The 461373-nt window shown below is 40.7% G+C and carries 370 protein-coding genes, 6 tRNA genes, 1 pseudogene and 1 riboswitch (2 of these 378 only partly in view); of the genes and pseudogenes, 202 read left to right on the top strand and 175 right to left on the bottom strand.

Annotation, left to right across the window (positions count from 1 at the left end):
- Both OWEHO_RS14150 and OWEHO_RS18015 read right to left on the bottom strand, forming a co-directional pair.
- Positions 1-3055: the 5' portion of a hypothetical protein gene (locus tag OWEHO_RS14150; RefSeq protein WP_014203173.1), read on the bottom strand. 1010 nt of this gene lie to the left of the window's left edge; 3055 of the gene's 4065 nt are visible here — the first part of the coding sequence; its start codon is at positions 3053-3055; the stop codon falls past the left edge of the window.
- A 12-nt stretch (positions 3056-3067) separates the two neighbouring features.
- Positions 3068-6790, bottom strand: a complete 3723-nt coding sequence (locus OWEHO_RS18015; RefSeq protein ID WP_169312797.1) for a TonB-dependent receptor — start codon at positions 6788-6790, stop codon at positions 3068-3070.
- Positions 6791-7023: 233 nt separating this feature from the next.
- Here OWEHO_RS18015 and OWEHO_RS14140 point away from each other — a divergent pair, with 233 nt between their 5' ends.
- Complete coding sequence (locus tag OWEHO_RS14140) at positions 7024-7458, top strand: Rieske (2Fe-2S) protein (RefSeq protein ID WP_143764613.1); 435 nt, start codon at positions 7024-7026, stop codon at positions 7456-7458.
- Between the two features lie 98 nt (positions 7459-7556).
- Here OWEHO_RS14140 and OWEHO_RS14135 read toward each other — a convergent pair whose 3' ends face one another.
- Together OWEHO_RS14135 and atpD are read right to left on the bottom strand one after the other, a co-directional pair.
- Positions 7557-7847 (bottom strand): F0F1 ATP synthase subunit epsilon, encoded by a 291-nt coding sequence (locus OWEHO_RS14135; RefSeq protein ID WP_014203170.1) that lies wholly within the window; start codon positions 7845-7847, stop codon positions 7557-7559.
- Between the two features lie 73 nt (positions 7848-7920).
- Entirely contained in the window at positions 7921-9426 is a 1506-nt protein-coding gene (gene atpD, locus OWEHO_RS14130) for a F0F1 ATP synthase subunit beta (RefSeq protein WP_041627641.1), read from the bottom strand.
- A 181-nt stretch (positions 9427-9607) separates the two neighbouring features.
- Here atpD and OWEHO_RS14125 point away from each other — a divergent pair, with 181 nt between their 5' ends.
- Positions 9608-10546 carry a bifunctional riboflavin kinase/FAD synthetase gene (locus OWEHO_RS14125; RefSeq protein ID WP_014203168.1) on the top strand — a complete coding sequence of 313 codons (939 nt, stop codon included), beginning with the start codon at positions 9608-9610 and terminating at the stop codon, positions 10544-10546.
- 49 nt (positions 10547-10595) lie between these two features.
- On the top strand, positions 10596-11084 hold the full coding sequence (locus OWEHO_RS14120; RefSeq protein ID WP_041627640.1) for a leucine-rich repeat domain-containing protein: 489 nt from the start codon (positions 10596-10598) through the stop codon (positions 11082-11084).
- On the opposite strand, the gene era is transcribed toward OWEHO_RS14120, so the two are convergent.
- The 6 genes from era to ahcY form a co-directional block, all read right to left on the bottom strand.
- Positions 11081-11956 (bottom strand): GTPase Era, encoded by an 876-nt coding sequence (era, locus tag OWEHO_RS14115; protein ID WP_014203166.1) that lies wholly within the window; start codon positions 11954-11956, stop codon positions 11081-11083. The two genes, OWEHO_RS14120 and era, sit on opposite strands and share 4 nt — an antisense overlap.
- Positions 11957-12021: 65 nt before the next feature.
- Positions 12022-12094 (bottom strand) — tRNA-Met (locus OWEHO_RS14110).
- Positions 12095-12329: 235 nt separating this feature from the next.
- The gene (locus tag OWEHO_RS14105; RefSeq protein ID WP_014203165.1) at positions 12330-12746 is read right to left on the bottom strand and encodes a response regulator; all 417 of its coding nucleotides are present in this window, start codon (positions 12744-12746) and stop codon (positions 12330-12332) included.
- Positions 12746-13486 (bottom strand): response regulator transcription factor, encoded by a 741-nt coding sequence (locus OWEHO_RS14100; protein ID WP_041627639.1) that lies wholly within the window; start codon positions 13484-13486, stop codon positions 12746-12748. The genes OWEHO_RS14105 and OWEHO_RS14100 overlap by 1 nt, the downstream gene beginning before the upstream one ends.
- Positions 13483-14574: a PAS domain-containing sensor histidine kinase gene (locus tag OWEHO_RS14095; protein WP_041627638.1), complete on the bottom strand. Its 1092-nt coding sequence runs from the start codon at positions 14572-14574 to the stop codon at positions 13483-13485. The genes OWEHO_RS14100 and OWEHO_RS14095 overlap by 4 nt, the downstream gene beginning before the upstream one ends.
- Positions 14575-14669: 95 nt before the next feature.
- Positions 14670-15986 carry an adenosylhomocysteinase gene (ahcY, locus tag OWEHO_RS14090; RefSeq protein WP_014203164.1) on the bottom strand — a complete coding sequence of 439 codons (1317 nt, stop codon included), beginning with the start codon at positions 15984-15986 and terminating at the stop codon, positions 14670-14672.
- Positions 15987-16067: 81 nt separating this feature from the next.
- Between ahcY and OWEHO_RS14085 the strand changes: the two genes are divergently transcribed.
- The 5 genes from OWEHO_RS14085 to OWEHO_RS14065 all read left to right on the top strand — a co-directional run bounded on the left by OWEHO_RS14085 (position 16068) and on the right by OWEHO_RS14065 (position 21336).
- On the top strand, positions 16068-16706 hold the full coding sequence (locus OWEHO_RS14085; RefSeq protein WP_014203163.1) for a 4'-phosphopantetheinyl transferase family protein: 639 nt from the start codon (positions 16068-16070) through the stop codon (positions 16704-16706).
- A gap of 62 nt (positions 16707-16768) precedes the next feature.
- Positions 16769-17521, top strand: coding sequence for a phosphoglycerol geranylgeranyltransferase (locus OWEHO_RS14080; protein ID WP_014203162.1), 753 nt, complete (start codon positions 16769-16771; stop codon positions 17519-17521).
- Positions 17522-17627: 106 nt separating this feature from the next.
- Positions 17628-18176: a nicotinamide riboside transporter PnuC gene (gene pnuC, locus OWEHO_RS14075; RefSeq protein ID WP_014203161.1), complete on the top strand. Its 549-nt coding sequence runs from the start codon at positions 17628-17630 to the stop codon at positions 18174-18176.
- The gene (locus OWEHO_RS14070) at positions 18164-18682 is read left to right on the top strand and encodes an AAA family ATPase (RefSeq protein WP_014203160.1); all 519 of its coding nucleotides are present in this window, start codon (positions 18164-18166) and stop codon (positions 18680-18682) included. The genes pnuC and OWEHO_RS14070 overlap by 13 nt, the downstream gene beginning before the upstream one ends.
- Positions 18683-18900: 218 nt before the next feature.
- Positions 18901-21336 carry a TonB-dependent receptor gene (locus tag OWEHO_RS14065; protein ID WP_041627637.1) on the top strand — a complete coding sequence of 812 codons (2436 nt, stop codon included), beginning with the start codon at positions 18901-18903 and terminating at the stop codon, positions 21334-21336.
- A gap of 123 nt (positions 21337-21459) precedes the next feature.
- Here the strand turns inward: OWEHO_RS14065 and OWEHO_RS14060 are convergent, their stop codons facing one another.
- The 6 genes from OWEHO_RS14060 to OWEHO_RS14035 all read right to left on the bottom strand — a co-directional run bounded on the left by OWEHO_RS14060 (position 21460) and on the right by OWEHO_RS14035 (position 26487).
- A complete protein-coding gene (locus tag OWEHO_RS14060) occupies positions 21460-21960 on the bottom strand; it encodes a hypothetical protein (protein WP_143764611.1) in 501 nt (166 codons plus the stop codon).
- Positions 21961-22043: 83 nt separating this feature from the next.
- Positions 22044-22379 carry a nucleotide pyrophosphohydrolase gene (locus OWEHO_RS14055; protein ID WP_014203157.1) on the bottom strand — a complete coding sequence of 112 codons (336 nt, stop codon included), beginning with the start codon at positions 22377-22379 and terminating at the stop codon, positions 22044-22046.
- A gap of 1 nt (position 22380) precedes the next feature.
- The gene (dtd, locus tag OWEHO_RS14050; RefSeq protein ID WP_014203156.1) at positions 22381-22833 is read right to left on the bottom strand and encodes a D-aminoacyl-tRNA deacylase; all 453 of its coding nucleotides are present in this window, start codon (positions 22831-22833) and stop codon (positions 22381-22383) included.
- Positions 22834-22835: 2 nt separating this feature from the next.
- Complete coding sequence (locus OWEHO_RS14045) at positions 22836-23654, bottom strand: 5'-nucleotidase, lipoprotein e(P4) family (RefSeq protein WP_014203155.1); 819 nt, start codon at positions 23652-23654, stop codon at positions 22836-22838.
- Positions 23644-24591: a ribosome small subunit-dependent GTPase A gene (gene rsgA / locus OWEHO_RS14040; protein WP_014203154.1), complete on the bottom strand. Its 948-nt coding sequence runs from the start codon at positions 24589-24591 to the stop codon at positions 23644-23646. The genes OWEHO_RS14045 and rsgA overlap by 11 nt, the downstream gene beginning before the upstream one ends.
- Before the next feature lie 399 nt (positions 24592-24990).
- Complete coding sequence (locus OWEHO_RS14035) at positions 24991-26487, bottom strand: hypothetical protein (RefSeq protein ID WP_014203153.1); 1497 nt, start codon at positions 26485-26487, stop codon at positions 24991-24993.
- Between the two features lie 195 nt (positions 26488-26682).
- Between OWEHO_RS14035 and OWEHO_RS14030 the strand changes: the two genes are divergently transcribed.
- The 3 genes from OWEHO_RS14030 (at position 26683) to gldA (ending at position 29447) form a co-directional block, all read left to right on the top strand.
- Positions 26683-27642, top strand: a complete 960-nt coding sequence (locus OWEHO_RS14030) for a phytanoyl-CoA dioxygenase family protein (protein WP_014203152.1) — start codon at positions 26683-26685, stop codon at positions 27640-27642.
- A 92-nt stretch (positions 27643-27734) separates the two neighbouring features.
- A complete protein-coding gene (locus tag OWEHO_RS14025; RefSeq protein WP_169312796.1) occupies positions 27735-28478 on the top strand; it encodes a sulfotransferase domain-containing protein in 744 nt (247 codons plus the stop codon).
- 63 nt (positions 28479-28541) lie between these two features.
- Positions 28542-29447, top strand: coding sequence for a gliding motility-associated ABC transporter ATP-binding subunit GldA (gene gldA / locus OWEHO_RS14020; protein ID WP_014203150.1), 906 nt, complete (start codon positions 28542-28544; stop codon positions 29445-29447).
- A 26-nt stretch (positions 29448-29473) separates the two neighbouring features.
- On the opposite strand, the gene der is transcribed toward gldA, so the two are convergent.
- The 4 genes from der to OWEHO_RS14000 all read right to left on the bottom strand — a co-directional run bounded on the left by der (position 29474) and on the right by OWEHO_RS14000 (position 33141).
- Positions 29474-30778, bottom strand: a complete 1305-nt coding sequence (gene der / locus OWEHO_RS14015) for a ribosome biogenesis GTPase Der (RefSeq protein WP_041627636.1) — start codon at positions 30776-30778, stop codon at positions 29474-29476.
- Between the two features lie 146 nt (positions 30779-30924).
- Positions 30925-31545, bottom strand: coding sequence for a response regulator (locus OWEHO_RS14010; protein WP_014203148.1), 621 nt, complete (start codon positions 31543-31545; stop codon positions 30925-30927).
- A 75-nt stretch (positions 31546-31620) separates the two neighbouring features.
- Positions 31621-32412, bottom strand: coding sequence for an NAD(+) synthase (nadE, locus tag OWEHO_RS14005; RefSeq protein WP_014203147.1), 792 nt, complete (start codon positions 32410-32412; stop codon positions 31621-31623).
- A 21-nt stretch (positions 32413-32433) separates the two neighbouring features.
- On the bottom strand, positions 32434-33141 hold the full coding sequence (locus OWEHO_RS14000; RefSeq protein ID WP_014203146.1) for a porin family protein: 708 nt from the start codon (positions 33139-33141) through the stop codon (positions 32434-32436).
- Between the two features lie 47 nt (positions 33142-33188).
- Between OWEHO_RS14000 and gldB the strand changes: the two genes are divergently transcribed.
- Both gldB and gldC read left to right on the top strand, forming a co-directional pair.
- Positions 33189-34172: a gliding motility lipoprotein GldB gene (gene gldB, locus OWEHO_RS13995; protein WP_014203145.1), complete on the top strand. Its 984-nt coding sequence runs from the start codon at positions 33189-33191 to the stop codon at positions 34170-34172.
- Positions 34173-34476: 304 nt separating this feature from the next.
- Complete coding sequence (gene gldC, locus OWEHO_RS13990; protein ID WP_014203143.1) at positions 34477-34812, top strand: gliding motility protein GldC; 336 nt, start codon at positions 34477-34479, stop codon at positions 34810-34812.
- 49 nt (positions 34813-34861) lie between these two features.
- Here the strand turns inward: gldC and yihA are convergent, their stop codons facing one another.
- Entirely contained in the window at positions 34862-35467 is a 606-nt protein-coding gene (gene yihA / locus OWEHO_RS13985) for a ribosome biogenesis GTP-binding protein YihA/YsxC (RefSeq protein ID WP_014203142.1), read from the bottom strand.
- 304 nt (positions 35468-35771) lie between these two features.
- Between yihA and OWEHO_RS13980 the strand changes: the two genes are divergently transcribed.
- From OWEHO_RS13980 to OWEHO_RS13915, 14 genes are all read left to right on the top strand, one after another.
- Positions 35772-36245: a division/cell wall cluster transcriptional repressor MraZ gene (locus tag OWEHO_RS13980; protein ID WP_014203141.1), complete on the top strand. Its 474-nt coding sequence runs from the start codon at positions 35772-35774 to the stop codon at positions 36243-36245.
- Positions 36220-37134 (top strand): 16S rRNA (cytosine(1402)-N(4))-methyltransferase RsmH, encoded by a 915-nt coding sequence (gene rsmH / locus OWEHO_RS13975; protein ID WP_014203140.1) that lies wholly within the window; start codon positions 36220-36222, stop codon positions 37132-37134. Before OWEHO_RS13980 ends, rsmH begins: the two co-directional genes overlap by 26 nt.
- Positions 37127-37474: an FtsL-like putative cell division protein gene (locus OWEHO_RS13970; protein ID WP_014203139.1), complete on the top strand. Its 348-nt coding sequence runs from the start codon at positions 37127-37129 to the stop codon at positions 37472-37474. The genes rsmH and OWEHO_RS13970 overlap by 8 nt, the downstream gene beginning before the upstream one ends.
- Positions 37475-39454, top strand: coding sequence for a penicillin-binding protein (locus OWEHO_RS13965; RefSeq protein WP_014203138.1), 1980 nt, complete (start codon positions 37475-37477; stop codon positions 39452-39454).
- Positions 39455-39469: 15 nt separating this feature from the next.
- On the top strand, positions 39470-40933 hold the full coding sequence (locus tag OWEHO_RS13960) for a UDP-N-acetylmuramoyl-L-alanyl-D-glutamate--2,6-diaminopimelate ligase (protein WP_014203137.1): 1464 nt from the start codon (positions 39470-39472) through the stop codon (positions 40931-40933).
- Positions 40933-42174 (top strand): phospho-N-acetylmuramoyl-pentapeptide-transferase, encoded by a 1242-nt coding sequence (gene mraY, locus OWEHO_RS13955; protein WP_014203136.1) that lies wholly within the window; start codon positions 40933-40935, stop codon positions 42172-42174. The genes OWEHO_RS13960 and mraY overlap by 1 nt, the downstream gene beginning before the upstream one ends.
- On the top strand, positions 42174-43517 hold the full coding sequence (gene murD / locus OWEHO_RS13950) for a UDP-N-acetylmuramoyl-L-alanine--D-glutamate ligase (protein WP_014203135.1): 1344 nt from the start codon (positions 42174-42176) through the stop codon (positions 43515-43517). Before mraY ends, murD begins: the two co-directional genes overlap by 1 nt.
- A gap of 31 nt (positions 43518-43548) precedes the next feature.
- Positions 43549-44733 (top strand): FtsW/RodA/SpoVE family cell cycle protein, encoded by a 1185-nt coding sequence (locus OWEHO_RS13945; RefSeq protein WP_014203134.1) that lies wholly within the window; start codon positions 43549-43551, stop codon positions 44731-44733.
- A complete protein-coding gene (gene murG / locus OWEHO_RS13940) occupies positions 44726-45826 on the top strand; it encodes an undecaprenyldiphospho-muramoylpentapeptide beta-N-acetylglucosaminyltransferase (RefSeq protein ID WP_014203133.1) in 1101 nt (366 codons plus the stop codon). The genes OWEHO_RS13945 and murG overlap by 8 nt, the downstream gene beginning before the upstream one ends.
- Positions 45816-47156 (top strand): UDP-N-acetylmuramate--L-alanine ligase, encoded by a 1341-nt coding sequence (gene murC / locus OWEHO_RS13935; RefSeq protein WP_041627634.1) that lies wholly within the window; start codon positions 45816-45818, stop codon positions 47154-47156. Before murG ends, murC begins: the two co-directional genes overlap by 11 nt.
- A complete protein-coding gene (locus tag OWEHO_RS13930; RefSeq protein WP_014203131.1) occupies positions 47153-47878 on the top strand; it encodes a cell division protein FtsQ/DivIB in 726 nt (241 codons plus the stop codon). Before murC ends, OWEHO_RS13930 begins: the two co-directional genes overlap by 4 nt.
- Before the next feature lie 4 nt (positions 47879-47882).
- Positions 47883-49274, top strand: coding sequence for a cell division protein FtsA (gene ftsA / locus OWEHO_RS13925; protein WP_041628279.1), 1392 nt, complete (start codon positions 47883-47885; stop codon positions 49272-49274).
- A 17-nt stretch (positions 49275-49291) separates the two neighbouring features.
- Entirely contained in the window at positions 49292-51385 is a 2094-nt protein-coding gene (gene ftsZ / locus OWEHO_RS13920; RefSeq protein ID WP_014203129.1) for a cell division protein FtsZ, read from the top strand.
- 269 nt (positions 51386-51654) lie between these two features.
- A complete protein-coding gene (locus OWEHO_RS13915; RefSeq protein WP_041627633.1) occupies positions 51655-52101 on the top strand; it encodes a GatB/YqeY domain-containing protein in 447 nt (148 codons plus the stop codon).
- 153 nt (positions 52102-52254) lie between these two features.
- Here the strand turns inward: OWEHO_RS13915 and OWEHO_RS13910 are convergent, their stop codons facing one another.
- The 14 genes from OWEHO_RS13910 to miaB all read right to left on the bottom strand — a co-directional run bounded on the left by OWEHO_RS13910 (position 52255) and on the right by miaB (position 65611).
- Positions 52255-52905 (bottom strand): response regulator, encoded by a 651-nt coding sequence (locus OWEHO_RS13910; protein WP_014203127.1) that lies wholly within the window; start codon positions 52903-52905, stop codon positions 52255-52257.
- 46 nt (positions 52906-52951) lie between these two features.
- A complete protein-coding gene (locus OWEHO_RS13905; RefSeq protein ID WP_014203126.1) occupies positions 52952-54943 on the bottom strand; it encodes a tetratricopeptide repeat-containing sensor histidine kinase in 1992 nt (663 codons plus the stop codon).
- 36 nt (positions 54944-54979) lie between these two features.
- Positions 54980-55201: a Kazal-type serine protease inhibitor domain protein gene (locus tag OWEHO_RS18250; protein WP_014203125.1), complete on the bottom strand. Its 222-nt coding sequence runs from the start codon at positions 55199-55201 to the stop codon at positions 54980-54982.
- Positions 55202-55244: 43 nt separating this feature from the next.
- Complete coding sequence (locus OWEHO_RS13900; protein ID WP_014203124.1) at positions 55245-55889, bottom strand: SanA/YdcF family protein; 645 nt, start codon at positions 55887-55889, stop codon at positions 55245-55247.
- Positions 55890-55933: 44 nt separating this feature from the next.
- A complete protein-coding gene (locus OWEHO_RS13895; protein WP_014203123.1) occupies positions 55934-56872 on the bottom strand; it encodes a hypothetical protein in 939 nt (312 codons plus the stop codon).
- A gap of 359 nt (positions 56873-57231) precedes the next feature.
- Positions 57232-58875: a chaperonin GroEL gene (gene groL / locus OWEHO_RS13890; RefSeq protein ID WP_014203122.1), complete on the bottom strand. Its 1644-nt coding sequence runs from the start codon at positions 58873-58875 to the stop codon at positions 57232-57234.
- A 48-nt stretch (positions 58876-58923) separates the two neighbouring features.
- Positions 58924-59205, bottom strand: coding sequence for a co-chaperone GroES (locus OWEHO_RS13885; RefSeq protein WP_014203121.1), 282 nt, complete (start codon positions 59203-59205; stop codon positions 58924-58926).
- A gap of 165 nt (positions 59206-59370) precedes the next feature.
- Positions 59371-60051: a hypothetical protein gene (locus OWEHO_RS13880; RefSeq protein ID WP_014203120.1), complete on the bottom strand. Its 681-nt coding sequence runs from the start codon at positions 60049-60051 to the stop codon at positions 59371-59373.
- Positions 60052-60227: 176 nt separating this feature from the next.
- The gene (gene secG, locus OWEHO_RS13875) at positions 60228-60587 is read right to left on the bottom strand and encodes a preprotein translocase subunit SecG (RefSeq protein ID WP_014203119.1); all 360 of its coding nucleotides are present in this window, start codon (positions 60585-60587) and stop codon (positions 60228-60230) included.
- A gap of 9 nt (positions 60588-60596) precedes the next feature.
- Positions 60597-61973, bottom strand: a complete 1377-nt coding sequence (locus OWEHO_RS13870; RefSeq protein WP_014203118.1) for a hypothetical protein — start codon at positions 61971-61973, stop codon at positions 60597-60599.
- A 2-nt stretch (positions 61974-61975) separates the two neighbouring features.
- Positions 61976-62488 carry an LptE family protein gene (locus OWEHO_RS13865; protein WP_014203117.1) on the bottom strand — a complete coding sequence of 171 codons (513 nt, stop codon included), beginning with the start codon at positions 62486-62488 and terminating at the stop codon, positions 61976-61978.
- Positions 62485-63765, bottom strand: coding sequence for a sigma-54 interaction domain-containing protein (locus OWEHO_RS13860; RefSeq protein WP_014203116.1), 1281 nt, complete (start codon positions 63763-63765; stop codon positions 62485-62487). Before OWEHO_RS13860 ends, OWEHO_RS13865 begins: the two co-directional genes overlap by 4 nt.
- Positions 63762-64169, bottom strand: a complete 408-nt coding sequence (locus tag OWEHO_RS13855; protein ID WP_014203115.1) for a hypothetical protein — start codon at positions 64167-64169, stop codon at positions 63762-63764. The genes OWEHO_RS13860 and OWEHO_RS13855 overlap by 4 nt, the downstream gene beginning before the upstream one ends.
- The gene (gene miaB, locus OWEHO_RS13850; RefSeq protein ID WP_014203114.1) at positions 64169-65611 is read right to left on the bottom strand and encodes a tRNA (N6-isopentenyl adenosine(37)-C2)-methylthiotransferase MiaB; all 1443 of its coding nucleotides are present in this window, start codon (positions 65609-65611) and stop codon (positions 64169-64171) included. The genes OWEHO_RS13855 and miaB overlap by 1 nt, the downstream gene beginning before the upstream one ends.
- 155 nt (positions 65612-65766) lie before the next feature.
- Between miaB and topA the strand changes: the two genes are divergently transcribed.
- The 8 genes from topA (at position 65767) to OWEHO_RS18010 (ending at position 76281) form a co-directional block, all read left to right on the top strand.
- On the top strand, positions 65767-68280 hold the full coding sequence (topA, locus tag OWEHO_RS13845; RefSeq protein ID WP_014203113.1) for a type I DNA topoisomerase: 2514 nt from the start codon (positions 65767-65769) through the stop codon (positions 68278-68280).
- Positions 68277-69455: a formimidoylglutamase gene (locus OWEHO_RS13840; RefSeq protein WP_014203112.1), complete on the top strand. Its 1179-nt coding sequence runs from the start codon at positions 68277-68279 to the stop codon at positions 69453-69455. The genes topA and OWEHO_RS13840 overlap by 4 nt, the downstream gene beginning before the upstream one ends.
- Positions 69456-69585: 130 nt before the next feature.
- Positions 69586-70554: a PorP/SprF family type IX secretion system membrane protein gene (locus OWEHO_RS13835; protein WP_014203111.1), complete on the top strand. Its 969-nt coding sequence runs from the start codon at positions 69586-69588 to the stop codon at positions 70552-70554.
- A gap of 57 nt (positions 70555-70611) precedes the next feature.
- The gene (locus tag OWEHO_RS13830; protein WP_014203110.1) at positions 70612-72033 is read left to right on the top strand and encodes a gliding motility-associated lipoprotein; all 1422 of its coding nucleotides are present in this window, start codon (positions 70612-70614) and stop codon (positions 72031-72033) included.
- 42 nt (positions 72034-72075) lie between these two features.
- Complete coding sequence (gene porL / locus OWEHO_RS13825) at positions 72076-72741, top strand: type IX secretion system motor protein PorL/GldL (protein ID WP_014203109.1); 666 nt, start codon at positions 72076-72078, stop codon at positions 72739-72741.
- 65 nt (positions 72742-72806) lie between these two features.
- Positions 72807-74354: a type IX secretion system motor protein PorM/GldM gene (porM, locus tag OWEHO_RS13820; protein WP_014203108.1), complete on the top strand. Its 1548-nt coding sequence runs from the start codon at positions 72807-72809 to the stop codon at positions 74352-74354.
- A 14-nt stretch (positions 74355-74368) separates the two neighbouring features.
- Positions 74369-75205 carry a type IX secretion system ring subunit PorN/GldN gene (gene porN, locus OWEHO_RS13815; protein WP_014203107.1) on the top strand — a complete coding sequence of 279 codons (837 nt, stop codon included), beginning with the start codon at positions 74369-74371 and terminating at the stop codon, positions 75203-75205.
- Between the two features lie 62 nt (positions 75206-75267).
- Positions 75268-76281: an NAD(P)/FAD-dependent oxidoreductase gene (locus OWEHO_RS18010; RefSeq protein WP_014203106.1), complete on the top strand. Its 1014-nt coding sequence runs from the start codon at positions 75268-75270 to the stop codon at positions 76279-76281.
- A 52-nt stretch (positions 76282-76333) separates the two neighbouring features.
- Here the strand turns inward: OWEHO_RS18010 and OWEHO_RS18005 are convergent, their stop codons facing one another.
- The 6 genes from OWEHO_RS18005 to OWEHO_RS13780 form a co-directional block, all read right to left on the bottom strand.
- Positions 76334-82750, bottom strand: a complete 6417-nt coding sequence (locus OWEHO_RS18005) for a lamin tail domain-containing protein (RefSeq protein WP_014203105.1) — start codon at positions 82748-82750, stop codon at positions 76334-76336.
- Between the two features lie 267 nt (positions 82751-83017).
- Complete coding sequence (locus OWEHO_RS13800; RefSeq protein ID WP_041627631.1) at positions 83018-97405, bottom strand: CARDB domain-containing protein; 14388 nt, start codon at positions 97403-97405, stop codon at positions 83018-83020.
- 358 nt (positions 97406-97763) lie between these two features.
- Positions 97764-103160: a T9SS type A sorting domain-containing protein gene (locus OWEHO_RS13795; protein WP_014203103.1), complete on the bottom strand. Its 5397-nt coding sequence runs from the start codon at positions 103158-103160 to the stop codon at positions 97764-97766.
- A 94-nt stretch (positions 103161-103254) separates the two neighbouring features.
- On the bottom strand, positions 103255-103776 hold the full coding sequence (locus tag OWEHO_RS13790; RefSeq protein WP_014203102.1) for a phage tail protein: 522 nt from the start codon (positions 103774-103776) through the stop codon (positions 103255-103257).
- A gap of 654 nt (positions 103777-104430) precedes the next feature.
- A complete protein-coding gene (locus OWEHO_RS18000) occupies positions 104431-109497 on the bottom strand; it encodes a LamG-like jellyroll fold domain-containing protein (RefSeq protein ID WP_014203101.1) in 5067 nt (1688 codons plus the stop codon).
- A gap of 253 nt (positions 109498-109750) precedes the next feature.
- Positions 109751-110146 carry a DUF983 domain-containing protein gene (locus OWEHO_RS13780; protein ID WP_014203100.1) on the bottom strand — a complete coding sequence of 132 codons (396 nt, stop codon included), beginning with the start codon at positions 110144-110146 and terminating at the stop codon, positions 109751-109753.
- A gap of 27 nt (positions 110147-110173) precedes the next feature.
- Here OWEHO_RS13780 and OWEHO_RS13775 point away from each other — a divergent pair, with 27 nt between their 5' ends.
- On the top strand, positions 110174-112132 hold the full coding sequence (locus OWEHO_RS13775; protein WP_014203099.1) for an ABC-F family ATP-binding cassette domain-containing protein: 1959 nt from the start codon (positions 110174-110176) through the stop codon (positions 112130-112132).
- A 4-nt stretch (positions 112133-112136) separates the two neighbouring features.
- On the opposite strand, the gene OWEHO_RS13770 is transcribed toward OWEHO_RS13775, so the two are convergent.
- The 5 genes from OWEHO_RS13770 to OWEHO_RS13750 all read right to left on the bottom strand — a co-directional run bounded on the left by OWEHO_RS13770 (position 112137) and on the right by OWEHO_RS13750 (position 116733).
- Complete coding sequence (locus OWEHO_RS13770; RefSeq protein ID WP_014203098.1) at positions 112137-113546, bottom strand: alpha/beta fold hydrolase; 1410 nt, start codon at positions 113544-113546, stop codon at positions 112137-112139.
- A gap of 161 nt (positions 113547-113707) precedes the next feature.
- Positions 113708-113779 (bottom strand) — tRNA-Arg (locus OWEHO_RS13765).
- Positions 113780-113855: 76 nt separating this feature from the next.
- Positions 113856-113927 (bottom strand) — tRNA-Arg (locus OWEHO_RS13760).
- A gap of 42 nt (positions 113928-113969) precedes the next feature.
- A complete protein-coding gene (gene metG / locus OWEHO_RS13755) occupies positions 113970-116006 on the bottom strand; it encodes a methionine--tRNA ligase (RefSeq protein ID WP_014203097.1) in 2037 nt (678 codons plus the stop codon).
- 145 nt (positions 116007-116151) lie between these two features.
- A complete protein-coding gene (locus OWEHO_RS13750) occupies positions 116152-116733 on the bottom strand; it encodes a hypothetical protein (protein ID WP_014203096.1) in 582 nt (193 codons plus the stop codon).
- 209 nt (positions 116734-116942) lie between these two features.
- Between OWEHO_RS13750 and OWEHO_RS13745 the strand changes: the two genes are divergently transcribed.
- The 6 genes from OWEHO_RS13745 to OWEHO_RS13720 all read left to right on the top strand — a co-directional run bounded on the left by OWEHO_RS13745 (position 116943) and on the right by OWEHO_RS13720 (position 123305).
- Positions 116943-117584, top strand: coding sequence for a TetR/AcrR family transcriptional regulator (locus tag OWEHO_RS13745; protein WP_223252692.1), 642 nt, complete (start codon positions 116943-116945; stop codon positions 117582-117584).
- Between the two features lie 50 nt (positions 117585-117634).
- Positions 117635-117898: a hypothetical protein gene (locus OWEHO_RS13740; RefSeq protein WP_014203094.1), complete on the top strand. Its 264-nt coding sequence runs from the start codon at positions 117635-117637 to the stop codon at positions 117896-117898.
- Positions 117899-117979: 81 nt separating this feature from the next.
- A complete protein-coding gene (locus OWEHO_RS13735) occupies positions 117980-119710 on the top strand; it encodes a peptidase domain-containing ABC transporter (RefSeq protein ID WP_014203093.1) in 1731 nt (576 codons plus the stop codon).
- Positions 119703-121052, top strand: coding sequence for an HlyD family secretion protein (locus tag OWEHO_RS13730; RefSeq protein WP_014203092.1), 1350 nt, complete (start codon positions 119703-119705; stop codon positions 121050-121052). The genes OWEHO_RS13735 and OWEHO_RS13730 overlap by 8 nt, the downstream gene beginning before the upstream one ends.
- Positions 121049-122455, top strand: coding sequence for a TolC family protein (locus OWEHO_RS13725; protein ID WP_014203091.1), 1407 nt, complete (start codon positions 121049-121051; stop codon positions 122453-122455). The genes OWEHO_RS13730 and OWEHO_RS13725 overlap by 4 nt, the downstream gene beginning before the upstream one ends.
- A gap of 91 nt (positions 122456-122546) precedes the next feature.
- Positions 122547-123305, top strand: a complete 759-nt coding sequence (locus tag OWEHO_RS13720; protein WP_014203090.1) for an alpha/beta fold hydrolase — start codon at positions 122547-122549, stop codon at positions 123303-123305.
- On the opposite strand, the gene murI is transcribed toward OWEHO_RS13720, so the two are convergent.
- The 8 genes from murI to OWEHO_RS13680 all read right to left on the bottom strand — a co-directional run bounded on the left by murI (position 123302) and on the right by OWEHO_RS13680 (position 130940).
- The gene (gene murI, locus OWEHO_RS13715) at positions 123302-124105 is read right to left on the bottom strand and encodes a glutamate racemase (RefSeq protein ID WP_014203089.1); all 804 of its coding nucleotides are present in this window, start codon (positions 124103-124105) and stop codon (positions 123302-123304) included. The two genes, OWEHO_RS13720 and murI, sit on opposite strands and share 4 nt — an antisense overlap.
- Positions 124106-124183: 78 nt before the next feature.
- Positions 124184-124702 (bottom strand): OmpH family outer membrane protein, encoded by a 519-nt coding sequence (locus OWEHO_RS13710; protein WP_014203088.1) that lies wholly within the window; start codon positions 124700-124702, stop codon positions 124184-124186.
- Positions 124703-124726: 24 nt separating this feature from the next.
- Positions 124727-125236: an OmpH family outer membrane protein gene (locus OWEHO_RS13705; RefSeq protein ID WP_014203087.1), complete on the bottom strand. Its 510-nt coding sequence runs from the start codon at positions 125234-125236 to the stop codon at positions 124727-124729.
- A 22-nt stretch (positions 125237-125258) separates the two neighbouring features.
- A complete protein-coding gene (bamA, locus tag OWEHO_RS13700; RefSeq protein ID WP_014203086.1) occupies positions 125259-127763 on the bottom strand; it encodes an outer membrane protein assembly factor BamA in 2505 nt (834 codons plus the stop codon).
- A gap of 5 nt (positions 127764-127768) precedes the next feature.
- Positions 127769-128512, bottom strand: coding sequence for an isoprenyl transferase (locus OWEHO_RS13695; protein ID WP_014203085.1), 744 nt, complete (start codon positions 128510-128512; stop codon positions 127769-127771).
- A complete protein-coding gene (porG, locus tag OWEHO_RS13690; protein ID WP_014203084.1) occupies positions 128513-129331 on the bottom strand; it encodes a type IX secretion system protein PorG in 819 nt (272 codons plus the stop codon).
- 55 nt (positions 129332-129386) lie between these two features.
- Entirely contained in the window at positions 129387-130265 is an 879-nt protein-coding gene (locus OWEHO_RS13685; RefSeq protein ID WP_014203083.1) for an NAD kinase, read from the bottom strand.
- Between the two features lie 3 nt (positions 130266-130268).
- Complete coding sequence (locus OWEHO_RS13680) at positions 130269-130940, bottom strand: CBS domain-containing protein (RefSeq protein ID WP_014203082.1); 672 nt, start codon at positions 130938-130940, stop codon at positions 130269-130271.
- Between the two features lie 31 nt (positions 130941-130971).
- Here OWEHO_RS13680 and OWEHO_RS13675 point away from each other — a divergent pair, with 31 nt between their 5' ends.
- The 9 genes from OWEHO_RS13675 (at position 130972) to OWEHO_RS13635 (ending at position 139164) form a co-directional block, all read left to right on the top strand.
- Entirely contained in the window at positions 130972-131697 is a 726-nt protein-coding gene (locus tag OWEHO_RS13675; protein WP_014203081.1) for a pyridoxine 5'-phosphate synthase, read from the top strand.
- Positions 131694-132584 carry a S66 peptidase family protein gene (locus OWEHO_RS13670; protein WP_014203080.1) on the top strand — a complete coding sequence of 297 codons (891 nt, stop codon included), beginning with the start codon at positions 131694-131696 and terminating at the stop codon, positions 132582-132584. Before OWEHO_RS13675 ends, OWEHO_RS13670 begins: the two co-directional genes overlap by 4 nt.
- A 3-nt stretch (positions 132585-132587) precedes the next feature.
- Positions 132588-132941, top strand: a complete 354-nt coding sequence (locus tag OWEHO_RS13665; protein WP_014203079.1) for a YraN family protein — start codon at positions 132588-132590, stop codon at positions 132939-132941.
- Positions 132942-132987: 46 nt separating this feature from the next.
- Positions 132988-133833 (top strand): pseudouridine synthase, encoded by an 846-nt coding sequence (locus tag OWEHO_RS13660; RefSeq protein WP_014203078.1) that lies wholly within the window; start codon positions 132988-132990, stop codon positions 133831-133833.
- Between the two features lie 77 nt (positions 133834-133910).
- Positions 133911-134147: a hypothetical protein gene (locus OWEHO_RS13655; RefSeq protein WP_014203077.1), complete on the top strand. Its 237-nt coding sequence runs from the start codon at positions 133911-133913 to the stop codon at positions 134145-134147.
- A gap of 119 nt (positions 134148-134266) precedes the next feature.
- Positions 134267-136762, top strand: a complete 2496-nt coding sequence (locus tag OWEHO_RS13650) for an AsmA-like C-terminal region-containing protein (protein WP_014203076.1) — start codon at positions 134267-134269, stop codon at positions 136760-136762.
- A gap of 143 nt (positions 136763-136905) precedes the next feature.
- Positions 136906-137331: a T9SS type B sorting domain-containing protein gene (locus OWEHO_RS17995; RefSeq protein ID WP_014203075.1), complete on the top strand. Its 426-nt coding sequence runs from the start codon at positions 136906-136908 to the stop codon at positions 137329-137331.
- A gap of 67 nt (positions 137332-137398) precedes the next feature.
- Entirely contained in the window at positions 137399-138157 is a 759-nt protein-coding gene (locus tag OWEHO_RS13640) for a hypothetical protein (RefSeq protein WP_143764607.1), read from the top strand.
- Complete coding sequence (locus tag OWEHO_RS13635) at positions 138154-139164, top strand: S41 family peptidase (protein WP_041627629.1); 1011 nt, start codon at positions 138154-138156, stop codon at positions 139162-139164. The genes OWEHO_RS13640 and OWEHO_RS13635 overlap by 4 nt, the downstream gene beginning before the upstream one ends.
- Before the next feature lies 1 nt (position 139165).
- Here the strand turns inward: OWEHO_RS13635 and OWEHO_RS13630 are convergent, their stop codons facing one another.
- On the bottom strand, positions 139166-139678 hold the full coding sequence (locus OWEHO_RS13630) for a gamma carbonic anhydrase family protein (RefSeq protein ID WP_014203072.1): 513 nt from the start codon (positions 139676-139678) through the stop codon (positions 139166-139168).
- A gap of 88 nt (positions 139679-139766) precedes the next feature.
- On the opposite strand from OWEHO_RS13630, the gene OWEHO_RS13625 reads away from it, so the two are divergent.
- A complete protein-coding gene (locus tag OWEHO_RS13625) occupies positions 139767-140408 on the top strand; it encodes a NifU family protein (RefSeq protein ID WP_014203071.1) in 642 nt (213 codons plus the stop codon).
- Here the strand turns inward: OWEHO_RS13625 and OWEHO_RS13620 are convergent.
- On the bottom strand, positions 140405-141508 hold the full coding sequence (locus tag OWEHO_RS13620; protein ID WP_014203070.1) for a fatty acid desaturase family protein: 1104 nt from the start codon (positions 141506-141508) through the stop codon (positions 140405-140407). The genes OWEHO_RS13625 and OWEHO_RS13620 overlap by 4 nt on opposite strands.
- Positions 141509-141593: 85 nt before the next feature.
- Here OWEHO_RS13620 and pgi point away from each other — a divergent pair, with 85 nt between their 5' ends.
- The 8 genes from pgi (at position 141594) to recJ (ending at position 151654) form a co-directional block, all read left to right on the top strand.
- On the top strand, positions 141594-143219 hold the full coding sequence (pgi, locus tag OWEHO_RS13615; RefSeq protein WP_014203069.1) for a glucose-6-phosphate isomerase: 1626 nt from the start codon (positions 141594-141596) through the stop codon (positions 143217-143219).
- 209 nt (positions 143220-143428) lie between these two features.
- Positions 143429-144298, top strand: a complete 870-nt coding sequence (locus tag OWEHO_RS13610) for a Cbp1 family collagen-binding glycoprotein adhesin (protein WP_014203068.1) — start codon at positions 143429-143431, stop codon at positions 144296-144298.
- 221 nt (positions 144299-144519) lie between these two features.
- Entirely contained in the window at positions 144520-145020 is a 501-nt protein-coding gene (locus OWEHO_RS13605) for a hypothetical protein (RefSeq protein ID WP_014203067.1), read from the top strand.
- A 30-nt stretch (positions 145021-145050) separates the two neighbouring features.
- A complete protein-coding gene (locus OWEHO_RS13600; RefSeq protein WP_014203066.1) occupies positions 145051-145485 on the top strand; it encodes a hypothetical protein in 435 nt (144 codons plus the stop codon).
- Between the two features lie 6 nt (positions 145486-145491).
- Positions 145492-146697, top strand: a complete 1206-nt coding sequence (gene hflX / locus OWEHO_RS13595) for a GTPase HflX (protein WP_014203065.1) — start codon at positions 145492-145494, stop codon at positions 146695-146697.
- 57 nt (positions 146698-146754) lie between these two features.
- Positions 146755-149034, top strand: coding sequence for an NADP-dependent malic enzyme (locus tag OWEHO_RS13590; RefSeq protein ID WP_014203064.1), 2280 nt, complete (start codon positions 146755-146757; stop codon positions 149032-149034).
- A gap of 2 nt (positions 149035-149036) precedes the next feature.
- Complete coding sequence (locus tag OWEHO_RS13585; RefSeq protein WP_014203063.1) at positions 149037-149843, top strand: universal stress protein; 807 nt, start codon at positions 149037-149039, stop codon at positions 149841-149843.
- Between the two features lie 92 nt (positions 149844-149935).
- Positions 149936-151654, top strand: coding sequence for a single-stranded-DNA-specific exonuclease RecJ (gene recJ / locus OWEHO_RS13580; protein WP_014203062.1), 1719 nt, complete (start codon positions 149936-149938; stop codon positions 151652-151654).
- A 3-nt stretch (positions 151655-151657) separates the two neighbouring features.
- On the opposite strand, the gene OWEHO_RS13575 is transcribed toward recJ, so the two are convergent.
- The 9 genes from OWEHO_RS13575 to OWEHO_RS13535 form a co-directional block, all read right to left on the bottom strand.
- Positions 151658-152974, bottom strand: a complete 1317-nt coding sequence (locus tag OWEHO_RS13575; RefSeq protein ID WP_014203061.1) for a peptidoglycan DD-metalloendopeptidase family protein — start codon at positions 152972-152974, stop codon at positions 151658-151660.
- A gap of 99 nt (positions 152975-153073) precedes the next feature.
- The gene (locus tag OWEHO_RS13570; protein WP_014203060.1) at positions 153074-154051 is read right to left on the bottom strand and encodes a tryptophan 2,3-dioxygenase family protein; all 978 of its coding nucleotides are present in this window, start codon (positions 154049-154051) and stop codon (positions 153074-153076) included.
- Positions 154052-154087: 36 nt separating this feature from the next.
- Positions 154088-154900: a DUF3108 domain-containing protein gene (locus tag OWEHO_RS13565; protein WP_014203059.1), complete on the bottom strand. Its 813-nt coding sequence runs from the start codon at positions 154898-154900 to the stop codon at positions 154088-154090.
- Positions 154901-154962: 62 nt separating this feature from the next.
- Positions 154963-155211, bottom strand: a complete 249-nt coding sequence (locus OWEHO_RS13560) for a hypothetical protein (RefSeq protein WP_014203058.1) — start codon at positions 155209-155211, stop codon at positions 154963-154965.
- Positions 155212-155326: 115 nt separating this feature from the next.
- Complete coding sequence (locus tag OWEHO_RS13555) at positions 155327-155563, bottom strand: hypothetical protein (protein ID WP_014203057.1); 237 nt, start codon at positions 155561-155563, stop codon at positions 155327-155329.
- Between the two features lie 155 nt (positions 155564-155718).
- Positions 155719-158508, bottom strand: a complete 2790-nt coding sequence (leuS, locus tag OWEHO_RS13550) for a leucine--tRNA ligase (RefSeq protein WP_014203056.1) — start codon at positions 158506-158508, stop codon at positions 155719-155721.
- A gap of 93 nt (positions 158509-158601) precedes the next feature.
- Positions 158602-160836 carry an ATP-binding protein gene (locus tag OWEHO_RS17990; protein WP_014203055.1) on the bottom strand — a complete coding sequence of 745 codons (2235 nt, stop codon included), beginning with the start codon at positions 160834-160836 and terminating at the stop codon, positions 158602-158604.
- A 95-nt stretch (positions 160837-160931) separates the two neighbouring features.
- A complete protein-coding gene (locus OWEHO_RS13540; protein ID WP_014203054.1) occupies positions 160932-161270 on the bottom strand; it encodes a hypothetical protein in 339 nt (112 codons plus the stop codon).
- A 175-nt stretch (positions 161271-161445) separates the two neighbouring features.
- Positions 161446-161517: transfer RNA gene (locus tag OWEHO_RS13535), tRNA-Gln, on the bottom strand.
- A 207-nt stretch (positions 161518-161724) separates the two neighbouring features.
- Between OWEHO_RS13535 and OWEHO_RS13530 the strand changes: the two genes are divergently transcribed.
- The 3 genes from OWEHO_RS13530 (at position 161725) to OWEHO_RS13520 (ending at position 165938) form a co-directional block, all read left to right on the top strand.
- Positions 161725-164799 carry a glycosyltransferase family 117 protein gene (locus tag OWEHO_RS13530; protein ID WP_014203053.1) on the top strand — a complete coding sequence of 1025 codons (3075 nt, stop codon included), beginning with the start codon at positions 161725-161727 and terminating at the stop codon, positions 164797-164799.
- An 85-nt stretch (positions 164800-164884) separates the two neighbouring features.
- Positions 164885-165253 (top strand): hypothetical protein, encoded by a 369-nt coding sequence (locus OWEHO_RS13525; RefSeq protein ID WP_014203052.1) that lies wholly within the window; start codon positions 164885-164887, stop codon positions 165251-165253.
- A gap of 67 nt (positions 165254-165320) precedes the next feature.
- The gene (locus OWEHO_RS13520) at positions 165321-165938 is read left to right on the top strand and encodes a polysaccharide deacetylase family protein (RefSeq protein ID WP_014203051.1); all 618 of its coding nucleotides are present in this window, start codon (positions 165321-165323) and stop codon (positions 165936-165938) included.
- Here OWEHO_RS13520 and trxA read toward each other — a convergent pair whose 3' ends face one another.
- The 11 genes from trxA to OWEHO_RS13460 form a co-directional block, all read right to left on the bottom strand.
- Positions 165939-166232 carry a thioredoxin gene (gene trxA, locus OWEHO_RS13515; RefSeq protein ID WP_014203050.1) on the bottom strand — a complete coding sequence of 98 codons (294 nt, stop codon included), beginning with the start codon at positions 166230-166232 and terminating at the stop codon, positions 165939-165941. It abuts the gene before it with no gap.
- Complete coding sequence (locus OWEHO_RS13510; protein ID WP_041628266.1) at positions 166232-166615, bottom strand: rhodanese-like domain-containing protein; 384 nt, start codon at positions 166613-166615, stop codon at positions 166232-166234. Before OWEHO_RS13510 ends, trxA begins: the two co-directional genes overlap by 1 nt.
- A gap of 22 nt (positions 166616-166637) precedes the next feature.
- Entirely contained in the window at positions 166638-166919 is a 282-nt protein-coding gene (locus OWEHO_RS13505; RefSeq protein WP_014203048.1) for a rhodanese-like domain-containing protein, read from the bottom strand.
- 160 nt (positions 166920-167079) lie between these two features.
- Complete coding sequence (locus tag OWEHO_RS13500; RefSeq protein WP_014203047.1) at positions 167080-168462, bottom strand: RCC1 domain-containing protein; 1383 nt, start codon at positions 168460-168462, stop codon at positions 167080-167082.
- 8 nt (positions 168463-168470) lie between these two features.
- The gene (locus OWEHO_RS13495; RefSeq protein WP_014203046.1) at positions 168471-170741 is read right to left on the bottom strand and encodes a S8 family serine peptidase; all 2271 of its coding nucleotides are present in this window, start codon (positions 170739-170741) and stop codon (positions 168471-168473) included.
- A complete protein-coding gene (locus tag OWEHO_RS13490) occupies positions 170704-171372 on the bottom strand; it encodes a S8/S53 family peptidase (RefSeq protein WP_041627627.1) in 669 nt (222 codons plus the stop codon). The genes OWEHO_RS13495 and OWEHO_RS13490 overlap by 38 nt, the downstream gene beginning before the upstream one ends.
- A gap of 262 nt (positions 171373-171634) precedes the next feature.
- Positions 171635-173671 carry a M13 family metallopeptidase gene (locus OWEHO_RS13485; protein WP_014203044.1) on the bottom strand — a complete coding sequence of 679 codons (2037 nt, stop codon included), beginning with the start codon at positions 173669-173671 and terminating at the stop codon, positions 171635-171637.
- Positions 173672-173701: 30 nt separating this feature from the next.
- Positions 173702-175555 (bottom strand): M61 family metallopeptidase, encoded by a 1854-nt coding sequence (locus tag OWEHO_RS13480; RefSeq protein ID WP_014203043.1) that lies wholly within the window; start codon positions 175553-175555, stop codon positions 173702-173704.
- A 19-nt stretch (positions 175556-175574) separates the two neighbouring features.
- Positions 175575-177989: an ABC transporter permease gene (locus tag OWEHO_RS13475; RefSeq protein ID WP_014203042.1), complete on the bottom strand. Its 2415-nt coding sequence runs from the start codon at positions 177987-177989 to the stop codon at positions 175575-175577.
- Positions 177982-178665: an ABC transporter ATP-binding protein gene (locus OWEHO_RS13470; protein WP_014203041.1), complete on the bottom strand. Its 684-nt coding sequence runs from the start codon at positions 178663-178665 to the stop codon at positions 177982-177984. The genes OWEHO_RS13475 and OWEHO_RS13470 overlap by 8 nt, the downstream gene beginning before the upstream one ends.
- Before the next feature lie 951 nt (positions 178666-179616).
- Positions 179617-179970 carry a hypothetical protein gene (locus tag OWEHO_RS13460; RefSeq protein WP_014203039.1) on the bottom strand — a complete coding sequence of 118 codons (354 nt, stop codon included), beginning with the start codon at positions 179968-179970 and terminating at the stop codon, positions 179617-179619.
- Positions 179971-180137: 167 nt separating this feature from the next.
- Between OWEHO_RS13460 and OWEHO_RS13455 the strand changes: the two genes are divergently transcribed.
- Both OWEHO_RS13455 and OWEHO_RS13450 read left to right on the top strand, forming a co-directional pair.
- The gene (locus OWEHO_RS13455; protein ID WP_014203038.1) at positions 180138-181499 is read left to right on the top strand and encodes a sigma-54-dependent transcriptional regulator; all 1362 of its coding nucleotides are present in this window, start codon (positions 180138-180140) and stop codon (positions 181497-181499) included.
- On the top strand, positions 181489-182847 hold the full coding sequence (locus tag OWEHO_RS13450; protein WP_014203037.1) for a sensor histidine kinase: 1359 nt from the start codon (positions 181489-181491) through the stop codon (positions 182845-182847). The genes OWEHO_RS13455 and OWEHO_RS13450 overlap by 11 nt, the downstream gene beginning before the upstream one ends.
- A gap of 196 nt (positions 182848-183043) precedes the next feature.
- Here OWEHO_RS13450 and OWEHO_RS18515 read toward each other — a convergent pair whose 3' ends face one another.
- Complete coding sequence (locus tag OWEHO_RS18515) at positions 183044-183856, bottom strand: peptidylprolyl isomerase (protein ID WP_083828010.1); 813 nt, start codon at positions 183854-183856, stop codon at positions 183044-183046.
- Positions 183857-184021: 165 nt separating this feature from the next.
- Between OWEHO_RS18515 and rlmN the strand changes: the two genes are divergently transcribed.
- The 5 genes from rlmN to OWEHO_RS13420 all read left to right on the top strand — a co-directional run bounded on the left by rlmN (position 184022) and on the right by OWEHO_RS13420 (position 190454).
- Positions 184022-185080 carry a 23S rRNA (adenine(2503)-C(2))-methyltransferase RlmN gene (rlmN, locus tag OWEHO_RS13440; RefSeq protein ID WP_014203035.1) on the top strand — a complete coding sequence of 353 codons (1059 nt, stop codon included), beginning with the start codon at positions 184022-184024 and terminating at the stop codon, positions 185078-185080.
- 66 nt (positions 185081-185146) lie between these two features.
- Positions 185147-186121, top strand: a complete 975-nt coding sequence (locus OWEHO_RS13435; protein ID WP_014203034.1) for a polyprenyl synthetase family protein — start codon at positions 185147-185149, stop codon at positions 186119-186121.
- Between the two features lie 92 nt (positions 186122-186213).
- The gene (locus OWEHO_RS13430) at positions 186214-187038 is read left to right on the top strand and encodes a mechanosensitive ion channel family protein (RefSeq protein ID WP_014203033.1); all 825 of its coding nucleotides are present in this window, start codon (positions 186214-186216) and stop codon (positions 187036-187038) included.
- Between the two features lie 159 nt (positions 187039-187197).
- Positions 187198-189171 carry a DNA primase gene (dnaG, locus tag OWEHO_RS13425; protein WP_014203032.1) on the top strand — a complete coding sequence of 658 codons (1974 nt, stop codon included), beginning with the start codon at positions 187198-187200 and terminating at the stop codon, positions 189169-189171.
- A 212-nt stretch (positions 189172-189383) separates the two neighbouring features.
- Positions 189384-190454 (top strand): O-antigen ligase family protein, encoded by a 1071-nt coding sequence (locus tag OWEHO_RS13420; protein WP_169312794.1) that lies wholly within the window; start codon positions 189384-189386, stop codon positions 190452-190454.
- Between the two features lie 20 nt (positions 190455-190474).
- On the opposite strand, the gene OWEHO_RS13415 is transcribed toward OWEHO_RS13420, so the two are convergent.
- From OWEHO_RS13415 to OWEHO_RS13400, 4 genes are all read right to left on the bottom strand, one after another.
- Positions 190475-192127 carry a S41 family peptidase gene (locus OWEHO_RS13415; RefSeq protein ID WP_014203030.1) on the bottom strand — a complete coding sequence of 551 codons (1653 nt, stop codon included), beginning with the start codon at positions 192125-192127 and terminating at the stop codon, positions 190475-190477.
- Between the two features lie 93 nt (positions 192128-192220).
- Entirely contained in the window at positions 192221-192595 is a 375-nt protein-coding gene (rnpA, locus tag OWEHO_RS13410) for a ribonuclease P protein component (protein ID WP_014203029.1), read from the bottom strand.
- Between the two features lie 71 nt (positions 192596-192666).
- Positions 192667-193413, bottom strand: a complete 747-nt coding sequence (locus OWEHO_RS13405) for a uroporphyrinogen-III synthase (protein WP_014203028.1) — start codon at positions 193411-193413, stop codon at positions 192667-192669.
- A gap of 40 nt (positions 193414-193453) precedes the next feature.
- A complete protein-coding gene (locus tag OWEHO_RS13400) occupies positions 193454-194122 on the bottom strand; it encodes a DUF4271 domain-containing protein (protein WP_014203027.1) in 669 nt (222 codons plus the stop codon).
- A 114-nt stretch (positions 194123-194236) separates the two neighbouring features.
- Here OWEHO_RS13400 and OWEHO_RS13395 point away from each other — a divergent pair, with 114 nt between their 5' ends.
- A complete protein-coding gene (locus tag OWEHO_RS13395; protein WP_014203026.1) occupies positions 194237-195415 on the top strand; it encodes an acyl-CoA dehydrogenase family protein in 1179 nt (392 codons plus the stop codon).
- Positions 195415-195939: an adenine phosphoribosyltransferase gene (locus OWEHO_RS13390; protein ID WP_014203025.1), complete on the top strand. Its 525-nt coding sequence runs from the start codon at positions 195415-195417 to the stop codon at positions 195937-195939. Before OWEHO_RS13395 ends, OWEHO_RS13390 begins: the two co-directional genes overlap by 1 nt.
- 79 nt (positions 195940-196018) lie before the next feature.
- Here the strand turns inward: OWEHO_RS13390 and OWEHO_RS17985 are convergent, their stop codons facing one another.
- The 9 genes from OWEHO_RS17985 to OWEHO_RS13340 form a co-directional block, all read right to left on the bottom strand.
- Complete coding sequence (locus OWEHO_RS17985; RefSeq protein WP_052301137.1) at positions 196019-198196, bottom strand: LruC domain-containing protein; 2178 nt, start codon at positions 198194-198196, stop codon at positions 196019-196021.
- A 359-nt stretch (positions 198197-198555) separates the two neighbouring features.
- Positions 198556-200001: a M20 family peptidase gene (locus OWEHO_RS13380; RefSeq protein ID WP_014203023.1), complete on the bottom strand. Its 1446-nt coding sequence runs from the start codon at positions 199999-200001 to the stop codon at positions 198556-198558.
- Positions 200002-200636: 635 nt separating this feature from the next.
- Positions 200637-201041 carry a hypothetical protein gene (locus OWEHO_RS13375; RefSeq protein ID WP_014203021.1) on the bottom strand — a complete coding sequence of 135 codons (405 nt, stop codon included), beginning with the start codon at positions 201039-201041 and terminating at the stop codon, positions 200637-200639.
- Between the two features lie 10 nt (positions 201042-201051).
- Positions 201052-201528 carry a hypothetical protein gene (locus OWEHO_RS13370; RefSeq protein ID WP_014203020.1) on the bottom strand — a complete coding sequence of 159 codons (477 nt, stop codon included), beginning with the start codon at positions 201526-201528 and terminating at the stop codon, positions 201052-201054.
- A 462-nt stretch (positions 201529-201990) separates the two neighbouring features.
- On the bottom strand, positions 201991-204456 hold the full coding sequence (locus tag OWEHO_RS13360; protein ID WP_014203019.1) for a ribonucleoside-diphosphate reductase subunit alpha: 2466 nt from the start codon (positions 204454-204456) through the stop codon (positions 201991-201993).
- 87 nt (positions 204457-204543) lie between these two features.
- A complete protein-coding gene (locus OWEHO_RS13355; RefSeq protein WP_014203018.1) occupies positions 204544-205518 on the bottom strand; it encodes a ribonucleotide-diphosphate reductase subunit beta in 975 nt (324 codons plus the stop codon).
- Between the two features lie 459 nt (positions 205519-205977).
- Positions 205978-206556, bottom strand: a complete 579-nt coding sequence (locus tag OWEHO_RS13350; protein ID WP_014203017.1) for a DUF3109 family protein — start codon at positions 206554-206556, stop codon at positions 205978-205980.
- A gap of 62 nt (positions 206557-206618) precedes the next feature.
- Positions 206619-207893 carry a hypothetical protein gene (locus tag OWEHO_RS13345; protein ID WP_014203016.1) on the bottom strand — a complete coding sequence of 425 codons (1275 nt, stop codon included), beginning with the start codon at positions 207891-207893 and terminating at the stop codon, positions 206619-206621.
- A 6-nt stretch (positions 207894-207899) separates the two neighbouring features.
- Positions 207900-208283 (bottom strand): hypothetical protein, encoded by a 384-nt coding sequence (locus tag OWEHO_RS13340; protein ID WP_014203015.1) that lies wholly within the window; start codon positions 208281-208283, stop codon positions 207900-207902.
- 155 nt (positions 208284-208438) lie between these two features.
- Between OWEHO_RS13340 and OWEHO_RS13335 the strand changes: the two genes are divergently transcribed.
- Positions 208439-209014 (top strand): MarC family protein, encoded by a 576-nt coding sequence (locus OWEHO_RS13335; protein WP_014203014.1) that lies wholly within the window; start codon positions 208439-208441, stop codon positions 209012-209014.
- Between the two features lie 51 nt (positions 209015-209065).
- Here OWEHO_RS13335 and OWEHO_RS13330 read toward each other — a convergent pair whose 3' ends face one another.
- Positions 209066-209401, bottom strand: coding sequence for a hypothetical protein (locus OWEHO_RS13330; RefSeq protein ID WP_143764605.1), 336 nt, complete (start codon positions 209399-209401; stop codon positions 209066-209068).
- Between the two features lie 124 nt (positions 209402-209525).
- Positions 209526-210965, bottom strand: coding sequence for an FG-GAP repeat protein (locus OWEHO_RS13325; protein WP_014203012.1), 1440 nt, complete (start codon positions 210963-210965; stop codon positions 209526-209528).
- A 114-nt stretch (positions 210966-211079) separates the two neighbouring features.
- Here OWEHO_RS13325 and OWEHO_RS13320 point away from each other — a divergent pair, with 114 nt between their 5' ends.
- Entirely contained in the window at positions 211080-212615 is a 1536-nt protein-coding gene (locus OWEHO_RS13320) for a glycine--tRNA ligase (protein ID WP_014203011.1), read from the top strand.
- A gap of 70 nt (positions 212616-212685) precedes the next feature.
- Positions 212686-212961: a hypothetical protein gene (locus tag OWEHO_RS13315; protein ID WP_014203010.1), complete on the top strand. Its 276-nt coding sequence runs from the start codon at positions 212686-212688 to the stop codon at positions 212959-212961.
- A 55-nt stretch (positions 212962-213016) separates the two neighbouring features.
- Here OWEHO_RS13315 and OWEHO_RS13310 read toward each other — a convergent pair whose 3' ends face one another.
- The 3 genes from OWEHO_RS13310 to OWEHO_RS13300 form a co-directional block, all read right to left on the bottom strand.
- Complete coding sequence (locus tag OWEHO_RS13310) at positions 213017-214633, bottom strand: S41 family peptidase (RefSeq protein ID WP_014203009.1); 1617 nt, start codon at positions 214631-214633, stop codon at positions 213017-213019.
- The gene (locus tag OWEHO_RS13305; protein WP_014203008.1) at positions 214620-215060 is read right to left on the bottom strand and encodes a deoxycytidylate deaminase; all 441 of its coding nucleotides are present in this window, start codon (positions 215058-215060) and stop codon (positions 214620-214622) included. The genes OWEHO_RS13310 and OWEHO_RS13305 overlap by 14 nt, the downstream gene beginning before the upstream one ends.
- A gap of 121 nt (positions 215061-215181) precedes the next feature.
- Positions 215182-215263: transfer RNA gene (locus tag OWEHO_RS13300), tRNA-Leu, on the bottom strand.
- Between the two features lie 209 nt (positions 215264-215472).
- Between OWEHO_RS13300 and OWEHO_RS13295 the strand changes: the two genes are divergently transcribed.
- From OWEHO_RS13295 to pth, 3 genes are read left to right on the top strand one after another with little or no spacing between them, the layout of a single operon-like run.
- Positions 215473-216405, top strand: coding sequence for a ribose-phosphate pyrophosphokinase (locus OWEHO_RS13295; protein WP_014203007.1), 933 nt, complete (start codon positions 215473-215475; stop codon positions 216403-216405).
- A gap of 15 nt (positions 216406-216420) precedes the next feature.
- Positions 216421-217053 (top strand): 50S ribosomal protein L25/general stress protein Ctc, encoded by a 633-nt coding sequence (locus OWEHO_RS13290; protein WP_014203006.1) that lies wholly within the window; start codon positions 216421-216423, stop codon positions 217051-217053.
- Between the two features lie 17 nt (positions 217054-217070).
- Positions 217071-217637, top strand: a complete 567-nt coding sequence (gene pth, locus OWEHO_RS13285; RefSeq protein WP_014203005.1) for an aminoacyl-tRNA hydrolase — start codon at positions 217071-217073, stop codon at positions 217635-217637.
- Between the two features lie 97 nt (positions 217638-217734).
- Here pth and glmS read toward each other — a convergent pair whose 3' ends face one another.
- The 3 genes from glmS to OWEHO_RS13270 are packed head-to-tail and all read right to left on the bottom strand — an operon-like array spanning position 217735 to position 221803.
- Positions 217735-219579, bottom strand: a complete 1845-nt coding sequence (gene glmS, locus OWEHO_RS13280; protein WP_014203004.1) for a glutamine--fructose-6-phosphate transaminase (isomerizing) — start codon at positions 219577-219579, stop codon at positions 217735-217737.
- A gap of 4 nt (positions 219580-219583) precedes the next feature.
- Positions 219584-220975, bottom strand: a complete 1392-nt coding sequence (locus OWEHO_RS13275; protein ID WP_014203003.1) for a DUF4270 family protein — start codon at positions 220973-220975, stop codon at positions 219584-219586.
- Between the two features lie 9 nt (positions 220976-220984).
- On the bottom strand, positions 220985-221803 hold the full coding sequence (locus tag OWEHO_RS13270; protein ID WP_014203002.1) for a glycogen/starch synthase: 819 nt from the start codon (positions 221801-221803) through the stop codon (positions 220985-220987).
- A gap of 99 nt (positions 221804-221902) precedes the next feature.
- Between OWEHO_RS13270 and panC the strand changes: the two genes are divergently transcribed.
- The 3 genes from panC to OWEHO_RS13255 are packed head-to-tail and all read left to right on the top strand — an operon-like array spanning position 221903 to position 224122.
- Complete coding sequence (gene panC, locus OWEHO_RS13265) at positions 221903-222745, top strand: pantoate--beta-alanine ligase (protein ID WP_014203001.1); 843 nt, start codon at positions 221903-221905, stop codon at positions 222743-222745.
- A 13-nt stretch (positions 222746-222758) separates the two neighbouring features.
- Positions 222759-223109 (top strand): aspartate 1-decarboxylase, encoded by a 351-nt coding sequence (gene panD, locus OWEHO_RS13260; protein ID WP_014203000.1) that lies wholly within the window; start codon positions 222759-222761, stop codon positions 223107-223109.
- Positions 223110-223111: 2 nt separating this feature from the next.
- On the top strand, positions 223112-224122 hold the full coding sequence (locus OWEHO_RS13255) for a lysylphosphatidylglycerol synthase transmembrane domain-containing protein (protein WP_014202999.1): 1011 nt from the start codon (positions 223112-223114) through the stop codon (positions 224120-224122).
- On the opposite strand, the gene OWEHO_RS13250 is transcribed toward OWEHO_RS13255, so the two are convergent.
- A complete protein-coding gene (locus OWEHO_RS13250) occupies positions 224114-224830 on the bottom strand; it encodes a hypothetical protein (RefSeq protein ID WP_014202998.1) in 717 nt (238 codons plus the stop codon). The genes OWEHO_RS13255 and OWEHO_RS13250 overlap by 9 nt on opposite strands.
- A 140-nt stretch (positions 224831-224970) precedes the next feature.
- On the opposite strand from OWEHO_RS13250, the gene OWEHO_RS13245 reads away from it, so the two are divergent.
- From OWEHO_RS13245 to purL, 3 genes are all read left to right on the top strand, one after another.
- Positions 224971-226608 (top strand): ABC-F family ATP-binding cassette domain-containing protein, encoded by a 1638-nt coding sequence (locus tag OWEHO_RS13245; RefSeq protein ID WP_014202997.1) that lies wholly within the window; start codon positions 224971-224973, stop codon positions 226606-226608.
- 157 nt (positions 226609-226765) lie between these two features.
- Entirely contained in the window at positions 226766-227218 is a 453-nt protein-coding gene (locus tag OWEHO_RS13240) for a cold-shock protein (RefSeq protein ID WP_014202996.1), read from the top strand.
- A 188-nt stretch (positions 227219-227406) separates the two neighbouring features.
- Positions 227407-231093, top strand: a complete 3687-nt coding sequence (gene purL / locus OWEHO_RS13235; protein WP_014202995.1) for a phosphoribosylformylglycinamidine synthase — start codon at positions 227407-227409, stop codon at positions 231091-231093.
- A 116-nt stretch (positions 231094-231209) separates the two neighbouring features.
- Here purL and OWEHO_RS13230 read toward each other — a convergent pair whose 3' ends face one another.
- A complete protein-coding gene (locus tag OWEHO_RS13230) occupies positions 231210-232052 on the bottom strand; it encodes a DUF2971 domain-containing protein (RefSeq protein WP_083828009.1) in 843 nt (280 codons plus the stop codon).
- Positions 232053-232171: 119 nt separating this feature from the next.
- The gene (locus OWEHO_RS13225; protein WP_014202993.1) at positions 232172-233704 is read right to left on the bottom strand and encodes a LamG-like jellyroll fold domain-containing protein; all 1533 of its coding nucleotides are present in this window, start codon (positions 233702-233704) and stop codon (positions 232172-232174) included.
- A gap of 407 nt (positions 233705-234111) precedes the next feature.
- Between OWEHO_RS13225 and OWEHO_RS13220 the strand changes: the two genes are divergently transcribed.
- The 7 genes from OWEHO_RS13220 (at position 234112) to OWEHO_RS13190 (ending at position 243174) form a co-directional block, all read left to right on the top strand.
- Positions 234112-235497: an MBOAT family O-acyltransferase gene (locus tag OWEHO_RS13220; RefSeq protein WP_223252691.1), complete on the top strand. Its 1386-nt coding sequence runs from the start codon at positions 234112-234114 to the stop codon at positions 235495-235497.
- A 77-nt stretch (positions 235498-235574) separates the two neighbouring features.
- Positions 235575-236648, top strand: a complete 1074-nt coding sequence (locus OWEHO_RS13215) for an alginate O-acetyltransferase AlgX-related protein (RefSeq protein WP_041627615.1) — start codon at positions 235575-235577, stop codon at positions 236646-236648.
- Between the two features lie 275 nt (positions 236649-236923).
- Positions 236924-238357 carry a gliding motility-associated C-terminal domain-containing protein gene (locus tag OWEHO_RS13210; protein WP_014202990.1) on the top strand — a complete coding sequence of 478 codons (1434 nt, stop codon included), beginning with the start codon at positions 236924-236926 and terminating at the stop codon, positions 238355-238357.
- A gap of 46 nt (positions 238358-238403) precedes the next feature.
- A complete protein-coding gene (gene radA, locus OWEHO_RS13205; protein WP_014202989.1) occupies positions 238404-239783 on the top strand; it encodes a DNA repair protein RadA in 1380 nt (459 codons plus the stop codon).
- Positions 239783-240508, top strand: coding sequence for a subclass B1 metallo-beta-lactamase (bla, locus tag OWEHO_RS13200; protein WP_014202988.1), 726 nt, complete (start codon positions 239783-239785; stop codon positions 240506-240508). Before radA ends, bla begins: the two co-directional genes overlap by 1 nt.
- Positions 240509-240750: 242 nt before the next feature.
- The gene (locus OWEHO_RS13195) at positions 240751-241923 is read left to right on the top strand and encodes a fasciclin domain-containing protein (protein ID WP_014202987.1); all 1173 of its coding nucleotides are present in this window, start codon (positions 240751-240753) and stop codon (positions 241921-241923) included.
- A 135-nt stretch (positions 241924-242058) separates the two neighbouring features.
- Entirely contained in the window at positions 242059-243174 is a 1116-nt protein-coding gene (locus OWEHO_RS13190) for an acyltransferase family protein (protein WP_014202986.1), read from the top strand.
- Positions 243175-243607: 433 nt separating this feature from the next.
- Here the strand turns inward: OWEHO_RS13190 and tnpA are convergent, their stop codons facing one another.
- The 3 genes from tnpA to OWEHO_RS13175 form a co-directional block, all read right to left on the bottom strand.
- Positions 243608-244072 (bottom strand): IS200/IS605 family transposase, encoded by a 465-nt coding sequence (gene tnpA, locus OWEHO_RS13185; protein ID WP_014202985.1) that lies wholly within the window; start codon positions 244070-244072, stop codon positions 243608-243610.
- 437 nt (positions 244073-244509) lie between these two features.
- Positions 244510-245493, bottom strand: coding sequence for an OmpA/MotB family protein (locus OWEHO_RS13180; protein ID WP_014202984.1), 984 nt, complete (start codon positions 245491-245493; stop codon positions 244510-244512).
- 95 nt (positions 245494-245588) lie between these two features.
- Complete coding sequence (locus OWEHO_RS13175) at positions 245589-246347, bottom strand: exodeoxyribonuclease III (protein WP_014202983.1); 759 nt, start codon at positions 246345-246347, stop codon at positions 245589-245591.
- 102 nt (positions 246348-246449) lie between these two features.
- On the opposite strand from OWEHO_RS13175, the gene OWEHO_RS13170 reads away from it, so the two are divergent.
- Positions 246450-249884, top strand: coding sequence for a hypothetical protein (locus OWEHO_RS13170; protein WP_014202982.1), 3435 nt, complete (start codon positions 246450-246452; stop codon positions 249882-249884).
- Here OWEHO_RS13170 and OWEHO_RS13165 read toward each other — a convergent pair.
- Positions 249881-250096 carry a hypothetical protein gene (locus OWEHO_RS13165; RefSeq protein WP_143764603.1) on the bottom strand — a complete coding sequence of 72 codons (216 nt, stop codon included), beginning with the start codon at positions 250094-250096 and terminating at the stop codon, positions 249881-249883. The genes OWEHO_RS13170 and OWEHO_RS13165 overlap by 4 nt on opposite strands.
- Positions 250097-250188: 92 nt before the next feature.
- Between OWEHO_RS13165 and OWEHO_RS13160 the strand changes: the two genes are divergently transcribed.
- Together OWEHO_RS13160 and OWEHO_RS13155 are read left to right on the top strand one after the other, a co-directional pair.
- On the top strand, positions 250189-250884 hold the full coding sequence (locus tag OWEHO_RS13160) for a ComF family protein (protein ID WP_014202980.1): 696 nt from the start codon (positions 250189-250191) through the stop codon (positions 250882-250884).
- A 36-nt stretch (positions 250885-250920) separates the two neighbouring features.
- Complete coding sequence (locus tag OWEHO_RS13155) at positions 250921-252576, top strand: Ig-like domain-containing protein (protein WP_014202979.1); 1656 nt, start codon at positions 250921-250923, stop codon at positions 252574-252576.
- On the opposite strand, the gene OWEHO_RS13150 is transcribed toward OWEHO_RS13155, so the two are convergent.
- From OWEHO_RS13150 to OWEHO_RS13130, 5 genes are all read right to left on the bottom strand, one after another.
- Positions 252568-253344, bottom strand: a complete 777-nt coding sequence (locus OWEHO_RS13150) for an amidohydrolase (protein WP_014202978.1) — start codon at positions 253342-253344, stop codon at positions 252568-252570. The genes OWEHO_RS13155 and OWEHO_RS13150 overlap by 9 nt on opposite strands.
- A gap of 575 nt (positions 253345-253919) precedes the next feature.
- Positions 253920-254669 (bottom strand): succinate dehydrogenase/fumarate reductase iron-sulfur subunit, encoded by a 750-nt coding sequence (locus OWEHO_RS13145; RefSeq protein WP_014202977.1) that lies wholly within the window; start codon positions 254667-254669, stop codon positions 253920-253922.
- Positions 254670-254708: 39 nt separating this feature from the next.
- Entirely contained in the window at positions 254709-255089 is a 381-nt protein-coding gene (locus tag OWEHO_RS13140) for a four helix bundle protein (RefSeq protein WP_014202976.1), read from the bottom strand.
- A gap of 29 nt (positions 255090-255118) precedes the next feature.
- Positions 255119-257119 (bottom strand): fumarate reductase/succinate dehydrogenase flavoprotein subunit, encoded by a 2001-nt coding sequence (locus OWEHO_RS13135; RefSeq protein WP_014202975.1) that lies wholly within the window; start codon positions 257117-257119, stop codon positions 255119-255121.
- 10 nt (positions 257120-257129) lie between these two features.
- On the bottom strand, positions 257130-257807 hold the full coding sequence (locus OWEHO_RS13130; protein ID WP_014202974.1) for a succinate dehydrogenase cytochrome b subunit: 678 nt from the start codon (positions 257805-257807) through the stop codon (positions 257130-257132).
- A 211-nt stretch (positions 257808-258018) separates the two neighbouring features.
- Between OWEHO_RS13130 and OWEHO_RS13125 the strand changes: the two genes are divergently transcribed.
- Both OWEHO_RS13125 and OWEHO_RS13120 read left to right on the top strand, forming a co-directional pair.
- Positions 258019-259308, top strand: coding sequence for an aminopeptidase P family protein (locus OWEHO_RS13125; RefSeq protein WP_014202973.1), 1290 nt, complete (start codon positions 258019-258021; stop codon positions 259306-259308).
- Between the two features lie 125 nt (positions 259309-259433).
- On the top strand, positions 259434-260225 hold the full coding sequence (locus tag OWEHO_RS13120) for an alpha/beta fold hydrolase (RefSeq protein ID WP_014202972.1): 792 nt from the start codon (positions 259434-259436) through the stop codon (positions 260223-260225).
- Positions 260226-260445: 220 nt separating this feature from the next.
- Here the strand turns inward: OWEHO_RS13120 and thiL are convergent, their stop codons facing one another.
- From thiL to OWEHO_RS13105, 3 genes are all read right to left on the bottom strand, one after another.
- Positions 260446-261498, bottom strand: coding sequence for a thiamine-phosphate kinase (gene thiL, locus OWEHO_RS13115; RefSeq protein ID WP_014202971.1), 1053 nt, complete (start codon positions 261496-261498; stop codon positions 260446-260448).
- A gap of 25 nt (positions 261499-261523) precedes the next feature.
- Positions 261524-265174 carry a gliding motility-associated C-terminal domain-containing protein gene (locus tag OWEHO_RS13110; protein ID WP_223252690.1) on the bottom strand — a complete coding sequence of 1217 codons (3651 nt, stop codon included), beginning with the start codon at positions 265172-265174 and terminating at the stop codon, positions 261524-261526.
- A 291-nt stretch (positions 265175-265465) separates the two neighbouring features.
- Positions 265466-269167, bottom strand: a complete 3702-nt coding sequence (locus OWEHO_RS13105; protein WP_014202969.1) for a gliding motility-associated C-terminal domain-containing protein — start codon at positions 269165-269167, stop codon at positions 265466-265468.
- A 215-nt stretch (positions 269168-269382) separates the two neighbouring features.
- Between OWEHO_RS13105 and OWEHO_RS13100 the strand changes: the two genes are divergently transcribed.
- The 9 genes from OWEHO_RS13100 to OWEHO_RS13060 all read left to right on the top strand — a co-directional run bounded on the left by OWEHO_RS13100 (position 269383) and on the right by OWEHO_RS13060 (position 277003).
- A complete protein-coding gene (locus OWEHO_RS13100; RefSeq protein ID WP_014202968.1) occupies positions 269383-269712 on the top strand; it encodes a HesB/IscA family protein in 330 nt (109 codons plus the stop codon).
- Between the two features lie 16 nt (positions 269713-269728).
- A complete protein-coding gene (gene sufB, locus OWEHO_RS13095; RefSeq protein ID WP_014202967.1) occupies positions 269729-271171 on the top strand; it encodes a Fe-S cluster assembly protein SufB in 1443 nt (480 codons plus the stop codon).
- A gap of 122 nt (positions 271172-271293) precedes the next feature.
- Positions 271294-272046, top strand: a complete 753-nt coding sequence (gene sufC / locus OWEHO_RS13090; protein ID WP_014202966.1) for a Fe-S cluster assembly ATPase SufC — start codon at positions 271294-271296, stop codon at positions 272044-272046.
- 81 nt (positions 272047-272127) lie between these two features.
- Positions 272128-273447: a Fe-S cluster assembly protein SufD gene (gene sufD / locus OWEHO_RS13085; RefSeq protein WP_014202965.1), complete on the top strand. Its 1320-nt coding sequence runs from the start codon at positions 272128-272130 to the stop codon at positions 273445-273447.
- Between the two features lie 27 nt (positions 273448-273474).
- Entirely contained in the window at positions 273475-274710 is a 1236-nt protein-coding gene (locus OWEHO_RS13080) for a cysteine desulfurase (RefSeq protein WP_014202964.1), read from the top strand.
- Between the two features lie 48 nt (positions 274711-274758).
- Positions 274759-275175 (top strand): SufE family protein, encoded by a 417-nt coding sequence (locus OWEHO_RS13075; protein WP_014202963.1) that lies wholly within the window; start codon positions 274759-274761, stop codon positions 275173-275175.
- 53 nt (positions 275176-275228) lie between these two features.
- Complete coding sequence (locus OWEHO_RS13070) at positions 275229-275549, top strand: SUF system Fe-S cluster assembly protein (RefSeq protein ID WP_014202962.1); 321 nt, start codon at positions 275229-275231, stop codon at positions 275547-275549.
- Positions 275550-275693: 144 nt separating this feature from the next.
- A complete protein-coding gene (locus OWEHO_RS13065; protein ID WP_014202961.1) occupies positions 275694-276206 on the top strand; it encodes a DUF2480 family protein in 513 nt (170 codons plus the stop codon).
- Positions 276206-277003, top strand: a complete 798-nt coding sequence (locus OWEHO_RS13060; RefSeq protein WP_014202960.1) for a DUF3050 domain-containing protein — start codon at positions 276206-276208, stop codon at positions 277001-277003. The genes OWEHO_RS13065 and OWEHO_RS13060 overlap by 1 nt, the downstream gene beginning before the upstream one ends.
- Positions 277004-277074: 71 nt before the next feature.
- Here OWEHO_RS13060 and OWEHO_RS13055 read toward each other — a convergent pair whose 3' ends face one another.
- Positions 277075-277512, bottom strand: coding sequence for a hypothetical protein (locus OWEHO_RS13055; RefSeq protein WP_014202959.1), 438 nt, complete (start codon positions 277510-277512; stop codon positions 277075-277077).
- A 99-nt stretch (positions 277513-277611) separates the two neighbouring features.
- Here OWEHO_RS13055 and OWEHO_RS13050 point away from each other — a divergent pair, with 99 nt between their 5' ends.
- The gene (locus tag OWEHO_RS13050) at positions 277612-278286 is read left to right on the top strand and encodes an SCO family protein (RefSeq protein ID WP_014202957.1); all 675 of its coding nucleotides are present in this window, start codon (positions 277612-277614) and stop codon (positions 278284-278286) included.
- 70 nt (positions 278287-278356) lie between these two features.
- Here OWEHO_RS13050 and OWEHO_RS13045 read toward each other — a convergent pair whose 3' ends face one another.
- The 4 genes from OWEHO_RS13045 to OWEHO_RS13025 form a co-directional block, all read right to left on the bottom strand.
- The gene (locus OWEHO_RS13045) at positions 278357-278713 is read right to left on the bottom strand and encodes a hypothetical protein (protein WP_014202956.1); all 357 of its coding nucleotides are present in this window, start codon (positions 278711-278713) and stop codon (positions 278357-278359) included.
- 607 nt (positions 278714-279320) lie between these two features.
- Complete coding sequence (locus OWEHO_RS13035; RefSeq protein WP_169312793.1) at positions 279321-279881, bottom strand: outer membrane beta-barrel protein; 561 nt, start codon at positions 279879-279881, stop codon at positions 279321-279323.
- Positions 279882-280146: 265 nt separating this feature from the next.
- Positions 280147-280713 carry a TlpA family protein disulfide reductase gene (locus tag OWEHO_RS13030; RefSeq protein WP_014202953.1) on the bottom strand — a complete coding sequence of 189 codons (567 nt, stop codon included), beginning with the start codon at positions 280711-280713 and terminating at the stop codon, positions 280147-280149.
- Between the two features lie 65 nt (positions 280714-280778).
- Positions 280779-283244 carry a ligase-associated DNA damage response DEXH box helicase gene (locus OWEHO_RS13025; RefSeq protein WP_014202952.1) on the bottom strand — a complete coding sequence of 822 codons (2466 nt, stop codon included), beginning with the start codon at positions 283242-283244 and terminating at the stop codon, positions 280779-280781.
- A 166-nt stretch (positions 283245-283410) separates the two neighbouring features.
- On the opposite strand from OWEHO_RS13025, the gene OWEHO_RS13020 reads away from it, so the two are divergent.
- The 5 genes from OWEHO_RS13020 to OWEHO_RS13000 all read left to right on the top strand — a co-directional run bounded on the left by OWEHO_RS13020 (position 283411) and on the right by OWEHO_RS13000 (position 288423).
- Positions 283411-283941: a 3-hydroxyanthranilate 3,4-dioxygenase gene (locus tag OWEHO_RS13020; protein WP_041628261.1), complete on the top strand. Its 531-nt coding sequence runs from the start codon at positions 283411-283413 to the stop codon at positions 283939-283941.
- A 66-nt stretch (positions 283942-284007) separates the two neighbouring features.
- Positions 284008-284697, top strand: coding sequence for a phosphoadenylyl-sulfate reductase (locus tag OWEHO_RS13015; RefSeq protein WP_014202950.1), 690 nt, complete (start codon positions 284008-284010; stop codon positions 284695-284697).
- A gap of 27 nt (positions 284698-284724) precedes the next feature.
- Complete coding sequence (locus OWEHO_RS13010; protein WP_014202949.1) at positions 284725-285381, top strand: hypothetical protein; 657 nt, start codon at positions 284725-284727, stop codon at positions 285379-285381.
- 57 nt (positions 285382-285438) lie between these two features.
- Positions 285439-286491, top strand: coding sequence for an amidohydrolase family protein (locus tag OWEHO_RS13005; protein WP_014202948.1), 1053 nt, complete (start codon positions 285439-285441; stop codon positions 286489-286491).
- 33 nt (positions 286492-286524) lie between these two features.
- Positions 286525-288423, top strand: coding sequence for an amidophosphoribosyltransferase (locus tag OWEHO_RS13000; protein ID WP_014202947.1), 1899 nt, complete (start codon positions 286525-286527; stop codon positions 288421-288423).
- A gap of 187 nt (positions 288424-288610) precedes the next feature.
- Here OWEHO_RS13000 and OWEHO_RS12995 read toward each other — a convergent pair whose 3' ends face one another.
- Positions 288611-289165 (bottom strand): hypothetical protein, encoded by a 555-nt coding sequence (locus tag OWEHO_RS12995; protein WP_014202946.1) that lies wholly within the window; start codon positions 289163-289165, stop codon positions 288611-288613.
- 328 nt (positions 289166-289493) lie between these two features.
- On the bottom strand, positions 289494-290363 hold the full coding sequence (locus OWEHO_RS12990) for a bestrophin family protein (RefSeq protein WP_014202945.1): 870 nt from the start codon (positions 290361-290363) through the stop codon (positions 289494-289496).
- A gap of 335 nt (positions 290364-290698) precedes the next feature.
- Here OWEHO_RS12990 and OWEHO_RS12985 point away from each other — a divergent pair, with 335 nt between their 5' ends.
- From OWEHO_RS12985 to pdeM, 3 genes are all read left to right on the top strand, one after another.
- Complete coding sequence (locus OWEHO_RS12985) at positions 290699-292978, top strand: S46 family peptidase (protein ID WP_052301176.1); 2280 nt, start codon at positions 290699-290701, stop codon at positions 292976-292978.
- 100 nt (positions 292979-293078) lie between these two features.
- Entirely contained in the window at positions 293079-293708 is a 630-nt protein-coding gene (locus tag OWEHO_RS12980) for an SUMF1/EgtB/PvdO family nonheme iron enzyme (RefSeq protein WP_014202943.1), read from the top strand.
- Between the two features lie 54 nt (positions 293709-293762).
- Positions 293763-294368 carry a ligase-associated DNA damage response endonuclease PdeM gene (pdeM, locus tag OWEHO_RS12975; RefSeq protein WP_262496282.1) on the top strand — a complete coding sequence of 202 codons (606 nt, stop codon included), beginning with the start codon at positions 293763-293765 and terminating at the stop codon, positions 294366-294368.
- On the opposite strand, the gene OWEHO_RS12970 is transcribed toward pdeM, so the two are convergent.
- The 3 genes from OWEHO_RS12970 to OWEHO_RS12960 form a co-directional block, all read right to left on the bottom strand.
- Positions 294369-296711 (bottom strand): response regulator, encoded by a 2343-nt coding sequence (locus OWEHO_RS12970; protein ID WP_014202941.1) that lies wholly within the window; start codon positions 296709-296711, stop codon positions 294369-294371. It lies immediately after the preceding gene.
- Positions 296712-296900: 189 nt separating this feature from the next.
- The gene (locus tag OWEHO_RS12965) at positions 296901-298784 is read right to left on the bottom strand and encodes a cytochrome-c peroxidase (RefSeq protein WP_041627610.1); all 1884 of its coding nucleotides are present in this window, start codon (positions 298782-298784) and stop codon (positions 296901-296903) included.
- Positions 298785-298878: 94 nt separating this feature from the next.
- The gene (locus OWEHO_RS12960; RefSeq protein ID WP_014202939.1) at positions 298879-300678 is read right to left on the bottom strand and encodes an alkaline phosphatase PhoX; all 1800 of its coding nucleotides are present in this window, start codon (positions 300676-300678) and stop codon (positions 298879-298881) included.
- A 392-nt stretch (positions 300679-301070) separates the two neighbouring features.
- Between OWEHO_RS12960 and OWEHO_RS12955 the strand changes: the two genes are divergently transcribed.
- From OWEHO_RS12955 to OWEHO_RS18715, 11 genes are all read left to right on the top strand, one after another.
- Positions 301071-302075, top strand: a complete 1005-nt coding sequence (locus OWEHO_RS12955) for an AAA family ATPase (RefSeq protein ID WP_014202938.1) — start codon at positions 301071-301073, stop codon at positions 302073-302075.
- A 73-nt stretch (positions 302076-302148) separates the two neighbouring features.
- On the top strand, positions 302149-303021 hold the full coding sequence (locus tag OWEHO_RS12950; RefSeq protein WP_014202937.1) for a DUF58 domain-containing protein: 873 nt from the start codon (positions 302149-302151) through the stop codon (positions 303019-303021).
- Positions 303018-303932 carry a BatD family protein gene (locus tag OWEHO_RS12945; RefSeq protein WP_014202936.1) on the top strand — a complete coding sequence of 305 codons (915 nt, stop codon included), beginning with the start codon at positions 303018-303020 and terminating at the stop codon, positions 303930-303932. Before OWEHO_RS12950 ends, OWEHO_RS12945 begins: the two co-directional genes overlap by 4 nt.
- Positions 303913-304914 (top strand): vWA domain-containing protein, encoded by a 1002-nt coding sequence (locus OWEHO_RS12940; RefSeq protein ID WP_014202935.1) that lies wholly within the window; start codon positions 303913-303915, stop codon positions 304912-304914. The genes OWEHO_RS12945 and OWEHO_RS12940 overlap by 20 nt, the downstream gene beginning before the upstream one ends.
- Before the next feature lies 1 nt (position 304915).
- Positions 304916-305962, top strand: coding sequence for a VWA domain-containing protein (locus OWEHO_RS12935; protein ID WP_014202934.1), 1047 nt, complete (start codon positions 304916-304918; stop codon positions 305960-305962).
- The gene (locus OWEHO_RS12930; protein WP_014202933.1) at positions 305946-306743 is read left to right on the top strand and encodes a tetratricopeptide repeat protein; all 798 of its coding nucleotides are present in this window, start codon (positions 305946-305948) and stop codon (positions 306741-306743) included. Before OWEHO_RS12935 ends, OWEHO_RS12930 begins: the two co-directional genes overlap by 17 nt.
- Before the next feature lies 1 nt (position 306744).
- The gene (locus OWEHO_RS12925; RefSeq protein WP_014202932.1) at positions 306745-308508 is read left to right on the top strand and encodes a BatD family protein; all 1764 of its coding nucleotides are present in this window, start codon (positions 306745-306747) and stop codon (positions 308506-308508) included.
- On the top strand, positions 308505-309251 hold the full coding sequence (locus tag OWEHO_RS12920) for an SH3 domain-containing protein (RefSeq protein ID WP_014202931.1): 747 nt from the start codon (positions 308505-308507) through the stop codon (positions 309249-309251). Before OWEHO_RS12925 ends, OWEHO_RS12920 begins: the two co-directional genes overlap by 4 nt.
- 148 nt (positions 309252-309399) lie before the next feature.
- A tRNA-Ala gene (locus tag OWEHO_RS12915) sits at positions 309400-309473 on the top strand.
- A gap of 171 nt (positions 309474-309644) precedes the next feature.
- Complete coding sequence (locus OWEHO_RS12910; RefSeq protein WP_041627608.1) at positions 309645-309899, top strand: GIY-YIG nuclease family protein; 255 nt, start codon at positions 309645-309647, stop codon at positions 309897-309899.
- A 343-nt stretch (positions 309900-310242) separates the two neighbouring features.
- On the top strand, positions 310243-310368 hold the full coding sequence (locus OWEHO_RS18715; RefSeq protein ID WP_262496281.1) for a hypothetical protein: 126 nt from the start codon (positions 310243-310245) through the stop codon (positions 310366-310368).
- A 9-nt stretch (positions 310369-310377) separates the two neighbouring features.
- On the opposite strand, the gene OWEHO_RS12905 is transcribed toward OWEHO_RS18715, so the two are convergent.
- From OWEHO_RS12905 to OWEHO_RS12890, 4 genes are all read right to left on the bottom strand, one after another.
- Positions 310378-311007 carry a hypothetical protein gene (locus OWEHO_RS12905; RefSeq protein ID WP_014202930.1) on the bottom strand — a complete coding sequence of 210 codons (630 nt, stop codon included), beginning with the start codon at positions 311005-311007 and terminating at the stop codon, positions 310378-310380.
- Positions 311008-311166: 159 nt separating this feature from the next.
- Positions 311167-319023 (bottom strand): T9SS type A sorting domain-containing protein, encoded by a 7857-nt coding sequence (locus OWEHO_RS12900; RefSeq protein ID WP_014202929.1) that lies wholly within the window; start codon positions 319021-319023, stop codon positions 311167-311169.
- A 371-nt stretch (positions 319024-319394) separates the two neighbouring features.
- A complete protein-coding gene (locus tag OWEHO_RS12895; protein ID WP_014202928.1) occupies positions 319395-321998 on the bottom strand; it encodes a S8 family serine peptidase in 2604 nt (867 codons plus the stop codon).
- The gene (locus OWEHO_RS12890; RefSeq protein ID WP_014202927.1) at positions 321991-322893 is read right to left on the bottom strand and encodes a sterol desaturase family protein; all 903 of its coding nucleotides are present in this window, start codon (positions 322891-322893) and stop codon (positions 321991-321993) included. The genes OWEHO_RS12895 and OWEHO_RS12890 overlap by 8 nt, the downstream gene beginning before the upstream one ends.
- A gap of 131 nt (positions 322894-323024) precedes the next feature.
- Here OWEHO_RS12890 and OWEHO_RS12885 point away from each other — a divergent pair, with 131 nt between their 5' ends.
- Both OWEHO_RS12885 and rmuC read left to right on the top strand, forming a co-directional pair.
- The gene (locus OWEHO_RS12885) at positions 323025-323666 is read left to right on the top strand and encodes a MarC family protein (protein ID WP_014202926.1); all 642 of its coding nucleotides are present in this window, start codon (positions 323025-323027) and stop codon (positions 323664-323666) included.
- Positions 323667-323671: 5 nt separating this feature from the next.
- A complete protein-coding gene (rmuC, locus tag OWEHO_RS12880; protein WP_014202925.1) occupies positions 323672-324994 on the top strand; it encodes a DNA recombination protein RmuC in 1323 nt (440 codons plus the stop codon).
- 42 nt (positions 324995-325036) lie between these two features.
- On the opposite strand, the gene OWEHO_RS12875 is transcribed toward rmuC, so the two are convergent.
- The 9 genes from OWEHO_RS12875 to OWEHO_RS12840 all read right to left on the bottom strand — a co-directional run bounded on the left by OWEHO_RS12875 (position 325037) and on the right by OWEHO_RS12840 (position 334163).
- Positions 325037-325657: a hypothetical protein gene (locus OWEHO_RS12875; protein WP_143764601.1), complete on the bottom strand. Its 621-nt coding sequence runs from the start codon at positions 325655-325657 to the stop codon at positions 325037-325039.
- A gap of 22 nt (positions 325658-325679) precedes the next feature.
- Entirely contained in the window at positions 325680-326963 is a 1284-nt protein-coding gene (locus OWEHO_RS12870; protein ID WP_014202923.1) for a serine hydrolase, read from the bottom strand.
- A 15-nt stretch (positions 326964-326978) separates the two neighbouring features.
- On the bottom strand, positions 326979-327494 hold the full coding sequence (locus tag OWEHO_RS12865) for a macro domain-containing protein (RefSeq protein ID WP_014202922.1): 516 nt from the start codon (positions 327492-327494) through the stop codon (positions 326979-326981).
- 4 nt (positions 327495-327498) lie between these two features.
- Positions 327499-327651, bottom strand: a complete 153-nt coding sequence (locus OWEHO_RS18400) for a lmo0937 family membrane protein (protein ID WP_014202921.1) — start codon at positions 327649-327651, stop codon at positions 327499-327501.
- A 497-nt stretch (positions 327652-328148) separates the two neighbouring features.
- Positions 328149-329591, bottom strand: a complete 1443-nt coding sequence (locus OWEHO_RS12860) for an aldehyde dehydrogenase (RefSeq protein ID WP_014202920.1) — start codon at positions 329589-329591, stop codon at positions 328149-328151.
- 105 nt (positions 329592-329696) lie between these two features.
- Positions 329697-330485, bottom strand: a complete 789-nt coding sequence (locus tag OWEHO_RS12855; RefSeq protein WP_014202919.1) for an SDR family oxidoreductase — start codon at positions 330483-330485, stop codon at positions 329697-329699.
- A 201-nt stretch (positions 330486-330686) separates the two neighbouring features.
- Positions 330687-331370, bottom strand: a complete 684-nt coding sequence (locus tag OWEHO_RS12850) for an ABC transporter ATP-binding protein (RefSeq protein ID WP_014202918.1) — start codon at positions 331368-331370, stop codon at positions 330687-330689.
- A 372-nt stretch (positions 331371-331742) separates the two neighbouring features.
- Positions 331743-332093 carry a hypothetical protein gene (locus OWEHO_RS12845; RefSeq protein ID WP_143764600.1) on the bottom strand — a complete coding sequence of 117 codons (351 nt, stop codon included), beginning with the start codon at positions 332091-332093 and terminating at the stop codon, positions 331743-331745.
- Between the two features lie 195 nt (positions 332094-332288).
- Positions 332289-334163, bottom strand: coding sequence for an ABC-F family ATP-binding cassette domain-containing protein (locus OWEHO_RS12840; protein WP_041628257.1), 1875 nt, complete (start codon positions 334161-334163; stop codon positions 332289-332291).
- A 184-nt stretch (positions 334164-334347) separates the two neighbouring features.
- On the opposite strand from OWEHO_RS12840, the gene OWEHO_RS12835 reads away from it, so the two are divergent.
- Positions 334348-335496, top strand: coding sequence for a methionine aminotransferase (locus tag OWEHO_RS12835; RefSeq protein WP_014202915.1), 1149 nt, complete (start codon positions 334348-334350; stop codon positions 335494-335496).
- Between the two features lie 6 nt (positions 335497-335502).
- On the opposite strand, the gene OWEHO_RS12830 is transcribed toward OWEHO_RS12835, so the two are convergent.
- The 7 genes from OWEHO_RS12830 to OWEHO_RS12800 all read right to left on the bottom strand — a co-directional run bounded on the left by OWEHO_RS12830 (position 335503) and on the right by OWEHO_RS12800 (position 344504).
- On the bottom strand, positions 335503-336258 hold the full coding sequence (locus OWEHO_RS12830) for a DUF547 domain-containing protein (protein ID WP_014202914.1): 756 nt from the start codon (positions 336256-336258) through the stop codon (positions 335503-335505).
- Between the two features lie 96 nt (positions 336259-336354).
- Complete coding sequence (locus OWEHO_RS12825; RefSeq protein WP_014202913.1) at positions 336355-337932, bottom strand: hypothetical protein; 1578 nt, start codon at positions 337930-337932, stop codon at positions 336355-336357.
- A 17-nt stretch (positions 337933-337949) separates the two neighbouring features.
- A complete protein-coding gene (locus OWEHO_RS12820) occupies positions 337950-338570 on the bottom strand; it encodes an RNA polymerase sigma factor (RefSeq protein WP_014202912.1) in 621 nt (206 codons plus the stop codon).
- 120 nt (positions 338571-338690) lie between these two features.
- Positions 338691-339152 (bottom strand): hypothetical protein, encoded by a 462-nt coding sequence (locus OWEHO_RS12815; RefSeq protein ID WP_014202911.1) that lies wholly within the window; start codon positions 339150-339152, stop codon positions 338691-338693.
- A 173-nt stretch (positions 339153-339325) separates the two neighbouring features.
- Positions 339326-342670 (bottom strand): preprotein translocase subunit SecA, encoded by a 3345-nt coding sequence (gene secA / locus OWEHO_RS12810; RefSeq protein ID WP_014202910.1) that lies wholly within the window; start codon positions 342668-342670, stop codon positions 339326-339328.
- A 352-nt stretch (positions 342671-343022) separates the two neighbouring features.
- On the bottom strand, positions 343023-343703 hold the full coding sequence (locus OWEHO_RS12805) for a hypothetical protein (RefSeq protein WP_014202909.1): 681 nt from the start codon (positions 343701-343703) through the stop codon (positions 343023-343025).
- 342 nt (positions 343704-344045) lie between these two features.
- Entirely contained in the window at positions 344046-344504 is a 459-nt protein-coding gene (locus OWEHO_RS12800) for a hypothetical protein (protein ID WP_143764599.1), read from the bottom strand.
- Between the two features lie 280 nt (positions 344505-344784).
- A riboswitch (SAM riboswitch) is annotated at positions 344785-344899 on the top strand.
- 141 nt (positions 344900-345040) lie between these two features.
- On the opposite strand from OWEHO_RS12800, the gene OWEHO_RS12795 reads away from it, so the two are divergent.
- Entirely contained in the window at positions 345041-346225 is a 1185-nt protein-coding gene (locus OWEHO_RS12795) for a trans-sulfuration enzyme family protein (protein WP_014202907.1), read from the top strand.
- Positions 346222-347217 (top strand): homoserine dehydrogenase, encoded by a 996-nt coding sequence (locus OWEHO_RS12790; RefSeq protein ID WP_014202906.1) that lies wholly within the window; start codon positions 346222-346224, stop codon positions 347215-347217. Before OWEHO_RS12795 ends, OWEHO_RS12790 begins: the two co-directional genes overlap by 4 nt.
- Positions 347218-347353: 136 nt before the next feature.
- Here the strand turns inward: OWEHO_RS12790 and OWEHO_RS12785 are convergent, their stop codons facing one another.
- The 3 genes from OWEHO_RS12785 to OWEHO_RS12775 form a co-directional block, all read right to left on the bottom strand.
- The gene (locus OWEHO_RS12785) at positions 347354-347578 is read right to left on the bottom strand and encodes a DUF2795 domain-containing protein (RefSeq protein ID WP_014202905.1); all 225 of its coding nucleotides are present in this window, start codon (positions 347576-347578) and stop codon (positions 347354-347356) included.
- A gap of 83 nt (positions 347579-347661) precedes the next feature.
- The gene (locus OWEHO_RS12780; RefSeq protein ID WP_014202904.1) at positions 347662-348207 is read right to left on the bottom strand and encodes a cob(I)yrinic acid a,c-diamide adenosyltransferase; all 546 of its coding nucleotides are present in this window, start codon (positions 348205-348207) and stop codon (positions 347662-347664) included.
- A 98-nt stretch (positions 348208-348305) separates the two neighbouring features.
- Positions 348306-349127, bottom strand: coding sequence for a hypothetical protein (locus OWEHO_RS12775; RefSeq protein WP_014202903.1), 822 nt, complete (start codon positions 349125-349127; stop codon positions 348306-348308).
- A 126-nt stretch (positions 349128-349253) separates the two neighbouring features.
- Here OWEHO_RS12775 and OWEHO_RS12770 point away from each other — a divergent pair, with 126 nt between their 5' ends.
- From OWEHO_RS12770 to OWEHO_RS12755, 4 genes are read left to right on the top strand one after another with little or no spacing between them, the layout of a single operon-like run.
- Positions 349254-349583: an ArsR/SmtB family transcription factor gene (locus tag OWEHO_RS12770; protein ID WP_014202902.1), complete on the top strand. Its 330-nt coding sequence runs from the start codon at positions 349254-349256 to the stop codon at positions 349581-349583.
- Between the two features lie 58 nt (positions 349584-349641).
- Positions 349642-350709, top strand: a complete 1068-nt coding sequence (arsB, locus tag OWEHO_RS12765; protein ID WP_014202901.1) for an ACR3 family arsenite efflux transporter — start codon at positions 349642-349644, stop codon at positions 350707-350709.
- Complete coding sequence (locus OWEHO_RS12760; RefSeq protein WP_014202900.1) at positions 350706-351116, top strand: arsenate reductase ArsC; 411 nt, start codon at positions 350706-350708, stop codon at positions 351114-351116. Before arsB ends, OWEHO_RS12760 begins: the two co-directional genes overlap by 4 nt.
- 56 nt (positions 351117-351172) lie before the next feature.
- The gene (locus OWEHO_RS12755; RefSeq protein ID WP_014202899.1) at positions 351173-352987 is read left to right on the top strand and encodes a cation:proton antiporter; all 1815 of its coding nucleotides are present in this window, start codon (positions 351173-351175) and stop codon (positions 352985-352987) included.
- Positions 352988-353000: 13 nt separating this feature from the next.
- Here the strand turns inward: OWEHO_RS12755 and OWEHO_RS12750 are convergent, their stop codons facing one another.
- The gene (locus OWEHO_RS12750) at positions 353001-353735 is read right to left on the bottom strand and encodes a DUF6962 family protein (RefSeq protein WP_014202898.1); all 735 of its coding nucleotides are present in this window, start codon (positions 353733-353735) and stop codon (positions 353001-353003) included.
- Between the two features lie 142 nt (positions 353736-353877).
- On the opposite strand from OWEHO_RS12750, the gene OWEHO_RS12745 reads away from it, so the two are divergent.
- The 4 genes from OWEHO_RS12745 to OWEHO_RS12730 all read left to right on the top strand — a co-directional run bounded on the left by OWEHO_RS12745 (position 353878) and on the right by OWEHO_RS12730 (position 358945).
- Positions 353878-355527 (top strand): hypothetical protein, encoded by a 1650-nt coding sequence (locus tag OWEHO_RS12745; RefSeq protein ID WP_041627605.1) that lies wholly within the window; start codon positions 353878-353880, stop codon positions 355525-355527.
- A 79-nt stretch (positions 355528-355606) separates the two neighbouring features.
- Positions 355607-356257 carry an HD domain-containing protein gene (locus OWEHO_RS12740; RefSeq protein WP_014202896.1) on the top strand — a complete coding sequence of 217 codons (651 nt, stop codon included), beginning with the start codon at positions 355607-355609 and terminating at the stop codon, positions 356255-356257.
- A gap of 100 nt (positions 356258-356357) precedes the next feature.
- On the top strand, positions 356358-358475 hold the full coding sequence (locus OWEHO_RS12735; RefSeq protein ID WP_014202895.1) for a T9SS type A sorting domain-containing protein: 2118 nt from the start codon (positions 356358-356360) through the stop codon (positions 358473-358475).
- 56 nt (positions 358476-358531) lie between these two features.
- Complete coding sequence (locus OWEHO_RS12730; protein WP_014202894.1) at positions 358532-358945, top strand: RidA family protein; 414 nt, start codon at positions 358532-358534, stop codon at positions 358943-358945.
- Between the two features lies 1 nt (position 358946).
- Here the strand turns inward: OWEHO_RS12730 and OWEHO_RS12725 are convergent, their stop codons facing one another.
- Positions 358947-361067, bottom strand: coding sequence for a T9SS type A sorting domain-containing protein (locus OWEHO_RS12725; RefSeq protein WP_041627603.1), 2121 nt, complete (start codon positions 361065-361067; stop codon positions 358947-358949).
- A gap of 181 nt (positions 361068-361248) precedes the next feature.
- Between OWEHO_RS12725 and OWEHO_RS12720 the strand changes: the two genes are divergently transcribed.
- The 3 genes from OWEHO_RS12720 to OWEHO_RS12710 all read left to right on the top strand — a co-directional run bounded on the left by OWEHO_RS12720 (position 361249) and on the right by OWEHO_RS12710 (position 367652).
- Complete coding sequence (locus OWEHO_RS12720; RefSeq protein ID WP_169312791.1) at positions 361249-362190, top strand: ATP-binding protein; 942 nt, start codon at positions 361249-361251, stop codon at positions 362188-362190.
- A 276-nt stretch (positions 362191-362466) separates the two neighbouring features.
- Positions 362467-365733 carry a T9SS type A sorting domain-containing protein gene (locus tag OWEHO_RS12715; protein WP_041627602.1) on the top strand — a complete coding sequence of 1089 codons (3267 nt, stop codon included), beginning with the start codon at positions 362467-362469 and terminating at the stop codon, positions 365731-365733.
- Complete coding sequence (locus tag OWEHO_RS12710) at positions 365733-367652, top strand: alkaline phosphatase D family protein (protein WP_014202890.1); 1920 nt, start codon at positions 365733-365735, stop codon at positions 367650-367652. Before OWEHO_RS12715 ends, OWEHO_RS12710 begins: the two co-directional genes overlap by 1 nt.
- Positions 367653-367710: 58 nt before the next feature.
- Here the strand turns inward: OWEHO_RS12710 and OWEHO_RS12705 are convergent, their stop codons facing one another.
- From OWEHO_RS12705 to OWEHO_RS12695, 3 genes are read right to left on the bottom strand one after another with little or no spacing between them, the layout of a single operon-like run.
- Positions 367711-368592, bottom strand: coding sequence for an SMP-30/gluconolactonase/LRE family protein (locus OWEHO_RS12705; RefSeq protein WP_041628252.1), 882 nt, complete (start codon positions 368590-368592; stop codon positions 367711-367713).
- A 34-nt stretch (positions 368593-368626) separates the two neighbouring features.
- Positions 368627-369679 (bottom strand): transporter substrate-binding domain-containing protein, encoded by a 1053-nt coding sequence (locus OWEHO_RS12700; RefSeq protein ID WP_014202888.1) that lies wholly within the window; start codon positions 369677-369679, stop codon positions 368627-368629.
- Between the two features lie 7 nt (positions 369680-369686).
- Entirely contained in the window at positions 369687-370211 is a 525-nt protein-coding gene (locus tag OWEHO_RS12695) for a dihydrofolate reductase family protein (RefSeq protein WP_014202887.1), read from the bottom strand.
- A 159-nt stretch (positions 370212-370370) separates the two neighbouring features.
- On the opposite strand from OWEHO_RS12695, the gene ileS reads away from it, so the two are divergent.
- The 12 genes from ileS (at position 370371) to OWEHO_RS12635 (ending at position 383862) form a co-directional block, all read left to right on the top strand.
- A complete protein-coding gene (gene ileS, locus OWEHO_RS12690; protein WP_014202886.1) occupies positions 370371-373778 on the top strand; it encodes an isoleucine--tRNA ligase in 3408 nt (1135 codons plus the stop codon).
- 152 nt (positions 373779-373930) lie between these two features.
- Positions 373931-374323, top strand: coding sequence for a TraR/DksA family transcriptional regulator (locus OWEHO_RS12685; protein ID WP_014202885.1), 393 nt, complete (start codon positions 373931-373933; stop codon positions 374321-374323).
- A 6-nt stretch (positions 374324-374329) separates the two neighbouring features.
- On the top strand, positions 374330-374920 hold the full coding sequence (locus OWEHO_RS12680) for a lipoprotein signal peptidase (RefSeq protein WP_014202884.1): 591 nt from the start codon (positions 374330-374332) through the stop codon (positions 374918-374920).
- A gap of 25 nt (positions 374921-374945) precedes the next feature.
- Entirely contained in the window at positions 374946-375278 is a 333-nt protein-coding gene (locus tag OWEHO_RS12675) for a hypothetical protein (protein ID WP_014202883.1), read from the top strand.
- A 30-nt stretch (positions 375279-375308) separates the two neighbouring features.
- Positions 375309-376547 (top strand): TlpA family protein disulfide reductase, encoded by a 1239-nt coding sequence (locus OWEHO_RS12670; RefSeq protein ID WP_014202882.1) that lies wholly within the window; start codon positions 375309-375311, stop codon positions 376545-376547.
- 42 nt (positions 376548-376589) lie between these two features.
- Positions 376590-377075 carry a GNAT family N-acetyltransferase gene (locus OWEHO_RS12665; RefSeq protein WP_014202881.1) on the top strand — a complete coding sequence of 162 codons (486 nt, stop codon included), beginning with the start codon at positions 376590-376592 and terminating at the stop codon, positions 377073-377075.
- A gap of 68 nt (positions 377076-377143) precedes the next feature.
- Complete coding sequence (locus OWEHO_RS12660) at positions 377144-379735, top strand: DUF5686 and carboxypeptidase regulatory-like domain-containing protein (protein ID WP_014202880.1); 2592 nt, start codon at positions 377144-377146, stop codon at positions 379733-379735.
- A gap of 188 nt (positions 379736-379923) precedes the next feature.
- Complete coding sequence (locus tag OWEHO_RS12655; RefSeq protein ID WP_014202879.1) at positions 379924-380256, top strand: PadR family transcriptional regulator; 333 nt, start codon at positions 379924-379926, stop codon at positions 380254-380256.
- Positions 380257-380904, top strand: a complete 648-nt coding sequence (locus OWEHO_RS12650; RefSeq protein ID WP_014202878.1) for a hypothetical protein — start codon at positions 380257-380259, stop codon at positions 380902-380904.
- A gap of 79 nt (positions 380905-380983) precedes the next feature.
- Positions 380984-381973, top strand: a complete 990-nt coding sequence (locus OWEHO_RS12645) for a bifunctional phosphoglucose/phosphomannose isomerase (protein ID WP_014202877.1) — start codon at positions 380984-380986, stop codon at positions 381971-381973.
- Positions 381955-382677: a lipoyl(octanoyl) transferase LipB gene (gene lipB / locus OWEHO_RS12640; protein WP_014202876.1), complete on the top strand. Its 723-nt coding sequence runs from the start codon at positions 381955-381957 to the stop codon at positions 382675-382677. The genes OWEHO_RS12645 and lipB overlap by 19 nt, the downstream gene beginning before the upstream one ends.
- A gap of 45 nt (positions 382678-382722) precedes the next feature.
- Positions 382723-383862 (top strand): serine hydrolase domain-containing protein, encoded by a 1140-nt coding sequence (locus tag OWEHO_RS12635; protein WP_014202875.1) that lies wholly within the window; start codon positions 382723-382725, stop codon positions 383860-383862.
- 3 nt (positions 383863-383865) lie between these two features.
- On the opposite strand, the gene OWEHO_RS12630 is transcribed toward OWEHO_RS12635, so the two are convergent.
- From OWEHO_RS12630 to OWEHO_RS12620, 3 genes are all read right to left on the bottom strand, one after another.
- Positions 383866-384492 carry an outer membrane beta-barrel protein gene (locus OWEHO_RS12630; protein ID WP_014202874.1) on the bottom strand — a complete coding sequence of 209 codons (627 nt, stop codon included), beginning with the start codon at positions 384490-384492 and terminating at the stop codon, positions 383866-383868.
- Between the two features lie 100 nt (positions 384493-384592).
- The gene (locus tag OWEHO_RS12625; RefSeq protein WP_014202873.1) at positions 384593-385270 is read right to left on the bottom strand and encodes a VOC family protein; all 678 of its coding nucleotides are present in this window, start codon (positions 385268-385270) and stop codon (positions 384593-384595) included.
- The gene (locus OWEHO_RS12620; RefSeq protein ID WP_014202872.1) at positions 385260-385652 is read right to left on the bottom strand and encodes a (deoxy)nucleoside triphosphate pyrophosphohydrolase; all 393 of its coding nucleotides are present in this window, start codon (positions 385650-385652) and stop codon (positions 385260-385262) included. Before OWEHO_RS12620 ends, OWEHO_RS12625 begins: the two co-directional genes overlap by 11 nt.
- Positions 385653-385680: 28 nt before the next feature.
- Here OWEHO_RS12620 and uvrC point away from each other — a divergent pair, with 28 nt between their 5' ends.
- The 3 genes from uvrC to OWEHO_RS12605 all read left to right on the top strand — a co-directional run bounded on the left by uvrC (position 385681) and on the right by OWEHO_RS12605 (position 390421).
- A complete protein-coding gene (gene uvrC / locus OWEHO_RS12615; protein WP_014202871.1) occupies positions 385681-387486 on the top strand; it encodes an excinuclease ABC subunit UvrC in 1806 nt (601 codons plus the stop codon).
- A 3-nt stretch (positions 387487-387489) separates the two neighbouring features.
- Complete coding sequence (locus OWEHO_RS12610) at positions 387490-389679, top strand: patatin-like phospholipase family protein (RefSeq protein WP_143764597.1); 2190 nt, start codon at positions 387490-387492, stop codon at positions 389677-389679.
- 61 nt (positions 389680-389740) lie between these two features.
- The gene (locus OWEHO_RS12605) at positions 389741-390421 is read left to right on the top strand and encodes a Crp/Fnr family transcriptional regulator (RefSeq protein ID WP_014202869.1); all 681 of its coding nucleotides are present in this window, start codon (positions 389741-389743) and stop codon (positions 390419-390421) included.
- On the opposite strand, the gene OWEHO_RS12600 is transcribed toward OWEHO_RS12605, so the two are convergent.
- The 5 genes from OWEHO_RS12600 to OWEHO_RS17980 form a co-directional block, all read right to left on the bottom strand.
- The gene (locus OWEHO_RS12600; RefSeq protein WP_014202868.1) at positions 390418-391086 is read right to left on the bottom strand and encodes a nitroreductase family protein; all 669 of its coding nucleotides are present in this window, start codon (positions 391084-391086) and stop codon (positions 390418-390420) included. The two genes, OWEHO_RS12605 and OWEHO_RS12600, sit on opposite strands and share 4 nt — an antisense overlap.
- A gap of 56 nt (positions 391087-391142) precedes the next feature.
- Positions 391143-391886, bottom strand: a complete 744-nt coding sequence (locus OWEHO_RS12595) for a LytR/AlgR family response regulator transcription factor (RefSeq protein ID WP_014202867.1) — start codon at positions 391884-391886, stop codon at positions 391143-391145.
- On the bottom strand, positions 391883-393892 hold the full coding sequence (locus tag OWEHO_RS12590) for a histidine kinase (protein ID WP_041627600.1): 2010 nt from the start codon (positions 393890-393892) through the stop codon (positions 391883-391885). Before OWEHO_RS12590 ends, OWEHO_RS12595 begins: the two co-directional genes overlap by 4 nt.
- A gap of 118 nt (positions 393893-394010) precedes the next feature.
- Complete coding sequence (locus OWEHO_RS12585; protein ID WP_014202865.1) at positions 394011-394994, bottom strand: NAD(P)H-dependent glycerol-3-phosphate dehydrogenase; 984 nt, start codon at positions 394992-394994, stop codon at positions 394011-394013.
- Positions 394995-395044: 50 nt separating this feature from the next.
- Positions 395045-396730 carry a M28 family peptidase gene (locus OWEHO_RS17980; RefSeq protein WP_014202864.1) on the bottom strand — a complete coding sequence of 562 codons (1686 nt, stop codon included), beginning with the start codon at positions 396728-396730 and terminating at the stop codon, positions 395045-395047.
- Between the two features lie 128 nt (positions 396731-396858).
- Between OWEHO_RS17980 and OWEHO_RS12575 the strand changes: the two genes are divergently transcribed.
- The 12 genes from OWEHO_RS12575 (at position 396859) to OWEHO_RS12520 (ending at position 407890) form a co-directional block, all read left to right on the top strand.
- Positions 396859-398331, top strand: coding sequence for a polysaccharide biosynthesis C-terminal domain-containing protein (locus tag OWEHO_RS12575; protein WP_014202863.1), 1473 nt, complete (start codon positions 396859-396861; stop codon positions 398329-398331).
- 4 nt (positions 398332-398335) lie between these two features.
- The gene (gene dut, locus OWEHO_RS12570) at positions 398336-398767 is read left to right on the top strand and encodes a dUTP diphosphatase (protein WP_041628250.1); all 432 of its coding nucleotides are present in this window, start codon (positions 398336-398338) and stop codon (positions 398765-398767) included.
- A 452-nt stretch (positions 398768-399219) separates the two neighbouring features.
- Positions 399220-399777, top strand: coding sequence for an REP-associated tyrosine transposase (locus tag OWEHO_RS12560; protein ID WP_014202860.1), 558 nt, complete (start codon positions 399220-399222; stop codon positions 399775-399777).
- A gap of 180 nt (positions 399778-399957) precedes the next feature.
- Positions 399958-400506 carry a hypothetical protein gene (locus tag OWEHO_RS12555; protein ID WP_014202859.1) on the top strand — a complete coding sequence of 183 codons (549 nt, stop codon included), beginning with the start codon at positions 399958-399960 and terminating at the stop codon, positions 400504-400506.
- Between the two features lie 143 nt (positions 400507-400649).
- Complete coding sequence (locus tag OWEHO_RS12550) at positions 400650-401654, top strand: sugar phosphate nucleotidyltransferase (RefSeq protein WP_014202858.1); 1005 nt, start codon at positions 400650-400652, stop codon at positions 401652-401654.
- A complete protein-coding gene (locus tag OWEHO_RS12545) occupies positions 401605-403359 on the top strand; it encodes a tetratricopeptide repeat protein (RefSeq protein ID WP_014202857.1) in 1755 nt (584 codons plus the stop codon). Before OWEHO_RS12550 ends, OWEHO_RS12545 begins: the two co-directional genes overlap by 50 nt.
- Positions 403352-404164, top strand: a complete 813-nt coding sequence (locus OWEHO_RS12540) for a DUF4292 domain-containing protein (RefSeq protein ID WP_041627598.1) — start codon at positions 403352-403354, stop codon at positions 404162-404164. Before OWEHO_RS12545 ends, OWEHO_RS12540 begins: the two co-directional genes overlap by 8 nt.
- Positions 404165-404180: 16 nt before the next feature.
- The gene (locus OWEHO_RS17975) at positions 404181-405518 is read left to right on the top strand and encodes a murein hydrolase activator EnvC family protein (RefSeq protein WP_052301133.1); all 1338 of its coding nucleotides are present in this window, start codon (positions 404181-404183) and stop codon (positions 405516-405518) included.
- Between the two features lie 157 nt (positions 405519-405675).
- Entirely contained in the window at positions 405676-405804 is a 129-nt protein-coding gene (locus tag OWEHO_RS18790) for a VOC family protein (RefSeq protein ID WP_407635928.1), read from the top strand.
- The gene (locus OWEHO_RS18745) at positions 405750-406040 is read left to right on the top strand and encodes a VOC family protein (RefSeq protein ID WP_316928307.1); all 291 of its coding nucleotides are present in this window, start codon (positions 405750-405752) and stop codon (positions 406038-406040) included. The genes OWEHO_RS18790 and OWEHO_RS18745 overlap by 55 nt, the downstream gene beginning before the upstream one ends.
- Positions 406041-406124: 84 nt before the next feature.
- Entirely contained in the window at positions 406125-407498 is a 1374-nt protein-coding gene (locus OWEHO_RS12525; RefSeq protein WP_169312790.1) for a LamG-like jellyroll fold domain-containing protein, read from the top strand.
- Between the two features lie 20 nt (positions 407499-407518).
- Positions 407519-407890: a VOC family protein gene (locus tag OWEHO_RS12520; RefSeq protein ID WP_014202853.1), complete on the top strand. Its 372-nt coding sequence runs from the start codon at positions 407519-407521 to the stop codon at positions 407888-407890.
- 77 nt (positions 407891-407967) lie between these two features.
- On the opposite strand, the gene OWEHO_RS12515 is transcribed toward OWEHO_RS12520, so the two are convergent.
- Positions 407968-408513: a spermidine synthase gene (locus tag OWEHO_RS12515; RefSeq protein WP_169312789.1), complete on the bottom strand. Its 546-nt coding sequence runs from the start codon at positions 408511-408513 to the stop codon at positions 407968-407970.
- Between the two features lie 289 nt (positions 408514-408802).
- Here OWEHO_RS12515 and OWEHO_RS12510 point away from each other — a divergent pair, with 289 nt between their 5' ends.
- Positions 408803-409033, top strand: coding sequence for a PLDc N-terminal domain-containing protein (locus tag OWEHO_RS12510; protein ID WP_014202851.1), 231 nt, complete (start codon positions 408803-408805; stop codon positions 409031-409033).
- 88 nt (positions 409034-409121) lie between these two features.
- On the opposite strand, the gene OWEHO_RS12505 is transcribed toward OWEHO_RS12510, so the two are convergent.
- Genes OWEHO_RS12505 through OWEHO_RS12480 form a run of 6 tightly spaced genes read right to left on the bottom strand, consistent with a single transcriptional unit; the run spans position 409122 to position 417404 of the window.
- Complete coding sequence (locus OWEHO_RS12505) at positions 409122-410477, bottom strand: NAD-dependent succinate-semialdehyde dehydrogenase (protein ID WP_014202850.1); 1356 nt, start codon at positions 410475-410477, stop codon at positions 409122-409124.
- Between the two features lie 12 nt (positions 410478-410489).
- Complete coding sequence (locus tag OWEHO_RS18740; RefSeq protein WP_014202849.1) at positions 410490-411965, bottom strand: biotin carboxylase; 1476 nt, start codon at positions 411963-411965, stop codon at positions 410490-410492.
- Positions 411966-411983: 18 nt separating this feature from the next.
- Complete coding sequence (locus tag OWEHO_RS18735; protein WP_014202848.1) at positions 411984-414725, bottom strand: aminotransferase class I/II-fold pyridoxal phosphate-dependent enzyme; 2742 nt, start codon at positions 414723-414725, stop codon at positions 411984-411986.
- A gap of 3 nt (positions 414726-414728) precedes the next feature.
- A complete protein-coding gene (locus tag OWEHO_RS12490) occupies positions 414729-415136 on the bottom strand; it encodes a VOC family protein (protein ID WP_014202847.1) in 408 nt (135 codons plus the stop codon).
- Between the two features lies 1 nt (position 415137).
- Entirely contained in the window at positions 415138-416088 is a 951-nt protein-coding gene (locus OWEHO_RS12485; protein WP_014202846.1) for a carbon-nitrogen hydrolase family protein, read from the bottom strand.
- A complete protein-coding gene (locus OWEHO_RS12480; protein ID WP_041628246.1) occupies positions 416085-417404 on the bottom strand; it encodes an aspartate aminotransferase family protein in 1320 nt (439 codons plus the stop codon). The genes OWEHO_RS12485 and OWEHO_RS12480 overlap by 4 nt, the downstream gene beginning before the upstream one ends.
- A gap of 487 nt (positions 417405-417891) precedes the next feature.
- Here OWEHO_RS12480 and OWEHO_RS12475 point away from each other — a divergent pair, with 487 nt between their 5' ends.
- On the top strand, positions 417892-418863 hold the full coding sequence (locus OWEHO_RS12475; RefSeq protein ID WP_014202844.1) for an NAD(P)-dependent alcohol dehydrogenase: 972 nt from the start codon (positions 417892-417894) through the stop codon (positions 418861-418863).
- A gap of 296 nt (positions 418864-419159) precedes the next feature.
- Here OWEHO_RS12475 and OWEHO_RS18655 read toward each other — a convergent pair.
- The 5 genes and pseudogenes from OWEHO_RS18655 to OWEHO_RS12445 all read right to left on the bottom strand — a co-directional run bounded on the left by OWEHO_RS18655 (position 419160) and on the right by OWEHO_RS12445 (position 427002).
- Positions 419160-420002 (bottom strand): annotated as a pseudogene (locus OWEHO_RS18655) (Abi family protein).
- Between the two features lie 355 nt (positions 420003-420357).
- On the bottom strand, positions 420358-421458 hold the full coding sequence (locus OWEHO_RS12460) for a phytase (protein ID WP_014202843.1): 1101 nt from the start codon (positions 421456-421458) through the stop codon (positions 420358-420360).
- A gap of 27 nt (positions 421459-421485) precedes the next feature.
- On the bottom strand, positions 421486-422481 hold the full coding sequence (locus OWEHO_RS12455) for a hypothetical protein (protein WP_014202842.1): 996 nt from the start codon (positions 422479-422481) through the stop codon (positions 421486-421488).
- 20 nt (positions 422482-422501) lie between these two features.
- Positions 422502-425204: a TonB-dependent receptor gene (locus OWEHO_RS12450; RefSeq protein ID WP_014202841.1), complete on the bottom strand. Its 2703-nt coding sequence runs from the start codon at positions 425202-425204 to the stop codon at positions 422502-422504.
- A 157-nt stretch (positions 425205-425361) separates the two neighbouring features.
- Positions 425362-427002, bottom strand: coding sequence for a tetratricopeptide repeat protein (locus OWEHO_RS12445; RefSeq protein ID WP_014202840.1), 1641 nt, complete (start codon positions 427000-427002; stop codon positions 425362-425364).
- A gap of 185 nt (positions 427003-427187) precedes the next feature.
- On the opposite strand from OWEHO_RS12445, the gene OWEHO_RS12440 reads away from it, so the two are divergent.
- The 4 genes from OWEHO_RS12440 to OWEHO_RS12425 all read left to right on the top strand — a co-directional run bounded on the left by OWEHO_RS12440 (position 427188) and on the right by OWEHO_RS12425 (position 430737).
- Positions 427188-427727, top strand: a complete 540-nt coding sequence (locus OWEHO_RS12440) for an SMI1/KNR4 family protein (protein ID WP_014202839.1) — start codon at positions 427188-427190, stop codon at positions 427725-427727.
- Positions 427728-427983: 256 nt separating this feature from the next.
- The gene (locus OWEHO_RS12435; RefSeq protein ID WP_014202838.1) at positions 427984-429057 is read left to right on the top strand and encodes an ArsO family NAD(P)H-dependent flavin-containing monooxygenase; all 1074 of its coding nucleotides are present in this window, start codon (positions 427984-427986) and stop codon (positions 429055-429057) included.
- A 195-nt stretch (positions 429058-429252) separates the two neighbouring features.
- On the top strand, positions 429253-429939 hold the full coding sequence (locus OWEHO_RS12430) for a formylglycine-generating enzyme family protein (protein ID WP_014202836.1): 687 nt from the start codon (positions 429253-429255) through the stop codon (positions 429937-429939).
- A 111-nt stretch (positions 429940-430050) separates the two neighbouring features.
- The gene (locus OWEHO_RS12425; RefSeq protein WP_223252689.1) at positions 430051-430737 is read left to right on the top strand and encodes a hypothetical protein; all 687 of its coding nucleotides are present in this window, start codon (positions 430051-430053) and stop codon (positions 430735-430737) included.
- Positions 430738-430992: 255 nt separating this feature from the next.
- Here the strand turns inward: OWEHO_RS12425 and OWEHO_RS12420 are convergent, their stop codons facing one another.
- Together OWEHO_RS12420 and OWEHO_RS12415 are read right to left on the bottom strand one after the other, a co-directional pair.
- A complete protein-coding gene (locus OWEHO_RS12420; protein WP_014202834.1) occupies positions 430993-432519 on the bottom strand; it encodes a GH3 family domain-containing protein in 1527 nt (508 codons plus the stop codon).
- Positions 432520-432654: 135 nt separating this feature from the next.
- A complete protein-coding gene (locus tag OWEHO_RS12415) occupies positions 432655-433500 on the bottom strand; it encodes a hypothetical protein (RefSeq protein WP_014202833.1) in 846 nt (281 codons plus the stop codon).
- Between the two features lie 247 nt (positions 433501-433747).
- On the opposite strand from OWEHO_RS12415, the gene OWEHO_RS12410 reads away from it, so the two are divergent.
- The 4 genes from OWEHO_RS12410 (at position 433748) to OWEHO_RS12395 (ending at position 437100) form a co-directional block, all read left to right on the top strand.
- The gene (locus OWEHO_RS12410; RefSeq protein WP_083828006.1) at positions 433748-434761 is read left to right on the top strand and encodes a WG repeat-containing protein; all 1014 of its coding nucleotides are present in this window, start codon (positions 433748-433750) and stop codon (positions 434759-434761) included.
- Positions 434762-434828: 67 nt separating this feature from the next.
- Entirely contained in the window at positions 434829-435083 is a 255-nt protein-coding gene (locus OWEHO_RS18395; protein WP_014202831.1) for a hypothetical protein, read from the top strand.
- Between the two features lie 220 nt (positions 435084-435303).
- Complete coding sequence (locus tag OWEHO_RS12400) at positions 435304-435717, top strand: hypothetical protein (RefSeq protein WP_014202830.1); 414 nt, start codon at positions 435304-435306, stop codon at positions 435715-435717.
- A gap of 105 nt (positions 435718-435822) precedes the next feature.
- Positions 435823-437100 carry an ammonium transporter gene (locus OWEHO_RS12395; protein ID WP_014202829.1) on the top strand — a complete coding sequence of 426 codons (1278 nt, stop codon included), beginning with the start codon at positions 435823-435825 and terminating at the stop codon, positions 437098-437100.
- On the opposite strand, the gene OWEHO_RS12390 is transcribed toward OWEHO_RS12395, so the two are convergent.
- Together OWEHO_RS12390 and OWEHO_RS12385 are read right to left on the bottom strand one after the other, a co-directional pair.
- The gene (locus tag OWEHO_RS12390; RefSeq protein WP_014202828.1) at positions 437101-437787 is read right to left on the bottom strand and encodes a LytR/AlgR family response regulator transcription factor; all 687 of its coding nucleotides are present in this window, start codon (positions 437785-437787) and stop codon (positions 437101-437103) included.
- A gap of 1 nt (position 437788) precedes the next feature.
- Complete coding sequence (locus OWEHO_RS12385) at positions 437789-438826, bottom strand: sensor histidine kinase (protein ID WP_014202827.1); 1038 nt, start codon at positions 438824-438826, stop codon at positions 437789-437791.
- Positions 438827-439070: 244 nt separating this feature from the next.
- Between OWEHO_RS12385 and OWEHO_RS12380 the strand changes: the two genes are divergently transcribed.
- From OWEHO_RS12380 to OWEHO_RS17970, 24 genes are all read left to right on the top strand, one after another.
- Entirely contained in the window at positions 439071-441449 is a 2379-nt protein-coding gene (locus OWEHO_RS12380) for an outer membrane beta-barrel family protein (protein ID WP_014202825.1), read from the top strand.
- A gap of 58 nt (positions 441450-441507) precedes the next feature.
- Entirely contained in the window at positions 441508-441699 is a 192-nt protein-coding gene (locus OWEHO_RS12375) for a cold-shock protein (protein ID WP_014202824.1), read from the top strand.
- A 149-nt stretch (positions 441700-441848) separates the two neighbouring features.
- The gene (locus tag OWEHO_RS12370; protein ID WP_014202823.1) at positions 441849-442451 is read left to right on the top strand and encodes a TetR/AcrR family transcriptional regulator; all 603 of its coding nucleotides are present in this window, start codon (positions 441849-441851) and stop codon (positions 442449-442451) included.
- Positions 442452-442505: 54 nt separating this feature from the next.
- The gene (locus OWEHO_RS12365) at positions 442506-443315 is read left to right on the top strand and encodes a haloacid dehalogenase type II (RefSeq protein ID WP_041628242.1); all 810 of its coding nucleotides are present in this window, start codon (positions 442506-442508) and stop codon (positions 443313-443315) included.
- Between the two features lie 11 nt (positions 443316-443326).
- Positions 443327-443716 carry a DoxX family protein gene (locus OWEHO_RS12360; RefSeq protein ID WP_014202821.1) on the top strand — a complete coding sequence of 130 codons (390 nt, stop codon included), beginning with the start codon at positions 443327-443329 and terminating at the stop codon, positions 443714-443716.
- A gap of 1 nt (position 443717) precedes the next feature.
- Positions 443718-444452: an SDR family oxidoreductase gene (locus tag OWEHO_RS12355; protein WP_014202820.1), complete on the top strand. Its 735-nt coding sequence runs from the start codon at positions 443718-443720 to the stop codon at positions 444450-444452.
- Between the two features lie 222 nt (positions 444453-444674).
- Positions 444675-445148, top strand: coding sequence for a MarR family winged helix-turn-helix transcriptional regulator (locus tag OWEHO_RS12350; protein WP_014202819.1), 474 nt, complete (start codon positions 444675-444677; stop codon positions 445146-445148).
- A gap of 7 nt (positions 445149-445155) precedes the next feature.
- Positions 445156-446274 (top strand): efflux RND transporter periplasmic adaptor subunit, encoded by a 1119-nt coding sequence (locus OWEHO_RS12345; RefSeq protein ID WP_014202818.1) that lies wholly within the window; start codon positions 445156-445158, stop codon positions 446272-446274.
- A 56-nt stretch (positions 446275-446330) separates the two neighbouring features.
- Entirely contained in the window at positions 446331-449492 is a 3162-nt protein-coding gene (locus tag OWEHO_RS12340) for an efflux RND transporter permease subunit (protein ID WP_014202817.1), read from the top strand.
- 10 nt (positions 449493-449502) lie between these two features.
- A complete protein-coding gene (locus tag OWEHO_RS12335; RefSeq protein ID WP_014202816.1) occupies positions 449503-450849 on the top strand; it encodes a TolC family protein in 1347 nt (448 codons plus the stop codon).
- Positions 450850-451084: 235 nt separating this feature from the next.
- Positions 451085-451762: a response regulator transcription factor gene (locus OWEHO_RS12330; RefSeq protein WP_014202815.1), complete on the top strand. Its 678-nt coding sequence runs from the start codon at positions 451085-451087 to the stop codon at positions 451760-451762.
- Entirely contained in the window at positions 451759-453045 is a 1287-nt protein-coding gene (locus OWEHO_RS12325; RefSeq protein WP_014202814.1) for a sensor histidine kinase, read from the top strand. The genes OWEHO_RS12330 and OWEHO_RS12325 overlap by 4 nt, the downstream gene beginning before the upstream one ends.
- 63 nt (positions 453046-453108) lie before the next feature.
- Positions 453109-453552 (top strand): PepSY-like domain-containing protein, encoded by a 444-nt coding sequence (locus OWEHO_RS12320; protein WP_014202813.1) that lies wholly within the window; start codon positions 453109-453111, stop codon positions 453550-453552.
- 92 nt (positions 453553-453644) lie between these two features.
- Complete coding sequence (locus OWEHO_RS12315) at positions 453645-454337, top strand: DUF2490 domain-containing protein (RefSeq protein WP_223252688.1); 693 nt, start codon at positions 453645-453647, stop codon at positions 454335-454337.
- A 119-nt stretch (positions 454338-454456) separates the two neighbouring features.
- A complete protein-coding gene (locus OWEHO_RS12310) occupies positions 454457-455098 on the top strand; it encodes a hypothetical protein (protein ID WP_014202811.1) in 642 nt (213 codons plus the stop codon).
- A gap of 159 nt (positions 455099-455257) precedes the next feature.
- A complete protein-coding gene (locus OWEHO_RS12305; protein ID WP_014202810.1) occupies positions 455258-455836 on the top strand; it encodes a Crp/Fnr family transcriptional regulator in 579 nt (192 codons plus the stop codon).
- Between the two features lie 130 nt (positions 455837-455966).
- Entirely contained in the window at positions 455967-456716 is a 750-nt protein-coding gene (locus tag OWEHO_RS12300; protein ID WP_014202809.1) for an SDR family NAD(P)-dependent oxidoreductase, read from the top strand.
- A gap of 267 nt (positions 456717-456983) precedes the next feature.
- Positions 456984-457568 (top strand): DUF4334 domain-containing protein, encoded by a 585-nt coding sequence (locus OWEHO_RS12295; RefSeq protein WP_014202808.1) that lies wholly within the window; start codon positions 456984-456986, stop codon positions 457566-457568.
- A 10-nt stretch (positions 457569-457578) separates the two neighbouring features.
- Positions 457579-458319: an SDR family NAD(P)-dependent oxidoreductase gene (locus OWEHO_RS12290; protein WP_014202807.1), complete on the top strand. Its 741-nt coding sequence runs from the start codon at positions 457579-457581 to the stop codon at positions 458317-458319.
- 164 nt (positions 458320-458483) lie between these two features.
- Positions 458484-458813, top strand: coding sequence for an ArsR/SmtB family transcription factor (locus OWEHO_RS12285; RefSeq protein WP_014202806.1), 330 nt, complete (start codon positions 458484-458486; stop codon positions 458811-458813).
- Positions 458814-458861: 48 nt separating this feature from the next.
- Positions 458862-459329, top strand: coding sequence for a DUF6428 family protein (locus OWEHO_RS12280; protein WP_014202805.1), 468 nt, complete (start codon positions 458862-458864; stop codon positions 459327-459329).
- Between the two features lie 18 nt (positions 459330-459347).
- Complete coding sequence (locus tag OWEHO_RS12275) at positions 459348-460121, top strand: metallophosphoesterase family protein (RefSeq protein WP_014202804.1); 774 nt, start codon at positions 459348-459350, stop codon at positions 460119-460121.
- A gap of 110 nt (positions 460122-460231) precedes the next feature.
- Positions 460232-460744 (top strand): MepB family protein, encoded by a 513-nt coding sequence (locus tag OWEHO_RS12270; protein ID WP_316928306.1) that lies wholly within the window; start codon positions 460232-460234, stop codon positions 460742-460744.
- A 76-nt stretch (positions 460745-460820) separates the two neighbouring features.
- On the top strand, positions 460821-461373 hold the 5' portion of the coding sequence (locus tag OWEHO_RS17970) for a hypothetical protein (protein WP_014202802.1). Its footprint extends 8 nt past the window's final position; only the first 553 of its 561 coding nucleotides appear in the window; its start codon is at positions 460821-460823; the stop codon falls past the right edge of the window.

The following is a 461373-nucleotide window of genomic DNA, read 5'->3' as shown; positions in this document are numbered from 1 at the left end:
GTACTCTTGTCCATAATGCAGGATCACTTGTGACTACCACATCAACGTTTGGCAATTGATCCAAATCTAATCCTTGGGATGTATTAAATCGGATACCAAAACCTGCCGTTCCATTTGTAGCACTATATGTTACACCACTGGTAAGGTAAAATGGTGCCCAAGTTCCTCCAAGTAAGCTCTCAAAAACAGCATTTTTATCGCCAGGTCTGTCAGTATAGCTAGCTCCTGGTTGACTACCGTCTTCTGCATCACCTGCAAGAATCCAGTTGGTAGGCGCATAAGTATCATCATCAGGAACACCTGTCAACCAGTTCTTCTTGGCATCAGCAAATTGTTGCTCTGCCCCAACGTATCCGTTATTGCGAACTCCTAAGGAATCATTCCCTGGTCTTTGAGCATTTCTAAAAGTGATTGAAATACCGAAGTCATCAATAATTTGCTCGCCCAAAAACGCAATACTATATTCTGATTCGGCTATAAGTTCATTTGGATCAGTAGCCGAGGTGATTTTCCATGTAGCATTTCCCACGTCCTTTTTTTGCTCAAATGTCAGTACAAAATCACCTGCCTGAACCTTTAAAGGATCAACTACGTTCACATCAAAGGGTCCAAAACCTGGCTCATAATCTATTTCCTCGATTTTGTAATTTTCAGCAATACTTCTTCTTACATCTCTGCTAATAGAAAGGAACTTCGCACTATTTCCTGCACCACTAAATCTAGTAATCGGCAATTCATCTCCGTATTGGGAGTTTGTTTGAGTTCCTCCATTCCTGTTAGCAACCTTACTAGGAATAGCCAAGTATGCCTTTTGACCATTTCCGATTTTTCTACCTGCTAGGAATGGTGTTTTCTGAGAAGGAACAGAAAGGTTTAATGGATCAGTAATAGCGAACTGATTCTGAGCATAAGCGATTACATAGAAATAATACTCTCGGTTATTTACCAACTCTCTATCCCCTGTCGCAAATGCATCCTCTTTCAATCTATAAGTCAATTCAATACCGCTATTATTTGCTAATATGGTTTTATCAACTGGAACCAATGCTCCATTTTGCAACAGCTCGTTCTGCTCATAGTTGATCAACTGACCGATATTATTATCTATATCAGACTGAAAAATCAGCCTTGCTTGATCTCCATCGTAAAGGTCATCCACTCCAACGTCAGGACCATTTACCTGGAAAATTTGAAATCCTTCAAATTTATAGCTAAAGTATCCTGCTCTAAAAGCACTATCAGCCTGAATAGGGGTCCAGTCAGGATCTCCGGCAATAGCAGGATCTACTTGAGAATAACCAATTGTTTTGTCCGTGTAAGCATTTTTTAGCTTAAAGATTAGCTCCCTGTCCAACTCTACGATTTCCACATCTGGAGAAGTAGGCCCGTCAAGTACATTAAAACAGTTGTCAAAAAGCTGCTGAGCTTTGTCATCCGCGATGATAACATCATTAACAGAGGCAAAGATATCACCACCACTAAAGTTACGTGCCCATACTACACCAGTAGTGATAAAGTTTAATGCACCTGGTTCAAGTGAAAACGGACCAGCACAGTGCAAACCTCTTTTATCCTCAGAATTATTAGGATCTTCCCACCAATCCACAGGGGCACTTGGCTCATATGCACCTGTTGTATCAAATGATAAACCCGGATATGCAAATCTAGTAGCTGTACCTAGGTTACTAGGAACAAATCCATCACCATTACCTGGTCTTCCTTTTCCTTGAGGAGTTTCTATAATAAGGTTATTACCATTTTTCCATTTACTATTTAAGTAGTTGTAAAAGTCAAGCGCCACATCAGGGTTTCCTTGGTTACCAGGAACATTGTCATAATACATAAATCCTGACATTATAATACGCTCATTGATACCAGCAGCGCGATCTTCATCCTGACACAAACCAAGACTATCACGAATACCATCAATACAACCATCACGATCATTATCTAAACCATCAAAGTAATCGGCAAAGGGTCCCTGAAAGAAATCAAAACCAACAGCAGGAGGATTCTTACCATATCCGTTAGGACCTTCATCATCAAGATCGGCATTGTAGCAATACCCTAAACCACGAGAAATATCAGATCCAATGATATCATCTCTTGGATTTCCCAAATCCGGGTCAAACCAGGTTCCAAAATATGTTTCTGTAAGTCTAAAAGTAGACTTGTTCAAGATTCTATAATTATTGAAAGTCATATTGTTTACTTCATCATTTGAAGTAAAGGCAAAGGCTTGTGCACGTATTTCAAAACCTAAAGCACCCGCCTGAGTTTCAGTATGCACGTTTCCTTTATCATTATAAACCCACCAAATAGTTTGATCCCCATAAAGCAAATCCACCTCCTTGGCTTGACAATCCTGAGTACCATTTACATCATACCCCGGGTAATCCCAATCTGCATCATATATTCCTGGTGTACCATCACCTCCACTATCTGGTTCAAAATACGGTGCAAGCTTATACGCAAACTCATTCTCAATACCATTTCCTGGCCAGTCCTCTATACTCGTAGGAACAACATATCCCGGGAACCTTTCATCAATCACTTCATTACAAGAAGGTAAAAGCTTACATTCAATCCATGCAGCATGAATATCCACTTCCTCTCTATATACTATCCAGTGACGATTATAGCGCTCGCATGTTTCTGAACTTACCGAACCAGCCGCATCCAAAGGTCCAGGCCAGTAATCCACACCTGTTTGACGGTAGGTCATAGCCGCAAGCTTCAACTGCTTTGCTTCATCATAACCTCCAAGCCAAAGTGCACCAGAAAACATTGAATGAGTACCGCCATCCTTAGGCACTTCATATTTAGCATCATCCAAATCCCACCACATATCACCGCTACCCAAAATACGGGTTCGAACGTTGTTAATATTAAGGTCAGCGCTAGACGTTGCCGCTGCACAACCTTCAGCCAAAACCTTCATTGACGATTTCTTGGCTCTCTTTTGTCCTACATTTTCTTTGGCTTGAAGACTTCCCATTCCGAGAAGTGCAACCATAAGTAAATGAGTAAGATGCTTCATATTCATAATTTTCATATAAGGCTGTTTTTAAAAATTGTACGCAATTCCGAGACGAATTCTACGAGGTAGTGAATAGTTGAAACCATTCACGATATTTCTATTGTATAAGTCTACAAACGCTGTTGAACTAGTTTGCTGAGCAAGTTGCGACTGAGCTTCAGTACTTGCCAAGTACCCATCATCGTCAGGGCTGCCAGTGTAGTCATACACATCAATCACATTCTTAGTATTAAGTAGGTTCAAGATTTGCAAATATACTTCCAGCGATGTCTTTTTGGATTCCCCTAAATCAAACACTCTGTTGATACGAGCATCCACTGTATACTGCCATGGAAGTCTACGTCCATTAATACCTCCTTCAACCAATGCTACACTGGAAGGGTTAACGGTAGTAACAATATAAGGTTGATCACGCTTAGTATAAGGAGCACCACTTTGCGCATTAAGCGTAAGGTTTACACCAAAGCTTTCAAATACTTTAGTATTCCACCATACCGGACCATTATAAGCCGATCCTTTTCCATAACGATAATCTACTCTAAGTAAAAGTTGGTGACGGTTATCGTAACTTAAAGGAAGTATGTAACGAAGATTTGGTTGGCCAGCACGAGCTAGGTTTAGACCACTAGTTGCGCTAGAACCTGTACCATCCGCAAACTGCAAAGTATAGTTTGCATCCAGCTTTACATTTTTTGTTCTCCGCATTTCATACTCTAAAGAAAATCCTTTTACAGTACCAAAGTCACGGTTACCATAAGCAATGTACTCGATTGGATAGGCTTGGGTATAGTTCACTGTTTGGATAAGATCTCTCAACTCACGATAAAACGCGGAAATTTTAATCGCGGTTTTATCGCTAAGTGCCTGCTTAAATCCTAATTCGTATTCAGTAGTTTTCTGCGGTGCCAAGTTTGGGTTATTCAAGGCGCCTGTTCCAGCACTAGAGTTGATAAGACCTAAGTAATCAAATGGATCAAGTCTTGAAATGCTACTAGTTGGCCTCTGTGCTAACAGGTCATAATGAGCAATAAAAATAGCTTCATCAGTAATCGGGAAGTTAAATGCAATACGAGGCATAACCACGGTTTGTGGTGCATAATCCTCAAAAGATTCCTTTGGAATATACTTACCTCCTTGATTAGTTTCGTCAACGGTACGTTCTGTGGGAGTTGACACAGTAAACGGTTTAATCTGTCCACCAGCTGCAATGGCTAGCTCGTTTGGATTGGCCAACGGCTCACCAGTTGCACTAAACCAGTTATCACCATCACGATAACCAACAATTGTTGCACTTTGATACTCATAACTACTTACGTAAACTCTATAATCACTGCCAATTGAAGCCGGCACTGACTCACTTGCAAGGGCCGTATTTGGAATATCTTCAACAGTATAGAACGGGTACAAAATGTATGGATCCTTTAAAACCTCCTGATTCAAGTCAAAACGGTCTACACGTACACCTATGTTAAAGGTAAGATCGTTAAACGTAAACTGATCTTGAATATAACCCGCCATATAAATTGGCTGAAAAGACCCTACTGGTCTCGCAAACCTACCATCATCACTTTTTGCCAAAAAGAAGTCAGAGATATCTACTTTATCTGTTACGATCTCTCCTGTGTAATCATAACCGTAGTAATGAAGGTAACGGGTTCCGTTGGGGTTAATCATTTCATCTGGCGAAAACATATCGATAGAAAATACGCTTGGATCTAAGTTATCAATATTGATAACTTCAGTGCTGTAAGGATCCATTCCCAAGGCTCTTCTAATATTTTCTGCAAAAGCACTTGCATCCTGTGATGAATAAGCACGGTCATAATTAATGGTATCCTGATAGAATCCAAATGCATCCTCCACCAAATGTGGGTTTGAGAAATCCAACTCAGCGTTTGGTGCATTCTGAAACAAACGAGCTTGAGACCACAGTCCTGTAGCATCTAAGGCATATGCACGCACATTACGTTGCTCATATTCGGCTCCTACAATTATTGAGTGATCCTTAATATCAAAGCTGGTAGAAGCAGTAACTCTAAATTGAGACTCACGACTTTTATAGTAATTCGCTCCAGTAACACCATTTGCATTAACCGACTGTACTGCCCCCAGGTTACCCCAAAGGTTGTTATAAACACTTAATGGGTTTTGTCCATTGATAGCCGGAGCCTGGCTAGATACCAAAGTAGAAAAGTCACTCACATCAATACCAGGGTTTGAAGCCGCCAAATCATAATATGTAGACATATAATTTGACAAAACAGGATTTGAAGTTCCAGGGGTGAATTTAACCGCTGTATCCTGATCATTAATATATCTGTATCCAGCAACGCCAGTTATAGTATCCACCCCGTACTGATAGATAGGTGTTCTTTGAATATCAAAATTACCAACATGACCATACTCAAAGAAATTTTCACCTAACTCTTCGTTATGAATAAGGTTATTTGCCTGTGAGTAATCAACCTGAATAGTATAGAAAGCATTCTTTATATTACTAGTAGACTCAGGGTCATTTGCAAACTGCTGTTGAAATCTTAAGTAAGTACTCCAGTCTGAGTTCCTTTGATCAAGATTATTTTCATAGTTAAAAATGTGATTATTGAAGGTATTTCTTTTATCATCACTAAATACCCAACGTCCACCAACGGTAAGAGTAGTATTCTTTGTAGGCTTTAACTGAATGTTTCCGTTCAATCTAAATTCTGAGTTGAATCCATTTTTACGGGTATAAACATTAGAAAGCGAACGATCATCAATCAACTCAGCTCTATTAATATACCCAGAACCAGAAGAGTCAATGGTAATAGGTCTTTCTTGCAAAGATTTCAAAGTATCTTCGTTTACCTCTGTATAAGGAACAATACTCGGGCGGGTATCATCCATATATTGATATTCTGCTGATAAAAGAAAACCAACTCTTGGGTTGCCATTCTCATCCTTCCACACAGGAATAGGACCTCCTAATGTAAATGCTGCGAGGTTATAATTTTGTGGATCAATAGGACCATCGCCAAAAGCCTTCCAATTAAAAGGAGAAGAAGTTAAGATTTCAGCAGTACCAAAATACTGACTACTTGGCCCCTTGGTAGTAGTACTAATTACACCACCCACAGCATCACCATACTGAGCTGGCAAACCACCAGTAATTACTTCAGTCTGTGCAATTGCTGCCTGAGGAATATTCGCGCTACCACGAACCTTTACTCCATCAATAAAATATACAGTACCCTCATCACGAGCACCACGTATGTTAGTTCCACCATTAGCGTTTACCGTAACACCCGCAGCCTGTGCAGCTACTGAGGTAATATCACGAACCGCCATATTTACGATATCTTCTGAAGTGGTGATTTTACTGCTTTTTGTAGGATCGATAATAGGTGCCTCATAAACAATAGTCACCTCCTGAAGAGCCTCTGACTCCACCTGCATCTTAAAGTTCTGTACAGTAGCAGTGTTTGGAGTAATAATAAAATCCGTTGTAGTGATTGTGGCATATCCAGTAAAAGATACCTCTACTATATAGGTACCAGCGTTTACCGGGTTGATATTGTATTTACCATCCAGATCGGAGGCTCCACCGGCTACAACCGCACCACCTTGATCTTTAATTACAACATTTGCAAATGGTACTGTTTCACCATTTTGTGCATCAGTTATGGTTCCTCGCAACGAACCAGGTCTCGTTTGTGCGTAAATCGTTGTTGTAGCAAGTAATAAAATTAACGCAAGTAGCTTCTTTACCATAAACATCTAGGTTATTAATTTCCTTCAAAAATTTTGAAGGCCGTAAATATAATACAAATACATTCCATCACACAAAGGGCTAAGCCCCGTTGTATCAAGCCCATCCAATCTTTAGGTTTCAACTGAACGTCTCAGTTTTAACTTTTCTTTAAGATTTCCTTAAAATGGGCGGCATAGATACCAAAAACACTTCATATTTGTTTATTGTATTCAATGTTTTTAATTATCCATTTATGAAGTTTAATCATATATCTATATGGACGCTACTTTTCCTAGGGGTTGCCTGTGGTTGCAAAAAAAATAAAACAATCTATTTTCCCAATGTAGGATTTGAGCAGTATGTATACCTCAACAATCCAAGTAGCTTCCCACTTACAAGCCCAGGCGGGCACCTATTAATGGAGGGAGGTTATCGCGGATTAATTATTTACAGAAGAACTCTGAATGGAAACTCTGCTGATTTCGGAGTGTATGACCGCGCCTGCCCTGAGCATTTTGACGAAGATTGTTCCGTGCTAGAAATTAGTGATGACGGACTTTTTGCTGAGTGTCCATGTCATGGAGAACAATATCTACTTTTAGATGGCAGTCCATCTGGCAATGCCGAACTTCCGCTGCACCCCTACCCTGCAATTCTAAATGGAGATGTGCTTTACATCTCCAATTAATAGAAATCACCACTCATTAATTATATATACCTCAGTAACACAAAAAACCCCTTGAAGAATATTTCCTCAAGGGGTTTTAAAATTATACGACACCGAGCTTAATCCGCTAGCACAATAACTTTATTGTCACTAACCTCCACAACTCCACCTTTTATTGGCAAGCGCAAAATGCGATCATTGCTTTTATCAGGTTCAATTTGTCCACTCAACTCGTCAAACTTCTTATATGAATCGGCCAAGTCAATCTTCACCATCCCCTCATCAAGGGTGCTAATGATTGGCGCATGGTTATCCAAAATCTGAAACAAACCATCCTTTCCAGGAAGCTGAACCGCGTCTGCTATTCCTTTAAAAATCTTTTGTTCAGGTGTTATTATTTCTAATTGCATATTTTTTCAGTTTGCAGTTTTTCAATTTACAGCCTATAAATACTTTTTACAAACTGACAATTGCCAACTGATTTTACGCTTCAGCCAACATTTTATCTCCGGCCTCGATCACATCCTCAATTCCACCTTTCAGGTTAAAAGCAGCTTCAGGATACTTATCAAGTTTACCATCCATAATCATGTTAAAGCCTTTGATAGTATCTTCAATACCTACAAATACTCCTGGGATACCGGTAAACTGCTCAGCTACATGGAAAGGCTGAGATAGGAAACGCTGTACTCTACGAGCACGGTGTACCGCTAGTTTATCTTCTTCAGAAAGTTCGTCCATACCAAGGATGGCGATGATATCCTGAAGTTCTTTATATCTCTGTAGAATTTCTTTTACATCCTGAGCACACTTGTAGTGTTCTTCACCAACGATTTCTGGAGTAAGGATACGAGAAGTAGAATCCAACGGATCTACCGCTGGGTAAATACCAAGCTCAGAAATCTTACGGTTAAGTACTGTAGTTGCATCAAGGTGAGCAAATGTAGTAGCAGGAGCTGGATCCGTTAAGTCATCCGCAGGTACGTATACCGCTTGTACAGAAGTAATCGATCCATTTTTAGTAGAAGTAATACGCTCTTGCATCGCTCCCATCTCTGTTGCCAAAGTTGGTTGGTAACCTACCGCTGAAGGCATACGTCCAAGAAGTGCAGACACCTCAGAACCCGCTTGTGTAAAACGGAAAATGTTGTCAACGAAGAAAAGGATATCCTTACCAGCACCATCGCCTTCACCATCACGGTAGTACTCAGCAAGAGTAAGACCTGAAAGAGCAACACGAGCACGCGCACCTGGAGGTTCGTTCATCTGACCGAATACGAAAGAAGCCTTTGACTCTTTCATTCCTTCTACATCTACTTTAGAAAGATCCCATCCTCCATTTTCCATGGAATGCATGAAGTCATCTCCATATTTAATAATGCCTGATTCAAGCATCTCACGAAGAAGGTCATTACCCTCACGTGTACGCTCACCTACACCAGCAAATACAGAAAGACCACCGTGACCTTTTGCAATATTGTTAATCAACTCCTGAATAAGTACCGTTTTACCTACACCAGCACCACCAAATAGACCAATCTTACCACCTTTTGCATAAGGCTCAATAAGATCAATTACTTTGATACCTGTAAATAAAACTTCAGAAGCTGTAGATAAATCTTCAAACTTTGGAGCCTCACGGTGAATTGGCAAACCACCTTCATTTGAAAGTGCACCAATACCATCGATGGTCTCACCTATAACATTAAATAGTCTTCCTTTAATACCTTCACCAATTGGCATTCTGATGGGGCTACCTGTAGCCACTACCTCCTGACCTCTGGTAAGACCATCGGTTGAATCCATGGAAATAGCACGTACAGTGTCTTCACCGATATGCTGTTGAGTTTCTAGAACCACACGGGTTCCATCAGGACGAACAACTTCCAAAGAGTCATATATCTTAGGGAGCTCCTGGTTGGTACTATCGAAATACACGTCCACTACTGGACCTATAATCTGGGCAATTTTACCTACTACTTGCGACATGCTATATAGTTTAAATACTAGCCGTTGGGCTTTCTTAAAATTTGGCCGCAAAAATAGTTGTTTTTATCCAAATGTGTAAACCTAAAAGACTTTTTTAATTTTTCTACTTTTGAACACCCTATCAACAATTAGCAAAAGCCATAATAGGATTGATTTTTAACTCATTAAACCCACTTAACCTTTGAAGGTATATTTCTCCCTCGAGGATTTTCAGAAACTGGATTTTGCAGCCGTTACCACAGGCACATTTGACGGTGTTCACATAGGTCACAACAAGATTCTTGAGCAACTCAATCAAGCAGCAGCCACCATTGGTGGTGAATCCGTGCTCCTTACTTTTAGCCCACATCCAAGAATTGTACTTCAGCCGGATGTTGACCTAAAGCTTCTAAGCACTCAAAAAGAAAAGATTGAATTATTAAAAAACACAGGTCTCGACCACCTTATTATTCACCCTTTCACAAAAGAGTTTAGCCGCACATCTTCTCTGGATTTCGTACGAAACATTCTTGTAAATAATATTGGTGCAAAAAAATTGGTAATTGGATACGACCATCATTTTGGCCGAAATCGCGAAGGTAGCTTTGAGCATTTAAAAGAATTTGGTCCAACTTATGGCTTTGAGGTAGAAGAAATTTCAGCCAAAGACATTGAGGACGTAACTGTAAGCAGCACCAAAATAAGACGTGCACTGAACGAGGGAGATCTTGAAACCGCCAATGAATATTTAGGATACGACTATCCCATTACCGGCCAGGTAGTAGAAGGCGAAAAAATAGGTAACACCATTGGCTTCCCTACCGCAAACCTTGTAGCTGAAGAAACATACAAACTCATACCAATGGATGGTGTATACGCTGTAGAAGTCCAATTTCCTTCTGCCCTTGAGCAGAAATTTCAAGGTATGTGTAACATCGGAATGCGTCCTACTTTTAGCGGAAAGTTTAAAACCATTGAAGTTCATATTTTCAACTTCAACCGTAATATATATGGTGAGCAAATGCAAATTGTTTTCAAAAGACGCCTTCGAGGAGAAACTAAGTTTGACAGCATAGAAGCACTAAAAACCCAACTCAATAATGATATGGAGCATGCCCGCAAGGTTCTTTCTTCTCACTAGTGCCCTACTCTTTGTGGCTTCCAGTGGCTTTTGCCAAAAGTTCAAGAATTTGGAAACCGCTTTAAAATCTCCTGAAAAGGTGACTACTTTAGAGCTTCGAAAAGACAAACTAACAAGCATTCCAAGCGAAATTCTTGCATTTAAAAACTTAGAAATACTAGATCTCAGCAACAATCAAATAAGCGAGGTTAAAGTTGACTTATCAGTCCTCACAAAACTGCACACCATCATTTTAAGTAAAAATAAATTGGCAAGGTTTCCAATGGAGTTTAGCTCAATTCCAAATCTTAAGATATTAGGCTTGGATAGAAATCCTATTGACAGCATTCCAGACGCCATTATTCAATTCAGAGCTTTGGAACAACTAGACCTTTGGGATTGTGATATAGAATATGTGAGTTTAGAAATATTGAATATGCCCAACCTTAGCTATCTCGACTTACGAAATACCTACTTTAAAAGTGAGGAACTAAAATGGATAAGTGAAGGCTCAAAAACTATTGAACTAAAAAGCACTTACGGCTGCAACTGTGATTAACGGTAACCGAAGCGCTTAAGCTGATCCTCACTCTGGCGCCAATTTTTGCGCACTTTTACAAATAGCTCAAGAAATACCTTTTTCTTAAAGAAAGCTTCCATACGAATTCGAGCATCGGTACCGGTACGCTTTATCATCTTCCCTTGATGACCTATCACAATAGACTTCTGCGTATCACGCTCCACATAAATAATAGAGCGAATTCTGATAATTTTTTCTTCTTCTTTAAACTCTTCAACCTCAACTTGAACAGCATAAGGAATCTCCTTGCTGTAAATTTTCAGCATCTGCTCACGAATCATTTCAGAAACGAAAAAACGCTCATCCTTATCGCTAAGTTCTTCCTTTGAAAAATAAGCGGGCCCCTCTGGAAGTAATTCTAAAATTCTATCCAGTAACACTTCTGTATTAAAATCATTTAAAGCCGAGATAGGGTAAATTTCAGCATTGGGCAGTTGCTCACCCCAATGCGCTACCACCTTTTCTAGAGTTTGCTGGTCGGTAAGGTCGATTTTATTAATAATAAGAAGTACTGGAACTTTAGTGTTTTGCAACTTTTGTAAAAAGCGCTCGTCCTTTATTGGCTTTTCGGTAGGCTCAGTTAGAAAGAGAAAAATATCAGCATCCTCAAAAGTAGACTGCACAAAGTCCATCATGTGTTCTTGCAAAGCATAACCAGGCTGAATAATTCCTGGGGTGTCCGAAAAAACTATTTGATAGTTTTCATCATTGAGTAAACCTAAAATACGATGACGGGTGGTTTGCGCTTTAGGTGTCATTATTGATAAATCCTCTCCTAAGAAAGAATTCATAAGCGTAGACTTTCCCACATTAGGGTTGCCAATAATGTTTACATATCCGGATTTGTGCATGGAAAAAGAAATTTACCTCTAAAATAGAAAAAGGCCGAGGATAATTCCTCAGCCTTTTCACTTTGTAGCGGGGGCCAGACTCGAACTGACGACCTTTGGGTTATGAGCCCAACGAGCTACCAACTGCTCCACCCCGCGTTCATTGGGGCGGCAAATATAAGATGACTTTTTAAATCACCAAACATATTACCGTATAATATTTTCAAAAATAAAAACGTTTGAATTAAGAAGCTCACAACCAACCCCTTCACCATCTTCTTCGTTTATATAAATAACGAATACTAAAAAAATTATGAAAACGAAAGCCTTTACACGCTCCTTTGCTGAACTAATGATCTACTTAATCTTATGGCTGGTAATAATTGGCAGCTTCCTAAATATCAGTTTCTGAAGTCTTACCTTCAACATACGTCTCGATTATAAACTGAATGTTGTTGTATATTAAAGGTTTAGTGATAAATCCCTTCACAACGGAATACTCATTTGCCTGTTGCTGATCTTCCTTACTTAGCGAATTACTCATCGCAAACACATTAGTAGGCTTGTGACTATACACTTTTGTATAGCGCTCCAAAAACTCAAAACCATTCATTATTGGCATGTAAATATCCAAAAGAATTACATCCGGAAAATCCTCCTTCAGATCCACAAGTTTGGCCAAATGCTCTATCGCATCTGAACCATCAGGAAACATAGAAATATCTGCATCCCCGTAATTGCGAGTGATTATATTCTTAAGTACAAAGCTATTTACCTGATCGTTATCCACGATCATAATGGATAGTGACATTATATTTCAGACGTTTTTGATGGAGCTATTCCAAATTTTTCCTTGTAGGCTTTGCCAAAGTAACTCATACTTTTAAAACCTAAAGCATAAGACACTTCGAAAATACTAAGATCACCTTTGGTAAGCATATGCTTTGCTTTGGTCAATCTAAAGTCATTGAGGTATTTTATTGGAGTCATCCCCGTAAGGCGCTTCACTTCGCGCTCAAGCTTGGATGGAGTCATATTCATAAGCTCAGCAATTTCAGGGATACTGAAGTTTCTGAACTTAAAGTGATTTACCAACAATGCTTCCATATGTGAAAGCATAGGATCCTTTACCCCAAATTCATGGTGAATTGGTGAGGCCTTATCGTAAATACGCTTCAGATCATCTCTGGTCTTAAGCAAGTTGTTTATTCTTGACAGAAGAACATCAAACTTAAATGGCTTTACGATATAATCATCAGCACCAAAATTATACCCCTCAATACGCTTTTCATCTTCACTTAGAGCAGTAAGCAGTACAATAGGAATATGGCTGGTTGACTTATTTCCTTTCAGCTCATCCACCAATTCATATCCATTGGTTTCAGGCATCATGATATCACTTAAAATTAAGTCTGGTCTATTAAGGCGAGCTTTATCCACTCCTTCACGACCATCCGCAGCTTCTGAAATATCAAAATGATCTTCTAACAAAGTGGCAATTGTAGTACGTAGCTTGTCGTTATCTTCTACAATGAGTACTTTTTTCTTCATATGTCTAAAGTGTAAGGTAATTCAATAAAAAAAGTGCTCCCCTCTCCTGGCGAGCTCTCAAAACTGATCTTCCCTTTGTGTAAATCTACAAATTCCTTAACAATGGAAAGACCAACTCCTGTGCCTTGTATATTGCTAACATTCGTTGCTCTATAAAAGGATGTAAATATTGAGGCTTGGTCTTCCCTGGGGATGCCAATGCCCTGGTCTTCTATTCTAATTTTCGCAAAATTATCCTCAAAGGCAATACTCACCTTTACGGGAGTGTTATCCTTTGAAAACTTACAGGCATTCACCATCAAGTTGCTAAAAATATATCTTACCAATGAGTAATCGCCCCGCACAGTACACTCCTCTCCTTTTGCAATAGAAAGCGTTGTGTTTATTTTAGGAAAAGCCTTGGTGCAATCGTTTTTCACAACGTCTTCCATTATAGCCATGAGACTGAGGTCTTCAAGCTTTAATGTGGTTTTACCCATTGTGAGCTTCTTTAGCTGGAGCATATCGGCTATCATGCTATTAAGCCGGTCAATCTCCTCTTCCATGCTTTCCAACCCCATATCAATCACCTTTGGGCTTTTCTTAATCTTCAGCATTTCTATGTTTGCTTGAATCACGGCCAAAGGTGTTTTAAACTCATGACTAGCTACTGAGTAAAGATTTGATTTGAATCGAGAAAGCTGTTGCTCAGTGCTCAAAGCATTCATCAAATCATCAGTTAGATGCACACTTTCTGTAATATCTCGTGTACTGCTTAAAAGACTATACTTTTTGTTCCCTTCTTCAATTCTACTAAAAGTAGACTCCAACCATCGCAAACGATTGCTATTCCCATGACGTACTTGATAGCGAATACGTGAACCGGGATGGTCAAAAAAGCGGGTTAAAGTGGAGAAATCCATCTCACTAACGAATTCTGGCGCGAGAAAATCTGTGAGCCTACGGCCTATGATATCATCCGATGAAAAGCCCAGGATAGACTTGCTAGAAGGTGTAGCAAACCTTATCGTGTTTTCAAGATCATGTATGCACACCAAGTCCGTGGTGTGCTCGGCTATTAATTGGTAAACCCTATCCGTTGCGACCATTATTCAGTTTAGAGAGGTGCCAAAATAGGTAAAAAAATAAAAGGCATTACTCAAATGAGTAATGCCTTCGAAATAAAATCTAATCTGTAAGATTATTAGTACCTGTAGTACTCTGGCTTGTATGGCCCTTCAACCGCAACACCAATATAATCAGCTTGCTCCTGACTCAATTTCTCTAGTTCCACACCGATTTTTGCTAAGTGTAATTCAGCAACTTTTTCGTCTAAGTGCTTGGGCAACATATACACTTCATTGTTGTATTTATCACTGTTTTTCCAAAGCTCAATTTGCGCCAAAGTTTGGTTTGTAAATGAATTGCTCATTACAAAACTTGGGTGTCCTGTAGCACATCCTAGGTTTACCAATCTACCTTCAGCAAGAAGGATAATATCATTACCATTCACAGTGTACTTATCCACCTGTGGCTTAATATTAACGTGAGTATTTCCGTGATTGGTTTTCAACCAAGAAACATCAATTTCATTATCAAAGTGACCGATGTTACAAACAATAGTCTTGTCTTTCATCGCTTCAAAATGACGACCCGCTACGATATCTTTATTACCGGTAGTAGTAATCACGATATCCGCTTTTCCGATTACAGTCTCCAGACGCTTCACTTCAAATCCGTCCATCGCAGCTTGCAATGCACAGATTGGGTCAATTTCAGTAACAGTAACGATAGAACCAGCTCCACGGAAAGAAGCTGCCGTACCCTTACCTACATCACCGTATCCGCAAACAATCACACGCTTACCAGCAAGCATAATGTCGGTTGCTCTTCTAATGGCATCAACTGCGCTTTCTTTACAACCGTATTTGTTATCAAACTTAGACTTGGTTACAGAATCGTTTACGTTGATAGCTGGCATTGGAAGAGTGCCTTTCTTCATTCTTTCGTAAAGACGGTGCACACCAGTAGTAGTTTCTTCTGAAAGTCCTTTGATTGCATCCACTAGTTCTGGATAACGATCCAACACCATATTGGTAAGATCACCACCATCGTCCAAAATCATGTTCAATGGTTGACGCTCTTCCCCAAACCAAAGAGTTTGCTCGATACACCAGTCAAACTCCTCATCATTCATACCTTTCCATGCATACACCGGAATTCCTGCAGCAGCGATTGCAGCAGCAGCATGATCTTGCGTAGAGAAAATGTTACAAGAAGACCAGGTAACTTCTGCTCCAAGAGCTGTTAAGGTTTCAATAAGAACAGCGGTTTGAATAGTCATGTGAAGACATCCGGCAATACGAGCTCCTTTAAGTGGCTGCTCAGCACCAAACTCTTCTCGCAAAGACATTAGTCCTGGCATTTCAGCTTCCGCTAATTCAATTTCTTTACGTCCCCACTCGGCTAATGATATATCTTTAACTTTGTAAGGAATGTATTTTTCTGCAGTTTCGCTCATTATCTTTTTCTTTGAGTATTTTTTAAGAAATGCAAAGATACCTGCAAATCTTGCATTTACAAAATCCAATTAGTATCCTCAATGCCATTATATCAACGCTTTAATATCTCGCAATCAACGAGTATCATCATTTGGGAAATTAAAGAAACTGAAGAACAGCTTATGGATGGTATACAAATGCACCCATCCGATGCCGACCGATTCCAAAGATTTACCAATCCTAAAAAGCGAAATGAGTTTTTGGCTTTACGCCAATGCCTGATAGAGTATTTTGAGCACAACCCAGCCGTACACTACAATGAAGATGGAAAACCCTTCCTAAAAAATGGATACCATATTTCCTTTTCACATACTGATGGATTTGCAGGAATGATAATTTGTGATAAAAATCCAGTAGGAATTGACCTTGAACTTTTTAGAGACCGTATAAAAAGAATAGCTCACAAGTTTTTGCGTAAAGAAGAAAAGAAATCCATTCAAAATAAAACTGAGGTAGAGCATTTAACCCTTTACTGGGGAGCCAAAGAAGTGATGGTAAAGATTACGGGAAACCGTAGGTTGAACTTTATTAGCGAGTTATCCGTTAAACCTTTTCCATACCAACCTAATTGCGAAACTTCAGGCACTATAAAAACCGATGACTATCACAAAAACATAAGGCTTTTCTTTAAAAGCATTGAAAGCCTACACATTACATATGGGTGGGAAATCATAGCTTAGTTACATTAACAAAGTTGAGTGCCATTTTTTGTAATTACTTTATTACGTTTGCGGGCTGAAATATGGCTACGAAAACAATCCATAATATCACCGAAGGTTACCGACAAGGTAAGAAGAGGCTAGCTGTGCTGGTAGACCCCGACACGCCTGACTCTAATGCCTTGCAAACCATCATCAAAAAGGCGAATGAAGCGGAAGCAGACTTCATCTTTTTGGGTGGAAGTTTGTTAGTAAAAGATGCATTAGACGAATGCATTGACGCCATAAAAAGCATGACTAACATTCCTGTCATCCTTTTTCCGGGAAGTATCATGCAGATTTCTGGCAAGGCTGATGCCATGCTTTTCATCTCCCTAATTTCGGGCAGAAACCCAGAACTTTTAATCGGCAGCCATGTAATTGCTGCACCATATATTAGGCAAGCAAAGCTTGAAACTCTTGCTACTGGCTACATTTTGGTAGACAGCGGCAGACAAACCACAGCTAGTTATATGAGCGGTAGCGCTCCTGTACCACACAACAAACCTGAGATTGCCGCATGTACCGCTATGGCAGGAGAAATGCTTGGCCAAAAACTCATCTACATGGACGGGGGCTCTGGAGCCGACAACCCCATCAGCGCAAAAATGATTGGAGCTGTTCGTAAGTCTGTGGATTTACCAATTATTATTGGAGGGGGTATTCGCGATGCAGAAACTGCTGTGAAAATTTGTAAAGCAGGCGCTGACATCGTTGTAGTTGGAAATGCGTCAGAAGAAAATCCGGATTTAATAAAGACGATTGCTGAAGCCGTTCACAACGTTTCAAAACCTTAGCACACATCTTAAACATTGATGTGAACACCTTTAGTTTTCCTGAAAAATTTGTCCCCGCAGTTTTGAATACCGACATTTCCGCAATGGAAATTAAGGACTTTATAAAATGACCAACAAAGGATTAAAGTGGCTGGAAGGAGTTGCTGTAGTTGCCGGACTTTCCTATACATTACTAATCACCTATGGCTATGTATGGTGCTGGATTGCAGCCATTATCAGCTCGCTGCTTTTCCTATACATCTGTTTTATTAAGCGAATTTATGCAGAGTCGCTACTTCAAGCCTTTTATATTTTCACTTCTATCTACGGGTGGATGCATTGGAATGATTCTGGAGGTGGAATATCCGGAAGCCTGAGTTGGTCCATCCACGGAATGATAATTTTATCAGGAACCGCTTTAGTTATAATCACTGGTGCTCTTTTAAAAAAAATGACAGATGCAGCTACTCCCTACATCGACTCCTTCACTACCGTTTTTAGCATTTTTGCCACCTTATTAATGATTAATCTAATCCCCGACAATTGGTGGTATTGGATAGTGATAGATGCTGTTTCGGTATACCTATACTACAAACGCAAGTTATATTTTGCCACAGCACTATTTGTACTTTACACCTTACTTGCCGTAAATGGATTACTAGAATGGACAGCTTAAAAAAGATAGTAATCTCAGGGCCAGAGTCAACCGGAAAATCATGGCTCACCAAAAAACTAGGGGAGCATTTTCAAGTGCCCTTTGCAGATGAATATGCTCGTCATTATTTAGAAAAAAATGGCTCAGCGTATGATTTTGACACTCTTGAAAAAATTATAATAGGCCATAAATCGCATCAGCAAAAAGCAATTCAACGAGCTGAAAACCTGGTGTTTTTAGATACCGATTTACTTAATTTCAAAATTTGGGAAGAGCTTGTCTTTGGCAAAACGCATGACTTTATCGAGAAAGAAATTGAAAAGGAAAACGACCACATTTACCTTCTCACCTACCCAGACATTCCTTGGGAGAGTGACCCTCTCCGAGAAAATCCTGATAATCGCTTAGAGCTTTTTGAACTGAGTCTTGATTTGATAAAAAAATTAAATCGTCCGTATCAAGTTGTAAAAGGAGATTTTGATGATAGGTTTGAAAATGCTCTTTCAGCCCTCGAAGCATTTCACTAATATTTCTCAACTTTAATTCAGCTCTGTATTGCCGCTTCATTTTTCATAAGTACTTTCGCGGCTTACATCTCATAGGGGTGTCCCGATTAATTTTGGGGCTGAGATTATACCCAATGAACCTGGGCAGGTAATGCTGCCAAGGGATAATTGACATCAAATTTTTATTTAACCAAGCGAGTAAATAGCCCCTTTTATTCGTGATAGAATTACATTTTATCATGAAGAAGCTAATTGCTTTTGCTGCATTGTCAGCACTGTTTCTGCAAACGCAGGCACAAACCATTTCCGGAAGGGTAACTTCCAAAACTGATGGCGAACCATTACCGGGTGCCACTATCGTTGTTCAATCTACCAAAGCAGGGGTACAAAGTGGTACCAATGGTGAGTTTGAAATTCAGCTCGAAAAGGGCAAAACCTATCAACTTACCGCCTCTTTCGTGGGATTTGAACCCCTGACCAAAGAAGTGATAGCCAATGAAAATGCCATTGTAAACTTTGCTTTAGCCGAAGCTTCTGAGCTTTTGGAGCCGGTAAACATTTCTGCCGTAAGAGCAGGAAAAAATGTACCTATTGCGAAGAGCAACCTCAGTAAAACGCAGATTGAAGAACGAAACGAAGGCCGAGATATGCCTTTCGTTCTCAAGGATTTGCCGAGTACGGTGGTGAGTTCGGATGCAGGAACTGGCATTGGCTACACGGGTATTCGAATTCGCGGCAGCGACATTAGCCGCATTAACGTTACCGTAAATGGGATCGCCCTGAATGACCCTGAATCGCATGGAGTCTTTTGGGTAAACACACCAGATCTAGCTTCTTCTGCGCAATCTATACAAGTGCAGCGTGGTGTAGGAACATCCACCAACGGAGCCGGTGCTTTTGGCGCCAGCGTAAACATAAAAACCAGCGAACTTAGCTTGAAGCCTTACGCTAGTGCGGATGTAACTGGAGGTTCATTCAACACATTAAAAACCAACGTGCGTGCAGGAAGCGGATTGCTAAATGATCATTGGAGCATTGATGCTCGTTTCTCAAAAATAAATTCAGACGGTTTTATTGATCGAGCTACTGCAGATCTTAAGTCTTACTATTTATCGGCTAGTTATTACTCTAAAAAAACCAGTGTACAGCTTATCCACTTTGGTGGTGGTGAGGAAACTTATCAGGCTTGGTGGGGAGTTCCTGAAGCCAAACTGAATGGCGATAGCGCTGCTTTGTACACACACATTATAAACAATGGGTATGACAGCCAGGATTCGGCCAACTTGGTAAATTCTAACCCCCGCACTTACAATTATTACACGTATGATAATGAAACGGACAACTACAAACAGGATCACTATCAACTTCATGTTTCTCACGCTTTTAGCGAAAAGCTTACCGCAAATGCTGCGCTGCATTATACCTGGGGGCGTGGCTATTATGAGCAATATCGCAAAGATGATGATTTAGCGCATTATGGTTTGGATGATGTGATTCTTGGTGGCGACACCGTTACCAGCACCGATCTTATCCGCAGACGCTGGTTGAACAATAATTTGATTGGAACCACCTATTCGCTTCAAGCGGATTTGAATCAACTCCAGTTGACTTTTGGCGGAGCGTATAACAAGTACATTGGCGACCACTATGGTGAAATCATTTGGGCGCAATACGCCAGCAATGGCGACATCCGTGACAGATATTATGACAATAGAACCACCAAAACAGATTTCAACAATTACCTAAAGGCCAGCTATACTGTTGGGAAGTTTACCGCTTACGGAGATTTACAGTTGAGATCGGTAAGCTATGTAGCCAATGGAATTGATGAAGATGGAACTACCATAGATGTTGACAGAAGCTTCACATTTTTCAATCCAAAAGCCGGGGTAAACTACGCTTTGAATGACCAAAGCCGAGTGTATGCATCTGTTGCTGTGGCGCATCGCGAGCCAGTTCGTACCGACTTCTTAGATGCACCTGTAGATCTTCAACCAAAAGCTGAAGAGCTGATTGACTATGAAGCTGGCTACGAATTACAAACCGAGCGTGCCTTCTTCAATGCTAATCTTTTCTTTATGGATTACACCAATCAGTTGGTGCTAACAGGTCAACTTAATGATGTAGGCTCTCCCATTCGCACCAATGCTCCTGAGAGCTATCGCGCAGGTATTGAGCTAGTGGGAAGTTATATTGTAAACAAGTATTTGCAGCTTGGAGCGAATTTCACCTTCAGTCAAAACAAGATTTTAAATTTCACAGACTACGTGGTGGATTATGACAATGGCGGGTACCAAGAAGAAAACTTTAAGAGTACCGACATTTCATATTCTCCAAATGTAATAGGTGGAATCAACATCACCGTGAAGCCAATAGCAGGAGCCACCATCGATTGGAACACGAAATATGTAGGTCAGCAATTTATGGACAACACCTCAAGTGAATCCAAAAGCCTGGATGCCTTTAACGTCACCGATCTACGTTTAGGTTATAATCTTCCGGTAAAATGGGTAGACCGTCTGAATGTACACCTTTTGATTGCCAACTTGTTTGATCAGGAATATGAGCCAAATGGCTATACCTACAGCTACATTTATGGTGAAAAGATTACTGAAAACTTCTATTTCCCTATGGCGGGCATCAACTTTATGGCGGGCTTGAGTGTAGATTTTTAGCGAAATAAAACTCTATTGACATTTGATCCCGCTGAGATCTTAAAAAAAGAAACGGTTGTCTGAATAATTCAGGCAGCCGTTTTTATCATAACACCTAAGTGCCAATTGATAGAGTCGAAGATATCATCTGGTAATTTCCAATTTATGTTGACAAATTGGATGACTGGTTATAAAATCTATTCCCTTTCGATAGCTATCCTTTTTCCTGCTTTGACCTTTCTGACTTTCTAGATAATCCCTTTTAGAAACTACGTAGTACTCATAACTCAATGAGAGGTCAAAGAGGCCTTCTACCTTAAGCTTTTTTGATTCTTCTTTCCCAGGTTCAAGCAAAGTGAAATTAACAATATGAGAAGCATCTTTCGGGTCTCTACTTATGTTAATCACCGAATCATTGACTAGAAAAACTTCTAGACTTTTATCTTTAAACAAGTTCCCATCATTGAGAACTCTCACAAACACCAAGCTATCCCGAAAGGGATTATGAAAAGTTAGTACATATTCTTTGCTCAAATCCGTTCGACTCACAAGTCTGCTTGAAAGAATTTCCTTTAGACAGACCTGAGCAACACCAACCGTGGAAATTAACATGAGGACAAACAGTAATACAAATCTAAATTTCACACTTAATGTTTAAGAGTTTCTGTCCCCGCTCAACCAAGCACAAGTACCGAGAAGTCTCAATACTAAATACTCCCTACTAAATACTAACTTCTCAACTTCTCATTCCCATGATGTCGATCATGATCACGCTCGGTTTTTATGTTCATCTTTTTATCAAAAGCCGCCTGAAGATCTACACCGGTTTGGTTGGCCAGGCAGACAGTAACAAATAGTACATCGGCCAATTCCTCACCAAGGTCTTTATTTTTGTCGCTTTCCTTTTCACTTTGCTCGCCATACCTACGGGCAATAATGCGGGCTACCTCACCTACTTCTTCAGTTAGCTGGGCCATATTGGTAAGTTCGTTGAAGTAACGAACACCATGATTCTTAATCCAGTCGTCAACTATTTTTTGAACTTCTGTAATTCCCTTGCTCATCTTATTCTTTATTTTGAGTGTCTATACAAATGGTCACCGGCCCGTCATTTACCAGGCTTACTTTCATGTCTGCACCAAACTCACCCGTTTGTACCCTTGCCGGAAAATGCTCTTTACAGCGCTCTACAAAATATTCATATAAAGGGATTGCCTTATCTGGTTTGGCTGCTTTTATATAGCTCGGGCGATTACCTTTTTTGGTGGAAGCATGTAAAGTAAACTGGCTAATAATTAATAGCTGTCCATTCACATCAATGGCTGAGTGGTTCATCTTCCCTTCATCATCAGAAAACACGCGCAGGTTGGCAATTTTGTTAGCTAACCAAATAGCATCATTGTTTGTGTCAGCATCTTCTATTCCCACCAAAATGACAAAACCTTGGCCAATGCTTCTGTCTTCTTTTCCATTAATATTTACGGAAGCTTCTGTTACCCGCTGGAGAACAATTCGCATGTTTATTTTTTCCTTTTGGTAATGAGCGCATCTCTGCGCTTCTGATCTATTTGCCTATCGGTTAACCCACTTTGATTGTTATAAAGCATTTTCTCAAAGCCACCATACATTGGATTTGGAAGTATTACAAAGTATTTTAAAGCATGTTCCACCATCTCTTCATTATCCGCCATATCTTCTTGAAAACTATCCTGTTCTTCAACAAAATCCGAAAGCTGATCACCTACATAAAGTATTACCTCAAACTTATCCTTTACAGTATTTCTTCTTTCGGTTTTATCCGGATCCTCCACTTTTAGTAAAACATGACTTTCGTCTGCTGCGGGTAAGTTGTAAGTCATCAAATTTTCTATGGTAGGCTCTAGATGCTCAATACTTCTATTAGAGATGTAAAAAACCTCAATACCTAAGCGTTCAGCTTCCATCAAAAATTCACGAGCCCCAGGGATTAATGCCGCTTGTCTTTCTTTAACCCAAAGATCCCAGCTTTCATCTGAATACTTTTCACCATCACGGATAAGTCGAGCTTCATAAGGGCTATTATCAAGCACTGTTTCGTCTATATCCAGAATAACGGCTAGTAGGTTATCCCCACTTGCCTGACGTAAGTTTTCCTTGAGCTTTCTGGCTGCATTTCTGTACTGTTGCTCCTGCATAATTTTCACCTCATGGGAGTGTTGCATCCACAGGACACTCATCATCTGCTGATCCATAAGGTTTACCTGAGACTCTACAGCTGGAGCCACCACTTGCTTGCTATTGCCACAAGCGCTCATTACCCCTATTATTACAAGGACTTGCAAAAAGTATCTAATTCGCATAAATGTCTTTTCTATAGTTTTCGTCTTCATCAGTTCCATTCACAAAATTCACATAACTATCATAGCGTGTGTAGGCCAGTTCGCCCTCCTCAAGTGCTGCTTTTATAGCACAACCAGGCTCCTCTATGTGAATACAATTATTGAATTTGCACTGACCCTTGATTCTAAAGATTTCCGGAAAATAATCGCCTATCTCCTCCTTCTCCATATCCACTAATCCAAAACCTCTGATTCCTGGAGTGTCAATAATATTCCCTCCAAAGCTAAGCTCAAACATTTCTGCAAAAGTAGTGGTGTGTTGCCCCTGATGGTGGCTTAAAGAAATCGCTTTTGTTTTTAAATCTAAACCGGGCTCTACGGTGTTTACCAAAGTAGATTTCCCTACTCCTGAGTGTCCGCTTAGCAGGCTCGTTTTATTTTGCAATAATTCTTTTAATTCTTCCAACCCCAGTTCTCCCGGCACCGAAGAATGTAGTACTGTGTATCCAGCATCCTCATAAGCTAAGGTGTAAAACTCCAATTCATCAAGATCGGCATCACTATACAAATCTACCTTATTAAAAACCACCACAGCAGGAATACTGTATGCCTCGGCCGTCACCAAAAATCGATCAATAAAGCGAGGGTAAGTTTTAGGGAAATCAAGGGTCACTATAAGCACCGCCTGATCCAGATTGGCTGCAATGATTTGGGTTTGTTTGGCCAGGTTTACACTCTTGCGAATGATGTAGTTCTTGCGCGGAAGTATATCCGAAATAACAGCAGTTTCTTCACCTTCCTCCATCTTAAACTCCACCACATCACCCACGGCTACCGGATTGGTGCTTTTAATTCCACGCAAGCGGAGCTTACCCACTATCCTACATTGGATTATTTCTCCAGTATCAGTTTTCACCTGATACCAACTTCCTGTTGATTTTGTTACTGTTCCTTGCATTGCGGCAAAGGTAGATTTATAAGACAAATCGAATAGTAGAATTGGGCATCAAAAGCCTAGCTTATTTAAATAATAAAACCGTATGCTTTAAAGGTAATCCCTTTCAGCCACCACACAGAATAATCCATTATCAAATTGGCCCAAGTGCTTAATTCCCATCTCTGCAAAACCATTCCTTACACCGCGAATACCCATATTACCTGACCTTCCTACGTCTTAGTCAATTGTTTTATAAATATCCGTGGCCACTTGTAGCTTTCAAGTTCAGCTGCAAGATTTACTTGGTTCAATTTGCCGTAAAACATTCCATAAGCACCCTGACCTTTTGTATCGGAATAAAATCCTGTTACTATTTAGCCATCCAATCAACTATAGAGTGAATAATTTCTTTAGAAATAACTAAAATTTGAACCTAGAAAGCCTAACACCGTCTACTGCATATTTTACTCGTACCGCAAACAGCCCCTGGCTAGCAGAACTATAAGCACTTGCTGTCTTCACATAAAAATATTTACCATCCGAATTCTGTATTGATTCTAAAGTCATGTTTCCATCCGCATCAATTTTTGCTCCGATAAGCCCAAACTTTCGCCCAAAATTGGAATACTGGTTTCCCATTCCTTCATTTATAGATTGTGCATTTCGTACGTCATCATTATACAAAAGAAACACCTCATTATTTTCCATGTGAAAAACATAGGACACTGTTCCCATATTATTATCGGTTTGCTTCTTTGGAATACTTTTCACCCATAAAAGTTGCCCTTTGGGGTTAAAGCTAAAGACTACAATCTCCCCAACAAATCTATTCCGATAAGCGCCTGGCAAGCTGTTTACATAATCTCTTTCAGCAACCACTGCAATATTTCCATTTTCAAATTTTGTAAAATCTTTGCATCTAAAAGAAGCAAAGCCCTCTTTCATTCTTCCACCCATTGCGGCATGCAAAATATCGAAGCTCTGATCCAAGTCATTAGAGTTCGCACTTTTGCCACTTTGCAATCGTTCTATCGTTGGTTTAAAAGTATTTTTACTCAACTGTGAATAATACAAACCATATGGATACCCATCTTCATCATCTGCGTAAAATCCAGTTAGAACGAATCCCTCCGTTAAATCGGGTTTTACAGAAAGCCCATGAAAAGTTTTATTTAGGTGTGATAAGTCATACACCATCATGTTCTTTTCCTTATCGATTCTTAAAACCCCGTACTTGGTAGAAGTTTTAATTTCATATTCCTTAAAACGGCCATCATCTCTATAACCAACTACCAATACATCTCCATCATTGCTCAACTCGGTTTGAGTAATAGTGAAATTACCATCTTTGAAAGGATTCCCATATGACTGCTCCCATTGCAGATTAAGTTGATCATCAAAAACAAAGGCCTTTGGAGCCACATTTTTACCCGGAGGGGTCACTATAGAAAACCGCGACTTGTCCTCTGAGACCAAGAATTTTACTTTATAGTTTTCCGTGATATTATCCACACTCGCCACTTCACGATTTGGCCTAGCCTCTCCCGCTCGGCTAACAAACTTCTCCAGAAAATATATCTTCCTTCTCACAGGGTTATACGCCTCATATATTAAGTGAAAACCCTCCTTTGACACCACTGCTGTTTTAAATTCAGTTTTTTGCCCTTCATATTTAAATTTACCAACCTCCCACTCATCTTGTATCTCCAAGGTTTCTGAATCAAACTTCCGCAAGAAATAATTCTTCCCTTTTACCATTATAGCGTATACACTTCCCTCCTTTTCTTCTACAAATTGGTGGAATGTACCCTTGACTTTATCCGAAATAATTTCTGTAGCCACCCGTTCCTGGGCCATCACGAAAACATTACCAGCTAGAAATAAAGTACCAAGTAGCAGTTGTTTTAAAGTTATCATAGTTGATCTTTTGGGGTTCTATCGGCTAAAGTAATTTTTACATCTGATAAAGTGGTTTAGATTAATAAATCCAAAAAACAATTCATATTTCTCTCAGGATGCAACCTAAATTTCAAATAAGTTCCCGTGTTTATATGGTCAATTTCTTATTTAAATACATTTGCTAAGAGGAGGAAACAAAAGTCCTATTCGAGAATGGCAACACACAACGTACCCTGGGTAGAGTCCCTTTATTTTGAAGAAATCCTTAAAACCAAACAACTCTCTGTGGAGGAAGTGGAAATGGCGCGGTTCTATAACAAGAATGGGTACCTGATTTTAAGAAATTGCATAGAGCATAAACTCATTGATGAAACACGCAAAGAACTTCAGGAGGATGAGGATTTGTTTAGCTATAAAAACCCTAGAGCTGTGCAGCTTTGGAAAAAAAAGGAAGGGGTAAAGAAAATTGCGACTCACCCTAAAGTTTTAAAAACATTAGAAATGCTTTACGGAAGGGAGGTAATTCCCTTTCAAACCTTAAATTTCAAATACGGAAGTCGCCAAAAGCCTCATTCCGATAGCATCCATTTTCACTCGCTCCCTGAAAGATTCATGTGTGGTGTTTGGGTAGCTCTGGAGGACATCAGTCCTCAAAGTGGCCCTGTAACATATTACCCCGGATCACATAAATTACCGGCATTTGACTATCAAGACATCTCCCCCGAATTCAGACCTGCATCAAGCTTACCTGGGTCATTTTACTATGATCAATACGAGCCATTTATTCAAAAGGCGATGGATATCCATGGGTTTTCACCAGAAAAATTAATCATCAAAAAGGGGGATTTATTAATCTGGTCAGCAAATATTGTCCATGGTGGAACGGTCATCGAAAACCCTGACCTTACTAGGTGGTCACAAGTAAATCATTACTACTTTAAAGATTGTTTGTATTATACCCCCCAAAACTCTAACCGAGTAAGCGGTGAGTATTTTTTGAGGGAAATAACTAACATTAAAACGAACAGATCAACCTGGGGCAACTACAATGGCCAAATAGTAAGACGCAAAAAAGGCGGCTACTATAAGTTTCTTATTTCTCCAGAAGCATCCTATGATTTTAAAGATGTAAAAGCGCTTTTTGCCAAGGCTATTCATAAGATTTTTAAGTAACCGCTATGCTAAACCATTGGTTCCATAGGCAAAGAGTGCAATACGCTTTTTACAAAACTAAAGATAACGTCAACCCCAGATTAGCCAAAAACTTGGCAAAAATTAAAAAGTTTGACGAAGAGCCCGCACTATTCGCTGGCTACATTAAAAGTGGAAATACGTGGCTACGCTTTTTGATTTTTAATTACTTCAACATCAAAGCGTGCAATGCTACCGAAACCCTTACGTATCAAGAGTTAAATAAAATTCAACATGAATCACTAGGTGATCCCATCGAGCCCTCGGGACCTCAACCAGGTTTTCCTTACTTAGCGAGAACACACCGTCATTATAGCTCAGTATTTGATCGATTTACTAAAGGGATTCATATTTACCGGAATCCACTAGACACTTTGGTTTCGGCCTATCATTTTAACAAGAACCAACCTGAATCAAAACAAAACTCCTTCGTTAATGTAAATCACTTTGTAAAAAACAACCTTATATACTGGGAACTTCACACAAGGAGTTACCTCAACCAAGGCCACCTTTTACACGTTAGATATGAAGATTCGCAGAAAGACCCTATAGGTGAACTTAAAAAGGTAATAGAATACCTCGGGTATACCTTTGAGCCTAAAATTGCTGTTAAGAGTATCGAGCTTTCCAGTTTTAAGAGCATAAAAGAAATGGGGCGCGAAAAAAATCAGAAATATGGAAATGGAGGCCCTCAGTATGGTGCAGAGTTTACACGTAAGGGAATAATTGGAAGTTTCCACCAAGAACTTGAGCGCAGCACTATTCGATTTGGATTTAAAACAATGAATGCTTTTGGCTACAAATCGTTGCTTAAGTAAATGGGCATTTCATTTGATAGGCTTCAGTAATAAAAATTTTAGCTTAGCGCCAGATTTGAAATTATGTCGATAGAAGTACAAAATATCACCAAAAAATACGGAGAGCAACGTGCTCTTAACGATGTTAGTTTTTCTCTAAAGAGTGGGGAGATTGTAGGTTTCCTGGGACCCAATGGTGCCGGAAAATCTACCATGATGAAAATACTTACGTGCTACATTCCACAAACAGAAGGCATAGCCAAAGTATGTGGCCTGGACGTAACCGAAGATAGTATTGAAATCAGAAAAAAAGTAGGCTACCTACCCGAGCACAACCCTCTTTACCTGGATATGTACGTGAAGGAATATTTAGCATTTATGGCCGGAATTCACAAAACTTCTAAAACAGCTATTCCAGACATAATTGAAAAAGTAGGTCTTACAAAAGAGAGCCACAAAAAGCTTGGCCAGCTTTCTAAAGGTTACCGCCAGCGCGCTGGTCTTGCAGCAGCACTTCTTCACGATCCAGAAGTTTTGATTTTGGATGAACCAACTACCGGCCTAGATCCAAATCAACTTGCTGAAATCCGTGGGTTAATTAAAGAAGTAGGAGCTTCTAAAACCGTGATGCTTTCTACACACATTATGCAGGAGGTAGAAATACTTTGTGATAGGGTGATCATTATCAACAACGGAGAGATTGTGGCCGACCGTCCAACTTCTGATTTGAAGAATGTACAAGGTGCCAAAACATTCCTTGTGGAGTTTGACAAAGAGTTTAGCAAGTCGGAATTAAAGAAAATTGCTGGCGTAAAAGATGTAAAACACATCAGCGATAATAAATGGGAGTTCTTTGCCCTCCCAGGTCAGGATATTAGAACTGATGTTTTCAACTTTGCGGTAAGCAAAAAAGCCGCTGTCCTAGGAATACAACAGCAAGAACAAAAGTTAGAACAGGTATTTCAGGAACTTACAGAAAAAAAGGGCTAAAAGCCCTTTCTTAAAATTCTATAAAATTATTTCTGCCTGAAGTAAACCTGAATCGGAACTCCAGTAAAATCGAATTGCTCACGCAGTTTATTTTCTATAAATCGTTTGTAAGGCTCTTTCACATACTGTGGTAAGTTGGCGAAAAATGCAAATGATGGAGTCCGGGTAGGTAGTTGTGTAACAAACTTAATCTTCACATACTTTCCTTTACTCGCAGGCGGTGGATTACCTTCAATAATAGGCAGCATAGTATCGTTTAGCTTGCTGGTAGCAATGCGCTGTTCTCTGCGACTGTAAACGTTCATTGCTTCCTCTACCGCTTGAAAAATACGCTGTTTGTTGAGCACTGAAACGAAGATGATAGGAATATCAGTAAATGGCTCCAATCGCTGAAGAATTTTGTTTTTATATTCCTTAGCTGTATTGGTTTCCTTTTCTACCAAATCCCACTTATTCACCAAGATTACTATACCTTTTTTGTTTTTTTCAGCTAAGCTAAAAATAGACAGATCCTGTGACTCTAAACCTCTGGTGGCATCAAGTAAAAGCACACACACATCAGAGTTTTCGATAGTTCGAACAGAACGCATCACTGAGTAAAACTCGAGGTTTTCGTGTACTTTGGTTTTTTTGCGAAGACCTGCTGTATCTACCAGCAAAAAGTCTTTTCCAAATAGATTGTAACGTGTGTGAATAGAATCACGTGTGGTGCCCGCTATTTCGGTAACAATATTTCTTTCTTCACCCGTAAGGGCGTTTATAAACGAAGACTTTCCTGCATTTGGGCGACCTACAATCGCGATTTTAGGAATGTCCAAATCTTCAACTTCCACATCCTCCGGCACCTGCTTTACCACCTCATCAAGAAGCTCTCCGGTACCGCTACCGTTCATAGCCGAAATATTGAAAATCTCACCAAGTCCTAAGCTGTAAAACTCCGCACTTTGCGTCTGACGCATAGAGTTATCCACCTTATTAGCAACCAAAATCACAGGCTTTTTGGATTTACGCAGTAGCATAGCCACTTCCTGATCCATACCTGTAACACCCTGCTCGGTATCCACCAAAAACAAAATGATATTAGCTTCTTCAATAGCAATTTCTACCTGCTTGCGGATTTCTCCCTCAAACACATCATCAGACCCTCTAACATACCCACCGGTATCGATCACAGAAAAGTCACGACCAACCCAATCAAACTTTCCGTAAATCCTATCACGGGTAACCCCTGCTACAGAATCTACAATTGCAGTGCGGGTTTTAGTAAGTCTGTTAAACAGTGTTGACTTTCCAACATTCGGTCTTCCAACAATAGCTACAATATTTGCCACCTCATTTATTTTAGCCTGCAAAAATAGGCATTGTATGGCAGAGCCACCACATCTATATTTTTACAGATTGACCTTTATTAATAGCCACAAAAAAAGCCGCAAACACAAGGCTTGCGGCTCCTTAATTTATTCTTTCGACAGACTATTTACTTTCTCCCACCCATTACTTCAGGGTAGTTGTTGGAGAAATTAATCAAATCGACTACTGATTTACCTCCAATTTTATTGAGCAATCGCAATTTATACGTGCTCACCGTTTTATCACTTATCTCAAGCTCTTCAGCAATATCTTTATTAGAATGACCACTGCTCAAAAGTTTCAAAACTTCAATTTCACGCTGGCTAAGCTTGATAGGTTTATTCTTCTTTTTATTACTCATCAAGTCCTCACTAAAGATTTGCTCTCCAGCGTAGACCTTATTTATGGCATTAATAAGTTTTTTAGGCTCTTCATCTTTTATAAGATACCCACTAGCTCCCATCTGAAGAGCTGTTTTACCATAAATATCTTCAGGGTGCATGGTGAGAACTATAATTTTAAGATCTGGTGCTATTTCTTTGATCTTGCGAATAGCTGTAATCCCATTCATTTTTGGCATATCCAAATCCAAAAGAAGTACATCCGCTTCATTGTCTCTTATTATTTCTAATAGCTCTTCACCATTAGAAGCTTCAGCAACAAGTTTTAGGTTATCCTCATAACCTATAAACAGCTGTAAACCTTTTCGAACAACTGCATGATCATCTGCGAGTAAAAGTCTTATCATACTATGCGTTTCTGTGATTTATTTTAGTGTTGTTATCAAAGCTACAATTAATGTAAGACAATAACTACACTAGCGTTAATTTTTATAATCCGGTGGAATAATACATACCGGAATAGGCAGCATTTTGTGTTGATTTGCCCGGTGTAAATTAGAATAAATTTGGAAAACCTCAAGCTTCCGCCCTTCAAAATCACCCACCACTTTTCCTTCAGTATACTTTTCCATTGCCCATTCCAATTCCGGGTAGGATGCCCCAATCTGATCTTCATCGGTTCTGTCATCTCCCCAAAGACCATCTGTTGGCGGGGCTTGCAAAATATCACTACGCACACCAAGATGTCTGGCTAACTTATAAACCTCGGTCTTAGTAAGATCTGCTATAGGACTTAAATCCACACCACCATCTCCATATTTGGTATAAAAACCTACACCAAAATCTTCAACCTTATTCCCTGTACCTGCTACGAGATAACTATATAAACCGGCAAAATAATACAAGGTAGTCATGCGCAACCTGGCGCGTGAGTTTACCAAAGAAAGATTGCGCTGCTCGGAATCATTAACCACAGGCATGGCCTTTATAAAATTATCAAAAACTCCCGTAAGGTTTACACTTTGAAAAGATACATTGAAATATTTTTCTTCCAAATCCTTTATGTGACTAATTGCACGATTTACCTGTTCCGGACTTTGATGAATTGGCATTTCTACACATAAAACAGGAAACCCAGTACGAGCGACCAATGCTGAAGTAATTGCCGAGTCAATTCCTCCAGAAACCCCAACTACAAAACCTTTTGTTCCAGACTTTTGAATATAGTCTTTCAACCAGCCCACGATATGAGCTTCAACCTTTTGAACGTCCATTAAAACCTTGTAATCAATATTTTAGAATAAAATCCCCACTTTCAAGTTTATATAATCGAAGCGGTAGCCATATTTTTTTTCGGTGCCCAATGTTCCACCACTTGTTTTAACATTATCGGCCAAACTTCTATTATAATACAAACCTGCCACCAAGCTCGTATTTCCACCCAAATTATATTCACCACCTAAACCTATTGAAAACATAACATCAATAGGGTTAATGTAATTTTTTTCAAGTGCATCACCTTGAACTTCAAACCCTGGAGATGAGTCCTCAAACTCTGTAAGCTGATCTACAGGAAAACCAAGCCTACCACCAAACTCCGCAAAATAACGCATGTACCCAAACTCCTTGGTTCGCATTTTTAGGTATAAAGGAATTTGGACCATCCCTGCTTGATAAGTTCCTGTTCTATTTATAAATACACTCGGATTTTCTGAAACTTCAACTGGAAGGGTTAACTCTCCACCTCTAAAAATGTAATCTACACCGGTAGAAAAGGAGTAGTTTGGAGCAAAATTGTACTCCACCATTAAGCCAAAAGCAAACTTCACTTTTGATGATGATTCTGCATCGGGATCATTGCTCTGAATGTAACTAATATTGGGAGAAGCGTGAAGTCCAAACCGAAGAGGAGTTGTAGCAGCCACTGGAGTTGTTTCTTGAGCTTTCAGTCCAAAGCTGGTTATTACTAATAAAATAATGACTTTTGCGTTCAGGTTTTTCATAATGAATGATTTTAATCTAAAGTATAAACTCTCGTCCTAACAAAGCAATGAACAAATTGATCAAGCCTCTATTCATATTTATCAGCCTTTTCGTTTTTGCTTCATGCAATGAAGAAACCGAAATAGATTTGTCGCAAATATCTAAAGAAGCGCGGTTTATTCGCTTCGACTCAGCTTTTTTTAATAGTGACACTTCAAATATTCCTACGGAGATAGAAAGACTATCCGCACTTTACCCAGAGTTTTACGCTGCCGGTAAGAATCCGGTTTTCTGGAAAAGTCAGCGCAATGACGAGCAACAGCTTGAACTGTACGCTGGAACAAAAAAGGTTTTCAAAGACTTTTCATCGCTGAATGAAAACCTCAACTTTTCGATGAAGCACTTTTATTATTATTTCCCTCAAGTGCCCGAAGTGAAGTTTTACAGCTATATTTCTAATCTTGACCTTGAATACCCAGTCTTATACACACCTGAACAAAATATTTGCTTTGCAGGAATCGACCTTTATCTTGGCCCTGACAAACCTTACTATCAACATCTACCTGCTTACCAAGCCTATTTTCGCCAACCGGCTTTTCTAGTTCGAGACTGCATTGATGCCGTAAGCAAACCACACATTGCTCGCAAACTAGATGCCGCAACTCTACTTGATGATATGATTTATTACGGCAAGCAATTGTACTTTTTAGAAAAGATGCTTCCGCAAAAAGATGAAACTATAATTGTGCAATACACACCAGAGCATCTTGATTTTTGCAAAAAGAACGAACGCACCATCTGGGCCTATTTTGTAGAAAACAAGCACCTTTTTGACACTAGTCAGGATTTGAAAAGACGCTTTGTTGAGCTAGCTCCTTTTTCTAAATTCAGAATGAAATTTGACGCTGAAACCCCTGGTATGATAGGCCGCTGGGTTGGCTGGCAAATTGTAAGAGCCTACATGGCCGAAAATCCAAGTGCAACTTTGCCACAATTAGGGCAGGAAACAGATTCAAGAAAAATATTGAAACTTAGTGGATATAGACCTTAGGCGGCAGAAATTCGAAAAGACAAGCTCTAAATTCAAAACAAACTCAAAGATTCTAAACTGGAAAATTCAAAAAATACGCTAAAAACAAATTAGCAATTCGCACCGTATTTTCTAGCCATTGGTCTTTTTTAAACTTTTGAATTTCTACTTTTTTGATTTGTTTAGAGTTTAGCATTTCGGATTCAGAGTTTCTATTTTGAGGTTTAAATTTCCATTAAGTAAACTTAGCTTTGCAGCCGCGAAATAAATCGACAATCAAAAGTTGCAAATCGGCAATCCACAATTGTAAATCAAAAATCACAGCATGGCACATCATACTTCTGACATCAAATTTCAAATTGGCTTAGACGAAAACAAAGTTCCTGAAGTAATGGATTGGAGCGCCAGCGATGGTGGAATAAACCATGCTGCCGCAAAAGCAATGCTCCTAAGTGTGTGGGACAAGCGCAATCAAGAAACCTTGCGCATCGATCTTTGGACAAAAGACATGATGGCCGATGAAATGAAGCAAATGATTCATCAAACCCTGGTTGGACTTTCTGACTCATTGGAAAGAGCCACGGGCGAAAAAGAAGCCGCAGACTACATGCGTAAATTCGCTCATGACCTTGGCGTGAAAATGGATCTTTTTAAAAAGTAAGCCCTGAAAATATTGACACTCCTGCAGTCAGTCCGGGAGGAGTCGGGGACTACTCAGAAACCATCTGATTATTCAACTGCTCAATGTAGTTCAACACTTGATCGCAACCTTCGCCAGTCTCAGCTGAAGTAGCAAAAAACACAGGCATCTCCGCCCAAGTTTGCAGCATCTTTTTGCTGTAAACTTTGATGTTGGTATTCAACTTACCAGAACCTAACTTATCCGTTTTGGTGAAAACCATGCTGAAGGGAATTTCCAATTCACCAAGCCACTCCATAAATTCAAGGTCAATCTTTTGTGGCTCATGACGAGAGTCAATCAGCACAAATAGGTTTACCAAATTTGGGCGCTCAATGATGTAATCTTCAATCAGCTTCTGGAATTTTTCCTTTGAGGTTTTACTCACCTTAGCATATCCATACCCAGGTAAATCGGTAAGATACCATGCCTCATTTATCAAAAAGTGATTGATGAGCTGGGTTTTCCCCGGTCGGCCGGAAGTCTTAGCCAAGCCCTTGCGTTGCACCATTTTATTTATCAAAGTACTCTTACCCACATTACTCCTTCCTATAAAGGCGTATTCAGGTTTATTGGGCTCCGGACATTTAGTAATATCATTATTACTACAAACAAAATCTGCGCTGTGTATATGCATGGCGCGAAGATAAGGGAAGGATTTGGGATTTACGATTGGTGATTTGATGATTTAAAAAATCAAGATCGGGGTGACTCAATCGTCAATCCCAAATCCACAATCAAAAATCCCTCCTCCACTTTCCCCCACCTTTTTCACAATTGTTCGAAAACCCTATTCACAAAGAGATAGCTAGGCAAAAGCAATATTCTAAAGACTATCCAGTTTTAACAGAAGTGGGAAAACTTATCAACAAAGTGGTAAATTGTGGATGAAAGTGGAGTAATAATTCTATTTTTGAGACTCAAAGCACACAAAACTTAAGATGCTGAACCTGATAGGAGTACATGAATGTAAAATGGATGCTAAGGGCAGGGTAATGATACCTTCTGCGCTAAAGAAGCAACTATTGCCGGTACTTGAGCGTGGTTTTGTAATCAAGAGAAGTGTTTTTCAAAAATGCCTGGAGCTCTACCCCATGGACGAATGGGAGAAAACGATGAGCAAGGTGAATAAGCTCAATCGATTCGTTAAGAAGAATAATGACTTCATCCGCATGTTTACTGCCGGAGTGAAGCTGCTGGAAATGGACGCCAACGGAAGACTCAACATCCCAAAAGACCTAATGAATTTTGGCAACCTCTCTTCGGAGCTGGTGCTTTCGTCTTCGGTGGGAATGATAGAAGTGTGGAACAAGGATGCCTACGAAGGTTCGATAAACGACCCTGATGTAGATTTTGGAGCATTGGCAGAAGAAGTAATGGGCAGCCTCAATGAGTCAGAAGATGGATTATCATAAACCAGTCCTTTTACAGGAATGTATAGATCTGCTGCAGATAAAACCTGACGGCATTTATGTAGACGTAACCTTTGGTGGTGGCGGTCATAGCCGCGAAATACTAAAGCACCTAACCACTGGTCACCTTTATGGATTTGACCAGGATCCTGATGCGAAAGCTAATGTACCTGACAGTGAGAATTTCACTTTGATAGCGGCCAACTTTCGCCATCTAAAGAAGAGCTTGAGACTGCATGGTGTAAAACATATTGATGGTCTTCTCGGTGATTTTGGCGTGTCATCACACCAAATTGACGAGCCAGACCGCGGTTTCAGCACTCGATTTGACGGGCCGCTTGACATGCGCATGAATCCCGACAAGGCTTTGAGCGCACATCAAATTATCAACGAAAGCGAGGATACTGAGCTATTTAGAATATTTAAGGATTACGGTGAAATAAATCGCCCATGGCCTTTGGTGAATGCGATAACCAATCACCGACCAATTAACACAACTGCCGAGCTAAAGAAAGTTTTGGAGCGTTTTGCGCCACCACAAAAGCACGGGCAGTTTTGGGCCAAAATATTTCAAGCTATTCGTATTGAGGTAAACGAAGAAATAGCTGTAATCCATGAATTGCTGGAGCAAGCAACCGAAATGCTAAACCCTGGAGGGAGATTGGTGTGCATGAGCTACCACTCCCTGGAAGATCGTCCGGTGAAGAATTTCTTCCGCTATGGAAATATTGAGGGTGAGCCCAACAAAGATTTTTATGGGAATCTAATCAGACCATTGGAACCCATTACGCGAAAGCCTGTAATAGCCAATGACGAAGAAATAAATGAAAACCCAAGAGCAAGAAGTGCAAAGCTTCGTGCCGCAGAAAAGATAGAAGAAGAAAATGAGTGAGGCTGCAACATCTAAAAGGAAGATAGTAAATCCGCTGAAGGGCGTGTTTACTGGCCGCTTTTTGGTAAGCCCTCAGCTCGCCAAAAACTGGCCTTTCATTATTTACCTAAGCCTGCTTGCGCTAATAATGATTGCCAGCAGCCACAGTGCCGAAAGCAAAGTACATCACATAAGCCGCTTGCGCACGCAGATGAAAGAGCTAAACTCAGAATACATCGACACCCGCTCACGATTAATGATTGAGAGCATGGAATATAAAGTAATAAGCAAAGGACAAGAGTTGGGACTGGAAAAATCAAACACTCCACCACTCATTATTAAAGTACCAGAAAACGACTAAGTGGAAGATCGCAAATCCATATTGAACCGCATGTACATAGCCGCCATCCCGTTTTTCCTGATGGCTGTTTTTGTATTGATCAAACTCTTCATCATTCAGTATGCTGAAGGACCGGATTTGCGTGCGCGCTCTCAAAAAGAAGTGATTCGCGAAATAAATATTCAGGCTGATCGTGGAAACATCTTTAGTAGTGATGGCAAATTGCTCGCTACCTCCATGCCCGTTTATGATCTTTTTATGGATCCTTACACGGTGGCCGAGGAAGATTTTACCGCCAATATTTCCGCATTAAGCCTAGAGCTTGGAAAAAAATTTCCCGTTCGCTCCGCCCGCCAGTGGGAAACTTACTTGCGGATGAAGCGTGATGCAAAAAGCCGCTACGTGAGATTAGGCGAAGACATTTCATTTTCTGACCTACAAAAGATTCGCGAGTTCCCAATTTTCAACTTAGGGCGCTACAAAGGAGGACTTATTTACGAGCAAAAGAATTACCGCAAAATGCCTTTGGGCAAAATTGCTGAGCGCACCATTGGCTACGATCATTTGCGAGGTCGTACTGGAATTGAAGGTGCTTTCAGTAGCTTTTTAAGCGGAACAGATGGCGTTCGCCTAAAGCAAAAAGTAAGCAAAGGAAACTGGAAACCCGTAACCGACAGTTATGAAATAGAGCCTGAGGACGGCCTTGATGTTGTTACCACAATCGACACCAAAATTCAGGATATCGTTCATCACGAATTGCTAAAAGCTTTAGAGAGATTTGAAGCTGACCATGGCTGCGCTGTGGTGATGGACGTAAAAACCGGAGCTATTCGTGGCATCGCGAACTTGGGCCGCACGGAAGAAGGAACCTATTTTGAAAAAAGAAACTATGCCGTATGGGAAAGCACCGAGCCTGGGTCTACTTTCAAATTAGCCTCAGTGATGATTGCCCTAGAAGACGGAATTGCAGATACTAACACTTTGGTAGACACCGAAAATGGTCTTTATGAAATTTACGGAAAGAAGATAAAAGACAGTAATTACCGCAACGGAAAAGGTGGCTACGGCCGGGTTACGTTGAAGCGTGCATTTGAGGTTTCCTCAAACGTGGGCATCGTAAAACTTATTTATGACAATTATAAAGATGAACCATCACGATTTGTAGACCGTCTTTACACCCTTGGATTACACGACCCGCTTGGTCTCGCCATAAAAGGAGAAGGAACTCCCCTTATCCCTAAACCGGGCGACAAAAACTGGAGCGGGATCACTCTTCCGTGGATGGCCTTTGGATACCAAGTGAGCTTCACGCCTCTTCAGGTACTTACACTTTATAATGCTGTGGCCAATGATGGAACCATGATTAAACCTCGCTTTATCGAAAGTATTTCTAAGCATGGCAAGGTGATTCAAAACAATGAAGTGCAGGTAATCAACCCATCTATTTGTTCAAAGGAAACTTTGGCAAAGGTGAGATCGATGCTGGATGGTGTGGTAGAAAATGGAACCGCAACCAACCTTCAAAGTCCTTTGGTAAAAATTGCAGGTAAAACCGGAACCTGCCAACTTAACTATTGGAAGCGCGACACCAGAGATTACCAGGCATCTTTTGCTGGTTACTTCCCGGCAGACAACCCACAATATACCTGCATCGTGGTGGTAAACAAACCCAATAACCACATGGGCTATTACGGGTCTACCGTTGCAGGACCTGTCTTTAAAGCTATCGCGGAAAACATTTATCTAGACACTCCTCGCGACCTTGATCAACCAGTACAAGGCTTTGCCGAATTACTAGGTACAGATGCCAGCAACGATATTACGGTAACACAAAAAAAGGTGCCAAACCTAAAGGGCAAAAGCGGAGCTGATGCATTGAGCATTTTGGAAAACCATGGTTACAAAGTAAAAATTAAGGGTAACGGAAAAGTGATTTGGCAATACCCACCCGCTGGCTCCGATGTTGGAAACAGCGCCCTCATAGAACTGAAATTAGGATAAGAAAACGGCCGATTGATGAAACTACTTAAAGACATACTCTACACCGCCCCAATTTTGGATGCCATTGGCAGCACCAATGTGGCTGTAGAAAATATAGCTTTCGACTCTCGCAAAGTCGTGAAAGAGTCTTTGTTTGTGGCCGTTCCTGGGACGGTGGTTGATGGGCATGATTACATTGCCCAAGCTATTTCACAAGGCGCTCGTTCCATCGTTTGCGAAAAGCTCCCTGAAGAATTGAATGACGGCACCACTTACATTCAGGTGAAAGATGCTCATGCTACGCTGGGAATTTTAGCTTCCAACTTTTATGGCAATCCTTCTTCAAAATTAAAGTTGGTAGGCATTACCGGAACCAACGGAAAAACTACTGTGGCAACTTTATGTCACCGTCTCTTTATGGCTTTAGGCCAAAAGGCCGGACTGCTAAGTACCGTGAATGTGATGATTGGCCGCGAAATTCATCCGGCAACACACACTACTCCCGACCCGGTAAGCCTGAATAGCTATTTGAAAAAAATGGTTGACGCAGGTTGCAAATACTGCTTTATGGAGGCAAGCAGCCACGGCATTGAGCAACGTAGAATCGCTGGATTGAAATTTATTGGAGCGGCTTTTACCAATATTTCGCACGACCATTTAGATTATCACAAAACCTTTGACGACTACATATTAGCCAAAAAGGCACTTTTTGATGCGCTTTCTCCTGAGGCATTTGCCTTGATGAATCAAGATGACAAACATGGCCGCACCATGCTTTTGCATAGCAAAGCAAAAAAGTACGGCTTTGCGCTAAAAACCGATACCGATTTTAAAGCACGCATTATTGAGCACCAACTTGACGGAATGCTTTTGCAGCTTGACGGGCAAGAAGTTTGGACCAAACTCATTGGCACTTTCAATGCCTTGAATATTGCAGCTGTTTACGGAATAGCCGTTTTGTTGGGTGAAGACAAACTTCAGGTAATAACCGCCATCAGCGCATTGCAATCAGTAGAAGGTAGATTTCAGCATTTTCAAAGTGAAGGTGGTGTAACGGCAATTGTGGATTATGCACACACACCGGACGCATTGAAAAATGTATTGGAAACCATTGGCAAAATAAGAACTGGTGCCGAAACCGTGATTACCGTGGTAGGATGCGGTGGAAATCGCGACAAAACCAAGCGCCCTGAAATGGCAAATATTGCCACTCAGCTGAGCGACCAGGTGATTTTTACTTCTGACAATCCACGAAATGAAGACCCGGAAGTAATCATTCAGGAAATGGAGGCTGGCGTAGAAATGCAGCTGAAAAGAAAATACCTGAGCATAAGCAATCGTAAAGAAGCCATTCGTACCGCAGCCAGATTGGCCAACAAAAATGACATCATTCTGATTGCCGGAAAAGGGCATGAAAAATATCAAGAAATAAAAGGTGAAAAACTGCCATTTGACGACATGGCCGTGGTTCGTGAATCATTAACCCAAAACCAAAACTGATGCTCTATTACCTTTTTACATACTTAGACAAAGCTTACAATTTGCCAGGTGCTGGAGTGTTTCAGTTTATCACCTTCCGCGCAGCCATGGCGCTTATTTTCTCTTTGATAATCTGCCTTGTTTTCGGAAAACGCATCATAAAATTTCTTCAAAAACAACAAGTAGGCGAAACCATTCGCGACTTGGGTTTGGAAGGTCAGGCTGAAAAAGCAGGAACACCTACCATGGGTGGATTGATGATTCTTTCAGGGATTCTTATCCCGGTTTTGCTTTTCGCAAAGCTTGAAAACATTTACATCATCCTACTTATCATCACTACCATTTGGATGGGAGCTATTGGCTTTTTGGATGATTATATCAAAGTATTTAAAAAGGATAAGAAAGGACTTCAAGGCAAGTTTAAAGTAGCCGGACAAGTTGGACTAGGAATCATTGTGGGCAGCCTTCTCTATTTTAATCAAAATGTAACAATTAAGGAAAGAGTAGAAACCGCGAAGGTGGTGCAAAGCGCTGACGGAACTGCCACCACCCAAACACTACCAGTTTACGCTGAAGCTGAAAAATCTTTAAAAACCACTATTCCCTTTTTCAAGAATAATGAGTTTGACTACTCAAAACTTATCAGCTGGGTAGTGGATGATTACCAAAGATGGTCTTGGCTAATCTTTATCCCCATTGTAATCTTCATCATCACAGCAGTGTCCAATGGCGCCAACCTGACTGACGGAATTGATGGACTTGCCACAGGAACTTCCGCAATTATTGGAGTAACCTTAGGTGTTTTTGCATACGTTTCCGGTAGTATCATTTTTGCCGACTACCTCAACATTATGTACATCCCAAACACGGGAGAGCTTGTGGTATTTATCGCAGCATTTGTAGGAGCCTGCATTGGTTTCCTTTGGTACAACACCTATCCTGCACAAGTATTTATGGGTGATACAGGTAGCCTTGCCATCGGTGGAATTATTGCCGTATTCGCAATTGCTATTCGCAAAGAACTTTTGATTCCTATCGTTTGTGGAATCTTCTTGGTAGAGAATTTATCAGTGGTAATGCAGGTGAGTTACTTTAAATACACCAAGAAAAAGTTTGGCGAAGGGCGCAGGATTTTCTTGATGTCACCACTTCACCACCACTATCAAAAACAAGGTTACAACGAAAGTAAAATCGTAACCCGTTTCTGGATTATCGGAATCTTTTTGGCCGTATTAACCTTCGTAACACTTAAGCTTCGCTAATGAGTATTGCTACCAAAATATCAATACTTGGTGCCGGAGAAAGCGGAATTGGCGCAGCCATTTTAGCCCAAAAGCAGGGCTTTAATGTTTGGGTGAGTGACGGTGGAAAAATCAAGCAGAAGTACAAGGACACTTTAAATGACCTTGATCTTCCGTATGAAGAAGGCTCTCATAACATGAATGAGATACTTTCTTCACAGCTGGTTGTAAAGAGTCCCGGTATTCCCGAAAAGGCGGCCGTGATGAAAGCCATTCGTGAAGCGGGCATTGAAGTGATTTCTGAAATAGAATTTGGGTATCGCTACTGCAAAGGAAAAATTATTGCAATCACTGGTAGCAACGGAAAAACCACCACCACCCTACTCACTTATGACATTCTGAAAAAAGCAGGTGTAAGCGTGGCCCTTGGCGGGAATGTGGGAAACAGCTTCGCAGCAAGTGTAGCCGAAAGCGACCATGATTATTATGTGTTGGAGATTTCGAGCTTTCAGCTGGATGACATCAACAGCTTCAAACCGCACATCGCTATCCTTTGCAATATCACGCCTGACCATCTGGACAGATATGATTACAAAATGGAAAACTACGCTGCCAGCAAGTTTGCTATCACCAAGTATCAGGACGAAACCGACTTTTTTATTTACAACAAAGACGATGCGGAGACTTTGAAATACATGCCGCAGCACACTATAAAATCAAAACCGCTAGCCATAACCCTGCAGAACGAAAACACTGAAGGAGCCTGGCTTGACGAAACAAATACAATACACATAACAATAAATAACCAAGAACAAATGAACATCAACGAATTAGCCCTACAAGGCAAGCACAATACCTACAACAGCATGGCTTCAGGACTTGCAAGCAAGCTTTTGGGTATTCGCAAAGAAGCCATCAGAGAAAGTCTGGCTGGCTTTGAAAGCATCGAGCACCGATTGGAGCCTGTACTTCAGGTTTACGGAATGCAGTTTATCAATGATAGCAAGGCTACCAACGTAAATTCTACCTGGTATGCGCTGGACAACATGCACGAACCAACCATTTGGATTGCCGGTGGAGTGGACAAAGGAAACGACTACAGCCAGCTTTTTGGTTTGGTAGAAAAAAAAGTGAAAGCCATCATCTGTCTTGGTGTAGACAATTCCAAGTTGCATCAAGAGTTTGAAGGCAAAGTAGACCTCATTATTGACGCTGCTGACATGGACGAAGCAGTGCGCATGGCCTACAAAATGGGCGAGAAAGGAGATAACATTTTGCTAAGCCCTGCTTGTGCAAGTTTTGACCTTTTTGAAAATTACGAAGACCGTGGCCGTCAGTTTAAAGCTGCTGTGCGCAATCTGTAAAAAAGGTTTTTCAATTAATTAGAAGCAAACAATGAGTACTATTCTGCAACGCATACAAGGAGATCGCACCCTATGGGCCATCGCGATTATACTGGCGCTTTTTAGCCTGATGCCCGTGTATAGCGCCAGCAGTAATATTGCTTTTTTGTACGGCAGCGGAAACACGCTGGGCATGCTGGGCAAGCACTCCATACACCTCGTTCTTGGTTTGATTTTGATGTATGCCGCCCACAATATCAGCTACAAACATTATGGGCCTTTGTCCATTATTTTGCTTCCAATTGCCGTGGTATTACTTATTTACACATTACTGCAAGGGCACAGTGTTGCCAACGCTTCACGTTGGATTCAGATTCCATTTTTGGGCTGGACCTTTCAAACCTCTGCCTTTGCCAGTATTGTATTAATGATTTACATAGCTCGTTATTTGAGCAAAGTAGATCCTGAAAAGCTCAAGAGTTTCAAGAAAACCTTAGTTCCATTATTGGGCCCTATATTTCTGGTTTGTGGATTTATCCTTCCCGCCAACTTTAGTACAGCTGCTTTGATATTTACCATTTGTATGGTAGTACTTTTTATTGGCGGATACCCGCTAAAAAATCTACTAATTATAATAGGTAGCGGTGTTGCCGGGCTGCTTCTGTTCATTTTGCTAACACTCGCTTTTCCAAACATGAGCAATCGTGTGGAAACATGGAAAGCTCGTGTTGCCAATTTTAGCGAAGGCAATGCAGAAGAAAATTACCAGGTAACCAAAGCCAAAATGGCCATTGCTGAAGGCATGGTAGTAGGTAAAGGCCCTGGGAAAAGTATTCAGAAAAACTTTCTTCCTCAGTCCAATTCGGATTTTATCTACGCAGTGATTGTAGAAGAATTCGGCATGATTGGAGGAGTAATCATCCTCATGTTTTATGTAATGTTTTTGGTTCGGGTACTCATTATTAGCCAAAAGGCCGAAAGCAAATTTGGGATGCTACTCGCAGCAGGAACAGGATTTGCCATTTTGGTGCAAGCTTTTGTAAACCTTGGTGTGGCAGTAAACCTACTTCCGGTAACGGGACAAACATTGCCATTGATAAGTGCCGGTGGTTCCAGTATATGGATGACCTGTCTGGCCATTGGAATAATATTAAGCGTAAGCCGCGGACAGATTACCGAAGAGACTTTGGAAGCTGAACAAAAAGAAACACCCGAAAACATTCCTGCTCATGCCTAAGTACAAATTCATGATAAGCGGAGGTGGCACCGGAGGACACATCTTCCCGGCTATTGCTATTGCCGACACCCTGAAAGAAATGCACCCGAACTCGGAGTTTCTATTTGTGGGCGCTAGTGACCGTATGGAAATGGAACGCGTACCGCAGGCCGGTTACAAAATTGAAGGGCTCTGGATTAGCGGGATTCAGCGCAAGCTTACTGCTTCCAACCTCATGTTCCCTTTTAAGCTCTTTAGCAGCATTACCAAATGCAAAAGACTCATTAGAAAATTCAAGCCCGATGCTGTGATAGGCACTGGAGGCTTTGCCAGCGGACCACTTTTATATGTGGCCGCCAATAAAAAAATTACCACGCTTATTCAGGAGCAAAACAGCCTACCGGGAATTACCAACAAAATATTGGCCCCCAAGGTGAATTCCATTTGTGTGGCTTATGATAAAATGGAGCGTTTTTTCCCCAAGGATAAAATTCTGCTCACAGGAAATCCGATACGAGGAACTGTAAAAAATATTAATAGCGACCGAAACGCTGCCATCTCAAAATTCAACCTCAACCCCACTCGACCCACACTGCTGGTATTGGGCGGAAGTTTAGGCGCAAGACGAATTAATGAGTTGATAGGAAATAACCTTGATGCGCTATTAGCTAAGGGCATCAACATTTTGTGGCAAACAGGAAAGTTATATTCTGAAAAGCTGCAAGAGCAATTTGGAGCTAGGCAAAATGACCAGCTGCAAATAATGCCTTTTATAAAAAACATGGAAGACGCCTACACCGCTGATATTATTATTAGTCGTGCTGGTGCAGGAACTATTTCTGAGTTGGCGGTAGCTCAAAAAGCTACCATGCTGATTCCTTCGCCAAATGTGGCCGAAGACCATCAAACCAAAAATGCCAATGCCCTTGCTGAAAAAGGCGCGGCTTTACTTTTCCGCGAAAGCGGTACCAATGATGAATTCCTTAATGAAGTAGATAAACTCATAGCTCAAAAAAGCCAGCTGGAGACAAACATAAAGCAGTTTGCTTTGCCCGATGCGGCCAAGCATATTGCTGAAGAAGTATTAAAATTAGTGGAGAAGAATGCTCGATAAAAAGAACATCTATATGATAGGTATTGGCGGCATTGGCATGAGTGCCTTGGCCCGCTACTTTGTGAGCATTGGTAAAAATGTGGCTGGCTACGACCGCACCCAAACTCCGCTTTGCGAAGCTTTGGAAAACGAAGGCATCGCCATCCACTATGAGGATAACCTCAACAAAATAGATAAGACTTTTAAAGATCCCGAAACCACAACTGTAGTTTACACTCCCGCCATTCCTGATGACATGGGTGAGTTGAATTACTTTAGAGATAATGGTTTTGAACTTATAAAACGAGCACTGGCTTTAGGTCAAATAAGTGCCGCAACCACCTGCCTGGCTGTAGCCGGAACCCACGGAAAAACAACAACCTCTGCACTGCTTGCTCATCTTTTTAAACAAGGCGGCCAAAACATTGCAGCTTTCCTTGGCGGAATTGCTTCCAATTACCAAAGCAACTTTCTGGCCCCAAGCGATAGCGACATTTTAGTAGCTGAAGCGGATGAATACGACCGCAGCTTTTTACAGCTAAAACCAGCCGGAGCTATCATCACTTCCGTAGATTCTGATCATTTAGACATTTATGGCAACCCGGAAGAACTGAAAGCCACCTTTGCAAAGTTCAGAGATTGTGTAACCGAAACGGCTATTGTTCATAAAGATACAGGCCTTAGCGGAATCACCTATGGAATAGAAACTGATGCGGATTACTGTGGCAAAAATGTAAGGGTGGAAAATCACAATTACGTTTTTGACATTCAACTTCCTGATGGGACAATTATAGAAGAAATTCACAGTGGCCTGCCCGGCAGACACAATGTGGAAAATGCAATTGGCGCAGCAGCTTTAGCTTTAAACTTTGGCCTTTCGGCAGAAGATGTAAAAGCAGGCATAGCAAGTTTTAAAGGTGTTCGCAGAAGATTCGAATATCACATTAAACGTGATGAACTGGTTTATATCGATGACTATGCTCATCATCCCGCAGAGATAAATGCTTTGGTAAGTTCTGTAAGAGAACTGTATCCAAACAAACGAATAAGTGGCATTTTTCAACCTCATCTATTCACCAGAACACGTGATTTTGAAGAAGGCTTTATTGAGGCGCTTTCAAAATTGGACGAATTGGTTTTGATGGACATTTATCCGGCCCGCGAAAAACCAATTCCAGGAATCAACAGTTCGGCTTTGTTTTCAAAAATCAATATTGATAACAAACACCATTTATCCACACCGGAGATATTGACACATTTTGCCAATAATAAACCTGAAATAATCTTAACGATTGGTGCTGGTGATATTGACAAACTTATTAATCCATTAAAAATGAAACTTTCACAATGAGCAAAGCCTGGAACATAGCGGCCTGGTCATTGGGTTTTGTTTTACTCATGGTGATGCTGGCCTTTAGTGCAAATCGTAGAGAGGATATGCACATCGCAGATGTTGACGTACACGTGAATACCGATAAGTATCAATACTTTATCAGCAAAGAGGATGTGCAAAAAATCGTGTATGCTGAATACCCGAATATTGATAGTCTTTTATACAGAGAAATTAACATTAATGTGTTAGAAGAAAGACTTGATAATCACCCTTCTATACGTAAAGCGGAAGTATATTCGGCACTAGATGGTAAGTTGCGGATAGATGTAACCCAAAAGCAGCCCATGTTTCGTGTACATGGTTCAGCCGGAGATTATTACATAGCCGAAGCCGGAGATAGCATGGCGCTCTCTCCAAACTTTTCTGCTAAAGTTCCGCTGGTAACGGGCGCTATATCTGCCGAAAATGAGAAACAGCTCTTTGACTTTTTTGTGAAATTTCAGCAAGATGAGTTTTATAAAAACTTTTTTGAGGGGGTGCAAGTAGAAGAAAATGGAGAGTGGATTTTATACCCAAAGCCAGGTCGCCATCATGTGCTACTAGGCACGCCTGATGATGTGGAGAGCAAGCTGAATAAACTTCGCGCGTTTTATAAAAGCGTAGTTGACAAAAAAAATATAGACCAGATAAAAACATTGAACCTAGCCTATGATGGTCAGGTGATTTGTACCAAATATTAACATGATGAATCCTGATAAAATAGCCGTAGGGCTGGACATAGGAACCACCAAGATAGTTGCCATGATTGGTCGTAAGAACGACTATGGCAAGTTGGAAATACTGGGGATGGGCAAGGCCAAATCGCTTGGTGTGCATCGTGGTGTGGTAACGAATATTACCCAAACGATAGAATCGATAAAGCAGGCATTACAAGAAGCAGAGAACTCTTCCGGCCTTGCAATACAAAGTGTGGTGGTAGGCATTGCCGGCCAGCATATTCGCAGTTTGCAGCACAGCGATTATATCATTCGCCAAAATGCTGATGATGTAATTGAGGACAAGGATATTGACAACCTTGTGCAGAATGTGCACAATCTGGTAATGCTTCCTGGTGAAGAAATTATCCATGTGCTTCCGCAGGAATATAAAGTGGACGGACAAGCTGAAATTCGTCACCCGAAAGGAATGTACGGAAGCCGTTTAGAAGCCAATTTTCACATTGTAGTTGGGCAGATTAGCTCAATTAAAAATATTGGTCGCTGTGTAAAAAGTAGCAACCTTACTGTGAGTGCCATTACTCTTGAGCCATTAGCTTCTGCTGAAGCCGTGCTTTCGCAAGAAGAAAAAGAAGCAGGTGTAGTGCTTGTAGATATTGGTGGAGGCACTACTGATGTAGCGATTTTCAAAGACGGAATCATTCGCCATACGGCCGTTATTCCTTTTGGCGGAAACGTAATAACTGAGGATATAAAAGAAGGCTGCTCGATTATAGAAAAGCAAGCTGAGCTTTTGAAGATAAAATTTGGTTCGGCATGGCCGGGCGAAAACAAGGAGAATGAAATTGTGAGCATTCCTGGCCTTAGAGGTCGCGAGCCAAAAGAAATTTCATTGAAAAACCTAAGCCGCATAATCCACGCCCGTGTGGTGGAGATTATTGAGCAGGTTTACCTTGAGATAAAGAACTACGGTTATGATGAGAACAAGAAAAAACTCATTGCAGGAATAGTTTTAACAGGTGGAGGCGCACAGCTTAAACACATTAAGCAGCTTACAGAATTTGTAACTGGAATGGACACCCGTATAGGTTTCCCTAATGAGCATTTGGCCAGCGAGTCAGATGATGAGTACAGCTCTCCATCATACGCCACCGCAGTAGGTTTGGTATTAAAAGGCGTGGTGGAAAACAGCAATCTGGAGATTACGGTAATTGACCCAAGTAAACCGGAAAACCAACAATTTGCTCCCGACCCTGAGCCGGAAACTTCTGCGCAAGCAGAAATGGAAGAACCGGAGGAAACCTCGGAACCCGAAGAAACTGAAAACAATGATAGCCCCAATGCAGCTGACAAGCCTAAAAAAGGCTGGTTTGACAACTGGGCAGATAAGTTTCGCAATTTTTTGAATGACGATCTATAAATGATAAATAGAAGGATATGAGCGATCAGAACGGAAACGACACAATAGCCTTTGACCTACCGAAAAACCAATCATCGGTGATAAAAGTGATTGGTGTAGGTGGTGGTGGTAGCAATGCCGTAAATCACATGCACGGTATGGGCATACGCGGAGTAGATTTTGTGATATGCAACACTGATTCGCAGGCGCTAAGCAACAGCCCTGTACCCAATAAGGTACAACTTGGAGTAACCCTTACCGAAGGACTTGGCGCTGGTGCCAACCCTGAAGTAGGACAGCAGGCTGCTTTAGAAAGCATTGAAGAAGTAAAAAATCTTTTGGAAACCAACACCAAGATGGTTTTCATTACCGCTGGCATGGGCGGTGGTACCGGTACGGGTGCTGCTCCTGTAATTGCAAAAGCGGCAAAAGATGCAGGAATCCTTACCGTGGGAATCTGCACCATTCCATTTTTGTTTGAAGGAAACAACCGTAAGCTACAAGCTGAAAAAGGTGTTGAAGCCCTTCGTAGCAGCGTGGATTCACTTATTGTGATAAACAACAACAAGCTTAGAGAAGTATATGGAAACCTTGGTTTCAAGGCTGGTTTCTCTAAAGCAGATGAAGTATTGGCAACAGCTGCCCGTGGTATTGCCGAGGTAATTACGCATCACTACACTACCAACATTGACTTGCGCGATGCTCGCACAGTATTGGCGGATAGTGGAACGGCTATAATGGGTTCTGCTTCTGCTTCTGGTGAAAACCGTGCTTCTGAAGCTATTCGTAGCGCATTGGATTCGCCATTGCTAAATGACAATCACATAAAAGGTGCTAAAAACGTATTGCTTCTTATCGTTTCCGGTAAAGAAGAAATCACCATTGATGAGATCGGAGAAATCAACGACTTTATCCAGATGGAAGCTGGAAACAGCGCAAACATCATTATGGGTATTGGTGATGATGAAGCTCTTGGTGAAGAAATAAGTGTAACTATTGTAGCCACTGGTTTTTCTACCGACCAGCAGGAGCAGGTAATCGGCCATCGGCCCACCAAAGTAGTACACACTTTAGAAGACGAGCAGCCCATCAGTGCTTCTGTTTTTTCTAAGCCATTGGCTCAGGAAAGAGAAGAAGACAATGATGAAGATTTTATAAATAAAGAATTAGCTAAGCATACTGCAAAACAGCAAAAGCCGCAATTTCAGCAGCCCAACCTTTTTGAAATGGATGCTGTCGCTGAGGAGGAAGAAATCATTGAAGAGCCTCAATTTGAAGCTCCTGTTGCCCCGGAAGAAGCTCCCCTCCCTCCTTCTATGAAAGAGGAAGAAGAGGTAGTTGCCAAAGCACCTCAACAAGAAGTTTCGCAACCTGTGGCTCCTGAACCTATTGAAGAGCCTGTAGCTGAAGAGGAAGAAGAACCTGTTTTCCATATTGGTTCTATTGAGATTGAGGAGGAGGAAGACGATGATGTAGTTCACTTTACATTAAATGAAGATGAGGAGGAAGAGGAAACTGCTCCAGCTCCACAAGCTGAAGTAAAAGAAACACCTGCTCCTCAAGCTCCGATTGCTGAAACTCCAAAAGAAGAAGAGCCGAAACCTATGGAAACACCTACTCCGCAAAGAGAGGTGAAACCTATCCGCTATTCTCTTGAAGACTATATGAATCTTGAGCAGCAGCTAAAAAGTGCTAAGCCAGGACAAACTCCTGCTTCGGCTCCAAAGCCCGCTGCCAAAGTGGAGGAGGAAAAGGAAGACGACAGTCTTAGGTTTGAAATAAAACAGGTAAACAAGCCTGAGCAGCCCGCACCTAAGGCTAGAGTAGAAGAAAAACGCGTGGCTCCACAGCGTCCTCATGTGGCTCCTACCGAGTACACTATAGAGGAAAGTATGCGCATGAAAGCCGAAGAGCGTAGAACTAAAATGAAGGCTTTTAATTATCGTTTCAAAAACAATCCTTTTGGGAATGATGATGCGGATAATGAGCCTGCCTATAAACGCCAAGGTGTAAAAATTGAAGAAACTCGATATAGCACCGAAAGTAACGTTAGCCGCTTTAGCATCGATGATAGCGATAACGGCCCTGATATTAAAACCAATAACAGCTTTCTACATGACAATGTAGATTAATAGAAACGCTTCCGCGTATCTTGCTTTGAAAATCCCTGGCCTTTTGGTTGGGGATTTTTGTTTTTAACAAATCACAATTCCTTTTTTTATCTTCCTACATTAATACTTTGTAAATGCCCGTATTCAAAAAGGAGGAAACCGAAGACATACAAATGCTCGGGTTCCTTTATTCCAGCGACTCAAGACCTGACAGATTACATTAAAAAATCTCTACCTATTTTAAAGAGTCTATTTCTCTGCAAAAAGTAAATTTGCATCAAATTGTAATTATGAGCTTATCAAATAATATTGCTGAAGAAATGAAGGCCGCAATGCGCGCCAAAGACAAAGTGCGCCTAGAAACCTTGCGCGCCATAAAATCTGCCATTCTATTGGCCAATAGCGAAGCTGGAGCTGGTGAATTAAGCGCTGATGACGAAATGAAAATTTTGTTGAAACTTGCCAAGCAACGCAAGGATTCATTGGCCATATATGAAGAGCAAGGTCGTGAAGACTTAGCGGCTGATGAGCGTGCTCAATTAGCAGTTATTTCAGACTTCCTACCAAAACAAATGACAGAAGATGAATTGGAAGCTTACCTAAAAGAGCTTTTTGTAAAACTTAATGTACAAGGCCCACAGGACATGGGTAAAGTAATGGGCATGGCATCTAAAGAATTGTCTGGTAAAGCTGACGGAAAAGCTATTAGTGCCAAAGTAAAGCAAATGCTGAGTTAGGAAAAGACCTCAGACGATTGACGATTGACGATTGACGATTGACGATTGACGATTGACGGAAATTTAAAAAATACAAATCCGTAATTCATAAGGGAAAACCTGATGGGTTACGGATTTTTTATTTTCCTCCCCTTCTGTGGACTGTGGACTAACCTAAATCAACCGATTCCTAATCGCCATTTGCACGGCCTCCACCTTATTGTGTACGTGGAGTTTTTGGTAAATATTTTCGATATGCTTCCGCACCGTGCCCGGGCTTATAAATAAATTTTCTGCAATTTGATTGTAGTTGAGACCTGTTGCTAGTTGCTCCAGTATTTCAGTTTCCCTTTTGGTGAGCTTGAAATCTACTTCGGCTACTGCTTCCTCTTTTGCGCCATAGCGAATAAGGTTTAAGGCCTTTCTTGCCACACTACTACTCATCGGTGCGCCACCATCCATCACTTCGTTGATGGCGTCCATAAGTTTATCCGGACGTTCATCCTTCAACAAATAACCATTGGCTCCGGCCATAATTGCTTCTAAGATGTAGTTTTCTTCATCAAACACGGTGCTCATTATCACCTTGATTTGCGGATACTTTTGCTTTACTATTCGGGTTGTTTCTATTCCATCAAGTATAGGCATTTGTATGTCCATAAGTATAAGATCAACATGTGCATCTACTTCCAAATGTTGTAGTAATGCCTTGCCATGCGACTCCCAACCACGCACGCTTAGCTGATCTTCAAACAGGTTAAGCTTATCGATTAGCGTTCGAGCCAGGCGACTATTATCTTCCGCAATTAAAATTCTTATAGCCATACAGGTAAGATTGAAATATAAAACTATGAGGATTCCTTTACTTGGCCTATACGTAATTTGACCTATTCAACGGGATCACCACTTTTACTTTAGTACCCTTTCCAGGAATAGAATCGAGTTCCAAGTTACCGTTAAACTCCTCTACACGCTCCTTCATATTTATCAGACCGTATCCTTTTTCGCTAAGGTCATTTATCAGAAATCCGCGTCCATCGTCCTCCACCTTTACGCTAAGGCTACCATTTTGCTTTTCAAAATCGATATTCAAAATAGAAAAGTCAGCATACTTCACGGCATTATTTACAGCCTCCTGTACCACCCTAAAAAGATTTATCGCCATCACAGGGCTCAGATCTGCCTCTTCATCAGCACGCAGCTCCACTCCCACTTTTTGATTATCCAACTTAAGGCGAGATACAAACTCGCGTGTTTTTGCCACTAAAGTTTCCAGATCAATTACCGTTTGGTTCATAGCCCAAATAGTTTCGCGAAGTTGAATCATGGTATTTCTACCATTATCACCAATCTCATACAGCGCTTCCTTTTTGCTTTCGTCACTTTCGCTAAAAGCAATATTATCTACAGCGCTTGATATAATGGTGAGTTGTGAACCGATATGATCATGCAGATCCCGTGATATGCGGACCCTTTCTTCTTGTATACGATTGGCTACCTCAGCTTTGGCAAGCTCCTCTTTTAGTCTCGCCTCCTGCGCCATTTGCTGCTGCTTTAGTTTTTGTTGACGATATATATACACAGCTGAAATTCCTAAAATAGCCAGTGCAGCCAGCAGAATTGCCGCCCACACGGTACGCTGACGAACTTTCAATTCCTGTTCAGCCAACACAACTTTATTCTCAACAAGTGCTCTTTCCTTCTTTTCCGTCTCGTACCTAGTCTGGATTTCATCAAAAGCCTTTTCCTTTTCCAAGCTTGTCATTTCTTGCTCCAACTCAAAGTATTTGTTCAAATTGGTCACAGCGCTTTTGTAATCACCTACCAAAGTATCAATCCGCGCATGACGCTGATAAATCTTCTTTTCTAAACCTCGAGCATTTGCCTCTCTGGCAAGTGCCAAAGCTGTATCCAACTGAGCATAAGCCTTATTAAACTCCTTCCAATTCATATAAAAATAGGCTAGCGAAAAATGATCAGAAGCCTCTAGGTTTTTTTCGCCAAGCTGCCTTCTTATATTTATTCCTTTTCGGAGGAAGTATACCGCTGAATCATTTTTATTCTGATTATGAGCAATGATTCCAAGGTTATTATAATTGATAGCTAAACCACGCTGATCATTCAAGCTGTCCTTAATCTTTATAGATGCATGCAGATATTTTTTTGCCGTATCGAGCTGATGCCTCCCCATATGATTATTGGCAAGATTTACATAGGATACACTTACCCCATACCAATCCTTTATTTCTTTTCTTATCGCCAAAGCACGGTGTTGAAATTTGTCAGCCTCTGTATATTCCTTCTTTTCGGTATATAGAAGGCCTATGTTGCTCACCGCACTAGAAATTCCTTTCTTTTTATGATGCTTTTCAAAAATCTCCAGTGCTTGGGTATAGTAATCAATAGCTTTATCAAGTTCTCCCGTGTTCCAAAAGATGAGCCCCATGTTGTTGTAAATCTGCGCCTTCATTACTTCAATACCACACTTATCTGATAGAATTATAATTTCTTCATACTTAGCCAAGGCGCTGTCATACTTTGCTGTAACATCATACACTATCCCTATGATATTCATGGTTTCGGCTATAAGTAAGCATTCATCTATCTCTATGGATATTTTTAGTGCCTCCTTAGCCAAGTCATTGGCCTGAGCTGGATCTGAATATAGCACCGCAAAAGACTCTTTTATCAGCTCTCTAACTCTAAGCGAATCCGTATTTTGACTAAATGTATTTGGCGAAAGCAAAAGCAGAAATGCTAGCAACCCCATTATTCTCCCCATAACCTGTGTGATTGAATGGCAATGAAAATACGTGATGTTTTTTAAACCTAAAAGACCTCCAGTTAAGAGGTCTTTTTTCATCGTCAAAAATCTTTTACTAGTGGTGTGAGATGCCCGTTAGTTACAAGTTCCCTTGATAAAATGAATTACACCATTAGACCCAGCCACGCAATCATTGCTATAGGTTACTCCATCGCATCCGCAAACGGGATCATATAGTGCATAGCAATTAATATTGGGGTTTATCGCAGATTGATCTATACAAGCGGCATTGTCATCAGATTTCTTTTTACAACCTAAGAAAACTAAAATGGGCAGGACTATAAGCAGCTTTTTCATTCTTACACTTTATTAATAGATGATCAAAAAAGAAAAATAGTTGCTATTCGCCAATCACAATTTTATCTCCCAAAAAATGAGGTTCGGTTTTTAGGAGGTATAAATCCAACATCATTTTGAAACGTGCCAGCACTTCCCGCAGTTGTGTTTTTAAACCAGCCGATATTTCTACATCAGCCGCATTAAAGCCTACCGCATCAATTCCACAATGGTTAGCAATATAAACTGCCCTTTCATTGTGAAATCGCTGTGAGATAACTATAAATTTAGATTGACCAAAAACAGCTTTGGCACGAACCATTGAGTCAAGGGTACGGAAACCAGCATAATCTAAAACAATCTTGTCTTGAGGAACACTACGCTTAATGAGGGCGGCCTGCATAGCCACTGGCTCGTTATAGTTACGTTGCCTATTATCACCACTTACCAACAAGTATTCTACTTTACCTGATTTATAAAGCTCAGCAGCAGCATTCATCCTATTTTCGAAATATTGATTTTTCCCACCATTCACCAAATTACTACTAGTACCCAAAAGCACCGCAACTTTGGTATTGGGGAGCTTTTCCAAATCATCAAAAACTAATGGAGAAGAATAGCGCTCTACGGCAAAATAGGAACCAATCAAAGCCACCCCTCCTAATAGGAACAGCATCAGAAATACGAGTAGCCACTTTTTCATTTTCATAATCACGCTGTATAACGTGGCTCTATCAATAACCGTTCAAGAAATTAGTCTTCTGGTAAATAATCTAAGATTAGCTCACTCTTGGTCTCAAAAAATTCATCTAGGTAACCATTGTGTCTATCAACAAAGCGCTCTAACTCTTTTTGAGCTTTTTTATAGTCTTTGTCTTCTAGGTATTTATTTTCAAGCTGGTCAGCCAATGGACGCAGGTTTTCAGTTACCTCAATATTCATTTCTTCCAAAAAGTACTCTGTGAATTTGTACAATTCCTTTTCCCCATCAAAGTCAGCATACTCATCTATCTCTGCCTTCGAAACTCTGATGTCTTTTTGCATCTCTGTAAGTATGATATCCAAAGTGTCAGTACGGCCTTCATTTATAGCAAACAAGAAATCTTTAGAATGTTGCTCTACCCTAAAAAAAGATAAAGTCATATCTCGGGTATACAAAGTAACCTCGTCAAGCAAACGGTACTCTTCTTCTATTTCTTCATCACGATCAATGGTGAAAAAATGCATTTTGGCAAAATGATCTTCAGCCTTTTCCATTTTATAGCTTGCATCTAGCATTCCACCTTCGGCTTTGGTCACAGCATCATAGTATTTTTTAAGGTCTTCATAAGAATCGTAGCGATGCTCGGTTAGCTCTTCGGCTATTCCAAAATCCTTTTCGTAGGCATCTATATAAATGGTAAGTGCATCTACAAACTCACGCTGCAAAATGTCATAACCTTCATAGTTACCCATACGGCTAAGTTCTGTTTTACTATCCTTCAGCTGGTCCACCATCATCTCACGGTATTTGGCTACTCTACGCTCATCATCTCCCCTCAAGCTAGCCTTTAGGTACATCAAGTTTTTCTTGTTGATTTTACGCTTCTGTGTTTGAAATTCGCGGAAATACTGCTCTGGCTTCTTATAGCGCTGGGCTTGGCTTGCAAAGCCAAAAGACAATAATATAAGCAGGGATAACACTCTAGTCATGTGGATCAGTTTTATTATCTGTGATGAATTACAAATATAACAGCTTAGTAAAACCTTCCTTACATATTGGAAAATTGTTTTCCTCAGTAGAATATTCCAGTTCCGTAAAAAACAAGTTGATCCTTAAGACAAATTTTAGATTGTCTTAAAATGCCGGCCGAACCCAGCGGGTTCGCATCTCAATAGAAATATGTGAACCTGAAAATATTCGACCTCAGCTGGGGTCGCATTTCTCAAACTTTTCCAAAGTTTTGAACTTTGGAAAAGTTACTACAACGGCATAAGACAAAAAAACCCCGCTCTGATCCCGATAGCTATCGGGACAAAGCGGGGTGAGTATATATTGGGGGATGTTTGAATTACATCATTCCGCCCATTCCTCCAGGCATTCCACCGCCAGGCATTCCGCCTCCGGCTCCATCTTCACTTGGAATCTCGGTAATGGTTGCCTCAGTAGTAAGCAACATACCTGCTACAGAAGAAGCATTCTCTAAAGCTACACGGGTAACTTTAGTTGGATCGATGATACCAGCCTCAAGCATAGCTTCGTACACACCAGTTTTGGCATTAAAACCAAAGTCATCCTTACCTTCTTTCACCTTGTTTACCACTACAGATCCTTCAAGACCAGCATTGATAACAATTTGACGTAATGGCTCTTCGATAGCACGAGCGATAATGTTCATACCGGTAGTCTCGTCTTCATTCTCACCAACCATGTCAGTAAGCTCAGCAGCAGCACGAACTAGTGCTACACCACCTCCAGGTACAATACCTTCTTCGATGGCAGCACGGGTTGCTGCAAGTGCATCATCCACACGGTCTTTCTTCTCTTTCATTTCTACTTCAGAGGCAGCACCAACATAAAGTACAGCTACACCGCCAGCCAATTTGGCCAAGCGTTCCTGAAGCTTCTCACGATCATAGTCAGAAGTAGTAGACTCAATCTGAGCTTTGATTTGGTTCACACGACCTTTGATATCATCAGCAGCACCGCTACCGTTTACCACAGTTGTGTTGTCCTTATCAATGGTTACTTTTTCTGCAGTACCCAACATATCTACAGTTGCGTTCTCCAATTTAAAACCTCTTTCTTCAGAGATTACAGTACCACCGGTAAGGATTGCGATGTCTTCCAACATTGCTTTTCTACGATCACCAAAACCTGGAGCTTTTACAGCTGCCACTTTCAAGCTTCCGCGAATTTTGTTTACTACCAAAGTAGCTAGCGCTTCGCCATCAAGATCTTCAGAAATGATCAATAATGGTTTTCCGCTTTGCGCTACCGGCTCCAATACAGGAAGCAATTCCTTCATGTTACTGATCTTCTTATCATAAATAAGAATGTATGGGCTCTCCAGGTCAGCAATCATTTTTTCGCTATCGGTAACGAAGTAAGGAGAAAGATATCCGCGATCAAACTGCATACCTTCCACCACGTCTACGTGAGTTTCGGTACCCTTAGCTTCTTCTACGGTAATTACACCTTCTTTGCTCACTTTGCTCATTGCTTCAGCAATAAGTTTTCCGATAGTGTTATCGTTGTTTGCAGAGATAGAAGCTACCTGCTCAATCTTATCATAGCTATCGCCCACTTCCTTAGACTGAGATTGAAGGTTAGCCACAACTTTAGCTACAGCTTTGTCCATTCCTCTTTTGATGTCCATCGGAGATGCACCAGCAGCTACGTTTTTCATCCCTTGAGTGTAAATAGCTTGCGCCAAAACGGTAGCAGTAGTAGTACCATCACCAGCTACATCTGCAGTTTTGCTAGCTACTTCTTTCACCATTTGTGCACCAAGGTTTTCTACCTTGTCTTCTAGCTCAATTTCTTTTGCTACAGATACACCATCCTTAGTTACGGTAGGCGCTCCAAAAGATTTTTCGATAACCACATTACGACCTTTTGGCCCTAGGGTTACTTTCACGGCATTTGCCAATTGATCCACACCTCTTTTCAGTGCGTCTCTTGCTTCCAGATTGAATTTTATTTCTTTAGCCATTGCTAAAACAATTTTTAAATGTTAAAAATTTTAATTGATTGAATTGGATTAACCGATTACAGCAAAAATGTCAGCCTCTCTCATAATAAGATAGTCCACGCCATTGTGCTTAATTTCGGTACCACCGTACTTTCCATATAGTACAGTATCGCCTACTTTCACAGTCATTGGCTCATCTACCTTACCATTACCTACTGCCACTACTTTTCCTTGCTGTGGTTTTTCCTGTGCAGTATCAGGAATAATAATTCCAGATGCAGTTTTGGTTTCAGCAGCACTAGGCTCTACAAGAACTCTATCTGCTAAAGGGCGAAGATTAATTTCAGCCATTTGTGTTATTTATTTTGGATTAAACTTATTGTTATAATGTACTGCGCGATACAGTCAGAAAGTGTGCCAATGGCAATGCCTGACAGCTTTGAATAAAAAAATGCCACCGCTGCTGACAGGGTGGCATTTACTCTACATCGTGGGCCTTAATTAGGTTAGGGGAAATTAATTAAGTTTCATAATAGAATACCCGTTTGTGGATATAGAGGTAGGTTGGTTAAGGTTAACTTCTTTTACATTCATTGTTATTTTATCCTTTCCATCTTTACCATCAGGCCAGGAGGTGAGCTCCATAAAAAAGCCATTCGGCATATCCATATTTAATTGCTTTTGCTTTTTATTCATAGCTGCAAAGGCTTGATATACATTTTCAAAATCCAGATCATTGGTTATCCATACCTCAGCATAGCCGCCATCTTCTGTCGTCATCACATACTCTTGGCAGGTATATCCTAATATACTTTTGGTTTTACCTGTTTTTTTCATTTCACCACCATCGCTTTCCGCGGAAGTGGCCATTTCCATCACTTTGCTTAAATCATACTGCGAGCCCATTTTCATACTCGGATGATCCATAAGGGTAGTCATAGTCATGGCATCATAATCAAAAATGCTTTTGGTGTTCATCCCGGCTTCTGCCATTTCCATTTCTACTCCAAAGTAGTTTCCAGTCTTCGGAAATAGAAAAGTATAATCCATACTATTCTTAAGTTCATCCTTTTTATAAACACCCATGTCCATCTTCACTTGATGCTGAAAATCAAATTCAGAAGTTTGACCTACAACTGATGAGTGAAAACCCAAAATGCTGGTGGATATAACAATACTTAGGATTAAAGACTTCATAAAAGTGTTGGCTTATAAATTTCCAGAACAAAAGTATCGGGATAAAAAGTCTTTACAACCAAGAATACCCCATTTGCCGAAAGGCTGTGTAAATGGAGCTTTAAACTGAGTAACTGCCAAAAAGAAAGCCCGATCAATTTCTTGATCGGGCTTCTAAATATATTGGTAAACTATTTCTAGTTTTCGTCTTCCTGCACAGGCTCTGGCAAATCGCCAGCTGGAGCTGGAGTGCTAACTGGTGCCTGTGGCATTGAGTTTAGCTCTTCCGTAATTTCTGATTCAGGACCGGTAATACCTTCACCTGATCTTGGGCTGATCATAACATTCATAAAAAGGACAAGACCTACAAGGATGATAGATAGTACCCAGGTACCACGATCAAGAAAATCAGTAGTCTTTTTAACACCGCCAAAAAGCTGTGTTCCGCCTCCACCAAAAGATGAGCTAAGGCCGCCTCCTTTAGGGTTTTGAATCAAAATAATGATGATTAATAAAATACATGCAATTATGATGAGTGATGTAAGCAATGCAGTCATTTTCCTTTCTTATTTACTGTTACTCAGTTTTTTTATCTCTGAAATTTGGTCGGCAAAGAAACTACTTTTTTCGGGATATTTCAACTTCATAATTTCATATGCCTTAATTGCCTTGTCATAATGCCTCTGCTTAATGTACACCCGAGCCAAAGTTTCGGTCACCATTGAGCCATCATCATTGTCATCCATCAGGCGATTCATATTTATTTTTTCCTTCGGAGGCTCCGCTTTCACCTGAAATCTTGCCTTTTGCTTCAACTCCGGAAGCTTCTCCACAAACTTGTCCAGCAGGTTTATTTTTTCATCAAGCGATGGCTTTTCCTCTGCCTGCTCAGTTTTTTCCGGTTCTGTTTTTTTAATAGGATCGCTAAGATGCTTCAGCCACCCTCCAAATGAATGAGCACTTTTTACAAAGCCATCCTCTTTTTCCTCGGGAGCTTCACTTTTGATTTCTGGCTCAAATGAAACTTCTATCTCATCTTCTGCCTCTTCCGGAGTTTCCTCCAAAATTTCTTCTTGCTCAATCTCTTCATTAAAAAAGTCATCCTCCCCTATTTCAAAAACAGGTTCGGGCTTTTCTTCCTCAATAGTAAAAACTGGAACCTCTAACTCCTCCACTTCCTGAGTTTCTTCCACCGACTCAGGAGTTTCTTCAATTATCGGATCTTCAACAACATCTTCCTGTACCTCCGCCTCTTTTTCTTGAGCGGGCTCAACTATAGCATTTGGTTCTTCAACTATTGATCTTTCTTCAATTTCAGGCTCGGGGGCCTTTTCTTCCACCACAGGATTTGCTGGCTCATGAATAGGCTCTCCACTTTTCCTTCCGGCAAATTCTTCTCTCAATCTGCGGTTTTCCTCCAAAATAGCTTTCACCCTTTCCGCAGGACTAAGTTTGGATAAATCCGGCTTTGGAGACACAGCTTTAGGCTCGGGCTTTTCTTCCAGCCTGGCAACAGGTGTTTCCACTTTTGGCGGAACCTCAGATTTGGGCTCTGGAACAACTGGCTTAGGAGGATGTACCAGTTTTTGCTCTACCGGATCTTTAGGAAAAATTGCTTCATCCTTCTCCGGCTTTCGCTCTTCAATATTAAATTCCTTCTGAAGTTTTTCATCCAGCGAAAGCTCTAAATTACCTTCCACAGCTTCATCAGCTTCTCTTTCAAAGAGATCAAATAACACGGAGCGATCATCCGTAAGGATAGACGTTTTACCCAGCTGACGATTAAAAAGATACTCGCTGGATTGACTCAAACGAATAGCATAAAGCAACTGCACCGGTTGGCTATAAGGATATTCCGCGGCAAGCTTCTTTAGCTCTTCCACACTTTTTCCCTCCACCTTTTCAGGATTCTTGAGCAGATTTATGAATTCATTAGCGTCCAAAATTACCAGCTACCTATTGATTGGTTCAAAATGTTTTCAGCCAGCTCCGTTGTGATTTGTTCTATCAAAGTTGCTGAGGCTTGCGAAAGATCGACATTTGCATCAAAATCAGCAAAACGTGAAAAATTTTGCTCAAAGCTTTTCTTCTCTTCAAGCTTATTGGTGTAAATCACATTCACCGTAATGGTGAGTCTGTTGGCAGCAGTTCCGCCACCAATATTATCAGATCCTGACTGTGCATTAATTGGTTTTACATCATACCCCGTGATAGTTCCTTCAAAATGAAGATCACCACCTCGTTCTACTAACTCCAAAGAAGTTTGGCGAACAAAAATATCGCGTAAAGCTTCTGTAAAAGTTTGACTCAAAGTAGGCTCAACGATTGGTGCATAGTTTGGAAAAAAGTCAACCGAAATAGTTTTTGCGTTTCCTACGTCACCACCAGTAAAAGAATATCCACCAGAGCCACAAGCAGTCAATATTGCAAAAATGCTAAGCGCTATAAATTTTCTCATTGTAGGTCGTACTGTTTTATTTTACGATAAAGCGTTCGCTCAGAAATACCCAACTCATCGGCTGCATCTTTTCTTTTTCCACCACTTCTATCCAGGGCCTTCTTTATTAGCTCCAGCTCTTTTTCTTGTAAGGATAAGTTTTCCTCTTCCACAGTTTCATGGTCGGTATCAAAAGTACTGTCATGCAGTTCCGTGTCACCATCCTTATAAATAGGTAGGTACTTTTTCTCCTCTGCCGGACGTGGAGGGCTTACCGGCACTTCATCTTCTTCTCCGTAAATTTTACTAATCAGCTGCGAATTGTCTTCTTCAAAATTGCCATGAGTACCGTGCTTCATCAGTTCCATGGTCAATTTTTTAAGGTCGTTAAGGTCTCCTTTCATATCAAAAAGCACCTTGTATAAAATCTCCCTTTCGCTCGAAAAATCTCCACTTTTACTACCGCTGCCACTTGAGTCTTCCTTATTATATAAGGCTGGCAACTCTGACTTTCCTATAGCTGGTAAATAATTCAACAAGTTTTCACTGTCTACTTCACGGTTCTGCTCCACTACCGAAAGCTGCTCAGCCAAGTTTCTAAGTTGACGAATATTTCCCGGCCAACGGAAATTTTGCAACATTTCTACCGCATCGGGCGTAAGCCTAATAGCAGGAAGGTGATACTTATCGGAAAAATCCGCTACAAATTTTCTGAAGATTAAATGAATATCTTCCTTGCGTTCGCGCAAAGCTGGCAGACGAATTTCTACCGTATTCAATCTATAATATAGATCCTCACGAAACTTTCCTTTTTTGATAGCTTCTAAAAGGTCAACATTGGTAGCTGCTACAATACGAACGTCTGTCTTTTGTGATTTAGATGAACCTACTTTTATAAACTCACCAGTTTCCAAAACACGAAGCAAACGTACTTGCGTTCCCAAAGGCAATTCACCTACCTCATCCAAAAATATGGTTCCGCCATCTGCCTCTTCAAAATATCCTTTTCTTGCTCCGGTCGCCCCGGTAAAAGACCCTTTTTCGTGACCAAAAAGTTCACTATCAATCGTTCCTTCGGGTATGGCACCGCAGTTTACAGCAATGTATGAGTTGTGCTTTCTGTGCGATTGGCTATGTATAATACGGGGAATAGATTCTTTACCCACACCACTTTCACCAGATACCAAAACCGAAATATCGGTAGAGGCTACCTGAACGGCTTTGCTCAATGCTCTATCCAGCAATGGCGAAGAACCGATTATACCAAAACGTTGCTTTATTTCCTGAAGGCTACTCATTTTATGGTATGCTTTATTTCTATTCGTTTATCCTGATGAATCTTTGTACCCGTGCTCTTGTTTGTCACAAAAGGCTTGAATGCCATTATAGTAACATATGATGCGTTTGGCAGAGCTTTTGGCAATTTCAACATATTGGTACGTCCGCTACCTATCCCTTCCCAAATCATGGTATTACTTGCGTCAAATACTTTTACTTCGAAACCTGACTGAAGGTTTTCAATACAAGCATCGCGCGAAGTATCGGCTATGCAAATATCCATTCTACCTTCTGTGCGAATCGCTTCATAGGTAATTTCAAAAGCGAGATTATTATCCATCCATTTATCACCAACCTTAGTTTGGCTGTAGCCAGAAATGGCGGTAGCAATAAGAATGAGCAGAGCAAAAGTTTGTTTCATCATTAGTTTATGCGTTTTCCCATTAGGGTTGCCGTGGTACAATCTTCAATTTTTACTTTCACAAAATCTCCAAGTTTTTCATCCCCTTTCGGGAAAACCGCCACCGTATTAAAATCCGTGCGACCATACCAATCGGAATCCGATTTTTTGGAAGATCCCTCAATCAAAACCTCTACCACTTTTCCAAGGTGCTTTTTGTTGTTTGCCAAAGAAAGTGCTTGCTGCTTTACTATAATATCATTCAGCCTGCGCTTTTTCACTTCCAATGGAATATCATCTTCCATTTTGCGCTCAGCGTAGGTATTTGGTCTTTCTGAATAATAGAACATGTAGCCAAAATCATAACCTACATAATCCATTAAGCTCAAGGTTTCCTGATGATCTTCTTCCGTTTCTGTAGGGAAACCGGTGATCAAATCATGTGAAATACCACAGCCTGGGATTATTTTCTTGATACGATCTACCAAGCCCATGTATTCCTCACGGTTGTGCCCGCGATTCATCAATTTCAAAATTCGGCTACTACCCGACTGCACCGGAAGGTGAATATAATTGCAGATGTTATCATATTCCGCTATAGCGTAAAGCACATCATCACTCATATCCTGCGGGTTGGAAGTGCTGAATCTAATTCGCATTCCTGGCACCGCTTCGGCTACCATTCTTAGCAACATGGCAAAGTCTACTGCTGAGGCCTTTGCCGCATCACTGGCTTTTTCAAAATCTTTTTTCAAACCGCCACCATACCACAGGAAGCTGTCCACATTTTGCCCAAGCAAAGTAATTTCCTTGTAACCGTTTTCGGCCAAGTCAATACATTCTTCCAAAATAGTTTGAGGATTGCGGCTTCGTTCGCGACCACGCGTAAATGGCACCACGCAGAATGTGCACATATTATCGCAACCACGGGTAATGGATACAAATGCCGAAACTCCGTTTTGCCCCAAGCGAACAGGACTTACATCTGCATAAGTTTCTTCCTTGCTCAATAATACATTTACCGCTTTGCGACCTTCATCCAGTTCTTTCACCAAGTTTGGCAAATCGCGATAAGCATCAGGGCCCACCACCATGTCTACCAACTTTTCTTCGTCAAGCAATTTGTCTTTTAGGCGCTCAGCCATGCAACCCAACACTCCGATTTTCATCCCCGGATTGTTGCGCTTCATTTTATTAAAATTGGTCAAACGCTTGCGAACGGTTTGCTCCGCTTTATCGCGAATAGAGCAGGTATTTAATAAAACAAGGTCAGCTTCATCCACATTTTTTGTGGTTCCGTAACCTTCTTTTTGAAGAATTGACGCCACAATTTCACTGTCCGAAAAGTTCATCTGGCAACCGTAACTTTCGATGTACATTTTCTTGCCAATTCCCTCGCGCTCTATCACCAAAGCTTCACCTTGGCGATTTTCTTCCATCATTTCTTTTGTCTCACTATTGTGCATACAGCATACTTTATAAGGTTGGCGAAATTACAAATCCTAAACGGGTTGCGCCAGTTTGGCAGTTGTTTTATAAAGCATTATTATCAATATAATACCTCGACAAAAAAACATTTGATTTACTTTGTCGGTTGAAAATCGCTTTAAGACGCTGACGTATGCCGAAAAACCTAGTTATAGTTGAGTCACCTGCAAAGGCCAAAACCATTGAAAAATACCTTGGTAAAGATTACCAGGTAGAGAGTAGTTATGGCCACATTCGTGACCTTGTGAAGAAAGATATGGGGATTGATGTTGAAAATAACTTCGCCCCGAGCTACGCTATTTCCAGCGACAAAAAGGAAGTAGTAAAAAAACTAAAAGCCCTTGCCAAGAAAGCCGACACGGTATGGCTTGCATCGGATGAGGACCGCGAAGGGGAAGCTATTGCTTGGCACCTGGCGGAAGCTTTGGGACTAAATACGCTTACAACCAATCGTATCGTTTTTCACGAAATCACCAAAGGAGCAATTGAGCGTGCTATTCAAAACCCACGTACAATTGACCAAAATTTGGTAGATGCTCAGCAGGCAAGACGTATTCTGGACCGCTTGGTAGGGTATGAATTATCACCTGTGCTTTGGAAAAAAGTGCGCGCAGGACTTTCTGCGGGACGTGTGCAATCCGTTGCCGTAAGATTGATAGTTGAACGTGAGCGCGAAATTCAAAACTTTGAAAGCACCTCTTACTTTAGAGTAGCAGCCATATTTTCTAATAAAGAAGGAAAATCATTTAAAGCAGAACTCAATAAGCGATTTGACACCGAAAAAGAAGCAAAAGACTTTTTAGAAAAATGTAAGTCTTATAAATTCTCTATCGGTGATATTGATACCAAGCCAGCAAAAAAATCTCCGGCAGCACCTTTTACCACTTCCACCCTTCAGCAAGAAGCGGCCCGTAAGCTCTATTTTAATGTAGGGCAAACGATGAGCGTGGCGCAAAGACTCTACGAATCGGGACAGATAACCTATATGCGTACCGACTCGGTAAACTTGAGCGATGAAGCAATGAGCCTGGCGGAGAACGAAATCAAAAAAAGCTACGGCAAAGAATACGCAAAGCGCAGAAAATATTCGAATAAAAGTAAAGGTGCTCAAGAAGCTCACGAAGCTATCCGCCCAACGGATATGAGCAAACATAGTGGCGGTGCAGATGACCAGCAGCGCAAACTTTACGACCTTATTTGGAAGCGTACACTGGCTTCACAAATGAGTGATGCTCAATTGGAGCGAACCGTATTAAAAATAGAAACCCCAGAAGAAAAGCTGGAATTTGTAGCTCGTGGTGAGGTTATAAAGTTTGAAGGTTTCCTTAAAGTATATCTTGAAGGCACCGATGATGAAGATGTGGAAGAGCAAGAAGGAATGCTTCCTGCCATGAGTAAAGGTGAAAGTTTAGATAATGATAATATTATCGCCACTCAAAGATTCACCCAGCACCCTCCACGCTTTACTGAAGCAAGTTTGGTAAAGAAATTAGAAGAACTAGGTATTGGCCGTCCATCTACATATGCCCCTACTATTAGTACTATCCAAAAGAGAGAGTACATTCAGAAATCGGACTTGGAAGGCACGAAAAGAAACTACACTCAACTTATTCTTAAGGATTCTAAAATTGCCGAAAAAACACTTAGTGAAACCACGGGTGCCGATAAAAATAAGTTGATGCCTACAGATATCGGATCTGTGGTAAATGACTTTTTGGTGGAGCATTTCAAAAAAGTATTGGACTACAACTTTACTGCTAAGGTGGAGGCTCAGTTTGACGAAATTGCATCTGGTAATGAAAAGTGGGCGCAGATGATTGATGAATTTTATTCAGATTTCCATCCGCACTTAAAAGATGTTGAAGAAAACTCAGAGCGTGCTTCTGGCGAAAGACTGCTTGGTCAAGATCCTGAAAGTGGTAAAAATGTTTATGCCCGTATCGGCCGTTTTGGACCAATGGTTCAAATTGGTGAAGCTGATAATGAGGAAAAGCCAAAATTCGCCAGCCTTCAAAAAACTCAGTCTATTGACACTATCACCTTTGACGAAGCAATGGATTTGTTCCAACTTCCTCGCACGTTGGGTGAATATAAAGGAGAAGAAATTCAGGCGAATGTGGGGCGTTTTGGTCCTTACGTAAAGTTTGGGGATAAATTTATTTCGCTTGACAAAGGGGAAAACCCAATGGATACAACTTTGGACAGAGCTATTGAATTAATTGTGGCCAAAGAAAAAGCGGATGCTCCAATTGCAGAATATGAAAATCTTCCTGTACAAAAAGGCGTAGGTCGTTTTGGCCCTTTCATTAAATGGAACGGCATCTTTATTAATGTAAACAAGAAGTATGATTTTGATAATCTTACTCAAGCCAACATTGAAGAGCTGATTGAAGACAAAAAGAAAAAGGAACGCGAAAAGGTAATCCACAACTGGGAAGATGCAGGCATACGCCTAGAAAAAGCACGCTGGGGACGTTTTAACCTTATCAAGGGAAAAGTTAAAGTTGAGCTACCAAAAACGACTGATGCAGCCGCGTTTACTTTAGAAGAAGCAGAAAGCATTATTGAAAAGAATGCTCCAAAAAAGAAAGCCAAGCCAAAAGCTAAAACCAAAGCAGCACCTAAGAAAAGTAGAGCCAAGAAATGAATTTAGAGGACTTCCTCGCTCCCGTAAGGGATAGCATTGCCAATCCACAACATAAAGATTGGCACCCACAGAGTTTAGCTTCCAATCTTCAGGTACACCTCGAAGTACAGGGTATACCAGAACTTGATGGCGTAAAAATGGCTATCATCGGGGTTATAGAAGATCGTGGCTCGCTGAATAATCAAGGCTGTAAATCTGCACCCGATGAAGTACGCAGATATTTATACAGTCTCTATTGCGGCAAATGGAATGTTCCAATAGTGGATTTGGGAAATCTTTACCCTGGGGAAACCATCACCGATACGTACGAAGGTCTTCGCGAGGTTTGCTATCTATTATTAAAGGAAGGCATTACACCTATAATAATAGGAGGCAGCCAAGACATTACTTATGGAAACTATCGCGCATATGACCGCTTAGAGCAAACAGTAAACTTGGTGAGTATTGATTCGCGATTTGACTTAGGCGAGCAGGAGCAAGATTTAAATGAGGAAAACTTCCTAAGTCACGTTATTTTAAAGAAGCCTTACATACTTTTTAATTATAGTAACATCGGTTATCAAACCTATTTTGCCAATCAGGAAGAAATAGACCTGATGGAAAAAATGTATTTTGATGTCAATCGATTAGGTTATTTTAAGAATAACATAACTGAAACTGAGCCTATACTCCGAGATGCTGATATTGTAACTTTCGATCTCTCTGCCGTGAGACAACCGGATGCACCTGGAAACCTAAATGCATCACCAAACGGTTTTTCAGGAGAAGAAGCTTGTGCAATAAGCAGGTATTCAGGAATAAGTGATAAAGTAAGTTCCTTTGGAATTTACGGTTGTAATCCATCTAAAGACCATAATGGGCAGACTTCACATTTGGTAGCTCAAATGATCTGGTACTTTATTGAAGGTTACAATTCCAGAAAGGGAGATTATCCCTTTGCTAGCAAAAATGAATACCAGCGTTTTACCGTACTCATGGACGAAGGAGAACACGAGTTGGTATTTTACAAAAGCCCTTTAAGCGACCGCTGGTGGATCGAAGTACCAATGCCAGCGATAGGAAATACTATGCACGAACGGCATAAATTAATTCCGTGTAGCCATTCTGATTACATTAGGGCCTGCGAAAATGAGACACCTTTAAGGTGGTGGCATGCAATGAAAAAAGCACTTTAGCCCCGTATTATTTTCGAAAAGAAGTAAGAAATTTCGGCAAATTTAACCTTGAACTAACATTTTTTTGTTCAAAATTTTATCTTTGGTGGTTCCAAGACTGAGAAAAAACTGAGAAAAGGAGCAAATCTCTATGAAGAAAATTTACATAATGTTGCTTACGGGCATCTCTTATCTAGCTGTAGGTCAGCAAGATTTGCAGTTCACCCAATTCATGTTCAACAAAATATACTACAATCCTGCAGTAGCTGGAAGTGGTGGTGCCATTTGCGTAAATGCGCTCCATAGAAGCCAATGGGTAGGTTTTGAAGGTGCTCCTACCAGTCAAAACTTAAATATTAACGCTCCAATTAAAAAACTTCATGGCGGTTTGGCTCTTAAAGTTTCTAATGACCAGATTGGTTACTTCCAAAATTTTAATATTGGCCTTGGTTACGCCTATCAAATGGAATTAGCAAATGGAACTTTAGGTTTTGGACTAAACCTTGAACTATTTACATCAAGCGTTAATAATGCGGAATGGGTTGCTCCTGATGGCACCACTGGTTTCGATCCCAGTATTACCGCTCCAATTACTCAAGGCATTACTTTTGACGGCTCTTTGGGTATTTATTACGAAAATGACACATGGTGGGCGGGCATTTCCTCGGCTCGTTTAGCTCAGAGTTCAACCGAACTTGACAATAATGTCAACCCAGCACTCAACCCTACCCTTTCTACGATTACAGATTTCTATAATCGTAGACATTATTATATTATGGGAGGTTATAACTGGGCCATTCCTAATTCTAACATTGACCTTCGTCCGAGTCTTTTACTCAAGTCAGACTTCGGTGCCTCATCCGTAGTTGACGTTAACGTGATGGGGGTGTACAATAATAAATTCTGGGGAGGCGTTACTTATAGACTCACGGAAGCTGTAGCGGTGAACGTGGGTTATCAGTTTACAGAGTCACTTAAAGCAGGTTATTCTTATGATATAGGAATTAATGGCATTTCTCAGCAAGGTGGTGGGAGCCATGAAATCTTTTTAAGCTATTGCTTTAAGATAGAGATTCCACCGAGACAAAAGGGAAGTTACAAGAATCCAAGATTTTTGTAATATAGCAGCCTTGATTGAAACTATTTGAAAATCAACACGAAATTAACACCGTATAACATGAAGAAACTCATAATCATGATGTTGGGTGCCAGTTTTATACTAGCGTCATGCAGCAGCAACGATAGAGGAGAATTAGTAGGCGTGCAAAATAGACCTACTTGGTATCCTTCAGAACCTTATGGAATGGTATACATTCCACAAGGATCATACAATATGGGTAATGCAGACCAAGACGTGCCTTACAGCCTTGTTTCGCCTACCAAAACGGTATCGGTAGCCTCCTTTTGGATGGATCAAACTGAAATCACTAATAATGAATATCGTCAATTTGTGAATTGGGTTAGAGATTCGATTCTGCGATTTAGACTAGGCGAGGATGGATTGGTTGAGGGGTATGAACTTATTGATGCAGCTGAGATGGAGGATCCAACCTTCTTCGAAGAATATGTTTCTCTAAACTATCCAGATTCTATGCAAAGACGCCTTGATTGGGGGCCTTACCTAGAATGGAGAACCGAGCGCTATCCTGATGCAGAATACACGGAAATAATCCGTAGTATGTACTTACCACCAGAAGAAATGTTTTTGGGAAGAAGTATGATTGATGCCCGTCAGTTGAACTATGTATATTTTACGTTGAATCGTCAAAAAGCGGCTCAGCGTGGTAATCGCGTAATGTATGACTACAAGGATGAGGATCAAGATGGAGAGTACTTCTCCTACCGAGATTACATCAAAGACACAAAGGAAATCTCTGACCGTAGTTCATTCTTTGAAAAAGGTGTGGTAAACGTTTATCCAGACACTTTAGTTTGGGTTCATGACTTTACATACAGCTACAACGATCCAATGCACGACAGATACTTTTGGCACCCAGCTTATGACGACTATCCGGTGGCGGGTGTAAACTGGCAGCAGGCTACAGCATTTTGTATTTGGCGTACTAAATATCGAAACGACTATTTAGGTAGTTCAGGTGAAATGATTGAACATGAATTCCGTCTACCTACCGAAGGTGAATGGGAGTACGCTGCTAGAGGTGGTCAAGATAATATGACTTACCCTTGGGGTGGGCCTTATGCGCTTAATAGTTCTGGTTGCTACTTAGGTAACTTTAAGCCTAAGCGTGGAAATCTTGTGGCTGACGGTGGTTTTTACCCTGTTACTACAACCGCCTATGCTCCAAATGGCTTGAACCTTTATAATATGGCTGGGAATGTTTCTGAGTGGACAAGTACCGCATTTGACGCAGCCTCATATTACTATATCAGTGATATCAGCCCTAACTTTGAATACAACGCAAGGGATACTGATGAAGAAACACTTAAAAGAAAAGTAATTCGTGGTGGTAGCTGGAAAGATGTAGCCTACTTCATGCAAGTAAGCAGCCGTGATTACGAATACCAAGACACAGGCAAGTCCTATATCGGCTTTAGAACAGTTCAAAGCTTTATGGGACGTGACCTAAAAGATTTTTAATTTTTCTACAAACTCAAATTTTAATTTTTAATTTTTCAACCTATGGCTTTAATAGATGTAAATAGTAAAAGATTCAAGAACTTCATGGCCAAATTGTATGGCTGGGGAGCAGCAGTAGTTATTCTTGGAGCGATGTTTAAGATTCTTCACTTTCCTGGTGCAGATATCATGCTTATTGTTGGTCTTACTACTGAGGCTGTAATCTTTTTCTTTTCAGCTTTCGAAAAGCCACATGAGGAGCTTGACTGGACATTGGTATACCCTGAACTTGCTGGAATGGAAGATCCTGATACAGAATACAATCGCACCACCGGTCTTACAGCAACTCAAGAGTTAGACAATATGCTTGCTGATGCTAAAATTGATGGAGCCCTTATTGACAGTTTAGGGGAAGGTCTTAGAAATTTTGGTGATGCTGCAAATAAACTTAACAGTACTGTTGAAGCAGCAGCAGCTACCAAAGAATATGGTGAGCAATTAAGTTTAGCCTCTAAAAACATGGAGTCTTTGAACGCCCTTTATGCAGTTCAACTAGAAAGCTCTGCAAACCACATGGAAGCACAAAATGCTCTTATCGGTAACCTTACTAGTACTATTAACGACTCAGAAAAATTAAGCTCTGAAGTAACTTCTTTGGTGAGCAATATTGGTAAGCTTAATAACGTTTATGGCGGAATGCTTTCTGCAATGAATATTAACAAAAATTAAGCCTGTTTCAGGACTTTTTTGACAATCGAATAAGATTAACAACTTAAAGAAAATAGACCTCTAACATGGCAGGTGGAAAACAAACCCCAAGGCAGAAGATGATTAACATGATGTACCTCGTGTTAACTGCTCTTCTTGCCCTAAACATTTCGAAGGATATCCTGGATGCACTTACTAAGCTTAATATTAGCTTGGATCAAACCGTGCAAACTGTAGATAAGAAGAATGCAGATATTTATAGTGCTTTTGCAGCAGCCGCTTCTGAAAACCCAGAAAAAGCTGGTGAGTGGAACACAAAAGCTCAGGAAGTGAAGAAGCAGTCTGATGATCTTTACAACTATATAGCGCAGCTAAAAACTGATCTTATAGAAGTGAGTGGTGGTGTAGATAAAGAAACAGGCCTTCCTAAAAGTTTGGATGCCCGTGAGAAACCAATTAACTACCTTCTAAATCAAAAGCATGCTTCTGAATTAAAAAGTAAAATTGATGCATATAGAGATAATGTATCTCAATATGTTGCTGATAAACCTCAGCTTCAATCAAACATTGCTACAAGTTTTGACACTGGAGATCAAGAAGTAGGTAAAGACAAAGTAAAAACCTCTTGGGAAAGCGCAAACTTTGAGCACTTCCCATTGGCTGCTATTTTACCATTCCTTACAGATTATCAAGCTAAGGTTCGTAATACTGAATCAGATGTAATTAGTGAGCTGCAGCGTAACATTGGTAAAAGCGACTTGAAGTTTACTGGTGTACGTGCTATCGTTATGCCAAAATCTAATTATGTAACTCAAGGTGACGAGTATGAGGCTGAAGTTTTCTTGGCGGCATATGATGACACCCAGGAGCCTGAAATCACCATTAACGGACAAGCTCTTTCTTCTGAGCAAATCGAAAATGGGAAGGGAAAGGTTACATTTAAAGCTTCCTCTGTTGGAGAACAAAAGTGGGCTGGAGTTATCAAGATTAGTCAAATGGGTAAAGATCCTATTGAGTACCCTATTGAAGCAAGCTACACAGTAGCTCCTCCTTCAGTTGTAATTTCTCCAACTAAGATGAATGTGCTATATAGAGGTGTTGACAACCCTCTTGACATTGGCGTTCCTGGTGTAGACCCATCAAAGTTAACGGTAACCGGTCCTGGTATCAAAAAACTTGGTAACGGAACTTATATGGCAGATGTAACTAATGTCTCTGGTAGAGAAATGTCCATAAGCGTTTCTGTTCAAGAAATAGACGAAAACGGCAAAACAGTAAGCCGTAATATGGGTAGCAAAGAATTCCGTGTAAAAGGTTTGCCACCAGCACAAGGAAGTGTTTTTGGGAAATCAGAAGGTATTATGTCCAAGAGTTTGATCAGTAAAGCCGTTGTTAAGGCTACTTATCAAGATTTTCCTTTTGACTTAGATCTAACGGTTACAGCTTTTGAAATTGCTGTTCCTGGTTTTCCACCAGAGCAAGTACGTGGCGATAAGCTACCAGAAGGTGTAAAAACCCGTATTTCTAAGCTTAGACCCGGTTCTACCATTTCTATAAGAAATATTAAGGCTGTTGTAGCTGGTAAAGGAACCCGTGTACCTCAAATTGGCAACATTTCTATAGACGTTAATTAATAATATAGAATACGATGAAAAGGATAATAATAAGTTTAATGATGATTGGAGCTATGGCTGTGAGTTTTTCTTCACAGGCTCAAGTTCTTACGCCTCAGGATGATGGTATCATTCCCGACCCACCCAAGCACTACCACCACAATCAAGTGTTTCCTTACCCTTATTTAAGGGAATCGGATATGCTGTGGAGTACTCGCCATTGGGAAAGAATTGATCTTCGCGAGAAAATCAATCATCACCTTTATTATCCTATTCAGGCCATTCCCGATAGAAAGAGTCTTTACGATGTTTTAGTTGATGGAATTCTAAACGAAGGAACAATTGTGGAGGTTTTTGCGGACGATCGTTTTGAAATACCGCTTACGCCTGAGCAAGTTCAAAAGTATGCTTCGAAGGTTGACACTCTTTGGGATCCCGAAGACCCGAGTATGTATTTAGCAGTAGATACTATTAAAATTACTGCCAAAGATGTACTAGCCTACCAGATTAAATCTGACTGGTTCTTTGATAAGCAACGTGGGGAAATGAAGAATCGAATTATCGGAATTTCGCCTGTGGTAAGAAACCCTTCTACACAAGATGTTTATACTCTATTTTGGGTTTGGTTTCCAGATGCACGTTATGCATTGTCCACACACACCGCTTTCAATAACCAAAACAATGCGGCACGTTTAACATATGACCAAATTTTCCACATACGTTACTTTAACTCTGTGATTTATAAGGAAGATAATGTTTATGACCGCCAGATTAAAGACTACAAGAGAAATTCACCTCTTGATCAGTTATTGGAGGCTCAGCAGATAAAAGAAGAGCTTCGCAATTTCGAACATGATCTTTGGGAGTATTGATTTCTCCTAATCAATAAATTTAAAGCCCTTTTACGTAAATGTAAAAGGGCTTTTTTAATGATATGAAAGATATAATTATTGTTGGTAGAGGTTTGGCTGGGGCCACCTTGTCATTTCAACTTCTTGCAAAAGGCATTAAACACCATATTGTTGATCAGCCTTCCCTATCCTCATCCTCAAAGGTTGCCGCAGGTTTAGTCAACCCAATAGTCTTGAAAAGATTAAAAATGGTTCAGGGAGCCGATGAATTTATGACTCATATCCCTGATTTTTATCAAACTAAAGAAGTCTTAACTGGATTTAAGTTCTACCATGAAAGCACTATCCATCATATATTTGCTAATGCAGGCGAGATAAACCTATGGGAGGAAAAAAAGGATAATGTTTTCCATTCGCAGTTCTTAAAAGGTTTAGCAAAAAACACTAATCCGAACCTACTGGCACCGCATGGACTGGGAGTTATTGAGGGCATTGGATGGCTTGATACACAAAGCTTCTTGAACGCTCACAAGGCTTTTTGTAATAATAATAGTATTCTTATTACTGAGACACCATTTCCGAAAAATGATCTTTCTACTCTAGCAGAATCTGGACAAGTCATAATACTATGTAATGGTCATTTATTAAAAGATTGGGAAGTACTGCCTGAAAACACCTTTACTCCCACCCGTGGAGAAGTGATGACCATCGAAACGGATGGATTGTCTGAAAACAATATCTTACATAGCTCTATTTTTGCCATCCCGCTTGGTAAAAAACAATTTAAAATAGGGGCCACCTACCATTGGGACAAGTTAAACGACATGCCTACTGGTGATGGAATAGAGCGCTTGAAAACTGATTTAGAAAAAATATATTCTGGGAAATATGAAGTTATTAATCACCAAGCTGGAGTACGTCCCAACACGAAAGACCGCAAACCTATCATTGGAAAGCTGAAAGATAATGTAATGGTATTCAACGGCATGGGGTCAAGAGCAGCACTTATGGCTCCACAGCTATCTAATACCTTTCTGGATTACTTGACAACTGGAAATCCATTACCAGCAGCATACAATATTGATCGCTTTCTGTAAAATAAGAAGGGCTTACAAATGTAAGCCCCTCAAATAGCAAGATGAGTTGCCACTAAAACCTCACAAGAGGTTTTCCTTTAAATACCTCCCCTGATCTAACCCTAACCATATAAATTCCTTTAGGCAAAAACCCTAAATCCAAACCCATAGCACCAGCTTCCCGATGTACCAAAGCGCGCCTCAAAAGTATTTTACCGTTTAAATCTGTTACCACAACTTCATTATCATCAGAAGTTCCTTCTAACAAGCTAATATGCACATGCCCTGTGGTAGGATTTGGATACAAGTCAAAATCCAATTCAAGTTTCACTTCTTCCCTAATCACCCTATTGTTCGCATTTCCAGCTTTCCGTATTACGGAAGCGCCAGCCTTATCCAAATCCAATCTTAGGGAAAAACCTCCCTTATCATTAGCTCTATTCTGCAAAGCAACAGTGATGTAATTATCACCTTTACGAAGAATTTGATCAAAATTAACATTTTCTACCTGCATAAACATATCTCCCCCAGCATTACCGTTTACAGGCACTCCGCCACTTGGAAACCATGCATCATGAGCAGGAAGGGAACGGTTCATGAGATTATGTTGAAAATGTCCGGATAGTAGGCTATCATTTATAAAAATCATAATATTCTCATCAAACGTACTTCTTAAACGGACATTGATATCCGCTGAATCTACTAGAGTAAACCTTCTTCTATAATAGGTCACATTCTCTGTAGCCTCAATTGCAAACGATCCATTTATTTCCTGGGTGCTGTACCAACTATAAGGCTGCCCAAGTTTGACATCTTGTGTAAACGTATTAGAAGAAGGCAAGCTACTAACGCCTGGCCAGCTCCAACTTGATCCTCCAATAGTAGTAACTGTGCTCTGCTGCCATTCTGCATCTGACACAATGAAACCCGTAAACACTGGCATATAGGGTTCGCCTGTTTTAATGTCCATACGAAAGCTAAAGCCGCCTTTATCTGTAATTTGAGGCGCATTGCGTAAAGCAATAATAAGCTCATTGCTACCAATATGCACCAATGAATCCATCCGATAATTATTTACAACATCGAATTCTTGTTCGCCTAAAGCGCCATTCTCTTGATCTCCATTCTGATGTACTATTAAATGATGTTGTACACCAGTCAAGTTGGCTACTTCCCTATCGCTCTCACGTGCTACCACTTTGCCATTTATATAAATTTCTATACCATCATCCATATAACTTCTAAACCTTGCACTGACACCTGTGTCTACCGTCAAATTAAATGTTGTTCTGAAAAAAGTAATGCCATTACCAGTTTTGAAAACTTTAGCACCATCAACACTGTCAATACTATGATAATGGTGAGGTTGACCTAGTTCTGCAGGCATAGTAAAGGTTGCCAAAGCAGGTAAATCACTTACTCCTCGCCAAGGGTAGGATCCCGCCTCGGCAATATTAGTTACTGTGCTTTTCATCCAACCGCTTTTTCCCGTCACCACTGTTACACTATCACCGACTACTTTACCATCACACTCTGAGTCAGTACGTACAGATAAGGTTATTTCAATGATGCTGTCACAGCCATTGAATGCTGTCAGCGTATCGTAGTAAACTCCTGCTGTAGTTTGGTAAGCTCCTCCCACAAATAATCCTTCACCAGGGCAAATGCTGTCCTTTACATTTGTCATAACATTGGGCTTAACCACAAGCACCACAGTATGAATACTATCGCAGCCTAAGAGACTCTGTAAAGTATCTACATATACTCCTGCCATTCCTTGATACTCTCCGAAAATGAGGAGGCTATCACCTGAGCAAATAGAAACATTACTTTGCGTTTCATAGGTAGGGTTCACAAGTAATCCACAACTCAATAAACTGTCACAACCATTACTATTTAATAAAGTATCATAATAAGTACCAGCCATATATTGATATGTATTGAACACAAGAATACTATCGCCTTCGCAAATCATTTTGTCTGGTAATGCCATTACACTTCCTCCATCGTAAATAGTGATGGTGAGCACAATAGAATCACACCCATCCACTTTGGGGTAACTTACAATTGTAGTTCCTGCCGAAGTACTATCGCAGGTTATGGCATTCACAATTATTGAATCATTTACACAAGGTACCCCAGCGTATACCACCGTTGTGATAACCACACTATCACACCCTTCTACATTGGTATACAGAGTATCAAAAATTCCCGCTAAACTGCTATCTAAAGTAGTAGTGAAACGTTGAACGGTATCCGAAAGATTAATTGCTAACATTATACCAATAATACTATCGCAACCGTGGGTAGTTTTGAGGGTATCATAGTAAACACCTGCCATATCTTGATATAATCCAAAAATCAAAACACTATCACCATCGCAAATACTCATTGGAGTCAAAAAGTTTGAATACGTTGGGTTTAGTATTAACTCACGGCTCAACGTGCTATCGCAACCATTCTTATTAATCAAACTGTCATAGTATGTACCTGCCAAGGTTTGATACATTCCAAAAATCAGCGTACTATCGCCATTGCAAATCGATTTATCTGCAAGTTGGGTTACACTACCCGGATCCAATATGGTAGTAGTTGTGATTATGGAATCACAACCATCTTGATTTGTCAATGTAACTACTACCACTCCTTGTAAGCTACTATCACAGGTAACTAAATTTATAAAAGTAGAATCTACCGTAGTGCAAGGACCACAAGCAACATCATCAGCGCCTGGTGAGCCCATTAGCATATTTCCATTTATTACATTGCCGGTAGAACTAGTTGATTCTATCCAATTGCTACCAATAGTGTTATCAGCAGTCCAATCACATAAAACTACGGATGGGCCATCTCCATCAGCTCCAATAGGCCAGGTTCCTGTTGGTGAATACGGAACTGAATCTATTGTGTTACCTAATGCATCTTTTAAAAGTATAAGCTCCCCTCCATTAGATAAGACTCCAGACCCAGACCACTGATGCCCATTTGCGGCAAACTGACTGTAAAGCGCTAAGCTATCCTTACACACTACAACATATCCTCCAGAAGGAACTGAAACATTACCAAAAGTGTAGTTTACAGCATCACTGAGGCTGTACCCTGTCATATCAACGGTAATCAGACCGGGGTTATAAATTTCTATATACTCATGAATATCCGCACCGCTTTCTGGTGGATTATACATTATTTCAGTAATTACCAAAGTGTCTAAGCTCGTTGGCAAATATGTTACCGTAGTAATAACTGTACTATCGCAACCATTGCTGTTGGTATAGGTGGTATCAAAAATTCCAGCCTGTAATGGGTGTCCGGTTGTAGTACTTTGATAAACAGTATCCAATAGATTAACTGTAAGGGTGACTCTAACTATACTATCGCAAGTATTACTCCCTATAAGTGTATCATTATACACGCCCGCCATTCCATAATAGCTACCACCAATAAGGAGACTATCCCCCTCGCAAATTTCTAAGGCACTACTACCTGTAGATATTGGTAGCGCCAAAAGTGAAATCGTATGAATACTATCACAACCATTAATATTAGAAGAAGTGTCACTATACACTCCTGAAATCATTTCCCAATTGCCAAAAATTAGAACGCTATCTCCAAAGCAAGTTATTTCTGTGCCAGAAGAGTTGATAATTGAATCCACAACCAATTCTTGACTTAAAATAGAATCACAACCATGCTGGGTTTGAAGGGTGTCATAAAAAATCCCTCCTGACATTTGCCATTCTGCAAAAATGAATATGCTATCTCCTGAACATATCGATATGGAAGCTAATAAGGTTGTAGAACCAGCATCATACATGGTTATAATGGTATGAACAGAATCGCACTTGCTGGCATTAGAAAATAATGTTGATGTGCTCCCTACAAGGGTTGAGTCGCAGCTAAGAATGGTGACGAATGTGGAATCTGGGGTGGGGCACGAACCACATGCTACATCCCCCGTACCTGGCGAACCTTTTAAAGCATTTCCGTTTACGGATGTACCTGTAAGAGAGGTAGACTCTGTCCAGTTAGAACCAATATTATTATCGCTCCCCACATCACACAACACTATTGAAGGACCATCTCCTTTTGCATTTGTTGGCCATGGCGATGAATCGTCATAATCTACAGAATCCAGCGTATTTCCCCTTGCATCCTTCAGCACTATATCCTCACCACCATTGTGGAGTACTCCATTCCATTCATAACCTGAAACACCATAGTTATTGTAAAGTGAAAGGCTATCACCACACACTACCACATAACTTTCGGCTGGTAATATTACATTACCAAATGTATAATTGACTCCTTCACTAAAGTAAAAACCAGTCATATCCACACTTTTAGATATGGGGTTATATATTTCTATAAATTCCGAGGAATCCTGTCCTGTTTCAGGAGCATCATACATAATCTCAGAAATCACCAAAGTATCAATTGGGATACTAACAGATGGTGTGATAGGTGCAGTAAAAAGAGCGCTGACTGTAAGACTACATCCGGTTTGACTCGAAAAAGAAGCAGTAACATCTAAAGGAAGACCATCAGCTACGAGTCCAGAAAAAATAACAGCCACTGAATCCAGGTTGGTTACTTCAAATAATTCTCCATTTACCAACAATGAATCGTTGCAGGTGGCTCCTGCATATTTTACTATAATACCCACGGAATAGGTTGTGTCACCAATTTCTAATGTTGGAGCAGAGTCGACCGATATTGAACTTATATTACAAAGGTTATCATAAACCTCCTGCATAGCTACATCAGCCTGAATGAGACCCGCACCCGTGAGATAGTCAAAACCGCTGGTGCTCATATCTATTGCTGAATTCTTGAAGATATCTCTAACCTCGGTAGGATTCAGGTTTTCGTTGGCTTCAATCATTAAAGCCCCAACAGCTGCCGCATGTGGAGCTGCGGCTGAAGTACCAAAGAAAAAATGACCATTTCCAAAAAAGGTATTACTAACTCCATCAATAGCTGTAAATTCTGGTTTAAAACGGTCAATTGGCGTAATTGAATTTCCATTTAAGTCGTATCGAATTTGAGTTCCCCCCGAAGAAGTGAAGGGCTCAGGCAGCGGAGGGTTAGTTCCATAAGCTGGACTACTGAACCAAGGTGCTGCTCCAACAGCCATTGCCCCAGCCGCATTGGAATGCCCTAAACATGTAGATAGCCCACTTGCGATCGTTGGCGCATATTCATACATAAGTCCATTTCCTCCCCAAATAACCCATTTAAGTGACGATGGCCACGGGCCAGAATAGTTCTTAATGGCAATATTAAATGTAACTGTCCCCGATCCATTAGCCTTACCTGAAATAAACTCGGTTGGATCCAAATTGAGATTATTATCCGTTGCAGATAATAATACCGAACTTCCTGCAGCATCATAAAGGTAAAGATCAATATCTGTTTGTGCTCCTTTTGGGGATAATGAACCCCATGGGTCATCCCATTGTAAAACTATTCGAATATCGGAACCTGCATTTACAGTAATAGACTGCATTGTATCCACGCCTGGACCCGGATCAAAATCATGCCAGCGACTTCCTGCCCTATTCCTGAATGGTGCTTCGTATGAAGATTGTGCATTATTACCAGCCGATGAAAAATAAGCCACTCCTTTGGAATTAACATAATCACAAGCCTGAGCTATTACCCCATCCATATAAAATGGCTCTTCGTAATAAAACACATCATCTACTATGACATCACAGCTGTGTAAGTCATATAAATCTTCGATATAGCTGGCGAAACCGGCTTGTCCGGTAAATGCCGTTGCGAAGAATAATTCACCTCCTGGTGCCAAGTCATGCACAATTTCGCACATGGCTCTACCCTCATCACTACCCGCAGTCAAATCTGCCACTACGGTAACAGGAGTTGTATATCCATTGGGATTTCCCACACCAGGCAAATCACCAGTACTCACTCCAGAAGTAGCGCCAGAGTTTGCGTTATACGTATCTGACAGTACACCAATTTTTACTCCACTTCCATCCAAGCAAAACTTTGAGCGAGTCATTTTTGCCGCTAGAGCGGAATCACCTTCAGAGTTGGCCGAACCAATATTTGTAATTGGCCGATAAACAGGCTTTGCATACCGTAACTCCTCAAGCTCTTCCAACTGAGGTATGTTCTTAATATTTACCCAGGCATTTACTATTCGTTTATAAACCTGAATATCTTTAGCAGCCAAACTTTTAAGTTGCTTAGCTAGCACCTCACCATCTTTAACCGCAGTAGCTTCAATACGAATCATACTGCCTTGAGTCATTAAAAGATCTAGGTTTAGCTGTAATGCTTTCTCTTCTTCTTCTGGAGCTATACTATTTGTATAAAGCTTTAGTAAAATGGAACTAACCTTTTCGGTTTGCTTAGTGTTATTTTTGGGGAAATTCGATTTCGCTGAATTGCTGCCTTGGGCAAGTAAGACGGAACTATTGCAAAACAAAAGCATAAGTACCCAAAAGGGTTTAATAGAAATCATAGGTTAAGGTTTTGGTTTGGTTTATCGAAAATGAAAGGTTAAACCACTCATTTCCAACAAGACAATTCAATTTAGCTAAACACTTTCCTCAACCACAATCATACCGCTACTCTTAAAATACTGATTATCAAAGCATGTCTTTCAAACCAAGAATACGGTTTAATACCAAAGTGGGAGAGCGTTTCCCAGTAAAATTAAAGTCCCCCATATACTATGAGGGACTTCATTACAAAGATTTTACTGATTTAAACAGTTTAAGTCTTTATTTTAAAACTTCATCACCCTTTTGCCAAGGTACATTTCACCTCCTGAACGGATTCGGATAATGTACATACCGTCAGCATAGTCTTTCAAATCAATATCCATCAAGCCTGTTTCAGGATTGATAAGGGTACGCTGATAAAGCAGTTTTCCGTTTAGGTCAAACACCAATACCTGATTGTCATCAGACGGTGATTTAACAAGCTCAACATACACCTTGCCCGTGGTTGGGTTAGGATATAGATTGAAAGCCAAAGCCTCTTTATCTACTCGGTTTCTATGTTCATTCGCTTCATCCACTTTCCGGATTACTGGTGCTCCAGATTGATCCAAGTCCAATCTTAGCGAAAAGCCTCCTGGTTCATTCGCCCTGTTCTGCAAGGCTACGGTAATGTAGTTGTCACCTTTTCTTAAGATCTGGTTCCAGTCTACATTTTCTACCTGCATAAACATATCTCCACCAGCATTACCATTTATGGGAATGCCACCATTTGGATAATCTACATCGTGGGCCGGCATAGCTCGATTTTGTAGCCCATGCTGGTAGTGGCCAGCTATCAGGCTATCATTGATAAACACCATCAGGTTTTCATCAAAAGTGCTCCTTAATCGTGCACTTATATTGGCAGAGTCTGTAATGTTAAACCTTCTGCGGTAGTAAGTCACATTTTCGGTGGCCTTGATGGCAAATGAACCCGGTACTTCTTCCGTGCTGTACCAGTGATAAGGCTGGCCCAGTTCCACCTCTTCGGTAAAGGTATTGGCTGCCGGAAGGTTGTTCACTCCTGGCCAGTTCCAGCTAGATCCGCCTGGAGTTGTCACAGTACTCTTCATCCATTCGGCATCAGACACAATGTATTGTGATAAAAGCTGTACTGATGGTACGCCCGTTTTCAAATCCATACGGAAACTAAAACCTCCTTTGTCCGAAGTTTGAGGCGCATTCCTTAGAGCTATCACCAGTTCGTTTTGTCCTACATGCACCATACTATCCATGCGGTAATTGTTTACCACATCAAAGGCCTGATCGCCATTATCTCCATTGCTCTGGTTGCCATCAGCCATTAGCATTAGGTGGTGCTGGGCTCCTCTAAAGTTGTCGGCATCACGGTCATCTTCTCTTGCCAGCATCTGCCCGTTGACATAAATCTCCATGCCATCGTCCATAAAACTGCGGATCTGAGCCATCACACCAGTATTTACCGTAAGGGTAAAGGTGGTGCGGAAGAAGGTTACACCATTGCCTGATTTGAACACATGGGCCCCTTCCACGCTGTCAATTGAGTGCCATGGGTAGGGCTGGCCTATCTCTGCCGGTAATATATATGTGCCTACTGTTGGCAAACTGCTTACACCTGTCCAGGGGTAACTTCCTGCTTCTGCTGTATTGGTTACGGTACTCTTCATCCAACCGGGCTCCGTTACTATCACCAGGCTGTCGCCTGATGTTGGTACCACGCCACACACGGGATCCGTGCGGATTGTTAAAGTGGTAACTAAAATACTATCACAACCGCTGCTGGCCATCAATGTATCATAATACACCCCGGCTGTGGTTTGATAGCCTCCGCCCACAAAGCGACCATCGCCCGGACAGATGCTGTCCGTCACGCTTACTGTTACGTTTGGTTTTACCATCAGCTCACAGCTCAGAATGCTGTCACAGCCGTTCTGGTTTTGAAGGCTGTCGTAATACGTGCCGGCCATGTTTTGATAAAGTCCAAAAATCATCAGGCTATCGCCATCACAAATCATTTTTGCCGGTAAGGTCGTCATGCTGCCCGGGTCATAAGTAGTAATGGTGGTTACCACGCTATCGCAGCCGTCTTGCTTCGGATAGGTGGTGATGACTGTACCCGCCATCGTGCTATCACAGGTTACTGCATTTACCGTAAGGCTATCATTGGTACATGGCAGTGGGCTATAAATTATGGTGGTGATAACCAGGCTATCACAACCCTCCACATTGGTATATAGCGTGTCAAACACTCCTGCCATGGTAGAATCGGTGGTGGTAGAAGACTGATAAACGGTATCACTTCTTAGCAAAATAAGCTCACAACTAATAAGGCTGTCACAGCCGTTCTGATTAGCCAAACTATCGTAATACACCGCGGCCATCTTCTCATAGTTTCCAAAAATCATTATACTATCGCCCTCGCAAATCATTTTTGCCGGCAAGGCCATCATGCTGCCCGAGTCATATGTGGTAATGGTGGTTACGATGCTGTCGCAGCCATCACTACCAACAAAAGTTTGAGAATTTATTCCAGTCATAGTGCTATCGCAGGTAACGGCAGAAATAGTAATGGAATCAATTGATGGACAGTTACCCGGTACATAAGTTACCACGGTAATAACAGTACTATCACATCCACTCATTGCTGTAAGCTGCGCTATAAAGGTTCCGGCCTGTGCTGGATCATTGGTGGTGGCAGTAAGATGGGTGGTATCTACAGGGTTTACAATCAACGCCTGACTGCGAATAGAATCGCAACCTCCCACGTTGGTCAATGAGTCAATATACAATCCACTCGCAGTGCGATAGGCACCTAAAATCATAGCGCTATCACCTTCACAAATATTTAAAGTGGGCAATGTGATATTATGGATAGGCTTGTACCTCAACGTAACTACCTGCACCGTATCACAGCCACCCGCACCGGAAATTGTATCTCTATATGTTGCTGCTACATGTCTATACTTGCCAAATATCAATACACTATCTCCTTGACAAACCGCAACAGAAGGCAGCTGCATCAAAGTACCAGGCGCCACGCCTATAGTTCCCATAGCTTGTGCTAAAGTACCATTGACATCCTGTACCGTTACTGAGTAAGAACCCGGTCCATCAGTAAGTACCGCCCCAGGTTGACCTGTACTCCAAGTATAACTATAAGGTGCTACTCCTCCACTAGCTGCTGCTGTCAGCGTACCGTTGGCATTAGCATAACAAGCGTCAGTAGCACTTATATTTATAGCAACCCCCCCTATTGGAATAGTCGCCATATTATCGGTGTACAAAAATTCAAGGGTATTAGTATTAGTAATCTCTGCAACAATAGTGGTATTCACATCCTGTACCCACCATGGCAGTTGCACAGCAGCACTATCATGTTTTGCCACATTTACAGGAACAGCTCCAATATATATAGTATCCCCAATATCATCTATATATGAGAATGCTACATCTGCCATAGCATCCACATCACCTCCATTTCCGATTTCTGCAGTTAGTATAATGGTGTCTAGCAAGGCTGGAGCGGCATTACTAGCTATCAAGCTTTGGAAATACAAATTGGCAGCATCGCCCACCACAATGGCACGGGTCGCTTCATTATTCAGCTCATCTGTTTCGAGTACTTCATTATCAGAATCTATAATAACACGGATAATATGTGCACCGGGAATATTGGTTCCCCAAACCATTGGGAAATTGAAGGATGCATTATCTCCAGTAACCAATCCACTCACTGGTTTTATAGAATCAATAGGCACATTATTTACCAAGAGTTTTAGCTCCATTTGGTCATTAATGTTTTGATGCCCAATATTTTCATAGGTAACTATAATACCCACAGTATCATTTACATCAGGGTTGAGCATACTTGGATTTATAAATTGCGAGAGAATACGCATATCAGGTGCACTACCCACTGTCACAGTTTTTACCAATACATTGTTCCCTTCATTGCATTCGTTGTAAACATTATTTGGATCTACCGTCATGGTAAAGGTGTACGTTCCTACCTGATTGAAAACAAAATTGGAAGGCAATGTAGCCGCCACAGGACAAACACATGTTTTGTGCACATTATTGATAGTTGCATTACCTAAGTTTTGTGTACCTACTATTCCCGGTCCACTTACTTCAAATTGCACATCAACCGAGGATGCCTCATATAGGTGTTCAACCTGCACACCCACGGACAAGAAAGCCGTTTGGTTTATCAAATAAGATTTATCCCAAAAGTTGCCATAACATTTCGGCACTGGCTGAAATTCCCAACACAGGTCATCAGAAGCACTATTATTTGACTCACTAAATTCTGCAATTGCATTAAGCGGATCAATGGTAGCGGTGAGGGTAGCCGTAGCCGGTGCCACAGATGCGGTATTTACTGTAACCGTTGCCGTCTGTCCTGGAGCAAGGTTTCCGGGGAAAGTAGTGTTGAATACGTTTCCGGGAGTAACCGTAAAGCGAATAGGGATGGGCCCGGTCGCAGTAGCGTTACCTCCGTTTCGGATGTAAATTTCATAATCTACCGAACCAGGAAATTGCGGATCTAAAGGACTTACCCGAAGTGGCCTACAACCGACCACTGCCAAATCTGGCATACAAGCATTTATCTGCTTACCGTAAGTTCCGGTATTATTAAGCTCACTTACCTCGGTTACAATACCTCCCGTGACCACATTAGTATCACAAGAAACAACGAAACTATAGGAGCCTACACTTGGGTAGTTATAGGGAATGCTAAAGCCTACATTTTGCTGTGCCGGAATATTGGTAATAGTATGATAAAAAGTTCCTTCCGGTAGCCCATTTCTCGAAACATCTACCTTGCAAACAAACTGCCCGGTAGCCACTCCTCCTGCATTTCTAACAGTAAATGCCGGGCTAACTGCATTACATAAGTAGCTGCTATTTCCAGGCCCTGACACTGGTATAATATCTGGTAGATTGGGCAACACCCTAATGGTAGCACAGGCAGTATTATTTTCTGTGCACTCAGCTATAGAAAATGTTCCATCGGCTGTAGCACAAATGCTATAGGTACCAGGCACATTAAACGTAATGGCTGGAAAATTATAAATAGAACTTGCACTTGGTGCTAATGCTGGCACGGGCTCATTGATCAAAGCTGGTGCTCCTCCTGTTTGATTTAACGTAAGTACGCTGGCTGGTGCTAATGCTGTACCAATATTACTTACCGTAAAGCTTCCTGTAACACTTTGACCGGCAATAATTGTATGAGCCGAAGTTGACACTGTAGTTCTCAGGTCGGGTAAGCTGCACCCACAGTTTTTTACCTGAAATGACGTGCTCAAGTTCCCTGTAAGGGTAAAATCAGTAACCGTTCCCAGCACCGAATACCCGCCTATTGCTATGGGAGCAGGTACACTTTTAGAGAAATTACCAAGTGAGTTGGTAACTGCCGTATAAGTGGCTCCTCCTACTGTAAAGTCTACCTGAGCACCCGCCACGCTGCTATCTGTAAGCGGCACGGCCGTACCGGTATAGTATGCAAACCCTGAAATGGTAACCGAAGAACCTGGATTGGAACAAAGTACAGATGGACTGGTGTTCGCTATTACATTGATGGCTCCCGGTATATTAAAGTTTCCATTGGTAAAGGGTCGTAATGCAGTATTGTCCAACTCATTGGTTTCAGAAATTACATTAGTATAATCTACCCATACCTGTATAGGGCACCAGGCATCTACTGCAGGTGTAGTGATATTCCAGCTTACAGTGGTGCTGCTGCGAGCCGGTAAATTACTTATGGTAATGTCTGGATAGGCAATCGTGGTATCAAATTGATTTACCAAATGCACTACAAAGTTTTGTGCATCATAATCTGAGGCATTGTGGACAGTAGCAGATATGGTAAGAGGTGATGACACTGCTGGATTTGGATCAGAGAATGAAATATCATTGGCAAATATTTCAACATCCGGCAAAGCGAGCACCTGAGGCGCAGATACCTGAGGACCCAATACTGTGGTATTACCACCCTCTACCACTACTACCCGCGTTTCCCAATTAACGCCAATTGGCAGACCACTAATACTTGCTGAGTATATCTTACCATCAGAGGGATTTGTATCGTTGGCATCTACCTCGGTCATTATTATGGTACGGTCATTTGTATTATTAAAAATACCATTGCCCTCAAAATCCAGTATCACACGGGGGAAACCAAAAGGAGGTAAGATACCATTGGTATCCGTAAACTCGACTTCAAAATTAAACTGAGAATACGCATCTCCTTGAGTAGGACTGATTATTGAATTTATAAATCCGGAGTTGCCGCTGTATGTAAGTGACCTTGCAGGAGATAGGAAATTGAGCACGATGGCGTGAACACTATCACAACCATTGGTTGCGGTAAATGTATCATAGTAGGTGCCGCTGGTAGTTTGATAAGCACCGCCAACCAAAAGGCTATCGCCTGCAATAAGATTGGTGGTAGATTGGGTAGAATCTACCGGAGTAATTGACACTATGGTAGCGAGAACACTATCACAGCCCAAGCTCGTTTGCAGGGTATCATAATAAGTTCCGGCCATAGTTTGTGCCGCCCCTCCCACAAGTATAGATTGTCCTTCGCAAATTGAGGCATTTATGGATACATTGAAAACTGGGTTTACAACCAACTCACAAACCTCAACACTATCACAACCATACCGGTTAGTAAGGTTACGAACATAAGTACCTCCAACTGATCTATACGTTCCAAAAATTTGTGAGCTGTCACCCTGACAAATAGTTTTTATAGGAAGGATTAGCGTATCAGAAGGATTGACAATCACTGTTTTTGCAAATATGCTATCACACCCGCCCACTGTACTAAGTGAATCATAATAAGTACCTGGCATGGTTACAGACATTCCGAATAAATCTATTGTATCACCTTGACAAATGGTAGTATCAGATAAATTGGTGATATAACTCGGGCTATAGGTAAGCACAGTGTAAACGACACTGTCGCACCCTCCTTGATTTACATAAACATTCATCACGGTATCGGCCATAGTAGAATCACAGGTAAAGCCTGATATGAAAACAGAGTCGATACTGTTGCTCACAAACACGGTTACCGAATCCAAAGCTTGGCAACCGTTAACATCTGTTACCGTTACTGTATATACAGTGGTATCATTTGGCGCTACGGTAATAGAAGGCCCCGTGAGTCCAGTGCTCCAGAAGAAATTGACACCTCCACTTGCAGTAAGTTGTACAGGTGTACCACCACATATGGTGGTATCACTTGTTATAGTAATAATAGGTGGCGCAAAATGATCAATACTAGTGCTGTTTGTATCATTTGCACTATTTACATCTCCCGTAAGGCTACTCCAGGCGGTGATGCTATATGTTCCAATACTGCTAAAATCATAATACTGAGTAAAAATGTAGTTAGCATTGGCTCCACTAGCTATGCTTGCACCAAAAGTTTCGATAGTTGTGTCACCATCCACCACAAGGGTCACATCAAAACCTGTTTGTGGATCAGTACCATTATTGGCAATGGTAATAGTTACTTGAACAGAGTCTGAAAGCCCACAACCAGAACTTACCCCCCCAATAGCGGTAACTGCAATATCTCCCGAAAGGAAGGAAATCTCGTCCGCCCCTATATCAGGGTTCACAGGGTCGCGAAGCTCACCATCAATATCCACTGTAACCTGCGCCACAGGTATGGCAGCACTATCAAGTGCTGATTGATTTACATGAAGATCTACACTGGAAACAAAAAGCGGATCAGCTACAATCGAGTTGGCGTCAAGCCCTGTTTGCCCCTGCCATGAAGCAAGTGTAGCAATAGTACCAATATTCGAAAAGGTATAATTAAAGAGGTTGGCTCCGGAGCTATAAAAGTCATTATGATCCATCGCATCAAAAGCGGCTGGCGACATATTAGACTCTAAGGCATAACCACCATTGGTAGCAGCCATAATATTGTTTTTCACATCAATCGTACTGCTACTGAAAAGCTGCACAGCTTCACCAACATTAGAAGCATGATTAAAGGAATTGTAAAAAATATCCGTGTAGCTACCGCTAAAATAACGCATCCCTACAAAGTTGGAATTGCTCGCACTGCTGTCACCCACAGTCACAAAGTTATTTGCTATAAGCCCACGCGCTGAAACTCCACCATCTAAGTAGTCAAAGTAGAATCCATATGAACCTACAGGAGCATGGGCACGGTTACCGGATATTTCAAAATCACTATGGAACTCCCCGCAATACAGCGAACGGTAGCCAGTGTTTGAGTTGTTAGTTTTGAAATGATTATTGGTAATCTGAGGTGCTAACCAATAATACATGTAGGCACCATAGCTGCGCTGATTGATAAAATGATTTCCTTGTACCACAAGGCCACTGCCATTGTTTCCATTGATGTTAATACCATAACTACCGTTCACAAAGAGACAGTTCACAATTTTCAGGTCGGTACACGATGAACCACCCGTGGCATAAACTCCATAGATTCCGGCATTTGAAACTGGCAAACTAAAGCGACAATTTTCAAAGCTTAAATCACCCGTGTTTCCTACCAAGTGAGCGATATAAGCATAATTGGTATTAAGCCCACTTAGGGTCATATTTCTGAAATGCATATAATCGGCATCATTTATCAAAATAGTATGACGGTCAGCACTGTTGGCATTAAACTCAAGGCTCACCAAACTGGAATCTCCATTTTCAGATTGAAAAACTATGCTATCAGCACTGGTAGCTCCCATTACCGGATCGAGTGTAAGCTGCTCATTATACACACCATCTCTTACGTTAAAAGTAACCCCTGTCACAATGCCGCCATCATTCATGGCTTGTATGGCTGTGGTAAAATCCGTAAAATCCGGTGAGACACCTCCAATGGTATAAATACCAGCCAGGCCGGGGTACAAGCTAAGTTTCTTTACAGTATCATTTACCGGCAAATCATCCGGTTGGCCATTTGGCATAGAAGTATAAACCACTACATCATGTGAGGTGAGTGGTGTAAAATTATAAATACCCACTGCAACAGAATCTTCACCCTGCCCTGTGGCCAATGCTCCAGCCCAGTTAAAAGCAGTCTGAACCATTCCATTTACAGTCCAGTTTATCTGAACGCTTGTAAGTGAATCCGAACCATTGTTTAGAAGGTCTACATAAATGGTTTGGTTGCCTGGGGCAAATACTTTGCTAGGTCTGAGGTAAGCTGTAAGGGATGCATCATTAGTATTGATACTAATTTCATCTGCACCGATATCAGGTGTTGCCGGATCGCGGAGATCGCCATCCAAATCGGTGCTTATATAGGTTAGTGGTATTCCCGTTCCATCAAGAGCACCACTTTCTACGTGGTAATCTGTGGTGTCACTAAATTGGGCATCAATGGAAACCGAGTTGGAATCTTGACCTGTACCACTTATCCAGCTCGTAAGATCAGCATAAGGTGTATTTTGATACTCCCCTAAAGTAGCTCCTGGGGTAAATAGATTATTAAAATTATAAACCGTGTTAGAAACATTGTTGCTCAGCCATTCAGTAGCCATACCATCTGCATGTTGCTGAAAAATATTATTAAGAACATTTGAGTTGTTATTAACGTAACCGTAAAAAGCTCGTGACGAAGCTGCTGTGGTAAATGAACTCACTGAATTATAAACCAAGTTCACATAACTCGATATATAAAGATAAATACCAATGGCACCAGTATTTGCGCCTTCCATTTGGATGTAGTTATTGGAAATAGTAGCCGGTGTGCCTTGTGCTGCAGATATATTGAAAAGTGCCAATCCATAATGTGTGATGTGACGCATTTGGTTATTGCTTATATTTATCACTCCACCAACTTGGTCTATAACCATACCATCGTAGGAAGTATGGCCTCTGCGGTTGATAATAGTATTACCCCTTATTTCGAGGTTGTCCAGATATCTGACATTAATGGCTTGGTAATATTGATCATCAAATACACAATTTTTAATCACTAGATTGCTATCTGCACCAGAGGCACTTGGAGTATTCATATAGATTCCATACCTACCATTTTTAAATGTCGTATTTATAATACGGATGTTATAATTGGGGTAATTATAAGGACTATAGATAAGATAGTCACCGACAGAAGGGCTTGGTGAATACAGCGAATCTTTAATTTCACAATTAATAATGTTCAGGTTACTCACACCAGCCCATCTTATTACATTCGGCCCAGACCAATAATAGGTATGAGCTATAGTTATGTTTTTAAAACTTATCCCTGTTATCCCATTAAGTCCTAAGGTTGGCTCACTAGTATTGCCCGTTTGTAATACCACGGAAGCACTATTTCCGCTTTCTGATTGAAATACCACGGAATCCATACTATTTGTTTTAGCAAAGCGTATAATTTTTATGTATTCATCATAAACTCCATCGCGTATATCGAATACCACATTATTGGATATTCCTCTCGCTTGAAGAGCTGCTACAGCTGATGTAAAATCACTAAAGTCAGGCGTTGTTCCACCGATGGTGTAAGTCCCGGATAACGCTGCAAAAATGTTTGTACTTTGAATGGTATCATTAGCCGCCAATATATCTGCATTACCATTTGGAAGACTCGTCCAAGCTTTCAGAGTATAATTTGTGTCTGCCATAAAATTGAAGTTACCTATACTTATTGAGTCTTCGGATTGACTGCTGGATAAAGTGCCCGTCCATGCAAAAGTGGATTGGGCTACCCCGTTTACTTCCCAATGTATATCCACGCTTGTAAGTGTGTCACCTCCATTATTTAAAAGGCTCACATATACATTTTGCAGACCTGAAGAAAATGGCAAACGTGGAGCATCAAATTCCAGCAAGGCGGCATCGCTGCCAGCCAGTACAAATTCGTCCGCACCAATATCCGGAGTAGAGGGGTCGCGAACATCACCATCAATATCGGTAGTTATATAGCTAAGCGGAGTGGCCGCGGCATTAAGGCCGGACGCACTGGTATGCAAATCATCCATGGTCGCAAATTGCGGGTCAAGAGAAACGGAGTTGGAATCATGTCCGCTGGTGTTTTGCCAAGTAGCAAAATCCGAAATATCAATAGTTCCATATCTAGCCAGAAAAGTGCCAGTGGCATAAAGGTTATTGTAATCTATGGTTTGCTGGGCACTGGCAGAATTTTTATCATAAGCATAGCCACCACCCGTGTTTAGGCAAATATTATTCAATACATCAATGGTTGCATTGTTATTATGATCCTGAAAAGCCACGGAATTATTCTGGCTATTGCTACACCACAAGCTGTTATGTACAAACTTTGTATAAGTGCATGCATAACTATAAACAGCTCGGCCACTTGAAACATTCCCTCCACTTGTGATGAAATTGTTAGCAACAATAAAGGGGTTTGAAATTACTCCATCTAGAAAGCCAAACTCAGCACCATACCTAAGGCCATGTCCAAGAATCTGGTTGCCCGAGAATTCGCCCTCATGAAGATCATACAGGTAAGCTCCATAAGAGTTTGTAGTAACCGATGAACGGGGTATAATTGTATTATTCATCACCCAAACGCTATCTGCCAGGTAAACATAAATCCCCGTTCCATAAAAGTCATTGATATGGCAGTCTTCTATCCTAATATTATTCTCTCGGATGGATAATCCGTAAAAATAGGCTCCATAATAGGTGCCGGAGAGACTAGAATTGGTCACATAAATATGATGCTGTGGTGGATATCCACCGACACTTTTTCGAACATAGAGGGCTGCGCTGGCCGCACTGGTAGTTGTACCCCCCATTATTGCACATTCATTAAAGCTTATATAAGATGATCCGTAGTCAATCTGGACAGCAGAACCATATGAGTTTGTGGATGTATTCTGGATAGTTAATTTTTCAAAACTCACCCCCACAGCCCCGTGCAGGGCTACCACATAATTGGTGCTTGAGTTCAAATAACCTTCAGTAATCGTTACTGCAGAGCTATCCTGCGCTTCTGATTGAAAAGTAACATGATCTGCAGGGTTTAGCTTAGGGTAATTCTCAATGACAATACGCTCGGTGTAGGTACCACTTCGCACATCAAAGACGGTAGAATCATAAGTTCCACCAAGGTTTAATATTTCCAGGGCAGTGGTAAAATCTGCAAAATCAGGAGACGTACCACCGATGGTATAAGTTCCGCCCAAAGCCGGGGCAAATGGGCCTACCATGGCAGAATCATTTATTGCATTACCATCGGCACTACCATTAGGTACGCTACTATAGGCTTCCACGGAATAAATAGTTCCTGTAGCAAAATTGAAATTACCCAGCAGTACACTAACGGTATCTCCACTTGCAATGGAACCTGAAAAATTTACAGAAGACTGTAACACTCCATTCACTTGCCAATTAATAGTAGCACTAGTGAGGGTATTGTTTCCGAAATTTTTAAGCACAGCTGTTACTGGTAGAGTACTTGGTGCAAAAGGTGTAGCTGGGGGAATAATTGCCAGTACTCCTGCATCATCATTGTGGGGTGTAAATTCATCACAACCTATATCTGGATTAGAGCCATCTCTGGCTTCGCCCTCAATATCGGTGGCGATTCCAATATAAGGAGCAGCGTTATTATTCAAAGAAATTTGAGTGGCCTGAAAAGAAGAGTCATTGATAAAATAAGGAGGCTCGTTAAAGGAATTTGCATCAAGTGATGATGCGGCCTGCAAGCCTGCTAAATCTGAAACTGTAGTGCCTTGCCAGTAGGCTAAAATGGAGCTACCCGTGTACCAGTTATTATTATCTGAATCAACAACATCGTTGGAACTATTTACATAAAGTGCATAGCCTCCATCTGCACGAACATTATTATTGTACAGACGATTATCATTATAGCTGCTCACCTGTATCCCGTAGTGGTTGGTACTGGGGGTAGTTACGTTCACCGTATTAAAAACCACATCTACATATCGGCATCCTAAAAGATAAATTCCTCGGGTAGTACCGGTGTTTCTGCCAATACTCACAAAGTTGTTGGCTACTAAATACTGACCACCGCTGGTAGCATCGCTGTATTGAACACTAATACCGTAACCGTTAATGCCGCCACGCACTATATTCCTTTGAATAGAAACACTGCTATCCGCATCATAAACCAATATTCCCTGAATTCCGCTTGTATTGGTAATATCAGTAATTACTTGATTGTCATCTACCGTTACAAAATCGGCATAATACATTTCCACACCCCCATATCGCTGGTGCAAAAAGGTATTTCCCGTAATGATATAATGATCTGAATACTGGGAAGCACAGTAAATACCACGGTGTCCCTGATAAATTCTATTGTTGCTAAAGTTTAACCAATCGCTATTTGCATTACTCTCCACCTCAATATTGCGGTGAATATGAGGTGTTGAAGCTGCCGCATTCCTAATAATATTATTTTCAAAAGAAAGATGATTTGACTCATCACCAATCAAAACCACACGGTCATAATAATTGTCGGTAGACTCTATTGTTAGATTTTTGAAGGTTACCCAACTTCCCCCATTTATATAAAGAGTATAGTTTGCAGCACTATTTGCACCATGCGAAAGAACCACAGTTGAGCTATCGTCACTTGCACTCCGAAATGTTACGGTAGCATTCGCGTTCACCCCAGGTATTTCGTTGATTTCCAATTGCTCAAAATAGCCACCTGAGGCTACATTAAAAGTAACGTCTCCGCATATACCGTACATTTCCAAATCAGCCACAGCGTTTGTAAAACTTAAATAATCAGCTCCACCGCCACCAATAGTGTAAGTACCTGAAAGAGCACCTGACATTTCTACGCCAAGGCTATCGTTATCACCATTGCCATCTATATTTCCATTAGGCGATGTAGTCCATGCCTGGATAGTATAATTCACACCTTGAACAAAAAAGTAGTTGCCGAGAGCTACATCTGCGCTTCCACCTTGAGCACTTAGCAAACCTGCAAAATTTACCGGTGTCTGTACCACTCCATTTACTGACCAGTTTATCATTGTACTTGTAAGGGCATTTGTACCATGATTAATAATCGTAGCTCTCACAGGTTGGGAACCACTACAAACCTGACCGTTTGGAGATATATCCGATATTCCAGCATCATTCAAAGTGGGTGATGTAAACTCAAACTGCACCTGAGGTTTGGCTGTAGTACTGTTTGAGTTGCTGGTACCACAAAGATCAAAAACGGATGACGTTCCATACGATACTCTATAATTAGAGTCATTGTAAGTTCTTACGGTACCCGTGGATATGCTAGGGTTCACTCCGTAATCAAAACATACATCCACAATAATATTATCCACTCCATTCCAGTACCATGAAGTGTCTAGCCTCAGCATGTCAAAACCTCCGGCTGCAGGTGCATAGGAAGCATTATAATATACTTGACGAACAGGATCTGTAAGATACGGCCAGGCAGCGCGAGCCGTGGTGTGGCCCAGACTTACTTTATAATCTGGTATGGCTTGGCTGGTAGAAGAGGCTATGTAAAACCCTAGCCTTTCAATATTGCCAGCTGTAATCCCCACAGCATTTAGCTCGCCTTTACTATATACAATTTGGTAATGCTGGCTTCGGTACCTATTATTTACCGGTGATGGACCATTAACACCAGTCGCTGATGTTCCAGAGCCCATTTGTACAGTTTGCCCAAAAATAAGAACAGGCATTATTGCTAGGAAGACAAGAATTGTCCTCCTCAGGTGTGAGGAATTGTAATACATAATAAGGTGATTTGAAAAAATGACAGAAGTGCAGAAATACACAATAGCCTTAAAGGGCTTTGAACGGTAATAGTCTTGATGCATGGTTAAGGTTTTGGTTAAAAATCAAGTCTACTAAGCCTTGATAATCAATTAAAACTAACTAAATAGGCACAAAAAAACAACTACAAAAACATCTTAGACAACCGAAAAGAGTAATTGACCTATTTGATTGATTAGTTGGTTTTGTCCCTTTCTTCCTTCAAAAAAAATCCCGACTTCCTATTTTGGTAGCCGGGATTTGCAATCGCTAAAACTGATTTATTTAGAACTTCATCACTCGCTTGCTTTGGTAGTTTGTATCCCCAGATTTTACTCTGATAATATACATTCCATTAGCAAGTTCGCTTAAGTCAATATCCATGATGCCTGTTTGTGGGTTTACCAAGGAGCGATTCATGATCACCTTACCATTCAAATCAAGCACGGTAACTGTGTTGTCTCCAGTGGGGCTTTCAATTAGATCAATAATTACTCTACCTGTGGTTGGGTTAGGATAAATATTAAAGTTCACTTGAAGGTCGTTTGCTTTTTTATCTTCATTCCCATTTCTTTCAGAGGTGGTTTTACGGATTACAGGGCTTCCTGCTTTGTCTAAATCTAATCGTAAGGAGAAGCCACCTTTGTCAGTAATACCTTTATTGCGAAGAGCTACAGTAACGTAATTATCTCCTTTACGAAGTATGTTGTCAAAGTCAACACTTTCTACTTGGTCAAACAAGTCTCCTCCGGCATTTCCGTTGGTTATGGTACCTCCTGCTTGAAAGTCTACATCATGGGCTGCAAGAGTGCGGTCACTGTAGTTTGTAGAATAGTCTGCCGCGATCAATACCCCATTTACATAAATCATCACACTTTCATCAAATGTAGAACGTAGTCGCACATTTACATCGGCAGAATCCATAATGGTAAATCTTCTGGTATAGTAGGTTACATCAGTACCAGACTTTATCGCAAATGAGCCAGGTACTTCTTCGATACTATAATATCCATATGGTTGACCAAGCATTACATTTTTAGTGAATGTATTTGCAGCTGGAAGACCACTAACGCCAGACCAGTTAAAGCTAGTTCCCCCTGGAGTGGTTACTGTGCTTTCCATCCACTCTATATCAGAAACCAAGTATCCGGTAAGTTCTGGCATATAAGCTTCACCGGTTTTTAGCTCCATGCGGAAACTGAAACCACCTTTGTCAGAAGTTTGTGGTGCATTTCTAAGAGCAATTATAAGCTCATTTTCTCCAGCTACTACTACTGAATCCAAGCGGTAATTATTCACGATATCAAATTCCATATCACCATTGTGACCATTGTCCTGATCACCATTTTGAAGAAGAACTAAGTTATGAGGAAGACCTAAAAAGTTTGCTGTGGTTCGGTTAGCTTCACGTGCTATCATGTGTCCGTTTATGTAAATTTCCATTCCATCATCCATACGTGAGATGATTTGTGCAGCTACACCTGTGTCAACATTCAGATTAAAAGTAGTTCTGAAAAATCTAATTCCATTGTCTCCACGCAATACCCGAGCACCATCAACACTGTCAATAGAGTGATAGTGGTACGGCTGACCTACAACTGCAGGAAGGGTGTAAGTAGATACGTCAGGAAGAGTGGTAACCCCTCGCCAAGGGTAACTATATGCATCTACAGTGTTAACCTCTGTGCTCATCATCCAGCTTGCGTCTGATACGATAAGTAGGCTGTCGGGAGTGTTTGAGTGGCAAATAGAATCCGCTTGGTAGTATAAGGTGGTAACCAAAAGGCTGTCACACCCACTAGCTGCTGTTGCAGTATCGGTATAAACTCCAGGAACCGTTTGCCACGCACCACCTACATAAAGGCTATCGCCAAGGCAAATGCTATCTGTAAACAAGGTGGGTGAGGCAGTGTCATTAACTGTAACAGTAAATGAACAGGTGTCAGAATTACCATCATCATCAACTGCAACAAATTTGTTAACTGTAACGCCTACCGGAAAGAAACCACCGCTGGCAATACCTTCAATTTGCTGGATACCAATGTTTCTTTCCAGAATGTAAGGCATAGTTGTAGTTGCAGTTCTATCATTCCACACGCCATAAAATTTTAATTCAACATAGTCTTCATTTCCAGCATTATCTGGGTTGCCAGCATCCCAATTAGAATATCCAGAAACTTCTCCATTTTGCCAAACAAAAGTCCCTTCCACCTCGCTATCATCATATCCAATCCATGCCTCAAAAAGGGATCTATTTGCGATTCCCTGAGCCAAAAAGGTGTTTTCTGCCGCATTGTTTACTGTCACTACATAGCCACCATTTGCCAAAGCATCAGCATAAGCGTTTTGTGGAGTAAAGGCAATATTTGAAACATAATAAATCTTGCCATTATGAGTTCCTAGGGTAGAAAAGCCAGGAATGGAATCAGGTGCAACGCCACAATTATCAGTGGCTGAAATAGCGTAAGCAACTGTTGCTCCACAAACTCCAGCGTCATTACTAACAGTAACATCACCAGGGCATGAAATTACCGGGCTAATGGTATCCTCAATTGTAACTATGGCATTACAAGAACTAAAATTTCCTGCTGCATCAAATACCGTAAGACTTACAGTATCTGTCTCAACGTCAGCACAGGTAAAAGTTGTTTTATCAACATACAGTGAGTCAACACCACAATTATCTGTACTTCCGCCATCAACATCGGCAGCCACAATTGTGACGGTACCAGCTGCATTTAGATATACTGTTATATTTTGACAAACAGGATTTGGAGCAACTCCATCTGGGCCAACCGTAACACTGGCACATGCGCCAAGTGTTACACAGCCACCTTCACCCCTTACATAATAAATAGTAGAGCTATTTGGAGAAACTATAATTGAATTACCTGTGCCAACAGAAGTACCTCCACAGCTACCGGTGTACCAATGCCAGTTTGTAGCATCATTTAAGTTGCCTGAAGTAATACTAAGCGTTTGTGGATTACAAACTCCACTGGTACTGATTGTAGGAATATCAGGTTCATTGCAACTTGAAAACCCTGTTATGCAGAAGTTATCAAATCCTAATTCTTCTGAGCCATCGCTTTTGTGCAACAGCCTAACCTGTAATGTGCCGCCTGAAGCAGTAAACCCATAAGTAAATGGCGCTAAAGTGTTGGTAAGAGCTGTACCAGCCGGATCGGCAATACCATTTAGATCAGCATCTTCCGTCAACTTTTTGGTGGTTCCATCGCCATAAAAAGCTCCAATTTTTGTCCAGGCCCCTGCGTCCATTTTATATTCAACCACTACATAGTCACTTGCTTCCCAACTCAGCGGAGCAATATCACTTACGGCTAGGTTTACCGACACAGTAAAACTGTCTTGAGATGTTACATTAAAAGGGGTAAGTAACATTTCTCCAATACCAGCTGGGTTTGGGTTTGAAGCTTCATCAACATCTTCACCTACCCAAATATAGCTACCGGTAGCACCTAAAATGGCTTGGCCATGACTTGGATGAGCTCCCCCACTGGCATCATGACGCTCCCAAAAATTATTGCTGGCATCATTAAACTGGTATGCAGCGTACCTAACACCATGTCCGTCAGTTTCAAAACTTTCGCAGTAAGGTAGGCTTTGGGCAGCCTGCAGTGAGGCATCTATACTTATGTCCCTGGTCTGGAAGTTACTTCCAGCACCATCCGAAACCTGAAACTGTATAGTGCGGTTTTGTAAAGAAGGATCAGAGCCATCGGTATTTTGATAGGATACTGAGCGAAGCAAGGTTTGGTACTGAGCCGGGGTAGCCGAACCTGTAAGGGTTAAGGTGTTTCCAACGTATGCCCCTACCACACCAAATTGTGGCGTAAAGCTCAGCACATCTTCTGAGGCATCAAACCCCTGAAAGACAACAATGGTTGCGCCTGTGATATTATCACTTTCAGCATCTGAAACAGTAATTGAATTCGTTACCTGTTGTACACCACTGCCTTCAACATAATTTAGTATGCCAGCCTCTATATTGGCCAATACCGGAGGAGCGTTACCCGAAACATTGCCATCAACACAGATTCTATCAAAGGCTATTTCCTCTGTCCCATCGCTTTTATGTTGAACCCTCACCTGTAAATTTGTTCCACTGGTGTTGAAGTTATAGGTAAATCGCTGTAAAGTATTAGTAAGTATAATACCTGCGGGATCGGCTATTCCATCCAGATTGGCATCTGCTACTAAATTATTTGAAGCATCACCATAAAAAGCGCCAATGGTAGTCCACGCACCAGCATCCATTTTATATTGTACCTTTAAATAATCATTAGTTTCCCAACTAGATGGCGACACATCGCTTACCGCCACGTCAATATCTACAGAAAATGTCGTGCCTGCCCCCGCATTAAAAGATTGTAACAGCAATTCACCCAGTCCGGAAGGGTTAGGGTTTGAAGAAGCAACATCCTCGCCAACCCATATCCAATTTCCATCAGCTCCGATTATCGCTTGACCATGGCTGGGATGAGCCCCTCCACTTGCATCATGTCGTTGCCAAAAATCGTTACCACTTGCGTACTCATAGGCGTAATATCGTGTTCCATGCCCATCGGTTTCAAAGCTTTCACAAGCGGGCAAAGAAATGGGTCCGTTAAGGGTTTGGGTAAAGTTGATATTTCTACTTTGAAAATTACTATTTCCTCCATCGCTCACTTGAAAACGAATAGTACGTGTTGCGATGCTTGGATTTATTGTATTTGTATTTTGATATTTTACGCTGCGCAGTACTGTTTGGTATTGAGCCAGTGTGGCAATTCCAGACAAAGAAAGTGTGCTTCCAGTTTGAGAACCTGTAACTCCGAATTGGGATGTAAAAGACAATACATCTTCTCCCGAAGCAAAACCTGCCGAAATTTCCACTGTTGCTGAGGTAATGTTGTCATTTTCAGTATCGGATATAGATAATGTATTTGTTACTTGTGCAGCAGGGTCTCCTTCCGTGTAATTTAGCGATGCCCCTTCTATGTTTGCAAGAACCGGAGGGAAGTTCACGGCAAGTGTTCCTTCCAATTTAACCAAATCAAACGCAATCTCTTCAGTTCCTCCATCAACATCAACTACAACCTTGACCACAATATTTGACCCCGTTCCTGGAATGCTGTATGAATACAAGCTCATTGTGCCTGAACTAGGAACATCCGCCCCTGTGGGTGGAGCTGCCGTAGGGTTTCTGTCGGTATCAACTTTTAGAGGCCCTGAATTAGTTCCGTTTATTGGATTTCCTTGTAGAACAATAGCATTTGTAAAAGAACCTCCGTCAATAGAATATTGAACAAGAATAACATCATCAATTTCATAACCCGCTCTTGGTGTTCCGAATTTAAATGAAAGCTGAAGATTAGAAAGTCCAGATATACTGTGGTTTACAAAAGTAACGCTACCAGGACCGCCTCCCGCAGTGCCATTATCAACGTCCTCTCCAGCAAAATACCAGGTTCCATCTACCCCTGTGATGGGGCCTGCAAAACAGGAAGGAGTTGAAGAAACTCTATCAAAGAAATCATTACAAACTCCACCACGGTTCGAATTATAGCGGGAGACTTCTCCGTTGGTCTCAAAGCTTTCGGAAAAAACCGTTGTTTGTGCGAAAGCTTGAATGACACAAACCAATAGGACTGCTAATAAGCTTAATATTTTTGTTTTCATTTTGTTAGGTTATAAAAGCTGCACGACTTTCATCGTGCAGCTTGGTTTAATTTGGTTAATTATTAACTCCTTGAAATTAAGGAGGTACTTACAATCAACTTCGAGATGGAAAAACCCCTTGAAGGGCAATAATGAAATTTACACATCCAAATGGCTGCATATTTGTGTGCGCTTGTCCTCCTCCTGCATTGGACATCACTCCTGACCCCATATTTGTACTTGGCGCTGTTTCGATATATAAATCGTTTGCTGCAGTACCAAATCCATTTCCTGTAGTTGGATCAGAATCATCTCCTCCCACGTTTGACCCATGAATTGCATGGTTATGGGCAGGCATTTGTGCCTCCGAAAGAGTTACATTTTCCGCTCCGCCTTTTTCACCTACGCGTTTTAAACTTAATCCAGGACCTGAACCTGAACCTGCATGCACAGGCACACGGCCTCTTAAATCAGGTAAGGCAAAGGTAGTTCTACCATCCCCACCATAGGTGGTTCCAAGTATTGAAAATAAGGCTGTGTATTGTGAAATAGGTAATAGTTGGCCATCGCAAAATGCCCAACCGCGAGGAGCAAAGTTTCCTCCAAACATGATGATTTGTGCTAAAAATGGATCCATAGTAAGTTTAATTTAGAAATTGGTTAAAGTTTAAATCTATAAGGCAAGAACCTAGTATACTTCGCAACTAAGCAATACGGCAATTAAAAAATATTTAGATTCTTGAAAACGAAAGTTTGTCTACAAACAGGCAAAACATGTAGTGCTGAGACAATAATTTTTACGACTAGAGAAGCTATTCGTAAAGCAGGAGCGGTAAACTCATCAGAATTTGGGGTTAAGGTTTAGGTTTTTGTTAATTTAATTCAAAGGGTTTTGTTCTTTTAATTAGTAATATTCTAACAACAAAATACTTTAGAGAGTAGGTGCACTTTACAAGAGTACTGGAATCAAACATACATGACAGCTAAATGTGATTAACCATAACCATACCGACAAACTAAAGCACTGGTAATCAACAGATCATGATCTCAACATGTATACTAAAATTTCCAATCTGGGAGATGTTTCCAAAAAAGCTCTCTGCTGTAAATGAAGAGAGCTCTTCTAAAACATACGCCTGAAATACAATCACTTAACCATGTTCAAAAAAAGACTGATTTTTCCATTTTCGGGATTTAAATTTCAATAAAAAAAGAGGCTGTCTGAAAACTACTTTTCGGACAGCCTCCCATCACAAAGATTTTACTGATTTAAACAGTTTAAGTCTTTATTTTAAAACTTCATCACCCTTTTGCCAAGGTACATTTCACCTCCTGAACGGATTCGGATAATGTACATACCGTCAGCATAGTCTTTCAAATCAATATCCATCAAGCCTGTTTCAGGATTGATAAGGGTACGCTGATAAAGCAGTTTTCCGTTTAGGTCAAACACCAATACCTGATTGTCATCAGACGGTGATTTAACAAGCTCAACATACACCTTGCCCGTGGTTGGGTTAGGATATAGATTGAAAGCCAAAGCCTCTTTATCTACTCGGTTTCTATGTTCATTCGCTTCATCCACTTTCCGGATTACTGGTGCTCCAGATTGATCCAAGTCCAATCTTAGCGAAAAGCCTCCTGGTTCATTCGCCCTGTTCTGCAAGGCTACGGTAATGTAGTTGTCACCTTTTCTTAAGATCTGGTTCCAGTCTACATTTTCTACCTGCATAAACATATCTCCACCAGCATTACCATTTATGGGAATGCCACCATTTGGATAATCTACATCGTGGGCCGGCATAGCTCGATTTTGTAGCCCATGCTGGTAGTGGCCAGCTATCAGGCTATCATTGATAAACACCATCAGGTTTTCATCAAAAGTGCTCCTTAATCGTGCACTTATATTGGCAGAGTCTGTAATGTTAAACCTTCTGCGGTAGTAAGTCACATTTTCGGTGGCCTTGATGGCAAATGAACCCGGTACTTCTTCCGTGCTGTACCAGTGATAAGGCTGGCCCAGTTCCACCTCTTCGGTAAAGGTATTGGCTGCCGGAAGGTTGTTCACTCCTGGCCAGTTCCAGCTAGATCCGCCTGGAGTTGTCACAGTACTCTTCATCCATTCGGCATCAGACACAATGTATTGTGATAAAAGCTGTACTGATGGTACGCCCGTTTTCAAATCCATACGGAAACTAAAACCTCCTTTGTCCGAAGTTTGAGGCGCATTCCTTAGAGCTATCACCAGTTCGTTTTGTCCTACATGCACCATACTATCCATGCGGTAATTGTTTACCACATCAAAGGCCTGATCGCCATTATCTCCATTGCTCTGGTTGCCATCAGCCATTAGCATTAGGTGGTGCTGGGCTCCTCTAAAGTTGTCGGCATCACGGTCATCTTCTCTTGCCAGCATCTGCCCGTTGACATAAATCTCCATGCCATCGTCCATAAAACTGCGGATCTGAGCCATCACACCAGTATTTACCGTAAGGGTAAAGGTGGTGCGGAAGAAGGTTACGCCATTGCCTGATTTGAACACATGGGCCCCTTCCACGCTGTCAATTGAGTGCCATGGGTAGGGCTGGCCTATCTCTGCCGGTAATATATAAGTGCCTACTGTTGGCAAACTGCTTACACCTGTCCAGGGGTAACTTCCTGCTTCTGCTGTATTGGTTACGGTACTCTTCATCCAACCGGGCTCCGTTACTATCACCAGGCTGTCGCCTGATACATTATCACAAACGGAGCTACTATCAACAGTCAATATTGTACTCACCACGCTATCACAACCATCAATTGTAGGTAGCAAATCCAAATAGGTACCGGCCTCGGTTTGATAAGCACCTCCCAAAAGGATGCTGTCACCTTCGCAAATGCTTTCATTTTGGGTACTTCCCGGGGCAGTGCTAAATTCGTATATCGAACTCTCCACAGTGTCTCTACCGTCACTTACTGCCACATACCATTGGTAGGTTGTATCCAACGGAAGGTTTTTCCATGTGTAACTAGCTATTCCATTTCCTGCTAATGAATCCGTGTGCATCAAAGTAAAGGGAGTAACATCTCCAGGAATGTTAAGATCGGTTAGCGTAAACTGACTATTCGCATCCGTCTCATACTTGTTCAACCATGGGGAATAGGTTTTTACATGCATACTTTTAGTTGAAGGATCGATTTCCATTAATCTCAACCAACCATCTCCACCATTGCTTCGGCTTTGATAATCGGCCAAAATGGTATACACTGTATTTCCGTTGTAGGTATCCGCACGCAAACCTTCACCTGCTATGTGCCCACTAAGCATCAAAAATAAATTTGGATTATCTTTTAGAGCATTATAAGTAGCCGCTCCTTGTGAACCAAAGTTACCGGCTGTGTTGATAAGATAATGAGCAACAATAATTCCCTGACGGTTGCTATTAGCTTTCAAAAGACTATCGGCCCAAGCCAAAACTGATATATTTGGATTTGCATCATACTCCAAGCTAATTACTATAAAGTCCATTCCTGAAGCAGAAAACAGCTGATAATTATTATCCGCATTGCTACCGTAATTTCCACCCCAATAATATCTTCCCGCAAAACGGCTTACACCAAAATACTGATTGTAAAAATCGGTGGAACCAGTAGCGCTACCAAAAGGAGATTGATCATGATTACCAACACACATGGTGTATGACATCCCATCATGGTGATGCGTGGTGATAGGATCTTCCATAATACTCATAGAAGTATCCGCTCTTTTCCACTCTATATCATTCCCACCATTCTGTCCATTTTGAACACAATCACCAAGCTGCATGGTGTGTACAATATTTAGTGCCTCTTGGTTAGCAACCACCCAGCTCGTTTGATCTTTAAAAATAGCATTACTTCCTCCTCTACTTTGCTCAGTATAAAACTGTGTATCAGGAAGACCAATTAAGGTAAATGGGTCAATATTTTTCTTTTTAGGACGACCATAAAACTGTACAACCAATTCATCCTTAGAATTGAGATCGTCAACATCCACACTTAGTACAATTGAATCTACTACACACTCTACAGCAGTAGCAGAATCTGCGATGGTAATTTCCGGAACTATATTGAAGTTGGTATCTACATTAAATGGCGCTCCGGCTTGTAGCCAATTGTGACCAAAACCGATAAGCTGCCCGTCAAGTCCATTTCCGGAACTATCGGCTACCACATTTCCTTCAATATCGTTTAATGCCCAACGTGCAACCAAACCTGTTTGTGGACCATACAGTTCTGTATTAGCTGTAGCTAGAATTTGTGCTTGACTACGAGCATAGTTCCAAATTCTCACCTCATCCATGCTTCCATTAAAACGACCATTAGCCGTTCCAGTGGAATTTAATGCAGTACCTAAGCCCGCATGTTGAATACTTAAATTTTGAACAGGTTGATTTATTGTGGTAGTGCCATCTAATTGACCATTAAGGTAAAGACTCCAGGTGGCTCCATCATAAGTTGCCGCTACATGATACCATTGGTTATCCTGCAAAGCCGTTTGTCCAACTACTGGGTGGTTCAATCCTGGTGAAGACCCTCCTGCTCCTTCTTCAAAATCTGCGCAAAGCACATTGGTACCCGATTGTATACCGAAGAAATAATTGAGATCTCTATTACTTCCATCAACCTCGCCAACCCCTTTAGTGATTAACGGAGCAGCTGAAACACCTCCAGAACCTGAAGAAGTAGTAACTCCACTACCTTCTTTTTTCACCCATCCCTCAAGGGTAAACTGAGCTAAGCCCAACGCTGAAGTGTCTCCAAAGGTCACGTAAGAATCAGTACCTTCTAGCTGTAATGCTTTGCTTGTATCGGGAGGGGTAAAGTCAAGATCAAAAGGAGCAGAAGCATTTGACAAACTGTAACCAGCTCCTACAATGGTACCGTCCACACCATTGCCCGAGCTATCTATCACTGTAGTACCATTAGCATTATTCATCCCCCATCGGGCTACTAAATTTGGTTGAGCACCAACGATTTCTTCGTTTATATCTGCTCTTATTTCCTGCTCCGTACGGGCGTAATCCCACACGCGAACTTCATCCATAAGTCCGGCAAATCGGCCGGCAGAAGAGCCTGTGGAGTTAAGCGCTGTAGCCAAAGAGGCATGACCTATACTATTATTTTGCACTGGCTCATTCACCACCAAAGAATCTTCTAAGACTCCATTTAGATAAAGTTTCCATGTACCGCCATCATAAGTAGCAGCGGCATGGTACCATTGATTATCCAAAATTGCGGTATGACCTACCACTGGGTGATTTAAACCCGGATACCCACCTGTTGTACTTTCCTCAAAATCTGCACACAAATACTTGGTTCCTGATTGAATTCCAAAAAAGTAGTTTAAGTCTTTCGTATTTCCATCTGACTCCGCACGTCCCTTAGAAAGCAAAGGGTAAGCTGTTACGCCTCCAGTACCAGAATAAGCTGTAGAACCTGTTCCTGTTTTTTGAAACCAACACTCTAGCGTAAAGGCTGAAAGACCTAGGGTAGTATTGTTTCCAAAAGTTACGTACGAACCAGAATTTGCAAAATCTAAAGACTGAACCAAAGTGGCATTGTAAGGAGCAACTTCGGTACTCCAGCTATAGCCCGAACCCAAAATAGTTCCTGTCACCACATTCCCTGATGCATCAAAAACAGAAGTTCCAGTTGCATCATCTAAACTCCAAAGTGCCACTAGCCCAGCTTTAGGGCCAGTAATCACACTATCGGCAGCATCCCAAATTTGAGACTCTGAGCGAACATAACTCCAAATTCTAACCTCATCCATCAGCCCCTCAAAGTGGCCAGCAGCAGAGCCAGCAGAATTAAGTGCTGCTCCCAAAGCTGCATGCTGTATACTTAAGTGTTGAAGTGGTTCATTTATAGTAATTGAACCTTGCAGATTACCATTCAGGTAAAGTTTCCAAACGCTGCCATCATAGGTAGCAGCCGCATGAAACCATTGGTTTGGTGTAACTGCGGTATTTCCTATAATAGGATGATTTAATCCAGGGCTGTTTCCTGCAGTACCCTCCTCAAAATCGGCACACAAAAAATTGGTTCCTGATTGAATCCCAAAAAAATAGTTTAAATCTCTGGTATTTCCGTCTGACTCACCCCTACCTTTAGTGATAAGTGGAATAGCAATAACACCTCCTGATCCTGACGAAGCAGTGGTGCCGTGACCTGACCATTTAAACCAACCCTCCAGGGTAATTTGGGCAAGTCCTAAATTTGAGTTTGTGCCAAAAGACACATAGGCATTATTACTCCCAAAATCGAGAGAGCCGTTTTGAGCAAAGCACAAGGTGCTAGCCAAAACAAGTGCCATTAAAAATGTAAAAATCCTCATTGTGTTGTGGTTTTGTAGTTAAAATCTGAGGGATCTAAACTACTTTAATCAAACACCGAGGAAATCTACTTTATATTAAAAATACATTATCAAAACACCCTTCTTTATTGAAAATCAAAACACTGCCACCCTTGTTTTTTAATACACTCAAAGGAGCTAATACAAAATAGATTTCAGCATTGGGTTTAGCATTTGTAAAAAAACACTGTTCCAGAAAAACTTAACATACCTCCTGAAGCCTCTAAAAATTGCCCTATTTATTCACTCCCCTCTTCTCTGGCTCGTATTTAATAAAAAGATTCATCCAGATAATTCTGGACAAGCGCAAAACCAGTGGTGAACCCACGATTAAAACTGCTATCAATACTAAAATGATTTGAGCAACGGATGCTTCAAAAAACATTTGCATTAATACATAGGTAGCCACACCAAGAGCTACAGTAAGTCCGTAGCTCACATACATGGCACCATAAAAGAAACCTGGCTCAAATTCATACCTCAGCTCACAGTTACTGCATTGCTCGTGCATATCAAACATCTTCGGTAGATTGTACGAGCTTTTGCTCTTAAATACATCACCTTGATGGCAGCGTGGACACTTGTATTTAAAAATACTATAGAGTTTAGAACCTTTTGGGAGTATATTCATGATTAGCCTTTTTACCTTTGCAAACTTATGCTAGGAATCAATAACATCAGCCTTCAATATAATGATAGGCACTTATTTAGAAACATTTCATTCTTAATCAATCCTGCGGAGAAGATTGGCCTCGTTGGTAGCAACGGTGCAGGCAAATCTACCCTTCTCAAGGTGATATTTGGGGAAATCTCTACAGATGCCGGAAACATTAGCCGTCCCAAGGATTTTAAACTTGGATATCTTCCACAAGAGTTACCTCTTTATGATGGACGTACCGTATGGGAAGAGGCCGAATCCGCATTTAGCGAAATTAAAAATATTGAGACACGTCTTGACGAAATCAATCATCTACTGGCTACTCGCGAAGATTATGAAAGCCAAAGTTACCTGGATCTTATTGAGGAGCTAAATCATCTTACCGAGCGCTTCAGCCTGGTAGGCGGTTATACCTATCATGCTGATTTGGAAAAAATCCTAACAGGACTTGGTTTTACAACTGAAGATTTTGAGCGGCAAACTACCGAGTTTAGCGGAGGGTGGCGTATGCGTATTGAGTTGGCAAAGTTGCTTTTGGCAAATAATGATGTGATGCTGCTGGATGAGCCTACCAACCACCTTGATATAAATTCCATTGTTTGGCTCGAAAGCTTTCTTCAAAGCTATGAAGGGGCTATTTTGATGGTGTCACACGACCGTACTTTTTTGGATAATATCACTAACAGAACAGTTGAAATTGTTCAAGGCACGGTATACGACTACCCGGTTCCTTACACCAAGTTTACCGAGCTACGTGAAGAACGTATTCAGCTGCAGCTGCAAGAGCAAAAAAATCAGGAAAAGGAAATAAAGCAGACGGAGCAACTTATTGAAAAGTTCCGATATAAAGCGTCCAAAGCTGCCTTTGCTCAGAATCTGATAAAGAAGCTAGATAAGATGGACCGCATCGACATTGATGTTGATGATTCCAGAAAAATCAGTTTCAAATTTGCTCCAGCTCCTCGTTCGGGAAAAGTGGTTTTAGAAGCTGAAAATCTTACCAAAAAATATGACGACAAGGTTATTTTTAAGGATGCCAACCTTGCGGTAAACAGACTGGAAAAAGTAGCCTTTGTGGGACAAAATGGCCAGGGAAAATCTACTTTAGTAAAGGTAGTAACCGAAAAACTTCAGCATGAAGGCAAGTTGGAAATTGGGCACAATGTAGAGATTGGCTACTACGCTCAGGAACAAGCCAAAACTTTGGATGGCAACAAAACCCTCCTTCAAACCATAGAAGACGCAGCTCCTGAAGATTTGCGCAAACGCGCTCGTGACTTCTTAGGGAAATTCCTTTTTACAGGTGAAGATGTGGAGAAGAAAGTAAAAGTACTTTCAGGTGGAGAAAAAGGCCGATTGGCACTTTGTAAACTTTTGCTTCGTCCATATAATCTTTTGGTGATGGATGAGCCTACCAACCATCTCGACATGAAGAGTAAAGAGATGCTAAAAAATGCACTTCTAGACTATGATGGAACTTTAGTTCTGGTGTCTCACGACCGTTATTTTCTTCAGGATTTGGTGGACAAAATCTATGAGTTCAGAAATGGTGAGGTGAAAGAATTTTTGGGTACCATCAATGAATATCTGGAAGCCCGCAAGTTTGACGATTTTCGCCAGGTAGAAAAGCAGGCAGAAGTGAAAGCTGCGGCTGCCGCCAAAAGTGAGCCTAAAGCAAATAACTACGAGGAACGCAAGCAGCTTGACAAGGACATTCGAAAAGCTGAAAATCAAGTAAGAAAACTAGAGCAGGAAGTAGAAAAGCTGGAGGCGGAAATTGCGGAAATTGATAAGCAACTTTTAGATCCGGGACAGTTTCAAAAGCTAAGCAAAGAGCCAGACTTTTACGAAAAGTATGAAGCCAAAAAAGTAAATCTTGAAAAGGCAATGGCGGATTGGGAAAAATGGGCGGCAAAACTGGATAAAGCTCTTGCAGGCAAAGCAGAGCTAGAAGCTTAATCTATTATTGCTTTACCAATTGCTTGGTAATAAAATGATTACCAATCTGCAGTTTTAAGAAATAAATACCGGTGGGTAAGTTTGAAATATCAACTTGCCCATTTGGTTTTACTACACCTTTTTTCACCAATACACCCGCAGCATTTATAAGCTCAATGTCCATGGGGTTTTCACTCCCACTCACCGTAAATGTGTTACTTACTGGGTTGGGATAAACCTCCAGATTTTCAAACTCCAACTCTTCTATTCCGATATTACACCCCGTCTTTAGCGTTAAGAAAAATGACATAGCATCCTGCAACGAAGGTACAACGCAAACCCCATGAGAATAGGCACCTTTATCAATTGCAATAACCGAGGTTGCACCTTTGGCATTCATGCTATCTTCTGCTATCAATGAATTGTGATAATCTACCTGTTCATCTTCTGTGCAGTAATACATTTCTACAGGAAAGTCAGGTTTCCAATCATAATTATCATTAGCCAACAAGGCTTGCCAAATTGAATGTGTTTTACCTATTGAGTCATTTTTAAAATTAGCCAAAACCGAATCCTGCAAAAAACCTGAAAGTGTGTCTGGAAGCAAGTTATTCACCAGACTCATGTTATATGTTCCATCAAAATAAGGTGGAATAAGGGTATCATAAGGACTCTTTAAAATTTCGTCATACGAATTGTAGATATTGCCGTACACTCTTTCCATAGCAAACAAAACATAGCACACATACCCTGGGTTGCTATAGGGCTGATCACTCAGCAAAACTGCAGCTTGTGTACCACTCAAATTATAAGGTCCGGAAGCCGGAGCCGCACCAATAACATCAAACTCTGAAAACAGATTATTATCCTGAATATATTTGGCTGTTGCCATTGCTGCATGTCCACCTTGTGAATATCCAGCTAAAAACACCTCTCCGTTGTCTCCTTTGCCCAAAGTATCCAAAAGTTCGCGGGCAGCCCTAATAGCATCTATGGTAGCCGTAGCTTCTGACTCAGCGTGAACATAAGGGTGCAAACCTGGATTGTCACCCAGGCCTAGGTAGTCTGGAGCAACACATACCGCCCCAACTGATGCCGCCACCTTGGCGATTGTAGCTTCCTGGTTATTCCTAGAGGGTACATCTTCTTTTTCTAACACCGTACCGTGAGCATATGTTACTATTGAAAATGTATCACAAGAACTTTGCTTTGGTATTACTACAGCACCGCTAGCCACCGTAGGACTTCCATCTACATCTACAGTGTTGTATGTGATTTTAAATGTTTCCACATTATAAATAGCCTGAGGCATGAGCGGCTTGAAAGTGGATGCCTGATCAATACCCAAAGATTGGTAAGAAAGCAAGTGGGTTTGAGCATTAGATTGGCTCAAACTAAATAGACAGAATGCAGCTAAGAGTAACTTTGATTTCATAATATAGGGTTGTAAGCATAAAAGTACTAAAACTTTACGCCTTGAGAGAAATTAAAAAAAGTAGCCCCGGCAGGAATCCCTTTGACTTATCGCTCAGGATAAACTTTGATTCATTTTGCTGTTGCAAAAACTGCATTCGCAGCACTACCATGCCTACTTTGTAGCCCCGGCAGGAATCGAACCTGCATCCTAGGTACCGGAAACCCATATACTATCCATTGTACTACGGAGCCGAAAATCGTTAATTAGTTGATTTGTAAAAATGTAAACCAGACTCTATTTCGAACTAATTAACCTATCACTAAAATGTAGCCCCGGGCAGGATCGAACTGCCATCTAAAGTTTAGGAAACTTCTATTCTATCCATTGAACTACGGGGCCAAAGATGCGGCAAAAATAACCACATCAGAAAAAATACAAACCCTATCTTACGATGGAGCCATTTTCTATATTTTGAGATGGACTCGCAAACACCAGTTTCCCATCAGCATCTTCGGCCATCAGTATCATCCCTTTGCTTTCTACGCCACGTATTTTTCGCGGTGCGAGGTTTGCCAATACAGAAACCTGTTTTCCGATAATATCCTCAGGCTTAAAGTGCTCCGCAATTCCTGAAACTATAGTCCGTTGTTCTACACCAATGTCTACACGCAGTTGCAATAGCTTGTCCGCCTTTTTCACTTTTTCTGCTTCCAAAATGGTTCCAGTGCGGATGTCTATTTTCATGAAATCATCAAAGCTTATTTCTTCCTTTAAAGCTGGTGCCTGAGGTTTTGGCTTATTGCTTTCTTTGGTTGCTTCCAGTTTTCCGAGTTGGGCTTCCACTGCTTCGTCTTCTATTTTTTCAAAAAGCAACTCACCACGAAGTACGGTTTCGCCTGTTGGCAAAAACTCCTGAATAGCGCAATCCTCCCAAGTCATCAAATCCAACTGAAGCCACTCACGCAACTTAGATGAACTGAAAGGCATGAAAGGCTCTCCTAATTGAGCCAACTGAGCACACACCTGAACAGCTACATACATAATTGTCTCAGTACGCTCGGCATCGGTTTTTACCTTTTTCCAAGGCTCCTCATCCGCCAAATACTTATTCCCGGTTCTTGCTAAAGAAATGTAAGAAGCCAAGGCTTCTCTAAACTTATATTTATCCAAAGAGCTGCCAATTTTAGCCGGAGCTTCCTGCACCGCTTTTAGCACTTCTTTGTCTACTTCCGTTAAATTGTGAGCTGTTGGAACTTTACCATCGTAATACTTCTGCATAAGCACAAGCACACGGTTTACAAAGTTTCCAAAAATGCCTACCAACTCGCTATTATTGCGTGTCTGGAAATCTTTCCAGGTAAAATCATTATCCTTAGTTTCTGGTGCTGCTGCACAAAGTGCATAGCGCAAAGCATCCTGCTTACCTTCAAAATCTCTTAAATATTCGTGCAACCAAACTGCCCAGTTGCGGCTGGTAGAAATCTTCTGTCCTTCAAGGTTCAAAAACTCGTTTGCCGGAACTTGATCTGCTAAAATGAAGTCGCCATGCTCCATAAGCATAGCAGGGAAGATGATAGCGTGAAAAACAATATTATCCTTACCAATAAAATGAACTAGGGAAGTATCCTCATCTTTCCAATACTTTTCCCAATCATCGCCCATCAACTCTTTGGTAGCCGAGATATAACCAATCGGAGCATCAAACCATACGTAAAGAACTTTTCCCTCTGCATCTTTTAATGGAACTTTTATACCCCAGTCCAAATCGCGGGTCATAGATCGAGCTTGCAGGCCTGCCCCGTCTTCCAGCCAGCTCATACATTGGCCATATACATTAGGCTTCCAGTCTTTATGCTGTTGAATGTAATTCTTGATTTTTCCGCTAAGGTGATCTAGAGGCAAAAACCAGTGCTTGGTCTTTTTCAAAATCGGTTTAGCTCCACTCAACTTTGAGCGTGGATCTTTAAGCTCCGTTGGGTTTAATGAAGTCCCACAACTTTCACACTGATCGCCATAAGCGCTTTCAAAACCGCAGTTGGGGCAAGTTCCCTCAATGTATCGGTCAGCCAAAAACTGGTCGGCCTCAGGATCATAATATTGCTCAGTTTCTTTTTCTTCAAAACATCCTTTTTCATATAGTTTTAAGAAGAAATCAGAAGCCGTATCGTGGTGGATTTTCTTTGAAGTACGAGAGTAAATATCGAAGCTAATCCCAAATTCCGCGAAAGCGGACTGCATTATACCGTTGTACTTATCTACAATTTCTTGTGGAGTAACGCCCTCAGCCTTGGCCTTCATAATAATGGCCACACCATGCTCATCGCTTCCACAAATAAATTTCACATCCTTGCCTCTTTGACGCAAATAGCGCACATAAATATCGGCCGGAAGATAGCAGCCCGCCAAGTGACCAATGTGAACCGGTCCATTTGCATAAGGCAATGCTGCTGTAACTGTATATCTTTTGGGATCTGACATTCGTCTCGATTTCATTTTTTTTCGAATTGGCAAAAGTATGGAACACTTAGACAAGAGCAACATCTTGTCTGTTCATTAATAAACTACACACTATCAAACCAAAAAGGTCCTTGAGGACCTTTAATTTATTCGAGTAAGGAAATTGTTAAACATCTTCTTCCGAGACTCTAATACTGAAAACACCTTCTGTTAACGGTTTTGTAATGGTTTGATCCAAATCACCAACCATACATTTAAAGGTTCCAGTTACTTTAAAACATTTATACCCCGAGTGACTACCGTCTTCTTCAACATTTTGAATATAGAGGTAGCTATCCTTTTGCGAAGCGTTGGTATTAAGTGAAGACCATATCTTTCCATTCTCGCCCCAACTAAAATAAGCGTAGTAATCCTCATCTTGATCAAATGAAATAGTATCTCCTATTAGTGATGGAATGTTACCTTCTGTAAAGTGATGGTTTTCTTTAAGTATAAAAATACTTACCTCATCAAAAAAGCCTCCATTAATATTTGAGTAACAAAGGCCATTTCCTACTTGGCACCAATTTTTAGCCCCAGTCTGATTCAGTTTCCACTCCGCATCGATCTTTGATTTTATGTAATATTTCTTTGTGATCGTAACATCATCCTGTGTAGGATCATCATCCTTATCATCTTTTCCACACCCAGACATCATAGCCATTATTAGTGCTAAGCCCAGCATTTTCAAGTTTTTCCAACTTTTCATTCTGTTATTTTTTAATTGATTCTAAAATTGAAAGACCAAAATAACACAAAAAACAAAGCTTTGTAAGACTCCTTCCCCTCCTCTAATTAGAATTAAATCTATCATTCTCTAAAAACCTACTTGCAATATTGAAAGTATTACTACTATATTTGCATTCATTATTAACAAGAAAAAAACAAGTGCTACCAAATATCAGCATCCAAGTAAATGTGAACACTCACTTAAAAGACCCTAACTCAAGCGAGTTGGGTCAAAACATAGTTGATACCAGCATACAGATGATGGATGAATTGGGTTATGAGCACTTCAATTTTAAAAAGCTCAGTAAGCAAATTGGCTCTTCCGAAGCTTCGATATACCGATATTTTGAGAGTAAAAACAAGCTCCTTTTATACCTCACCGGATGGTACTGGGGATGGATGGAATACAAGCTATCATTAAAGCTCGCAAATATTGAAAATCCAGAAGAGCGCCTAACGCGAGCGATCAATTTACTCACCGAGGTGGCCGCTGAAGATTCCACTTTTGCACATGTGAGCGAAGTAAAACTTCAGCGAATAGTAATTGCTGAATCGCCCAAAGCCTACCTCAATAAAAATGTGGACAATGAAAACAAGCTTGGGGTTTTTTCAGATTATAAGAGACTAGTTTCTGTAGTAAGTGACATTATTCTTGAAATAGATCCGAACTATCGTTGCCCTCACATGTTGGTCTCTACTATTTTGGAAGGATCTCACCTCCAAAGGCATTTTAGCGAGCACCTACCCAGGCTTACTGACGTTGATAAAAAAGAAGACTTAATCACTCCATTTTATTTAGAATTAGCCAAAAAGGCACTCAACTTAAAGTGAAAGGAAATAGAAATCATATCACCCCATTTTTGAGGTTCAAAGTTGGCATCATGCTTTCAGCTTTGATATTTCTTACTGTAATGGCCAATCGTCCATTGCCAGATATTCCTTGGTTTGCTTTATCAGAAATAAATGAGATTAACGAAATAAATGAGCAACATCACGCTAAGTGGCTAAATCTCAATTTAGACCTATCCAATGATGTTTCTCAAATAAATTCTGGAAAGCCACTTTCCAGTGTTTTTACGGATGAATCTCTTCTTCCACTTTCGTGGGTAGAAATGGTGCAAACTCCCCCTCCCGAGCTATCTTAAGGCTCCACAATTCCTCTTGATTTTCCCAGCTTTTCAGTTGGGTAGCATCGTTTCTTATTTCAATTTTAAAATATTGCATTTATGAAGGCATACGATCCAGCCTTTACACCTTTGCAGCGCTTTTGGCGTTTGCTAAAGCCAGATCAAAAAGAGATTGTAAACGTCTACGTTCTGGCGATCTTTAGTGGTCTTATAAACCTTTCCCTTCCACTCGGAATACAGGCTATCATTAACCTCATTCAAGGTGGCAGAATGAGCACCTCATTAGTGGTGCTCATCGCGTTTGTAATTTCAGGAGTGGCCCTTACGGGGATACTTCAAGTGTTTCAGTTGCGTATTACAGAAAATCTGCAGCAAAAGATTTTTACCCGTGCAGCTTTTGAGTTTTCTTTTCGCTTACCGCGAATAAAAGCAGAGGCCCTGTACCGCCATTATGCGCCTGAGTTGATGAATCGTTTTTTCGATACCGTTTCCATTCAAAAAGGGCTTTCCAAAATTCTGATTGACTTCTCCACGGCTTTATTACAGGGAGTTTTTGGACTCATCCTTTTATCGTTTTACCATCCCTTTTTTATTGCCTTTAGCATAGGCCTTGCCCTATTGGCTTATTTGATTTTTGCTGCAACTTTTAGGCTTGGTATGAAAACTAGCCTTGAAGAGTCAGCTCAAAAATACCAAGTAGCTCATTGGCTCGAAGAAGTCGCGCGCAACATCTCCATTTTCAAAATGACCCGCGATAGTGACCTTGTGCTAAACCGCACCAATGATCTTACTGAAAAATACTTGAGAAATCGCGAAGGGCATTTTAAGATCCTGCTTCGTCAATTTTCTTTCATGGTGTTTTTCAAGGTGCTAGTCGCCACCGGGCTACTCATCATTGGTAGCCTTTTGGTAATGGATCAGCAGATGAATATTGGTCAATTCGTGGCTGCAGAAATCATCATCCTGTTGGTGATGACGTCTATCGAGAAGCTTATCATGGCCATGGAAACTATTTATGATGTACTTACTTCATTAGAAAAAGTGGGGCAGGTTACAGATTTAGAGCTTGAAAAACTTTCGGGCCCCAGCGACTTGAAAGCTGACTTGGGTGAACCAATGGCTATAGATGTTTCTGAATGCTCATTTAAGTACCCGAACAACCGCCAAACTACTCTAAAGAATATTTCGCTCAGTATAAAAGCTGGTGAAAAAATAATGCTCACCGGCCATGGTGACACAGGAAAATCTACCCTTTTAAAGCTGATTGCCGGATTGTTTGACCCTACTGATGGCTCCATCGCATACAATGGTTTGCCCACAGGAAACCTAAATATGAAGCTCCTTCGGGCAAGGATTGGGAGCTACTTTCATGAGGATGACATTTTTGAGGGCACCCTTATGGAAAACATAGCAATGGGCCGCGAAGATGTGAGTTTTGAAGATGTACAATGGGCAAGTAAAAACGTGGGGCTTACCGAGTTTATTCGCCAACTACCCGAAGGCTATAATACACTTATGGATCCTGAAGGGCGAAAACTCCCCAAGAGTATTGCACAAAAACTAATGATGGCCCGCAGCATTGCACACCGCCCAAAGTTGCTATTGCTCAAAAATCCATTCCGCTATTTAAGCTTTAAAGAAAGCCATGATCTAAACGACTTTCTTACCGACCCAAAGCATGGGTGGACTCTGATTATTGCGTCTTCTGACCAGCAATATGCCAAAGTTTTTGATCGAATAATTTACCTAAAAGATGGACACCTTGAAGCCTTTGGCACCTATGCGGAATTGAAAAATCTACTAACCGAAAACCCTGAGGACAATGCTTAACATTTCACCCAAAAGTGTAACAAAAATGGTGAGCAGAAGAAACCTTAGCTCACTCAGATACGTGGAAAGTAAAAAGTCTGGTAAAGTGTTTATCAAAATTCTTATCGGCCTTTCAATTTTGCTTTTTCTCACCCTGCTCCTACCTTGGACTCAAAATATACAAGCACCAGGAACGGTAACTACAGTAAGGCCTGATCAACGTCCGCAAACTATACATTCCATCATAGCCGGACGTATTGAAAAGTGGTACGTGCAAGAAGGTGATTTTGTAGAAAAAGGTGATACGATCCTTTTTATTTCTGAAGTAAAGGACGCATATTTTGATCCCGAATTATTACCTCGAACTGAAAAGCAACTTGGATCTAAGCAAGAAGGCGTAAAAGCTTACAATGAAAAAGTAAAAGCTCTAACGGCTCAAATTGCAGCTTTAAAAGAAACCAGCAAGTTGAAGCTTGAGCAAACAGAAAATAAGCTTCGCCAAGCTGAACTCAAAATTGCGACCGACAGTATCGATTTGGAAGCTGCGCGTATCAATGCAAACATTGCCGAAGAACAATTGAAGCGTATGGAGCAACTTCAACAGGAAGGTTTAAAATCACTTACCGACCTGGAGTCGAGAAAACTAAAGGCTCAAAAGGCGAAAGCTGAGTTGATTTCTGCTGAGAATAAATTGTTGACCACCCGCAATGAATTGCTTAATGCTCAAGTAGAAATTGTGTCCTTGGAAACCCAATACCGAAATGCCATTGCCAAAGCGGAGAGTGACAAATACACGGCAATGAGCAATATGTACGATGCCGAAATTACAGTTAACAAAATGGAGAATCAGCTCAAAAACTACTCCGTTCGAGCTGGGTATTATTACATCACAGCGCCTCAGAGTGGTTATGTTACGCAGGCTATCCAATCCGGTATTGGCGAAACCATAAAAGAAGGCAGCGAAATTGTGAGCATCATGCCATCAGAGTATGATTTGGCTGTAGCCATGTACGTTGACCCTATAGATTTACCCTTGATTGAAAAAGGTCAAAAAGTAAGATTGCAATTTGATGGATGGCCCGCCATTGTATTTTCAGGGTGGCCCAACACCAGCTACGGCACCTTTGGCGGAAAGGTATTTGCCATTGATAACTTCATCAGTCCCAATGGTAAATTTCGCTTACTGGTAGCCCCAGACCCAGAAGCTGAACCCTGGCCTGAAGCCCTTCGTGTAGGTGGAGGAGTACGAAATATGCTCCTATTAAAAGATGTGATGATTTGGTACGAACTGTGGCGTAGGTTCAATGGTTTCCCTCCGGATTATTACAAAGCTGCTTCACCACAAAAACCTGCTGAAAAATGAAAGTAATAAGGTTAATATTACTGGTTTTTGTGTTTTTGCAAATCAACCTTGCAACAGCTCAGCAGCCCGACACCGTACTCACTTTTGAGGAATATACAGACCGGGTTAGTGAGCACCATCCATTAGCATTGCAGGCTCAGCTCCGTTCTAGTTTTGGTGAAGCCACCTTGCTACAGTCCCGAGCAGGTTTTGAACCAAAAGCTGGAGCAGATGTGAATCAGAAATATTTTTCGGGAGACAAGTATTATAGTTTGATAGATGCTGGACTAAAAGTTCCAACTTGGTTTGGCGTGGAGCTAAAAGGAGGTTATGAACTAAATGAGGGCAAGTACTTGAATCCGGAGCATTACGTGCCCGATGCTGGGCTTTGGTATGCTGGAATCTCGGTGCCGCTTGGTCAGGGTTTGTTTATTGACGAACGAAGAGCGGCTTTGCGCAAAGCTCAAATTTATGCTCAGAGTACTCAGGCAGAACAAAAAGCCATGCTGAATGATTTGCTTTACGAAGCTGGTAAAACCTATTGGGCATGGTTTGAAAGCTTTAATAAACTATTGGTGTACAAAGAGGCTTACACCACCGCACAGCTCCGATTTGAAGCTATACAAAGAAGTGCACAGCTAGGTGACAGGCCTTACATTGATACACTTGAAGCAAGTATTCAGGTACAAAATCGCCAAGTGTCTTTATGGGATGCAGAGCTTGAATATCAAAATGCAACGGCCCAGCTGGGTGTATTTCTTTGGCAGGATGGTAATATTCCATTGGAACTAGAAGACAATACCACTCCTCCATCTTCGCAAACAATAAGCTCTACTACTGTACGGCCTGAGTTAGTGGGCCAAATGGACAGCCTAATTGATTCTCACCCACAGTTTTTAATATATAATTATAAAGTGCAAGAGCTTCAGGTAGAAAGGCGATGGAAACAAGAGCAGCTTAAACCCACTGTTGACTTAAATTATAACGCCATAGCCGAACCAATAAATGGGGATGTAATGGAAAATTATAGCATCAACAACTACAAATGGGGGCTGTCTTTTAGCATGCCTATTTTGCTAAGAAAAGAACGCGCAGGACTGCAATTGGCGAAACTGAAGATTACCGAAACAGAGTTGCAAAGGAGTACCAAAAAAGCTGAGCTGCAAAACAAAGCCATCAATACCATTAACTCATGGAACACTACCGCCAACCAAGTGAATCAATATCGAAAAACAACACAGAATTATAATCAACTTTTGCAAGGCGAAAACAGGCTCTTCAATATTGGTGAGAGCTCGCTTTTTATGATAAACTCACGAGAGATGGCTTATATCAATGCACAAATTAAGCTGGTGGAGTTAACTGCTAAAAATCAAAAAGCGGAACTGGCCACACAGCATGCATTAGGGGTTTTGAGTCCTTAAGGATTTTATTATCAAAAAGCTCTTTTCTTTGCAGCTCAAAACATTTGTTTCAAGAAGCTTTTAGAGCACAAGTCAATAAATTCAAATTATAATGAAACTATATTCTCAAATATCTGGCGAAGGCACTCCTCTCATCATCATGCATGGCGTATTTGGCATGGGCGATAATTGGCAGACTTTAGGCCGAAAATGGTCAAAAGAGTATGAGGTTCATTTACTGGACATGCGCAACCATGGACGCAGTCCTCATAGTGATGTGTTTTCTTATGAAGCCATGAGTGATGACTTGTTGGAATATTTGGAAGAGCACAATATTGAAAAAGCAAACATTATTGGCCACAGTATGGGTGGTAAAGTGGCTATGCATTTTACTACGCTAAACCCAGGCAAAGTGCTCAAGCTGGTAGTTGCGGATATTGGCCCAAAATCATACAAACCACATCATCAACAAATACTTGAGGCGCTTACTAGTCTTGACTTGCCAAACATCAGCTCACGAGGTGAAGCCGAAGAGCAATTTGGAATACACGACCCCGGCACCAAACAGTTTTTACTAAAAAGCCTTTACTGGAAAGAAAAGGGAGAGCTTGCCTGGAGATTTAATGTACCTGTAATCGCTCGCGAAATTGAAAAGGTAGGTGAGGCTCTTCCGCCAAATGCTATTTATAATGGCGATGTTCTTTTTGTACGAGGAGGAAAATCATGGTACATAAAGGATGAAGAATGGGATGACATTCTGGGCCATTTTCCCGATGCAAAATTAGAAACTATAGAAGGAGCCGGCCACTGGCTACATGCCGAAAAGCCTAAGGAATTTTACGCTACAGTTTCTGAGTTTTTAGAAAACTAAAACCCGTTTACACGAAGCGTCTTTTCTTCCAACTTTATATCTGCACCAAAAAACATTTTTGCGGTACGCGCAAATGCGTCCGTTTTTTCAGAAACATAAAAGTGGTAATTCGCCTCGGTCTCCTGTGACAAGAGTCCTGCTTTCTGCAACTGAAGTTTTAAATGATGAGCCACCAACTCAGGCGAATCAACCACCTCAGCACGCCCCCCAAAAAAACTTTCTATTTCCTTTTGCAAAAGAGGAAAGTGCGTGCACCCTAAGATTACGGTGGTTACATCTGAGAACTTTTTGACTCCTAAATAGGCCTCAATTGCCCCTGCACTAACTTTTGTGTTTACAAAACCCTCTTCAACTATAGTTACTAATAAAGGAGTGGCAGCGGCCGCTACATGAAGTTTTGGGTTTAATCTTCTAAGTTTCTTTCGATAGATATCTGACTTGGTAGTAGCGCGGGTGGCAATAATCCCAACCTTGTTATTGATTTTACTCCCGACATGAGCCACCACAGGGTCTACCACATTTATTATTGGAATATCAGGATGGTTTTCTACCAAGTAATTATACGCCAAGGCCGAAGCCGTATTACAAGCAATTACTATGGCCTTACAATTTTGACTAATCAAAAACCGGGTTATCTCTTCCGAGTAATTACGAATAGTCTCATCCGATTTATCACCATAAGGTGAGTGCTTGGTATCTCCAAAATACACGAATGATTCATTAGGCAAAAACTTACGAATAGCAGCAGCTACGGTAAGCCCGCCAACGCCCGAGTCAAATATTCCAATAGGTCTGTTCAAGGTAGTAGAAAGTAAAAATCCCGATAAGGATTGATTTCCTTATCGGGATGCTAATATATCTTTTTAAAGAATTATGGCTTACTCAGTAATGCCCAATTCCTTCTTTACTTTGTCCATAATGTCTTCGCCACCTTCAGCAAAAATCACAACAGCCTTGCTTTCAGAAGAGTCAAGGATGTAGGTAAATTTATTTGCTTTAGCTACATTTTGAACAGCAGTAGTTGCTCTTTCAATAATCGGAGTAAGCAATTCTACTTGCTTGTTTTGAAGATCTTCCTGAGCAGCCATGCTGTACTCTTGAATACGACCTTGAAGTTCCTGAATCTCCTTGGTACGAGTTTCGCGGCTTAGGTTGGTCATCATCTTATCATCTTCACGATACTTGGCAATCTTAGCTTGAAGCTCAGTTTCCATATCCTTCAAATCTTTCTCTAACTGGCGACCGTAAGCCTCCAATTGAGTTTGAGCCGCCTTAGTTTCTGGCATCATTTGCAATAGCTCATCAGCATTAATGTGTCCAATCTTTTGCTGAGCTGCTGCTCCAAAACTCACTAACATTCCAAAGGCCAGAGCCAATACGGTAAGTTGCTTTTTCATCTTTGTTGTAGGTATTTTTCTTTTTTAATTATATCCCATTTTCTCGAGCACCTCGTCACTAATGTCGGATTTTCCGTTGTTGTACAAAGTTATCAAGGCACTACTTTTATCAAAAACCACATCCAGCTTTCTCCTGCGCGCCACATCTTGCACCGCACTATAAATCTGGTCTTGTATTGGTCTTATTAACTCTTGTCGCTTTTTAAACACATCCCCTTCCGGACCAAAGTATTTACGCTGCAACTCTTTTGCTTCTTTTTCCTTATCAGCAATCTCCTTCAGTTTTTCCTTTTGCATTTCTTCGGTAAGAAGAACTTTCTCTGCATTGTAAGCCTGTTTCAAAGCATCAAGCTCTGAATACAAAGCTTCAACCTCTCCTTGCCAATTTGTAGAAAGCTGATTGAGCTGCTGCTGAGCCTGTCCGTATTCTGGTATTTTATTAAGGATCATTTCGCTATCAACAATACCGAAACGCTGAGCAGAAACCTGCAATCCAAAAACCAGTCCAACTATCAGAAACAGAGTCTTATTCATAAGGCGGGCGAAATTAGTTATTTTAAAATTGCTGACCAATAATGAAGTGAGTGTTCCAGCCACTTGGCTCGAAGCCTTGATTTGGAATATTATCAAATCCATATCCGAAATCAACACCAAGCAAACCAAACATTGGCATAAATATTCTCAATCCAAAACCAGCCGATCGTTTTAGTTTAAACGGTTCGTAGTTATCAAATCTTGCATAGTCATTTCCTCCCTCAATAAATCCGAGTGTAAAAATCTGCGCATTCGGGTTTTCAGTAATCAAATATCTCAGTTCCAAAGTAAACTTGGTATATACTGAACCTGCTTCAGTAGGCTGCACATCTGTTGGAACAACGGAGAAGTTTGGATAACCTCTCAGACCAACAACTTCACGTCCATCCAAACTAAAGTTTTGAAGACCATCACCTCCCACATAAAATCGCTCAAAAGGTGGTAAACCAACATCCTGATTATAAAAACTCAAGTAACCAAATTCACCAGCCATCTTGATTACGGTTTTGTTAAATATCTCTGTAAACCAGCTGCTGTTCACCTTAATTTTATAATACTCCAAAAACTTAAATTTCTCCTGATCCGATATGTTATCGTAATCTTTATCATTCCATAAAGAATATGGAAGTGTAAATTCTCCGGTAATATTAAACAATGAACCTTTTCTTGGGTAAATCGGGTAATCCGTACTGTTTCTTCCCAAGGTCACTCTATAGTTTATGTTGTTAATAAACCCATCCGAAAAACTCAAGCCTAGCAATTGACCTCCATAATTATTAAGGTTATAGCGCTGTAAATCTATTCCCTGATAAAGTGTGAAATAATCATCCGGCCACTTAAGTCGTTTACCCAATCCTACTGTAAATCCAGTTACCCTCAAATCACCATAGTCATCACTTTGCTTAGACTGATAATTACTTTGGATATTGTAATACATAGAAACGGTAAGCGATGTAGGTTTTTTACCCCCTAACCAAGGCTCAGTAAATGAAGCTGAATATGCCTGGTAGTAGGTACCGTTTGTGGTAGCTCGCAAGTTGATGGTTTGTCCATCCCCAGAAGGTAATGGCTGCCATGCCTTTTTATTAAAAAGATTTGCTGCCGAGAAATTGTTGAAGCTTAAGCCCAAAGTACCAACTATACTTCCTCCACCCCAGCCTCCTTCGAGCTGCAATTGGCTAGTTGATCGCTCTACTACAGAGTATTCAATGTCCACTGTACCTGTGGCAGCATCTGGTTGTGGGTTTACATTTAGCTCTGTTGGCTCAAAAAATCCAAGCTGTTGCAATTCTCGCATACTACGCTGAATATCTGACCTACGGAAAAGCTCACCTGGCTTGGTTCTTAGCTCTCGCATGATAACCTTGTCATTGGTTCTATCATTTCCTACCACAGTCACGCTTCTCACAGTAGCTTGTCTTCCTTCACGGATTCTCATTTCTATATCAATAGAATCGTTTTCTACCATTACCTCCACAGGGTTTAGGTCAAAAAACAGATATCCATTATCCAGATATAAGGAGCTTACATCACCACCTGTAGGATCGGCAAAAAGTCGCTCTTGTAAGTAGGTAGCATCATACACATCACCTTTGCTTATTTTCAAAACCTCAGCAAGAGTTTCTGTGCTGTACTTTGTATTTCCCAGCCAAGTAATGTTTCTAAAATAATATTTCTGTCCTTCCTCAATTTCAATATCTATTGCGATTCGCTTTTCATTGATTTGATAAATGGAGTCACTTACTATCCTCGCATCTCGGTAACCTTCACTATTGTACTTTTCGACAATCAGCTTAAGGTCGGTCTCATAATCTTCCTTTTTAAGCTTTGAGCTTTTAAAGATGTTCCAAATGCGCTTACGCTTGGTTTCATCCATAGCTTTACGCACCTGCTTGTCTGTCAACTTTTCGTTACCCGTAATGTTGATGTCCTGGATTTTCACCTTCTCCCCTTTATCAATAGATATTTCTATGATAACAGAGTTTCCGCGAGTAGTATCAGGTTTCTTGGTAACAGTAGCTGTAGCATTTAAGTACCCTTTTTCTACAAAATACTCTCTAGCTGTATTTTGAGTGCTTATGATAAGGTTTTCCGTCACAATAGCACCAGCACTAAGGTCCAGCTCTTCACGAAGCGAGTTTTGCTTTGATTTTTTAATACCTCTAATTCCATATTTACTAAGCTTTGGAAGCTCGGTAAGTCTTATCTCAAGAAATATTAAAGACCCCTTAATTTCAGTAACGTAAATACCTACATCATCAAAAAGCTTTTGACGCCAAAGGTTTTTGATAGCCTTGGTGGTTTCTTCCCCCGGAAGGGTGATTTTATCTCCAACCTGAAGTCCACTAATTAGTGTAATAATCTGATTGTCCAAATTCTCAGAACCAGTAATGGTAATACCACCAATCTCGTATTCCTTTGGACTAGATATGGAAAGTTCATTGAGTTTTTTGTCGGTACTAATTTGGGCATATATCGGCTCAAATAGACTTAAGGTCAAAAACAGACCTAGTAGGATTCTACGCATTCAACTCAGGAGTTTATTTGTTCACTGATTTTACCAAATCGTCTTTCGCGGTTTTGGTAGTTCAATAGGGCACCGTAAAAATCTTCTTCACCGAAGTCGGGCCAAAGTTTGTCACTAAAAAAGAGCTCAGAATAAGCAATTTGCCAAAGCAAAAAATTGCTAATTCTATTCTCCCCACTGGTGCGAATAAGCAAGTCCGGGTCGGGCATATCAGCCGTATAAAGATTGGCATCAATCATCTCCGCATCAATTTCATCCACACCAATTTCACCATCCTTTACCCGTTGGGCAATATTTTTGGTGGCTGTCAATATTTCTTCCTTTGAACCATAGCTCAAAGCCAAAGTAAGGGTCATGTGCTTGTGGCCGGCTGTTTTATCCATCACCTCTTTAAGCTCTCTCTGACACTTATCCGGTAATGTTTGTAAGTTGCCAATTGCCTTTAGTCTGATGTTATTCTTTTCCAAAGTCTTTAGTTCCTTTTTAAGACTTGACACCAAAAGACTCATCAAGGTGTTTACTTCTTTTTTCGGGCGGTTCCAATTTTCGCTTGAAAAAGCATAAACAGTAAGGTATGGGATACCCAAACCAGCACAGGTAGTAGTGGCATTGCGCAGAGCAGAAACTCCATTCTCATGACCTATGGCCCTCAGAAAACCTTTCTTCTTGGCCCAGCGGCCATTGCCGTCCATAATTATTGCCACATGCTGCGGCAACTTATCTTTTATCAATTGGTCCTTTAAGCTCATCTACCTAATAAAGTTTGTGCATTTTTCATACAATTCGCCAAACTTAAACTGTATTGTGATTCCTGTAAAAATATACCAGTCATCAGTATCAGGATTCCCTCTGTAATTATTTTCCGTATTATTCTGACTTAGGCTTCTATCACTAAGTGCAGCAGCCACTTCTCCATGAGCTAATTCTATTGCATCCGGGTCAGCATACTTACCACTCACATCATCCAAATAATCCGTATTGGTACTTCTAAATGTGGCTTCAAAACCTATGCTGGTAAAATCGCCAATGGCCCATTTATACCCCATCCCAAAAATGAAAAAACTAGAAGCCTCAGCATAAAATCCTTTATTAGTGGCACGTGAATTTTGTCCTTCGGTACCCAACTCGCGCAACTCATACATTTCGCCCTGATACTCCGTAATTGGATTAAATGAAAACATTCCAAAACCTCCCATCACGTACGGTGTATGATTGCGCTTAGTACCAGGCTCAAATTCTAAAAAGTTAAATTCCAGGGCTGCATAACCTTCCCAAATCTCTGACTCAAAACTTAGGTTTCGGTTTAAACGATCAGCAAAATCACTCAAGCTATCAGCATTACGGATACGTCCATAAGTACCCTGTACACGGATGGCCCAGTGTCTATTAAAATTATATCTGTAAAATATACCTGCTGAAAAATCCTTTGGAAGATGAAAGCCATAATCGCCTACATCGCCAATAAAATTAGTACCACCACCAAAAACACCAACTTCAGAGTATTGGGCTTTTAATGATAGACTGAAAAAAACAGCTAATATTTTGAGAATGAAACCTTTACTATTCATTTATTAAAAATGAGGGCAAATATAATCAATTAGATAGAGGGTAAGGGTGTGTAAATCAATTCCTTTTGTCGAGCCCCCACAAGAGCTTGTTGCGCAGTGTTGTTGGAAAATCCTGTATCTCGGTTTTCACCAATTTGATTTTAAAACGTCCCAACTTCATGGTAAGCTCAGAGCCTGATGGCACACTATAAATTCTAGAGTCTAAACTTACTAAGCACAACTTTTCTCGCCCCTCCACCTTCATCTTTATTTCCATATTGTTGGGAATAACGAAGGGACGCACGTTTAGATTGTGCGGGGCGATTGGAGTTATCACAAAACTTTCTGATCCGGGCATAATAATAGGCCCTCCACAACTCAATGAATAGCCTGTACTTCCCGTTGGGGTAGCTACTATTAGCCCATCAGCCCAATAGCTATTTAGGTAATCTCCATTTATCCATGTATGGATAGTAACCATGGCGGTGGTATCCTTACGGGAAACGGTCACTTCATTCAAAGCAAAGTTCAAGTCCAGATCCAAAGCATTCGAACTCACCTCCAGTAAATTTCTCTCATCCAAAGAGTATTCGCCTTCTTGTAGTGCTGTAATAGCTTTGGAAATTTCCTCTCGACTTACATTACTTAAAAAACCCAGACGCCCCGTGTTTATCCCTAAAATGGGGATTCCTGAATCACGGATGAATGTTACGGCATCTAGAATAGTACCATCACCTCCGGCTGTAATTAAAAAGTCAGGATTGTAATCGAGAATATCTTGATGAGAGTTAAATTCATCAAACTGAATATCAATATCGCAATGCTCCTGAATGAACTGATTCAACTTTCGGAACACACAAATTTCAGCACCGATATTCAGAAGCTCCTGATAAAGATTTTCTATAAACGGCTTAGTTTCCGCATTGATCACTTTTCCAAAAACAGCAACCTTCATTTATCAAATATTTAGGTACTTCATAAATGACTGATAGCGATCTTCCAGAGAATCATCAAAAAGGCTTTGATGGAAAACTTCGACTACATTATAATTATATCGCTGAAACGATTTTACGATTCTATCCAAATCTGTCTGATTGATTTTTAACGCCACCAAAAGCTTTTCCTGCTCAGTGTCTTCCGAAAGGTGAAACCCAATAACCTTAGCATCTTCTGACTCTACAATTTGAGCTATTTGCGTAAGCTGATAATCGCGAACAGGAATGCTTAAAACAAGTACTCCACCAGGCTCTTTAAATGTCAACTCACGGCCCACATCCTGCAAAAGCTCTGAAGTAGCAATATATCCTCGATAGTTATTTTTGGCGTCTACCACCGGCAGCAAACTGAGATTGCCTTCACCTATTATCCTTATGGCTTCAAACATATCAGCATCCGAACTTATACGGTAAGCCTTTAGCAAGCGAAGGTGCTTAGCCAAGGTATCGTCTTCATTTGAAACTTCGAGAAGATCATCTTCACAAATCACTCCCAAATACAAACGCTCATCATCCACCACAGGAAGGTGCGAAAACTTAAGCTCCTCCATGGCATCTAATATATCTACCACTTTCTCACTCTGATTCAGTGGTTTCAAGTCGTTCAATAAATGTTTTTCTACCTTCATATACATAGGCAAAACTAAGGTTTTATATTTGCTCGGTATGACAAAACTGAGCGTAAATATCAATAAAATCGCCACCCTGCGGAATGCACGTGGAGGCGATGTGCCAAACCTGGTACAGGTTGCCACCGATTGTGAATCCTTTGGAGCACAAGGCATCACCATTCACCCCCGACCTGACGAAAGACACATACGTTATAATGACGTATATGACCTTAAAAAAATTGTAACCACCGAGTACAACATTGAGGGTTACCCATCCGAAGACTTCATCAAGTTAGTACTTGATAATAAACCTACACAGGTAACTTTAGTTCCCGATGGGCCCGATGTACTTACCTCCAATGCAGGCTGGGACACAATCGCTCATGCAGAAATGCTGAAAGACGTAATCGCTACTTTTAAAGAAAATGACATTCGTGTATCCTTATTTATTGAGTGCAACGAAGATTATATTCAAGGCGCTGCAGATTTGGGCGCTGATAGAATAGAACTTTATACTGAAGACTACGCCAATGGCTATAGCCGAGACCCTGAAAACGCTGTAGCACCCTATACCTATGCGGCAGAAATCGCCAACAGTTTAGGTCTTGGTGTTAATGCTGGTCATGATTTGAGTTTAGAAAATCTGGAGTACTTCGCAGCAAATGTGCCCGGACTGTTAGAAGTATCTATAGGTCATGCTTTGATTTCTGACGCGCTATATTTTGGTTTGGAAAACACCATCCAGCAGTATCGTAGAAAATTAGAAAACGCTAGCCGTTGATCACACCTCCTGCATTAAAATCAGGCGATACCATTGCCATAATATCTACCGCTCGCAAAATTTCGAGAGAAGAATTGGAGCCCGCTGTAGCGGAAATAACCAAACGCGGATTCAAGGTTCTTTTTGGCAAAAATTTGTTTGAAGAAGAAAATCAATTTAGCGGAAGCGATACCCAAAGAGCCGAAGACTTACAGGACTGCATGGACAATCCTAAAGTGAAAGCTATACTATGCGCTCGCGGTGGTTATGGCACAGTGCGCATTATTGACAAAGTAGATTTTAGTCGATTTGCAAATTCTCCAAAGTGGATTTGTGGATACAGTGATGTAACTGTTTTACACAATAAGCTTTGTAATCTTGGTGTCGAATCTTTGCACAGCACCATGCCGGTAAACTTTACCACCAACACGCCCGAAGCTCTGGATGGTTTGTTTGACGCTCTTATGGGGAAATCTCTTGCATATAATTTCGAATCACATCCTTATAATAAGAAAGGTGTAGCTGAAGGAAAACTTAATGGTGGAAACCTATCCATGCTTTACAGCCAAACCGGATCAAACACAGCTTTGCAAACTGAGGGGGCTATTTTATTTATAGAAGACCTAGATGAGTATCTATATCATATTGATAGGATGATGTACAACCTGAAGCGAAACGGGTATTTTGAAAATTTAGCTGGAGTGATTGTTGGCGGCATGAGCGACATGAATGACAACACTATTCCTTTTGGAAAAACAGCTGATGAGATAATCCGAGATCACTTTGCTGAATATGATTTTCCAGTTTGCTTTGGTTTTCCGGCTGGTCATGTAGCAGATAACCGCTCTTTGATAATGGGCAGAGAAGTAAAGCTTAATGTTTCAGAAAATTCAAGTTTGTACTTTTAGCCTATGGCTGATCACAACGAACTTGGAGCACGAGGTGAAGATGAAGCGGTAAACTTTTTAATAAAAAAGGGCTACCGGATAAAGGAGCGTAATTGGCGTTTTGTGAAAGCTGAAATAGACATAATTGCCGAAAATGATGAGTGGATTGTGATGGTAGAGGTAAAAACCAGAAGCAATGATGCCTTTGGAAGCCCGGAAGAATTCGTGAGCAAAGCGAAACAAAAACACCTGATACGTGCCGCCAATCGCTATTTGGAGCTTTTTCCCACCAACAAAGACACACGCTTCGACATCATTTCAATTGTCATTGAACCCAAGTTTTTACTCGAACATATTCCTGAAGCATTCTACCCTTGACCTTGCGTGCTAATTCTCTGTACTTTTGCGAAAATTTTATTGATCGATGAACAGAGGAAAGAAAGGGCCAGGACGTAAAACAAATTCACGCCCGGACAGTGCAAAAAAGCCACGCTTTAGCAAGCCACGTAAAAATACAAAGCCACAAGCACCAGCTGCTCCCAAGCCAGCAGGCGAAGGTTCCGATCTTATTCGCCTCAATAAATATCTAGCTACTGCTGGTGTTGCTTCCAGACGTGAAGCTGACAACCTAATAAAAGCTGGAACCGTAGAAGTAAACGGCAAAGTAGTGACCGAAATGGGCTACAAAGTGAAGCCTGGTGACGAAGTAAGCTTTAATGGCGAAATGCTTCGTGAAGAGAAGAAAGTATACCTAGTGCTCAATAAACCAAAAGGTTTTATCACCACTATGGATGACCCTCACGCGCGTAAAACCGTAATGGAGCTTATCGCAAACGCGGGCCCAGAGAGACTTTACCCAGTAGGAAGACTTGACCGAAAAACTACCGGAGTGCTTTTGTTTACCAATGATGGTGACATGGCGGCCACTTTAATGCACCCTTCAAGTGGTGCTCGAAAAATCTATCAAGTAACTCTGGATAACAAACTTACTAATGCAGACTTCTCTAAAATTCAGTCTGGATTAACACTAGAAGATGGCCCAATTCAGGTTGATGAGATTTCATTCATCGAAGGAAAAGGGCACCATAACGTAGGGGTAACTCTTCATAGTGGACGTAATAGAATTGTAAGAAGAATATTTGAACACCTTGGATATGAGGTGGTAAAGCTTGATAGAGTGTACTTTGCAGGATTAACAAAGAAGACTTTGAATAGAGGACAGTGGAGAAAACTAAGTCCAAAAGAAGTGAACTTTTTAAGGATGAAATAGTTAGTAGATTTTATCTTAAATTTATTGTACTATTTTTGTTAAGAAGAATTACAATTAGTTTTTAAAATCACACACAAATGGCAAAAGGAAAAGTAACCCCTGGTGTTTTAGTCAGCACCATTAGAGAAAATCAGAATAACAATAAAACCCTAAAGGCGTTGTTTGCAAGTCAATTTTTAGGAAAACTATCCGAAGAAGAATTGGATGGATTGACTAAGGGAATTGAGAAAGAAATGAAGAAGCGTTCTAAAAAGGTGATTGCTGAAAAAATTGAGTTTCTTAAAAAACATGGTTACTCAGTTAACAAAGGTTAATCGAGTTGCCAGTTCATTTTTACAAGCCTCCACACACATGGAGGCTTTTTTAATTCATCTAAAATAAACTTACTTCCAACTCTCAACGTTCACTATTTAAACAAGCATTTACTTTACTCATGAAGAAAAAGATTTTTCGTCTTCTTATTTGGGCCCTGGGCCTTTTTCTTCTTTTAATTATTGCCTTCGCTGCTGTGCTTTATGCTAATCGCGATAGAATTCAATCTGTCGTGCTAACAGAGGCCAATAAGCTTTTGGATGTGCCTGTTGATGTAGAAGACATTGACGTCTCGCTTCGCAAATTCCCTTATGCTTCGCTTAAATTCACAAATGTATACTGCAGGGGAGCTCAGGCCAGCGAGCAAGACACCTTACTTTATGCCAAAGAAATGTACTTTGAGTTTGATCTCTGGAATGCTATTTCTGATGATTTAAGCATACGCCAAATTTCACTTAGTGATGGTACTCTACATATTTTACGACCGGCAAATGGAAAGCCTAATTATGAAATTTGGAAAAAAGACACCTCCAGCAGTTCGTCTTCTGTCTTTACACTTGAGCAAGTAAATTTCAAAAACTTTAAAGCTCTGCAAACTGAAGGATCTGCAAACCTAGTAACGCGCGGTCATATTTCTTCGCTAACACTAAAAGGAACTTTCACACCAAAAAATTTTAGCATTACCAATGAAGGTGAGCTTAAAATTCACTCTCTATCTTACAATGATAGCACCTACATAAGTCAGTTAAATGCACGCCCTTATTTCACCTTATCGGGAAATCTAGATAGCTCCGAACAAAGCCTCAGCATTACCAATGGAGTTCTAAAACTTGACAACCAAAACATAAGCTTTAGCACGTCCATAGTTGAAGAAAAAACTACCATAAAAGCTTCTTTAAGCAATGGGAACTTAAAAGAATTACAAGCTTTAACAAAACAACAATCATGGTATTCACACCCTACTATCACAATCACAGGGCGAGGTAGTGTAGATTTTACCGGAATTTTTGAAACTAACCAAAAACCACATCTAAATGTGGCCTTTAGCACCAAAGATGCCCTCTTAACAGGAATTCAAAAAAGCAGCATTTCGAAAGTTAATTCTCGTGGGGTTTACACCCTGAAAAACAATAGAGATCATCTACATATTTCTGAATTTTCAGCAGAAGGTAAAACCGGAAAAATATCAGGAACACTAGACATAAATGATCTTACTCAACCAGGAATTATTCTCAACTTAAAAAGCGACCTGGACATTAGCGAATGGTTGATTTTTGTTCCTATTGACACTATTACGGAAGCTTCAGGAAAGGCCATTGTTGATCTCCATTTTGAAAACAAATTCAAATCATTGACCAACATAAAACCAGAAGAACTGAAACGGGCAAAAGCCAGCGGAAAATTGGGTCTGGAAAATATTTCTTTCGCTTTTAAAGGTGCGGACAAAAAAATTGAAAACCTAAATGGAAACCTTGCATTTGCGGGCAATGACCTTCGGGTAAATAGCTTCTCGTTCAAAACGGGGCAGTCTGATATATTTCTGGAAGGAACATTTGCCAACGTGTTAAACTTCATTTACTTCAAAGATCAACGATTACGCATAGACACCCGTGTTCGCTCCAAAGAGCTAAATATGGAAGACTTCCTTTTGGGAACAAGCAAATCAAAAAATGCAGACGATGACTATGATGTGAGCTTTGTAAAAAACCTAGACCTTGATTTAGACCTTAAAGTGGATAAATTTCATTTTGAAAACTTTGATGCGACAGGAATACAGGGACAACTTCAAGTAAAAGGTGGTGTGATAAGAGGAAAAGACATTTTACTCAATGCCAATGACGGATCATATAATGGGCAGTTTACCATCGACACGCGAAACCTGCAGATGTACATATTGGCAGCTAGCTTAAATGGAAAAAGCATAGATATTCACAAGTTATTTGAAAGCTTCAAAAACTTTGGACAAACCGTGATTGCCTCTGATAACTTATATGGCACAGCTAACTTAAGTGTACAGTATCTTTCAAAAATGGCTCCCTCCCTAGAGATTGATATCTCTACTATCGAGATGACCTCAAATCTTGAAATTCAGAATGGAAACCTCAAGAACTTTGACCCTCTACTTGCACTATCAGACTTCGCCTCAATTGATGAATTACGTGATGTTCATTTTGCCAAACTTGAAAACAATATAAGTATTCGCAATTCTCAAATCATCATTCCAAAAATGAACATTAGCAGCAACGTATTGGATATGGGAATAGAGGGTAGCCATGGTTTTGACAATACTATTAACTATTCTATTAGATTAAAACTATCTGATGTACTTTTTAATAGCAGGAAGAAAAAAAGGAAGCAATCCGAATTTGACAGCCACCTAACCGTAGTAGAAGGCGATGACGATCCTAATATTTACATCAAAATGACGGGGTCCGTGGATGACCCTTCCATCACACTTGACCGCAAAAACATTAGCAAGTCCATCAATCAGGATTTAAAAAATCAGAAACAGGAGTTGAAGCAAATTTTTCAGAAAGAAGAAAAAGAGACTAAAGAAGATGACTCGGGCATTCAGTTTGATCTGTTTGGAGAGGAAGATGATGAGGGTGGAAAATAGAAAATTCGCTCTACCGCGTATTGCATTAAATTTGACTTACTCATCGCAAAGTAGGTCACAAGCACCCTTTAATAAGTACCTCCCTGTCCTTAAAGCAGTGGTACAGTTTTTATAGAGTATTTGTCTATATTTGTTACCATACTATGAAACGCCTAGGATACATACTCGCCTTTATAACTACGCTCACACTTAGCTTTAATCAAGCTTCTGCGCAAAAAGGAATTTCAACTCCCAATCTAAATTCTGCGGGGAGTACAATGTTTTGTAATGTATTTATCCCCAATGCTTTTACTCCCAATGGAGATAATATTAATGACCTATTTGAAGTAAAGCATGGCGAAAATTGCCAAGTGCTCGAATTCAATATGAAAATATTTGATCGCTGGGGGCGCCTTATTTATGAGACTAACTCAATGGAAAAAGGCACTGCTTGGGATGGCACCGCTGACGGTAAAGAAGTACTACAGGGAGTGTACATGTGGGCCGCTTATGCTAAAGTAAAAACCCTTCAAGGATCTCAAGAAATTGAAGAGTTTAAGAATCAAGGTACCGTTGTAGTTATCCGTTAATCGAAACCATTTTCTCGGATTTCCATTTTAAGATTATATTCGTTGCCATAATCTTAGACACCTGTAATTGAAGACATTATTCCTCACTTTCACATTTACCTTTTTCTGTCTTATCGTCAAAGCTCAGCCCGCAGGCCACTACATGCCTTTTAGTTTGGGCTATGGTTTTGAAACAGTAAAAGATGTATCTCTTTCTCCAGTTAGTTACTCCGGAAATTTAGGCCGAATTGGCATCGGTTATTATTACCAAAATGAAAAGTGGATCAGTATGCTTGACATTGCAGGTCTTGCGGGTCAACAATACCCTGATGTAAACCCTGAAAGTGGGTATAGAAATACACTCACAATTCTGGGTCGTGCCACATATCATCTGTCAAGGCGCATTTACACCAAAAATGATTGGACGATTTTTGCTGGTATTCTTTCCCACAACACTTGGGACTATCGCGAACACAGTCGCTACGGAAATAGTAGTGTGAACTACACAGGCTTATTTTCCTTTGGACCTATCATCTCAGTGCAAAAGCCATTTGAGTTTTTCAGCAAAAACTTTACATTTAACTATCAACTAGGTTTACCTTTTGGCACATATTACCTCCGGCCTGGTTATGTAAAACCTTTTCTTAATGAACAGATTAGCAACAAGGGATTTGCCTTTTGGGGAGATTACTATACAATCGACTCCAGGGCAGACCTAATATGGACTTTGAAAGGCGGGAATCAACTGCGCCTTAGCTATAACTGGGATTACTCTCAACTAGACCTACTAAACAAGGTGCAGATTGCCACACATCAATTATCCATCTCAACCGTATTTAAGTTTTGAAAAAGTATATACTTCTATTGTTGCTTCCACTTTTCGCTTCATGCGAAAAAATGATGATGGATGACAACCCCGCGGATAACCCTCAAGAAAATTTTGACATTTTGTGGAATACCATAAATGAGAAATACAGCTTTTTGGGATTGAAAAACATCAATTGGGACAGTATCCGAAACCACTACGAACCAATGGTAACTGACGATATAAGCAACACTGATTTATTTACCATAATGGACAGTATGCTTTACGACCTGGAAGACGGTCACGTGAATTTAGTATCACCATTTAACCTAAGCAGAAACTGGAATTGGTACTTGGGATTTCCTGACAATTTTGATTACGAAGTATTGGAGCGCAACTACCTCAAAGATGACTATCGTATTGCAGGTGGTTTGAAATACACCATTATCGACTCTATAGGGTATATTTATTATGAAAGCTTTTCCTCTGGGTTTAGTGTAGAAAATTTGAATGCTGCAATCAACTATATGAAAGGGACCAAAGGGCTAATTTTTGATGTGCGTAATAACGGAGGAGGTGTACTAAATAATGCCTTTATTTTGGCACAAAGTCTAATTGACTCTGAAAAGCAAGTGCTTATCACCTCTGAGAAAATGGGCCCTGGCCGTGATGATTTTGGCAATTCTTTAAGCTACACATTAAGACCAGCCACCTCCTACGCTCACTATGATGGCGAGGTAGCCGTACTCATCAACAGGCGATGCTATTCTGCCACCAATACCTTTGCGGCTATATTGTATCCATTTGATAATATCACTTTAATAGGAGATCAAACCGGTGGTGGCGGTGGAATTCCTGTAGATAGCGAATTGCCTAATGGATGGACCTACCGCTTCTCGGCAACTCGCTCACTTATCCCTATTGACGCTAATTCCTATTATGACATAGAAATGGGTATCCCCCCTGATGTAGTAGCACACAATACTGAAGCGCGAATGGCCGAAGGCAAGGACGATATTTTAGAAACGGCACTAAGGGTATTAGAGTAACCTATTTAAGCCAACCACTATACATTACATAGTTATTGGCTATACGGTCAATCTCACCAGAAATTAGCTCAGGGGTAATGTCCTTTACTTTTTTGGCAGGCACTCCTGCATAAATGCTTCCCGATTCAATGTGTGTGCCTTCCAACACCACGGCCCCAGCAGCGACTATTGAATTGCTTTCTACAACACAAGCATCCATCACTATCGCGCCCATTCCTATCAGTACATTATCATGAATGGTGCAACCATGTGCAATAGCATTGTGCCCGATGGAAACATTATTACCAATATTAAGAGGATGCTTTTGGTAGGTACAATGCAAGGTCGCATTATCCTGAACGTTCACTTTGTTTCCCATTTTCACATAATGCACGTCACCACGAACCACCGCTCCATACCAAATACTGCACTCATCACCCATTTGAATATCACCAAGTAGGGTTGCATTTTCTGCTATAAAACAGTCCTTACCCATTGTTGGTCTCTTGCCGTTTACTTCTTTTACTATCGCCATTATTGATTATTCTTATGAATTGTCAAACAAAAGTAATTAGAATGCTCGATGCAACTATTGCCTTGTATCTTTGCAAAAATTATTTGCCATGGAAGAAATGAAAAAGGTGCCAGTAAGCATTTACGGAGAAATGACTCCAAACCCTGCTGTATTGAAGTTTGTAGCCAACAAGAGGCTTATTGAGCAAGATATGGTAGAGTTCAAAAATATTGAGGAAGCACAACCTTCACCTCTAGCTGTAAAACTTTTCCACTTCCCTTTTGTGAAAGAGGTATTCATTTCTGGCAATTATGTGGCCATTACAAAATATGACATCGTAGAGTGGGAAGATGTAACCATGGAGGTTCGTGAAATGCTGAGAGAATTTTTAGCCAACGGCAATGAAGTGCTTAGCGCAAGTTATTCGGCTCAAGCTGAAGACAGCACTGAAGCTGGAACTTCAGAAAGCTCAAGCAGCGTAGCCCATCCAGACGAAAAAGACCCTGCTGAATGGGAGGAAATTGAAAAGAAAATCGCCTCTCTTCTTGATGAGTACGTTAAACCAGCTGTAGCTTCAGATGGTGGTAACATTAAATTCTTAAAGTATGAGGATGGCGCAGTGAAAGTTCTGCTTCAGGGAGCATGCTCCGGATGCCCTTCTTCAACTATGACATTGAAACAAGGCATCCAGAACTTACTACAAGAAATGCTTCCGGGACAGATTCGTACCGTGGAAGCTGTAAATGGCTAAGCCATTTTTGGCTCTTGAGCCATAGCTGCAAGGTGGCGCATATGCGCTCCTAATGCATCTGATAATCTTCTATATTCTTTATACGGCAAGTCAAACTCGGCTGCCGTTTTCTTCACTATTTCAGAAATAGCTGGGTAGTGAATATGACAAATAGTGGGGAACAAATGGTGCTCCACTTGATAGTTCAATCCACCTACGTACCAATTGATAAGTTTATTACCTCTAGCGAAATCTGCTGTTGTTCTCAACTGGTGCTCCATCCATTCATCTTCGGCCATTCCATTCTCTGGCATAGGCATGTTTTCTACACCTTCTACCATGTGGGCTAGCTGAAATACAAAGCTCAAAATGATACCTGAAGTAACGTGCATAATTACAAATCCCAGAATAATCCAGTACCATGCAACCGGCACCAATATAAGTGGAAGCGCCATAAATAATGTGAAGTAAAGAATCTTCGTGAAGATCAAAATTACCCACTCCTTCTTTATGCTTTCAGCAGAATGACCACCTACACCACGCTTGTAGTATTTTATAAGTTGCTTAAAATCTTTTGCCGTAACCCAATTTAACGTAAGTATACCATACACTAAAGGAGTATACCAAACCTGAAACTTGTGCATCTTTTTCCATTCCTGAGAAGGATGCATTCTAATAAGACCTGAGCTTTCCATATCCTCATCCATTCCTTCTATATTGGTAAATGTGTGGTGAAGTATATTATGTTGCACTCTCCAGTTTGCTGCGTTTCCGCTAATCAAATAGATAGTTGCGCCCAACCAACGATTTACATGTCTGTTAGAAGCATAAGCTCCATGGATAGCATCGTGCATTACGCCCATTCCGATACCTGACATACCGAAGCCCATAATAAAAAAGAGCCCCAAAACACCCCAAACACCAGGGTTTAAGGTTAACATTAATATGTAAGGAACAAAATACAAAGACAACATTCCAATGGTCTTAATAACCATTTTTCCATTCGCTTTGCTTGAGATTTCATTCTCCTCAAAATATTCCTTCACACGCTTAGAAAGGATGGTTCTAAACGATTCTTTATTCGGTCGAGGAAATCTAACTGTAGCAATTGTACTGCTCATTCTAAAAAATTTAATAATATTTATCCCTGTATGATTTCGATTCCGTTCACAATCAAAAACTATTTTTGCGAAAATAGTGCTATTTATGCTACCAAGAACTAACCCTACACAAACTAACGTTTGGCAACAGCTTAAGGACCACCAATCTGAGTTATCTACTCAGCACATGCGCGATTGGTTCCTTAATGATTCTATCCGTTTCAAGGAATTTTCTTTGGAAGCTGAAGGCATTCTATTTGACTTCTCTAAGAATATTATCACCAAAAAAACGCTAAAACTCCTAAAAGAACTCTTTGATGAGTGCGGTTTGCCCGAAGCTATCAAAGCACAATTTGAAGGAAAAAAAATCAATGAAACGGAAGGTCGTGCCGTTTTGCACACAGCATTACGCAATTTTGATGCCCAACCCATAATAGTTGACAGAGTAGACGTTATGCCTGAGGTACAGGCCCTTCGTGATAAGATGAAATCCTTTTCAAAAAGGATAATTAGTGGTGAGTGGAAAGGTTATTCCGATAAAAAAATCTCGGATATTGTAAATATTGGAATCGGTGGATCAAGTCTTGGACCATCCATGGTATATGACGCGCTCAGCCCATATCAAATTAATCATATTGCTTGCCACTTCGTCTCTAATGTGGATGCAGCTCATTTGTTCGAGAAGATTAAAAATCTAAATCCCGAGACCACACTTTTTATAATTGCCTCCAAAACCTTTACCACCCAAGAAACCATGACTAATGCCAATAGCGCAAAGGTTTGGTTTTTGCAAAATGGAGGGAAACAATCCGATGTATCAAAACACTTTGTGGCTGTAAGCACTAACCAAACCGCTGTTGAAGACTTTGGTATTGACATAGAAAACATGTTTGGCTTTTGGGATTGGGTTGGAGGAAGGTACTCACTTTGGTCTCCTATCGGTCTTTCACTTTGCTGTGGTTTAGGATATGAAAATTTTGAAGCCTTACTTAAAGGAGCTTTTGAAATGGACAAACATTTCACAACAGCAAGTTTTCATGAAAATGCTCCTGTACTAATGGCGGCCATTGGCATTTGGTACACTAACTTTTGGAATAGTGAATCAGAGGCAATAATTCCCTACAATCAAAATATGCATCGATTTGCTGCATATTTCCAACAAGGGAATATGGAAAGTAATGGCAAAAGTGTAGATAGAAATGGGAAGAAAATCGACTATCAAACAGGACCTATTATTTGGGGGCAACCTGGAACAAATGGTCAGCATGCTTTCTTTCAACTAATCCATCAAGGAACCCGACTCATTCCATGCGACTTTATAGGTTTTGCCCAGTCAAATTATGACAAACCAGATCATCACCAAAAGTTGATGTCCAACTTTTTTGCGCAAACCGAAGCCTTAATGAAAGGGAAAACCAAAGGTGAACTGGAAAGTGAAAATGTAGCCGAGAACCTTATTCCGTTTAAAGTATTTGATGGCAATAAACCAACAACTTCAATAGTTGCCCCTAAACTTACACCAGAAAGTTTAGGCAAACTCATAGCTTGCTATGAGCACAAGATTTTTACTCAAGGTGTCATTTGGAATATTTTCTCTTTTGACCAGTGGGGTGTAGAGCTTGGCAAATCTTTAGCAAAATCCATTTTACCAAAACTAAAAGATGAAAGTCCTCTTACAATTCATGATTCTTCAACCGCTGGACTAATAAATTACTTCAGAAACAATCAATAAAAGCCTCAAATTGGTGAGGATATTTTCCTCAAAGTGCTCCAGCTAAGAAACAGTTTTTAGAGCCAAAACATGGTTTAGCTTTTCATAGATAAAATTTAAAAGACTGCTTATCAATTAATTACCCTCATTTTGAATCACGGAGATACCTACCCCATTTGGCAGGCATGATTTTCCTTTATCTTCAACCTGTTTAATAAAAATTCAAAACCATGAGAAAGTTAATGATTGCAGCCGCTGCTTTTCCTCTTCTTATCGCTTGCAACCAAGGGGTAAAAGAAGAAAACACGCGTCTTAAAACCGAGAATGAACAGTTATCGATGGAGAATCAACAGCAAGATTCTTTAATCAATGATTTCGTAAGCTCCTTTTCGCAAATTCAGGAAAACCTAGCCAGAATTCGTGAGAAAGAAGAGAGTATAAAAGAAGCTCAAGAAGGCGGTATGGAAAACTCTCAAAGTATGAGGGACGAAGTACTTGAAGACGTTGAAGTAATTAATGAACTTCTATCTCAAAACAAAAAGACCATTGCAGACCTTAATGATAAGCTACAGAGATATAGCTATGAAGTAGGTAAGTTCAAGAAGATGGTTGCTAATCTCAACAAAGAAATTGAGACCAAAGACAACCAAGTTTTAGAGTTGAAAGAAAACTTGGCGGCTCAAAACTTTGAGATGAACAAGCTAAATTCCAAGCTTGACACTTTGTCTGCAACGTCTAAGAAACAACAACAAAGAATTGAAGAACAGACCGAGGACCTAAATTCAGCTTACTATGCTGTAGGGACTTATAAGGATCTTCAAGAAAATGATGTAGTTGACCGCAAAGGGGGAATTATCGGAATTGGAAGCACCAAAACCATTGCAGAAGATTTTAACCGTGATTACTTCACCAAAATTGACATTCGTAAAACAACCATAATCCCTTTAGATGCAGAAGACAAAGATGTGAAGTTGGTGAGTAACCACCCATCTGACTCATATAAGTGGAATAAAGCTGAGGATAAGGTAAGTAGCCTTGAGATTACTAAGCCAGAAACTTTCTGGAAAGCCTCTAAGTATCTCGTGGTTTTGGTTGATTAGTTTTAGCTGACCAAAACTTGAACCCTCGAATACTAATTCGGGGGTTTTTTCATGTTTAAAATTTGAAACAACACAATTAACTGTTAATCCAATACTTAAGATTTTATAGCGACTTTTATGGACTAAAACCGAAATGTTAAAGTTGTCAAATTCTAAGTTTAACAGTAGGATATTAATTACGTCTTAATACTTTTGCGTTACGAAAACTTAAGACAAAGATTATGATTGTAAGTAACAAAGCCTATTTCTTAATGTGGCGTATTTTGTTGTTATTCCTAATATTAATTCTCGTTTCAGATATAATTTTTTCCCAGATTAATGGTTCAATTAGCGACTATTTCGTTAATCATACGCCAGGAATAATTGCTGCAGTTGGTATCCTATTATTAGCAAGTATTCGAATCAATTATTTTAGTTATGAAGATGAGTATGAAATCATACATATTCACTCCAAATCATTGATCTTTGGCTCTTTCAAAGCACCTGCGCAAACTCGCTATGAATTTCCAAAACGTATTATTTACGATTACGAATTCACCAAGGGCTTACTTTCTAAAAAACTTACTATATCACTAGCTACGCAGCACGGTGTTCAGCGTATTCGCAAGTTCAACTTAACCTTTGTGCCTATGCAAAAGTTGAACTACGTAGTAAACTCTTTGGAAAATATCCGCCAACAAAATGTAGAGATTGAAAAAGAGCAAAAGCTTGAGTTGAGTTAATCTGTACATTTGCGTCAAAATTTACTTTTGATGTATACAGGATTTAAACACCTCCATTCTTTTTTACCTTATTTATTAATGGCTGCACTGGTTATTACCATAATAATCTTTGCCATAAAAATGTCTAAAGGCAGCGCTTACACGGCTGCTGACAAACGCCTTTCGCTTATTACGCTCATTCTTGCGCATCTGCAATTCGTTTTTGGCTTAGTACTTTACTTTATTAGCCCTGTGAGCAAAGCTGCACTTACAGCAGAAACTACCATGAGTGATGCTACAAATAGATTGTATGCTGTCGAACATCCGCTGACTATGCTTGTTGCTATTGTATTAATCACAATTGGGTATTCAAAAGCTAAGCGTAAAGAAATGTCTTCCGCAAAATTTAAGACCGTGGCAATTTTCTTTGCTATCGCCTTAATTTTAGCTTTAGTTAGAATCCCATGGAACGTTTGGCCCGCATAGATTTCTATGATAGAATCAAAAAAGAAAAACCTTAGCACCGAACCCGAAAAGGCTGTCCTTATTGGGGTGATCACTCAGTTTCAGCCTGAGGAAAAACTCGGTGAATATATGGATGAGCTGGAGTTTTTGGCAGATACGGCCGGAGCTATTTGTGTAAAACGCTTTTGGCAGAAGCTGGATAAACCAAATCCAAAAACTCTGTTGGGCTCTGGAAAGATTGAAGAAATAGCCTCATTCGTAAAGTCTGAGAATATCGACATCGCCATTTTTGATGATGAGCTTTCCCCTTCTCAGTTGAAAAACATTGAGAAGATATTTGAATGTAAAGTATTAGATAGAACCAACCTGATTCTTGATATTTTTGCATCACGCGCTGTTACTTCTTACGCACGTACCCAAGTTGAGTTAGCCCAATATCAATATTTACTGCCTCGTCTTACTAATATGTGGACACACCTTAGTAAGCAAAAAGGGGGTATTGGTATGAAAGGTCCTGGTGAACGTGAAATTGAAACTGACCGAAGAATAATTCGTGATAAAATCTCTTTGCTAAAAGACAAGCTAAAGAAGATTGATAAACAAATGGCTATTCAGCGTGGAAACCGGGGCTCGCTTATACGTGTAGCTTTGGTAGGATATACCAACGTTGGCAAATCCACTTTGATGAATCTTTTGAGCAAATCAGAGGTATTTGCTGAGAATAAGCTCTTCGCAACCTTAGATACCACAGTTAGAAAAGTAGTTTTAGAAAACCTCCCCTTCTTACTTACGGATACCGTAGGATTTATTAGAAAACTTCCTACTCAATTGGTGGAATCTTTTAAATCTACTCTTGACGAGGTTCGTGAGTCAGATGTGTTGATTCATGTGGTTGATATTTCCCACCCAAACTTTGAAGAGCACATTGAAACCGTAAATAATACCATCAAGGATATTGACCCCAACATTGCTGACAAAACTGTAATGATGGTATTCAATAAAATTGACCAATACTCATACGAGGTAAAAGATGAAGATGACCTGAGCCCTGCCACCAAAGCCAATTATACTTTGGATGACTGGAAGCGCACATGGTTTGGAAAGTCTGATAAAAATGTTGTTTTCATTTCCGCCACTGAGCGTGAAAACATTGAAGACCTTAAACACAGAATCTATGAAGTGGTAGCCGAATTGCACGCTATTCGCTTTCCATTCAACAACTTTCTGTATTAAGAATCTTCAAATCATTTCCTCTTTTTAAGAATTTAGTTTTACTAAAAATATACAATCATGCCCAAGAAAATCAAAAGGCAAGATGCACTCGACTACCATAGTGAAGGCCGCCCAGGAAAGATCGAGGTGATTCCTACTAAACCAAGTAATAGCCAGCGAGACCTTTCCATAGCTTACTCCCCTGGCGTTGCAGATCCCTGCTTAGCCATTAGCAACAATAAGGACGATGTGTTTAAATACACTGCTAAAGGAAACTTGGTTGCAGTAATTTCTAATGGTACCGCTGTTTTAGGTCTGGGAGATATTGGCCCGGAAGCCAGTAAACCCGTAATGGAAGGCAAGGGCGTTCTTTTCAAAATATTTGCAGACATCGATGTTTTCGATCTTGAGCTTAATGCAAAAGACCCTGAACTTTTTATACAAACGGTAAAAGCTTTGGAGCCAACTTTTGGTGGAATAAACCTTGAAGACATCAGTGCACCAGAATGCTTTGAAATCGAGCAAAGGCTGAAGGAACAATTGGACATTCCCATAATGCATGACGACCAGCATGGAACGGCTATTATTACCGCTGCGGCACTTCTCAACTCACTTGAGCTTGTAGATAAAAACATCGAAGATGTTCGCGTAGTTTTTAATGGAGCCGGAGCCAGTGCCATCAGTTGCGCAAAGCTTTATATTTCTTGTGGTGTAAAGCCCGAAAACCTTATAATGTGCGACAGCAAAGGAGTTATTAGCAAATCGCGCACAAATCTTACGGAAGAGAAAAAACAATTTATAGCAGACACCAATTTCGAAACCTTAGAAGACGCCATTAAGGATGCTGATGTATTTGTAGGGCTTTCTAAAGGTGGTGTAGTGAGCCAAAAGATGGTAAAGTCCATGGCTAAAAACCCAGTGGTTTTTGCTTTAGCAAACCCTGATCCAGAAATAAGCTACAAAGAAGCAACATCCGCACGCAAGGATATCATAATGGCTACCGGCCGATCTGACAATCCTAATCAGGTGAATAACGTGCTTGGCTTCCCTTTTATCTTTAGAGGAGCTCTTGACGTTCGTGCCAAGAAAATAAATGAGGAAATGAAATTGGCTGCTGTTCATGCTATTGCTGAGTTAGCAAAAGAGCCTGTTCCCGAAATAGTAAACATGGCCTACAATCAGGATAACATGCAGTTTGGGAAAGATTATATCATTCCAAAACCATTTGACCCTCGTCTTATATACAAAGTATCTCCAGCTGTAGCCAAAGCCGCAATGGACAGTGGCGTTGCTCGAATTCATATTGAAGATTGGGATAGTTATAAAGAAGAACTCATCAGCAGACTGAGTCGTGATGACAAATTTATTCGCTTAGCACAAGAAAAAGCACGCAGCAAACCACAGCGCGTAGTGCTTGCTGAAGGTGATAACCTGAAAGTGCTAAAAGCTGCTCAAATTGCGGTGGAAGAAAATCTGGCGAAACCAATACTTCTAGGGAAGAGAGAGATTATAGAAAGATTGATAAAAGAGCACAATCTAGGCATCGAAGACCTTCCTATACTTGACACATTTGATAGTCCAGACCTCTCAGAAAAATATGCTCAGTTACTATTTGAAAAGCGCAAGCGAAAAGGAGTTACACTTTTTGATGCTCGTAAACAGGTTAGAGATAGAAATTATTTTGGTGCAGCAATGCTTGAAGCTGGGGAAGCTGATGCCTTTGTTTCGGGTTTAACCCGAAAATATACCGAGGTATTGAAGCCTCTATTTGAACTTATAGGAACAGATGCTGATACAAAAAAAGTATCGGGTATGTACATCATGCTTTCCAAAAAGGGACCGATGTTTTTTGCTGATACCACCATTAATGAAAACCCAACGGCCGAAGAAATTGTGGACATAACACTAGAAGCAGCCACCATCTTAAAAAGGATAAATGTAAAACCTAAAATTGCTCTACTGTCTTACAGTAATTTTGGGTCTTCAAACCAGCCAGAGGCCGTGAAAATGCAAAAGGCCACTGCGATTTTGAGAAGAGATCATCCAGACCTAATTGTGGATGGGGAAATGCAAGCCAACTTTGCTTTGAACAATGAACTTCTCAACGAAACTTTTCCATTCAGTGATTTGGTAAAATTCAAGCCAAACACTTTTATTTTCCCAAATCTTGCTGCAGGAAATATTGCTTACAAAATGCTTCAATCACAGGGTGCCGCTGAAGCTTTAGGCCCCGTTTTGATCGGAATACGAAAGCCAGCACACATTTTACAAATGGGAAGTAGCGTGCGCGAAATTGTGAATATGATTACCTTAGCTTCGGTAGATGCACAAACGCGAAAAACAAAATCTTCTAAGTAAAAATGAAAGTATTATTCCCAACCGATTTCTCCGAAAATGCTGAATTGGCAGCCGAGTTTGCCATTGATATTGCAAAACGCACCAAGGGTAGCATTGTAGCTTTTCATGCCTATGACGTGCCTTATTCTGAACGTAGCATGACCACTTCATTGCTTCATGAAATGAAAGACATTGCACACAAGCACATGCAAGAATTTGAGGCTAAAGTTTTATCCTCTTCCGGTGTAGATTTTCAAACGCAGGTTAGCTTGGGCAACCCTATCCGACTGAGTAAAGAGCTGTGTGAAAAACATAATATTGACATTGTAGTGCTTGGAACCAAAGGCGCGAGCGGCATCGAAGAGCTTTTGATTGGTAGTAATGCGGCTTCTGTTATTCAAAACATTGACACTCCTGTTTTAGTAATTCCTCCAAACTCTCAGGTAAAGGAAATTAAAAACATTGTGCTAGCCACCGACATGGATCTTCGCAAAAAAGAACGTCCATTATTGAGGTTAAAAGCCTTCGCAAATATTTACGGAGCTAAAATTAACATCCTGCATTTTCAGGATGACCGTGGCGTAAAAGAAGGCAGCCGTGACTTTTTGGAAACCCATCTTAGCGATGTACCTCACAGCTATGCTGTATTGGCTCAAAAAGATAATCTGGACAAGGATATTTTGGAATATTGCCAGAGTAAAAATGCAGACATGGTAACAGCAATCACCAAGCGTTATGGTTTCTTTGAAGGACTATTCCGCAGCAGCCTTACCTCAAAGCTTGCCTACCATACTAATATTCCTATGTTGGCTCTACACGAACCAAAATAGAATCAAATATATTTTTGACTTAAGGAGAGACTCACAATTGTTGGTCTCTCCTTTTTTTATCCCTTATCTTAGAGTTTCGCAAATTCACAACCATGAACTATCGTTGGACGAACGCACCCAAAGCTTCCGCTAAAACCACTCAAAACCTACAACAACAATTAGGTATAAATCCCACCTTATGTGGATTATTAGCACAACGCGATATTCATGATTTTGACGCTGCCAAGGTTTTTTTTCGCCCCAACTTAAGTTCTCTTCATGATCCTTTTCTAATGAAGGATATGGACAAAGCCGTGGAGCGTATCGAAAAAGCAATTAAGAATGAGGAGCGTATTTTAATTTATGGAGATTACGATGTAGATGGCACCACAGCTGTTTCTTTAGTTCATTCCTTTCTAAAAAATCACTACCCGCATTTAGACACTTACATCCCCGATCGATATAAAGAAGGCTATGGCGTTTCTACTGCTGGAATTGATTATGCAGCAGACAATGACATCAGCCTGATTATCGCCTTGGATTGTGGGATAAAAGCCATTGACAAAGTAGAATATGCCTCCTCCAAAGGGATTGATTTCATAATTGGTGATCATCATCTTCCGGGAGATAAAATACCTGAGGCCGTTGCTGTTCTCGATCCCAAACGAGAGGACTGCAATTATCCTTTTGATGAATTGAGCGGCTGTGGTGTGGGCTTCAAATTAGTACAGGCCCTTTGTAAAAAATGGGAACTTCCCGATTCCGAATGGACGTGCCTGCTTGACCTTTTAGCGATAAGCATAGGTGCCGACATTGTTCCCATAAATGGTGAAAATCGTGTATTAGCTTTTTATGGCCTTAAGTTGATAAATGAGCAGCCCCGACCAGGGATTGCTCTTCTAAAAGACCTTGCAGGCAAAAAAGACATTACCATGACCATCACAGATGTGGTGTTTTTGCTGGGGCCAAGAATAAATGCTGCAGGCAGAATTTCTCATGGTCACCTTGCCGTAGAGCTTCTTACTGGAGAAGATCCAGCTGTGATCGAAGAGCTCTCTAAAACTATAAATGATCATAATAATGAACGTAAAGAATTAGATGGTTCAATCACTCAGTCTGCCCTAAAAATGATACAAGACCTTGATGAAACCGATCGATATAGCACCGTAGTTTTTGAAAAGGATTGGCACAAAGGAGTTATCGGAATTGTGGCTTCTCGCCTTATCGAAAACTACTATCGACCCACCGTGGTATTTACTGAAAGTAAAGGCGTGCTTGCTGGCTCTGCCCGCTCGGTAAAAGGTTTTGATGTATACAATGCCTTGGATAGTTGTAGCGACATTTTAGAGCAATTTGGAGGACACATGTATGCTGCAGGAATGACTTTGCCTGTAGACAAGTTTCAAGAGTTTAAGGATAAGTTTGAGGAAGTGGTAAAATCTACCATAAAGCCGGAGCAACGTACACCAGAAATTGAAATTGACGCCACTGTCACTTTCCCAGAATTAACCGACAAGTTTTATAATGTGCTAAAGCAATTTGCACCCTTTGGCCCTGCCAATATGCAGCCAACTTTTAGAACCGACAATCTTTCGGATACTGGCTTTAGCAAACCAGTTGGTGGCGATGGCACTCATTTAAGAGTTGTACTCAAAGACCCTTCTTCAGGAATAAGTTTTACAGGAATAGGGTTTGGAATGGCCGACAAGCTGCCTCTACTCCAATCAGGAAAACCAATATCCATAGCTTACCACATCGAAGAAAATCATTTCAACGGAAAGGTTACATTACAAATACGATTGAAAGATATTAAGTTAACAGAAGAGCTTTAGAAACTACCCACCAACTGAAGCCAAATGAATCTCGGGATCCGTCTCGGCACCTTCTACAGGTAATTTGTCCAAACGTGCTTTTAATACCGTCATTTGGGCCTCGTAATCGGCTTTGTACTTTTCCTTGATTGGATCTGCTTCTGGCAACTTTTGACTGTACGGATCTACTTGCTTTCCGTTTTTCCAAAAACGGTAACACACGTGAGGACCAGTGGCTAAACCAGTACTACCAACGTAACCAATTATATCTCCTTGCTTTACAATTCTACCCTTCTTGGTGCCTTTGGCAAACTTACTCATGTGCAGGTACTGCGTAGTATAAGTAGAGTTATGACGAACTTTTACGTAGTTACCGTTACCACGTGTATAAGCCGCAGCAATCACCTCACCATCGGCTGTAGCCATAATTGGGGTCCCGGTTGGTGCAGCATAATCCGTCCCTAAGTGAGCTTTCCATCGCTTCTGCACAGGATGAAAACGCTTAGGATTATAGCGACTGGAAATACGATAAAAATCAAGAGGTGCTTTCAAAAAGGCTTTTCTCAAAGTCTTTCCATTTTCATCAAAATAATCAGAGTAATTTTCATCAGGACGATCAAAATGAAAAGCATAAAACGATGTACCTCCGTGATTAAAATCAGCCGCGATAATTCGCCCTACACCAACATTCACAGTGTCGTCAATATATTTCTCTTCATAAATCACTTTGAAATAATCCCCTTTTTGAATTCTAAAAAAGTCAATACTCCAGGCATATACATCGGCCAATTTCATTGCAATTCCTACTGAAGCTCCTTTCTCTACGAGAGTTTGATAAAGCGATGAATTAATTTCGCCAGATACTTCATGCACCTTTGTGGTCACATCTTTTTTACCAGAATACACATTTACCGAATCCTGCAAATCGAATACATAATACTCCACAGCTGAAGACTGATACACCATGTATTTGGCAACACGACTGCTGTCATTGCTTTCGCAAAAAAGTGAGTAAGGCTTTCCACTTCGCAACCATCTTACATCAAAAACATCTTTAAAATCTGTAGCAATTTTATTGATAACACTGTACCCCACTCCATTGGCCAAAAGAATGTTACCAAAACTCTCACCATTTTTCACTACACCTTCTAGCACTTCAAATGAATCAACTGGAAGACCAAAACGATAAACCATCGGGGTTAATTCCTTTACGTCAGTGGTGTCCACAGCCACATCTTGTGGACGAGCAGCAAGATCTTTACTTAAATAAAACTTAGTGAAATATATACCCGCGACAATTACGGCTACAAGCACGGCAAACAGCGTGATTTTCTTCTTCATCAATGTGCTAAAAAATTAATTCAAATGTGTGACAGTGAGCAAATGTATGAATTCTTACTTTCTTATTAACAGAGGGTTAGATCCTTAAAAGCTTCGATACTATTTATTTGCCTTAGGACCGTATTCGGAAAGCACGTCCGTTACCCATTTTTTACCCCACTCTTCCTTCTCTTTACCAGTCCAAAGCTCAGGGTAAAAAATTCGTTTTTGAAAACGTGGTGGCAAATACTTTTGCCAGTTGGTTCCCCCGGTGCTACTTACATCATGCGGACGCTGGGCCAGATAAGCCACAGAGGTTCGGTAATGTTGTAAAGGCCAATTTACATTTACATTAAGGTCAAGGGCTTTTAGTTGCTCCTCTATTCCTTCATGGTTTTTTCCCTCTTCTTTAAATCGCTTATAAAGCTGCCAGAGATTTACTCCTTTAGCATTGTTTGCTAAACGAATAAGCTCCTCCGTATACTTCCTTTCAAACTGTCTCAGGGTAAGAGTTTTTTCGCCAGTCTTATCAATTGTCGCGCCCCATTTCCAGTAAATTTTATCGTACATCTCCTCAATGCCAGCATCGTTCACCCGCATTTCCTCCCGCAAATCCTTATTTACCAGATTAATCATATCAGTAGCACATATTTCAATCTTGCGATATTGTGCTGATTGAAATCCACTTGCTGGAATGAGTGACATTCTAAACTTCAAGAAGTCCTCACGATCCATCCCTTTCTCCATCACTCCAAAAGAATGGGTGAGTGCGCTAAAGTATCTATTGATGCGCTTTAGCCTGGCTTCAAAAAAATCAACTGTCAAATCTTCCTTTTCAGAAAGCTGCCTCATTTCATGAAGAGAAAGCTTAAAATATAGCTCGGTGATTTGATGATACATGATGAAAATCTCCTCATCCGGAAACTGCGTTTTAGGAGTTTGAAGACTAAGAAGTGTATCGAGGTGAATATAGTCCCAATATGTGTTGTAATCAGCGTACAGCAAGCCATCCAGGTAGGCTACTAATTCCTGCCCGCTGGCATGATACTTTTTCGCAAGTAAATCTATGCGCTGATTGATTTCTTCATTAATATCCATAACGTGTGCTTTTAAGGGGCGGCAAATTAAAGAATCTTATTTTTTGAACTGCAATGGATTTCGGATATTCCTAAAGTCCATCAAATCCATCTTTATACTACCCACAGCAAGCTTTGCCTCAAGCCGGATTGGAATCTTGTTAGCATCATTGGTTACCCATAGAGTGAGACCTTCTTCTTCTCTAAACACACGCCCTTCTTGCACTACAGGAATTAATTTCTTACAATCAATATAACCCCATTCGGTTTTCATCCTTTCGGTTCCTAGATACTTAAGTTGAAAAGGAAAAATCTCATGATCCATAAAGATCTCTATGGGCAACATATCTCCTGGCTTCATATTTTCAGTTTCAGCACAGCGAGCATAATAAAAAGCACTTAAAATATCCTGCACATTTTCAGGTACATTATAGTCCTTCGGCTTTTTCTCTAGAATATCTTTTGCGGTATTGGCATCATGATCGAATAATACATGACGCTTAATTTTATATCCTCCTTCATCCACATCTCTCACAAACTCCCATGGTACTATGGCCTTTGCATCAATATAGGTTTCATATATGTCTCTGGTTTTAAAAAACCATTCCGCCATTCCAGTAGTTCTACCCTTACCTACCATATGGTAAACCTGTCGCCCGTTTTTACTAGTGATATCTTTTACGCTAAGTTCAGCGATACCTGCATCAATGATACCGTAATGGATTCTATATTTTAGATATTCCCCTTTATTAAAAGCATTATTGGAAATCTCGCGTAAAGCAGGCTGCTCGCTAGCTAAGGTAGCATCACCGCCATCTGCAACATTAAAGGGTAAAAAGAAAAAAGGAATTAAAAGAGTTAGCAACTTCATGTAGTTTCATTTTACATGAAAAATACAAAATGAGTGCCAAGTAAGTAGAATGAAAGTTTTAGCTAGAAGATTGCCGCCCTTACAGCATTATAAACATCGTCCACAGCGCTGTTATAGCCCGGGATAAAGTCAATATTAAAATAACGCTTAACCTCCAAAACTGTGAGAAGCAGAATACAAAACCAAGTAACCACACCTGTTGTTTTAAACACAATATTTACCGTCTCCCAAAAAATAAGCTTTCTATCCTGCTCTTCGTTTACGGATACTTCCGTCTTTGAAGAAACTTTATGTGAAACTGATGAATTCAATTGTGTTTGTTTTGCTGTTCAAAGATAGTATTATTAACACTCATTCAGACTGTGCCACAACGAAATAACTAACATCTTATCGAAAAAACCACCAGTCCAAAACCGAAAAAAAATACTAGAAAAACTTTGAAACACCGCTAAACACTGCACTATGTAAATCCTCGATGGAGGTATTTACTCCAGGAATTACATCAATATTATAGTATTGCTTAATCTCAAGTAAAGTCATTGCGAATATTACTATCCAAGTAGTGATTCCCAAAAACTTAATCACAATCTTCACACTCTCCTTAATATTAAACCGAAGGGTAGCTTTTGATTCTGATGAACTTAAGTTGAGCGGTTTTTTCATGAATGCTGTTCAGAGCAATTTAGCACGCTCAAAAATCCAACTTAAATCATGAAAAAACAAACTTTAAAACACTGTGAGACAACGCGATAAACAAATATCAAAACCTATTGCCGCTCAGTAATTTAGATTTAAAATGTTTAAATAAAGTTATAAATCTACATTACGATATTTACAATTTTACCTGGCACAACAATCACCTTTTTAGGTGATTTACCATCTAAATATGTTGCTGTTTTTTCTAAACCCATAATGTGTTTTTCTACAGCATCCTTGGCCATCTCCAAAGAAAGCTCTTCTTTGAACCTCATTTTACCATTAAAGGCAACTGGGTATTCAAAGCTATTCTCCGTAAGGTAGTCTTCGTTATGAATTGGGAATGGTACTACAGAAATACCACCCTCATGCCCCAAGCCAGTCCAGAGTTCTTCGGCTAAATGCGGAGCAAAAGGAGAAATAAGCACAGCTAGTGGTTCTAATATTTCGAGCTTATTGCACTTAAGTGCACCAAGCTCGTTTACACAAATCATAAAAGCACTTACTGAAGTATTAAAGCTGAATGCCTCAATATCTTCATTTACCTTTTTAATCAAAACGTGAAGCGCTTTTAACTCTTTATCATCAGCTTTTTCATCGCTAATGTTCCAGTCTGCTTCATTTTTATAAAGGCGGGTAAGCTTTTTTAAGAAACCATGAACCCCAGTGATACCAGCAGTATTCCATGGCTTAGATTGCTCCAATGGCCCAAGGAACATTTCATACATACGCAAGGTATCTGCACCGTATTGCTCAATGATATCATCAGGATTTACCACATTGTATTTTGATTTGGACATTTTCTCTACCTCGCGCCCTACCAGGAATTTTCCGTTTTCCGAAACAAATTCAGCTCCAGCCAAATCATCTCTCCAAAGTTTGAAAGCATCAACATCCATCTCATCAGAAGCATTTACCGTATTCACATCTACGTGAACTGGAACAGTTTTATAATCCTTTCTAAGACCTCTGGAAACAAACTTATTTTGACCCTCTACACGGTAAGCGAAGGCAGAAGTTCCTAAAATCATTCCTTGATTGATCAACTTTTTGAAAGGCTCATTTTGAGAAATGATTCCCTGATCTTTCAAAAACTTATGCCAAAAACGCGTGTACAAAAGGTGACCTGTGGCATGCTCGCTACCACCAATGTATAAATCTACATTTTGCCAATAGTCATCGGCTTTTTCGCTTACCGGGGCATCTGTGTTAAAGGGATCCATGTAGCGCAAATCGTACCAACTACTACCTGCCCAACCTGGCATCGTAGTTTGTTCTAGTGGATATCCTTCCCCATTGGCCACTACTCCTTTTTCAGGGTCGTAATTCCAGTTTTGGCCGCGAGCCAAAGGCGGCTCACCATCTTCGGTTGGTAAATACGCATCCACCTGAGGAAGCTCCAGCGGCAAATGTTCTTGCTTTACAGAATGCGGCACACCATCTTTATAATACACAGGAATCGGCTCTCCCCAGTAACGTTGACGACCAAAAATCGCATCACGCAAACGGAAGTTTACTTTACCTTTTCCTAAACCTTCTTCTTCAATTTTGGCAATAGCTTTTGCCACCGCTTCTTTTACGTCAAGGCCATTCAGGAAATCAGAGTTTATCACTTTTCCTTCTTTGGCATCGTAAGATTCTTTAGAAACATCTCCACCTTCCACTACTGGTAAAATAGGTAGATCAAAATATTTTGCAAAAGCATAATCACGACTATCATGAGCCGGAACGGACATCACTGCACCTGTTCCGTAAGAAGCCAAAACATAGTCACCAATCCAGATCGGCAATTCTTTCCCGCTAAAGGGATGCACAGCGTAAGCACCGGTAAATTGACCGCTTACGGTTTTCACATCAGCAAGTCTATCTCGCTCACTTTTCTTAGCTGCCTGTACTTTATATTTATCCACTGAGCTTCTGTAAGCTTCAGTAGTAATTTCATCAACCAATGGGTTTTCGGGCGCCAGCACCATAAAGCTTACGCCAAAAATGGTGTCAGGTCGGGTGGTGAAAACCTCAATTTTCTCTTCTCTATCTTTTAATGCAAAATGTACACTCGCTCCTTCGGATCTTCCAATCCAATTACGCTGTGATTCTTTCAACGATTCTGACCAATCGATTTCATTCAGACCGTCCAACAAACGTTGAGCGTAAGCCGTAATTCGCAAGCTCCATTGCATCATTTTCTTTTGGACCACGGGATGTCCTCCGCGTTCACTAAGGCCATCCTTCACTTCATCATTGGCCAACACAGTTCCCAAAGCTGGGCACCAGTTTACCGTAGATTCAGCCCTGTAAGCCAATCTATACTTTTGAAGTATTTCTTCTTTTTGAATATCACTTAGCGCATTCCAAGCTTCAGCTGTAAAGCCTTCTTCATTTGAAGTAACAGCATTTATACCTTCACTACCCTTGCTTTCAAATTGCTGAACCAAGGTTTCTATGGATTTTGCAGAATCTGCAGCAGCATCATACCAACTATTAAAAAGCTGGAGGAAAATCCACTGTGTCCACTTGTAAAAGTTAGGGTCAGAAGTACGCACCTCACGCGACCAATCAAATGAAAATCCGATTTGATCTAACTGTTGGCGATAGCGCTTAATATTTTCTTCGGTGGTAATCGCAGGGTGCTGCCCTGTTTGGATAGCGTATTGCTCAGCTGGCAGTCCAAAAGAATCGTAGCCCATGGGGTGCAATACATTAAAACCTTTGTGACGCTTGTAGCGAGATACAATATCAGAAGCAATGTAACCTAGTGGGTGACCTACGTGCAAACCCGCCCCAGATGGGTAAGGGAACATATCCAACACATAGTACTTAGGTTTTTCAGAGCTTTCTTCCGCTTTAAACGAACTGTTCTTTGCCCAGTATTCCTGCCACTTCTTCTCTATTTCCTGAAAATTGTAATCCATAACGCTGCTAAAATCTATTGAGGCGCGAATTTAGCAAGACCGCAAGTAAAGTCAGACTTTCTGGTGTACTTATTTGTGAGCTTTAGCTAAAAGCTAAACCACGAGGGTTGAGGATTGTAAATACTTTACCAAAAGTCCCTTGAGATCTGCGGGTTTTACTGGTTTTGATAAATAATCATCCATGCCTGCCTGCAATGCTCTCATTCGGTCTTCGCTAAACGCATTGGCAGTAACGGCCACAACAGGCACAGGCTTATTAATATATTTGTTGGATTGTTTTATACAACGCATAGCTTCCAAACCATCCATCTTTGGCATTTGTAAATCCATCAAAACAATGTCAAAATCCTCCTCCATAAATTTAGATACTGCTTCCTCTCCATTATCCGCAAGCACCACCTCTATTCCCATTTGGGTTATCATGAGAGTTAGCACTTTTTGATTCACAATATTATCTTCTGCTAGCAATATTTTGGGTGTTTGCACCTCGTTCCTCAATGCTTCAGTTTTAGTGAGGCTCGGTGCATATATTTTCTTTTCAGCGCCAAGCTCAAATCTTAGCGTAAAAAAGAAAACTGATCCCTTCCCCTCCTCACTTGTAGCTCTAAGTTCACCGCCCATCAACTTTACAAGGTCACTTGAAATCGCCAACCCAAGCCCAGTGCCACCGTACTTTCGTGTAATGGAACTATCAGACTGTTCAAACGCTTCAAATATGCGAGCAAGCTGATCCTGCTCAATTCCAATCCCCGTATCCCTTACTTCAAATTTTAAAACTTGATGCTTTCCATCATTACTCTCCTCACTTATCTTTATTTCAATTCCACCATAATCGGTGAACTTGATACCATTATTCACCAGATTAATTAAAACCTGCTGCAAGCGCAAAGGATCTCCAACCAATTTGTGACTAGTATCGCCTTTCAACTCCACATTTATGCTTAAGCCTTTTTCTCCACATTTGTGTTCAAATATTTTTTTAAGCTTTTTAATATCCCCATCCAGATCAAACTCCACCTTCTCAACCTTCATCTGTCCTGCATTGATTTTTGATTGATCAAGAATCATATTAACAAGCTCCATTAGATGGTTGGCGGAGTAATCCATTATTTCAATCTGCTCCAGCTGTTCATCAGTAAGGTTTGTAGATTTTAAAACATGAAGCATCCCAGTTATTCCATTGAGGGGCGTACGTATTTCATGACTCATATTTGTCAAAAAGAGGGTTTTCTGCTTTGACATTTCCTCCGCACGCACCTTATCAACCTTCAAACTTTTTAAGGTAAAACTCAGCTCCTTCATCATGCCGTCTAAATTCTTATTTAGATACCCTACTTCGAGACTTCTAGCATCGTCAATAGCCGGTGGGACCGTTTTAAACATTGATTTTTTGAAAGCAAAAACCCTTGAATTAAGAACTCTAATATCCTCAGTAAGCATTGAAGAAAAATAAATACTCAACACAAGAGCAAGTACAACAGCAACCAATGATACCTGCCAAAGCATGCGCTTGAAGTCAGCTGACATGGCTTTTATCTGAGATTCCACCATTTCCTTTAACATCTTTTGGGCTCGAGTTATGGAATCAATTTGAACCCTTACATCATTATAAGCTCCAGTATTTTGGTGTGCGCCCAAAGCTGTTTCCACCCCCACAAAATGATTAAACATTCTTTGATAGGATTGCAGGTCATTCTTAGCTTTACTGCTTATGGGAACATTATTTTTCAACTTATTTATTAAAAAATTAAAAGCCTCCACATACTCCATTTTGCCTCTCAACAAATAATCCTTTTCATGTCTTCTTAGCTGAAGTATCTGCTCCTTAGCTAAAGAAGTAGAGTCTTCGAGAGCATGCGCCACTAAACGCATATCACCTTCAGCTCCATAATCCACGTATCCTCTTTTTAAGTACAAACCCTTGAGCGTCATTAACGACTTCTTAAGGTTTTGATTCATCACAATTAACGTACACAGATTATTTTCACCGGAAAGATCATTGTCCTCAAATGCATAAATCATTTGACGCAAGGAATCAGTTTGCAAATCCTGCTGTGCTATGTAGTCATCAATCCCCTTCGAAAATCCCGTAAGATGAAAGTCATCTTCACGATATCCAGAAAGTAGAAAACTTTGAAAACCTACATTGCTAGCAATAAATGCTTGTTCAAGTGTATCAAAGCTTTTTGATAAAGAAGCTAAAGAGTTTTGCCTGGCATCGATATGAATGTATGCAACCACCCAAACAAGCAAAATAAGCTTAAGCGTTACAAAACTCATAAGCACGCGTACGCGAAACGAGCGGAGGAACCGCTTCAGTTTTTTCATAGAGTAAAGAGTTTCACGAGAGTATTCTTCGCGAAACTACCGATCTTACATTAAGCCAAGGTAAACCCTGAGTTAACACACCTCCTTCTGCACCCCTATGCCGAATGTTGATTTTTGAAAGTTACACTTACACCAAGTGCCAATCTATAATTGGTAGGTAAGCTAAAAAATGGAGTAAGCTCTGAAACGTGAAAATCATTACTGTAATTAGAGATGCACGCTTGATAAAACTCAGGACTATCCGTTTGGATATACATAACGCCATGAGGAATATCTTTTTCGTAATTGCTGGCATTAAAAATCCCTAGAATATATCCTTCTTCTATTAGATATGAATACCTCGCAAACTGCGTGTGAATGATGGAATAACGACTAGAAAGTGCCTCTTCATTTTTTAGCTCAAGGCGAAGCCACTTCAGATTCAATGTGTTCATGACAATTTAGATTTTTAGGGGTTAGCACATCAAAAGTGAAAAATAATAAGACACGATAAAAGCGAAATTAGACAAGTATAAGATTTCTATCGACTAATGGGAGATTTGACTGAGCAGACTGTAAAACGATAGAAAACAAAAAAGCCTGAAGCTTTTGCTTCAGGCTTTGTGGAAGTTGCCCCACGAGGACTCGAACCTCGACTGACGGTACCAAAAACCGCTGTCCTGCCAATTAGACGATAGGGCATCCGTTGAATTGGGCGGCAAAAATAAGCAGCCTTTTGAAACTACCAAACATTTGCCTTTAATTTTTTAACTCTTTTTTATTGACCCCATAAATTTACAAAAAAGGTAAAAAAGCACCTTCACATATAATTAAGTGTGTTTAACAGTATTTTGAGATTTGCCGTACCCTTATTTTTATAAATTCGCCACTCCACATAAAATTCTGACAATGCAGGAGAATTATTCTAAACTCAACAACCTCATCGGTTGGATCGTATTTGCAATCGCAGCATTCACTTACGTTTCTACCCTAGAGCCCACCGCCAGTTTCTGGGACTGTGGCGAATATATTTCAACCGCTGTAAAGCTCCAAGTAGGACACCCTCCAGGCGCTCCTTTCTTTCAGCTTATGGGTAACTTTTTTGCGCAATTTGCCTTTGGCGATGTGACACAACAAGCCTATATGGTGAATATGGTTTCTGGACTTAGTAGTGCTTTTACCATTCTTTTCCTGTTTTGGACCATTACTGCATTAGGCAAAAAATTCTCCAAACATCATGGTGAGCTTACCCAAGCACGCATGATTTCTATATTTGGCGCAGGTGCTGTTGGTGCACTTGCCTACACTTTTAGCGACAGTTTTTGGTTTTCAGCTGCAGAAGGTGAAGTGTATGCCATGTCTTCCCTATTTACGGCCATTGCTTTTTGGGCCATTCTAAAATGGGAAAATGAAGTGGAGAAAAGCCCGAAGGCTGGACGTTGGTTGATTTTTATCGCCTACATGACTGGACTTTCTATTGGTGTTCACATTCTTGTATTCCTTACCATTCCAGCTATCGTGATGATTTATTTCTTTAAAAATAAAGAAGTAGAAAACATGCGTCAGTTTATACTTTACAATGCCATCGCAGTAGTGGTGCTAGGTGTAGTGTTTGCCGTTATCATTCCGCTTATTCTAAACAGTTTTGGTAAACTGGAAATCTTTTTTGTAAACTCAATCGGCCTTCCATTTAATACAGGAACCATCTTTATGCTACTGATACTTACAGCAGCATTTGGCTTTGGATTGATTTCTACCCGCAAAAAAGAGCTCCCTTTGTGGAATACCCTTATTCTTTCAATACTTTTTATCATCATCGGGTATTCAACCTTTGTTACTCTGGCTATACGCTCTAATGCAAACACGCCAATTGACGAAAACAACCCGGAAGATGCACTTTCACTTTTGGCCTATTATAACCGTGATCAATACGGAGATTGGCCAGTAATGTATGGTCAGTACTTTAACGCTCCTTTGGATCAAAGAACCCCTTTTACTGATGGTACACCCATTTACGAAAAAGACGAAGAAGCGGGTAAATATGTTGTTTCTGACGACAGAAAAGGAAGTGTAAGAAACTTTGCAAAAAGTCACACTGGATTTTTCCCACGTATGTGGAGTGATGATCCCGGGCACATCAAAAACTACATGCAAATTGCAGGTATAAAGAATAAAGAGAAGAAGCCCACCTTTGGTCAAAATCTAAAATTCTTCTTTGACTATCAAATCGGCCACATGTGGTGGCGCTATTTTATGTGGAACTTTGCCGGGCGCCAAAATGATGACCAGCACCATTATGAGGTAACTCAAGGGAACTGGCTAAGCGGTATCGATTTTATAGATGCCATTCGCTTAGGACCCCAGAGCAATCTCCCATATCACGATAGAAATAGCCCTGCACGAAATACTTACTATTTCCTTCCATTTATTTTAGGAATTATTGGTCTCTATTTCCACTTTAAGCGAGATTGGAAAGATGCCTGGGTGGTTACGCTCTTTTTCCTGATGACGGGTATTGCGATTGTGATATACACCAACCACAAACCCTTTGAACCTCGTGAACGTGATTATGCATTTGTTGGATCATTCTATGCATTTGCTATATGGATTGGTCTTGGCGTTCAAGCTATTTATGAAATCTTGGCCAAGAAGTTTAAAGGCAATGGAAGTGCAATTGCTACCTCAGCGCTCTGCTTACTTTTAGTGCCAGCCATAATGGCCAAAGAAAACTGGGATGACCACGACCGCTCTAATAGATATACCGCGAGAGATATTGCAAAAGCGTATCTAGACTCTTGTGCGCCAAATGCTATACTATTTACAAATGGTGATAATGACACCTTCCCGCTTTGGTATATCCAGGAAATAGAAGGCTATCGTACTGATGTGCGTATTGTAAACCTTAGTCTTTTGAACACAGACTGGTATATCGACCAAATGAAACGTGCTGCTTATGAAGCCGCTCCGGTTCCATTTAGCTTTGAACACGATCAATACAAGCAAGGAACTCGCGATGTAGTTTACTTCCGCGAAGATCCTCGCGTAAAAGGAAGATGGCGCGTTGAAGACTTAATCAAGTGGATTAAGAGTGATGATCCTAGTACACGATTCAAATACGGTGAAAACCAGCTTCAATACTACCCTACCAAGCAGGTACGTGTAGACATTGACAAAAGTGAAGTATTGGCCAATAATGTGGTTTCTGAAAAAGATACCAGCCGTATTTTGGATTATATCGATTGGGATCTAAATGCTCAGTTGCTTTCTAAAAGAGACATAATGGTGGTAGACCTTATTGCAAATAACGACTGGTCTCGCCCTATATACTTTAGTGTAACTGTAGGAAACAGTAGCAAATCCTTCTTTTGGCTAGAAGATTACTTCCAACTTGAAGGATTGGCTTACCGTTTTGTTCCTGTAAAAAATGAAACGCCTAAAGGTTCTACTGACTTTGGAAAGCCCAATACTGACATCATGTATAATAACCTGATGAACAACTTTGAGTATGGAAATATGGAAGTTCCTGGGGTATATTTGGACGAAACCAACCGCAGACTTTCTTATAACCTTAGAAATACATTTGGACGATTAGCAAATCAACTTGTGGACGAAGGTGAAAAAGAGAAAGCTATTGAGGTGCTTGATAGAGGTATGGAAATTATGCCTGAAGAGAAGTTTGAATTAAACTACTTTATCTTTAGTATGATTGAAGGATACTACAAAGCTGGTGCAACTGAAAAGGCACGTGCAATTGTTGATCTTTTTGCCGACAGGCTAGATGAAGAGCTTGCCTACTATCAGCAGTTTAAAGGTGACGACCGCGCTAAAGTACAGCAGGAAACTCGCTCTGCAGCTAGTTACTACCAAATGTTGATTCGTATGGTTCAGCAATATGAATATCAAGGCAAAAACATGCAGCAGATGCAGGATACTGAATTTTTTAAACGCTATCAGGCTGCGTTGAGACCGCTAGGGATGGCATAGTTAAGAACATCTATTTTATATGAGAGCCTCGCATTTTGCGGGGCTTTTTTATTTTTCTTTGTATCAAACTAAAACCTCATTAAAAATGAAATTCAATAAAGCAATCCTAGCACTCTTCACTGTTTCTACCCTACTATTTTCTTGTAAAAAATCGGAGTACAAGGAGTATGAAGGAAACTGGTCAGGGACCTATACTGGAGACGACACAGGAAGTTGGACTATAAATATTGATGATGAAGGCAAGGCAGAAGGAACCGCTGTTTCAGATTCTGTTCCGTTCTTCACATTTTCAGGAGAGGGAGAAATCAGTAAATCTGGTGCTGTGGATGCCACAGTAGAACTATTCGGAAATCGGATTCGATTTGTTGGACAAGCTAGTGGAAACTCCATGTCTGGGACCTGGAATCATATCGGTGAAGATTTTGAAGGAACCTGGAAGGGAAAGAAAAACTAAATCAAATTCAATTTGCTAAAACTCCGCCCAGTACGGAGTTTTTTTTGTTTTCACCTAATTTTACACGATGCGAAACTACCTGATCAAATCCCCTTGGTGGCTAAGGGCTATTTATCCAAACCTAACCTGGGAAATACCAGCAATGGACAAGGTAGTATACCTAACTTTTGATGATGGCCCGACTCCAGAAATCACTAATTGGGTAATAGAGCAATTGGCAAAGCACCAGGCCTTGGGCACATTTTTCCTTATCGGAAAAAATGTAGCCGACAACCCGAGTGTATATCAGCAGCTAAAAGACGCTGGACATAGCATTGGCAACCACACCTCCAATCACCTCAATGGCTGGAAGCACACTACCAAGGATTACTTGGAAAATGTAAAAGCTTGCCAGGATCTACTTGCTGACACTAAACTTTTTCGTCCGCCTTATGGCAGAATAAAAAAGTCACAAGCCAAAGCCTTAAAACAGGATTATAACATTATAATGTGGGACATTTTGAGTGGTGACTTTGATACTTCCATCGATGGTGAGCGATGTTATCAAAATGTGGTTAAACACATACAACCTGGGTCTATTATCGTTTTTCACGACAGTGTAAAGGCTTGGCCACGCTTACAAATAGCCCTTCCCAAAACCTTGGAATACCTAAAAGAAAAAGGCTTCCGGATGGAAGCCCTTTAATTATGCATTCTTAATTTGATTGACGATCTGAGCAGCAGGAAGCACCCCGCTTTGTCGCCACTTCATTTGGCCATCTTTATAAATCATCAAAGTGGGTACACCTTGTACATTTAGGCTTCCAGCCAATTGTGGGTTTTTATCCACATCTATCTTTATCACTTTTACAGAATCCCCAAGCTGCTGCTTTACATCTTTGAGAATAGGCGCCAAGGTTTTGCAAGGGCCGCACCATTCTGCAAAAAAGTCAATCAGCACTGGCTTATCTGAATTGATAATTTCTTTAAATCCAGCCATTACTTTTTACTTTCTACCTCAGCAGACCAGCTAGACCAGCCACCTGTCATGTTGTGAGTATTAGTGAAGCCAGCTTCCTCCATTTTCTTTACTGCCTTTCCGCTCCTGTTTCCAGAATGACAGTACACCAAGTATTCCTGATCTTTAGGAAGCTCTGCAATTTTTTGATCGAAGTCATCACCAAAGAAGTTAATCAAAGTGGCCCCTTCCAGATGTCCTTTTTCGTACTCTTCGGGTGTGCGCACGTCAATGATTACAACTTTATCGTCCTTTATCATTTCCCGAGCCTCAGCCACGGTCACATCCTTATCACCAGTACTCTGAGCTCCACATGATGCCATAAAAACCAGCATTGGAAACATTAGATACACTAACTTTTTCATGTTGTATATTTTTAACGTGATTTTATTTTTGGTGAGCCTGAACATCAGCATATCCACCACCGTTGGTAACATTCTCTACACCGTTTTGTTGCAAAAACTGCATTACGCTGGCACTACGACCACCCGAGCGGCAGAATACCACTATGTTTCCTTCCATGCTTTTAAACTTCTCCAGCTCATCCGCTACATCTCCCATTGGGATATTCTCAGCACCATCCACACTTACTTCATCCACTTCATAAGGCTCGCGCACATCTATAAGGTGAGTAGCCGGATCGTTTATTAGTTCACTTAATGATTTCATTCTTCTATTATTTTTTTGAGAATTCAAAAGTAAGATTTTCGGCAAATGGTTTTGGTAACCAAAGTCACAGACAACGCCACACAAAAAGCGGCAGCTTTCTTTCGAAAACTGCCGCTCATTTTATCAAATCCTAGAAAGGACTACCAGAAAGTGACTTCCTTCATTCCTTCATAATTTTCTGTACCACTACCTCACCATCTACCTCACATTGTATGAAGTAAATGCCTTTGGGCAAACCCGAAATATCAATACGATTTTCCGGCTCTATCACTTTCATTACAGAAATCCCGGTGGTATTATACACTTCAACAGATTCAATTTTAGTGCCCTCAGTTCCTTCCATTATTACAAAACCACGGGTGGGGTTCGGGTAAACTTTTATACTTGTCTTGTGGGCTTTTTGCTCGTATATGGAAACAACAGGGTTACAAGCTATGGGTGTGATGGATGATGGAGTGAGTTTTTGGGTGATTGTATCTGATGCAAGAGCTCCTTCTGGACCGGCTCCCCATGAATAAATTTCTCCTACAGAATTAATAGCATATCCTACTGCCGACCCTACCCCAACATCAACAACGCTGCCGAGGTTCTTTACTTTTGTGGGTATGTTTCTATCAGCTTTTGTGCTATCCCCAAGCTGGCCGTGAAAATTTTTACCCCAAGCCCAAAGACTTCCTTTTTCCTTCAGAGCTAATGTAAAATCAACATCTGATCTTATCATTGATACGCTATCCAAACCCACAACTAATTGAGGGGAGGAAGTTACACCGGATCCCATAAGGCTTCCTGTCCCCAATTGGCCATGATAATTAGCTCCCCATGACCATAAAGTTCCATCATTTTTAATCGCATACGAAACACTCCACCCAGCTTCAATAGCAACAATACTATTGAGACCCTGAACCTGTACAGGAATAATACTGGTATTTGTTGTCCCATCTCCAAGTTGTCCGTAGCTATTAAAACCCCAACTCCACACGCTACCATCTGCCTCTAATACTAAACAATGATTGAAACCAGCCGAAATCGCAATAACGTCACTGAGATTTGAAATTTGACGTAGATAATTAACCGAATATGGAGGTGACTGTGTACCTACTTGACCGTTTGTATTTTCACCTCCAGCCCATACCGTGCTATCTTCTCGTAAATACAAAGAAAAGCGCCAGCCTGCACTTATGGATAAGATTTTATCAGCTCCGGCAACTCTGTGAGGCATAATTCGGTTCACATATGAACTGTCACATAATTGACCATACGAGTTATCACCCCAAGCCCAAACATTGCCGCCTGTATCAAGTGCCAACGTATGTTCAGCACCTGCTGCCACGTCCGTAATTAGTGACAGACCAGCTACTTGTGTAAAAGTAAATTCCGATGACGAGCTACCTATACCAAGTTGCCCTTTATCATTATACCCTGCTGTATAGGCATATCCATCTTTACACTTAACAATACCGTGTCCTCCTCCTCCATCAATTCTTTGTGCCTTGCATACCGAAATACCACAAAACATTGTAACTATGACAATAAACTTCTTCATGACTTTCTTTATTGAATCGTTAACATTTCAGAATCCACCACTATGCCATCACACACCAACAGTATGGCATACACTCCGGGTGCGTATGAACTCACGTTTATCGAAGTCTGATTTTGGGAGGTACTGATAATATAATTATTGCTCCCCCCGCCAACTACAGGTTGTACAATCAGGTAGGCTGAGTTGGCTTCATCAGCATCATAATCAATGGTAAGGTTGGTAGAGGCAGGATTTGGGTTGAGTGCCGTAATAGCATAAGGGTTTACTTGCACCACCATTTCATCATAATCTTTATACAGGTCAGCCTCGGCTATTACTTCCAACTTGTACTGTTCGGTAACGGTGGGTGATAGCGTAGGGGTTTTGCCCGAATAAATTAAACTATCGCTGCTGTCATACCAATTGTAGGTGGCATTTTCATTAATATCTACTGCTTGTGCCTGTGTACTTTGCCCTTGGTAAATGTATTGATCGGGCCCAGCATCCGCTTCAAACTCTTCGCGTGGTTCACGGTTTATGTTAAAGTTCATCGACCCCTTTATTTCATTGTCAATCAGCTCCGTGATATGATAGCGATAGCTGTAGGTTTCGGTTACTTCTTCGGTCAAAAAGTTGAAGCCAAAAAAGAACCAATGCCGTTCATTTTCATCAAATATCAGATTTCGTATTCGGGCATGAGGCGAGGTAATCAGCAATTCTTTTTCGCCTACCACATCTATCCCTTCTCTGTCGCTTGACGAAGTATTCAAAAATATTTGCCAAAGCTCCTCACTCAAAAAAAGCTTGATTTCGGCTTCTTCTACCAAAGTGCCTCCTGTAATTCCATAGGGCACATCAAACCGTAATTCTACGGGCAGCGCTGGCGTATTGGCAAAAGTGCCCGACAAAATTTTTATTCCATAAGGATATTCTTTCCCCTCGAAATAGGGATGCTCTCTGCCCGGAAAAATATCCATCACCTTAAGATTTCGGGCGGCAATGTTATTGTTACTCCGTATCTCAACAGAGAGGTCGGGATTGGGGACAATGGGGTCGGCAGATGAAGCAATACGGGCCATAAGGCATATTCCCCAATGGTTTACATTTTGAGGAACAATGGTCCAGGGAAATTCAAAAATGCTATCCTCACCCGCAGCCAGTGGCGGTATCCGCACGCTCCCGATAATATTTCCTACGGTAGTGTCCGTTCCATCCCAGTTTTGAGGCCACGAATTGCCTGAAGATGATTTAGTCCAATACAAATTGAGGGTGTCTGAACCATTGGAGGCTACACAACTTTTGTTGCGCACCCTTACATACACGTAAGCCGGGCTGGCAGAAGAGTATTCTATTTCTTCCATTTGAAGACTATCTCTACCATCGGCTTGGTTTCGCACCCAGATGTCTGACCAATCATCAAAGCGTGAAGTGTCAGGGTAACTCTGTGGGAATCCAAAATCACTGTAATGGTCTTTGATGTACAAATCCAAGGTGTTTTTCTTCATGGCCTCGGCTGTGTTTACGGCTCGTTTAGCGTTTACACGGCCGTAGCCCGCCATATTTGAATGCCCTGTTTTTGTTTGAACAGTATTGTAATTGTAGGGATTAATGGGATTGTTTTTATGTACCTGATCGGCTCTTCTTTTAAGCACATTACCCACTTCTTCATTGTCGAGGCAGGGGTTTATGGAGAGCATAAGGCCTGCAATACCTGCGGCAAAGGGGGATGCTGTAGAAGTAGCCCTATTAATTTCATATTCATCATTAACCTTTAGCATAGGTACTGAAATACCAGGGGCTCCTAAATCAAGGTCAGGACCGGTACCACAATTTTCCGTTCTGTCTTGAGTGTTAGTGGAAGCAACTGATATTACCAATGGGTTGTTTGCAGGGTAATCTACAGGATTCGCTGTGCCTGTGTGATTGCCTGAACCAGCTACCAGTACACAGTTTGAGTCATTGTAAGCAAATTCAATAGCTTCATTTATAGAAACAAAATTTGTACTAACCCTCAAAGACATGTTCAAAATATGCGCTCCATTTTCTACTGCATACACAATGGCATCGTCCAACGCGTTGGCATTGGCATTAATATTTGCCACTCCTGGCTCTCCCATCTTGACATTCATTACTTTTACACCATCGATGCTACCCCACCCACCTGATACTCCTGCAATACCAATATAATTATTGCTCCTTGCACCCAATATTCCTGCCACTCCCGTCCCGTGTGCATTAGTGGTGGTGTCATCAGCTACATTATTATTGTTGTGAAAAAAAATTCCAACCTCTCCAGTCATCAATAAACCCGTTTCCGTCATTATCAATACTATCTCCGCTGTTGGGGTCGTTTGGATCTAACCAGTCATCTTCAGCAGTGTTTAACCAAAACGTCCCTGACGTACCCGTGGCTTGAGCAAAATCTTCATGCCACCAATCAACACCCGTATCTATAAATGCTGCAACAATTGAAGGGTCTCCTTTGGTTTTATTCCAGGCATCATCCAATTCTGTTTGAGGTATACCCCAATTATACCATGTCTGTGTGGGTGCATGAAAAGCGAGGCTATCATTGGGCACTATTTGAAATTGTATTGGCCCGCATACTTCGACTAGTTTAACAAACTCTGAGGCTTGCAGGTTAGTTACTTGCTCAATTAAGTCAGTACTGGAATTCAATTCATAATCATACCACCCGGTCATAGCCTTTCTTTCAAAAGAAAGGTTAAATGAAGACTCAACTGATTCAATCTGGGTTTGAGTAACTCCCGCCTGATATTTCAATGTGATTTTGGAAGAGCTAATCGGAATTAATTCCTGACCGATATTGTCAAGTAAATAATAGCTTCCCGATACTTTGTAATAAGTTGTTCCATTGAATACTGCTGTTTCATGCTCTGATTGGGCATTTGTAGGTGAGCAGAAAAACATGACAAGGTTAAGAGTGAAAAATAGCTTTAAAGCTAACAGGTTCCTGTAGAACAGGGGGGGGTAACAATTTTTCATGGTTTATGCAAGTTTTAAGTCAAAGGGTTTTCGAATGTAAGGAATTTCTAAAACACAACTCCTCCCCCTTCAACTTCGCATCTGGAACACCCGCAACTTGAGTTTAATCCAAGTACGTTCAACAAAATAAAGCGGCAGCTCTCCCTTAGGAAAGCTGCCGCTCCATTTTATACAATTCTAAAAAGGATTACCAGATGGTAACCTTCACAGAATCTGGACGCACCATGGCGTCACCATCTTCACATCCCCAAGCTGCTTTAAACTCGGGCATGTTGCTCATCGGGCCATTTACACGGTAGGCAGCAGGCGAGTGGGGATCAGTCACCACTTGGTTGCCCAAGTATTCATCCGTTTGATTAGAAGACCAAACTTGCCCCCAGCCCATAAAAATGCGTTGCTGCCAAGTGTATCCATCAATTGGAGCTGGCTCATCTTTGCCATCTACATGCGACATTTTGTAAGCGTAATACGCCAAAGTCAAGCCACCAAGGTCGGCAATATTTTCACCTAAAGTAAGGCGACCATTTACAAACACTTCTTTCAAAGGTTGGTATTCTCCATACTGACTCACCATTCTGTCGGTGCGCTTTTCAAAACGCTGCATATCCAGTTTATTCCACCAGTTAGCCAAGTTTCCAAAAGCATTGTATTTGCGACCTCTATCATCAAACCCGTGAGTAAACTCATGCCCAATCACACCACCAATAGCTCCGTAGTTTATGGCATCATCACCATTAGGGTCAAAAAATGGAGGTTGTAAAATTCCTGCTGGAAATACAATTTCATTGTAAGAAGGACTGTAGTAAGCATTTACGATATGAGCCGGCATAAACCACTCATCTTTATCTACTGGCTTTCCTAGTTTTTCAAGGTTTTCCTTAATGCCATACGCAGATAAGTTCACTCCATTTTGGAATAAATTATCCGCAGTAATATCTAAATCACCATAATCTTTCCACTTGTTTGGATAGCCAATTTTATAGTTAAAGGCTTCCAGTTTTGTCAAAGCCTTTTCTTTAGTAGAATCGCTCATCCATTCCAATCCCTCAATGCGCACACGGTAAGCCGAACGTAAATCCTCCACCATTTTTTCCAAAGCAGCCTTTGAAGATTCAGGGAAATAACGATCTACAAAAAGGTGACCCAATTGCTCACCAAGTCCACTATTTATGGTGTTCAAAGACCTTCTCCACCTAGGCTTCATTTCTTTGCTTCCGCTCAAGGTTTTATTGTAAAAGTTAAAATCTGATTGCACAAAAGCATGTGGCAAAAACTCTGATGCCCCGTGCACCAAATGCCATTTGGCGTAAGCCTTAATTGTTTCAATCGATGTATTATTTAGCACACCACCAATGGCTTTCATATAATCTGGCTGAGCAACAATTGCCGAGTCAAATTTCACATTAAGGCCATTAAAATAAGCATCCAGTTTTAAAGCCGGGGCCAAAGCCACAATCTGCTCCCGTGACATTTTGTTGTATACATTTTCAGGCACACGTCTGTCCACACGGCTCATTTGAATTTGGGCAATTGCCTTTTCCAGGTCATACACTTTAGCCGCTTTCTCTTCTGAATTTTGAACACCACTTAATGCTAGCATTTCAGCAATATGCTTGCGATATTCCTGCTGAATAAATTGAGAAGCTGAATCTTCTTTCAAGTAATAATCACGGTCAGGCAGGCCTAATCCACTTTGTGAAACCTGAAAAATATAGGCACTTGAGTTTTTATCATCCACTGTTACACCTGATGACCACGGACCTCTGATTCCTCTAAGTTTCAAATCAGCCATTGATAGATAATAATCTTCATTGGTGTTGAAACCATCAATCAGGTTAAAAAACGGGCGAAGCGGCTCAATACCTTTTGCTTCCACCGCAGCTGAATCCATGGCTGATGTATAAAAATCACCTACCAATTGATCATACTCTCCTTTTTTAAGATCTCCGGCAGCGCTTACGCTATCCAACAAACCTCTCACCTTAGCGTTATTTTCTTCTACCAAAATGTTGAAATTTCCCCAACGAGATTCAGTACCAGGGATTGGATTATTCTTCATCCAGCCACCGGCTACATATTGGTAAAAATCATCACACGGGTCTACCGTGGTGTCCAAATCTGCAAGGTTAAAACCTAACTTTTTTGGAGTTTCTTCTACAACTTCTGGCTGTTGACAAGCCACGACTACGACTGACATTGCAGCCACTAGTACTCTTTTATTCATAATAAATTGATCTAAATTCTGACTAAAAAATTATTGATTGATCCAAAGCTTACGTCTTTCGATTTGCTCTGGGGTTGGATTAGGATTGGCCTGTAAAATGTTTTGCTCGATGTAAGTACCAAGCTGTGCCTTAGCCTTCAGCTTTTTCTCCTTATACTCACCATCCTCCTGTGGGCGAGCCACCAATATTTCTACTTTATCACCTACTTGGGTATTTTCATAAAAATCTCCCATCACATCACTAATGGTAGCCAAATCTACTGGCTGTCCGTTAAACTCCATAATCTCATCACCGGGCATCCAACCCATTTCTTTTCCAAACTCGTCCATCTCTTGAGTTTCCTCAATCTTCAATCTACCTGTTTCAAAGTTGAAACCTAACTCTACATTCCCCAATGTAAGCTGCTCAATTTCCAGCTCTTCCCAGTAGCTAAAACCGACTGTTTCAAATAGTTCAGCGTAAGGCAATGGTTCAGCTCCCTCAAAATGGCGAGCAAAAAACTCGCGCATTTCCGGGTATGTGTGTTCTGTAATAATTTCAAAAAGATTTTCATCTACAAAGAAAGTATCTGGGCCATACATGTCACCAAGCTCCTTTAGCAAATCCACCAATCGGTATTCTCCATTAGAAAGCTCCATTAACTTTAGGTCTACACACATTCCCGCCAAAGCTCCCTTTTGGTAAAAATTCATGTATTCGTCCTTAAAGAAATCTAGAGTAAACTTACTGGCAATCGTCAATGGGATATCAGTATTAAAGCCATCCGCCTGATCCAGTTTATCCTTAAGTACTTCTGTGAATTCAGTAAGGTCGTATATTCCTGAACGAGCTTGCACCAAGTGGCTGTTGTATTCTGTAACTCCTTCGTAAAGCCAGATATGCTCCGACATTTCCGGATCAATAAAATTAAAGTCATTGATCATTTCCGAGTGAATATTCAAAGGTGTGATGATGTGAAAAAACTCATGGGCAGTGATATCTCTTACACCTGAATAAAATCTCTCGCCATCAAACTCCGGCATATAAAGTACCGTACTCGTGTGGTGCTCCAAGGCGCCATAGCTGCTGCCTGCCTCTTCTAGAGGTACACAATAAATTAGTACGGCATATTTTTCTACCGGAAGGGTTCCTCCCAAATAATCAGCTGTAGCGTCCAGTACCTCGGAGATGTGCTTCATACATTCATCAGCACTCACCACATTATTTGGGCTGTAAAGCGAAACCAAAACCTCAGCCCCTCCCACCATACGAGTTGCTGTATCTGGCACGCAGTACATTATAGGATTATCGTGAAGAGTGAAGTAGTTTTCAATTTCGAAAACATCCTGACTTTCTCCCAGATCACCAACTAGCGAAGTACTTCCATAAAAGCCTTCAATCTTATTTACGGTAAGTTCAAAAGGCATGTCATCCATTCCTTTTAGGTAACCTACAAATCCAAAGTTATTTAGTAGAAAAACACTGTCTTCTACGCTGGTGCCTGCTGGTTCAAAAATACCCGTTGATTCTTCATAATCATAAGTATCCTCAATGGTGTAAGTGATTTTATAAAGCTTGCTGGCATTTAAAATCATCCATCGGTTATCATCCAATCTGCGTGCTTTTAGCTCCTCCCCTTTTGAGTTTAGTGCTTTAAAATTTTGCACAAAGCGACCGTAGTTATGTACGTCATAGGTACCGGGTACAATTCTCGGCATCTGAAACTCTATACTGTCGGCACTAAGCAAGGGCGGCACAATTTCTACAGGCAACTCATCATTGGTAACGGCTTTTAAATCCATATATACCTGATAATTCTCCTCATTTTGAAAAGGAGCAAAATCTTGCGCTAAGGCACTGCCCGCCACAAAAACAGTAAAAAGGACTGTTTGAAAAAACTTCATCTATTAATTCATTTTATAATTATTCATATTTGAGAATATCCACCGGATTGCCACGCGCCACCTTTACAGAATGGTAGGTTACAATAAGATAGGCCAGCAGCACCGCAAGTGCCACAGAAATCGCGAAGATAAAAGGATCTAATTGAGCGGAGTATGCAAATCCGTCTAACCAAACTGTAATAAGCCCATAAGCCAGTGGTACCGCCAAAAGCACGGATAAAATAATTAATGTCAACATCTCTCTAAAGATCAAATTCACCATTTGATACACATCGGCACCCAGCACTTTTCGGATGCCAATTTCACGTGTACGCAAATTGGTAGTGAAAGAAGCCAAACCCGTTAATCCAAGGAAACTGATGAAAATTGCCAAGTACGTGAGGTATAAAATCAATCGACTTTGGCGGTGTTCATTTTCATACAATTTCATTAGGTCTTTATTCAAAAAGGAAAACTGAAAAGGATTATTCGGATCAGCCCGGCTCCATATTTTCTCAATCTTATTCACTGCGGACACCAAATCTTCGCTGTCCACGCGTACGTGCATCACACCGTAATTATCCTCCTGAAGTAAGATTACCGTGGGCTCAATGGCATCATGCAAGGAGTGTGAATTAAAATTCTCTACCACCCCAATTACTTCCATTTCGTAGAGCTCCACCCCATCTTCATCATATCCCCACTTTAGCAACTTCCCTTTGGCATCCTTCCAATTCATGTAAGTCAGCAACTCCTCATTTACCAGCACTTTTTGCCGGCTTGCGCCAAAATCACTTTTATTAAAATCACGACCATCCAATACTTCAATTTCCATGGTGGGCATATAATTAAGACCCACCCGCATCATATCCACCACACCTTTTGCAAACTCCCCATCCTCATCCTCTATACTCATGAGAGTTCTTTCCAAATCACTACCAGGAACACGGGTGGCATGAGAAGTAGCAATCACTTCCTTCAATTTACCAAGCTGCTTTCGCAAAAGCGGAATTTGCGCCTCGAGGGTACTGTCCCTATCCCTTATCGGAATAAGGATGATGTCTTCCTTATTAAAACCTAAATCCTTGGTACGCACATACTCCATCTGACGGTACATCAGCAGAGCTGTAATCACCACGGCTACGGAAATACAAAATTGGAATCCCACCAAACTTTTTCGCATCCAAATACTATGTGGAGCAGACTTATAACCTCCTCGAATGGCCGCCATAGCAGGAACCTTGCTCATGTTAATGGCTGGATACAAACCGCTCAGCAATCCAACTGCCACCGCCAAAACCAGCGGCAACCACCACAGTGCAGGAAATCTTTCAAAGTCAAGCGCCAAATCCTTGTTAAGGATAGTATTGAATGGTGTAAGCTCAAAAACCACCTCCACCATAACAAAAGCAAGGAAGAGTGCTAGCAAACTCAAAAGCACAGATTCAAAAAATATCAGGCTACGGATTTCAGCCGAGCTACTACCCAGTATTTTTCGCATTCCGGCTTCCTTCACCCGCTCCAAACCACGCGCTGTGGCCATGTTTATATAGTTTATACAGGCAAGTATCAATATCAAAATTCCGATTCCACCAAAGGCATATAGGTAAGATACATCACCGCGAGCTCGGTCATATTGCAGGTTTCTGCCAAAGTGGATATTATCGAGTCGAGTAAGTGTGATGTCATAAAAACCTCCAAAATTCTCTCCCACTTCCTTCATGTACTTATCGTAAAAATCCACGAAGTCTTCTTCCAAATGAATGGCTTCAGTTGATCCGTCCACTTCCACGAAAGTGTAAGCCTCCACATTCCAAAGAGTCTGGATTTGTGTTTCTCTCTCTATGGGGTCATAAAATGCGCTGAGCACGGCATCAAATTTATGATGAGTGTTTGCAGGCCAATTTTCCATCAAACCCGTGATGGTATAATCGTGATTATTGGTGCTGATCACTTTTCCGATAGGATTTTCATTGCCAAAATACCTTTCTGCAAATGATTGTGTCACAACTATAGTGTAAGGATCAGCAAGGCAGTGGCCATGCTCTCCTGCTAAAAATGGAACTTTGAAAACCTCAAAGAAATGGCTGTCGGCCACCGCTATATTTTCTTCATAAAAGCGCTTATCCTCATATTGAAAAAGCACATTCACCTCTATGTGATGGAGTCGGGTATAATTATTTACATAATCAAATTCTTCTGCCAAAAGTGGCCCCAAACTCAGGCTGGTCCCTGCAAATTGCTCACGCTTATTGTTTAGGTCAAACTCAGACTCAATGCGGTAAATGTCACGGTAATCATCCACATTTTTATCATAACTCAGCTCACTTTGTAAGTACAAATAAATGATAATACTGACCGCCAGACCGATGGCCAAACCGAGAATATTGAGCCCTGCATAAAGCTTGTTTTTCCACAAGGCCCGTAGTGCAAATTTTAATCTAAGGCTACGCATGCAACAATGCCTTTTCTGCTACAATTTGTCCGTCCATTAATTTCACAATGCGATTGCTGTATGACGCATCATTCATACTGTGCGTCACCATCACCAAGGTAGTTCCTGCCTCGTTGAGGCTACTCAGCGTTTCCATTATTTCGTTGCCCTGTGCTGAGTCTAGATTTCCTGTGGGCTCATCAGCCAAAATAATTCGCGGCTTAGAAACAATCGCGCGGCCAATAGCCACTTTTTGTTGCTGCCCTCCGGATAGTTGATGTGGGAAGTGATCCATACGGTGGCCTAAAGCAATTTGGTGTAAAACCTGCTTTACACGCTCCCTGCGTTCAGCTGCTTTTACGCCAAGGTAAACAAGCGGTAATTCTATATTTTCAAAAACGGTGAGATCGTCAAGGAGGTTGAAATTTTGAAAGATGAAGCCAATATTAGACTTACGAAGCTTCACCCTACTTTTCTCATTTAGCTTTTTTACATCAGTACTATCAAAAACGTAAAGCCCTTGATCAAAGCCATCCAAGAGGCCCATGATATTTAGCAAGGTTGTTTTTCCACACCCGCTGGGGCCCATTATAGAAACAAACTCGCCCTCAGCAACTTCGAGACTGACATTACTCAAGGCATGAGTTTCTACCGAGTTACTTTTATAAATCTTGGAAATGTGATGCAGGTTTATCATTTGCTATTTAGTGCTTCGAGTTTCAAATTCGGGCTTTAAGATAAGGCATAAGAAAACCCTCGGCAATTTAACGTTTAACACAAAATTCACCTACAGGGAGAAAATGGTTTTGCCGAGGGTAGTTCTCCATTTAATCTCTCAAACGTCTTCCACATAGGACATCTGACAAACTAAATGACAGGACACTAAAGAGCTATTTATTTTACCATACGAATGAATCTCGGCTATAAGTAGTTAAATGATGTGCATTTAACTGTAAAACTGAAAACCTTTTCAGACTTTCCGAAATAATCGATAACAAGCAATTATTAATAGCCATTTTTATGTGTCTTATTGTTTTTTTATTTAATCTCAAACTTGCCTAAGGAATTAGCTTTATGGTTTTTAGTCAGCAATAATTAAAAAAATTTTCCTTCTACTTCATTATTCAAAGTCCCCTTTTCTGAAGTTTCCTTTTAAAGTTTCCAGGATATGGGGTTTATTCATTTTATAGATATAATAATCGTAAATGAGCCATATGCTTACAACAACACCAACCAAATATTTAACATCCGAATGCCCCACAGTATAATATTTATATAAAGTTAGCGGAAGACAAATGATTCCCACAACAAGTAAAAAGGTTTGCTTTCTGTTTTCTTTCATTTTCTCAAAACATTAAATTCAATTATAGATGGTTGAAGTACTGATTTTAATACAGCATTTATTCATTAACCTAATTTTATGACTTCACACCATTCGTATAGATGGAACTACAAAAAAAACCCCGTTCCATTGATTTTCTAAATAGGCAAACATTTATTTTAAAAAAATCCCGAAAAAAGTGTTGGAGGATAACCGATTAACCCTAAAATTCTGCTACTTGAACTTGAAATTAAACAACCAATTTTTTTCCAACGCTAAAAGAACTCCGCTGATTCACAGCTTATTCGGGATTTTTTGGATTCTTCATTAAATCACCACATATCTCACTTCTACATGATGTGTGGCATTTTGTAGATTTTCATCCACATACATTTTATGACCTTTGAGCTTGTTAGCAACATATTCTGATACAACACAGCTTACACCATCTACGCTATGGACTATAACTTCGCCTTCCGCATTGCACTGAAAGTGAATATCTACAGTTTCATCCTCAAGGTTAAAATCTGCTAGCTGTAAGCTAGAAATGCGCAAACACAATTCAGACTTCATCTTTGCTTCTGTTCTTAAAGCCTTGTCGGGAGTTTCCCCCTCGGCTTTGGCTACTCCGGTGAGGCCAACCAGAAGTAGCGCCAAGGCCATCATTTTTATGTTTTTCATGTTATTCATTTTTATGTTTCAGTTTTCGTGATTAGTTAATGGCACATGCTATGCCTCAAACTTTTTACACTGGTTTTCAGTGGTTTAATTTTTAGTGCTAAAAAAACAATGTTCATTATCGAACACCCGCTTGTGCGGTACCGAACACCTTTTGTTACTTTAACCTCATGGAAAAGAGTTACTGCATACTTATAGTTGACGATGATGAGGATATACTCACCAGCGCCCGACTCCTATTGAAGCAGCATTACAGTAATGTGCATACCGCTTCTGATCCGCGAGAAATCAATAGCTTTTTAACCAAGTATCAACCGGACCTCATCCTTTTGGACATGAATTTTCAACGAGGTGTGAATGATGGCCGTGAAGGAATTTATTGGCTAAAACACATAAAAGAGGTAAGCCCCGAGACGCAGGTAATTTTGATGACGGCCTATGGAGAAGTGGAAATTGCCGTTCAGGCTATAAAGAGCGGTGCTTATGATTTTGTACTAAAACCTTGGACCAATGAAAAGCTACTAAGCACCATCGGGACTGCTTTGAAATTTAGCCGTGAGCGCAAAAAAGTAGAGCAGCTGGAACAAACCAAAACCACCCTAGAAGACAGCATTGCCATAAAAAATGAGGATTTCATATCGAAATCTCCAGCCATGCAAAACCTGATGCGAACGCTGGAAAAGGTAGCCGCCACCGATGCTAATATTTTATTGCTTGGCGAAAATGGAACGGGGAAAAGCGTATTGGCTTTAGCTGCTCATAGAATGTCTGGCCGCAATAAAAACTCCTTTATAACCGTAGACCTTGGTGCAATAAGCCACAGTCTTTTTGAAAGCGAACTTTTTGGGCACAAAAAAGGCGCCTTTACCGATGCTAAGGATGATAAGGCCGGGCGATTTGAAACCGCCAATGAAGGCACACTTTTTCTCGATGAAATTGGAAACCTGGATATGGCCCTGCAATCCAAACTTCTTACTGTTTTACAAAATAGAAAAGCCACCCGCTTGGGCGAAAACCGCGAACGCGAAATTGATGTTCGCCTTATAAGCGCCACCAATATGCCTATTCACCAAATGGTGAACGACCATCAGTTTAGGCAAGATTTATTGTACCGAATAAACACGGTTGAAATTCAAATTCCACCGCTAAGGGAAAGGCAGGAAGACATTCCCATTTTAGCTGTTCGCTTTTTAGAAAAATTTTGCCGCAAGTATCACAAAAGTAATTTGCGATTCAGCCCTGCATCGATGGACGAATTGTATCAGTACCATTGGCCCGGAAATATCAGAGAATTGGAACACACAGTAGAACGCTCGGTTATTTTGGCTGAAGGACCATACATTGAGCAATTAGGTTTGCACCTAAATAACAATACAGACACACAACCGAATGGATTAAATTTGGAAGAAATGGAGAAACATTATGTGCTAAAAGCCTTGGATAAAAATCGTGGAAACATTTCAAAAGCGGCCAAAGATTTGGGGTTGACCCGGGCGGCATTATACCGAAGAATGGAAAAGCATGGCCTCTAAAAGATTTGCCCTTCTCATATCACTGCGCATATTGCTAATAGCTGCGAATGTGCTGCTTTCAGCGTGGTTTCTGTTTGACCATCACTTGCTGTTTACACAAATTTTGCTAGCGCTTCTGTTGATAGCTCAGATAACGGAACTCATCTATTTTGCTTCCAAAGTAAACCGTGAGTTGAAGCGCTTTTTTGATGCTCTCAACTACAATGATTTTTCTGTGAGCTTTAATAACAAAAGCTTGGGCGGCTCATTTCGTGAGCTGGACGAAAGCTTCGTGAATATTATTGAAAAGGTAAAAACCAGCAAGGCTCAGCGTGAGAGTCAATCGGAACTTTTGAAATTGGCGCTGGACCACCTTCGCCTTGGGATTATAATTGTGGATCATCATGGAGGTATTATGCTCATCAATCAGGCAGCACAGAGTATGCTGAGCATTCCGCATTTTCATAGCTGGGAAATGCTGCAAAAGAAAAAACCCGCTTTTAGTCAAGCTTTGGGCGATTTCAAATTTGAAGGGCGAAAACTAATAGAATTGGACAGCGGGCAAGGCATTCGTGAATACTATCTCGACCTCGATCATATTTCGCTAATGGGCACTAATTACCGCCTTATTTCTTTCAATGATTTGAAAAATGAAATAGAGCAAAAAGAGATTGATGCCTGGCATAAGCTCATTAGAATTTTGGCTCATGAGGTAATGAATTCGGTAACCCCAGTTACATCGCTATCAGAAACCATAAAAGATTTGCTCACCGATGAATCCGGGAAACCTCTTACCAGAGATCAAATTTCTACCGAAACTATTGACGACATTATTCTCGCCCTCAATACCATCATCCGTAGAAGCCGGGGCATGCTCAACTTTGTGGATGAATACCGAAAACTCACCAAGCTGCCCGCCCCCAATTTTGAAGTGTTTTCAATTGAAGAACTTTTTGACACGGTAATGCATCTGATGCAAGGGCAAGCCAACAAAAAGAAAGTGAGTTTGAAAAAGGATTTGCTGCACAACAGATTGGCCTTACGAGCCGATAAAAAAATGGTGGAGCAAGTGCTCATTAACCTTATCGGAAATGCGCTTTACGCCATGGAAGCTGGCAAAGGAGATGAAATAATACTAAGCGCCAAAATGGAAAGCACAGCAATAGTAATTACTGTAAAAGACAATGGCCCGGGCATTAAAGAAGATATTCTTCACTCCATATTTATCCCCTTCTTCTCTACCAGAAAAAATGGTAGCGGCATTGGACTTACCCTTTCTAAAAACATAATGCAGCTACACAAGGGTCGCATCCACGTTCAATCCAAAGAAAACGAAGGAGCGGTGTTTGAGCTAAGCTTCGGGATATGACCGATTTTTGATTTGGGATTTTAGATTTACGAATTTTCAACAGGATGTCATCCTGAGTGACCGACTAAAGGGAGGTTGTATCGAAGGGTGATGGTTTGTAGTTTGTGAATTTCCCTTTTTTTGAATTTGTTTCGAGTTTAAAACTTCGGATTTAGAGTTTAAAGTTTCGGATTTTGCCCTTCGGCTCCTTTCAGGACTAATCACTCTTCACAACCTTCCCCATTCCCTGCCTGCCATTTTTATACAAGGTGTGAATCATATAAGTACCGGCAGAAACGTCCATAGAAATAGTGAGCGACTGAGGGTTAACAATTTCCTTTACAAGAACGCCATCAACGGAATAAATGGATATAGCTTTCAACTCCCTTAATTCTACTCCTGATAATTTTATTTCACGCATAAATGGATTGGGAGAAACTTCTATTTGATTTGTATGTACACTAATCTCAGGATTACTCAAATACCGTCCAGTTACTCTAACGCTATCCATCACTACATCGGGCATAGGCCTATCACTCGAATTCACGGACACATTCGCAATAGAATCAACAATATTCCATCCATCACGAACTATTGCAAAAATGGGATGGGCGCTCGTTAAAGGTGCCTTGTCATAATCCAGATAAGCATTGTTTTTTAGGTTTATAAAGAACTGACTCCCTCCCGAATTCGGCCCAGAATTAGCCATCGAAATGGTGCGGATGGTATTACTAAGCACTCCCGTACTATCAAATTCATCTGGAATTGTATAACCAGGACCACCCGATCCAGTCCCAGTAGGATCTCCTCCCTGAATCACAAAGTTTTTTATTACCCTATGAAAAATCACTCCATCATAGTATTTTGAATTTACCAAGGTCAAAAAGTTGCCTGCGGTAATTGGCATCAGGGAGTCATACATTTCTACATCAAAATTCCCTAAGGTGGTATAAAAAGTTACTTTGGTTTGAGCTATAATAGCGGTATGAAGACCAATGATGAATGCAATTGAAACTAAAAGTTTTCTCATAATGACGGATGGAATTGGAATTCCTAAATATATACAAATCTCATGTTGAGTTTTAATCGACAGCTTGGAATTCCGATTGGACATTATGGATATCCATTTCAGACCTGGAACTTGAGATTTTAGAGTTTTTATTTCACCTCAAAACCTTAACGTACCTTTGCCGCCATGGAACAGAAGCGCGACATACGAGCCCTTACCCGAGATCAGTTGAAAGAATATTTTGAGAGCATTGGCGAACCTGCCTTTAGAGCTACTCAGGTATTTGAATGGCTATGGAAAAAAGGTGCAAAATCCTTTGAGGATATGACAAACCTCAGCCTTACCCTTCGCGAGAAAATGCAGCAGGAGTTTGTAATAAACCATATACGTGTGGATGAAATGCAGCGCAGCAATGATGGCACTATCAAAAATGCCGTGCGCTTGTATGATGGCAAAGTGGTGGAGTCTGTGCTTATTCCTACCGACAAAAGAATTACGGCTTGTGTTTCTTCACAGGTTGGCTGTAGTTTGGATTGTCACTTTTGTGCTACCGGCCAGCTAAAGCGTATGCGCAACCTCAACGCTGATGAAATTTACGATCAAGTGGTGGCCGTGATGAATGAAGCTGAAAACTTCTTTGATCGTCCGCTTACCAATATTGTGTTTATGGGCATGGGCGAGCCGCTCATGAACTATAAAAATGTGCTGGATGCCATTGAGAAAATCACTTCCCCGGAAGGGCTAAACATGGCCCCACGCAGAATTACAGTAAGCACGGTAGGTCTGGCCAAAATGATAAAAAAGCTGGCCGATGATGAAGTAAAATTCAATCTGGCACTTTCTCTGCACTCGGCAAGAGATGTGGTACGTGATACCATAATGCCTATTAACCTCAAAAACCCGGTGGCTGATTTGGCGGAAGCCCTAAAGTACTGGTACCAAAAAACCAAGAAAAGGGTAACTTACGAATATGTGGTATGGAAAGGTGTGAATGACCAGCCAGAGGACATTGCTGCTTTGGTAAAATTCTGTAACCACATTCCCTGCAAAGTAAACCTGATAGAGTACAATCCTACCGATGACGAACGTTTTGTAAAGGCCTCTGAAGAAGTTTACAACCAGTATGTAAATGAACTAGAGAAAGCCGGAATAGTGGCCAAAATAAGACGCAGCCGCGGTAAAGATATTGATGCAGCTTGTGGCCAATTGGCGAATAAGAATGAACTAACTACCGTTTCAGAATAAAATCTGTGGACTGCGGTCTCCCGACTATGCTCTTCGAAAATCTAATACTACCTTTGGCCGCCATTAATGAGTGATTTAAACCAAATAAAACTTCCTATAAAGGAGGAGATGGATGCTTTTGAACCCAAGTTTAGAAGCTACATGGCCAGCAACGTTGCCCTGCTGGACCGTATCACTTATTATATCATAAAGCGAAAGGGTAAGCAATTGCGCCCCATGCTCGTTTTCCTTACGGCAAAAATGCTGGGCGAAACCAATGAGAGCACCTATCGTGGAGCTGCGCTTATCGAACTAATGCACACCGCAACTTTGGTTCATGATGATGTGGTGGATGACTCCGACCAACGCAGAGGTTTCTTTTCGCTCAATGCTCTTTGGAAAAATAAGGTTGCTGTTTTGGTTGGCGATTATCTGCTTTCTAAAGTCCTTCTACTTTCTGTAGAACACGAAGAATACCAGCTTTTAAAAATTGTAAGCACGGCTGTTCGCGAAATGAGCGAAGGTGAACTATTGCAAATAGAAAAAGCCAGAAGGCTTGATATTACCGAGGACATTTACTTTGAAATTATTCGTCAAAAAACGGCATCCCTCATAGCTTCCTGCTGTGGAACTGGTGCTGCTTCTGTTACTAAAGATCAAGAGACTATTGACAAAATGATAGCTTTTGGTGAAGCCCTTGGAATTGCTTTTCAAATAAAGGACGACCTTTTTGACTACGAAACCGAAGCTAAAACTGGTAAGCCAACAGGTATTGATATTAAGGAGCAAAAAATGACTTTGCCCTTGATTTATGCTCTGCAGAACTCTTCAAAAAAGGATAAGCGCTTTATGATAAATGTGGTAAAGCGCCATAATAGAGATCGCAAAAAAGTGGAGCAGGTGATGCAAATGGTAAAAACCACTGGAGGTATGGATTACGCTACTTCCAGGATGAATGAGTATCATAAAAAAGCATTAGACATTCTATCTGAATTTCCTGAAGGCATAGCCAAAGATTCTCTACAAAAGCTTACCTACTACGTAATTTCACGAACTAAGTAGAATTTTCAAAAATTCATGCACAAATTAGGACTCTTGCCGTTAGAGCCCTATAATTGAATATTATTTTAAACCATAAATTTTTATCAAACCACATGGAAGATTTTCAAACCTACTGGGAGCAAGTTTCAGGATTAGTAATTGAGTACGGAGCAAGTCTATTGTTGGCCATTCTGGTCTTAATAATTGGCCTTTGGCTCATCAAAAAAATTGTAAAAACGGTATCGCGCACAATGGAGAAGCGCAATGTGGATGCATCGCTTCGTCCCTTTTTAGCCTCCATAATAAAAGCATTGCTCACCATTATGCTAGTAATTACTGTTGCAAGTATGGTTGGTGTAGAAATGACTTCCTTCGTTGCAGTACTTGGTGCCGCTGGTTTGGCAGTAGGTTTGGCACTGCAAGGTAGCTTGGCGAATTTTGCTGGAGGAGTTCTTATTCTTTTGTTAAAGCCATTTAAAGTAGGTGACTTTATTGAAGCTAATGGTTTCTCAGGAACTGTTCGAGAAATTCAAATTTTCTACACCTACATTACGACCACTCAAAATCAGGAAGTAGTAATACCTAACGGAGACTTGTCCAACAATGCCGTGAAAAACTATTCTTTCCATGACACACGTAGAATTGACATGACTTTTGGTATTGGCTATGAAGACGACATCGATCAAGCGAAGAAAATTTTGCGAGAAATTGTAGAGAGCGACTCTCGCATATTGCAGGATAAAGGTGTTGACATTTTCTTAGAAGAATTGGCCGATAGCAGCGTAAACTTCCACGTAAGAGCTTGGGCCAAGAGTTCTGACTTCTGGGATATTTACAACAATATGAATGAAAAAGTGAAAAAAGCATTTGATGCGGCTGGAGTTAGTATTCCATTCCCACAACGCGATGTGCACCTTTTTCAAGAAAATAAAGCATAAGCAAAGTTTCTTTTAGAAACCATTTTAGCTTCTAGCATTAAGAGGTCAGGCCCAAAAAGCTTGACCTTTTTTGTTTCCTTATGGCAAAGTCTTAGTCTTCAAAACTAAACTTCGAGGCCTCAATTTCATTCCGTAATTTTGCCCGTTCTACTTTAATTCATGATCAGCAACGAATCCATTGATAAAATTTTTGAAACCGCCCGTATTGAGGAGGTTATTGCTGATTTTGTCACCCTCAAAAAAGCAGGAAGTAGTTACAAAGGGCTCAGTCCTTTTGTCAATGAAAAGACACCTTCTTTTATCGTTTCTCCTGCCAAGCAGATTTACAAAGACTTTAGTAGTGGCAAGGGTGGTAATGTGGTAAGCTTCCTCATGGAGCATGAGCACTACTCCTACCCCGAGGCCCTAAAATGGCTTGCTGCCCGCTATAATATTGAGGTAGAAGAAACTGGTCAAACCGATGAGCAGAAACAAAAACGCTCAGAAAAGGAAAGCCTTTATCTGGTAAATGAATTTGCCAACCGCTATTTTCAAGATCAACTATGGAAGAGTGAAGAAGGTAAAAATATTGGACTAAGTTATTTTAAGGAACGTGGTTTTACTGAAGAAACCATCAAGAAGTTTCAGTTGGGTTATAGCCCAAATGAATATGAAGCCTTTACTAAAGCCGCCCAAAAGGAGCAGTATAGTCTTGAGTTTTTAGTAAAATCCGGGGTAACCAAAGAGAGCAATGGACGCACCACAGACCGCTTTCGCGGAAGGGTAATGTTTCCGATTCTGAGCCATACTGGTCGGGTACTAGGTTTTGGCGGACGTACCTTAATGAAGGACGCCAAAATTGCCAAGTACCTCAACAGTCCGGAAAGTGAAATTTACCACAAGAGTAAAACCCTCTACGGTATTTTTCAAGCTAAGAATGAACTTAGCAAGCAAGACAACTGTCTGCTTGTAGAAGGCTACACAGATGTTATTAGCTTAAATCAAGCTGGAGTAAAAAATGTAGTAGCCTCTTCGGGCACATCTCTTACCAAAGACCAAATTGTACTTATAAAGCGCTATACCAAGAATGTGACAATTCTATATGATGGCGATAGCGCAGGTATCAAAGCTTCCTTGCGAGGAATAGACATGATACTTGAGGAAGGTCTAAACGTTCAGGTGCTTTTATTCCCTGATGGTGAAGACCCTGATTCCTTTGCAAAAAAAGTTTCTTCTACAGAGCTTACAGATTATATAAAAGAGGAAAAACAAGATTTCCTTCGATTTAAAGCTGCTCTTCTGCTCAAAGAAGCGGGCAGTAATCCGCTAGAGAAATCTAAAGCCGCCCGTGATATTGTAGAAAGTATTGCTGTAATCCCTGATGCGCTACAGCGAAATGCTTATATACAGGAATGTGCTCACGTGCTCCAAATGCAGGAGCGCATACTTTTTACAGAGCTTGCTCAGGTAATGAAGAATGTGGCTGTACGCCAAGAGAAGGAACAACAACGCGAAGAGAAAGCGAATGCCCGACTTCAAGTTGTAGAAAATGAGAGTGCACCACCATCTGCCATTGATATCACTACAACTGCTCATTATGAGCAAGAGCGTTCGCTTTGTTGGCTTCTGCTAAATTACGGCCAGCATTTATGCACATTCCACGAAAGTGAAGACGAAGATGAAGAAGATGAAGAAGCTGAGCTTGATCAAGAAACAGTAGCTGAATACATAGTGAGTGAACTTGCCGTAGATGAGATTGTATTTAACAATTCAGCTTTTAATGAAATTTTAGAAAGCTTCACCAAGGCTTTTGATGATCATGGACAAATTCTTAATTCGGATTACTTTGTAAGAAAAGAGGGGTCAGAAATTGTAAATGTGGTTGTGGATCTGGTAACCGAAAAGCATGAGCTGCACGACTGGCAGCGTCAAAAAGTTTTTGTACCCGAAAAAAATGCCTTTGTAAAAAACTACACTATTCAGGCAGTTTTGCGCTATAAGGAAAAGCGTATAAGTGACCTAATTCGTCAAATTCAGACGGACTTAAAAAATGCGGATAATGTAGCTGAAGAATTGGTGCGTAAAATTGAAACTTTTAATAAGCTGAATCAACTAAGGGCACAAATCGACAAAGAATTGAATCGAGTAGTATAAGACAGTATATGAAGCTATCAATAGAAAATCTATTTCAGTTACTTTTTCCTCTGTTGGTTTGTTCACTATACCTACCCCCGGTGTTTTACACTTTATTCACCTCATGCCTTGTCATATTAGCTGGTTTTGCTTTAAGCAAAGGTTATAATCTAAATTACAAGCAGCCTCTACCCTGGTTGTTTGCTGGTTTTTTTGTAGTTCATTTAAACGGATTGTTCATTAACACGGACCTTACTGCTGTATTGAATGGTGTTCAAAATAAGCTCAGCTTCATTTTATTACCATTCATCCTAACGGTTTTCCAGCCCCTACTTACCAGAAGTTTTTTTAGGAAACTAATAGCGGCCTTTTTCTATAGTTCCGTCTTGATTTGCGTGGTGTTCCTGATTCTTTCTACCATCAATCTATTTGAAAACTACAATCAACTAGCAGAGCATAACCGAATTGAGGAGTTACGTGCATTTAATCATTATTACGCTTCTTTTCTTACTCACGGGTATATGCATCGCAGTTATTTTGGACTTCTTATTGGAGCTGCCTTATTCTCTAGTCCTTTTGTGGCACCCATTCATTCGGCCAAGCGTTTCTTCTTTTATTTAGCTATTGTGCTGCTTTTAGGGGTTCTCTTTCTATTACAATCCCGCATGATACTAATCGCATTTGTATTTTGTGCCTTTCTTTACTTAGTCTTAAAAATCATACAATCAAGATCTATTACTTGGGCCATCTATTTAGGTTTGGGAATCCTTTCTTTAGGTGTATTAGCTTTCTTTTTTAAGGATTCACCGTATAACAGATTTAATAAAGTTGCGGTGGAAGATTACGAGCTATCAGGTGACTCGAATGACTTTACAGGAAGCACCATTCGCTTTGCTATTTGGGAAAATAGCTTAGAACTAATCAAAGAACACCCTGTAGTTGGGGTAGGTTATGGAGATCTAAGAAAAAAGAGGCTAGAAGTATATCGTGAAAATGGTTTTAAAATTGGCCATAGCCAAAAGTTTAACAGTCATAATCAACTGCTGGAAACTCAGCTAGTAGCCGGAATTCCGGGAACGTTTTTTCTTTTGGCTATGTTTGGAGTAGTCGTTTGGATCGCCATTAAAAGAAAAGACACACACCTGTTTATCCTTACTACTTTTATATTTCTCAGTATGCTCACCGAGGCCATGTTTGAGCGACAATTGGCTATTACCTTTTGGTGCACTTATATTTTGGCCTTAGCCATGGGCGAAAAAGTAGCTTTCAAAAAAGAAGAGCCTGCATTTAGCAAGCTCTCTTAACGTTATTTAGTAACTCTGAATTATTGTTTAGCAGAAGCCGTGAGCACGCCTTGGTAGGTTTGCTTGTCTTGAAGTACTTCCAGCGCTTTGGCTATTTCTTTATCAGAATGAAGTGCGTTGGCAATTCTTCCACTATCATAATAATACCTTGAAGCAATTTCCTCTTCCAGCAATCGCTTTATTTGAGCTTTATTTGCTTCCAAGTCATTGTTATGTCTCGACTCATATCTCTTTCTCAACCCTTCAATTTCCGATTGTAAATCGGCAAAATAAGCCTCATCCTTTGCTGCAGTCTCCAGCTTCTCAAGAGCCTTTTCTGTTTCGGTATCGTAGTGAAAATCCTTGTCTTCCACCCATTTTACAAATGATGCATATTCGGCATCACTAAGCTCAAATTCCTTTGCGGGAGCAATGCTTTCATGCGAACGGGCATACTCAGTAACCCAGTCAAACAGCAGCATTTCTTTATAGAGTGAAATAATAATTGGGCTCAAATCTTCCGGCTCCATTTCTATATCAGGATCAATTCCTCCACCATCAAACACAGGGCGACCATTAGCCGTGGTAAACTGCGTACGCAGTGAATCCGGAATTTTAACTACACTACCTTCTTCATCACGCTCAGCGTAATTAATAGCTTGAATACATCTTCCACTTGGGGTGTAATATTTGGCTATAGTTACCTTTAATTGTGCACCATAACTTAATTGGCGAGTTTGCTGCACCAGGCCTTTACCATAACTACGTTGACCAATAATTACGGCTCTATCATAATCCTGAAGAGTTCCAGATACAATCTCAGAGGCGGAGGCACTTCCTCTATTAATCAATACGGCTACTGGAATCTCCAAATCCTCGGGGCTGTTAAGTGTTTTATAGGTTTTCTCCCACTCTTCCATTTTCCCTTTGGTATCTACTACCTCTTTTCCTTTTTCAATGAAAATGTTGGTGATGTTTACCGCCTCATTCAGCAACCCTCCTGGGTTACCCCTTAAGTCTAAAACCAAACCTTGTAATTCGTTTTCCTTTTTTAACTCCTTCAATGCAGCCTTCACTTCTTTACTTGCCTTATCGGTAAAGCTTGTAAGCACAATGTAGCCCACATTCTCATCGAGCATTCCATAGTATGGTACGCTCTTCACATGTACATCCTCACGTTCAAAGGTCTTAGTAATTATTTTCCCCGCACGTTCTACTTTTAGGGTAACTTCTGTTCCAGCAGCACCTTTCAAAGCAGTGCTTACATCACTTGTTGATTTTCCTGTTATTGGTTTTCCATCAACCTCCAAAATTCTATCACCTGCTTTAAAGCCAGCCTTATCTGCCGCAAAACCTTCATAAGGTGTGGTAAGTACAATTTCATCTCCTCGCTTTCTTATGGAAGCTCCAATACCACCATAGTTACCTGTGGTTTGGATTTTAAAATCTTCCACTCGTTCTTCAGGAATGTACGTAGTGTAAGGGTCTAGAGATTCTAGCATTGACTCCATAGCCTCAGTCATAAGTTCGCCCGGCTGCGTTTCGTCTACGTAGTAAAGGCTAACTTCCTTAAATACATTGGTGAAAATATCGAGCTGCTTGCTTATCTCGAAGTAGTCCGGTTTAAAGGCTACTGAAAATATCAATAGGACACCCGCTAAAGATGCCAGGCTTAGTTTTGTGATCTTCTTCATGTGCTTTCGTAAATTATAGATTGAAGCTCTGAGTAGCAAAATAGGGAAAAACGAAGGTAAGATAAAAACGAGGTTTCCTTCAAATGATTGCCCTCAAATAGCTTTTTTAGCCTCCTGTAGTTTTACCAGGAGTTTCTTCATGCTTTTCTCCACCTCAGAATAAGGTGCAATTTCGCCCTTAAGGTAAATAATCATAACTGCCAACTCTGGGCCATCCTCCTCTAGCAAAGCAGCTTTTTGTAATCTGAAAGCCTCGCGCAGTCTCCTTTTTACTTGATTTCGGTCTACCGCTTTCTTTATTCTTTTTTTAGCAACCGACACCCCCATTAATGTGTTCTTCTCAGCTTCAGCTAAAGGAAGATACACAGCCACCAACGGATAAGCCTTTACAGACTTTCCTGCACTAAATAGCTCCGCAATCAATTTGCGACTTTTTAGTTTTTCAGCTTTACCGAGTGTTTGCTTCATCCTACAAATAAACGAAATGAAGCCCTTGAGAGGGCTTCATTTAATATTGGAAATAGTATGTCAAAGTAAATCTACTTCTTATTTACGCTCTTAATATGTGCCTCCAAAGCCATAGTCATACTAGGTGCTTTAGGAGTAGGTACTTTTATATCCAGCCTCAAACCAGCATCTTTCACAGCCTTATGTGTGCTGGATCCAAAAGCCGCAATCTTAGTATCATTTTGCTTAAAGTCAGGGAAGTTTTCCATCAAAGACTTTATTCCACTTGGGCTAAAGAAAACAAGTATATCATAATATACATCTGCCAAATGAGATAAATCACTTGCAACAGTGTTGTACATAATTGCACGAGTGTAATCAATCTTAGCTTCCTTCAAAAGTTTAGGAATCTCAGCCTTTAAAGTATCGGAAGATGGCAAAAGGAACTTTTCATCCTTGTGCTTTTTCATAAGAGGCACAAGATCTTTAAAGGTATTATTACCAAAATAAATTTTACGCTTACGATACACTACATATTTCTGAAGGTAATATGCAATCGCCTCAGAGGTACAGAAGTACTTCATCTCATTTGGCACTGTGAAACGCATTTCTTCACAAATTCTAAAATAATGATCTACAGCGTTACGACTGGTAAGAATTACCGCTCCATAGCTCTGTACATTAATTTTCTGCTTTCTCACCTCCGCTGAGTCTACACCCTCCACATGAATAAAAGGAATGAAGTCAACCTTCACTTTATTCTTTTCTGCTAAATCAAAGTATGGTGAATTCTCCGTCTGAGGCTCAGGCTGAGAAACTAAAATGGTTTTTACCTTCAAAATAATGCCGTTTTGGGTTAGTTATCGAAATCACAATCTCTTATCTGTAAAGGCTTTGAAGCCAACTCACAAGAAAGATCAAGGGAGTGATTTCCAGCGCGCAAAGGTAGAAAATTTTATAGTACAAGAAAGCATCTATACGCCAAATCCTAATTGTGAAAAACTGAACCGAGAAATAATAACCTCCACATAACACTATGAGGAGCAGATAATAGAGCACCTGATAAGCTTCACCTCCATACACCATGGCAATGCATACTGGGAACAGTACCACCCCCAGCCAAGCTCTATATGCAAAAGACACATTTTGAGCGCTGGCTATAAAGTCAGTTTTATTGAACACCCACCCTACTAAAAGCCCCATGAAATTCTTAAAAACAAAGAACAACAGCAGAATCATTATTAACCGAAGGTACATTCGCCACTCTCCCAGTACTGGAAGTTCATGGTGGTATGGATGCAGAATCAAAAACACGGCAAGGCCTAAAATAGCGAAGGAACTTAAGCCCAGGCTTACATCAAAAAGTCCACGACCTACTACAGGGCGAAAACTACCTTCTAGCTCGGATCTATTGGCATGAAAAGGAAGTATACAAAAGGCCTTGAAACGAATAGGATTATACAACCTGGCCGCCAACAATAGGCTAAAAACACCTAATGACAGCCACAGTAACCAATCCGTATGATGTAAAGGAAGAACCTGTTCCATTGGCCGCAAATTTAACCGACTTTTAATTGCAAAGCATCATCCGTCTTACACAATCTAAATACGATGATGAAACAAGGCCTGTTTGTTTACATTTGTGAAAAATTTTTCAGATTCATGGCAAGTGATTTATTTCAATCTCCGGATTATTACAACCTAGACGAGCTTCTAAGTGAGGAACACATATTAGTAAGAAACGCCACTCGTGATTGGGTAAAGAAGAGTGTTTCGCCAATTATTGAGGACTATGCACAACGTGCTGAATTTCCAAAGCAACTCCTTAACGGCTTAGCAGAGGTTGGTGCTTTTGGACCTTACATACCTGAAGAATATGGAGGTGCTGGCCTTGATCAAATCTCCTATGGATTGATGATGCAAGAAATAGAACGTGGAGACTCAGGAGTTCGATCTACTTGCTCGGTACAATCATCGTTGGTGATGTATCCTATTTATACTTACGGAAATGAGGAACAGCGAAAAAAATACCTTCCAAAATTAGCTTCCGGAAAATTTCTTGGAAGCTTTGGACTTACAGAACCTAACTTTGGATCCAACCCTGGAGGAATGATTACCAACTTTAAAGATATGGGCGACCACTATCTTTTGAATGGTGCTAAAATGTGGATTTCCAATGCACCGTTTTGCGATGTTGCTGTAGTTTGGGCTAAGGATGAAACAGGCCGTATTCATGGGTTAATCGTAGAGCGCGGAATGGAAGGTTTTACAACCCCCGAAACTCACAACAAATGGAGCCTTAGAGCAAGCGCTACCGGTGAACTTGTTTTTGACAATGTGAAAGTCCCAAAGGAAAACCTATTACCTAATAAATCTGGGCTTGGCGCACCATTAGGTTGCCTGGATAGCGCTCGCTATGGCATTGCCTGGGGAGCACTTGGTGCAGCTATGGATTGCTATGATACCGCACTGAGATATTCAAAAGAACGCATCCAGTTCGGTAAACCAATTGGTGGATTTCAGCTACAGCAAAAGAAGCTTGCTGAAATGATTACTGAAATCACCAAAGCTCAACTTATGGTTTGGAGACTTGGTGTTCTTAAAAACGAGAAGAAAGCAACCTCGGCTCAAATTTCTATGGCAAAACGAAATAGTGTAGAGATTGCACTAAACATTTGCCGCGAAGCACGCCAAATGCTTGGTGGAATGGGCATCACTGGAGAGTACTCTATTATGCGCCATATGATGAACCTAGAGTCTGTGGTGACTTACGAAGGAACACATGACATTCACCTACTAATTACTGGTATGGATGTAACTGGACTCAATGCATTCAAATAATGTTAGAACAAGAATTAAGAGATTGTATTAAAGAAATTCCCGACTTCCCAAAGCCGGGAATTTCTTTTAAGGACATAACCCCGATTTTGTCAAACCCCGCATTATGCCACAAGTGTGTAGAAGCCATGGCTGAATGGGCAAAAAGGCTGAATCCGGATATAATTGCAGGTGTGGAGTCAAGAGGTTTTATGTTTGGCTTTGCTTTGGCACAAAAGTTAAACATACCCTTTGTACCCATTAGAAAACCAGGAAAGCTTCCTAGAGAAGTGTTTTCCTGCAGTTACGATCTGGAATATGGGTCAGCAACTTTGGAGCTTCACAAAGAAGACATCAAGCCTGATGCAAGAGTAATTGTACACGATGACTTACTTGCCACAGGTGGCACTGTAAGTGCGGCTATCAAATTAATTGAAAGCGCTGGAGCTGAAGTAATAGCTGCCCAGTTTTTGGTTGAGCTATCTTTTCTTAATGGCGACACATCCTTTGCTCAGAAATTAGAAAAGCACAGCCTAGTTTCGTACTAAGTAAACGAAGCATGCAAAAAGCAAAAGCCGGCTCGAATTGCTTCGAGCCGGCTTTTTTATATTCCCTAACACTCCGGTTTTAGTAAACCTTTGTGCTATTTCTGTATCCAGAAAGATCAGCATACCAATCTGCACTTTGACTTCCTCCTGACTGTGCCCAAGTAGCAAAGTAACTATATGCTGTTACAATATCCTCTTTCTCCACGGGGTAGTCAAAATCACCAGCAACGTTTATCGCCCAAGGATGGTTTTTCTCAGTCTTGTAAAATTTACCATTAGATACTTGCGTATCATCCGCTCCCACACCAAAAAAGCTGTTGTCCACCAAGTCAGTTGGCTGGTGGCCAGCTAAGTGAACCTCTTTGCCCCTTTCTCCATTAATAAAAATAAATGGATTGAAAGGAGCCATACCTAATTGACCCTGAGAAATAGCTGTATTAAAAGCTATTTGAATATTCAGGGTATCCGGGGTTTTAATAGCCTCCGTTTTTACTGTGTTAACAAAACTAGTTCCACCTACATCCTTAATTGTTTTAAAAGCATTGTCAAAAACTATTATGGTAGCCTTAGTTTGCCCTTGCTCAGTTCCATTAGAAGATTCGTTGACAAATCCTTGAGTCAAAAGATTACCACTTACAGATGCTACAGCCGATGACGCACAACCTAATTGAACACCAAAGCCATTAGTAAAACCTGCTCCTATTGCCTTAGTAACAAACCTACCTTCAACTCTTACAACCTCATTATTAGCGTTGGTTACCATAGTGTAATTATAACCTACCACTAAGTCATTAAAATCATAATCACCAGCGTGTGGCCATAAATCTTCAAAAGCTATAGTTGCAAAATTATTAGCAGATGGGTAATATATGGCTCCACTAGCAGCAGGGTCATTTGGATAAAGATCAACATCATTACCAACACCATCATTATCATCATCTGCTATTTGTGGGCTTCCATTGCCTACAGGATTACAAGCATTCGTAGCAATGTATACGTTACATGCCAAAGTTGCTGGAGCATTTATTGCTCCTGTATTTGTTTCTACACCATCTAAGTCACAATACTCCAAACTTCCGTTTAGCGATCCACCGCCATTAATAGTTGTTTTACCACTCACCTTCATCAACGAAGTAGCTGCACCCGTTCCAGTAATTGAGTTGTTTATCGTTGCTTCCGCACCTTCTAACATACCACCGTCTTTTAGTGTCACTACTCCGCCTCCATTTACGGTCAATTTACCGTCTACACCGATATATCCTTCAATTGTAATTGGAGCATTGAAATCCATCTTACCACCTACCATCATTTTACATGTATTCAGTGTAGTTGAGCCTCCGTTAAGAGCCACATTCCCTTCTATATCTAAAGTTCCGTAGTTGTTCAGTGTTGAACTAACATTCATGTTTTGTCCAACGGTCACTGTACCATAATTATCTAAATCAGCATTACTGTTCAGGTTAAGGCCTTTTTCAATTTCAAGTGTTCCATAGTTAGTAACTACACCTGAAGGAGAAAAGCTATTCTCTATTGACAAGTCAGCATTATAAACTGTAAGCGTACCATTTGAATTTACCGAAAGGTTTTTAATAGTAACATCCGCACCATCCGTGATTTCCAAGAAAGAGCCATTATTTAGACTTATCTGGTTGATATCAGCTGTACCACATATACGCACAGTTACACCACCCTTGTTAATGTTGATATTTCCAGTTGTATTTCCTGTAAAACAATAAACCAACCCAGGATCATTACTGTTTACACTTACATTGCTAGAATGATTATTGAAAGTTTGATCACATCCTGAAGTACAGTTAGTACTAACGGGGGCAGTTTTCCTGAGGCTTTTTTGAGCAGAAAAGTCATAATTAAAGCTATTTCCTTGTGCTTCAATCACCGTCATCACAGAGCTTCCATCAGGAAAGTTCAACACAGCGTATACCGTTTTTACCGTATTAGCCAGAACCACAGAACCTGTAAGCGTTCCATTTGCCTCCAAAAATTTCGACTCTAAAAGACCACCTCCACCATAAGGTGAAAAATCATAGATATCTAATCTTAGTTTTTCTTTTCCCCATTGGCTAATATTAGAAAAACTATAATCCACTCCTCGCGAATTTTGATAATCAAAATTTGCAGGAACAACCATTTCATCAGTATGGGCTACATTATTATTTACCGAAACAGTTTCCGGATCGTCTTTTTTACAAGAAGAAAATGCAACTGCTAGAGTTAGAGTTGCAAGTGAGAGCTTCATTAATTTCATAATTATCGTGAGTAATTAAAGTTTCATGAGCGAAAGTACATCAGCTATCGACACCGAATTAAAGAATTCGACCAATTGCAATATTTCATCGCTGTAGGTTTACTGTAGTACTATTTGCACAACATTAAAACCTGCTGCAAGTTACTGGTTTTTCAACCCAGAACCTAAATAAATCCTTTGATAGCGGGCAACACAGAAGGAATTACCAATAAATTTACTAAAATAGAAACAGCATAACTTACACAAAATCAAACCTTAAGGATTAACGACAAACTAATTAACATTAAGCCAATAAAAATCAAGTCATTAGAAACTTCGTTGACAGAATTGACTTTCAGTGATTTTAATGCTTAACTGTTTTTAATTAGTGTGGCATAAAATGAAACACTCTTCTCATAGCCCTTTACTGAAACTCGCTCATTTACACCGTGAATACGATTCAAATCTTCTTTCTCTAAAGGAATAGGACTAAAACGAAACACCTTATCAGTAATATTATAATAGTAACGACCATCGGTCGCTCCAAGCACCAAATAAGGACTTACTATCGCATTGGGGTTTACTGCAATTATTGCATTAGCCAAAAACTCGAATTCTAAACTTGAATGATCTGATATCGGTGATGCAGCAACCGCAAAATCATCATATACAGTTACTTTAACAATTGTATCATTGATTAAGTCCTTAGCACGACTCAATATATCTTGCGGATTATCACCAGGGAGTAAGCGATAGTTTACTACAGCCCGAGCTCGTGTTGGCACCACATTATCCTTTAACCCACTATTAAACATTGTAACTACCTGTGTGGTGTGCACCAATGCCGCACCAGAAGCGGACTTGTTATAAGTGTTGTAAATTACAGGCTTAAACAGCCATGTATTTGCAAAGGCCATTTTTTGCACAAAAGGCAAATTAGGACCTATGTGATCAATAAAACCTTGAATTGGCTCGGAAAATCTATCTGGAAGAGGGTTTTCCTTTAAAATATGGACAGCTCTATTCACGGCTTCCAGTGCATTCATTGGCTCTGGCATAGAACTGTGACCGCCAGCCATATCTGCACTAACCTCCAAACTAACGTAACCTTTTTCACTTGTACCTATTAATGCTACAGTACCCTCAATTCCCGGTACAATTCCATTAGCTAGCGTCCCTCCTTCATCTATTACCATCCAAGCTCGAGTACCGCGCTTCTCCAAAATTACCGCCATTGCTTTTGCCCCTTCATTTCCTCCTATTTCCTCATCATGTCCGAATGCAAGTATTATAGTTCTATCAGGTTTAAAACCTTGATTTATTAGATTTTCGATGGACTCCATAATTGCAATAAGACTACCCTTGTCGTCAATGGTTCCTCTTCCGTAAATATTTCCTTCTAATATTTCTCCTGAAAAGGGAGCCACATCCCAATCATTTCTAGAAGCATAATCCACGGGTACGACATCCATGTGTGCCGCCAAAATCAGTGGTTTTTTTGAAAGATCAGCACCTTCCCACGTATATAGTAATGAGTGCTCATTGACAAGCTCCCTCGTCAACTGTCGATGAAGTTTCGGAAAGGATTTTTGCAAAAAACTGTGAAAAGCCAAAAACACACTATCATCCCGCATTTCGCGCTTGTGTGAAATGGTCTCATAACTAATAGCTTGAGACAATAAACTCCCATCTGATTTTACACTGACAGGAGATAATGTATTTGAAAACTGAGGAGCTGTGAAACTGAAAGTTCTAAGCAGAACGATAGTCACCAAAATGACTACCCCCAGCACGATAATTAGAATAGTTTTTTTCATTCAACTAATATAATTCAAAGCACTGTTGAATTTTCAATCCATACTCGAATAATATCAGCTAGTGATATGAAATATAAGGTGGCTATAAACCTCCCCAGATAAAAAGAAAAAACTTAGTCGAAATTAGATACTATAATGCGAAGTATAATGCACCACCAACTATTGTTGTAATTAGAACTACTACTCCTACTATTTCTACCTTTAGGTTTCCTTGATTTTTAGCTATACTCATGACAATTATAATTTTGTATTTGGTTAAATGTAAAAAAATTTACTTAACTATCTGGTAATACGTTTCTTACGAGTATTTACTGACGTATTTCCACTACAAAATTAAAGCTATCAAAAGCCTACCGAGTTAACTACATATGAACGTTATCTTATGTTACCAATCGTAAGTAACAATAAGGGCTGTAGCTAATATTCCTACTATTATAAGAATAACCAACGCCCTTTGCAGATAATCTTTTGTTGTAGGCTTTGGCTTAGAGATTTTTTGAATCCGTTTGGCTCTTTGCCTCACTATTCTTCTTCTTTCTCTTGGCATATGTGCGAATTAATTTAGGTGTGATGTTACTTTAATGATTAAGGTAACAAAAATATAAACAAGCTCTAGCTGTGAATGTAGGAACTTATCAGGATACCGGGTTTAAAACTACACTAAAGATGGTAATTCCATTTGGATCTCTACCATAATGAAGTTTATCTATCGCCTCTGGGATATCTTTGGCTCTAAAGTAAGAGGTGTGCAATTCGTTAACTCCTTTTACCGACCATTGTATTGTATAACTATTCTTTTTGTCTCGATAATCCCGGACGTACTCCAGCATACTCTTCAGCGTATCAATCTTACTATAGCCCTCTACAGAGTGAAACAAAAAGGATTGATTGTGCCTTGGGTTTACGGTGATTACATCCAACCGCGTTCCGTGGTTTGATGATTGATAATCAAAAATGATAGAAGTACTTCCCAAACTTAGGTACTTCTCAATTTCCTTTTGAATCTTTGATATTTCAAGATTTTGCTTGTCGCCACTCATATATACGCTTCTATTCTTTTATAATAGTATGAATAAAGAACACTCTGATATCTCCCATATCAAGAGCCAAATAATTTTTATCCAAGTACAAAATATCCCAGCTGTCTTCTACTTTATTAGCCTTGGGATTTATTAATAAAATGGTTTCACCACCATCTATTCGGTAAGGAATGGTCAGATCGGTGCCAAATCCTTCAGGGTTCTTTGCGTCAATTAATTTTAACTGAAGCAAATTGTTACTTTGAAAATAATAGTAATCTGGCACCGCTTCATTCAAATCATCCATAGAAAGCATACTTCCCTCTTCCATATAAGCGAGAGCCTCCCACGGGGAATGTGAAATGTTTGTTTCTAAATCTTTGATAAAAACACCATCAGCAACCGTAAGTGCTCTAAACATATGCTCACGAGCCTTAGTTGCAGCGTCAGACTGGCCGTGTAATAATATACCTGCAAAGGAAAAAAAAGCTAATAGAGTAGTCTTCATTACTAACGAATGTAAGTCTTTTAGTGAAAAGAAAAAGTGAGTTCACCGATTTGAAACACCCTAAAATGAAACAGGCCACCCCGTCTCCACGTGATGGCCCTCGTCATGAAACTCTCTACTCTATATTTGTCGGGAAGCAATAATGCTGCCAGTATAGTTTTAAAAATGATAGCGTAAAGCCGTCTTCATGTTTCATCTCTTTCATTGCGCTCTGGCAAAGGCTTTCCTCTGTGCAAAATATACCTCCTACCCTGAAAGCAATGCGAATATATGTCAAACTCCTCTTACAACCCTCCTTTTTAACGCCCGATTTTTCCACTTTAACATTTGCAGTAAACACGCAAAAAACTAGATGTGCTCGCAATGAGGAAACTGCATTCTTCCATTTTTTATAATATTTTAAAAAAAGAAAGCCGCTACATAATTATGTAACGGCTTTCTGCAATCATCTTACTATAAATTTTATGATCCGCAAGCCTCGCAATCATCAGGATTGTCGATAGAACAAGCAATCACTTCTTCATCCGAAAAGTTGTTTACACGCTCAGCCATTTCAGCCACACGCTTTTCACCAAGGCTATTTGCCTTTTGTACACTTTCTTTTTCCTGAATCTTCTCAGTTTGCTTGCTATCGGTTACCGGAGTTACCTCAGCTTTACTTTGCTTTTGCACGGTAAACTTAATAGCATCACTTGCCGCTTTAGTACGGAGGTAATACATACCCGTTTTCAAACCTTTTTCCCATGCATAAAAGTGCATTGAGGTAAGTTTACCAATATTTGCATTTTCCATAAACAGGTTAAGAGATTGAGACTGATCAATAAACCAACCTCTATCCGCACTCATGTCGATGATATCTTTCATACTCATCTCCCATACGGTTTTGTAAATCTCCTTCAGGTTATCAGGAATGATATCAATATTCTGAATAGAACCGTTTGCACGTATAATGTCATTCTTCAGATCTTCACTCCAAAGACCAAGATCTACCAAGTCAATAAGCAAGTGCTTATTTACCACGATGAATTCACCTGAAAGTACTCTACGGGTATAAATGTTACTTGTGTAAGGCTCAAAACATTCGTTGTTACCCAAAATCTGAGAAGTAGAAGCCGTAGGCATTGGCGCCAAAAGAAGTGAGTTACGCACTCCTTTTTCCATCACCTCCTTACGAAGTGCTTTCCAATCCCAGTTTCCACTAAGGTCATCTTCGCTGATGCCCCACATGTTAAACTGGAACTCACCTTTACTAATTGGTGAACCTTCAAAAGTTTCGTAAGCACCATCCTGAATTGCTTCGTCTTTTGAAGCACAAAGCGCAGCGTAATAAATGGTTTCGAAAATATCCTTGTTAAGCTGTTTTGCTTCATCAGATGTAAATGACAAACGCAACTTAATAAATGTATCTGCCAAACCCTGAACTCCAAGCCCAACCGGACGGTGACGCATATTACTATTTCGAGCTTCAGCTACAGGGTAGTAGTTACGGTCAATAATGCGGTTCAAGTTTTTGGTCACCTTATAGGTAACATCATAAAGCTTTTGGTGATCAAACTTACCTTCTTCGATGTACATCGGAAGTGCGATAGAGGCCAGGTTACAAACCGCCACCTCATCGGGAGCAGTATACTCCATGATTTCGGTACACAAGTTTGAAGAACGGATAGTTCCCAAGTTTTTCTGGTTACTCTTTTCGTTTGCAGCATCCTTATAAAGCATATAAGGAGTACCAGTTTCAATTTGTGACTCAGTGATTTTACCCCAAAGGTCACGAGCTTTTACCGTTTTTCTTCCTTTTCCTTCTTGCTCATATTTGGTGTAAAGTTCTTCAAACTTCTCACCGTACACATCACAAAGTCCCGGGCACTCATTAGGATCCATCAAAGTCCAGTCACCACCTTCCTTCACGCGCTTCATAAACAAATCTGGTGTCCAAAGAGCGTAGAATAAATCACGAGCGCGCATTTCTTCCTTACCGTGATTCTTTTTCAAATCAAGAAAATCGAAGATATCAGCATGCCAAGGCTCTAGATAAATAGCGAAAGAACCTTTACGCTTACCACCACCTTGATCTACATATCGAGCGGTATCATTAAACACGCGAAGCATTGGTACAATACCGTTGCTAGTACCGTTGGTACCGCGAATGTAGGAACCGGTAGCGCGCACATTATGAATAGAAAGACCGATACCTCCGGCCGATTGAGAAATTTTAGAACACTGCTTAAGCGTATCATAAATTCCATCAATACTATCATCCTTCATGGTAAGAAGGAAACAAGAAGACATTTGAGGCTTAGGAGTACCGGCATTAAACAAGGTTGGAGTAGCATGAGTAAAGTACTTTTTAGACATCAAGTCATAAGTCTCCACAGCTGCTTCCAAATCTTCTTTGTGAATACCAATAGCTACACGCATAAGCATGTGCTGCGGACGCTCAGCAATCTGTCCATTTACACGTAAAAGATAGGAGCGCTCCAAAGTTTTGAAACCAAAATAATCATATCCAAAATCACGATCGTAAATCAATGTAGAATCTAGGTGAGCGGCATTTTTCTCAATAATTTCATACACATCATCAGCGATAAGTGGAGAATGCAATCCCGTTTTTGGGTTCACATATTCCTTCAAATCTTTCATGGTTTCACTGAAAGACTTGGTTGTATTTTTATGCAAGTTAGATACGGCAATACGCGCAGCAAGCTGAGCATAATCAGGATGACGGGTAGTCATACTAGCAGAAACTTCTGCCGCAAGGCTATCCAACTCAGAGGTAGTTACTCCTTCATAAATCCCCTCAATCACCTTCATGGCTACCGTAGTAGGATCTACAAGTTCGCTCAATCCATAGCATAGCTTTTGGATTCTCGCGGTAATCTTGTCAAATTTTATTGATTCTTTTCTGCCGTCTCTTTTTAGTACATACATGCCTTGTAGTAGGTTAATCGTTAATAAAGTAGAAATTATATGATGGCTCAGCCTCAACTAGCCACCTTGATTATTTGGTTCTTATTTTTAAAAATCTGCGTCAAACGAAATTTGCTGTGAGTCTTGCCCTTGCACCACACCACTTTTTTGGTATTCAGCCACACGCTTTTCAAAGAAGTTTGTTTTTCCTTGAAGGCTAATCATATCCATAAAATCAAATGGATTGCTCACATTGTATTCCTTCTCGCACTCTAGCTCTACCAAAAGTCGGTCGGTTACAAACTCCAAATATTCGGTCATCAGCTTAGAGTTCATTCCGATAAGGTTTACCGGAAGAGACTCGGTGATAAACTCACGCTCAATATCCAAAGCTTCCATCAGTATTTGTCTAATACGCTCTTTTGGCACTTTATTTATCAAGTGCTTATTATGCAAATGCACAGCAAAATCACAGTGCAGGCCTTCATCACGAGAGATAAGCTCATTGCTAAAAGTAAGTCCTGGCATAAGGCCACGCTTCTTCAACCAAAAGATAGAGCAGAATGATCCGCTAAAGAAAATGCCCTCAACCGCAGCAAAGGCGATAAGTCTTTCAGCAAATGAGTCAGACTCAATCCACTTAATAGCCCAGTCCGCTTTCTTCTTAATAGCCGGGAAGTTTTCCAAAGCTGTGAAAAGTCTGTTACGATCTTCCTTGTCTTTAATATAGGTATCGATAAGCAGGGAATAAGTTTCGCTGTGGATGTTTTCCATCATAATCTGGAAACCATAGAAAAACTTAGCCTCAGTATATTGAACTTCGTTTACAAAGTTTTCGGCAAGGTTTTCATTTACGATACCATCGCTGGCCGCAAAAAATGCCAAAACGTGCTTTATAAAATAACGCTCATCGTCATTTAGCTTGTTTTCCCAATCCGTTAAATCCTGGTGCAAGTCAATTTCTTCAGCCGTCCAAAAACTTGCCTCTTGTTTCTTATACCACTCCCATATATCATGGTGCTCGATAGGAAATAGGACATAGCGGTTTTTGTTCTCTTGTAAAATTGGTTCCTGTTGACTCATTCTAGGTTCTGCTTTATATCGTTTGCTTAACTCTTTTCATTTACTGATAGTTAGCCTCAGCTTTTCTATCTTAACTTATTGATAATCAATAAATTTATTTACGAATTGATAGAGGTCACTCTTCCAATCTATCAGCTTGCTCCACAAAGCTCAAGTATGTGCAGGCTGGAAACAAGAGGTAGTTCTTAACAATTATTCGCTTTTATTAACACCGTGAAAAAGTTAGAATGCTGGAAGTTCACTGTTTACCTAAGCTGGAAAATTTCCAAATAGAAATTACGTGGATTACTCACATTTAATCCACACGAATTGTTGATAAAGTTGAATAGGGAGTACACGGTAATCGAATTTCAATCCTGATTGACATCACTGCAAGGCACAAGAAAATAACTAGCCTCCAAAAAAGAAGACCAGCCAAAACCTATGGACTATGGACTATGGACTATGGACAATGGAAAACTAAATCTTCCCGGGCCAGTGCTCGGCAACTTCCTCAAGCTCTTTATACCAATCTTCACCATACTTACGCACAAGCGCATCTTTAGTAAACTTATACACTGGCACTTTTAGCTGAGCGCCCAAATCGCAAGCAGGACTGCAGATTTCCCACTTATGGTAATTTACCGCATCATAGGCGGGATAGTTTGTAATACGAATTGGATACAGATGGCATGAAACAGGTTTGCGCCAATCTACTTTACCTTCTTCCCAGGCCTTTTCAATTCCGCACTTGGTCGTGCCTTTTTCATCAAAAATAACATAGGCACACTCAGCCCCACTTACAAGCGGAGTCACCCATTCGCCATCCTCAGGATCTTCAATAGAAGTTCCCTGCGCTTCAATAGCCGCTACACCTTCTTTACGGAGATAAGGTTTTACATCTTCATATATTTCTTCCAGCTTTAGAACCTCACTATCTTCTAGCGGAGCACCAGCATCACCTTCTACGCAGCAGGCTCCTTTACATTTAGAAAGGTCGCACACAAAGGCTTTTTCAAGAATATCTTCAGAAATAAGAGTTTTATCAATGGCTATCATGCCGCAAAGGTAGTGAGTACTTTTATAGTTAAGCACTCAATTGAATTTGGATTCATCCAAAATTACCTCGCGCGATACAGAATATCCTTTCCTTCACCTAAGCCAAGATTAAGACCTATATACACCCGCAACTGCTTAGGCCCACCCACAGATGTATCATTAAAATCATTACCAGCCGACACGTACACCGAGCGGTTTTCAGAAAATCGATAATTGGCCAGAGCATTAATTTTATAGGTATTCTCAAAATTATCATTCAACCCCATCCTATATAAAGCCTCCAATGATATGCTCAACTTTTTGACATCTAACACCGCTCTTACACCCGCGTCAATTGCTCCCATATTATCAATCAACACGGTTTGATTTTCTAAAGCATAAATCACCTGGTCATAATAATAGTATCGAGCAGCACTCAAAAACGTCCATTGGTGCTTTTCATTTCCTTTTAGGCTATAGCCAAAATTTGTCCATACACCAGCACGGTACAACTTTGAAGAATCCAACTTATTATCTACAAAATCATAAGCACCACCAGCACCCAAGTCCCACTTCCAGCCATAGCGCACATACAGTTTTTGCATTGCCGCATTCAGCTCTTGTGTCAATAGAGGGTCTTCCGGCAAGGGAGTGTCATCAAGCTCTTTTTGCCTTTCTGCAATAGCATCCTGAGTTTCCTTTATCAAAGCCTTCACCACCTCATATCGTATTCTCACCTCAGCCTCCATCGCACTATCTGGTGGATATTGATTGCTAATTTCCTTTTTCTCTGTTAAGTACTCCTCCTTCTTTAAATATAGATTTTGCAATACTGCATCACCGGAATTACGCTCGTCCAATGCCTTATTATAAGCGTTTGCTGATTTTTTCAAAAGAGCGTCATAAGCCTTTCGCGAGTCGGGGTTTATTTTTCCTTCCAACAAGTTGGTTCGTAAACCCAGAGCGTAGCGCCAATTATCTTCAATGCCACCAGCTCCACCTACCGTACCTAAAGAAACCTGTAAATGCCTCCAAAGCCGCATTTTATTTTCGGTGCTAAACTCCACTTCAAAATCCAACTCTTTACCATTGGTCCACCAAAAAGGAGTGAATGCTATTCCAAAATTGGTAGGAAAAGTGGAAAAATTATCTGAAGCATTTTGAATAGCGATTACAAACTCTGCAGCAGTGGCGGGCTTTTCAATTTCACTCGGACTAGTTCCCATCACCTGAAAAGCAGGAGTTGTAGGTGTCCCCATCGCATCCAAATTCACTTCACGCAAAGTGTCTATTTGTGCCTTGGCGGCAAAGGGGAAGGTCAATGCAGAAATTCCAACTATCAAGATTAACTTTTTCATGTCGGATTATATTACTTGCACATCCAGTGAAAAACTAAACTCAGCACCTACCCCCTGAGTACCTTCCTCCCAGGTTTTAGCCACTTTGTCTGATTGACCACTCACCAATATGGTATGCTGAATATCCAAATCAGGGCGACCATCACTTTTGTCAATCACATCTTTTACCATAGAGTATACCCTAAACTCCTTGCCCATAAAGTCCGCTACGCTGCCCAGCTTTAGGTTTACCACATTACCCTGAAAAGAGGTGATTTGATTAGCGACTTTCCCCCTACTAAGCCACGAAACTACTGTGTACGAACTTTGCCCATAAGCACAGTTTACTGTTAAATATATAAAACCCTCCCTGCCTGGCTCCAGGGTTTTCGCTTCAGATTGATGCTTCATAATAATTTAGATTTAAGGTTTAATTATCTTAAAGATAGCAAGTCTCTTCTCAAAGCAATTATATCGATGAGCAGTTTGCACAAAAAGCTACATCTACATTGCCATCTTATATTAAGAATATACTTTTGCCGAAAATTTCAAAACGCCCCAAAGCCATGAATTTCAGCATCAAAGAAATCATATCTGCCACCATGATCTTGTTTGCAGTAATTGATATCATCGGTAGTATTCCTCTTGTTATTTCCTTGAGAAAAAAAGTGGGACACATTCAAAGTGAAAAAGCCACCATTGTAGCTGCAGGCATTATGATTGCCTTTTTGTTTTTGGGTGAAACCCTGCTAAAATATCTTGGTGTGGATGTAAACTCATTTGCCGTGGCAGGTGCCTTGGTACTACTTATTTTGGCAATGGAAATGATTCTGGGTGTTGACATTATCAAAAATGAAGAGGCTAAATCGGCTTCTATTGTTCCCATTGCATTTCCGCTAATTGCAGGAGCCGGCACCATGACCACGCTGGTTTCGCTGCGTGCTGAATACGAAATGGCCAATATAATTGTAGCAATTTTGATTAACTGCCTTTTGGTATTTACTGTATTAAAAAGTGCTGCCTGGCTAGAACGTAAGCTTGGCTCATCGGGACTAGACATTCTTCGTAAGGTGTTTGGAATAATCCTTTTGGCTATTGCCGTAAAGCTATTTTCAGAAAATGTGCAGCAACTTTTTAAATAAGAAAAGCCCCGCTCTATAATAAAGTGGAGCTTCTTTTATGGACAATTAATATTAACAAGGAAGCTTATCCAGCTCATCACGGGCTTTGTCTATGTCTTTTTGAAAGTCATCTTTATCTCCTGCTGGCACACATGACTTGATATCTTCGGCTTCGTCCAAGTAATCATTATAGGCCTTTTTATAATCGAGGCATTTCGCTTGACTTGAATCTTGACTATATTCTGATGCTGCCTGAGAAAGTGCAGTAATTTCGTCAGCAATGCGAACTGACCAGGTAAAGCCGCAAGCCCCGCCCAAACCGAGAGGGCCGTCATCATCTTTGCTGCAGCCAGAAAATACAAGTAAGGATATCCCGAATACCGGAAGGGTGATTTTGGAAAAATTCATAGTTAAGGTTTTGATTTTTATAACGGTAGCACAAAGGTGTACAAACACTTTTTCACGCACATACCACATTACCTCAACCTTATCATTTTTCAATTAGTTGGCATAAATGACTTAGTAATTTGCATCAAGGCTTTTTATAAAAATAAACCGTTCCGGCATCCTCAATCAAAGTACCATCTTTCTCCACATCCTTTAACCTGCACCCAATCATTATATCATCTTTGCAACACGCAACCGAAAAACCAAACTTATCCCAGCCCTTGGGGTTTTGTTCCTGATATTTTTTCACTTCCTTCCATTTTCCTTTGTTAAGTTTAAACGCGTAGGCCGCACCTGCAAAACGATCTTCGTCTTTACCACCTTGGCTACTTGCTTTACCAAAAGCCCCTACCACTATTAAATCTCCTTCAATTTCCACACACATACCAAAGTTATCATCAGCCTTCCTATCCGAAGCCATTAAAGTTTGTGAAAGCTTATATCCATCTTTTTCCTTTTTATAAACATAAACAGCTCCTGCTCCACCCTTTCTGGCGGAGTATTCTTCCCAGGTTTCGTAAGGCTTTGCACCTTTCTTAAACACCTCGCTAGAGACCCCATACTTCTCCATATCTGCCTTATTGTTTTGAATATACTTCATGGCAAATCGGCCCGTTTCATCATCAATCATCATCAATGAGTACAGCGAATCAATGCTTGAGTCAAATTCAACCCCATAAAAATCATAATCACCACCTGACGCCCCTACCACAATATAATCATCACTCGCAGCTACATCATGCCCGAAATCAGATTCAAAACCTTCTTGAGGCAACAATTCTTGCTTCAAATCAACCGATTCACCTTCCAAGTTATAAATAGAAATTCGCTTACCCTCTTCCCCTAAAACCATGGTATTTCCATAAATTTCAACGGAATAATCAAAAAGACCCGCATTACTTGCAGAAACAAACGCGCCTATTTTTATTGGGGCCAGCTCTTTTGAAAGTTTATAAACCAACACTGCTCCTACATACTTATTTGAATTCAAACCAATTTCAGGGTAATTGCAAACAACTGCAAGATAATCTCCTCCCAATGCGACCTTTTCTCCAAAACGAGCATCTCCTTCCAGCTTATCTGATTTTAGCTCATGCTTAAAAACATAGCCTTCATCTGAATACTCATAAATATATACAGCCCCCTCGCGAGCCCAATGCCCAACAGCAGCCACTTGATTTCTAGATGCAGCTCCAACCACCAAATAATCCTCTGATATCGCAATTGACCTTCCAAAAGAATCATCTTTCCTAGGTTCAGGACAGGTTATTCTTTCTTGATAAACCCATTCACCTTTTTCCTTCTTATGCAAATACACGCAACCCGCTTCTTCTTTTAGTTCACCTTGATACCATATATTCTTTTGCCAGGCAGCACTTACCCCAAAGTTTTCTGTCATCGCTACGTCAAAACCAAGCTGATCATTTGTAGAAACTGTATCGCCTTCAAAAGTTAATTGCTGAGCATTCAAACTGAAAAAAGAAACAACAAAGAATACGAGAGGCAAACTGAATCGATAAATCATAGAAATATTAGTTTAGTTGAAACCGAAAATTACAGAATTTCTTTACATGTTCAAATCCAACTAAATTCTGTTTTCCTATTCTCCCCTCTCAAAAGAATAAATACTTTTGCGCCCATGAATCAGGACGAACTATTTAAGAAGGTAATTTCTCACGCCAAGGAGTATGGGTTTATCTTCCCTTCCAGTGAGATATACGATGGTATGCAGGCTATTTATGACTACGGTCAAAATGGTGTGGAGCTAAAGAAAAACATTCGCGACTATTGGTGGAAATCTATGGTGCAAATGCATGAAAACATTGTGGGCCTTGATGCCTCCATATTTATGCACCCTACCACTTGGAAAGCCAGTGGGCACGTTGACGCGTTCAACGACCCAATGATAGATAATAAGGATAGTAAAAAGCGCTACCGTGCGGATGTGTTACTGGAAGACTATGCCGAAAAACTTCGCCAAAAAGCAGATAAGGAATGTGCCAAAGCAGCCAAAAGATTTGGTGAAAGCTTTGACGAAGCCATGTACCGTGAAACCAACCCTCGTGTAAAAGGATACCTTGACGAAGCCAATGAAACAATGGCTCGCATGGCCAAAGGTTTGGAAGATGGCAATCTTGAAGATGTAAAAGCACTGATAGAGGAAAAGGGAATTGCATGCCCAATTTCTGGTTCAAAAAACTGGACAGAGGTTCGTCAGTTCAACCTGATGTTTGGCACCCAAATGGGCTCTACTGCTGATGGTGCTACCACCGTTTATCTGCGTCCGGAAACAGCTCAGGGTATTTTTGTAAACTTCCTTAATGTGCAAAAAACCGGAAGAATGAAGATTCCATTTGGGATTGCCCAAACAGGAAAAGCCTTCCGTAATGAGATCGTTGCACGTCAGTTTATCTTCCGCATGAGGGAGTTTGAACAAATGGAAATGCAATTTTTCGTTCGCCCTGGTGAAGAAATGAAGTGGTACGAATACTGGAAAGAGCAACGTATGAAGTGGCACAGTTCACTTGGATTGGGTGAAGAAAATTACCGTTTTCACGATCACGATAAATTGGCCCATTATGCCAATGCTGCCGCAGATATTGAGTTTAACTTCCCATTTGGATTTAAAGAATTGGAAGGAATCCACAGCCGCACTGACTTTGACCTTAAGGCACACGAAGAACACAGCGGAAAGAAGCTTCAATATTTTGATCCGGAGATCAACAAGAATTACACGCCTTACGTAGTGGAAACTTCCATTGGTTTAGATCGTATGTTCCTGGCTATGCTTTCTGCGGCTTACACCGAAGAAAAACTGGAAGACGGAAGCGAGCGTACTGTTTTGAAAATTCCAATGGCTTTGGCCCCTATAAAAGTTGCGGTACTTCCTCTTTTGAAAAAAGACGGACTACCTGAAATCGCGCGCGCGATTATCAGCGAGCTTCAATTGGACTTCAATTGCCAATATGATGAGAAAGATGCTATCGGAAAACGCTACCGCAGACATGACGCCATCGGAACTCCACTTTGTGTTACCGTGGATCATCAAACAAAAGAAGACCAGACTGTTACCATAAGAAACAGAGACACCATGGAGCAAGAACGCATTTCGATCAGCGAACTCGGAAATAGGCTGCAAACAATTGTAAGTATCAAGACGTTATTAAAAAAATAGTGCTTTAGTAGGATGTTAAGAAAATAACTACATTCGCTCACTTATTTAAATAACCAAATATCTGTTACAAATGAAAAAAGTTAGCTTATTCGCAATGGCATTGACTTTCGTAGGTTTTATGTCAGCTTGCAACAATCAAGCCTCTACTGAAGAAAAAGTAGAAGACCAAGTAGAAGAAATGGGTGACAACATGGAAGATGCAGCTGACGAAGCTGGTGACGCTATGGAAGAAGGTGCTGACGCTGTAGAAGATGCGGCTGAAGAAACCGGTGAAGCCATCGAAGATGGTGCTGAAGATGTTGAAGAGTCTGTAGAAGACGCTCACGAAGGTCACGATCACAAATAAGTCATAGACTTATTGATATCATTGAAATCCCGAAGGCTTAGCTTTCGGGATTTTTTTATTCCACCATACTCTCCAGCTCTTTCAACTCTGGAGATTCACCATTTTCATTTAAGATTCTTAAAGCCTCTTTTATAAAAGGATCATACTGTCCATAGGCTTCCTGAAAAGCTGAATTTCCATAAAGATAGTAGCCCAAATAAGCCTTTACTCGTGCCCTCAGCAGAGTATTTATATTTTCATCATACTTCTTTAGCTCATCAGCATTATTGCTAAAAAAGTAGTGCATCACCGTATCGGTCACCTCAAAGGCCTGCATAAAATCTTTTCGATTTAAGCTTTCAAATTCAGCACGGTGATCATCTACGTAGGCAAAAGCCTTATTATCAATATTACCTAAAGCAGCCAAGTGATACAAAATAACACCAGCCCGACTGGTATCTAAATTTACTTTTACATCTGGCTCTATACCACCGCCACCAAACACAGGACGCCCATTGAGTGTTCTATAAATTTTATTTGCCGGCAAGGTGTCGTTTAGCGCTTGACTGTCCCCATCATGATAGCCCTTTCTTTGCAGATAGCTTTGATCATAATCTTCAAATGGCTTTTGAATACTGCGTCCACTTGGTGTATAATATCTCCGGGTGGTCAGTCTTATTTTTGAACCATCGTTCAAAGTCATTTCTTCTTGCACAAGGCCTTTTCCAAAAGACTTACGCCCAATTACCCAGCCTCTATCATTATCTTGAATGGCCCCTGCCACAATTTCGCTGGCCGAAGCAGATCCTTCATTGATAAGGAGAACCAATGGACCATCCTGAAACAAACCGCTGGAACCAGCTTTTACCACATTTTTATCGCCTTCCCTGTTTTTGGTAAAAACAATCATTTCATCATTCCCCAAAAGTTCATCTGAAACTTCGCGGGCAGCGGACAGCAACCCTCCAGGATTATCACGCAAATCAAAAATTATACGCTCAGCGCCAGCTTTTCTTAGCTGCTTCAATGCTTTATTAAACTCTTTACCAGTGGTTGCAGAAAAGCGAACGAGCTTTACGTAACCTGTGCTATCATCCACCATAAAAACCGTCTGTACACTATTGATAGGCACTTCTCCACGTTTTACCGTTACCACTTCTTTAGTGCCATCCAAAGGGTGATACATTGCCAGCGAAACACGTGTACCCGATTCACCTTTTAAGGTTTCGATCACATCCTTATTCCTTAGCTCCTCGCCAAACATTTGCCTATCGGCTGCCATCAATATTCTATCGCCAGCACGAATCCCTACCTTTTCACTAGGCCCCCCTTCTATAGCTCTGATTACGGTAAGGGTATCTTTAAAAATGCGAAACTCTATACCTATACCCTCAAAACTTCCTTTAATAGTTTCTTCCGTAGCCGCAACCTGATCTTGTGGAATATAAGCGCTATGCGGATCAAGCTTTCGCAAAAGATCAGAAATGGTAATATCCAAAATACTATCCGTATTCAGGTTATCCACATATTCAAAGTCAATGTAGTTCAGTATTTGACGTAGTTTATTTTCCCTTTGAGTAGATTCAGTAAGTGCCACGCTTTTCGCAGGAAAGTCAAAAAATACACCTATCACAATACCCGCAAGCATTGCGATACTCAGAAATATGGGAAATATAATTCTACTGTACTTCACTATCTATGTCGTCTAAATGTAATACCTCTACTCCGGCCTTTTCCAAAAATTTCAATCCACTATCATCTTTATAGCCTTCTACGTACACCACTCTTTTTATACCCGCCTGATGCACCAACTTACTACAATCCTTGCAAGGCGACATGGTGATATATAATGTTGCGCCATTACAACTGTGTGTTGAGCCCGCCACCTTTAATATGGCATTCGCTTCCGCGTGAAGTACATACCACTTGGTATAACCTTCCTCGTCTTCACAAAAATTCTCGAACCCACTTGGCGTTCCATTGTAACCATCAGAAATAATCATTCTATCCTTTACAATCAGCGCGCCAACTTTTCTTCTCTTGCAGTGACTAAGCTCTGCCCACTCGCGCGCCATACGTAAGTAAGCAATGTCGTATCGTAGTTGTTTTTCTTTCTTCATAATAAGGCTAGCAAAGATGCTGAAAAGACTCTTTAAATATAAACGAGGAAATTAGAATTTGGCTATGAGGGAAGTGGAAATAAAAAAAGCCTCAACATTTCTGCTGAGGCTTTACTCTTTGTACCCAGGGCCGGGCTCGAACCGGCACATCTTTCGATATTGGTGTTTGAGACCAACGCGTCTACCAATTCCGCCACCTGGGCAAATCATTTAAACTTACTGGTAGCTGTAAATTTGATCCCGTTTTCAAAACGGTTGGCAAAAGTAGGTTAAGTATTTTTGATTCTCAAAAAGAATTTGCTCTTTTTTTCAATCTCGGGTAAATATATTTTATTTGTTCACGAATAATTATTTACATTTGCAGCCCTTTTTGAGGGTCATATAAAATCAACAATACCAAAGGATTAAGCAAGTGGTACCGAGCGCAAAAATTTTTGCAGTAAGAAGTTCCCAGCGCATAGCTGAAAAGATGGCGAAAGCCTACGGTCAGCCTATGGGTGTAATGGAGGTTTCTGAATTCAGCGATGGAGAATTTCAACCATCATTTGAAGAAACGGTTCGTGGTGGTCGTGTATTCCTTATAGGAAGCACCAATCCTCCCACTGAAAACCTTATGGAGCTTTTGTTGATGATTGACGCAGCGAAGCGCGCATCAGCCAAGCATATTACGGCCATCATGCCTTATTTTGGTTGGGCTCGTCAGGACAGAAAAGACAAACCTCGTGTACCAGTAGGTGCTAAGATGATTGCTAAAATGCTGGAAACAGCTGGTGCAACTCGTGTTATGACGATGGATTTGCATGCAGATCAAATACAAGGTTTCTTTGAAATTCCTGTTGACCACGTGTTCGCCTCTTCTCTTTTTGTACCACACATCAAGAATTTAGGCTTAAGCGATTTGACCATTGCATCTCCAGACATGGGAGGTTCAAAAAGAGCTAACAACTACGCCAAGTGGCTGGAAAGCGAAGTAGTGATTTGCTACAAGCAGCGCAAAAAAGCCAACGTGATCGACAAGATGACGGTAATTGGTAATGTAGAAGGTAGAAACGTAGTATTGATTGATGACATGATTGATACTGCTGGCACGCTTACCAAAGCTGCCGATATGCTTATAGAGCAAGGTGCTTTGAGCGTAAGAGCTTATTGTACTCACGGTGTACTTAGTGGCAAAGCCATGGAGCGCATCACCAATTCGAAATTAGAAGAGTTGGTTATCACGGATACTATTCCTCATGATAATCTACCCGAGAAGATAAAAGTGATATCTATTGCCGAACTTTTTGCGAATATCATGCACAAAGTTCACCATCACGAATCAATAAGTTCCCATTTTTTAGAGTAATAAAAACAAGTAAAGATGAAAACCATAGCCATCGAAGGTACCTTGAGAACTGAGCTAGGCAGCAAAACCGCCAAGCTAATCAGAAGAGAAGGAAACGTACCATGCGTAATTTACGGAGGCGAAGAGAATATCCATTTCTATACTCCTGAGCCAAGCTTCAAGGAATTGCTATACACCCCGGAAGCGCATCTTGTAGAGATCAATCTTGACGGAAAGACTTACAGAACTGTAATCCGTGATGTACAATATCACCCAGTATCTGATGCTATCGAGCATGTAGATTTCTTCCAAACTTCAGCTGACAAAGCTATCACCATTCAAGTGCCTATCAACCTAGTTGGTAACTCTCGTGGTGTGCGTAATGGTGGTCGTTTGAAAGTAAACTTGCGTAAGCTTAAAGTAACAGCTACTGAAGAGCACCTTCCAGGACATATCGATATCGATATTACTGAAGTGAGAATTGGTCAGTCAGTACGCGTAAGCGATGTAAACACTGATGGTTACGAAATTTCTCACGAGCCACAAAGAACTATTCTTACTGTTCAAACTTCTCGTAACGCTGTTGATGATAGCGATGAGGAGGGAGATGGGGAAGAAGAGGCAACTGCTGAAGGTGGCGAAGCTACTGAAGCTGCTGCTGAAGCATAGTCTAAACACTATTTAGGGTGAAAAAGTATCTCATAGCCGGATTAGGAAATATCGGTGAAGATTACGCTGAAACCCGTCATAATATAGGTTTTAAAATATTGGACGCACTTGCCGGTGCGTCCAATATTAGTTTTAAGACCGATCGTTACGCTGATGTTGCCTATCTTAAGGTGAAGAATAAAGAGCTGGTTCTTATCAAACCTTCCACCTATATGAACCTTAGCGGCAAGGCCATCAATTATTGGCTACAGCACGAAAAAATTCCTTTACAGAACTTACTGGTAGTGGTTGATGAAATCGCCCTTCCCTTTGGCGCTATACGCCTAAAGGGAAAAGGAAGCGATGGAGGCCACAATGGTTTGAAAAGCATAAATCAAATTCTTGGAAGGCAGGATTATCCTCGTCTTCGTTTTGGTATTGGTAATGACTACCCAAAAGGAGGCCAGGTAAATTATGTACTTGGGGAGTGGGAAGCTCAGGAGATCACGGATCTAAAACCACGAATTGAGCTTTCCTGCGGAGCTATAGAAACCTTCGCCTTAGCAGGTTTAAATACCGCTATGAATGAGTACAACAAGAAGTAATCACTTCTTTACTGCTTTTCCAATAATAATTTCTTGACATAAAAAAACCCGTCAACTTTCGCTGACAGGTTTATAATATTTCAAACTCAACTTAGTCCTATTCCACGGTAACAGACTTCGCCAAGTTACGGGGCTGATCTACATTACACCCGCGCATTACCGCGATATGGTAAGACAATAATTGCAAAGGAATAGTAGTCAATAATGGAGAAAATACTTCCGCGGTTTCTTCAATTTCAATTACGTGATCGGCCATCCGGGCTATCTCAGAATCACCATTGCTAACCACAGCTATTACTTTACCGTTTCTAGCCTTTACCTCCTGAATATTACTTACAATTTTCTCGTATTGTCCGCTCTTTGGAGCAATGACCACCACTGGCATATTTTCATCAATAAGCGCAATAGGACCGTGCTTCATCTCTGCAGCTGGGTATCCTTCTGCATGTATGTAACTGATTTCTTTAAGCTTCAAAGCCCCTTCCAGTGCTACGGGGAAGTTGAATCCTCTACCTAAGTAAAGGAAGTTTTGAGCATCCTTATATAGTTCAGAAATATGTCTTGCCTGAGCATCGCTCTCTAGCATCTTTTCTATTTTCTCTGGAATGCTATCCAACTCAGTCAAAAGTTGGTGATAGTAGGATTGCTTGAGCACACCTCTATCATGAGCAATTCTCAATGCCATAAGCGCCAATACAGCTACCTGTGCAGTAAATGCCTTGGTAGAAGCAACACCTATTTCTGGACCTGCGTGGGTGTAAGCACCAGCATGGGTTTCTCTAGCAATAGAAGATCCTACGACATTACAAATACCAAAAATGGTAGCTCCTTTTTCCTTTGCCAACTTAATCGCGGCTAAAGTATCTGCAGTTTCTCCTGACTGACTAATAGCGATTACCACATCCTTTTCGGTAATAACCGGGTTACGGTATCTAAACTCAGAAGCGTACTCCACTTCCACAGGAATACGTGCTAAGTCTTCAAAAAGATATTCGGCTACCAAGCCAGCGTGCCATGAGGTACCACATCCTATAATAATGATACGCTCAGCATTTACAATCTTTTCGCGGTACTCAAATACACCGCCCATTTTTATAAGGCCTTGCTCTGGTAACAATCGTCCACGCAAAGTATCGCGAATAGACTTTGGCTGCTCATAAATTTCCTTAAGCATAAAATGATCATAGCCACCTTTTTCAATAGCTTCAATGTCCATTTTTAATTGGTGTACATAAGGATCAATAGCCTTATTGCTAGGAATAGAGCGAACTTCTACTTCTTTGCCAATTTCTACAACGGCCATTTCATCATCTTCTAAGTATACAGCTGTCTTAGTATACTCTAAAAATGGAGTGGCATCGCTAGCAATGAAAAATTCATTCTCACCAATACCCAAAACTAGCGGGCTACCTTTTTTGGCAACCACCACTTTCTTGGGATTATCAACTTCAAATACCGCAATAGCATACGCGCCCACCACTTGGTTAAGTGCGCTACGCACGGCTTTCGCCAAACTTATTCCTTCGGCATTTTTGATGTCCTCAATGAGGTTCACCAAAACTTCAGTATCGGTATCACTTTTAAAAGCCACACCTCTACCAGCCAATGCCTCCTTTATAGACGCATAGTTTTCTATAATTCCATTATGGATAAGAACAATCTTGCCAGAGTTTGACGCATGTGGGTGCGCATTTACATCATTAGGCACACCATGTGTAGCCCATCTGGTATGCCCTATTCCAATCCCACTCTCTTTTAATGTTCCGTTTATCTTTTCCTCAAGATCTGAAACCTTTCCTTTACACTTAATAAGACTTAGCCCATCTTCATTCATCACGGCAATACCTGCACTGTCGTACCCACGGTATTCCAACCTTCTAAGTCCATTTAAAACTACAGGCACTGCATTTCTATGCCCAATGTAACCTACTATACCACACATAATCTTACGGCTTGGTTAAATATATTTTTAAACTCATAGGCGTCTGCGAATTACTACCGCCCGCCAAAATAACTCTATTAGCTAAAGAGCTTTTCAAATATGGTGTAATGGCAAGCTTTGTAAGCTTTTCACCATTTGCTATTTCAAATACATATCTAGTAATATCAAATGTATACTTTCCTGCTCTCAGAGGCTCAGAAACTAAATTTCCTCCTCCAGTTAAGGTATTGCCAGCATCAAAATCCTTTATGGTTCCCTGCATTTCACCGCCTTCAAATGAACGGATCTCCAGCCTACTATTTGGAGTGAGTCCACTACCTGTTCCTGCAGCCTTATATACTTCCAATATGGCTTGATTTATCAAGTATCCTTTATTAGCAATACTATCCAATCCTGGAATTTCAAACACTGTATATACTCCGCCCATTGCCTGAGCATAGCTCACATTTTCGCCTATGATTGTATCCTGCATACTCAGGTTAAAGGCTGTAGGAGCACCTAAGTAATCTTGCTCGAAAATTGAAAGATTTATAGGTAAAGGGCTATTACTTTGCAAAAAGTTGAAGCCAACTCTTTGGGCTTCATTGGTGGTGTCTGCTCTATCCGAGAAGTATACATGAATACCAGAATTCGCAGTATTTAAATTCAAATAAACAATACTACCATCCGTATTTACCGTCCTTATATAAAGACCTTTAAAATACTCAATAAATGCTGCATCATTTTCAAAAGCACTTGATGGTGCCTCTATAATGTTTGTTTTAAAGAAACTGGTATCCAAAGGAATTTTCAAACCAGCCTTTACCACATCCCCATTCAACACCATTGGTGAACTTGGTTTTGGCTTATGATTCAGTAACTCGCCTAGCTTTGTTGCATAATTTGGTATATAATCAGAATAATAAGCGCTATCTACCGTCACACCCTCAGCATCAAGTAAAACTCCATTCGGAAAAACACCTCCACTGAGTTGATACACCTCATAATTCATTGGTTTGAATGTATCTCCATAAAAACCATTATATTCCATGTAGAGAAATACAGAATCAATCCGAGGTTGAGTACCAAAGTCAATATTGTTTTCTTCGAGTGCTACTTGAGCTATCACCGAAGCTTCAGCTCTGCCAAAACTTCCATCAGTCATAGACCCCAAAAGCCTATTACCAGCATACCCACCAAGCGCTGACTGACTTTCGCGAGCCAATGCCACCAAAATACTATCTTGATTATGAGTATAGCTTATAAGACTGTCAAAAACCAAGTCTGCCACACCGGGCACACCATCAATCACCTGATTAAAACCAAGCTCATCATTCGGTTTTTCGCAACCTATAAAAAGCAAAGAAGCCATTGCAAGAATGGCTGTCTTTCTAAAAAAATTATTCAATAATGTCATATACCTTCTTTATGCCACAGATTCTTCCACCACTATAGTTTCATATAGCTCCTGGATTTTATCGGCTTGATCATCCTCTCCAGAATAGTCAACCAAGGTATCAACGTTTTTTGCGATCATATCTTTTACTTCCTGCGAAACATTTTCGCTTCCTACTACAGCACCATCGCAATAATGCGCAGCAGCAGCATAAAGTTTGTTCAAATCAGCGTCTTCATATCTCGCTAAATCTTCACCATCTATACCATCAAACTCAAGGTTTTTCTTTAAAGAATCTCCCATCTTGTGTTCTTTATGATCGTATACGGATAGCACCAATTTACTTTCAGCAAATAATGGATCATCGTAATGAAACTTCTTAAGATACATAGGAAGGAAGCTTGCCATCCATCCGTGGCAGTGAATAATATCAGGCGACCAACCCAGTTTTTTCACCGTTTCTACTACGCCACGACAAAAGAAAATGGCACGTTGGTCATTATCCTCAAAGAAATTGTCATCCTCATCATAAAAGGTGGCCTTTCTTTTAAAATACTCTTCATTATCAATAAAGTAAACCTGCATACGTGCCTGAGGCACAGATGCCACCTTTATAATCAAAGGCTGGTCCATATCATTTACAATAATGTTGATCCCGCTTAAGCGAATCACTTCATGAAGCTGATGTCTCCTTTCATTAATCAACCCATATCTTGGCATAAAAACACGTACCTGATGCCCACGCTCATTCATCTTTTTAGGCAAAGCGAGCGAAGGTTTTGATATTTCGTTTTCGGGGAGATAAGGGTGAATTTCCTGACTTACATACAGAATTCTTTTACTATCCATCAGAGCTTGTTACTTTGGGTAAATAAGCTGCAAAAGTACTATTTTAATCGCAATTTTTCAACTTATATATATAGCTTTGTCCGCTTTAACAGCCATTAAATGCAGATTTTCACCAAGGTTTCCGATTTGCAAAATCACCTTTCCCAACTTAGGGGACAAGGATTGTCTATCGGTTTTGTACCTACAATGGGCGCCCTACATAGCGGACACCTTGCTTTGATCGATCACGCTTCACGCGAAAACGACATCAGCATAATTAGCATTTTTGTAAACCCTACACAGTTTAACAACAAAACGGATTTGGCAAAATATCCTCGGGAAGTGGACTCTGACATTGCCAAACTGGAGAAAACGGGCTGCGATATAATTTTTCTTCCGAGTGAAGAGGAGATGTACCCCGAGAAAACAGAATCTGTAAAAATTAACTTGAACGGGCTGGACACCGTAATGGAAGGCGCGCATCGCCCAGGGCATTTTGATGGTGTTGCAACTATTGTTGGTCGCTTTTTTGAAATAGTAAATCCCACGAAGGCCTACTTTGGGGAGAAGGATTTTCAGCAACTTCTCATTATTCGTCAACTTACCAAAGTAATGGGGTTTGATGTAGAAATTATCCCTCACCCAATTGAGCGCAGTCAAAAAGGACTGGCCCTTAGTAGTCGCAATCAACTTCTTTCTGCCGAAGACCAGGAAAAGTCTCTTATCATTTGGCAAAGCTTAAACTGGATGAAGGAAAACTACAAGGATCATTCTCCGCAAGAGCTAATAAATTTGGTTTCTCAACGTTTTGAGGGCAGTGAATTAGAACTTGAATATGCCCAAATAGTGAACGAAAACACTCTCCTTCCCTTAGATTCATGGTCAAACACCGACCCCGCTCGCGCCTTTATTGCCGCCTACATTTCAGGAGTGAGACTTATAGATAATTTGCAATTAATTTAAGTACTTTTGCGCCATGCAAATAGAGGTATTAAAATCTAAGATTCACCGGGTAAAAATTACCGGAGCTGACCTTAATTATATTGGCAGCATTACGGTGGATGAAGACTTAATGGAGGCAGCCAACATCATTGAAGGTGAGAAAGTTGCTATTGTAAACGTAAACAACGGGGAGCGTTTAGAAACTTACGTTATCACTGGTAAGCGTGGAAGTGGTGAAATTACCATGAACGGGCCAGCTGCTCGCAAAGTTCAGCCGGGAGATATCATCATCATCATTTCATACGCCCACATGGATTTTGAAGAAGCTAAAACTTTCAAACCATCGGTTATATTCCCTAATGAGGTAACTAACACCCTCAACTAAGCTTGAACGATAAGCTCAAACAAATAGCAAAGTATATTCTATTCATGGCTGTGGGAGCGGGTCTTTTCTACCTCGCTTTTCGCAATACCGAATTTGAAAAATTGGCAAACGATTTCCGTAAAGCTGATTATACCTACGTTATTCTTTCCATTATTATGGGTTACCTGGCTTTTATAAGCCGTGGAATGCGTTGGGTGCTTTTGTTGGAGCCGCTTGGCAAAAAGCCAAATACCTGGAATGCTATACATTCGGTAACGGTAGGTTATTTTGCAAATATGCTCGTACCGCGTGCAGGTGAATTAGCGCGCTGTACTGCTCTTTACCAAACCGATGACATCCCAGTAAACAGACTTTTTGGAACGGTGATTTTAGAAAGAGTCATTGACTTTTTAATGCTCCTCTTTTTGGTGCTTCTAACTTTAATTTTGGAGTTTGATTTACTGATGGAACTTATTGATACCGCTTTCTCTGCAACCCAAGGCACAGGAGACAGCAACACAGGTTTATATATTAAGATTGCCATTGGAGGAGTAATTATTATTGGTGGAATTACACTTTATCTACTTCGTGAAAAATTTATGCTACACCCGGTTTACCAAAAAGTGCGGGACTTTTGGGATGGTATAAAAGAAGGCTTAAAATCTATTTCACAGCTAAAATCCAAAACACCATTTATACTACACACCATTTTTATCTGGTTAATGTATTACCTAATGGTATACATATGTGTATTCTCTTTGGATGCCACCAAAGATCTAAGCCCTTCCAGCGGATTATTGGTAATGATTGCTGCAGGATTTGGAATGGTAGTACCCACCCCAGGTGGAATTGGCGCCTATCATTACCTGGTTATGCTAGGTCTTGGCGTATTAGGTGTAGCTTCTGATGATGGTGTGAGTTTTGCCACTTTGGTACACACGGGTCAGTTGGTAATGACGGTTATCACGGGAACCATTGCTGCCGGATTTTTGTGGAGAGCGAGAAGGAGAAAAAAGTTGGCTGCCTCAAATTAAACCATTCCTTCCTTTGCTTTCTAAGGCAAAACTAATCCCCAAGCCTCCACCATAGGTAAACACAGGATTTGTAACTGGCGCCTTATTTCTCCACAACATATTCCCTTCCATAAATAAAACTGCTGTCCATGGAGAATTCTTGTCTCCAATTCTAAATTGATAACTAGGTCTAAAAAAACAACCAGAGATTATTCTTTCTGAAAATTCTCTATCACTGTTATCTTCAAAGTCTAAGTCGGGGTTTTCTTCTATTTCTATCCTCATCCCGCTCTGTACAGACCCCAGCAATCTCCCCCCAATCTCCATCTTGAAACTCTGCGATTCATTTCTATTTCGAAACTCATAACCAATACCCAAGCTAAAGCCGACAACATTATCAAACTCTGTTCTCATTCCGGTTGTAAAAACAGGTATTTCCCGACCTTGAGATTCATATGTGTACATAAATGGTATTTCAGCCTCACAGCTAAATCTTTGATACGAAACACTCCCCGTCCACAACCAATTACTTTTTGTAAAGTGTTGTGCAAAAAACAGCTCCCCTGAAACCGAAGGATCTAATTCGTTTTCTAACCAGGAAATCGCACCATTTGGGAATAGAACTTCCTCATTAAAGCCATATACGCCAGCTCTTATTCCTACCTGAGGTTGACTTAAAAGAATAGTAATGGTTGATAAAAAGAAAAATAGAGTTAAGTAGTTTTTCATTTAGTTCTAGTTGAGTGATCGGTCTTGCAAGTTGTTAAAACATTTACTTTTTCCAAAGCAATATTTCACGGTTAACATTAAGCACTTCAACCTGATGCACTACTTCTTTTCATACCTTCGCGGCCGCAAAAAGTATAGGTATGATATCAGTTAATGCATTGGGTGTTGAGTTTAACGGAGAAGCTCTGTTTCAGGATGTTTCATTTGTAATCAATGAAAATGACAAGATTGCCCTGATGGGTAAAAATGGCGCAGGAAAATCTACAATGATGAAAATTATTGCAGGGGTTCAAAAAGCCAACAAAGGAAATGTGCATTGCCCAAAAGATGCCGTGATTGCCTACCTGCCTCAGCACCTTTTAACTGAAGATAACTGCACTGTAAAAGAAGAAGCCTCCAAAGCTTTTCAGGCGATATTTGAGATGCGTGACGAAATGGAGTACATCAACAAGGAGCTCGAAACACGCACCGATTACGAATCGAAGGAGTACATGAAGCTTATTGAAAGAGTTTCTGAACTAGGCGAAAAATACTACTCTATTGAAGACACCAACTTTGAAGCTGAAGTTGAAAAAGCTTTGATGGGCCTTGGTTTTAAGCGAGAAGATTTTAATCGCCAAACCAGTGAGTTTAGTGGTGGTTGGCGTATGCGAATCGAGCTAGCCAAAATCCTTTTGCAAAAGCCAGACTTGGTACTTTTGGATGAGCCGACTAACCATATTGATATTGAATCCGTAGTGTGGCTGGAAGACTTTTTGGTAAACAAAGCCAAAGGGGTAATGGTGATTTCGCACGATAAAACCTTTATTGATAACATCACCAACAGAACCATCGAGGTGACAATGGGCCGCATTTACGACTACAAAGCAAACTACTCGCACTACCTCACTTTACGTGAAGAAAGGCGTGCCCACCAAATAAAAGCCTACAACGAGCAGCAAAAATTTATTGCCGACAACATGGCTTTTATTGAGCGTTTTAAGGGAACGTATTCTAAAACCAATCAGGTGAACTCCCGCGAGCGCATGCTCGAAAAGCTGGACATCATTGAGATTGACGAAATAGACAACTCAGCCTTAAACCTTCGATTCCCACCTTGTCAGCGCTCCGGTGATTATCCTGTAATTGCAAAAGGATTGAGCAAATCTTATGGAGATCATGTAGTATTCAATGATGCCAACATGACCATTTCCAGAGGGGAAAAAGTAAGTTTTGTAGGTAGAAACGGAGAAGGAAAATCTACCATGATAAAAGCCATCATGGGCGAGATTGACTTTGAAGGACAATGCGACTTAGGCCACAATGCCAAAGTGGGTTACTTTGCGCAAAACCAAGCCGCACTTTTGGATCCGGATTTAACCGTTTTTCAAACTGTAGACCAAATTGCTCAAGGCGACATTCGCACCCAAATCAAGAATATTTTGGGAGGTTTTATGTTTTCCGGTGACGTGCTGGACAAAAAAGTTAGTTTCCTTTCAGGAGGAGAAAAAACTCGCCTGGCCATGGTAAAGTTGCTTTTGGAACCAGTGAATGTTCTTATACTGGATGAGCCCACCAATCACTTAGATTTAAAATCAAAAGATGTGTTGAAGCAAGCTTTGAAAGCATTTGACGGCACTTTGATTTTAGTTTCTCACGATAGAGACTTCCTGCTTGGTTTATCACAAAAAGTGTTTGAGTTTAAAAACAAACGCGTGATTGAGCACTTTGAAACTGTAGATGAGTTTTTGGAAAGAAACAAAGTAGAAAGCTTGAAACAGATGGAATTGGTGGGGTAAACCGGTTGTATTTTAGTGCCAGGCTTTTAGCAAATCCAAACGATTTTTAGAAGCTTAATACAATATATGGTTATTATCAGCCTTGTTCTCACTACCTTGCGGGAAATTCCGGCCGGCCACTCTGGTAGGCTTGATAAAATTTAAATTATACTAAAGTTTGGCTAAATCCCAAGAAACTTACAACAAGAAGGAGAAAGAAAAGAAGCGTTTGAAAAAACGTCAGGAAAAGGAAAAGAAACGCGAAGAGCGTAAAGCGGCTCCCAAAAGATCAGCAGAGGAAATGTTTTCCTATGTTGATGAACATGGTCAATTAACAGACACCCCGCCCGATCCCTCAAAGAAAATCGTAATTGAAGCCGAAGACATCGAAATTGGTGTTCCAAAAAGACCAGAAGGCGAAGAAGTAATTACTACACGTTTTGGTAGAGTTGATTTTTTCAACGACTCAAAAGGCTATGGTTTTATTAAAGAAAAAGACACCAACGAAAAATTCTTTGTACACATTAATGGTACTGTAGAAGAAATTAATGAAGGTGACAAAGTTTCTTTTGAGCTTGAAAAAGGCCCCAAAGGCATGAATGCAGTAGACGTAAAGAAAGCTAGTTTTTAAAACAGCTTTTATTTAAAGTTTTCAAAAGCTCCGATTCTATTAGGTTTCGGAGCTTTTTGATTTTTATGCACCAGCCTCGCGAAATAAGTATGATAAGCCGCAGTTATGCAACTATAAGAAGCTGTGAATAACCCAAAACCTTTCGTACTTTTGCCGCTCAGAAATTGTAGGGTTTTAACACGCTTAGAATGATCAAATTTTTCTCGTCCAAAGAAGCCAATAAGGTTTACGCAGTTGGACTTTCACAGGAAATCAATTCAACAGATTTACCAAAATTAACGTGGCTCTTCGGGGGCGCTGAATTACAGAACAGCGATACTTTGGAGGGCTTTTTTGTTGGCCCTCGCAAAGAGATGATTACCCCATGGGCAACCAATGCGGTAGAAATCACCCAAAATATGGGCATTGAAGGTATCTACAGAATTGAGGAATACTTCATGGTAGATTCCGAAAAAGCAGATCATGACCCTATGCTTCAGGTATTGTACAATGGTTTGAATCAAGATATTTACACCATTGAGCATACGCCTGAAAAAGTAGAACACATAGACGACATCGCGGCCTACAACCAGCAAGAAGGTTTGGCCCTTAGCGGTGAAGAAATAGAATATCTAGAAAGTGTGGCGAAAGACTTGGGCAGAAAATTAACCGACTCAGAAATCTTCGGTTTTTCGCAAGTAAACTCAGAGCACTGTCGTCACAAAATATTTAACGGCCAGTTTATTATTGATGGCGAAGAGATGCCTACTTCTCTTTTTAAATTGATCAAGAAAACTTCTGCTGACCATCCAGGAAAAATAGTTTCTGCCTACAAAGACAACGTTGCTTTTATCAAAGGAAGTCGCGTAGAGCAATTCGCGCCTAAGCGCCAGGATGAATCTGATTTCTTCGAGACCAAAGATTTTGATTCTGTAATCTCGCTTAAAGCAGAAACGCACAATTTTCCAACTACTGTTGAGCCTTTTAACGGTGCTGCAACCGGTTCTGGTGGAGAGATCAGAGATCGTATGGCGGGTGGAAAAGGTTCGATGCCTTTGGCTGGAACTGCCGTTTACATGACTGCTTATTCTCGTTTGGAAGAAGGACGTGAATGGGAAAATGGCATGGCCGAAAGAGATTGGTTGTACCAAACGCCAATGGACATTTTGATCAAAGCTTCTATCGGTGCTTCTGATTTTGGAAACAAATTTGGACAGCCGCTCATCAACGGTTCTGTTCTAACTTTTGAACACGAAGAAGGCGGCAAAAAATATGGTTACGACAAAGTAATCATGCAAGCCGGTGGAATCGGTTATGGAAAAGAAAAAGACGCATTAAAAGACACCCCTGAAGTTGGCGACAAAATCGTGGTGATGGGTGGTGATAACTACCGCATCGGTATGGGTGGTGGCGCTGTTTCTTCGGTTGCCACCGGAGAATTTAGCAGCGGAATTGAACTGAATGCCATTCAGCGTTCAAATCCAGAAATGCAAAAAAGAGCCTACAACGCAGTGCGCGCTATGGCCGAATTAGATATTAACCCGATTGTTTCCATTCACGATCATGGTGCTGGTGGACACTTAAACTGCTTGTCAGAATTGGTGGAGGAAACCGGTGGTGTGATTGATGTAAATAAATTACCTGTTGGCGACCCAACTCTTTCTGACAAAGAAATTATTGGCAACGAGAGCCAGGAGCGCATGGGCTTGGTGTTGAAAGAAAAAGACATCGACCTTTTAACGAGAATTGCAGACAGAGAGCGCGCTCCAATTTATGTGGTTGGTGAAACTACGGGCGATCACAAGTTTGTTTTTGAAAACAAAAAATCGGGTCAAAACCCAATGGATTGGGAACTTGGACACATGTTTGGTTCATCACCAAAAACCATTTTAGAAGATAAAAGAACACCAAGCAATTTTGCAGAAGTGGCCTACGATGCCAGCAAAATGCAAGAATATTTAAACGCTGTTCTTCAGCTTGAAGCTGTGGCTTGTAAAGACTGGCTGACCAACAAAGTTGACCGCTGCGTAACCGGTCGTGTGGCCAAACAGCAAACCGCTGGTCCGGTACAATTGCCATTGAACAACTTAGGTATTATGGCTTTGGATTACCGTGGAGTTAAAGGTATTGCAACTTCTGTGGGACATGCACCTGTTTCTGCGTTGATCGATCCTGTAGCGGGTTCGCAAGCTTCAATTGCCGAAGCATTGACCAACATTATCTGGGCACCAATCGCTGATGGTTTGGGCGGAATTTCGCTTTCAGCCAACTGGATGTGGCCAGCTAAGAACGAAGGGGAAAATGCTCGTTTGTACGATGCTGTAAAAGGTATTTCAGATTTTGCGTGCGAGCTAGGCATCAACATCCCCACAGGGAAAGATAGCCTGAGCATGACCCAAAAATACAAAGACGATGTAGTGTATTCTCCGGGAACGGTAATCATTACTGCCGTTGGCGAAGTGAGCGAAATCAACAAAACGGTGGAGCCTGTTTTGCAGCCCAATACCAACTCTAGTTTGATGTACATCGACTTGAGTGGCGATGATTTCAAATTAGGTGGATCGAGCTTTGCTCAGGTTGTGAATAAGATTGGAACTTCTGCGCCAAGCATAAAAGACGCCAAGCAATTTGCCGCCAACTTTGCTGCAGTTCAGCAATTGATTGAAGACCGAATGATTTTAGCTGGTCATGATATTTCTGCCGGAGGTATGATTACCGCTTTGTTGGAAATGACTTTTGCTGAGCCAAAAGTGGGTATCAACATCGACCTTTCGGGCATTGAAGCCGAAGACGATATTAAATTATTATTCTCTGAAAAAGCCGGAATCTTGATTCAGGTGGCGAATGAGAATGTGGACAAAGTAACTTCGGCTGTAGCCGGAGCAAAAGTGATTGGAAATGTAACCGATAAGCGCGAAGCGAAAGTGCTTACCGCAAACAACACTTACGTTTTAGATATCGACTCTTTGCGCGATACATGGTACAAAACTTCGTATTTGCTTGACGCGAAACAAACCGCAAAAGGCAAAGCGAAAGAGCGTTTTGACAATTATAAAAACCAAGCGCTGAGCTACGTTTTCCCAAAAGACTTTAAAGGCGCTTACGCAGAATTAGGATTGGATCCAAATCGCAAAAACGCTACGGGCGTTAAGGCGGCTATCATTCGTGAGAAAGGGGTAAACGGGGACCGTGAAATGGCCTACGCTATGCACTTGGCTGGATTTGACGTAAAAGACGTTCACATGACCGATTTGATTTCGGGTCGTGAAGATTTATCTGATGTGAACTTTATCGCCTTTGTTGGAGGATTCTCAAACAGTGATGTATTGGGTTCTGCCAAAGGTTGGGCAGGAGCATTCTTGTACAACGAAAAAGCAAAAGCGGCTTTGGATGCTTTCTACGCCAGAGAAAACACCGCAAGTTTAGGTATCTGCAACGGTTGCCAATTAATGGGCGAATTGGGACTTTTATACCCTGAGCACGATGTTCATCCAAAACTGTTGCACAACGAGTCAGGTAAATTCGAAAGTGGATTCATCAACGTAACCGTTCCTGAAAATGACTCCGTAATGTTGGGTTCTTTATCAGGTTGTACTTTGGGAATTTGGGCTGCACACGGAGAAGGAAAATTCAACTTACCTGAAGCGGAAGGCGAATACAACGTAATTGCAAAATACACCCACGAAGGTTACCCAGGGAACCCAAATGGCTCTGACTATAACGTAGCTGGTATTGCCAGTAAAGATGGTCGTCACCTGGCGATTATGCCACACTTTGAACGTTCTATCTTCCCGCACAACTGGGGATATTATCCAGCAGAGAAAAAACAAGAAGTACTTTCTCCTTGGATCTTGGCTTTCAGAAATGCGAAGGAGTGGGTGGAATCCAGAAACTAGATTTTAGACTTTAGATATTAGACAAAAAGGAATCCGAGAGGGTTCCTTTTTTTGTTGCCTTTCATGTAGAATACTACGGAAAGGCTTAGAATCAATAAGGTTACCTCTTGCATAACTTATCGGTAGGAAATTTTGGATTTGCTAACTCCTACTCCCTTATGTTGTGTCATATTAAGAAATAATTCGATATTTTTTACAGAACTAGGATTCCTGGGACCTATGATTACCTGCTTAATGATTTTAGTAAATGATTTATCTCCAAAAGACCAATCATAGTAAGGAACAGGAATTCCATTTTTTAAGATAAATCTGATTTGGTTCGCTCCCTTTCCATATTGATCGAACTTAGTAGCCAAAGTTGTGAAGCCTGATCCCTGATCCCAACTTTTTACTTCCATTACATATCTATATTCACCTTCCTCTTTAAAAGCAGGGGCTTTTAACAAACTAAAGTGATGTCCAATTTTAGTAAGCAATTCGTAGGTAAGATCCTTTTCATTATTAGGCTGCACAAAATCATCCCTTAAGGCCTTAATGTAGTCATCCAAGACTTTACTTTCGAAGTTGTACTCAACTTCACCCTTTACACAGTTATCAAAGACTTTATCCAACTCCTCCTTTTCAAAACCGATAGCGAAGCCTAAACCATTATTAGCATAACCCCGCCATTGACTCAATAAATCCATCTTAAAAGAAAAACATGAAATCAAAAATGCATTATCCTTAAACCAGGTACGCCTGCTTTTATGATATTCCTGAAAAAAGGCCTCCTTAGAAAAGTTAGTCTCAACTAACCTATCTGCCAACGACAACCCCCAATCCATCTCACCATAGTCATTGGTGTGATAAACGCTAGAAAAGCGAATAGCCTTACTCTCTATGATTGACATAAAAGTTTCTGGCGAACAATAGTGCCAAATCAGGTCATTTCCTTCCATATTCATCATTAATTCTTCCATGCAAGATATAACCTTGAGCGAGTTTTATCGCCCGACAGGTTTTATTCCGATTATCTGTACTATAAACAAAAAAGACCGCCATTTCTGGCAGCCCTTTACTTCAAAAACTTTTGGCTGGTTTATTTCTTCACCACAAAAGGAATAGAAAATACATCACCAATTTTCACAAAGTAGTTACCTGTCTGCAAAAAGTCCAGATTTAGTACTGTCTCATTTCCTTCTTGTAAATGGCCAGAATACACTTTTTGTCCAACTGCATTAATTACAGCAACACTCATATTTACTGACTGCTCTTTGTGCGTAATATGCAGTTTTTCCTGAACTGGATTGGGGTACATTTTTATATCATATAAATCCATAAGCTCTTCTATTCCCGTGACGTTACTAACAGTAAGCGTTGCTGGGTCTGATGTGCCTGTGCAGGCCCCGCTGGTTATTACACACTGGTATTTATAACCATTAAGAGCATTTGTAACTCCCGTAATTACGAGTGTATCATTAGTAGGATTCACGTATTGAGCATTCGGGTATACATTTGCAAATCCAGTTCCTTTATCCACCTGCCATTGAAATGTGGAGGAAGGATCTGCCACTTTTGTTGAAAAAGCACCAGTAGCACCCACTGCTATTGTCTGATCCACTGGCATCTGCAAAAATCCACATATTTCAATCACAGCTGCAGCTGAAGTATCAGAACAACCCGATGCATTTACCACACAGCGGTACTCTTCACCATTATTACTTATAGTCAAAGACGTAACTTCTAATGTATCAGTTGTGACACCAGAATATTGCCCTCCATTAGTAATATTCTGAAAATTAGATCCTGACTTTTTTTGCCATTGAAAAGTTAGACCAGCATTGGGTGCTGATACTCCAAATTTCACATTACCCCCAAGTATATCTTTTACATCCTTGGGCTGAACTGCAACTGTAGCCGAGCAACCATTGTATAAATCGGTGATTTCTGCCTGTGTCAAAGCTCTGTTCCACACTCCAAAATCATCCACTTTTCCTGAAAGGAAAGTACCACCTCCCGTAAGTTGGGTTCCAATATGCAAAGGCATGGTAGCTGTTTGCGTTCCCGTGTAAGTAAAATTTTGAGTAGCTACAGCAACGGCATTTTTATAAAGAGTCATCACCTTATTATCATAAACACACACCCAATGATCCCAAGTATTAAGGGCGTACGGAGATATTGCATTTAGCCATGGAGAACCTTGTTTATTTGCTCTCCACTGAATGTCGCCAGAACTTGTGCCAGCAACAAAGTGGCAAAATTTACCAGTGCCGCCACCTGCACCTTGCGTTAAACCATGCCCAAATATCCAGCCTCCAACTTGATTATAATATGACCAAAATGATATAGTAAAAGATGAGTCTTGCCCAAAGGCAAAAGAAGGATTTGTTAAAGCCATAAAGTCATCCGTTCCATCAAATAAATAAGCGTTATTTGAATTTGAGTTTCGATCAGTGGACAAAGTTGCCCCATTGTTTGTCAGGTTGTTTCCATTGCCTGAAAGATCATTAGTATTCCCTGAGAAAGACCACCATGCTCTCAAGTTTTGAGTTGGCACATAGCCAGGAACTTGGGCATTAAGGGATAGTTGCAAAAAAAAGCTTACAAGAAAAAAGTAGTATTTGATTTTCATAATGATTGGTTTAGATAGACTAATATACTTGATGCCCACTTAAAGGAAAACAGTAACCCAATAATTTTACTGAAATTCAGGTGTTTACCCTATCAATTTACCATGATAGCCCGATTTGCTTCCTACGCTTGTAAGTACACCTCCATTGATTAATTACTGAGTAGATACCTAGCTCTCTCCTATGACTTTTAGAGAATGTATTAAGCGGCATCTGAAAAAAGGCAAAGTGATTGATGATTGCAAAATTGAAAGCAACACCCAATTTTCAAAAGCTTTTAGATTGATATTTTTGGTAGGTTTGAGGCCGAGTAATAAAACTTTAGTATTCCAAGAGGAAATAACCAGCTACCCCGATTAACTCGACTTACGAATTGGTTTTTAGCAGCACTATCTTTTTACTGTACTTTTTGCCAATATTCTTGCTGGCTTATAACCTTGTTCCAGCAAAATTCAAAAACTACACACTTTTAATTGCGAGTATTTTCTTCTACAGTTGGGGAGCTCCAAAGTTTGTTTTTGTAATTCTCGCTTCCACTATCATCGACTTTTATATAGTATCCCGTCTTCATCGCAGCGAAGTAAAATTGCATAGAAAGCTCCTACTATCACTATCTATTTCAATCAACCTTGGGCTATTAATTTACTTTAAGTACGCCAACTTTTTTGTAGAAAATGTAAATCAACTGCTTCTATCATCTGGCATAGAATCCATCAGTTGGACCTCGGTAATCCTACCCATTGGGATATCCTTTTACACTTTCCAGACACTTACATATTCCATAGATGTATACCGAAAAGTGCACGCCCCACTTCAAAAAGTGACCGATTACTTAGTGTATATAATGTCCTTCCCACAAATGATTGCCGGCCCTATTGTTCGTTTTCATGATATTGCTGACCAGATTACAAGTAGGAAAGACCTCATCGATGACAAGCTCATCGGTTTTTATAGGTTCTGCATTGGTTTAGCCAAAAAAGTTTTAATAGCTAACGTAATGGCCGAGCAGGCAGATTTGATTTTTAATAGCAATCTAACAAACTTGAGCTTCGCCAATGCCTGGTTGGGAATCTTAGCCTACACCTTCCAGATATATTTTGATTTCTCCGGCTACTCCGATATGGCTATTGGACTAGGAAGAATGATGGGTTTTAGATTTCCAGAGAACTTTGACTCACCTTATGTATCCAAGAGTATTTCAGAATTTTGGCGAAGATGGCATATCACCCTAGGAAACTTTATGCGTGACTACTTATACATTCCCCTAGGTGGCAACCGCGTTTCATCCAAATATCGCCACTTTTTAAATCTTTGGATTGTATTTGTGCTTTCGGGCCTTTGGCATGGCGCTTCTTGGAATTTTGTTATTTGGGGAGCCTACCACGGTGTATTCCTTATTTTAGATAGGCTGTTCCTTCTAAATTTTTTAAACAAGGTTGGCAAATTCGCTTCAATTCTCTTCACCTTTTTTGTTGTTATGATTGGCTGGGTTATATTTCGATTAGAAACCTTAGAAGAAATTCAGCGCTACCTAAAAAGCCTTTTTTCCTTTGACTTTTCTTCTACCTTCAATCTGACACCAGGTTTTAGCTTCGTGGTGATTTTTGCCATTTTCTTTTCATTTTTAGCAGGTTTCAAAAAAGGAAAGCAACTGGTGCAAGCATTCTTTTTTACTAATAGATATGCATTGTGGCAGCACCTCCTACTTATTATAATCAGTTCCGCTTTGCTACTGCTTTCGTACAGCTCTATCTCCACTTCTGGTTTTAATCCGTTTATTTATTTCAGGTTTTAGATATGAATAAATCAGGGGTCCATATTATTATAAAACGAATTTTGTTTTCGCTACTCCTACTAGCGTTGTTTGTCCCAATGATTCAGCGTTTCACACACTTTTCATATGTAATTCCTCTGGATGGAGCATTTACTGCTCCGCCCACACCTGAAGCTACATGGTCTAATTGGTTTGAAGGTGACTATCAATCAGCACAAGAGGAATTTCTTAATTTTAATATTGGCTTCAAGCCTTTCTTTGTGAGGGTTTATAATCAAATTTCATTTTCACTTTACAACCAAGCTCACCTTGCAAATGCCGTGATAGGCAAAGACAACTATCTTTATGAAGTACAATACATCAACGCCTATAAGGGCGAAGATTTTATTGGAGTTGATAGCATCAAGCTTAAAGTGGAGAAACTGCAACGGGTGTCCGACACCTTATCCAAAAAGGGAGTTGACCTCATCGTAATGCTGGCTCCCGGAAAAGCTAGTTTTTACCCAGAGTTTGTTCCAGATAGGTTTGATATTAAAAACCGAACCACCACAAATTACGATGTATACATTGAAGAGCTTGCCAAAACTGACATTCATCTACTTGATTTTAAGAAATGGTTTGAGGAGCAAAAAGAAATATCTCCTTATCCACTATTCCCAAAAACCGGAACCCATTGGAGCAACTATGGAAATGTACTTGTGGCCGACTCAACTATTAAGTATATCAATTCCATTCAAGAAGAAAAATACATTCCCCCTCTGCAAATAACAGATATCGTTCGTACTCGTAAAATGAGACATCCTGCTGATGACATCGAAAAAGGAATGAATCTACTTATCAATATTCCAGATTTAGAAATGGGTTACCCTGAAGTGGAAATAACAACCGGGGATAATAACCCAAAAGTACTGACAATTGCAGATAGTTTTTATTGGGATATGTATAACTGGAAACTTTCAGAGCGGGCATTTGACAATGGGCAATTTTGGTTTTACAACGTCACCATTTACCCCGAGAGCTACCAAGAACTTTTATTGGTAAAAGATGTAAACACCATGAAGGAAGTAGAAAAAAATGATGTTGTCCTATTGTTGTCCACCGAAGCCAATCTTAGAATTTTTGCTTTTGGTTTTATTGATGAACTATATAAGCAATACTTTCCGGGGGAGTAAATTAGGATATCTCTAAGAGCTCCATTTCACAAGCTTAAAAAACCCCAAGGCACACACAAGTTTGCAAACTGTGATTATCTCCTCATTTTTCATGCAATTGCCTACTGGCAACAAAGTAAAAATCGCCTTCAAGCACTCCTCGTTTTGAACCAAATGTGTGCATATTATTCCCCGCTCTCAAAAATCATAGCCATTAATAATTGTAAATAATCTTTTACTCATTGAACTGAACGGTTGTCTAAAATGATTTAAAAAAAATCTATTTTGCATTATGTATGAAACCCCTTTACTTGTTTGTTGTTATAGCTACTAACTTTGTTTACAGCAATGTAAAAGCACAATGCAACTTTTTTGACGACTATACAACCAGCACGGGATGGACTCAAGTTGGTAGTGAGGTTGAAATTATAAATGGAAAAGTTCATTTTATAAATGGGGCAAAATGCAGGGAATTTCAGAAAAGACTTCATAGACCCCTAGGAAGGACAATTGATGAAAATGATTGCTGGGAAGTGAAATTCGAATTTAAGCCTAGTTCGGTTGGTTCCAAAAACAATCTGCCTTATTCTGGTCATGTAATTTTAGGCTTAACCGCAGGCACAAACAGCTTTAACTGTGATTGCCCAGATCCACCATGCACGGGACGCAAAAAAGGAAATCAAGATGGTTTTTTGCTAAACTATTCCGCACAAAACCCACCCAATGGTGATTTATTCTTTCATATTATTGCGCGCGATTCTATTAACTTGCACCCCTCACAGCGCATTATTGCCAATTCCTTAGGAGCTACATACTTTATTACGCTAGCAAAGGCGCAAAAGAATCAGGTGCAATTAAGTGTATATTCTGATAGTGGCTATACAAATCATTTACTTGGGTCGCCTGTTATGCTAACTTACCCTGGTAATATAGATGGCCTAACTCATGTACAGCACGGTAATACTATAAATGGAGAATTGCGAAGAGAATTAACAGGTACTTTAGACAATGTGTGTATAAAATGGCACGACCCCATGCCTTCAAGGGCAAGTCTTAGTTTACCAAAAGACACCCAGATTTGTGCCGGAGACAGCATTGTTTTGAACGCTGGAATGGGTTCACAGCTAAATTACCTATGGAGTACCGGGAGTATGGATTCAATTATTTCCATTAATAAAGCAGGGACATACTATGTTCGGATTTCCAATGGTTGCTTAGAAATTTCAGATACCATAGAAATTATTGGCAAGCCTGCATTAACAAATCAACTGGAGGATATTACTTTTTGCAACGATGAGGCTGCTTTTCTTTCGTATCGAGCTTCTGACGTGTCTCTTCTCTGGAGTACGGGAGAAACCTCTTCTACCATCTATCCAACTCAAAATGGGCTTTATTGGGTAGAGGTGACCAATGTATGTGACACTATTTATGAAGAAGCATTTGTAGATTTTAAAAACTGCACGTGTGATATCTCATTACCAAATGTTTTCACCCCCAATAATGATGGCACTAATGATTACTTTAAAGCGCTGGAAATAAGCACCGAATGTGTGATTAATCTTTCCATTTTTAATCGCTGGGGAATGCTCGTTTTTGAAACAACGAATAATGACTTTAGATGGGATGGAGGTAATGTTGCTGACGGGGTCTATTTCTGGGTTGTAGATTATACTAATTCTAAAGGTTCCTCTCATTCTAAAAAAAAGGGTACGGTTACCATTATCAGATAGTGCAGATAAGCGTACTTACCTCCCCCTTTTTCCGTAAAATTGCCACATGGCTAAAAAACCCAAAACAACTTACTATTGCCAGAATTGCGGCACCCAGCACAGCAAGTGGATGGGGCAATGTAACAGCTGTGGCGAATGGAATACAATTGTAGAGGAAGTACTGGAAACCACTGCCAGCAAAGCTGTGAGTTGGAAGAGCAGTCCACAGCGTGGAAGTAGTAGTATTGCACCAAGCAAAGTGAAATCTATTCGCGATATAGAAACCCAGCAAAGTGTGCGCACCACCACTAATGACAACGAGTTAGATCGCGTAATGGGTGGCGGCATGGTAGATGGCTCGGTAACATTAATTGGTGGCGAGCCGGGTATTGGCAAAAGTACATTGATGCTTCAGGTGGTTTTGGGCCTCAACCAAAAATGCCTTTATATAAGTGGCGAAGAAAGTGAGCAGCAAGTGCAACTTCGTGCCAAGCGCATTGGTATAAAAAATGACGACTGCTACATTCTTACCGCAACGTCTACACAAGAAATTTTTAGACAAATAGAACTCAATGAGCCGAAAGTGGTGATCGTAGACTCTATTCAAACGCTACACTCACAACTCATAGAATCTTCTCCCGGAAGTGTTTCGCAAATCCGACAATGCGCAGCTGAGCTGATTCAGTTTGCTAAAGAAACAGACACTCCCCTTTTCCTGATTGGCCATATTACCAAAGATGGAAACATTGCAGGGCCCAAAATATTGGAACACATGGTGGACACCGTTCTTCAGTTTGAAGGCGATAGACACCATGTATACAGATTGCTTCGCGCCAACAAAAACCGTTTTGGCTCTACTCATGAGCTGGGCATTTATGAAATGGTAGGTGAAGGGCTACGTGAAGTAAGCAACCCGAGTGAAATACTAATTTCCAAGCGTGATGCAGATCTTAGCGGAAATGCTGTGGCTGCTACTTTGGAAGGCATTCGCCCGATGCTTATTGAAATTCAGGCTTTGGTGAGCACAGCCGTGTATGGTACACCTCAGCGCAGCACCACCGGTTATGATACCCGCAGATTGAACATGCTCTTGGCCGTTCTCGAAAAACGTTGTGGTTTTCATTTAGGCAGCAAAGATGTTTTCCTAAACATCACAGGAGGAATCCGAGTGGATGACCCAGCCATTGATTTGGCCGTAGTGGCTGCCATACTTTCGTCAAATGAAGATATTGCCTTGCCTCCTAAAATTTGCTTTGCAGCTGAAGTTGGATTAAGCGGTGAAATTCGTCCTGTATCGCGAATTGAGCAACGCATCAGCGAAGCAGAAAAAATGGGTTTTGATCAGGTGTTTATCAGTTCCCACAACAAATTACAGGAAGGTAAATTTGGCATTAAAGTGGTTCGTTGCGGAAAGATTGAGGAAGTGTTTCAACACCTTTTTGGCTAATGAACTACGCTAAGCACATATTGCTCTTAGTGCTTTTTACACTATGCTTTTCGGCTTATAGCCAAAAGGTAAATATCTCGCCAAACCTTTATTTGGAGAAACTCACGGAACATGTTTATGTACACACTTCTCTAACTAAACTAGCGGAATGGGGAAAGTTTCCTTCCAATGGGCTGATTTATATAAATGGTTCTAAAGCATGGCTTCTAGACACCCCAATGGATGACTCTCTTACCATTAAGCTGATTGACCATCTGGAGCAGGAAATGCAGTTAAAGATTATTGGGTTTATACCAAACCACTTTCATGATGATTGTACAGCGGGTATGGACATTTTGAAAGAACACAACATTCCTTCGTATTGCTTTTACAAAACCAGTAAGCTCCATACTGAAGAACCATATTGCAATTTTGTGTTTCACAGCGACACCACTTTCCTTTTGGATGATTCACCAATACAAACCTTTTACCCAGGAGAAGCCCACAGTCCAGACAATATTGTATGTTATCTTCCTAATGAAAAAGTCCTTTTTGGTGGCTGTATGGTAAAATCGGCCGATTCAAAAACTTTGGGAAATCTTTCTGATGCCAATCTTGAAAATTGGCCACAGGCAATAAATAATGTAATCGACAAGTATCCTAACCTCAAGAGTGTAATTCCCGGACATGGAAAGATTGGTGAAACCAACTTACTTCAGCACACCCTAGACTTATTACGGAAGTAAGTATTTCTTCCACTTTTAGTTATCAATCACCCCCTAAAAGCCCACCAAAATCTTGTGGAATCTGACTTTTTTTCAAAAAAAATTAATCCACTGTAGTTCAGCGATGTCCCGCCATGGAGTGATGCTCACCCCTTTCCCAAAATGGGGTGAGCAAAAGAAATTTTGAACTTTATGACCACCCCTTGCGTATATATTGGCGTAGCTAGCACACATTATTAACTAAAAATTAAAATTTGAAACTTATGAAAATGCTAACCCAAAATTTCGGAAAACTACTATTAGCCGGAGGAGTGATCTTTATGGCAAGTTGTAGTAAAGATGATGACAATGATACCACCACGAAGCCCACGCAAAAGGATGCCACGGTAAAAGAGGTAATGGAGGAAGAAGAGCAGTATAGCATGATGAATGAGGCTATTGAAGAGTCTGATCAATCTTCGTTCTTTTCAAACAGTAGCGCAAATATCACCGTATTCGCTGCTAACAATGATGCATTCAATGATCTATTTGTGGAGATGAACGTAAGTAGCATGACGGAGTTGAAAGGCAAATTGGGAGATGAGGCTTTTGCCGAATTAATTATGTACCATGCTATCAACGGTAAATTTGATATTGATGCGATTCAAGATGGATACATCGAAACTTATGCCGATAATGACAACAACGGTAAGCTTTCTGTATTCATTGAGAATGATAACAACACCCGTTTAATTTTTAATGGTGGTGATGACAACGGTGCAAGCACCGCAAGTAGCACCACAATTTCTGCTACTAATGGTTCTGTAATTGAAATTAATGCGGTATTAAGCGCACAGACCAATTATGAAAACCTTGAAGATGCGGAGGAAGCAGAAGATAATGGTGAGACTTCACTTTTCTTAACGTTAATTGCTGATGCTGATGTAGATATCAAAAACAGATTGGAAAGTGAAACCAGTATGTCTACAGTGATTGTAGCTGATGAAAACGAACTTCAAAGTATGTTGAGTATCAATCTAGCTGCCATTTTAGATGTAGATGATCTTAACAATCTTTTGGATGCCAGTGCGCAGACTTCTTTGTTCACACAGTTTGGAGTAAGCACTGTTGCTGAACTTTTACTTGAGCTAAACATCTCCGATTTATTAAGTATTTCTGGAATGACGATGGCAAATATCTATGCCGAGATGGAAGCTGATGATAAAGCTGAACTAATGAGCACCTTTATTTTTAACGGTTATTTAAACCTAAAAGATGAGGCTACCAATAATGGAACAATTTCATCTGATGCAGGTGCTGATTTTGATGTAAGTACTTCTACCAGCGGTCAAATTGTATTGACCGATGATGATGGAAATAAGATTTTCTTAGAAGAAAATAGTGCTCATAGTGTAAACGGTTCAATCTATACGATTGCTAAAGTAGAAGAGATGTAATCCCCTTCACTATATATTTTTCTGGGAGGGTCGATTACCGCAAGGTAGTCGGCCCTCCCTTTTGTATTATTGTGTCGGTTTTCACCAAAACTCAAAAACAGGCGTAATATCCTAAAGAAACTTTTCCATATAGACATGGACCTAAGCAAGCGCATCTATGGGCTTGACATTCTGCGTGCCCTAGCCATTCTATTTGTCATCTATGGTCATGGCTTGCCTATGCTCAAGCATCAATTTAATATTCGTCCACTAAGTTTTTTGGTATTAGATGGCGTTTCCATCTTCTTTGTCCTCAGTGGCTTTTTGATAGGTGGAATTCTTATGAAGCGTATCAGATCCCATGGTGGCGGCTTCAACGAGCTTCGTCAATTTTGGATAAGACGATGGTTTCGTACGCTTCCGAATTACTTTTTGATTTTAATAGTTGTGACGGTTTTAGGCTGGTACTATTGGGATATTCAAATAAAGGACATGTTTCCTTACGTTCTTTTTCTACAAAACTTCGCCAGCCCTCATCCACACTTCTTTCAGGAAGTGTGGAGCCTAGCAGTAGAAGAATGGTTTTACATTCTTTTTCCCTTGGCCAGCTTTGCTATGTTCAAAAGTGAAACTTCACTAAAAAAATGGTTTCCATGGTTAATCTTCGCATTTATAGCACTGTCCATCGGGGTTCGATTTTACCGTTTTAATGTGGTGGAAATTGCCAGCCTAAAGGATTACGATCATTTTTTCCGAAAGCAGGTAATCACACGTTTTGACTCGCTAATGATGGGGGTTTTGGGAGCCTACCTTTCAACCTACTTTTCTAAGGGCTGGTTATCTAAACCCAAGTTAAAAATGTGGTTAGGCCTCATTCTTATCATTTTTAATCAGGTGTGCTTTCATTACGCTAAAGAAGTTTTCGAAGGCAATTACTTTTACCACACAGTACTTTCCTTTTTGGTATTTGCGACCGGAGTATTCCTGTGTTTACCTATTCTTACTTCTGTAAAAACAGGAAAAGGAAAATTAGCCAAGGGCATTACATTGGTCAGTCTTGTTTCGTACTCCATGTACTTGATTCATTTCACCCTCACGAAGGGCTTTATCATTCCTTTAACCCTCCGCGGAGAGCTTGCTGAGCATACTTTAGGTTTAGATGTTTTGAGAGTTGTCATGTACTTATTCGTTTCTCTTTTTGGTTCTATTCTGTTGTATAAATACTTTGAAATCCCTACAACCAAATTGCGGGATCGGTTTGGGAAGAAATAAATAACATAAACATACGACCCCGCTGGGGTCGTGTTGGTATAACATTCTTATTTCTATTGATATGTGACCTCTCTGAGGTCACGCACCCACATTAGGACAAGCCCATATTTCGCAGTGATCACGAATAAACACTTAGGTGAAATCCTTGCTCGACAGTATAGCCCCACAAACTCTGCTACGATTTTTTGATAATACTCAGGTGTGACAGCGAACGTAGCTAGTTCACTTATCAGTAAAAACAAACGTCATAGTTAGAATCGATTTAAGAGGAGTGGTGTGTTAATGTTTCAGAAAATTAAATAGGAATCAACCAACCTAGTGTAAAAAGGACATTACAGCTATGTGGTTACATCCTCAAACATTGAACCCTCTGGGTTCAAATGTCAATAGAAATAAAGTCGCCATGGGCGAGCGACCCCAGCGGGGTCGAATGTTAATTATCAAAAAATTCAAACAAATACTCATCCTTGAAATCCACCTGATAATTTTCTAAAAAACTTCTGTATTCATCTTCAAAGGATTTCTTAGTATGATGCTTTTCTTGATTTTCAATATAATTTACAACCTTCGAAATTTGAGAAGCACCTATGGAAAACGCCCCATAACCTGCTTGCCAAGCAAAGGGAAATTTGGATAAACCTTTTTCTTTAATGAAGCCGTTAGAAGACTTTTTTATTTCTCTAACCAATTCTGACAAGGGACAATCCGGAGATAGACTTAAAAGGATGTGGATATGATCTGGCATACCATTTATCGCGAAAAGCTTTTGCCCTTTGTGGTTTACAATACCTGAAATGTATTTATACAATTCTTCTTTAAACTCTTCACGAATTAAGGCTTCGCGATTTTTCACTGCAAAAATCACATGTGCATATAGTTGAGAATAGGTATTTGCCATTTCTTAGTTTTACTATGAAAATAGTCATTTTGACAAAATCAAAAATCCCGGTCGAATTGGCATATATATTCGACCCCGCTGGGGTCGACCTGATGTGTACTGATCAATCTTTCTATTGACATTTGACCTCCCTGAGGTCAACCAATCCTGAAAGTATACTGAATACATCTCGCATTTGCTGAACGTTCATCTATCATTAGCCCAATCAAACATCACTCTTTTTCATTTGACTCTTAGTGTTAAACAAACACGCTCAAAACAAAAAGCTCTAAACGAACCCAGCGGGTTCGGATGTCAATAGAAAATAGAATCACCTCATCATCACGACCCCATCGGGGTCGAATAAACCACTGAGTATTTCCGACAAAAAACAATAAAAAAACGACCCCGAAAGGTCGTCTTAAATCAACAAGTAGAGAAATGTAAACTCTTACTATTTACTCCTTTACTTCAGACAATACCTTTACGATAGCGTCCAAATCCGGAGTGATAATAATTTCTGTTCTGCGGTTTTTAGCTTTTCCTTCAACAGTGTCGTTATCTGACACAGGGATATATTCGCTTCTACCAGCAGCGGTAATCTTGGCCGGGTCCACACCCTCATTGGCGGTCAATATTTTTACAATAGAAGTAGCACGCATTACCGAAAGGTCCCAGTTGTCTTTCACAGCAGTCTTTCCGTTAAAAGCATCAGCATCTGTATGACCTTCTACCATTACATTAAGATCAGGGTTTTCAGCAAGTACCTTCGCTAATTCCTGCAAGGCCTCTTTTCCTTTTCCATCCACATTCCAGCTGGCGCTCGGGAATAGAAGGCTATTTTCCAAAGAAACATACACCTTACCATCGCGCTGCTCCACTGTAAGTCCTTTTCCTTCAAAGTTGAAAAGTGCTTCTTTCAAACGATTACGAATAGCATCCACTTGCTTGTTTTGCTCAGCAATCATTGACTCCAATTCGTATACACGGGCTTCGCGCTTCTGTAATTCCTGACTCAAATATTCCAGTTTTTGCTGCTCATTGGTCAATGAATCTTCCTTGGCCTGCAGCTCCTGCTGAAGCACATTTAGCTTTTCAATCAACTTCTTGTTTTCTGCCTGATTGCTTGCCAAAAGGGCATTATTGTTTTCTAACAAAAACTCATAATTCTTATTCAAATCTCTATAGCGCGTTTGCAATTCGTCATTGCTTTTCTTCAAAGCATCGTGCTCCTCCTGCAATTTTGCCATTGAATTCTTGGTAGCGTCAAGCTCATCCTGGGTGGTGCCCAAATTAGCTTTCATAGCATCATTCTCTTCTCTAAGAGAGAGGTTGGTGCCTTCCAAATCCTTATACTTTGCTTGTAGTTCTTTGTGGATTTTACTAGTCACGCAAGAGCTAAACAAAATACCGCTAAGGGCTAAAATGAAAATTCGTTTCATAGAAAATAAGATTATTCTACGAAAGTAGAAAGGCTACCCACACCATGCGATAGCCTTTACTTTAAGTTATGAATAATGCGTTATTGATAATTGCCTTAATCCAGCTCAAGCAAGACGGGGCAATGGTCAGAATGCTTGGCTTCGGGCAAAATAGCCGCACGCTTCAACCGGCCTTCCAAAGGAGTGCTTGCCATGTTGTAATCTATACGCCAGCCTTTGTTATTATTCCTGGCATTGGCTCGATAGCTCCACCACGAGTAATTATGCGGCTCTTGGTTAAAATATCTAAAGCTGTCAATAAATCCGCTGTCGATAAATCCGCTTACCCATTCTCTTTCTTCGGGTAAAAACCCAGATGAGTTTGCATTTTGAATAGGGTTGTGAATATCTATCGCCTTATGGCAAATATTGTAATCACCACACACAATCAGGTTTGGACGTTCTTTGAGAAGCTCAGAAATATGCTTCTGAAAATCTGCCAAAAACTGCATCTTCAGTCCTTGGCGCAGCATATTTGTTCCCGATGGAATGTACACACTCATAATTGAAAGGTTTCCATAATCTGCCCTAATGATACGCCCTTCAAGGTCGATGTATTCAATACCACAGCCTATTTCCACATGGTCGGGCTGCGTTTTAGTTAAAATAGCTACACCGCTATATCCCTTCTTTTGAGCACTGTGATAATAGCCATGATAGCCACTTTCTTTTATTAGCTCATGGTCTATTTGCTCAGGCTGCGCCTTGGTTTCTTGCAAGCAAAGCACATCCGGATTGGCAGCTTGCAACCATTCCATCAAACCTTTTTTTACTGCCGCTCGTATTCCGTTTACATTATATGAAATTACCTTCATCGTTTTTTCGTGCTTTGTCAATCCTATATTAGAATTATTACCGTTTACCTATTGCCCGCAAAAATGGAAATAAGTGGGTAATATTGAAAAATTAATTTGAGTTTGAATTTAGCCCTACGGATAAGCTTCCTTTTCTTGTTTGTTGCGCCCAGCATTTTTGGGCAGACAAACCCTATGGGCTGGACTTCTAAACGAACGAAAACTGTGGCTCCCGCTAAAGATTCACTCTTTTTGGATTCGCTTCCCGTTTTGCAAGAACATATCGATTTCACTACCCAAAGTGGTTTTCCGGCCAAGCCCCATTATACACTTTACCAGCAGCCGGTTTCTTATATCAAGTTCAACACACCACTTCGCGACACGCTAATTTTAAATTTTCAGGTATTGCCGCTTCCGCTAAATCAGCGTTTTCAGCATAAGGATACCAGTCTTATTTTGCCCGCTTTCGCGGGAGAAAAAGACCCTCTCTATAGGCCCGAAAGCACCAATAGCACTTTTACACCTTTTGCAGGACTTACGTCAAACGGAAGTATAAGTCGCGGCATTACGGTAGGAAACAATCAGGATGCCGTGCTAAACAGCAGCCTAAACTTACAGCTCAGCGGAGATTTGGGACAGGGCACCCAAATACGTGCAAGTATTACCGACAATAGTATTCCCGTGCAAGCGGATGGCTATACCCAGCAACTGCAAGAATTTGACAAAGTGTATATCGAACTGGAAAACCTAGACTTTGGACTCCTAAGAGCGGGTGATTATAATGTAACTTCTCAGAGTAACCAATTCCTACGTTTTGATAAAAAGATAAGCGGAGCAGGAATTTTTACTGACGTAAAAGCAGGAAAAAAAGGTAATGTCCCAATTCAGCTCCAGGGCGGGGTGGCCCGTGGTAAGTTTGCTCGAAATCGTATTCAAGGGAGTGAAGGTAACCAAGGACCTTATAAACTTACCGGAAACTCTGGTGAACCGTACATTATTATTATTTCAGGTTCGGAGCGGGTGTACATTGATGGAGTATTAATGAAACGTGGTGAGCAGTATGATTATGTTATTGATTACAATGCAGGTGAAATTTCGTTCACGGCCCTTCGTCCCATCACCAAAGAAAGAAGGATAGTTGTGGAATTTCAATACACAGAGCAAAACTATTTGCGCACGGTAGTTTTTGGCGAAACGGGTTACGAAACGCAAAACTTCAAAACCACAGTTCAATATTATAATGAGCAGGATAGCAAAAATCAACCTCTACTTCAGGAAAATAGCAATGAGGAAAAAGAAATTTTAGCGCAAGCGGGTGACAATTTAAACAATGCCGTAGTGAGCACGGTAAACCCAGAGGCCTTTAGCGATGAGCTAGTACTTTATAAACTGGTTGATTCATTGGGAACCGATTCTGTCCTCGTGTATTCTGTGGACAGCACGCAGCAATTGTATAGTGCTTCCTTTGCTTACATCGGCCCTTTTCGGGGAAATTATGAGCAAGTACAAAGTAATGCTAATGGACGGGTATTTCAGTGGGTACCGCCTGTAAACGGGCAACCGCAAGGAAGCTACGAGCCGGTAAAACAATTGGTTGCGCCAAACCGCCTTCAGATTATTACTTTGAAAAGCGAAGGGAAAATTGGCAAAAATCATTGGCTGAGTGTAAACCTTGCGACAAGCAAAAATGACGTTAACCTATTTTCAGATGTAGATAAAAACAATGACAACGGCTCGGCTGGGGGTTTTCAGTACAAGTGGCTGAAGGAAAAAGAAAACTTTGACATCTACACAGGTATCAATTATGAATTCAATCAGGATAACTTCCGAACTATAGAACGCATTCGCAATGTAGAGTTTGCACGGGATTGGAACTTGGATAATAACTTTGATGGAGGTGTGCAGCTTGGAGGAATAAGTTTAGGAATCACCAACGATAGCAGTTTGGCCGAATATCGAGCTGATCTACTAAGTGCTGATGGCTACAATGGTTTGCGAAACACTTTAACCCTTCGATTGAGAAACTCTGAAAACATTGGCGCTATAAGTACAAGTTTGCTAAACACCAAAGACTCGGTAAGCACTACCTTATTTCTGCGTGAAAACGGTTTTTTCACACATTTCATCACGCCCAAGTTTTGGGCAGGGATCCGATCTGTAGGTGAATGGAACAAGAAACAAGCTCTTGGAATGGACACGCTTTCGCCTAGTAGCTACAATTTTTTGGAATATGAGCTTTACACTGGTTTTGGTGACAGCACCGCCAACTTTACCGAAATCAGTTTTCTTGAAAGGTTTGATGACACCGCTTTAATGGGACGCTTCGAAAACTTTTCCCGGGCCATCACTTATGGACTTCATTCACAATACCAAACCAATTTTAATAGCACCATTGGCGCCAACATCAACATTAGAAACCTTGAAATATATGAGCCCACTCCGATAGACCTGGAGCGTACCATTACTAGTAGGCTGAATTATGTTCAACGTCTTTGGAAAAACTCAATCGTAAGTTCTACTTTTTACGAAACAGGCTCAGGTACGGAGCCCCGCAGAAATTATAGTTACATAGAAGTGCCTGCAGGAACAGGAATTTATACCTGGACGGATTATAACGACAATGGCATAAAAGAGCTTGATGAATTTGAAATAGCACCATCACCCGATTTGGCGAAATATGTTCGTGTGTATTCGGTCACCAACACCTACATCCGCACCAATATTTTGAAACTTGGTGAAAACTTAAACATAAATACTCCTGGGGCCTGGAAAAATGCCGAGGATATTAGAAAAACTATATCACGTTTTTCACTTTTGTTCAACTATCAACTGGATAGAAAAACTTTGCTCACAGGAAATACAAATCGACTAAATCCATTTAAAGAAGTAGCCGATGACAGCTTGATTGTGGCCATGAACAACAACTTCAGGTCAACCGTATTTTTTAATCGCACGGCCACCAAGTTTGGAATGGATTATACCTATCGAAAAACAGACAATAGAAACTTATTAAGCTATGGTGTGGAGCAACGTGCGATAAATGAGAACACCGCAAATCTTCGCTATCAGCCAATTGAAGTTTTGCTTTTTAAGATACAAGGCTCCGTAATTGACAAGCAAAACATATCAGCCAACTTTGCAACCCGAAATTTTGGAATCAATCAGGTACTCAATAAATATGCGCTCTCTTACCAACCGGGCAGCTACTTTGTACTCACCGGCCGTTATGAATGGGATAATCAGCAAAGTAGCGGGGATGATGAAAACAATCTTTTTGAGCAAACCATCGGAGCAGACCTCTCTTTCAATTCTGCGGAAAAATTTACCGGTCTTCTAAGCCTTAATTATATTATCAATGATTTTGAAGGGAATGCCAATGGACCTGCCGGATATGAAATGCTCCAAAGCCTTCGCCCGGGAAGAAACGGAACCTGGACAGTCACTCTTCAGCGTACGTTAAAGAAAAACATTCTGATAAGCCTTAACTACAGCGGACGTGTAAGTGAAGGTACCAACCCAATTCATACAGGAAATGTAGAGATTAAGGCTTTTTTCTAAGGCTTCACAATCGTCTGCACATCGCTGGAAATAGGCTGAATCTTATCCACCTCCAATATTTTCTTCAAACTGTCCACTTCCTTTTGAAGCTCCTTTTTAGCCATCACTTCTTCGGCCAACCTACGAATAAGCACATCCTTATGTGTAGTTAATTCTTTTACCTCATTGAGACTAACTACCAAAAAATAGGCAGTCATGAGTAATCCAATCATGCATAACACAATTACATACAACAAACCTTTGTTTGCTTGTTTCGCCTTGTCAGTCATTTAGTATCTTTATTGAAGTTCAAAAATAAACCTTCATGCTAAAATATACCTGGCTCCATGATTTTATTGATATCATTTATCCAAACGCTTGCTTGGGTTGTGATGAGCCTTTGGTGAGCAATGAAGACATCGTTTGCATAAAGTGCCTGCACGAACTTCCCAAAACAGATTTCGCGGCAGACCTTGATAATCCTGTGCTTCGAATCTTTAGTGGTCGTTGCTTTTTAGAAAAAGCCACTTCTTACCTACGTTTTGTAAAAGATGGAATGGTACAATCTCTAATGCATCATTTTAAATACAAAGGAAGAACCGAAGTTGGCGAAAGAATGACACACCTTGCCATTTCTGACTTGCGTCAAACTTCCTTTTTTAGTGATATTGACATTATTCTGCCTGTTCCTTTGCATCCAGCAAAACTGCGAACAAGAGGCTACAACCAAAGTGAAGTGATAGCACAAACGATTGCTGACCATACTCATATAGATTATAAAACCGATATTCTACTAAGGAAGTATTACAACCAAACGCAGACTAAGAAATCGCGCTTTGCCAGGTGGCTCAATGTAAAAACTGTTTTTGCAGTTGACCACCCCAAAAGATTAGAAGGGAAACACATTTTACTGGTTGATGACGTAGTAACCACCGGCTCTACGGTAGAAGCATGTGTAACAAAACTGGAGCACATCCCCGGAGTAAAAATTTCACTATTTACTTTGGCTATAGCCCAATAAAAGAGGCTGTCATTTTTCGGCCTATTAATTGCATTTTTGCAGCAGCTAATAACCAACAGTATTATTCCTTTGAATAAGCTTCTTCGTTTTTTACCAGTTTTTATTCTGGCCTCAGCATTTGTGTATTTTTCCAGCACATCATGTGCAAGTATTTCTTCGCCTACAGGTGGCCCTAGAGATACCTTGGCCCCACAGTTGGATACATCCTTCCCACCCAACTTTAGCACCAACTTCAAAGCTTCGGAAGTCATTCTGGTATTTGATGAATACATTACCTTGAAAAGCGCCTCACAGCAAATTTCTATATCTCCGCCCCTCTCAGAAAAGCTTAAGATTACCAGCATGTCCCGTGAGGTAAATATTTCATGGAAAGATACTCTACTTGATAGCACCACTTATATTATTTCATTTGGAAACGCCATCACTGATTTTACCGAAGGTAATGCCAATGAAAAGATTAAGTATGTTTTTTCTACTGGCAACTTTATAGATAGCCTGGAAATAGATGGTTATGTTTACGATAAGGAAGGAAAGCCAACCCCAGATATTATGGTGGGACTTTATGACTTAAAAACCTTGGAGAAAGCAGACTCCATTCCATTTCTGAATTTACCCACATACTATGATTATACGGACGAGAATGGAAAATTTGAACTAAGTAACCTCAAATATTCAAAGTTTGTGGTAGTCGCATTTCAGGATGTACGTCAAAATTTTAAGCTAAACTCAGGTGCAGAGCTTATGGGCTTTTTGTCTGATACAATTACCACTTCCCTTTCTAATGAATCCATAAAACTCAACCTTTTCTTACCTGAGCCTGTGAAACGTTTTTATGGAGCCAAACACACTGGGTATGGCAAAATACAGTTTGCCTACAGCTATCCCATTCCAGAACTTACGGTGAAAGCTTTACCAAATAATGACTCTCTTAGTGGACTGCTTGTTCAAAACAAAACCAAGGACTCAGCTACCTATTGGTTTAATCCAGTCAATTATACTGATTCTATTACGTTGCAAATTTTCCAGGCAGGCACTATTACCGACACGGCCACATTATTATTTAAAGAATTTAAAGCCGAAAATTTCACGCCTAAGTTAACTTCGAATGAAATTAGAAATATAGACCCAGTAGTTGTATTAACTGAGGTTCCTGTGACCAAGGTAGACACCTCGCTAATTTTTATTTACAATGAAACTGATACAGCGGGCGTAAGCATTGAGGATTCTATTTATATGCTAAAGCAGATAAAGTTGATACCGCAAAAACGCTTTAAAGATTTTACGATAAAAATACCCCAGGGTGCAATTACCAACTACTTTGAAAAAGTAAATGATACCACTGAGGCCAGGCTAAAAACACTAGGCCGAGATGATTTGGGAAATCTTGACTTTGTGGTAAAAACCGACAGCACTCCTTACCCCCTCATCTTGCGCATATTTACTGAAAAAGATAAAAAGGTAATTCATGAGTCTAGTTTTAATGCAGGGACCACAGTAAAATTCAGAAACCAAAAACCGGGGCTCTACAAAGCCGAGTTGATTTTGGATAAAGATGGAAACGGAAAATGGTCTACTGGAAATTACCTGGAAGGGAAACAACCTGAAAAGGTTCTTTACTATAGCGAGGATATCGAAATACGCGCCAACTGGGATTTGGAATTAGAGTGGCGAATCGATAAAAAGCTATTTTGAAATCGTAAAACTATCGCGGTCATTTAAAAAGTTAAAACGCTTTCTGGATTCAAGCATTTTATTTCTATCTAGTGTAATTTTCACCACTTCTTCTTTAAATGGTGCTGGTGCCCCGATTTTCTCACCGAGCTCGTCATACACTGCAGAGTCACCGCTATGCATCACGTCATTACCGTCAGCACCCACTCGATTGAGCCCCGCTAGATAGCACATGTTTTCAATGGCTCGTGCTTTGAGTAAAGCTTTCCAGGCCTCACTTCTACGCTCTGGCCAGTTTGCTACAAATATCTGTAAGTCGGCTTCCTCGGTATTTCTGCACCAAATAGGAAAACGTAAATCATAGCACACAAGTGGCATTATCTTCCAACCTCTAAAATTCACCAGTAAGTGCTCATTTCCTGCCGAATAGACTTTCTCCTCACCGGCAAGGGTAAACAGGTGGCGCTTATCATATTTGTGCACGTTGCCAGAAGGCTCTACAAAATACAGTCGATTGAAGTAATTTGCATTCTCACGCACTATCACACTTCCGCAAATGGCCGCATCTTTTTCCTTAGCCACTTGCTGCATCCATTGCAATACTTCACCACCAGTTTCTTCATAAAGTGCCTCTGGTTTCATACTAAAACCTGTAGGAAACATTTCAGGTAGAATAATAAGGTCTGTGTTGGAAGTGTCATCAATAAGGCCTTGCAGCTTTTCAAGATTGGCCTCTTTATTTTCCCACACCAAATCTGCCTGAACAAGGCTAATGGATAATTGATTCATTACAAAATGACTAAACGCAGAAAAGGCCCCAATGGAGCCTTTTCAAGATTACTAACCAAATAACACCTAATAGAAACTTCGGAGTTTATATTTAGGAATAATTAGAAAATGTCGCTAACACCTAATTATTAATCAAATATACATTTTAGGGAAGGAGAAAGCAAGACGAGCCTATGTTAAATATTTACCAAAACAACCTAATATCCCATTTTTCAGGCATCTTATGGTAAAAGGTATTTCACAACTCCACATTTTATCTTACTTTTGAATTGAAGAGCTTATAAAGTTTTTTCATTTTTATGTTTTAGTTTTCGTAGAAACCGCTCCGGAGGCCCGGAGCGGTTTTTTTATGCTCAATACTTGCGAGTTAAGTTTTTTTAACTAATTTAGAAGGACTTAACGGGGTTCTTCATTTATAGGGAAATAGGGTTAGTAATCTACAAAGACAAACCTTTGTTAAGAAATAGAACGAGAGGCACCCGCCTCTCGTTTCTTTTTTGGTACCTATACCAAATGATAAAGCCGGAAACATATACATGCTCCCGGCTTTATTATTTTATAAAACTTGTGTTCTACTATTCGCTTACCATAGAAGCTGAAAGATATTCACGATTCATACGTGCTATATTTTCAAGAGAAATTCCTTTAGGACACTCTACTTCACAAGCTCCTGTATTAGTACAGTTACCAAATCCTTCCTCATCCATTTGGCTTACCATGTTCAATACGCGTTCATGAGCTTCCACTTTACCTTGAGGTAAAAGAGCCAACTGAGATACTTTAGCTGATGTAAATAACATCGCTGAAGCATTTTTACAGCTCGCTACACAAGCACCACAACCGATACAAGTTGCTGCGTCAAATGCCTTATCAGCATCGGGCTTAGGCACAGGGATAGCATTTGCATCAATCGTGTTACCAGAAGTATTTACAGAAACAAAACCTCCGGCATTCATAATTCTATCGAAAGAAGAACGGTCTACCACCAAATCCTTTACTACAGGGAATGCTGCTGCTCTCCATGGCTCTATAAAAATGGTATCCCCATCTTTAAATGAACGCATGTGAAGCTGGCAAGTGGTAATCTCACGATCAGGACCATGAGCCTGACCATTGATGTAAAGCGAGCACATTCCACAAATACCTTCGCGGCAATCGTGATCAAATGCTACTGGCTCTTTGCCATCGTTAATCAACTGTTCGTTCAATACGTCAAGCATTTCCAAAAAGGACATGTCTTCAGAAATATCCTTTACAGGATAAGTTTCCATTGTCCCTTTTGCCTTTGCGTTTTTTTGACGCCAAATTTTTAATGTTAAGTCCATAACTTTTAAGTTATTAGTAAACTAGCCAGTAGCCAACAGCTACTTTCCATCTTTGTTTCTATCATTTATCGAATTGATAAAGGCAGTTAGCATTTTGCTTTCTTCCGTTATTAATCCGTTTACTTTTTCGACTGTTTCCGCTTTAATGAAACCTTGCCTAAAAGCAATCTCCACTTGTGTTTCTAACTCAAACAACGAGCCTCTAGCTATTCGCAAAAAGTGCTTATAACTTTGGCTAGAATCTCTTCCCCAGCCCTCGGCTATATTTGAAGGTATTGACACCGATGACCTTCTAACCTGATCGGATAAAGCGTACATTTCCTCTCTAGGAAAATCCTTTGCTAGCCTATAGACTTCGTCTACAATTACCATTGCCTTCTGCCAAACCAACAAATCTTTATAACTATTTACGTTACTCATTCTATTGGCTTTTCTCTACTGGCTATTGGCTATTTATACGAACGCTGCTTCAGTTCTATATTCTCGTAATTCAATTCTTCCTTGTGCAACTTAGCTTCACCGGGGTCACCAGTGTATTCCCACGCTGCTACGTAAGTAAAGTTCTCATCATCACGCTTAGCCTCACCCTCTTCGGTTTGGCTTTCCTCACGGAAGTGACCACCACAACTTTCTTCTCTTTGCAATGCATCTTTTGCGAAAAGCTCAGCAAGCTCCAAAAAGTCAGCAACACGGCCAGCTTTTTCCAGCTCCTGATTAAACTCATTTAGTTCACCAGGAACGCGAACGTCCTTCCAAAATTCATCTCTAATCTGACGAATCTCAGCGATAGCTTCAGTAAGTCCTTTGGCATTACGCGCCATACCTACTTTGTCCCACATTACTTTTCCAAGACGTTTGTGGAAATGGTCAACCGAATGTGTTCCTTTATTATTAATGAAGAAGTTCAAACGATCTTTCACTTCTTTTTCTGCTTCTGCAAATTCCGGCAAATCTGTTGATATTTCACCCGTGCGGATATCATCAGCCAAATAATCACCAATGGTGTATGGCAATACAAAGTATCCATCAGCCAATCCCTGCATCAAAGCAGAAGCTCCAAGACGGTTTGCACCGTGATCAGAGAAGTTAGCCTCTCCTGCTGCGTAGCAACCAGGAATAGTAGTCATTAGGTTATAATCTACCCAAATACCACCCATAGTATAGTGTACCGCTGGGTAAATCATCATTGGGGTTTCGTATGGGTTTTGAGCTACAATCTTTTCATACATCTGGAAAAGGTTGCCATACTTGGCTTTTACAACCTCTTTACCCAAACGAGTTACAAGCTCCTTATCATTCACATCATGTCCGTGAACCGTGGCCTGCTCTTTACCATAACGTTGAATTGCCGCAGCAAAATCAAGATATACAGCTTCGCCAGTAGCATTCACTCCGAATCCCGCATCACATCTTTCTTTGGCAGCACGAGATGCTACATCACGAGGCACCAAGTTTCCAAATGCAGGGTATCTTCTTTCCAGGTAGTAATCTCTATCCTCTTCCGCTAATTGAGTTGGTTTCAATTTTCCAGCTCTGATAGCTTCAGCGTCTTCTTTCTTTTTTGGTACCCAAATACGTCCGTCATTACGAAGTGACTCACTCATCAGCGTAAGCTTAGATTGGTGATCACCTGAAACGGGAATACAAGTTGGGTGAATTTGCGTGTAGCAAGGGTTTGCAAAGTAGGCCCCTTTCTTGTGGATTTTCCATGAAGCGGTTACGTTACTTCCCATTGCATTGGTAGAAAGGAAAAATACGTTTCCATAACCACCAGACGCTATCACTACTGCGTGTGCAGAATGTCTTTCTATTTCTCCGGTTTCAAGGTTGCGGGCAATAATACCGCGAGCCTTTCCTCCTACCATTACAAGATCTAACATCTCGTGACGGTTGTACATTTTAATTTTACCCTTACCAATCTGGCGGCTCATGGCGCTATAAGCACCAAGAAGCAACTGCTGACCGGTTTGTCCTTTAGCATAAAAAGTACGGCTTACCTGTACACCCCCAAAAGAACGGTTGTCCAAAAGACCACCATACTCGCGGGCAAAAGGAACACCTTGAGCCACACATTGGTCGATGATATTGGCAGACACCTCAGCAAGACGGTACACATTCGCTTCACGCGAACGGTAGTCACCACCTTTTACAGTGTCATAAAATAGACGGTAAGTAGAATCACCATCATTTTGATAATTTTTTGCAGCATTGATACCCCCTTGGGCAGCAATAGAGTGTGCTCTACGTGGGCTATCCTGAAAGCAAAACGCTTTGACATTATATCCCATTTCTGCAAGCGAAGCAGCAGCAGAGCCACCTGCCAAACCTGTACCCACAACGATAATGTCAATGCTACGCTTGTTAGCTGGGTTTACAAGTCTAATATTGTTTTTATGATTGATCCATTTTTTGTCAATTGGACCTTCAGGAATTTTTGCGTCTAAACTCATAGTAATGATCTTAGTGGTTGCCGTTTAAGAAGTGAAAAACAGCGATGAAAATGAATCCAGCCGGAATAAGGATGGCATACCATTTTCCAAATGCTTTGATTGCCGGAGTGTATTTTGGGTGACGTGCTCCAATAGACTGAAAAGCCGACTGAAAACCGTGCAACAAGTGCAAAGCCAAAAACACAAATGATAGACAGTATACAATTACGCGAATAGGGTTTGCAAACATGTGCTGCACCTCTCCAAAGTAACGTGTAGGATCTTCAGGGTTTCCTTGAATATACTTGTAATTCATTTCAGGTAACCAGAAATCCCAAAGGTGGAATGCTAAGAAACCAAGAATGAAAAGTCCGCTCCAGATCATGTTGCGAGACATCCAGCTTGAGTTAGCCGAACCTTTATACATAGCGTATTTCTGCGGACGAGCACCTCTATTTCTTGCTTCCAAAATAAAACCCATAATAAAGTGAAATGCCACACCAAACATAAGTATTGGCTGCATCACAAATTGGATCAATGGATTGGTTCCCATAAAGTGAGAGGAAGAATTGAAAGCATCTTCACTAATCACAGAGGTGAAGTTGATAATGAAGTGCTGTAGCAAAAACACTATTAAGAAAAGTGCGGATAAAGCCATTGCAAACTTTCGTGCAATTGACGATGACAGAAGCCCTGAATTTGTACTCATTGGGTAAACTAATAGTTTTCTAGAGTCGCAAAAGTAAGATTCAGACTGAAACACTTCAACACAATTTGCTATTTAGACTGATTATACAATCATTTATCTTTTTAGAGAGCAAGTTCACCATTCACAAACTCCGCTCACTATCTTTGGTTGCCCAAAAAAATCTGAGTTCTTTTGTGGCCTTAATTTCTACAACACTTCATAATATATAGATATGCGATACAAGCAACTCCCCAAAGAAGTATACATTGAAAATCGTGCAAAATTCACCAAACATCTGAAGCCAAAATCACTGGCGGTGTTTAATAGCAACGACATTTATCCTACCGGATCTGACAGCTCTTTACCATTTCGTCAGCATGGCGATATTTTAGCGCTAAGCGGTGTGGATCAGGAAGAAAGTATTTTAGTGATTTTCCCGGATGCTTATAAAGAAGAGCATCGTGAAATGTTATTTCTAAAAGAAACCAATGACCACATTGCTGTATGGGAAGGTGCAAAACTTGACAAAAAGCAAGCATTTGAGCTGAGTGGAATTAAGAATGTGTTTTGGCTTCAGGATTTTGAACGCATCTTTAATGAAGTAATGAGCCATGCGGAAAATGTATACCTAAACTCAAACGAGCACTTACGTGCAAATTTGGATACAGAAACTCGCGAAGCCCGCTTTGTAAAATGGTGTCAGAATAAATATCCTGCTCACGAATATTCCAGGTGTGCGCCAATTATGCACCAGGTACGTGCTATAAAAACTCCTGGCGAAATTGCCGCTATGCAAACAGCAGCCGATATTTCTGTGAAAGGATACAAACGTGTAATGAAATTCATGGCTCACGGCAAGTGGGAGTATGAATTGGAAGCTGAGTTCATGCACGAATTTTTACGCAACCGCAGCCGTGGATTTGCTTACACCCCAATTATTGGTGGTGGTTACAATGCCTGCGTGCTGCATTATATTGAAAATAACGACCAACTAAGAGATGGCGAATTGGTACTTTTTGATGTAGGTGCTGAATATGCCAACTACTCTTCGGATGTTACGCGTTGCTATCCCGTAAACGGAAGATATACTGATCGCCAAAAAGAAGTGTACAGCGCTGTACTTCGCGTAAAAAAGGCATCTGAAAAACTATTGGTACCCGGCAATAATCTGAATGATTACCACAAGGAAGTTGGTGAAATAATGACCAAGGAGCTGGTAGACTTAAAGTTGATCAGCATGGAGGAAGTGAAAAATGCCGACCCTAGCTGGCCAGCTTACAAAAAGTATTTTATGCACGGCACTAGCCATTACATAGGCCTTGATACCCACGATGCCGGACTGTGGACTGCGGACATGGAGCCAAATATGGTTTTCACTTGTGAACCTGGAATCTATATTCCTGAAGAAAAATTAGGTATCCGCCTGGAAGATGATTTGGTAGTAACCGAAAACGGTTTGATCAATTTGACTAAAGAAATTCCAATTGAAATTGAAGAGATTGAGGATTTTATGAATTCATAAAACTCAACACATAATTGAAATTTAACCCTCAAGGTTCAGGAGAGCTTTGGGGGTTTTGTTTTCAACAACCGCCTGCTACAACCTGAAGTATTCTTTAGCTTTGCCGCCCGATTTTCATTTGCACCATGAGCAGCGTCCGAACGTTCACATTCAAAGAAGTTACCTTCCACTTTACCTCAAAGGGTAGCGGCCCCGCAATCCTTTTTCTTCATGGTTTTTTAGAAAATAAAGAAATGTGGAACGGCATTATTAATGGTCTTCCCACTGCTTTGCGCAAAATCACTGTTGATCTTCCCGGCCATGGAAAATCCGGAAACATTGGCTACATACACACCATGGAAGAAATGGCCGAAATGGTGAAAGCGCTGGTGGATAAGCTAAAACTGAAGAAAGTATTTTTAGTCGGTCATTCTATGGGCGGCTATGTAGCACTCGCTTTCGCTGAAAAACATCCTGAATTGGTGAAAGGCCTTGTTCTAATGAATAGTACCACCCGCGCTGATTCTGACCAAAAGAAGAAAGACCGAGACAGAGCCATTAAATTGGTAAAAGAAAACCATAAGTCTTTTATTAGAAATGCCATTCCCCATCTATTCAGGCCAAAGAATAGGCGTAATATGCTGGAACATGTAAATCATGTAAAAGCTGAAGCACTGAAAACTTCAAAGCAAGGAATAATTGCCGCGCTGGAAGGCATGAAAATACGTGATGATCGAGAGGTACTACTTCATTTTGCACCTTATCATTTTCTATTTATCGCTGCCAAAAACGATCCCGTTTTTCCTTTTGAGGTATTGGAGGATCAGCTCCAGGCCAATCGTGTAACACCCTGCATAACTGAAAATGGACATATGGCACATCTAGAGGATTTTGAGACAGTGCTGACGGCTATCAAAAAGTTTGTACGCGAGAATTAGATTGGACTTTTACATGACCCCGCTAGAGTTAAGCATTATGCCACTCCCAAATTTCTATTGATACCCGAACCCTCTAGGTTCAATTAATTGCCCTGAAATAGAAAGCTACATTTTGGGTTTTAATTGACTACAGAGGGGTCAAATGTCAATAGCAATAATTTTATCAAAAGAAAACGACCCCAGAGGGGTCGCATATTCATACTTAAAATTTTATCGAAAACTAGCTCTCCCTCTTCAACGCATTCCAACCCTGAGCGGTAAGCTCCATAAATTTACCATCGCGGGTCACTATATTTTTCCCGGCACTTTCTTCTGTGATATGACCAATGATTGAAAAGTTAGGATTGCCTTTGATCTTATCATGATCCTTCATATCAATGGTGAAAAGAAGTTCATAATCTTCTCCCCCATTTAGGGCAACCGTAGTGGTAGTCAAGTTAAACTCCTCGCAAAGTTTATATACACTTGGATCTATTGGAATTTTCTCTTCATAAATAGCAGCTCCCACTTTTGACTCTTTACAGATATGCAAAATCTCCGAACTCAAGCCATCCGAAACATCAATCATAGAAGTCGGCTTTACACCAAGTCCGTGAAGAATTTCTGGAACGTCTTTCCTGGCTTCAGGTTTAAGCTGGCGTTCCAGCACATATTCGTTTCCTTTAAGATCAGGCTGCATGTCTTTGTCTGATTGAAAAACAGATTTTTCTCGCTCCAACAACTGCAAGCCCATATATGCTCCACCAAGATCGCCTGAAACTACAATTAGATCATTTACCTTAGCTCCACTCCTATACACAATTTCATTTTCTTCAGCTTCACCTATTGCTGTAATGCTAATCATCAAACCCGAATAACTGGAGGTGGTATCACCACCTACGAGATCCACATCATATACATCGCAAGCCATACGCATACCGGCATAAAGCTCATCCAGAAACTCAATTCCGAAACGGTTGCTTACCGCAATACTTACCAAAATTTGCTTTGGCATTGCATTCATTGCATAAACGTCCGAAAGATTGACCATTACAGCCTTATATCCCAAATGACGCGGTGGAACGTATGTTAAATCGAAATGCACACCTTCTACCAAAAGATCGGTGGTTACTACAGTGTGCTTATCCAAATATTCCAATACTGCACAGTCATCGCCAATCCCTTTTATGGATGACGCATTGCGCAATGGAAATTCGCGAGTAAGGTGTTCTATTAATCCAAATTCACCCAGTTTGTCGAGTGATGTAAACTTTTCTTCTTGTTGCTCTGCCATGCGGCAAAACTACGAACCTTTTGTTTTATTGGATTATGGTTAGAGAACCTGTTTTTTGATCTGAATGTTCTTCACCATAAACACTCCATGAATAGCCTACCCTATAGGTATAAACACCTAGCGGAGCACGTTCACCATTTACGGTTCCGTCCCAACTATTGTCTATGCTGCTTGACTGAAACACCATTTGCCCCCAGCGATTGAATATTTGCATGGAAAAACTTTCTATATCGCAACTATGACCAATTTTAAACTCATCATTCACACCGTCTCCATCTGGTGTAAATGCATTAGGAACAAAAAATGGACAATCGCAATTTGAAATATTTACGCGGTAATTTTTCACAAACTCACCGCATTGATTATTTATATATAGCGGATAAGTGCCCTCTTTGCTTATGGTTCGAACACTATCCGTTTTACCGTCAAACCAAGTGTACTTATGTGGAAATCCTCGTAAATCAATATTCACACTTTCATCATCACAAATGGTGGTATCCCAACTTTTTAAATCTAAATAGTTATCAAAAGAAACATGAATGGTATCAGTAAAAGAACCGCAAAGATTGGTTTCCGTTACCCAATATGTTCCACTCTCAGTAATTTCCTGGTAGGCTGCTCCCGGGAAGTTAGATGGTCCTTTTCCTTTTTGCTGAAGTGGGTCAAGTATTAACATTTCTCCAGAACAAAGCACAGTATCCGGTCCAAGTTCAAACTTGATAGGCTCAACGGGGAAAACCTCAATTGTGTCGGTGTTGCTAAAACAAGAATTAGAAACTGTTAACCAATATTTTCCTGGTGAAAATACATTTGCGTTTTCAGTGGTATCCCCAGTGCTCCATTGGTAAGATTTCATTCCAACCGGCCCAGCCAATGTTGCCTGACCTCCAACCGAACACATGTAAATGTCAGATCCTAAAGTGAATTGAGGAATATCCTGTACCACAACATTTATAGTATCAAACCAGCTTCCGCAAGAATTGAAAACTTCAACCCAATAAGTGCCACCCGTTGATACCGATATACTTTTGAAAGTAGAACCCGTACTCCATCTTGTATTTACTTCACCTTTGTTGTGACCAAGCACAAGAGAATCACCAAGACAAAGCAATGTATCTGCTCCAAGGCTCACATCATGCATGGGTTGCTCTACAATCAGGTCAACGGTATCCGTCAATGTGCCACAATCATTTACAATCGTCACCCAATATTTACCACCAGTAGAAAGCGTAACCGTTTGTGAAGAATCACCAGTGCTCCAGGTATAGTCGCATCCTGGGTTTTGAGCATTCAGCGTAAGACTACTGCCAGCACAAAACTTCACCACATTTCCCAATGCTCCAGCCGGAGGTCCCGTGACCAAAACATGAATAGTATCACTTACAGTATTACAGGTATTGCTAAGAGTCACATAATAAGTTCCTGTCTGGCTTACTGTAATTGTTTTTCCTGTGGAATTATCGCTCCACACATAATTAGCTCCAGCGAAATCACCAGGAGAGAGCGTTAAATTACCTGCACAAAAAATGGTGTCATTTCCTAAATCAATAGTTGGCAAAGGCTGGTCATTGGTAACATAAGCCGAATCTTTGATAGTACCACAAATGCCCGTAATGTAAACAGAATACCATCCTTCGTTGCTTACCGTAATAGAGGAAGTAGTGGCATTATTACTCCACAAATAAGAAGTAGCATGAGGTTGCGAAGCATCTAAAACTGTAGATGCCCCAGCACAAATCGTAATATCATTCAGTACCGGAGTGACATGTTCATTTACCGTTACCGTAATAGTATCTGAAGTATATCCACATAAATTGTAAACCTTAACCCAATAAGTACCGCTATTGCTAATAGTTACAGATGGACTACGAGAACCACTGCTCCACACAATTGAATCTGCTGGTAATGCTGATAGGTTAAGATTTAAGGTAGCTGGACGACAAAATGAAGTATCATTCCCTAGATCAAACGCTATGGGATGAACATCTTCTACCATAACCGTATCATGAATGGTGTCGCAAACATTTGATACAGTAACCCAATATTTTCCGGGTGTTGATGCGTAGGTGGCAGAAGCATTGCTATTGTTACTCCATTGATAAGTTGCGCCTACAATATTTTTAGTCCGCAACCATACTCCTCCAGTTACACATTTGTAAACAGTGTTTGCCGTAATCCCTGTTGGGTAAGTATTGATAGTAACATTAATGGTGTCCGTAAATGTGCCACACTCATTGGTCACTGAAACCCAATATTGGCCGCTTTTGGTAACTCTTAATTGTGGAACATTACTATTATCTGACCACAAAATGGTATTGCCATGATGCCCTACATCGGTGTAAAGCCATAGTGAAGTACCACAGAAGGTAGTATCATTTCCAAGATCAATGTTAAGCGGAGACTGACCTTTCACATAAAAGCTTTTGGTGATAGTATCACAACCATTGTACACTTTTACCCACTGTGCGCCTGTTTGCAAACTTGCATTCACGCGGGTTTGTACATTGTTACTCCACTGGTATATTGTATTTGCTCCCCAGCTTCCCGCATCCGCGCTAGCCAAATTTCCATTACATACATATATTGTATCTAAAATATTTGGATTGGGTGTGGAAATCACTTTAACGTTTACAGTATCATACATATAACCACAACCAGTATTCACCCCTACCCAGTAATTTCCGGAAGTAGTTGCTGTCAAAGTTTGCCCGGTGGATGAGTTGCTCCATAAGTATGTAGCTCCCGGATTTTGTGCATCCAATGTTACACTTTGACCTGGGCATAAAATTACATCTGCTCCTAAATCTACCGTAGGCTGAGCATTTGGCACATAATGCACGGTATCTGTAAACACCCCGCATGGCAATACTATTTGTAGCCAATATGTACCAGGTTGAGCAAATGTTAAAGAAGAGCCTGTTGAAGCATCACTCCACAGATTGTTGCCACCTGAGAAAGGACTGGTAAGCGTGTAGGTATTTCCAGCACAAAATAAAACCGTGTCATTCAAAAATAAATCGCCACCTGCAAAAAAGCTTACTGAAATGGTATCAGTATATGTTCCACAGGAATTGGTAACTGATGCCCAATAAGTACCCGAAGCTGTAACAGTAAGAGAATCGCCAGAGGTATTATTACTCCATTGGATTGTACCGTTAACCGCATTTTGTGGCGCTAAAACTGCAGAACCTAATGAACAATTGATAATATCAGGACCTAAAGAAAAAGGTTGCAGAGTATCAATAGTAACGTCTATCGTATCCGTATAAGTTCCGCAGGCATTGGTTGCCTTAACCCAATATTGTCCAGCATTGCTTACGGTGATTTGATTAGAGCCACCACCATTACTCCATTGGTAAAATGTACTGGCCGAAAAAGGTACAGAAAGTGTGGTAGATGATTGAGCGCAAATTGCTCTATCAGAGCCCAAATTTATGTTTATCGGGGCATCAATAATTACATCTATAGTATCTGAACTCGTTCCACATTGATTTGTTACCATCACCCAATATGTTCCTGAAGTACTAACAGAAATACTGGATGAGCTAGCCCCGGTGCTCCATGTGTAAGTTGAGTTAGGATTTGCCGCGTTTAGAGTAATAGAGTTTCCTTGGCAAAAGCTAACCGAACCGCCCCAGTTAATGACTGGAACACAAGCTTCGGAGATAAAAGGCATCAACATGTTAAGAACGAGCAGATACAAAATTGCTTTGCATCTTAGTTTCATGACTCAGACTTGAAGTTTAAGGTTAATAAACAAGAGTAGTGAGTGAGCTTCAAGTCCAACAAATGTATTACAACTAGTACAGAAAACCGCCACAAATGAGTATAAAAAACACCTTGAAGATATTGTTAATCAAGTTGTTACAGATTTTAACCTAATCAAGTATTGCTGATTACAAGTGTGTTAGAAAAAACAGTATTGGAAATTTTATAGTAAAGTTTTTACAGAAAAATCTGCCTTTAATTATTTAATGATAAAAAGCACCTCTTTTATTTGGGCACGGTGAGTTTCATCATAAACTGACCAAGAATAATCGATAATATAGATATATACACCTATGGGTAATGGTTTGCCATCAATTACTCCATCCCATCGTAAGAGACTATCATCACTTTCGTAAATAACCTCCCCCCAACGATTAAATATTCTTATTTCGAAAGAAGTAAGCTGACAATCATACCCAATCAAAAATTCATCATTCACACCATCTCCATCTGGTGTAAATGTATTTGGAACATATAAAGGGCAATCGCAGTCCACAATGTTTACTTCAAAATCCTTTGGAAAGGTGCCGCATGTATTGGTCAATAAAGCGCTGTAAATCCCTTCTTCCGCAAAGCTTCTCACCAACTCACGACTTCCATCAAACCATTCCACCGTAAATCGAGTGCCGGTAAAGTCAAATACCGCTTCATCATCATCGCACACCGTAGTGTCGATTGGGTATGCATCTACTGGCAAATCGAACCATACTTGAATGGTATCACTAAATAAGCCACAGCTATTTTTTGCCCACACCCAATGCTCACCACTTCGGGTTACTTCTTTTACGCTTCCTCTAAAATTATTATTCCAATGCAGTTTATAGCCTACATTTCCTGGAGTAAGAAAAAGTGACTCACCAAAGCACAACACTGTATCTGGCCCCAGGTCTATATCTATCGGGTATTCTTCTTTAAGAAAAATGGAATCTGTATAAGAAAAGCATCCGTTATTCACCGTAAGCCAGTATGTTCCTGCTTTAGTCGCGGTGAAGTTTTGAGAACTAGCACCACTACTCCATTGATACGTCACCATATTAGGAGGCCCAAATAAATCCACTCTTCCATCAATCGCACATATCACGGTATCTGGCCCCAAGCTATAAACTGGAATATCCAGTACTTCTACATGAATGGTGTCCTCCCAACTTCCACAAGTGTTCGAAATAACCACCCAATAATCACCTGTTTGATTCACCTGAATTTGAGAACCTGTAGCTCCTGTAGACCACAGAGTGGTAATGCCAGAACCTGGGTAACCCGTTTTCAAAGTAAGAACCTCACCTCGACAAATGGAGGTATCATTTCCTAGCTCCAAACTGTCTAATGGTTTATCTGTTATCAATTGCACTGTATCGGTCAATTTTCCACAAAGATTCTCAATGGTCACCCAATATAGGCCAGTGCTATCGGTTGAAAGTTGCTGGGAAGTGCTTCCATCGTTCCACAAATAGGTACTACCAGGATTTTGCGCATTTAACGTAAGTGTGCTACCCGTACAAAAGCGAACTGTATCTCCCAGCACATATACTGGAGGTCCTGTAATTAACACATTAATTGTATCAGACCTGGAATCACAAGTATTGGATACGGTAACATAGTACTTTCCAGAACTTGAAGCTATGTGCTGTCTAGAGTTTGTGAAATCTTGCCATGTGTAGGTAGCTCCAGGAATATAGCCTGGGTCTAGCCAAATAAAACCTTTACAGAAAATAGTATCATTTCCTAAGTCAAATGGCGGTATTGGCTCATCAACCTGCACATGAATTGAGTCTCGTGTCCAGCCACAAGCGCTTTGAAGGTCTACATAATACCAACCAGTAGTATCTACAATTATAGAGGAAGAAGTAGCCCCTGTATTCCACCGATAGGCAGTAACCATTGGCTCATATGCATTTAGCACGGCTGTATCACCTATACAAAATGCTTTGTCTGCAACTCTTCCTCCAGGCCGAGACAGAATCTGCACGTTTATTGTGTCTTTGTATTCTCCACATGAATTATAAAGGGTCACCCAGTAAGTTCCAGAAGTACTAATAGGCAACACTCCATTTTTAGATCCTGTACTCCATCGTAAGGAGTCCGCTCCGAGGTTACCTACATTAAGAACCAATTGGTGAGGCTCACAAAAAACCGTATCATTTCCCAAATCAAAAACAATGTCCGACTGCTCCCTTATTAATACACTATCTCGTACTGTATCACATTTATTATAAGCATACAACTTATACCAGCCGGCTGTATCGGCCACGATAGATTGTGAGGTAGAACCAGTATTCCATTGGTAAACCGTAAGAGTATCTGGCATAGCCTCGAGCACTACTGGTGTACCATTGCATATAATCTTGTTTGGTGCGTCTATTTGTGGAGGGAATAAAATCTCCACCTTTATGGTGTCTGTATACACCCCACAAGCATTTGTAATTTCCACCCAATAGATATCGGATGCTGTTACTTGTGTTTGAGCCTCATCTGTACCATCACTCCAAAAAAAGCGGTTCCTTATGCCAGACAAACCCGTCTCCAATAAAAGAGGACCACAAAGTGCCGTATCATTTCCTAGATCAAAGGGTACATGCAACATTTCCTTTACATAAAAATTAACCCTGATGGTGTCACAATAATTACCAACATCTACCCAATGTGCACCGGGTGTAGAATATCTATGAAAGCGCCCGCTAGCACCATCATCCCAATAATAATAAGAACCATACCCCCATAACCCTGCATTCACATCAATATAGCCCCCGACACAAAAGAAGGCCGAATCACCAATAGTATCTAAAGGAAGATTAAGAACCTCAACATTTATCGTATCCCAAACCGGACCACAGCCATTATTAGAACTCACATAGTAAGTTCCAGTAGAATCCACAGTTATCTTTCGCGTCTGAGCTCCTGTATTCCACATATAAAAACTACCGGAGCTACCTGCGTCCAGCTCGATTTGTTCCCCATCACAAATCAAAGTATCGCTGCCTAAGTCTACAGAGGCCATTCCTAAATTCACAACATACACAGTATCATAGTAGGTACCGCAATTGTCTGTGTATCGTACCCAATACGTCCCAGGATTTGCAACTATGATATTTCTAGTGGTGGCATTAGTACTCCATAAATAAGTCCCTCCTGTAACATTCGCAACTAAATTAGCTGTCACATTATCACACTTACTAATGGTATCTCCCACGTTGAGTGCGCTACCACTCATAAAAGTTATTTTTGCAGTGTCGCTATATGTACCGCAGCTATTGGTCACTTTCACCCAGTATGTTCCACTGCTATTTACGGAAATACTTTTCCCTTTACTGCCATTGCTCCATAATACATTTCCATTGGTATTATTAGGTATAGATAATGTATGACTACCAGGCGCACAGTAATTCTTGTCAGGTCCTAAATTTATTACAGCAGGATTATGCAGAGTAATGTTAACCGTATCTGAATACGTACCACAAGAATTTGTGACTTTTACATAATACTTACCCGATTGGGTTATATTAATCTCGTTTGAGGTGGAGTTATCTTGCCACTTATACGTAGTAGCCGGTGAGTAGGGCACGGTCAATTTCGGATTGCTTGAAGCACACACTGCTCTATCTGCCCCCAAACTTATATTCAATGCCTGATCCACATATACATCGATAGTATCTGAGGTAGATCCGCATGAGTTAGTTACCGTAACCCAATAAGTACCCGAAGTATTAACCGATATACTGGAGGTGTTGGCATTTGTACTCCAGATATAGGTCGAATTTGGGTTATAAGCATTGAGCGTAATTGAGTTTCCTTGACAAAAACTAACACTTTTACTCCAGTTAATCACAGGAACACAAAAGTCTTCGGCTTGCAGATTCACCGCAGCCAAAACAAAACTTAAACAAAATGTGATTATTCTAAACATTTAGTTTTCTAAGTGTTTTATAGACAACCTGATAACACACTAAAGGATTAACTTACAAATATAAAAGCTTTCACTGCTTAGCCATGGTACAATTATTTAGCGCTAAGTGTAGATATTAAAACAATCTAATCATCGAGCAGGCTTATCAGTTTAAGGTTTTCCCTTCCACCTTTCTTTACTACCTTTGCATTAATTTTGACCAATTCTAAATAGGCATGATAAAAGTTTCTGAATCAGCACGTAAGAAGCTTGAGGACTTGATGAAGGAAGAAGGCCATACTCTGAGTGACAGCTACGTACGCGTAGGTGTAACTAGCGGTGGCTGCAGTGGCCTGTCTTACGACCTTAAGCTTGACCAAAATCTCAACGAAAGTGATAAGCTTTTTGAGGATCAAGGTGTGCGCATACTTATCGATAAAAAGAGCTTTTTGTACCTGATTGGCACCACCCTTGAATACCAAGGTGGACTAAACGGGAAAGGATTTAGCTTCAATAACCCAAATGCTTCACGCACCTGCGGATGTGGTGAAAGCTTTGCGGTATAAATAGAACAATGACAGCATGAGTGATGAAGATCAATTATTAGAAGAAGTAACCGGATCGGAATACAAGTACGGTTTTTACACCGATATTGAATCCGACAAAGCTCCTAATGGGCTTAATGAGGACATTATTCGTTTTATTTCTGCTAAGAAAAATGAACCGGAATGGATGCTCGACTGGAGACTAGACGCGTTCAGAAAATGGGAAAAAATGACTGAGCCCGATTGGGCAAACATTCACTATCCAAAGCCTGATTTTCAGGCGATATCTTACTATTCGGCTCCAAAGCAAAAGAAAACTTTGGACAGCCTTGATGAGGTAGATCCTGAGCTATTGAAGACTTTTGAAAAGTTGGGCATTTCGCTTGACGAGCAAAAAAGGCTTACAGGCGTAGCTATGGATGTAGTTGTAGACTCTGTTTCAGTAGCTACCACTTTCAAATCAACCTTGGCGGAAAAAGGAATTATTTTTTGCTCAATCTCTGATGCCATTCAGGAGCACCCAGAGTTGGTAAAAAAATACCTTGGAACCGTAGTTCCAAAGAGCGATAACTTTTACGCAGCATTAAACTCAGCGGTATTTACTGATGGTTCTTTCTGCTATATTCCTAAAGGTGTAAAATGCCCGATGGAGCTTAGCACCTACTTCCGTATAAACGAAGCTGGAACCGGTCAGTTTGAACGCACATTACTTATAGCTGATGAAGGCAGTTACGTAAGTTACTTAGAAGGTTGTACCGCTCCTACGCGTGATGAAAATCAACTTCACGCAGCTGTGGTAGAGCTTATCGCTTTGGATGATGCTGAGATTAAATATTCAACCGTTCAAAACTGGTACCCTGGTGATAAAAACGGGAAAGGTGGAGTTTTCAACTTTGTGACAAAAAGAGGAATTTGTGAGCGCAACGCTAAAATTTCCTGGACACAGGTAGAAACCGGAAGTGCCGTAACCTGGAAATATCCGAGCTGCATTTTGAAAGGTGAAAACTCTATCGGTGAATTTTACAGTGTGGCAGTAACCAACAATTATCAACAAGCGGATACAGGAACTAAGATGATTCACTTGGGGAAAAACACCAAGAGTACCATTATTAGCAAAGGTATTTGTGCAGGTAAGAGTAACGGTAGTTATCGCGGGTTGGTGAAGATTGGCCCAAGAGCCGAAAACGCAAGAAACTTCTCGCAGTGTGATTCGCTATTGATGGGAAGTAGTTGTGGTTCGCACACCTTCCCTTACATAGAAACTCAAAATAAAACAGCCAAAGTGGAACACGAGGCTACCACTTCAAAGATTGGTGAAGACCAGATTTTTTACTGTAATCAGCGAGGCATTGGCGAAGAAGAGGCGATAGCCCTTATCGTGAATGGTTACTGTAAAGATGTATTAAATCAATTGCCAATGGAGTTTGCTGTGGAAGCTCAAAAACTTTTGGCGATAAGCTTGGAAGGCTCGGTAGGATAAAATCCTCACGCTAAGGCGCCAAAAACGCCAAGTAGGGATAAAGTACCATTTCCATTTTTTATAAAATAAAATTTAAAAATTCTCCGCGAGCTTTGCGGCTTTGCGTGAAAAACATAATCGAAATGCTTAAGATTTCAAACCTCCATGCCGGAATAGATGGCACAGAAATATTAAAAGGAATTGACTTAGAAATAAAAGCTGGTGAAGTACACGCTATCATGGGACCTAATGGTTCTGGTAAAAGTACACTTTCGTCAGTTGTTGCTGGTCGTGAGGACTATGAGGTAACCCAAGGTCACATTGATTTTGAAGGTGAAGATCTAATGGATTTGGCACCTGAAGAAAGAGCGCACAAAGGTGTATTTCTTTCTTTTCAATATCCTATCGAAATTCCCGGAGTTACCGTTACCAATTTCTTGAAAACTTCAATCAACGAAACACGCAAGGCCCAGGGCTTAGAGCCAATGCCAGCGAACGTAATGTTGAAGAAAATGCGTGAGAAAATGAGCCTTTTGGAAATGGACAAAGGTTTCCTTAGCCGCTCATTGAACGAAGGTTTTTCTGGTGGTGAAAAGAAGCGTAATGAGATTTTCCAAATGGCAATGCTTGAGCCAAAATTGGCCATCCTTGATGAAACTGATTCAGGGTTGGATATTGACGCGCTTCGCATTGTGGCAAATGGTGTAAACAAGCTTAAGAACAAAAACAACGCTGTTCTTTTGATTACGCACTACCAAAGACTTTTGGACTATATCGTTCCTGATTTTGTACATGTACTTTACAAAGGAAAAATTGTAAAGTCTGGAGATAAAAATTTAGCTCTGGAGCTAGAAGAAAGAGGCTACGATTGGATTAAGGAAGAGCAGCCAGCATAATTTCAAACTCTCTTTTTTATAAAAAGTTGAGCCGTAGAAATAGAAGGCCATATACCTTCAAACAAAATTAGAATTAGCACAGTGGAAGCACTTAAAGATAAATTAGAATCGTCCTTCATAGTATTTGAAAACGAGCTGGACGATGATGCCAAAAAGCCTGTTCACAAAATCAGGCAAAATGCTTTTAAACGCTTTGAAGAAAGTGGATTTCCTACCAAAAAAGATGAGGAGTGGAAATACACTAACCTAAAGCCCATCTTAAAAAATGATTTCAGAATACTGAATAAATCAGAAAATGCGATTGATTTTAAGGATGTAAGGCGCTATTTTCTTAGTGATGTGGATAGCTACAAGCTTGTATTTATTGATGGGGTTTTTAGCTCATGGCTAAGTGAAACTACTCACGATAAGTTTGACATCTGCACCCTAAGCAGTATGCTGAACAGATATGAGGATGTTACTAAAAAATACTTCAACAAAGCTTTGCCTCAAGCCGAAACAATGGCTTCAATAAACACAGCTTTTGCCAAGGAAGGTGCTTTTATTCGCATTAAGAAAAACCAAACGGTAGACAAACCTGTACAGATAGTCTTCTTTACTACAGCTCATGATTATGACATCATGACCCAGCCAAGAAACCTGGTGGTGGTAGAGGAAAATGCAGAAGTAAAAATTGTGGAGCGTCATCAGTCGCTTAGCGAAAAGCCTGTGCTTACCAATACGGCTACAGAAATTTTTGCCGAAAAGAATTCCCGTCTGTTTTACTACAAAGTGCAAAACGACAATATGGAAGCTTCCATAATTGACAGCACCACTGTAAAGCAAGCTGAAGGAAGCAATGTAAGAGTAGGTACCTTCTCTTTTGGAAACCGCTTTATCAGAAACAACCTCAACTTCTTTTTAGAAGGCGAGCACATTGAATCGCACTTGGATGGCATTACTGTAATTAACGAAGGTCAGTTTGTGGATCAACATACTTTGGCTGATCATCAAAAACCTAATTGTGAAAGCCACGAGCTTTACAAAGGGATTTATGATGGCAATGCATCAGGTGTGTTTAATGGGAAAGTGATGGTGCACCCACATGCGCAAAAAACCAATGCTTTCCAGCAGAACAACAACATTTTGCTTACTGATAAAGCTTCGATAGACACAAAGCCGCAGCTAGAAATTTATGCAGATGACGTTCAGTGTTCTCATGGCTGCACCATTGGTCAGCTTAATGAAGATGCGATGTTTTATATGCAGGCACGAGGTATTCCTGAAAAAGAAGCCAAGGCACTTTTGCTTTATGCTTTCGCCAATGATGGACTTCGTAATGTGGCCATCCCGGAGCTTCGCAAAAAGCTAAACAAGCAGATCGCCACTAAGCTAAATGTAGATTTGGATTTTGAGCTTTAATAGCTAAATCCTACCAAAAAAGAAATAATGAAAACCGCAATAGCACCCATTGATATCGCCAAAATTCGTGCAGACTTTCCCATCCTTCATCAGGAGGTAAATGGGCGCCCGTTGGTGTATTTTGACAATGCCGCCAGCACCCAAAAGCCGCAGGTGGTGATTGATGCTATTTCGGAATATTACAGCACCATAAACAGTAATGTGCACCGTGGTGTGCATCACCTTAGCCAGCTGGCAACAGATGCTTTTGAACTTAGCCGCCAAAAAGTAAAAACTCACATCAATGCAGAACATCTGCATGAGGTGCTTTTTACAAAAGGCACTACAGACAGCATCAACCTTTTGACCAGCACCATGAGCCAGGGCTTTGTAAAAGCTGGTGAAGAAATAATCATTTCAGCGCTTGAGCACCATAGTAATATTGTGCCTTGGCAGATGCTTTGTGAAAAAACCGGAGCTATCCTCAGAGTAATTCCCATGAATGAAAATGGGGAACTCATTATGGAGGAATATAAAAAGCTGCTAAATGAAAAAACCCGTGTGGTAGCTTTTAATCATGTATCCAATGCCTTGGGAACTATCAATCCCGCTAAGGAAATGATTGCTCTGGCACATGACGTGGATGCTGTAGTAATGATTGATGGCGCACAGGCTGTCCCTCACATGGATGTTGATGTGCAGGATTTGGATGCTGATTTTTACGCATTCAGCGCGCACAAGCTTTATGGCCCTACGGGTATTGGTATCCTTTACGGAAAAGAAAAGTGGCTTGAAGAACTTCCTCCCTACCAAGGGGGTGGCGAAATGATAAAAGAGGTGACTTTTGAAAAAACCACTTATGCCGGTCTTCCTCATAAGTTTGAAGCTGGAACGCCAAACATAGAAGCTGGTGTAGTATTAGGAACGGCCATAGATTATGTTAATGAAATTGGTTTGGACAACATTGCTGCTTACGAAAATGAGTTGCTGCAATACGGTCAAGCCAAATTAGCAGAGTTTGAAAATATGCGCTTTATCGGTCAAGCCAAAAATAAAGCAAGCGTAATTTCTTTCCTTTTAGGAGATATTCATCCTTATGATGCAGGTGTGATTTTGGACAAAATGGGCATTGCCGTAAGGACGGGTCACCATTGCACACAGCCCATCATGAAGTTTTATAATATTCCGGGAACCGTACGCGCCTCCTTCTCTTTTTATAATACCAAGGAAGAAATCGACCTTATGGTAGAAGGATTGAGGAAGGTGGAACAAATGCTGGGGTAAATGTATTATGCATTCGAAGATTTGATAATTTGAAAATTTGCATTCGGAATGACAATAGGAGAAAAACAACAAGATATTATTGAAGAGTTTGACATGTTCGAAGACTGGATGGGGCGCTATGAGTACCTCATTGAGTTGGGCAAATCCCTTCCGCTGATTGATGAAAAATATAAGCTCGAAGAAAACCTCATCAAAGGTTGCCAAAGCCAGGTATGGCTTCATGCTGACAATGATGGGGATGTTGTAAAATACACCGCAGACAGCGATGCTATTCTTACCAAGGGCTTAATTGCATTGATGATTCGTGTGCTATCTGACGAAAAGCCTGAAGACATAGTAAATGCTGATATGAGCTTTGTAGATGAAATTGGCTTGAAAGAACACCTTTCGCCAACCAGAGCTAACGGTTTGGTAAGCATGATTAAACAAATGAAATTTTACGCTCTGGCACTTCAGGCAAAATAATACAACACTAAGGTGTTTGGTGCTCTGTACTAAATACTCAATACTTTAAGAAAATGACAGACGCAGAATTGCAAGCAATAGGTGAAAAGGTAGTAGATGTACTTCGTACCATTTATGACCCTGAAATTCCTGTTGATATATATGAGCTAGGCTTAATTTACGATGTACATGTAAGTGATGAATTGGACATCAAAATCCTCATGACACTTACTTCTCCAAACTGCCCCGTAGCAGAGAGTTTACCCGAGGAGGTAAAAGAAAAAGTACGCAGCGTAGATGAAGTAAACGAAGTAGAAGTAGAAATCACTTTTGACCCACCATGGACTAAGGACATGATGAGTGAGGAGGCTATGCTCGAACTTGGGTTTTTGTAACCTATTCCTCTGCGAGGCTTTGCGACCTCAGCGCCTTTGCGTTGAAGCAAGATTACTTTACCGCAGAGCCCCCTGAGACCGCAGAATTCCGCAAAGTAAAAACACCATCCACACAACACTCTACAGTTTAATTCTTTACGCAAAATGCAAAACGAGGATTTTATAGAAAACAAAATCGCGAATAGCGGACTTATCACGCTGAGCCTGGAGGATTACTATCCAAAAGGTGAGCGTAAGCATTTGGATATTGCCCCTTGGTTGTATGAAGGCATTATTCTTCGCGAAAAAGATTTCCGCGCAAGCGTAAAATCTCATGACTGGAGCCAATATCAAGATTGCTATGTTTGGGTGGGCTGTTCTGAAGATGCCATTATTCCACAATGGGCCTACATGCTGTTGTCATCATCCTTGGCGGCTTTCGCAAAAAAGGTAGTCTACGGCCACCGCGAACAGCTGGAAACCGTACTAATGGATGAAGCTATTCAGCAGGCTGACCTCAGCGAACTTGCTGACCAGCGGGTAATAATTAAAGGCTGTGGCGATTTGCCCATTCCTCCACACGCTTATGTGAGTTTAGTTTCCCGGCTTCAGCCTATTGCCAAGAGTATCATGTATGGCGAAGCTTGCTCTACCGTTCCCATTTACAAGAAGAAATAATGAACTATAACATTATTGGCATACAGCAAAAAATAGCTGATGCTCGTAAAAAGCTATTAGCTCATGATTTGTATCAAAACCTCAACACTATTGAGGATTTGCGCATTTTCATGGAATATCATGTGTATGCCGTTTGGGATTTTATGGTATTGCTAAAAGCCCTTCAGGTAAGGCTCACATCTACTTCAGAAGCCTGGACTCCCAGTAAGAGCCCCTTGGCCAGAAGACTTATAAACGAAATTGTGTTTTGTGAAGAAAGCGACATTGACATAAATGGTGAACCCGCCAGCCATTATGAAATGTACATCGCAGCCATGAAACAAGCTGGAGCCAACACTAAGCCTATAACCACTTTTGTGGAGTATTTACAAAACGGCTACACCTACAAGAGTATGATAAAGTACAACGTAGGTGAGGTGAATGATGCTATAAAAGACTTTTTACGCACAACTTTTGAAATAGTAAAAAACGACAAAGACCACGAAATAGCCGCGGCTTTTACCTTTGGCCGAGAGGATCTCATTCCAGATTTGTTTACACAAATAGTGAAGGATTTAAACGCTAAGATTCCCGGAAAGCTAGATGCCTTTATTTATTATTTAGATCGCCACATTGAGGTGGATGCTGACGAACATGGCCCCATGGCAAACAAGATGATTGCCGAACTTTGTGGAAATGATGAGAGTAAATGGAGAGAAGCTGAAAAAGCTTCGCAATTAGCATTGCAAGCTCGCTTAAAGCTATGGTATGCCATCAACGCAGCAATCCTGAAAGCTTCTTCAAAACAATTAGCCTAAGCTATTAAAAACAAAAAATCAGCTCCAAAATACTCAGAGCTGATTTCAATATTTTTGACAAACAGTATCTATTATTTCTTTGTCAATACTTTTTGTGCTTTTTCAATAGAGGTCATGGTATATTCTTCCAATTGAGTCACTTTATCTTTTTGCTCTTTTAGGTACTCAATTTTTTCCGCTTCTGAAACATCCATTTCATCAGGACTTTGGAAATTGTGCATCCAATCCATCATATCTTCATGCGCTTGATGCAAATCCTGATAAGCATTGTAATACGCAGCCGTGTCGGTAGTTTCCTTTGAGGCTTTGCGCAACTCTTTTCTAAGCTTAGACATGGTGGTCATTTCTGCCATTGTCTTGTCATGCACCTCCATTATTTCTTTTTTAAGACCCATTACCTGGTCCTCACCGCTCATTTCGGTACTGGTATTTTCTGAGCTAGTTTCGGTGCTATTTCCGCAAGCAGTCCCCAAGGTTATGGCAACCAATAAAATTGCAAACTTCTTCATGATCAATTTTTAAATTACCCTGCAAAACTACATTTATATCAGTCAAAATCCCCTCATCTTTAATTTTTTGCTTTGCCATTTCATACCGACATTTGCCTCATGAAAATGCGCAAATCAGACTGGCTAAAAATTGGAATAGTCCTCGTTGTCTTTATTATAGGACTTACCTTTAGCTACCAAATTCTAAAGCCAAAACCACGTCTACCTATTTACAACCCAAGCGAGCTGGACAGCCGGCTGGTGGATGAAAGCGTACAGCGCCAAGGGCGAGGACATCGGGTGTTGCCATTCAAATTAGTAAATCAATTTGGAGACACCATCACAGAAAAAAACCTGGAGGGAAAAATTTATATAGCAGATTTCTTTTTCACTACTTGTCCCGGTATTTGCAAAGACATGGCTATAGAGAAAAGACGCCTGCAAGAGGTATTCAAAGCTGACGATGTTGTTGTAATTGTTTCTCACTCGGTGACACCCGAAATGGACTCAGTGCCGGCAATGCATGAGTATGGTGAAATGCAGGGAGCGATAGAAGGTAAATGGCAACTCCTTACGGGAGATAAACCACAGATTTATAAGCTAGCTCGTCAGTCTTACTTTGCCGTAATGGATGAAGGCGGCAATGGAGATGAAGACGATTTTATCCATACCGAAAATTTTGTACTCGTGGATCCTCAAAAACGAATTCGTGGTTTTTATGATGGTACTTCTGCTGAAGCTGTAGATAAGCTTATTGCTGATATTGCAATTTTGAAGGCTAGCCTAAACGAATAAAGGCCATTTCAACTTACGTTGAAACAGCCCTTAAAATTAGAGTAGAGAGGATTTTGACTTGATACCCAACCTATTTCTTTGCTGGCATACCTTTCGCGTCATACTTCAAGGTCATTTCTTTACCACCTTGGTTAAGTACAACTTCGTAGGCCTTTGCTTCACCATCAGCTCCCAAATGCTTTACAGCACTTACAAACTTGGCTTCTGCGTAATTCGTCTTGATATTTTCTACTACACTCGCTGGTAGTTCTTTCATGGATACTTCTTGCTTCTTTGCATCCTGATCCATAACTTTTACTGATTCAGCCTTCACCTCATTAGTTTTTATTTCCTGGGTTTGAGCGGCTTCAGCTTGTTGTGCATACATTGAACTGGAAGCTCCAAAAAGAAGAGCACATGCTAGAATTCCTGACTTTAGATTTTTCATTTTTGTAAAATTTTGAATTTCAATTAGTTGATAAGCTTATTGAAAACTCTGAGCCAAAATCTAAATACAATAAACAGCACTGACAATCAGGTGCTTAAGAAACTATGAAATTCTAATTGTGGGGAAAAGCCTACACAAAGTGTGGCAAGCTGGATACAATTCTGAAAATTTAAATGAAGCCTAACTTTCTCTAGACCACTTGAAATAAAGATATACAGGTAGAACTTGATTGGCGATACTCAAGAATAAAGCTTTTATAAAAAGCGATTGCACTGCGCCTGCACCAGCTTGAAATAGGGAAACGTTCTCAAAGTAACTAAGCACACTTACAAACATAAATATGCTTACTATAAAATGTACAAATATTAAAACGGGGAAATATTTTAAGAATAGGGTTTGCATAAAAAAAGGGTTTTCGAAGGGTTTAAGATAAGAAAAATCTTTCAAAACACATTTTTACTTTCAAATGGACGGCACCAGTTCACCTTTTAAAACACAATTAAATATTGTAATGTAGCTTCACAGAACTAAGAAAAAACAGTCAACCTCACGGTAAAAACAAAACCCACCAAATTGGTGGGTTTAAAAACACTGTTAGGATTTAAAATTAATCCATGATAGTATATAATATACCCACATTAATACCTATCCAATTAAAATTTGGAGTGAAGGATGCATTCGATGTCTCTTCAGAAAACACCATGTTATAATTTACGTTTACATCCAAAAACCACTCTGGTGAAAGCTCAAACGCAGCTCCAACTCGTGGTGAAATTCCACCGTAAGTTTCCGATTCCGAACCAGAAATACTGGAAGAGGCTATAAATACTCCCCCACCAAGCTCACCATATAAATCAATCCAATCAGCCACATCCGTATGATACGCTGCGGTAAGCTGAATTGGAATAAGGCTCATATGTTCGCCATCCAAAAAGGCGTTGTCGTAAGGAAATGCACGATAACCGGCTTCTATACCAAGGTCGAATTTGTCATTGAAATAGTAATCCACACTTACATCACCACCAAATCCAAAGGTGGTTAAATCTCCAAAGTCACCCATTGGCAAAGCTGCTGCACCATTTACTCCTATATTTATTTTTTGCGCAAATACGGTAGAAGTTGCCAAAATTGACATGATTAACATTAAACTCGAAGTAACTTTTTTCATGATTCTCATAACTATTTAGTTGTTGCCTACTCGTGATGCTTTTCGGCTTCCGCAAATAGTATAAAACACAATCTTAAAAAATGTTCATGCTTCACTAAAGCTTTGGAGGAGAAAACCATGTAAAATAAAACTACCCACCCCATCCTCATCTTTTTCCTCTGATCATGCAAATTTTCAGAAGTGTGTTAATCAAGGGTATTCTATCGACCATTCAAAAGATGAAATAAATTAACTCCAAAAAAGAATATCATTAAAACCTTTAAGACTAGGCTTTCTTACTTAAAATCGTAACCACCTCTCTCCACCTCTCTGGAGACGCTACTACCCACCGATCTTGCATTATAACGTCTCCCTTCTTATCCACCACCAAAACAATAGGAACACCCTCGTTATCTTCATAACTATTCAGCACATTACCAAAATAGCTATTTAGCGCCCAGCGATCGTGCAATGAGAAGGTTCCTGTTTCGAGAAAATAGGATTTGATGTTTGACTCCTTCATGAAATCATTCAGCTCAAAGAAGCTTTTTGAAGTTCGGTCATCCGCACAAATAGCCATCAAACCCACACTTACGCCCGTACTATCTAAGTAAGACTGTAGTATTGGCAGTTTTTCTTTGATTGTATTTCTGCATGGGCCGCACCAAATTGTCCAGCCGTAAATTATGATGTAGTCTTTTTCGGTTATGTTTTCAGAAAGGTAAATTTCACTAGCAATTTCTCCTTCATAAGCTTTCATTTTGGGTTCATCTGGGCCACAGCTCTGTAATATAAGAGAAGTTGCCAAAAAAGCATAAACCAAGCTCAAATCTTTGAGAAGAGGTAGTTTCATCCAGCTAAAATACTATATAACGATAGTACAGTTTTCTTAAAATAATCCACGAATTTCAGTATTTCCTACCCCATCTTCAATTTCATCTTCTTCACCTGATCTTCCAAGCTTTCAGAAGTGAGTTTATCACGAGACATTCTATCTACCATAATGGGGAAAGAAAAAGGTGAAGGTTTGTCCATATTTTGAATCACAATTTCTTGTTTGTGGATACGCTCTAGGGCTTGTCGCAAACGGCCTTCTTCCAGTTGAAATTCCAAAGCTTCATCATAAGCTTGTTGTAGCAAAAGATTGTCCGGCTCATAATCTTGTAGGACATTAAAAATAAGCTGTGATGAACTTTGCAGGTGACGGTCTTTTACCGGTTGGCCGGGATAACCTGTAAAGATGAGGCCCGCAATACTGGCAATATCACGGAATCGTCTGCGAGCCATTTCCACAGCATTTACACTTTGCATTATGTCTTCTCGCAAATCAGTGAGGGTAAAAACATCCGAATCCAAAGCTTCCTCAATGGGAATGGAAGAATCCGCCAATAGCTCAAAACCATAATCATTCATGGCAATAGAAAAAGTAAGCGGCTTGAAAAGTGACAAACGATAAGCCAGCAAAGTGGCCATGCCTTCATGTACCAATCTCCCTTCAAAAGGGTAAAAGAAAAGATGATAGCCATCTTCACTTTTGTATTTCTCAATCAAAAATTCATCCCGCGAAGGAATATGAGACCGCTCACGCTGTAGTTCCCAAAGTGGTTCTATCAGCTTTAGCTCAGGGTCATTGTGCTGCTTGCTAACAGACTCTTCTATCTTTCTGCGCAACATGGCTCCCATCTTTGCTGAAAGGGGCATTCGTCCGCCTTTCCAGCTGGGCACCAAACCATTTTTGGTATTAGCTTTTCGCACTTCGGCAATCATGCCTCGCATTTTTACCAGCTCCAGGTTTTGCCCAGCAAACCAAAATACATCGCCCGGTTTTAGTCGCGAAAAGAAATATTCTTCGATAGAACCTAAATATCCACCACGCTGAAACTTCACCTTTATCATGGCATCGCTCACTATGGTGCCCATGCTCATTCGGTGGCGCTGTGCAGTTCTACGGGAAGTAACCTTAAACAGTCCATCTTGCATAATTTCTACTTTGTGAAACTCATCATATCCCGAAAGCGACTTACCACCAGTCGTGATGAAGTCTAAGCACCATTGCCATTCTTCAGGGCTTATGGATTCGTATGAAAATGTCTTCTTTACTTCTTCAAAAATTTCCTTTGGGTAAAACCCATCGGAAACAGCAAGCGTGACCAAATACTGCACGAGCACATCAAATGACCGAATGTACGGCTCACGCTCCTCCACAATATTATCTACAATCCCTTGGCGTAAAGCTGCTGCCTCCACCAATTCTAGAGTATGTGTGGGCACAAAATAAATTCGACTTGTTGCCCCTGGTTGGTGTCCGCTTCTTCCGGCTCGTTGCATAAATCTAGCTACACCTTTAGGGCTACCAATCTGCACTATACTTTCCACTGGGCGAAAGTCCACGCCCAAATCCAAACTGGAAGTGCACACCACTGCTTTGAGCAAACCCGTGTGAAGGGCATCCTCTACCCAAAAACGAATATCACGACTTATACTACCATGATGCATGGCCATGATTCCCGCCATTTTTGGCGCAACATCCAGTATCTTTTGATACCAAATTTCCGCCATGGAGCGCGTATTGGTAAAAATCAAAGTGCTCTCACTTTTATCAATCACCGGAAGAACTTTCTTCAGCATCTTTATCCCCAAGTGTCCGGCCCAAGGCAAAGTCTCCACCTCATCGGGTAAAATACTTACTACTTCTATTTTCTTCTGGATATCGGCTTTTATCACGGCTATCTCCCTTTCGGGGAAATGTGGTCCAAGCAATACTTCCAGGGCTTCTTCCATGTTTCCAATGGTTGCAGAAATACCCCAGGTTCTAAGTGTTGGATTTAGCCCTCGCAAGCGTGAAAGCCCCAACTCCATTTGTACGGCACGCTTGCTGCCCATCAGTTCGTGCCACTCGTCTACCACGACACATTTTAGGTTTTTAAAGGTCTTGTCATACCCTTTACTTGAAATCAGCAAATGCAAACTCTCTGGCGTGGTGATGAGTAGATTCGGCATTTTGGCCTTTTGCTTAGCCCGCTGGGCTGTGGTTGTATCTCCGGTACGTACATCCACTGTCCAATCCAAGTCCAAAGCTTCAATAGCACGCTCAGCCGACTGAAATATTTCTTTAGCTAAAGCGCGAATTGGCGTTATCCAAATACAGCGAACCCCTTCTCCCCCTCTCCTGGGAGGAGAGGGCCGGGGTGAGGTACTATCTCCGCTAAGCAAAACCGGAAGCATCAACGAATACGTTTTCCCACTCCCCGTTGGTGCATTTACCAAACCCGATTTACCATCAGCATAAGCTTGCCAAGCCTCTTCTTGAAAAGGAGCAACTTGCCAACCTTTGGACTGGAACCATTGATGGGCTTGGGGGAATATTTTTTTTGATTCTTTAATAGGGGTTGTTCTTAAACCTGCTAAATATACACACCCAAAACCTTAACATAGTTCAATAGTTTGGAAGCTACTTTTTATTATTAAATAGAAATATTCAATGGCGCAGTTGATGGATTTGCTCTACACAATTGGTCAGACTTTTTATCTTCGTGGCAAATCCTTTATCATGTCTGTACAAAAGCCTTTCAATCTCAATAAGTGGATAGAAGAAAACCGAGAGCACCTAAAGCCACCGGTAAGTAATAAAAGTCTATACCCCGAAGGAACGGATTACATAGTAATGATAGTTGGTGGGCCCAATGCCCGCAAGGACTATCACTACAATGAAACCGAAGAGCTTTTTTATCAGCTTGAAGGAAACATTACCGTAACCATACAGGAAGATGGCGAAGCCAAAGCTCTGCAACTAGGCCCTGGAGATATGTTTTTGCTACCACCAAAAGTACCTCACAATCCGGTTCGTGAGGCTGGTTCCATAGGTTTGGTAGTAGAGCGCGTTCGCGGTAAAGGCTTTACTGATGGACTGATGTGGTATTGCGACAATTGCAATCATAAATTACACGAAACCTATTTTCCACTTGATGATATCGAGAAAGATTTCTTTCCTCGTTTTAAGGAGTTTTACAACTCAGAAGAACTTCGAACCTGTGATAAATGCGGCACAGTTATGGAAGCTGACGAGCGCTTTAAAGGATAGATAGCGATCTATCTAGGGAAATATGTCATCGGGTATTTTCCTTTTTTCATAGATGAAACAAGATACATGGACAATACTCTAAGTCGCAGGACTCTTACAAAACAGGAAATTGCGGAGCTCAACAAACGTTACAGAAAATTAAGTCCGCAAGAGCGTATAAAGCAACTTTATGAAGATTTTGAAACTGGTGAAATTATGCTCACCAGCTCATTTGCTGCTACGTCTGCACTGCTTTTACGCGAATTTTCCTTGATTAACCCAAAACAGAAAATTTACTTTATAGATACAGGTTATCACTTTGAAGAAACCTTGATTTACAAAGAATACCTTACTCAACTTTATGGTCTGGATGTAGAATCAATCGGGGCGAGTAAAGATGAGCATGCTTTTACCACCAAAGATGAAACATGGCGCAAAAACCCTGAGTTTTGCTGCTCTATCAATAAAGTTTCACCTCTCGATACCATCAAACGAAAGTTTAGCGTGTGGGTAAGCGGACTTATGGAGTGGCAGAGTGACCACCGAGCTACGCTTGACATTTTTGAGGAACGTGGCGGTATCTTAAAGTTTTATCCTTTGCTTGACGTTTCTAAAAAAGCCCGCAAAGAATACATTACACATCACCATTTACCATTTCACCCTTTGGTAGGTCGGGGTTATAACTCTATTGGCTGCAAGCATTGCACCGTTCCCGGTGAAGATAGAAGTGGCCGCTGGAACAATAGTCCAAAAACTGAGTGCGGACTGCATTTATAAGATAGGGTTAATCACTATTTTCGGGAAATGGGTTTTATTAAAAATAGATTCACACCTAAAATAGCAATAGTTGGCGGAACCACCTTTGACGCCAATAAAGGCGCTGCCTATTTGCGTAAGCGAGGAGTACCTTGTGATGCCATCGGAATGAACAACGAGCCCGAAGAAACAGCGGCCATGTACAAGCACCCTAAGCAAATAGTTCAGCTTTTTCATGAGAAAGTTGGAAGCCTCCAATATGCTGACATTGTGATTTTCTGTAATTCGCTGTCCTTTATTCATGATTGGAAAAGTGTTTATCCGAGCCGCATCACAGAGCTTACCCACCATTATAATGAGCTGTTTCAGAAAGTGAATATTCCAAATACGGCCATCATAGTAGCCGATGAAAGCACAGCAAAAAACATAAGTGATTTAGCTGGCCGCCAAAACATCACAGCTTCTGAGTTAAACATCTTCCCGAGCCTTGATCTGATTAAGGAAATAGAAAAGAGCACCGAAGGAGAGCAATATCATTTGGTAAAAGCGGAAATTGAGAAATACATTTCCAAAGGCTACACTGAAATAATCTTGGCCTGCACACACCTTGACCATCCTGATTTTTTCAATATCGCAGAAGTAAAAATTCATCAGCCCGGGCTGGAGATGTTGGAGGAATTTATTGCCTCACAGCAAAATGCTTAGACGTAGCCAAATAGCCTAAGATTAGATTCTCCACCTTCTTTATTTATCTTTGCACTTATGTTGAAGATAGATATGCACACCCACATCCTACCTGAAAAACTTCCAAACTTTGCGGAGAAATTCGGGTATGGCGACTTCATTCACCTAATGCACAATGATGATGGCACGGCCAACATGATGCAGGGTGAAAAGTTTTTTAGACGTATTGAGGCCAACTGCTGGGACCCTCAAACGCGTATTGACGATTACAAGAAATTTGATACCCAAGTGCAGGTGGTTTGTACCATCCCGGTAATGTTTAGCTACTGGGCCAAAGCCCGTGATTGCGCTGTTCTGTCTCAATTTTTGAATGATGACATTGCCCAACTTTGCAATGATTATCCTCAAAACTACCTTGGCCTGGGAACCATCCCGATGCAAGATGCGGAAGAAGCTATTAAGGAGCTTGAACGTTGCAAAAAGATTGGTCTTCTTGGTGTTCAGATTGGTAGTAATATCAATGACAAAAACCTAAGCGAGCCTGAGTTCTTCCCAATATTTGAAGCCGCACAGGAACTGGACATGGCCATTATGGTGCACCCATGGAATATGATGGGAATGGAGAGTATGCGCAAATACTGGCTTCCTTGGCTGGTGGGCATGCCTGCTGAAACTTCTCGTGCTGCTTGTTCCTTAATTTTTGGTGGAGTACTGGAGCGTCTTCCAAAATTACGTGTGAATTTTTCACATGCGGGAGGGTCATTTTTACCAACCATTGGCCGTGTAGAACATGGCTTTAATTGCCGCCCTGATTTGGTGGCTATTCACAATAATATAAACCCACGAAGTTACATTGGTGAGTTTTGGGTAGACTGTATTACTCACGACCCAATGATGCTGGAGTACATCCTTAAACTTCAGGGTTCAAAAAGAGTAACATTAGGCTCTGATTATCCCTTCCCTCTTGGGGATTTAGAAATTGGGCAGTTTATAAATGAGATGAATTTGGAGCCATCTGTGGTGGAAGACATTTTTTGCAACTCTACACTAGAGTGGCTTAATATTGATAAAAGCAGGTTTGGCATAAATGAAGGCAATGAAGCTGACAAACAGGTGCGCAAAAACGCCTAACTTTGCTGGCTCATTAAGAAAGGAAACAGTTGTATGAGCGATGCCATTAAACACGAGTGCGGAATAGCACTTGTCCGGTTAAAAAAACCACTAGACTTTTACCTTGAAAAGTACGGTACTGCCCTCTATGGGGTTAACAAAATGTACCTGCTCATGGAGAAGCAGCACAACCGTGGGCAAGATGGCGCAGGCCTTGCCAACATTAAGCTGGATATGCCTCCTGGTAGCCGCTACATCAGCCGCCACCGCTCCAATGATAAAACTCCTATTCAGGATCTTTTTCAGCACATCAACAAAAGAATAAGTGATGGTGTGGGCGAAAATCGTGAGCGCCTGCAGGATCCGGAATGGCTTAAACAAAATCTTCCCTACGTAGGAGAACTTTACTTGGGTCACCTTCGATACGGTACCTATGGCGGAAACTCTGTAGAGCAATGTCACCCATTTTTGCGTCAAAACAACTGGGTAACCCGTAACCTTATCCTTGCCGGAAACTTCAACATGACTAATGTTGATGAGCTTTTTACACAATTAGTGGACTTGGGTCAGCACCCAAAAGAAAAAGCGGATACCGTGACTATTCTTGAAAAAATAGGTCACTTTTTGGATGAGCAAAATGAGAAGCTTTACCGCAAGTTTAAAAAAGAAGGTCTTGAAAAACGCGATATCACAGACCTCATAGCGAAAGATTTAAGCATTAAAAAAATATTGCGCAAAAGCGCTAAGCACTGGGATGGTGGGTATGCAATGGCCGGATTGTTTGGTCATGGTGATGCTTTTGTTCTTCGTGATCCTTCTGGCATTCGCCCCGCATATTTTTATGATGATGACGAAGTAACCGTAGTAGCTTCTGAGCGCCCGGTTATTCAAACGGCATTCAACGTTCCTATTGAGTCCATCAAAGAAATTGACCCTGGTCATGCTTTGATCATCAAAAAGAGTGGGCATGCCCGTCTGGAAATGATCAAAGAACCATTGGAAAGAAAAGCATGCTCTTTTGAGCGCATCTATTTTTCCCGTGGCAATGATGCTGACATTTATCGCGAACGTATCGATCTTGGAAATAGAGTTTGCCCCGCCATTTTGGACGAGGTAGACCACGACCTTAAAAACACTGTGTTCTCTTTTATCCCCAACACCGCTGAAATTTCGTTTTATGGAATGGTAAAAGGGATGGAATCTTACCTCAACGAAGTGAAGCGAGACAAGATTTTGAAACACGAAGGAACCTTAGAAGGTGATAAACTTCAGGAGCTTTTGGAAATCCGTCCACGTGTGGAGAAATCCATCTGGAAGGATGTGAAGATGCGCACCTTTATTACCGAGGATAGCAGCCGCGATGATTTGGTAAGCCACGTTTACGACATCACTTATGAAACGGTAAAACCTACCGACAACCTTGTGGTGATTGACGATAGTATCGTAAGAGGAACAACTTTGAAACAAAGTATTCTTAAGATTTTGGATCGTCTTAATCCTAAGAAAATTGTGGTGGTTTCTTCTGCTCCGCAAATTCGCTACCCAGACTGCTACGGTATTGACATGGCTAAGCTTGGTGATTTTATCGCTTTCCGTGCTGCCATTGCATTGCTAAAAGAAAGAGGGTTAGACAATGTGATTGACAACGTTTACGAAAAGTGTTTAGCGCAAGCGGAACTTCCAGAAAGTGAAATTCAGAATTTTGTAAAAGAAATTTATGAGCCTTTCAGCCCTCAGGAAGTTTCAGATAAAATTGCTGAAATACTTACTCCACCAGAAGTGCGAGCTGAAGTAAAAATAATCTTCCAAACTATTGAAGACCTGCACGCTTCGTGCCCAAATAACTTAGGAGACTGGTACTTTACCGGAGATTTCCCAACTGCTGGGGGAATGCGCGTGGTAAACAAGGCCTTCCTTAACTTTTATGAAGGAAAGAATGTGAGAGCTTACTAAAGTTCTCATTACAACTATATAACTTCTCGACTCCGCTTGAAGTGACCTGATTAAGTCACATTGAGCATTTCGACCGGGCTCAATACAGGCTCGGTCGAAATGTTTTGGATCATGTCACCAAGCCTTCTTGGGACTGTCTTCTATGAAATAAGTTGAACGGTTTGCCTAAACTGCGTTTTAACGCAGTTTAGGCATTGTAAGAGTTAGTTTTCTTTGTTACATATAAAGCTCCAAATTTCCAGTCCAATTCACCGTCAGAAAACTGAAGCCATTCATCTGGATTATGACCATATGCTTTTTCACAATGGAATTGAATTTCAACTATGACAGAGTCTTTATAGTCAATTAAAAGTCTTATTGAATCATAAAATGGTTCTTCTTTGTATTCAATATCCGATTTCTCCAGTTTTCCTTTAAATGGTTTTAATAAGGTGTCTTTATCCCAATTATTAAACCAAGGTATTATTTTGAAATTTTCTGGAGCAGATAAAAAATCAGGATCAAACTTGTATTGGCCGTCTAGAACACATTTATTCTGGTATCTGTAAAGGTGGCCATTATAAAAGGTGAACTCCCACCAATTATAATTTAGAACCTCATAGTGATCTACTTCTTGAACATCGAGAATATCAGCGTGTTCTGGTTCGCCAATTACACTGATTAATCTTTCTCTTCTATCATCAATAGATACAGGCCCAAAAAAACCTGTTTCAATTATTTTAAGTAAATCAACTTCGATCATTCTTATTAACTCTAACTAATGGCAAACGAGAATTCCCGTTACATTCCTTATAATTACCTCCAAGCCCTGTGCTTTGAGGCTACCGTAATAAACACTTTACTAATCTGCTGTACTTATTGGCACTCCTCAAAGAATGCAGCAAAGTGATACTCCCAGGTTTCGCCACTCTAGAGCTAAATTAAATCAGGAAAATCCGCTGCATCGTTTTTATTTGAGCTCTAGCTTTCACCACTGAGTACACAGAGTAGTTCTTAGCGTTCTTTGCGGCTTTGCGTGAAACAAATTCTGCGACTATCCGCGAAATCTGCGCGATTTTCTAACCAACAAACTACCTCACCACCTCCGCAACATTCTTTGCTATAGTCTCAGCCAAACCATCAGTAGGCAAGTCATTAGAGTCTTTTCCAAACGGATCTTCAATTTCTTCAGCAATAAGCTCCAAACTTGCCAAGGCATAAAAGGTGAAAATGGTGATGCCTACCGTCCAATAGCCAAAGTCAGAAACGAAACCAAAAGGCATGGTCATGATGTAGGCAAAGATGAACTTCTTGATAAAGATGTTATACGTATAAGGTATTGGCGTTTTCTTAATTCGCTCACAAGCGCCACATATATCTGTAAAAGCATTCAAGTCTTGAAGCATGGCCAGGTAGGCTCCTTCACTTATCTCCTCTTTTTGATACATCTCCAAAAGGCTATGCTGCATAGCATTTGCCAAAAAATTTGGAATATGCTCTGTGTCACCAACCTCATCTTTCATAAAGTCGGGCAAATTGGTAGCTATCACAAAGGTTGACTCATTTCGTAAATGATCTCTTAATACTCCCGCATAAGCAGCTGTCATAGCCGCTAATTTCATCTTTCGCTCCTTTTCCTCTTTAGGAATAAAAGCATTGATTTTTAAAGAAAAATTACGACTCACGTTTACTAAAGCTCCCCACTGTTTACGTCCTTCCCACCATCTATCATAGGCGGTATTAGTTCTAAAAACTAAAAGAAGAGAAATAACAAAACCCAAAAGACTATGCACTGCTGTGGTAGATGCATACTGTAAATGATAGATATCAATTTCTATAACACATATTATGGCGGTATATACCGCCAAGCTCAGCATCACCAGCCTTAGCTTATGAAACGTCTCCGCTTTATGAAATTTAAATATTAACCCAAACCAGTCCTTCGCGTTGTAAACAACCATCTATTACATTTTATATGGAGGGCTAAAATAACACTTGAGATGTAAACCATAACTTCGGTCATGCACAAGAAAAAAGGCTAGCCTTTCCTTCAACCAAGTGCAACTTACGCTGCGCCTTTATTAAATCATGCTTTATTTTACATTACAAATAAACCACCTCATTGGCACCCCTAAAAGCATTACTGAGTAAGTGACGGATAGCATATCAGTAGATGACTGTTTCAATTAGTATTGCCCCTTCCTGTATAGGGCTTACCTTTGCCGAAAATATGGAGAAGAGAAAACATGTTTATTTGTTTATTTTCGCCATCCTATTTAAACTTAATACACAAACAATGAAGAAGTTCTTTGCATTGGCTCTCGCATTTTTGCTAGCCTTGCCATCATTTGCAGACGAAGGAATGTGGTTGCCTATTTTGCTAAACCGCAACTATGAAGATATGAAGGCTCACGGCCTACAGCTTACCGCTGAAGAGTTATATTCAGTGAACAACTCAAGTCTTAAAGACGCTATTGTTTCTCTTGGAGGATTTTGTACGGGAGAAATCATTTCAGAAAACGGTCTTTTATTAACCAATCACCACTGTGGTTTTGAAGCTATTCAAACACATTCTACTGTTGAACACAATTACTTGGATGATGGCTTTTGGGCACGTTCTTACAAAGAGGAATTGCCAAACGAAGGTCTTTTTGTTCGCTTTTTGGTAAGAATGGAAGATGTGAGCGAAAGAGTAAATGCTGAGCTTACCGAAGAAATGACCCAGGACGAGCGTGATGCTAAGATCCGTGAAATGGGAAAAACTATTTCTGACGAAGCTACCAACGGCAATCATTATGACGCTAACGTAAAAAGCTTTTTTCACGGAAATGAATTTTACCTTTTTGTTTATGAAACGTTTAATGACGTTCGTTTGGTAGGAGCACCTCCTAGCTCAGTAGGTAAATTTGGTGGAGACACCGATAACTGGATGTGGCCACGTCATACTGGTGATTTTTCTATGTTTCGCGTGTACACCGCGCCTGATGGTTCGCCAGCAGAGTACTCGGAAGAAAACATTCCATTGAAGCCTAAGCACTCTCTACCAGTTTCTGTGGATGGTGTAAAGGATGGTGACTTTACTATGATTTTTGGTTACCCAGGAAGCACAGATCGCTTCTTGAGCAGCTATGGAGTGCAGCAAGCTATTGATAAGTACAACCCTACTGTGGTGAAAATTCGTGAGGAGAAGCTTGCCATAATGAAGAAGTACATGGAAGCTGATGAAGCTACTCGTATCCAGTATTCTTCTAAATATGCTCGTGTTTCTAACTATTGGAAATACTTTATCGGGCAAACTGAGCAGCTTAAAAACAATAAAGTTTACGATAAGAAACTAGTAATAGAAGAAGATTTTGACAATTGGGTAAGTGCCAACCCTGCTCGTAAAGAGAAATATGGACAAGCCCTGCCTCTTTTGAAAAATGCTTATGCTGAATCTGACAGTTATGTAGCTGCTAATGTGTATGTAATCGAAGCTGGACTTACAGGTTCTGATTTAGCTTTGTTTGCCTTCCGTTTCAATCGTTTGATGGGTGCTACATTTAGCATGAAAGAGCAGATGGAAGCCAAAATGAAAGAGGCTAAAACTGATGAAGAAAAGCAAGCTATCAAAGAAGAGTATGAAGGCAAAATAAACTCTGTAATGGCTAGCCTTAATGAGCAGGTAGAAAGTCACTTTAAGGATTATAACCAAGCTTTGGATAAAGAGCTTTTTGCTAGCCTGTTTAAAATGTACAGCAAAGATGTAAAACCTGACCAACAGCCAGAATTCTTTGCTATGGTAAACAAAAAGTACAAAGGCGATTGGGACAAATTTGCCGATAAGGTATATGACAAATCATTTTTGGTAAGCAAAGAAAGAGTGCTTGAATACTTAGAAGATCCAAGCCAAAAAGAACTAGACAACGATCTAGCTTCTATTGTAGGAAACGAACTTTATACCATGTACAGAGGTTCGTCTGAAGCTCACGCTGATGTAGATGCTAACATGGAAAAAGGTTACCGTCTATTCACCGCTGGTCTTAGAGAAATGAACCCAGACAAGAATTACGCTCCTGATGCAAACAGCACCATGCGTGTAACTTATGGTAATGTAGGAAGCTACCACCCAAAAGATGGCGTATTCTATAACTACTACACCACTGCTGACGGTATCCTTCAAAAAGAAGATCCAAATGATCCAGAATTTGTAGTGCCTGAAAAGCTTCAGGAAATGATAAAAGAAGGTGACTTTGGCCCTTATGCAAATGAAGAAGGGAAATTACCAGTTTGCTTTATTAGTAATAATGATATTACTGGTGGTAACTCAGGAAGCCCTGTTATCAATGCCAAAGGAGAACTTATCGGTTGTGCATTTGATGGAAACTGGGAAGCAATGAGCGGTGATATTTTCTTTGAAGATAGATTGCAACGCACCATTTCGGTTGACTCTCGCTACATCCTTTTCATTATTGATAAGTATGCTGGCGCTACCAACCTCATTGAAGAAATGAACATTGTAAGATCAGCAGCAAGTGAAACACCTTCTGTAGAAAGCAAAAAAGAGATTGACGAAGCTGTGAACGTGCAGAACTAAGACATAGAGTCTCTGACTTTTAAGGAACCGCTTCGATGTGCATCGGAGCGGTTTTTTTATGCCAGATTGTAATTCCTACACAAACTCCTAAATTTGATCTATGCATTTTTTCAAATACACATTGACCATTTTTGTTGGAGCAATTATTCTTAGCTCCTTTTCCCCTTACCGGAAAAATCCAGCAGGCACCTCTAGTGTACCTGGTTTAGCAAATACTTTTTTGGACAAAACTGAAATCACCAACATAGCGTGGAAGGAATATTTATATGACATCAAAGAGCAGGAAGGCGAAGAGTCTGAAGAGTACAAACAGTCACTTCCAGACTTTGCCGTATGGGAGATGGCCTATGGAGAAAACTTTATCGCCTCCAAAGCTTATGATGACTACCCTTTAGTTGGTGTTTCTTACCAGCAAGCAATTGCCTACTGTGAATGGAGGTCAGCAAGGGTAAGTGAAAAAGAACATCGAAAGATTGAATACAAACTCCCCTCGCTAAAAGAATATAAAATGGTGACACGGGATGAGGATAAAAACAAAATGGCCGAGGGGCTTTATTCTACCAATTTTGGCTTCCGTACTTTTTCAGGAATTTGTGAAAATGCAGCTGAAATGACCAATAAAGAAGGGATTTCTATTGCTGGAGCCAATCGCACAACTTGCCTCGAAACTAAAGAGTATCACTCTCCCTCTCCTTCTCTTGGATTTCGCTGTATGGCTGTTTTGAAGTAGTAACAACTTTCGTTTCGTCACGCGATGCTTTCTTTCCATCATCTCAATCAAACTTTGCAGCTATTACCAGAAAAAGCAATCTATTGGGAAGACCAAAAGGCATTGCTAATTGCTGACGCACACTTTGGGAAGGTGACGCATTTTCGCAAAGCAGGAATGGCCATTCCTGAACAAGCTGCACATAGAAACCTGAATACTTTACAGCAGCTAATCACAGAGTACAAACCAGAAAAAGTACTCTTTCTTGGAGACTTGTTTCATTCTGAAATGAACACTGAGTGGCTCCTGTTTAAAGAGTTACTGTTAGAATTTCCAAATGTGGAATTCACACTTATACAAGGAAACCATGACATTTTGCATAAGCATAGTTATGATAACACGACAATGAGGGTGGTTCGTGAACTAAACCTCGAACCTTACAATTTTACGCATGAACCAGAAGAGCATCCAAGCCTTTATAACCTAAGTGGACACTTGCACCCCGGAGTAAGAATGCAAAGAAAAGGAAGGCAAAGTATGCGTCTGCCTTGTTTTTATTTTGGTAAAAAAAATGGAGTGTTACCAGCCTTTGGAGAATTTACCGGCCTTCACATTATCTCCCCGAAAAAAGATGATCACATCTTTATAATTTCAGGAAAAGTGGTGCAGCAAGCCCTATAACTAGGATGAGAGCTTGACAATACTATCATCAGAATCATCAAGATACTTTTTAAGACCCTGCCACTTTATAATGGTTAGTTTTAATTCTTCCTGATTTATTGGCTTGCTTACAAAGTCATTCATACCTGCTTCAAAGCACTTGCGTTTATCCACCTCAGCCAAGTTTGCTGTAGTAGCAATGATTATGGGTCTTGCACTAGAGTTTTGAATAATACGTCTAGATGCTTCGAGGCCATCCATAACCGGCATTTGAATATCCATTAAAATGATATTGTAATATTTTTTAGTCGCCATTTCCACAGCCTCATTACCATCCTTGGCAATGTCTACTTTTAACCCTAAGGCATCCAACATTAGTACAATGAGCTTTTGATTTACCGGATTATCTTCGGCATATAATACCTTAAGTGTTGGATCCACTTCATGCCCTGTAAACATGGAACGGGTGCGTCTATTAGTATTCTCATCAAACGTTTGAAGCGCTAAGGTAAACACCACCTTGGTTCCTTTGGTGTTCACTCTACTTATTTCCAGCGTCCCCCCCATAAGCTCTACTAGTTCCTTAACCATGTGCATTTCACCTTCAGCCGGCTTCTGAGACTTACCACTAAGGCTACCCACCTTAAATAAACTAAAACTCGATGAAGCACTTCCATCATGATTCCTATTCCCCGTATCAGATAATTCAAATCTCACACAAACTTTGTCCTCATCCTGCGAATCCAACTTCACCTGCAGCTCCACCACTCCCTTACTGGTGCTTTTAAAAGCGCCATTAAGAACATGCATCAACACCTGCTTTATGCGAGAACTGTCTCCTCTCACATGTTTTGGCAGCTTAGGATCTATGTAAGAAGTGAATTTTACTTTTTCTTTATTCAGATGTTGTTTGGATAATGACAATGCAGAATCTACGCAAGACTCAATGCTCAACACAGTGTTTTTAAGTTTCAGTTTACCTGTTCCTACTTCAGAAATACTGAGCACATCGGTAATAAGCGACATCAGCGATTCACCATTACTTTTTATAGCTTTTAATTTATCCCTTTGAGAATTTGACAACTTTGATTTCTCTAAAAAAGTAGCCATTCCCAAAATAGCGTTCATGGGGGTTTTGAGCTCATGACTCATTGTATTCAAAAAATCATCCCTTGTGCGCGATGCCGCCAATGCTGCCAATGAAGTATCTCGATACTTACGCCCAAACATGATAGCCATGAACATTGCTTGAGAAAAAATGAAAGTAATATTACCGATGACATCTAACCCCTTATACTCAGGAATAACTCCGTTAGAAGTCAAGACCCTCATTACAATAACTAGACAAAGTGCTGTATAACCTATTAAATTTATCCAAGTGAGTTTATGAGAAAACAAGGCTAGCTTAAGTGCACTAATAATTATTAAAAAGTAAATGATCCCCATGAATGCGATAAAATATGGGTATACCATTGTAAACAAGGATGCTTCCCCAAATAACGTGACCGAAATGAAGAGTAAGCTGATAATTGTACAAAGGTGAAATATCCACGATTTTACGTTTTCCTTTAAAGTAGCATTAATGAAGTACCCGTAAAAAATTATGGAAAAGGCAAGAGTCATGTACTCAAGTCTGATTACAGAAATCCACGTCCAATCACTGAGCAAAGAAGGTATAACTACATAACTGCTAGTTGAAACCCAAAAACTATAGAAAATACAAAAGAAGAAAAACAGAAGTCCCGATACATCCGAGGTTTTGAACCAAAAAAGACCCAGAGCAAAAACACCTGCCACCAATAGACATCCAGTCAAAAACAAAACACTGCCCACCCTAAGGTTTCGGATAGTATTCATATGAGACTCTTCACCCAAAACTATGGGTTGAAACATACCTGCACGATGGTGATCAAAATTTGAAATAATTAGACGAAAGTTATTTCTACCAGGACTTAATTTTACCGAACGTGTAAAGTATTCCCAATACGGTTCGCTGGTTTCATCAAACTTCCCAACTTTTCCCACACTAGCAACTTGCTCGTTATTTACTAGCAATTTGTAGGCAGTGTTTATTATTGGGATTTTAACAGATAGGTTCGGGGCATCCTCAGATATGACTACTGTCAAATCGTAGGTAGCAATTCCTGTCTGTTGTTTACGAAACATACCCCCTCTCTCACCGTACCAGCCGTTTGCAGGATCAAAAAATAGTCCCGCAGTGTCCACGATTCTTTCTTGCGCATAATACTCCCCGGGATACACACGCCATTCACCTGACAAGGGAACTGTTGTCTGCCCAGAAAAGTTAACTTCACGAAGATCGAGCACGCCTAGTTTAGCAGAGGGCTGAGCATTAATACACATCAAGAATATGCTTGAGAAGCATATGGTTAGTAAATACTTTAGCAAAATCCCCTTATTTATATCAATGCTCCATGCAAACTCTAGCCCAAAATCCAACCACACTGTTAATCAATAATATACTGAATCATTCCCGTAGGAATATTCTCCAAATGGGAATTTCTAAAATTAATTTACTCCATATAATAACTCTTAGAAATTGACTTCTTGAAAGGAGCTAACATCGGAAAGAGATTTCATGAAGGAAATGATCTCTTGCACTTCGCTGGGTTCAAGTTTTAAAGAATCACCGGCAAGCGTTTGATGGTCTAAGTCTAGACCTAAACCTACAGCTCCTCCATTATTGTAAAATTCAAGGACTTCTTCTAGAGTTTCGTAAGCTCCATTATGAAAATAAGGCCCCGTAAACTCCACATTTCTTACAGTTACAGTTTTAAAAGACATATCATAAAACCATACCTCTTCCATAGGGTTTTTATTTACCCCTCGTCCGCGATCCGTATCAATTTCTGGCACCTCTGCCTTGGGATTTTTTAACACGCCAAGTACCTCTGATTCACTATCCTGATACATGGGTGGCGCAAGTCCGGCAAAGGTTGGTGCAAAGTGGCAAGTACCACAAGCTGCTTTTCCCATAAAGAGGTTGAAGCCTCGTTTTACACTTTTATCAATATGGTCTGTTTCCCCTCTCACGTATTTATCAAAAGGGCTATTGAAGGATTTCAAGCTAATCATATAAGACGCCAAGGCCTGTGAAACGGTAGTTTTATTTATCATTTGTTTGCCTGCAAATTCAGGAAAGGCCATGGCAAACATATTTTTGTAGATACTGTCTTGTTCAATCGTTTTAAACATGCTTGGAAAGCTTGTGTGAAATTCTTTAGGATTGATCACCACATGCTCCACCTGATCTTCCAGCTTCATGGCTCGCATATCCAGGAAGAAACGTTTTGCGTAAGCTGAATTTAAAAGAGTAGGTGCATTTCGCAACAGTTCTCCATCGCCATTTAGTGCTTTTGATTTTGGCTGACCATCAGTAAAAGCCTTATCGGGATGATGGCAGCTAGCACAACTCCCACGTCCATCTGCACTTAATCGGGTTTCATAAAATAGTTTTTCACCAAGTTCTCTAAGCTTTGGATTATCCGAATTTTTACCAAAACGAGTGTAGTAATAAGGGTTGAGAAAATCCTCATCAAAAATGCTTCGAGCAAAGTAGTTTGTAGATTGTTTTAGAGAGGTAGTTTCGTTAATAGTTTCAATGTTTAGCGCAAGCTGAAGATCCAAAATAGCGGCAAAAAGTGGATCTATATATTCTTTGAGAAAGGCCAAGCGATCAAATTCATTGAAATCGGGACTATTAGACACTGCTTCAATTGCACCATCAAAAAGTTTAATGGTATTCTTACCTACACGTTTATCCTCTTTATCAAGATCCTGAGTGTATTTTTCAAAGCAATCTCTAAGTGCCTCCAAAGCAGACTTACTTTCCTCAATTCCATTTAGCGAGCCAGGTGTATCAAAACCGCTTACACCCATAGTGAAAATACGTATGATCTCAAAGCGAGCGGCTTCAAACACTTCTCTATCCAAAAAAGGATGATTTTTAAAATCTCTGTATAGGTTTCGATAATGGATATTCACATCATGCGAAAGCTTTACCAGCTCATCTTTGTTCTCATCAATCTCTTCTGAAAAAGCAATCTCATCAATAGTTTGCAACCCAGTCGGTTCATGAATTACCGGGCGCGGAAAATAAGGGTCAAGATGTGGCAATGGCGCTCCGTTTATTTGCCCTTTTACAGTAATAGGGTAAAAGTATTCAAGCAAAAATTCATTTTGCTTGTACACTTTTCTCGTTTCAAAAACAACCTGCCTAAAGCTCTCCGCATCCACTTCTCCATCGCTGAATGCCTGAGCCGTAATTTCTAATTTTTCAGTGGCCTTTAGCATTTCAGTGGCATACGTTAGTGCAAGGTTTCGCACATCATCGGTTGTATTTTTTACCATAAAGGAAAACTGCATACCAATGGTTACAAAAGCGATAATTACTAAAACGAGAAACTTTTTATTCATGAGAAAAAAATAATAGTTGTAGAAAGCGAAAAACTCGGCCACCACTGAGGCGACCGAGATTTCATATATTTTGTAGAGTGTTTTTTCGCAAAGATTACTCTACGATGAACTTCATTGTCTGGCCTTCATCATTTTGAATGAAATAAACGCCAGGAGTTAAGTCAGATACATCGATAGAAGCCTGACCGCGATATACTCTGATACGCTTTCCTTGATTGTCATAAACTGCAACATCAGATGGACGGCTGAAATTCAACATACGTGTGGTTGGGTTTGGATACACGCTAAAATTGTTGGTCATTTCATACTCCAAGTTAGAAACGGTATTCTCATCAAAACCTGTAATAGCCAAGGTTACAGAGTTATTATAAGGAAAAGGGTGTGTGCTATTTGGGTGTTGAATGTTAACCAAAATAGTTTTTCCATCTGCGGTACCCACTGCTCCTGTGATTTCAGCTCCTTCAGGACCGACTACCAAACGTGTAAGGTCATTTAAAGTAGGTGATGCAATAGAAGCGTCAAGCATATACATTTCGCAAGTAGTTCCTTTACCGGCAGGCATACTTCCATGGTCAGTTTGGTTCAAGTCTTCTTGAATAAGCAAGTAATCTTGACCATTAATGGTAATTGTACCAATTCCATCAGGATTAGAAAGGTGTACCGCTGGATAAGCATTTACAGCAGGGCTAGTTGCAAAATCAGGACCTCCCTCCAGGTGCACAGTTACATCGTCTGTAGTTGGGTCATAAACCAATACTCTCCCGTAATAATCTTCGTAAGCTGTAGCATCAGGAGTAGTACCTTGCGCAGTAGCACGAGTGATATGGTGAGGAGCAAATACTCCACCATTAGCCAAACTACCAGTCCAACGGCTTCCTGGGTTTGCACGACCAGTTTCCGTGAAGTAAACTTTCCCTCCTGATTTTGTTACCCACTCCAAACGGTTAAACATTGTAGCGCCTCTTACGATAGCTGAATCAGTAAAGTTCAACATTTCTGTAAGGTTGGTATTATCCATCTGAATCCAGTTGCTCCCTGAAGCATCGTGCTTATAAGCATATGTAGTACCAGTGGTAAAGTCACCTGCTGTGTTAGCCACAAACTTTGTGAAAATTGCAGGAGTATTATCTGCACCAAGATATACGGTTTTGTTATCTGCCATTATAACGCCACCTTCAAAAGGCTGACGACCCCAGTTGTACTGCTTACGTACCGCCTTAGCTTGCTTTGGATCAATCTCTACCATGTAATTCAGGTTCTCTACTCTGTCAATAGTTTGACCATTAAAACCTGGAAAACCTGCTGGAGCAGTAGTACCAATGGTAAAATCTACAGTATCTCTAAAAGTTGAAGCAAGACTACTTTGCCACCACTCTTCTGCTGTCCAAACTCTTCCATCAGGAGATACAATACCTCCACAGTTCATACCTGTTTCACCTACGGTGCTTACAAAGTCAACGTTGAAAAATTTTCCTGAACGACCATCAGCTAAGGTTTGATCAACAATGATTAGTGAATCAGTATTTGGATCTCTCTTCACTTTAAAAACCGTCATACCACCACCGTCACCGATGCTGTCATTAGAAGTTATCATCTCATGGCTTACCGTAACCCAACCTAAATCTCCGCTACCAGAATTGTCAGGTGTAATTCCGATAAAGTCATGCCATTGCTTGGCAAGTGCTTCACCGGCATTGTTTCCATATACATCAGTAGTTTGTACCATATGGTAACCACCAATAAAAAGAACTTGAGTCTTTAATGGAGATTGTGGCAACTTTGCCTCAATTGGAGCCCATGCTGTATCTATACTTGGGTCAAATTTGATTTGTGCTTCAGCTGCGCCTATAGTTCCTATGGCCACTAAAGCTGAAAGTAATGTTTTTTTCATCATCAGAGATTTATGTGTTGTGAGCACAAAACTCCAACGAGTACGTTAAGGAGGGCTTAAGACCAATTTAAATAAAACCACATTCAAAGTTAAATATGAGCACTCATGTTAAATTAAATTAGAAAATTCTCATATACCTTACCCCTGTTTTTAGACACACCCTTTTTATTTTCAGTTGCTTATACAGTAAATCATCATCATTAAGACTTCATAACATTAGATGACCCTGTTTTTACTTTAAAACCAGTCTAAATAATTTTGAGGCTTTTTCAGATTTTAACAAGATTTTAACTACAAGCTTAAAATTTTCGAGACAAATTCGCGTAAACAAATCTGCTACATTAACATTTTGATAAAACAATACTTTTGCGATAAGCATAAAGAGAAATACAATCATGGAAACAACCCGTACAAGCTCTGAAATTCAAGAACTTAACGAAATCATCAAGGAAGAGAGTGCATTTATAGACCTCCTGTTAATGGAGATCAACAAATCCATTATTGGGCAAAAAACGATGCTCGAGCGATTGTTGCTTGCTCTTTTAGGAAACGGACACATTTTATTAGAAGGTGTTCCGGGGCTTGCAAAAACGCTTGCCATTAACTCTTTGGCAAAGGCTATTCAGGCTGATTTTAGCCGTATTCAGTTTACTCCTGATCTTCTGCCTTCTGATGTAATCGGTACTCAGATTTACAATATGCAGAAGAATGAGTTTGCCATAAAGAAAGGGCCCATCTTCTCAAACTTTGTATTGGCAGATGAGATCAACCGTGCTCCAGCTAAAGTGCAAAGTGCACTGCTTGAAGCCATGCAGGAAAGACAGGTAACTATTGGTGAAAACACTTATAAACTCCCAGAACCGTTTTTGGTATTGGCCACGCAAAACCCTGTAGAGCAAGAAGGAACTTATCCTTTGCCTGAAGCGCAGAGTGACCGTTTTATGCTTAAAACCGTTATCACTTATCCGAAGCTTGAGGACGAAAGGTTGATCATGCGTCAAAACCTGAGTGGAGGCGCAGAACCTATAAAAGCAGTGGTAAATACGGATACAATCCTAAACGCACGTAAGCGCGTGAAGGATGTATATATGGATGAAAAAATTGAGAAATACATTCTTGACATAGTTTTTGCCACACGTAACCCTGAAGATTACCGCTTAAATTCTTTGAAGCCATTAATCAGCTTTGGAGCTTCACCTCGTGGTAGCATCGGCTTGGCAAATACCGCCCGTGTGTATGCCTTTATTAAGAGAAGAGGCTACGTAATTCCTGAAGATGTGCGTGCCGTGGCGCATGATGTGCTTCGTCACCGTATCGGAATCACCTATGAGGCTGAAGCCGAAAACGTAACCAGCGAAGACATTATTAGTCAAATCCTGGATCGTGTTGAAGTACCATAGCCTACAGTTTTGCAATTAGCAAAGGGCAGTTTGCAATACTGCTAACTGAAAACTGGTAACTGAATTCTGAAACATGGATACTAAAGAATTAATAAAGAAGGTAAGGCGGATTGAAATCAAGACCCGCAGACTTTCCAACCACATATTTTCGGGCGAGTACCACAGTAGCTTTAAAGGACGTGGTATGGCCTTTAGCGAAGTGCGCAAGTATGAGGCTGGTGACGATATCCGCTCAATAGACTGGAACGTAACGGCTAAGCTCAACGAACCTTATATAAAGGTTTTTGAAGAAGAACGTGAGCTTACTTTTATGCTTTTGGTAGATGTAAGTGGATCCGAATCTTTCGGCTCGCGCGTGCAGCTTAAGCGCGAAATGATTACCGAAATCTGTGCTACGCTTGCGTTTTCTGCTATTCAGAATAATGACAAAGTGGGCATCATTTTCTTTAGTGACCAGATTGAACAATACATTCCACCAAAAAAGGGAAAGTCTCATATTCTTAGAATCATCCGTGAGTTGATAGAACTTGAACCGAAAAGCAGCAAAACCGATATTGGAGAAGCTTTGCGCTTTTTCAGTGGTATTCAAAAAAAGAAAGCCATCGCCTTTGTGCTGTCTGATTTTATGGGAGATAATTACAATCAGCCCTTAAAAATAATGGCTCAAAAGCACGATGTGACGGGCATTCGTATTTATGATCCTCGTGAAGAAGAGTTACCAAACCTTGGAGTTTTACCTTTGCAAGATCCGGAAACTGGGCATGTACATTGGGTAAATACCGGTAGCAAAGCTTTGCGCAAAAAGTTGAAAAAGCAGTTTGATGAAAACTTCGGTTACTTCAAAAATTCATTTTCAAAAAGTGGCTCCGGCCAGCTTTCCATCCGAATTGATGAATCGTACCCCGCAAAATTATTAGGATACTTTAAACAAAAATCTGCACGATGAAGAAACTGTTTAGCATCCTTACTCTATTATTCACCACCCTTGCGTGGGCACAGCCCGTGCGCTTTTCAGCGGAAATTGACACCAATAGAATTTTAATTGGAGATCAATTTACGCTACAGCTAAAAGGTGAAGTAAATGAAGGGACCAACTTTGAATGGCCTATAATTCCAGACACCATTTCAGGTTTGGACTTTGTAGATATTTCAAAAATTGACACAACTTTAAAAGATGGAATTTGGCAACTGAGCCAAAAGCTTACCCTCACTTCTTTTGACAGTGGCTATGTGGCTATTCCACCGCTTACGCTAAAAGCCAATGGCGAAGAAGCTTCTTCACAAGCCGTGGCCGTGGTCGTAGCTTTTCCTGAGCTAGTTGAGGAGCAAGATTATTACGATATAAAAGAACCACTGGAGCCACCATTTAACTGGATGCCTATTCTTATTGGAGTTGGGATACTGATTGTTTTGGCCGTTGGAATTTGGCTATTCATAAAATGGTGGAAAAAGCGCAAAGCCAACAAAGAACTTACGCCAGAGCAAATGATGTCACCGTATGAGTATGCCCAGCTTCAGCTTAGCGAAATAGAAAAAGACCAGCTCTTACAGTCTGGTAAAATCAAAGAATATTACTCTCGCCTTACTGATGTGATGCGTCTTTATATGGAGCGCCAGATGAACATCAATGCTATGGAAAGCACCGCTGACGAGCTGATTGACAAAATGAAGGAGCTACGACTGGCAACGGAATTGAAAGAGAAAATCGACCGATTGCTTCACCTGAGTGCTTTGGTAAAATATGCTAAAGAGAAACCAAGCGTATCTCAAAACGAAGAAGCCCTGGTGACCGTAAAACACTTTTTAGAACAAACTAAACCCGCGGAAAAAGAAGAAAATGCTGAATTATCAGTTTGAAAATATTGAGTTTTTGTGGCTGCTGCTGATCATTCCCTTTTTGGTTGTTTGGCAATGGTTTAAAAATAAGCAGCAATCGCCTGAATTGAAATTTCCGGGAGCTTCGCTTTTGGCTGCTCAAGGAGCCAATTGGCTGGCAAAATTGCGTCCACTACTATATGCCTTGCGGCTAATTGCCATTGCTTTGGTAATTGTAGCCATGGCTCGTCCGCGCACCTCAGAGGAAAACTCCAAAACCAAGTCAGCCGAAGGAATTGACATTGTTATGGCTATTGATGTTTCTACCAGTATGCTGTCGCGTGACTTGCGTCCAAACAGATTGGAAGCCACTAAAAAGGTAGCCTCCGATTTTATTCAAGAGCGTCCCAATGACCGCATCGGGATGGTGGTGTATGCTGGCGAAAGCTATACCCAAACTCCCCTAACGAGCGACCATAAAATTATCCTGAACACGATGAAGGATATTAAAAATGGACTTATTCAGGATGGAACAGCTATAGGTATGGGATTGGCGACTGCGGTAAACAGATTGAAAGAAAGTAAGGCCAAAAGCAAGGTGATTATTTTACTTACGGATGGTGAGAATAACGCTGGGAATATTGACCCGATGACGGCTGCGCAACTTGCAGAAGAGTTTAAAATCAGAGCCTACACTATAGGTGTGGGAACTAAAGGAACCGCCCCCACTCCATACGCCTATGATATGCGTGGCAATTTAATGTATAGAAACCTTCCGGTAAATATTGACGAGGAGCTTTTGAAAAACATTGCTGATCAAACGGGCGGGAAATATTTTAGGGCCACCGACAACGATAAGCTGAACGAGATTTACGGAGAAATTGACAAGCTGGAAAGAACCAAACTGCAGGAGTTGAAATTTTACTCTTATGATGAGAAATTTGAAAACTTCGCGTTAGCAGCCTTGATTCTATTTGCTTTGGAGCTATTATTAAGATTTACAGTTTACAGAAGTTTTATATAAAATGTACGAACTCGACCATCCATATTACTTCTATTTACTCGCCATCATTCCGGTGGTGATTGTGCTATACCTGGCATTGGCACTTTGGAAAAAAAGAGCCAGAAAGTCATTTGGTGACCCTGAGCTTTTGGAAAAATTGGCACCCGAAAGGAGTAGCATCAAAGGAATGATAAAGCTCATTTTGGCGCTGCTCATCATCGCCTCGCTAAGTGTTGGTTTGGTTAACCCAAAAATTGGCACCAGCCTGGAAACCGTGAAACGCGAGGGCGTGGACATTGTATTTGCCATTGACGTGAGTAAAAGTATGCTGGCCGAAGATGTGCGTCCCAACCGATTGGAGAAAGCCAAACAACTGGTTTCGCGCACGCTTGATAATTTGGTGAGTGACCGTGTGGGAATGATAATTTATGCAGGTAGTGCTTACCCGCAATTGCCCATCACCACCGATTATAGTGCGGCCCGTTTGTTTTTAAAATCAGTTGACACCGACATTATCCCTTCGCAGGGAACTGCCATAGCTGATGCGCTAAAAATGGCTAGCTCCTATTATGATGATGAAGATCAAAAGAATCGCGTACTGGTTATTCTTACCGATGGTGAAGACCATGAAGAAGGCGTGCTGGAGGCTGCAGAAAAAGCAAAAGAACAAGGCATAAAAATCTTTACCATAGGAATTGGAACCGACCGTGGGGCGCCAATTCCTGATATGAGAAATGGTCGCAATATTGGTTATAAGAAAGATAGGAATGGTGAAGTGGTAGTTTCTAAACTAAACACTGACGTACTAAAAGAAATTGCCTCAGAAACCAATGGTGCTTACGTAAATGGGACCAATACCCGCGAGGTTGTAGAGTTTTTGATGGAGTCCATCAGCGAAATGGAAAAGAAAGAATTTGAAGCTACCGTGTTTGCTGATTACGAATCTCAATTTCAATGGTTTTTAGGTTTGGCACTTTTGTTATTGATTTTGGATGTGTTTGTATTGGAGCGCAAAACGCAATGGTTTAAAAAATTAGGTTTATTTGAGAAGCATGAGAATAAGTCTTAGCATATTATTTTGCCTGTTACAACTGGCCGTTTTTGGTCAGAAATACAACAGTGGCCTGAAGGAGGGAAACCAACTTTATAAAGAAGGGAAGTATGACGAAGCCGAAGTAAACTATCGCAAGGCTTTGGAGGCTCAACCGGAAGATGATATAAAGGGTGCCTTTAACCTTGGTGATGCTCTTTACAAACAAGAGCGTTATGAAGAAGCCACTCAGCAATTTGCAAAAGTGGCAGCTACCGCTCAGGATAAAGAAGAAAAGGCCAAAGCTTTTCACAATTTGGGTAACTCATTGGCCAAAGAAGAAAAATATAAAGAGGCCATTGAATCGTACAAAAATGCGATGAAGCTGAACCCGAAAGACAATGAGACCCGATATAATCTGGCGAAGACCATGAAGCAGCTGCAACAACAGCAGCAACAGCAACAAAACCAGGAAAATCAGGACGACCAGGATCAGGACAAGGAGGATCAAGACAAGCAGAATCAGGATAAAAACGACCAGAAAAACCAAGACAACAAGGATAACCAGGATCAGCAAAATCAGGATAAGCAAGACGAAAACCAAGATGACAAGAGTGACCCTAAAGATGGAAAAGGGGACGATAAAAAGGATGAGGAACAAGAAGGCAAGCAGCCACCTCAACCCAAAAAAGGACAGATTTCAAGAGAAGATGCTGAGCGCTTGCTAAATGCTTTGAGCAAAGAAGAGCAGGATGTGCAGAAAAAAGTAAATGAAGAAAAAATTAAGGGAGTTCCCATCAAATCAGAAAAGGACTGGTAATATGAAAATGTTACGCAACATATTGGTGATAGGCTTGCTTTTGATTGGGCAACTGGCGCTGGCACAAGTGCGTTTTACCGCCAAGGTGAACAAAAACCATGTGGGAAGAAACGAAGAGTTTACACTCGAGTTTACGGTAAACGCCATGGCCCGAAATTTTGAAGCCCCTGACCTTTCTGACTTTTATGTGCTCAGAGGTCCAAGCCGTTCACAATCCACACAAATCATAAACTTTGAGCGTAGCGAGCAAATGTCTATAAGCTATGTATTGCGACCCAAAACCACCGGGATGCTCAGCATTGCTGCAGCTACTATTGTGGTAGATGGTAACGAATATCGCTCGCAGCCTCTTTCAATAAAAATAAGCGAAGAAAGTCCAAGACGTGATGATCCGAATGACCCATATTCGATAGCGGCCAAAAGTGCATTTATCAAGGTAATTACTTCCAAAAACACGGTCTATCAAGGTGAACCTTTTGTGGCTTCTTACAAATTGTATTTCAATGCAGACATCGGGCGCTTTGAAGTTTTGGATCAACCTGATTTTACTGGTTTTTATAAAAATGACATTGAACTTAAAACCATAAAGCAAGATCAGGAAATGTACAAGGGCGAGCGCTTCAACACTGGAATTATTGCTCAAATGGTACTTATTCCACAGCGCAGTGGAAGCATTCGTCCGGGATTGGTTGAAATAAAATTACCTACAGCGGTACCCACCAACAGGCGCGACATTTTTGGAAGAAGAATGACGCAAACTGTTGAGCAAACTTCTACGGATAATTTCCCTGGAATTACGGTAAAAGCCCTCCCTGAAAAAGGCAAGCCATCCAACTTTAATGGTGCTGTGGGCGATTATAGCCTTGACGTTTCCCTAAGCCGAGAAGAGCTTACCGCCAATGAATCTGTTACTTTATCCATCAAGATTTCCGGTAGCGGAAACATCAAGTTGGTAGAAGTAGAAAAACCAGAAATCCCGGCAGCCTTTGAAGCTTATGACCCAAAATATTCTGAAAATATTGCGGTAAACGGAGCAGGAATGCGCGGAAGTAAATCCTACGAATATCTTCTTATTCCGCGCTATGGCGGCACGTACAAGATTCCAGAAATCAAGTTCAGTTTCTTTAACCCACGCACCGAGCGCTACGAAACTTTGACTTCTCCTGAAAGGGAAATAACCGTGACCGGTGGCAAACCGATGCCCGGAGCAACTGGAGGAATCGCCTCTGGCGAGAAAGAAGATGTAAACTTTATTGGGAAAGATATTCTCTTCATTAAAACCAAAAGTGGAAGCTTTAAAAAGCAAGGTGAAAGCTTTATCAATAGTCCAGGCTTTTATGCAAGCCTAGGTACTATTGGGGCCACTTTCGTGGGAATGATTGGCTTTTTCCTGTTTACGAGCAATCGCAAAGTAGATGTAACTCACACGCGCAGCTTGAAGGCAAGTAAGCAGGCTCGCAAGCACCTGAGCGCTGCCAAAAAGCAAATGGATGCCAACAATACCGAAGCGTTTTATTTGGAATTGAGCTCAGCGCTTTGGGGCTACTTTTCTGATAAATTCAGCATTCCGCAAAGCAAATTGAGCAAGGAGCTTATTTACGATACACTCCTGCAAAAGGGAATTGAGAAACCCACTGCCGACCATGTAAACGATATTATGAACCGAGCAGAAATGGCCCGATTTACAGCTTCTACAGGAAGTACGCCCAATGCAGATTATGAAGAAACAGCTTTGCTGATAACCAAAATTGACAGCCAAGTATGAAAAAGCTACTCATCCTTTTAGTGTTAATCAGCACGTATCAGTTTGGCTACAGCCAAGATTTGAAGGCCACATTTGAAGAGGGAAACGCTCTTTATCAAGAGAAAAAATATGACGAGGCGCTGGAAAAATACAAAACCATAACAGACGCTGGACTGGAAAGCGCGGCTTTGTATTATAACATGGCCAATGCTTATTTTAAAACCAATCAGCTCTCACAAGCCATTCTTAATTATGAGCGGGCAGCACGATTGGCGCCCAATGATGATGACATTCGTCAGAACCTCAGCATTGCCAACGAAGCCACTATTGACCGCTTTGAGAAGCTTCCTGAACCGATGATTAAAACGGCCTATCAATCTATATTCCGTGCTTTTCAACCTGGAACCTGGGGAGTGATTGCCTTGGTGTTTTTGATGATAACGCTTGTGGGAACTTATTTCTACCTCTACACCACTAAGCGCAGGCAAGGTTTTGCCATTGGTATTTTCAGTTTCCTTCTGGGAGTTATTTCACTTTGGTTGGCCTATGCACATTTGAACAATCTTAGAAACTACCGCCCAGGAATAGTTACAGCAACCAGTACTTACGTGAAAAGCGGTCCAGGTGAAAAAGCCGAAGACGTGTTTATTTTGCATGAAGGCACCAAAGCCACCGTTACCGAGTTTTATGACAATTGGAAAAAGATAAAACTGCCTGATGGCAAGATTGGCTGGATTTCGGCCAAGGACATTGTGGAAATATAGGAGCCACAAAAATTGTTGCTCGGTACAAGCAAAATAATATATATTTGCCGTCCACTAAAAATGGGGGATTAGCTCAGCTGGCTACGCGTCCCGCAATCGTGCGGGAAGGTCATCGGGGCGACCCTTCTAAATGAGTTCTAAAAATAATGGGGGATTAGCTCAGCTGGCTAGAGCGCTTGCATGGCATGCAAGAGGTCATCGGTTCGACTCCGATATTCTCCACATCAAGAAGCCTTTCGGAAACGAGAGGCTTTTTGCGTTTTAAGGATTAGCTCAACTTGCTTGAGCGTCCCGAATGCTTGCGGGAAGGTCACCGGTTCTCATCATATGTATCTAATCCACCTATTTCCAAAAGCCAATCTCAAAATCCAAAACCTTTCGTAATTTAGAATTATGCCTCAAGGTTTTGTTTATATCATTTATTCTGAAAGTTGGGGTCGTTATTATGTTGACTCAACACAGGATATAGAAACCCGCCTAGAGCAGCACAATTCTGGGAGAAACAAATCTACCAAAGGTGGTGTCCCTTGGATTTTGAAATACTCGGAAAGCTTTGATGAAATTGCTTACGCCCGAAGGCGAGAACTGGAGTTAAAAAAGAAGAAAAGCCGTAAATACTTAGAATGGCTAATTAGCTCAGCTGGCTAGGGAGTCTCGAACGCATTCGGGAAGGTCATCGGTTCGACTCCGATATTCTCCACCAAACAAAACCTCGCATTATGCGGGGTTTTGTTGTTTTTAAGGTTTACCTCCACCAAAATCCTTAGTTTCGCCACCTGGTTGGACCTATCCAATCCGCTCGCAATCAACTCACATGAAAGTAAAGCTAACGCTGGTCATCATGCTGGCGACCACCTTTTTTGGCCTGGCGCAAAGTTTGGCCACCACAAAAGGCATGAAAGGTAAAATGTTTTAGTGATGGAACTGAAGGTCCCAAATCAATTCAGACATCTTCTTCCTGCAATTAGAGTTTAAGGGCGGCTACATAAATATGCCAGATATCCGCACCACACACGAAAATGACGGCAGAGCTAGCCAAGATTTCTTTTTTACCCAAATCAACGCTGTATTTGGAGCTACCTTTCCCGTAGATAGACGGAATAGGGAGAAGAAATAAGCTTCCCTTTTAATTAACGTGGTATCGCACTAAGCGACTTTCTATGGTAAGGGGGTTTCCTATGCCTGCACATTGCTTACTGACAATCCCAATCTCAGGAGAACGATACTCTAACAATTCTCTTTTCTTCAAAGGTGCCTTTACATAAATATCATAGGAACTGCGGCAAAGCAAAGTTTCAAAAGATCCAGCTGGAACTACTATTGGATCTACCACCTTTTCCATTTTATAAACGCCTATAAATAAGGTATCTCTTCCATTGGTCTCGATATCAATAGACAGGCTATCAGAAAAATCATTTGGCGCAAACTGAATGTTTCCTGATGTATTAATTAAGTACCCCGAAGAATCCCTGAAGTGTCCTTGAAAACAAATATTATACTGCGATTCAAGTTGAAAATATGTTTCTCCATTGTGGCTAGTTGTAGCAGAAACATACACACTATCCTCCTGATTAAGATTGGTTTCCACTCCATTCGAATCAATCGCATAGCTCTCATAAATCCAGTAGTTACCTACCGCCATTGGGAAGTAATCAGACGCTCTGACATTCGTGGTTTGGTTCGCTGTCTTTTCATCTTTTTTACATGAAACAAATAACAGATTTGCGGCAAGAATTGCCAGAGCAAACTTTTTCATAAAGCAGTTTTATTTTGTTAGTTGATTATAGAAACGTCTGCAATTATCCGAAATTATAGTCCATCCTTTTTGTCGAATGTTAAAGCCATTACCTATCCTTTAAAAATAAAGAAAGCCACCCCTTTCGAGGTGGCTTTCAGTATCAATTAAAAAGACTACTTATCTTTTTATCAATCGTTTATTGGTTTTAAGCGTTCCTGCCGAAACTTCCAACATATAAACACCGTCAGCCAATTGGCTGATGTCTAAACTGTAGTTCATCTTGCCATTAGCATTATTATCTGTTTGAGACATGATTTGCTTACCAGAAACATCAAGTATACGAATCACTACTTCTTCAGAATCAAACGCATCGAAACTTACATTCACCTCACCACTTGTTGGGTTAGGGTAAATCTCTAAGCTTTGGCCCAATGCATTTTCAAACACACTGATACTAGAAATTACAATAGTGGTGTCATCCGTACCACAACCATTAGATACAGTAAGAGTAACAGTCTGCGTTCCTCCCGCTGTATACGTATGATTGGTATTTACGCCAGTTCCATTATTTCCATCACCAAAGTCCCAATCGTAACTAGTTCCACCAGTACTTGCCCCTGCGTTAAAGTCTACTACAAAACCATTTACTGTATAAGTAAAGGAAGCTACAGGCATAGGTCCGGTAACAGTAGTAAAGCTTATTGGCCCGGCCCAAGCACTTGTATCAGTTGTACCACAAGTATCTGCTACATAAAACTCATACGTAGTACCGGGAGTAAGTCCTGAAATAATCTGAGGGCTATTTACAAACGAAACATACGTTCCTGAACCTGGAGTAAATCCAGTTGGTCCATACTCAATAATTGAGCTCTGGTTTCCAGAGTTTGAATTCCAACTAACCTCTACAGAGTCACAACCTTCGTTGCTTGCTACTAGCTGACCTGGGGCCAGACAACTTGCATATATGTACGGATTTACACAGAAATCATCCACGTAATAATCTATATCATAAGTCTGCCCTGTAAGCACACCACTGTAGAAATTCACACCGTTAAATTGCAAATCTTCGCCCGGGTTATAGTTAGAATAAGCCCAGCCAATTCCGGTGCTACTTCCATTATACTCAACCCACACAGTATCATTGTCTAGATCAATCACAGTACTGATATTTATCCACTGTCCTTGACTATAAGTAAAGGTACCTGCAATGGTATTTGCAGCGTCAATTTCTACATGAGCAGTACCACTTGTATCAAAATATACATCCCCAGCCCACTGGTTGTCTGTTCCTGTTGGATCATGGTTTTGCTGAATATTATAGTATCCACCTGATCCGCTTTCTACATACAAGCTAAAGTCAATACTCCATGCTCCTGTGCTGATAGTATCAAAATAAGCTACAACATCCGAAGCTGCATTTGTACCACCATCATGAATCCAAAGCGAATTTGAAGCACTTTGAGAACGGGTATTTGAGATGGCAGCATCGCCACCATTTCCTTGCCAGCCGATAAACAGTGCAGACTCTCCATTATCAACCAAACCAGTAGAATATTGATCTAGTTGATCACAAGGATCGACCTCTGGACATATACGTATTGGCCCAACCCAAGGACTTTGGCTTGAAGAGCTACAAACTGCTCTTACATAATACTCGTAACATACGTTGGTAGCGATTCCTGTAATTTCAGTACTATCTGTTGCTGCCAGAGCCACATTGGTACCTGTTCCTAAGGTAAAGCCTATATTACCATACTCCACTTCGTAAGTAGCTGAACCAAGTGCTGTAGTATCCCACTTCACAAATACTGATGAAGTAGAAGTAGACCCACCCTCAAAAGACGTTGGTGAGAAACAGTTTGGTACAGTTACAACAACAGTGTCTGTAAATGTGCCACAACTATTGGTATAAGTCGCTACATAGTTATATGTTCCACCAACGGTGTGCGGACCTGCAAAAGTGCAGCTTGCTGTATCAACCGGCACACCGTTAAGTGACCACATAAAACCTGAGGTCGCTGGAGGTGCTGGTAGAGTAACTCCCGAATTCAATACCTGAGCATCCTGCGGAGCCGTAGTAGTAACCACAGCCCAGTTTGCAGCTGTGTTATTATCATCAGCTATTAATCTCATGCCTGCCGTTCCACTTGTACCTGTAACCTGACCTGTCCAGTCCGCAGCCGTTACTCCAGTAGAAGCATCGAAGGTATAAGCATCATAAGTTACAGCGTCAATAATGGTTGATCCTTCTCTTAAAATATAACCAGCATCATCTCCAGAACCCATAGTGGTAGTATTACCTCCTCTACCATCATACAAGAAATTAGACGGTTCTGAAACTTTACCTGTTTGCCCTGTCATAATAATGGCAGTACCATTAGGTCCTATAACCGTTCCTGCAGGGAATGTAAAGCTCTTCAATAAAGTACCTCCTGTACCTCTATATATTTCGAGGGTAATTCCTTCCATGTCCGAGCCAGGTACCCCAGTAACCTCAATATAATCATCTGAGGTAAGGTAAGAGGGTTTGGTACCTGGGTTTAAACCTCCATTATAGTAATGAGAAATTTCTGATATAAAGAAGCCATTGCCACCACCAAAGAATGCTGATGTGGCGCAAATTTCCACTGAATCAGTTGCTGTAAGTAATGTTACATTTTTAGGCGAAACAGTAAGGTTTGAGTCAACCTCTAAATCTACCGCAGGCACTAACGTATCATTAAATGCCAGCGTGTTTACAGCATTCGGGTCAATATACGCGTTAAGGGTATAGTTTCCAGGAATTGATAAATCTATACCTGTACCGTACACTGTAATTGTATCTCCAGTTGGTAAAGTACCTGTATTTACTACAATAGTCCCTGAGCTCGTTGCAGCTCCGGTTACATCATAAGTTACAGTTAGTGGATCTGTCGCAAAATTCACTGAGCTACCAATCAAGTTTTCGATTTGAATCATAACCGAGTCATTGGTACCAAGACACAAACCTTTAATAAACTCACCATTAATCAAAGCCAAATCGCCTGAAACTGGAACAAATTCATCAGCTCCCATATCAGGTGTAGTTGCAGATCTAGGATCACCATCAATATCTGTGGTAACACCAACACTGCCATCAGCTACATTATTTGGTAGGTTGCTCAATGCATGTAGATCAAAAACTGCATCTACAAAAACCGGATCACCCTCTAGTGAATTTACATTGCGACTTGCGTCACCTACTTGCCATGCAGCAAGATCAGTGTAAACGGTTGACAAAATTTCGAAAGCATCTGTACCTGCACTGTAATACAAATTGTAATCAATATCATCAGATGCATTAAGCGCATCCGAAGATTCGAAGGCATAATCTCCAGTAGAATAGAAGATGTTATTCTTAATTGCTACAGCATTGCTTTGATCATTGATCAACAAAGCAGGTTCACCCACAACGGAGTTGTGGAATACATCTGTGCTCTCAAAGTCATTTAGATATATACCATAATCAGTAGACGATACAATCATGTTGTTTACAATCTGAGAATTTGCAGACGGTGTAAAGCCATCGTTTCCATCCGTGATATAAACAGCCCAATCAGGGGCTATCACACGATTTTCATTTAGAACAAAATCATCAACATTCTGAAGGTAGATTCCTTCAGCCTGAGTATTAACCAGACTATCAACGTCATTTCCAATTATCTTCAAACCTACCTGTCCGTCCACTTCTATACCATGGTCGTCTTGGAAGCGGAAGATATTATTCAGTATCTGATTACCTGCGTTATAACTGGCAGCTGTAGTTGTTCCTTCCAGGTGTATACCTGTTTCACCACCAGTAATCATACAGTTACTCACTGTAAGATTGTTAGCGTTGTTTCCTGTACTTGTTGCAGAACTAAGGCTTGCACTGGCTACAATTCCCATTATTTCAAAAGTCGTTGTCACTGGCATTTTGATATGGCAACTATCAACGGTATTGTTATCCGAACCATTTTGGAACATAAGTCCCCATGCATCGCTTGAACTGTTGTTGCTTACTGTAATATTCTTGATGGTTACATAATCAGCACCATTAAAGTAAATAGTTGGCTCATCAGTAGTAGAAGTATGAGTGATTTCTACCAGAGAAGTATCACCACCATTAAAGGTGATAGTATTAGTAGCACTAGCTCCTGTAATATCATTTAGCGTAATGTGCTCATTATATGTACCTGGTGCTACATTAAATACTACTGGCCCCGAAACTCCACAACCGTTAAGTGATGTTGCCACAGAATCCCAGGTAGGGAAATTGTTTGGTCCGGCCGCACCTCCTATGGTATAAGTTCCAGAAAGTTGATTAACACATGTAGTACAAAATGCAAAAGGACCAACCCACTGAGAAGAGTCTCCAGCTGAGCAAATACCTCTAACTACGTACTCATAACACGTTTGTGGTGTAAAACCAGAAACATATGAACTATCACCTGATGATATCATTTTTGTACCTCCAACTGTCAAGGTTCCCTGATAGAACCCTACAGGCCCGTACCATACCTGATAACCAAGAGCCGCACTCGAACTTCCGTCCCATTGCAAAGATGCGTCACCAGACCCGATATGAGTAGCTACAAGATTAGTAGGATCCAAGCAGGTTAATTCGGTAAGTCTTACTTCATCAATACTGAATCCATCTCCACCAGTCAAAGCAGCATTATCCTGCTGCCCAAATCGTACTTGCGTACTTGTTGAAAGGCTCTGGCCGGCAGTGGTAAGTGCACCTTTTAAATCTATACTGAAATATTCCCATGAGGTAGAATTAGCCGCATTCCAATCTAAAATTTCTATCCAAGGGTCATTAACACTACCCCTTGCCCAAACGCGATCATTAGGATTAACTTCATCCGCATGTTCCGCCCAATAAAAGCTCAACTCCACTCCAGGTGAGGAAGTATAATTAGATAAATCAGATGTAAGCGTCATGAAGATTGCTTCACTAGAACTCAGTGACTGAAAACCGGCCGACTGACTTCCCGCATAAGGTGTAGAGGGAGCGGTTGAAGGCGTGTAGCTAAATAAAATATCTCCAGTATTTCCTGGTCTTGTTACTGTCCAAGAATAACCATTACCACAATAAAACTCATCGTCAGTAGAAATTGGACCTGTGTAAGTTTCAAAACCATCATGCATTGGTAATGTAATAGGACTAAGTACGCATTTAGTAGTAAAAGTGAAAGGCCCTACCCATCCACTTAATCCGCCTGGCAGACAACTATCCTGTACATAGAAATCATAAGTAGTTTGACCTGCAAGACCTGTTACTAAAAGGGTATCCACGTTACCAGCTACAGAATCAAGTACAGTATGGTTACCTATTCCAGGAACAAAACCTGTTGCCCCAACTTCTACATAAGTTTTGCTTCCTTGAGAAGTACTTCCCCAAAAGGTTTTAGCGCTAGTAGCTGTGATTGCCGCTACACCCAAATCACTCTGAAATGGTGCCTGACAAGGAGGTATTAGCTCATAATTAAACTCGTCAATTCTAATATAATCAGTAGTCACACCCAAATCATGCATTAATACAATGTATTGATCCGTGCCGTTATAACCATTTGCTGCAGTAAATTCTACTATCACCCTTTGGTAGGTGTCAGCCGTTGGAAACACTATAGTATCTATCGAATTAATAACACCACTATAAGGGTCAGGAGCAGAACCTACAATAAGTCTATCCGCAGAAGCATCAGAATTTGCCCAAAAGCGAATACGCTTATCCCCTGCTGGAAGATCACTAAAAGCAGGTGTATAAGCAAAAAGAGTATCATTACCGGGTGTAGTACTTGAAGATCCACTGTATAAATAAAGTGCCTGACTACCAGCATAAGGCGCGGCAGTTGCTGTAAAGTCCTCTACTTCTACGAAGGCACTGGTTCCTGTTACATACTCGCCCCAGCAAACTGGTGGCGCATCCTGAGGGTCTGTTTCAAAACCATTGTAATAAGGTGCAGTAAATGGTGCACATAAGGTGGTAAAAGTAAATGGCCCTTCCCAGATAGACGTACCGTTGCTAGCAGAAGTACAGTTATTTCTTATGTAAATATCATAAGTTGTATTTCCACCTAATTGAGTAGCACATCCCGGGCTGGTGGTATTATCAATTGTAATATTATTACTACCAAAAGTACCCGTACAACCTGTCCCCTGAGTAAAGCCAGTTGGTCCAAACTCAACATCATAGCTACTTCCAGATCCTGAAAAAGTAAAACTAGCGTCCGTTACCCCGATTCCGGTAAGGGATATATTACTCACTTTAGGGCAAGCTGGAATTGTTTCATAATTAAATTCGTCAATTCTGATATAATCAAAGGTACCTCCAAGATTATGCATAAATACTATGTATTCATCAGTACCATTATACCCATTGGCTGTAGTCAACTGCAGAATAACTTCCTGATAAGTATCCGGAGTTGCAAAAGTTACAGTATCAATAGGAGTAAAAGGTGCCCCTAGCATCTTGTTAGGAATAGTTCCTATAATCAATGTATCTACGGGATCATCTGCGTTAGCATAAAAGCGAATTTGCTTATCTCCTGTAGGTAGGTCCGAAAACTGTGGACTAATTGCAATAAGTGTATCCGTACCTGGTGTGGTGCTTGAAGACCCACTGTATAAATAAAGTGCCTGATTACCAGCGTAAGGGGCAGCAGCACCTGTAAAATCCTCAACTTCTACAAATGCGCTGGTTCCGGTAACATACTCGCTCCAACAAACTGGTGGCGCATCCTGAGGATCTGTTTCAAAACCATTGTAATAAGGTGCGCTATAAGTTCCACACAATGTTTTAATGCTTATTGGACCAGTTGTATCACTTAGTCCACTAGTACCACCACAATCTGCAACTATATATGCATCATAATCTGTATTACCAGACAAGCTACTCAAAGTGTAAGGTGAAGATGTAGTATTTACTGTGGTACCAGCATTTGCTGGATCAAACCCGGGTGTACCATAAATAATATCAAAATCACTGGCAGCACTGGCATGCGTCCAGCTAAAATCTGCACTACTGCTCGTAAGGTTTGAAGCGCTAAAATTTAATACTGGCGAACAGGTTTTTGAAGTACTAAACTGTTGTGGAGTCGGAAAGTAAACACTATCACTACCAGAGTTACAGATTTCTCCAAAATAAATGTCATAACCAGTTGAAGGCGTCAAACCATTTAATACAACAGGAGGTTGTGCTCCGGGGTATGCACCCGTAACCTTAGTTCCTGTACCAGGCGTAAAGCCCGTTGCACCGTACTCAAGATAAAAAGAACTATTGCCGGCACCTGGAGACCATGATATTTTAGCAGAAGTTCCACTAATGCTATCAATCACAAAATTGGTAAATGAATTGGCACAGTTTCCTTTTACGCCTAGCTCGTAAGTTACAGTTCCTAGAAATCCACGAGGACTGTTTGTCAGAGTGGACATTGCTCCACCATACCCCCAGGTACCTCCGGTGCGTAAGGTAACAGGACCATCGGTAAATGCAGTAGGCGTGGGCGGTGCTGCATTTGACCCCGAATAGCGCATGCCTCCCGTAATAACCACTCCAACCGGTGTATTAGCAGGAATCGCAATTTCAGTAAGGTTTTGTAAGGAAACCGGTGCACTGTTGGCCCCACCGCCACCACTTACAGTAGCGGTTTGGTCTAAAACCCAGCCATTGGCTGCTGTTACCTCCAGGTCACCTGCAGAATTTGGGCTTCCCACACCACCAATTCTTATCCAAACCTCGGATGAAGATGTAGTTGCGTTAAAAACATGAGAAATATCGGTAATGTTAACAGGCGATGTACTCTCAATTTCAAAAGAAACTGCCGATGACCCATTGTTATCGGGGTAAACCGCATGAGTAGAAATGGTGCCTTGGGCGACTGCCGTGGCGTTAATAATTAAAAAGCAAAGAGCAGCCCAAACTGCTGACCCTGAGATTGTGACACCTTTTTTGGCAAAACTTCGAAAGGGATGAATCGAAAAGTAATTCCACAAAGAGGCGTCTTTTACATACAGTAAAAGATTCTTCATTTTGATGTGTATTTTTAAGAAATGGGTTAATAAAACTGTCCGAAACTAGACAAGAAAAATTCCTAATTCAAACCTTAATTAGTAAACAATCTCAACTGAACAAGCCGCACCACCCTACTTACCCTACTCTTAGCATAACCATTTCTACCACCGCGCAAAGTAAGGTATAGTGTAGTACTCTGGGCTGAACAAACAGACGTAACCAGACGAAATACATTTTATTCTCCTTCCTTTTTCTTTAGAGTTCCGAACTGAGTTAAAGAACGTTTTCAATTATTCAGCGATTTCCTACAATTATTGACTTAAAGGTTACTTAAAAATGTTTCATAATCTTATAAACCCATCCGAAAGGAGCATAATTTAGGTATTAATTATTCTTTTAAAAACCTTAAAAAACTCCTAACACCACCCTGCTCTACCTTCATTATATATAGGCCTTTGGACAGGTTTTCTATATAAACTACTCCATCTTCATTTAAGGTAAATTTTTGTGACTGCTTTACCCCTTTCATGTCAAGAATCTGAACCTCAATCAGTTTGTAAGGGCTTTCTGATGATTTCAGATAAATGAGCTCCTTGCTAGGGTTCGGGTATAGACTAAGTGAACTTTGGTTTAACTCCTCAAGTGAAACCGGATCCCAATACCCTGGATAAATCGAGATGTTGTCCAAATACAAATTATTGCCTCCACGGTTTACTCCTTCAAAAGCAAGAACGACTTCCTGGCCTGCTAAAGATGACAAATCCACATACTCACGCCTCCATTCATTTCTGCCAGCAGGCACATAATCCGAGCCTATTGTTCCCACAGTATTTAGGTCCGCATCACTTTTTTCATATAGAACATAAGGGAATGTTTTACCGCAATCCGTAGAAGCTAACACCTTCAATGTATCTTGAAAAAGCGAGAAGGTATTTCGCTGCTGGTAAGCCAAATCAAAACCTAAACCTGCCGCACCACTTGGCATGGCAAACACCGGGCTCCACAGCCTATCCTTTTGACTTGAGCGTGGAAAGTACTCAGCATATTTGATAACTACCGCCTTCGTGTTTCCGGTCCAATTTGTAATACCTGTAGTTTCCCAAGTAGCCACTAGATCTTCATCTTCTACATACCAGTTATCAAAACTGCTTTGTTGTTCAAAATCTTCTTCAAAAGGGAAGCTCTCCTTATTCCGCTTATTAAAGTGCACCATCCTTTCATTATTGATAAGGTCATATTCCGGAAAATCAAGTTCTACTTTTGCCCTTAGTTCATGCTCCCCCATGGTATTGACATTCATATGAATTGGAAATGTAAACCCAAATACCTCACCTGTAGTGAAATTAGGCGGGGCTACAACGGAAATCTGCACTGATGAAAGTGGGACACCATCCAACCAACAATTCACGTAGAAGCTATCAATGGTATTCGCCCCAAGGTTTTCTACTGTCACAGTTATATCAAAAACATTATCCCAGCACGTTACAGCGGTATCTATTGGTGAGTAGATCATACCTTTTACAGCAATATCCCAGTCCACTTGTTTGGGATCAACAGGCGTGTGGCTTTGCGCCAAATGTTGATAGGCTGCATGGACATCTATCAAGCCATTACCATAAGTATTGTCTTCACCTATCGTACCCATATCAATGGCAGTTACATATAATGCATTCAGTAAGTCTGTTCCACTAAGCTGTGGAAAAGCTTCCTTGAGCAAAAGCACAGCACCCGAAACATGCGGTGCAGCCATGCTGGTTCCCGAAATGGTATTATAGCCATCTGTGCCCCAAGCCGAACGAACATCCTGCCCAGGCGCCACCACTTCTGGATGAATTTTTAGATTTCCGGTACCCGGACATTGGGTAGGCCCGCGTGAAGAAAAGCTGCTGATGGGAAACGGAAAAGTGAGATTTCCATTCACACTTCCCACCGAAAAAGTACTGGTCTTGTTGGTGTTAATTCTTTGCGGTGCACTGATGGTAGAGTTATTTGGCCCCGCATTTCCACCCGAAAAAACATTAGCAATTCCTGCGGCTTCAATAGCATTCATAAGCTGCACCACATAGCCACCGCATTGCACAGTATCCGGATCATCGCGCCAGCGCCAGCTGTTGTTTATTACATCCGGTACATCATCGCTTGTGCTGGTGTCTCCATCAGGATTCAGCGCCCACTCAAACGCCTGAATCATTTCAGCAATGGGCGGAAGCGTGGCTACCGTGCTATTCACATAATCATTGGCCATCCAATAAGCGCCAAAAGCCACGCCTATCGTATCATTGGTTGCGGTGTCCAAACCTGCCATAGTGCCCAAAGTATGAGTTCCGTGATTGCTAATTCTCCCATCCGGATAATTCTTTTTTAGCCCATACCACGATTGTGAAAGCGGCTTATAGTTTCCTAAAAATCGATTGCTAAAGGCAGGGTGCGTGGCCCAAACTCCAGTATCGTAATTGTAAAGCAACCTCCCACGACCGGTGTAACCTAGCTTCCACATTTCAGGAGCATTTATGGCCTCCAAACCTGGCTCCACGCCATTTACAGTTGCTGTGGATTTTTTAGAAGGTATAATCGGATCATGAATCAAAAACTCATCATCAGCCAGATCTATCCAATCCACATCAGGTATGGCTGCAAGCTTAGAAATCACATCCGGCTTAGCTTCCAAAATCATCACATTTACAATGTAAAATGAGCTTATGCTTTTAACCTGATCTGCACTTAATTCATTCAAATACTCTAATGCTTCAGACTGCGTATTGGCCGCTTGCCTCATCAAAGCCCGGTTTACCAACTTTGGCCAATCTGAAACATTTTTATCCTCACACTTAGTTTCCAGCTGTTTCCAATTCACAGTTGTACGAAACTCAACCACTACGGGTAGAAAATCCCGTGAAGCTTCTTTCATCTCCTTTTCCAAGCGTGATGAAATCTGCCCTGCGGATATAAAAGCTGCAAGAAAAAAACTCGCTAGAAGTATTTGTTTAAGCATAAGATGACTCTTTAGTTTTTGTTACCCTTGGTGTATTTGATTCAGCTTCCTCTCTCAACTGCTCCGTAGTTTTCCGGCTTCCATCGTGGCTCCACCCCGGTGGGCCAAACGTATATTGCAATCCATATTTAGGATGTTGCCACACATCTTTGCCCAAGGCAATCCATTCGTGTGTGGCGATTAGCAAAGGATTGAACGTATTGATATTGGTAGTCAAACCATACTTTGGCTTTTCCTCTTCCACCTGAAAAGTGCCAAACATCCTGTCCCAAATAACCAAAATACCTGCATGGTTCTTATCCAAATATTTCAAATCTGAAGAGTGGTGCACCCGATGATGTGAAGGCGTGTTGAAGATAAATTCGAACCACCGTGGCATTTTATTAATCACTTCCGTGTGAATCCAAAACTGATAGAGCAAGCTTACACTTTGCAGAAAAACAATCATCAAAGGTTCAAAACCGATGAGAGGCATCCAAAGCCAAAAGATGAAACTTCCGGTAAAATTGCCTGTCCACGTTTGGCGCAAAGCCGTGGCTAAATTGTAGCGCTGCGAAGAGTGATGCACCACATGGCTTGCCCAAAAAAAACGAACATTGTGGCTCGTCCGGTGAAACCAATAGTAGCTAATATCATCAGCAAAAAAAGCAATTATCCAAACCCACCAAACGTAGCCCAAATTAAAAATAGCCCACTTATGAACAAAGGTATAAGCCCCAAAAACCAACACTTTTCCGATGATTCCAAGAAACACATTTCCCAGCCCCATGGCAATACTGCTCAACGCATCCTTTGTTTCATAGGTGTGAATTTTCATGTAAGAGGAAATGATAATCTCCAATAAAATGAAGCCTACAAAAAATGGAATCGCTGCTTGAATTAAATCGGGAAACATGAAAAAAAGGTTTTCGCCAATTTACCAAAAAACCCCTTTTAAGTCTCAGTCCAATTATTGTTCGAATCTCCTGTGGGCATTCCTTCACGATAAAGCTTAGAAACCGTTATTTTGCATGAAAATTTACCGACTTGATTGATCTACTAAAAAACATTCTCGGAGATACCATTTCTATTTTCACCATTATGAACCCTCTTTCAGCAGGGGCCATTATGCTGACGCTAGTAGATGATACTACCACAAAAAAGGAGTTTAAAACCATAGCTGGAAAAAGCAGCAAAACGGTTTTTCTGGCCATGCTTATCCTATTTTTGAGTGGTACCTATATCTTTAATTTCTTCGGTATTCAGCCAGATGGACTTAGGGTATTTGGAGGTATTATTCTTTTGGTAATGGGTTTTGACATGGTGCAGGGTCATGGTAAAAAGAGTAATCACCAGTCTACGGATCACGTAGCTGCCCAGCAGCAAAATGACATTAGCATGGTTCCGCTATCTATTCCTATAATAGTCGGGCCTGGGTTGGCCACTACTCTCATAAACCTAAGTATTACTAACAAGGGCTGGGAATCTTATACCTCTGTTGCTATTGCCATTATTATTTGTTCACTCGCCAACTTTTTAATTCTTAGCCGTATGCCCTTTATCAAAAGGCGCTTGGGCGTAAATGGCCTTAAGGTGTTCAACCGATTGATGGGGCTGATAGTAGGATCATTGGCTGCGCAAATGTTGATTACCGGAGCCTTTGGCTTGTACGACAACTTTTTTAAATAAGATTTATGGAAATTATTTGGCTCATAGCTGGTCTTCTTATTGGGGGAATTATCGCTTGGTTACTTTCTAAAAACAAAGTTGCAAATACAGAAACAGCTCATAGTAAAGAAACGAATGAACTTCGAAATGCGGCTGCTTTAGCCGAAGAGCGCAATAAAAGTCTGAGTGAAAATTTGGCTCAAGCCAAAACCTCACTTGAGGATGAGCGTAGGCAAACTTTGCACCTAAGCACAGAGCTGAGTAAGCGAGAAGCTGAATACCATGCGCTTTCAGAAAAACTGGCCGAGCAAAAAGCAGAAGTTGAAAAGCTGAATCAGAAATTCTCGGTTGAATTTAAAAACCTGGCGAACGAAATTCTGGAAGAAAAGAGCAAAAAGTTCACCGATCAGAACAAAGAGAACCTGGACACACTTTTGAACCCTTTAAGGGAAAAATTGACCGATTTTCAGAAGAAAGTGGAACAAAGTAACATGGATGGTGAAAAGCGTGGTGCGGCTCTCAATGAGCAATTGAAAAACCTCCGCGAGCTCAACCAGCAAATTACACATGAAGCCAAAAGCCTTTCGCTTGCCCTCAGAGGGGATAGCAAAGCGCAGGGTGGTTGGGGCGAAATGCAACTTGAGTCTATCCTTGAAAAAGCAGGACTTCAAAAAGACATTCACTATTTCAAGGAGAAAAACTTTAAGAATGAAGAAGGCGCTAATCAGCGATTGGACTTCATCATAAATCTACCGGATGACAAGCATTTGGTGCTGGACAGCAAGGTTTCTTTGACCGCATACAGCAATTATTTTGACACCGAAGATGAGGCTGAAAAGAAGCAGTTTTTAAAGCAGCACGTAAATTCCATCTTAGGTCACATTAAACTTTTGGGTGATAAGAATTACCAAAACCTTTACGACATCAAACAGCCTGATTATGTGATGATGTTTGTGGCCAATGAGCCCGCTCTCACTATGGCCCTCAAGGAAGATTCTGAACTATATGACAAGGCATTGAGAAGCAATATCGTGTTGGTAAGCACCACTACTTTGTTGGCTACTTTGCGCACCATCAGTTACATCTGGAATCAGGATTTACAAAACAAAAATGCTGAGGAAATTGCACGACAAGCCGGAGCTCTTTACGACAAGTTTGTGGGCTTTTCTGAAGATTTAGTAAAACTGGGCAATCAGCTGGGAACGGTTCAAAACACTTATCAGGAGTCTATGAAAAAGCTAAGTGCCGGAAGTGGAAACTTAGTGCGAAGAACCCAAAAGCTACAGGAGTTGGGTGCCAAAACTTCTAAAACCCAAAATCCTAAGCTGATAGATAGGGCGCTGGACTAGAGATCACTTCATGACCTAAAATATTCCCATTGCTGACAAACGCTATTTTTGCCTTTTCACCTTTATTTCTGTCGTCTTTCCATCAAGACCAATAAACCGCATTGTAAAACTTTCCATCTCAAAACGAACAACTTCAAAACAATCACAACATACACATTTGGTATTTGGAGTTGGATAAGCCTCTGTCTTGTCAGTTGAAAAATCGTGAACAACAATTTGTGAAGTTGAATCTTTATATGCTTCATAAACTCCTATTTCATTCTTCAAGTCAAGATAGAAAGGATAGTTTCCAAGCCATTTATCTTCACCTGTTTCTTTGTTAATTACCTGAAGTTTTTCAGAGTTTCCTGACCCTGATCCACGGTGTTTTACAAGAACATAATTTTCAAAATCTGCACCTATTTCTGCATAGCCCCCATAACTGTCATTATACCGTAAGTCAATTTCAATTTTATTACCATTCTGAAGAGTAAGCATTATCCCCTTAAACAAAGAGTCGCTGATATAATAAACCTTCGCTCCCTGCTTCAATTGACTGACCGAATCTGTATGATTTTGGAAACCATTCATTAGTAAATCAGCTTGTTCGATATCATTGATGCTGATTTGTCCAAACAAGACATTCGTTATAAATGTCATTAAAACGATTTGAACTGTCTTCATTTTAACATTCTTGAGGGTTAAGCTACTTCACCACCAGCTTTCGCTGAAAAGATTCTCCAGCCAGAGTTTCAAACTGCAAAAAGTAAACTCCAGCCGCCACATCCTGAATGTTGAGTTTTGAAAATTCTTTTTTCTGACGCTTCACAACCTCCCCCTGTAGGGAAATCAGCTGAACGGATTTCAATTCAAAACTTGAACTGATATTTACAAAACCAGAAGCTGGGTTAGGATAAACTTGGAGGTCAACAATTTCACTTTCGTGTAAAGCGGTGGTTTGACAAAAAACATCCATCAACAGTTCCCACAATTCATTGTCAAAAGTAGAAAGCGCCAGTTGCGAAGTATAGGCCGCTTCACCTTGACGAACCACCACCAAATCCATGGATGGAATCACGTAAATTCTTTGGTCATTTTTACCAGCGGCCATGTACATATCAGCAGGTGCTTCGGGCACCATAAAACCTGGAAAAACAATATCCAGCCCCGGACGCCTATATGATGATTGACCATTGAGCCACCACAGATATCCATAAGCTTCATTCAGGTTTTGAGAAGGATGAACCATGTCATACAAGTAAGTTGAATCCTGAAGAATAGTTGTTCCGGCCCAATTTCCCTTATTTAGGTTTAACAACCCAAAACGCGCCATATTTCTTGCTTTGCTATAGAACACATAGTCATACCACAAACCCGCAAGACCGATAGTAGAACCCAATTTCTGATAGGTAAGGGTATTCATATTTTTGCCCGATGCGTTTTCTAACACATCCTGCACCAATCTGTACGGAGCATTGTGATAATACCAGTGGTTTCCGGCATCATGCAAATACTTAAGGCAAGTATCTTCCAAGCAATTCAAGTCAGAGATATTATAATCCAAGCCTGAAGTCATGCTCAGTTGATGACGAATCGTAATTAAATCTTCTTTTGCCTGTGGCTCCAAGGTCCAACCGGTACCGAGGTAATCTGAAGTTTTATCATTGACATTTAATAATCCATCCTCCTGAACCATTCCCGTAAGGAAGCCAGCCAAAGTCTTTCCGGCAGAAGCCCAGTACCAAGCTGAATCCTGAGCGAAGCCATTCATATAAATTTCATCCGCAATTTTGCCTTTATGCAAAATGATAAAGCTTTTGCTGTGTCGAGCTTCAAGGTATTTATGAACGGTATCTAGCTTTTGGGAACACCATCCTAAAGAAGATGGATTCACGGTATCCCAAGCATTTCCGGCTAACGGAGGGAAATAATATTGGCCGCTAAGTGAGCCATACAAAAGTGCAAAAAGGAAAATGTAGAGAGATTTCATACCACTAAAATAGCATTAATCTTCACCTAGAAAGGATTTATAAATGTCAAAGTTCTCTTGATCAAAGCAAACAAAAGTCACCTTCAGCTGCTCTTTTCGAGAACCCAAAAAATTCTGAACCGTACATATTGCCACATCGGCCGCATCCTTTTTAGGGAAACCGTAAACGCCAGTAGAAATATTAGGGAAAGCGATAGAGTCGAAACCTTTTTCGAAAGCAATATGTAAGGCATTGATGTAACATTCCGCCAAGAGTTGATCTTCATTGGCGATGCCGTCTTCCCACACGGGACCTACAGTGTGTATTATACCCTTATGTGGAAGTTTGCCCGCTGAAGTAAACATTGCACGGCCTGTTGGCAATTCACCATTCTCCTTTACCCAAGCCTTGCACTCTTCTACTATAATCGGTCCGGCCGCTCGATGAATGGCACCATCAACCCCACCACCTCCACGAAGTGCCGAGTTGGCCGCGTTTACAATCACATCCGCAGGGGAATGCGTAATATCTCCAAGAATGATTTTGATCATTTATCTATACTCCTCGCCCGCCAATAAGTCTGAATAAAATAGCAATAATGGCAAGCACTAATAATATATGAATTAGATAACCTAGTGAAAATACGAAAGCCCCTAACACCCATCCGATTAATAGAATGATCGCTATGAAATACAGTAAATTGCTCATGATCTTTGTGTTTTTGGTTAATACCTAAATAAACCATCAAACACTGTTTTAGTTCTCTTTATCAGAAATCAAACTAACATTTAAAGAAGCCAAAGCACATAAACCCCGCACCTGCTCTAAAATGCAGCTTAAAGAAATTTTGACAAATTTCACCTATAAAAACCGCCCTGGTACAAACTTTGATACTAAATTAGCCAACGTCTTATTCGACTCGAATTTTGTGTTAAACGTTCAAAATTTACCAGAATAGACCTCTATATAGTGAGAAAGCCCCGAAGAGTCGGGGCTTTCTGTTTTTTATAGAGATTCCGGCTCTCTGGCCGGAATGATGAACAATACTCTTGGCAAAATAAAACTAAGATTTAAAATCTACTATTCGGACAGTTTCCAACTCCTTGATAGAATGATCATCGGCTATCATTCCAGGCGAAGTAAAACGGAGACCAGGAATCTCACTATCAACAAAAGGATTCCGGCTCTATGGCCGGAATGACAGACTAATATGTTAAGCAAACATTCTTTGCCTCCGTAAAAAAGTGCAGCGCTTCATAACCGCCTTCGCGACCTACTCCACTGTTTTTCATTCCTCCAAATAAGGTTCTCAAATCGCGAACCAACCAGCAGTTTATCCATACAATTCCGGATTGCATTTGAGCCGCTACTCGGTGTGCACGGTTTAGATTTTCTGTCCACACAGTACAGGCCAAACCGTACTCCGTAGAATTGGCCATCATCAAGGCTTCCTCTTCGGTATCAAAGGGTGTGATGGTAACTACCGGTCCAAAAATCTCTTCTTGATTGGTGCGGCAATCGTAAGCCAAACCTTCAATCACCGTTGGTTCAATATAATAGCCTTCGGCAAATTCGCCATCCAATTTCACACGGTTTCCTCCGGTAAGAATTGTTCCACCTTCTTCCTCGGCAAGAGAGATGTAATCCAAAACTTTGTTCATATGTACTTCAGAAACCACAGCTCCCATTCGGCTGGTTTCTTCTTGCGGTGGACCAACTTTTAGTCCTTTTACACGCTCTACAAAAGCTTTTTTAAACTTATCGTAAATGCTACGCTCTACAAAGATTCGGCTTCCGCAAAGGCAAATTTGCCCTTGATTGGCAAAGGAAGAAGTGACCGAAGTTTTTACCGCTTTATCAAAATCACAATCTGCAAAAATCAAATTGGGGTTTTTACCTCCCAATTCGAGAGAAAGCTTCTTAAACATAGGAGCCGCTGTACGCGCCAAGTGCTCACCTGTTTTGGTACCTCCTGTAAATGAAATTGCCTTTATTTCTGGATGCTCCACAATAGCCTGACCAACCGCTGGCCCAAGCCCATGAAGAATATTTAATACACCGGCTGGCATTCCCGCCTCACGGCAAATTTCTGAAAGTAAATAAGCCGTCATCGGAGTAACCTCAGATGGCTTTGCCACCACGCAGTTTCCAGCAGCTAAAGCCGGAGCTATTTTCCAACTAAAAAGGTAAAGGGGCAAGTTCCATGGGGAAATACAGCCCACCACACCAATCGGTTGACGAAGAGTATAATTAAAACCCCGAGTACCCATATTATGAAACTGGTCTTCATCATGCAAAATAGCTGTCGCAAAAAATGAAAAGTTATCACGGGCTCTGGGAATATCCACCGAAGTGGCCAGCTTTAAAGGCTTGCCATTATCTAAACTTTCGGCTGCCGCCAATTCATCTAGCCTATCAGAAATACCTTGCGACACTCGAAGCAAAATCTCCGAACGCTCTTTGGCTGACATAGCGCTCCAAATTGGAAAAGCTCTTTTCGCGGCCTCCACAGCTTTCTGCACATCCGCCCCATCCGACTCAGGAATCAAGGAATACACCTGGCCACGAGAAGGATCAATATTGTCCATAAACTTGCCGGAAATTGGTTCCAGAAGTTCGCCATCTATGTAGTTTAAAATCTTTTTCATTTTTACCATTTGCTTCCTCTTACAGGGTGTGATTTTCAAATTGCTTCAACGCAGAAGCGCGGAGATCGCAAAGTTTCGCAGAGCATTTTCCACGAACAACAAACTTTAAAGAACCGGAGTCCTTCCACCATCTACAGGAATATTAATTCCATTGATGTAAGCAGCCGCAGGACTAGCTAAAAACGCAATTGCGTTGGCTACTTCTTCGGGCTTGGCAAAACGTTTCATAGGCACTTCAGAGGTCATTTTACCTGAAGCCTCCTCTATGCTTATTCCCAGTTTTTTGGCCTTGTTTTCTATGATTGAAGAAAGCCTTCCTGTTTCAGTAGCACCCGGCAAAACGTTATTTACGGTAATTCCAAAAGCACCAAGCTCGGTGGCTAAAGTCTTACTCCAATTACCTACCGCACCGCGTACTGTGTTGCTCACACCAAGATTGGGCAATGGAGCTTTTACCGAAGTGCTGATTACATTTACAATGCGTCCGTATCCAGAATCCTTCATGCCCGGCAATACTTTTTGCACCAACAATTGATTACAAAGTAAGTGACGTCTGAAAGCAGTAACATAATCTTCCAAATCTGCTGTGTGTGCTGGTCCAGCGGGCGGACCGCCAGTATTATTTACCAGAATGTTGATGGTATTTCCTTTGCTTAGATAAGCCAGCACCACAACCTCCAACTGAATCGGATCATCAAAATCAGCTACCAGATAGGTGTGATTTTGACCATGAGCCGTAGAAAGTTCCTTTTTTACTTTTTCTAATTTATCAGCATTGCGCGCTAGAAGTACTATTTCTGCGCCCATTTTTGCCAACTCTTCTGCAGCCGCTTTCCCGATTCCATCGGAGCTTCCGCATACTAATGCTTTTTTTCCTGTAAGATTTAAATCCATGCGTGCGAAGGTAATAAACTGGGGTGGGAAGAATGAAAAATTCGAGATGCTAAAGTCCGAAAATAGATGCCCGAGTTAATTTCTAACTACCCCGCTCTCCCTGCGGTCGACCACCCCTTCAAGCATTGAAGGGGAATTCCATTCAACAAGCAAATTGGCAAATTACTTGTTCTGTCAGATCGTGCGGAGTCGAGCCCTTCTTTACTGTGTCACATCCGACTCAATCTCTCCATCTCGCAATCTGATAACTCTATTGGCATGTAATGCAATGTCTTCTTCATGAGTTACCAAAATCACAGTATTACCTTTGCTTTGTATTTCACTGAAAAGCGCCATAATTTCTACTGATGTTTTGGTATCGAGATTTCCGGTTGGCTCATCAGCTAAAATGATGGAGGGCTTATTTACTAAAGCCCGCGCCACCGCAACTCTTTGTCTTTGTCCTCCAGAAAGCTGATTGGGACGGTGATCCATCCTATCCGAAAGACCTACCTGAAGCAATACCTCCTCTGCTCTTTCCTTTCTATCTTTTGAAGAATATCCGGCATAAATCAAAGGAAGCATCACGTTTTCGAGAGCGGTAGAACGAGGTAAAAGGTTGAACGTTTGGAAAACAAAACCAATCTCGCGATTTCTAATTTCCGCCAACTGATTATCTACCAACTGACTCACGTTTTGGCCATTGAGCCAATACTCGCCAGAAGTAGGTGTATCCAAACATCCGAGCAAATTCATAAGGGTAGATTTCCCACTGCCAGAAGGCCCCATCAAAGCTGTGTACTCGTTGCACTCCACCTGAAGATCTATGCCTTTCAGCACTTTTACCACTTGATTTCCCAAAGGAAAGTTCCGCACGATTTTCTTCAGCTCTATGATGTTTTCCATGTTCGGTTCTAATTTTCAAGGGCAATTTAGTGGGAAAATGTGAAATGTGACTGTTAGAGCTTTGTTAAAAAAGGGAAGGCACGCAAAGACGGGAAGAAGATTCTCGCAAAGTCGCTAAGAACACCAAGATCTATTAAACTTTATTGTTAAAATAGAACGCGGATAACACTGATTTCACTGATACGTGCAGATTTTTCATTCCACGCAAAAGGGAGTCTCGCAAAGTCGCGAAGACGCAATGCTCTCCGTGTAACTCCTGACACTCTGTGGTTAATCAAATAGAACGCTGATAACACTGATTTGGCCGATAGGCAGGGATTTTCCATTCCACACAAAGGCGCTAAGTAGCAAAGAAATTCTAAACCCAAAACTCTAAACAAATTCTAAACCCAAAGCTGATAAAACAACAAAGCCTAAAATTCCAAAGTAAAACATGAGGGCAACTAGATAATCCCAATTGTTATAGCCCTTCTTTTTAAATTTTTGGAAATACTTACGGTAAATATCACCTTTCCAACACCAACGATAATTCAAATAGACAGCTAGCGTTCCCACCGAGATGATGTAGTAAATCTTTCTTTCTTCATCCACAGCAAACCAAGTCATTAAAAAATCACAAACGATTAAAAACAGGATCAGAGTGCTAACTTCAAACAGCCGAAATGCTCGCCACGGGTAAGGCCATTTGGCCTCTTTATATTTCAATGTTTTTAAAACCTCCACTCGCTTTCTACTATTAGAAGGAAAATACTTTTGAAGGACTCAAATAAGAGAACCTCCAAAAAGTTTCGTGCTTACTTTGTCTATAAGACCCCCAAGCCTCCAAGTACAATAAAACAAGTAATTCCAGATTCTTTGCATCCTTAAAACTTTGCTGGTTTACGACTTGCTCCGAAGCATTTCGGAGCTTTGCGTGCCTCAGTTTTCCATTTCACTCAGTTCCAACCAACGCAGTTCTTTTTCGTCAAGTTCATCCTGCACTTCATTCATTTCACGGCTCAGTTCTTCCAACTTATTGGCATCAAGGCTCGCATCTTCAAAGGCTTTGGCAATTTCAGCTTTACGCTCTTCCAGTTTTTCCACTTCTTTTCCCAAGGCTTCAAACTCCAGGCGCTCACCATAGGTCATCTTTTTGCTCGCCTCCTCTTTTTTAGCGGCTTGTTTTGGCGCTTTCGCTAAACTCTTATTTCGCAGTTTTTCCGTTTCCAAACGGTCTTCTTCGTAAGCTTTGTACTCGCGATAATTACCATTAAAATCCTTGATTTCACCGTTTCCTCTAAATACAAAAAGGTGGTCCGTAAGCTTATCCATAAAATAACGGTCATGCGTTACCACCATCAAACAGCCTTGAAATTCCAGAAGAAATTCCTCCAAAACATTGAGCGTAAGGATATCTAAATCGTTAGTAGGCTCATCCAGGATTAGGAAATTTGGATTATCCATTAAAACAGTGAGTAGATACAAGCGTCTTTTCTCTCCCCCACTCAGCTTTGAAACATAAGTGTATTGCTTATCGCCTTCAAAAAGGAAACGATCTAGCATTTGAGATGCCGTTACATTCCTTCCTTTTTTACCAATGGGGATAAAATCTGCAATCTCCTTCACCACCTCTATCACACGCTTATCACCGTCTAGGTTAATTCCGGCTTGGGTGTAAAAACCAAACTTCACCGTCTCACCAGTGATAACTTTTCCACCATCTATTTCCTCATTACCTGTCAAAATTTTGAGCAGAGTGGTTTTTCCCACACCATTTGGCCCAACTATACCAATGCGCTCACCGCGCTTAAAAGTGTAATCAAAGCCGTCCAATATTTTAAGGTCACCGTAACTTTTCTTTATGCGGTGCAATTCTAAAATCTTGCTGCCAAGTCTCGTCATTTGCACCTCCATATCCAACTGCCCTTTGCTCAAATCTTTATTGGCCTCGCCCTTCAATTCATAAAATGAATCAATGCGCGCTTTAGACTTGGTACCGCGAGCTTTGGGCTGCCTGCGCATCCATTCCAATTCCTTTTTCAAAAGGTTTTTGGCCTTACCCACATTCACACCTTCTATCTCTTCGCGCTCAGCTTTTCGCTCCAAAAAGTTGCTATAATTACCCGGGTGGCTGTATAAGGTTTCATTTTCAAGTTCAAAAATCTGATCGCAAACACGCTCCAGAAAGTAACGGTCGTGCGTTACCATAAACAAAGTGATGGAGGGCTGTGAAAGATATTCTTCCAGCCACTCTATCATTTCTACATCGAGGTGGTTGGTGGGCTCATCAAAAATTAAAATCTCAGGCTTTGAAATAAGTGTTCGCGCCAAGGCGATGCGCTTGCGCTGCCCTCCGGAGAGATTATTGGCTATTCGGTTTACTTCCTGCAAACCTAGCTTTCCCAAAATCTGTTTTACCTGCGCTTCAAAATCCCAGGCATTATGGCGATCCATTTGATCAAATGCCCTTTGGTATTCATCTTCCTTCTCGGGGTTTTCCAAGGCAATTTCATACTGACGAATTGCTTCAGTGGCTGGGTTATCAGCAGAAAGCACATTATCCAGAATACTTAAAGTGGGATCAATATCAGGATCTTGAGTAAGGTAGCCTACCTTTATTCCTTTGCGATAAGTTACCAGTCCGGTATCAGGCTGCTCATGGCCAGCCAGCATTTCCATAATGGAAGTTTTGCCTGTACCATTTTGTGCCACCAAGGCTACTTTTTGCCCTTGAGCAATACCAAATGACAAGTCTTTGAAGAGGGTGCGAGCACCAAAGCTCTTTGAAATATTTTCTACCGAGAGGTAATTCACAATGCTTAAATTTTGCGGTGAAATTACGAAGACCATTTTTCCCACCACCATACTTCAAATAGCTATTAAAGAATAGTATTAAGCTATAGCTAAGTAGAAGTACTTTGCTAAATTTGCCGCGCGATTTAGGGGAGTCGCCTTTGCTAATACCTGAACCATAATTCTTATCCTCACAAACATCCGCATGTCACAAACCATAAAGAGTAAGCTTCCGAATACGGGAGACACCATATTTTCGGTAATGTCAGCTTTGGCTGCCGAGCATAATGCCATCAATCTTTCTCAGGGTTTCCCTGATTTTGAGACTGATCCTGTATTGCTTGATTTGGTAAACAAGTACATGCATCGCGGATTAAATCAATACGCACCAATGCCCGGTGTTCCTGAGCTTCGCCAGGTAGTAAGTGATATGGTTCAGCGCCAAACAGGTCACAGCTATAATCCCGAAAATGAAGTAACCATTACTCATGGAGCCACTGAGGCTATAGCAGCAGCCATTAGTTGCTGTGTGCGCGAGGGCGATGAAGTCATCATCTTTACCCCTGCCTACGATTGTTATGCCCCTATGGTAGAGCTAAACGGTGGAACACCCATTTTTGTACAACTGGAATTTCCCAACTATAATATCAACTGGGACATTTTCAAAAAACAGATGACGCACCGTACCAAGCTCATCATTATAAACACCCCTCACAATCCTAGCGCAACGCTTATTAGCAAAGAGGATTTGGTACAATTACAAGAAATTGTGGAAGGAACTAATATGCTTATCCTTTCGGATGAAGTATATGAGAACATTGTATTTGATGGAAATGAGCACCATTCGGCTTCTAGCTTCCCAGCTTTGGCTGAGCGTAGCTTTAAGATTGGTTCTTTTGGTAAATCGCTTCACGTTACCGGATGGAAACTGGGCTATTGTGCCGCACCGGCTCAACTTATGGCGGAGTTTAGAAAAGTGCATCAATACATGGTATTTGCGGTGAATACACCAATGCAGTATGCTATTGCCGAATATCTACAGCATCAAGAAAGACTGGAAATTTCTGCCATGTATGAGGGCAAGAGAAATACTTTTTTGAAAGCCATTGAGGGCTCAGGCTTTAAGCCTCTTCCTTCCAAAGGAACATACTTTCAACTTTTAGATTATTCCGCGATAAGCGATAAGAATGAAGTGGAATTTGCAAAGGAATTGACCACCAAACACTTTGTGGCTTCTATACCTATGAGTGTATTTTATCACATTCCGCAGGAGCATCATGTGCTTCGTTTTTGTTTTGCCAAAAATGAAGAAACCCTGCACAAGGCAGGGTCTCTATTAAAAAATATTGGCTAGCGTAGATTAGTCCTTATAGAAGGTTCCCAACTTTAAGGTCCAATCGTAATCATTAAACTCTAAATCCACATCGGTACTAGGTATATATCCGTTTTTCTCTAGGATTTTAAGTGCTCCATCCGAGCCTCCAAAATCACCGGAAAACCAGTCCATAAGCTTGGGAGCATATACTTCTTCCTCTTCTTTATCATACTTTACTTGGCTATCCAGGTATTGCTTTGAACTTGCATTTAGCTGCTGATAGATTGTTTTATCATCATATATACGCACCGGTGGACAGCTGGCTGCTCCACAGTTTAGAGCAAAATGTATACGCCAGTCAATTTTTTCAAACTGATACTGTTTGTACCAGTCTCCACTAAAGGGGTTTGAAAAATATCCTTTTGAATATTTAGATGTGTTTCTGCGCATCACACCATGCTCGAGGTTATCAAAACTCACCTTCTCGCCTAGTACTGTGATGTTTTCGTCACCAAAAAAATCACCACGATCATCAAACTGTGAAGGATCTTTGGTAAGCTCATATTGAATTAGTCCATTATACGTATTAATCCAAAATGCCAATTTCTCTTCCTGAGTGTCTATTTGCTTTTTAAAGTCTGCCGGGTTACCATTGGCTATTTGGTCTACATATTTTTTAGCCTCCGTCATGTCTTTGTCGCGCATGGCTTTGAGGAGGTTTTTAGATACTTCTACATAATCCTGAGCGGCAAGGCTTCCAGCCATAAATACGCTCATTACTATCAATGCTATTCTTTTCATTTCAATTGGTTTTGAATATATACGAAAAATCTACCCGAAGGTATTGAAGCATCAACAAGAAAAAGGAGTGATAGTTGACAAATAGAAGAATATCTACTAGTTCAACTTCATTTGTAATTTGAAGTTTACTCCCACAGAATAAGGCACCACCTCAAATGGATATTCTTCAGTGTAAATGGTATTGGAGAAATAAACCACGGTAGGTTCAATCCCAATATTAAAACTTTCAGAAACATGATAAGAGGCACCTACTTTTAGACAAATAGAAGCCATACTGTTTCTATAATCTCTTTCAGATAAATCAATAATATCTAAAGTTTGATAGTCAATCGACTGTCCATTAGCTTTAACAAAATACATATAGCTACCTCCAGCTTCAATATTTAACCTCACATGATCTGTTGCCCATGGACGGTAAGCTATGCTAAGTGGAAAATTTAAATAATGATACCTGTTCGCATCTACTATTACGATGTGCTCAGGCTCATTTCTAAAATCATAACTGGTTATTTTTCCGCTTTCATTATTAATCACTGCATCCCGGTAATTCATAAAATCAAAGTTGGCTTCAGTTTTATAACTGATATATTCCACACCTGCATTAAGGTAAGTAATTCGGCCTATTCTTTTGCTGGCCTCAAAACCCACATTCAAGCTAAAACCACCACTTTCTGAAACCTTTACCTGATCAATAAAATCTCTATGTATATAAGGCATCTTGTTGGCTGCTACGGTAAACTTTCTGTAAGTGAAATTTGGATAAACCTTAATAGAGTAGCTCCAAGGTTTCTTTTCTTGCAAAGGGCTCACGTAAGCTTCTTTTTTGGCAGGCACCAACTTCATCGGAATTATTGGAGTCTTTAAACTCATGTTATTCACATCACGTGTATCTACCATTAACTCAATAGGCTTAACATTAGCCTTAAAGTTTGACGACTCTAGCCCATCGGGAATCAATGCCTGGCCGTGAGAAGCAACGGCTCTAGTTTTTTCAGGAATCGCAACGTCACTATCATCTGCACTAGGTGAGCTTGAGCTCACATCTTCTCCTGCGTTCACCTTACTTGACGCCATGGATACGATTTCTGACTCCTCTGAAACAACCACATTAATGGGTTTTTCTTTCACAGAATTTTGCTCAGTAGAACTAGTCAAAAAGACAACTCCATCTTCTGTATCTGGAGTTGGTTCGTTTATGTTTGGGGTACTTTCCTCTTTGTAAATATCAGCAGCAGCTACAGTAGTTTGCGCTTTACCATTAGGTATTTTGGTCTTACTGTTTTCAGTATACTCTGTTGTAGAAGCAGTCGTGATTTCAGCCACATCCTCCTGTCTTATTTCGGCATGAACTTGTTCATTAGCTTCGCTAATTGCAGCAACTTTGCTCGCGGCATCGTTGTTTCTAGCGGTTTTTCTTTCTGAATTAAAATCAGAATATCTACCATCCCCTCTGTAGGCTTCGGTGCTACTTTCGCTTTGAAATACATTAAACCTTGAAAAAGAAGAACTACTGAAAAAACCAATACTAAGTAAAATAAGCACTACGCTTACCATAGCCCCAACACGCATCTGTTTGAAAAACAAAGCGCGCTCAAGTTTTTGCTCAAAGGCTGGCCAATCATTGGTGAAGTTATCTTCACCATGACCTAATTTCTCCTTGAGAAAATCCTCCATATTTTTTTGCTCGTTTCTCACTGATACTTGTCCTTCAACGTTTTTGCCAAAAGTCGCTTGCCCTTAGCCAGCTGGCTTTTTGACGTTCCTTCTGAAATCCCTAACTCACTACCAATTTCTTTGTGAGTGTATCCATCCAAAATATATAAACTCAACACTGTTCGGTATCCTATTGGTAAACTATCCAGTGCATCTATGACTTGCCTTGCCGAAATAGGTTGCTTGCGTTCCAGCTCATAATCAAAAGTTTCACTTTCGCTTAACTTTACGTCATCTATGTTAACCTTAATACCCTTGCGCACCTCTTTTTTAATTGAGGTGATACTGTTATTAATCATAATTCGGGTGATCCAGGTTTCAAGGGAAGAGTCTCCCCTAAACTTGCTGATATTTAGAAATACTTTTATAAACCCATCATGCATAAAATCCCTTGCCTGCTCCATATCATTTGCATACCTCCGGCACACAAACACCATTTTTGATGAAAACAATTCATAAATGCGCTTTTGGGCCACTCTCTTTCCGGCTTTACACGCAGCAATGAGCTCCTGCTCGGAGTTGTCGAGCAAGAATTCTTTGGGTGGCACAAGTGCCCCCAAGTTTTCCAAATGGATGCTATGTTCCGGCTTAGAATTCATTAATAATTTAAAGTGTACCCATTTATATAGACGGGAAATTAATTTAGGGTTGCCCTAAAGTTAAATAAAAAACCCCGGCACAAGTGCCAGGGCTTAGTAAACAACTGTAGTTCAACTACTTTATTCTTCCGTTCTATTAATGTTTGCAGTAATTACATTTACTTCTTGCTGCAATTCTTGTATGCTTTGATTAATACTTTCAATAGATTCCGACCAATTTTCTTTAGGCTGTGCCTCTAGGGTTTCTATCTTTTTTGAAATGCTAGCACTTTTCGATTTCAAATCACCCAATAAACCTTTGGTAGCTTCGGCAGTTGACTCTGATACTTGCTCAAGACTTTTAATATCCTTATCAATTTTTGACTTTTCCTTTTTCAGAATCTTTATTTCAGCCTTTACACCATCTACTGAATATTGCTCTTTCATTTGAGCTAATTCTATCAACTCCTGTTGAGCTTCTACAGTAGCTTCATTAGCTTTACTTTCCTGCTTTAGAACATCTTGTGCTGTTACTGCTGATTTACAAGAGGTAAATGCAAATGTAACGCTAAGCCCCATGCTAAGAATAAAGTACTTTTTCATGTTATCTGGTTTATTTGATTATTAGTGAATCCTTTAAAAATAAGGATTTACCACACATAATGTTCGCTTTAACCTTAAATAAATAAACCACTTCTAAGTTGACAATAGACGACACAAAAAAAGGCAACCCGATTTCTCAGATTGCCTTCCTAAATATTTGAGTTTAACTCTATCTAGTCAATAATTATCCATTGACGCGACTGAACCATTGGCTCTGCTTTTTTAAACTTCACTTCCTGTTTTTCGCCAGTTGTTAAGTTTTGAATCGTCACCACATCATTTCTGCCATGCGTCTTTTCGCTCACCACAGGCTGTGGTTTTGGACGCTCGCGTGGCTGGTCTTCTCTGGTTTCATTTGCACCAGATGACTCCAACTGCTCATGCGATGTTTGAAGATTATCATAATTGGCACGCTTTGGTGCCTGTGCCTGCTGCACTTGAGTATCCTGGCTTGGTAACTGCCCTTTGAAAAGGAAAGAAACAATCTCCTTATTACTCTTATCCACCATAGTTTTGAAAAGCTGGAAAGCCTCAAACTTGTAAATCAAAAGTGGATCTTTTTGCTCATACACTGCACCCTGTACACTTTGGCGCAAGTCGTCCATATCGCGAAGGTGCTCCTTCCAGCTATCATCAATCATGGCCAGAACAATGTTCTTTTCAAAATCGCGAATCAAGTGCTTACCTTCAGTTTTGTAAGCCTTCTCTAGATTGGTTGTCACCTGAATACCTTTGGCTCCATCGGTAAATGGCACCACGATATTCTCAAAATTATTATTTGAATCTTCGTACACATTCTTCACAACCGGATAGGCCATTTTAGCAATGCGTTCGTTTTTATCTGAGTAAGACTTAAGCACCGATTCATATAATTTATGAACCAATTCCTCAGCTTTCATTTTGTCAAAGTCTTCCTTAGAAACCGGAGTTTCCATGGTAAACACGCGGGCTAATTCCAACTGGAATCCTCCAAAGTCTTTCATATCCTGATACTCGGAAACAATGCTCTGTACCGTATCAAAGAACATGTTTGCAATATCCACCTGAAGGCGCTCACCATAAAGTGCGTGACGTCTACGTTTGTAAATAACCTCACGCTGTGAGTTCATCACATCATCATATTCAAGCAAACGCTTACGAATACCGAAGTTGTTTTCCTCTACTTTTTTCTGCGCACGCTCTATGGATTTTGAAACCATAGAGTGCTGAATAACTTCACCTTCCTTAAGACCCATGCGGTCCATCAGTTTGGCCACACGCTCAGAGTTAAACAAGCGCATCAAGTTATCTTCAAGAGACACAAAGAACTGTGAAGAACCCGGATCTCCCTGACGACCCGCACGACCACGCAACTGGCGGTCTACTCTTCGAGAGTCGTGACGCTCAGTACCGATGATGGCCAACCCCCCTGCGGCTTTACTTTCTGGCGTAAGCTTAATATCCGTACCACGACCTGCCATGTTGGTAGCAATAGTTACTGCTCCTGGCTGTCCTGCTCCGGCTACAATTTCTGCTTCCTTTTGGTGCAACTTCGCGTTAAGCACGTTGTGCTGCACTTTACGAAGCTTCAATGCTCGGCTTAGCAACTCAGATATTTCCACGGAAGTGGTACCCACCAAAACCGGGCGGCCTGCATCTACCAAAGTATTGATCTCCTCAATTACAGCATTGTACTTTTCACGCTTTGTTTTGAAAACAAAATCTTGTCTATCATCACGGGCAATCGGTCGGTTGGTAGGAATTACCGTAACCTCCAATTTATAGATGTCAAAAAATTCACCAGCTTCCGTTTCTGCCGTACCGGTCATACCGCTCAGCTTATTGTACATACGGAAGTAGTTTTGCAAAGTAACCGTGGCATAGGTTTGCGTAGCCGCCTCAATCTTCACGTTTTCCTTGGCTTCAATCGCTTGGTGAAGACCATCAGAATATCTACGACCTTCCATAATACGACCGGTCTGCTCATCCACAATTTTCACCTTATTGTCCATAAGCACGTATTCCACATCTTTTTCAAAAAGTGCATACGCCTTTAGCAGCTGGTTCATGGTATGGATGCGCTCACTCTTAACACCAAAGTCGCGCATGATTTCCTCTTTCTTGGCGGCTTTCTCCATGTCTTCCATTTCCTCACCTTCCAGCTGAGCCAGCTCGGTAGAAATATCAGGCATAATAAAGAAGTTGCGCTCGGTACCTTGAGAAATCAGGTCAATACCTTTGTCCGTAAGGTCAATTTGGTTTTGCTTTTCATCAATGGTGAAATACAATTCATCATCAATGATGTGCATATTTTTAGACTGCTCCTGCATGTAGAAGTTTTCAGTCTTCTGCAAAAGTGTCTTCATTCCCTCTTCACTCAAAAACTTGATGAGGGTTTTATTTTTAGGCAAACCTCTATGTGCGCGAAGCAACTTTTTGGCGCCTTCTTCTTTTTCTTTTTTATCGCTACTCGCAATAAGTTGCTTGGCTTCTTTCAGCTCCTTTGCAGCCAATGCTCTCTGCGCTTCCACAAGCTTAGCCACGTGAGGCTTCAGCTCATTAAATTCATGTAAATCTCCTTTTGGGGTTGGCCCCGAAATAATCAATGGCGTACGAGCATCATCAATCAATACAGAATCCACCTCATCCACAATGGCATAATTGTGCTTGCGCTGTACCAAATCTTTTGGACTACGAGACATGTTGTCACGCAAATAGTCAAAACCAAATTCGTTATTGGTACCGTAAGTGATGTCTGCTAAGTATGCTTTTCTACGTTCGTCAGAGTTTGGTTGGTGCTTATCTATACAGTCGATAGACATTCCATGAAACTGGAAAATTGGCGCCATCCACTCAGAATCTCGAATTGCCAGGTAGTTATTTACGGTTACCAAGTGAACCCCTTTCCCCGTAAGGGCATTAAGGTATACCGGCAAGGTTGCCACCAAAGTTTTACCCTCACCCGTGGCCATCTCAGCAATGCTACCCTTGTGAAGTACGCTACCACCAATAAGCTGCACATCGTAATGCACCATGTTCCAACTTACCTCAGCTCCTGCTGCCGTCCACTTGTTTTTCCAAATAGCTTTATCGCCAGACACATCTACCGCATCACTAAATGAAGCCACTTCTTTATCAAAATCAGTAACCGAAACTTCCATGGTTTCGCTTTCACTAAACCTGCGACCTGTTTCTTTTACTACAGCAAAAGCTTCGGGCAACATTTCCAGCAAAAGCTTTTCAGTTTTGTCATACGCAGTTTGCTCCAAAGCGTCAATTTCATTGAAAAACGCTTCTTTGGCTTCTACGCCTTCTTCGGTTTCCAGCTTTTCTTTAAGCTCAGCTATCCTCGAAGTCTCTTCGGTAATGTTATCAGCTATCCTTTTTTTGAACTCTAAAGTCTTTCCACGAAGCTCATCATGAGTAAGGGGTTCGTACGTTGGAAAAATGGCCTTTACCTTATCTACAAAGGGTTGCAGCTCTTTTATATCGCGGCCACTTTTGGAGCCAAATAACTTCTCTATAATATTACCTAACATATCTTCATTTTATCAAGGGGTGGCAAATTTAGCCATATTAATGGCGTATTGAAACACTAAAAATGTGCCTCAGCGAAGCTACTGACTTATTGGCGGAAAAGGGCCGAAAAAAGGATTTGAAAATTCGTGGGTTTTAAGAATTGGAAAAATAGAAGCGTGGATTGATTTCATGCTAAGTCGCAAAGGGCGCAATGCCCCGTTAAACTCTGTGATGGAAAGTAGACACGGATAACGCAGGTCTTACGGATTAGCACTGATTTTGACTTCATATGTTAAGAGTGCGAAAACACTTAAAAAAGGAAGACTCATTTGATTTTTAAAGCCTGATGGATTTAATCTTTATCAACCCTAATTACTTCTCAGGCTGGTTAAACATATATCTTACCCCTACAAAGACACTGAAATTTTTGTAAGTAGTACTCATAGCTGTAGGCTGACTAACTTTCACTGCAGCCGCATCGCCAAGGCCCATTGAATATCCAATATTAAATGAAAACCCATCAAACAGATTAAATCTTAAAGCAGGTATAAAGCTTACAGTCATATTATTTATTCCTTCTGCATTAAACGGCCCATTACCACCAGAAACTCCAGGGTAGCTAAAATACCCCACATCCTTATAGTTTAAAAAATAAAGCACCTCAACACTGGCTTCGAACCATATATAGTACCACGGTTTAAACTGCACACGCACCGGGATATTAAGATAAGAAAGGTACCTTTTGTCATCATAGGAATAACCATCTGCACCACGCCCACCTCTTCGACTGAAGCCAAGACCTGTTCCTACACCCAGCCACTTGAGGGCTCCATAATCATAATGGGCTAAAAAATCGAAACCAAAAGTACTGCCACCCATATCTTCTCCTGCCTTACTATATCCATTATTAGCAGCTTGCTGCGTGGTAAGCAAACTTACCGAATGGGCATTTACTACCACGCCATAAGAGTGATAGGGCTTAAAGCTTTGAGCTGATAAGAAAAGTGACACAAAAGAAAATGTAATAAAAAGTAGCTTTCGAAATAGAGGCATAGTTCTAGTTTAACTGAGTGAGACGAAAATAGAAATTTTTTGGAGGTTCCGTTTATGACCACGAATTGACCACTACCATAAGCTCCCGTATTCAATTATCACGAATATAACACATGAAATGTAGGGTTGAAAGCATAATGCTTTCAAAGTAAAAACTGTCCTCCCCCGGCTTTCAGCCACCCCCTCCAAAGGGGGACACAATGCATATCTCCCGCTGGCGGAAGTGCCCGAAGGGCGAGGGTGCACAATTTCACGCAGCACATTCCTCTTCTAGAAAGAAGGAGGGTTTAAGATGTTTAGATCGAGGAGATGAGGATAATTCAGGTGGATAAACTTAAAGCTCTAAAGTGATTGTTCAATTTTGTTCTTAAACCCCATAAGCCATTCCAAGTCTCTCTTCTCAGTTACCAAATAATCTTTTCGGCTTGATAAGTCCATAATGTCCCCCACTTCTGATCCAACCCATATGGCAACCCTTGAATTAAACGCACTGTTCTCAAAACTAACTTCACAAAAAACCAATCCCATAGCTAGTTTCCGCTGAAAATGCCTTTTCTGTTTAGCTCTATTCATAATTTCCTGCAGCCTTATTTTCTCTTCCATAGAAATACACATTTTTTGAATACCTCTATCCTTTAAGTCATTGAAATGAGTGTAGGCTCCAGCGGTAGTATGCCCCCTTTCTGAAATCTCCAAATACACACAAACCGAATCCAGCCCAATTTGCTTATCCGCTTGAGAGCGGCCCGGCAAACTCATCAAGACAATTATCATCAATGGTAATATCTTCTTTGCAAACATAATTTTCAAATAATTAAAGCCCCTACGAATATAAACATACAAACCTTGTAAAGATTGAGCCCATTTTCGATCGAAATTCATCTTTTTCACCAACTCTTAAAAACCAATTTCAATTTTTTTTCGTCTTTTTTCAAACTTCCTTCATCCCTTATAAAACCTAAAAACACAGCTCATTTTCAAGTCTTTGAAGAGCCCCTCTCAAATCACTTTTTTGCCACCCCGTGTTTGGACGATTAGAATTTTGTTATAAGTTTGACCCCAGTAATCGTTCATTTACAATTTCTTATCCAGAAAGGTGGAGGGTATGGCCCTTTGAAACCTTAGCAACCTGTTCTCGCTTCAAAAAGAGAATAAGGTGCTAACTCCTGCCGCACGCAAGTGTGGAAAGATAAGTTGGACTCATTTTCAAAATATCGCATTGTTGACGTTTTGATCTTCCCCAACATTCTTGTGCAGGAAGATCTAGAACTCCTTTGTTCTTCATCTTCTGTGATAAGTGTTTGTATAATTTTTAATTATTTAAAATTTACACACTTATGGAAGCTATCACAAAAAGCCTTCACTTCTTACAACCTGATCCGCAAACTGGCGCGATCTCAACACCAATCTACCAAACCTCCACTTTTGTGCAGCAGGCACCCGGAGTAAATCAAGGTTTTGATTATTCACGAAGCAACAACCCCACACGCCAGGCGCTGGAAGATTTGGCCGCTCACCTCGAAGGTGGACATTCCGGCTACGCTTTTGCCAGCGGACTAGCAGCCGTAGATGCAGTTATCAAACTGCTTTCGGCCGGTGATGAAATCATTGCGGTTGATGATATTTACGGTGGTTCGTTCCGTTGCTTCACGCACATCTACAAGAAATTTGGCATTAACGTGAAGTACGTTGATACCACTTCCGTGGAAAATGTGGTCGATGCCATTTCGCCAGCCACCAAGCTAGTTTGGCTAGAAACCCCTACCAACCCAACCCTCAAAATTTCTGACATTCAGAAGATTTGCAAAGTGGCTCACGCTAAAGATTGCCTTGTGGTGGTGGATAACACCTTTGCCTCTCCGGTATTGCAGCAGCCTATTAAGCTTGGGGCAGATTTAATCATCCACAGTGCCACCAAATATTTAGGCGGCCATTCTGATCTTATTGCAGGCTTAGTAATTTGTAAAAATCAAGAACTAGGTGAAAAAATCAAGTTCATTCAAAATGCTACAGGTGCTGTGCTCGGGCCGCAAGACAGCTGGTTGGTAATCCGCGGAATTGAAACCTTACACTTACGTGTAAATGCGCAAGCAGATTCAGCCTATGAAATCGCACATTGGCTACAAGCTCACCCACAAGTAGATTTGGTGTATTACCCGGGTCTGGAAAACCATCCCAATCATGATATCGCTAAAGAGCAACAATCCAAGTTTGGCAGTATCATTTCGTTTTCACTAAAAGAAGACAAAGAAGAATTGGCAGTTGATGTGGTTCAAAAAACCAAACTCTTCAAACTGGCCGAAAGTCTTGGCGGAATAAAAAGTCTGCTTTGTGTCCCCGCCTTGATGACTCATAAATCAACCCCGCGCGAAACCCGCCTAAATGCCGGAATCAAAGATTCACTGATTCGCCTTTCGGTAGGAACCGAAGCCACGCAGGATTTGATCTACGATTTGGACCAGGCTTTGGCGGCCACTTTTAAATCTAAAATTAAACAAACTGAAGAAGAATTAGCGGTATGAGCAACAAGATAAACATTGGCCTTTTTGGCCTCGGCTGTGTAGGAAGAGGAGTGTATAGCAACATTCAAAAATTCTATTCCGATCAGATTAACATAAAGAAGATTTGCATCAAGCACCCTGGAAAACACACGGACATTAACTCCGAACTTCTGACCACCGATGCTTCGGAGGTTTTAGAAGATTCATCAATAGACCTTGTGATTGAGCTGATTGACAATGGCGCGGAAGCTACAGCGCTCATTGCTCAATCTCTCCGCTCGGGCAAAGATGTGATTAGCGCCAACAAGGCAGCAATCGCCAACAGTCTTCGCTTTTTTATCGACCTTCAAAATCAAACAGGAAAAACGCTTTTGTATGAAGGGGCAGTGGCAGGGGCTGTTCCCGTGATTCGTCTTTTGGAAAGTCATTATGCCAATGAAAAAATCACTGGCCTGGAAGGAATTGTAAATGGCTCTACCAATTATTTGCTAAGCAAACTTCGGCTGGACAAATTGACTTTTGATGATGCTTTAGCACAAGCTCAGAGCAATGGTTTTGCGGAAAGCGACCCATCACTCGACATTGATGGTTGGGATGCAGGATACAAATTGATCATCCTTGCGGCTCATGCTTTTGGCGACACTCTTTCTATTGAAGAAGTTCAGCGCACCACATTTTCAGAGTTTTTGGAGCAAGCACCTGACTTATCAAAACCGTGGAAGTGCATTGCCAAAGTGAATAACGAAGGCGAGAATTTGGAGCTTTCGATTGATTTTAAGGAAGAGCCCATCGCATCACAATTTACATCTGTTGAATATGAATTGAACGCCATCAAAGTACATTCAGCTATAGCTGGAACCAACATGCTATATGGAAGTGGGGCTGGTGCCAATGCTACAGCATCAGCTGTTCTTAGCGATTTATTTCAGTGGAAAAAAGGATTCCGATATGACTATTCTAAATTTTATCAGAGAAAGGAGTATTTGAAGAAACTGCAGGGAATCCCAGCTTAATCAGTTGATTTAGCCTTCCACTACCCCGCCCCGAATCCTTTCGGGGCACCCCTTCTTTCTAGAAGTGGAATGAAAAAGGAGCGCCCCATTTCGAATGATTTCGGAATGGGGCGCTTAAATATTTGTGCAGCACTATTTAGTACTCATCCTCATTCCAGAGGTAATCCTCATCGGTAGGATAATCAGGCCATATATCTTGAATAACTTCATAGATTTCCTCTTCCTCTTCTTCCATCGACTGTAGATTTTCCACTACCTCCAAAGGAGCACCGGTTCGGATAGAATAATCAATAAGCTCATCCTTAGTTGCAGGCCAAGGTGCATCACTCAAATAACTTGCTAATTCTAGTGTCCAGTACATATCTAATCTCCGTTATTATTTTTTGCAAAATTAATTTTTTCAAGCACTTTTACAAGCATTTCCTATTTATTTGAAATTTATTATCAACCCCTTGTTTTCCAAGGTGTTTCCACACCTCCATGCTTGTGGGTGTAAAAGCGTGCTAAGGTGAACAGGTAGTCGCTCAATCTGTTCAAATATTTTATGATTTTTTCGTCAACCTCCGCTACCTGGGCCAAAGCTACAGCCCTACGCTCGGCTCTTCTACACACACATCTAGCCACATGGCAATGAGATGCAGCCAAATCGCCACCTGGCAAAATGAAGTTTTTCAAATCGGGCAAATCCTCATTCATCTTATCCATTTCGGTTTCCAAAAGTTCGATGTCTGAAACCTCAACTTCCGGCAATTTCATTTTACTCCCCGGTGCAGAGGCTAGCTCAGAACCTACGGTAAATAGTATATTCTGAATGCTTACCAAAGTTTCTTCGGCTTGTCTGTCTTTAGCAGAATCACGAATCACTCCTATAACAGAGTTCAGTTCATCTACCGTTCCATAAGCTTCAATGCGCGTATCAGTTTTGCTTACGCGAACACCTCCTATCAGTGAGGTTTCGCCTTTGTCGCCTTTTTTGGTATATATTTTCATTCTACTCAATTTCTGGTTGGGTTGCCAAATATGAGTAAAATAGGAATAATGCAGAACGATTGAAAGACTGAAAAAAGATAGAGCTATTAGCGAAGCATCTAATTAAGTTGATAAGCCATACTCAAGCCAAATCCATAAAAAGGATTCAAAGATTTTGTTTTTTCAAACATCTCAATGCCATCTTGCTCTGAGTATGTGTATTGTTTGAATAGTGCCTCTTCCTTCCTTAACACATTTAAAAAAGAAATACCTCCTTTTACATTTACGGCTATCCGGAATTTTTGCTCGCGGCCAAGTGCCACACCAATGGAAGGATTAAGATTGAGCAGCAATAAAAAATCACGAGAGGAAGTAAGCCTTCCATCATTATTTGGTTGATAAGAAGCATTACCCTCGAACTTCACCTCACCCTTTTTTCCTACCAAAAAGTAGTTTGTAAGCTCTGTTCCTATTGAATAAAAGAAAACTTTACCGGGCTTTTTGAAATATTTGGATACACCCAAGGGTATTATCAAGTAATTAAAACTATACCTATAGTCTCGAGGTTGCCCGCCAGTAAGAGCATAACCTAAAGGAATAGAAAAAACAGTTCCTGGATCTGTTACTTCAAACTTGGTTTCAGAATAACCTAGGCCCACGCTGTACACAAGAGTCGATTTTCTTTTTCTTGGATCACCAATTTCGTAATGAAATCGTGCAACAAAAGAAGGCATTGTCGAAAACTGATAGTGCTCCACCTCATTGTCCTCTGCACCATCAGCATAGGTTGCGCGTAAATCATCATTTGGTACAGCCTTATAGTTTAGATAAAAATCCGCTGTGTGCAATGTATTTCCACCCTCCAAGGACAGATAGTAATTCTTCTGAGCAAACAGATTATTTGCGACAATAAAGCCTAAAAGAAAAAGACCAAATCTCATGTATTGAAAGGTTAGTTAAGAGTCATAAATACGAGAAGAACTTCACCTTGAAATAACAAAAAAAAATATTTGTTATTGCCCTTTTTAATATTCATCGTAATATTGCAATGAGTAATTTATTTAAAAATGGGAGTCACAAGAACAGATCTTTTTACACAAGAGCAAAACCAATTGGCTGACCTAGCTAAAGTGCTTGGCCACCCCGCTCGTATCGCTATTTTGGAGTTTTTGCTAAAGGCAAAATCCTGTATAAACAATGATTTGGTAGAAGAGACTGGCTTGGCGCAAGCTACCATCTCGCAACATCTACAAGAGTTGAAAAAAGCAGGATTGATTCAAGGAACTATTGATGGCACCCGAATGTGCTATTGTATAGAACCATCCAATTGGAAAAAAGCTCAAGAAAATATTCAAGGTCTGTTTGATTTATTACCGCCTGACCCGAACTGTTGTTAAAAAAATTTACTCTCAATCATCGCAAAATAGCAATATGATGAATTCTAAATCTTATTAAATGGAAGTTAAAAATTTTAAGCCTCGCAGACTCAGTTTTCTAGATCGTTACCTCACCGTATGGATTTTTGCCGCGATGGCAATTGGCGTAGCTCTAGGCTACTTTTTCCCCGCTATGGCTGACAACATTCAGAGCTATGGATCTGGTTCCACCAATATTCCTTTAGCCATTGGCCTCATATTAATGATGTATCCGCCCCTGGCAAAAGTTCAATACAAGCAATTGCCTAAGGTTTTCAAAAATGTAAAAGTGCTTTCTATTTCGCTTTTATTGAATTGGATTATTGGACCAATTTTGATGTTTGCCCTGGCACTCATTTTCTTACGAGACTACCCGGAATATATGGTTGGGCTTATCCTTATCGGTCTTGCCCGCTGCATCGCCATGGTACTTGTATGGAACGAATTAGCCGAAGGGAGTCGCGAATATGCAGCCGGACTGGTTGCTCTAAACAGTATTTTCCAAGTAATTTTCTACAGCTTTTATGCCTATATTTTTATCACCGTGCTTCCACCCTATTTCGGGATCGATGGTGCTTTGGTAGATATTTCGATGGCAGCAGTAGCAGAAAGCGTAGTCATTTATCTGGGTATTCCATTTGTCATGGGCTTCTTAAGTCGTGTGATTTTAGTCAAGCTAAAAGGAGAAGACTGGTACCAGAAAAAATTTATCCCTGCAATTTCACCCATCACCTTAATCGCATTACTCGCCACTATTATTTTGATGTTTAGCCTCAAAGGCGAATTGATTGTGCAAATCCCGTTTGATGTGGTTCTTATAGCTGTGCCTTTGGTAATTTATTTCGTACTTATGTTTATCATCAGCTTCTTTGTAAGCAAGGCCTTTGGTGCGGATTATGCTCAAAATGCCTCTATCTCATTTACCGCTTCGGGCAACAATTTTGAACTCGCCATTGCAGTAGCCATTGCCGTTTTTGGACTAAACTCCGGGCAAGCATTTGTAGGGGTAATTGGCCCATTGGTAGAAGTGCCCGCCCTTATTTTATTAGTTAGAGTAGCCTTTTGGCTCAAAAAGAAATATTATCCACAAACATCTATTTTATCATGAAAAAAGTACTAGTGCTTTGCACCGGAAACTCCTGTCGTAGTCAAATAATGCAAGGCTACCTAAACCATTTTAGCAACAACAAAATTGAAGCCTACAGTGCCGGAATTGAAACTCATGGCGTGAATCCTAAGGCTATAAAAGTTTTGGCAGAAGATGGCATTGATATTTCGCATCATACTTCAAATCACGTAGACGAGTACCGCGATGTAAACTTTGACTATTTGATAACTGTGTGCGATCACGCCAAAGAAAACTGCCCATGGTTTCCATCTGATGCCGAGCGTTTTCATCAAAGCTTTGATGATCCTGCAAAAGCCATCGGAACGGATGAAGAAATATTGAACGATTTTCGTGGGGTAAGAGATGAAATAAAAAAATACGCCAGCACTTTTGTAAACAATCTATAGGTGTAGTCCGATATTATCAATTTATCCGATATTTAGCCCAAAGAGCATAAGGACCTATGGAAGGAATGATAGAACTAGCGAGTATTTTAATACTCAGTGTATTGGCGCAGTGGTTAGCATGGAAAATCAAAGTTCCGGCTATCATACCTCTTATAATGATTGGCCTTGCGCTCGGTCCTTTATCTACTTTTTTCACTCCTTACGGGGATAAGTTGCTTGATGGTGACCAGATTTTTTCTGGCGACTTACTCTTTGCTTTTGTTTCTATTTCGGTTGGGATCATTCTTTTTGAAGGGGGACTTACACTCAAGCTCAAAGATATTCGGCACCAGGCCGGAGTTGTGCGAAATCTCCTGATTTTTGGCCCCATCATTACGCTTGGTCTGGGTGGCCTTGCTGCTCATTATTTGCTTGGGCTAAATTATCGTCTGGCTTTCCTATTTGGAGCTCTTATCATTGTTTCTGGTCCTACTGTGGTAATTCCTATACTGCGGAACACACGACCTAATGAACGGATAAACAATGTGCTAAAATGGGAGGGAATTGTAATCGATCCTATCGGAGCACTAATTGCCGTATTGGTATATGAGTTTATTCAAATCGGTCATTTTGAAAACGCAGACACTATAGAGGTTCTAAAAACCTTTTTTATCACCATAGCCTCTGGAGTATTCGTTGGTGGTCTTGCCGCACTGTTCATGCGTTGGATTTTACTTAAGAATAGAATCCCTGGCTACCTTAGAAATGTGGTCGCCCTGGGTCTAGTAATCTTTGCATTTAGCTTTTCAGAAATGATTTCTCATGAAGCAGGCCTTATGGCGGCCACCTTTATGGGAATTGTAGTTGCCAACATAAAGATTGAGGAATTTAAGAAAATACTCTCCTTTAAAGAGGATATCAGTATTATTCTAATCTCCGTCTTGTTTATCCTGCTTTCCAGCAGAATTGACATGGTACAGCTTGAAAAACTTGGCTGGGATGCTGTTCTTCTATTTGGCGTAGTTGTGTTGATTATCCGCCCACTTATAGTTTGGCTAAGTACTTTGGGTAGCAAGTTCAACTGGCGTGAAATAATCTTTATGGCCTGGGTAGGTCCAAAAGGAATTGTAGCTGCAGCCGTAGCTTCTCTATTTGCACTTCAGCTGAGCAACACCACAGATGCTCCGATTGATGCCGAGCAAGCAGAACTTATCCTCCCGCTTACCTTTTTAGTAATTGTGGGAACTGTAGTATTGCAAGGAGGAACAGCTAAGCCTTTGGCCAAATTGCTGAAAGTGCAACGTGCAGAACCTAAGGGCTTCCTTTTAGCTGGAGCTAATGAAAACTCACGCTTTTTAGCCAATTTTTTAAAGCAATATGATGTTCAGGTTACTTTAGCCGATACTTCTCAAGCTAATATCCGAGAAGCACAGCGCATGGGTTTTGATGTATATGAAGGCAACATTTTGGGAGACAATGTTTTTGAGGATTTAGATCTCACAAATATTGGGCGACTTATGGCTCTTACCAGTAGCAGCGAGGTAAACAACCTAGCCAACAAGTATTTTGCTGAAGAATTTGGTGAAGAAAATGTGTACCGCCTTTGCAGTAAAAAAGAGCTGGAGCTCAAAGATATTGACCTTCCGCGAAACGTACTTTTTGGCGCGGACGTGGACTACCTAAATTTAGCGCAAGCCATACGTCAACACAAAGATATGGCCGTAGATAGCTGCCAAGATCGCGAGGAATATGACTCCATTCTAAAAGCCAACCGCGGAAGTATAATTCCATTATTTATTTTACGCAAAGAGGAAGATCCAATGGTGGTAAGCCGTGATTTACCTCAATTTGAAAAAGGAATGAAGCTAGCCTATATCGCAGAGGCGCATTAAGAAAGTTCAGGACTTAAACATGCGAGAAGCGTTTTTCTCTCAAGCTGTCTTTACCCTCCGCTTCCTTTAAGTCTTTGCCATTTTGGGTTTCAAGCATCATTTCTTTGGAAGCGTAGTAGAAGAAAATTGCTCCTATGGCCATAAAGATATGAGCAAGATCCGCATGGTTAAACCATTTGCTGATGCTCAATTCTGCAACAAAAATTACTGAGCAGATAAAAATCATAGCTACGGCTATCATCATCAGCTTTACAGCTTTGGTGCGATTGCGCCTTCTATAATTGAAAACACAAAAACCAAACACTACCACTAAAAAGCCATAAGTGGAATGAATTTCTACATATAAAAAGTTAAGCGTGGCAAACGCCAAAGCCATAAATGTGAGAAGCTCCACAATATTGAACCAAGAGAAAAATTTATGCCCTTTGGTACTCAAAATAGGCTTAGAGTAACGAATCATCACCCGCTCCAAAAAGTTTACCGCCAACATGCTCAATAGCCAACCAGGAAGTTTCCAGTAAAAGCCCAAAGCATAAAGAAAACCATGGCCAAATACTCCTCCAATAAAAGTAGCCACGCCCATCATGGCAAAATAAGATATGATGATTTTGTGAGTTCCACTGCCATCCGAATACTTTCGGAGTTTTAGCGCGGCAATGATGCATACTATAGCTACCAGCACATCCGTAATCATGGTCACTGGTTCGTCAATTCTTATCCCAAAAGGGTAAATAGAAGGTTGTTCCAAGTTGAAGATTTTTTTTACAAATGAAAATATTATAGGTGTATAACACACCCTTAAGGGCATTTTGTTTTTCTTTCTATATTGGCACCCGAACAATTTTTTAGTAACGCATACCTCTTAATAATTCTAATATCTTAAATACATTATGACTAAAACTAGCCTTTTTATGGGCTTAGCTCTGCTATGCTCATCATTAAGCTTTGGCCAATACCATGAGCCAAAGAAGATTGATTTTGAAATAAGTGAACCCTACAAAGTAGTAGATGCTCAATCTAAAAGTTACTTCCAACTAGATGATCAAGTCTTTTCTATAAAAATAGATAAGAAGACCGCTATCATTCAAAGGTTTGATGTGAAGACAATGAAGGAGACCAACCGAATAGAGCTAGAGATGCCTAAATCCTATTCACTGGAAACCATTAAAAAGATTGGTGATGAATACTACGTATTCTATTCTATTTATGACAAAGGCCGCAAAAGCGAACAGCTATTTTGCAGAGCTGTAGATTTTGAGGCGGGGAAGTATAACGGAAGTGAAAAATTACTTGTCACCACACGCGGAAAAATTGCAGGAGCCTCAATGGGTACTCAGCATCTTGCTGGAGGCATGTTTAGTGTAATGTCTTTTGGAGTAACGGATAAATTTGATTTTTATCAATCTGCCGATAAGTCCAAACTCTTGGTGCAATACCGCATGGTACCTACTGTAAAAAATGACTCTAAGAGCTTTGACAAAATAGGGCTTCATGTGTTTGACACTGACCTTAAGGAAATTTGGGGTGAAGTACAGCGTATGCCTTACACCGAGAAGAAAATGAATATAATAGACTATGCGATTGACAATGATGCCAATGCATATATTATGTCTACCGTATTTGATGACAACAGTACCCGAACCACCAAGAAAGGTAGCAAAGATGAGCCCAACTATCATATAGAAATGCTAAAGAGAACTACAGCTGGTAAACGTCTTGAACAAAGTACCCCAAGCTTAGACGATAAATTCATTAGCAGCGTATGGTTATATGAAACCAGTGATGACAAAATGGTGATAGCTGGTTTTTATAATAATACCGATTCTCGTGGCGATGCGGAAGGGATTTTTTACGCAAAACTCAAAAAAGATGGCACCACTTACGATCAGCAAACACATGCCATTCCACTGGAAGTACTGAACCAGTATGAAAGCAAGCGCACCCGTAAAAAGAACACTAAGAAAGAAGATAAGGGGGAGTCAGAGTTTTATAAACTGAAATTGCGCAAGCTACAGTTTATGGAAGATGGTAGTATAGTAATGATAGGCGAACAAAACTATGTAGTTCAACACACAACCACCAACAGTCGTGGAGGATCATCTACATATTACACATATCATTATAATGATATGCTTGTAAGCAAAATAGACCCAACAGGAAACCTTGCATGGATGACTAAATTACCGAAAAGTCAGGTAGGTAGAGCTGGACTGGGATCAATGTCGTTCCGCCACCACTATGATGCAGGCTATCACTATCTGCTATTCATTGATAATGAAAAAAACATGGATCTCCCATTTGACGAAGCTCCGGACACTTACTCGGACGGACGCGATGGAAACCTTACCGCCTATCTAGTGGACGATTCTAATGGTGAGATGCAAAAAGAAACAATACTAGATATGCGTGATGCCAAAGGCGTTCGTCTATACCAGTTTCAGCCTTCTAAAATTTTGAAAATATCTGAAACCGAGTTTATTTTTGAAGCTTACAAAAAGCAGAAAGAAGACGTAATGGTTAAAATTAGCTTGAAGGACTAAAAGCAACTATTTATCTTATAGAAAAAGCAGCGGCCATTGGTCGCTGCTTTTTTGTTTCTAATCACTTCCTTTGTTTACTATGAAAAAGTACATCAGCAAAACGGTAAACTTTGTAAAACAAGAACTTAAAGATGCAGAGGGTGGTCATGACTGGTTTCACATAGAACGGGTGTGGAAAACCGCCTGCACCATTTCTCAAGCAGAAGAAAATGCAAACCTCCTAGTTGTTGAACTTGGTGCTTTGCTGCACGATATTGCTGATTCTAAGTTTCATAATGGAAATGAAGAAATAGGCCCTGCCAAAGCGCGGGATTTTCTCAGTTCGCTTGCGCTAGATCAGGAAACTACCGAGCATGTTATAAATATTATTAAACATATATCCTATAAAGGTGGGAATGAAGAGCAAACCTTCCACTCCCCAGAGTTAGATATAGTTCAGGATGCAGATAGGCTGGATGCTATGGGTGCCATCGGTATTGCGCGAACTTTTAATTATGGAGGGCATAAAGGTCGCGAAATTTACAATCCAGAAATAAAACCAGACCTAAAGATGAGTAAGGAAGAATACAAGGCTAGCACCGCTCCTACCATCAATCACTTTTATGAAAAGCTCCTTTTGCTAAAAGACAAAATGAACACAAAAACGGGAAGAAAGATGGCGGAGCATCGGCATGAGTTTATGGAATCTTTTCTTTATCAATTTTACAATGAATGGAATGGTATTCAGTAGTTAAGAAGTAAACTCCTTCATTTCCTAATATCAACGCGGCATACCTTCACCTTTCGTTGCTTTATCTTATTTTAGCACATTGTCCTTTATTTTACTCCCTATGTTGAGAATACTATCCTCGTTTCTATTTTTCTGTTTGGCACTTAACCTTTTGGGTCAAACCCCAAATTCCAGAAAGAGCTATACCATAACGAAAAGTCACACATTTGTTCCCAAAGAAGCTAAACCTGACTTTAATGCCCAATTAAAAAATATAGAAGCCCCTTCTCCTGACGGGGATAGCTACCGCTCCTTTTTGATGCGTCAAAAAATAAAGAGCCGTGAAATGTTTCCCAGAAAGCAGGCTCCGGCCAACAATAAAAAAACTCAATCTACTGCTCCCCAGCCCCAGATTGGGCCTGGATATAATATAACTTTTCAACCTCCCATAGGTCCTGAGCGTGAATATTCCGGGGGGATACCAAATGACAACACAATGGCTATTTCCAACAATGGAAAGCTAGTTGCAGCAATAAACAGCACCGTTTGGGCTTATGACATAGAAGCCGATTCTACTTTATTCAAACCTTTCAACTTACTGTCTCTCAACCAAATTGCACAAGGCAATATTACCGGTAGATACTTTGATCCAAAAATGGTTTATGATGAAAAAGCCGATCGATTCATCCTTGTATTCTTAAAGGACAGTGAGCCTTCCTCTAGCCGTATTGTTGTTGCATTTTCTAGTAGCAACAATCCAATTGATCCATGGTATGTGTATGAGCTTCCTGGAAATCCATTAAATAACAATCGTTGGACAGACTTTCCCGCCATAAGCCTGACGGAAAATGAACTTTTTATTACCGGAAACTTAATTGTACCTAATGTGACATGGCAAGTAGGATTTGATGGTTCTGTCATCTGGCAACTAGACAAAAGCGCAGGTTACAACAATGACTCTATTCTTCCCAATAAGCTTTATAGCCAGGTTCAGTTCAATAATAAATTTACCCGAAATATTCATCCCGTTCAGAATATTAATCAAGATGGAGATCGGCAATACTTTCTTTCAAACCGAAACTTTGACGTGACCAATGACACCATTTTTGTAATGTACATTGACGGTACTTTAGATGACCCTACTACCCAGCTTACTGTAGAAATGGGAAAGACCACCCCAAATTATGGCGTTCCTCCTAATGGTCGACAACAAGACACCGATCTCAATGATCCAACCAAAGGACTTCAAACCAATGATGGCCGGGTATTAGGAGCAATCACCAACGGAGACTGGATTCAATTTGTTTCAAACAGTATAAATCCCGCCACAGGTTTTTCTTCCATTTATCATGGAATGATAACGAACCCCGCAACTCCTCAGCAGAAAATTTCAGGAACTATCATAGCGGATCCCGTATTAGATTTTGGTTATCCCAATATCGCCTTTGCCGGAAACGAGGATTGTGATGTAGAATCTATTATTGGTTTTGATTTTGCCTCACCTACTGATTTCCCCGGTGTAGGAGCAGTTTACTTTGCAAATGATAGTACACACTCCACTTTGGTAAGATTAAAAGAAGGTGGTAATTATGTAGATAAGCATAGTGATAGTTACGAGCGTTGGGGAGATTACTTTGGAATACAAAAAAGACACAATAACCCAGGCGAGGTGTGGGTAGCTGGATTTTATGGTTTGGCAAATACAGGTAGTGGCACATGGATCAATAGACTAAACAGCCCTGATTCGGCTAAGGTTATTTCTGCTCCAGAAATAAGTGGTGATCCAGTTTTTTGCTCAGGCACATTAAACCTTAAAGCCTCTGGTGGTGTTGCTCCGTATACCTTCAACTTTAATAGTGCTACAACTTCTGCCAACTATATCGACAGCCTTTGTGATGGCGATACGATCTACTACCAAGTGACTGACGCTAGAGGGTGCTCTTCTGAAGGGACATATATCGTTCCCAAAATCCAGTCGGGTAATGCTAATGGTATTTATCCAAACCCCTTTTCAGGAAGTGTAGTCGCTCAATTTAACCTTCCGAGCGACCAGCGTGTTTCTGCTTACATATATGATATGCAAGGAAGTATGGTAGCCAAAATCATTGATCAGAACGGTACTGCGGGGTTAAACGAGATAATATTTAACCTCTCTCCATTAAGAATAGGCCAGTATGTTTTGCGCGTTTATGCGAATGATGAAGAACTTCTTACGGAGAAAATGATTAAAAACGAGTAGCATTTCTGCTTCAAATAAAACGAGCCTCTTACTTTTGGCAAAATTTCAATTACATCATGAGCAAAGCACCAAAGCCCGTAGGTTTATATCCACTAGCACGCAAAGTTGGCGACATCCTTTTTCTAAGCGGAGTAGGACCGCGCATAGCTGGTAGTGATGCCAATGATTCTGGCGTACCTGGATTAGAATTAGATCACAATGGAAACTTTAAAAGCTTTGACTTTGAAGCTCAGGTACACTCAGTATTTGCCAATGTAAAAGCTATACTTGAAGAAAACGGAAGCAGCTGGGATAAGTTGGTAGATATTCAGGTTTTTTTGGTGGATATGAAACGTGACTTTCAAACTTTCAACAGGGTTTATGCGGAGTATTTTAAGAATATCGACCCAAAACCCTGCAGAACCACAATTGCCATTAATGCATTGCCTACCCCTATCGCAATTGAGTTAAAATGTGTGGCAACGGTTTAGCTTATTTCTTTATCACCTTGAAGTATTCAGGCCTATTCCCATCCTGTAGTTTTAACATATAGATACCTTTTGCAACTAACCTAAAGTCCAGTTTTTGGCGCTCATCTGAAAAATTCATATTTCCAAAATCCTTAATCAATGCCCCGTTCAAGCTGTATAGCTTTACCTGCACATTTTTGCTCGCAAAATCAACTGACTTAATTACAAGTTCATTATTCACCGGGTTAGGATAGATTTGGAATTCTCGAATATCTAACTCGGGGGTTGAAATGTGGGTAAGGGAAATACAATCCGAAAGCTCTGAACATGCATCTCTATAAACCAATACTGCGTACAACTGATTATCAGTGGGTGAAAAATAACGAGTCGTTTCATTGGGTACAAAAGTACCTTTCGTGCAATTATACCATGCATAAGAAGCTGCTGGTTCCGCAGCTTCAAAAGTTGTGGAGTCTAGAAAGCGTACGCCATCATTTAATGAATCTATTGTCAAATCCAAAACAATGATGCTATCACATCCTGCTTTGGATAGTGAAGGAAAAGTATACAGTCCCGATTTTCCCAGAGCACTGTCTTGAAATATTGTATAGCCACATACCGTATCAGTAATGGTATCAAGTGTCCCACCGCATCTATCTAACTGATAGAAAAAGGTGTTAGTCTGAAAAGGGGTGTTTAGTATATGCTCACCTTTCATAGTGGGGTCAATGTCCAAATCACCTTTGAATCTGCCAAATATGAAAGGTTTACCACTATGCCTATAACCAACTCCGGCCCCATAAACGTAATTGCTTTGTAAAGGCTGAGCCCAAATAAATTGTCCATTGCCATCAAACTCTATCAAGCCGGATATGCTAAAAGGTTTACTTGTGTCACCAGGGTAATATACTCCTGAACCTGGATTAAACTCAATAGAATCATCAAAAACTCCAGTTACCAACACATGTCCATGTTTACCCACAGCTATTGATACCACCTGATCATTTACTACAGGCGCCCCAAAACCCTTCCCCCATATCAAATTGCCATTTGCGTCAAGTTTCTGTACAAATCCATCTGAACCATATAAGCCTTTTGGAATTAATTGATAATTGCCTAAACCTGGATCCAAATCCATAGTATCAGTAAACCACCCAGCCGTATATATATTATCCATACTATCAAGCTGAAGACTCTTGAGGCGATCTGCATTACGACCACCAAAACTCTTTACCCACCCAAAAGAGCCAGAGGAGTCGTACTTTGCTATGTAGCAGTCTTCCATTGGTATTGTACCAAGTACAAGCTGCAATGGAGTTGAACCAATAATTCCTATTGGCGTACCCGGATCAAAATCTACTGTGTCCGAAAATGAGCCCCCAATGATTATATTCTCAGAGGCATCAAGAGACAAGGCCATTCCATAGTCCCTATTACCTGCCCCCATACTCTTTGCCCATCTAAATTCACCTTGCGAGTTTAGCTTCAATAGGAAAATGTCAGAATGGAAACTACCTATTGAAAATCCAAAAGATGTTCCTGCTCCCGGGTCAAAATCAACCGCTCCTTGAAAAGATCCAGTTGCATATATATCTCCATTTCCACCTACCGCCAATTCACCAAATGAAGATTCATTATATACCGTACCCGAACCAAGAAATACTTTGAACCAAATTAAACTTCCCGAAGTATCCAGCTTCATTATGAAGTTATCATTCTGACCTCCATTTGTATAATTTTGCAGTCCATTGATGTTCGTACTTGTTATCCCTGAATCCAAATATCCCCCAATCACGAGATTTCCATCAGGAGCCAAAGCAACACTTTTTCCTAAGCAATATCCATTGCCTCCCAAGTATTTTACCCAAGCAATATCTCCCATACTATCTATTTTAAGAACATAGGCTTTGCCTGCAGACACTTTAGTTGGAGGTGTGGATTGAAACATTCCGGTGGTTCTGCTATTCCCGGTTACATACATATTTCCTTGTTCATCCTCCACCATGTCAAAAATATTTGAACCACTATTAGAGATGGTAAAAGATTTATCCAGCACGTATGGGCTTTGAGCATGCACTTTGACACAGGAGATTAATACTATGAGAAGTACTGCTTTCAACATTTGAGTAGTTTGAGTTTTCATGGAGCTATCGATTAAGGCAAAGGCATTACAACCCTTTATTAATACTATCTTACAAAGTATTGACTTGCAAACCTACCATTCGTTGCACGAAACCTCTTACAAAAACAATTTTAAAAGTAAGAGAGAGGGCGTTACGCATTCCGCGAATTTGATATATTGCACTAGTAAACAACTAACTGGAATGACATTAATCAATCGTGCTGAAGAAATTACAATTTTATATGATGAAGTAATGGCTCGCAAGAGTCTCTTCTTTCATGGACCATCAGGCACCGGAAAAACATTCCTTTGTCATGAATTAATGGAGAAACTTCGTGGAAGGAGAGTTTGTTTTTATCTGAGCATTCGCGCTTATAGTTCGCTGCATCAGTTTTTATCAAAGCTGCAACTTGCCGTAAAAAGCACAACACGCATTCATACCAATGTTGAGTTTCAACTTCGTGCATTTTTTGATGACAACCCCGTTCCCGAAACAGTGGATGAAAAAGCATTCAAGCAATGGACTGAAAACTTATTAGTTGCTCTTCAACAAGTCTCTCAAGATTTCATTTTCATACTGGAAGATGTGGATCAATATGAAGGGAAAGAAGACCTTTCAAAACTTTTTAAACACTTCTTTTTATCAAGAAATAGTCAAATTCTTTTTACATCAAGGTTATTCAACCAAGCCTATGGAGTAGAAGGAATGAAGTTAAAATCCTTGCTTCCAAAACAGGTTACAACTCCATTGGCGGATGAAGATGAACTTTCAGAACTTATCGAATTCACAAGAGGAAACACTGCCTTTATACTAGATATCATTCAGCAAATGGAAAGAGCTAAATGCTCATTCTCCACGGCAGCAAATCTTGTGATGGAATCCCAGCAAAAGGTACTTTACGCTTTTCGTCACCGATTCACAGATTTGCAATGGAACCTCATCCGCGCCATAGCTGCCGAAGAAGTGGTAGAGCAACCTCACTCTTTTAAGTTTTTGGTAAAATATCAACTTGGGGCAGCAAGCAGCATCGAAAGAGCCCTGAGCAATTTAACCAGCACCTCCGTAGTACATAAAAATGAATTCGGATATACCGTATCAAATATTGTTTTCCTAAGATGGGTGCAATGGCTTTATAATAGCTAAGCACAAAATTTAGTGCTTTCAGCATCCATTTCTGAACAAGAACATTAACTGTAGATTAAGCGTCTCTCCTTTTAAAACACAATCAAGTAACATTTGAGACTCTTACTTTCTGCGAAAGCATAATCCTACAAGAATTAACCAACTGAATAACAGCCTCTTTTTAAATACACTCGAATTTTTAGGACTTAAATTTCTCATAACCTGAATCTGAGCACCTTTTGATTTATGCAACATTCTTTTGCACCCATCAAAACATCATTTCAAGATTCACACATCATGAAGAAATTTCTATTCTCATTATTTGGTTTTGGCGTAGTGGGCTCACTAAATGCTCAAATCGCCATCACACCAACAAACATGAGCTATTATCAAGATTTTAATAGCTTATCTGACACCACTTTAACTAATTCATACGGCACCCTTCCTGTGGAGTGGTTAGCTGCTGAATTTGGTAGCAGTGCAAACCAGGAATACCGCGCAGCTTATGGGGAGCTTGCAGGCGGAGACCTCTACAGTTTTGGTGATACCAATAGTACCGAACGCGCTTTGGGAAGTATTGGTAGCGGATCTAACACCAAAGTACTTTTTGGAACTCGATTTGTAAACCAGACAACAGATACTATTTCGGCCATCACTATTGCCTATATGGGGGAGCAATGGAGACAGGGACGACAAGGTTCTGTGCGCACCACCGGCCCGGATACCATTCACTTTGAGTATGCTGTAAATCCAACAGGTATTGATGACGCTAGTTTTATAGCTTATTCTAATCTGCATTTTGCTTCAGCAGAAAATAACGGAACACTAAACACACCTCTAGATGGTAATTTAGCTTCTAACCGCACCTGGAAAGAAGACACCATCAAAGGACTACAAATTGCTCCAAACGATACAATATATATCCGTTGGAGAGATTTTAACTCAAGTAGCTATGATGACGGTCTCGCGGTGGATAGCCTTACCGTTACATTTATTCCACAAATCGCTTTACCAAAAGCAGCTTATCTATTTATTAGCCAATCAGGTCAGCCGCATTATGAGGATTTTAACTCATTAGGAAATCTTTATTCACCCGGCTTTGAAGACTTTAGCACATTACCAGCTGGATGGTACGCCAATGAGGTGGGCAGTAATGCCAATACAACCTACCGCATAAGCTATGGTGAGTTTGGTGGCGGTGAGCTATACAGCTTTGGCGACAGCGCCACTTCCGATCGCGCTTTAGGATCGATCGGTTCTGGGTCTGTTCCCCACCTCCACTATGGGGCTGCTTGGGTAAACAATACCGGAGATTCGATAAGAAGCATGGAAGTGAAATATACTGGAGAGCAATGGAGACAAGGCAGACCAGGTACCAGCAGAGCAACAGGTCCTGATACCCTTCATTTTGGATACGCTGTAAATGCATCAAATATACAGGCTACGAGCTTTCATGAACTGAGCAATTTGAGTTTTAGCTCACCCATTAACAATGGAACACTAAACACACCACTTGATGGTAATCTTGCTTCCAATCAAAGCAAAATTCACTTTACAGTGGAAGATTTGAAAGTAGGACCAAACGACACCGTTTGGATAAGATGGAGAGACTTTAATTCAAGCAGTTATGATGACGGACTGGCTATTGATAGTTTGCTAGTGACCTTCTATGATACTACCTCATCGATGAATCCAAACCCAAGCACGCCTTCTCTTTACAGAAACATTTCTCAGCTTAACCATACCTACATTGAAACTTTTGACTCTTTAGCTTTAGATTACAATCCTGGGGCTTATGATTTTGCTAGTCTTCCTCAAGGTTGGTTTGCCAACGAGTTTGGAAGTAATTCTGATAACACCTATAAAATTTCCTACGGTGAATTTGCTGGAGGAAACATCTATAGTTACGGAGATAGCTTAAGCACTGAACGTGCTTTGGGTTCTGTAGGTAGTGGGTCCAACTCCACTCTTAGATACGGATCTGCCTGGATAAATACTACCACCGACACCATTACCACCATAGAGGTAAAATATGTAGGTGAGCAATGGAGACAAGGTCGCCCGGGAAGTGCAAGAGCTACTGGTCCAGATACTTTACATTTTGACTATGCGGTAAATGCTTCAGGAATTGATGGTCAAAACTTTACCAAAGCTACGGCTCTAAGTTTTTACTCCCCTATTACAAACGGTGTTTTAAACACCCCACTTAATGGAAATGACACCATCAATCAAACTCGCGTTCAGTTTGTATTGGTAAATCTGCAAGTTGCCCCCGGAGACACTATGTGGCTGCGCTGGACAGACTATAACTCTGATAGCTATGATGACGGATTGGCTATTGACAGCGTTCAGGTTACAGCTTTACAAAACTTTGCCGCCACTGCTATTTCTTTCATGCATGAAAAGCAAGAAATTACTGAAATTGACGGTATTGTTAACGTGCCGATTGAGCTTGTAAATGAAAGCAGCTTTAGCAGCCAGGTAGAAGTTTTTGTAGCAGATGCCGGTACAGCAACTTTAAATGTAGACTATAGCTATGCCAGCTCCAATACAATTTACCAACCGGGAGATACCCTTCATTATTTCAGCTTTTCTCTAAATCGTGAAGAGCCATTTGAAGGCCAGGAATACTTTGTACTTGGACTACGAAACTTTGGAAACGCCACCGAAGGAAGTATTAAATACGACACCATCATAATCAATAATTATGATTTTCCTACAGTTCCTGTTTCTAGCCTTAAAAGCTCAAACACACAAGGTGTAGCAGATAGCATTAACGGTCGCTATGTAGTAGAAGGAATAGTTCACGGAGTAAATTACTCAAACTCTGGCGGTCTCGATTTGTACATTTTAGATCAAAATGAAGGACTTAACATTTACGCTCAAAGCGGAACTGTGAACTACACCGCTACTGAAGGTGATAAGTTGAAAATTTGGGGGCAGCTCTCACAGTTTAGAGGTCTTACACGATTAGAAGCTATTGATTCAATTGAGGTACTAAGCACTGGAGAAACCTTAAATACACCATCAACTACAAGCACTTTAGGCGAATCTACAGAATCTGATTTAGTGACTTTAGAAAACATCACTCTTTATCCTGCCATCAGTAATTTCCCTACTGATATGGCCGTAACTGCGCTTACCGCTACTAATGATACAGTAAGCATCTACGTAAGTAGTAAAACTGACGTAGCCGGAAAAGCTGCACCAAGTGTTCCTTTTTCTATCACAGGATTGGGCTCACAGTTTTCAGGTTATAATGCACCATTTGAAGGAGGCTACAGATTAATGGTAATTAGCAGCAGCTATAGCAGTATTAGTTTAAGCGAAAACGATGCGCAGGCTATCGCGGTTTATCCAAACCCATTTAGCAATGATTTGAATATTGAATCACCTTCTCGCCTTATAAAAGTGGAAATTCTTAGCCTTAGCGGAAAAATGCTTTCATCAACTGCAGCATCTGGGTTTTCTACTAAAATGAACCTAAGCCAGCTTGCAAAAGGAACTTACATCGTTCGTGTGCAAAATGAGGAAGGTGTAATCATCCAAAAAATTGTGAAGTAATGGATAACCTAATTAAAGCAATCATACTGTGTACCCTTCTGGTAATAGGTCTGGCGGCACAAGCACAAAATACCTTTGCACATAGCGGAGGTATTGATTCCAGCTATTTTGATCCTTCATTGGCGCCCTTTTATCACGGGGTGGCCAGTGGAGATCCTCTTCAGGATAAAGTAATTATTTGGACCCGCGTAACACCAACCAAGGATACAATCATTCCTGTAAAGTGGTATATCGCCACCGACACCGCTTTTACCAACATTGTAAATTCTGGTGAAACCACTACTGACTATACCAAAGATTACACTGTAAAAGTAGATGTAGATTTATTGGAGCCCGGCATCACCTACTTCTACTACTTTCAGGCGCTTGGCGCAAATAGCCTTATTGGCCGTACACGCACTCTGCCTACCAATACCAATCACTTGAGATTGGCGGTAGGTTCATGCTCAAACTACCAAATGGGATATTTTAATGCTTACCAACGCCTTGCTGAACGAAATGACTTGGACGCCATTATCCACTTAGGTGATTATATTTATGAATATGCAACCTATGACTATGGCTGGACCAGTGCCGTAGGACGCACCCATAAACCCGATCATGAATTGAACAGCATGGATGACTATCGCATTCGCCATGCCTATTATAAACTTGATCCAAGTTTAAGAGCAGCGCATCAGCAGCACCCTTTTATTGTAGTGTGGGATGATCACGAAATAGTAAATGATGCCAGTACCAATGGTGTATCCAAGCTTTACAACCACGATCCTGCAGAAGACGGTGATTATGAAACGCGCAAGTTTAATGCAGTAACGGCTTATTTGGAATGGATGCCCATCCGTGAGCAGAAAAATGAAACTTCAGGAGTGCGAATTTATCGCGAATTCAACTTTGGAAACTTGATGGACTTGTACATGGTAGATACCCGTTTAGAAGAAAGATCTCTGCAAGTACACTCTGCTGGTGATCCATTGGTAAATGATACTACACGTACCATTTTGGGTAAAACCCAAAGCGACTGGTTGTTTGGCGAAATGGAAAACTCTACTGCACAATGGCAAGTAATTGGAAATCAGGTGATGTTTTCTCAGCTTAATGAAGCTTTCAAACTAGACTCCTGGGTAGGCTACCCTTATGAGCGTGAAAAAATTCAAAACAAATTTCTAGGGCTCAATACCAAGAATATAGTAATCCTTACTGGTGATACGCATCGCTCTTGGGCCTTTGATTTGGCAGAGGAACCTTTTGGACAAGGTACCTATGCTCCAAATACCGGAACAGGAACCTTTGGTGTGGAGCTTTGCACGCCAAGTTTGGCATCACCAAATATGGATGAGGGAAGCAGCACTATGGCCGATGTATTTGCTGAACAAGCAGCTTTGAGCGCAGAGAATAGTCATCTTCGGTATGTTGATTTATCTCAGCACGGATACTTTATTTTGGACCTAACTCCACTCAAAGTTCAGGCTGATTATTTTTATGGTGAAACCCAAACCATTAGCAGTACTGAGCAGTTTGCAAAAGGATTATTTTCATACAATGAAGAAGGTTTTTTAAGAGAGGCACTAGCTCCGGCTCCAGCCAAAATTGGAAATTTTCCAGCTGCACCGCAAAAACCATTGGCGTATTCAGTAGGAATGGATGAAGTAAAAACTGCTAATGAAGTTCTCTTTGTAGGCGCTTATCCGAACCCCGTGTGGGATATAGTGAACGTAGGCTTGAGTGTGAATGAAAGCAAAGCTGTAGAGCTACAACTTTTATCAGTTGAAGGAAAAGTAATTTCTAACAATGAATACACTCTGAATCCTGGCCATCACAAAATTGAGCTTAAGATGAGTGATTTTCCAAAGGGAATTTACTTTTTGCAGATTTCCTCTTCAGGGAAAGCGCTTTACCAAAAGAGATTGGTGAAGAAGTAATTGATAATTAGGGAGTAAAAGAAAGCCGCGATAAATGTATATCGCGGCTTTTTAGCTTCTAATAATCCAGTCTGTAGGCGCTCACCTTATTGGAAAAAAACCTTGGTACCAAAACCAACTTTTCCTCAGGTATATAAGCGATATCTGCAGTTTGAACATCCTGATCCTTTGAATCCAACATTTTGGTTGCAAGACCCTCTTTAATCATCCAAATTTCACCTTTCCATCGGCTGGCCACAAAGGTGTTTTCATCAATCACTATAAGTCCATCCCCACCAGTTACCTCATCGTTTATGGTTACATGCTCTTTCCCGTCAAGCGAAAATTGATGCAATCCCTTGGCATCAAGGCCGTACAACTTACCTTCAGAAACAGCTAGTCCATTCAGGGCTTCACGATTTTCAGCTAGAGTTGTCACTTGCCCATTTTCTAAAACATGTAGCTTTCCAGTATTCATATCCGAAAAGTAAACTTTGTTATCCAAGATGGCTATATCGTTCAAAAACTCTGAACCAGACACTGGATAACGCTTTGTAATTTTACCATCCGCCAAATTGATTTCTACTAACTCGGTAATATTAGTAACGTACAACTTGTCATTTAGCACACCCATCCCCTTTGGTGCATCCAAGCCTTTAGCCCATTTCAGGTCTGTTACCTGTCCATCCATATCCACTTTAGAAATAAATCCTACACCATCCTTATCAGTAGGTTTTCCTGCGATGTTACTCACGTACAAAACACCTTCATGTGAAAGCACAGATTCATTGGTAGTAAGGCTTGTATCCGTTTCCCAAACTAGAGAAAGCGAAGGTTCTTTAGCGCCTCGCTCTTCTATGGCTGGTTCCTGCACCGCAGGGTCTTTCTTTTCTTCTGTAGGTTGTTGTCCACAAGCCGCCAGCATAATGAGGCCGCCAAATAGTAAAAAGCTCTTTTTCATGGTCTTGTATTTAAGTGTTACTTTTAATTTATAACTAATCATCACCCATGTGCAGTTTCAACTTATAGCCCCACTCATCCGAATTGAGCACCTGCACCACATAGGGATCAAGAAAATCTCTAAGTTCACTTCCCCTCTTAAACGAAAAACTATAATAGTCTGTTCGAAGGTTTTTCTTAGCAATTTTTATATCCTCAAGGTTTAGCTCGTTTATATAATGTTTCAAAATAGGGCGATCATACACCACCATATCAATCTCATCATTATCTACAGCAAGCAAAGCGTCTTTCACACTTTTATAATCCACTGTTTCTACACCAAATTTTTTCAGGTGTGCCGAACTACTACTACCGTCAATTGAGGCCACATTGAACTTCCGCAAATCTTCTACGCTATTAATTATAGTGCCTAATGACTGCACAGTAAGGGCACTTGCAATCCCTGCCGTTAAGCTCGAAATCATGATTATGGCGGCAAACATCCAAATAAACCCTACTACACGACCTCCACGCGAAACCGGGGATTTATCTCCATAACCTACAGTCGTCATTGTTACAGCACTCCACCAAAAACCATCGCCAATACCCTTAACGCCTTTACCAAATTGCTCCGGGTTTTTCCTTCTTTCGAAAAACCAGATAGCCAAGCCAAAAAGAAAGATAACAAACAGTAATACCGCTACGGCAGAGAAAAATTGCCAACTAAAAATATTCTTTAAAACCGACCACCAGGTACTTTCAGATTTGCGAGCTACCACCGTGCCTGAGATGAAAAATGGCTGCGAAAAATACAAATCATGCATCCTTTCATCTGTCACCGTTATCGGGTTGATTGACATATCCACTTCACCAGACTTTACAGCAGCTAGCAAATCAGGTAGGTTATCATAGTTTTTGAAAACAAAATCTACTCCAGCCTCATCTTCTACCAAGTGCCAAAAATCCACACTTAAACCATTTACCCCATTTGCCTCATTAAGAACAAAGGGAGGAGCTTCCCTCACCCCAATCACAAGAGTAGTGTCCTGGGCTAAAAGCAAAATTCCCGAAAAGAGGAATAGAAACAACGTGGATAAAAATTTAGGCATACAAATTTTATTGTTTAGAATATGTGAGTTGAACCATCCCGTTTGAAAAAGCTTCGGTTTTTTGCAGCTTCATTGTTTTATTTAAATCCCCTTTTGCAAACAAAGGAATTCCATCTCCAAGAACAATGGGAACTACGGTAAGAATGATTTCGTCAACTAAGTCATTTTGCATAAAAATAGTGTTGATACTCCCCCCGCCAATTAACCAGATGAGACCACCTTTTTTCTTTCTAAGCTCTTTTACAAAATCCACTACATCGCTGGTTATAAAAGTAACCAAGGCACTTTCCTCACCTCTTTGCCGTGTAAACACGAAATTCTCTTTATCAGGATAAGGCCATTCCTCAAAGTCCGCAATTTGCCGGAAGGTTACTCCACCCATTAAAGTGGTTTCTACTTCTTTTATAAAATGATTATAACCAAAATCATCCTTTTCAGGGTTTGGAAAATCAACCAACCATTTTATATCACCATCTGATTTAGCAATATAGCCATCTAAAGACGCGGCTATGTACAGAGAAATTTTGCGCATACTATTCAATTTAGGCTAAAACTAATCATCATAATTTATTTCTCACTACAAAATATCCAAACTTTAAAACCTTCACGTCATCTTTTCCACCGTAGGTTCATACGGTTTAAAACCCCTTAAATTCTTACCTTCGCACCTCCTAAAAAAATCAGCACGTAAATGGCGCGCAAATATCCAGAATACAAGCATTTGAACCTTTCCGGCATAAGCCAGGAAATACTAAAATATTGGCAAGACAATAACATTTTTGAGGAAAGCATTTCTTCCCGTGAAGGAAAGCCGTCTTTCACCTTTTATGAAGGACCTCCCTCGGCTAATGGTTTGCCCGGAATTCACCACGTAATGGCGCGTTCTATCAAGGATATTTTTTGCCGTTTCAAAACTTTGGAAGGTTACCAGGTAAAGCGCAAAGCTGGCTGGGATACACACGGACTGCCTGTAGAGCTTGGTGTAGAAAAGGAATTGGGTATTACCAAAGAAGACATTGGCAAAACCATTTCTGTGGAAGCCTACAACGAAGCTTGTAAAAAAGCCGTGATGCGCTATACTGATGTGTGGAATGACCTTACCGAAAAGATGGGCTATTGGGTAGATATGGATGATCCCTACATTACCTACAAGTCCAAATATATGGAAACGGTATGGTGGCTGCTAAAGCAAATTTGGGACAAAGAGCTGATGTACAAAGGCTACACCATTCAGCCTTATTCGCCAAAAGCGGGAACAGGACTTAGCTCGCACGAGGTAAACATGCCCGGATCTTACCGTGATGTTACCGACACCACCATTATCGCGCAGTTTCCTGCGATAAAAAATGAAGCTTACAGCAATACTTTTGGTGATGCCGTAAAGGCCGATGATAAAGTTTACTTCTTAGCGTGGACGACTACTCCATGGACACTTCCTTCAAACACTGCGCTTACCGTAGGAAAGAAGATTGAGTATGTGATGGTGGAAACTTTTAACATGTACACCCACAAAGCTCAAAAGGTTGTGTTAGCTAAAAACCTTGTCGGTAAATACTTCAAAGCTGAGCAAAAAGACCAACCACTTGCCGACTATGATGGCAAGGGTAAAAATATTCCATGGACTATAGTTTGGGAAGGTGTAGGCGCTGACCTTTTGGAATTGCGCTATGAGCAGCTTTTGCCTTATGCTCTACCTTACGAGAATGCCGAAAATGCTTTCCGCGTAATTAGCGGAGACTTTGTAACCACCGAAGATGGTACAGGTATCGTTCATACGGCTCCTACTTTTGGTGCTGATGATGCCAAGGTAGCCAAAGAAGCTACACCTCCAGTGCCTCCAATGTTGGTGCTTGATGATAATGAAAACCCAGTGCCTTTGGTTGACCTGCAAGGAAAATTCACCAAGCACATGGGCGAGTATGGCGGCCGCTATGTGAAGAATGAATATTATGCCGATGGTGAAGCTCCTGAGAAATCAGTAGATGTAGAAATTGCCATCAAACTGAAGGAAGAAAACAAAGCCTTTAAAGTTGAGAAATACGTGCACAGCTACCCACATTGCTGGCGTACGGACAAGCCTATTCTTTATTATCCTTTGGATAGCTGGTTTATAAATGTGACCCAGCACAAGGAGCGTTTGGTAGGTTTGAATAAAGAAATTAACTGGAAACCTAAAAGCACTGGTGAAGGACGTTTTGGAAACTGGCTCGAAAATGCCAATGACTGGAATCTAAGCCGCTCGCGCTACTGGGGTATTCCTTTGCCGATATGGAGCACGGAAGATGGTACCGAGCGCAAAATATTTGGTAGTGTAGAAGAGCTTAAAGCGGCCTGCGATGAAGCCATAAAAGCTGGATTGATGGATTCACATCCTTTTGAAAGCTTTGAGCCGGGCAACATGGACGAAGCCAATTACGACACCGTAGATCTTCACAGAAATGTGGTGGACAAAGTAGTTTTGCTTTCCCCGAAAGGGCAACCGATGCACAGAGAGTCCGACCTGATTGATGTATGGTTTGATAGCGGTGCTATGCCCTATGCTCAGCTTCATTATCCTTTTGAAAATAAAGACAAATTTGAAACTCAGTACCCTGCAGATTTTATTGCTGAAGGGGTAGACCAAACGCGTGGATGGTTTTACACTTTGCACACCATTGCTGGTCTGGTTTTCGATTCTGTGGCCTACAAAAATGTCGTGTCAAACGGATTGGTGCTTGACAAAAATGGCCAGAAAATGTCCAAGAGATTGGGCAACGCTGCTGACCCATTTGAGACTATTTTAAAGTATGGTGCTGACCCTGTTCGCTGGTACATGATTACCAATGCACAACCTTGGGATAATTTGAAATTTGACCTTGAAGGAATTGGCGAAGTGCAGCGTAAATTCTTTGGCACTCTTTACAACACCTACTCTTTCTTCGCGCTTTACGCAAATATTGACGGGTTTGAATGGAATGCAGACCAACAGACCAATGTGGCCGACCGCCCTGAGATTGACCGCTGGGTACTTTCACGTTTGCAGGTTCTTAAACAAACTGTGAAAAATAGCTTTAATGAATATGAGCCAACCCGTGCTGGCCGAGCTATGCAGCAGTTTGTAGATGAAGAACTGAGCAACTGGTACGTTCGCCTTTGCCGCAGACGTTTTTGGAAAGGTGAAATGAGCACCGATAAGCAAATGGCTTATGAAACGCTTTATGAGTGCTTGTTTACAGTAAGTCAATTGATGAGTCCTATTGCTCCGTTTTTTGCTGATTGGTTGTATCAAAACCTAAGTAGCCATTTGCCGGAAGGCAGCAAAGAAAAGTCGGTACATCTGACTTACCTGGGCGAGGCTAGAGCAGAGTTGATTGATGAGCGCCTGAACGACAGAATGAAAATGGCCCAGCAATTGAGCTCCATGGTATTTTCATTGCGTAAGCGCGAAAGCATAAAAGTGCGCCAGCCACTACAAAAAATGATGGTGCCCGCGCTAAAACCAGAAACCGTTGAACTTATTGAAAGCATTCAGGACCTTGTCCTTTCTGAAGTAAATGTGAAGGAACTGGATATACTAAAAGACGTTTCTGGCGTTTTGGTGAAGAAGGTAAAACCCGACTTTAAGAAGCTTGGCCCAAAATATGGTAAGCTGATGAAGCAAATTGCCGGGGCTGTTGGTAAGTTTGAGCAAAACGATATTGCCAAGCTTGAAGAACAAGGCCATTATCACCTTACTTTAGAAGGGCAGGAAGTGGAACTATTGATGGAAGATGTAGAAGTTTCTACAGAAGATATTCCAGGGTGGTTGGTAATGACCGAAAACGGTATTACTGTGGCGCTTGATATTACGCTGAGCGAAGAGTTGAAAAATGAAGGTATAGCCCGTGAATTGGTAAACCGCATTCAAAACTTGAGAAAAGATAGCGGACTGGAAGTAACGGACAGAATTGCACTTAGGGTACAAAAAGCCGATGGACTGGAAACCGCCATTAGCGAAAACAAAGGCTATATAACCACCGAAACACTGACTGAAACTTTGGAAATGACTGATAATCTGACTGAAGGACTAGAAGTAAGTTTTGATGAAATAAATACTAAAATACACCTCGAGAAGGTTTAATAACAATTTGAAAGGGTATGGTTGATAACGCAATGTCGAAGTAATGAGCTACTTGCGTAAAAAGTAAAAAGTCTGTGATTTTTTTTATTAGGTTTGGCCGACTTTGAAAAATTACAGCTAACAAAATACTACCCCTATAAAACTTGTAAACGATGACAGACAACACAGAAAACCTTGATAAAGTAAGATACTCTGATGCAGAGCTTGCTGAGTTTAAGAAACTCATCATGGAGAAAAAAGAACAAGCCGAAGAAGACCTTAGACTGTTGAAGGAAACTTTTGCCAACGACAAGAGCAACGGTACAGATGACACTTCGCCTACCTTCAAAGCTTTTGAAGAAGGAAGTGATACCATGAGCAAAGAAGCAAACAGCCAGTTAGCTTCACGTCAGGAAAAGTTTATCCGCGACCTAAAAAATGCTTTGGTTCGTATAGAAAACAAAACCTACGGAATTTGCCGCGTAACAGGTAAGTTGATCAGCAAAGAGCGCCTTACTTTGGTACCGCATGCTACACTTAGCATTGAGGCTAAAAACCGTCAATAACACGATTTGAAAAGAGCCGCGCTTATTGTTTCCCTGGTTCTGTTGGTCGATCAGATTTCTAAAATTTGGATCAAGACCAACATGTTCCTCGGTCAGGAGTATAAAATTACCGATTGGTTTATCATTCACTTTACCGAAAATCCCGGGATGGCTTTTGGGATGGAGCTTGGTGGCGATTATGGCAAACTAATTTTAACCCTTTTCCGCATCGTAGTGGTGGGTGGAATTTTTTACTGGCTGCGCGGTATGATAAAAGAAAATGCCAAGCCCGTGGCCATCACGGCTGTATCTCTGGTACTAGCCGGGGCTATTGGCAATATTATTGACTCCGTATTTTACGGAGTCTTTTTTAATGAAAGCTACGGACAGCTCGCCACCTTTATGCCAGCTGAAGGCGGTTATGCTGGCTGGTTTCATGGCCGTGTGGTAGACATGCTTTACTTCCCCTTATTCAGAGGCTACCTTCCAGACTGGATTCCTTTTTGGGGAGGTGATTATTTCGTTTTCTTCCGCCCTATCTTCAATATTGCTGACACTGCAATTTCTGTAGGCGTGGGTCTGCTACTTCTTTTTCAGAAGCATATTTTTAAAAAGTAAGTGCCTCCGGTGAAAATCGATCAGTATGCGCAGTTTCACCATCCTATCCCTGTCCATACTTATCATCGGCTTTGCGCTTAAAATCTTGCATTATCCCTACGGCAATGCAACTCTGATTACTGGTGTCATTTTATTGGTTGCAGTAATATTTCTTACACTTTTTCAAAAGCCAAAATCTATTGACTTTCGCAAAATTGCCACTGTGCTAGTATTTGTTTTCGTGCTCACTCGAGCTCTTAAAATGCTAGGTGTAGCTGTGCATCCCAATATATTTTTACTCGGAACAATTTCAATCCTCTTGATTCTCCCCCTATATGTGATTCAAAGGCTTCGAGAAAAGAAAATTTCTAAAAAGTAATTACCTTTTCGGTGAGATTTAACCCCTCCGATGAATAACAACTTTTTACTACTTGCAATCTTCGCTTTCTGCCTTACCGGAAAATCCCAACTGACCACAATTCAATTTTCGGATAGCCTATTTCCACAAGAAAACGAAAGCCACGGTTTTACATTTCTTTTTGATGTAAATGCAGATTCTGTTTCCACCAGATTTGGAGTATTTCACTTTAAGTATCCAAAGAACTTCCAAGCTAATGATACGGCTTATTGCTCAGAATACTTTGTGGGTTTTCCCGGCAAACGTCCCCGAGGTATAAGCATGCTCGTGGCCAACTACAAGAGCGGGAACCCAACCTTATACATTGACAGAAATAATAACCTTGACTTTGGAGATGATTACAATTCTCCGATCAGTTTTAGAGACTCTTCTACTTTCTTCGTTCTCACAGGAAAATCTGACCCTAAGGAACAATTTGGCATGAAGTATTGGATTGACAAATTAGATACTGCCAGCACCAGCTTTCACGACAAAATGTTTAATGTTGAGGGCATGAGAGAAAAGGGAATAGACATGATGTCGTCCCTATATTGGTTTAAAACCAAACGCTATGAAAGCCGAATTACCAAAACCACTTTAAACGGGGATAGTGTAAAAGTTGCCCTCCATGATTATAATATAAATGGACGATTTGATGATGCTGGCAAAGACATGATCTTCTTTGGTGAGCCCAACTTCCCTTTTGATGCGGATCTAATCTCTGGGGCATTAACGCTTGATACATCCGCCACGCTTTTCTCTTTCCACAACCAAGTATATAAGGTTATTGAAGTGGATCCTTTTGGAAAGTTTATCACAATTGAGCCTTCCAACTTAGCTTACGAAAAGTCACTTGGACCAGGCGACCCAATGCCCAACTTGATGCTTCCCACTCCGCAGGGTGATTCGCTTTCGCTAAAAAGTATGATTGATGGCAAACATTATTTGGTGATTGATATGTGGGCTGATTGGTGTAAACCATGCCACGCTTCGGCTCCCAAACTTAAAGAGTTTGCCGAAAAACATCGGGACAAAGTCAAGATGCTTGGCGTAAGTCCTCATAATCTAAATGATGCTGTGGCTAATTACACTACTAAATATGGTCATGACTGGACACAAGCTTTAACTACAAAAGAGTTTATGAAAACCTTTTTGGCAGATGAATATCCACGCTACATACTTATTGATCCAAAAGGTAAGATTGTAAGTTTAAGAACCTATCCGCATCAAATTGAGGAGTTGATTGAGTAAGCCTCAAGAAGTTTACTTTTGGGTTACACTTTATAAATCCTTATGCTTCGCCCCGTAAACCTAAATGACGCCCCAGCTATAGCTGAAATTTATAACCACTACGTACGCGAAACCATTATTACGTTTGAGGAAATTGAAATTGATGCCGCTGAAATTGAGAAGCGAATTGAGATCATTACCGCAAAATACCCCTGGATAGTTTTTGAGGAAGATGGCGAAATCCTCGGCTACGCCTATGCCGGTGAGTGGCGCACTCGGTCAGCTTACCGCTTTGTTGCCGAAAGTGCTGTTTACCTTAAACATGATTTACCACCAAAAGGAATTGGCTCACTGCTCTATGCAGAGCTACTTCAAAAGCTGAAAGCGCAAGGTATTCACGCGGTTATGGGCGTTTTGGGCTTACCCAATGAACCTAGCATAAAGCTCCATGAAAAGTTTGGCTTTAAAAAAGTGGCTCACTTTAAAGAAGTCGGTTTTAAGTTTGAAAAATGGGTAGATGTTGGTTATTGGCAGCTCACGTTTGATTAATCCGTTCAAAGGAGAGCCGCCAGTTTTCATCAAATTTTCTGATATTCCCGTCCCTTTTACTAACGTCCATGAAACTCCCCTTAGTTTTCGCTTTTCTTATTTGCTTTACCTCCGCTTTTGGGCAAGGCATCCGAGGATTGATTACCGATGAAAACAATGAGCCCATGCCTTATGCTTCCATTTACATAAAGCAAAAAGGCACCGGAACCAGCTCCAATATTGATGGTAGATATGAACTGAGATTACCTCCGGGGAAATATGAAATCACGTATCAGTTTGTAGGTTTTACTACACAGCAAAAAACTGTAACCATAGATAACACCATCAAGGTAGTGGACATTAAGCTACAGCCACAAACCGAGAGCTTGCAGGAAGTAGCGGTGACTGGAAGCACTGAAGACCCGGCTTACTCCATCATGCGTAAAGCCATTGCCAAAGCGCCTTACCACCTTTTGCAGAATGACGGTTACACGGCCGCGGTGTACATGAAAGGCACTGGTGGCCTTGACAAAATCCCGGGGATGTTTCAAAAAACCATGGAAAAGGATGGCGTAGATACTTCACGCGTTTTCACCTCCGAATCCGTAAGCGAGGTAAGTTTTGAGAGGCCAAACACTTTTAAAGAAAAGGTGATTTCTGTGCGCACCTCAGGTGAAGATTTGGATGGTGCCAACCCTAACTCTTTTGTAAATGCTAGCTTTTACCAGCCCAAAGTTGCGGAATCTATTTCCCCATTTTCGCCCAAGGCTTTCTCCTACTATCGCTTTCGCTACCTCGGCAATTTTGTAGACCGCGGTTATAAAATTCACAAAATAGAAGTGAAACCACGCTCGGGTGGTGAGCAAGTTTTTGAAGGTTTATTATATGTGCGAGATGAGTTTTGGAACATTCACAGCTTGGAGCTCAATACCAAAGTGCAGTTTTTAGACCTTAAACTCGTGCAGTTTTTCGCCCCCGTTCAGGATGAAATATGGATGCCCGTTACCCAGCAATTTGATTACAAAGCCACTATTTTCGGGTTTTCAGGAAAGTATAAATACATGGCTTCGGTGATTAATTATAAGGTTAAAAAAAATGATGAGCTGGACGAAACCGTGATTCTTGTTGATGAAAAAATTGAAGAGGCACCTGAAGAAATTGAGGCCATCAAAAAAGGAAATGTCGATAAAGGTCTGGAAGAGGTTTTTGCCGAAGACAAAGGTGTAAGCCGGAAGCAGTTTAGAAAACTGATGAAGGAATACGAGAAAGAAGAGAAAAAGGAAAGTGGAACAGAAGACATTATTTCGGACTACGAATACAAGATAGACTCGCTGGCCGCTCAGCGTGATTCCGCTTACTGGGCCAATATTCGCAGCGTGCCGCTTACGCAAAAAGAAATTGACAGCTACAGAAAAGATGACAGCATATATGTAGCCGAAAAGCAAGATTCCACAAATCCGTACAACCCGAGGCGTTTTGACTTTGGAGATTTACTAATGGGTGGTCGTAGCCAAATCACCGATAGCGTCATTCTCACCACACCTGGTATTATTCCTCGCTTTCGCTTTAATACCGTAGAAGGTTTCAATCTGGATTTGGAGGCAACTTTAAACCTTTATGAAAACAAAAAGTACCATTGGTCAATCACGCCAACCGTACGCTATGGCTTTTCCAGCACAGAGCTTTACGCCAAGTTGAACACAGGACTTACTTATGGCACAATAGAACAACGCACCAGCTGGAATCTTGAAGGCGGCCATTTCATCAATCAGTTTTATGAAAATTCAATCAATCCATTTATCAATACGGTTTACACACTGTTTGTGGAGCGCAACTACATGAAACTCTATGATCAGGATTACGTAAAACTCAGTTGGGATAGAAACTTCAGGTACAAATGGAGGGCAAACGCTTCGTTACAATGGGCCTCCAGAAACAGCCTTAACAACACCACCGACTTTGGTTTCTTTAGGTATGACAAGTATCATTATACCAGCAATGATCCGGTAAATGTGGAGAATGCCCCCGTTACATTTGAAAACAGCAAAGCCCTAACCAGCAAAATAAATGTGGCTTGGAAACCCTGGCTAAAGTTTAGAAAATACAACGGCATGCTTCGTCCGGTTGAAGAATCTTCACCTGAGTTTCGCTTGGCCTACAATGCGGGTTGGGACAATATCTTAGGAAGCACCGTCAATTTTCAGCAATTGGAACTTGGCGTAAAAACTTCTTTTGACTTAGGTGTTCGCGCCACTTTTGATATCGATGCCCAAATGGGAACTTTCTTCAATAATGATGGAATGCTCCTCACCGACTTCAAGCATTTTAACGGTGGCCTTACCGAGATTGCGCCATTGAGCGTTACGGGCAATTATCGCCTTTTGGATTACTACAATTACAGCACGCAGCAACAATATATTTCGGCTCTGTCCTACATCCGCTTTCGCAAATTTCTATTTACCCAATTGCCCTTGGTGCGCCTAAGTGGAGTGAAGGAAAACCTTTTTGTAAACTATCTAAAAACCACCAACTCGCCACACTACACAGAGATCGGTTATGGTATTGATAATGTGTTCCGCATTTTCCGAATAGAGTTTGTACAAAGCTTTGATGGAATCGACCCATTAACTTTTGGGATCCGGGTTGGTGTTGGCTCGCTTATTCAAGTTGACCGCAGGTAGATTAGTGACAGGTCACTTTTTCACGCAAAGCCGCAAATGTTTTAAGACTAAATATCAGCGCTTACCAGCGAAATCAACGCGCTATCTAACCACTGAACACACGGAGTTTTGCTGAGTTTTCTTTGCTGCTTTGCGACTTTGCGTGACACAGCTTTTCATGCCTAAGAATTTTAGGTATCTTCGTCTTCATGAAAGACAACTCACTTTTGAAGGGTGCTTTATCCACACTTATTTTAAAACTATTGGCTGATAATGGCCAGATGTATGGCTATGAAATTATCCAAAAAATAAAAGAAGCCAGCGCTGACCAAATGCAAATTACCGAAGGTGCACTATACCCAGCTCTACACAAAATGGAGCAAAACGGACTGCTAAAAAGTGAGCTTCGCCCTGTTTCGGGAAGAACTCGAAAATACTATTCCCTTAGCCCAAAAGGTCAAAAAGCTACTCAAAGTAAACTAGATCAACTTCAAGAGTTTTTGAGTTCTATTCAAATGATCATTCAACCAAAAGCGAATTAAATGGAAGCCAAGAAAATTGAAGCCATAAAAAAATACCTCAGTTTTTATGACGCTAAATACTACGATGTACAGGCCGAGCTGATTGATCATTTTGCCACAGCCATCGAAAAATACCAGAGAGAAAATCCTGAGCTTAATTTCAGAGATGCTTTTAAGAAAGCTCATCAAGCCTTTGGTGGTAAAAAAGGAATTTGGAAATATTTAGATGGCATTGAAAGAGATGTCCGAAAGAAAACCAATCGCATGTTGTTTTCTCTAATGCTACAGTTTATGCACTGGCCTTACACAATTCTTACTGCGCTTATTGTTTTAGGTTGGTATTTCTTGTTTCTAAACATTGCGGTAGACCCGGACTATATATACTTTTTCTCAATAATTGTAGGTGCAATTATGGTTTGGGGCATAAATGCATATAGGCTTAAAGATGTGAAAATGTATATGCCTCGCCAAGCCAATCGATCGCTAGGACTCATACTTTATCTTGCTATTTTTCTGCCAGGCAATCACCTAATTGCTTTTAATGATTACCCAAGCCACATTTTACTAGTTACCTATTTTAGTTTGATGACCTTTATTTTTGTTTCTATTCTAAGGTTACCCGACCTAGCCATCAAGGAAACACTAAAATTGTACCCCGAAATCGCATAAATGTATTAATTCAGCGAAAGCAGTAGTGGCTCTTTCAATTTTCGTGTTAGATTTGAACCATCGATAAAACCAATCACGCGTGAAAGACCTTATTTCCAATTTCGCTGAACATATTTCGGACGCTTTAAACAGCATCCAGTCTTCCAATCTTAAACCTGCTGAGCGCCCGATCAAAAATGTGTTGATCACAGGGCTCGGTGGATCTGGTATTGGTGGAACTATCGTGGCTGAGCTAGCAGCTCCTACTTGTTCGGTACCCATTACGGTAAATAAGAACTACAGCATCCCTGGTTTTGTTGATGAAAACACTTTGGTGATTGCCTGTTCATACAGCGGAAATACCGAAGAAACACTGAGCGCCACCCGTGAAGCTTTGAAAAAGAAAGCACAAGTTGCTTGCATCACCTCTGGTGGTGAATTATATCAAATGGCTCAGTCTGCAGGATGGAACACACTTACCATGCGCGGTGGAAACCCTCCACGAAGCATGTTTGCTTTTTCGTTTTCCTACCTCAGCTATATGCTTAGCCATTACAAGCTTATCGATCTTGATGTCATTGCTGGTCTGGAAAATGCAGTAAACCTTATCAATGGTGAAGAAGCTTCCGTACTCATTGAAGCTGAGCAATTGGCCAGTCGCTTGCGCGGAAAAACAGCCATCATTTACGCCATAAGCGGAAGCGCGGGTATAGCAGCACGCTGGCGCCAGCAGCTAAACGAAAATGCAAAAATGCTAGCGTGGGAAGCTGAAATTCCTGAAATGAATCACAATGAACTGGTAGGATGGGAAGGTGGAAGCGCGCAGTATGCCCCGGTTTTTCTCCGTCATGACAATGATTTTGACCGCAATCAAAAGCGTATTGAAATCATTAAAAATATAATTGGCGAAAAGACCAACCACATAAATGAAGTATGGAGTAAAGGCAATGGCCCAATAGAAAAAACCTTGTATCTGGTGCACTTTGGCGATTGGGTTTCTTACTACCTTTCGGAATTCAATAAAGTGGACATTATGGACATCAAATCCATTGACCTGCTAAAGTCCGAGTTATCAAAAATACCGCTGTAAATACCGAAGTTCTCTTTCAGGATTTAGGTCTTATTGACTACCAAAAAGCCTGGGATTATCAAGAGGAATTGTTTGACAAAACTGTTCAATCGAAGTTTCACAACCGCAAAGTTTCGGAAGTCGAACATATTGTTACACAAAACCATTTGCTGTTTTGTGAGCATCCTCATGTGTACACTCTAGGTAAAAGTGGTAAGCCTGAGCATTTATTAATAGCCCCCGAAAAACTTCACGAAGTTGGAGCTACCTATTATAAAATCAATCGCGGTGGAGATATCACCTATCACGGCCCTGGTCAGCTGGTCGGCTACCCAATACTAGATCTCGACCACTTCTTTCCCGATGTTCATAAATACCTACGCTATCTCGAAGAAATCTTTATTCGCATTTTGGCTGATTATGGCCTTCAAGGGGAGCGCTCACCCGGAGAAACAGGCGTATGGCTGGATGTGGGCAAACCCAATGCACGTAAAATATTAGCACTTGGCGTAAAAGCCAGCCGTTGGGTTACCATGCATGGTTGGGCTTTTAATGTAAATACAGACCTCCATTATTTCAAAAACATTATTCCTTGCGGGATAGACGATAAAGACGTTACATCTCTTGAAAAAGAATTGGGCCATAAAGTGCCCATGGAGGAGATAAAGGATAAGGCGAAGAGGTATTTTGCAGAAGTGTTTCAGGTATCTCTGCGATGTGACTAATCCTTAATTTATTTTCATACATTTTGCCATCAACACAAGCTCATTATGAAAACTCTATCTCGAATTCTAGCTTCAATCTTCCTTATCATACTACTTCTAGTTTTGGGTCTCTTTATCACCGGAAATGAATTTCTGGTAAAAGGCGTTTGGGCAACATACCTTCATGGTGAAAAAACTGCTACCATTGATGACGACCGGTTTTTTGAAACACGAACAGTGGCGGCCAACAACCCTGAACCTTGGCCCATACATAAAAGGTACAATGCAGTAAAACTTAGCGATGAGCTAAATTCCACTTTGCAGGAATCGGAATCAGTAGCTTTTGTGGTGGTAAAAAATGACAAACTTCTTTTTGAGCAATATTGGGATGGATATAGTGACACCAGCCATAGCAACAGTTTTAGTATGACAAAAAGCATTATCACTATACTTACCGAAATTGCGATTGAACAAGGCTACATTAAAAGCTGGAATGAAAAGGTAAATACTTTTCTCCCTGAACTAGAGGGTCCTTATGCTAATGATCTTGAGCTATGGCACCTTAGCACCATGACCGCTGGACTTCAGTGGAACGAGCACTACACCAATCCCTTTGACATAACCGCAAGAGCTTATTACGGAAATGACATTGCCTCCCTTATATATCGGGAGGTTCCTGTAGTTAATAAGCCGGGCGACACCTATAATTATCAAAGTGGAGCCCCTCAGTTATTGGGCTTGGTTTTATCCAAAGCAACTGGCAAAACAGTAAGTGAATTTGCTTCAGAAGTCCTTTGGTCAAAAATTGGAGCCATGCATGATGCTTCCTGGCACCTAGATAATAAAGATGGAAATGAGCTTACCTATTGCTGCTTTAATTCCAACGCGAGAGACTTTGCTCGTTTAGGTAAGCTTATGCTCAATTATGGAAACTGGGATGGAAATCAAATCTTGGATTCAACATTTGTTGCCAAAGCAGGCCATGGTGTAGGTGTAGATTATTACGGATGGTCATTTTGGATATACAATGATTTGAACACACCTATTTATTATTTCCGTGGGATATTGGGTCAATACATAATAGTATTCCCTGAAAAGGATTTGGTAGTGTGCCGCCTTGGAAAACGGAGGCTAGAAGACGAAGACAATCACCCTAAAGACTTTAAAGTGATTGCTCGAGAAAGCCTAAAATATTTTGGATACTAAAAATTACAGTCGGATACCTACACAAAAAGTAAGTGTGTACTGGTTTGAGCTAGATGACTGTACATTAGGGTTACTAAACTCAACATAATCAGAAAGGCCAAACTCATAATCTAAATCAAAGGTAAACAGCATAAGATCTACACCTGCGCCAACTACTCCCCCCACAGTTACATCCTTATAATTTCCTCGTTTCAGTACAAAATCATCATCACTATCTACTTTTACAGGAAAGTTAAAAGCTGGACCGACATTAGCGTGGATTGAGATTAAATCCGTTGTGAAGATGCGAATTCCCATAAGAGTTCGAGCCTTAATTGATTCCACCTTTACATCCGTTTCATAAGTTGTTCTGCCATCAGGCAAAAGGCTCGATTCTACCACCGTATACTTAGTATTGTACTGAAAGTAAGATACTCCAGGCTGAAAAAACACATGTCCCTGTCCCATTCTAAGATCGATGCCAAAATTGTAACCGGCCCTTCCCGACTGAGAAACTCCTTCCAACTCGTCAGTAAGTCCAGAAATGTTGATACCAAATTGTGGGTTGATGTAAAGACGTTTATCAGCAGGCTGAGCAAACAAGCCGGATGACACGACCAATAACACGAGTAGTGTTTTTATTAATTTCATGATGTAGAGATGTTTAGAGTTTTCAATAGCACTTCCATTTCACAGTGCATAATTAAGAAACTTCCATTATCCTAAAATGTTTGATTGAGTAAAAGTGGACTTACTTTTCCTCCTCCACTCCAAGCATTCCACTCTCCATCCTTAGTGTATACGTCTTCTTTTCGTTTTCAAACAGCACCTTTAAAGGGTATGCTTTGGCTGCTTCATCGGTGGGGAACCACGTTTTCTCAGCTTTGTCTACGATTATAAAAAGGCCTTCATCATCACCTGAAGCACAAAATGTGCTCGCATCACAATCAAACTTTTGCAGGCTAGACTCTTGACTGATTATCTTGAAAGCTTCACTTACCTGAAATACAGGAACTCCAACTTCACTAATATTTATGATGTCTTTTTCATTAAAAACAGTGCGTGACTTGGACTTTATGCGCTCGCGTCCAATAAACTCCACCACATTGCCTGCAGGATCTAGAAAGTAAATAGCCAGTGCCTTCCAGTTAGAAAAGTCTTGAATCTTACCATCCTTGGTTTCTATGATGTCTACCTTTTTATCCAACCAATGAAGAGCCTTATTAATAGAATCAAAAGGAATATTTACAGCAAAGTGGTAGTACGATTTTTTGAGTCTATTCTCCAAAAAGGTAAGTTTGGAGTCGCCCATTTGCAGGGTTATTGACTCATCACTTTCTTCCACCACATCAAAAGCAAACTTGTTTGTATAAAAGTATTTCTGCTCTTGTAGGTTGGCACAGTCTAAAGTCAAATGTTTAATTTTCATAGACGCGTTTCAGGTTATTTACTACCTCTCGATCGGCTCCCAGAACATTTAATTCGGTAAGCTCATTAATAGCTAACCACACAAAATCCAAATGTTCATTCAGATTCAAAGTTCCTGAACGAATTTCACAAATAATAGGAACTAAAGCAATCTTTTTGTTGGGATACTGCCAGTCTACTTGTGTTAATTTTTTCAATGGTTCAACCTCAATTTGAAGCTCTTCCCATATTTCACGGGTAATTGCAGCGTAATCAGTCTCGTCATTTTCCACCTTGCCTCCGGGAAATTCCCAATGGTAGGAATGGTCCATTTTGCCACTTCGTTGGGTAAGCAAAAGTTTTCCATCAGCATTCTTTATAATCGCACAAACTACTCGTATCATTACTCACAATGATACCTATTTTTGTGCAATGGCTTCAGACAAAATCAGCAACATACTTCGCAGCCTTCCCAATAAGCCGGGAGTGTATCAGCATCTGGATAAAAACGGGAAAATACTCTACATAGGTAAGGCCAAGGATTTACGTAAGCGCGTGTCATCTTACTTTACCAAAAGTCATGACAATGCGCGCACGCACATGCTTGTACGCAAAATTGAAGACATCAAAACCATTATTACCGAAACGGAATTTGACGCCCTCCTTCTGGAAAATAATCTGATAAAAGAATACCAGCCGAAGTACAATGTAAACCTGAAAGACGATAAAACTTATCCTTGGATTTGCATCAAAAAGGAGCGCTTTCCGCGAATATTTTCAACGCGTAATCAGGTAAAAGATGGCTCTGAATATTATGGCCCGTATGCATCAGTAAAAGTGATGCGCACTGTGTTGGATCTCATTAGACAACTTTATCACATTCGCACTTGCAAACTAGCTCTGTCAGAAGAAAATATAGATGAAGGCAAGTTTAGAATTTGTCTGGAATATCACATTGGCAATTGTAAAGGCCCTTGTGAAGATCGCCAAAGCGAAGAAGAATATTTGAAAGATATTGAAGCTTCTCGCGATCTGATTAAGGGAAACCTGAACTCTGTAAAAAAGATGCTGACCAAGCAAATGCATACTCTGGCCGAGGAACTCAGGTTTGAGGAAGCTCAAAAGGTGAAGGAGAAAATTGACATGGTAGAAAAGTACCAGGCGCGATCTACCGTGGTTCACCCCACCATCACAGATATTGACATCTTTTCCGTGACAACCGATGCCGAGTATGGCTATGTAAATTACCTTAAAATTATAGATGGTGCCGTGTTGCAATCGCACACTGTAGAACTAAAAAAGAAGCTTGACGAAACTGCTGAGGAGCTACTTGAAATGACCATCCCTGAAATTCGTGAGCTTTTTCAGAGCACATCCAAAGAGGCCTATCTTTCACATAAAATTGACTTAGAAATTCCGAACCTAAAACTTACCGTGCCTCAGCGTGGCGACAAAAAGCATTTGGTGGATTTGAGCCTAAAAAATGCACGCTACTTCCGCATGGAGAAGTTGAAAAATATTCAAATTGTAGACCCGGATCGCCATGTGAACCGACTGATGCAGCAGATGAAACAGGATCTTCGAATGAGCGAAGAACCTCGTCATATTGAGTGTTTTGACAATTCAAACATACAAGGAACCAACCCTGTGGCCGCTTGTGTCGTGTTCAAAGATGGAAAGCCCAGCAAAAAAGATTACCGCCATTTTAATATAAAAACGGTGGTGGGCCCGGATGACTTTGCCAGTATGGAGGAAGTAGTTTTTAGACGATACAATAGATTACAAAATGAAGGAGAACCTTTACCACAACTCATCGTAATTGATGGAGGTAAGGGTCAGCTAAGCGCTGCCCTAAAAGCTTTGGAAACCCTTGGACTTCGCGGGAAAATTGCCATCCTCGGAATTGCCAAACGTCTTGAAGAGCTTTACTTTCCGGGAGACAAATATCCGCTCTACTTAGACAAACGATCTGAAACATTAAAAATAATACAAAGGCTGCGTGACGAAGCTCACCGATTTGGAATTACCCATCACAGAAATAGAAGAAGTAAGAACACATTTAAATCAGAACTTGACCAAATTGAGGGAATTGGGCCGGCCACAATAAAAGACCTGTTGAGCAAGTTTAAGTCCGTAACAAAAGTAAAAGAGGCCTCTCAGGAAGAATTAACAGAAGTAGTGGGACACGCGCGAGCCACGCGAATTATCGCTTACTTTGCTAAAGACCAAAAACAGTAAATAGTGTTTCGGAAACTCCTCCTCACATTTTCTGCAATACTAATCATGGCCAGCCCGGGCCAAGGTCAAAACAGCGACACCTGCGACATTTCTATTGGATTGGTTCTTAGCGGAGGAGGTTCAAAATCTCTTGCACAAATAGGCGCCCTTAGGGTAATTGAAGAAGCTGGGGTAAAGATCGACTACATAGCTGGCACAAGCATGGGGGCCATAATTGGCGCACTTTATTCCTTGGGCTATTCCGTAGATGAGATTGAGGAATACATGCGAAAAGTGGACTGGGATGCTCTTCTCAACAATGAAATCCCAAGAAACCGGCTTAGCTATTTTGATAGAAAATCAGATTCTCGATATCTTCTCACACTGCCTGTGCACGATGGAAAAGTAAACCTTCCTACCGGGCTCAATTATGCACAATACATTTTAAAACAACTGAACTACCTTACCCAGCAATGCCATCAGTATGCTGATTTTTCTGAATTCCCTATTCCCTTTTTGTGTGTAGCCACCAACTTGGAAGATGGTAGCATGAAAGTATTCGAAGAAGGAAACCTTTCCGATGCCCTACGTGCCAGTGCTGCTTTCCCTTCGCTTTTTACCCCCTATGAAATAGATGGCGAACTCTATGCTGACGGTGGTTTGGTTAACAATTACCCAGTAGAACCTTTGAAAGAAAAGGGTATCGAATACATTATTGGTGTGGACGTGCAGGACTTTTTATATAAGAAGGATGAGCTTAATTCTGTAATGCGTATTCTTGAACAGACCTCATCATTTGTAAACGCGCGCCAGTACCAAGATCAAATACAATTTACTGATTTACTCATAAAACCAGACTTGCATGAAGCAAGCATCACCACTTTTGACTTATTCGACACTATAATAGCCCGTGGCGAAAAAGCTGCGCGTGAGCAACTTGCTCCACTCTTAGCATTGGCAAAATCAGATACTTCTGCACCAATAAATCGCGCTCAGTGCACAGCTCTTCCGCTTGATACTTTTTATGTAGCTGACATAAAAATAGAAGGGATTAAAAGCTCTAGTGAAGAATTCATTTTAGGCAAACTACGCGTAAAAGAAGGGCATGTATGTACCATTGAAAAACTTGATCGTGGTTTGGATCAGCTCTATGGTTCCAAGTATTTTAAGCATGTAAACTACTCACTCACACCAGTAGATACCGGCTATCGCATTACCCTTTCTGTAAAAGAAGAAGAAGCACTTACCCTTTTTCGCTTAGGCCTACATTATGATGACGACTTTAAAACCGCCCTGTTGCTCAATTATACCCAGCGCAATATTCTTTTCAAAAACTCTCGTTTTTCAGCGGAAATAGCTTTAAGCCAAAATCCCCGTGCCAATATTCATTATTATGTTGATCGCGGACTTGTGCCCACTCTTGGTTTTAGTTTTAGAACCAACCGCTTTACATATCGTATTTATGATGAAAACCGGGATCCCGTTGCTCAAAGTAATTACTTTGACTTTAGTACAGATTTATTCTTGCAGTCTACCATATATGATGCCTTTGCCATTGGCGCAGGTATTGAGTTTGATGGAGTAGTTTTATCAGATGATTTATCCAAAATACAAACAGATACCGGCTATAGTAGCTATCTGAACTACTACGGCTTTATAGATTTTGACTCTTTCAATGATGCTAACTACCCTACTCACGGCTCTAAGTTTTCGGCCAAGGCAAAAATTATTGGTCGTCAAGAAAAGTTTAACACTTTTTATGAACCCAGCTCAGTAATTGATGTTGAGTTTCGGCAAGCCATGAGTTTTGGCAAAAGGGTTTCTATGGTTGCGGGGTCAAAATTTATAACCACAGTTGGTCCTGATTTAGACTATCCTTACAATATCTTTTTGGGGAGTATGGGTAAAAATTACATTAACTATATCACCCCTTTTATTGGTTATCGCTACATGGAATTAATCGGCCGCACCGCACTTGTTGTAAGGGTTGACCTCAACATTGAGTTTTTAAAAAACCACTACGTCATGGTTAAGGCCAACGCAGGAAAACTGGAGAACTCCATCCAAAACACGCTTGAGTCCAACATAGTGCTGGATGGATATAGCTTGGGGTACAGTTATGATAGCCCGATCGGGCCTCTTGAGATAAGTGTAGCCGGTAGTACAAACCACAAGGATGTATACTCATACGTCAGCCTTGGTTTTTGGTTTTAATAATAAACAGATTCGGCCTCGTTTTTGTTAACTTCACATCACCTCAAAAATAGTATACCCCATGAGTGAAAGTCACCAATTTTGGATGTTTAATGATGTTAACCTGTTTCAGGTAATGTGCCCCAGTAAACTTACCCACCACCCTGCCGCCCAGGATGGCCATAAAGTTTATTCAAAAGGCGAAACTATTTACTTTACAGATGATCCCGCAAACACTCTATATCTGATAGCGAGCGGCAAAGTGCGTATTCTCAATTACTCTGAAGATGGTGACGAGGTGGTAAGAGCAATACTTGGAAAAGGGGAAATGTTTGGTGAGCTTGCCCTATTGGGTGAAGATAAAAGAACTGAAATAGCAGAAGCTATGGATGATGAAACGATGGTATGTTCTGTTCACACCGATTACCTTCAGGAGCTCATGCAGGATGATGCTGAATTCACTTTCAAAATATACAAATGGATTGGCCTTCGTATGAAAAAGATGGAGCGTAGGATAGACAATCTCATCTTTAAAGATGTCCGTTCCCGGCTAATGGATTTTATAAAAGAAATGGCTCAGGAAAAAGGCAAACAAACTGATAATGGCATCGAGGTGGAACACTTTTTTACCCACAAAAATTTAGCAAACCTCATTGGCACCTCCCGCCAAACGGTAACCACCACCCTTAATGAACTTAGAGATGAAGGCTTAATTGATTTTAGCAGAAGACAAGTAATTATCAAAAAGCCAAGCGCTTTTTAAAGAAACACACTCACTTCATCCAAGGGCTTTCTTTCCAAATCTGGAACTTGCGCATGTGAAGACGGGTAACCCACCGGCAACAGTAAAAACGGCTTTTCATTAGCGGGGCGCTCTAGTATATCTGATAAAAAATTCATCGGGCTTGGAGTATGTGTAAGCGTTACCAAACCAGCATTGTGAATTGCCGATATTAAAAACCCACTCGCGATTCCCACAGATTCCTGAACATAATAGTTCTTAGCTCTTCCTTCTGGCAATTCATCATACACCTTTTTAAAAACTACAATCAACCAGGGAGCATTTTCTAAAAAAGGCTTGGACCAATTCGTACCTAATGGAGCTAAATCCTTGAGCCACTCTTCAGTAGCACGGTTATTATAAAAATCCATTTCTTCCGCTTCAGCTGCAGCTCTAATTTTCTTTTTGAGCTCTTTGCTATTTACGGCCACAAAAGTCCATGGCTGCTTGTGCGCTCCACTAGGTGCGGTACTTGCCGTTTTTATGAGGTTTTCAATTACCTCTTTCGGTACATCCTTCTCCTCAAACTCACGAACCGACCTTCGCAAGTTTAAAAAATCATAATATTCTGCACTCTTTTCTAGTATCTGATCAGAAGAAAGAACAGGCCTTTTGTAAGGAACTGTTTTAATTGGGTCATCATTCATTTGGAGTCACAACTATTTATAATGACCAATATAAGATTCCCTCTTAATTATCATCATCATATTCGATCCAAAAATTCGCTTTTTTTACTTCGGCTTACGCTTACATTATCACCATTATCCATCACTATTACCCCACCGCTTCCTTTGTGGTACTTTCTTATATGTCTTAAATTAATAAGGTGTGAATGATGAACACGCACAAATGATGTGGAATCCAGCATGCTTTCCACATCTTTCAAGGTTCTGGATACTACTATATCCTTTTGCCCCTCAAGCACCACCGTGGTATAATTACTATCCGATTCGCATCGCACAATAATATCCTGATCGATAAACTCAAAACCTTCCTGTGTAGGGAGTGCTACTTTCCCTAAATTTCCTTTTTCTGCACGTCCATATTTACTTAAAAAAACCATAAAGCGATCTTCAAAGTCACGATCAGCCCTGTGCTTTTTAAATTTCTCCACCGCCTTGGTTAGTTCGTCTCTTTCTATTGGTTTTAATAAATAATCAATAGCGCTCACCTTAAATGCCTGTATGGCAAAATCATCATAAGCTGTGGTAAAAATGATCTCAAAATCAATTACCGGTAGACTTTTGAGTAGGTCAAAACCGTTGAGTTTTGGCATCTCAATATCCAAAAACACCAAATCCGGCTTTTTGGAGACTATCACATCCACCGCCTCAATGGGATCATTGAGCTCAGCTTCAATCGTCATTTCGGGAACATACTTTTCTATAAGCAGGGCAAGGGATTCCGAGCAGTGCTTTTCATCATCAATAATAATAGCTCGTGTCATAATACTTTGATTTTTAAAATTACTTTGGTTCCTGCAGCAGAGCCTTCCGCATCTACCATGTCCACTATTTCATAACCAGCATCTGCATTTTGCACCTTAGCCATCATGCGCAGCCTGTCCTTGGTTATTTGCATTCCCATGGATTTGTAAGTACTACTTTTTGCAGAATTATACTCCCTTGATTTTCTTCTTCCTATTCCGTCATCCTCTACAATTACCGTTAAAAACGCTCCCTCCATAAACACCTCCACGTTCAAATGTCCGGTTCCATCTTTGTGTAACAACCCATGCCAAATCGAGTTTTCTACAAAAGGCTGAATGAGCAAAGGTTGTATTGGAATATTGGACACATCAACATCTTCGGCCACATTTATACTGTAGTCAAACTTGTTTTCAAATCGCGTTCGCTCAAACTCAATGTACAATCGTAGTGCATCCAATTCATCCTCTAGTTTAATGGTCTTTTCGCGTGAGTGCTGCAATATCATCCGCAGTAGCTTTGAAAATGCGGTGATATAATCAGATGCTTTTTCACTGTCTTCCTTCAAAATATAATAGCGGATAGAGTTCAAGGAATTGAAAATAAAATGTGGATTCATCTGCAGCCTAAGCGTACTCATTTCGCTTTCCATAAGTTGCTTTTCGTACTCCGTCTTTAGCTTTTGCTCCCGCTCTTTTTCTAGTTCTTTAGATTTATAAATAATCTCATTGGTACGCTTGAATACCTCTTCTGAAAGGTCTCGGTTTGACTCCTGAATGATTTCTTCGTTTCTCACCAACTGGTCAATATAAGCCTGCTGCACTTCCTCTTTTTCAGTGGACATAAGATTTATACGCCTGCCAAGCCCTAGTGAAAACAGAAGTATTTCGGCTAAAATTCCCAGCTGCATAAAGCTGATAGGATGAAGTCCTGTTTCTGGCAACCAACTCACTTGTAAGCTGTAAAACATCGAAAGCATCGCGGAAAGAACAAACACAATGGACCCCGAAATAATGTACTTTACCAAAGGTCCCTTTACTACGATGAATATGTAGATAATCGTAATAAATGAAATCACCAGTGCTATCACCCGTGATACAATAAATAGCATAGATTGTACTTCCTTGTCAAATGTTAGTATAAAATAGGTGCTTTCCCCAACCAGGTAAAGCACATAAGCCACATTTAAACCGATTAGAAATTTATACAAGCGATAAGAATGACGTTGTATTTCTAAAAAGCTAATGACAAACAGGTTGTAGAAAAAGTAAATCATCCATTGCACAGGCTCGTTGAGTACGTACCTAATCATTGGGTTTTCACCAAAAACAAAATAGAACGGCCCATCTCCAGCAACTTTCTGCAATAGGTAATACATGGCAAACATCATATACAGCCCGTAATACAGGTATGCTCTATCCCTATTATTCTGAAAATACAGGAAGAACATATAAAACATCATTATCCAAATGGCACCTTGAAAAAATACCGAAACCGCCATTGGAACTTTGTGGTACTCATCCTTTACCAATTCATGCCAATACATATTTCTGGCCGTGGCAATGTATACAGCTTTTGTACTGGCATCTCGACTGGAAATATTCCAGGTATTAAGAGTCCACGAATAGTGCTCACGGGGAGCAAGACTTGTTTTTACGACATACCTATTATTTGGAAACGAGATAGTTCTATACGGCACAAAGGCTCCGGCTTGTGTGGTATACCTTTCGCCAGTTGCTGATATTTGATTAAACTGCCAGTATTCGTTCCCCCTTACACCTACAAACAGATCCACCGTGTCATCCATATCATTGTATAGATTTACGGCTAGGGTGTGATATAAATTATCGTTCGGAATTATTGGCAACTGCCCATGTAAGCTATCGGGCAACGGCATAGAAGAATAGGTAGCAAAAGAATCCACGTAAATATATTCGCGAATTTGAGACACCATTAAGGTGTCTGCCTTAGCCGACCCTACATTCCCCCACAGAATGAAAAATAATATGACAATTAAGCGGTTCAAGCAGAAGTTGATTGAGGTGTTTACTCAAAAATAAAGCTCATCAACGGTTATCACCATCATCAATGAGCAATTGACCAAATACCGCTAAAAATAGTCACAATGATTGAATGATATCCAATCAATTGAGTTTATCCGTCAACTTACTCATTGTTTTTTTGGGATTTTTATCTTTATAAAGAATCTTATAAACAGCATGCGCAATAGGCATTTTAACACCTTTAGCTTTAGCTACTTCATGAATTAGCGCTGCAGCATAATAACCCTCGGCAACCATATTGAGTTCCAATTTAGCTGAACGAATAGTGTAACCTTTACCAATCATGTTTCCAAACATACGGTTACGACTGAATTGAGAATAAGCCGTTACCAATAGATCCCCTAAGTAAGCAGACTCATTGATATCGCGCTTTAGTGGGTAAACAGCTTTTATAAACTTTTTCATTTCACGAATGGCGTTACTTACCAATACCGCCTGAAAGTTATCTCCATAACCAAGTCCATGGCAAATGCCCGCTGCCAAGGCATATATGTTCTTTAGCACTGCTGCGTATTCAGTTCCAATGATGTCATCTGTCTTTTTGGTTTTGATGAAATCACTTTCCATGTGGCGGGCCAATGTATCCACTTTTTCATCATCCAATCCCGCTATGGTCAGGTATGAGAGTCTCTCAAGTGCAACTTCCTCCGCATGACAAGGGCCTGTGATTACCCCTATATTCTCCATTGGCACATTGTACTTTTGATGGAAGAACTCACCTACGATCACATTCTCATCAGGCACAATACCTTTAATTGCACTAAAAACAGTTTTGGTAGAAAGATCAATGGTTAGGCTTTCCAAAGCATTCTTTAGAAACGCTGATGGAACCGCAAAAATCACGTAATCAGCTTCACTTATTACATGATCTAAGTTGGTAGAGACATCAATCTTTTCGGTCATCAACTCTACAGAACTCAGATAATGAGGGTTATGATGAAACTTTTTAATATGATCAACTGCCTCCTCATTTCGCATCCACCAGCCCACATAATCGTTATTCTCCGTAAGGATTTTTACAATTGCCGTTGCCCAGCTTCCTCCACCTATCACCGCTATTTTCATACGTGTATCTTTCTAATTTTAAAATAAAGCCTACTTGACTTGACTTTTTACTAAAATTTCACTTCCGCTTTTTGAGACTTTCCACCACGGATATACTCAATTTTTGCAGTATCTCCTTTCTTGAATTGTCCTAAAGCCTTCATGTAGCTCATCATATCTACAACCTTTACGTCACCAAGATGCGTTACAATATCGCCTTTTTGGAGTCCGGCATTTGCGGCTGGTTTATCCAGGCTCACACCATCAATACGCATACCCTCACCTTCGTACATGTAGTCAGGCATCACCCCTAAAGTTACGCTAAACTTAGGTGCCATTTTGGATTGTTCTACCGTTTTGGTAAATGGCATTCCATCATAGTGTGAAGCATTTTGTATCACATTCAAGATGTAACTTATTACCACGGCCTCACCTTCATAATTTATTTTATCAGCATCATCACTTGGTTTATGATAATCGCTATGTGTACCCGTAAAAAAATGCAATACAGGAATATCTAAATAATAGAAGCTAGTATGATCAGATGGCCCAACACCACTTTTAGAAGATTTAATCACAATCTCATCACACCTGCTTTCTTCAAGCACCTCATTCCATATTGGCGAAGTGCCAACACCATTCACCGCCAAGGCTCCTTCTTCAAGCCTTCCCACCATGTCCATATTTAGCATAAAAGCAATTTTACCGATGCGCAAATCTTCCATTTTACCGGTAAAAAACTTTGAGCCTAATAGCCCCAATTCTTCACCCGAAAAAGCGACAAACAAGTAGTTGAATTTCTTATAATCTTCCTCAGCAGTTTTTATAAACCGTGCAATTTCCATCAGAGCAGCCGTTCCACTAGCATTGTCATCTGCTCCATTATGTATAGCTTTTTCTGTAGATAACGAACCGTTTCCACCAAGTCCAAGGTGATCGTAGTGTGCACCTATCACCACAGTACGCTCAGCTTTATTATCCTTAAAACCTGCAATATTAAATCCGTCCACATAGTTTTCCTGCAGACGAGTTACAAATTTCGCTTCTCCCTTCTTGGTAAAATTTTTAGCCAGCTCATTATTAGTCACAAAAACTACAGGAATTCCGCTGCTGTGTATTTTTCTAAAATTTGGATCAATATCATTTGCTGAGCCTTCTAGGTTTACCAAAACTACACCCACTGCACCTTTTGCCTTAGCGGCAGAAATACGCTCGCCCAAATCATGATATTTCAAATATTCAGAATGTGGGTGGATACCATCAGGCGATGAAACATCCATCACAAATATGCTACCTTCAGCGTGCTTTGGTTTTATCCTTTTGTAATCGTCATACTTCATTTCGGGAGCGGTGATTCCATACTTTACATAAAGCAGCTCACCACTAGCCAAGCCATTTGCAGAATATGATGTGGGGTAATAATCTTTACCAACTTTTAAAGTATCCTCATTCAATACCAGTCGATTGTCCTTGTCAAAAGTCACCCTCATTGCTATCGGAAACTTTTGGCGATAGCCACCATCAGTGAAATAAGGATTAAGCCCTGCTTTTCTAAATTCTACTTCAATATATTCTATAGCCGCTTCAGCACCAGCAGTACCAGGCTCACGCCCCTCCAGTTGATCAGACGCTAAAAAATAAATGTCTTCTTGAAGTCGAGACACTCTTTCGCCATCAATCTCACCGCATGGTGCTTGCGCCCAAGCCGTGCTTGCCCATCCAAAAACCAAAACTATACTAGCAATCTTACTCTTCATTCTTCATTCTTTTTAGGGCGTCAAATATAGTAAGCTGATATTGCTTTTAATTATTTAGTTAAGAACTATCGCCAACAGCTTGCAATGTGGCACCTTAGCTTTCTATTTTTACCAAAAATCCAAACTAATTGTCGGCACTAAAAAAACTGGCGGGCCAAACGGCCATTTACGGACTGAGCAGCATACTGGCACGCTTCCTCAATTTTTTCCTTACGCCACTACACACCACAGTACTTACCAAAGAAGATTATGGTATAAATAGCGATGTGTATTCGCTTATCGCCTTCCTTATGGTGGTGCTTACTTTTGGTATGGAAACCACTTTTTTTCGCTTTTACCAAAACCGGGATAAGCACTTAAATCCCGGAACCATTTTTAGCCATGCGCTATTCCCGGTAATCACCTTTGCAAGTTTCTTCTTGATAATGGCGGTGGTTTTCCTTCCGGTAATTGCCCCGCTCTTGCGGTACGAGAATCATCCAGAGTATGTTGTTTACCTCGCGATAATTGTAGTTCTGGATGCTCTCACTGCCGTTCCCTTTGCCAAGCTTAGAGCCGAAAACAAAGCCTTCCGATTCGTTTCACTCAAGATGATGCAAATCATACTTTTTGTTTTGCTCAACTACTTCTTCTATTGGCTGTGCCCAATTATGGTAGAAAACAATTTTGCCACCCCGCTTACAGATTTAGTTTACCACCCAGAACTTGGTGTTGCTTACATTTTTATCTCCAATCTTATTGCCAGCGGTTTGGTAATTCTACTACTTGCTCCACAGTGGACGCAGGTCAAATTCATCTTCAATTGGAAATTGGAAAAACGCTACCTCGCCTATGCTGCACCATTAGTAATTGCGGGCTTGGCGGGTATTGCCAACGAAATGGTAGACAAACAGTTTTTAAAATACCTACTTCCCAAGAGCATTGCTTTTGACGAAATTGGTGTGTACTCCGCCAATTACAAGATTGCCACCTTTATGATGATGTTTATTCAGGCCTTCCGATTTGCGGTGGAGCCCTTCATCTTTTCGCAATACAAAGGCGAAAGCCCAAGAAAAACCTATGCTCAAATTCTTAAGTTCTTCACCATTTTTCAGGTGCTCATTTTTGTTGGGCTACTTGGTTTTATTGATATCGTCAAGATTTTTATTGACGACAAATATTGGATTGGCCTGCCGGTAGTACCTGTTTTACTCTTCGCCAATCTTTTGGTAGGCATCAATTTCAACCTCAACTTTTGGTATAAACTGGAAGACAAAACCCGTTATGGCGCTTACATTACCTTTTTCGGCTTGTTTTTTACCGTGGTGCTAAACCTACTCCTTATCCCAAAAATGGGCATCATGGGAGCTGCCATCGCTACACTGGTTTCTTATGGAGCCATGACGCTTTTCTCCTTTTACCTCAACCAAAAGCACTTTAAAACACCTTACGAAACCGGGCGTATTCTTATTTATTTGGCGGTAAGCTTAATTTTGGGATACGTGGTATTTACCCAAACCCGCGAAATGTATTTTGTAAACACCGCCATCATATTGGTTTTGGCCGGATTTATAGCATTATTAGAAAAATCAGAACTCAAAAAATTATTGAAAAATGGCTGATAACGTGAAAGTTAAAATCATCAACAAGTCAGGGCTGCCTTTGCCCGAATACAAAACCGTAGAGTCTGCAGGAATGGACCTTTCATACTGTGGTGAAGAAGATATTACCCTACAACCGCTAGAGCGCAAATTGGCCAAAACAGGCATCTTCATAGAGCTACCTATGGGCTACGAAGCACAGATTCGCCCTCGCAGCGGAATGGCCCTAAAACACGGCATCGGTGTACTCAATAGTCCCGGAACTATTGACAGCGATTATCGTGGCGAAATCGGTGTGATTGTGGTAAATCTAAGCAACGAAACTTACACTATAAAAAAAGGCGAACGCATTGCCCAAATGGTAATTGCCGCACATGCCCGCGCCAATTTTATTCAAGTAGAAGAATTGACGGAATCGGATCGCGGAGCTGGTGGTTTTGGAAGTACGGGGAAGTAGGCTTTAATTATAATTTAGCTGAACGCGAAAGGATTCGCGCACTAGCGAGGTCTTTGGAATTTAAATAATCAATGGAGGATTTCTATTTAGGAGTGGTATTGGTAAGTCTTGTAGTTGTAATGTATTCTGGAATGTTAAGACTATTGTTTCAACTTCGAGTTTTACTTAAATCCAAGGAAACAAACTTTTTCCTAAGGATTGTTATTGCTACATTTCCGTACATTTTCATTTGGCCATCAGATGTTGAAATGGACGAGAAATTGTTCAGCAGAGGTCGTAAGTATACGATTGCAACGATTGTATCCTCAATGGTATTTTATCTATTTGCTTCATTATTTCTAGGCTGATAATCTTCCTTAGGTAGTATTAGTCTACAATAAAGTTTAATTGCCCCCCGCTAGTGCGCGAATCCTTTCGCGTTCAGCTATGATTAAGTATTTACCTTTCCTCTTATGAGTCGAAAGTATAAATTCCATAATCCTGAAGGAATTTATTTTGTGAGTTTTGCTGTGGTGGAGTGGCTTGATGTGTTTACCAGAAATGAGTATAAAGATATCCTGCTAGAAAGTTTGAGATTCTGCCAAAAGAAAAAAGGCATGGAAATATTTGCTTGGTGCATAATGACCAACCACGTTCATCTTGTATTTAGAACTACCGCAAGCCAGAAACCAGAACTTGTTTTAGGAGACTTTAAGAGGTTTACCAGCAAAGAGATTGTTGAAGCAATTTCAAATAACCCCCGAGAACGTAGACGAGAATGGTTGCTTGCAAAGTTTAAAGAGGCAGCCATGGGAAGTTCAAATGTTAAGAATTTCCAGTTTTGGAGACACGACAATAGGCCCATAGAAGTGTGGAGCAATAAAGTGATTTCTGAGAAAATCAATTATGTGCATAACAATCCGGTTGAGGAAGGTTTTGTTTTCAGGCCAGAGGATTATGTGTATAGCAGTGCATCAGATTATGCAGGCATACAGGGCGTATTAGAAAATGTAATCGTGGTTGATATTTGATTCGCGGTGTTGATTATTATTTTAGCTGAACGCGAAAGGATTTGCGCACCAGCGGGGGCAAATACTTCAAAGTAAATCTAATTCTTTCAATTATTGCCACCTTATTATTACTACAAATCTTACTATAGAATGTACTAGCCGGGACTCTATGGAAATTTAAAATTGTCTAAAACTCCCAAAATGAACACCTTTTCACGACTTATACACTTCCCAAATGAAATTCTTGACTATTCGTATAGATACATAATTCATTCAGACTTTATCATAGCCGATCAGGAGTTATTTATGCAGCTTTTAGAGAGTATTGCAAATGGTGCAATTCATGATAAGGTTTTACTTCAAAACTATACAGAAGTTTCATATCATGATGAAAAAGGAGGCCATATCCTTACAGAACATGAAGTGGCAATAAAGGGAGAAGAGTTACTGCAAAACCTTAGACGATATGAAAAAGAAAACTTCTTCCTTGTTGCTGAAAGATTCTCATTGAAGCAAGGCAATCAAAATAATTGGTTTGTTTATGTCAATAGTTCTATTGAACTAATGCTTCTTTGCACAAAGAAGCCTTTGGATGCCAAAACGCTTTCCAATACGGAAAAGTGGATAATTTCTAATTTATCTGAGCATTACGAATTCTTGAAGGGTATTAGAGTTAGAGATTCCATTTTAAGCATGTTACAAAAAGACATGAATATCTTTAATAAGGATAATTTGGCTTGGGAAGAATAAATTTTCATGTCCTATACGTTTTATTTCACCCTTAATCTCCCTTTCCTTTGAATTCCCATCCATAGGCTTATTTTTGCTCTCCATTGCCCCTAAATAAAACTTAAACCACAAAGGTGTTTTCACCTCACTAAAGAAAAACCTAGATGAAAATAATTGTTCCTATGGCTGGCCGCGGAAGCCGCCTTCGCCCACATACACTCACTATTCCTAAACCTCTTATTCCTATTGCCGGCAAGCCTATTGTGCAGCGCCTGGTAGAAGATATTGTAAAAGTATGTGGTGAACCGGTTGACGAAATCGCCTTCATAATTGGTGATTTTGGAAAAGAAACCGAAGAAAACCTAAAAGCTATTGCTGAAAGCTTGGGTGCTAAAGGTTCTATTTACACGCAAGATCAACCACTAGGCACCGCTCACGCTATTATGTGTGCTGGTCCTTCTATCACCGGAAACGTGGTAGTAGCTTTTGCTGATACTCTTTTCCGTGCTGATTTTACATTGGACAGCAACAGCGATGGTGTAATCTGGACTAAGAGAGTGGACGACCCAAGTGCATTTGGCGTAGTAAAGAAAAACGCTGACGGTTTCATTACCGACTTTATAGAAAAACCCGAAACTTTTGTTTCTGACGAAGCCATTATCGGTATCTATTACTTCAAGGATGGTGATTTCCTAAAGAGCGAATTGCAATATCTTTTGGATAATGACATTAAAGATAAAGGCGAGTATCAGCTTACCAATGCGCTTGAAAACATGAAGAACAAGGGCAGCCAATTTACTTCAGGCACGGTAAACGAATGGATGGACTGTGGAAATAAAGATGTTACCGTAGAAACTAATGGCAAGATACTTGGTTTCGTAAAAGATGATGAGCAATTGCAAAGCAGCAAGGCTACCATCGAAAATTCGGAAATCATTGAGCCATGTTACATAGCTGATGGTGCCGTAATTAAAAACAGTACAGTAGGTCCTTTGGTAAGTGTTGGTGCCAACACCGTAATTGAAGACTCTACTATTGACAATACCATCATTCAGGAAGATAGCCACGTGATAAACGCAAAGCTTACAAACTCAATGATTGGTAATAAAGCACATTTTGATGGCAAATTTTCTTCCGTTAGCATCGGAGACTACAGCAGGCTGGACTAAAGTTCTTAGCCTTTTATTAGTAATATCATTTTCCCCCGTCCTTTTGTTTTCACAAGAGGAGGGGGATCCTCTTTCTAAAAAGGAACGAGGCGCTTTTAATGAAATGTTTTTTGAAGCCGAAAAACAGAAGAACCTAGGCAATCTTGAAAAAGCCTTGGATCTATATCAGGCGCTTTACAAAATGAACACCACCAATGCCACGGTGTGTTTTGAATTGGCGCAGATTTATGCAGCTGGAAATAAGTCTGATGATGCCCTATTTTATGCTGAACGCGCAGTACAACTTGAACCAAAAAACAAGTGGATGCTTATGCTTTTGGCTTCTGCTTATCGCAATTTTGACAATCAGCAAAAGGAGATTGAGATCTTCAAGAGACTAGTAAAACTAGATTCTCTAAACCCTGACTACAGGTTTGAACTAGCCATTTCATACCAGCAGTACGAAAGATATGACGAAGCTATTGCTGCACTCAATGAACTTGAAGCTATACTTGGTGTAAATGAAATTATTAGTAACCAAAAAAAGGAAATATACCTGGAGCAAGGCGACCTTGATGCCGCGGTAAAAGAAATTGAAAATCTTATAAAAACCTATCCGAAAAACGTAGATTTTTATGGCACTCTTGGGCAAATCTACATGGTAAATGGTAAAGAAAAGGATGCGCTGAAGGTGTACAACAAAATGCTGGAAATAGCTCCAGAAGACCCTCGCCCACATTTGGATTTGGCACAGTATTATAAAGATCAGCGCGATTTCGAGAAATCCATTTATCACCTAAAGAAAGCTATGCTCAGCCCTTCTTTGGAGATTGACAAAAAAATTGGTGTGCTCCTTTCACTTTACGATGCATCGGATAACGATACGTTGCTGAGAAGGGAAAGTTATGATATGCTCGCCACCATTATTGATCAAAATCCTAATGACCCAAAAGCGTACGCCATATATGGTGATTTCCTTAGTCGCGATCAAAAAAACAAGGAAGCTTTAGTGATGTACAAAAAAGCCACTCGCTTAGATGGTGGAAATATTTACGACATCTGGGATCAAATCCTGTTGATAGAAATACAAACTGAAATGTGGGACAGCCTTGCTGTGGACGGCCCTACTGTAGTTGATTTATTTCCCAATCAACCGGTGCCCTATTTTTTTAGTGGCGTAGCCCTAAATATGACCAAGCAGCTGGACGAGGCCGCTGAATATCTTGAGGCCGGCCTACCTTATGTGATTGGCAACCCAAGGCTAAAAGAGCAATTTTATACTCAGCTCGCAGACATATACCATCAGCTGGAAGAGCACAAGAAAAGTGACAATTACTTTGACATGGCCTTGGCCTTGAATGAAAATAACCCAACTGCTCTAAATAACTATGCCTACTACCTTTCGGTAAGAAACCAAAACTTAGACAAGGCTCTTAAGATGAGCGAAAAGAGTAACAATCTTTCACCCAACAACGCTATATTTTTAGACACTTGGGCGTGGATACTTTATCAGCAAAAAAACTACTCTAAGGCTTTAGAAGTAATTGAAAAAGCCATGGTACACGGTGGTGGAAAATCTGGTGAAGTAGTAGAGCACTATGGCGATATTTTGTACAAAAATGGAATGAAAAGCAAAGCTCTGGAGCAATGGCAAAAAGCCAAAGCCTTAGGCGATGCCTCCCCTACTATTGACGAAAAGATTAATACCCAATCCATCCTTGAATAAATCGCTTTACATACTGCTTTTTTCAGCACTGTTTTTCTCTGCTTGCAAATCGAGCAAAAAACTACCAGAAGGAGCTCCGGCTGCCATTAAGCCTAAGCAGCTTCAGGAGCAAATTGCCAATGCGGAAAATCAGTTCAATACCCTACACATAGTAGGTACCGGTAATTATTCCAATGATAAAGATGCTCAAAGTTTTCGCCTGGAAATCCGCATCCTTCATGATAGCCTTATTTGGGTAGACATTGCCGATCCATTGATTGGAATAAAAGTAGCTCGCGCCATTGTTTACAAAGACAGCGTGGCTTTCATGAATCGCCTGGAAAAAGAATACTTTACAGGAAACATCGGTGCCTTACAGCAGCGTTTCAAGTTAGATTTTGGTTTTGAAACCTTGCAAGCCATTTTAAGTGCAAACACACTTTTCAATTTGGACAATAAAGAGTTTGAGCTGTTTTACAAGCCCGGAGCGTATTTACTTTCTGACTTTAACCCCGACCCAAGAGGGGAGCAGGAAGGCATGGAAAAGTATTTTGGCAAAGACAAATTCAGGCAAGCCTACATTGACCCGGCTACTTATAAGCCTGCAATGCAAGTGCAAAAAGAACCTACATCTGGCAAAAGCTATAGCGTAGAAAATAAAGATATCAAAGCAATGGGAAGCGTAAGATACCCTGAGACAATTGCTTTGAGCTACACTCAAAACGAAACCACCAAGGTGCGAATAGATGTGCGAAAAGTAGACGTTGACGAATCTGGTTTAAATTTCCCTTTTAACATTCCTTCCAGCTATGCTAAGATGCGCTAAGCAACTTTTAGTTTTAATGTTCTTATGTTTTTCCGTTGTAGCCATAGCTCAGCGTGATGATCGTAAGCAAAAGTTGGAACGCCAAAAAATCCGTTTACAGGATGAAATTGAGCTAGCCAACAAAATCTTGCTGGAAACGCGAAATACTAAAAAGCTTTCGCTAAGCAACGTAGAAACCGTAGAGCAAAAGTTACGCTTGCGCCAAAACCTCATCAATACCCTTGATAGAGAAACGGAAATGCTTTCGCGTGAGAGTCTCAAGCTCCAAAAAGAGATTGACACCTTGGAAGCACAGGTTGCCAACCTAAAAGAAGATTATGCTGAAATGATTCGTCAGGCTCGAAAGAGCAGTGACAATTATAGTCGCTTGATGTTTATCCTTTCTTCAAGAGACTTTAATCAAGCTCTGCGGAGATTAGAGTACTTAAAGCAATACAGCGAATATCGCAGACGTCAGGTGGAAGAAATAAAGCAAAAGGAAAATGACTTGAGCGATAAACTGGTAGAGCTCAATCGTCAAAAAATAAAGAAGGAAGTGCTGAAGGCACAAATGGAAGATGAACGCAACAAACTAATTGCTGAAAGAAACGAGCAGCAGCAAGCCATTGCCAGCCTATCAGAAAAAGAAAGTGAAATTACCAAAGAACTGACCGAAAAGCAGGTTCAGGCTAAAAAGCTGGAAAATGAAATACAGCGCATAATTGCAGCTGAAATTAAGAAGGCCAAAGAAGCCGCTGTGCGAAGAGGTATAGAGGATGAAGCTAAACGTGTAGGTCTTGTTTTTGGCAAAGATTTTACAAACCGCACCACCAACCGTGCTTTGAATGACCTTATTGATAAAAAGAAGGCCGAGCTAAAAGCGGCCAACAAACCCGTTGCAGCAAAGCCAAGTGCTCCTGCATCCAGCTTTAGTTTAACCCCTGAAGCTACAAAACTTGCTGCTGGCTTTGCTGCTAACAAAAGTTTACTGCCTTGGCCGGTAGAGCGTGGATTGGTAGTTCAGGGTTTTGGACCTTACCGCCATCCAATTGCCAAAAGTGTAGTGATGAACAACAACGGTATTGACATTGCCACCGAGAAAGGTAGCAAAGCCCGTGTAGCCTTTGATGGTGAAGTGAGCAAGGTAATTCGTGTGCCTGGAGGTGCCATTACCATTATTGTGAGCCATGGTAACTATTTTACCATTTATCAAAATCTGGCGGAAGTATACGTAAAATCAGGGGACAAAGTAACTGCTAAGCAGGAACTCGGCTTGGTATACACAGACCCTACCGAAGGAAAAACTATCCTTCATTTTGAGCTTTGGAAAGAAACCCAAATGCTGGACCCTCAGCCTTGGTTGGCTGGGAAGTAACATTCTAAGAAAATCTTATTGCAGCCCTGATTGGTTTGAAACCTGTCAGGGCTTTTTATTGGAAAACGATCAATCTCAGCATCCATTCATACCTTGATAATCAAATCAACCTCTCATTACCAAACCCAACCCTTTTCAAGACTCAGCCCTTACCACCATGCTATCAGTTTCTGATCTCTTAAAGTCTAAAGCGTTTTATGAAGACGTGTTGGGAGCTTCCATTTTTCGAGAATTAGGAGGCGATTCAATCGTATTGGAGTTTTTAGGAAACTGGATTTACTGGTAACTAAAGGCGGCTCTACCGTAGATAAACCCAACACTGAATTCCTTCCTCCTATTGACAAAAATAAAGTCAGCCATGCCTTTACAATCCGCGTAAAAGATTGCCAAAATTCCTATGAACTCTTAAAGGCTCGTGGCGCAAAGTTTATCACTCCGCCTTCTACCAATGGTGCAGAAACACGCTGCTTTTTCCTTGATCCTGATAGACATCTTTTTGAGATTAGAGAGTACAGTAGCTAAGACTAAACCAGATTTTACAATTTTAAGAAATTCGTAATTTGCTGATATTAAACTAAACCTATGCACTCAGCAAATCCTCAGCCCATGAAACGAATATATTTCGCGTTTATCGCTAGCCTATTTAGCACCTTATCCATTGGCCAAAATGCTTTAAACTTTGACGGTGTGGATGATCGTGTGAGTTGTGGAAACGGAATAAGTACGCAGATTTCGGGTAATAGCATTACTCTCGAGGCTTGGATTTATCCCACAGGCTGGCAGCCCAATGTTTTTCAAGGCAACATTATTAACAAAGAAAATAACAACCCCGATTATGGGTACATGCTACGATGTGGAAATGGAGGTAAGTTAAACTTCAACATTGGCAATGGTAGCTGGCATGAAAAAACTACAACAAACAATGTACTTACCTTAAACACGTGGCAGCACGTAGCCGGCACTTATGATGGCAGCAAAATGAGACTTTATGTAAATGGCATTTTGGTAGATTCCATGGCTGCTAACTTTTCATTTACCAGCGCGTCACAAAACCTTACCATCGGCAATTGGAGTGATGCATCCAGTAATCGAACTTTTATTGGCAGCATTGATGAAGCCCGCGTATGGAACGTTGCAAGAAGCAGAACCGAAATACTCAATAGTATGAATGGAGAACTTTGCAGTGTAGCTCCAGGATTAGTGGCTTGCTATAGGTTAAATGAAGGAATAGCTTCTGGAAACAATGGGGGGAAAACTACAACTGTGGATTTTTCAAACAATAACAACAATGGAACCTTAAACTCATTTGCTCTAACTGGCTCATCTTCCAATTGGGTTGCTGGATCAGGAATCACACCAGGTTCGAACTTTGTTGCAGTTACTGCCTCAGGATGCAACGATTATCGTGGACCAAATGGAAACATATATGACTCTACGGGTGTATACCAAGATACTTTGCAAAACATTTATGGCTGTGACTCCGTAATAGAAACAACCCTAACCATCAAAAAACTAAATGTGGGGGTGACAGTGACTAGCAGTACCATGAAGGCAGATCAAAATAATGGATCGTACCGATGGATGGATTGTAACGATAATTATAAGTTGGTAGTTGGTGGAACTAAGCAAACCCTCACTCCCCCAGATCCAAATGGTAGCTATGCCGTACAAGTTTCTTTTAGTGGATGTACCGACAGCTCAGCATGTTTCAGCCTTGATGGGATTGGCCTTTTGGAAGCAGAAAGTTCCTCCATAAAAATCTTTCCAAACCCTTCAGAAGGCGAAGTAGTAATATTACACCCTCAGTTGAATGAAGGAGAAATTACAGTTGTTAGCGCACAAGGGGCTGAAGTATATTTTGCCAAGTTCATCGGAACTAGTGAAACCAGAATAAAGTTGGATAAACTTCCAAAAGGAGTATATATCCTAAAAGTAGAAAATCAGCGAGCAAGCCTTGTAGAAAGGTTGATTCTAAAATAAGTAACCCAAAAAATCACACTATGAAATTAGGAGCATTTTCCATTAGTCTAGCGGTAAAAGATCTCAATGCGTCAAAGGAATTCTATGAAAAGTTAGGGTTTGAAAGATTTGCTGGAGACATAGAAAGAAATTATCTCATCATGAAAAATGGTAACTCACTTGTAGGCCTTTTTCAAGGAATGTTTGAAAACAACATTCTCACCTTCAACCCAGGCTGGGATGAGAGTGCAAATAAACTAGAATCATTTGATGATGTGCGCGATATACAAAAGCACCTAAAAGATAAAGGTGTAGAGCTACAAAGGGAAGCAGACACATCTACCACTGGGCCTGCAAGCATAGTAATGACCGATCCCGATGGAAACCATATTCTTATTGACCAGCATGTCTAAGCAATTAATAAGTCAACCTGCGAACTCTGAAAATTGCGATAAAAAAAAGAAAATCGAAGTGTGTCGTGACTTTGTATTTATTCAAACCGTGCTAGAACAAGTGTGTTGGCATCTTCCACATTTTCAAGTATGATGACTTTAGCCTTTTCATTAAGAAAGCTTGCAACCTTCAGAATGGATGAATCACCTCTTATGTATAAACCTGCATTAAAAAGTATACTCCCTCCTTGCTGAGTTATCGCCAATAGATTCTCCCAAAACGGGATGCTATAAAAAGCTACAGGAACTATATTGTCCACAAACAGGTCGACAATTATTAACCCATAAGTTTCATTGCAATTTTCCACATAAGTAAATGCATCAGCTAAAACTTTATTTACGTTCCCACTCTTACTTATATCAAATTCCGTTTCTGATAGTTTAAAGACTACTTCATCACATTCAACGGCAGTAATCTTTCCTGTACAACCAAACCTATTTCGCAAGGGTCTAATAATACTACCACCACCCAATCCCAAAATTAGAACAGGAGCTTGTTTACTAAACGTCATTTTGGACAAACCAAAAACCAATACTTTCTGCAACTTCCCGTAGGAATAATTAGCATTTTTACTATTCAGCATCTTTCTACCATTATACCAGGAGATCTCTAAAGTACCATTGTATTGAGATTCAACCTTTGATATAATTGGCCATAAAAAGCTGAGTACCTTTTTTATACTCTTAGAAGGCATGTTTCAAAAGTAGTCAGAATTCACCTACCTACCTGATTTCAGGTATTTTATTCTATAGAGGGCTTGCAGCACTCACCAAAAATTTCTATACTTGATAGACAAAACCACACCTGTAGATTAACCACCTACAGTCGGCTCAAGCTCATGAAGCTTAACAATTAAAAACAGGGGAATTACTATGATCGAATCAATCACCAGTGCAATTATTGTACTCGCCATTTCGCTTCTTATATGGGCACTTTTAGACTTGGCTTATTCACTTTACAAAAATCCTGATACAAAAACCCGATGGGCTTATGTAATCATTTTTGTTCCAATTGGAGGGCCTCTTTATTATTTTAGAGTTGTGAAAAAAGCACAACTTGAGGGCAAAGAGTTCAACTCAAGTTTTGACAAGGCTCAGATATAAGCCTAGGATTTTTTTATAATTATCAACGACAAAGCCCGCAAAGAATCTTCCTTGCGGGCTTTGTCGTTTTTATATATCTTACTTCTATCTATTTCACATAGACAGTCTTACGGTTTACAAATTCCATCATTCCATCTTTGGCAAGCTCACGTCCAAAACCTGAGTTTTTAGTTCCTCCAAACGGCAATCTAGGATCCGATTTTACAAGTTCATTTACAAAGTAAGCTCCATCGCTCACCTCTCCTGCCATGCTTAAGGCCTTCTCAATATCTTCAGTACATACTGTAACGCCCAAACCAAAATCTGACTGCTCAGAAAGCTCAAACGCATGCTCTATGCTTTTAGCTTTTATCATGGTGGCCAATGGCCCAAAAGTCTCTTCTTTGAATGCCGGCATCTCAGGAGTAACATTACCAAGAACTGTAGGCTCATGATAACATTCTTTTTGATTTCCACCATGTAGTAATTCCGCCCCTAAAGCCACTGATTCATTAACCTGGCGGTTCAGTTCATCCGCCAAATCCTTACGTGCCATGGGGCCAATTTTGGTATCTTCATTTAGCGGATCACCATCCTTAAGGTCTTTTACAGAAACCGTAAACTTCTCCACAAACTCGTCATAAATTCCTTCTAATAAAATGAAACGTTTGGCTGCAATACAACTTTGCCCACAGTTCATCATACGAGCGGTAATAGCAGTTTTTACAACCTTATCAATATCCGCATCCTCCCAAACGATAAAAGCATTACTACCTCCAAGTTCAAGCAAAGACTTCTTCAAGTTACGGCCAGCAATTTCGGCTACAGCTGAGCCCGCACGCCCACTTCCCGTAAGGGTAATTGCTTTTACAATATCATCCTTTACAATCTTATCAGTTTTGTCGTGATGAATAATCAAATTCTGAAACACACCTTCAGGGAAACCGGCTTTGGTAAAAACCTCTTCAATCATTTCGGCACTGCCAAATACATTTGCAGCATGTTTGAGTAGGCCTACGTTTCCAGCTGTGAGGGTTGGAGCAGCAAACCTAAATACCTGCCAAAAGGGAAAATTCCATGGCATTACAGCAAACACAGCCCCTATCGGGTCATGTCTTACAAAGCTTTTTTGAGCATCCGTTTCAATCACCTCATCTTTCAAAAACTCCTGGGCATTTTCAGCATAATACTCGCACACCCAAGCGCATTTATTTACCTCGCCCCTTGATTCGGAAATAGGTTTACCCATTTCCAGCGTAATCATTTTAGCGTATTTCTCTACGTTTTCCTTTAGCACTTCCCCAGCCTTTGACATCAATTTGGCTCGCTCTTCCAATGGTACTTTTTTCCATTTAGTGAAGGCCTCTTTTGCTAATTTTAATTTGGCATCCAAAGCAGTATCGGACAAGCCTGTGTATGTCCCTACTTCTTCTCCATTGTAGGGATTAATACTTTTAAATTCCATAATGTTTTCTTGCTATTTTGTTAAGGTTCCACTTAGGTTCCCTTTTTTCCTTTTGTCTTTTATAAGCTCACTCACATACTGAGCACGAATACCTTTTATCCAATCTTTGGCACGTGGAACCAGCTCGAAATCGTCCGTCATCATACGGCCTCGCGATACCAAAATCCCCATATCCGCACCTTCGTACAAATAATCCCCTTGGCGCGTTATGCGCAAAAAGAAGGCTTCACTCTCGCTTTCCACGGCACGCCTGTGTGTGTCCATCCTATCAAAACGAATGTGACCGTTATCAAACATCCTCCAAATTCCAGACCTCGGAGCACTACTTACATATTCAATGGTATCCTCGGTGTGCTTAATAATTAATTGGCTCCAGCCATCAATGTTTTCCTGTTTCCCCCAACGGGCATTCAAGCTTTTAATGCTTAGCTCGTAGTCAATGTCCATCCACTCTAAAATGTGAAACACGAACAATGGCGCATCTGCCAAAGCAAAAACCGCATGGTTGGTAATAGAGCTCGCCCCAGTTACCCTCGGGTTTAATTCACCCAAATATACCTCGCCATTATCCTGATCAATTAAAAAGTCAAGCTCAAAATATCCTTTGTAACCTTCCTCTCTCAGTTGGTCACCAAACAGCCTTGTATACTTTCTTGCCTTATGGCGAATGGTGTTTGTAAAGGCATTTGGATAAATCTCGTTTCCACACCAGCCGCCTTTGTATGGAGTCAAATCTTTAAAACCTACCAACTCCGTCATCAAGGGGGCTACAATGGTTCCGTGTCTTGTAACACAAGCTTCAATAGCAGCACCTTTACAGTTGATGCGCTTCATGATTTTCACCTCATCTTCAGCAACAATTTCCTCCTCATGCTTTTCAAATTCTTCTTCATTTGTAATGAAAAAAGTAGTGTGTCCAGAATCACCAAAAGGAGTTTGAATTACAAGGTCGGTTCCTAAATGTTTGGAAACCTCACATAGGTGTTCATAATCTTTTACATTGGACAAAACATAAGGTACACAAGCCACTCCAGCCTTTTCGGCCAGTCGATTTGTATTTACCTTATTGTCCATAAAGGTTCGCATCTTGGCTGGTGGAAACATAATTTCCAATCCCAATTTATCCGCTAAATCCTCCGTTTTTTCATCAAACATTAAAAACATGGCTTTGCCAGCCTTACCATCCTTACTTCTTGTTTTCAAGTAATCCTGCACCTCGGGGTGCTGAAGCATATAATTGTTGATGTCTTCAATACTTTCAAAGTCGTCATGTGGAATTTCCTCTTTTGGTGAAAACACGTTTGGGTGCAGACCATCAAAGCACTCGATATAGGTGATGTATTTAAAACCTTTTATCCACTCATCCGCGCCAAGCAAGTTGAAGTTGGTGGCACTTATAAAATATAGTGGCACCTCATTTTTATGAAAATACCTTCTTATGTCCGATATACCTTTTAGCGGTTTTGTGGAAGTCTTCTTCTTACTCATCTTGTACGATTTGATTTTTTATTTCGGTTTATAGGTTCCTTTGGTTTGCTTCATACCAATTGATGTGGTGGTTTTATGACGATCGAGTACACTTTGCTTAAATACCCTAAGGCCTAAATCTGCTCGATACCCATGAATTTCAGATACATCTAAAGCCAGCAAAAACTTGATTATTTCTACACTTACCACCTGGCCTGGCACCAACACAGGAAATCCTGGTGGGTAGGGAATGACAAATGAAGACGCCACCAAAACTTGATTCAAGGCCATAGCTTCTAAGCACTCATCTAGCGGTATATATTCGTAGTTTTCTTCATTATAAACTAAGAAATAAGCTTCGCGCAAATTACCACCAGGCACACCAGGCACAGCTTGAAAAGATTCATGAAAATGACTAAAATCCGGCAGGGGCGGTACCTCACAAGTAAGTGAATGAATTCGTGCATCACGTATTTTCACCTCTGCACCACTCAATGCTTTTATATCCTCATCTAATGCCGCGGCTATTTTCAGAAGAGAGTTCACCAGATAAGTAACACTCCCTCTGGTGGTACCAATATTGGTCATAAAAAGCACAGTATTTCTGGAGGTTTTATTAATCTGAATATTAAACTTATCCATCAAATACTTATTCTTGAAAGTATCTCCATCAACCCCAGTCTTCCCAATATTCAAAGTGATTTTGGTAGGATCAAGAATGAATTCATCTTTCTCCCAGGCCTCTTCAATTCTACTCCACCCAAGTTCCTTATCGTAATATTCCTTAATTCCGGTTTCGCGATGCTTCTCAGGTATGAAATCCTGTATAGTAAGCACCTCAAAATACTTATGTAGTTCTGGGGTATCATTAATCTTCGCCCGAAGCACCATCGCCAGTTCCAAGCTTTTCTCCACCAGCTCAAAGCCTTCAAACTGCACCTGCCTCCTGCCGATGTCAAGCGATGCCAGCATTTGGTAATTTGGAGATGTGGAAGTGTGCGTCATGTAGGCCTCCAAAAAGGTGCTTTCACTTTTCCTTTTAAAATCTTCATCCCAAATATGAATCATCGAACCCTGACGGAAACTACTCAGTGTTTTATGGGTGCTTTGAGTAGAATACACCCGAATTTTCACTTTGTCGGGATCAGGGTAAAGTGAGCATTCACCTTCCGGCAAATCCTTAATGTATTGCTTGTAAAACCTTTTATACTTATCGCTATTATATTTTCGGTAAAGGTTTCTGGCCACAAACATACCCGTACGTTGCTTATACAGGTAAGAAAATCCCGCAAAGGCAAACCAGGCTTCATCCCAAAGAAATATCATATCCGGCTTTATAGCCAAAACCTGCTCCATCACTCGCTGCACATTATACACCAATCCATCAAAGGTGCAATTGGTAAGCAGCAGCATTTTTACCTTATCCAGCCTTCCTGCAGCTTTCAGTTTTAGAAGCTTTTCTTTTATTTCCTCAAGCGGAACAGCTCCATACATGGAGTATTCTTCGATAGGGTATGAATCCAGGTACACCGGAAAAGCACCCGAAAGCACCAATCCGTAATGATGTGATTTATGACAATCGCGATCAATCATCACTACATCACCAGGCTTTACCAGCGCCTGCATCACTATTTTATTGGCGGTAGAAGTACCATTGGTAACAAAAAAAGTACGTTTAGACCCATAGGCATCACTCGCCATTTCCTGCGCTTTTTTAAGCGGGCCAGTTGGTTGAAGCAATGAATCCAATCCACCAGTGGTTGCCGATGTTTCTGCCAAAAACATATTCCTTCCATAAAAGTCTCCAAAGTCTTTTATCCATCTGGATTTAAAAACCGAGTTTCCCCTCGAAATGGGCATAGCATGAAATACACCTGTAGGCTTTTGGCTATACTTTTTTAATGCTGAAAAGAAGGGCGCTTCGTACCTTTCTTCAATGCCCCGCATTATAGTGAGGTGAATTTCCTGAAGGTCTTCTTTTCTATAAAAAATGCGGTTAAACGCACTAATGGTCTTATCCTTTAAATTTCCTAAAGATGTATCCGTAACATAATATGCATCCAGCTCGGGCCTAAACTGACGAATAAGCCTTCCTAAGATAGGACCCAATTCATACTCAGGTCTGGAAGAAAAATCTAATTTTTTTACATACTCAATGTAGGGCTTAACCTCCGGTTCAATTCCTTTTGAATAATAAGAAGGTGCATAACGCACAACTACAGCCTGAATATTAAAATTGAAAAGTAAGGCGATCAATGCATCTTGAAAAGAACGCTTTACCACCACGCCATAAGTGAATTGATCATTAGGATTGCGAAGCTGAGCCATGTCCACACGCAAGTCCAACTCTTCCTGCTCTGTCATTTCCTCTACAAAGAGTACTTCAAAGTAAGTTTTACTTACACCTTGATTACCCGTTGCATGCTGGGTTTGCTCATTCAGCAAATCCTCTTCTAAAAACCGGGGGTTACCTCTGTAGCTATCACTTACCAGCTGCTTTACATCTTCAGCCACGTTTCGTGCTAACTCTCCGTATCTTCCGTCCTCCAATTGCTGTGAAAAGCTTTTCATTCGGTGGAAACCAGGAAAAGCAAAAAACGACTCTACAGATTCCAACTTCCGCAAATATTCTTTCACCTCCTTTATATGGCTCTTTTGATTTGCTGAACCGTTGTTGCAGCGTGCCAATTCGGTGGTTTCATTTTTCAGCCCCGTCCAAAAGTCTACACGAAGTTGACCAATATTATAGTATGGGGCACTTATTTGCTTCTTTTTAGTCACAACTTAGTTTTTTGAGTGTAGCGCGAGTTTATTCCCTTCAGAGTCTATGAAGATAGCAAAATAGCCAGATTCTTCATTGATTAAAGTTTTGGGTAAAACCACGCGCCCGCCAGCTTCTTCTACACGGTTGAGCACCGTATTAAGATCCGCTCCTCCATTTAAGTAAACCAAAGGACCTTTTTCGCTTGGGGTAGAGCCGGGACCACTCACAATGGCCCCTCCAATACCTCTATTTGCGGGAAACCAGGCCATAGAATGCTCCACGGAAAAATGAGTTTCCATTTCTATTCCATAGATATGATTGTAAAAATTAACCGCATTTTGAAAATTGACGGCTGGTATTTCAAACCAACTTATAAAGTCCTTCAACCGGCCCGGTGCCTTTCCTTTACTTGAAGTAACTGATCCCATATTATTTTGGATTTAGTTGCCCATCACCCTTGTATCCAACTAGAGATGCGGCTTGTTCATGATCGTATCCGTCTTCAATAATTTTTAGCTCTGCCAGCTTATCCATGCGAGTAGGCTTAATAAGTGGACCCAATGAATTTAAATAAGAATGATCCGCTCCAGGTTGGTAAATATTAAAATCACCAATGTGGTCACGAAAGCTCTTGAGAGGCTGTCCTAAACGAAGAACACCTAACTCACGGCTACGCTTTACGCGTTCCATATCTATCTCTATTGGGAATATTTCCTCTGTACCTCCTGACTCGTGAATAAACCTTCCGTCAGGGCCACACACTACGGATAGCCCACTACCACCTGTGTCCAAACCGTTCACATCAAAAAAGAAGCATTGATTTACAGCTGCCATTGCCAGAGCTATAGAACGCTCAATTCCGCGATCAATCGTTCCTGTCAAGGTAGGGTGAAGAATGACCTCCGCACCCATCACTGCCAGTGTTCTGATGGTTTCTGGAAACCACATATCGTAACAGATGGAAACTCCAAATCGACCGACATCCGGCACATCAAACACACAGAACTCGCTACCTGGAGTTACGCCCACTTCATAAGGGTAAAACGGGAACATCTTGCGATATCTCGTTACTACTTCTCCTTCGGGGTTGATTACAGTTGCCGTGTTGAAAATCTTTCCTTCACTCTTTTCAAAAATAGATCCCGGTAAAAGCCAAATTCCATGCTTCTTAGCCATGGCTCGCATTTCTTGCTCAAACTCCCCTGGAACTTCCTGGGCATTGTGGGTAAGTGGACCATGCGCGCACAGCTCACTAAACACCACCATATTTACCCATGGATAAAGATTCATGGCAATGTCCAACTTCAGCTTCATCATTTCTACGTTGGACGCTACTGCGGAAACCTTCATTTGGATTCCCGCTATTGCAAATGGTTTCATATTGTTTTGGCCGAAGCCTTTTTAATTTCTGATTCTAAAATATCTAAACCTTGATTGAGCTGGTCGTTAGTGATAACCAGTGGTGCCAATACTCGAATTACATTTTTGAACGTTCCGGCACTCAATAGAACAAGGCCACGCTCAGCACAGCCTTTTATTACCTCGCTACAGATCTCCGCATTGGGTTTTTTGGGGTCTCCATTTTTCACAAATTCAATAGCCACCATGGCTCCCAAACCACGCACATCTCCTACTTCTGAACATTCACCCATTATCCTAAGGAATCTTTCACGTATAATGTTCCCTACTTCCGTACCCCTTTCATTCAGATTTTCATCTTTCATAAACTGAATGGTAGCTGAAGCTGCAACACAACTGAGTGGATTACCAATATATGTTCCTCCGATTGTTCCGGGAGCAGCTGCGTCCATTACCTCAGCACGGCCCAGAATTGCCGATATAGGCATACCTGAACCCAAAGACTTAGCATAAGTGCTGATGTCTGGTTTTACATTATAATGTTGCCAAGCTGCCCATTTACCCGTTCTTGCAAATCCACTTTGAATTTCATCCAGAATAAGCATTATGTTATGCTTGGTGCAATATTCACGTAGCCCTTCCAGATATTTTGGGGGAACCACATTAAAGCCACCCTCACCTTGCACGGGCTCCAAAATGATAGCCGCCAAGTTTTCTGGCTGCACCAGGTTGTAGCTGCTTTCGTGAAGTCTATGAAGTTCATTTTTCACAAACTCATCCATATCCTTCGCTTCACTATATCTGTAAAAGTTTGGAAAAGGCAATCTGTAAACCTCAGGTGCAAAAGGGCCACATCCGGTTTTGTAATTGATTTTACTAGTGAGCGTCATCGCCATCATGGTACGCCCATGAAAAGCGCCTGTAAAACAAAGCACACCTTGCTTACCTGTAGCCTGACGCGCAATCTTGATAGCATTTTCTACCGCCTCGGCTCCGGTACTCACAAGCATAGCTTTGGTCTTTTCGCCATGTGGCAAAATTTCAGCTAACTCCTCACATAGCTTAATATAAGGCTCGTAGGTCACCACATTAAAACTAGTATGGATATACTTAGCTGCTTGTTCCTGAATGGCTTTCACCACAGGCTCAGGGCAATGGCCCGCATTTACCACACCAATACCTCCAGCAAAGTCAATCAACTCACGGCCATCCTCATCTATTATTATGGCACCCTTGGCCTCGCGTACCGTGGCGGTATTAAACACACCCACGCCATTCGCCACTACATTGCTTCTTCTTTCCAGAAGCTCCTCCGATTTTGTTTTTACCAGTGTCATCCGATTAAAATTATTTTTTTGAATTGGTTTTAATTGATCAAGCTCACTCATTTGAAGCAAATACATCGCTAGAGCAAAGTCCCGCTTGGATCTTCACTAGCTTTCATTTTCTTTATGTAAATAATGAACGTGGTCAGGAAACAGCTCCACTATTTTGTGCAGCAAGCGAATCTTGAGTTTGATAGTACTAATGACCCTTGATCAACGGTTTTAAATATATAAAGAAATTTCCCACAATATCAAGGGTCTACAACAATTTGTTGAAGACAATTTTAGACTCACCTTTAAGCCCAAGCCTAATTCTTCAAACCAAATTCAGTGAAAGTGTTTATTAAAAAAGAAGCTTTTAAAAACAGACTCTAAACCCTAACTTCGAGCCGCAAGTATTTGACCCCGAATACTTGTACAACCGAAACCCTACAATTCGACTAAACCACAAGAGCAGCGAGCTTTCCGGCAGCTGCTTCCAAAAACCCCTATAAGCATCATGGAAAAGATGAAAGCCGCAGTTTATACTGAATATGGACCTTCCAGCAATTTAACATTACAGGAAGTACCAAAGCCCGAACCCAAGGCAAATCAAGTGCGAGTAAAAGTACACGCTGCCGCGGTGAATGATTATGACTGGAGCGCAGTACGCGGCAAACCAAACGTTTACAGGCTGATGTTTGGTTTTACAAAACCCAAGCGCCCTATCCTTGGTATGGAAATGTCAGGAGTGGTGGATGCTGTAGGTTCATCGGTGCAATCGCTCAAAGTAGGTGATGCCGTGTATGGCGATATTTCGGATGATAATTTTGCCGCTTTCGCGGAATATGTTTGCGTGAACCCAAAGGTGCTTACAACTAAGCCAGAAACTTTGAGTTTTGCTGAAGCTACCGCCTTATCACACGCCAGCATGCTCGCCTACCAAGGGCTTTTTGATTGTGGAAACCTGAAAGAAAACCAAAAGATACTGATAAACGGGGCTGGTGGCGGAGTGGGCACTTTTGCTCTGCAGCTGGCCAAACTGCACAATGCCAATGTAACAGGCGTAGACACAGGCAATAAATTGAACATGATGCGCAACCTTGGCTTTGACCATGTAATAGATTACAAGAAGGAAGACTTTACAAAAAGTGGGATTGAGTACGACCTCATTCTGGATGCAAAAACCACGCGCACACCAGCAGACTATTCAAAAGCCTTAAAACCACGAGGAGAATATATAACCGTGGGTGGTGATGTAAGCAAGCTTTTAGGGATTCTTATAAAAGGGCCGTTTTACAAAAAGAAGATGCGCATACTAGCCCTTAAAGCCAACAAAGACCTAGACTATATGCACCAACTAATAGCCGAGGGAAAACTAAAATGTGTACTTGAACCCAAGCAGTTTACCTTAAGCCAGGCCGGAGAAGCCGTGCAGTATTTTGGCGATGGCCTGCACGAAGGGAAAGTGATTATAAATATTGCGGAGTGATTATATTGCAGGGGAACATATTAGGAATATAAACAACATATTGTTTAGCCCTTAGTTGGCAAACTTTAAAGAATGGAAAAGGGGTACAGCCAAAAATCCCACTTTTATTGTATTGATTTTACAATATTTAAATAAGAAGCCTGAAAAAAGTGGATAACCGAGAAATTGAGACCCCTAAAACATACAGGCATAAAAAAACCCAGAACAAAGTCTGGGCTAGATTTCATTATAGTGATACGCTAAACCATGTTAGTCGCACACTCTGATGCAAATGTACGCAATAAAACACAATCACACTATTTAAAGTGTATATATCCAATTTCATGTTTCACAATCTCCTCAATTTCAGGGTTTGACGAGAACTTAGCGAAAACCATATTAAGCTTTTCATGCAGCTCCTTTTTTCTGTTTTCACTTATTTTACCCACGAAATACGATAGCAGTCTCAAGTGGCTATCAAAATTCTTTGGAACCTTTTCATTGTAAGCAACACCCTCAATTGTAGGCAATGTATGATTTCCCCTGTAATCGAATAACACACTACCATGCGAGCAAGCGTTTCTTAGATCGATCAAACTCCTAATCGCAGTTCTGAAGTGATTAGTTTTAAAAAATTCTGGATAATCTCGAGTGACCATCTTTCTGTCCGAGTCAAACTTTAAGTTCTGAAAAAGCCCTAAAGTTTGTCCAAAATCAAAAAACTCAATTGTTTTCCAGGAAGGAGCATAAGTATCTTCAGTATATTTATCATGATGATACCTTATCGGCTTATTCCAAAATTTGAGGTTCTTATAAATACTGGTGTTAAACTTATCTACCTACTCCTCATTCATTACATTCTTATCGCAAAACCAAAGCGGATCGTCCTTATACTTTCTGGATAACCTATATATAATCTTTGATCGAAAATTTATTTCAGTTCGATGCAGAAACCTAAGGAGTAACAACCTTAACTCATAATTCAAGTAATATAATTGAACAATTGTCGAAAACTTGGTGCCTTCCCTAAAATGGTGGTCTTCTTTATCCGATCCATTATCATACTTTAAATCGAAACTTCTCCAATAAAACCCCAACCTATAATAACCTATATCGCCAAGAATGTCCTTAATCTTTTGATCTTCAAAATCCAGAATCATTCCACGATCTTGAAGAATTTGAATTTGTTCATCTATTGTTGTAGATAACTTGCCATTTTTCATCGTGTGAAAATAAACAAACCCAATAGAATAAAAACATTTGCCAACATTACCTAAACGCAATGCGGGCAGTAGGTAAACCCGAAGGGGCTAATCCCCTATCCCGCGAAAGCTCCGCTTTGGTATTTTTATGATTAAGTTTAAAATCCAAAACCACAGCTTTGGCTCCCAGCCGTGCACGATTGAAAACTATCGCTTTTCAATCCCCCACTGCGCATAGCCGGGCCGTTCAAAAACCAAAAAACCCCCACCAGCCTCTGCCGATGGGGATTCATTTTAGAATTTAAAAAGACAACTACTTTTTCAGGGCCTCTAAAATATCCTTCATGCTATACAGGTGAAATGTCTTTCCTTCTGACATAGCCACCAATATTCCTTTAGGGTAATCTTCATTAAGCGGCTGGCTCACTATTTCTATACCATCCGTTTCCAAAGCTTTGTAAGCTGCATAGCCAAGCAATGGATGATTGTGGGCATCGTTATCAGCTCCTTCTCTCGGAAAAGCGGCCAAGCGGGTAGCCTGCTGATCTGACACGAAAATGATACCCTTGCCGCCTTCTGTTTTGTAGATGGCAATACCTTCATTGTCATCCGCAAATTTTCCTTCGCCAAACATGGCCAGTTCTTCATTCCCTTTAGCAGGATCAGCGTAGTACTTGCGCACACCTACATTTTCATCACAATAATAAATGTAGCCCAACTCATCGTCTACAGCTATGGCTTCAATTTCCTTTTTGCCACTGTAAGCTCCAAACTTGCGAACCAGCTCTGCACTCACACTTTCAGGAGAATTAGCGGTAAGCTCATACTGCCACAAATAGGTTCCATCGGTTGGGCCATTTTTGCGACCTACTATCACATATACTTTTCCGTCAGCCGGGTTTCTATAGCTACTAATGCCCATCAAGTCACGAAACTCTTCACCTTTTTCGCCTACAAAAGCGTCAATGCCACCATTGTCAATAGGCATCATATCAGGCAATCGGTATACACGAATCTTGTGCGTAAAACGCTCCGCCACCACAGCAATATCAATAGTCGAATCACCTGCCATCAATCCGTATTCTACATCGGAATTGTTTGGTCTTTGCAGTGAATCCACCACTTTGTCGGCTATAATTTTCCCTTTTAGATCAAAAGCAAAAAGAGCCCCGTTTTCGTCTTTGTCCGTTCCAAATATGATGCTCTTCGAAGCATCTTTTGGGTTTACCCAAATAGCAGGATCATCCGTATCAAAACGCACCTGATCACTTACGTAAACCGGTTCCACCACTTTTACTACTGAAGTACTATCCTCTTGAGTAGCCGTGTTTCCGGCTTCTACATTTTGCTGGCAAGCTGCTGCGCTAATGGCCAAAGCTGCAATGGCCACTGTCTTAAAATCTATCTTTATCACAATCTTTTAATTTTCTATTAATACTATCTAGCGGGTGTAGGTTAAGGTAACTTCCCCTGTTTCCAAATCTTCGCATTCCAGCGTAAGGATCAGGTTATCACCATTAATCTCAAAATTCCCTTCGTATGTAAACTCTTCCACTGCTCCGTTGTCAGCTTCAAGCTCTACGATAAACACAATATCGCCAGTAAGCTCATCATCGGTCAATTCTTCAAATTCACCTTCTACACTTACTTCTACATTACTAAAATCAGCGGGATCGCACTCATCAGCTTCCTCTTCTATTAGCACCGTTTTGAACTCGATGTCCTCCAGAGAAACCTCCATTTCAAATGCATCGATATCGGCCAAATCAAGGTCCGCCAAATCTTCGTTCACCACTCCAAATAGGGTTATTAACATATCCAGATTTTGCTGAGTAAGATCCAATTCATACTCCCCAAAAATCAGTTCATCGTCAAGCACCTTATACTCAAACTCTGTATCTGTGTTGATCACCACCTTTTCTGAAGTGTTGCTATGACCTAGCACCTCAACCACAAAACCACGATCGTCACTTACCACATCATCGTCAAAAAGTACGTCATCAAGTTCAAACTCCACTTCCACTTCTTCTACCCCTGCAGGGAATTCAAAGCTAAATTCACCTGTGCTCAAATCGTAAGTAACCGTAATATCAGCCTCGGTGCAATCATCAACTTCATACAGCGCTTTGATATCCAAAATATAATCACCCAGGTTACTAAAACCTTCAGGGCCCTTTATCATACAAGTGATGGTGGCTGGCTGGCTAAGCGTTGGTGTAATTCCACCAATCTCCTCTCCTGTAGGATCCATTCGATCAGTAAAAGTGAAGGCCATTGTAGCTTTGTCATCATCTTCTACATTTCCCTCTTCGTCCGCATCCAAAACTATTTGGATGGGCATATCTTCTGGCGAAGTTGGCGTGACCACGTCTTTATTTTCTTTGCTGCATGCCGCGAGTATGGCCAGCATCAGCGTGCTGTAAATTATCTTTTTCATCTCCTAAATTTCTTTGTTGATTACAAATCGAATTTCACACCCACGCGAGTCCACCATGAGTAATACTCGCGCTGAATAACTACATCCTCACTACCCTGATACGCTTCAAAAGGCTGGTTGGTAAGGTTCATTGCTTCTACAAACACTCTGAATTTTGGAGTGATGGTGTAGGAAGCTGAAACATCAAGCTGGGCACGGTTGGCGATATAAATATCTTCCGCCTCTGAACTTCCAATCTCTGACAAGTACGACCCGTTGAAGTTTACCGCCACACGAGCTGAAAACTTCTTATTTTCATAAGCCAAAGCCGCATTACCCAAATTTGCTGCTTGCCCTGGCAAAGCCAAATCTTCTGTATCATCAGCATTGGAAGAGCCTCTGGCTTGAATTTTTGCATTTGAATGCGTGTAGGTATAATTCAAATAAACATTGAAGTTTTTCCACAATCCCGGAAGGAAAGCCAACTGCTGCTGATAAGCCAGCTCCACACCATAAATATTAGCCTGCTGCCCGTTTTGCGCTTGCGTAATGTCAACACCTGTAGCAATTGGGTTAACCGCAGTAAGCGGATAGCTTGCATTGAAAATAGTGCGGTTGTAAATAAAGTTGTTCAGATTTTTGTAAAACAAACCTCCTGAAAGCACACCCACACTTTTGAAATAATGTTCTCCCAAAAGATCAAGGTTAAAAGCATCAACCGGTTTTAGTTGTGCATTTCCAACGGTCGCTTCATTGTCCTCTAGATTTGCCTCCTGTGCAGGTACAATTTGTGAGAAGTTGGGGCGAGCATACGAGAAGGTAGCGGCCGCTCTAATGTTGGTGTAATAATCCAAAGCATACTTAAAATGCAGCTGTGGCAAAATGTAGTCGTAGTCCGTTCCGCCATCCTGCGGGATGATTGCCTCCAAATCACCAGCCGCATCAATCACCACATCGTTTGATTTGTACTCCACTTCGGTGCGCTCATAGCGAACACCTCCAAGCACGGTAAGCTTATTAAACTGCTGGCGCGCCATCACATAAGCTGCAATTACATTTTCGGTAGCCTCAAAAGCTTCCACTGCTTCGTCAATAGCCTTGTCTTCAGTTTGCAATTCAAACTGAGCAGGATTGTCATTGAAGTAGGTAATGAAGTTACCCATATCCGGGAATGCCGCAAATTCATAACGGTCTCCCAAAAAGTTTTTAGAGGCTTCATCTTCTTCAAAAGAATCCGCTCCGGGTACGCCACCAAGGTCTTCGTACTTATTATTTACTATGGTAAATGACTTGTCTTTAAAACGGGCTTTTGCACCAAATTTCAAAAGACCTTCATTTTTTCCTGTTTTGTAAGGAATCCCAATATTGAATTTACCGGTAAGGTTTCTATCCTCGGCTAAGGTGTTTCCGTTTTCAAATTCGTCAAAACCATATTGTGAATTGTCTAAATATCCCGGAGCATCAAGGCTCGGATACTCTCCCGAAAAATCAAGATTACTTGAAATATCTCCTACAAAAGTCAATTCATTATCATAAGGAGTGTTTTGCTCACCGTAAGAATACTGTGCTTCATAATCCACCTGAATACGCGGAAAATTGTGACGAGCACCAATGTTTACCGTGCTTATTGTTTGTGATTCAAATCGGTCTTTCAAAGCCATCGACACCTCATCATCCTCAGGTGCAAAAACGTAACGTCTTCTCCATTCGCGATCAGTAAAACGTGTATACAAACCTTTTACATAAACTTCCGTATTTGGGTTGAATTTGTAATCTATGGTGCTACTAAAGCCCGTACGTGTTCTGGTAAGTTCATAGTCGCGAAGCTCCATTTCATTGTCAAAAGGCTCGCGCTCCCAGTTGTCCGATCCTAGCTCATTTTCATAATAACTGGCGTTGAGCAACACACCCAGTTTATTGTTTTCTAAAAAGCGCTGACCGTAAGAAAGTGACCCTTGAAAATTTGGTGTTTGACGAAGGTTGTTATAACCACCCACAAGTGAACCTCTAATTTGGGGTTTCTTAGTTTCTGCGGTGCGTGTAATCAAGTTTACAGAACCACCAATCGCATCTCCATCCATATCAGGCGTAAGTGATTTTGTAACCTCCATGGAAGCTAGCTGATCTGCAGGAATTGCATCCAAGGCTACAAATCGCACATCCGCTTCAGGCGAAGGAATCTGCTCCCCGTTTACACTAATATTGGTAAACTGTGGCGCCAATCCACGAACAAAAACATAACGTCCTTCTCCTTGGTCGCGCTCAATGTTTACACCCGAAACACGCTGCAAAGCCTCAGCAGCATTAGGATCTGGAAAACGCCCCATTTGATCTGAAGCTATCACATTCTTAATGTTATCCGCAGATCGCTGTTGGTTAAGTGCTTTTGATTGCCCTTGCAGATTTCCCGTAATGGTTACACTATTCAGCTGCTCATATTTAGAAGAAAGAACTACATCTTCCACCAATGTTTGCCCTGCCTTTAGGGTTACCGTACGCTCCTGGTCTTCATATCCTATAAACTTAAAAACCAAGGTGTGCTCACCTTCCGGAAGGTTAAAGCTGTATTGCCCTTCCAAATCGGAAGTGCTTCCGGTAGAGGTTCCCTTAAGGTATACCTCAGCTCCGGGAAGCGGCTCTTCATTCACCGCATCGCTAATTTTTCCTTTTAGAATAGCCCCTTGTCCCATCATTTGAAACATGGCCCCGCACCCCAAAAGAACAGTGCATAATAATCTTTTCATTAATACTTTGATTTGTGATTTAGTACGGGGCAAAGGAGCGCACTTAGGGTTGTGTGAAGGTTAATTACATGGCACAAAAAAGGCAACATGTGTTTTAAAAAGCATTAAAAAAAGGCAACATCGAAAACAGGATACATCGCTTTTAATTGTTTTTATTTCAAATACTTAGAATGAATTTCCGGAGATTATCACCCTGGTCAATGTTAAGTTTCTTGCGTAAACGATAACGAGCCACCCGTAAACTGTCTGTGGAAATCCCCAAAAGGCTTGCGATGTCTTTTGATCCTAAATTGATTCTCATCAAGGCACAAATTCGAAGGTCATTTGAGGTGAGCTCAGCACTCCCTTTTTTTAGTTTATCAAAAAAGCCCGAGTGAACCTGCTCGAAGCTTTTTCTAAAATCTTCCCAAGACTTATCGTGGTTAAAACTGTAGTTAATTTGGTTGGCGATGTACTTTACCTTCTTCTGCGTAGCAGCTGGCACTTCACTTTCTATTTCGTAAATATCCTCTCGTAAAGCTTCCAGCAACTTGTTCTTTTCAATCAATTGAAGCATCCTTGAAGCCAATGCTTTTTGACCCAGTTCCAATTCCAGCTCTAAATGTTTTTCCTGTAGTTGCTTATGCTCAAGCTCCATCTTTAGCTGCTCCGCCTGCAATTCAGAGTTTTCCAATGCTGCTTTGTGCAGTGCTTTCTCCTGATCCATCAGTTGCTGATTCTTTCGGATTTTTAGCCTTTGCCTGCTCACCACAATTCCGCCAATAAGCAGCAATGAAAGCCCGCCAGCCATCATGCCGATGCGCTTGATTCCTTCAATACGCTGCTGGTTTTCCAGTTCGATTATCTCTGCATTTTTTCGCTCCAGATCATAAAGCGTTTGCAACAGCGCCACTTGTTTTCCCGCTTCCTGCGAATACAGCTCTTCATAAAGCTGGCTGCTTTTATCCAAATATTGATAGGCAATCTTGCTCTCGCCACTGTCCAAAAACACTTTGCTCAAATCGCGCAAAGCAGAACTTTCCTGATAACGAAGCTCCAGACTTTGAGAAATCTCCAAAGCACGGTGGGTAAAGAAATAGGCGCTATCCAAAACACCCATCTTTCGGTAGCTATCGCCAATATTATTTAGGTTTCCCACAAGAGCCACTTCGTTCTTTAAGGCACTATTGAAGCTTGCTGCTTTGCTAAACCAATGTCTGGCTTGAGCATAGTCTTCCTTATCCTCCAAAATACTTCCAAGATTCTCATATACCCGGGCTACCCCTGCCGAATCTCCAAACTGCTGATGAAGCTTCAGCGCTTTATTTTCATAAAACCAGGCCGTATCGTATTTCTCAGCTTTTTCATACATGTGCCCCAGCTGGCCATACACTTCGGCTAACCATTTATTGGCACCTGTGCGCTCATAAAAGCTCTGCGCTTTTGTAATAAGATCGAAAGATTTGTCGGGCTGTTTTAGGTAGTAATACACCTTGGCGAGCTCCAACTGATTTTGGGCATGTCGGTCTTCATCATGACTTTCCATATAAATAGCATCCGACTCATGGTAATATTCCATGGCCTGCATAAAGGCCCCTTGATCGTAAAATATCTTCCCCAGTAGCTGCAAAACTTCTGCCTCCAGCAATTGATCTTCTTCAAGCTCGGCAAGCTTTAAAGCTTTGGTAGCACTCAGGTATGCCTCTTCGGGCGATGATTTTTCTCGAAGAACAGCTTCTTTATATAAACCACGAGCATTTTGGCCGAAGCCAGCCACAGTTCCACATATTAATAGAACAAGAAGTAAATATTTACCCACCTAAAAGTTTTCGGCAAAAAGATGAACTACATGTAAATTGAACATTAAGCCTGTCTTACTTTGACTTAACAAAGCAAGCTACATTATGCCTGCTAGATTTGAAGAGTGATTATATTGCAGAGAAAATATAATAGGCCATAAATCAAGTTGGTTTAGCCTTTAGTTGAGCATCCTAGAAAAACACTTTGGACAAAATAATTGACAAATATCTGGATGAAATAATCACTCTTGACTTAAATTCAAGACCGATTAAAATAGAACCTGAAATGGCAGATAAAAATGCTGACCAATATCAGGAATGGAATAAATGGTTTCCGATAAAAAGTACAGTAACTGATAAAGAGTTGCAAGAGTTAGAAAAAGAAATTGGATATAAACTTCCAGATAGCTACAAGAGTTTTCTAAAGCATAAGCATTTTTACGAATTCTATATTGCTGAGTGTTCTTTCTGTTCACATCCAGTAAATACGTGGCGTGTGGAATTAATGAAAATGATATTTAACGATTATCCAAGTGAAAATTTAATTGAGACAGGGAGAATTCCATTTGCCAGTTGGAGCGATTGGGGACTTTTATGCTTTGACACTACTTTAAAGTGTGAAAATTTCGAATATCCAATTGTACTTTGGGACCACGAAGTTTATGATGAGTTTCAATTACAATATGAGAATTTTGAAAATATGATGATTGAATTAGCTCAAGAACACGAAGAACAGCGCGGATAAAAGCGCTCTATAATAAAGGCTGTAAGCAATTGTTTGTTTGCGCCTATTTTGGAAATTCCAACTTGGTATGTACTTAGATAAGTAAGAGTTAATCCACGCCACTACTTCCAGCCTAGGTCTTTAAAAACACATAACCCTGATCACGCGGACTTGCAGTCCGTCCAAAGCCTCAACCATCGCCTTTCTAACGATTCCTTTTCTTCAGGATATAATTAGGTAACGCCACACTGCTCCCAAAATATTCTATTTTCGAATAATGCTTCACTATTCAGAAAACAAGATTTACGACACCATCATTATTGGGGGTGGTCAGGCCGGATTATCGGTTGCTTATTTCATTAAAAGAACAAGCTCCAATTATTTAATATTGGACGACCAGAGTGAACCGGGTGGTGCATGGCTTCACACCTGGGATAGCCTGAATTTATTCTCTCCATCACAGTACAGCTCGCTTTCTGGCTGGCAAATGCCGCCTTGCAAAAAAGAATATCCCACCAAATATGAACTCCTAACTTATTTAGCGGAGTACGAAAAACGTTATGACTTCCCGGTTTTGAGAAACACTTCGGTAAGTCAGGTTTCTAAAAGTGAGGAAGTCTTTCAAGTTGAAACGAATCAAGGAAAATTTTACTGCAAAAGCTTGGTAAGTGCAACTGGCACCTCTAAGAATCCTTTTATTCCAGCACACCCTAATGCCAACGATTTTAAAGGAAGACAAATACATTCGGTAGACTACCGAAATACTAATGATTTGATTGGCAAAAAAGTAATAGTTGTGGGTGGTGGAAACTCTGGAGCTCAGATTTTGGCCGAAGTTTCAAAAGTGGCCTCTACAAAGTGGGTCACATTAAACGAGCCCATATTTTTACCTGAACACATTGATGGCCGTCATTTATTTGCTGCAGCCAATGATAAGTATTTCAACAAACAGGCGGAAGAATCTGGTCCTAAAATTTCCTTGAGTAATATCGTACAAGTAGAAAGTGTCAGGGAAGGTTTGAAAAGAGGTGTCTTTAAGGACCACAGGCCGTTCAAAGCCTTTTATGAAAACGGTGTGATTTGGAATGATGACACCAAAGAACCATTCGATGTAATAATCTGGTGTACTGGTTTTAAAGCAAACTTGAGCCATTTAGAAAAGCTGGACATAATTGATAACAACAGGACCGAAACCAATTACACCCGCTCCGTACAACAACCCGGGCTGTGGCTGGTAGGCTATGGTAATTGGACGGGGTTTGCTTCCGCTACCATTTTTGGAGTAGGAAAAACAGCAAAGCATACTGCCAAGGAAATTGTGTCATTTCTTGAAACAAAAAAAGCAGAATGACTTGCACTCAAAATGAGTTACAAAAAAACGATATGTTGATTCTTAAAATCAAAAACATTGAACATAATTTTATCTATAGCATAAATAAATGGAGAAGTAGGACGGCTGAGGCCATCTTCAAAAATCGTGGACACGATACTGTCAGGTCTGCAGGTATAAATAGTTGGGAGTAAAGAATATTCCAGAACTTTGAATATGCATTCCCAAGAACTAAAAACTATTCACAATGATCTCATGCTCCCGATTCCCGCAGGTCAAATCACCTTAAATGATGATCGACTAAAGCAAAAATGGACGGTAGACATCGAGCATTTTTTGATGGCTAAGCACCCCGCCACACAAGAGCTATACTTTGCTGTTACCGGGAAATCACCAAGTACTTTTAAGGGGAACAACAAACCTGTAGAAACGGTTTCGTGGAAAGATGCAGCCTTGTTTTGCAATACCCTTTCTGAAATGCTGAACCTAGAAACTTACTACATTATTCACAGCGGGGAAGAAATAAGTTTTAACACCAAGGCCAATGGCTACCGACTTCCTACCGAAGCTGAGTGGGAATATGCCTGCAAAGCCGGAAGCACCGATGTCCGTTATGGTGAAATAGATCAAATCGCATGGTATAAAAAGAACTCCAATCAAAGCACTCATGGCGTTGGCCAAAAAGAACCTAATGCTTGGGGACTTTACGACATGCTGGGCAATGTGTGGGAGTGGTGTTCTGACATTTATGACGAAACGGTTTACGGCTCCTATCGAATTTTTAGAGGTGGCGGTTGGTGCGATGAAGAACGCGGTTGCATGGCTACCAATCGAAGAAGAAGCCATCCAACATCCTTCAAAATCGATGATCTCGGTTTTCGCTTAGCGCGAAATATGAAATAAGGTTCGTTGAGACTGTTCACCTTCCATCAAACATTATAGCCACACTTCACGTATATACTACAAGCCGCATTTATTTTTTGCGGCATTGTAAAATTCTATTATAATCTATAAATGTTGAATAAAGTGTACATGCTGGCTATTGCCTCCATCACGGCACTTTCAGTGCCGCACACTCCTATTCAACATTTTATAAGCACAGATAATGACACTTCTGAAACTAAGCCTGAAATGATAGTACACTTTGAAAACGTAGAAAATCAAAAAATAAAGGACAGCTTTATGGAAGTGATGGAGCGCTATGAGGCACTCCACAATAGCGAAGTTACGCTAGTGCAAGGCCCGATAAAATCTTCCACCATGCAGGCTCAGCCCGTTGTCAAGCTTTCGAATCTGTTTGGAGAAACCAAAAAATACCGAGTAAAGCTTGCTATTTTGGTGCGTGATAGTAAAGACATAAAAGTAGCGGATCTTCCGGCAGATGTACTTACCGGATGGTTTGCCCATGAGCTGGGCCACTTGGTAGATTATCGCCCCCACAGCAATTTTCAAATGATATTCTACGGTTTAAAGTATGTGTTTTCAAACAAGTTTAAAACCAATGCCGAGCATGCTGCAGATTATGTGGCTATTCGTCATGGATTCCGCGATGAGATCATCGCCACTAAGCGATTCATCCTTGAACATGATTTGCTGGACGAAACCTATAAAGAGAAAATTAGGAGGTATTATATGCCGATTGAAGAGGCGGAAGTATGGGAACATAAGCATGTTCCGGGGGCTCCAGAACCTGAGCTTTAGTTTTACTCCTTTACTTTTTTCTCGAGTCAAAAAAGTAAACAAAAAGTCCCAGGCTGCTCATCTTTTCTTTGAAGCCTAAATTTCGTTTCGCTAAAATTTAGAAACTCGTTCCGCCTTACAGCGAAACTCAAACAGTCTGAATTTTTACGCTCCACTCCTTTTGGCTTACTACAGAAAAGCTGAAAGGCCTATCCCAAACACAAACCGCACTTGCAACAAAGTATGCGGCTTGTGGCTTGTGGCTTGAAAAGTAAACTATGCTGTCTGAATAAACTCCAAAAACCCCTTCATCCTCTCTTCATTCATCACCTTAGGTGTCTTCACTTGCCCTCCTTTTTTCTTGCCCTTTGCCAAAAAATTGTGATAAGTTTCCTTGCCTATTCCTTTTACTCTAATTCCTTTCAAGGCCTTGCTGCGGGCTACTCCATAATTTTTATTCGCCTCTTTGAGCGAATCATCTAATTTCTCGGCAAAAGCATTTTCATCAATTTCCATTTCAGAAACTACCACCCATTGGTGAATATATTCGCCTTCCTCATTTTTTATGGCTGCCACCGAATATTCGTTTACCGTAATATCCAGCGCCTTAGAAACTTCCAAAATAGCATCGTCCATCTTTTCTTCAGAAAGCTGTGAACCAACCACATTTAAAAAGAACTTGGTGCGTCCGGTAATTTTTATTTCATGCGGTTCCAGGTTGGTAAACTTCACCACATCCCCAATTTGGTATCGCCAAGCACCGGCACAGGTGCTCACTATAAGAACATATTCCTGATCCAGCTCCACCTCACTTATGGTGTGAATCACAGGATTTTCAAGCAAGCCCCCATGTTCATCTACTCCGCGTTCATCAAAAGGAATAAACTCATAAAAATAGCCGTGCTCCAAGGCCAATCGCATGTCCATAGTGTTGGGATGAGCCGTATAGGAAAAGAAACCCTCGGAAGCTAAATAGGTATCAATGATGGTAATTGGTTTTCCTGAAATCGCTTCAAAATCTTTACGATAGGTTTCAAAGGCCACACCACCACTAGCATAAACGGTAAGATTTGGCCAAATCTCATGAATATTTTTCAGGTCATTATGCTCTATCACTTTTTGCAACATAAGCAACACCCAAGAAGGTATGCCGGCTATAGCCCCAATATTCCAGTTGGGAGCTTCTTCAGCAATTCGTTGCACGCGCTCGTCCCAGTCGGTGATGGAGGCTATTTCCTTTCCCGGACGATAAAACACATCATACCAACCAGGAAAATTGCTCACATTTATTCCGCTAATTTCGCCCTCTAAATGGCCGCTTTCATTTTTGCTGAGATTAGCACTACTGCTCAGCATCAGCACTTCACTTTCAAACAACTCTTCGGGGAAATCAAACTCAGGAATTGACTTTATGAGCGATGTTCCTACATCTTTCATGCTTTGCAAAAACTCATCTGTAATGGGGATGCGCTTGCTACTTTTACCCGTGGTACCACTGCTTAGCGCAAAAAATTCGGGCTTACCCGGCCAACTAATATCTGGATGCTCTTGTTGCTTTTGCCACCAAGCTTCGTGCATCTGGTGATAGTCAAAAAGAGGAACCTCCGCTTGAAAAGCTTTTATTACATCATCCGCTTTTAGCATTTCTGCAAAACCATAATACTTTCCAAAAGCAGTGTCTTTGGCTTTTTTCAATAATAGGCGAAGCTGCTTTTCTTGTTGCTCCGCAGCATTCTCATTGTCAAAACTGAGTGCGTGATTTAACTTAATACCTCCCTTTACGAGCGTTCCAAATAAGGACATCTAAAAATATGTTTGGTGATTATTTAAGCGCTTGGCAAAACGCTTTTCATGAAAATTAACCGCTCTTTGACAAATAGGTTCAATGAAGGAGAAAGTAAATTAACACACCTATTCATGTCTATTTAACTGAAAAAATCACGGTGCAAATTCATAAATAAAGCCAGCCGTCAAAGTGAAGAAATTTAACCAGTTTCTTACATAACCATCACCCGGCCCATCCACATCTGAAGTGCCAACAGCTCCTCCTCCCAGATATCTTGCATTCAAAAATGCTGTTACCGGAGCATTAAGTTCCACCCCCATCCTAAGGCTGGCATCCAAAATAGCACCAACAACTTCATTATCGCTACCATTAATGTAGCTTACAGGGGCGTAAATTCCATCTGCTTCCAGTTCCGCAAACACCCGATCACTTAAGTATGCTCTTGATTTAATTTTAAGTGCTGGCACCAACCCAACATCGCGATTAGTTCTAAAGCGGGAACCATCAGTAGATTCGAATGAAATTGTGGCATTGCGTATTTGCAATGAAGCGCCAATTGCAAACGCCCATTTATCATTATCGCTAAGAAGCTCCCTTGTGTAGCTAAGTCTGTAAAAGGGAAAGCTGTACAATAGGTTTACACCGGTATTGGCGGGAAAAACCATATCATCTACAATAAGGTCTTCCTGCAAAAGCACCTGAGACTCTAAGCGCAGAGGCTGATAGAGAAGGTAAAAAGTGTTCTTCTTATTAAATTCCAACTCCAAAGAATATCGTGAAACGGGGAACAACACATCTTGACCACCTTGATCTCGATAGTCAAAATAGGTTCCCGAATTACTAAACTGAACCTTATGGTCAATTACAGAAAGGAACCCTAACTCTGCCACCGCTCTGATTTTGAAATCTTGTGGAGTTTCAGAATTACCCCCTGACTGTGCCCATGAGCCGAGGCTAAAAAAAAGTAATGAGAATAGACCTAGTATTGCTTTTTTCATCTTTAATGTTTTAAGAGAAAAAAGAAATTAGCATTGAAATTGTTCGAAAGCTGCTATCAATTTCAAAGATTGAAAAGACTATTGCGAAGTTTAAGGAATAGAGAATCTCTGAAGGCGATTGTATATTGCAAAAGCGTTGCCTGTGTTACAAAAGCCAAAATTGCTTTTGCCAGCAAAGGTTACCGCTTAAAATATATAATGGATATAACGGGAATTCCCGTTATATCTTAGTTGATTGCAATTTGAAATGAAAATCTTTATCTACATATTAATTTCATCAATGCTTATGTCTTGTAGCTCCAAACATCTTGCTGTTGTAAAGCAAAATGGAAAGTTCGGAGCGATAAACAAGAAAGGTGCTTTTATTATTGAACCTAAGTGGGATTATATCCTCCTTGACGATAAGGGAAAACCTGCTCTTGTTGAAAAAAGTGGTTTATACGGATACATTAACCGAAAAGGAGAAATCCTAATCAATCCAAAATACAATGATGGCGATTTATTTAGTGAAGGATTAGCCCTTGTTTCAAACTTTGAAGATAAATATGGTTACATCAATATTGATGGAGATACAATAATTGACTTTCAATTTGAAGAAAATGCTTGGGGAGATTTCTCAAACGGACTTGCTGATGTTGTACTCAACGAAAAAAGTGGATACATAGACAAGTCAGGTCAATTTGTAATCTCTCCACAATTCGAAATTTGCTACCCATTCAGGTCAGACATTGCTATGGTTATGGATACAACGCATAATTTTAAACTGATCGATAAGGCAGGGAACCTATTTGAATATAACGATGAAAATATTGGGGACCGTAAAATTCTTCCACCAAAAGAAAGCTATCCAGGAGCTTTTAAGACAGAAAACGGATGTGGCAGATTAAATGACAAAGGCGACACCATAATCCCACCGAATTATTTGAGCACAGGGAACTTGTCCAACGGAATGCACATTGTCCAAGCAAAAAATAAAAAGTGGGGAGCATATGATGAAAAAGGCAACTTGGTAATCGAACCACAATTTGACGGCTTATGGCACTTTTATGAAGGTGTTGCAAACTTTAGCTTGAATGAAAAATATGGATTTGTAAACAAGAAGGGTAAAATAGTGATTGAACCGCAGTTCGATTATGCAAGTCAGTTTAATAATGGGTTAGCATATGTAGAACTAAACGGGAAAGTAGGTTTTATAGACAAAAAAGGCCAAGTTGTTATTCCACTAATTTATGAACCTAATAGAGGGACAAGATTTGAATAAAAAAACTGCAACCAACAACACCTATACGCAATGCTCTTCGGGACACTGCGCATAGCCAAATCGTTCAATGAAAAAACCTAAAGAAAACCCATCTCGCACTTGGCTTGACACGCTTGGCTTTATCTTCTTAGGTGATACTTTTGGCCTTAGCTATAACTTTTCCTTTGCGTTAGGCATAGTTTTGCTTTTTCTAGGATTAACTTTAGCGGTACTTTCAGCTCTTAATCTTAACTTCATAAAAGCGACTTCCGGAGTTCTGCTAATCCTGGTGGGCGTACTGACTTGCCGAAAGGCTTTAAACAAAAGACGAAAACAACAGTAGTAACAATTATCTATACCGTCCACCATGAACAAACCAAAAACTCTTATTTTAATAATACTCGTAGCGTTAAACGCTATTGTCCTATTAGGGCAAGTATGGCCAGAAGGAGCACCCCCATTTGCCAGAACGGTTAATATCGTTTTCTTACTTTTAAGTTTGCTATTCTTTTTGTCGCTTCTTTTCAAAAAAGAAAAAACTAACAAACGCTAAAATCACACACATGAAAATCGTAAGAAATATATTGGCCGTAATTGTAGGCTGGGCCATTGGTAGTGCTGTAAACATGGGTCTCATCAATGCAGGGCATTCAGTATTTCCTTTGGAGGGAGTAGACCCAAGTGATATGGAAGCTTTGGCTGCCGCTATGCCCAATGCCAGTGCGGAGCATTTCCTCTTTCCATTTCTCGCACACGCTTTAGGTACGCTTGTAGGAGCATTAGTTGCAGCTTTGATTGCCTCAACTCACAAAATGAAGTTTGCCTACGCCATTGGAGCTTTGTTCCTTATTGGCGGAATTATGGTCAGCTTTATGATTCCTTCGCCCACCTGGTTTATTGTTTTGGATATTGCCCTCGCCTATATTCCTATGGCCTGGATTGGCGGTAAAATTGGAATGAGTATCAACAAGACCTAAATAACTGCATCCTTTTTGATTTTTTTAAGTTTCGGAATACTGTGCTATGTTTTTTCAAACGGGTTATACAAATTTGAGATAGCTTAAGTCAAACATTCTGAAAACATGAGCAGAAAAATCAACTTTATCGTACTATCAATTTTGGTAGTATTTTGTGCTTTTACGGCCACCGGATATCAAGAACTAAGTACGCAGATAGACAAAGCCGACACGGCATGGATGCTTGTTTCCAGCGCATTTGTGTTATTAATGACTCCCGGTCTCTCCTTCTTTTACGGGGGAATGATCAACAAAAAAAATGTGATTTCAACCATGCTTCAGAGTTTTGTTGCATTGGGTGTGATCAGTGTACTTTGGGTTATCATTGGTTTCAGTTTAGCTTTTGGGGAAAGCCTTGGTGGAATTATTGGTAATCCCTTAACATACCTCAACTTCAAAAATGTAGGTATAGAACCCAACCCCGATTTTGCACCTACCATCCCCTTTCTGCTTTATGCACTTTTTCAACTGAAGTTTGCCATTATTACACCAGCCCTTATCACGGGAAGTTTTGCTGGCCGAATTCGCTTTCGCAGCTACATCCTTTTTATGGTCCTTTTCAGTTTATTAATTTATAGTCCTTTGGCTCATATGACCTGGCACCCGGAAGGACTTTTTAGAAAATGGGGAGTTCTGGATTTTGCAGGCGGAACTGTCGTTCATATGTCTGCTGGTTTTGCTGCTCTTGCAGGAGCTATTTATCTAGGCAAACGAAAGATAGAAATCGGGGAACATGCAAATGTTCCTCATGTAATACTCGGTACTGGCCTATTGTGGTTTGGTTGGTTTGGTTTCAACGCAGGGTCTGCACTTGGCGTGAATGGAGATGCTGTAATAGCTTTTGCAAATACCAACATTGCCTCCGCCACCGCTATGATTACGTGGTTATTTTACGAAAGAATGCTTGGTCGGAAAATGTCCGCGATTGGTGCCTGTATTGGCGCAGTAGTGGGCTTAGTGGCAATTACCCCTGCCGCTGGATTTGTAAATATTGGCCAATCCGTACTTATTGGTTTTATTGCTTCAATCATTTCTAATTGGATGATTCACCTTCAGCATAAATCTGGAATTGATGATACGCTTGATGTTTTCCCGAGCCACGGCATTGGTGGTATTGTGGGAATGCTACTAACAGGAATTTTGGCTTCTAAGGTGGGCTTAATTTATGGTGAAACCACTACTTTTTATGCACACCTTATTGCCCTGCTAATCACCGCCATATTCACTTTTGGTGGAAGCTATATTCTATTTAAAGTAGTTGATATCCTTTTAAGGATGCGCGTTCGCCCCGACCAAGAAGAAAGAGGCTTAGACCTAAGCCAACATGGCGAACAACTGGAATAATCACTTCACCACCCTAGCCAAAAAATCTTCTTTGTAAGCTCTCCCAATTGGAGCTGTAAATCCTTCTGAAAGGAACACTTGATTGCCGGCTATCTTCTCAATTTTTGAAGCATTTATAAGATAGGATTTGTGTACCCGAATAAAGTTGTAGCCCGCAAGCTTTTGCTCCCAATTTTGTAAAGTTTCGGGGCTTAGCAGTTTTTTAGTTGCCAGATTTACTTCGGTATAGTCCATGTCCGACTGAATGAAAATCACATCCTCACTATTCACTTTGATGTATTCATAACCCGATTTAATATAAAAATCATGGCTCTCGTCTGCAGCTGATGCAATTTGGACAGAAACCGAATTTACTTTAGCCACAGCTTTCAAAAAACGCTCAAAAGAGAAGGGTTTTACCAAATAATCTACAACTCCCATTTCATAGCTCTGCACTGCATAATCAGAAAATGCCGTGGTAAAAATCACAGCTGGTGGATGTGCGAGAGTTTTTAGAAAATCCATACCCGAAATCTTGGGCAAGTGAATGTCAAGGAAGATCAAATCCACTTTTTCTTTGGCCAAAAACTCAACGGCCGGAATCGCGCTATTGAAGGTGCCTTTTAGCGAAAGCGTCCCAATATCAGCAATGTATTTTTTGAGTACGCGCTGGGCTGGAGCTTGATCTTCTATGATGATACAATCCATGCTAAACCGGTCTTTTTAAATCCATAATCAACTTCACGGTATACAATTCTCCGTCAGTGTTTATATCCAATTGATATGCATCAGGATACAAAATATTCAAACGTTTCCTTACGTTTTCGAGTCCAATGCCCTTTGAAAGGTCTTCTGTATTGGATTCCTCTGAAAAGCTGTTTACGCATGTAAAAATCAACTTCCCATTTTCATCAACCTCAAGAGCAATTTTTATTTTGATATCATCACTTACACTGGAAAGGCTGTGTTTAAAAGCATTTTCAACAAACACCGAAAGAATAAGCGGTGCTACCTGAAATCCATCAGCTTTAAGATTCGCGCTGAACTCTACCTCCCCTCGCTCCTCTAGTTGAAGCCTGCTTAGGTTTACAAAATTTCCAAGCTGCTCTACTTCCTTTTGTAGAGGAACAAACTTCGCCTTGCATTCGTAAAGCATGTATCGCAGCAAGCCCGAAAGCTCCAGAATGATATCAGGTGTTTTGGGTGAGCTTTCCAGTGCGTAAGAGTAAAGATTGTTCAGGTTGTTAAACAGAAAGTGTGGGTTAATTTGCGACTTCAAATACTGAAGCTCACTTTCCTTTACAGCACTTTGAAGCTGCTCCACTTGTCGCTGTTTTGTAAGGGCATCCCAGGCAAACTTAAAACCCGTTAAAATTGTGATAATTGGCATTACCGTAAGTAATGTAAATGCAAAGCCCGGAAAGCGACTACCCCTAGTTTCAGGGTAATATATCTGTTCTATAATTCCTTCTTCAATAAAGATAACCACACCGATCAATGCAGCCACCAAAAGAGTAAAAAGCAAATATTTTTTTAGGTATAGAAATTTAGGCAAGAGCCAATAATTAATAACATATGCCGCCAATGCATAATTCAAAAAGAACATCACTTTTGGCTCATCAATTTGAATTGACACCTGCCCTTTGCTGCGCTCTGAAGCGTAAAAAACAAACGTCATCACAAGCAGCAGAATCTGGAAAATCAGCTCCCACCGGTTAGGTTTTGATAAAATTTGCTTTTTCGTCATTCAACAAATGTAGCTACAAAGGTGTGGCTGCAAAAAACGATCTGGCGAACGACAGTTTTAAACCTTCATTCGGCAAGTAAACGCATCTGATTATGCTTACCATAAATGGCCAGCTTATTGATAAGGGACGCGTAAATAAATTCTTACTGTTGTTTAAGGTGGTGAATATGCCGTTGGCCCTAAAAAATTTTGGGCCTCTATATATTCTTTACTCCTTTGCACTGTTTTTAAAAATTAACAACCAATGCCTCTGTTACAGAAATACACATTAGCTGCAACACTATTGATTTTCAGTGTTTTTGTTTTACCTGCTCAAAACAATATCAGCATCACGGGTACCGTGGTGGATGCTACTGATGGATCTCCAATTCCCTATGCCACTGCTGTGGCAATTTCTAATTCAGATCAAAAAGTAATCAATGGCTCTACCACCGATGATGATGGAGAGTTTAGCTTGAATAGCACCTCTACAGACATTAGCATTGAAATCAGCTTTATTGGTTATACAAAAAAGACTATTAAGGACTTTACAATAAGAAATGGCTCTGTAATCTTAGGAAAAATCAAACTTTCTCAAAACTCAGAAAGCTTGGATGAAGTATCGGTTACAGCCGAAAAATCAAGCATGGAATTTAAGCTTGACAAAAGGGTTTTTAATGTTGGTCAGGACATCAGCTCCTCTGGTATGGGCGCACTGGATGTATTAAATAACGTACCCTCAGTAAATGTAGATATTGAAGGAGCCATAAGCTTGCGCGGAAACACGGGCGTGCAAATTTTGATAAATGGCAAACCCTCAGTATTGGCTGATGAGCAAAGCAATGCCCTAGGTACGCTTACCGCTGATATGATTGAAAGCATTGAGGTAATCACCAACCCATCAGCAAAATACGAAGCTGAAGGAACATCGGGAATCATCAACATTATCCTGAAAAAGGAAGAGAAAAAAGGCTTCAACGGATCGGCCAGCATAAACACCGGTGTACCACATAATCACAGTGTTGGAGTGAGCCTAAATCAGCGTACCGAGAATTTTAATTTTTTCACACAATTTGGCGCAGGATACCGCTCCCTTCCACGCTATAGCGAAAGCATAAACCGAAACCTTGTAGATAGCACCATGGTGGAAAGTGACGGTGTGAGCTATCGCAATGAAAACTTTTACAACATTACTCTGGGTGCTGACTATTACATAAATGATTTGAACACTATCACCTTGTCGGGAAATTTTGCCTACGAAATAGAAACTCCGGATGGTGAAACTCACTTTGATCTTTATGACAGCATTGGTCAATTATATTCAAGCTATGACAGAATAGAGACCACTGAGGCTACCAATCCAAAGTACCAATACGACTTGCAATACAAGAAGCAGTTTAAAAATGATGAAGATCACACCCTACTATTCAGCACATTGGGAAGGTTTTTTGGAAAGGATCAATCCTCTGAATTTATAAACGAATATAGTTTTGGACCAGAGTACACCGCCAATCAACAAACGGAAACTGATTTTTATCAAGCCGATTACACATTTAAGCTAGATTACACTAACCCAATTACGGATGCTATTACGCTTGAAGTAGGTTCTCAATATCAAATAAATGACGTAGGGAATGATTATGCTGTTTACGACCAGGTAGGTACAGCATGGGTTTTAGACTCAAATCTTACCAATAATTTTGAATACAACCAAAAAGTACTTGGAGTATATGGTACAGGATCTTACGAAGGTAAAAAGTGGGGTGTGAAAGTTGGTCTTCGAGTGGAGAATACTGATCTAAATACCTTGCTCACCAACACTAATGAATCCAATACCCAGAACTATACGGACTTCTTCCCCACCCTGCATACCTCGTATAAAATATCTCAACGATTTTCCCTGCAGGCAGGATATTCCAGACGAATTTTTAGACCAAGATTATGGGATTTGAATCCATTCTTCAATATTCAGAACAACTTTAATGTACGCACAGGTAACCCTGATTTGCTACCAGAATATGCAGACAGCTATGAGCTAACGGGAGTTTTCATATTTGAAAAAGCCTCACTTACCAGTAGCGTTTATCACCTTTACACCACTGATGTGGTAGAACGTGTTTCATTTTTTGCCAATAATGTAAATGTAACCACCCCAGTAAATGTGGGTACTAATAATAAAACTGGGGTTGAACTAACCGGAAAGTACACTCCTTTAGATTGGCTTAGCATTAACGGGGATTTTAATTACGGTTTTTTTGTGCGCCAAGGCGAGTTTGAAAACCAAAACTTCGACTTTAATGGAGACCAGTGGTCGGTTAAGTTTACCACAAAGTTTAAGCTTCCCGCAGGTTTTGATTTAGAGATTTCACCAAATTACCGATCAAGGTATAAAACGGTGCAGGGCGAGGTTTCAGGATTTGCATTTGCAGATGCAGGCATTCGCAAAAAGCTATGGAAAGGTAAAGCCGTGATCAATCTTGCTGTTCGCGACATTTTTGCCTCGCGCATCCGCGAAAGTATAGTAGATCAGCCAACTTACTACGTATATGATTTTGGCAAGAGAGGTCGTTTTGTAACCCTTGGTTTTAGCTACAGCTTTGGCAAAGGTGAGGCTATGAGTTACTCAGGTGGCAGAAGACGTTAATATTCAACTAACACCCACCAATTCTAAATCATTACCTTTACCAGATATAAAAATTATTATGAGTAACGGGACAGTAAAGTTTTTCAATGATGCCAAAGGCTTCGGGTTTATTACACCAGATGACGGAGGCAAAGATGTATTTGTACACGCAAACAATTTGACAGAAGAAATTAGAGAAGGAGATAAAGTATCCTACGAAGTTGAAGAAAGTCAAAAAGGACTAAATGCAGTAAACGTTAGCGTTTCTTAATTGGCACTTTAGCTTATTAGCATTACAAGGAGCATATCTTAACGGATATGCTTTTTTTGTTTACACCAAAAAGTAAAATCCTTAGTTACCCAGTTTTATCCTTCAGAGCACAAAAACATACTACTTGGTATTTTTTATATCTTTGCTGAATGCAACAGGAGCAAAAATCTGAACTTACCAGGCAAACTATTCTCAATGAGTCGTTTAAACTGTTCTATGAAAAAGGTTTTAAAACCACCAGTGTGGATAAGATAATGAAGGCTACCAATCTTTCTAAGGGAGCTTTTTATCATCATTATAAAAATAAGCGGGAGCTTGGCCTTGCCGTAATAAGCCTAAAGGTGCAAAAGAGGGTTTTTGATGGAATGATTACTCCTTTGTACAAATCAGGTGATGCGGTTGACATTTTGAAAAGCACTTTTTTAGATCGCCTAAAGTCCTTCCCTATTTATGATAAACAGCATGGTTGCCCCATGAATAATTTTATAAATGAGATTGGCGACATGGAAATTGCCTATCAAGCAGCGCTGAAAAAAATCATTGAAGAATGGAAAGCAGCACTAATTCAATTGATAGAAAGGGGAAAGTCTGAGGGCTCAATAAAATCTAATGTACATAGCCAAGCTGCTGCAGTATACCTCATCAGCGCTTTTGAAGGAATACGTGGAATACGCAAGCTTTACGATGACGATTTGATTCTTGACGAATATATTTCTGGCCTCTCATTATACCTTGATCAAATAAAAAAATAATTTTTTTTAACCCAAAACATACTACTTGGTATGTTTTATGCAATGCCAATAATTATGGAAGAAAACACAAATAACAGACGGTCTTTTATTAAAAAAACCGCCCTTGCAGGACTTGCCGGAGTAGCAATGCCACACTTAGGTTTTTCAGCTGATAGCGAAACTCGAGCAAACGGATTGGACACATCCGTTCGGCCAAAGGTTTTATTCTTTGATGTGAATGAAACATTGCTTGACCTTACTGCTATGAAGCAAAGCGTAGGAGATGTTTTAGGAAACAGGAGCGACCTTTTACCATTATGGTTTACTACAATGCTTCAGTACTCATTGGTAAGTACAGTCGGCAGACAGTACCAGGATTTTGGAATTATTGGAGCTGCAGCCTTACAAATGGTGGCTAAAAACCATGACATTACGCTTACCGAAACTCAAGCTCGCGAAGCCATTCTCGGTCCCATTCGATCTCTACCTGCCCATCCAGAAGTAAAAGAATCATTGACCCGATTAAAAAATGCGGGATATAAGCTGGTATCTTTTACCAACTCTTCCAACAAGGGCGTTCAAACTCAATTTGAAAATGCAGGCTTGATTGAGTTTTTTGATGAACGATTGAGTATTGAAGACATAGGGAAGTTTAAACCACACACCGATGCCTACGATTGGGCAGCACGAAAAATGGATGTTAATCCAAATGAATGCCTGTTGATAGCCGCGCACGGTTGGGATATTGCCGGAGCACTTTGGGCCAATTGGCGAGGGGCTTTTGTAAGTCGACCTGGAGCTCAGCTATATCCCTTGGCACCAAATCCAGAAATATCTGAACCCAATCTGAAGTTAATAGCCGATAAATTAATAGCTCTCAAATAATGTCTGCGCCTATGCGAAACATCTTGAATACCACTATTAATATCATAGCCAGTGGATTAATGATATTTTTTGCAGTCCCCAAATTATTGGCCAAGCCGCAAAGTGTTGCAGGGTTTGAGCAATTTGAAAAAGCAATTTACCTCAACGCTGATTTCTTCAGGATTTTCACGGGTGTGTCAGAGCTGGCTCTGGCTATTTTACTACTTGCTTTCACCTTTACTAAAAACAACACTTTTGGTAAACTTGGCTACTCTTTTTTACTAATCACCATGGTGACAGCTCTAGGTTTGGAGTTTTTTGCGCGACCTGAACCAAAGATGCTTTTAGTGCTAATAGCTATTTTTTTAGCTCTTGCCTCGGTTTATAGATTAAAAACAATTATCAACACCCAAACATCATAATATGACACTCGATAAAAAAGTAGCCATCGTAACAGGATCGTCAAAAGGAATAGGAAGAGAAGTGGCCATACAGTTAGCCAAAAAAGGAGTATCGGTAGTGGTAAACCATTCTAATAGCGAAGCAGAAGCTAAGGAAACTCTTGACACAATCAAGAGCTATGGCGGAACTGCCATTGCCGTAAAGGCTGATGTGAGCAAAAGAGATGAAGTGAGCCAACTATTTGACAAAGCTCTGGAGCACTTTGGTAAAGTTGATGTATTGGTAAACAATGCCGGAATAATGATTTCCAAAGAGCTAAAAGACAATACGCAAGACGACTTCAGTCGCCAATTTGATGTGAATGTGAGAGGAACGTTTAACACTTTACAAGAAGCACACAGTAAACTGTCTGACAATGGAAACATCATCAACTTTTCATCCAGCACCGCTAAGTTGATGTTTCCAACTTACTCATTATACTCAGCCACCAAGGCAGCAGTAGAACAAATAACTCGGGTGTTTTCTAAAGAAGTAGGTCGTGGTATTTCAGTTAATGCCATTGCCCCTGGCGCCACCGAGACCGAATTATTTATGGAAGGAAAATCTGAAGAAACCATTGCGAAATTAAGTTCTATGAATGCTTTCAACAGACTAGCCCAACCCATCGATATTGCAAACGTGGTTGTCTTTTTGGCAAGCGATGAATCAAAATGGATTTCGGGGCAAGTGGTTGGTGCAAATGGAGCATTAGTTTAGTTAGCCTTCATATCCTCAACAGCCTCACATTATTCGATACATCCAGCCTTTTCTTAAAAAATTGGACATACACTTAAACCTTTGCTAAAAGTGTTCGTCAAAAACATCCACAGGGCAATATTCTAGATGCAGGGATACTTATAAACTTTTTTTATCTCTCATAGCAAATCCTTAGTTGCATATGCAACCAAAGGCTTTAGTTTTGCCGCAAATTCGAACTGAATGGAAAATGAATGTACATCAGATATTGGTGAGTATGGTATTATGCCCACTTTAGGTAAAACCCTAAAGCATGTAGATATCTACATCAATGCACAACTGAAAAAAGCTGGTATTGACTTAACCAAAAAGCAACTACTTGTGCTTAAGGCACTCACACGAAGAGGTCCTTTACCACAAAACGATCTGGCCTTTATCACGGAGCGTGATAAAGCTTCTTTAGCACGATTTGTCAATACCTTGGAAAAGAAAAATTTGGTAGCAAGAATTCCTTCACCAAGTGATAAAAGAATAAACATAGTACACCTTACAAAGCAAGGAAAAAAGCTATTTCAGAATACGGAACCTTTCTTTAAAAAGCTAGTGTTGCAAGTGCAGCAAAACATCTCAGAGTCTGAATTAGCACAAGCTGCGAACACATTGTCCAAAATCAAGCAAAACATAGAAAACCTAAAAAACAGTTGCACTGGCAACTAACTCGAATATGAAAAGAAAAATCATCATCATTGCCGCTAGTGCATTAATCCTCTTTGGTGGGTTTACCGTTTCCAACATTCTTAAAGAAAGTAAAAAGGCGCCTGTAAAAAAGAAGACCAACAACACCACAACTGTGTTTGTAGAAACGGTAAAAAATACAACATTGCCCATACAGCTAACCACCACCGGAAGCTTAGAAGCAAAAAACAGGGTAGAGATTTATGCCGAAGTTCAAGGTGTGATGACTTCGCCTGTAGGAAGTTTTAAAGAAGGTTCGAGCTACAAAAAAGGCAGCACGCTGGTTTCTATAGAATCTGATGTGTACAGCGCTGGCTTGATGTCTCAAAAAAGTAGCCTTCAAAACTTGGTAACTTCTGCATTGGCCGATATTCGATTGGATTATCCAAAAGCGTTTAAAAAATGGAATGACTTTCTTTCGCAAATAGACATTACTAAACCTTTGCCACAATTGCCAGAAGCAGAGTCGGACAAAGAAAAAATGTTTATCACAGGCCGCAACATTTACTCTACCTATTACAATGTGCGCAACATGGAGTTGACCTTGGCCAAGTATAACATTGCTGCACCTTTTGATGGCGTATTGGTAGAAGCTTTGGTTACGCCCGGATCGCTTATCCGCACCGGACAAAAACTCGGCACGTTTATACAGCCCACCATTTATGAGATTGAAGCTCCTGTGAGCTCGAGCATGATAAGCTTTTTGAAAATTGGTCAGAAAGTAGCTGTAACGCCCACCTCCAAAAACAACCAGGAGTGGGAGGGCGAGATTACGCGCATCAACCGATTGGTGAACAGCGAAACCCAAACTACAAACGTATTTATTCAGCTAAAAGGCGAAGGCCTGGAAGAAGGCATGTTTGTGAAAACAAACATCATGGCTACCGAAATGGAAAATGCCTACGAGCTTAGCCGCAGTGTAATTTTTGATACCGACCAAGTGTTTGTGGTGCAAGATTCTCTTTTAGCGCAAAAAACGATAGAACCCATTTACTACAACGAAAAAACAGTGGTGGTTAGAGGTTTAGAAGATGGCGAACAGACCCTTACTAAATTGCCATCAGGTGCCTATTCAGGAATGAAAGTAGGTATTTACACGCCACAATAACGGTGATTTCTGTGTTGCCCAATTCGTCCAATTTTTCATAAATCACTAGTTATACAATGAAGTCGATTATATCACATTTTATAAAATTTCCGGTGGCTGTAAATGTCATTATCCTTGGGGTAGTGATACTTGGCGCCTTCGGTATGCTGTCGTTGCGCTCTAGCTTCTTTCCATTACAAGATTCGAAGTTTATAGATATAACCATTTCGTATCCCGGTGCTTCGCCACAAGAGATGGAAGAAGGCGTGGTGCTAAAAATTGAAGACAATCTCCGCGGTATTGTGGGGATTGACCGCTTTACTTCGGCATCTTCAGAAAACACAGCCAGCATTTCTGTGGAAGCTGTAAAAGGTTACGATATTGATATTTTGTTGGCCGATGTAAAAAACGCGGTAGACAAAGTGCCTTCATTTCCGGCAGAAATGGAGCCGCCTGTAGTGGCCAAAAACGAAAACCTAAATGTGGCCATTGAGCTACAACTGAGCGGGAAGGACGTGCCACTTCAAACGCTAAAAACCATTAGTCGTGAGGTAGAAAACGATTTGCGCAGCATAGAAGGAATTTCGCAATTAACCATTACGGGTTACCCTGACGAAGAAATTATTGTCTCGGTAAACGAGGAGATTTTACGCACCTACAACTTAACCTTTAACGATGTGGCTGCTGCGGTTGCGAGTAACAATATTCTAGTAACCGGTGGAGCCATTAAAACCGAAGATGAAGAATACCTGATTCGCGTAAGCAACCGCGCCTATTACGGCAAGGAGCTCAACAATATTATTTTAAAAACAGAAGAAAATGGCGCCATCATACGCTTGCAAGATGTAGCCTTAACCGAAGATACATGGTCTGAAACGCCTGACCGTGGTTATTACAACAGCAAGTCGGCCATATCTTTTACCATAAGCACCACTAACAACGAAGATTTAATTGAAGCCGCAGAAAATGCCACGCTTTATGCCGAAAGTTTTAACGAGAAGTACAACAACATTCAGCTGGATGTAACCAACGACCGTTCGCAAGTAATTGTAGAGCGCACCGCGCTTTTGCTTGAAAATGGTGTGCAGGGAATTGCCTTAGTACTGTTTTTCTTGTCCTTGTTTTTACGTCCGCGATTGGCTGCTTGGGTGGCTTTCGGTATCCCGATTTCCTTTTTAGGAATGTTTATGGTGGCTTCGTATTTCGACATTACCATCAACGTGCTTTCATTGTTCGGAATGATTATCGTGATTGGTATTTTGGTAGATGACGGAATTGTAATTGCCGAGAATATTTTTCACCATTACGAAAAGGGAAAAAGCCGTGTACAAGCAGCCATTGATGGAACCATGGAGGTTTTGCCTGCCATTGTTTCGGCTATTTTAACCACCTTGGTTGCGTTTTCTACCTTCTTTTATTTAGACGGACGCTTAGGCGAATTCTTTGGTGAAGTAGCCATTGTGGTAATTCTTACCTTATCGTTTTCGCTCTTCGAAGCCTTGGTTATTTTACCCGCTCACGTAGCGCATTCAAAGGCGCTTTCGCACGACCAAAAAACGTATTGGTTCAACGAAAAAGCGACTAACTTTTTAAATTTCCTGCGCGATAAATTATACAGCCCAGTATTGCATTTCTTTATGGAATACAAAATTCTTGGGTTTTCCATTCTCATCGCCTTGTTTGTAATGACCACAGGTGCCATTGGTGGCGGAATAATTCGTACCACATTTTTCCCAGTAATTGCCTCCGACCAAGTAAATGTAACCTTGCAAATGCCGCAGGGAATCAATCCGGTGGTAACAGATTCTATTATTACAGAAATAGAAAAAGTGGCCATGGTGGTAAACGAAGAATACACCGCCAAGCAAGAAGGGAACAAACAAGTGATTCAGAGCATCATCAAGCGTATTGGGCCCGGTACGGCTAACGCCTCATTAAAAATAAACTTGCTTCCGGGTGAAGAACGCAACTTTACCGCTGCCGAAATTGCCAACTCTTTGGCTTTAGCTGCAGGGGAATATCCATCGGCCGAAAGTTTGGTGTTTGATGCAGGTTCTGGCTTTGGAGGAAAACCGGTTTCGGTTTCTTTACTCGGTTACAATATCGAAGAGCTGAAAGCCGCCAAAATAGAGCTAAAAGAAAAATTGAAAGAAAACGTGTTGCTGCGTGACATCAGCGACAACGACCCTGCAGGAATTAATGAAATTAACGTAGAGTTAAAGGACAAAGCTTACTTGCTAGGTTTTACCCTAAACGATGTAATTAGCCAAGTGCGTGCTGGTTTCAACGGTTTGCAAGTGCAGCGTTTTCAGCGTGGCCAAGATGAGATCATTGTGTGGGTGCGCTACGATGTAGAAGGCCGTTCATCCATTTTGAATTTGGACAACATGCGCATTGTAAATGCCAAAGGAGACCGTGTGCCGCTTAACGAAATTGCCACTTATCACATTGCGCGTGGCGAAATCACCATCAACCACTTGGACGGAAAACGCGAGATAAAAGTGGAGGCCGATTTAAAAGATCCGAAGGAGAGCTCAACGGATATCATCACAGATATTCAGCAAAACATTATGCCAGAAATCCTTTCAAAGTATCCATCGGTTTCTACTTCGTACGAGGGACAAAATCGCGAAGCTGCCAAAACAACGGCCTCTGCCAGCAAGGTTTTCCCTATTATCATCTTTTTGATTTTGATAATTATCGCCTTCACTTTCCGCTCGTACTTACAGCCCATTATACTACTGGTTATGATTCCATTTACCCTGATTGGCGTAGCCTGGGGTCACTGGTTTCACGATTTTCCTATCAACATGCTTTCGCTACTGGGCATCATTGCCCTTATCGGAATCGTGGTAAATGATGGATTGGTACTCATCAGTAAATTCAACAGCTACCTGCAGGAAGGTTTGTCTTTTGACAATGCCCTACTGGAAGCGGGAAAATCAAGGTTCCGTGCCATCTTCTTGACTTCGGTCACCACCATTGCCGGACTATCGCCACTTATTTTAGAAAAGAGTAGACAAGCGCAGTTTTTAATTCCGATGGCCATCGCCATTGCCTATGGAATTGCCATTGCTACGGTGCTGACGCTAATTATGTTGCCGATGCTTTTATCGGTGGGCAACGCACTAAAAGTGTACACCCTCTGGCTTTGGGAAGGCAAAAAACCGAGTCAAGAATCGGTAGAGCCAGCCGTAGAAGAAATGCTTGAAAATGAAGAATCAACTCACCCTGCCTAAAATCATGAGCATGAAAAAAGAAATTAGCATAATAAAACAAGGCCCCAACTTGGGTGTGAAAATATGGGCTGTGGCTGCATTCATAACAGTTGGCACAGCGCTTAGCGCGCAAGAAATGCTGACCCGCGAAGCAGCTCTGGGGTTAACTTTAGAACACAATTACGACATACGCGTTGCTGAAAAAAATGTAGAAGCAGCCGACAATAGCCAAAGCCTTTTAAACAGCGGATATCTACCATCAGTTGTTGCCAACGGAAACGCAGGCATTTCAGGCTATCAAGGGCAAAACCAAACTGTAAATGGCGACATTAATTTTGACCCTACTGAAGCCTACAATTATAATGCTTCTGTGGGACTTAACTATGTGTTGTTTAATGGATTTGGGCGCAGGTACAACTACCAGCAACTCAAAGAAAACTATAACATCACCGAGCTACAAGCCCGGCAAATTATTGAAAATACCGTTTTAGAATTAGCTACTTCATATTTTGAATTAGCACAGCTAACAGAGAGTGTTAATATTTTGCGCAATGCTTTGGACATTTCAAGTACACGTTTGAAGCGTGCGGAATACAGCTTTGAGTATGGTCAATCCACCCAAATAGATTTGCTAAATGCACAGGTGGATGTGAATAATGATAGCATAAGCCTGCTAAATACCACCCAGCAATTAGAAAATGCACAGCGCAATTTAAACCTGATTATGGGTCGTGATATTGAAACAGATTTTGCAGTAGATACCAACGTAACCTTTGCCCTGCCTATAAATAAGGAAGATTTGATTGCTCTCTCTTATGAACGCAACGTTCAAATTGAGCAAACCAACAGCCAGTTGCGCAACAGCGAGTTTGCACTAAAAGCCAGCCAATCAGGGTGGTTTCCTGCGCTTTCGCTAAATGCAGGGTATGATTATGCTGGCAGTCAAAACCCGGCAGGAGCCTTCGTTACCGGAAACTATAACTACGGTCCACAAGCAGGTTTATCATTAACCTGGAACCTTTTTGATGGAGGAACCACTCGTGTAAATAGCCAAAATGCACGCATCGAAATAGAACGCCAGGAGATTTTAAAAGAGCAAACCGAACTCTCGATAAAGCGAGATGTGCTAAATGCATACGCCTCTTACCAAAATGCATTGTTTGTGTTTAATGCCGAAAAAGCCAATTTAAAAACCTCACAGAAAAACTTCGACCGCAGTGATGATTTGTACAAGCAAGGGCAAATCACCTCGATAGAGTTTAGACAAGCACAGCTCAATTTGCGTAACGCTCAAAACAATTACAGCATTGCAAAATACAACGCCAAGTTTGAAGAGCTTAAGCTAAAACAGTTGGCTGGAATTCTCCTGGACGACTAAATTCACAATCCATATAAAACTTAAGACCCGAAAACCTAAAAAGGCTTCGGGTCTTTTTTTATGATATAGTGCCTATACCTTTCCTTGCTATTTTTTAGTTAACCTGAGATTGCGCTATGCTGACTTGCGCTCAAGACTGTTTTCCCATTACCCAGCAACCCAGCAATTCTGATCGCTATGCTTTAACTTTTCTAAATTCCCATTTCTTTCCATAATTTAATAGCAACTTGAGCGCGTGAAAATTTTAGTAATAGAAGACGAGCAGCAGCTTTTGCAAAACATCAAGCTTTCGCTGGAAAAGGAGAACTTTTTGATAGAAACCGCTTCAGATTATGACAGCGCTATCGAAAAAGTTTTCTTGTATGATTACGACTGCATTCTGCTTGACATTATGCTTCCCAATGGCAGCGGGCTCAACATTCTAAAAGAACTAAAAAAGCAAGATAAAAGTGGAAATGTGATTATCATTTCTGCAAAAGACTCATTGGATGACAAACTTGCCGGGCTAGAGCTTGGAGCAGATGACTACCTCACCAAACCTTTTCACCTGGCCGAACTAAATGCTAGAGTAAAGGCTATTCTCCGCAGAAAAAACCTCAGTGGAAAAAACACAATCGAATTGGCAAATGTGGAGCTTGACTTAACAGAACGCCAGTTTGTGGTAAACGGAAAAGAGGTAACATTAAACCGAAAGGAGTTTGACACACTCAACTACTTTTTGCTCAATAAAAATAGGCTGGTAACCAAAGTAGCTCTGGCTGAGCACGTGTGGGGCGACAATACCGATCAAGCTGACAATCTGGACTTTGTGTATTATCAAATCAAGAACCTGAGGAAAAAGCTACAGGAAGCAGCGGCCGAAATTGAGATTGAGTCTGTATATGGAGTGGGCTATAAATTGGTGGAAAAATGAAGCTAGTCAATCAATCTTTAAAGTATCTATCCATTTCTATACTGCTGATTGTGGCGGTGTGGGCTTCGGTTTTTTACATCAATATGCTTCATGAAATAAAGGGAAGCATTGATGAAGGCTTGGAAAACTACAAGCGGCTGATCATTCTTAATACTCAAAAGGATTCTACTATTCTCACCAAAACCTATTTTGACGAAAGCTTTTTTACCATAAAGGAAATTGAAAAAGAGCACGCACTCTCGATAAAAGACAGATACATCGATACGCTGATATACATGCAGGATGCCGATGACGAAGAACTGGAAGCCGAGCCTGTTCGCATGCTTAGCACGGCTTTTGAAAACAATGGCCGCTTTTATGAATTAAAGATTGCCAACTCCATGGTAGAGGAAGATGACCTCATTAAAACGCTCCTTTGGGATATTGTATGGCTATACATCATCCTCATCGCCAGCATTATTCTCATCAATAATATAGTGCTCAAAAAACTCTGGAAGCCCTTCTACAACTTTTTGCAACAGCTAAAAAATTACCGATTGGGCAATACCCCAAATTTGCCGCATGTACAAACTAAAACCAAAGAGTTTACAGATTTGCAGGAAGCAGTAAACACACTTTTAGAAAGAACAATTGCCACCTATGAGCAGCAAAAGGAATTTATAGGAAACGCCTCTCACGAGCTGCAAACGCCTTTGGCCATTGCCATAAATAAGTTGGAGCTCTTGCTCGAAAAAGGAGATTTGCAAGACAGCCAGGCTGAAAGTGTGGCTGAAGTTTTCCAAATCATTGAGCGCCTGATCAGACTAAACAAATCGCTGCTGCTGCTTTCTAAAATAGACAACAAGCAGTTTTTTGACAATCAAAGTATTTCCATCAATGAATTAGTACAGCAAAATGTTTCTGATTTAGGAGAGTTTGCAGACTATAAAAATATTGACATTTCCGTTTCTGAAAAGCATCAGCTTACGGTCCATATGGATGCTTCTCTTGCCAATATTGTAGTTTCTAATTTGCTGAAAAACGCGCTCTTTCATAATATGGAAGGAGGATCTGTACAGATAGATTTATTGGAGCATTTGCTAAAAATCAGCAATACAGGTAAAGCACAATCGCTGGATGCCAAAACCATTTTTAACCGCTTTCAGAAATCAGATTCAGAAACCACAGGAACAGGTTTGGGATTGGCCATTGTAAAGGCAATTCTGGATTTGCAAGATTTTACGCTGCAGTACAGTTTTGAAAATAATCTCCATTGCTTTGAAATAAATTTCAGGAAGCCCTAACCATTCCCAATTCTTTCCCAATTCACTCCTTTGCTTTGTGGTATAAATTAAAAATTATATCAAATGAAAAAGCAAATCTTTTTAATCGCAGCACTCGCCACTTTTGGCTACACACAAGCTCAGGACATTCCTCAAAGCCAAGTACCATCCGTGGTTCTTAGCAGTTTCAACACCAGTTTTCCTAAAGCTCAGGATGTAGAATGGGAAATGGAAAACGGACTTTACAATGTAGACTTTGAAATGGGCTGGAATGTAGATCATGATGTGTGGTACAATGCCACCGGAGAGATGGTAAAACATAAAGAAGATGTTTCCCCAAAAGACTTACCGGCCAGTGTTAGCAAAACCATCAAAGATCAATTTGGCGATTATTCTATTGATGATTTGGAGCGCATTACCGAAGGAAAGGATGTGGTGTACAAAATGGAGTTTGAATCGCTGATGGGCCAGGATTGGAAAGTGGTGATGGACGCCAATGGAAAAGTGCTTAGCCAAATAGCTGACTAAAAATGATGGGAAGAATAACAAAATTTTTGCTGTTCGCCCTATGTATAGGAATCACCCATAACACATGCCTTGCCCAATTTTCCCCACCGGGATTGGGCAAGGTAAATACCGCTGAATGGTTTGCCATAGGCCTAAAACAAAATCTAAATGCTAAGAAAATGGTAAACTCTGCCACATTTTTCGGTTTAGGCCGAAGCAGCACACCTTATGATTATAACCCTTGGGACAGAGCGGCCATCTATGTGGTAAATCAGGAAATAAAACACCGCTTTGCCAAAAACTGGGTATACGCAGGCGCGCTCAGCTATCGCTGGCAAAATCAATACACCGCCAAAGATCCTTATGTGCTTGACTCCCCCGGTGGCCGCCAGGAAGTGCGCACCTATGGAAAAATATCCTACTTGCTTGACTTCGAAAAAATAGACTTATCAATAACCTATCGTCCGGAATTACGCTTATTCTTCAACCCTGACTTTAGCCCTCATGAAGAAACAACCCAGCTTCGCTCCAGACTAAAAGCGAAATTGAGCTTTATACTAAACTCAGCTAAAACGCAAAAAATAATTGCGAGCATGGAGCACCTCGTTTCATCTACCAAAACCGATGACTGGAGCCAATGGCGATATAAGGAAACCCGCTTTTGCATGTACTTTTCTGTTGCTTTACCCAAGCAAAAAGTGGTACTAAATATTGGCTACATGAACGATATGGTCGGCTCTCCCATCACCAATGATGGCCACTACTTCGCTTTTGATATCACCATCAAAAACCCGTTCGGGAAATAACATTTCGGTTTCTTCAAATTGTATATTGCGAAAGGCTTTATAGATAAGCCTAGACAAATAATTATATCGTGGATATAAGCAATATGTTGCTTAGCCATTAGTTGTGCCCAGTTTGTAAAATGACCGAATCTAAAGTTAAATATACGGAAGAAGAAATTCTTGAAATCTTCAAGGAACAACACCGACTTTGTAGCCCACTTGATCCAGAAGCTGATCTCTGGGCGGAAATTACGGGTGAAATGACAGTTCGTGAGTGGAGATCTGCCAACGACTTACTGGGATGGAAAAAGTTGAGCGAATTTTTGAATCAAGAATTTAGAGTTCAGATAAGTCAAGAAGAATGGCAAAACGTTTTAGAACCTGCAAGGACAAGAAAACTTAGTGAAGTTTGCCGACTTCTTACAGAATACGCTGAGAAAGACACCTACGAACCAAAGACTCTATTTGGTAAACCGTGCATAAAGGCAGGAGTATTCCTAACAATCAAAAAGAATCTTAAGGACAAAGGAGTAGATGTATCTGAACTTCGACCTTCTTCTTCATTGACAGCGTATATGGACAATTATTTCTCGTCTGTAATAGAAGAAATCACGCTGACAGGAACAAAACCCATTGACAAAATCGAAACTCGAAGGAAGAAAAGAGGATTTTGGAATGCGATTAATATTTTCGACTCTAACAGATACGAAACACTGACTGGCGACATCAAGACATTCCGTGATTTGACAGAGAAAATAATTGAAGAAAAAAATAAAAACTAACCACAACCACACATATAACTTATGGCGGGGTGAATGGCTGCCAGCAAGGTTTTCACTCCTTAGCCAGCTTTGCTGTCGGTGGACAGAAAAGTGTTTCAAAACTACCACAACCCCATATTCAAACCGTTAGTTCAAGCACCAGCATACCTAGTTTAAAGAATGGATGTATTACAATACATAAAGAAACAGTACAGTCACTTCAACCTTACAGAACATGAACTATCAACTTTAGGTAAGCACATTACAGTTACCCATTATAAGCGAAATGATTTCTTTTTAAGAGAAGATAATGCCAGTCTTAAAATGGGCTTATTAATTTCCGGAACCGCCTATTCATACAAAATGAATGACAACGGAGAGGAAGTGGTTGACAGCTTTTTTTATCCAGATCAACAAGAAATCCTATTTGACTACAAAAGCTATTTTAAAGGTACGAGCTCAAATCTCAACATTAAATTTCAAGAAGAAGCTGTAGTGTCTTTCTTCTATATTCAGGATATCAAAACCCTGTATGATGACTTCCCTCGTTTTTTACAGTTTGAATTATTAATCATTCAACAAGAGTTTCTATATGCCATACATAGAAATGAAATACTGCATGCAAACACTGCTGAAGAAAAAATAAAACTACTCCAGGAACAGATGCCCAAAGTTTTTGAATTGTTTCCTTATGTTCAAATCGCATCCTATTTAGGCATACATAGGAATACCTTCAGGCGCGTTTTCTCAAAACACTAGTGGTCTTTTGCACCATATGGTGCGTTTTTCTTGATTAAGTCATCCTACCTTTATATCAGAAATTCCTGCTGTAACTGGTTTTACAGTGAGATTTCTTCTAAATAAAATTTAACCCATAAAATTATATAGTATGAGTCAGTTAGAAAATAAAGTAGCATTGGTAACAGGAGCTGGATCTGGAATAGGAAAAGCTGTAGCAACTTTGTATGCTAAAGAAGGCGCCAAAGTAATTGTAAATGACATTAACCCAGAAAACGGACAACTCGTTGTTGATCAAATAAAATCTGAAGGAGGAGAAGCTTTTTTTATTGGAGGCGATGTTTCTAAAGAGGAAGATGTTCAAAATTTGATTAAAAACACAGTAGCGAAATATGGCCAATTAGATATTGCTTGTAACAATGCTGGAATTGGGGGAGAACAGAATTTAACCGGTCAATATTCAGTAGATTCTTGGAATAAAGTAGTCGCTATTAATTTGAATGGCGTGTTTTTAAACTGCAAGTATCAGCTGGAACAGATGGAGAAAAATGGCGGAGGTGTTATTGTTAATATGGCTTCTATCCACGGAATGGCTGCTGCACCAATGTCGTCTGCATATACCACTACCAAACATGCAGTGGTGGGTTTAACAAAAAACATAGGTGTAGAATATGCACAAAAAAACATTCGTTGTAATGCTGTAGGACCAGGATACATTGATACTCCTCTATTAAGTATGGCCAGCCCTGAAATGCTGGAAGCCCTAAAAGCGAAACACCCCATGAATAGATTAGGTAAAGCTGAGGAAGTAGCAGAACTTGTTTTATTCTTAAGTTCTGAAAAATCGTCTTTTATAACAGGTGGCTATTATCTTATTGATGGTGGATATACAGCTGTTTAATAAAATGCATTCGTATCAAGGTTAACTTTTCGAGACAATAACCTTCGGTAATTCATTAAAAAATAAAGGAGCGATCAGAAGTGAGTTTTTGATCGCTCTTTTTTCTTTTTAGCCTTTGGCAGTGGCTGCAAAAACATCCATCCAAGTTTTTCCCAAAGCGCAAATAGACTTTTGCACTAAATGGTGCGCTAGCCAAGCCTTATGACACTATACCTTTGTATTAGAGTTAATTACTCAATAAAATATGAATAATTAAAATAGCATGCGATGAATATAGATATTGAAAAGAAAGTCAATAAAGAGCTTTTAAACGAGTTGCTTTCTAATAAAAAAGGAGACGTTTCAGATGTCATTAGAATTTATGATCAACTAGAGCCTGTAAGTTTGGATTTTATGAAAGGGCGCTGGAAAGGTTATGAAATTGAAACAGGCCATTCTCTAGACGGAATGTTGGTTCCTTCTGGCTGGTACGGAAAAGTATTTGTTTCTCCTGAAGAGGTACACCCTTTAGTTTTCTTTGCCAAAAACAAGACTCAATTATACGCTGTAAACCCGAAGAATCTTCCGATGGACATTGCTGTTCCGAAAAATAAAGTTTTAGGAATCTTAATGTCATTGGCCAGACCATTTGTGCAAACAAAAAAATCTGGCGCCAGACTAAGAATGATTGAATACAGAGGAAAAGCAACAGCAACAATGGCATATGATGCAAAACCAATAAATGACCATTTTGTGAAAATTGATGAGAATACGGTTTTAGGACTGATGGATAAAAAAGGTGATTCTCCCAATTTCCCTTATGCCTTTGTTTTGGAGCGAGACGATCAAACCAACTTTAACCTAAACTTTTAACGTATTTAGTATGGATTTTAAAGACAAAGTAGTCCTTATCTCTGGTGGAGCAAGCGGTATGGGTCAACTACACGCCACTCAAATGGCTCAGCAAGGTGCCCGAGTTGCCATCTTAGATGTAAACAAAGAAGGTTTGGAAGAAACTGCTGCTCGATCAAAAAACATTCACACCTATTATTGTGATGTAACCAATATTGATTTGGTAAGAGAAGTCATTCGCAAAGTCATTGCTGATTTAGGCCCTATTGATCGTTTATTTAATTGCGCTGCAATAATGCCAGCTGGATTATTGAAAGATTTAAGTGCAGAGCATATTAATAGGCTGATGCTTATCAACTATACCGGAATGGTGAATATCTGCCAAACGGTAGTGCCTGCTATGCTAAAAAGGAATAGTGGTGATGTAATTATTTATGGTTCTACTGCAGGCATGCTGGTTACACCAAAGTTTGGTGCTTACGGAGCTACTAAAAGTGCCAATAACTTTTACACTAAAGTGCTAATAGAGGAAAACAAAAAGTCCAAAGTCAGAATCCTACTTGTTTGCCCACCGGCTGTAAACACACCGCTATTAAAACAAGCTGAAGAAACAGATCAGCCCGATATATTTAACACGGCTTTCTTTAAAAAATATCTAACCTCTTCGCCCGAAGATGTAGTAAACGCAGTAGAGAAGAGTATTAAAAGAGGTAAGAAAGTGTGCTATCCTGGCTCGGCTAAATTCACATCATTCTTAAATAGGTTTATGTAAGCGGATTTTAATTAGGCACCAGTCCTTCAGTTGTTGGAATAGTTACTTTCGTTTGGGGCACTCTTTGATTGGAATGGAAATCAAAATGCACTCTTTCTTTTTGACAAATAATCTTGCTAGCTAAAACATTAATCGTAATATTGCAATGAATTAATGAATCAAAAATGGGATTAGCTAAAACGGAGATGTTTACAGATGAGCAAAACAAAGTTTCTTTGTTCGCCAAGGTATTCGGGCATCCGGCCAGAGTAGCCATCTTGCAGCACTTGTTTAAAATAAACAGCTGCGTATGTGGTGATTTGGTAAACGAAATCGGGCTAGCACAGCCCACTATTTCGCAACACCTTAAGGAACTAAAAAACTTAGGTCTGATAAAGGGAAATGTAGAAGGAACGAGCGTTTGCTATTGTATAGATTCTGAAAATTGGACAGCCATGAAAAGTGTTATGTCCCAGTTTTTAGATCAAGACGTTTCTAAAACAAGTTGCTGCTAAAAAAATTTGAATTCAATAATCGTATAATCGCAATAAACAAATAATAAGATGAAGTTATCAGAGGTAAAAAACAAGCTTAATCAATTAGAAACCATCTCTTTTCAATTGCCAAATGGAGAGTTGGTACCAAGCCATTTTCACGTAACGGAAGTGGGGAAAATCACTAAGCACTTTATTGATTGTGGCGGAACCGTTCGCAATGAAGAAGTGGTGAACTTTCAGCTTTGGAACGCAAATGACTATGACCACAGATTGCACCCAGAGAAGCTTGTGAGCATTATTGAGCTTTCGGAAAAAGCACTTGGAATTGGTGATTTAGAAATTGAAGTAGAATACCAAGGTGACACCATCGGCAAATTCGGTCTCGACTTTGACGGAACCCACTTCTTATTGACCACCAAACAAACGGATTGCCTAGCAAAAGACCAATGTGGTATTCCTGCTGAGAAACCAAAAAAGCAACTTTCAGAAATACAAGCTGCCAATAGCTGCACACCTGGAGGTGGTTGCTGCTAATCTCAAAAGTACAGGGTTATGAAAATCGTTTTGTTTAGTGACATTCACGCCAACCTACCGGGATTGGAGGCTTTTTTTGAAGATATCGACAAAAGGGAATACGATGCTATTTATTGCCTTGGCGACTTGGTGAGCTACAACATTTGGCCAAACGAGGTAATTGACGAAATCCGCAAAAGGAGAATACCCACTATTGCCGGCAATCATGATTTTTACATTAGTAGAAAAAGCAAAGATTCTAGCCCTGTACTAAATGCCGATGGCCAGATGACCAATGGCGCCATTTCAGCAGCTTTTACTGTGGATGCACTTTCCGATAAAAACCGCACGTATCTGCGTACACTTCCAGCTCACATAAAAGTTGAGTTTCAGCTTAATGATGATCGCTTGAATTTGCTGTTGGTACACGGTAGTCCCATAGATATAAGTGAATATCTACTGGAGGACAAAGACGAGCAAAGCATGATCCGGATGATGGAAGATGCCGATGCAGACATTCTTTGTTTTGGACATACCCACAAGCCCTATCATAGAATTTTGAATTCCGGGGATGAGGAAAATCCATATTTCAGGCATGCTGTAAATCTGGGCTCAGTGGGTAAACCCAAGGACAATGATACTCGGGGCAGCTATGTCATTTTGGAGATTGACGAAAACGCTTCCATCACAAGTAAGAATAGCGTTTCGGTAGAAATAGTAAAATTTATATACGACATTGAGAAAGCTGCCAAGGCGGTAGAAAACAGTATTCTGCCCAACAGCTTTGCCGAAAACCTAAGGAACGGGTATTAGAATAAGAATGGCTTAGAGGTTCATATTTGTACCTTGCCCGTAAATGTCCCTCCAATTAGGAACATGTTGTATATAGAATTACAAACCGCCAGCACGCGATATAAACCACGATACCAATCCCCTCTCTAAATACAAATACTCCCTTACCAGAAATCTTAAATGTACTCTTCGACAAGAGTTCATTTGAGGTTTCTGCGTTTGCAAACGAACCCGAAAGCAAGGAATATGATGCTTGCAGATTTAAGCTCAATGGGCAAAGCATAGTTTACCGAAGTGCTAAAGTAACCCCAAAGAAAGCCGGGCAATTTGTTACCTTTTGGAAACGAAATATTGAAGGTATTACTGAGCCTTTGCATGAAAATGACCCTTTTGATTTTTACATTATAAGCGTAACCAGCGAAACCAAGCGTGGTCAATTTATAGTCCCAAAATCAATTCTCATTGAAAAAGGAATAGTGGCAACGCACGCCAAAGATGGCAAAAGAGGTTTCCGGGTGTACCCACCTTGGGACGCCCCTACCAGCAAACAAGCCGAAAAAACCCAAAAATGGCAAATCGAGTATTTTGTGGAAATTACTAGTAATCCTAACTTAATGCATGTGCAACAATTATTAAGTATTTAATAAAATTCGACCATTGTATATTGCCAGCGTATTGTTTGCTTTGGAATTTCAGAAGTGAGTAAATAACCCGATAGCAATGACCTTTCATCCACTCCGTAGTTTATTCTGGACTTCTTACCTTAAGATGGTTTCCCTTATCATCTTTGCTTTCCTTTCAAACATTGGACACTCCCAATCATTAAACTGGGATGCCAATAAAAAACTCACGTGGACTGATTTTAAAGCACCTACTAAAAATTGGGACGTTGCTGCTGTAACATATTGCGGAATTTCAATGAGTTCTGTTAAGACACATATTTGGAATGGGAAATCCACCTATAAGGCTTTTGCTGAGTTTCAGTGTGATTCCTCATTTTACTTCCCCGAAAAAGTAGATGACGATGTTTTGGCTCATGAGCAACTACACTTCGATATTGCTGAGTTATATGCCCGAAAACTGAATCTGATACTCTTTGAAGAATCATTTATTACAGCAGCAAAAGCTTCCGAGCTATATGACCAAATATATAAAGAGTACTATGATTATCAAGTGCAGTATGAAGAGGACACTGAGCTAGGAACCAATTACATCAATCAGGAAAAATGGGCTATCAGAATTCAAAAACAACTCATTGAAATAGGAGGTTTAA

Origin of the sequence: Owenweeksia hongkongensis DSM 17368, from assembly GCF_000236705.1 — a bacterium.
In the GTDB taxonomy this organism is placed as follows: Bacteria; Bacteroidota; Bacteroidia; order Flavobacteriales; family Schleiferiaceae; genus Owenweeksia; species Owenweeksia hongkongensis.
The sequence above is the reverse complement of the archived record's forward strand: the minus strand, read 5'-3'. Positions and strand labels throughout refer to the sequence as shown.

Excerpts from the sequence above, each read along its gene's own strand:
- OWEHO_RS18015 (WP_169312797.1), bottom strand. The coding sequence starts at position 6,790 with ATGGTAAAGAAGCTACTTGCGTTAATTTTATTACTTGCTACAACAACG.
- OWEHO_RS14140 (WP_143764613.1), top strand. The coding sequence starts at position 7,024 with ATGAAGTTTAATCATATATCTATATGGACGCTACTTTTCCTAGGGGTT.
- OWEHO_RS14135 (WP_014203170.1), bottom strand. The coding sequence starts at position 7,847 with ATGCAATTAGAAATAATAACACCTGAACAAAAGATTTTTAAAGGAATA.
- atpD (WP_041627641.1), bottom strand. The coding sequence starts at position 9,426 with ATGTCGCAAGTAGTAGGTAAAATTGCCCAGATTATAGGTCCAGTAGTG.
- era (WP_014203166.1), bottom strand. The coding sequence starts at position 11,956 with ATGCACAAATCCGGATATGTAAACATTATTGGCAACCCTAATGTGGGA.
- OWEHO_RS14105 (WP_014203165.1), bottom strand. The coding sequence starts at position 12,746 with ATGTCACTATCCATTATGATCGTGGATAACGATCAGGTAAATAGCTTT.
- OWEHO_RS14100 (WP_041627639.1), bottom strand. The coding sequence starts at position 13,486 with ATGAAGAAAAAAGTACTCATTGTAGAAGATAACGACAAGCTACGTACT.
- OWEHO_RS14095 (WP_041627638.1), bottom strand. The coding sequence starts at position 14,574 with ATGGTCGCAACGGATAGGGTTTACCAATTAATAGCCGAGCACACCACG.
- ahcY (WP_014203164.1), bottom strand. The coding sequence starts at position 15,986 with ATGAGCGAAACTGCAGAAAAATACATTCCTTACAAAGTTAAAGATATA.
- OWEHO_RS14085 (WP_014203163.1), top strand. The coding sequence starts at position 16,068 with ATGCCATTATATCAACGCTTTAATATCTCGCAATCAACGAGTATCATC.
- OWEHO_RS14080 (WP_014203162.1), top strand. The coding sequence starts at position 16,769 with ATGGCTACGAAAACAATCCATAATATCACCGAAGGTTACCGACAAGGT.
- pnuC (WP_014203161.1), top strand. The coding sequence starts at position 17,628 with ATGACCAACAAAGGATTAAAGTGGCTGGAAGGAGTTGCTGTAGTTGCC.
- OWEHO_RS14070 (WP_014203160.1), top strand. The coding sequence starts at position 18,164 with ATGGACAGCTTAAAAAAGATAGTAATCTCAGGGCCAGAGTCAACCGGA.
- OWEHO_RS14065 (WP_041627637.1), top strand. The coding sequence starts at position 18,901 with ATGAAGAAGCTAATTGCTTTTGCTGCATTGTCAGCACTGTTTCTGCAA.
- OWEHO_RS14055 (WP_014203157.1), bottom strand. The coding sequence starts at position 22,379 with ATGAGCAAGGGAATTACAGAAGTTCAAAAAATAGTTGACGACTGGATT.
- dtd (WP_014203156.1), bottom strand. The coding sequence starts at position 22,833 with ATGCGAATTGTTCTCCAGCGGGTAACAGAAGCTTCCGTAAATATTAAT.
- OWEHO_RS14045 (WP_014203155.1), bottom strand. The coding sequence starts at position 23,654 with ATGCGAATTAGATACTTTTTGCAAGTCCTTGTAATAATAGGGGTAATG.
- rsgA (WP_014203154.1), bottom strand. The coding sequence starts at position 24,591 with ATGCAAGGAACAGTAACAAAATCAACAGGAAGTTGGTATCAGGTGAAA.
- OWEHO_RS14035 (WP_014203153.1), bottom strand. The coding sequence starts at position 26,487 with ATGATAACTTTAAAACAACTGCTACTTGGTACTTTATTTCTAGCTGGT.
- OWEHO_RS14030 (WP_014203152.1), top strand. The coding sequence starts at position 26,683 with ATGGCAACACACAACGTACCCTGGGTAGAGTCCCTTTATTTTGAAGAA.
- gldA (WP_014203150.1), top strand. The coding sequence starts at position 28,542 with ATGTCGATAGAAGTACAAAATATCACCAAAAAATACGGAGAGCAACGT.
- OWEHO_RS14010 (WP_014203148.1), bottom strand. The coding sequence starts at position 31,545 with ATGATAAGACTTTTACTCGCAGATGATCATGCAGTTGTTCGAAAAGGT.
- nadE (WP_014203147.1), bottom strand. The coding sequence starts at position 32,412 with ATGGACGTTCAAAAGGTTGAAGCTCATATCGTGGGCTGGTTGAAAGAC.
- OWEHO_RS14000 (WP_014203146.1), bottom strand. The coding sequence starts at position 33,141 with ATGAAAAACCTGAACGCAAAAGTCATTATTTTATTAGTAATAACCAGC.
- gldB (WP_014203145.1), top strand. The coding sequence starts at position 33,189 with ATGAACAAATTGATCAAGCCTCTATTCATATTTATCAGCCTTTTCGTT.
- gldC (WP_014203143.1), top strand. The coding sequence starts at position 34,477 with ATGGCACATCATACTTCTGACATCAAATTTCAAATTGGCTTAGACGAA.
- yihA (WP_014203142.1), bottom strand. The coding sequence starts at position 35,467 with ATGCATATACACAGCGCAGATTTTGTTTGTAGTAATAATGATATTACT.
- OWEHO_RS13980 (WP_014203141.1), top strand. The coding sequence starts at position 35,772 with ATGCTGAACCTGATAGGAGTACATGAATGTAAAATGGATGCTAAGGGC.
- rsmH (WP_014203140.1), top strand. The coding sequence starts at position 36,220 with ATGAGTCAGAAGATGGATTATCATAAACCAGTCCTTTTACAGGAATGT.
- OWEHO_RS13970 (WP_014203139.1), top strand. The coding sequence starts at position 37,127 with ATGAGTGAGGCTGCAACATCTAAAAGGAAGATAGTAAATCCGCTGAAG.
- OWEHO_RS13960 (WP_014203137.1), top strand. The coding sequence starts at position 39,470 with ATGAAACTACTTAAAGACATACTCTACACCGCCCCAATTTTGGATGCC.
- mraY (WP_014203136.1), top strand. The coding sequence starts at position 40,933 with ATGCTCTATTACCTTTTTACATACTTAGACAAAGCTTACAATTTGCCA.
- murD (WP_014203135.1), top strand. The coding sequence starts at position 42,174 with ATGAGTATTGCTACCAAAATATCAATACTTGGTGCCGGAGAAAGCGGA.
- OWEHO_RS13945 (WP_014203134.1), top strand. The coding sequence starts at position 43,549 with ATGAGTACTATTCTGCAACGCATACAAGGAGATCGCACCCTATGGGCC.
- murG (WP_014203133.1), top strand. The coding sequence starts at position 44,726 with ATGCCTAAGTACAAATTCATGATAAGCGGAGGTGGCACCGGAGGACAC.
- murC (WP_041627634.1), top strand. The coding sequence starts at position 45,816 with ATGCTCGATAAAAAGAACATCTATATGATAGGTATTGGCGGCATTGGC.
- OWEHO_RS13930 (WP_014203131.1), top strand. The coding sequence starts at position 47,153 with ATGAGCAAAGCCTGGAACATAGCGGCCTGGTCATTGGGTTTTGTTTTA.
- ftsA (WP_041628279.1), top strand. The coding sequence starts at position 47,883 with ATGAATCCTGATAAAATAGCCGTAGGGCTGGACATAGGAACCACCAAG.
- ftsZ (WP_014203129.1), top strand. The coding sequence starts at position 49,292 with ATGAGCGATCAGAACGGAAACGACACAATAGCCTTTGACCTACCGAAA.
- OWEHO_RS13915 (WP_041627633.1), top strand. The coding sequence starts at position 51,655 with ATGAGCTTATCAAATAATATTGCTGAAGAAATGAAGGCCGCAATGCGC.
- OWEHO_RS13910 (WP_014203127.1), bottom strand. The coding sequence starts at position 52,905 with ATGGCTATAAGAATTTTAATTGCGGAAGATAATAGTCGCCTGGCTCGA.
- OWEHO_RS13905 (WP_014203126.1), bottom strand. The coding sequence starts at position 54,943 with ATGAAAAAAGACCTCTTAACTGGAGGTCTTTTAGGTTTAAAAAACATC.
- OWEHO_RS18250 (WP_014203125.1), bottom strand. The coding sequence starts at position 55,201 with ATGAAAAAGCTGCTTATAGTCCTGCCCATTTTAGTTTTCTTAGGTTGT.
- OWEHO_RS13900 (WP_014203124.1), bottom strand. The coding sequence starts at position 55,889 with ATGAAAATGAAAAAGTGGCTACTCGTATTTCTGATGCTGTTCCTATTA.
- OWEHO_RS13895 (WP_014203123.1), bottom strand. The coding sequence starts at position 56,872 with ATGACTAGAGTGTTATCCCTGCTTATATTATTGTCTTTTGGCTTTGCA.
- groL (WP_014203122.1), bottom strand. The coding sequence starts at position 58,875 with ATGGCTAAAGAAATAAAATTCAATCTGGAAGCAAGAGACGCACTGAAA.
- OWEHO_RS13885 (WP_014203121.1), bottom strand. The coding sequence starts at position 59,205 with ATGGCTGAAATTAATCTTCGCCCTTTAGCAGATAGAGTTCTTGTAGAG.
- OWEHO_RS13880 (WP_014203120.1), bottom strand. The coding sequence starts at position 60,051 with ATGAAGTCTTTAATCCTAAGTATTGTTATATCCACCAGCATTTTGGGT.
- secG (WP_014203119.1), bottom strand. The coding sequence starts at position 60,587 with ATGACTGCATTGCTTACATCACTCATCATAATTGCATGTATTTTATTA.
- OWEHO_RS13865 (WP_014203117.1), bottom strand. The coding sequence starts at position 62,488 with ATGAGAAAATTTATAGCGCTTAGCATTTTTGCAATATTGACTGCTTGT.
- OWEHO_RS13860 (WP_014203116.1), bottom strand. The coding sequence starts at position 63,765 with ATGAGTAGCCTTCAGGAAATAAAGCAACGTTTTGGTATAATCGGTTCT.
- OWEHO_RS13855 (WP_014203115.1), bottom strand. The coding sequence starts at position 64,169 with ATGATGAAACAAACTTTTGCTCTGCTCATTCTTATTGCTACCGCCATT.
- miaB (WP_014203114.1), bottom strand. The coding sequence starts at position 65,611 with ATGCACAATAGTGAGACAAAAGAAATGATGGAAGAAAATCGCCAAGGT.
- topA (WP_014203113.1), top strand. The coding sequence starts at position 65,767 with ATGCCGAAAAACCTAGTTATAGTTGAGTCACCTGCAAAGGCCAAAACC.
- OWEHO_RS13840 (WP_014203112.1), top strand. The coding sequence starts at position 68,277 with ATGAATTTAGAGGACTTCCTCGCTCCCGTAAGGGATAGCATTGCCAAT.
- OWEHO_RS13835 (WP_014203111.1), top strand. The coding sequence starts at position 69,586 with ATGAAGAAAATTTACATAATGTTGCTTACGGGCATCTCTTATCTAGCT.
- OWEHO_RS13830 (WP_014203110.1), top strand. The coding sequence starts at position 70,612 with ATGAAGAAACTCATAATCATGATGTTGGGTGCCAGTTTTATACTAGCG.
- porL (WP_014203109.1), top strand. The coding sequence starts at position 72,076 with ATGGCTTTAATAGATGTAAATAGTAAAAGATTCAAGAACTTCATGGCC.
- porM (WP_014203108.1), top strand. The coding sequence starts at position 72,807 with ATGGCAGGTGGAAAACAAACCCCAAGGCAGAAGATGATTAACATGATG.
- porN (WP_014203107.1), top strand. The coding sequence starts at position 74,369 with ATGAAAAGGATAATAATAAGTTTAATGATGATTGGAGCTATGGCTGTG.
- OWEHO_RS18010 (WP_014203106.1), top strand. The coding sequence starts at position 75,268 with ATGAAAGATATAATTATTGTTGGTAGAGGTTTGGCTGGGGCCACCTTG.
- OWEHO_RS18005 (WP_014203105.1), bottom strand. The coding sequence starts at position 82,750 with ATGATTTCTATTAAACCCTTTTGGGTACTTATGCTTTTGTTTTGCAAT.
- OWEHO_RS13800 (WP_041627631.1), bottom strand. The coding sequence starts at position 97,405 with ATGCCTGTTCTTATTTTTGGGCAAACTGTACAAATGGGCTCTGGAACA.
- OWEHO_RS13795 (WP_014203103.1), bottom strand. The coding sequence starts at position 103,160 with ATGAAAACAAAAATATTAAGCTTATTAGCAGTCCTATTGGTTTGTGTC.
- OWEHO_RS13790 (WP_014203102.1), bottom strand. The coding sequence starts at position 103,776 with ATGGATCCATTTTTAGCACAAATCATCATGTTTGGAGGAAACTTTGCT.
- OWEHO_RS18000 (WP_014203101.1), bottom strand. The coding sequence starts at position 109,497 with ATGAGGATTTTTACATTTTTAATGGCACTTGTTTTGGCTAGCACCTTG.
- OWEHO_RS13780 (WP_014203100.1), bottom strand. The coding sequence starts at position 110,146 with ATGAATATACTCCCAAAAGGTTCTAAACTCTATAGTATTTTTAAATAC.
- OWEHO_RS13775 (WP_014203099.1), top strand. The coding sequence starts at position 110,174 with ATGCTAGGAATCAATAACATCAGCCTTCAATATAATGATAGGCACTTA.
- OWEHO_RS13770 (WP_014203098.1), bottom strand. The coding sequence starts at position 113,546 with ATGAAATCAAAGTTACTCTTAGCTGCATTCTGTCTATTTAGTTTGAGC.
- metG (WP_014203097.1), bottom strand. The coding sequence starts at position 116,006 with ATGTCAGATCCCAAAAGATATACAGTTACAGCAGCATTGCCTTATGCA.
- OWEHO_RS13750 (WP_014203096.1), bottom strand. The coding sequence starts at position 116,733 with ATGAAAAGTTGGAAAAACTTGAAAATGCTGGGCTTAGCACTAATAATG.
- OWEHO_RS13740 (WP_014203094.1), top strand. The coding sequence starts at position 117,635 with ATGCTTTCAGCTTTGATATTTCTTACTGTAATGGCCAATCGTCCATTG.
- OWEHO_RS13735 (WP_014203093.1), top strand. The coding sequence starts at position 117,980 with ATGAAGGCATACGATCCAGCCTTTACACCTTTGCAGCGCTTTTGGCGT.
- OWEHO_RS13730 (WP_014203092.1), top strand. The coding sequence starts at position 119,703 with ATGCTTAACATTTCACCCAAAAGTGTAACAAAAATGGTGAGCAGAAGA.
- OWEHO_RS13725 (WP_014203091.1), top strand. The coding sequence starts at position 121,049 with ATGAAAGTAATAAGGTTAATATTACTGGTTTTTGTGTTTTTGCAAATC.
- OWEHO_RS13720 (WP_014203090.1), top strand. The coding sequence starts at position 122,547 with ATGAAACTATATTCTCAAATATCTGGCGAAGGCACTCCTCTCATCATC.
- OWEHO_RS13710 (WP_014203088.1), bottom strand. The coding sequence starts at position 124,702 with ATGAAAAAGCAACTTACCGTATTGGCTCTGGCCTTTGGAATGTTAGTG.
- OWEHO_RS13705 (WP_014203087.1), bottom strand. The coding sequence starts at position 125,236 with ATGAATAAGACTCTGTTTCTGATAGTTGGACTGGTTTTTGGATTGCAG.
- bamA (WP_014203086.1), bottom strand. The coding sequence starts at position 127,763 with ATGCGTAGAATCCTACTAGGTCTGTTTTTGACCTTAAGTCTATTTGAG.
- OWEHO_RS13695 (WP_014203085.1), bottom strand. The coding sequence starts at position 128,512 with ATGAGCTTAAAGGACCAATTGATAAAAGATAAGTTGCCGCAGCATGTG.
- porG (WP_014203084.1), bottom strand. The coding sequence starts at position 129,331 with ATGAATAGTAAAGGTTTCATTCTCAAAATATTAGCTGTTTTTTTCAGT.
- OWEHO_RS13685 (WP_014203083.1), bottom strand. The coding sequence starts at position 130,265 with ATGAAGGTTGCTGTTTTTGGAAAAGTGATCAATGCGGAAACTAAGCCG.
- OWEHO_RS13680 (WP_014203082.1), bottom strand. The coding sequence starts at position 130,940 with ATGTATATGAAGGTAGAAAAACATTTATTGAACGACTTGAAACCACTG.
- OWEHO_RS13675 (WP_014203081.1), top strand. The coding sequence starts at position 130,972 with ATGACAAAACTGAGCGTAAATATCAATAAAATCGCCACCCTGCGGAAT.
- OWEHO_RS13665 (WP_014203079.1), top strand. The coding sequence starts at position 132,588 with ATGGCTGATCACAACGAACTTGGAGCACGAGGTGAAGATGAAGCGGTA.
- OWEHO_RS13660 (WP_014203078.1), top strand. The coding sequence starts at position 132,988 with ATGAACAGAGGAAAGAAAGGGCCAGGACGTAAAACAAATTCACGCCCG.
- OWEHO_RS13655 (WP_014203077.1), top strand. The coding sequence starts at position 133,911 with ATGGCAAAAGGAAAAGTAACCCCTGGTGTTTTAGTCAGCACCATTAGA.
- OWEHO_RS13650 (WP_014203076.1), top strand. The coding sequence starts at position 134,267 with ATGAAGAAAAAGATTTTTCGTCTTCTTATTTGGGCCCTGGGCCTTTTT.
- OWEHO_RS17995 (WP_014203075.1), top strand. The coding sequence starts at position 136,906 with ATGAAACGCCTAGGATACATACTCGCCTTTATAACTACGCTCACACTT.
- OWEHO_RS13630 (WP_014203072.1), bottom strand. The coding sequence starts at position 139,678 with ATGGCGATAGTAAAAGAAGTAAACGGCAAGAGACCAACAATGGGTAAG.
- OWEHO_RS13625 (WP_014203071.1), top strand. The coding sequence starts at position 139,767 with ATGGAAGAAATGAAAAAGGTGCCAGTAAGCATTTACGGAGAAATGACT.
- OWEHO_RS13620 (WP_014203070.1), bottom strand. The coding sequence starts at position 141,508 with ATGAGCAGTACAATTGCTACAGTTAGATTTCCTCGACCGAATAAAGAA.
- pgi (WP_014203069.1), top strand. The coding sequence starts at position 141,594 with ATGCTACCAAGAACTAACCCTACACAAACTAACGTTTGGCAACAGCTT.
- OWEHO_RS13610 (WP_014203068.1), top strand. The coding sequence starts at position 143,429 with ATGAGAAAGTTAATGATTGCAGCCGCTGCTTTTCCTCTTCTTATCGCT.
- OWEHO_RS13605 (WP_014203067.1), top strand. The coding sequence starts at position 144,520 with ATGATTGTAAGTAACAAAGCCTATTTCTTAATGTGGCGTATTTTGTTG.
- OWEHO_RS13600 (WP_014203066.1), top strand. The coding sequence starts at position 145,051 with ATGTATACAGGATTTAAACACCTCCATTCTTTTTTACCTTATTTATTA.
- hflX (WP_014203065.1), top strand. The coding sequence starts at position 145,492 with ATGATAGAATCAAAAAAGAAAAACCTTAGCACCGAACCCGAAAAGGCT.
- OWEHO_RS13590 (WP_014203064.1), top strand. The coding sequence starts at position 146,755 with ATGCCCAAGAAAATCAAAAGGCAAGATGCACTCGACTACCATAGTGAA.
- OWEHO_RS13585 (WP_014203063.1), top strand. The coding sequence starts at position 149,037 with ATGAAAGTATTATTCCCAACCGATTTCTCCGAAAATGCTGAATTGGCA.
- recJ (WP_014203062.1), top strand. The coding sequence starts at position 149,936 with ATGAACTATCGTTGGACGAACGCACCCAAAGCTTCCGCTAAAACCACT.
- OWEHO_RS13575 (WP_014203061.1), bottom strand. The coding sequence starts at position 152,974 with ATGAAGAAGAAAATCACGCTGTTTGCCGTGCTTGTAGCCGTAATTGTC.
- OWEHO_RS13570 (WP_014203060.1), bottom strand. The coding sequence starts at position 154,051 with ATGGATATTAATGAAGAAATCAATCAGCGCATAGATTTACTTGCGAAA.
- OWEHO_RS13565 (WP_014203059.1), bottom strand. The coding sequence starts at position 154,900 with ATGAAGTTGCTAACTCTTTTAATTCCTTTTTTCTTTTTACCCTTTAAT.
- OWEHO_RS13555 (WP_014203057.1), bottom strand. The coding sequence starts at position 155,563 with ATGAAAAAACCGCTCAACTTAAGTTCATCAGAATCAAAAGCTACCCTT.
- leuS (WP_014203056.1), bottom strand. The coding sequence starts at position 158,508 with ATGGATTACAATTTTCAGGAAATAGAGAAGAAGTGGCAGGAATACTGG.
- OWEHO_RS17990 (WP_014203055.1), bottom strand. The coding sequence starts at position 160,836 with ATGAAAAAACTGAAGCGGTTCCTCCGCTCGTTTCGCGTACGCGTGCTT.
- OWEHO_RS13540 (WP_014203054.1), bottom strand. The coding sequence starts at position 161,270 with ATGAACACATTGAATCTGAAGTGGCTTCGCCTTGAGCTAAAAAATGAA.
- OWEHO_RS13530 (WP_014203053.1), top strand. The coding sequence starts at position 161,725 with ATGCAGGAGAATTATTCTAAACTCAACAACCTCATCGGTTGGATCGTA.
- OWEHO_RS13525 (WP_014203052.1), top strand. The coding sequence starts at position 164,885 with ATGAAATTCAATAAAGCAATCCTAGCACTCTTCACTGTTTCTACCCTA.
- OWEHO_RS13520 (WP_014203051.1), top strand. The coding sequence starts at position 165,321 with ATGCGAAACTACCTGATCAAATCCCCTTGGTGGCTAAGGGCTATTTAT.
- trxA (WP_014203050.1), bottom strand. The coding sequence starts at position 166,232 with ATGGCTGGATTTAAAGAAATTATCAATTCAGATAAGCCAGTGCTGATT.
- OWEHO_RS13510 (WP_041628266.1), bottom strand. The coding sequence starts at position 166,615 with ATGAAAAAGTTAGTGTATCTAATGTTTCCAATGCTGGTTTTTATGGCA.
- OWEHO_RS13505 (WP_014203048.1), bottom strand. The coding sequence starts at position 166,919 with ATGAAATCATTAAGTGAACTAATAAACGATCCGGCTACTCACCTTATA.
- OWEHO_RS13500 (WP_014203047.1), bottom strand. The coding sequence starts at position 168,462 with ATGAAGAAGTTTATTGTCATAGTTACAATGTTTTGTGGTATTTCGGTA.
- OWEHO_RS13495 (WP_014203046.1), bottom strand. The coding sequence starts at position 170,741 with ATGACTGGAGAGGTTGGAATTTTTTTTCACAACAATAATAATGTAGCT.
- OWEHO_RS13490 (WP_041627627.1), bottom strand. The coding sequence starts at position 171,372 with ATGTTTTTCTGCTCACCTACAAATGCCCAATCAGAGCATGAAACAGCA.
- OWEHO_RS13485 (WP_014203044.1), bottom strand. The coding sequence starts at position 173,671 with ATGAATAAAAGAGTACTAGTGGCTGCAATGTCAGTCGTAGTCGTGGCT.
- OWEHO_RS13480 (WP_014203043.1), bottom strand. The coding sequence starts at position 175,555 with ATGAAGTTTTTTCAAACAGTCCTTTTTACTGTTTTTGTGGCGGGCAGT.
- OWEHO_RS13475 (WP_014203042.1), bottom strand. The coding sequence starts at position 177,989 with ATGCGTAGCCTTAGATTAAAATTTGCACTACGGGCCTTGTGGAAAAAC.
- OWEHO_RS13470 (WP_014203041.1), bottom strand. The coding sequence starts at position 178,665 with ATGATAAACCTGCATCACATTTCCAAGATTTATAAAAGTAACTCGGTA.
- OWEHO_RS13460 (WP_014203039.1), bottom strand. The coding sequence starts at position 179,970 with ATGAAAAACATAAAAATGATGGCCTTGGCGCTACTTCTGGTTGGCCTC.
- OWEHO_RS13455 (WP_014203038.1), top strand. The coding sequence starts at position 180,138 with ATGGAAAAGAGTTACTGCATACTTATAGTTGACGATGATGAGGATATA.
- OWEHO_RS13450 (WP_014203037.1), top strand. The coding sequence starts at position 181,489 with ATGGCCTCTAAAAGATTTGCCCTTCTCATATCACTGCGCATATTGCTA.
- OWEHO_RS18515 (WP_083828010.1), bottom strand. The coding sequence starts at position 183,856 with ATGAGAAAACTTTTAGTTTCAATTGCATTCATCATTGGTCTTCATACC.
- rlmN (WP_014203035.1), top strand. The coding sequence starts at position 184,022 with ATGGAACAGAAGCGCGACATACGAGCCCTTACCCGAGATCAGTTGAAA.
- OWEHO_RS13435 (WP_014203034.1), top strand. The coding sequence starts at position 185,147 with ATGAGTGATTTAAACCAAATAAAACTTCCTATAAAGGAGGAGATGGAT.
- OWEHO_RS13430 (WP_014203033.1), top strand. The coding sequence starts at position 186,214 with ATGGAAGATTTTCAAACCTACTGGGAGCAAGTTTCAGGATTAGTAATT.
- dnaG (WP_014203032.1), top strand. The coding sequence starts at position 187,198 with ATGATCAGCAACGAATCCATTGATAAAATTTTTGAAACCGCCCGTATT.
- OWEHO_RS13415 (WP_014203030.1), bottom strand. The coding sequence starts at position 192,127 with ATGAAGAAGATCACAAAACTAAGCCTGGCATCTTTAGCGGGTGTCCTA.
- rnpA (WP_014203029.1), bottom strand. The coding sequence starts at position 192,595 with ATGAAGCAAACACTCGGTAAAGCTGAAAAACTAAAAAGTCGCAAATTG.
- OWEHO_RS13400 (WP_014203027.1), bottom strand. The coding sequence starts at position 194,122 with ATGGAACAGGTTCTTCCTTTACATCATACGGATTGGTTACTGTGGCTG.
- OWEHO_RS13395 (WP_014203026.1), top strand. The coding sequence starts at position 194,237 with ATGGCAAGTGATTTATTTCAATCTCCGGATTATTACAACCTAGACGAG.
- OWEHO_RS13390 (WP_014203025.1), top strand. The coding sequence starts at position 195,415 with ATGTTAGAACAAGAATTAAGAGATTGTATTAAAGAAATTCCCGACTTC.
- OWEHO_RS17985 (WP_052301137.1), bottom strand. The coding sequence starts at position 198,196 with ATGAAGCTCTCACTTGCAACTCTAACTCTAGCAGTTGCATTTTCTTCT.
- OWEHO_RS13380 (WP_014203023.1), bottom strand. The coding sequence starts at position 200,001 with ATGAAAAAAACTATTCTAATTATCGTGCTGGGGGTAGTCATTTTGGTG.
- OWEHO_RS13375 (WP_014203021.1), bottom strand. The coding sequence starts at position 201,041 with ATGAGTGGCGACAAGCAAAATCTTGAAATATCAAAGATTCAAAAGGAA.
- OWEHO_RS13370 (WP_014203020.1), bottom strand. The coding sequence starts at position 201,528 with ATGAAGACTACTCTATTAGCTTTTTTTTCCTTTGCAGGTATATTATTA.
- OWEHO_RS13360 (WP_014203019.1), bottom strand. The coding sequence starts at position 204,456 with ATGTATGTACTAAAAAGAGACGGCAGAAAAGAATCAATAAAATTTGAC.
- OWEHO_RS13355 (WP_014203018.1), bottom strand. The coding sequence starts at position 205,518 with ATGAGTCAACAGGAACCAATTTTACAAGAGAACAAAAACCGCTATGTC.
- OWEHO_RS13350 (WP_014203017.1), bottom strand. The coding sequence starts at position 206,556 with ATGATAGCCATTGATAAAACTCTTATTTCTGAAGATATTCTTGAAAAA.
- OWEHO_RS13345 (WP_014203016.1), bottom strand. The coding sequence starts at position 207,893 with ATGAAAAAGTTAATCTTGATAGTTGGAATTTCTGCATTGACCTTCCCC.
- OWEHO_RS13340 (WP_014203015.1), bottom strand. The coding sequence starts at position 208,283 with ATGAAGCATCAATCTGAAGCGAAAACCCTGGAGCCAGGCAGGGAGGGT.
- OWEHO_RS13335 (WP_014203014.1), top strand. The coding sequence starts at position 208,439 with ATGAATTTCAGCATCAAAGAAATCATATCTGCCACCATGATCTTGTTT.
- OWEHO_RS13330 (WP_143764605.1), bottom strand. The coding sequence starts at position 209,401 with ATGAATTTTTCCAAAATCACCCTTCCGGTATTCGGGATATCCTTACTT.
- OWEHO_RS13325 (WP_014203012.1), bottom strand. The coding sequence starts at position 210,965 with ATGATTTATCGATTCAGTTTGCCTCTCGTATTCTTTGTTGTTTCTTTT.
- OWEHO_RS13320 (WP_014203011.1), top strand. The coding sequence starts at position 211,080 with ATGAATCAGGACGAACTATTTAAGAAGGTAATTTCTCACGCCAAGGAG.
- OWEHO_RS13315 (WP_014203010.1), top strand. The coding sequence starts at position 212,686 with ATGAAAAAAGTTAGCTTATTCGCAATGGCATTGACTTTCGTAGGTTTT.
- OWEHO_RS13305 (WP_014203008.1), bottom strand. The coding sequence starts at position 215,060 with ATGAAGAAAGAAAAACAACTACGATACGACATTGCTTACTTACGTATG.
- OWEHO_RS13290 (WP_014203006.1), top strand. The coding sequence starts at position 216,421 with ATGAAAACCATAGCCATCGAAGGTACCTTGAGAACTGAGCTAGGCAGC.
- glmS (WP_014203004.1), bottom strand. The coding sequence starts at position 219,579 with ATGTGTGGTATAGTAGGTTACATTGGGCATAGAAATGCAGTGCCTGTA.
- OWEHO_RS13275 (WP_014203003.1), bottom strand. The coding sequence starts at position 220,975 with ATGACATTATTGAATAATTTTTTTAGAAAGACAGCCATTCTTGCAATG.
- OWEHO_RS13270 (WP_014203002.1), bottom strand. The coding sequence starts at position 221,803 with ATGGATAGTAAAAGAATTCTGTATGTAAGTCAGGAAATTCACCCTTAT.
- panC (WP_014203001.1), top strand. The coding sequence starts at position 221,903 with ATGCAGATTTTCACCAAGGTTTCCGATTTGCAAAATCACCTTTCCCAA.
- panD (WP_014203000.1), top strand. The coding sequence starts at position 222,759 with ATGCAAATAGAGGTATTAAAATCTAAGATTCACCGGGTAAAAATTACC.
- OWEHO_RS13250 (WP_014202998.1), bottom strand. The coding sequence starts at position 224,830 with ATGAAAAACTACTTAACTCTATTTTTCTTTTTATCAACCATTACTATT.
- OWEHO_RS13245 (WP_014202997.1), top strand. The coding sequence starts at position 224,971 with ATGATATCAGTTAATGCATTGGGTGTTGAGTTTAACGGAGAAGCTCTG.
- purL (WP_014202995.1), top strand. The coding sequence starts at position 227,407 with ATGATCAAATTTTTCTCGTCCAAAGAAGCCAATAAGGTTTACGCAGTT.
- OWEHO_RS13230 (WP_083828009.1), bottom strand. The coding sequence starts at position 232,052 with ATGGAAGAATTAATGATGAATATGGAAGGAAATGACCTGATTTGGCAC.
- OWEHO_RS13225 (WP_014202993.1), bottom strand. The coding sequence starts at position 233,704 with ATGAAAATCAAATACTACTTTTTTCTTGTAAGCTTTTTTTTGCAACTA.
- OWEHO_RS13215 (WP_041627615.1), top strand. The coding sequence starts at position 235,575 with ATGATTCAGCGTTTCACACACTTTTCATATGTAATTCCTCTGGATGGA.
- OWEHO_RS13210 (WP_014202990.1), top strand. The coding sequence starts at position 236,924 with ATGAAACCCCTTTACTTGTTTGTTGTTATAGCTACTAACTTTGTTTAC.
- radA (WP_014202989.1), top strand. The coding sequence starts at position 238,404 with ATGGCTAAAAAACCCAAAACAACTTACTATTGCCAGAATTGCGGCACC.
- bla (WP_014202988.1), top strand. The coding sequence starts at position 239,783 with ATGAACTACGCTAAGCACATATTGCTCTTAGTGCTTTTTACACTATGC.
- OWEHO_RS13195 (WP_014202987.1), top strand. The coding sequence starts at position 240,751 with ATGAAAATGCTAACCCAAAATTTCGGAAAACTACTATTAGCCGGAGGA.
- OWEHO_RS13190 (WP_014202986.1), top strand. The coding sequence starts at position 242,059 with ATGGACCTAAGCAAGCGCATCTATGGGCTTGACATTCTGCGTGCCCTA.
- tnpA (WP_014202985.1), bottom strand. The coding sequence starts at position 244,072 with ATGGCAAATACCTATTCTCAACTATATGCACATGTGATTTTTGCAGTG.
- OWEHO_RS13180 (WP_014202984.1), bottom strand. The coding sequence starts at position 245,493 with ATGAAACGAATTTTCATTTTAGCCCTTAGCGGTATTTTGTTTAGCTCT.
- OWEHO_RS13175 (WP_014202983.1), bottom strand. The coding sequence starts at position 246,347 with ATGAAGGTAATTTCATATAATGTAAACGGAATACGAGCGGCAGTAAAA.
- OWEHO_RS13165 (WP_143764603.1), bottom strand. The coding sequence starts at position 250,096 with ATGATTGGATTACTCATGACTGCCTATTTTTTGGTAGTTAGTCTCAAT.
- OWEHO_RS13160 (WP_014202980.1), top strand. The coding sequence starts at position 250,189 with ATGCTAAAATATACCTGGCTCCATGATTTTATTGATATCATTTATCCA.
- OWEHO_RS13150 (WP_014202978.1), bottom strand. The coding sequence starts at position 253,344 with ATGAATCAATTATCCATTAGCCTTGTTCAGGCAGATTTGGTGTGGGAA.
- OWEHO_RS13145 (WP_014202977.1), bottom strand. The coding sequence starts at position 254,669 with ATGGACTTAACATTAAAAATTTGGCGTCAAAAAAACGCAAAGGCAAAA.
- OWEHO_RS13140 (WP_014202976.1), bottom strand. The coding sequence starts at position 255,089 with ATGAGTAACGTAAATAGTTATAAAGATTTGTTGGTTTGGCAGAAGGCA.
- OWEHO_RS13135 (WP_014202975.1), bottom strand. The coding sequence starts at position 257,119 with ATGAGTTTAGACGCAAAAATTCCTGAAGGTCCAATTGACAAAAAATGG.
- OWEHO_RS13130 (WP_014202974.1), bottom strand. The coding sequence starts at position 257,807 with ATGAGTACAAATTCAGGGCTTCTGTCATCGTCAATTGCACGAAAGTTT.
- OWEHO_RS13125 (WP_014202973.1), top strand. The coding sequence starts at position 258,019 with ATGCGATACAAGCAACTCCCCAAAGAAGTATACATTGAAAATCGTGCA.
- OWEHO_RS13120 (WP_014202972.1), top strand. The coding sequence starts at position 259,434 with ATGAGCAGCGTCCGAACGTTCACATTCAAAGAAGTTACCTTCCACTTT.
- thiL (WP_014202971.1), bottom strand. The coding sequence starts at position 261,498 with ATGGCAGAGCAACAAGAAGAAAAGTTTACATCACTCGACAAACTGGGT.
- OWEHO_RS13110 (WP_223252690.1), bottom strand. The coding sequence starts at position 265,174 with ATGCCTTTTATCTCCGAAGCTTGTGTTCCAGTCATTAACTGGGGCGGT.
- OWEHO_RS13105 (WP_014202969.1), bottom strand. The coding sequence starts at position 269,167 with ATGTTTAGAATAATCACATTTTGTTTAAGTTTTGTTTTGGCTGCGGTG.
- OWEHO_RS13100 (WP_014202968.1), top strand. The coding sequence starts at position 269,383 with ATGATAAAAGTTTCTGAATCAGCACGTAAGAAGCTTGAGGACTTGATG.
- sufB (WP_014202967.1), top strand. The coding sequence starts at position 269,729 with ATGAGTGATGAAGATCAATTATTAGAAGAAGTAACCGGATCGGAATAC.
- sufC (WP_014202966.1), top strand. The coding sequence starts at position 271,294 with ATGCTTAAGATTTCAAACCTCCATGCCGGAATAGATGGCACAGAAATA.
- OWEHO_RS13080 (WP_014202964.1), top strand. The coding sequence starts at position 273,475 with ATGAAAACCGCAATAGCACCCATTGATATCGCCAAAATTCGTGCAGAC.
- OWEHO_RS13075 (WP_014202963.1), top strand. The coding sequence starts at position 274,759 with ATGACAATAGGAGAAAAACAACAAGATATTATTGAAGAGTTTGACATG.
- OWEHO_RS13070 (WP_014202962.1), top strand. The coding sequence starts at position 275,229 with ATGACAGACGCAGAATTGCAAGCAATAGGTGAAAAGGTAGTAGATGTA.
- OWEHO_RS13065 (WP_014202961.1), top strand. The coding sequence starts at position 275,694 with ATGCAAAACGAGGATTTTATAGAAAACAAAATCGCGAATAGCGGACTT.
- OWEHO_RS13060 (WP_014202960.1), top strand. The coding sequence starts at position 276,206 with ATGAACTATAACATTATTGGCATACAGCAAAAAATAGCTGATGCTCGT.
- OWEHO_RS13055 (WP_014202959.1), bottom strand. The coding sequence starts at position 277,512 with ATGAAGAAGTTTGCAATTTTATTGGTTGCCATAACCTTGGGGACTGCT.
- OWEHO_RS13050 (WP_014202957.1), top strand. The coding sequence starts at position 277,612 with ATGAAAATGCGCAAATCAGACTGGCTAAAAATTGGAATAGTCCTCGTT.
- OWEHO_RS13045 (WP_014202956.1), bottom strand. The coding sequence starts at position 278,713 with ATGAAAAATCTAAAGTCAGGAATTCTAGCATGTGCTCTTCTTTTTGGA.
- OWEHO_RS13035 (WP_169312793.1), bottom strand. The coding sequence starts at position 279,881 with ATGAAAAAAGTTACTTCGAGTTTAATGTTAATCATGTCAATTTTGGCA.
- OWEHO_RS13030 (WP_014202953.1), bottom strand. The coding sequence starts at position 280,713 with ATGAAACTACCTCTTCTCAAAGATTTGAGCTTGGTTTATGCTTTTTTG.
- OWEHO_RS13020 (WP_041628261.1), top strand. The coding sequence starts at position 283,411 with ATGTCTGTACAAAAGCCTTTCAATCTCAATAAGTGGATAGAAGAAAAC.
- OWEHO_RS13015 (WP_014202950.1), top strand. The coding sequence starts at position 284,008 with ATGGACAATACTCTAAGTCGCAGGACTCTTACAAAACAGGAAATTGCG.
- OWEHO_RS13010 (WP_014202949.1), top strand. The coding sequence starts at position 284,725 with ATGGGTTTTATTAAAAATAGATTCACACCTAAAATAGCAATAGTTGGC.
- OWEHO_RS13005 (WP_014202948.1), top strand. The coding sequence starts at position 285,439 with ATGTTGAAGATAGATATGCACACCCACATCCTACCTGAAAAACTTCCA.
- OWEHO_RS13000 (WP_014202947.1), top strand. The coding sequence starts at position 286,525 with ATGAGCGATGCCATTAAACACGAGTGCGGAATAGCACTTGTCCGGTTA.
- OWEHO_RS12995 (WP_014202946.1), bottom strand. The coding sequence starts at position 289,165 with ATGATCGAAGTTGATTTACTTAAAATAATTGAAACAGGTTTTTTTGGG.
- OWEHO_RS12990 (WP_014202945.1), bottom strand. The coding sequence starts at position 290,363 with ATGGTTGTTTACAACGCGAAGGACTGGTTTGGGTTAATATTTAAATTT.
- OWEHO_RS12985 (WP_052301176.1), top strand. The coding sequence starts at position 290,699 with ATGAAGAAGTTCTTTGCATTGGCTCTCGCATTTTTGCTAGCCTTGCCA.
- OWEHO_RS12980 (WP_014202943.1), top strand. The coding sequence starts at position 293,079 with ATGCATTTTTTCAAATACACATTGACCATTTTTGTTGGAGCAATTATT.
- OWEHO_RS12970 (WP_014202941.1), bottom strand. The coding sequence starts at position 296,711 with ATGTGTATTAATGCTCAGCCCTCTGCTAAACTAGGCGTGCTCGATCTT.
- OWEHO_RS12965 (WP_041627610.1), bottom strand. The coding sequence starts at position 298,784 with ATGAATAAAAAGTTTCTCGTTTTAGTAATTATCGCTTTTGTAACCATT.
- OWEHO_RS12960 (WP_014202939.1), bottom strand. The coding sequence starts at position 300,678 with ATGATGAAAAAAACATTACTTTCAGCTTTAGTGGCCATAGGAACTATA.
- OWEHO_RS12955 (WP_014202938.1), top strand. The coding sequence starts at position 301,071 with ATGGAAACAACCCGTACAAGCTCTGAAATTCAAGAACTTAACGAAATC.
- OWEHO_RS12950 (WP_014202937.1), top strand. The coding sequence starts at position 302,149 with ATGGATACTAAAGAATTAATAAAGAAGGTAAGGCGGATTGAAATCAAG.
- OWEHO_RS12945 (WP_014202936.1), top strand. The coding sequence starts at position 303,018 with ATGAAGAAACTGTTTAGCATCCTTACTCTATTATTCACCACCCTTGCG.
- OWEHO_RS12940 (WP_014202935.1), top strand. The coding sequence starts at position 303,913 with ATGCTGAATTATCAGTTTGAAAATATTGAGTTTTTGTGGCTGCTGCTG.
- OWEHO_RS12935 (WP_014202934.1), top strand. The coding sequence starts at position 304,916 with ATGTACGAACTCGACCATCCATATTACTTCTATTTACTCGCCATCATT.
- OWEHO_RS12930 (WP_014202933.1), top strand. The coding sequence starts at position 305,946 with ATGAGAATAAGTCTTAGCATATTATTTTGCCTGTTACAACTGGCCGTT.
- OWEHO_RS12925 (WP_014202932.1), top strand. The coding sequence starts at position 306,745 with ATGAAAATGTTACGCAACATATTGGTGATAGGCTTGCTTTTGATTGGG.
- OWEHO_RS12920 (WP_014202931.1), top strand. The coding sequence starts at position 308,505 with ATGAAAAAGCTACTCATCCTTTTAGTGTTAATCAGCACGTATCAGTTT.
- OWEHO_RS12910 (WP_041627608.1), top strand. The coding sequence starts at position 309,645 with ATGCCTCAAGGTTTTGTTTATATCATTTATTCTGAAAGTTGGGGTCGT.
- OWEHO_RS18715 (WP_262496281.1), top strand. The coding sequence starts at position 310,243 with ATGCCAGATATCCGCACCACACACGAAAATGACGGCAGAGCTAGCCAA.
- OWEHO_RS12905 (WP_014202930.1), bottom strand. The coding sequence starts at position 311,007 with ATGAAAAAGTTTGCTCTGGCAATTCTTGCCGCAAATCTGTTATTTGTT.
- OWEHO_RS12900 (WP_014202929.1), bottom strand. The coding sequence starts at position 319,023 with ATGAAGAATCTTTTACTGTATGTAAAAGACGCCTCTTTGTGGAATTAC.
- OWEHO_RS12895 (WP_014202928.1), bottom strand. The coding sequence starts at position 321,998 with ATGCTTAAACAAATACTTCTAGCGAGTTTTTTTCTTGCAGCTTTTATA.
- OWEHO_RS12890 (WP_014202927.1), bottom strand. The coding sequence starts at position 322,893 with ATGTTTCCCGATTTAATTCAAGCAGCGATTCCATTTTTTGTAGGCTTC.
- rmuC (WP_014202925.1), top strand. The coding sequence starts at position 323,672 with ATGGAAATTATTTGGCTCATAGCTGGTCTTCTTATTGGGGGAATTATC.
- OWEHO_RS12875 (WP_143764601.1), bottom strand. The coding sequence starts at position 325,657 with ATGAAGACAGTTCAAATCGTTTTAATGACATTTATAACGAATGTCTTG.
- OWEHO_RS12870 (WP_014202923.1), bottom strand. The coding sequence starts at position 326,963 with ATGAAATCTCTCTACATTTTCCTTTTTGCACTTTTGTATGGCTCACTT.
- OWEHO_RS12865 (WP_014202922.1), bottom strand. The coding sequence starts at position 327,494 with ATGATCAAAATCATTCTTGGAGATATTACGCATTCCCCTGCGGATGTG.
- OWEHO_RS18400 (WP_014202921.1), bottom strand. The coding sequence starts at position 327,651 with ATGAGCAATTTACTGTATTTCATAGCGATCATTCTATTAATCGGATGG.
- OWEHO_RS12860 (WP_014202920.1), bottom strand. The coding sequence starts at position 329,591 with ATGAAAAAGATTTTAAACTACATAGATGGCGAACTTCTGGAACCAATT.
- OWEHO_RS12855 (WP_014202919.1), bottom strand. The coding sequence starts at position 330,485 with ATGGATTTAAATCTTACAGGAAAAAAAGCATTAGTATGCGGAAGCTCC.
- OWEHO_RS12850 (WP_014202918.1), bottom strand. The coding sequence starts at position 331,370 with ATGGAAAACATCATAGAGCTGAAGAAAATCGTGCGGAACTTTCCTTTG.
- OWEHO_RS12835 (WP_014202915.1), top strand. The coding sequence starts at position 334,348 with ATGTCACAAACCATAAAGAGTAAGCTTCCGAATACGGGAGACACCATA.
- OWEHO_RS12830 (WP_014202914.1), bottom strand. The coding sequence starts at position 336,258 with ATGAAAAGAATAGCATTGATAGTAATGAGCGTATTTATGGCTGGAAGC.
- OWEHO_RS12825 (WP_014202913.1), bottom strand. The coding sequence starts at position 337,932 with ATGGAGGATTTTCTCAAGGAGAAATTAGGTCATGGTGAAGATAACTTC.
- OWEHO_RS12820 (WP_014202912.1), bottom strand. The coding sequence starts at position 338,570 with ATGAATTCTAAGCCGGAACATAGCATCCATTTGGAAAACTTGGGGGCA.
- OWEHO_RS12815 (WP_014202911.1), bottom strand. The coding sequence starts at position 339,152 with ATGAAAAAGTACTTTATTCTTAGCATGGGGCTTAGCGTTACATTTGCA.
- secA (WP_014202910.1), bottom strand. The coding sequence starts at position 342,670 with ATGTTAGGTAATATTATAGAGAAGTTATTTGGCTCCAAAAGTGGCCGC.
- OWEHO_RS12805 (WP_014202909.1), bottom strand. The coding sequence starts at position 343,703 with ATGCCTCTATTTCGAAAGCTACTTTTTATTACATTTTCTTTTGTGTCA.
- OWEHO_RS12800 (WP_143764599.1), bottom strand. The coding sequence starts at position 344,504 with ATGTTTGCAAAGAAGATATTACCATTGATGATAATTGTCTTGATGAGT.
- OWEHO_RS12795 (WP_014202907.1), top strand. The coding sequence starts at position 345,041 with ATGGAAGCTATCACAAAAAGCCTTCACTTCTTACAACCTGATCCGCAA.
- OWEHO_RS12790 (WP_014202906.1), top strand. The coding sequence starts at position 346,222 with ATGAGCAACAAGATAAACATTGGCCTTTTTGGCCTCGGCTGTGTAGGA.
- OWEHO_RS12785 (WP_014202905.1), bottom strand. The coding sequence starts at position 347,578 with ATGTACTGGACACTAGAATTAGCAAGTTATTTGAGTGATGCACCTTGG.
- OWEHO_RS12780 (WP_014202904.1), bottom strand. The coding sequence starts at position 348,207 with ATGAAAATATATACCAAAAAAGGCGACAAAGGCGAAACCTCACTGATA.
- OWEHO_RS12775 (WP_014202903.1), bottom strand. The coding sequence starts at position 349,127 with ATGAGATTTGGTCTTTTTCTTTTAGGCTTTATTGTCGCAAATAATCTG.
- OWEHO_RS12770 (WP_014202902.1), top strand. The coding sequence starts at position 349,254 with ATGGGAGTCACAAGAACAGATCTTTTTACACAAGAGCAAAACCAATTG.
- arsB (WP_014202901.1), top strand. The coding sequence starts at position 349,642 with ATGGAAGTTAAAAATTTTAAGCCTCGCAGACTCAGTTTTCTAGATCGT.
- OWEHO_RS12760 (WP_014202900.1), top strand. The coding sequence starts at position 350,706 with ATGAAAAAAGTACTAGTGCTTTGCACCGGAAACTCCTGTCGTAGTCAA.
- OWEHO_RS12755 (WP_014202899.1), top strand. The coding sequence starts at position 351,173 with ATGGAAGGAATGATAGAACTAGCGAGTATTTTAATACTCAGTGTATTG.
- OWEHO_RS12745 (WP_041627605.1), top strand. The coding sequence starts at position 353,878 with ATGACTAAAACTAGCCTTTTTATGGGCTTAGCTCTGCTATGCTCATCA.
- OWEHO_RS12740 (WP_014202896.1), top strand. The coding sequence starts at position 355,607 with ATGAAAAAGTACATCAGCAAAACGGTAAACTTTGTAAAACAAGAACTT.
- OWEHO_RS12735 (WP_014202895.1), top strand. The coding sequence starts at position 356,358 with ATGTTGAGAATACTATCCTCGTTTCTATTTTTCTGTTTGGCACTTAAC.
- OWEHO_RS12730 (WP_014202894.1), top strand. The coding sequence starts at position 358,532 with ATGAGCAAAGCACCAAAGCCCGTAGGTTTATATCCACTAGCACGCAAA.
- OWEHO_RS12725 (WP_041627603.1), bottom strand. The coding sequence starts at position 361,067 with ATGAAAACTCAAACTACTCAAATGTTGAAAGCAGTACTTCTCATAGTA.
- OWEHO_RS12720 (WP_169312791.1), top strand. The coding sequence starts at position 361,249 with ATGACATTAATCAATCGTGCTGAAGAAATTACAATTTTATATGATGAA.
- OWEHO_RS12715 (WP_041627602.1), top strand. The coding sequence starts at position 362,467 with ATGAAGAAATTTCTATTCTCATTATTTGGTTTTGGCGTAGTGGGCTCA.
- OWEHO_RS12710 (WP_014202890.1), top strand. The coding sequence starts at position 365,733 with ATGGATAACCTAATTAAAGCAATCATACTGTGTACCCTTCTGGTAATA.
- OWEHO_RS12705 (WP_041628252.1), bottom strand. The coding sequence starts at position 368,592 with ATGAAAAAGAGCTTTTTACTATTTGGCGGCCTCATTATGCTGGCGGCT.
- OWEHO_RS12700 (WP_014202888.1), bottom strand. The coding sequence starts at position 369,679 with ATGCCTAAATTTTTATCCACGTTGTTTCTATTCCTCTTTTCGGGAATT.
- OWEHO_RS12695 (WP_014202887.1), bottom strand. The coding sequence starts at position 370,211 with ATGCGCAAAATTTCTCTGTACATAGCCGCGTCTTTAGATGGCTATATT.
- ileS (WP_014202886.1), top strand. The coding sequence starts at position 370,371 with ATGGCGCGCAAATATCCAGAATACAAGCATTTGAACCTTTCCGGCATA.
- OWEHO_RS12685 (WP_014202885.1), top strand. The coding sequence starts at position 373,931 with ATGACAGACAACACAGAAAACCTTGATAAAGTAAGATACTCTGATGCA.
- OWEHO_RS12675 (WP_014202883.1), top strand. The coding sequence starts at position 374,946 with ATGCGCAGTTTCACCATCCTATCCCTGTCCATACTTATCATCGGCTTT.
- OWEHO_RS12670 (WP_014202882.1), top strand. The coding sequence starts at position 375,309 with ATGAATAACAACTTTTTACTACTTGCAATCTTCGCTTTCTGCCTTACC.
- OWEHO_RS12665 (WP_014202881.1), top strand. The coding sequence starts at position 376,590 with ATGCTTCGCCCCGTAAACCTAAATGACGCCCCAGCTATAGCTGAAATT.
- OWEHO_RS12660 (WP_014202880.1), top strand. The coding sequence starts at position 377,144 with ATGAAACTCCCCTTAGTTTTCGCTTTTCTTATTTGCTTTACCTCCGCT.
- OWEHO_RS12655 (WP_014202879.1), top strand. The coding sequence starts at position 379,924 with ATGAAAGACAACTCACTTTTGAAGGGTGCTTTATCCACACTTATTTTA.
- OWEHO_RS12650 (WP_014202878.1), top strand. The coding sequence starts at position 380,257 with ATGGAAGCCAAGAAAATTGAAGCCATAAAAAAATACCTCAGTTTTTAT.
- OWEHO_RS12635 (WP_014202875.1), top strand. The coding sequence starts at position 382,723 with ATGAAAACTCTATCTCGAATTCTAGCTTCAATCTTCCTTATCATACTA.
- OWEHO_RS12630 (WP_014202874.1), bottom strand. The coding sequence starts at position 384,492 with ATGAAATTAATAAAAACACTACTCGTGTTATTGGTCGTGTCATCCGGC.
- OWEHO_RS12625 (WP_014202873.1), bottom strand. The coding sequence starts at position 385,270 with ATGAAAATTAAACATTTGACTTTAGACTGTGCCAACCTACAAGAGCAG.
- OWEHO_RS12620 (WP_014202872.1), bottom strand. The coding sequence starts at position 385,652 with ATGATACGAGTAGTTTGTGCGATTATAAAGAATGCTGATGGAAAACTT.
- uvrC (WP_014202871.1), top strand. The coding sequence starts at position 385,681 with ATGGCTTCAGACAAAATCAGCAACATACTTCGCAGCCTTCCCAATAAG.
- OWEHO_RS12605 (WP_014202869.1), top strand. The coding sequence starts at position 389,741 with ATGAGTGAAAGTCACCAATTTTGGATGTTTAATGATGTTAACCTGTTT.
- OWEHO_RS12600 (WP_014202868.1), bottom strand. The coding sequence starts at position 391,086 with ATGAATGATGACCCAATTAAAACAGTTCCTTACAAAAGGCCTGTTCTT.
- OWEHO_RS12595 (WP_014202867.1), bottom strand. The coding sequence starts at position 391,886 with ATGACACGAGCTATTATTATTGATGATGAAAAGCACTGCTCGGAATCC.
- OWEHO_RS12585 (WP_014202865.1), bottom strand. The coding sequence starts at position 394,994 with ATGAAAATAGCGGTGATAGGTGGAGGAAGCTGGGCAACGGCAATTGTA.
- OWEHO_RS17980 (WP_014202864.1), bottom strand. The coding sequence starts at position 396,730 with ATGAAGAGTAAGATTGCTAGTATAGTTTTGGTTTTTGGATGGGCAAGC.
- OWEHO_RS12560 (WP_014202860.1), top strand. The coding sequence starts at position 399,220 with ATGAGTCGAAAGTATAAATTCCATAATCCTGAAGGAATTTATTTTGTG.
- OWEHO_RS12555 (WP_014202859.1), top strand. The coding sequence starts at position 399,958 with ATGAACACCTTTTCACGACTTATACACTTCCCAAATGAAATTCTTGAC.
- OWEHO_RS12550 (WP_014202858.1), top strand. The coding sequence starts at position 400,650 with ATGAAAATAATTGTTCCTATGGCTGGCCGCGGAAGCCGCCTTCGCCCA.
- OWEHO_RS12545 (WP_014202857.1), top strand. The coding sequence starts at position 401,605 with ATGGCAAATTTTCTTCCGTTAGCATCGGAGACTACAGCAGGCTGGACT.
- OWEHO_RS17975 (WP_052301133.1), top strand. The coding sequence starts at position 404,181 with ATGTTCTTATGTTTTTCCGTTGTAGCCATAGCTCAGCGTGATGATCGT.
- OWEHO_RS18790 (WP_407635928.1), top strand. The coding sequence starts at position 405,676 with ATGCTATCAGTTTCTGATCTCTTAAAGTCTAAAGCGTTTTATGAAGAC.
- OWEHO_RS12525 (WP_169312790.1), top strand. The coding sequence starts at position 406,125 with ATGAAACGAATATATTTCGCGTTTATCGCTAGCCTATTTAGCACCTTA.
- OWEHO_RS12520 (WP_014202853.1), top strand. The coding sequence starts at position 407,519 with ATGAAATTAGGAGCATTTTCCATTAGTCTAGCGGTAAAAGATCTCAAT.
- OWEHO_RS12515 (WP_169312789.1), bottom strand. The coding sequence starts at position 408,513 with ATGCTGAATAGTAAAAATGCTAATTATTCCTACGGGAAGTTGCAGAAA.
- OWEHO_RS12510 (WP_014202851.1), top strand. The coding sequence starts at position 408,803 with ATGATCGAATCAATCACCAGTGCAATTATTGTACTCGCCATTTCGCTT.
- OWEHO_RS12505 (WP_014202850.1), bottom strand. The coding sequence starts at position 410,477 with ATGGAATTTAAAAGTATTAATCCCTACAATGGAGAAGAAGTAGGGACA.
- OWEHO_RS18740 (WP_014202849.1), bottom strand. The coding sequence starts at position 411,965 with ATGAGTAAGAAGAAGACTTCCACAAAACCGCTAAAAGGTATATCGGAC.
- OWEHO_RS12490 (WP_014202847.1), bottom strand. The coding sequence starts at position 415,136 with ATGGGATCAGTTACTTCAAGTAAAGGAAAGGCACCGGGCCGGTTGAAG.
- OWEHO_RS12485 (WP_014202846.1), bottom strand. The coding sequence starts at position 416,088 with ATGAAACCATTTGCAATAGCGGGAATCCAAATGAAGGTTTCCGCAGTA.
- OWEHO_RS12480 (WP_041628246.1), bottom strand. The coding sequence starts at position 417,404 with ATGACACTGGTAAAAACAAAATCGGAGGAGCTTCTGGAAAGAAGAAGC.
- OWEHO_RS12475 (WP_014202844.1), top strand. The coding sequence starts at position 417,892 with ATGGAAAAGATGAAAGCCGCAGTTTATACTGAATATGGACCTTCCAGC.
- OWEHO_RS12455 (WP_014202842.1), bottom strand. The coding sequence starts at position 422,481 with ATGAAAAAGATAATTTACAGCACGCTGATGCTGGCCATACTCGCGGCA.
- OWEHO_RS12450 (WP_014202841.1), bottom strand. The coding sequence starts at position 425,204 with ATGAAAAGATTATTATGCACTGTTCTTTTGGGGTGCGGGGCCATGTTT.
- OWEHO_RS12435 (WP_014202838.1), top strand. The coding sequence starts at position 427,984 with ATGCTTCACTATTCAGAAAACAAGATTTACGACACCATCATTATTGGG.
- OWEHO_RS12430 (WP_014202836.1), top strand. The coding sequence starts at position 429,253 with ATGCATTCCCAAGAACTAAAAACTATTCACAATGATCTCATGCTCCCG.
- OWEHO_RS12425 (WP_223252689.1), top strand. The coding sequence starts at position 430,051 with ATGTTGAATAAAGTGTACATGCTGGCTATTGCCTCCATCACGGCACTT.
- OWEHO_RS12420 (WP_014202834.1), bottom strand. The coding sequence starts at position 432,519 with ATGTCCTTATTTGGAACGCTCGTAAAGGGAGGTATTAAGTTAAATCAC.
- OWEHO_RS12415 (WP_014202833.1), bottom strand. The coding sequence starts at position 433,500 with ATGAAAAAAGCAATACTAGGTCTATTCTCATTACTTTTTTTTAGCCTC.
- OWEHO_RS12410 (WP_083828006.1), top strand. The coding sequence starts at position 433,748 with ATGAAAATCTTTATCTACATATTAATTTCATCAATGCTTATGTCTTGT.
- OWEHO_RS18395 (WP_014202831.1), top strand. The coding sequence starts at position 434,829 with ATGAAAAAACCTAAAGAAAACCCATCTCGCACTTGGCTTGACACGCTT.
- OWEHO_RS12400 (WP_014202830.1), top strand. The coding sequence starts at position 435,304 with ATGAAAATCGTAAGAAATATATTGGCCGTAATTGTAGGCTGGGCCATT.
- OWEHO_RS12395 (WP_014202829.1), top strand. The coding sequence starts at position 435,823 with ATGAGCAGAAAAATCAACTTTATCGTACTATCAATTTTGGTAGTATTT.
- OWEHO_RS12390 (WP_014202828.1), bottom strand. The coding sequence starts at position 437,787 with ATGGATTGTATCATCATAGAAGATCAAGCTCCAGCCCAGCGCGTACTC.
- OWEHO_RS12385 (WP_014202827.1), bottom strand. The coding sequence starts at position 438,826 with ATGACGAAAAAGCAAATTTTATCAAAACCTAACCGGTGGGAGCTGATT.
- OWEHO_RS12380 (WP_014202825.1), top strand. The coding sequence starts at position 439,071 with ATGCCTCTGTTACAGAAATACACATTAGCTGCAACACTATTGATTTTC.
- OWEHO_RS12375 (WP_014202824.1), top strand. The coding sequence starts at position 441,508 with ATGAGTAACGGGACAGTAAAGTTTTTCAATGATGCCAAAGGCTTCGGG.
- OWEHO_RS12370 (WP_014202823.1), top strand. The coding sequence starts at position 441,849 with ATGCAACAGGAGCAAAAATCTGAACTTACCAGGCAAACTATTCTCAAT.
- OWEHO_RS12365 (WP_041628242.1), top strand. The coding sequence starts at position 442,506 with ATGGAAGAAAACACAAATAACAGACGGTCTTTTATTAAAAAAACCGCC.
- OWEHO_RS12360 (WP_014202821.1), top strand. The coding sequence starts at position 443,327 with ATGCGAAACATCTTGAATACCACTATTAATATCATAGCCAGTGGATTA.
- OWEHO_RS12355 (WP_014202820.1), top strand. The coding sequence starts at position 443,718 with ATGACACTCGATAAAAAAGTAGCCATCGTAACAGGATCGTCAAAAGGA.
- OWEHO_RS12350 (WP_014202819.1), top strand. The coding sequence starts at position 444,675 with ATGGAAAATGAATGTACATCAGATATTGGTGAGTATGGTATTATGCCC.
- OWEHO_RS12345 (WP_014202818.1), top strand. The coding sequence starts at position 445,156 with ATGAAAAGAAAAATCATCATCATTGCCGCTAGTGCATTAATCCTCTTT.
- OWEHO_RS12340 (WP_014202817.1), top strand. The coding sequence starts at position 446,331 with ATGAAGTCGATTATATCACATTTTATAAAATTTCCGGTGGCTGTAAAT.
- OWEHO_RS12335 (WP_014202816.1), top strand. The coding sequence starts at position 449,503 with ATGAAAAAAGAAATTAGCATAATAAAACAAGGCCCCAACTTGGGTGTG.
- OWEHO_RS12325 (WP_014202814.1), top strand. The coding sequence starts at position 451,759 with ATGAAGCTAGTCAATCAATCTTTAAAGTATCTATCCATTTCTATACTG.
- OWEHO_RS12320 (WP_014202813.1), top strand. The coding sequence starts at position 453,109 with ATGAAAAAGCAAATCTTTTTAATCGCAGCACTCGCCACTTTTGGCTAC.
- OWEHO_RS12310 (WP_014202811.1), top strand. The coding sequence starts at position 454,457 with ATGACCGAATCTAAAGTTAAATATACGGAAGAAGAAATTCTTGAAATC.
- OWEHO_RS12305 (WP_014202810.1), top strand. The coding sequence starts at position 455,258 with ATGGATGTATTACAATACATAAAGAAACAGTACAGTCACTTCAACCTT.
- OWEHO_RS12300 (WP_014202809.1), top strand. The coding sequence starts at position 455,967 with ATGAGTCAGTTAGAAAATAAAGTAGCATTGGTAACAGGAGCTGGATCT.
- OWEHO_RS12295 (WP_014202808.1), top strand. The coding sequence starts at position 456,984 with ATGAATATAGATATTGAAAAGAAAGTCAATAAAGAGCTTTTAAACGAG.
- OWEHO_RS12290 (WP_014202807.1), top strand. The coding sequence starts at position 457,579 with ATGGATTTTAAAGACAAAGTAGTCCTTATCTCTGGTGGAGCAAGCGGT.
- OWEHO_RS12285 (WP_014202806.1), top strand. The coding sequence starts at position 458,484 with ATGGGATTAGCTAAAACGGAGATGTTTACAGATGAGCAAAACAAAGTT.
- OWEHO_RS12280 (WP_014202805.1), top strand. The coding sequence starts at position 458,862 with ATGAAGTTATCAGAGGTAAAAAACAAGCTTAATCAATTAGAAACCATC.
- OWEHO_RS12275 (WP_014202804.1), top strand. The coding sequence starts at position 459,348 with ATGAAAATCGTTTTGTTTAGTGACATTCACGCCAACCTACCGGGATTG.